This is a genomic window from Amycolatopsis sulphurea (assembly GCF_002564045.1).
Lineage (GTDB): Bacteria > Actinomycetota > Actinomycetes > Mycobacteriales > Pseudonocardiaceae > Amycolatopsis > Amycolatopsis sulphurea.
In genome coordinates, this window is sequence record NZ_PDJK01000002.1 from 1,722,784 (window position 1) to 2,180,551 (window position 457,768).

A 457,768-nucleotide genomic window follows, 5' to 3' on the forward strand; every position below is an offset into this window, starting at 1 on the left:
AACACGTATGCTGCACTGCGTCGCCGGGTGGCGTTGATCACTATCCGGCGCCGCGACGAGGGGGTCACCATGCCGAAACTGCCGGTCCACGAGGTTGTGGTGGCGCATGCGGTGCGGCTCGCCCCTGCCCGCCCGTCCAGCCGCCGCGCCGCACCTGGGACCGTCGGAGGTGCCGCCTGATGGCCCGCCCGATCGCCCTCTCCGGCCGGCGCGGCCCGGTCGCGATGTTCGCCGGACGTGTGCTCGGTTCGCCGGCGGTGCCGCTGACCCGCCAGGCTGGGACGCCGGACGCGGCCGGGACCGCCAAGGCCGAAGCCTGGACGCTGGTCGACGCTGCGCAGAAAGGTGACGCATCGGCGTTCGGCCAGCTCTACGACCGGTACGTGGACGTGGTGTATCGCTACGCGCTGTTCCGCCTCGGCGACCGCGACCTGGCCGAGGACGTCACGAGCGAGACCTTCCTGCGGGCCCTGCGCCGGATCACCTCGGTCAGCTACCAGGGCCGCGACGTCGGCGCGTGGTTCGTCACGATCACCCGCAACCTGATCCTCGACCACGTCAAGTCGAGCCGGTTCCGCCTGGAGGTGGTGACCGACGAGGTGACGGAGCCGGGCGGCCCCGCCGCGCAGGCCGGCCCGGAACAGCAGGCGATCGCCGGCGCCACCCGTGCCGAGCTGCTGCGTTGCGTTGCCGAACTCGGCGAGGACCAGCGCGAATGCATTGTGCTGCGGTTTCTGCAGGGCCTGTCGGTCGCCGAGACGGCGAAGGTGATGCACCGCAACGAGGGCGCGATCAAGGCACTCCAGCACCGCGCCGTGCGCAGGCTGGCCCAGCTGCTGCCGACCGGCCTGCGGTGATCCGGCCCGCGCGATATCGCCGTCCGGATCGTCAGGGGCCCGGCAAAGTCGGTCGAGGACCCGTGATCAGCAGAGAGCCGTGGCGGCCGCGTCATCATCGACGACGCCTGCCATCTTCGTCGATCACGCCCGGCAACGCACGATGCTGAGGTATTCGAGGCGCGACCACCTCGCGCTGTGCGCCGGACCTGTCCCGGGCTGTGAAGGGGCCCTTCACAGACTCAGAGTCCGTGAAGGGCCCCTTCACAGACCTCCACGGTCTGCGCAGGGCCCCTCACACCGACTTTGCCGACACCCTGCCGGATCGTGGGCAGGCGTAACTTTCGCGTCTTCTTAGTCGTTTTCCATGCAGACCGGCGGTCAGGGCCGGCGCAGGTGGAGACGGAGCAGCACCGTGGGCGTGCCCGGGCGGTTTTCGCGCGAGCGGGCCGAGAACGAGCGGTTCGACCGCGCACTCGGCACCGCGGCGCAGCGACCCGGCGACGAGTTCGCCGACGAACTGGCTTTGGTCGGCGAACTTCGTGAGTTGGGCGCCGCGGGTGCGCCGGATCCACCGACCCGCGCCCGGATCCGTGCGGAGATCGAAGGACGGCTCGGCAACCCGCTGCCCCGGCGGCGGCGCAGGCCACGCGTGGCCGAGCTGGTCGCGGCCGGGATCGTGGTCCTGCTCGGCCTGGCCGGGCTGACCCTGCTGCTGTCCCGCGACGCGCTCCCCGGAGACACGCTGTACCAGCTGAAACGCGCGGGCGAGGCGACCGCGCTCGGGCTGACCTTCGACCAGGCCGGCAAAGCCGGGAAGCATCTGGAATTCGCCGCCGACCGGCTGGCCGAGCTGGCCCGCCTCAGCGACGCCTCCCCCACCGTCTACCAGAGCGTGCTCACCGACTTCGGCAGCCATGTGCAGGCCGGAACCCGCGAAATCACGGCGCTCGCCACACAGCGCAGCGACGAGCCGCGGCTGGCCGAACTCGCGTCGTGGGCGCAAGCGGAATCCCGGCAGCTGGCCATCGAGCAAGCACGGGCTCCCGCCGCTGCACAGAAGGACTTCGCCGGCGCGCATGGCTTGCTGGCGCAGGTCCGGGAGCGCACCACCGCGCTCGGCTCGCGGCTCAGCTGCTACCTGATCACCACCGGCAGAACCGACGAGCTGGGCCTGCTTCCGGCGACCGGCCCGTGCACCCCGCAACCCGAGCCGTCCGGTGGTCCCGCACTCGGCAGCCTGGCGCCGGTTCCCCTCGCACCGCGGACATCCGCCGCGCCGGCCCCGACCGCTCCGGCCAAGCCGGATCTCGCGGTCACGAGCCCGCCGGCACCGTCGACCGGCAGTGTGCCGAGCCGCCCGCCGCACTCGGCCGTACCGCCGCCGATCACCGCGCCGACCTCGCCGCGGATACCGGCTCCGGCCACGACGCGGCCACCGGTCGTCTCGATCCCGCCGCTGCTGCCCGGGCTGCCCCCGATCGTGATCGGCTGAACCCGCCCGGACCGGAGGGAGGCTCCGGCCACATCTCCAACGGGTGACTCGCGCGATCGCTACCCTGTGCAGCAGGACCCGGCTCTCCCGGCGCGCCGGGGCTTGGCCGAACGTGGAGGCGGTGTGCGTGTCAGCTTGGCGTGGCAAGGATAAGAGTCAAGAGCTGGAGCGGCTCGCCACGCTCGCGGGCGAGGCGTCGGCGCAGGCCGCGACCACGGTCGCCGAGCCGCCCGCGCCGCCTGCCCCGCCCGACCTCACCGCGGCCGCCTTCTTCGACGTGGACAACACCATGATGATGGGCGCGTCGATCTTCCACTTCGCCCGCGGGCTGGCCGCACGCAAGTTCTTCACCTCCGCCGACCTCGCCGGTTTCGTCTGGCAGCAGGTGAAGTTCCGGATCGGCGGCCGGGAGAACAAGGCCGACATCAAGTCCCACCGCGAGCGCGCACTGTCCTTTGTGGCCGGTCGCACGGTGGAGGAGCTCACCACGATCAGCGAGGAGATCTACGACGAGCTGATGGCGGACAAGATCTGGTCCGGCACCCGCGCGCTCGCCCAGATGCACCTCGACGCCGGGCAGCGGGTGTGGCTGGTCACCGCCACCCCGATCGAACTGGCCTCGATCATCTCCCGCAGGCTCGGCCTCACCGGCGCGCTCGGCACGGTCGCGGAGACCGAGGACGGCGTGTACACCGGGCGGCTCGTCGGCGACATGCTGCACGGCCGGGCCAAGGCACACGCGGTCCGCGCGCTCGCCGCGCGCGAAGGCCTGAACCTCAAGCGCTGCGCGGCTTACTCGGACTCCCAGAACGATGTGCCGATGCTGTCGGTGGTGGGCACCGCGGTGGCGGTCAACCCGGACAGCGGACTGCGCGACGTGGCCCGCGCCCGTGGCTGGGAGATCCGCGACTTCCGCACCGGCCGCAAGGCCGCCCGCATCGGCGTGCCCTCGGTACTCGGCGCCGGCGCACTGGCCGGCGCCGTGGCAGCCGGAATCGCCTACCGCCGCCGCTGACCCGATCACGCGAGTCTGTGAAGGAGTCCTTCACGGACTCTGAGTCCAGGGTGTCGGCAAAGTCGGTGTGGAGGTCCGTGAAGGGGCCCTCCACGGACTCAGAGTCTGTGAAGGGCCCCTTCACGGCTCAGTCCAGGATCGCGGTGGCCTCGAGTTCCACCAGCAGACCCGGCTCGGCCAGCGCCGCCACCCCGATCCCGGTGAACGGCGCCTGCGGCAGGTACCCCAGCTTCGCCGCGGCACGCTCCAGCCCTTCCTGGAACCCGCTCATCTTGTCCGGCGTCCAGTCGACGAGATAGCAGGTCAACCGCACCACATCGGAGAACTTCGCGCCGGCCTCCGCCAGTGCGGTGGCGACATTGAGGTAGCACTGCTCGACCTGCGCGGCGAAATCGCCTTCGCCAACCAGCTTGCCGTCCGCATCGCAGGCCACCTGACCGGCCACGAACACGAACCGCGAACCGGTGCCGACGGACACCTGCCGGTAGAGATCGACCTTCGGCAACCCGCCCGGGCTGACCAGAGTGACGGCCATTGCTGAACTCCTTCCGCGAAACACCTGACCCGACCATTCTATAGCATAAATATGCTATAGAATTCGCCCATGGCGAGAACGAGCGATCCGGCGGTGCGCACCCGGCTGATCGAACGGGCGGCACAGCTGCTGCGCACCCGCGCACCGCTCACCCTGCGGTCGCTCGTGGCCGGCACGAACGTGTCCACAATGGCCGTCTACACCCACTTCGGCGGCATGGACGGGCTGTGGAAAGCCTTGCGCCAGGAGGGTTTCACCCGGCTGGCCGGTCGGCTGGCCGAAGTCCGGCCGACCGCCGATCCGGTACGCGATCTCACCGCGCTGGTGTCGGCCTACCTCGGCAACGCACTCGATCACCCCGACCTGTACCGGGTCATGTTCGACGCGAACTTCGCCCTCGAGAACGCCAAAGCCGCCGACGACACGCTGGAATACCTGGTGCAGGCCGCCGCTCGCGGACGGCAGGCGGGCCGGTACCGCGAGCAGGTGGACGCGCTGGAGCTGGCCACGCAGACCTGGGCCATCGCCCACGGGCTGGTGTCACTGGTCGCGAACGGCCCACTGCCCCGCGACACGCTCAAGCACGGCGTCCCCCTGCTCACCGCGCTGTTCGTCAGCGTCGGGGACGAGCCGCAGCGGTGCCGCCGCTCGGTGTGGCGGGGCTGGCGCGTGCCGGGCTGACCGCCCGCTCAGCCGCGGAACACGCTGCGGCGCCGGGAAAGCCTGCGGTAGAGCGTGTGCTGGATCGACTCCCGGACCTGATCGGTCAGGGTGAACACGAGCATCGGGTCGTCCGCCGCGTCCGGGCCGTACTCGTCGGTGCGGACCGGCTCGCCGAACTCGATGGTCCACTTCGTCGGCAGCGGTACCACACCGAACGGGCCGAACAGCGGGAAAAACGGGGTGATCGGGAAGTAGGGCAGGCCGAGCAGCCGGGCCAGCAGCCGGAGATCCCCGATCTTGGGGTAGATCTCCTCGGCCCCGACCACCGACACCGGAACGATCGGCACCCCCGCGCGCATCGCCGCGGACACGAACCCGCCGCGGCCGAAGCGCTGCAGCTTGTACCGCGCGGAGAACGGCTTGCCGATGCCCTTGAAGCCCTCCGGCCACACGCCGACCAGCTCGCCGCCGGACAGCAGCCGCTCGGCATCGGCGTTGCAGGCCAGCGTCTGCCCGGACTTGCGGGCGAGCGAGCCGACCAGCGGAAGCTTGAACACCAGATCGGCGCCCAGCCCGCGCAGATGCCTGCCGCGGGTCTCGTCGTGCACGGCGACCATGGTCATCAGCGCGTCCAGCGGCACCGTGCCGGAGTGGTTGGACACCAGCAGCGCACCGCCCGCGGTGGGCAGGTGCTCGACGCCGAAGGTGTCCACACGGAACCACTTCTCGTACAGCGCGCGCAACGGCGGCAGTAACAGCGTCTCGGTCAGCTCCGCATCGAAGCCGAACTCGTCCACCGGGTAGTCGCCGGTGAGCCGGTGCCGCAGGAAAGCGAGCGCCTCGCGCACCGCATCCGGCAACGGGTCGGGCTCCGGCGACGGCGCGGTGGCCGCGGGGAACGCGACGACCGGCGCCGCGGCGGACGGCTCTGCGGCAGGCGGCTCCGACGCTGCCGGCTTCTCGCGGCCGTGCGCGTGCAGCGGGATGACCTGTGCCTCGGCACCGTTCACGGGATACGCCTCACTTCCGGGCCTGGTCGCGCGATTCATCGGCCGGCCTGCCCGGTGACGGCGGCCACCAGCACCTTGCCGGCCAGACCGGCGAGCCGTCCGCCGTCGACCACCGGGCGCAGGCCGCGGCCGGCCACGTAGTCGTCGAACGCCTCGCGGGTGCTCCAACGGGGGGTGTAGCCGAATTCCTTCTTGAGCTTGGTGATGTCCACGACGCGGCCGAAGTTCAGCAGCCGCAGCTGATCGGCGGAGAAGTCGACCACGTGGGCGCCACGCAGCAGCCGGCCGACCGAGGGCACCACCGAACCCGGCATCGGCAGCCCGATCCGCCCGGCGCGGCGGATCGCCTGCGAGACCGTGAGCACGCCGTCGGCGGCCACGTTGAACACGCCCGGCTTGTCCTCCAGCGTCGCCTGCTCCATCACCGACAGCGCGTCGGCGCCGTGCAGCAGCTGCAGCCGCGCGTCGTAGCCGAAGACCGTGGGCACGACCGGCAGCGCGAAGTAACGCGCCAGCACAGTGTCGACCTCAGGGCCGATGATGTTCGCGAAGCGGGCGAGCGTGACGCTGATATCCGGCCGACGCCGCATCAGACCGCGTACGTAGCCCTCCATCTCCACCGCGTCCTTCGCGTACCCACTGGACGACGCTGGGATCAGCTCCGAGTCCTCGGTGAACACGGCCTGCGAACGCGCCCCCGCGCCGTACACCGCGGCAGTGGACTTCACCACCAGCTTGCGCACCTTCGGCGCCCGCTGGCAGGCCGCGAGCAGCCGCATGGTGCCGATCACGTTCACTTCCTTGACCGCCGAACGACGGCTCGGCCCGGCCGGGTGCGCGGTGCACGAGGTGTGCACGACGGTGTCCACGCCGGCGCTGCTGATCACCTTCGCGATGAGCGGATTGCGGATGTCGGCACGCACGAACTCGGCCCGGCCCATCCGCCGCAGCACTTCCTTGGCCGGCGGCGCGGTGTCCACCCCGATCACCCGCTCGAACTCCGGGGCGGTGCCGAGCCGGGCGAGCAGCCTGCCACCGAGGTCGTCGGAGACCCCGGTGACGAGCACGATGTTCGAGGCCATGGGACTCCCTGATCGACAGCGGTGCGCTGGGACAACGGGGCCGGTACAGGAGGGGACCGCGCTCGCCCGCAGCGCGCGAACCTGCACTCACTGGAAGCATCGCGCGGCGGCACCGGCCATGTTACCGGCCCTTCCCGGCCCGCCGACCAGGTATTACCCGGTTTTTACAAGGGATGCCCGGAGTGCGGCGCGCACCTCACCCGAACAGGCGAGGTTGCCCGTAACACGGACGTGGCCCGTCCAGAGACTGGACGGGCCACGGACCTCACACGGCGAACCGGCTCACTTGCCGGCCTTGCGCCGCTGCACTCGCGTGCGGCGCAGCAGCTTGCGGTGCTTCTTCTTGGACATGCGCTTGCGGCGCTTCTTGATCACGGAACCCATGGGCGCTCCTCAGTTGTCGTCGGTCACGCTGCCCGGCGCAGCGTCCAACGGGTGGAGCGCACAGGCACGAGCGGTCTTCCAGGTTACCCGCGCCCCGGCACGGGCCGGTCGGCGGGCATGGTTTGCCCCCGGCCCGGCGGGCGCGAGCGCACCCCACCGCCCGCGAGCGGGCGGAGGCGGCTTGCCCCGACGTCAGCCGACGTCGTAATAGGCGCCCTGCAGGTACTCGTGCACCGCCTTCTCCGGCACCCGGAACGACTTGCCCACCCGAACCGCGGGCAGCTCACCGGAATGCACCAGCCGGTACACGGTCATCTTGGAGACCCGCATCAGCGTGGCCACTTCGGCTACGGTCAAAAACTGGACCTGCCCGACCGAGGGCAGCTCCTCCTTCTTGCCAGGCGACATGATCACCGCGTCCTTCGACACGTGTCGCGCCACGAGGCTTCCCCACCTGTGGTATCGACACGCACGTGCTCCGTCGAGAGTAGCGGGACAGGTGGGACCCGTGCGACGCCTGTCACCAGGATGGGCCTGCACCTGCGGGTTCGCGATACCCGGACGGACCAGGCACCGTCCGGTTCGCCCGATTTGCTCAGTGCTCGTGTTCGCGGCCGAGCTCGACGGAGCGGTCGCGCGCGGCCTCGATCGCGTCCAGCAGGGCCGCCCGCACGCCGTGCTTCTCCAGCTCCCGGATGCCGTTGATGGTGGTGCCCGCGGGCGAGGTGACCGCTTCACGCAGCAGCACCGGGTGGTCCTCGCCCTCGGCGAGCATCTTCGCCGCGCCGACCGCGGACTGGATGATCAGCTGCCCGGCCAGCGCCCGCGGCAGGCCGAGCAGGATCCCGGCGTCGATCATGGCCTCGACCAGGTAGAAGAAGTACGCCGGCCCGGAGCCGGACAGCGCGGTCACCGCGTCCTGCTGCTTCTCCGGCACCTCCACGACCTGCCCGACGTGCGAAAGCAGCTCCTTCACCACGGCCACGTGCGCCGCGGTCGCGTACCGCCCCGGGGAGATCGCGCTCATTGCCTCGCCGACCAGCATCGGCGTGTTCGGCATCACCCGCACCACCGGCACGCCCTCGGCGAGACTGCGTTCGTAGAGCACCGTCGGCAGGCCCGCGCACAGCGAGACCACCAGCGACGACGGCCCGAGCAGCGGCGCCAGCTCGGCCAGCACCGGCTCGATGTCCTGCGGCTTGACCGCGACCACGAGCACGTCCGCTCGCTTCGCCGCGTCCTCGACGGTGACCGCGCGCATGCCCGGGTACCGGGTCTCCAGCTCCCGCGCCCGGTCCTCGTACCGCTCGGTGAAGAGCAGGTCACCCGGCGCGTGACCGCCCTTCAGCAGGCCCGACAGCAGGGCTTCCCCGATCTTTCCGGCTCCCAGCAGCGCGATGACAGTCATGCCGCCAGCGTGCCAAACGGCGTTCAGCCGCGCGGGGCCGGGGCGAGCGCGAGCTGGCGGACCTGGGCGACGAGCCTGCCCTGCGCGTCCACGACCGTGGCGTCGGAGTCGAACCACGGTTCGTGCACCGACCGCGATTCGACGAAGATGCGCAGCCAGCCCGGAGCGGGCCGGGTCCGCAGCAACGCGCTCAGCTGCACGGCGGGCGCCCAGCCGCGGTGCCCGAGGTTGGCCACCACCGGCGGGTTGAGATCGCCGGCGAGCAGCGCGAAGTGAACGTCCACCGCACCGGCCCGCGGCCGGGCCCACAGCCCCAGCCGAGGCGGATCGCCGGTGCGCCCGGTGAGGAAGCCCGCCATACCCGGATCGATTCGCACGTCGCAGCTCTTGGCCAGGTGGAACGGGCTCTCGGAGAGCTCCCCGCCGAGCGCGGGCGCGCCCGGCGGCGGTTCCGCGGGCAGGTGCGGCGACTCCGTCCACTCCGGACGGCGCATCGGCAACCGGCCGGTCGTCACCCGCGCCTCCACACAGCTGCGGCCGCGCTGTTCCAGGGACACCGCCACCACCGTCGCGTGGCGGCCCACCTTGCGCACGTCGGTGCGCAGCAGCACCGGGCCGAGCGCGGGCGCGTGCAGGAACTCGGCGCTCACCGCGAGCGGGTCGACCGTGGCCTCGCCCCGTTCCCGCAGCACGGCGGCGGCGGCGCGGGCGAGCACCACGACCAGGAATCCGCCGTGCGGGTGGGAGCCGATCGCCCATTCCGCGCGCAGGGTCGCGGTGAAGGTGCCATCCCCCAGCGACCGGACCGCGGTGGCCGCCTCGAACGCGGTCTCGGTGTCGTCGGCCGCGGTCACGGACGCCCGGCCACGGCGGGACGGCGCGCGGGGCGGAATCCGGGGAGGCCGGAAGTCGACGAACGCAACGGTTTCACGTCCGGCACCCTATCTTTCCGGTCCGGGGCGGAGCAGACGAAAAGACCGGTTACCGCCCGGAAAGCCGAGCAAGATCACAGTGCGGTCACTGCCCCAGGTGCAACCGGGCGAACAGCAGCGCTTCGGCCAGCGCCTTCGCCCGGGTGGCCGCGCCGGCGGCGTGCCGGGTGTTCACTTCGAGCACGACCTGCCCGCCGAACCCGTCGCGGACCAGCTTTTCCAGCAGTTCCGCGCACGGCTGCCCGCCGTGTCCGGGAATGAGGTGCTCGTCCTTGGGCACCCCGGTGCCGTCCGCGAGGTGCACGTGACTGAGCCCACCGGCCATCCGGTCGGCCAGCGCGAGCGCGTCCATCCGGGCCGCCGCGGTGTGTGACAGGTCCAGTGTGTAGTGCCGGAACCCCACGTCGGTCGGGTCGATCGACGGCCGGAACGCGGACACCCGGGCCTCGCGCGAGCCGCCCGGCGGGCGCACCTTGAACATGTTCTCGACCGCGACCTCGACCCCGCTGGTCTCCTCCAGTTCGGCCACCAGATCGGGGAACGCGTCGCCGTAGCGACGCTGCCAGCGGAACGGCGGGTGCACCACCACGGTGCGCGCCCCCAGCTCCACAGCCGCGTCCACGGACCTGCGCAGCCGCACCTCCGGGTCCGGCGACCAGACCCGCTGGGTGATCAGCAGCGACGGCGAATGCACCGACAGCACCGGCATCCCGGTGCGTTCCGCCTGCTTGCGGACCGCGGCGACATCCTGGCTGACCGGGTCCGCCCAGACCATCACCTCGACCCCGTCGTAGCCGAGGTCGGCGGCCAGCTCGAACGCGGCACCGGCCCGCAACGGCCAGACCGAGGCAGTACTCAGCCCGACCGGTACCGGCTTCTCCGCGGCGCTCACGGGCCCATCCTGCCCTGTCCGCGCCGGCAGGCGGTTACTTGGCCACCAGCAGCAGGGCCGCCGGGGACACCGTGACCACCAGCCCGACGAGGATCGCCAGCAGCGTGGTCTGCAGATCCTCCGCCCGGCGGATCTTCCGCACGATCCACACCAGCGCGACGATCACCAGCAGCGCGCCGACCAGCGCGGCGGGCGCGAGGTTGACCCACAGCCAGTTGAAGCCGAGCCAGACTCCGGCACCGCCGATGACGCCGAGTGCGAGCTGCCCGGCGAGAGTCAGCCACTGCTTGCCGGGAGACGCCGTCGAGACGGCTTCCGCCTCGGCCGCGGGCTCCTCGGCTGCGGCTTCCCCGCGGGCTTCTTCGTCCTCGTACTCCTCGTCGTAGGCGTAGCCGTCGTCACTCTCGAAGTCCGGGCTGCCCTCGGCGTACGCGGAATCGGCGAACTCTGCCTCGTACTCGGAGAGGTCGTCGAGCTGTTCGTCCTTGCCGCCCGGGGCGAACGGCATGGGAGCCGGGTAGCCCGCAGTGGGCGGACCGGCGTCGTAGTCGTCCGCCTCGGCCGGGTAGCCGTCTTCGGCGGTGTACGCCTCGTCGCCCTCTATCGGATAGCCCTCGTCGTCGACGTAGTCCTCGTCGGCGTAGCCCTCCTCGGGAGCTGCAGGGGGCACGACCGGCATCACGCCGACCTCGGTGTCCTCCAGCTGCTCCTGCTGACGGCGCTTGCGCCAGCCGGCCAGCCCGGACGGGCGCGCCTCCTCTGCCGGGGCCGCTTCGGCCTCCGGCGGAGGGCCGGTGACCGCGTCGAACTGCTCGGTGTGCGGCTCCGACTTGGGCGCGGGACGGCGCGCCGGGGCCCGCCGCGGCCGCTGCGGGGCCGGGGTGGGGAACGCACCGCTGGCCATCGGCTGCTCGGGAGCTTCGGCCTCCGGCGCACCGTCCAATCGGGACGACAGCGCGCCGTTCGGCGGCGCCGGACGGCGGACCGGTGACAGCTGGTTCTGGGTCTCCTCCGCCGAGGCGGCGGGCGGGTGCGGGCGGCGCGGCGGTACCGGCAACTGGCCGGATTCCTGCGGCGCGGGCGGGAACTGCCCGGTCTCCGGCGGACGCACGTAGCCGGATTCCTGCGGCGCGGGCGGACGCGGATAGCCGCCCGATTCCTGCGGACCGGCAGGCGGGCGCACGTAACCGGATTCCTGCGGCGCAGGCGGACGCGGATAGCCGCCGGACTCCTGCGGACCGGCAGGCGGGCGCGGGTACTGCCCGGACTCCATCGGCGGATGGGGCGGGCGCCCGGCCTCCGGCTGTGGCGCCGGACGGGAACGCGGCTCGCTCTGCGGCGGGCCGGGCACCGAAGGCCGCGGATACGCGCCGGACTCCTGCTGGCCGTTCACCGGGCGCGGGTGCACGCCGGACTCCTGCGGGGCAGGCCGGGACCCTTCCGGACGGCGCCGGCCACCGCGGGAGGGCGGTGGCGGGGTGCCGCCGTCCGCGGTCACCCGGTCGATGATCGCCTGAGGCGCGGTGTCGGTCATCCGGGACCGGCGCGGGCCGGTTTCCGGCGCTTCCTCTTCGTCCTCGGCGGCCCTGCGCCTGCGTCGCCGTCCGCCGTCGACCTGCTGCCCGTGCTGGGCGAGCAGTTCGGCCACGGTCTTCTGGGGCTGGTCGCCGCCGGTCTGATCGGTCATACCGTGCTGTCCAAAGCGCGCTCGGGGTTGGTTGTGCGTACTCGGCCACGCACGCATACGGCGCCGCGCGCACTGAACACCGTGCTGTACATGTCCGTCACCTCTCCACCGTGCCTGGTCTTCGCGAGCCAAGTCCAGTCAGCTGCTGTCACCGGTCCTCCCCGTTCGCCGAAACGCCGGCGCGGACGGCCCCAGTGTCGTCGGTCCCGTTCGCCAGGTCCAGCCGCCGCAGAATGACGCCCTCCCGCAGCGCCCAGGGGCAGATCTCCAGTTCCCCGACCGAGAGTGCCCGCATCGCGGCCTGTGCCACCAGCGCGCCGGCCACCAGCTGGTGCGACCGGCTGGGGCTGACCCCTTCCAGTTCCGCCAGATCCGCCGCGGGCATCCGCGAGACGAAGGAAATGAGCTGGCGCAGCGCGGTGTCGGTGAGCGTACGGCGCACCCTGGGCCCGGCCGCCGAGGGGGCGGAGCCGGTGAGCCGGGCCAGCGACCGGAACGTCTTCGAGGTGGCCACCACCCGGTCCGGGCGGCCGGCCCGGGCGATCTTCCCGGCCAGCGGGCCGAGCTGGTCCTCCAGCCAGGCCGAGGTGGCCACGACCTCGGAGCGGGTGGGCGGATCGCGGTGGAACCGGGTCCGGGTGATGCGGCCCGCGCCGAGCGGCAGCGATTCGGCGAGCACGGGCTCCTCGTCGCGGCCCATCGCCACTTCGAGCGATCCGCCGCCGATGTCGAGCACCAGCAGCTGCCCGGCCGACCAGCCGAACCAGCGCCGGACCGCGAGAAAGGTCAGCCGGGCTTCGTCCACCCCGGACAGCACCCGCAGGTCCACGCCGGTCTCGGCGGCCACTCTGGCCAGCACTTTCGCCGAGTTCTTCGCCTCGCGCACCGCGGAGGTCGCGAACGCCAGCACGTCCTCGCAGCCGAGCCGGACCGCGGAGGCGCGGGCCGAGTCGACCGCGCGGATCAGCTCTTCTTCACCGGAACGGCTGAGGTCGCCGGCCCGGGTGATCTGCTCCGCCAGCCGCAGCACGGACTTCTCCGAGTGCATCGGGGTCGGATGCGCACCACGATGCGCGTCGACCACCAGCAGGTGGACGGTGTTCGAACCGACGTCGAGGACCCCTAGGCGCACGAGGAACCAGCGTACCGGTCCCACTGCCAGGTCTCGAAACTGTAACCAACACCACTCGGATCGAAATAGTCACCGGAACGGCCCAGTATCGCCCGCTCTGGCCGCCCCACCGGCGGCTTTGCCCGGACGGTCACGCTCGCGATCCACGTGGACACGCCGGGGCAGCAAGGCTGTGAAGGGGCCCTTCACGGACTCTGAGTCCGTGAAGGGCCCCTTCACAGCCTTCAGGGTCTCGGCCGGAGGCGGGCTCAGGTCTCGAACTTGTAGCCGAGGCCGCGCACGGTGACCAGGTGCCGCGGGGACCCCGGATCCGGCTCGATCTTCGAGCGCAGCCGCTTGACGTGCACGTCGAGGGTCTTGGTGTCGCCGACGTAGTCCGCGCCCCACACCCGGTCGATCAGCTGGCCGCGGGTGAGCACCCGGCCGACATTGCGCAGCAGGTACTCCAGCAGGTCGAACTCCTTGAGCGGCAAGGAGACCTCGGCGCCGTCCACGGTCACCACGTGCCGTTCGACGTCCATCCGCACCGGGCCGGCGGACAGCACCAGCGGGGCCAGCTCGCCGTCCGTGCCGGGCTCGCCGCCACGGCGCAGCACCGCACGCACGCGGGCGATCAGCTCTCGCGCCGAGTACGGCTTGGTCACGTAGTCGTCCGCGCCGAGTTCGAGCCCGACCACCTTGTCGATCTCGCTGTCCCGCGCGGTCACCATGATCACCGGGACCGCGGACCGCTGCCGCAGCTGCTTGCACACGTCGGTGCCGCTCATCCCGGGCAGCATCAGGTCGAGCAGCACGATGTCCGCGCCGTTGCGATCGAACTCTTCCAGCGCCTGCTGGCCGGTGCCGGCCACTGCCGCGGTGAAGCCTTCCTTGCGCAGCAAGAAGGCGAGCGGGTCGGCGAAGGACTCTTCATCCTCGACTATGAGAACCCTCGTCACAGGTTTCCTCCACGGTCTGGGCCGGAGATCTCCTGCCCGGTTGCCACGAGCCGGGTTGTCCGCTCGGGGGTCTTGTCCGGCTGTTTCGCCGCGGCGGGCTGCTTCACGCCACGGCCGGTTTCGGCCGGTTCCGGCCGCACGTGCGCCGGAATACGCAGGGTGAACGTCGACCCGGTGCCCGATCGGCTCCACAGGCCGACCGAACCACCGTGGTTGGCCGCGACGTGTTTCACGATCGCCAGCCCGAGCCCGGTCCCGCCGGTGGCCCGCGAACGCGCCTTGTCCGCGCGGTAGAACCGCTCGAACACGCGTTGCTGCTCGTCCTCGGCGATGCCGATGCCGCGGTCGGTGACCGCGATCTCCACCATCCCGTCGCCGAGGCGCCGGGAGATGGACACCGGGCTGCCGGGCTGCGAGTACGCCACGGCGTTCTCCAGCAGGTTCGACAGCGCGGTCACCAGCAGCGTGCGGTCGCCCTCGACGAGCAGGCCGCTGGCCGCGTCGGTGGTGATGGTGATCTCCGCCGATTCCGCCGACAGCGTGGTGCGGCCGAGTGCCTCGCGCACGACCGCGTCGACCTCGACCACGTTGAGGTCCGGCAGACGTTCGGCGCCCTGTAGGCGCGAAAGCGCGATCAGCTCGGTGACGAGCTGGCCGAGCCGGGTGGACTCGCGCAGGATCTTGCCGCCGAACCGCCGGACCTCGGTCACGTCCTCGGCCGCGTCCAGCACCGCCTCGGTGAGCAGGGCGATCGCGCCGACCGGCGTTTTGAGTTCGTGGCTGACGTTCGCGACGAAATCGCGCCGCACCGCCTCCAGCCGGATGGCCTCGGAGTGGTCCACCGCCTCCACCACGGTGAATCCGTCGCCGAGCGGGCGGACCTCGCCGAGCACCGCCTCCGGCTGGCGGCGGCCGCGGCTCTCCAGCGGGGAGAGGTCCACCTCCATCGGCTCGTCGGTCTCCACCACCTGCTCGGCCGCTTTACGGGCGCGCGGATCGGCCTGGCTGACCCGGACCAGGCCCAATTCGAAGGCCCGCGGGTTGTGCAGCACCAGGTCACCGAACCGGTTGAGCACCACGACGCCGTTGTTCGAGGATCGGATCAGCCGCATCAGGAGTTCGGCGACGGTCGGCCCGGCAGGCCGGGCCGCTTCCCGCCGGGCCCGCCTCCGGGCCACCAGATAGCCGGCGACCGCGCCGACGACAAGGGCGCCGATGGCCGTCAGCAGGGCAACAGGCGTGGTCACACAAGAATCGTAAGCATCCCGGTCGCCTTTTGGCCTAGTCCGGGAAGCCTGGTCGTGAGGCGGGTGACACCTGCGAGGGACATGTTCGTCCCGGTGTCAGGCCCCGTTCACCCGGCCGAGACCTTCCCGGCGGATCTTCACCGGCCCTCCAGCGTGGCCCTCCCCCGGGCTTCCGGGCGGGACCGACCTGCTGTGAAGGGGCCCTTCACGGACTCTGAGTCTGTGGAGGGCCCCTTGACGGACTCTCTGCGAGCTGCCGACCCGGGTGATGGCAGGCCTCTGTGGGAGCTTGGACACTGGAAGCCGTGACCCAAGTCCAAGACGCCTTCACGCTCGCCGACGAGCACGAGCCGTTCGACCGCGCCGGGCACTTTTTCACGCACGCCGGCAAGGTGATCTGCGCCGCGAACGACCTGCGCGGCATGCGAAGCCCGTTGGCCCAGTCCGGGGTGCGCGCCGGCCAGATGTACACCCCGCAGCTGCTCGACCTGCTCTCGTCCGGCCGCACGGACGAGGCGGCAGCGCGCTCGATGGGCGTCGGGCTGCGCACTTACCGCCGCCGCGTCGCGGAGCTGATGTCGGCGCTCGGCGCGACCTCGCGGTTCCAGGCGGGCACGCGAGCCCGGGAAGCAGGTCTTCTGTGAGGCGCGCCGCAACAGCAAGCCTCGCCGCCGTCCTGCTCACGGCCGGCTGCAGCAGCGGGAACATCGGTGCACCCGCGGACGCGCCGAAGGTGACCAATCTGGCGTTCGTGAACGCCGGGGAGAGCACCGCCGCGGTGGACGGCGTCAAGCAGGCGGTGGAGAAGGCGTTCAGCTACGACTCCGCCAAGCCGGACGAGGTGGCCATGACCGAGCAGGAGTACCTCACCGGCGCCGCCCGGACCCAGTTCGACCAGACCTTCGCCGAGGTCCGCACCAGTCCGGTGACCACGAAGACGCAGGTGCTCGAAACCGGGCTCGCCGAGCTGCACCCCGGGCGGGCCAAGGTGCTCGCAGTGGTCGCGCAGCACAGCACCACTCCGGACGGAAAGCAGAATTCGGCTACGGCCGTAATGGTCCTGACCGCCGTACCGGGCAACGGCCATTGGGTCCTGCAGGATCTGGACTTCGACCCGCGCGGCCCGCTGGTCCAGCCGGACGGCCCCGGGCTGGGCCCGGCCACCACGCGGGATCAGGTGGTCGCCGCCGCGCAGCGAGACGGCCAGGTGCTGCTGACCGTGGACGCGAAGAACGCCGACGCCGTCTACGATCGCTACGAGACCGTGGCCGCGGAACCCCTGCTGACCCAGTTCCGCAGCAGCCGCGACGAAACCCTGTCCCACCTCCGCGCGAGCGGCACGACGACCACGGTGAACCCGCTGTCCGTCGCCGCCGTATCCGAGGTGAGCCCGGACGGTACGAAGGCAAGCGCGCTGTTCGGCGCCCTCGTCTCCAACCAGGCCGCCGGTACGAACGGCACCCAGGACCGTCGCCTGCCGGTCAAGCTGGACCTGGTCCGCCAGGGCGCGGACTGGAAGGTCTCCGCGATGCAGGTGGTCAACGCAACGCCGTGAAGGGGTCCTTCACGGACTCTGGTTCCGGGGTTCCGGGGTTCCGGCAAAGCTGGTCGGGACCCGTGCAGAGAGAGAGCCGTGGCTGCCGCGTGATCATCGGCTGTGCGACCACCTCGCGCTGTGCGCCAGACCTGTCCCGGGTCTGTGAAGGGGCCCTTCACAGACTCTGAGTCCGTGAAGGGCCCCTTCACGCCGACATTGCCGACACCCTGGACTCAGAGTCCGTGAAGGGTCCCTTCACGGACCTCCGCAGTCCGTGAAGGGGTCCTTCACGGCTTCGGGGGTGGCGGTCAGCGGCCCTGGTTCGCGACGGCGGCGGCGGCTTCTTTCGCCGCCTCGGGGTCGAGGTACTCGCCGCCCGTCTTGACCGGCTTCAGCTCGGCGGTCAGGTCGTAGCGCAGCGGGATGCCGGTCGGGATGTTGAGGCCGGCGATGTCGTCGTCGGAGATCCCGTCCAGGTGTTTGACCAGGGCACGCAGCGAGTTGCCGTGCGCGGCGACCAGCACCGTGCGCCCGGCGCGCAGGTCCGGCACGATCGCCGATTCCCAGTACGGGAGCAGCCGCGCGACGACGTCCTTCAGGCATTCGGTGAGCGGCGCCGCGGAGCCGAGATCCGCGTAGCGCGCGTCGCCGGCCTGGCTGTACTCGTCGGCCGGGTCGATCGGCGGCGGCGGGGTGTCGTAGGAACGGCGCCAGAGCATGAACTGCTCTTCGCCGAACTCGTCGAGGGTCTGCTTCTTGTTCTTGCCCTGCAGCGCACCGTAGTGCCGCTCGTTGAGCCGCCAGTCGCGCTTGACCGGGATCCAATGCCGGTCGGCGGCGTCGAGGGCCAGGTTCGCCGTGCCGATCGCCCGGCGCAGCAGGGAGGTGTGCACCACGTCCGGCAGCAGCCCGGCCTCGGCCAGCAGCTGCCCGCCCTGGCGGGCTTCCCGCTCCCCGGTCTCCGAAAGAGGTACGTCCACCCAGCCGGTGAACAGGTTTTCCGCGTTCCACGTGCTCTGCCCGTGCCGCAGCAGCACCAACGTCCCGAGTTCGGCCATGGGCACAGCCTGCCAGAACGGACCACCGCACCGGCCGGGAGTCCCACGTTGAACGGCGTTCTACGGAGAGTGCGTTACCGGACAGTAACGCCGTCACTCGAACAACAGGTGGGCTGCCAACAAGCAGGTCAGCGGGTGCAATGCATTGCGTACCGTTATCTCCGTCGCAAGAATTCACCCGAACGGCTTAACGAGTAGTCTTGTGATTACCGGTGGACATCTGACAGGTTTGGCATGTCCCGCACAGCCGGATCCACGCACTCCCCGGCGTGCGGGCCGTGATCGCGGCTCGTCTCCCCCTGCCGAGCCGCGGCCCGCCGGCCCCGTTGGCATCCCCCTCGTCACCGGGTCCACTTTCGGCGGGAACTTCAGCGGGGCGGCTCGAGATCGCGACTCCCCCTCCCTCGAGCCGTCCCGCCACCCGCCCCTCATTCCACCGGCGTCTCCGCCACGCGCACCCGTCGCCGGCGGCGTAGCCACCACAGCAGCGCGGCGGCCGGGATCCCGAGCACCACGGCGAACGGCACCACCGCGCCGAGCACCCGCAGCACCGCGCCGCCGAAGACCAGGAACCCGTGCCAGCCCGCGCCGAGGCCGCCGAGAAAGCCGCCGGATTCATCGGAGGCCTGCGGCGCCGTGGTTCCGGTCACCGACAGCGCGACGGTGGCCATCGCGACCGTCCCGGCGAGCGAGTCCTGCTGCCGCTCAAGCGACTCCAGCTCGGCCTCCCGGCTGGTCAGCTCGCTCTCCACGGACGCGATCTCGGACACCGACGAGGCCTTTGCCAGCAACGCCCTGATCCGGTCCACGCTCGCCCGCTGCGTGGCCAGCCGGGCCGCCACGTCGACCACCTGCCCGGTCACGTCGCGGGTGCTCAGCTCGCGCCGGGTGACCTCGCCGAGGCCGGCGAGCCGATCCAGCACCGGGTCGAGCTTTTCGGCAGGCACGGACAGGCTCACCGTGGCGGAATCGGTCGTGCTGGTCTCCTGCCCCGGGTACCCGCCGAAGTCGGCCGCGATGGCCCGCGCGCGGGTCACGACGTCTGCGACAGTCTGCGTCGTCACGTCCAGCCGGGCGCTGCGGGCCAGCTTGCGGTCCGTCGTCGACGGACTGACCTGCGACGGAGCGGCTTTCGGCCCCGGTACGGCCTCCTGCTTCGGCGCCGCACCGGCGTTCGCCGCCATCCCCGCCTGCGGCGGGGTGGCCGCCTCCTGCGTGCCACTGCAGCCGCTGAGCACCAGCACCAGCCCGCCACCGGCGAGCAGGGATCTCCATCGGGTCCGCATCCATTTCTCCCTCCAGTTCGTGGCGGAGAGACGGCACGGCGGTCAGAACCGTTGCACGGCGGCGGTCACGACTCGGTCAGCCCCGGCTCGTGTGGCCGGGCGGGCTCCACCAGGTGCTTGAACGCCTGGAGGTTGGCCAGTGATTCACCACGGGACACCCGCCAGTCCCACTCACGCCTGATCGAGGTGCCGAACCCGATCTCCAGCAGGGTGTTGAAGTCACCGTCCGCGGTCTCCAGCACCTGGCCGAGGATCTTGTCCAGCTCGGCGGCGGTGATCGTCTCCTTGCCGAACCGGCCGACCAGGTAGATGTCCCCGACACTGTCCACTGTGTAGTGCACGCCGTAGAGCCGAGCGTTGCGCTGCAACAGAAACCGGTAGACGTCCTCCTGCCGCTCATCGGGACGGCGGCAGACGAACGCCTCCACCGAGAACGCGTGGTCGCCGTCCACCAGCCAGCAGTTGGTCTGGAGTTTCCTGGTCCCGGGCAGGGTGACGAAATAGCGCCCCGCACCGCGCCGGTCGTACTTCAGCCCCGCTTCGTCCAAAGTGGACTTGAGTACCGCGTCGAGACTCACACCGCCACCTCCGCCCGGTTCTCCAGCGCCCGGCGGAACGCCAGGCTCGCCTGAGCGTAGATCCCGGTCAGCGAGTCGGTGGTCCGCCGCCAGGAGAACCGCTGCGCGTGGGGTACCGCATTGGCCGCCAGCTCGGCCCGCCGGTCCGGGCGCAGCGCGACCGCGGCCAGCGCGTCCGCCCAGTCCGCCGCGCGGTGCGAGGGCACCAGCAGCCCGGACACCCCGTGCGGCACCGCGACCGGTAGCCCGCCGACCTCGGCGGCCACCACCGGGGTCCCACAGGCCTGCGCCTCCAGCGCGACCAGGCCGAACGACTCGTTGTAGCTGGGCACGGCGACCACGTCGGCCGCGCAGAACACGGTGCGCAGCTTCGCCCCCGGCTGCGGGGGCAGGAACCGCACCTGCCCGGCGATACCCAGCGTCGCAGCCAGCTCCCGCAACGCCTGCGGCTGCTCCAGCCCCGTCCCGGACGGACCGCCGACGATCAGCACCACCAGCCGCCGTGCCAGTTCCGGCTGCCGGCGCAGCAGCTCCGCCGCGGCGTGCAGCAGCACATCCGGCGCCTTGAGCGGCTGGATCCGCCCGGCGAAGGCGAGCACCACCGCGTCCTCGGGCAAGCCGAGCGCACGCCGGGCCTCCGGCTGTGAACCGGGCGTGAACCGTTCGAGATCCACGCCCGGCGGGACGGCGTGCACCGCGTCCGGCGCCGCGCCGTAGAGCTCCACCAGCTGCCGGGCCTCCACCTGGGTGTTCGCCACCAGGCAGTCGGCCTCCGCGACCACCTGTTCCTCGCCCATCACGCGAGTGCGCGGCTCCGGCTTGTCGCCGGCGGCCAGCAGCGAGTTCTTCACCTTGGCCAGGGTATGCGCGGTGTGCACCAGCGGGACCCCCCAGCGGTCCCTGGCCAGCCAGCCGACCTGCCCGGAAAGCCAGTAGTGCGAGTGGATCAGGTCGTAGTAGCCGGGTTCGTGGAAGGCCTCGGCACGCAGGACCCCGGAGGTGAACGCGCACAGCTGGGCGGGCAGCTCGTCGCGCGCGAGCGGTTCGAACGGACCGGCCTGCACATGCCGCACGGTGACCCCCGGCGACAGCTCGGCCAGCGGCGGCTGCTCCGAGGACGTGGCGCGGGTGAACACCTCCACCTCTACCCCGCGGCGCGCCATCTCCTGCGCGGTCTGGCTGATGTACACGTTCATCCCGCCCGCGTCGCCGGTGCCCGGCTGTTCGAGTGGTGAGGTGTGCACGGACAGCACGGCGATCCGGCGCGGCCCGGCTCGGAACCCGTTGAGGGAGCTGGTCACCTGTGTCTACTCCTGCTCTTCGGCCGTATTCCCGGAGAACTGCCGCAGCAGAGCGGTGAACTCACCCGGCTCCTCGACGAACGGCAGATGCCCCGCGTCAACGAACCAACGCAGAACCGCCCCCGGAATCTTCCCGGCGGAGTACTCCGCGGCGGCCGGATCCACCACCTGGTCCGCCGTACCGTGCACGACCAGCACCGGCACGTCCACCGCGGCCAGCACTTCGGCACTGCCGACGTCCCGGCGGAACAGCGCGCCACGCACCGCGGGCGGCACCGAGAGCGAGCGCCCGAGCATGGCCTGGGCGTACGCCCCGGGCACCCGCGCGCTCGCCTGCGCACGGGCGAACTCGACCAGCGCCGGAATCGCGACCTCGGCATCGTCGGACAGCGCGGCGGGCATCGCGGCCCGCATCACCGGCCCGGTCCGGCCGCCCTCGCGGCCCCGGCCGATCTCGGTGACCGCGCCGACGAGCACGATCCCGGACAGCCGTGCGGTGCCGTGCACCCGGAGGTAGTCGGTGATCACCAGGCCGCCGTAGGACCAGCCGACCAGGATCGCGTCCGGGCCGGCGAAGTCCAGCACCGCGGCGAGATCGTCGGCCCATTGCCGCGGATCGTCGTACCCGGCGGCGGGCACGTCGGACGCGCCGTGCCCGCGCAGATCCATCGCGACCAGCCGGAACCGGCCGGACAGCGCCGGATCGGCCAGCTGCGCGGACCAGGCGTCCGCCGACTGTGCCCAGCCGTGCACGAAGACGATCGGACGGGAGTTCTCGGCACCCTCGACCCGCAGTGCGATGCGCACTCCGCCGGGGCCGGCGACTTCGGTGTTCACGGTGCTACTTCGTAGCAGACGCTCACTTCAGCGCGGAAAGGGTCTTCCAGGTGGGCCAGTCGTAGAACCAGTCCTTGACATCCGAACCGGTCGGGCTCTTCTGCTGCGCACCGGTGATTTCCACCGGGTCGCCGACCATCGCCGAGTCGTAGTAGTCCTTGGCGTCCGCCTCGAGCAGGTTGACACAGCCGTGCGAGTTGTTGATCTTGCCGATCGCGGCCGCGTTGTCCTGGTTCTCGTGGATGAACTCGCCGTGGTTGGAGATCCGGCAGGCCCACTTCTTGTTCACGTTGGTGTAGCCGTAGCGGGCGTTGTCGAAGACCGCGTTCTCCTGCTTCGACATCACGATGTAGGTACCGTTGGGGGTGTTGCGGTCCACCTCGGCGTCCAGCCCGTTGGAGCAGGGGTAGCTCTTGACCTCCGCGCCGCCGCGGAAAACCTTCATCGAGTGGTCCGGCGTGTGCACCTTGACCACCTGGTTGCGGCCGATGGCGAACTTCGTGGTGACATCGGACTTGCCGTAGGTACCTTCGCCCAGCTCAAGGCCGTAGAGATTCGCCTCGACCTCCACGGAGGTGTTCTCCGGCCAGTACTCCTTCGGCCGCCAGTCGACCTGCGTGGCCGAAATCCAGCCCCAGGCACCCTCGACGTCGGTCTTGACCTTCAACGCCTTCTCGACCGCGGCCCGGTCCTTCGGCGGGCTGTCGAACTTCACGCTGATCGGCATCCCGACGCCGACCTTCGCGTTGTCGGCCGGGTTCAGCGTGGCACGCACCTGCTTGGCCGGGCTGATCGTGGCGAACGAACCGGACAGCTCGGCCGGGCGCTGGTCGGAGCCGAGCGCCTTGGCCGCGTAGGTGTAGGTCTTGCCGTAGCCGAGTGGCTCGGAACTGGTCCACGACAGGCCGTCGGCGGCGAGGTCGCCCTTCAGCTCGCCGCCGCTGGAGCTGGTGACCTTCACCTCGGTCAGCTTGCCCTCGGCGACCTTGATCACCACCGGATCGCGGACCCCCGCGTCCTTCGCGGCCACGGCCGGGGTGGCCGTGATCTTCGCCACGGGCTCGACCGCCTTGCCCTCGTCACCGCTGCTGCCCTGGGGCAGCGCAGTGCCGTTGTTGCTGGTCGAACACGCGGCCCCGAGCGCCGCCGCACCTGCGGCGACCGCGGCCTTGAACACCGTACGGCGCTCGATCACCGTCTACCTCCTGTTGTCCCCCGCACCTGCTCCCCGTCCACCCGGGGTCGCGCCACATGATCAGCGCCGGCGAGCACACTCGACGCTACCCGCTTCTGCGGTGCGCTCTCTCCACGCGGAAGACGTTTCACCCGCTCGTCCGGTTGCCGTAGCGGCTCAAAGTGCGCAGCCGATGAGCAGCGGCTCCGGATGCAGGCGCACACCGAAGCGGGCTTCGACGCCGTCCCGGACCTCGCCCGCCAGCGCGAGCAGATCCGCCGTGCTGGCGCCGCCGCGGTTCGTCAGCGCGAGAGTGTGCTTGGTGGACAAGGAAACCCGGCCGCCCGGCCCGGGGTACCCCTTGCCGAAACCGGCCCGCTCGATGAGCCACGCGGCGGACAGCTTCACCCCCGCCTCGGCTGGGAACCGCGGGGGTTCGCCAGCCGCTTTCGTGATCCGCGCCACGATCTCCGGGGCTTCGCCGGACGGAACGATCGGATTGGTGAAGAACGAACCGGCACTCCACGTGTCGTGATCGGCCGGATCCAGCACCATGCCCTTACCGCGACGCAGGCCGAGCACTGCCTCCCGGGCTTGCGCGGTGGGGACTTTCGCGCCGGTTTCGGTACCCAGCGTGCGTGCCAGCTCGGCGTACCGCACCGGCGCGGACTGCCCGGAACGATCAATCCGGAACCGCACGCTAAGCACCACACCGCGATCAGTGCCCTTGAGGACACTGGTGCGATAACCGAAGCCGAGTTCGCCGGCGGGCACCGTGCGGATCTCGCCTGCTTTCCGGTCGTAAAGCTGCACGGAGACGAGAGAATCGGCCACTTCGCAGCCGTACGCGCCGACGTTCTGGATCGGCGTGGCCCCGACCGAGCCGGGGATGCCGGACAGGCATTCGAGCCCACCGAGCCCCGCGTCGACCAGCTCGGCGACGAACGCGTCCCACTCGTGCCCGGCGGCCACTTCGACGACGTCGCCATCGCGGGCCCAGCCGGTGGACGCGATCCGCACGAGCGTGCCGTCGAACCCTTCGTCGGCCACGACCAGGTTCGACCCGCCGCCCAGCAGCAGCACCGGTTCCCCGGCTTCGTCCGCCGCCCGGACGGCGGCGACCAGGTCGGCGGCCGTGTCCGTGTGGACGAAGCGGCGCGCCGGTCCCCCGAGCCGCAAGGTCGTGCAGTCGGCGAGGCGCGGCTCAACGGTGGTGTTCACGGGTGTTGACGGTACTGGCCTCGGCTTGGCCCCTTACCGCGTACGCCCGGTACTGTCACCGCCCATGGGTTCCCGGATCGAGCACCGCGGCGAGTTCTCCGGCACGCTCGCGGAGGTCTTCCCCGCAGTGTCCGGCGAGGAAGCCGTACGAGCACGCCTGTCCGCCCTCGGCGGCGATGACGGCAAGCTCCTGTCGTACACCGGCGAAGGCGACTCGGTGCGCTACGAGCTGGAGCACGGCATCAACGCCGCCCGCCTGCCACAAGCGGTGCGCGCCCTGATCAAGGGCGACATCATCGTCCGCCGCACCCAGACCTGGCAGCGCTCCGGCGAGAGCTACACCGGCCGGACCGACGTCTCCGTCGGCGGCGTCCCCGGCGAGATCGGCGCGCAGACCTCGCTCACCCCGTCCGCGGAAAAAGTGATCTTCCGCACGTCCGGCGAGGTCGTGGTCCGGATTCCGCTGTTCGGCGGCCGAATCGAGGAGTTCGTCTCCGAGCAGGTGACGAGTCTGCTTCGCCGCGAGGACGAGTTCACCGCGCAGTGGCTGGCCGGCCACCGCTGACTCCGGTGTCCGCCCGTCCCCCGTCCACTCCTGGAAAAGACACCCCGCCCGCTTCGGCGGCCGGCGTGCCGACAGATCGGTCTTCACCTCTTTCGCCGACCACAGCGGCCGACCAAGTCGCCACACCCCGCCCGGCGCGCACCTCTCCGCCGCATGCCCGCGGATCCGCGGCCAAGGCCGCCCGCCCGGTGCCGAAAGGCGGCCGTTCGGCTCCGGTCGGGGCGCCGACCCGGGGGACCACCAATCCCAACCGGCTGCGGAGGGTGGATCGGTGGCTGGTCGCCGATCCCGCGGTCACCCGGCTGCTTCGGCGGAGTGAGAGTCCCCTTGTCGTCGATCTCGGTTACGGCGCGTCGCCAGTCACGACTGTGGAGCTGGCCCGGTGGCTGGCCCGGGTCCGGGCGGACGTACAGGTGCTCGGGCTCGAACTGGATCCCGAACGGGTCGCGCGGGGCCGGCAGGCGGCGGATCCACCCCGGCTGGACTTCCGCCGTGGCGGGTTCGAACTCGCCGGAACGCGGCCGGTGCTGGTGCGCGCGTTCAACGTGCTCCGCCAGTACGACGAACACGAGGTGGCCGGTGCGTGGCGGCTGATGCTCGACGCGATGCCCTCCGGCGGGATGCTGGTCGAGGGCACCTGCGACGAGATCGGCAGGCTCGCCACCTGGGTCACCGTGACCGCCGGCGGACCGGTCTCGCTCACCCTGTCGGTCCGCCTCGCCGAACTCGACCATCCGTCCACAGTGGCCGAACGGCTGCCGAAGATCCTCATCCACCGCAACGCTCCGGGCGAACGCGTGCATGCCCTGCTGACCACTTTGGACGAATGCTGGGCGGCGGCCGCGCCGCACCGGTCGTTCGGTGTGCGCGCCCGCTGGCGTACCGCGGTCGCGCTGCTGGCCGGGCGCGGCTGGCCGGTGCTCGGCCGCCCGGACCGGCACCGGCTCGGTGAGCTGACCGTTCCGTGGGCGAGTGTCGCGCCCGGCTGACCCCCACCTGTTCACCAGCCACACCCCGCTGGGTCACCCAGTGGCGACCTTCAGTGATCAAGCTATGCGGGTGGAACTGCTGGAAGAGGTCACCGAGCTGCTCCGAGGGACGTTGGGGTCGCCGTGGCTGTGGCTGCTCGTTTTCGCCGTCTCCGGGCTGGACGCGTTGCTGCCGTTCATGCCGAGCGAGACGACCGTGGTGACCGTCGCCGTCCTCCTCGGTCCCGACCCCGGCCGGCTGGCCCTCCTGGTGCTGGCCGCGGCGACCGGCGCGTGGGCCGGTGACTGCCTCGGCTACGCCGTCGGCCGCGCGGCCGGACCGCGAGCGCTCGCCCGACTGGCGCGAGGACCGTCCGGACGTCAGCGGCACGAGTGGGCACGCACGCAAGTACTCAGACGAGCGCCGCTGCTGATCATCGCCGCGCGTTACCTCCCCGGTGGCCGCGTCGCGAGTGCACTGGCGACCGGCAGTCTCGGTTACCCCTTCCGACGCTTCGTGCCGCTGGACGCGCTCGGTGCCACACTATGGGCGATCTACAGCACCCTGATCGGCCTAGCCGGTGGCGCAGCGTTCGCAGACCAGCCGGTGTACGGCCTGCTGCTCTCTTTCGCCCTCGCCTTGCTGCTCGTCGCCCTCATCGAGTTCGGCAGACGTCTCCGCGCCCGCCATCTAGAATCCCGGCATGGACACCCCTCGGCTGCTGGAAGCGATCGACATCCACGCCGACCGGCTGAAGGCGGCCGCGCTGACAACCGGCCCGCAGGCCCCGGTCCCGAACTGTCCTCAATGGACAATGAAGGATCTGGTTGCCCACCTGAACGGACTGTTCTCCTACGTCACCGCGATGATCGCCGGCGACGGCGCTGACCGGCCCGCAAGCACCGACGGGGGCTGGCCGGACCTGCTCGGCCGCTGGGACGGCGGCCGGCTCGCCGCCCGTGAAGCACTCCGGCGGCCCGCGGATCACCCGACCAGATCCCCGTTCCCGCAGGGCACCTTCACCGTCGGCGACTGGACCCGGCGGATGGCCCACGAGCTCGCCATCCACCGGCTCGACGCGGAGGGCGCGCTGCCCGTTCCCCCGGACACCCGCTTCGCCCCGGAATTCGCCGAGGACGGGATCGACGAGTATCTCGCCTTCCTGCTCCCCCGCCGGGCTCCGACCGGAACCCAGGACGGGGTCATCGAAGTCCGCGGCGGCACCCGGACCTGGACCCTCGTGCTGCGGCCCGGGGAGCGCCCGGCGCTGGGCGAAGGCAGCCCCGACGTGATCTTGAGCGGCCCGGCCGACGACGTCTACCGCGCGCTCTGGGGCCGCCCGCACGCCGCCGCGACGACCGGCGATCCCGCCGTTCTCGACCTCCTCAAGACACCCTGACCAGCCGATAATGGATACTGGCCGGGTGCCAGGCCCACAGCGCTACGTACTCACCTTCGGCTGCCCCGACCGTACCGGGATCATCGCGCGCATCTCGGGTTTCCTCGCCGAACACGGCGGAACGATCGTCGAAGCGGCCTACCACACCGATCCGGACACCGGCTGGTTCTTCACCCGCCAGGTCGTCCGCGCCGACTCCCTGCCTTTCGACGTCGATGGCCTGCATGACCGGTTCGCCGCCGTGGCAGGGGAACTGTCGGCGGAATCGAACTGGCAGGTGTTCGACACCGGGAGGCGCCCACGCGTGGTGATTCTCGTGTCGAAGGCCGGGCATTGCCTGTACGACCTGCTCGGCCGGGTCGCCTCCGGCGAGCTGGACGTGGAAGTCGCCGCGGTGATCGGCAACCACGCCACGCTCGGGGGCATCACCCGCGCGCACGGCATCCCCTTCCACCACGTGCCGTTCCCGGCCGGCGACCCGGCGGGCAAGGCGGACGCGTTCGCCGAGATCCGCAAGCTGGTCGACGAGCACACCCCGGACGCGATCGTGCTGGCGCGCTTCATGCAGGTGCTACCGCCCGAGCTGTGCGCGGCCTGGGCCGGTCGCGCGTTGAACATCCACCACAGCTTCCTGCCGTCGTTCGTCGGCGCGAAGCCGTATCACCAGGCACACGCCCGTGGCGTCAAGCTGATCGGCGCGACCTGCCACTACGTGACCGCCGATCTGGACGCGGGCCCGATCGTGGAGCAGGACGTGATCCGCGTCGGCCACGACGATTCGGTGGACGACATGGTCCGCAAAGGCCGGGACGTCGAGAAGGTTGCCCTCGCCCGGGGCCTGCGCTGGCATCTCGAAGGCCGCGTTCTGGTCCACGGCAACCGCACCGTGGTCTTCTAGGGCGATGCAAGGGCTGTGAAGGGACCCTTCACAGCCCTTGCGTCCGGGGTGTCGGCAAAGTTGGTCGAGGCCCCGTGATCAGCGGAGAGAGCCGTGGCTGCCGCGCATCATCGACGACACCTGCCATCCTCGTCGATCACGCCTGGCAACGGACGATGCGGGGCTATTCGAGGCGCGACCACCTCGCGCTGTGCGCCAGACCTGTTTCAAGTCCGTGAAGGGGCCCTTCACAGACTCAGAGTCCGTGAAGGACCCCTTCACGGACCTCCGCAGCCTGCGCAGGGCCCCTCGCACCGACTTTGCCGACACCGTGGCCCTTGCGTCCGTGAAGGGACCCTTCACAGCCTTGAAACCGCTTAGAGGCGCACCAGCATCTTGCCGGTGTTGGCTCCGCTGAGCAGCCCGAGGAACGCATCCGGCGCATTGCGGATACCGTCCACAAAGGTCTCGGAGTACTTGATCTCGCCGGAAGCGACGAGCGGTGCCAGCTCGGTCAGGAACTGCTCACGCATACCCCACTGGTCCGACACCAGCATGCCGCGCATGGTGATCCGCTTCACGACGAGCTGCAGAAGGTTGCGCGGACCGGGTGGCGGCTCGGCGGCGTTGTACAGCGAGATCATCCCGCACAGCGCGATCCGGCCGTGCAGGTTCATCGACGCGATGGCGGCTTCCAGATGCTCCCCGCCGACGTTGTCGAAGTAGACGTCGATGCCCTCGGGCGCGGCGGCGGCCAGCTGGTCGGCGACCGGACCGTCCTTGTAGTCGAAGGCCGCATCGAAGCCGAGATCCTCGGTCAGATGACGCACCTTCTCCGCGGAACCGGCGCTGCCGATCACTCTCTTGGCACCCTTGAGCCGGGCCAGCTGCCCCACCAGCGAACCGACCGCACCGGCCGCGCCGGACACGAACACCGTGTCCCCCGCTTTGAATTCCGCGCTCACCAGCAGGCCGGTATACGCGGTGAGGCCCGGCATGCCGAGCACGCCGAGATAGGCGGACAGCGGCGCCACCGAACCGTCCACTTTGGCCACCTGGTTGGTATCGAGTACCGCGTGCGTACGCCAGCCCAGGTTGTGCAGCACGTGGTCACCGGGCGCGAATTCGTCCACAGCGGATTCCACGACCTCGCCGACCACACCACCGTGCATCGGCTCGCCCACCGCGAACGGCGGCGCGTAGGACTTCACGTCGTTCATCCGCCCGCGCATGGCCGGGTCCACGCTCATCACCAGGTTGCGCACCAGCAACTGCCCGGGACCGGGCACTGGCACGTCAGTGTCGACGATGTCGAAGTTCTCGGGCGTGGGAACCCCGTGCGGACGAGCGGCGAGCCGGATCTCGGTCGCCTTGGTCGATGCGGTCACTGTGTCGACTCCGTTTCCGGGACTGGACTCGAACCGGGGCGTGCGCCCCGTATCATCGGCTCCCACGACCAGACCGGGGCAAACGTTCCGCCTGCCCCGGTGGCGTGACCAGCGCTACACGATCTCCGCGAGCTTGCCGAGCACACCGTCGTAGATCCGCTTCAGCCCGCCGGGGGCGAAGGTCTTCTCGAAGAAGCCACCGACGCCACTCGCGCCGTCCCAGCTGGTCTCGATGCGCACCAGGGAACCGGCACCGGCCTCCGCGACCGTCCAGGTGGTGACCATGCTGGAGTTCGCGTCGGTCTCCACCAGCGTGCCAGGCTTCGGCTCGGTCACCGTAGCCGCGACGTCGCGTACGCGCTTCGAGGTGGCCTGCAGCTTCCAACCGGCCTTCGTACCCGCTCCGACGCCGCCCTCGGCGACCTCGTAGTCGCGGTAGTGCTCGGTGAGCAGCTTCGGCCGGGTCTCGGCGTAGTCGGCAACCAGTTCGCGCACCCTCTCCACCGGCGCATCGATCATGCGCTCCGCGGTGGCCGTGACCTTTCCCATCTCGTCCCTCTGCTCTCTTCATTTTCCCGCCGAGCCCACCTTCGCACACCCGGCCGGAAAAGGGCCGCATGGCATCCGCCACGAACGGGCTCCGGCGAACCGCCTTGCACGCCAACGACATCCGGGAATGAGAGCTACCGGGCCAGACCCTCGATGACCTCGGCGTTCGGCAACCCGGCGAGCGCGGCACCGGAGATCAGCAGCTTGCTGCCCCTGATCCCGCTGCCGACGACGAGTTCCGGCTGGTCGGCCACGGCCTGGTCGACCAGGATCGGCCATGGTCCGGGCAGCCCGATCGGGGTGATGCCGCCGTACTCCATCCCGGTGAGCGCCACCGCCTCGTCCATCGGCGCGAACGACGCTTTGCGCACGTCGAGCCGGCGTTTGATCACTCCGTTGACGTCCGCCCGGGTGGTCGCGAGCACGAGCGCCGCGGCGAAGCGCACCTCACCGGCCCGTTTGCCGGAGACGATGACGCAGTTGGCCGAAGCGGACAGCGGCGACCCGTACGCCGCGCAGAATTCGGCGGTGTCCGCCAGCCCGGGATCGATCTCGGCGACACCGACCTCTTCTGGGGCGGCCATCGCGGCGAGCGCCTTCGCGACGGGTTCGGCGAGCAGTTCGGTACGCGTGGGCGCGGGAACGACGGTGAGGCTCCCGGCGATGTTCCAGGTCGTCATCCGACCGAATCTAAACCGCAGGCCGCGCACGGCCGCGCGGCGGTCACCAGTTGCGCCGGCCCCGCTGCACTTCGATCAGCCGCGGCCGCACGTCGACCAGGTAGACGAGTACCGCGGCCATCGCGGGCACCCAGAAGATCAACCCCGGCCCCTGCACCTGGAACAGCGCCAGCGCCAAGGTGGCACCGCCGGTGATCAGCATCCAGATCGGCTTGGTCTTGCGGTCGGCCGCCGAATACGCGTCGGCACGCTGCAACACCGCGTGAACGAAGGCGAAAAGCCCGACCGCGATGCTGCCCCAGTAGATGACCCTGAGGACCCAGTCGGCAACCAGCACGAATCCAGCTTACGGCAACCCGCGCGCGAAACCGGACCCCCCGGCGGCCCGGAACCGATCTCGAATCACCCCGCCTGTGACCGACGTCACCGGAAAATCCGGCCACCGGCCCGCCCGGGCACTTGCCGCGAATCGGGCGAACACGGCCCGAAGTCCGTGAAGGGGCCCTTCACGGACTCTGATTCCGTGAAGGGCCCCTTCACAGCCTTGCCCCGGGGCGCGGGGCAGCGGGGCAGCGGGGCTACTGCTCGGTCTTCGGGGCGGGTGGCTTCTTCGCGTTGGTCGTGGTGCGGCGGGCCGGCGCGGCGGTCTTCGGCGCGGTGCGGTTGGCCGTCTTGCGGGCCACCGAGCGGGTCTCGTGGGCGAGGTCGTCGCCCAGTTCCTCCACCGCGTCCGCGGTCTCCCCGGCGACCTCGGTCACCTTGCGGGCAGCCTGCTCACCGGCCGAGCGGGTGCGCTTGGTGACCTTCGCCAGCACGTCGTCGACGCGCTCGCGGGTCTCGCCGGCCAGGCCGTCGACCCGGTCCTGCGCGGCGCGGAGGGCGTCCTCCAGCTGTTCGAGGGCCTTCTTCACCTGCGGCTGCGCGGCGATCTTGTCCCAGGCCTGCTCACCGGACTCGGCCAGCTTGTTGTACAGCTTCAGCGCGGCCTCGGTATACTCGTCGATGGCCTTGCGCAGCTCGGCCGGGTCGAGCTTCTCGCGGATGCTCTCGACCTCGCCAGGCAGCTCCTCGATGCCCTTGCGCGCGGAATTGACGTTGGCGCGGGCCTTCGCGACGGCATCGGTCACGGCCTGGCCGGCCAGGTTGCCCGCGCCGAGCGCGGCCAGCAGCGGGGTGCGGACCTGGTCGATCGCGGTGCTGACGACCTTGCGGACGTCCTCGGTGGGCTTGGGGGTGGTCATGTCGACTCCTCAGGGATAGTGGTGGTCTTCGCCGCGTCGGCGGCGGGGGAAACGGTTCCGGCGGCGTTCTCGCGCCGGAAGGACTCGTAGACGTCGAGCAGGACCTGCTTCTGCCGCTCGGTCAGCTCGGTGTCGGCGCGGATCGCGTCGCCGACCGGCCCGCCCGTCGGCAGGTCGAGGATCCCCGCTTGCACGTAGAGCGCCTCGGCCGAAATACGCAGGCCCTTGGCGATCTGCTGCAGGATCTCGGCGCTGGGCTTGCGCACCCCGCGCTCGATCTGGCTCAGGTACGGATTGGACACTCCGGCGAGCTTCGACAACTGGCGCAACGAGATCTTCGCCGAACTGCGCTGCTGCCGGATGTACTCGCCGATGCCGGAAGCGAGGTCCGCGACCTTGTCGATCGGCCGGTGTGCGCCACCGGGTTCGGTCATCCGGTCACCTCCTCTGGGCCATACCGACGGTACGCGGCAGCGCTAGCTATTGCAAGCGCCCTGCTTGCACCATCGGGTGTGCTGCCGCTCACCCGGCTACCGTGGAGGGCATGGGTGCACAACGGCTCCGCAGGCGCCTGACCCGGCAGCTCGTGGCGGAAGGCGTCCTCCACGAGAAACGCTGGATCGACGCCTTCGCCGCGGTGCCCCGGCACGTGTTCCTCCCCCGGTTCTTCGTGCCGGAGGACGGCACTTGGAGCGCGGTCGAACGCGCCGATCCGGGCTGGCTGGAACGCGTCTACTCCCGCGACGTCCTGGTCACGCAACTCGACGACACGCCGGCGAAGTGGCTGCAGGCAAGAGAATTCGGCCCGGTCACCGGGGTGCCGACCAGTTCGTCGAGTATGCCGGGGATCATGGCGATCATGCTTGAGGAACTCCTCGTGCGCGACGGGGACCGGGTGCTCGAAATCGGCACCGGAACCGGGTACAACGCCGGTTTGCTCAGCCATCGCTGTGGTTCCGGCCAAGTATCCACAGTGGACATCGATGCGGAGCTGGTCGACGCGGCCCGCGAACGTCTCGCCGAATGCGGTTACGCACCGGCTTGCGCCACCGGTGACGGCGCGCTCGGTTTCCCCGCCGGAATCGTTTTCGACCGCATCCTGTGCACCGCGGCGGTGTCCACGATTCCCTTGGCGTGGCTGGAACAGACCGTGCCCGGCGGCCACATCGTGACGACCCTGAACCGGCCGCTGGGCGGTGGCCTGGTCCGGCTCACCGTCGGCCCCGACGCCACCGCGGAGGGCCGCGTCTGCGCCCGCGACGGCCGTTTCATGCCGCTACGCGCGCACCGGCTGCCACCACCGATAGAACTCCCGGAGCCCACTAGCTGGCGCCCGACGCGGCTGACCATGGCGACGCTCGTAAAACCCCACCGGCACTTCGAGTTCTTCGCTTCACTGGAGCTTCCCGGAGCGCACCCGCTCCGGCTCCCCGGAGACGGCTTCGCCCTCGCCCACCCGGACGGCTCCTGGGCCCGCACCCGCAGCGTGGACTCCGGAACGGAAGTCGCCCAAGGCGGGCCACGCGCGCTCTGGGATCTGGCCGAACAGGCTTATGCCCGTTGGGAAACGCTGGGCAAGCCGGACCGCTCCCGCTTCGGTCTCACCGTGCACCAGGACCGGCAGACCTGGTGGCTGGACCAGCCGGAAAGCGCGCAGAACTGGCCACTGTAGACGGTCCGATCCGACGCGCTGCCCGGCAACCGTCCGTTCGTCACACCGGCAGCTTGGCCCGGACCCACTTCTCCACGGCCGCCACGATGTCACCCACCGGTGCCGCAGTCGTGTCGATGAAGTCGACCTGCCCGCGTATCCAGTGATTGAACTCCAGCATTTCCTCGATCCGCGGCTCGTCCCATGCACGCCAAGCGGGGCGGGCCCGGAGCCTGCCGCGGAGGATCTCGTCGTCGGCGACCAGGGCGAGGTAATGCACGTCCGAGAAGAAAGCCCGTTCCGGCAACGGTTCCAGTTCGGGCGGCGCCACGGTGCCGCACAGGACGACCGGAAAGCCGTTCTGGTGCAGCATTGCGGCCATTCGCAGCCAGGTGGCGCGGAATACCGGGTGGCCCGGGGTTTCTTCTTGGAGCGCACCGGTCCACAGCAGATCCTGTTCCAGGACCAGTGCGTCCCCAGCCAGCCGCTGTGCCAGCAGCGGTCCGATCGTGGATTTCCCGGCACCACTCGGGCCGGTCAGCGCGAAAAGCGGGAGCTTGCGGAACGACCAGCGGTGCCCGCACGATCCACAACGCACCGTCGTCCCCTCGGGCTGGGGACAACTCGCCCGGTCTCCACAGGCCGGGCACACCCGCAGGTCGAGTGCGACCGGCAGCGATCCACCTGTGGACAACTCAGTCGAACAGGTTCTCGAGGAAACTGCGCTTGCGACGCCCTCCGTACGCACGCGGCGAGTCCGCGTACCCGCGATGGCCGCCGTACGGACGCGGTGAATCCGCGTACCCGCCCGAGCGATACGGACGCGGCGAATCGGGACGGCCGCCGCCGTACGGACGTGGCGAGTCGGCGTAACCGCGCTGGGCCCCGTACGGACCACCCCTCGGACGCTCGCCGTCATACGGCGGCGGCTGGTGTCCGTAGAACGAGTTCTCCGCGCCCACGATCCGTTCCAGCTCACCGTGGTCCAGGAAGATCCCGCGGCAACCCTCACACCGCTCGATGTGGACGCCCGCCTTGTCGACGGTCTGCATCATATGCTGACACTTCGGACAAATCACGCAGCCAGCCTACGCGGCATCGCCGCCGGTCGTCAGCAGGCGCACAGACAGAACGGGTGACCAGCCGGATCGGCGTAGACGCGGAACGTCTCCGGGGAGTCGTCGAGGAGCTTCGCGCCCAGCCCGAGGACCCGCTCGTGCGCAGCTTCGAGATCGGTGACCTCAAGATCGAGATGGGCCTGCTGCGGCTTCTCCGCCGAAGGCCACTCCGGCGCGCGGTAGTCCGGCACCCACAGGAACTCCAGCCGAGGGCCGCCGGTCGGGTTGACCAGCGTCGCCCACTGCCCGTCGTTGCGGATGGTGGGCTCACCCCAGTCGAGGATCCGCTGGTAGAAGGCGGCGAGCGCCACCGGGTCGGGGCAGTCGATCGCCACGCAGCCGAACGTCGGAATCGCACCCATGCCTGCCCCTTCGCCGAGTAACCAGTGAAGGAATTATGGGAGTTAGCCAGCCAGGTCGCAACCGGTTTCGCCCGTACACTGAGCAGGTGCACACCGATGCTTCCCTGGTGGTCGCCTTCCTCAACACGGTCGACCTCGAGCGGGGAGACGATCTGCTGGACGATCCGGGGCTCTGGCGCCGCTGGGCCGAGGACCACGACCTGACACCGAACGACCCGGCCGAAGCGCGCGCCGCGCGGGACAGCCTGCGCGCCGCGATCGGCGATCCGCGGCTGCCCGTGCGACCGCTCGACGTGCCGCTTCGCTTCGCCATGACCGCGGCCGGACCGGTCCTGATCACCCCGGACGCGGTCACCGCGGTGCTGGCCGCCGCCACCCGGCTCACCATCCGCGGGGACTGGGTCCGGCTCAAGATCTGCCCCGCCGACGACTGCCTCTGGGCCTTCTACGACGAATCCCGCAACCGCTCCCGCACCTGGTGCTCGATGCGCGTGTGCGGCAACCGCGAAAAGGCCCGGTCCTGGCGGGCACGCACCGCGACTGTGCACAACTGAGCACCTGTGGACAACCTGCCCACAGCCCCCACATGTGCAAGCGCCCCCGCGCCGGATCCCCACACCTTGTGGATAGTGACTAGGCCAACACCGTGAATTCCTGTGGATAACCCGGGGGATAACTCAGCTTCCTGTGGACAACTTGATTCGATGCTCGGCGGGTGTGGTACGGCGCGGACCGCGTACATCCGACGGCAAGGCCTGGATAGCGAGCGGCAGCGGCCGGCGTGCCGGGTGTCAGAACAGCAGCTGCGCCACCGTGTAGATCACCAGGCCCGCCAGCGCACCGACCACGGTGCCGTTGATGCGGATGAACTGCAGGTCCCGGCCGACCTGGAGTTCGATCTTGCGGGAGGTCTCCTCGGCGTCCCAGCGTTCCACGGTGTCGGTGATGATCGTGGTGATCTCGCGCGAATAGTTGGTCACCAGGTAGGCGGCGGCGCCTTCGACCCAGCCGTCCACCTTCGTGGTGAGAGACTCCTCGGTGACCAGGCGTTCGCCGAGGGACCCCAGGCTGGTCCGGACGCGCACGCGCAGCTCGCTCGACGGGTCCTCGGCGGCGTTGAGCAGCATCTCCTTGGCCGTCGCCCAGGCGGAGCCGATCAGCTTCTGCACCTCCGCGTGGTGCACGATCTGGCCCTTGACCAGCTCGGCCCGTTCCATGGTCTGCGGATCGGTCTGCAGGTCCTGGGCGAACTCGCCGAGAAACTTGTCCAGCGCCAGCCGCATCGGGTGGTTGACGTCGGTCTTCACCGCCCAGGCGAACGACAGGACCTCGCCGTACACCTTGTCCGCGAGCATCTCGTCGACGAACTTCGGCGACCAGCTGGGCGCGCGGTCGGACACCACGCGCAGCATCGCCTGGTGGTTGTCGCGGACCCACTCGTAGGCGCGGTCGCACATCAGGTCGACCAGCTTGTGGTGCGCGCCGTCCTCGAACACGCCGGCCAGGATCTTGCCCAGCGGCGGCCCCCACGGCCGGTCGATGATGCGCTTGACCACGGCTTGTTCCATGATCGCCTGCACGTCCTCGTCGCGCAGCACGGTGACCGCACCACGGACCACGGTGGCCAGCTCGGAGGTGACCCGCTCGGCGTTCTCCGGCTGCCGGAGCCAGCCGCCGAGCCGCCGCGCGATGCCGATCCGGCGCAGCTTCTCGCGGATGACGTCCTCGGCCAGGAAGTTCGAGCCGACGAAGTCGCCGAGACTGCTGCCGAGCTGGTCCTTCTTGTTCGGGATGATCGCCGTGTGCGGGATGCGCAGGCCCAGCGGATGCCGGAACAGCGCGGTGACCGCGAACCAGTCCGCGAGCGCGCCGACCATGCCCGCCTCGGCGGCCGCGCGCACGTACCCGACCCAGCCCGGCCAGCCTGCCGCTTCCGCCCAGCTCGTGAGCAGGAAGACCACCGTCGCGCCGAGCAGGAAGCCCAGCGCGACCAGCTTCATCTTGCGCAGCCCGCGCCGTTTGCCCTCTTCGGCGACCACGCCGCCGGGCGGGTCGGCGGGCGTGACCTTCTGCGGGGTGAGTTGCTCCACACCCCCATTGTCCGTGAGGATGCGTGGTCGTGCGTGAACCAGTTCTCGTCCCCCGCCTCCGTCCGTTCACCTCGACCGTCTTCGCGGAGATGACCGCGCTCGCCGTACGGCACGACGCGGTGAACCTCGGCCAGGGCTTTCCGGACACCGACGGACCGGCCGGGATGCTCGAAAAGGCGAAGAATTCCCTGTTCGGGGGCGATAACCAGTACCCGCCCGGCCCGGGACGCCCGGAGCTGCGCGCGGCGATCGCCCGGCACCGGCAGCGCTACGGCACCTCGTACGATCCGGACACCGAGGTGCTGGTCACAGCCGGTGCGACGGAGGCCATCGCGGCCGCTCTGCTCGCGCTCACCGAGGCCGGCGACGAGGTGATCGTGGTCGAGCCGTACTACGACTCGTACGCCGCGGCCGTCGCGATGGCCGGCGCGCAGCGGCGGGTGATCGGCCTGACCGAGGCCGGCGACGGACGGCTCGAACTGGACCTGGACGCCTTGCGCGCCGCGATCACGCCCCGGACCCGCGCGGTGCTGCTGAACTCACCGCACAACCCGACCGGCACGGTGTTCTCCCGCGAGCAGCTGACCGAGGTCGCGCGGCTGTGCGTCGAGCACGACCTCATCGCGATCACCGACGAGGTCTACGAGCACCTCGTCTTCGACGGCAGCGAGCACGTGCCCCTCGCGACGCTGCCCGGGATGCGGGCCCGGACCGTGGCCATTTCCAGCGCGGGCAAGACATTCAACTGCACCGGCTGGAAAATCGGCTGGGTCTGCGCGGCCCCGGAGCTGGTCGCGGCGGTGAAGGCGGCCAAGCAATTCATCACATTCGTTTCCGGCGGGCCGCTGCAGCCGGCCGTCGCGTACGCACTGGAACACGAACTGGACTGGGTCGAGGGCGTCCGGCGGGACCTGCAGGAGAAGCGCGACCGGCTGTCCGCCGGGCTCGCCGATGCCGGTTTCGACGTACGGCCAAGTTTCGGTACCTATTTCGTCACAGCCGACGTACGCCCGCTCGGTTTCTCCGACGCCGCGGAACTGGCCTGGGCGTTGCCCGAACGTGTCGGTGTCGCGGCGGTTCCGGTGCAAGTCTTCACAGATCACCCGGACGAGTGGAAATACCTCTTGAGGTTCGCTTTCTGTAAACAAAATGAGGTCATTGACGAGGCAGTCGGGCGACTCCGAAAACTGGGCTGAGCCCTGCTTTCCGGCGCCCCGGAGAGTTCCGGATTGCCTCCCGCACCCAGAGTGGCCTGCGCGGGAAACCTTGGCCGCCAGCTGGATGGACGGCTCAACCGGCCGCTCGGATGGCCGCAGACCCCGGAGAGCGGAACCACTCTCAGTGATCATCTTCGGCAGGCCGGACACCAGAGGCGGTAGGACGGTTCCGCCTTACGGGGTGGATCGCGCGCGGGAGAGATGAAACACTCGCGTGCGGTGCTAGAAAGAGGGCGGCCCCGGGGAACCAGCGACCTGGCCGGATGAAAACCAGCAAGATCAGGCTCGCGCGGTGGGGCGCATGAGCTTCACGCGCGGACGGTGGTGGTGGCGTGATCGGCATGGCATACATGCACGACATCGCACACCTCGCCCTGTCCGGCGACGCGGCGTCGGGCATCAGCGGTGAGTCGGCTGCGGCCGGTGAGTCCTCGGTTGTCGCTTCATCAGGTGTCCGGGGCAGCGCACATGGCGCGTCGGACATTGCGGCAGACCGCGATTCGCCGAGCAGCGGGCAGTCGTCGAAGACTGACCCGGGCAGCGAGCGTCGAACTCCGAGTATTGCGGCCGAAAACGGTGCGCTGGGCAATTCCGCGGGCAGCGAGCTTTCGCACTCCGCGCCCGGCGACGGTTTACTGCGGCGGCCGCGCCCCTGGGCGGCGCCGATCGCCCGGCCCGCCGCGCGAATCGCGTTGGCGGGTGGGCTCGCGGTGGCCGGATGGCTGCTCGGGGCCGCGCTGGCACAGCCGAGCGCTTCGGCGGACGAGCGACCGTCCGGATCGGACGATCACCCTGCGGCCGCCGCGCCGCATACCGACGGGCAGCGCGCAGCGGCTGCCAGGCCCGCGTCGTCCGGGACGTTGACGTGGTCTTCTCCGCCGACCGCGGGACGGACTGGGAACGAGCCCGGCGGTGCGGCAGCTTCGGACCGGGGCTCGCGGAGCGCCACTGCCCCCGGCGCCGCGGACCGCGGTTCGGGTTCGCATGCCGGTAAGGCCGGTGGGCGGGCCACGGACAGTGCACCCTCGGCGACGCCGGGCGGGAAGCTCGGCACCGCGGACGGCTCGTACTCCGGCAAACATTCCAGTGCCGGACTGAAGGATCCGGGTGAAGCGCCTGGCACCGGCGGGACGGCGTCCGGCGAGCGGCACGGTAACGGGACCTCCTCCAGCGGGAAGCACAGCACCGCAGGCACCGCAGGCACCGCAGGCACCGCAGGCACCGCAGGCACCGCAGGCACCGCAGGCACCGCAGGCACCGCAGGCACCGCAGGCACCGCAGGCACCGCAGGCACCGCAGGCACCGCAGGCACCGACGAGCAAAGCACCACCGCCACCAGCGGACCAGGCGCCACGACCGGCAGCGAACACAGCGTTGCGGCCACCGGCAAACCGGGCACCGCGACCGGCGGTGAGCAGGAAGCCGCCGCCAACGGCACGCGAGACAGCGGACACGGCACCGCGGCCGGCGGCGAACAAAACACGACCACCGGCAAGCAGGCCACCGCAGGCAACCGGGAGCAAGACCCCACCGCCAACGGCACCCCTGCCACCCACAGGCAAAACCCCACCAGTCACAACGAAACCACGGCCACCGGCAAGCAAACCACGGCCATCGGTCCACAAGGGACCGTGACCGCCGCCGGAAAAGCAGGCGTGTCCGTCTTACCTTTCCTGGGCAGCGGCGTCGCCGATGCCACCGGCAGTCCGTCGAACGCGAACCCGGATCGCGAGTTCGGCGGACGGGGGCTGCTGGGCGGGGTGTTCGGCATCGTCGGTCTGCCGTTCGGGAACACGCTCAACGGGCTGCTCGACCACACCCTCAGCACCGTGCACAACGTGGCCGGGATAGCCGCGGCCGCCACCGGCCGGGACGGGATCATCGCGCCGTTGCTGCCGTTCGAGGACTTCGCCGGGCGAACCTTGTCCGGTGGGTCGAGCGGGTCGGGCAGCGGCAGTGTCCTGGTGCTCGCGCCGTCGACGGGGTACGAACGCGGTTCAGCGAGCGTTCCGCAGAACTCCAATGCAGCTGTGACAACACCTGCGACCACGAGCAGCGACGTGGGTACCGCGTTGCCGTTCGTCATCAAGGACGCGAAGTCGTTCTTCGGCAAGGTCGTGCACGAACCCGTCGAGAAACAGGTCTCGAACGAGCGCACGCACCTGGCCGGTGGTGGCAACGGTGGCGGGGGCGGATTGCCTGCGGCACCGGGCGCGCCGAGCGCGCCGGTCACCGTCGCCGGACCGGGCTTGGACGGGCCGGGCGGGGCTCGGCTTCCCTTCGCCGTCGCGGCGGACGGAAACACCGTCACCCAGCTGAAGCTCATCGGCGTCAGCCGGGACCGTGAGGCGGCCGGCGCCGGGCGGGACGCGGCACTGCCGAACACTTCTCCGGACTGACCGCCCGAACCGGTCCTCCGGGGAGAGCCACGTCCAGACCAAGATCAACTTCGCGGGATCCACCGCACCCGGCTTACCCCATCGCCATTCCGTCGCAGGGGCTGATCCATGTCTGTCATCACCACCGCATCCGGCACCGCCACATCCGGCACGACCGGGTCCGTCAGCAGCGTGCCTGCCACCAGCGTGCCGGTAACCACCACAAAGCTTCCCGATCGGCCAACCGCGCCTGGCCGGATCGGGTCCCGGTCCCGGCGCCGCGCTGCCCCCGTGGCGCCGGGACCCACGGGCGTGCTCCGGAGATCCTTGCTCACCGCGCCGAGCAAGGATCTGCGCCAACCGAAGCCCGCCTGAGCCGTCGGCGGGGCCCGGCACTTCGAGGGGCTGTGCCGGGATCCCGCCGCGGCGTCCGCTCCACCGCGAGCGGACGAACAGCCGGTGCGCCGGGTGTGACCGCCACTCTCCCTGGGGTGGCCGGACCGTCCGGTGCACCGGCTGTTCTACGTCACCGGCACGTGCACCGCGGGCACGTCCGCGCAGCCGCGCACCGAAGCCGCCGCTGCGGCGACCCGGCGCACCGCCTCCGGCAACTGCTCCCGCGGCAGGCCGAACGGCAGCCGCAACCACCGTTCCAGCCCACCGTGCACGCCGAACCGCGAGCCGGGCGCCAGCTGCACGCCGTGGTTCGCGGCGGACACCGCGAGGCGGGTGCTCATCGGCTCGGGCAGCCGGCACCACAACGACAATCCGCCCGGCGGCACCTGGAAAGTCCACTCAGGACAGTGTGTGCGCAGCTCCGTGATCAGGGTGTCCCGCTGTGCGGCAAGCTCGGTGCGGCGCTGGGCGAGTGCGGCGTAACCCTCCGGCTCCAGCAGTTCCGCCAGTACCAGCTGCTCGAACACCGGGGCGCCGAGGTCGACCGCGAACCGCGGCGACAGCAGGCGGTCCAGCAGTTCGCTCGACGCGCGGATCCAGCCCAGCCGCAGCCCGCCCCACTGCGATTTGGCCGCCGATCCGACGGTGAGCACCAGATCCCCGCCGAACGCGGCCAACGGCGGCGGCCCGTGCCGCGGATCGCCCTCGTAATCCAGCTCTACCAACGATTCGTCGGCCACGACCGGGGTGCGAGAGCGGGCGAGCAGGCCACCGAGACGTTCCCGGCCGGCGGCGTCCAGCCGGAGGCCGGTCGGGTTCTGGAAGTCCACGACGAGGTACCCGAACCGCGGCGCGGCCTGACGCAGCGCGGCCTCGATCCCGGCCGGATCCCAGCCACGGACCGGATCCACCGCCACCGGCACGGGCAACGCGTGCGAGGCGCGCACGGCGTCGATCGCGTTCGGATACGTCGGCTGCTCCATCAGCACGCGATCGCCCGGCCCGGTCAGCATGCGCAGGCACAGCACGAAAGCCGAGTACGCCCCGGAGGTCACCATGATCTGGTCCGGCGTGGTCGGCAGGCCACGGGCCGTGTACCGCTCGGCGATCCGCTCGCGCAGCCCCGGCAGGCCACCGGTGTGATAGCCGTTGCCGCCGACGTGCTCGGCCAGCTCCCACCGGGCCGCTTCGACCGCCGCCATCATCCCGGGCAACGCCGGCGGCGCCGCCCGTGCTAGATCGAGCAGGTCCGCACGGGTGCGTGGCCCCGAATCCCGGTGGCCGGCGCGGGCGACCCAGGTGCCCGCCCCGCGGCGGCTGGCGAGCAGCCCGTCCTCCCGCAACCGGTCCAATGCCGCGCCGATCAGCGTGCGGCTGACCCCGAGCGTGTCCGCCAGCTCGCGCTCCGCGGGCAGCCGGGTACCGATCGGGAGCTGCCCGTCGAGCACGTGCAGCTCGACGGCGGCGGCGAGGTCGGCGGCGCCCTGCCGGGCACCACGACGGCGCCACTCCCCCAGCAAGGTGGCCAATCTCGGGCCGGAAATCCGGCTGCCCAGCGGTATCTGCGGATCCATCAGGCCAATTATCCCGTATTGGCCATGGTTTACCAGGCCAATACGGCCAATAGTGCAGAAGTGGCAGTCACCGATCTCAGTCCGCTCAGCCTCCGCCGGGCCCCGCTGCGCCGGGGCGGGCAACTGCTCGCCGGGCTCGCCCTCTACGGCACCAGCATGGCCATGCTCACCCGCGCCCACCTCGGCCTCGACCCGTGGGACGTGCTGCACGAGGGCCTGACCAAGCTCACCGGCCTGAGCTTCGGCGTGGTCACCGCCATCGCGTCGGTGTTCGTGCTGCTGCTGTGGATCCCGCTACGGCAGCGGCCGGGCGTCGGCACGATCGCCAACATCCTGGTGATCTCGGTGACCGTGGACGCGGTCCGGGCGATCCTGCCGGACCAGCACGTGCTCGGCTGGCAGATCCTGCTGCTGGCCGGCGGGGTCGGGCTCAACGCGGTCGCCACCGCGGTCTACGTCGGCACCCGGCTCGGCCCGGGACCCCGCGACGGGCTGATGACCGGCCTCACCGCCCGCACCGGCCGGTCGGTCCGCCTGGTGCGCACCGGAATCGAGGTCACCGTGCTGGCCGCCGGCTGGCTGCTCGGCGGTACGGCAGGCATCGGCACCGTGCTTTACGCACTGTCCATCGGCCCGCTCACCCAAGCTCTGCTGCCGCTGGTCACCTGGCGTCCGGCGGTAGGAAGGCTGTGAAGGGTCCCTTCACAGCCTCAGCGTCCAGGGTCCCGGCAAAGTCGGTCGAGGACCCGTGTGTTCGAGACGCGCGACCACCTCGCGGTGTGCGCCAGACCTGTCTCAAGTCCGTGAAGGGGTCCTTCACAGACTCAGAGTCCGTGAAGGGGCCCTTCACGGACCTCCGCAGCCTGCGCAGGGGCCCCTCGCACCGACTTTGCCGACACCCTGGAATCAGCGTCCGTGAAGAGTCCCTGCACAGCCCGAACGGGAGTCACTAGCCCGCCTGCGCGATCGCACGGCGCAGGACCGAGTAGTCGATCCCGCGCGTGGCCAGGAAATCCGCCACCGGCCCGCGCTGGCGAACGAGAGCGAGCAGCAGGTGTTCCGGCCCGAGACTCTTGCCGCCCAGCTCGCTCACCTCGCGCAGGCTCAGCTCCAGCACCCGCTTCGCGTCCGAGGTGAACGGGAGGTGGTTGCGCCGGGAGCGCCGGGCGCCGGCGGCGAGCGCACCCGGCCCGTGGGTCTCCTCGACAGCGGCCACGATCCGGTCGACGTCGATACCCAGCTCGGTCAGCGCTTCGGCGTCCGCATCGCTGATGCCGCCCCGGCGTTTGATCCGCCCGAGTTCGGCGTACACGTCGTCCTTGGCCACGCCGAGCTGCTCCAGCAGCCGTACCGCGCCGCCGTCCGGCGCCCGCACCAGACCGGCGAAGACCGCCTGCGCGGAAATCTCGTGCGCCCCCGCCTCGTGCGCGGCTTCCTGCGCTGCCACCACTGCCATCCGGGCGTCCGCGGTGAACCGTTCGAACATCAGTGCCTCCCGTACTTCTTGTGCACGGCCTGTCTGCTGACCCCCAGCTCGGCCGCGATCTCCTGCCAAGACCAGCCGTGCGTCCGCGCGCTGCGCACCTGCACGACCTCCAATTGCTCCAACAGCCGCCGCAGTGCCGCCACCGCACGCAACCCGACTCGCGGGTCACGGTCGCCGGCGCGGGCGGCCAGGTCCGTTGCTTCCGTCATGCCGTCAATCTAGGTTGACACTCGCCCTGATGTCAACCCTGGTTGACAGGGTGAGCGAGTACCGTCGCCGCATGCCCGAGATCTCCATTGCCGAGCGGGCCGGGGTCGGTGCGGACGGCCGGCCCCGCCCTACCGAGGACCAGGTGGCGGTGCTCGACCACGCCGTGCTCGTACTGGACGGCGCGACCTCGCCGAGCCCCGAGCTGCCGCCCGGCGGCTGGTACGCGGAGCTGCTCGTGCGGCAGCTCGCCGGGGAACTGCGTGCCCGGCCGCACGAAGACCTCGGCGTCGCACTGGCGACCGCGATCGGCTCGGTGGTCAAGGAACACGGGCTGGTGCCCGGCCGGTCCCCGTCCAGCACGGTGTCCATGCTGCGCTGGGATGAGTCCGAAGTGGAGGTTCTGGTGCTCGCCGACAGCCCGGTGGTCGGCTTCGGACGATTCGGCACCGACGCTGTCTCCGACGACAGGCTGGTGTCCCTTCGCGACAGTGGGCTGCTGCAGACCGGCGCAGACGTACGCCGTCAGCGAAACGCCGAAGGCGGGTTCTGGGTCGCCGAAGCCGAGCCCGCAGCAGCGTACAAGGCGGTACGCCGGGTATGGCCGCGCGCGGACGTCGACGCGGTACTGATCGCCACCGACGGAGTGTCGATCGGCGTCGACGAGTACCAGCTTTTCGACTGGCAGGGGGTCTTGCAGCGGGCGCGCGGGGCCGGTCCCGAAGCCGTACTGGACGCGGTGCGCGAAGCGGAAGAACAGGACGCAGACTGCGTACGCTGGCGTCGCGCGAAGCGGCACGACGATCAGGTGCTCGTCCTCGCGGACTTCGAATAGGGGTCCAGTTCAGGGTTTTCCCTGATCACGCGAAGCCGCGGAACCGGGACGATATCCCGCATGGGGAACCTGCTGGGGGTCCGGGCCTGGCGCCTGGCCGCGTTCACAGCCATCACCTGGGCGTTGTTCACGATCACCGTGCTGCACCTCGTCAGCTCGCGCGATCCGCTCTACGACACGCTTTCCAGCTACACGATCACCGACCACGGGGAGGGGATGCTCGGCGCGAGCGTGCTCTCGCTGTCCGTCGGCTCGGTCGCCGTGTTCGGCGCGCTGGCCTCCGCCGGGGTGCCGATGACCCGCAGTACGAGACTGCTGCTCGCGTTGTGGGCGCTGGGATTGGCGGCGGCCGCGTTGTTCCCCGCCAGCTATCCCGAAAGCCCGCGGCCGGTGAGCGGAGAAATCCACCTCTACTCATGCCTGATCGCGTTCGCGAGCCTGCCCGGCGCCGCGATCGGCATGCTGGATCCGTTGCGCGGCACGGCGGAACGCGCGCTCGTGGTGCGGTGGCTGCGTTTCGGGCTGGGGTCGGTGGTGCTGTTCGGGGTGAGCTATCTGTTCGTGCGGCTGGACGAAGCGGGCGTCGCCCCGTTCCATGTGCTCACCGAAGTGCTGCCGGTCGGCCTCACCCAGCGGCTCACTCTCCTCGCCGACGTCGTCTTGCTGCTGGTGCTGATCCGGATCGCGGTGCGGACCGAATCGACCCGCGCCGAACTCGCCCTCAGTCCCGCATTGCGGCCGTGAACTCGGGCGCGTAGCCGAAGAGCCCGGGCAACCCTCCGGTGTGCACGAACACCACGGTCTCCTCCAGCGGAAACCGGCCGTCGGCAACCCATTCGACGAGTGCCGCGGCGGCTTTTCCGGTGTAGACCGGATCGAGCACCACGCCTTCGGTGCGGCCGAACAACCGCAGCGCACCCCAGGTCTCGGGCGCGGGAATCCCGTAGCCCTCGCCGATCGTGCTGTCGTTCATCCACACGTGATCCAGCGCGGGGGAATCGATCCCCAGCAGCTGCGCGGCCCCACTGACCAGCTCGGCCAGCGTCTGCTCGGATTCGGCGAGCGGATGGCTCACGCAGGCGATGTCCAGTTCGAGCGAACCGAGCACGGCCGAGCCGAGCGCCAGCCCGGCGGCGGTCGCCCCGCTCGCGTGCGGCGCGACGATTCGTGCCCGCTCCACCCCGAGATGGGCGAGCTGCCCGGCCAGCTCACGCGCGGCTGCGACGTACCCGAGCACCCCGAGCGGATTGGAGCCGCCGACCGGAATCGTGGCCGCCTTCCGGCCGTCCTCTACCGCTTCGGCCAGCACCTCCCGGTATGTGGCGGCGCCTTCCCCCTCGTCCGCGCAGACGTGCACCCGGGCACCGAAAAGCAGGTCGAGCGGGATGTTGCCGGATTCCTCGTAGGCTTCGCCGGAACGCGGTACTTCCGCGGTCAGCACCAGCTCGCACCGCAACCCCAGCCGGGCGCAGGCGGCCGCGGTCTGCCGGGCGTGATTGCTCTGCAGTGCCCCGAAGGTGATCACCGTGTCGGCCCGCGCGGCGAGCGCGGCGCCGAGGTGGAAATCGAGCTTCCGCAGCTTGTTGCCGCCCGCACCGAGCGGGTGCAGGTCGTCCCGTTTGAGCAGCAGATGCGACAGCCCGAGCGCTTCCCCGAGCCGCGGCGCAGGCACCAGCGGCGTCGGCCCGTACGCGAGACCGGCCCGGGGAAACGGGTCGAGGGCGGGGAATCGATCGAACTCGAACGTCATCGGTCCTCCGGACGTGGCTCCCAAGTACCGGCCACCCGCGGCCGGATACCATACGTTAGGCCAGTTTTCACGGAGCGCGACCGGAACCGGCCCGAGGGTGATCGGCCGGGGACGCCTTGCCGGGTTCGGGTTTCGCGACGGCCCGGCTGAAGAAGCCCGCGAGCACGACCAGCGGCAGGACGGCGAGGATCGCGGTACGCAGGCCGAGGTAGCCGATGCAGGGGCGGGCCGACGAGGAAGGCCGTGTAGCCGGCGATGGTGGCGACCCGCCGGGCGGATTCCACAGGGTCGTCGCGGAGAGCGCGACCGGGAAACCCAAGGCCGTGCCCAGTCCCCAGCAGAGGGCCCCGGCCGCGCCGACCACGGGATGCGGGGCCAGTGATACGGCGGTGAGCCCGGCCGCGGCCAGTGCCGCCGAAGCGACGAAGCCATTAGGCCGTGACTGTGGTCGGATTGGTAATGATCGGCACAGTATGACCGGCGGGCGGCCGAATTCGTCTGTACCGCTGTCCCGGCCACGAACGGCGGATTCGTGCTACGTTCGTTCGAACGAACGAGAGCAGGGAGCTGCCGATGACCTCCGCAGCCACACCGCGGCACCACGAGTTCGCCACCCTCGCCGACCAGGTCGCCGGGCTCGGGCAGGGGACGGTCACGGCCGTGCAGCTCACCGAGCGGGCGCTCGCCGACGCGCGGGCGAGCCAGCCGGTGCTCAACGCGTTCCGCCTGCTGCGCGAAGACGAAGCGCTCGCGGAGGCGGCCGAGGCCGACCGGCGCCGGGCGCGCGGTGACCGTGGCCCGCTGCTCGGGGTGCCGATCGCGATCAAGGACGACTTGGACCTGGCCGGCCTGCCCACCGCGTTCGGCTGCCCGGGGGACTTCCCGCCGGCAGCCGTGGACGCGCCGGCGGTTGAGCGGCTCAAGCAGGCCGGGGCAGTGCTGATCGGCAAGACCAACACCCCGGAGCTGGGGCAATGGCCGTTCACCGAGGGGCCGGCATTCGGGGCGACACGCAATCCGTGGCAACCGGAGCACACGCCCGGCGGCTCGTCCGGAGGTGCGGCCGCAGCGGTGGCAGCGGGGATCGTGGCCGCCGCGCTCGGTTCGGACGGCGCCGGTTCGGTGCGCATTCCCGCGGCGTGGACCGGGCTGGTCGGGATCAAGCCGCAACGTGGCCGGATCCCCACCGACGGCGAGTTGTTCCACGGCCTGACCGTGCTCGGTCCGCTGGCCCGCACGGTGGCCGACGCGGCGGCGTTGCTGGACGTCACCGCGGGCACCGGGAGCGCGTTCCAAGCCGCGGCCCGGCGGGAACCCGGACGGCTGCGCGTCGGCCTGTCCACGCGGATTCCTTTCACTGCCACGAAAACCCGGCTCGACCCAGCGGTCGAGGCGGCGGTGCGCGACACTGCGGAACGGCTCGCCGGCCTGGGCCACGAGATCGTGCCGGTCGAACCGGACTACGGGCTGATCGGGCTGACCTTCCTCCCCCGCTCGCTGACCGGCGTACGCGACTGGACCCGGCGGGTACCCGAGTTAGCCGCGCTCGACCCGCGCACCCGCCGCAACGCCCAGCACGGCGGCCTGCTCGCCGGCCCGGCGCTGAAGCTCGCCCGCGCGCTGGAACCGTTGCTGCGCCGTCGGATCGGCGCGGTGTTCGGCGGCGTCGACGTGCTCCTGACACCGACCACCGCCACCCCGCCGCCCGCCGTGGGCAGCTTCGACGGACTTACCGCATGGCAGACCGACCAGGCGATGATCGCGGCCTGCCCGTACGCCTGGCCGTGGAACGTGCTGGGCTGGCCAGGAGTGAACGTGCCGGCCGGGCAAACCGCGGGCGGGCTGCCGCTCGGGGCGCAGCTGCTCGGCCCGTCGCACGCCGAGGAACGGCTGATTTCCCTTGCCGCGCAACTGGAAGAGGCACAACGTTGGCCGGATCTGCATCCGCTGCGGGCGTGGTGAGCACCCGTGCCGCGATCCTGCGCGCGACCCTGAAGGTGGTCGGCGAGCAGGGCGCCGGCGGGCTCACCAACCGGCGGATCGTGGCCGCCGCAGGGGTTTCGCTCGGCACGCTGACCTATCACTTTCCCAGCCAGACCGAGCTGCTGCGTGAGGCGATGCTGCTGTTCGCCGAGGAGGAGACGGCGAAGCTGGCCGCGATCGTCGAGGGGCACCGGACCGATGAGCTGAGCCTGGAGCAGGCCGCGACCCTGGTCGAGCAGGTGATCAGGCAGCTGCCGTTCGGAACCGACGAACTGGCGCCGCACGAGCTGTACCTGCAGGCCGCGCGCGACCCGGACCTGCGCGAGGCCTCCGAACGATGTTTCGCCGCCTACGACGAGCTGGCCACGGCCATTCTCGGCGCGCTGGGCCTGCCTGATCCGGCACGGCTGGCCGGGCCGGTGGTCGCGCTGATCGCCGGGCTGCAGCTGCGCAGGCTGGCCACCGGCACGGACGTGCCCGCCGCGGAACCGCTGATGATGCTGCTGCACGGCGCGCGGGGCTGACATGGCACCACCGGTGATCCGCGGCACTGCGGCCTGGCGCTACTTCGGCGACTTTCGCACCACGCTGCTGGCCGGGCAGGTGCTGGTGCAGCAGGTCGCGCACCCGGTCGTCGCGGCCGGGGTGCGGGACCACTCCGACTACACCGAGGATCCGTGGACCCGGCTCACGCGCACCGGTGCGTCCTTGTCGATTTACGTGTACGGCGGGGCCGAAGGCGCCCGGTTCGAGGCCGAACGGCTGCGCGAGCTGCACCGCACGTTCACCGGATTCTCCGATGGACGCCGGTACAGCGCACTGGATCCTGGCGCCTACGCCTGGGTGCACGCCACGCTGGTGATGGCACCGGTGCAAGCGCAGCGATTGTTCGGCCGTCCACTGTCCACTTCGGAGCTGGACGAGTACTACGCGCAGATGTGCGACGTCGGCCGCCTGCTCGGCGTGCGGGCGCGGGATCTCCCGGCGAGCTGGGCGGAATTCGAGCAGTACTACCGGGAAATGCTCACGTCGTTCAGTCCGAATGAGACAGTCAGCACCTTGTTCGACACCATCCGTACCACGCGGAAGCCGTGGTCACGCTTGCCGGACGCCTGGTGGGCGAAGATCCACAAGAGACACGCGCAGGCGCAGCTGTTCTTGATCCGGGCGACCTTGCCCGACCTGCTCCGCACCCGGCTGGGGCTGACATGGACCGCCACGGACGAACGGCGGTTCACCCGATTCCGCCGGGTGGTGCGATGGCTCGCCGTCCTCGTCCCGCCACCGCTGCGCACCGCGCACATGCGGTGGATCGGGAAGCTCAACGTCTGGCTGCGCGCCCATCCGTGGGCTTACCGGCTCCTGCCCTGAGCCCGGCATCGGGGGATCTTGCTGGATCCCGAAGGCTTGATCCCGGGGTCGCCAGGGTGTCGGCAAAGTCGGTGTGGAGGTCAGTGGAGGTCTGTGAAGGGGCCCTTCACAGACTCTGAGTCCGTGAAGGGCCCCTTCACAGACCCGAAACCGGTCCGGCGCACGCCACGAGGCGGCCGCACACACCTCAGCATCGCCCGCCGCCGGGTCCCCGACCGGAACTCTGCCGGGGTCGCGCTCAAGGTCGGCTGCACGTTCATCCCGGACAGCGGCATCGGCACCATGACCGACATTCTGGCCAACCGGAGTCCGGCAAGCTTCAACCGTGCCCAGCCGGGCCGGACACCCAGCGCATCCAACCCCACGTTCTATGTCACCCGTTCGAGTGAGACTTGGTGAACTGCTCACCGGCCGGGCGGGGTCTGCGCGGCGGTCACGCGCCCGGCGGCGGGTCGAACTGACCCGCCCTCACCGCGGCCAGGAAGGCGGTCCACTCGCCGCGGTCGAAGACCAGTACCGGGCTGGCCGTCAGCTTCGTGTCGCGGACCCCCACCAGACCGGCCGCGGACAGGTTGACCTCGACACAGTTGCCGCCGTTGGGCTCGCTCGCGAACGACTTTTCCCAGGCAGCGTCCTCGAACAGCAACCGGGCCGTGTTCGGGTCGTAATCCGGGGAGGACGGATAATCTGCCATGGGTCGGGCACCTCCGAGCCTTGTGCGGGCCGCGCGCCGCCGCGCCCGTCCTTCACGTCCTTGCGTCACCACGGAGCAAACCGCAGGGCCAAGCGGGTGATCAACTCAGCCCGATCTCGACACGCAGATTATTCCAGTAGTAGGATTAATCGCAGCGATCGGGGCGCCGACGTTGGGTGAATGCATTACGGCATTCGGACCAACCTCGGCCGGTACCGACCCGGGCAGCCGGTCCGGGGAGCGTGGCCCAAGGGCCGGCCTCGGCAGTGCAGTGCGCAGACGTGGGATGCGGCGCGGGCGTCGGCCGGCGCCGCCGGGTCGCCGACCGCGGGCGCGTCGGCGCTGCCCAGGTCAGCCGGGTCCGGTATCGAGCCACACCCGCGGGAAGGAATTCCCGCAGCGGGTGCCGTACCGCTCGGCCGGCCAGGCCGGGCGGGTGCGTCCGATCCGACCGGGGCCGACCGGCCCCGGTGCCCGCTCTCCGAACCGGGGGTGTGATCCCATGGCCGTCCGGCTCACCACGTGCTTCCTGCGTGAGGACGAACACATCCGCGGCCGGCGTGGGATCAATCACGAACTGCGCAATCGCTTTGGCTTCAGCCTGATCCAGGCCCCGCTGCGCAGCCCCCTGCCGCTGGACGAAGAGTTCGACGTACCGGCGCAGCGCCGGCACGATCCGGTGCGCCCGGCCCGCCCGCTGGAGACCGGCGTTCCGCTGCGGCAGGGTCTCGGCTCGTCCCACGCCTGACCCCACGGCCGGGTTTCACGGTTTGCGGCCCAGTCCGCAGAGACTCCCGCTGAACGACGGGTTGCCCGCCATCCGCGCGCCGGCCCGGGATTCGCCGAGCTCCGGACGCCAGTCCGGGACCCACCCGATGCCCGGCTCGACCAGCTCCAGCCCGGCGAAGAACTCGCTGAACTCCGCGCGGCTGCGGTAGTGAAACGGCGTGCTCGAACGCTGGTACTGCTGGTGGATCTGCGCACGCAGCGCCCGATCCGGGGTCTGCACGCCGTCGTTCGTCAGGTGCGAGGAAAGGAAGTACGAGCCGGACGGCAGCATGGACAGGTACTTCCGGATGATCTCCACGGCCGGTTCGTCCCGGCCGAGGAAATACAGCACGCCGACCACGATCAGGCCGATCGGGCGTTTCGGATCCAGCACGCCGGTGTCCGTCGCCTGGTTCCAGATCTCGCTCGGATGGCGCAGATCGCCCTGCAGCACCGCGTGCCGGTACGCGACTCCCTCCCGTTCCAGCAGGATCTGCGAATGCGCGACGGCCACCGGCTCGTTGTCGACATAGACACACCGCGCGCCGGGGTTCACAGCCGTGGCGATCTCGTGCACATTGCCGACGGTCGGCACCCCGGAACCGAGGTCGAGGAACTGGTCGACGCCCTGCTCGGCCAGATACCGCACGCCCCGGCCGAGGAATTCGCGGCTCGCCTTCGCAATGGTCTTGATCATCGGAAAGGTCTGGACCGCCCGTTCCCCGAACTCGCGGTCGATGGCCCAGTTGGCCGTGCCGCCGAGAAACCAGTCGTAGATCCGCGCCGCGTTGGGGCGTTCGAGGTCGATCTCTTCCGGGGCTTCCGGCTCCGGTACCTGCGTCATCAACTGTCCTTTCCGGCCGCGAGTGCGGAGACCAGTGGGCCCACCATCACCATCTCCGCACCGTGTCACCGCTCGGCTCGCCCGGAAACCCGGCGACGCACCGGCTGGGGGGTACTACGTTGGCCAGGATGCGCTTCCTCTTCTCCTTCGTCGGCGGACGCGGCCACTTCGACCCGATGGTCCCGGTGGCCCGAGCGCTTGCCGCCCGCGGGCACACGGTAGCCGTCGCGGGCCGCGATACGCACGCCATCGAGCAAGCCGGCTTCCCCGCGTTCCCCGTCGGTGCAACCGGTGTGCCCGGCACCGCCCGCCGGCCGATGCCACCGGTCGACCCCGAACGGGACGACTGGGAGATCCAGGAGTTGTTCATCCGCCGCGCCACCACCGAGCGGACCTCGGTGCTGGTGGACCTGATCCGCGAATGGCGCCCCGGCGTGGTGGTCCGCGACGAGGTCGACTTCGCCGCCGCGCTGGCCGCGGAGAAGCTCGGCCTGCCCTGCGCCACGGTGCTCGTCCTCGCGGCCGGAACCTTGCTGCGCAAGGAAGTCGTCGCCGAACCACTGCGTGCGGCACGGACCGTTCAGTGCCTGCCGGACGATCCCGAACTCACCGCCTTGCATCGCGACCTGGTGCTCTCGCCGTTCCCACTGTCCTATCGCGACCCAGCCGCGCCGCTGCCACCCGGCACGTTCACATTCCGCGCGGGCGCGCCTGTCCCGGCCCGCCCGCAGGCCGCCCGTCCGCACGTCTACTTCACCCTCGGCACCAACTTCAACCTCGAATCCGGCGATCTCATCGAACGCGCGCTCGCCGGGCTCGGCTCGCTGCACGCGGACGTGACCGCGACCGTCGGCACGCAGCTGGATCCGGCCGGCTTCGGCCCGCAGCCGGCCAACGTGCGGGTGGCCCGCTTCGTGCCACAGGCGGAACTGCTGCCACGGCTCGATCTCGTGGTCTCGCACGGCGGCTCCGGCGGCGTGCTCGGCACGCTCGCGCACGGACTGCCCTCGCTGCTCCTGCCGATGGGCGCGGACCAACCCGGCAACGCGCTCCGTGGGCGCGCGCTCGGAACCGCCCGGGTACTCGACCCGGAAACGGCGACGCCGTCGGAGATCCGGGAGGCCGCCGAAGACCTGCTGACCGATCCCGCGTGGCGGGCGGCCGCTCAGCGCCTCCGGGCGGAGATCAACGTCCAGCCCGGCCCCGAGGACACCGTTCCGTTACTGGAGGCACTCGTCACTGCATCTGGGCACGGTAGATCTCGGCCAGCTCCTTGAGGAACTGACGGGTCTCCCCGCGTTCCAGCGCCGCTCCGCGCAACCGGTCCCAGGAGTCGACGAAGATGTTGAAGTCCTTGACATCGTCGAGATACAGCCCGCCCGCGGAGTGTTCGATGTAGACGAAGTCACGGGTGCGGTCCGGGAACCGCATGATGGTGAAGTCGTTGGGCACCGCGGCGAGCTTCGCGCCGAAGGGCAGCACGTGCACGTACACCCGCGGGTGCCGGTCGAGGGCCAGCAGGTGCTCGACCTGGTCCAGCATCACCGCGGGCGCGAACCCGCCGGGAGCCCGGCGCAGCGCGCCCTCGCTGATGATGAACCGGTAGTACGGCGGCTGCTGCTGGTCGAACACCGCCTTGCGGTCCAGCCGGTTGCGCACCAGCGAGGTGACGTCGGTGGCGCCCGCCTCGGTGAACTGCTTGAGCATGTAGTGCTCGGACTGCAGGGGGCCCGGGATGCGCTCACCGTGCCAGGTCATGATCTCCGCGGCGGCCGGTTCGAGGTCGGTGAACGTGCGGAACCAGTGCGGCACCACCGAGCGGTAGCCCGACCAGTGCCCACGCTGCCCGGCCGCGGCGCGGGCCAGGTTCATCAGCGTGTCGGCTTCTTCCCCGGCGATCCCGAACGCGTTGAGCATGGTCCGGACATCGCCGAGCTTGACCCCCACCGCACCGGACTCGATCTTGTTGACCTTGCCCTGGGTGCAGCCGAGGACCTCGGCCACCTGCTGCTGCGTCATCTTGGCGGCGGTACGAGCATGCCGCAGCTCGTTCCCGAGCTGCTTGCGGCGTGAGGTGACGGTGCTCGCCATCTCCCCCTAGCTCTCCCGGACCCTTACAGCCCGGCGGTGCTCCCACCGGGACGCGTACGTTTGAATCAACCCAGGCTAGTACTTCACCCGACGGGGTTCGATGATGACACCGCGCAGCGTGGCAGGAAATGCGCGGGAATGCCAGTCACCCCCATGATCACTCGGCCGGAGCAGCCGGTTCCCGAACCACCCGACTTCGGGTCGAGACCGAACGGAGCAACGCCGGGAGCACCCCCGGATGGGTGGAACGCGGACTTACGGGCAGTGCCGCGGCCCCCGGTCGCTCGCCGCCCGGCCCGGCCCCGGCCAGTCGGGCATAGTGGCCCGGTGATCGATCGTTCCCCCGGCGCGGCCCGCGTCGAGCGGCTGGCCGACGACGGCGTCTTCGGCTACGTGCAGCCAGATGGCTCCTGGTTCATCAACAACTGCGGGTTCGTCGATGCGGGCGGGCACACCGTGCTCATCGACACGTGTGCCACCGAGCGGCGCACCCGGGCGCTGCTCGCCGCGGTCGAAGCGACCACCGGACCGGTCAGCACCCTGGTCAACACCCACCACCACACCGACCACACGAACGGCAACCACCTGGTGCCCGCGGCCACCATCGTCGGCCACCGCAAGACGCGCGCGGCCATGCTCGCCGCGGGCCTCCCGCACTACGACGGCGTCTTCGAGGGCGCCGACTGGGGCGAACTCGCACTGCGCGTGCCCGAGGTCGTCTTCGACGAATGGCTGACCGTCTACGCCGGGCCGACCCGGATCGACCTGATCCACCCCGGGCACGCCGCGCACACCACCAACGACGTGCTCGCCTGGCTGCCGGAGCAGCGCGTGCTCTTCGCCGGCGATCTGGTGTTCAACGGGGGCAGCCCGTTCGCGCTGATGGGTTCGGTGGCTGGCTGGCGCGCCGCGCTGGACGTGATCCGGGAACTCGACCCGGTGGTGATCCTGCCCGGCCACGGGCCGGCCGGCGACCTCGCGATGGTGGACACAGTGGACGCCTACCTGGAATTCGTCCAGCAGACCGCCGAACGCGGCCAGGCGGCGGGCCGGTCACCGCTGGCGCAGGCCACTGAAACCGATCTCGGCCGGTTCGCCGCGCTCACCGAGCCGGAGCGGCTCGCCGGCAGCCTGCACCGCGCCTACGCCGAGCTGGACGGCGCGGCCTGGGGCGCGGACCTCGACCTGGCCGCCGCACTCGCGGACATGATCACCTACCACGGTGGTCCGATCCACTGCTTCGCCTGAACCGGGTTTCGGGTCCGTGAAGGGGCCCTTCACGGACCGTCGGCATCCGACCGGCGGCGACCTCGGCTGAGCCCCGCCGCGGTCTACCCTCGAACCCGAAGAGACCAACGGAAGGGCTGGCATGAGCAAGAAGGCGAGCATCGGGGTCACCGGCCTCGCGGTCATGGGCCGTAACCTGGCGCGGAACCTGGCCCGGCACGGGCACACGGTCGCCCTGCACAACCGCTCCGCGGAGCGGACCCGCAAGCTCGTCGAGGAGTTCGGCGACGAGGGCGAGTTCATCCCGGCGTACTCCGCGCAGGAGTTCGTCGACGCTCTCCAGCGGCCGCGGCAGATCGTGATCATGGTCAAGGCGGGCGAGCCGACCGACGCGGTGATCGAGGAGTTCGCGCCCCTGTTGGAGCAGGGTGACGTACTCATCGACGCGGGCAACGCGCACTTCGCGGACACACGACGGCGTGAGAAGGCGCTGCGTGAGCGTGGCCTGCACTTCGTCGGCAGCGGCGTGTCCGGCGGCGAAGAAGGCGCCCTGCACGGTCCGAGCATCATGCCGGGTGGCTCAAAGGAGTCCTACGAGTCCCTCGGGCCGCTGTTCGAGGACATCTCGGCGAAGGTCGACGGCGAGCCGTGCTGCACGCACATCGGCGCGGACGGCGCGGGCCACTTCGTGAAGATGGTGCACAACGGCATCGAGTACGCCGACATGCAGCTGATCGCCGAGTCGTTCGACCTGCTGCGCGGTGCCGCGGGCTACGCGCCCGCCGAGATCGCCGAAGTGTTCAAGACCTGGAACACCGGGCGGCTCGACTCGTACCTGATCGAGATCACCTCCGAGGTGCTCAAGCACGTGGACGCCGGCTCCGGGAAGCCATTCGTGGACGTGGTGGAAGACGCTGCGGAACAGAAGGGCACCGGCCGCTGGACCGTGCAGATCGGACTGGACCTCGGCGTGCCGATCAGCGGGATCGCGGAAGCGGTGTTCGCGCGTTCGCTGTCCGGCTCGAAGCCGCTTCGTGAGGCCGCGCGCGGCCTGGGCGGCCCGTCGCGGGCGCCGTTGAACGGGGCCGCGCTGCAGACCTTCGCCGACGACGTGGAGCAAGCGCTGTACGCGTCGAAGGTGGTCGCGTACGCGCAGGGCTTCAACCAGATCCAGGCAGGCGCCGCAGAATACGGCTGGGACATCGACCTCGGCCGCGTCGCCTCGATCTGGCGTGGTGGCTGCATCATCCGCGCGAAGTTCCTCAACGACATCACGTCCGCGTACGCGGAGGAGCCTGGCTTGCCGACGCTGCTCACGTCCGGCGGATTCCGCAAGGCGGTGGAGGACGCGCAGGACTCGTGGCGTTCGGTCATCTCCACCGCCGTGCGTCTCGGCATCCCGACGCCGGGCTTCTCCACCGCACTGGCCTACTACGACGGCCTTCGGGCCGACCGTCTGCCCGCCGCCCTCGTCCAGGGACAGCGAGACTTCTTCGGCGCGCACACGTACCGCCGCGTCGACCGTCCCGGCTCGTTCCACACACTGTGGGCTGCCACCGACCACTCCGAGGTCGACGCCTGACCCCTCGCTTTTCCCGGCTGTGAAGGGGCCCTTCACGGACTCTGAGTCCGTGAAGGGCCCCTTCACAGCCTTACTGCTGCCGCGTCGCGAAGATCTCCGCGACGGCTTCCTTGATCTTGGCCTCGGCGGCGTCCTTGGTGATGCCCAGCTCGGTCAGCACTTCGTAGCCGCCGCCCTCGCCCTGTTCCAGCAGCGCCAGCAAGAGATGCTCGGTGCCGATGTAGTTGTGCCCGAGACGCAGCCCCTCGCGCAGGGTCAGCTCCATCGTCTTCTTCGCCGTAGGCGTGAACGGCACCGGATTCGGCGCCGGGTCGATCGGCTCCGGCAACTTCGCCTCCGCGGCCTCCTTCACCGCTTCCAGCGTGGCGCCTTGGAACACAAGCACCCCCGCGGCCAACGCAGCGGGCTCGGATAGCAACCCCAGCACGAGGTGGACGGTGTCGATGCCCGGGCTTTTGGCGTCGAGCGCCGCCTGCTGTGCCGCGACGATCACATGCCGCGCGCGGTCGGTGTAGCGGCCGTACAACCGCTCGATCGTCGCGCTGGTGTCGGGGCCGTCGGCCTTGGGCACGAAGCGCTTCTGCGCGGCCTGCTTGGTCACGCCCATGCTGGCGCCGATGTCGGTCCACGAAGCGCCGGACCGCCGGGCCTGATCCACGAAGTGGCCGATCAGATGGTCGGCCAGCTCCCCGAGGTGCTGCCCGAGGTACACCGCGTCGGTCAGCTGGGCGAGTTGGTCGGTTTCGTTGTTGGCTTTGATCGCGTTGATGAGGTCGTCGAGTTTCACCGCACCGGTCATGCCGTCAACTGTAAGTTGACGAATCCAGGCCGTCAACCTTGGGTTGACACGGTGGCTCGCGTCTTGAGATGTGCCTTGAGATCGAACGAATCGGCTTCGAGGTCGGCGTAGGACGGCCGCGGTTCGGCAGCGAACAGGCGCCGCGCGGCGATGTGGTCCGGCGGGCGGTTGACCGACTCCACCGCGATGAGCACGTCGTCCCGGAACGAGAGCACGGAGAACCTGCCCGCCGCCCGGTCGCCGGTGACCACGGTCCGATTCGCCGCCGCGAGGATGCCCGCGATCTGCAGCTTCGCCCCGGTCTGGTCGGTCCAGAACCACGGCAGGCTGTCGTAGCGGGCACGTTCGCCGGTGATCGCCGCCGCCACCGAACGGCCCTGATCCACCGCGTTCTGCACGGATTCCAGCCGCGTCACCGCGCCGGCCTGCACACACGGGAAGCTGGCGCAGTCGCCGATCGCGAAGATCTTCGGGTCGCCGGTGCACAGATGCTCGTCCACCACGACGCCGTTGGCCACGTCCAGCCCGGATTGCTCGGCCAGCGCCGTCTCCGGCAGCACGCCGACCGCGACCACCACGAGATCCGCAGGCAATCGGCGGCCGTCCGACAGTTCGACCGACTCCACGCGTCCCGCGCCGCGCAGCGCGCTCACACCGGTGCCGAGCAGCACCGTGTGCCCGGCCGCGCGGTGGTGCTCGGCGAAGAACCCGGAGATCTCCGGTGACGCGACCCGCGCCAGCAGACGGTCCTGCGCCTCCACCACGGTGACCGGGCGACCGGCGTGCGCGGCGAATTCCAGGCCGATGAAGCCGCCGCCAATCACCACCACGTCGCGCGCGGCCGACAGCGAGGCACGCAGCCGATCGGCGTCGTCGCGGGTGCGCAGCATCAGCACGCCGTCGAGATCGGCGCCGGGCACCGGGAGCGAACGGTTGCGGGCGCCGGTGGCGAGCACCAGATGGTCGTAGCCGAGTTCCGAACCGTCCACGAGCCGGACCCGCGCGGTCGTGCGATCGATTCCGGCCACCCGGCCGGGCACCAGGCGGATGTCCTTCTCCACGAAGAAGTCCTCCGGCCGCAGGCGCAGCTGCTCGTCCCCGGCGATACCTTCGAGGTAGGCCTTGGACAGCGGGGGCCGCTGGTACGGTACGCCGGGCTCGTCCCCGATCAGCACCACCTGTCCGGCGAATCCCTTGTCCCGCAACGACGCCGCGGTCTGGAACCCACTCTGCCCGGCGCCGACGACGAGGACGGTCTCGGTGCTCATAGCTGCTGCTCCTCCGGCAAGCGCAGGACCAGACCCGAGTGCTGCTCGGTCTCCGCGAAACCGGTCACCGGACGGTGGAACCGGCCGCCGGCGGCCTCCCTCGACTGGCCGTGCAGTCCAATATCTCCACCTACATCTGAGCACAACGGCCGATGATCGTCGAGGCGCTCCGGACCGGACCCAACGTGAGCGCCCGCACACTGTTCGCGACCAGTACGTTTCGTCCCGCCACGCGGAGATCGTCTCGTTTGAACGGCTCCCGCGTCGCGCAGGACGGCCGAACACGCCCACCGCGAGCGTGCGCCGCCGTCACACTGTCCATTGTGGACTTAGCGGCCGCGCGGCCCGCAACGATGGCGACTCTGACTCCAAGCCACGGCGGAGCGAGCGTCACTCTCACCCCGCCCGTGACGCGAAGGGGCCGCTCGCTCCGTTCTCACACCGCGAACGGGCCACTCACTCCGGCCAGGTGCGCCACGAACGGCCCTCTCACGCCAGCACATGCGCGCGAACGGCCCCCTCGCACCGACCCACATGCGCCGCGAGCGGTCCCCTCGCACCAGCCACGAACGGCCCGCTCACGCGGGTCTCGCCGGTCAGGCCGGTCACGCCGCGAACGGCCCGCTCACGCCAGCCGGACCGCGCGAACGGCCCCCTCACACCAACCGCACCACAGGGTGTCGGCAAAGTCGGTGTGAGGTGCCCTGCGCAGACCCGCGGAGGTCCGTGAAGGGGCCCTTCACGGACTCTGAGTCTGTGAAGGGCCCCTTCACAGACCCGGGACAGGTCCGGCGCACACCGCGAGGTGGTCGCGCGTCTCGAACACCACCGCTTCGCCTGCTGCCGGGCGTGATCGATCGAGATGGCAGGCACCGTCGATGATGACGCGGCCGTCACAGCTCACTCTGCTGATCACGGGTCCCGACCGACTTTGCCGGGACCCTGCCAACCGCACCACGCGAACGGCCCGCTCACACCAACCGCACCACGCGAACGGGCCACTCACTCCGGCCAGGTGCGCCACGAACGGCCCGCTCACGCCAACCGCACCGCGCGAACGGCCCGCTCACGCCGGCCACGCAGCGAACGGCCCCCTCGCGACGCGAACGGGACTTTCGCGTCAACCTTCGCGGCTCAAGAAGAGAACACCGTCGACCCCAACGGACGCCCCTCGTCGAAACCCGGCAGGATCAGAAAAGTCCCGCTCGCAGTAGTAGTCGTGAACGGCAGCAAAGCGTCCCCACCTTCCATATGCGCCAGGGTGGCGGTGAAAGTGCGCAAGTCGTTCTGAAAACTCACGAACACCAACCCCGGCGCCGGGCTGTCCATGCTGTAGCTGCGCCGAAGCATCGACCCGACGCCGACGACATTCGCGTGCGCGCGGCGGATGTGCGCGTCCGCGGGCACCAGATAGCGGCCGTCCGGGGTCTTCGCACCCAGCTCGGGGCCGTCGGCAATAACACCACCGGACAACGGGACCCCGGTGTCACGGCGGCGGCCGAAAACACCCTCCTGCGCGGCGACCGGCAACCCGGCGAACCGCGTCAGGTCGAGTTCCATCCGCCGGACCACGGCGATCGTCCCGCCCGCCACCGGCGCCGGGCCGGCGAGCCACAGATCTCGTTGCCGGTCGGCGTCGGTGCGCGGGCCGACGATGCCGTCCACGAAACCCAGCAGGTTCCGCGGCGCGCTCAACTCACCGGTCACCGGCACGTGCGGACCACGGCTGCCCGACTGCCGCCAACGTTCGCGTACGCCGGGCCGCGCCAGCAACGCAGCCGCAGCGACCGGCGGAACCAGCGGATCACTCGCACACAATTGGAGCAGCAAATCACCACCGCGCGCCTCCGGAGCGATCGCTTCATGCGACGACGGCGCGAGATCCGTTGCGCCCGGCAGTTTCGGGTCGCTCTCCCGGACCAGGCGCGGGCCGACGCCGATCGTCACGGTGAGATCGCCCGTGGGCAACCCCAGCAGACGATCGTCGGCGCCGGCGGTGAGCGCTTGGACGTGCCGGCCGAGATCGGCCAGTAATGGGCCTGGCGCAACGGAAACATCGGTGACCACGACCAGCAGGTGCGGTTGCGGCGTCCCGGGGAGGGTGACCCCGGCCTGCAGGGCACCGGTGGCCGCAACGGTGGTCACCACAGGACCGGGTGCGGAGGCGGCGTGGCACCCGGCGGCCAGTCCGGTGGTCACGGCTGCTCCGAGAAAAGCGCGGCGGGACGATCGGCGCTCGGCGGAATTCACGACGGGCAGCGTGGCAGAAGACGGCGCCGCAGTCGAGTTCCGCTGTCGTGCCAGACTGAGGGCATGCGTTTTCGCGCCGTTGCGGCGATCCTGGGGTTGTGCACCGTGTTGCTCAGCGGCTGTGGTTCTTCGTCGGCCGAGGGACATCGCCCGGACGGTACGGGGGTCACGATCCGGGTACCGGCCGACGCCCCGACGATTTCCGCGGCCGTTTCCCTGGCACAGTCCGGAGATCTGGTGCTGGTCGCGCCAGGGGAATACCACGAAACGGTGAAGCTCGACACGCCGCACGTCACGCTCCGCGGCGAAGTGCGGGAGAAAGTAGTCCTCGACGGTCAATTGCAGCGGGACAACGGCGTCGTCGTTTCCGCACCCGGCGTCGCGGTGGAGAACCTGACGGTGCGGAACAACACGCAGAACGGCGTGCTCGTGACCGGTTCGGTGAAGGCCGCGGCGGGGCTGCCCGGCCGCGACGGCGGGTACGACACCGGCGACGAACCGATCCGGTTCCTGGACTCGTTCCTCGTCTCGCACGTCACCGCGACCCGCAATGGCCTCTACGGAATCTACGCATTTTCCGCGCAGAACGGCGTGATCGAGCAGTCGTACACGTCTGGCGGTGCCGATTCGGGAATCTACGTCGGTCAGTGCAAGCCCTGCCGGACGGTCGTGCGGGACAACGTCGCCGAGCTCAACGCGGTCGGCTACGAGGGCACGAACGCCGGCGGCGAGATGTACGTCGTCGGCAACCGGTTCAGCGGCAACCGGGTCGGGCTCACCGCCGATTCCGATCACCAGGAGAAACTGCTGCCGCAGCAGGACGCCGTGGTCGCCGGAAACCTGGTCGCGGGCAACCAGCAGGCGGCCACGCCGCAGCAGGCCGACGGCGGCTGGGGCATCGGGGTCGGCATCGACGGCGGCAGCGGCAATCAGGTGCTGCGCAACCGGATCAGCGGCAACGCCAACGCCGGGCTCGTGCTCACCGCGGGCCAGGACCTTCCGCCACAAGGCAACCGGATCACCGAGGGCGTCTTCGCCGGCAACGGCATCGACGTGGGCTGGACCTTTCCCGGAACCACGAAGGGCAGCGGAAACTGCGTTGATTCCGGGGAGCTACACACGATTCCGGAGGGACTCGCGACAAGCGCCACGTGTCCCGTAGCCGCGACCGCCGTTTCCCCGGCCGGCACCTGGCCGGCTCCGAAACCGCCGCCCGGGATCCCGTTCACTGAAGTGGCCGAACCACCGGCGCAGCCGCAGTTCCCGGACGCGAGCGCCGCCGGGCCGACCCAGGTCCCGGCCGTACCGGCATTTCCGGATCTCACGAAGGTCACGGTTCCGGCGGCCACCCTGCTGGCCGACCGGGCTTCGGTGCGGGTCCCCTGACGGAAACGGCGGAATACGTCAGCCGACAGGCGGTATCGCCACGAATTCGTGGGTGTCGAAATCGATGACGACCGGATCCGTTTCCCCCGGGATCGTTGCCCGCACCCGGTACAGAATGCCGTCCGCGGCCAGCCAGTACCGCACGGATTCCGCGTTACCCGGCCGATCCCGGGATTCCGGGCCGGTGAAAACGTCGACCGGACGTCCGTTCACCTGATCGGCGGCTATCCACGCAGCACCATTCTGTGGCAGCAATTGTGCGTTATCGGGCCGGTCATTGCCGAGCCCGAGCACAATCGCCAACGCCCGGTCGAGCGGCCCGGCCGTCGGATCGAGCGCGCGATCGGTCCAGCCGTCGGCGGGCGGATGCGCGGGTGCGTTATCCGGAGCGGCCGGCATCGGCCGGACGGCCACGCGGGTGGTTGTCCACCGGATCAGCCCAGCGCTGGAGTCGTTGCGCCCCTTGCCCTTCACCACTGCGTAACCGCTCTTCCCGCGGTAATCGACCGAACCGGTGACAACAATTTCGCCGGCGGTATCGGGCACGGTGATCGCCACTGCCCGGCCGCCCGCCTGAAAGTCCCGGAAACGCATGATCGCGAGCCGGCTCGCCTCGTCCGCGGTCACCGGACGCGGGCCGGAGTCGCCGGAACCGGCGGCGATCCATGCCCCCATTCCCGCGCCGAGCGCGAGCACGACCACTACCGCTGCGAGGATTCGGTGTCTCCGATTGACCAGCACAGTGAGTGACCGTAGCAGGACGCTCAATTCACCCGTTTATTCACCCGAGCCCCGCAACCGTTCGTACCCCTTTTCTGGTTCACTGTGACAGCTTTGCGGAACGCAGCGCGAATTCCTGCGCGCAGAACGGAGATCCCGCAGTCATGAGTCGAAGCGGCAGAAGAACCATCGGCAGATCCCGGCTGGTCCGCGCGGCCGCGGCCGGGCTCCTGCTGGGCAGCAGTGCGGCCGCCGGAATGGCGGCCACGACCGGGGTGGCCGGGGCCGCCGCCGAGGACGGGAAGCTCACCGTCCAAGTGCTCCGCGATTTCTTCGGTACCGGAATAATCAACACCACCATGGACACCCCGCAGGCCGGGATGTCCGTGGTGGTCACCGATCCACCGGGGCATCAGGTGCGCGGGCGGACGGACGCGGCGGGCAAGGTCGTACTGCCCCCGTCCACGACGCTGACCGGTGGGCAGTACCGGGTCGATGTGTCGATTCCGGACCCGTACCGCGCGTATTTACAGGCCGCGCCGGCGTCCACGAAGAAAAACCACTTCGACAGTTTCACCACGTTCGTGGATCTGCGCGAGGGCAAGGACGCCTCGGTGATCACCGGCGTCTGGAACCCGGCCGACCACACGCCGCCGGACGCGAAGTACTACGTGCCGGTGCAAAGCCCCGCGGTGAACACCGACGGCAGCGCGCCCGATCCGAACAGCCGCGCACTGGTCTCGTTCGACCGCAAGAACCGCGGCACCTGCCCGGCGGATTCGCCCTGCCCGTCCGTGGTGAACACGCAAGCGCAGGTCGGCACCACCTGGGGGCTGGCCTACGACAAGCACCGCGGCCGCATTTTCCAGTCGGCCTTCGCGAAGCGGTTCACCCTCTACGGCCCCGAAGGCGGCGGCGCGATCTACACGACCCCGCTCAAGGGCGGCGCACCGCAGCTGTTCGCGAAGGTGCCGGGCGCCACGGCCACCGAACACGGCAACGTGGACCTGCGCAAGGACCAGAATTTCGTGGATGCCTCCGGCAAGGAGAGCCTCGGCGGAATCGCGCTGACCGAGGACGGGAAGACGCTGTACGCGGTCAACCTGCTGGACCGCACGCTGGTCAGCTTCGCCGCCACCGGCGCCACTGCGAAGGTGGAGAAGACCGTCCGCATTCCGGACCCGGACTGCGCGGCAGCCGATGACTGGCGCCCGTTCGCCGTCACCGCGCACGACGCGAAACTGTACGTCGGCGGCATCTGCTCGGCGGAAAGCACGCAGAAGCGTGCGGACCTCAAGGCCGTGGTCTATACCTATGACGGCGGGAAATTCACGCCGGTGCTCACGCACGGTCTCGACTTCGCCCGCGGCTACGTGATCGGCGGGATCCACGACGACAACACCAGCCACTGGAATCCGTGGGACACCAGGTTCTCCTCGTGGGACAACTTCATCAAGCACGGGCCGGGGATCAACCCGGAGCCGGAGCTGGCAAGCCTGGCGTTCTCCCGCGACGGATCGATGATCCTCGGGTTCCGTGACCGGTTCATGGACGTCTTCGGCTCCGGCATCGACCCGCGACCGGGCCGGACCGGGGTAGCCACCGGCATGTCCGGCGGGGACATCACCATGGCGTGCGCGGCTCCGGGCGGCGGCTACGACTGGGAGGGCACCGGCGTGTGCCCGAACCACAGCACCGACGCGACGAACGGCCACGAGCCGGCCGGCGTCGTCGAGTACTTCCCGGGCGACTTCTTCGACCCCAACCGGTCCGGCAACGGCCTGCACCAGGAGGCGGCGCAAGGTTCGGTCGCCTACATCCCGCAGCAGCAGTGGGTGATCAGCACCCAGCTCGACCCGGCGCAGAACGTCAGCTCCGACGGTGTCGGCTACTACGACATCGACAGCGGTATCGGGCCCGGCCAGAATAATCCGACGCACGGGTACCAGTTCGTCGATCCGGCCAACAGCTTCGGCAAGGCCGGCGGGCTCGGCGACATCGCCTACCAGGCCGCGGACGCGCCGATCCAGATCGGCAACCTCGTCTGGTTCGACGGCGACCACAACGGTATCCAGGACCCGCACCGGACCGACGAGGTCGCACTGGCCAAGGCGACCGTGAACCTGCTCGACGCGGGCGGCAAGCAGGTCGCCACCACGCAGACCGACAAGGCGGGCGAGTACTACTTCGGCGGCGTCGGTGCCGAGTACCAGCTGAAGCCGGGCGCGAAGTACACCGTGCAGTTCGACGTCTGCACCGCGGACACGGACAACGTGCCCGAGCAGCCGTCGGCAACCGACCTGCGGTTCACCCTGCCGACGGCCGGACCGGACCGGGCACACGACTCCAACGTCGTCCCGCCGACCTCCGGGCGGCTCTGCAACGGCTTCGCGCCGGTCACCGCACCGGCTCAGGCCGGCGGGGTGGACCACACCATCGACGCGGGCGTCTACATCCCGAAGCCGGTGCCGCCGACCAGTCCCACTAACCCGGTGCCCCCGTCTACCCCGGTGCCCCCGTCTAACCCGGCGCCGGGCACGCCGCCGGGTGCGCCTGCTGGCCCGGCCCCGGCGCAGGCCGGAAACGTCGGACTGGCTTCGACCGGTGTGCCGATGCTGCCGGCGTTGCTGATCGGCGGTGCGGTGCTCCTCGCCACCGGTGCGGGGCTCGTGTTCGCCAGCCGCCGGAGGCTCCGCCTGTCCCAGCGGTAATTCCTGGCACTGAAACCGGAAGCCCGGTTCGCTCGCGCACTGCGTGGGCGGACCGGGCTTTCCCTCTCAACCGAGTAGGCACGGCGGGCCGGGTTTCGACTGGATCGACCTCGGCTCCGCGAACTTGCTGCCGCTCGGCGGTCTGGCTTGCTCGACGAACTGCTGGGTGGCGAAGGTCACCGGGCAAGATTCCGGCCTCCCCGCGCGGTGGGATGGCTCAAACGGGTCGCCCGAGAGACGCGTGCCTGCCGGTGGTCTCCGGACAATCGGGCAGGGTCTCGTGGCGCTCGATCGTCGCCGAGCCGGTCCCTTCGCCCCCAGTCCAGTCGATCGTCGCCGAGCCCGTCCCCTCACCCCCATTCCCACCGGGCATCTCGATCATCCGCATCCCGGTGACGCACGCCCGCCCCGTCGTGCGCTGTGGTCCCGCAGGACACGAGAACGTCCGCTAGGACACCAAACCGACCGCCGCGCCGCATCCGACAACCACCGCGACCACCCACCGGCGCGAGCGGGACGACGACGGCACATGCTCGCCCGCCCTTCGGCACCCTGAAGTCTGTGAAGGGACCCTTCACGGACTCAGAGTCTGTGAAGGGTCCCTTCACAGCTTTAAGCCGGTGCGGTGCAGCGCCGCGAAGAGACCCCCGTTGGTCACCCTTATGGGTGAGAACAGGCGAGAAGGCTACCCAGCGTGCGCCATCACACCGGTGACGATCACAGGGTTCTCACAGCCCGGCCAGCCACACTGGAACTATGCCCCGTCGTCACGGAGACCTGCTGCCGCGTCCGCCGGCGCCCGTGATCGCCCGGCTGCGCGGCACCGGTGAACGGGACATTCCCTGGAAACTTCCTTCGCTCAACCAGGTCCGCTACCTCTGCTGGGACCTGCTGCGCTCGGCTCGCATGCCCGGCTCCCTGGTCGGCCTGGACGGCTCGTTTCCGCGGCGGGCCTGGCTTCGTTGCCTGCCCTCGCCCCGGAGTACGCCGTTCACGTTCAGTTACCTCGTTCTGCTGCTGTGCACCACGCTCGTGCTGCGGTTCGCCGATCCGGTGCTCACCGCGAAGCTGCTGCAGCTGTCCAGCACCGACGCGCACAACCTGTGGCGCCGCCCGCTCACCTCGCTGCTGACCAGCGCCATCTGGATCGAGGACGGCGGCTGGATCGCCTACGCGGCGATCTTCGCGCTGGCCATCGCCCCGCTCGAACGGCGTTTCGGCCCCGGCCGGACCGCGCTCGTCTTCTTCAGCGGCCACATCGTGGCCACCCTCGCCACCGAACTGCCGGTCATGGCGCTGATCAACTCCGCCGTCCTGCCGAACTCCGCCGGTCGCTGGCTGGACATCGGCGTCAGCTACGGCTTCCTCACCACCGCGGGCGCGCTCGCCTATCTGGCTCGCGGGCAGGCGCGGATCGTCGCACTGGTGGCATTGGAGCTGTTCATCGTCCTGGTCTACGTCGTGGACGACCCGGGCAGCCTCGACTCGGTCATCACCGTGCTCGGGCATGTCGTGGCCGCACACTTTGGCCTGCTCTGCTGGGGGCCAAAGCTGCAGGCCGGCCAGGCCGAACAGGCCGCCTGAACCCGGCTCCACCCAACGCGGAGCGTGCACACCCACGAGGCCGCCTCCGACGAGCGAGCGAACCGTCTGGGCCGGAAGAGTGATTCAAGGAAGCGGCGCGCACTCATATACACAAGCTTCACTCGGTGGTGTAATCGACGGGCCATCTGCCGACACAGGGGGTCTGGACGCATATGGAGGCTGACGCCCTCACCGACGGGCCGGCCGAAGACACCGACACCGCCATCTGGCGGGCCCGGCTGGCCGGTCTGCATCCGGCCACTGGCGGGGACGTCGTGTTCGCGCTGCACACCGGTGCCGGTCCGGCCACGCTGACCTGGCTGCCCGGCCTGGACACCGTGCTGGGCCATCCCGGGGTGAGCGGCAACGAACTGTGCGGACGGCTCACCGACCTGCTCAGCCCGCTCACCGTGCAGCTGCCCCGCACCAAGCCGGACCGTGACTTCGAGCTGGAGCAGCCCTACGACGCGGCGGATGGCGCGCGCAGGCGGATCCGGCTGCGCGCCCGTACGGTGGGCGATCAGGGCTGCACGACCGGTTTGCTCGGCGTCGTGTCCGCGATGCCGGAGGATTCGCCGGGCCGCTCCGATCTGGGCCAGCTGGCCGACCGGTACCGGGTGCTGGTGGAGCTGAGCCCGGACGCGATCTGCGTGCACCAGGGCGGGATGATCACCTACGCCAACCGCGCCGCGCTCGACCTGTTCGCCGCGCGGTCCCCCGCCGAGGTGGTCGGCCGCCCGTTCGCCGAGTTCGTGACCGCGGAATCCGCCGGTGGGCTGCTCGCCAACGCCGAATCCGAGCCGATCGAAGCCATGTTCACCCGGGTCGACGGAAGCAAGTTCACCGCCGAGACGATCTCCGTGCGCACCACCGAGCCGGGCACGCCGTCGTATCAGGTCGTGATCCGCGACGTCACCCCGAAGCTGGCCGCAGCGGCCGCCGTACGCGCGCGGGCTGCGCTGGTCTCGCAGGTCAGCGACGCCATTGTCGCGATCACCGCGGACGGCATCGTGACGAGCTGGAACCCTGCCGCAGAAAGCGTGTACGGCTGGCCGATGCATGAGGCGATCGGCAGGCGGATCCGCGAAGTCCTCGGCGCCGAGCTGGATCCGGAAGCGGCGCTGCGGACCGGCGGGGTGGTCGGCCAAACCCACCACCGGCGGGACGGGGCACCGTTGTCGGTGCAGGTTTCCGTGGCCGAGGCCACCGACGGATACGTGGTCGTCTGCGCCGACCAGACCGCGCGGCGCCGGGCCGAACTGCACTACCGCACGGTGGTCGCGGCGCTGGACGAAGGCGTGGTGGTCGTGCGGCCGGACGGGCTGATCGAATCGGTGAACCCAGCCGCCGCGCGCATTCTCGGTGTGCCTCCGGCACAGCTGATCGGCGTACCGTGCGCCACGCTCGTGCTTTACGGCGAGTCCGGCGCGCGGATCCCGGCGGACGAGCTGCCGTCCGTGCGCACCCAGCGGACCGGGATCACGCAGAACGGCCAGGTGGTGCGGCTGCGCCGGCAGGACGGGCGGGACGTGTGGGTCGCGCTCACCTCGCGGCTGCTGGATCCGGACGATCCACACGGCGTCGCGGTGGTCATCTCGTTCACCGACATCACCGAACGGCGCGCGATCAGCGCCCGCCTGGCCCATGACGCGACGCACGATCCGTTGACCCGCTTGGCGAACCGGACGCTGGTGCTGGACCGGCTCGACCGGCGCAACCGTCCCGGCGCGGCGACTGTGCTGTTTCTCGACCTGGACAAGTTCAAGCTGATCAACGACTCCCTCGGGCATCCGGTCGGCGATCAGGTGCTGCGCGTCGCCGGCGAGCGGCTGCGGCGGGCCACCGGCCCCGCGGACGTGGTCGGCAGGCTCGGCGGGGACGAGTTCGTCGTGGTCACCACCGAGGCCACCGAGGTGGCGGAAGTGCGGACGTTCGCCACACACTTGCGTTCGGTGCTGGCCGAACCGGTGACCGTGCACGGCAGGCAGCTGCACCTGGACGCGAGCATGGGCATCGTGCTGATCGGCGAAACCGACCCACGCTCGGCCGAGGACCTGTTGCGCGACGCGGACATCGCGATGTACCAGGCGAAAGCCCGCGGCCGCGGCCGGTTCGAGTTCTTCGACGTGGAAATGCGGATGCGCATGCAGCGCAGGCTGCGGATGGAGCAGGACCTGCGCGAGGCCGTCCACAGTGGACAGCTGTGGGCGGCCTACCAGCCGGTGGTCGACCTGCGGACCGGGAAAATGGTCGCGGTGGAGGCCCTGCTGCGCTGGACCCACCCGAAGCACGGCGCGATCTCCCCCGCCGAGTTCATCCCGCTCGCCGAGGAGAGCGAGCTGATCAACATCCTGGGCAAGTTCATCCTGCAGGACACGGCGCGAGAACTGGCCGCCCAACGCACCGAACACGGTCTCAGCCTGAGCCTGAAGGTCAACTTGTCGGTACGCCAACTGGACGACCCGCATTTGATCCCCGCCGTCCGCGACGTACTGGCGACCACCGGCCTGCCTCCGGAGGCGCTGACCCTGGAGGTCACCGAAAGCGCCCTGATGCGCGATGCCTCCGCCGCCGCGGAAGTCCTGACCGCCTTGCGTTCCCTCGGCGTCCTGCTGGCCATCGACGACTTCGGCACCGGATACTCGTCACTGGCCCAGCTACGCCGGCTGACCCTGGACACGCTGAAGATCGACCGCTCGTTCATCACCGGAATCGCCGATTCCCGCGACGCCGCCGCCATCGTGGCCAGCATCATCGCGATGGCCCATGCGGTGGGCCTGACGGTGGTCGCGGAGGGTGTGGAGACCGCGGACGAGCTGGAACTGCTCCGGGAGCTGGGGTGCGATCAGGCTCAGGGGTACCACCTTGGCCGGCCGGTCTCTGCGGGGGAGATATTCGGGTAGGGCCTTTTGGCCGGTAGTTCGGCCGGGGGTTCGGCCCGGGGGGGTTCGGCCGAGGAGTGGGGGCTGGCGGCTTTAGCCCGTCACGAAAGTCCCTCTCACCCGACCGCCCTCGCCGCGAAAGTCCCTTCCGCACCGACGCCTCGCCGCGAACGCCCCCCTCACACCACGACACCTCGCCGCGAACAGCCAGCACACCACCGTCCTTCGCAGCGAGAGTACCCCTCACCCGACCGCCCGCGCTGCGAACGGCCCTCCCGCACCACCGCCCTCGCGGCGAGCGGCCCTCTCGCACCAACCGCAGCGTCATGAAAGTCCCACTCGCATCGCCCCCTCGACCCGAAAGTCGCCATCGCTCCGCCCCAGCGCCACGAGAGTCCCCATCGCACCACCCCTATCGCCACGAACGGCCCCCTCACACCACCACCCCTCGCCGCGAACGTCCCTCCCACACCGCCACCTCGCCGCGAACGTCCCTCCCGCAACGCCACCTCGCCGCGAACGTCCCTCCCACACCGCCACCTCGCCGCGAACGTCCCTCCCACACCGCCACCTCGCCGCGAACGTCCCTCCCACACCGCCACCTCGCCGCGAACGTCCCTCCCACACCGCCACCTCGCCGCGAACGTCCCTCCCACACCGCCACCTCGCCGCGAACGTCCCTCCCACACCGCCACCTCGCCGCGAACGTCCCTCCCACACCGCCACCTCGCCGCGAACGTCCCTCCCACACCGCCACCTCGCCGCGAACGTCCCTCCCACACCGCCACGTCGGCGCGAAAGTCCCTCCCGCACCGAACATCTGGCCACGAAAGTCCCTCTCGCGCGACCGCCCTTGCGGCGAGCGGCCTCTCGCACCAGCCGCGGCGTCATGAAAGTCCCACTCGCATCGCCCCCTCGACGCGAGAGTCGCCATCGCTCCGCCCCAGCACTACGAAAGTCGCCATCGCGCCATCCCTACCGTCGCGAGCGGCCCCATCGCGCCATCGTGCCCCGCGAAAGTCCCCCTCGCGCGCGCCTCCCCTGCTGCGAAAGTCCCCTTCGCACTAACCGTTCGCTGCGAGGGTCCCTTTGCTCCCCCCGCTCCGCTGGTAAAGCGCCGCTCCGGCACCCAAGTCCCGGAGAGGCTGCGGCCAGCAGCTTGAGCCATTCAGACAAAACGGACGGGACGTGAAATCACGTTAGCCTGCGAGGGCATCACTCTCCAGAACCCTCGACCCCGCAAGCCGTCCACGACCAGGTGGTACGGACCAAACCCTGAGCAACAAAGCGACCCCGAAAGAACCACTCGCCTGACCCCAAAGAACCAGAAATACCGCATCATTCATTCGGCTTCTTGACCGTCCACCATGAGCAAATCTACCATTTCCCCCACACGGTTCGAACACGTTCCTGGATTTACTCCTCTTTTCGCAGCGGAAACCACCGGCGTCGGTCTTCGCTGCCCGGAATACGAATTCCTCAAGTACCCGAAGGACCCGGCATGCGCGCGATCCTCCGCACCGCGGCCGGCTCGGCGATCCTCCTCGCCGCGCTGGTGAGCATCGTCCCCACCGCAGCCAGCGCCGTCATTCACGGGCACCCGCACCGCGACTGCAGCCCACCCATAGAAGCCAACGCGGTCGTTTGCACGGACCAGGCCCGCACCGCCAGTTCTCGCAGCGCCGCCGCGGCGACCGTGCTAATGGCTTACTACAACAGCGCAACCGGGCTGTTCACCACCACCGGCTGGTGGAATTCCGCCAACGCCCTCACCGCACTGATCGACAACATGCGAGTGAGCGGGCGAGGCGACTACTGGTACGTCATCGACCGGACCTACCGCCTGAACCTCACCGCAATGCGCGGGAATTTCACCAACGACTACCTCGACGACACCGGCTGGTGGGGCCTGGCCTGGATAGCCGCCTACGATCTCACGCGCCAAGTCAAATACCTCGAGACCGCGCGAATAGACGCCGAGTACCTTCACTCCTACTGGGATTCCACCTGTCGCGGCGGAATCTGGTGGAGCATCGAGAAAACCTATAAGAACGCTATCGCCAACTCGCTCTACATCGAACTCAACGCCGCTCTGCACAATCGGATCACCGGCGACACCGGCTATCTGCAGCGAGCGAAGGACGGCTGGTCCTGGTTCAGGGCGAGTGGAATGATCAACAACGGCAGCCTCGTCGACGACGGTATCGACCTGAAAACCTGCGCCAGCAACAACGGTCCGGCCTACACCTACAACCAGGGCGTACCGCTGGCCGCGCTGACCGAACTACACCGCGCGACCGGGGACGATGGCCTGCTCGCCAAGGCACAGCAGCTGGCCGACGCTTCGACCACGAGCACTTCCCTCAACAACAACGGAATTCTCCACGACCCCGGCGAAAAGCCCGGTGGCGGCGGAGCCGACGGACCGTCATTCAAGGGCATTTACGCTCGCGATCTGGCAGTGCTCGACTCCGTGATCTCCAAACACCCCTACGCCGATTACCTGAATCGCCAAGCCGATTCCGCCCATACAAAAGACCGCAACGCCGCCGGCCAATACGGCCTGATGTGGGCCGGTCCGTTCGACAAGTCCGATGCCGCCCGCCAGCAGTCCGCGCTCGATCTGATGAACGCGACCTACTGAAACCATGAGAAAGGAAACGCAATGACCCTCCGATGGAGGCGCCTTTCCCGCGCGCGCAAACGGCTGGCCGCCATGGTCCCGGTATTCCTGCTGGCCGCCGTCCAGCTGGCCGGGTGGGGCACGGCGAACGCCGGCGCGGCGACGAGATTGCCCTGCGACGTCTACAATTCCGGCGGAACCCCGTGCGTGGCGGCGCACAGCACCACCCGCGCGCTCGTGTCGGACTACGACGGCGCGCTGTATCAGGTGACCCGCGCCTCGGACCAGACCACGCGCGACATAGGTCTCCTCGACGACGGTTATGCCAACGCCGCCCAGCAGGACCGCTTCTGCGTGGCAACGACTTGCGCGATCACGAAGATCTACGACCAGACCCCGAACCACAACGACCTGAGTCCCGGCCCCGCAGGAACCGCCGGCACCGTCGACCGAGGCGCGGGCGCGGGCGTGATCTCAGTCAGCGCAGGCGGGCACAAGGTCTACGGCATCTGGATTTCCCCCGGCGTCGGCTACCGCTACGTCGGAGCAGCGAAGGGCGTCGCGGTGAACGGTCAGCCCGAAGGCTCCTACATGGTGGCCAGCGGCACGCACGTGAACAACGAATGCTGCTTCGACTACGGCAACGCGGAAGCCACTCCCGACGACACCGGCAACGGGCACATGGACGCCGTCAGCGTCACCACGGGCTGTTCCTTCCCGCCGTGCAGCGGAACCGGCCCGTGGGTCGAGGCCGATCTGGAGAACGGACTGTTCCTGGGAGACAACGGTGCCAACCCCGCCAATCTCGGCAACAAGAGCAGCTACGTCACAGCAGTGCTCCGAAATGACGGCCAGACCACGTATTCATTGCAGGGCGGCGATTCCCAATCCGGCAGCCTGAGCACCTGGTGGAATGGCGCATTGCCCACCCGCCCCGGCTACCGGCCGATGAAGCAGGAGGGCGGCATCATCCTCGGCATCGGCGGGGATAACAGCAACCGCAACCGCGGCACCTTCTTCGAAGGCACGATGGTCTCCGGTTTCCCCAGCGACGAAACGGAAAACGCGGTCCAGTCGAACATCGTCTCGGTCGGCTACGCCGGAGACACCGACGTGCCCAACGGCCGGCAAGGGAACATCACCGGGCCGGGCGGCAAATGCGTGGACGTCGCCGGGGAAGACACTGGGACGCACCTTTCAGCGGTACGGCTTTGGGACTGTCAACGCTGGGCCGAAGATCAATTCTGGACACATCAGCCCAACGGCACATTGAGCACCATAAGCCACTGTCTCGCCGCCAACGGCGACGGCACACAGGTACAATTGCAGAAATGCAATGGCGGTGGCCAGGAATGGCGACAGCAGGCAGACGGATCACTGCTGAACACGAATTCAGGACGCTGCCTCGAATCACCGAACGGCGCCACCGAAAATGGCACCGCACTGCGGACCGGGACCTGCAACGGGAGCGCTACGCAGAAATTCCGGCTGCACAGCTGAGCCGCGGCGCCGCCCCGGCGACCTTGCGACGAGCTCGCGCCGGCCCTACCGTGAATGTTGACCGGACATTTGGGGGGCTTTATGCGGTCGCATCGTCGTACCACCGTCGCCGGGGCAGTGCTCGCCACCGGCCTGCTGCTGGCCGGATCGGTCCCGGCCACCGCCGCAGCCGGGCCGACCACCCTGCCCGCGAACCAGTTCACGCTCAGTGCGGACTACACCGGTTCGACGCAGTGAATTCGGCACTCGTCTCGACACTCGGCACCGCGCCTGTGCATACCGTGATGGACAACGCCAACCACAGCCGGAAAAAGCCACCCCAGCCGGTGCCGATCTCCGGCGTAACCGGCAGTTTCCAGTTCGACGACACTGACAACAAGGACTGCACGAACTACCCGCAGGGCATCACCACCAGCCGCGACGCGGTGGACACCGCGGACAACGGCACCTACGACGGGCACCAGCTCGTGCTGGTCAGCTGGTACACCAGGGCTTCCTGCACGGACAAGACGCAGACGCGCAGCCGGATCACGCTGGTCGACTGGGACGCCACCTACCCGGACAAGTACCGGAAAGTCCTGCTCGTCGAGCCGACCGGCACCACCTCGGCCCCCGATTTCCGCGACATCACCGTGCACGCTGGCGGAGTCGCCTGGTACGGCAACTATCTCTACGTCGCAGACACCGGACGGGGCATGCGGGTCTTCGATCTGCGCAAGATCCTCAAAACCGATCCCGGCGGCAACCCCGGCCAGATCGGCAGGCAATCGGCGACCAAGTACTACGCGCACAATTACGCCTACGTCCTGCCGCAGGTCGGCACAGTCACCTCGAACACCACCGCCGAGGACAAGCTGGTCTGGTCGTCGATTTCTCTGGACCGGGCGACCAAATCGCTGGTGATGAACGAGTACACCTGCAAGTCCGGCTGTCGGGACTACCCCAACCGGGCGCCCCGCGCGGTGCGCTTCCCGTTCGCCCCGTCGTCCACGGCCTTCGCCGCGAACACCACGGCCGGCCAAGCCCTGCAGCTGCCCTGGTACAAGCTCAACGGCGGCGCCTCGCACAACGGCCGGTGGTGGTTCAACTCCTCGGGCGATCACAAGCTGTACTACTGGGCCGCGGCCACCGGGTCGAAGTCTTACCCCTGGGTGAGCAGCGGGGAAAGCATTTCGTACGGGGAGGACGAGACGAAGCCGGATCTGCTGTGGTCGCTGCAGGAGGGCGTGGGTAACCGCAACGTATTCGCGGTTGGCCAGGCGGGGTACAGCGGCTGAGGCTGCGGGGCTGCTGCGCCGATTGGTCTAGCGGAAGTCCCGCCTTCGGGGGGCTGACGCCGGGTCCATCGCGGGTGCCGCCTCTCCAGTTCAGTAGAGGGCGCACTCCCACGACTCGAGGTCGGCTTCACCCGGCGGGAGTTCTCCGGTGCAGTACTGGTACAGCCACACAGCGGCACGTCTCTCCGCGTACTTCTCGTTGACCGGTTCACCCCGGTCATCGAGTTCGAGGACGTTGGCGAAGATCGCGAAGCAGATTTCCATCTGGGACGGCGAGTCCTCCAGCTCGTCCCAGTAGTTGATCCCGTCCAGTAGCGGATGGCCGACCGAGCCGCGCGCGACCCAACCGGCAAAGCGGCGGATCGCTCCCGACGCGCCCGAGCCGAGGCGAGACGACATGACTGGGAACCTATCGCCCCGGCGGCTCCGATTCCGGCAGCCACCGCCGATCCGCCAAAGGTCAACAACGGCCACGGCCACGATCAGCCCCAGACACAAGAAAGCCGCCTCGACCTGAGTCAAGACGGCTTCTTCGAGCGTGGCCAGGGCCGGGGTCGAACCGGCGACCTTCCGCTTTTCAGGCGGACGCTCGTACCAACTGAGCTACCTGGCCGGGAACGCCGGCTAGGAGCCGAACGATCTTGCGACCCTGACGGGACTCGAACCCGCGACCTTCGCCGTGACAGGGCGACGCGCTAACCAACTGCGCCACAGGGCCAAACTTGGTACTGCGTACTCCCAACGGGATTCGAACCCGCGTTGCCGCCTTGAAAGGGCGGAGTCCTAGGCCACTGAACGATGGGAGCTCGGCCAGGTTTTCGGCGAACCGACCGACCGCGCTCTCAGGGTTCCCCCGGGAGCGATTACCAGCATAGGGCACGTCCAACCCGCCTTGCACCGGGGGTTCCTTAACTCTCCACCGGCCCGCGGACCTGCGACAACGGCGTCCGCGAACCCGGCTGGACCGGCGAACCCGGGCGACTTGGCCGCGCCACCGGCTCGCGGCCGCCGGAGTGACCCAGGACACCCGCGAGGTCAGCGCTGGACGGGCGACTGGCCATCCTCGCCCGGAGACAGGCCCAGCATGTCCAGTAGCTGCGCACAGTCCTCGACGTCCAGTGCGCCGTTGGCGACCGCGAGGCGGGCGCGGCGGACCTGGTCGTCGGAGACGCGGCCGTCCGAGGAGCCGCGCGGCGCCGGCACTCCGCCGGACAGCGACGTGCTTCCCCCGTCGGCACCTTCGTACCGCAGGAGGAACTGACGAACTTCGACCGATCCGCTCATGGCCCCTCCACGGGTTTGCATCAACTGGGCGCGAGGTTAACCAGCGGCAAGCCCGACCGGCAGCCCCCCGGAGAGTGAACCTGAGACCACTCTCCGCATCACCCACCCGTATTCCCGCCGATCTTGGATAACGGATTTCTGCCCCCTTCCCCTCGCCGAACCCGGCAACTCGTGCAACAATCGGAGTTGCTGACACACCCCCGGTCAGCGCCTGTGGAGATCCCCTCCGACCCCCGCGTTCCTCCCCCTGGCGCGGGGGTCTCTCCATTTCCGCGGCAGTCCCGTCCGAACATTCCCGCTACTGCGAAGATCCGGTGCCACGACAACTGGCAGTGGCGGAATTCGATTGCTTGCTGGGCTGATCAGGTGATCGGATACGCTTATCGAGCCAGAAATATCGTGTGTTGTGGCTCACAGTGGTTTGTTTGCCGAGACCGGACCGTTATCGTGGCCGCGTGCCTCTTCCCTCCCTCGGCCGGCTGAGCAGCCGCGCGAACCTCAAGGCCGTCGCCTCCGGACGGCACCGCACGATCGGCAAGACCGCGGACGACGAGCTCGTCGAGGACAAGGAGCTCACCAGCTACCTCGCCGCCCTCGCCCCGGACTCCGGCCCGGAGAGCACCGGGACCGGCAACCGCTTCGGCGACGCGCAGGTCTACCAGCTCCGCCTGAACCTGATCGCCAGCCAGCAGCTCAAGGACCTCGCGAACGAGCGTGACCTGTCCCCGCAGGCACTCGCCCAGGAATGGCTGCTGGAGCGCCTGTCCTGGGAGGGCCAGGCCGGCTCGGCCCAGTACCGCCGCGAGGCCGAGGCGCACACCGACGAGTACCACTTCCCACAGGGCGCGTTCGACCAGCAGGTCGCCCGCTGACCCACCCCCTGGACGAAAACCCCCGGCTTCCCCCGACGGCCGGGGGTTTTCTTTGCCCGTAGGCCACCCCTGAGTGAGCACCCACTCATGAGAAAGGGCCCCGGCGAACGCATCGCCGGGGCCCCTTATTCAGGCCTGTATGAAACGCGCAGGGCCTGTCTCAGATCGCGCGGACCTTCTGGGCCTGCGGGCCCTTCTGACCCTGGCCGACCTCGAACTCCACTCGCTGGTTCTCCTCAAGGGTGCGGAAACCACGACCCTCGATCTCCGAGTAGTGCACGAAAACGTCGCCTTCGCCGCCGTCCTGCGCGATGAAGCCGAAGCCCTTCTCCGCGTTGAACCACTTCACAGTGCCTTGCGCCACCGCTGTACTCCTCGTTACAGATCCGCTTCGAATGCCCCCGAAGCGGCACCCCGGCCGTCCCGGGCGGTTCCAACGAGTCGAGCGAAGAGCTGTACGGCCCCACGGCTCGCGTCAGAAGTTCCGCGAGTGTGAAGCCACGAACACGCAAAACGACGGCCTGGGAGCAGCGTACCGGGATATCGGCAAATCTGAACCCCGTTGATCCCGGTGATCGGTCCCGCCGGGCGCACGTCACCGGAACGTCGTATCGCTGCCTACGCTGCGCTGTCAGACCCGCGAGTTACCCTGATTTCCAACGTCCAGCGCGAACCCATCGTGCACAGAGTGCTATCGAACGGGTCGGATCCGTGAGGTCCTTACCAGAATATGTGATACTGGTCACCACTCGATCGGTCAACGTGCTGAAGGTTCCGGGCGTCTGGATGGTCGGGGAATCCAGGGGAGATTGGGGATCAGGGTGACATTCCGAAAGTTCACTCGCCGCAGAGGTGCGGTGGCGGCGTTTGGCTTGGTGGCGGCGCTCACGCTCGGTGCATGCAGTGGGGAACCAACGGTCAGTGCCAGCGGGGCCGACGGAGGCGGGCCTACCACGGAGGCGACCGCCAAACCTGTGGGCCTCAAGTTCAGCCCGGCCGCCGGCGCGAAGGACGTGGCACCGGGTGAACCGGCGAAGGTGAGCGTCGCGAACGGGACGCTCGCGTCGGTGACCCTCACCAATCCGGACGGCAAGCAGGTACAGGGGCAGCCGTCCGCGGACAAGAAGAGCTGGAACAGCACCGAGGACCTCGGCTACGGCAAGACCTACACCTGGTCCGGACAGGCGACCGGCGAGGACGGCAAGCCGACGCCGGTCAGCGGTTCGTTCACCACCGTCGAGCCGCGCCGGCAGATGGCGGGCAGCCTCAACGTCGGGGACGACCAGACCTACGGCATCGCGATGCCGATCGCGCTCACCTTCCCGAACCCGGTCAAGGACAAGGCTTCGGTGGAGAAAGCGCTGTCGGTGGAGACCGAGCCGAAGACCGAGGGCTCCTGGGCCTGGCTCGAGGGCGACACCTCGGTGCACTGGCGGCCGAAGGCCTACTTCGAGCCGGGCACCAAGGTCACGGTGAACGCGAAGCTGTACGGCGTCTCGATGGGCGGCGGTGTCTACGGGCGCCAGGACGTGTCCTCGAGGTTCACCATCGGCCGCGCGCAGATCGTACAGGGCAACACCAAGGACCACACGATGCAGGTGATCCGCGATGGCCGGCAGGTGATGGACTTTCCGGTCAGCTACGGCCTGGACTCCGACCCCGGGCGGGTCACGCACAGCGGGGTGCATGTGGTGATGTCCAAGCACGCCACGTACTCGATGAGCAACCCGCGGTACAACTACACCGACGTGAACGTGCCGTGGGCGGTGCGGATCTCCAACAACGGCGAGTTCATCCACGGCCTGGCCGCTTCGATCTGGGCGCAGGGCAAGAAGAACATCTCGCACGGCTGCCTGAACCTGTCGCCGAAGAACGCGAAGACCTACTACGACAGCGTGCTGCCGGGCGACCCGGTGGAGATCACCGGCAGTACGCAGCAACTGTCCGCAAAGGACGGCAACTACAGCGACTGGACCTACGACTGGACCGCGTGGACCAAGCTGTCCGCACTGAACAGCTGAGCCTGCTCGCAGACGAGACCGGACGGCCGGGAGCCCGCAAGGCTCCCGGCCGTCCGTGCGTTCCGGGCAGCAGCCGTGTTCCTTCTCGTACCAGCGAAAACGCCGCCTTACCCAGACCGGGTATCCGGTCAAACGCGCGACCGCCAAGAGTGGCCGACGTCACCGCTTCTCGGCGGTTTTCGGCGAAATACCGAGGGCGTTCGGTGCGATGTTCCTTGTGGCGGCCGGACGGGTCGCTGAACCGCATCGCTCAGCCGGCACAGGACTGGCCGGCCCGAGAACTCGAGGAGGAAGCACCATGGTGCTCGTTGCACTGATGATCGAAACCGTTGTTGCCGTTGTGGTCGCCGGTGGCCTGGCGGCGTGGGCGGGCAAGCGCTTCACTCCTCGCCCCGCCGAGGCGGCCGAGGTCGGCTGACCTACAAAACCGCCCCCGTCCACGATGGACGGGGGCGGTTTCGCACCGGAACGGCCTACTTCACCGCGACGAACTTCCGGCCCGTGTCGGCGGAGTCGATCTGCTCGATCGGCACCCCCGCCGTCTCCGGAATCCGGAGAATCGGCACCAGCGCGATGAGCGCGGCCACGATCAGGTAGTACGCCGGCCAGTCGGCATTGCCGGTCTTGTCGATCAGCGCCGTGACGACCAGGCCGCAGGTACCGCCGAACAGCGAGGTCGAGATGTTGTACCCGATGGCGAACGAGCCGTACCGCACGCGCGTCGGGAACATCGCCGGGAACGTCGAGCCGATCACCGCGAGCATCAGCGCCAGCAGGACCGCCACCAGCAGGAAGCCAACGACCAGCCACGCCAGGCTGCCCGACTGCATCAGCTTGATCGAGGGCCAGCTCAGCACGACGAACCCGATGGCCGCGGTGAGCAGCAGCGGTTTCCGGCCGATCCGGTCCGAGAGGATGCCGATCGGGATCAGGATCGAGAACTGCACCAGTTCCACCCCGATGATGATCAGGTTCGAGGTGGTGTCCCCGATGTGCAGGGTGTCGGTGAAGTACGTCGGCATCGTGGTCAGCAGCATGTAGTCGGCGATGTTGACCAGCAGCACGATCCCGATCAGGTTCAGGATCATCCGCCAGTTGTGCTGCAGGGTCTCCCGCAGCGGCGCCTTGTCCGGCTTCTCACCGACCGCTTCGAGCCGCCGGAACTCCGGCGTGTCCTCGAGCCTGGACCGCAGGTAGAGCCCGACGACACCGATCGGCAGCGCGATGAAGAACGGGATCCGCCAGCCCCAGCTGTCGAACTGCTCGGTCGTCAGGGACAGCGACACGGTCAGCACCACCGCGTTGCCGAGCACGTAGCCGGCCAGCGTGCCCATCTCCAGGAACGACCCGAAGAAGCCGCGGCGCTTGGTCGGCGCGTACTCGGCGATGAAAGTGGCCGCACCGCCGTACTCCCCCCCGGTGGAGAAGCCCTGGATCAGCCGCAGCAGCAGGATCGCGATCGGCGCCGCGATACCCATGCTGTAGCCGCCCGAATAGGTCGGCAGCACGCCGACCACGAAGGTGCAGCCGGACATCAGCAGAATGGTGATCGCGAGAACCTTCTGCCTGCCGAGCTTGTCGCCCAGCGGGCCGAAGAACGCTCCGCCGAACGGCCGCACGATGAAGCCCACCGCCAGCAGAGCGAGCGATTTCAGCACCGCGTTGCCCTCGCCGGGAAAGAACACCGTGCCGATGGTCGCGGAGATCGCGCCGGAAGTGAAAACGCCGTAGTCGTACCATTCGGTGGCGTTACCCATCGCCGACGCGATCACGGCTCGTTTGACGGTCCGCTGATCGACGTCGGGTCTTCCCTTTGTTGTCTCACTCATCCCCGCGGCGACCTCCTCGTGCGCGTCCAACTGATCGGGTCGAGTTCATCCGCCCAGTCTCTCCGTCCGGGCAGGGGTCGGCAGAACGAACAGCGAAACTTCTACCGTACGGAATTTTCCGACTACCCTACGCTGAGGAAATCCGGCATCGCAGGTCAAGGGCGGTGCACGGGGCTCCTTCGGGCGGGTTAACGTCCCCCTATGAGTCGTGTCCCCGGGTCTTGGCCACCGGTCGAGATCGAGCCACCTGCCGTCCACCCGAACGCGCCTGCCCCCGGCACCGACCTCGGCGTGCACTTCGCCGAGTGCTTCGGCTGCGGCGACGAGGTCGAAGTAGGGCTGCACCTGCGTTCATCGGTCAGTGACGACCACACGGTGCAGTCGAAGTTCACCGTCACCCGGGAGCATCAGGGCGCGCCCGGGCTCGCCCACGGCGGGCTGCTGGCCTGCGCGTTCGACGAGGCGCTCGGCTCGGCGGTGGGCAATCTGCTGCGCCGCCCGGCGGTGACCGGCAAGCTGGAGACCGACTTCCGCCGTCCGGTGCCGGTGGGCTCGACGCTCTACATCGAGGCACGGCTGGACGGCACTGCCGGGCGCAAGATCTACGTCAGCGCGGACGGCCGGCTGGACGCGCCGGACGGCCCGGTCGCGGTGTCGGCGCGCGGCCTGTTCGTGCAGGTCGGAATCGAGCATTTCAGCACGCACGGCGATCCGCGGGCGCAGGAGAAGCTCGCCGAGGCGCAGCGGAAGAACCAGATCAACCCCTGACCCGCCGCGGCTGCGCCCTCGCGCCGGAGATCAGGTCAGGGTGCGGGGGCGGATCGCGTTGGCCCGGTCCACCAGCGCCACCCGGTCCGCCGCGGTCCCGGCGAGCCGGGCCAGTGCGCGGTAGCAGTTCTCCAGGCCGAACCGCACCTCCCGCTCGTCGAGCGCATAGCCCAGCACCTTCGACGACGAGGTGGCGGCCGGCTGGCCAGGTACCTGCAGCCAGTCGTGCGCCGCTTCGAGCACTTCGGCGGTGAGGCGCGTGTGCCGCTCGGCGTCCAGGTTGAGCCGCTCCAGCCGGCCGGACGCGTCGACGAGATCGCCCTCCGTGACCTGGCTCTGCTCGGTGCCCTGCGCCCTGGTCTTGATCTTGATCTTGATCGCGGCGACCTGCGCGTCGACGTAGTGCGTCGACGTCGGGGGCACGGCTTCGAGCACCTCCACCGCGCTCGCCCGCGCGCCCTGCGCCAAATAGACGCGGGCGAGGCCGAACGCTGCGCTCACGTACGTGCGGTCGGTGCGCCACACCAGCTCGTAGAACCGCGCGGCGCCGAAGTAGTCGCCGACTCCTTCGGCGCTGATCGCGAGAGCGAGCTTCGGCGCGATCTCGCCGGGAAGGTCGTCGTACACGGCGTCGAACGCCACATGCGCGACCCTCGGCCGGCCACCGGCCAGCTCGATCAGGCCGCGATACCAGTCGATCCGCCAATCGTGGGGGAAACCGTGCCGGATCGCGAGGTACTGCGCGGCCTGCAGCTGACGTTGTGCCTCCACGAACTCGCCCAGCTCGATCCGCGCGCGCACGATGCGCAGCCGGACCTCGATCGACTCTCGGGGCGCACTGGCCAGCGCCTCGATCGCCTCCCGCGGGTCGACGGCGGTGGTGGTGGCCAGCACGCCCGCCGCCGCGTCGTCCGTGTCCACCTGCGGGATCGGCAACCCGGAGACCACTTCGGCGGCGTCCGGCAAGGGCACGGTCTCGCCGCGCTCGGGCACCACCAGGTGCACGCCGAAGGTACGGCTCTCCGGTCCGAACACAGTGGACGCGGCCGGACGCGGGGTGTTGGTGCCCAGCGCCATGATCTCGCGCAGCACCCCGGTCAGCTGGTCGGACATCTCGTCGGCGGCGAAGAACCGGCGATCCGGATCGGTGTGCGTGGCGCGCTTGAGGAAGCGGTAGTACGAGCCGAAAAGCGCGAACAGCGGCACCGCGTCCGGTCCGGGCAGCGAACTCTTGTACTTCGTGGTGTAGCCGGCGAATTCGAAGCTCAGCACGGCGAGCGTGCGGCCGACGGTGTAGAGATCCGAGGAGACCGACGCACCCTGCGTGGCCAGCTCGGGGGCACTGTAGCCACTGGTGAAGAAGAGCGGGCTCTCGTAGTCGTCGAGCCGCCGCACCGCGCCGAGGTCGATCAGCTTGAGCTGCTCGCGAGTCTGGATCACGTTGTCCGGCTTGAGATCGCAGTAGAGCAGGCCCTGGCTGTGCAGATAGCCGAGCGCGGGCAGGATCTCCAGGCCGTAGGCGATCACCTGGCCGATCGGCAGCGGTTCCGGGCGCTTGCTCTCGCGATGGTGCGCGAGGGCGAGCTGGCGCAGCGACTGGCCGCCGACGTACTCCATCACGATGTAGCCGACGGAGTTGCCGGTCTCCGCGTCCGGATGCTGCACGAAGTTGTGGATCTTGACGATGTTCGGGTGCTCGACCTCGGCGAGGAACCGCTGCTCGTTGGCGGCGGCGGCCATCGCGGTGGCGTCCCCGGTGTCGATCAGGCCCTTGAGCACGACCCACCGGTCGGAGACGTTGTGGTCCTGGGCAAGGTAGATCCAGCCGAGCCCGCCGTAGGCGAGGGCGCCGAGCACCTCGTACTGGCCGCCGACGAGCTCGTTCGGCTTCAGCTTCGCGACGAACGAGTAGCGGGTGCTGCACTTTTCGCAGGTGCCTTCGGGTTCCCCCGGCTGCGTGTCCGTGCTGCGGCCGACCTTCGCCCCGCAGTTGCCGCAGAACCGTTTCTCCTCGGACACCACCGGATTGGCGAGTACCGCGGTCGACGGATCGCGATAGGGCACCGGTGGCACGTCGATGAGCCCGGCACCGAGCCGTCCCCGGCGGGAACGCCGGGTGCCGGTACGCCGAGCCGTGCCGGGGTAACCGCTGCCGGTTCCGGTGCTGCCACTGCCGGTTCCCGTGCCGGTGCCGCTCGACCCCTCGCTGCTCTTGGCGGCCACGACGCTGTCGGTACCGGGGTCGGGCAGCGCCGCGCCTTCCGCCGGCTCCGCCCGGGGCGCGGGCGGCATGATGCTCTGCGTCGGCGGCGCGGAAGTGGCGAGCACGCTCGTCGGCATCGGCGCCGCCGGATTCACCGGCGCGACCGGTTTCTGGGACTGCGGCAGGATCACCGGCGCCAGCTCACCGGGCGGCCGGGTCGGGTCCTCGGCGCCAGGCACCGCCGGCTCGCCCTCGCCGTTCCCCGCGGCCACCGGACGACTCGGCGAGGCCGCCTCCCCCGCGTCACCCCGCGCCGGGAGACCGCCTTGCCTCGGCGGCGGCCCTTGCGCGGCCGGATACGCCCGGCCCGACCGTGGGTACGGTTGCCCAGTCGACTGCTGTTCTCCCGCAGCGGCGGGGGTTTGGCGACCGTTGGGGTGCGGTTGTCCCTGCGTACCCGGACGCTGCCGGCCCGGCGGGGCGGGGCTCGGCTGGCCTTGAGTGCCGGGGCGTTGTCCCGGGGCCGGGGAGTTCTGTCCGCTCGGGTTCTGGCCGGGCGCTTGCGGATTCGGCTGACTGGGCGGAACCTGCTGGCTCTGGACGCCAGGGGCCTGCGCCGAGACTTGCTGGCTCTGACTACCCGGGCCATGAGCCGAGGCCTGCTGGCTTTGCCCGCCCGAGGGCTGGCCCTGAAGGGCATTGGCCGAGGCCTGCCGACCTTGCCCGTCTGAAGGCTGGCCTGAGGCTTGCTGCCCCTGGCTACCCGGAGCCTGGCCCGAGGCTTGCTGAGCCTGACCGCTCGGGGCATAACCCGAGAGCTGCTGGCCTTGTCCACTCGACGGCTGGCCCTGACCACCTTGGATATAAGCGGAAACCTGCTGCTCCTGCCCGCCCGAGGACTGCTGGCCATGCGTGCCCAGGGTGTGACCCGCCGCCGCGGGGCTCGGCTGGCCCGGTGCCGCGGCGTTCTGCCGCCCCTGGCCATCCGGATGCGGCCTCGGGCCGGGGCCTTGCGCGCCGGGATACGGCTGCCCCAGCGTGCCGGGCCGAGGCTGACCGTGACCACCGGGCTGGCTCTGCGCGCCCGGCCACGGCTGATTCGCCTGCTGGCCTTGGGAACCGGGGTGCAGCTGTCCCTGCTGGCCGGAGACCGGCACGCCCGGATACGGCTGCCCCGAGGTGCCCGGACGCGGCGGCCGGGCGTGCTGTGCGGGCGGGTTGATCAGGTTCTCGGCGTCCAGGCCGTCCGAACCGAGGCTGCCGGGCACCGACTGCTCCGGCGTGTCCCAGCGGACCGGGGGCGGCGGGGTCCACGACGGATCCGGCGTGCCAGGTCCCGAGCCCTCCCCCGTGGCCGGCACCGGGTCCGCCGATACCTCGGCCTCCTCCGGTGCCGCGTGCCGAGGACGGCGCGCCTCCTCCGACACAACTACCTCCCGAACTCCCCCGCGACCATGTCCGCGGTCAATCGTAGTGGGGCTGCCCGGCCGCTACCTGGCAGTCACCGATACTGCGCTTCCGGCGGGCTCGCCGGCCCGAGCCGCCGGCCCACCCACTTGTCGTAGCTGGCCGCCCAGGAACCGTCGGCCCGCATCTGGTCCAGCACCGCGTTCACGAACTGCACCACGTCCTGCTCGTCCAGCGGTACGCCGACCCCGTAGTTCTCCTTGGTCAACTGGTCCCCGACGACCTTCACCTGCGGATCCTGCGCCGCCATCCCGGCCAGGATGGTGTCGTCGGTGGACACCGCCTCGACCTGGTTCTGCTGCAGCATCACCAGGCAGTCCGACCAGTTGGGCACCGACACCGCGATCGGTTTGGCCGGGTCGGTCGCGACCTTGGTCAGCGACGTGGACTTCCGCGCGGCACACACCCGTTTGCCGGCCAGATCCGCCAGCGACTGCGCGTTCGAGGTCTTCGGCACCAGGATCTTCTGGCCGGCCACGTAGTACACCGAGGAGAACTGGACTTCCTTGCGGCGCGAGCAGGTGATGCTGTAGGTGCGGACCACCACGTCCACCTTGTGGTCCTTGAGCACCTGCTCCCGTTGCGAGGACGGGATCGCGCGGAACTGCACGTGTCCCTCGGCGGTGCCGAACAACGCCCTGGCGATCTGGTTCACCACGTCGATGTCGAAGCCTTCGAGGTTGCCGCTCTGGGGATTGCGGAACCCGAACAGATAAGTGGTCTGGTCCACTCCGGCGATCAGTTTCCCGCGCGCCTTGATTTCGGCGAGGTGGGAACCGGGCGGCACCGACGTCCCGGCCGTCGGCCGGATGCTGGCCAGGGGGTCACAGCTGGTGTCGGTGTTCACCCCGGCGCTGGTGTCCGGGCCACCGACCCCCGCCGGGGTCGGCCAGGCCGCATCGGTCACCGCGGTCGGGTCGGCGGGCACTTCCGCGGCTGTGCACGCCGCACTGAACAGCACGACAGCGGCCAGCGCAGCCGCACGGACGAAGTGCCGCGACCGGATCATCGGTACTCCCTCAGCCTCTCCCGGACGCCGACGGTGACCCCGCCCGCGGCGAGCACAGCGAGCACCCCGACGCCGGGCGCGAGCGCGGTGAGCGCCCGGTTGCCCGCGCCGGTGTCGTCGAGGAACTCCTGACGACAGACGTCGATCGCGGCCTGAAGGTTCATGTCCAACCGGGTGAACGCCGCGGCCGCGCTGTTCGGCGCAACGCTCGTGGCGAAGTCGACGGCTTCCTGGTACTGACCGCTGTCGTCCAGCTTGCGCACCTGGATGTGCGCCAGCGACCATTCGCGAGCGGCTTGTTCGGCCGCCTCGATCTTTCGCTGGCCGGGCGTGCCCTCGGCGAGGTCGCGCGCCTTGCCGAGGAGGCCGCTGTGCCCGTCCGCGCCGACCAGTCCCTCGGCCAGTCCGATGAACTGCTTCTCGTAGGTCGCGCCGTCACCGCGGGCGACCAGGGTGAGGGTTTCGTCGGCGCGGGCCTGCAGCGCGTCGATCCGCGCGCGCACCAGCACGTCGACCTGCGACGAGCCGTCCGTCTTGCCACTCGCGACGAAGCTGCCCTGCACGATCAGCGCCACCGTGCCCCACAGCAGCGACAGCACGATGCACCCGGTGGCCACCAGCAGGCCGATGTTGAGCACCCGGTTCGTCCGGCGGGTCAGGTAGATCTGGGTGGCGACCAGCGCCGCGATCAGTGCCAGGATCAGCGCGACCGCCACCCACGGCACGTCCGAACTGCTGTCCTGTTCTTCGGAAAGCTTGGCGGTGTGCGCTTCGTAGAGCGCCTTGGCCGCGGGCAGAATGGTCGAGCGCATCAACTGGGAGGCCTCGCGCAGATAGGACGCGCCCGAGGGGAAGCCCTGCCGGTTGTTCTGCCGCGCCGTTTCGACGATCCCGGTGTAGACCGGCACCTTCTGGTTCAGGATGTCCACCTGATGCGCGGCGTCGCCCACGTCGGCGACATCCGACCCGGACTTCGCCAGCGCGGAACCCGCTTCGGCGATGTCCTGCTCGTACTTCTTCCGCAATGGGGGCGGCTCGTCTCCCACGGAAAGGAACGCGCTCGCCGCCGTCGCATCGGCATCCGAAAGCGACCGGTACACCTGCTGCGCCGCCGAGGCCATCGGCTCACGGTGCTGCACCAGCCCTTCGACGGTGTTGTCCTTGTCCTGCACCGACAACACCCCGACCAGCCCCGCCAGCAGCGAGAGCAGCACGAGCGCCACCGCGATCACGGAAAGCCGGCCCGGCGTGGTCGCCGCGGATCTGACCACCGCACGCACCGCCTGGCCGGGCAGCTCCAGCAGCCCCGCGATACCGCTGCGTCCCTCCGGTTCCTCCGGTGCGGGCGCAGACGTTTCCGGCCGCGTCGCAGTGCTGGTCATCCCCGATCCTCCCCGTACGCCACCCGCAGAAGGTAGCCGGTCCCGCATCGACCGGCGAACGACACCCGGAAGGTGTCATCAGCACGTGATCTCGAACCAGGGGCCGACCTGCGGCACGGCGGTGAAATGCGGGGTGGGTGGGGTTCGGCCAGTCAGGTGACGGACGGTGCTTTGACCGGGTTGGCGCGCTGGCCGGCAAGCACCAACCGCCTCACTGGAATCACAGCAGTCCCGGCAGTACCAACGCGCGGTCAGGGCAGCCGACCACCAGCATGCACAGTCCGGCAAGCTCTGCCCGAGAACCTGTCGCACTCCGCAAGATCAGCGCACGGTGGACGGGCCGGACACGATCAAGGCGCTGCTCCTGCCCGAGAACCAGTCGCGCTCCGCAAGATCAGTGCGGCTCGTCCGAAGCGGGCGCCGCCGCATGCCCCCGCCCCCGTGCGGATGCGGACCAGCCGAGCGCGAGCCGGTCGCTCGCTCCGTTGCCGGGTGGCGCGAAGACTCGCGATTATGCGTGACTCACCGGCCACGGGACTGTCCCTCTTGGACAGTCCCAGTCGGTGGAATCGGGCTGTGGACGGGAATCAGACGGTGGCGGCGAGGCCCTCGTAGGTATAGCCCGCTTCCTCTACTGCGGCGCGGACGGCGGACTCGGCCAGTGCGTCGGTCGAGCGGACGGTCACCTGGCCGGTTTCGACGTGCACGGTGACGTCTTCCACGGCCGGCACTGCGGTGAGTTCCTCGGTGACCGACCGGGCGCAGTGGTCGCAGGACATTCCGGAGACGAGGTAGTCGTTTTCGATCATGGGGCGCAGCCTACGAGTCCGTCGCGGACTCGATCGGGCGACGCCTGCTCTCGCGCGTACTGACCGCCGTGAAGGGACTTCAGTCCGTGAAGGGGTCCTTCGCGGCGTCTGAGTCCAGGGTTCCGGCAAAGTTGGTTGAGGGCCCGTGATCAGCAGAGAGCCATGGCTGCCCGACCGGTTTCGGGTCCGTGAAGGGCCCCTTCACAGCCCTCCGCAGCTGTGCAGGGCCCTCCACGCCGACTTTGCCGACACCCTGGCGTCTGAGTCCGTGAAGGGGTCCTTCACGGCAGACAGGTCGGGCGTGGCGCGGCGGCGTGGCGCGGGGGCCGGGGGCGCGGCAGGGGGCCGGTAGCGAAAAGGGCCGCCACCCGGAGTGCGGGTGGCGGCCCTCGTTCGGAAGTACGTGGGTCAGAGGAGGTTGACCGACGTGGCCTGCGGGCCCTTCTGGCCCTGGCCGATCTCGAACTCCACGCGAGCGTTCTCCTCAAGGGTACGGAAACCGTTGCCCTGGATCTCGCTGTAGTGCACGAAGACGTCGCCGCCACCGTTGTCGGGAGTGATGAAGCCGAACCCCTTCTCGGAGTTGAACCACTTCACGGTGCCCTGAGTCATCTAACAATCTCCATACATAAAAACAAAACAGGAAGCCACATCGACGCCCTGGGTCCATCCCCGGACGAAGCGCACCCTCGATGGTGAAGGAGACCCGACGCCCGCTGGATTCTGCGAGCGTGACTCAACACGAACACAAAAATCAAGACCATCCAAAGTAAACCACAGTACGCGGCGGCCCGACAACCCCGGCTCACCCACCCGGGGTCTGCCTCCAGCACCCGTGTGACCAGCAACACCCGGGTCGCGCGCGTTCCGTCCCACACTGCGAAACAGTCAACCGCAGCAACGGCCTGAGGCCGGCTGAACAACAGGCGAAGTCCTCTTGAACACCGCCCGTGGGGCACCCGGCAGACTCCCCTGCCCGGTTCCCCACGCGCTTTCGCGCTCCACGAAAAAGGATCTTGCCCGAACGGCCGTGATCAGGTTCGACGGAGCAGCGCGAGTCCGTCTCGTCGGCCGAATTCCTCGGCACAGAGCCACATTCCTGAGCACGTCGCAGCCGAATACCCGGCAGGTCCTCTCGAGGACGCTCGACCGCCGGAGGAAGGGACGGCCGAACACCCGCGCTAGCAGGTCACTTCGCTTACGCCACAAGCGATCCAGCACATCGACCGCGGAATCCGACCCGGACAGAACCCGCCCCACGACGGCCGCCGAGTTCACTGAGAACGCCGGGACCTACCGAACCACAGTGCACAGGATCGGCCCAGCCATCACGACACCACGCGCCATCCCGGCCCGCGCGACTTCACGCAGCCACCACGGCCTCCGCGCGCGATAACCCGTCACTCACCGCTGGCCGGGCGCAGCGGGGCTCCGAACGGCGAACGCCAGTCCGCCCCCTGCTCGGGCGCGGTCACGGCATCGTCGTGTGCCTCGGCGCTCGCGCTGAACAGCACCGGCACCACACCGGAGTGGGCCGCCGCGCCGGGCTCCTCCCCGGCCGGTACCGCGTGCAGCTCGGCGACCGCCCTGGCGGTCCGGCCCCGGCGGGCCCGCGTGATGGCGGGCCGGATGCTCTCGTCCTTTTCGTCGGTCACGGTGAAACTCCCCTCGTTCCTCCCCGCGGCAGCGGGGTGATGACCGCGATGGTGCCATCGGGCACCGACAGAAACCGTCCGGCAGCGGCGTACCGCTGGCGGGAATGCGGTTCGTCCCACGGGATCCCCCACGACCGGAGTCGGCGGAGCGGATCCGGGAACACCGTCAGGCTACCGGAGCGCACCCCCTGCGGCTACCGAACATCTCCGGCGTTTCCCCCTGTTCTCAGGAACTTTTCAGGCCCCCGGCCGCGCGGCCCCGAGCAGGGTGCTCAGCCGCACGTCCGGGGTCACCACGTCCGGATCGGTCCGCACATCGAGCACACACGGGCGCTGCCGCACCAGCGCGCTGGCCACGATCGGCTCAAGCTGATCCCGATCGTCCACGGTGTACCCGGCCGCGCCCAGTCCGCGCGCCCACGAAGCGAAGTCGACGATAGGGACGGTCACACCGGACAGCCGGCCGTGCGTCCGAGCCTGGTGCACGGCCAGCGCACCGTGCAGACCGTTCTGGAAAACGACCACCATCACCGGCGCGCGGTAGCGTACGGCGGTTTCAAGCTCCTGGCCGGTCATCAAGGTGCCCACGTCGCCGACCATCGCGACGACAGTGCGACGCGGCTCAGCCAGCTTCGCGGCCACCGCTGCCGGGACTGCGTACCCCATCGCCGCGCTACTCGGCCCTAGCTGGCTGCGCGGCTGAGTGAAGCACCAGTACCGGTGCATGAACTGCGCGAAGTTCCCGGCGTCGCTGGTGACGATGGTGTCTTCCGGCGCCAGCTTCCGCAGCACCCGGACCACGTCAGCCGGGTGTACGCGCGACTCGCCGCTTGTGTCGGGCGGCGTCATGAACGTGTGCACAGCAGCGTTGGCAGCCGACGCTCGTCGCGTACGCGGCGAAGCAAGTGACCGTAGCTCGCGAAGGAACGGCTCGACCTCCGAGTCGACCCGGAACGTCAGGCCGCGCCGGCTCTGCTCTTCGAGCCCGGTACCGACGAGCACGAGCGTCTGTTGCGCTGTGGGGTAGCGATAGCCCTGCGTGGTCACTTCGTCGAGGTGTGTACCGAGCGCGAGCACCAGGTCCGCACGCTCCAGCGCGTCGAGCTGTCGCGCAGGGATCCCGAGCCCGAGGTGCCCGGCGTAGCGCTCGTGGTTCTCCGGGAACGCGTCCTGCCGGCGAAACGCGTTGTACACCGGCAGGGAGAGCTCGTCTGCGACAGCGATCAGCTCTTCACGCGCCGACTGCGCGCGCCCGCCGACGATCACTACGGGGTAGCGCGCCTCGTCCACCAGCGCCGCCACGGCTTCCGCCGAACGGCCCAGCGTGCCGCAGACAGGCGGGCGCAAGGTGGCCGCCGGTTTGGCCGAGTCGTACGGGACGCCCCACGCATCACTCGGCACGCCGAGGACTACCGGGCCAGGCCGCCGTTCGCGACACCGGGCCAGCCCCTCGGCGAGCAGGTGCGGCACCTCGTCGGGTTCGCCGGCCCGAGCGCACCACTTCGAGATCGGCTCGAACATGCCGGTCAGGTCGCTCACCGGGACCTCGCCGGGGACCACCTGGCCGAGCGGGGGCGTCTCCAGCAGCGCCACCATCGGCGTCTGATCCTGGTACGCGGTCTGCACGCCGAGGACCACCCCGGCCGCACTCGGCCCGCGGCTGGCGAGCAGCACGGCGGGGTGGCCGGTGAGCTTGCCCTCCGCCTCGGCCATGAACGCGGCACCCGAATCGTGCCTGGCGGAGACGGGCGTGACCGCGCGTTCGCGGCGGAGCGCGTCGAGCAGTTCCAGGAACGACTCACCGACGACCGAGTACACCCGGCGGACCCCGGCCGCGATCAGGATGCGCACGGCCGTTTGCGCGACGGTGGTGCCTACTTGGTATCTAATGAGGAGAGCTTAAGGCGGCACCGTTCACCGCCGTCAAGCGATCTTGAAAAACTGGCTGCCAGGTTGAGACAAATGTCTGCTTTGCCCGTTCGTCGCGGAAGCGAGGTCGTCACCGTGTCACCCGAACATGAAACGATCTTCACATATGGCGCCCCCGCGCTCAAGTACGGCACCGGCGCGAGCGAGGAGATCGGGTACGACCTGACCCAGTACGGCGCGCGCCGGGTGCTCGTGGTCACCGACCCGGTCGTGGCCGCCACCGGCTGGCCGGAGCGGATCGCCGAGGGCATCCGCGGCTACGGCATCGTCACCGAGACGTTCGACGGGGTGCATGTGGAACCCACGGACATCAGCATGCGGAAAGCGGTGGATTTCGCCCGCAGATCCGGTCCGTACGACGCCTTCGTGGCCGTCGGCGGCGGGTCCAGCATCGACACCGCGAAGGCCGCCAACCTGCTGACCAGCAACGACGGCGAGCTGATGGACTACGTCAACGCACCGGTCGGCGGCGGCCGGGCGCCGGCGAACCCGCTCAAACCGCTGGTCGCCGTGCCGACCACGACCGGGACCGGTTCCGAGAGCACCGCGGTGTGCGTGCTGGACGTCTTGTCCCTGCGGGTGAAGAGCGGGATCAGCCACCTGCGGTTGCGCCCGTCGCTGGCCGTGGTCGATCCACGGCTCACGATCAGCCAGCCCGCCGGGGTCACCGCGGCGAGCGGGATGGACATTCTGTGCCATGCCGCGGAGAGCTACACCGCGAAGCCCTACACCGAGTTCGAGCGGAAACGTCCGGAGCAGCGCGTGCCCTACTGCGGCTCGAACCCGCTGGCGGACATGTTCGCGGAGAAGTCGCTGCAGCTGCTGTCCTGGGCGCTGCCCGCCGCCGCGCGCGACGGCGAGAACCTGGCCGCACGGGAGGCGATGGCGCTGGCCGCGACGTTCGCCGGGCTCGGTTTCGGCAACGCCGGGGTCCACATTCCGCACGCCAACGCGTACCCGATCGCCGGGCAGGTGCGGGATTTCCATCCTGCGGGCTATCCGGGCGAGGAGGCGATGGTGCCGCACGGCATGGCCGTCGCCCTCACCGCGCCCGCCGCGTTCCGGTTCACCTTCCCCGCGTCGCCGGACCGGCACCTGCGGGTGGCCCGGCTGCTCGCGCCGGACTTCGAATGGCCCGGCGACCTCGCCGACCACCTGCCCGCCGTGCTGACCACCCTGATGCGCGAGACCGGCCTACCGTCCGGCCTCGGTGCCGTCGGCTACACGGAGTCCGATGTGGACTCTCTGGTGGCGGGCTCGCGCAAGCAGCAACGGCTGCTGGCGACCGCGCCGCGCAGTCCGTCCGAAGAGGACTTGGCGGACATCCTGCGGGCCTCGGTGAGCCTGTGGTGAACTATCCGCACTGGCAGACGGTTCCGTTGCGCTGGAAGGACAACGACGTCTACGGGCACGTGAACAACGTGGTGCACTACTCGCTGATGGACACCGTGATCAACACCTGGCTGATCGAACGCGGCGGGCTGGACATCGAGAGCGGGCCGGTGATCGGGCTGTGCGTGGAATCGCGCTGTGCCTACCACGCGTCGGTGTCGTTTCCGGACTCGTTGCGGATCGGGCTGCGGGTGGCGCACCTCGGCCGGTCGAGCGTGCGGTACGAGGTCGGGATGTACTCGGCGGCCGAGGTCTTGGTCGCCGAGGGGCACTTCGTGCACGTGTTCGTCGACCGCGAGCACCGGCGGCCGGTACCGGTCGCCGGAAAGCTGCGCGAATCGCTGACCGAGCTACTCACCTGAGCCTACCCGGCTGTGAAGGGGCCCTTCACGGACTCTGAGTCCGTGAAGGGCCCCTTCACAGCTTCTCGTCCGGGTGAGGAGGCGGTCAGGCGGCGACGAAAGTGGTGGAGTGCCAGCCGGTCGCGCCGTCGGGGACGGTGCCCGCGCGGTCGGCGGTCTGGGTGTAGCCGGTCTTGTCGGTGGCCCGGCAGAAGACCTGATGGGTACCGGGTTTCAGGGAGATCTGCGTCCACCACATCCGCCAAGTGTCCACATTGACCTCGGTGGACAGCGTGGCCGGCTGCCAGGGGCCGTGGTCCACGCTGATCTCGACCCGCTCGATCCCCTCCGGGTTAGAGGCAGATTTCGTCCGACGATCACCGAGGGCTCGCTGCAACAATCCGCTGCACCGCCGCTGCGTTCGCGACCGTCGGAGGTGTCGCGGCACTGACCACGAGTGCCGCAACCACCGGCGACAATCCATTGTGTACAGACTCGGGCGTGACCGCGACCAGCCAAGACCTCACCATGTCCGTACACTTCGAGGTCATCACTCAGGACTGACCTCGATGGCGGTGGCGGCCGACCTGCCTGCTGCCGCCACCGCGGATCACTCCTGGATCAGTTCCAGCTCCCGGAACATCTGCCGCGCCCAGGCCAGCGCGGAGGGCAGGTCGTCCCACTGCCGATCGGTCTCGGTCAGATACGGGAACACGTACGGATCGTGGATCTCCTCGGGCAGGTCACGCGCCTGGCAGGTATAGGGCGGGCCGCCGTAGTGGTCGGTCTGCATGGCCGCGGCGACCCTCTTCGGCTGGGCGTCCCAGACACCGAACCACAGCCGGCGCAGCATCGCCGGGTGGGCCACCGCGAAGATCAGCCGTCCCACGTCGAACGGCTCACCCGCGGCGATCACCCTGGCCACCCCGGAGAACCGCTGTTCCATTTTGGACACGTGCAGGGTGCCGCAGAAGCCGGACCAGATCTCCACGCTGTGCCCGGCGTCGATGATCGCGGTGCACAGCGCGGCCAGCGCGAGACCCCGGTTGATGATCACGTAGTGCCCGATTGTGTTCGAGTACCCGCCCGGCACCAGGAAGGTGATCACCTTGCCCCGCCGGGAGATCTGCCGGGGAACGGCGTCCACCATGCACTCCGGGACGCCCGAGAGGTAAGCCCCGACGTCCACCTCGCTTCCGGTCACGTCCCAGGTCGGTTCCAGCAGGGTAACCGCGTGCGAAAGCCCGGCGCTCTCCCGCAGCTCCCCGACTGTGACGTCGGTTTCCTCCAGTGGCACCGACCAGCCGTCCATGGCCAGCTGTAAGGCCTCTTCCCAAGGCGCGCCGTGCCAGCCGTAATCGGCGCGCCTGCTCGACGCGTGCGAAGTGGTCGGTTCGAGCATCGCCGCGTCCAGGAATTCGTTCCATGACCGCAAAGGCGGCAGTACGACGGGAAGCATGGTTCAGTCCGCTTCGAGCGCTTTGCGGTGCGCTTCGGACAGCCCGCGCACCACCCGCCATTGCAGCACTTGGTCCACAGTGGCCCCCGCCTCCAGCAGCTTGGCCCCGTCGATGCTGGCCCGCGGGGAGAACAGCAGCGGCAGCTTCTTGCGCTCCGCCAGTTCCCGCAGATCCCTTACCTCATCGAGGAGTTCCTGTACCTGCTCCGGATGCGACGGCGCGTGCCGCAGCGCGATCCGTTCCTCCAGGCCCTCGTCGATCGGCACGTCGATCACCACGAACCGGTCCAGGGTCGCGGAGTCCAGCGTCTGCCTGCCGACGTACTGCCGGTCGCCGCCGGTGCCGTAGGTGTTGCCGGTGGCGACCAGCCGGAAGTTCTCGTGCGCGTCGACCATTCGGTCGGCGAAGGCGCAAGTGCCCAGTGCGAGTGCCTGGTTCAGCTCGGCGAGCAGCCCGGGATGGCCGTTGTCCAGCTCGTCCAGCAGCATCACGCCGCCGTGTTCGAACGCCCGGCGGAACGGGGTGTCGTGGTAGTGGCCGTTGGCGTCGAAGTAGCCGAACACCTTGCTCATCGGCGTGGTCGGACCGAGCGAGAGTGCCTGGAAATCCAGGTCCAGTGCCACGGCGGCGTGCTTGGCCAGCATGGACTTGCCGGTACCGGCGGGGCCGACCAGCAGCACGTGGCACCGGGCGTGCAGGGCCACCAGCACTTCCGGCAGCACCGCATGCGTGTCCGCGCCGAGTTCGACCTTCTTGCCCTGCGGAAGCACGACGGTGACCACGTTCGGCGCCAGCTCCGAGAACGCCTTCTCGGCTTCCTCCCGAACGGCGCTGCGCAACGACTTCAGCGTTTCCTCGGACGCCTTCTCCACCATGTCCGGCACGGCGGCCAGGGTCGCCGTGCGGGCGGAATCGGTTACTTTGGCGACGAGCTGGTCGTGCAACACCCGCGGGTCCGGCGCCGCGTCGGCCACCGCATTGCGGGCCAGCTCCGGTAGCGCCTCGCCTGCTGCCTTCATCGTCTGGTCGACCAGCGTGTCGCGAGCCTGCTCCGCTGCCTGGCGGACCGCCTCGGGCGCTACCTCGCCGACCGCCGAACGCACGTTGTCCAGCAGCGCGGCGGTTCCCTCGCGCACCAGCTCGTCGCCCACTTCGGCCCGGTCCGGAGCAGCTTTGTCGACTGCGGCACGAGCCAGCGTCGCGATCGTTTCCGCGGAGTGCTGCTCCAGCGAACCGGCCACCTCGGCGCGGACCTGGTCGACGGCCTGGCGCACCACATCCGCCAGCGCATCGACCGCCAGTGCCCGCATTTCGGCGGACACCTGCGTGACGAGTTCCGTCCGCAGCTTCTCCTTGTCCGGTGTCGCTTCGCGCACGGCGGACGCGGCCAGCTCGGGCAGAACCTCGGCGGAGGCACGCTGCACCAGGTCCGGCAGGCCGGCTTCGAGCTGGTGCCACGCCGCGCTTTCCAGGCTGCGCTGCATTTCGGCGCGGTCCGGAGTGGTGTTGGAGATGGCTAGCGCGGCCAGGTTGGGCAAGAGGGCCTGCGCGTGCTGGTAGATGGTCTCCGGCAGCCTTGCCCGGATCTCGCATTCAGCCATCCAGAGGAGGTTGCTCTGGGTGAAAACGCCCCGTGCGACCTCCTCGGCGATCGAGGTGAACTCCGCCTTCGTGCTGTCCCGCACGGCCCCTCCGCATGACGTGTGTGCTCGTCACGCCAACCTAGGATGCGCCGGGCGGTCTCGGCGGCAGGTCGGCACGTTGCTGCCACCGAGGCTGCCGCAACGGCCCGGGACCCGTAGGCGCCGAAGTGCGGTGAAGGGGCCCTTCACGGACTCTGATTCCGTGAAGGGCCCCTTCACAGCCTTCAAGAAGCGGCACGTCGCGGGCGCTCACTTCTTGGCGAGCGGTTTGGTGGTCGCGCCCGGCCGGTGGTTGAACTGGTCGAAGCTGTCGTGCGACCCGTCCGGGGCCTTCAGGTTCATGAACCGGTCGATCACCCCGTCCAGATCCTCCGGGCCGAACCGTTCCGGGTGCTGCCCGATCTGGTTGAACTCGCGGAACGAGCTGGACCAGTCCTCGAACTGCTGCGACTTGCCGCCGGGCCAGTCGAAGTCGGCGCTGTCGCGGATGTCGTTGAGCAGCGGCCGCTGTTGCTCCGGTGTCTCGAAGTGCCGGTATTCGCCCGAGAAACCCTTGCTGTTGGGGAACGCGTCGTAGATCGGCTTGGCGAACTCACCTTTCAGCGGCTTGCTGTAACCACCGGACTTGTCCAGCGCCTTCTCCGGGTTCATCGGCGGATCGGGATGGGGCTTGCCGGAGGGGGTGTACGTCCCGTCGACCCGCTTCTCGACAACCGGGAAGTTCTTCACGATGGCCCCGAGTGAGCTGTTCGTGGTCCCTTCCCCGATGGGCAGGTTCTCCTTCTTGCTGTTGAGCTGTTTGAGCACCTCGGGATATTTCTCGTTGTACATTTTGTCCCGCTCGGGATGCCCCGGCGGATAATGATGATTGACCCATTTCTGCAGGTTGTCGCGCATGGTCTGGAACGAGATGATGTGCCGCCCGTCCCAGCGCTCCCCCGGCTTGCTCGCCCGCTCCGGGATCTTCCAGCCGTTCAGCGGGCCGTTCGGGTCCGCTTTCTGGTCGAGCAGGTGCTGGTTGGTCTCGTTGGTCCAGGGAACCCGTTCCCACGGGTCGTTCTTCGTCTTCTTCGAGTTCGGCTGCGTGGTGTCGTCCGGCGGGTCCTCGGCCTTCCGCTTGTTCGAATTGCCCGACGGAGTGTCGCTGCTGCCGCCTGAATTGGCGGCATTGTGCCGGCTTTGCGGGTCGGTGGCCGCGGCCTTGTTCTTCGCCTCCAGCTCTTTCCGCTCGCATTCGGTGAGCAGGCCGATCGCGTCGAATTCGGCGAACGGGTCGGCGACGTACGCGGTCGGGTTCGAGCCCGCATCCATGCCGAGCGGATCCTGGCTGAGATACCGCGCCGTGGCCGGGTCGTAGTAGCGGAAAACGTTGTAGTGCAAGCCGGATTCCAGGTCCGCGTACTGGCCGGGGAAACGCAGCGGGGTGCCCGACGGCGACGGAACCGGCCGCACCCGGCCCCACAACGTCCGGGCGCCGCGCCAGGCCACCCGGCCTGCCTCGTTCACCAGCTCGGTCGGCGTGCCGACGCCGTCGGTGACGAAGGTGAAGAACCGGATGCCTAACGCGTCACGTTCCAGCTGGGCGACCGGTTCGCCGGTGCCGGGCCGCAGTTCCCAGGTGGTGGTGCGCCGGGCGCCGGTGGCATCGGCCTGCTCCTGCTCGACGAGTGTCGTGCCGTCCCAAGTGAAACGCACCCATTCGGCCACGGAACCGTCCGGCCGCAACCGTTCCTTCGCGATCCGCCTGCCGAGCGGGTCGTACCGGTAGCGCCATCGCCCGCCGTCCGGGGTGCGCAGGCCGGTCAGCCGTTCGCCGGTCCACTGGTATTCCCAGGTCCGCGGACCGCCGGGACCCGGTTCGTGGTGCCGGGTCCGCCGGGCGAGGCCGTCGTACTCGTCGGTGCCGCCTGTGGCGCCGGACCACTGGGTGAGGTTGCCCGCCAGGTCGTAGCCCAGCTGTTCCTGCCCGGCGGCGCCGGATACCGAAACGATGCGGCCGGCTGCGTCCCGCGCGTAGCCTGTGGTGCCGATCTGCTCGTCACGCACCCCGGCGAGACTGCCGTCGGCGGCGTAATCGAACGCTCGGCGCAGCACGCCACCGGCCGGGGTCGACAGCGTCTGCCCGGCCAGCAGGCCACGCGGGCTGTAGGTCTGCTGCAGCACGCTCACCGCATCGGCTTCGCGGGAGAGCACGCGGCCATTCTCGTCGAGCCGGAAACGCACGGTGTGTCCGCCGGCTGCGAGGGCCACCGGGCGATCCTGGTCGTCGAAGGACCACTCACTGTCCACTCCGGACGGTGTCCGCCGTCGGATGGTGGCCTGTTCCTCGTCGTAGGCGAAGGTGACCGAACGGCCGTCGATGGTCTCGCGCACGACCCGGCCCCGCTCGTCCCGCTCGAACTCCACCACCGAATCCGCCGAGGCGACCCGCGTGACCTCGCCGACCGGGTCGTACTCGTAGGTCGTCGTCCCGTGCGGGGCCCGGACCTCGACGAGGTTGCCGAGCAGGTCGTATCGGTTCTCGGTGACCCCGCCCGGCCCGATGACGCGCACCAGCTGACCTGCCGCGTCGTACTCGAAAGTCCAGGTCCGACCGCCGAAGTCGGTCTGCCCGCTCAGCCGCCCCGCGGCGTCGTAGCGCAGCGACCAGACCTGGCCCAGCGGATCGGTCACCGATACCAGCTGCAGCGCCCTGTCGTAGCCGTACTGCGTGCGCGCGCCCGCCGGGTCGGTGACCGCGATGAGCTTGTCGAACGGGCCGTATTCCCGGCGGGTCAGCCTGCCGAGTTCGTCGATGTGCTCAAGTTCGTTGCCTTCGCCGTCGTAATGCCACACCTCGCGCTCGCCCCGCGCGCCGGTGCGGGCCGAGGGCAGGCCCTCGACCGTCCAGCCGAGCAGGACCCGGCCACCGGCCTCGCGCACCGAACGCGGCCTGCCGAACTGGTCGCGTTCGGCAGGCTCGGGCAGCACCTCGGCGACGGCCGGGGGCAGCGCCGCGCTCGCCGCACCGACCTGCGTGGTCACCGGGTCGGGGGCGGCGCCGGACTGATAATCCCGACGCCACAGGCGATCCTCGATCCGCATGGCAACCGCGGTCAGCTCGCCTTGCTCGTGGGTGAGCGTGACCACGCTGCCGTCCGGGCGGATGACGTGACGCAGAGTGCCTTCGGAGGCGTAGTCATAGGTGGTGCACCGGCCGAGCGGATCGACCCGGGTGATCAGGTTTTCGCTTTCGTCCCAAGCGAATTCGGTGACCACGCCGAGCGGGTTGGTCAGCCGCACGGTCTGGCCGCGCTCGTTCAGCTCGTAGCTCGTCACGTGGCCGAGGGCGTCGGTGTAGCGGGTGCGGCCCGGCTCGTAGTCGAAGGTGCCGTCCATGAAGCCCTCGGCGCCGACGGTCCGAATGCAGCGGCCGTGCGCGTCGTAGAGGTAGCGGTACCAAACGCCGTTGCGGTCCTGCCAGCCGGTCAACCGGCCAGCGTCGTCGTAGTCGAAACGCAGCGCGAGGCCCGAGGAGTTCACCACCGCGTTGAGGTGGCCGCGCTCGTCGTACCCATAGGTCTGGACCACTACGTCCGGCACCTGCTCGGCGCCGAGGACCCGCATCTCGATCAGGCGGCCTTTCGCATGCCGGAACGCGACGCGGGCGCCGTCGGAGTGCTGAATCCCTTTCAGGATACCGGTTTCGTAGGTGAAGCGCGCGGTCTCGCCGTTCGCGAAGAGAATCTCCTGCACCGGCAGCACCGCACCAGGCCGTACGCCGGAGCCGGCGAACCACAGCATCCTTCCCTCATCGCTCTGGTCGAGCGTGAAACTGCCGTCGGCGTCGCGGTGCAACATCCAGCGTGGGCCACTCGCCGGCTGGACCGGCGCGCCGGGCGCGGTCAGCGGGTAGGTCAGGATCGTCCCGTCCGGACCCACGAAGCGCACGTCGTGCCGGCCGATTTCGAGGCGCTGGTCCTCGGTGGCCGCCCAGGTGGTGCCGAACGAGCGCCCCGCGCGGTAGGAGGAGAGGTGCACGCGGCCGATCCGGAACGCCCCCAGTTCCAGGTCGACCTGCTCCATGATCACCTCGCCGGTGGCGATGTCCACCGGGTCGCCGCAGGTGTTCTTCTTCTTCGGTGGCACCTCGTCCCGGCACACCCGCCGATCCGGTACCGGCCGGTCATGGGTGTCGGGCTTCGACGTCGACGAGGAGCCGCCGCCGTTGGTGGCAGCCCCTTCCCCGTCACCCCCACGCTCACCGGGTGGCGGCGAATCCGGTTTGCCCGAACCGTGGGTGCCGCCGTCCTTCGGGGGGCTGTGGCTTCCCGCGGTCGTGGTGGCGTCGTCCTTGCCCGGGGAGCCTTTGGGGGTGTCGATGTCCTTGGGCTTGCCGCCGGGCTTCGGCTTGCCGCCCTTGATGCCCTTCAACGCCTTTCCGGCTTCCTCGAACAGCGTCCCGGCCTTCTTCAGCAGCGGCATCAGCGCTTTGAGGGCTTTGACCAGCTTCGTGGTGACCTGGGTGATCTTCGACGCCGTCTTCGCCACCGCGGAGACGACCTGCGGCACCACCCAGGTCATCCCGATGCCCATGGTGAACACCACCTGCAACGCCCAGCTGATGAGGTGCCCCACCAGGTCGGCGATCGTGTCCCGCACCAGCGACCGCACCGCCGCCACGACCTCACCGGCGGTCTTGACCCCGCTGGCCGCGCCCTCCGAGCCTTTCTGCGCGCTGGCGATCAGCTGCGAGGTGTCCTCGGCCTGCTTGCGATACGCGTCGGCCGCTTCGCCCTGCCAGCCCTCCAGGTCCTTCTTGACCAGCTCCGTCAGCTCACCCGAGACGCTTTCCAGCTCCTTGGCGACATTCGTCCACGTCTCGGCCTGGGACTCGATCTCGTCCGCGTTGCCGGTGAGCGCGTTGAGCGCCTCCTTGAGCGGGCCGACGTGCTCCATCAACCAGCCCACCCCGGCCGCGAAGATCGCGCCGAACGGGTCCATCACCGCCGTCAGCACGTCCAGCGCGGTCCCCACCGCGCCGATGGCCACCGCCGCCCAGTTCTTGCTCTCGATCGCGTCCTTCAGCCCCGTCGCGTCTTCGAGCAACGGCACCCCGGCCACCGCCGAAGTCTCCTTTACCGGCGCCACCAGCGGATTGGACACCGAACCCCCCTTCACCAGGATGACCTTGTGCCCGGTTGATCTTACGCGGGCCGGGGGTCGTCACGCCTTGCCCGATTGGTCTGTGCCTGTGCCGCCCGGCTGTGCCCGAAGGCGGGTATCGGCTGGTCTTGGTCCCGTACCCGGTGGTGGAACGATCACGGGGAGGGACCGCATGGGGTTACGACGGTGCCGGAGGCGCTGCGGGCCACATGAAATACAACCTCGTCCGCCCTTTGGCCGGAGCCGCCCTCGCCCGCATCCGAAAAGCCGCCGCTCGTTACGTCGAGATGTACCGTGACCAGCTGACCAGCACCGTGCCCGCACTTCATGGGGAACAGACGAGTCCGGCCGGCCACTCGCACCCACTCCTTCGTACCGAACCGGCACCGCCCAGCACCCGCTAGCGGTCCTCCAGCCAGCTCTCGACCTCGCCCGCTTTCGTCGGCAGTGCGGCGGAAAGTACCTCCACACCATCGGCAGTGACCACGACATCGTCCTCGATGCGGACTCCGACCCCACGCAGGTGTTCGGGCGCCCACTGGTCGTACGGCGAGAAGTAGAGGCCGGGTTCGATGGTGAGGCAGTGGCCGGCCTGATAGGTGCCCGCCGCGTATTCCGCCGCGATCACACCGGCGTCGTGTACGTCCGCGCCGAGCATGTGCCCGACTCCGTGCGGCGACCACCGGCGAGCGGCCTCGGTGTCAGGCAGGTGCGCCAGCGCGGGATGCGGGAGTACGCCGAGGCCGCGCAGCCCGTCCGCCAGAACTGCGCGCGCAGCCTCGCCGGCCGCGGCGTACGGCGCGCCAGGGCGCACCGCGGCGAGGGCGGCTGCGTGAGCCGCCTGCACGATGTCGTACACATCGCGCTGTACGGCGGAAAACCGTCCCGACACCGGAAACGTGCGCGTGACGTCGGAGCTGTACAGCTCAGCCCCTTCGACCCCGGCGTCAAGCAGGAGCAGGTCGCCCTCGGCGATGCGGCCGTCGTTGCCGAACCAGTGCAACACGGTCGCGTGCACGCCGGCGCCGACCACAGGCGTGTAGGAAAAACCGCGGCCACGCAACCGCGCGTGCAGCGCGAAAAGTCCTTCCACGTATGCCTCGCCGTGCTGCAGCAGCTGGCGACGCTCGGTGGCGACCGCTTCGAAGCCGTGCACCGCGGCGTCGACCGCGTCCTGAAGCTGCGCGATTTCGTACTCGTCCTTGATCAACCGCAACCGCGCGAAGTGTCGTTCGAGTTCGCCGTCGTCGTCGACCGAAAGGGCATCGACGCGCGGATCGAGGCCTCGCACGGCGCGGGCGGAGAGCCCGGCGACGCGCCGTTCCAGCTCGTCGATCGGCCGCACGTCGAGGCCTAGCCGCTTGCTCAGCACCTCAGACGGAACCGGCGGCCCGTCCCAGATCGCGCCGCGGGCGATGTCCAGCAACGCCATCGGGTCGCCGAGAGGCGGGCGCTGGTCCACGTACAGCGTCCAGTCGCCCTCTGCGGACAACACCAGCACGGCGCCCGCATCCGTCGGTCCGGCGAGCCACATGTGGTCGGTGCCGGGGCGGAAAGGATAGTGCAGGTCATTGGTACGGCGAACGAGCACGCCGACGGGCACGAGCACCGTCGTACCCCGCAGCTCCGCGGCCACCCGGTCGCGACGTGCCCGCCGGGGCGCGGTGCCCGTCCACTCGGAATCGTCGAAGGACGACGCCTGCCACCCCTCGGTCATCGCGTGCAGGAACTCGCGGCCTATATTCCCGCTGCGACCGGCTTCGGCGATGAGACGGTCGAGATGATCCCAGTCAGGGTCGACGCTCTCGGGGCGAACGCTGTCGGACATCATTTCTCTCCATTTCGGTACGGTGCTGAACGATGAACGCCTCTCGCCGTGGCCGCGGCACGTCGGCCGGACTGAGCCGCGAGTCGATCGTCACCGCGGGAACCCGGGTGGCGAGACGACTCGGTCTGTCCAACGTATCGCTGCGCTTGGTGGCGCAGGAGCTGGACGTCACCGCGGCCTCGCTCTACAACCACATGGCAGACAAGGAAGAACTCGTCGACGCCATCGCCGACGCCTTCATCGGCGACTTGCTGGAGCAGCCCCTGCCCGCCGACCCGATGCGACGGATCCGTGAACTGGTCACGCGGCTGCACCGAGCGGGGATCGACCAGCCGGGGATGCTCAGCAACACGGTCGGCCACATCCCGGAGATGTCGGGCTCCGCGCAAATGGCGTACGCGGAACAGATGCTCGCGGCGCTCATCGAGGCCGGCGCCTCTGAGCCGCAGGCGCACGTGTTGTACCGGCTGCTGGTCACGGTCGTCGTGGGCGATTCGGTGGCCGCAGCCAACCTCAGGGCCCCGCGGCGACGCCCGTTGCAGGATCGGGTCGCGGACCGCATAGCCGACACCGGCCCGCTGACGGCCCGCTACCTCGCCCGGCACCCCCACGGGCATCGCGACGACATCAGCGCTCACCTCGACTTCATTCTGCGAGATCTGCCGGCTGAGCCGAAGGCGTGAGCAGCGCGGGCAACCCCTGCTCGATCGCCGCATGCACCGTGAACATCTCGTGCCCCGAGGGATATTCGAGCAGGCCGGCGACGTCGGCGCCCGCATCACGGAGCGCGTCGTGGAAGCGACCGGCGCTGCTCACCATCGTGGTGTCAGCCGCGACGCCCGGCAGGCCGATCGCGGTGGCCTCCAACTGCCCCACCGCGAGGAACCACCTGGCCCGCGTGCTGCCAGGCCGCACCTGGCGGGCGAGCCATTCGCCCGGCTCGGTGTTCGGGTCGGGCGTGAAGAACAGGCTCGCGGAGATCGGCAGCGCGGCGCCGAAGAGATCCGGACGATGCAAGACCGTGTACGCCGTCGCGAGCCCGCCGTAGCTGAAACCGGCCAATACACGCTGCGCGACGGGAGGAAGCAGCCCGCGCTCGTCGAGCCAGGGGAAAAGCTCGTCGGCGAGCGCCGCCGGAAGGACGGGATTGCACGCCATCTCGACCATCCGCGAGGTCGGCGAGAGATTGTGCCAGAGCACGACCCGCACCGGCGGGACACGACCTTCGGCGATCGCGGCGTCGAGGTGCTCCAGCACCAGCCCTGGACGGCAGTGTTCACCGTCCAGCACCACGACCAGCGGCAAGTCGTCGCCCCCGTTCGCCGGCCGGTAGAGGTCAACACGCCGCCCGCCCGGGAGCACATGCTCCTCGACCCGCTCGGAGACGTCCGGCAGCGACGGCAGCGCGACGGCATCGGGCATGACCAGCACGCTGTTCCGCGGTTCGCCGGAATCGCTGAGCGGATCGGTCACCCGGCGCGGGTTGTACGGATCGGGGCGTATCGAACGGGCATAGGCGGCGACGAACGCGGCCTGCTGCTCGGGGTCGGACACTGTTGCCATCATTTCCTCGGTGGTGTCGCCGAGCACGGGCGGGTCCACCTGGAAGCGGTACGCCGTCGTCACATCATGGGCCACGCGAAGCACCAGAGTCCAGACATCCGTGCCTGCCACACGCCGCATCCGCTCGCTGGTGCGCGGAGGTTCGAGCATGAGAGCCTGGGTGCCGAGTTCGACCTGGTCGACATCGTCGACGTACACGAAGGTCACCAGCGCATCCGGCGCACCCGCGATCTCCTCGATGATCGGCCCGCGCGCGGCGGCGACGTCGACCAGCAGCGCACCGACAGCCGCATCGGGATCACGGGCGAACTCGGCTTCGAAACGACCGAGGCGCGGACTCGTGGACGTCACCCGGCTTCCGGCGCGGTCGGTCATGCTGGCCTCCGCTTCTCCACTTTCGATTTCTCCGCGTTCGATTGAAATGAACGGCGGTAATTTACGCCAAGGCTGACAGCCACAGGAAGGCTTGTCAACTGGCCCCGGCCGACGGGTTCACGGGCGCTGAGTGCCGGCCCCGGACAGCGAGAGCGCCGCACTTCTCCGCACGACGGCGATCGGCTAGTCAGCTCGCGTGACGTCGAGTAGTGCCGGGTCGGTAGCTTCCAGCGTGTCCAGGCCGGATGTTTGCGCTTGGCGGACTTCGGTGCCGGTGAGCGGGATCAGGGTGACGAGCTGGATGGCGACAGTACCGTTGTTCACGATGGCGTCGAAGGCTTCGTCGAGGTAGGGATGGCCGGTGGCGAGCAACCCGTGGATCTGGGTGCGGTCGAGGATCAGTGTCGGGGTCAGTTGCGGCACTGCAGGCCCGCGGTCGGTAGCGAGGATCTGCTCGAACAGCACGGTGACCAGCTGGGCCGCCGCACCATCTTGGCCGGGCAGGACCGAGCAGACGAGTTCCTGCGGCTTGAGCGCGGCGACGTCGAGATCCGAGAGCCCGCGGGTGGCGAAGGTGACGAATTCCGGCCGCTCGTAGCGCCCAGCTCGACACCACGGTCGAACTGCGCGGCGTGTTGGCCTTCACCGAGGAAGCGAGTGAAGTGCTCGGCGAGTTCGGGCTGGGTCACGGGGCGAGCAGCTCCCTCAGGTCGTCGGGGAAGCCGAACTGGCCTTTCGCGCGGTCACTCGGCGTCCATCCGTGCATGTCCACGCTGGCCTTGTCGGCGCCGCGGTCCACCAGGAGTTTGATCATCGCTCCGTCCGGGCTTTGCCGCCACCGGTTGACCGCGAGGTGCAGCGGCGTGATCTCACGATCGGCGCGCCTCGATGTCCGCCCCGGCGTCCAGCAGCGCCTCGGCAGCGTCCAGCGCGCCGTTGTCGACGGCGAAGTACAGCGGGGTCCACCACCCGCGCCGCTCCGCCAGCAGCGACCGACGTCGACGAGCTCGCGGCCGACCTGTGGATGACACTTCGACACCAGCAGCCGCCATACGGCCCGGGAGCGCCAAGCCGGCGATCACTCCGCCGCGCCACGGCCAGCAAACCCACCCAGGCCGCACGGCTGCCGGCTGCCTACAGCTAAGCTGTCCTCGCGGGCCGCTAGCTCAGTTGGTAGAGCAAGGGACTTTTAATCCCTGGGTCCAGGGTTCGAGCCCCTGGCGGCCCACAACATCAACACCCTTGCTGACCAGCGGGGATGGCCCGTTTACGGCTTGCCCTTGCGGTCGAGTACTGGCTGTCCAGGAACACGTCGGCGCCGGGCAAGCTGACGAGGCTGCGTTGGTCCACTTCCAGCAAGGCGCGGCCGTGGGCGGCGACAATGCAATCGGCGTCGGCGTGGACGATCCGAGCTTCGGCGTTGTGGTGCCGGGCAATCTCGTGGGTGTTGTCAACGGGGTGGGGCAGCCCGACGCCCGCAGTCAAGGAACTGGTCGACCGATGCCGGCGAGGTACCACGCACCGGACCGCAAGCAATTCCTGCGCAGCGTCGGACTCGGCGCCGGCACGCCCGCATCAGCAATCCCGCCAGTGCACCTGGAGCTTTTCGTTCTCGGCATCAGCACCGGTCAGAGTGGTGGGGTGTGGCACTGCGGCGACGCCGTGCCACGGCATTCTGTCGGTTGCCGTGCGTTCGACGGCGCATGGCATATCTTGTGAAAATTGCGAGAGACAAGGCGGCAATTCCGTGGCAGCGCCGCGGGTTTGCGCGAGTCCGCAGCGGACGCTTGGGTGTCGAGCTTGCCGTCGGCGCGGAAGGCGAACACGTTTCCGCCGTCGTGCAGAGTGACCCGGCCGCTGGTGTCGAGCGCGAGGACGCCATCCTCGCCCAGCAGGTTGCGGAACATGCCCTCGATCAACGGTAGTACAGACGGAGTTTCCGGAGGGCGACATCGACGCCCCGCGCGCTACGGCGCAGGTTGGGGATGGCTTGGTGTACGGGAAATCTGCTGGTGTAGTCGGCGAACGCGATACCGGCCAGTACCTGTCCGCCTCGATCGTGTACGGGCACGGCTGCACAGGATATGCCTGGTAGGTGGTTCTCGTGGTCGATGGCGACCCCAGTACGCCGGATCTCGGCCAGGTCGGCGTCCAGTCCGTCCGAGCGGATGGCCGCGCGGTGAGCAAATGCCGGTGACCCCGCCTGACGAGTGGTCGCGATGGCCCGCTGGCGCGCGTCGGCCAGCAATAGTCTGCCCAGGGCGGTGCCGGGTAGAGGCCGGTTGTCATCCAGTCTGCGCAGCAGGTGCGGCGTGTGGTGGCCGTAGAGGCGTTCCAGGCTGTGCACCTGCCCGTCCGCGAGCACTCCCAGGTAGACCATTCCGCCGAGTGTCCTGTGCAGGTCGAGCAGGAATGGTATAGCCACGTCCCGTAGGACGCCGGACTGGTGCGGGTCAGCGGGGTGCGTCGCGGCCAGCACGCCCAGCCGCTCGCCGAGTACGTACTTGTATCCCCACCGGTCCACCAGTCCGTGCGCGCACAGTGCACTCAGCAACCGGTGAGTCGTGGCCTTCGGCACCCCTGCACGCCGGGCGATCTCACTGAGACCACATGGCTGGGTGTCGCTGTCGGCAACCACGTCCAGCACCTGCAACGTGCGGCCGATCATGCTCGTCCTGTCGCGGTATCCACCACCGTAAGGTTCGTTGCCTGCGGTGGGTTGTGCATGGCGTAGCCATCTGAAGCAGGCGGCATCGCATGACGGACGTTGCGAGACGCCCCCGCAGCGGGACGACTGCCGCACCGGCCGCGAGTGCCTGTGGCCGCGGGCACGGAAATTGGCGCGCGCATCGGTGTTTCCCCCGGGATGAACAGCAGCTCGGGGCGCCCGCCCTCCGCTGGGTGACACGGATCGGCGGCGGGTGCCATGATCGGCATCAGGCCGCGCCGGGCGCATCCATCACGTGGCACCAGACCCGAAAGCTGGTACCGGGCGAGCCGCCGCGCGGCCCGCGAGCGCTCAGCGCCTGGACAGATGGTGGCATAGCGAGGCATTACCGTTACCCAACGACGTTAAGCCATTTTTTTCCTACACGCAACGCCTTACCCCGACTGGAGCAACCATGATTCCCGGCACCGCTGAGGAATCAGCGTGCAGTCGCGGATCTCGGTGACGAACGCCGCCCGATCCACATGGGTGAATACCCGCGCCGACCCTGGCGCCGGGGAAGTCTCGCACAAAAATTCACCGAGGCATGACATTATCTCTCAAAGGCCACAAGTTTCCCAAGTATTGCGGAAATCGCCCACGGCGATGCACGCGGCATCGCGAAATCATGGCACACCCGGAAAATCTGAGCGCCTTCATGGTCATCACCTCACGGAGTGCGGCCGGCAGAGAGCTATAGCCAACAGAAAGATGTCAGGCGACTGACATGTGTGCAATAAGCGCATCTCCGATGACATAGAACAATATGCATAATTGTCCGAATCCAACTCCGGCGAGCAGCCTGAGCAAGGATCGGTTACTACCGCGCAAGAAATGCACTTCGGTGTTGCGACGCTCCGCCCAGTAGATCGCGACCGCCCCGGGCAGGGCGATGAACAAGGTGGCCGGAACAACTGTGTACAGTGGGACCTGATGGGGCTGCCCGGCAAAGATCGCCAGGCTTGCCGGAATACCCCAGCGATATGTTCCGGCGAGCATCCAGGGTCCTTCTATGACAAGCTCGGTGACGAGCGAGGCCAGTACGGCCGCGGCGAGCAATGTGGGCAGTCCCCACCGTGGCCTGGCTCGCGCAATCCCCCGGATGATGAACAGTGCGATATAGATCCACCAGATCACGATGCAGGTCGCGATTCCGGTGACTGCGACGACCGATTCCACCTGCTGGTCCGGCTCGGGTCCATGCCAGCCGGGGATGTAGGGGCCCCAGGTGCTCACATGGAGGACATGATGCGATACCACTTCCACGAGGTCTTGATAGTTCACAATGGGCGTCAGCCAGAAGCCGGAGAGGCATCCGACGAACAGTGCCGCAAAGACGCTGACACGGCCTTCGCGGCGGGATGTGCGTACCGAATACCAGGCGCTCGCGCACACTACCAGCGCGAGGATGATCTGCGTCGCCCACAGGACTACCGTGCGGGCTGGTGATATTTCGTCACGGGGCGGCACGGAATGTACGCCACCGTCGGGGACCCAGCGGACCAGTACCCACCCTTCGGCAGCGAGGAACAGCGCGCCGATTCCGGCCCAGACGACAACAGGCGTCAGCCTGCGCCGACGCGTGTCCAGGCCATCCGGGCGGCTCGTGTCAGAAGTACCGACCCGACTGCTGCTCATGGGCTGTCTCCTGTGCGGTGTTCGAGACGATTGGCTGGTGTCGTGCTGGATGTCCCGTACTTTGCCCGGTAGCTGCATTTTCCGGGCCGGCTTTCCGGGAAAGGGCTGGTCATGGTGCCGGGACGGACCGATCCGGGCCGATGATGGGCAGGTGTTCGGACTGTCCACGGTCAGGGGCGAGGTTCGCGGCGAGCGGGCTGGTGGCCGGAAATACCGTCCAATGGGTTCCCTGCCCGGTCTTGTCACCCCATCGCACTGTGCTCAGACTGATAAGCCAGAGCATGTTGGTGCCCGAGGTGACGCTGGGAGACCAGTGCGGTCGTTGGGCATGCCCGGTGATTTCGACAATCTGCTGTCCGGCGGGAACTTCGGGGATGCCGAAGGCGGCGTTGCGGTAACCGCCGACGACAGGGAGACCGTCGACACGGGCCCAGGTTTCGCCGAGGTCGCGTAATCCGTCCTTGTCGTGGATGGCGCAGAAGCTTTTCCAGCGGTCACCGGCCAAGAATGAACCCGGAGTGAGAAAAGTCTGTGCGTCGTCGAGAGCGATAAAGGCCGCTATGCCGAGGTCAAAATCCCAGTTGCGGACGCCCCAGGAGTGGTCGCGGGTGAGGAGCCCGGAGACCGGGGTGTGGTGATCGGCGCACCAGACTTCTCCGGTGAACACCGCGCCGGCGACATATTGGTTGTTGGTGACACCTTTCGCGACGCGATCCAGGTAGACCGAGCCCACATCATGGGGCGGGAGGGGGTGGTGGAAGTCGAGCGTGAATCCGAAGGGGACCTCGCCGGGGGTCTGGGCGTAGAGCCCGTGTTCGTTGGGGCCGCGGACGCCGGCGCCGGCGTAGCGCATCGTCCAGTGCTCGAACGGAGCGTGGATGTCGACGTCAAGGCCGGGGATGGCCAGGGCGTCGTCGCCGGGGTGCCTGCCGCCCAGTGACACGGTCCCCTCGGGTGTCACCACGGTGACTTGGGTGGCGACGTGGCCCTCGTGTGGTTGACGCGCCAGATGGATGGATACGCCGCCGCGGTTTTGCCCGTCCCAGGCGCCCAACCAGTAGGTTTCCTGCCAGCGCGGGTGGGATCCGGCCTCGTGCTGATAGTCGTCGGCGGGCACGAAAGTCATGACTGCTCCCGAGAATGTGGTGGGGTGGGGTTGAGGTGGCGGACGATTCCGGCGGTCGCGTCGACGTGGATCAGGTCGCCGGTACGGAGTCGCCGAGTACCGTCGTCGGTGCCGATGACGCACGGGACGCCGAGTTCCCGGGCGACGATGGCACCGTGGCTGCCCAGCCCGCCGATGTCGATGACGAGGGCTTCGGCCAGGGTGAACAGCATCGTCCAGCTCGGGTCGGTGGTGCGGCAGACCAGGATCTCGCCGGGCTCGAACTGGCCGGCCTCGTCGAGGTCGGTGAGCACGCGGGCTCGGCCTTCGGCGACGCCGCTGCACGCGCCGATGCCCACGATCGGTGCGGCGCTGGGCGCGGTGTCACCGGGTGCGTGCGGGTCAGGGAGGATCGGGTCGGGCATACCGGTGAACGAGGTGGGCAGGCGCACGCCGCGGTAGCCGGTGTGGCGGGCACGGCGGAAGGTGGTGAGTTCGCGGGCGTTGCCCGGGACGGTGGCGCGGAGTTCGGTGAGGGTCAGGTAGCAGGCGTCTTCGGGGGTGTCGAGGTGTCCACCGGCGACCAGCTCGCGGCCGATGCCGTGAGCCGCGTGCCGGGCCACGTCCAGCGCCATCACGAAACTGGCCTTGCTTTGCTGCAGGAGCCGCACCTGGGCAGCGAGCTGGTGGGCGACGATGCGTGTCACGGCGCGGGTGCGGGCCGGTAGCGCGGCGCACAGCGTGCGCATCGCCTGCTGACGCGCCTGCTGACTGCGGGTGGCCTGGGCGTGTGGTTGCTCGCCGGGTGGCCGTTCGCGGTAGGCGGCGATCAACGAGTCCAGCTGAGTGGGATCCTGACGCCAGGAACTGCCGGTGAGGTTGCCCTCGTGCCGGCCGTGGTAACCGTGGCGGCGCAGGAATTCGTGCCGGTCGAGCCCGCCGTGGGCGACGTTCCAGAGGTCTTGGCTCATGGTGGTCTCCTGCACCCCACCGAGACCGGCCACGACTGCCGGATACAGCTCCCGCTGCCCCGCGGCGGCGATGAGCCTGTTCAGGAGGGAATAGTGGGCTTGCACCAGCAGGCGGCAATGCGAGTGCGTGCGCATCGACTGCCGGAAATGCCAGGCCGCATCGATCAGCAACGCCCGGGGATCCGGGACGGGAGCGAATGCGGTGCGCTGCCACCACTGCAGCTCGCGCCGGTAGCGCCGCCGGGTCACCAGGGAATGCCTGACGATCACCGCGGGGGCTTTGCGGGCCACTGTCATGGTGGTGCGCCACGATGTGGACACCGGTGGGGCATCGGGCCGCACCATGCCGAGCAGGTCCCGCTCGAAGTCCTCGGCCATCGGGCCCGGTACCCGGCCGAGGTATCCGCGCAGCAAGTCGACGTTGACGGCCAGCCGGCCGTGGAAGCATCCGTTGGTCGCGTGGTTCTGGTCCGCGGTGGCGGCGCGTTCACCACTGCGCAGAATGCCCAGATCGTAAAGGCCGTCGCGGCACGCGAGATCACACCACTGCTGCCAGAACGACCAGCACAACGGGGACAGGACATCGGTGGTGGCCTCGCCGATGTTGGTGGTACTCCACAGCCGGCCGGGTTCGCTGGTTCCCCGGGTGGGGTCGGTCAGGTCGAGGTTCACGCGTCGGCCTCCTTGTCCGCCACGGTTTCCGGTGCGTGGTGAGCCCAGGTGCGGAACAGGGCGACGTCGGGGTCGGTCTCGTCGCCGGTGCGCGGCCCGGGCAGCATGCCGGGGAAGATGGCGCCGGTGTCGCCGTCGACGGTGACTTGCCGGCCCTGCAACGGGGTGAGGGTGCCGGGGCCGCAGCCGACCACGCAGGGCAGGTTGAGTTCGCGGCAGACGATCGCCGCGTGTGAGGTGGCTCCACCGACCTCGGTGAGCACGGCGCGCGCGGCGAACATGGCCGGTACGTCACCCGGATCGGTACGGGGCCGGGCGAGGACGATGTCGTGCCCGGCGTCTGCCCGCCGCCGAGCGTGCTCAGGGTCGGTGACAACCGTTCCTGAAGCGACCCCGGGGCTCGCGGGCACGCCGCGGCACAGTGGCACGCCTGCGGCCGGAGTCGCCGAACGGTGCCGGCCGAGTTCGGCGAGCCGGCGAGGCCCGACCCGCTGCAGTGCGTGGCTGACGTCGATCAAGCCGGCGCGCCACAATGTCACGGCGATACGCACCGCCGCCACGGGCGCGCACTGGGCGTCGCGGGTCTGCAGCAACCACAACCGTCCGCGTTCCACGGTGAATTCGATGTCCTGCGGCCAGCGGGCGACCTGTTCCAGACTCCGGCCTGCCGCGAGCAGCTGGGTGTGCGCCCGCGGCAAGTGCCGGGCCAGCAGGTCCACCGGCTGGGGCGTGCGCCGCCCGGCGACCAGGTCGTCACCGCGGGCGCGGGGCAGCCACTCCCCGTACGGCTCGGGCCGGCCGGTCATGGGGTTGCAGGTGAACAGGACCCCGGTCCCGGACTCGTCGTCCGTGTCCCCGGACACCATGGCCTGCACCGTCACGGCGGTGCCGCCGTCGTCGGGGATCGCGTGCTCGCGCCGGTAGATCTGCGCGCGGGGTGAGCACCAGGAGTCGAACACCGCAGCCACGGCCGCGGTCAGGCGTCCCCGTGCCTGGGTGGGGTCCGCGCCACCGAGATCGAGGACGGTGTCCAGCATCCCGGGCATGCTGTGGGCGGCGCCGGAGCGCACCGAAACCCGTAAGGGATGCTCGGCCGATCCGAACCGCCTGCCGGTCGCCCGTTCCAGCCGGCCGATCCCGGCCCACAACTCGGCTTCGAGCGCGGCCGGCATCCGGCGCCCGCCGTGATGGTAGTCGCGGCAGGCCCGGGTAGTCACGGTGAACGCCGGCGGCACCGGCAACCCCAGGCCGAGCATGGTGTTGAGCCCCAGGGCTTTGCCCCCGAGCAGGCCGCGGTCCAGACTCGGTCGTCCGTCCAGCCACACCACCGTCATGGTTGCCCGCTTTCCCCGGCCTCTTCGCAGGCGGCGCGGTCGCGACCGGTCAGCTCGAGTAGTTCCTGGTGCAGTTCGAACCAGATGCTGTGATAGCTGTCGTGCAGCGGAGACGCCAGCCACGTCAGGTCACCGGCCGTGACCAGGCCCGCCGCGCGCTCCAGCCGCCGGGGATACACCGCCAGCCGTGGCACGACAGTGGCCAGTCGTTCCAGCACCTTTCGGGTGCGGCGATGCAGCGCCTGGAAGCGGTCGGTGAACGCGGCGGCGGTGATGTCCGCGCGCTGCCAGCCGGTGAGCAATGCCTTGAATTCGGCGTTGACCACCCCGAATTTCGTTACCAGTGGCCGTAACGCTCCCGGATCCAGGCTGCGTCGTTCGAGAGCCAGCAGTTCCGCCAGCCGCGTTCTGCCCGCCGGGGTCAAGCAGGCCCGCTGCCCGGCCCAGACGCAGTCGCCCCGCGCGCACAGTACCGACAACCGTTGGGAGACCACCGTTTCCGGCACCTCGGTAGCCATCGCGAGCAGGTCGATCCCAGCAGCGCCCTTACACCGCAGCACCTGCAGCAGGGCCAGTGCCCCAGACGGATCTGCGGTATCACCACCACCGATCTGGCCGCCGACCGCCGTGATACCGGCAGTGTCGTCACGACGCATCATTGTTCACACCCCGCTTCCTTCCCAGGTGCACGGTCTCACAACTGCCAGCCCGCAGAAATCGCGTTCCAGGAAACATAGAGGAACATGCACAGTTGGGCGAATCCGATCCCGGCGAGCAGTCTCAGTGACAAGCGCTCGCTGCCCCGCAAGAAATGTACTTCAGTGTTACTTTCCTGTGCCCGGTAGATCATGAATGCACCCGGTAGCCCTACGAATATGGAAGGCCCCAAGGTTTCATACCAGGGCATTTGATTAGGTGTTCCCGCGAACAGTGCCAGGTTCGTGGGCATGGGCCAATAGTCCAATTCAAACAACATAAAATGTGAGTCGAGGATGGTGTTGGTGATGATTGCGGCAAGTACGGTCGCAGCCAATGTCCTGACGACTCCCCAGCGGGGCCTGCTGCGGACAAAGCGCCGGAGAACGAAGAGCGCGACATAGACCCAGTAGAGCGAGAGAGCAACAGCGAACCCGGTGGCAGTAATAACCGATTCGACTTGCTGGTCCAGGTTGGGTCCATGCCAGCCAGGGATGTAGCGTGCCCAGCTGCTCACATTGAGGCCATGGGGCGAGGGCAGGAAAACTTGATCTTGATAGTTGAATATCGGTGTCAGCCAGAAGCTGGTGAAGTACCCGATGAAAAATGCTGCGAACACGCTGAGGTGTCCGTCGCGGCGGGAGGTGCGCGCCGCGTGCCAGGCAGTCGCGCAGAATGCTACCACGAGGAAAATCTGCCATACCCACAAGACTGCTTTGTGGGCTGGTGATATTGCGCCGTGGCCGGGTACCAGGTGGAGGCCTCCGTTGATGATCCAGCGTGTCAGCACCCACACCTCGACGGCGAGGAACATGACGCCGATCCCGGCCCAGACGGCTACCGGTGCGGGCATGCGCCGGCGTGCGTCCACGCCTTCAGGCAGGCCCACTCGAGACATGCCGACGGGACTGCCGCTCATGGGTTACCTCCTCCGTGCACGGGTCGCCATTGCGGGTAGTGGATCGGGATCGGGACGGTGCGCACGACGTGGTCCTTGAAGCCGGTGATGCGCACGAGGACCTCCCCCGCCGGCGCGACCGCGTGGTAGCTGCCGGTGGCGGCGTCGTGGTAGAGGTCGAGCCCGGCGGGATGACGGCGGGCAAGTGCGACGTCGGAGTCGGTGGTGAACAGCTCGACGTGTTCGATGCTCAGGGGCACACCCATGTGCAGCAGGCCAGGTCCATGCCAGGTGGACAACCGGCACAGGGAATCCAGCAGCAGGGCGGGCAGGCATAGGTGGGCGAACACGCCACCTGGTTCGGCGTGGGGTAGCCATCGGGCGTGCGCGCCGGTGGGGTCCGCGGTGAGGTCGGACAGGGTGCGCCAGACTCCGGACAGCCGGACGGGGATGTCGGGGCGCATCGTGGTGTCGTCGTCCAGCCGTGCCCGGTATGACCCGGTGCCACCTGGCCGACGCACGGAACCGGGGGGCGCGCCGAGGGTGACGGAGGTGTGGCAGTGCAGGCGGTCGCGACGGAGCAGTCGTCCGTCCGGTGTGGTGAGGTCGGACCGGATACTCACGTCCACCGTGGTGGGATCGCGGTGTACGGCGTGGATTCGGCACGACGCGGGAGTTCCACTGTCCGGATCAGCGTAGAGGGGCTCCTCGATACGGAAGCCCCGGAACCCGGTCAGGGTGGTGCCCGGAGCGAGACGTGTGGCTGCTTCGCCGGCCATGGCCAGCATGATCACCGCGGGCAGCACAGGCCGACCGTCGATCACGTGTTCGCGCAGGTAGCCGTCACGCTCGGGGTCGGCCTGCCAGGTCCAGGATGCGGCAGTGTCCGTATCGGACGGGGCGGGGGTGAGCAGCACCCCCTGCCGGTGGGGCCGGCGAGCGGCGGTGGTGGCCGGGCGGGCTGTGAAGTCCCGGGCACGAGGCCAGCCGCCGTCCTCGCCCAGGCCGTAGAGCGAGACCGGCTCCGGCGGCCGGGGCTCGGCGAGTTCGGTGAGGAACACCTCGGCGCCCTGGTTGTTGGTCAGGCCGGTCATGTGGTGCCGGCGGGAGAGGGTGTCGAGGATGTGGCGAACCATTCCGGTCTCGGCCCACAGACCCCAGCCGATGGTGAACTCGGTGGTGCCGCGCACCTGGCTTTCGTAACGCGCGGCGGCGGTGAGGTACTCGTTGGCCGGTGAGTAGTCGGTGTCGCCCGGCCAGCCGACCAGGCCGCTGGCCGAACTGAAGTTGCACCACAGCCGGGGGGCGGGATCGGCGAACGCCTGCTTGAGGTTGTGATAGCCGGTCACCTTGGTGTCGCGGACGGCGCGGAACCCGGCCAGCGTCTTGTCCGCCACCATGGCCGAGCCCAGCCGCCCGGCGCCGTGGACGAGCAGGTCCACGGTGCCCTCGGTGTCGGTGATCTGGCGGGCCACAGCGTGGATTTGATCCGCGGCAGCGATATCGCAGACGAGGTAGTGCACCCGATCCGCACCGCACAGCCGCCGCAGCCGCCGCAGTGTCAAGGTGATTTCCCTGATCCGCAGCAGATCGTCGAACTGGTGGTTCAGATCGGCCACCCGGAGATCGCGGTCGCTCTTCAGCCTCGCCGCGATGAACGCGGCCCGCGCCGGTGCCAGCTCCCCGTCCGCGGTGTCGAGAAGACCGTCGGGGAGATCCTGCAGGGGTGTGGTGCCCAGCAGCCACACCTTGAGCCGTATGCGCTGGGCGAGTGCGGTCACCGCCACCGAAGTGACTCCCCGGCCGCCTCCGGTGGCTACCACGACCGCGTCGTCGACGAGACACAGTGGACTGTCCGGGCGGGCTGCGGGCAGCGGAGCGGGGCACGCCTGCTCGACGTAGCGGGCCCCACAGCGGTAAAGGAGCACGGCCCGGTCCCGGCATGCGGCCGATTCCGCGGCCAGTTGCTCCAGGCCCGCCGACAGGGTGGCGTCGGTGACCACCGCAAAGGCGGGGCATGGCACCTCGAGAGCCAGGCTGCGGATGAATCCGGTGATCAAGGTCAGGTGCGGGTGGATGGCCTGCCCTCGCAGCGGATCCAGCAGCAGCGCGGCAACGGACCCATGGTCCAGCCGGGCACCGAGGCGTTGACAGGCCAGCAGAGCCCACTCCTGCAGCCGCAGCAGCGCGGCTGAGGGCGCCGCAGGCCACCTGGCCGTTTCATCCCGGGCCGACGCGATGATGCGCACGTGCGGACTAGCGCCGTCCAATGCGGGTAACGCCGTCTCGGTGGATTCGGTGCACAGCAGCGTGGCGCCGGCGCGGCGGGCGGGAGCGGCCAGCTCCGCGGCGATCGTGGCCGAGCTGACCAGGAGCACCCCGCCGGGCGGGATCGGGAGCAGCGGTGCGGAACCGGGGACCGCATCGCGGCGGCGAGCGACCACCACCGACCGGTGCGCCATCGCGGGTGTCGCGGGCCGGTCCGCTCCGGTGGTGGTGGGGTAGAACGTAACGCGCGGCCCGGGATCCTGGCTGGCGATCTCCACCTCGGACAGCCCGGACTCCAGCGCACGCAGCAGACCCAGCGCGCCGTCCGCACCGAGATAGCTGGGCTCGGCCGTGCGCTCCCCCCACCGGATCCGGTGGGTCCTGTCTTCGTCGCCGGGCCGGCCGGTGCCGGTGTGGACCCGGGCCAGCACCGGCCAGCCCTGTTCGGTGGCCAGTGACCGGCGGGTGAGCACCAGCAGGACCGCACCTTCGGCCAGCAGGCCGGGGGCGGTCTCGGTGAACTCGGCCATGATCGGCGTGCTGTTTCCGTTGACCGCCAGCACCAGCGCGACGTCCAGCTCACCGGTGGCCAGGTACCGCCTGGCCACGTGCAGCGCGGCCTGGGTGGAAGCGTGCCCCGAGTCCAGCGCCATGGACACCCCGTGCAGGCGGAGCCGGTTGGCCACCCGTGAGGAGATGACACTGGCCAAGTAGCCCGGCATGGAGTCTCCGTTGGCCGCGGGCAGCCGCTGCTTCAACAAGGCCAGGGACTCGGCCAGGGCATCCTGCCGGGGCAGGGCGCGCGTGAGATCGGTGGCACCTGTGCGGACGGTGTACTCGATCAAGGAGCGGGTGGGACCCATGTGAGCGGTGAACACCCCCGTGGTCTCCCGGTACCGGTGCCACGGTTCACCTTGGTCGGCAACGAACTGCTCGACCGCGGCGATCCCCATGAGGTGGGTTCGATCGGTCGAGCGGGCGGCGACCGGTGGCATCTTCAGCCGCCGGATCGGCGGGAGGGGGTACAGCTCTCCGAACGACCGGGCGGGCGCGTGCTCGCCGGTGCGCACCCAGCTCCGGACTTGCTGCGCCGTCGGGGCGCCCGGGAGGTGCGCGGCCCAGCCGACCAGCACGGTCTCCTGCTCGACAGCCGCGGGGGTGGCCTGGGGTGGATCGGCGTCGGCGTCGAGATCGCCGGCCAGGAGATGGCCGTTGGTACCACCGAAGCCCAGCGCGGAAATGCCCACGACCCGGGGCCGGCCGGGAGTGGGGTGCCACGGCACGTCGCTGACCGGGATGGTCACCGCGCCATGTGGCGCGTCCGCCGGCAACGCCGTGAAATACCGCTCACCGCGAACAATGCCGTGCCGCAACGCCAGCAGGGCATGCACCATCGACACCGCGCCCGCAGCCCAAGCCGCGTGGCCGAGCAGTGGCTTGTTCGACGTACACAACTGCCGGTGCTCGCCGGCCAGTTCGGTCAGTGCCTGCAACTCGACCAGGTCACCGACCGGTGTTCCGGTGCCGTGCGCGATCACCCAGTCCACTGTGGACGGATCGGTGGCGTTGACCGAGCGGGCGCGGTGGATGGCCAGCCGCAGTCCGGCGATGTCGGGAGCCATCACGCTGCCCTGGCCGTCGGTGGAACCACCGAAGCCGCCCAGCACCGCGAGAATATCGTCGTTGTCGGCCACTGCCCGGTCCAGCCGCTTGAGGGTGGCCACTGCGGCGGCGTCGGAGAACAGCACACCGCCGGCGTCCGCGTCGAAAGCCCGCAGTTCGCCGGTGGGCGAAAGGCCATTGAGTTTGGAGAACAGCACCACGTCCCGGCGGGACCCGGTGTTGCCGCCACCGCAGAAAGCGATGTCGCAGTCGCCGGCCAGCAAGCTCTTCGCACCGAGATCGATGGCATACAACGCGGACGAGCAGGCGGTGTCGAGGGCAAGCCAGTCGGTGCCCTCGGGCAGGAGGCCGGCGAACGCGTTGCGTACCACCATGTCCGGCAATGCCTCCCGCCGCCGATGGGCCGCACGGGGATACCGCGCCGCCAGCGCGGCGGGATCGCCGCCGTGGCCGGCCGCGACCGAGGTCAGGATCGACTCCTCCAGCGTCAGGCTGCCGCCCGAGGTCGCGGTCATATAGCAGCCGAAGCGGTCTTTCGTCGCGGTGGCGACGCCCTCGCGCGCTTGCATCAGGCAGTGCCGCAGCAGCACGGTCGTCTGGTCACGCCCCTGCCAGCATCCCCGCTCCAACTCGGCCGAAAGCTCAGGATGCGGACGGAAATCGCGCAGGAACCCGCCCCGGCGGATGTAGCCTTTGTCCTCCGCATCACGGTCCGCCGAGAACCACGGGCCGAGGTCGAACCACTCCGGCTCACCAAAGGTGTTGTGGTCCTGGCCCAGCACCCGCCACAACTGTGCCGGGCTGCTGGCTCCCGGGGCCACCACACCCATTCCCACCACAGCGACGGCCCGCTCGTGCCCCGCCCGAGCCCGGCCCGGGGGACTGTGTCCAGTGAACTCTTCGGTCACGGCGTGAGCTCCTTATACGCGAAGTTCTCAGCAGAGCGGGTCAGGCACCGGTCTGGTCCGGACGTGGTGCCAGCAGGTAGATCAGATCGACCAGTTTCGGCAATGTGCTGAAATCCCGGACCCGGATATCGGAGGTCGGTGTCGGCAGGTCGTAGCGATCCAGCACCTTGACCAGCAGCTCGGTCTTGCGTACCGACGTGATGCCCAGATCGGCCTCGAAATGGGCGTCGTCGGTGAATACGTCCTCGGGGTAGCCGAGGGCGCCGGAGAACAGCTGGCGAAGTTCGGTGGTGAGCTGCGGGCGTGCCGGAACAGCCGGTCCGGCGCCGTTGCCGGACGGGACCGGCGGCTGGTCCGGCGCCGTCGTCACGGTGTCCTCGGAGTCCGCCGAGGTCGCGGGCGGCCGCTCCGCCGGGGCGGGGCCGGTGTGCCGCCGCGGCGGCACGACCGCGGCCGGGTTGCGCACTGCTGTCAGCAGATCGTCCAGTCCCACAGGCTCACGCAACGCGGCGCTGATCCTGACCCCGGCCGGTAGCGACTGCGCGGCCAGGTCCGTCAGCACCGACCTGGCCCCCACCTCCAGGAACCAGTCCACCTCCGCGGAGCCGTACAGGGCCCGGATCGCCTCGGCGAAATACACCGGCCCGGTGAGCTGACCGACGATGAGTTCGCGCACATCGGCGGCATGGGTGAGATAACGGCGGAGAATGGGTGAGTACACCGCTAACCGCGGAGCATTGAGCTGATAGCTACTGGTGGTTTCGGCGAGCCTGCGGGCCGCCGCGGCCAGCAGCGGGCTGTGGTGCGGATGGGGCACGGGCAATCGAGTGGCCTGCACGCCCACGACGCGAGCCAGCTTCTCCACGACCGCCAGACCGTGCTCACGGCCGGCCAGCACCGTCTGCCGCGGAGCGTTGACCAACGCCACACTCAATGTCCAGTCCCCGATCGCGCGGCGCAGACAGTCCGCACGCTCAGCGCCGGCCCCCACCGCGACCAGCCCGCCGCCGGAGTCTGCTTCGGACAGTGCCGCCTCTCGCTCGCAAAGCACCCTGGTCGCGTCATAAGGGGTGAGACAGCCGGCCGCGGCCAACGCCGTCATCTCGCCGGTGCTCTGGCCCAGCACCACGTCCCCCTCGAACCCCTCGGCCCGCAACACCGCGTGCACGCTCAGGCCGATCCCGAAGGCAGCCAGGTGCAGCCGGGTCGGGGTCCGCGCGAGATCCTCGATCTCCGGGCCGTCCGGATCGGTCAGCAGCTCGGTCAGCGCTGGGTGGCCGTACTCCCGCGCCGCCTCGTCGAGAGGTGCCAGCGTCTGCGACACCGCCGGATGATCCGCGGCGAGCTTGGCCAGCGCTCCGGGGGCGTACCCGCCCAGGCCCGGAAACAGAACCGCGGTACGTGAGGTCATCACAATGCTCCCAACAGAAATGTCACGATCGACCGGATGAACGAGCGGAACCCTCAGGCAACCAGCGCACGGGAGGTGTCGGCCCCGAGTTCACGGGTCGCGTCCAGGAACTCCTGCGGCCACGGGCCCGGCGAGAATACGTTTCCCTGTCTACGTGCGCTCATCCAGACCTGTTCGCCCTTGGCGGCGAGCACCTCACCGGTTTCCGTCGCGCGATAGTACTCGAACACCCCTTGCGCGAACTGCATCCGAACCCAGGGAACCGTGATACGGACGAGAACCCGATCGGCGAACCAGATCTCGTTGAAGTACTGGCAGGAACAGGAGTGCGTGACCATCGTGGTATCTCCGCCGAGCGTCTCCATGTAATTACGAATCCGTTCGATACCGAACAATTCGCGGTACTGTCCCTGCCAGTCGATCAGCTTGGAGAAGTACACAAATCCGACGGAGCTGGTCTCACCCATGGTGACAGTGTGGCTGAACTCGAGTTCGACAAGCCCGTCCGGCCTCGTGCGTAAACCGTAGCTGCGGGCTGCCTGGGCCTCTCTCGCGCCATTGCCCGTCGTGGCCGCCAGGTTCACGGCCGAGGACAGTCCCGCAGTGGTGGGTGAATGTTTCATTCGGCGACCCTGGTCCGGTATATCCAATGGAACACTGGCAAAGATCCTCCCTCGTGCTCACGATGGACACCCGAGAACTCATAGTGTTCCCAGCCGGACCGATGCGGGACCTTCACCTGGGAATCCAGTCCACAATCGCTGAGATACTCTGGCGAGACGTCTTCCGGACCACCTTCGAGAAGGACCCTGAGCTGACCCGGTGCTGTCCATTCTGTCCATGCCATGACCGACTCCGGTTGTCCCGATGACCCCTCGGCTCCAAGGCCTGCCACGGTAACGGATCGTCGAGCGCGGGCCAGTGGTTCACCATGGTCATCGTTGCTAGACGGCTGCGGATGCTGACACCGAAGCTAGGCCGCCGTGGAGCCGACCTCAATAGGGTGGTCCACCGTGTGGACCGTGGTTCACCCCGTGGACCGACGCTTTGGCTCCGCCTATAGTGCGGTGTAGCGTCCATGCACGTCGGGCAGACACAGGATTTCTGTGATCAATATACTTCGCCGATTACGACTGCCGACAACGCGCATGGCGAAATATCGTGCTCTCCGCCGCATAATGACAATCTTCACCACCGATGCCGCGTCAACAGAGAAGGGAGCGGTCCGGTTCATGAGGGCCTTAGGAAAACACTCCCCGTTTTGGTCCACCCGTACCAGCGATAGAACCACGCGGCCGGCAGAGAACGGGGCGGTACCACGGCTGCCGTATCCCGACGGCTGGTTCGCCGTGGCCTTCCGTGACGAACTGCCGCCCGGGCGGGTACTGGCCCGGCGTTTCCTCGGCGAAGATGTCGTGCTCTACCGCACCCGCACCGGGTTGCTTCGAGCCGTGCGCCCCTTCTGCCCGCATCTGGGAGCCCACCTCGCCCACGGCGGCAGAATCGAGGGTGACGACATCGTCTGCCCGTTCCACGGCTTCGCCTTCGACCCATCCGGAACCTGCGTGCGGACCGGATGCGGCGCACCACCACCGCCCAACGCCCAGCTGACAACATGGGAGGTGCGCGAGATCGACAGTGTCATCCTCCTTTGGCACCACGCTCAAGGACACCCCCCTGACTGGGAAGTCCCCGCCACACCGGCGGAGGGCCTGTGCGCCCCCCGGCACGTCGTCCACACGCTCAACGACCATCCCCAGGACATTCTGGAAAACGGTATCGACCTCGGCCACTTTCCCCCCGTGCACAATATCGCAGGCGATAACCTGCGCACCCGATACACGGGCAACGAAATGGTGATCAACCTCGACATCAACCCGGTCGAAGGCGGACACGTCGGACTCTTCGGCGCGCTCGGCGCGACGCTGGAGATGCGACTGTACGGCGTCGGGTTCGCGATCGCACGAACCTACATTCCGAAGCTTCGAGCACGCGCCCAGCTCTGGATGCTGCCCACACCGATCGATCCGCTGCACATCGAGCTGAGGATCGCGGGCCGGATCGAGCAAGTTCTCGATCGCAGGCCGCCGGCACCCGTGGCCAGACTGCTCAGCACAGCAATGGTGCTGTTCTTCGACCATGACGTGTCCAAAGACTTGCCCATCTGGACGAACAAGACCTACCTCGACCGCCCCAAACTGATCAAGGGCGACGGCCCGATCATGGAATATCGCCGCTGGGCCAGACAATTCTACAGCGAGAGATCACCTCAGGTGAGTTGATCTCGCCGGAATGGGGATGATGGACGCGCGTGAGCCTCGTCGACGAAGGTGGGCTGGTCAGCACCTCGATCGCCGCGCAGGATCGGGATGCGGGCCGGTCGTGGGCTGGTCCGGGCACGCCGGTGACGTCCCGGTCAGGCGTCCGGCGGACAAGTGTCACCAGCGTGCGCGGCCAGTCCGTCGCCGATGAGGGATCATGTCGCCGAGTTGGCTGGACGCGTGGTTCACGCCGGTGTCGAGCACGGTGCCCAGGTGGAACTTGTCGCCGGAGACCGGGCCCGGACCGTAGCGGAACGCCCAGCCGCCGTGCGGGGTGCCGCCCGAGCCGTCCGGATCCTCGACAATGCCGTCGAGCGTCAGGAATTCGGCAACGATGACCTTGTGCATGGTGTCCTCCTCCGTCGGTGCTTTCGCCGGGTGGACGAGCGGCTACGGCGCCCAGGGACAGGCAGACGTTGTGGCCTACGTCACATCACTGCTGCGCTGCTCCCGGAACGGCGGCAGGCACTTCCGGCCCGGCCTGCGCGAGCCGTTGTTCGATCCGGTGCAGCACGAGGCGCTGGACCGGCGGGAGGTTCTGTTCACTCAGCTCATCCAGCAGCGCCTTCGCCCGCCGGTCGAGCCGTGGCAGCTCGCGCAGTTCCGCGGTCATCGGTTTCAGCAGGGCGGCCATATCGTCGACCAGCTGAGCGAGGTCGTCTTCCGGCGTGTTCGCGTCCAGGGCGTAGAGCCGCGCCGCGAGGGGAGCGATGGCCGGCGTGCTGGTGCTGAGCACGGCGAAGAATTCGGCACGGCCGGCCTCTTCGAGCAAGTGCCCGGCCAGTAACAGATGCTCGTGCTGGTGCCGGTTCATCGGGGGCTCCTGCGCGCCGGGCGAGCGGAGAGCGGCGAGGTCCGGGGGCAAGTCCGGCGGGGAGCCGGTGCGGCGCAGCACGGCGATGCTTTCCCGCCGCGCGGTGAGCCGGTCGATCTCGGCGGCGGTCTTCCGGTCGAGTTCGTCCAGCAGGCGCTCGGCGGCGGCCGGATCGTCCAGCACCGCGGGGATGCCGGCCAGCGGGACGCCGAGGGCGGTCAGCCGGGTGATGCGCAGCAGCCGGACCAGGTGGCCCACGTCGTACTGCCGATAGCCGCCCGCGGACCGCGGCGGTTCGGGCAACAGCCCCATCTGGTGGTAGTGGCGCAGCATGCGGACGGTGACCCCGGCAACGTCGGCGAGTTCGCTACTGAGCAACGGTTCTCTCCTTCGGCCGGGCGCGGCGACGGTTTGTGACCTGGCTCACCTTAGCGTTGACCCCGACGCGGCGTCGGAGCGTGTCGTCGTCGGCCTGGTCCCGACGAAAGGATCCGCTGTGATCGACTCGGCCGAACACGTCCAGCTCACCACAACCGACTACGCCCGCGCGGAACAGATGCTCGCGCCGTACCGGGCACGGCTCGTGCCGCGGGGCGAGGTGGTCCCGCAATGGTCGGACGACGGGGCGCGATTCTGGTACGAGGCCGGGGGACGCCACGTCCTGGTCGAGCCCGCGACGAGCACCCGGCGCGACGCGTTCGACCACGACCGGCTCGCCGCCGCGCTGTCCCGGGTGAGCGGGACGGCCGTGGAGGCCGACGATCTGCCGCTCACGTCGATCGAGTTCGAGGTCCCCGGCGTCATCCGCTTCTCCGCGTTGGACGCACGCTGGGAATGGTCGGATCAGGCCGGGACCTGCACCCGGGTCGAGGACGACCCGGTGCCGTTGCCGTGGGAGATCGCGTCGCCGGACCGGGCGTGGGTGGCGTTCCGGCGGGACGGCAACGTCTGGGTGCGCAGCCGGGACGGGGAGCAGGAGTTCGGGCTCACCGACGACGCCGAGGAGCACTGGGACTACGGCGGAGTGGCCGAGGCCGCGACCAAGGTGAAGCTGCCCCTGCTGGGGATGGATTCGCTGCTCGTGGCGGAATGGTCGCCGGACTCCACCCGGTTGATCACCCACCGGATCGATCAGCGCGAGTTGCCCGAGCAGGTCCTCGTGGAATCCAGCCCGAAGGACGGCGGACGGCCGGTGACCCACCGGGTGCGCTACCCGATGCCCGGCGACGAGGCGCAGCCGACGATGACGTGGCACGTGCTCGACGTGCGCACCAAGGAGAACCTGACCGTCCCGGGCGAACCGGAGATCCTGGGCACTCCCTACGCCCTCCAGCGCCGGTGGTGGTCGGAAGACGGCGAGACCGTGCACGTCCTGCACCAGTCCCGGGACGGGCGCACCCTCGAACTGCGCCGCCTGGACCCCGCAACCGGCGCGATGAAGACGCTGATCACCGAGACCGCCGAGACTCGCGTCGATGCCTCGCCGTTCCTGCACGTGTCGCCGCTGGTGCGCTTCCTGGATTCGGGGGAGATCCTGTGGTGGTCCCAACGCGACGGCTGGGGACACCTATATCTCTACTCGGCCGAGGGCGAGCAGCTCGGGCAGATCACCGAGGGACCCTGGCTCGTCCGCGAGGTCCTGCGGATCGACGAAGACCGCCGCCGGGTGTGGTTCCTGGCCTGCGGCCTGAGCGAGGACCCCTACGTCCGCCAGATCTGCCGGGTGGATCTCGACGGTGGCGAGTTCGCGCGGATCACCGAGGACGAACTGGACCACGACGCGATCGCCCCGCCCAACGGCGAATACCTCGTCGACCGGGCCTCCACCATCGCGCTTCCGGCCCGCTCCCGGGTGCTCGGCGCCGAGGGTGAGGTGCTGGTGGAACTGGAGGCCCCGGACACGTCCGCGCTGGAGGCAGCCGGGTGGAGCCCGCCCGAACGATTCCAGGCGCTCGCCGCCGACGGGCACACCCCGATCTACGGGCTGTTGTGGCGCCCGCACGGCTTCGACCCGGCGCGGCGGTACCCGGTCGTGGATCACGCCTATCCCGGACCCAACATTCAGCGCGCGGCGCCGGCGTTCCGCAACCTGTTCACCGGTGAGGCCGAGGCACTGGCCGCACTCGGATTCGCCGTCGTCGCGGTCGACGGTCGGGGAACTCCCTTGCGCAGCAAGGCTTTCCTTGACTACTCCTACGGCGACCTCGGCATGGCCGCGGCGCTGGACGACCACGTCGCCGCCATCCGCGAACTCGGCCGGCGCCACGCCTGGCTCGACACCGACCGGGCCGGCATCACCGGCCACTCCGGTGGCGGATTCTTCACCGCCCGGGCCCTGCTGACCCACCCCGAGTTCTACTCGGTGGGGGTCGCCCAATCCGGCGCCCACGACTTTTCGATCTACCTGCCGTTCTGGGTCGAGCACAATCACGGGGAAATCACCGAGGACAATCGCCGGGCGCTGGTCAACACGCTGTCAGCCGCCAACCTACGCGGCAAGCTCCTCCTGATAGACGGCGAACTGGACGACAATGTGCTGCCCTACCAGAGTTTGCGCCTGGTCAACGCACTCATCGACGCCGACGCCGATGTCGACATGCTGCTCATTCCCGGCGTCGAGCACAGTCTCCACGGCCGCCACCACTACGTCACGCGGCGTACTTGGGACTACCTCGTGCGCCACCTGCACCGCACGGAACCGCCGCCCTACCGCGTCGCACCGTTCCCGCCGAAGCCGATCTGGGCCATCCAGCCGAGTTGAACACGTGGATCGCGGTGTCGCCGAGGCAAGCGGCGCACCGCGATCATTTCTTTTGTGTTGCACCGGTTCGGCGGTTCCGCTCAATATTACTCGTGATCTTCCCGCTGCTATTCGCCTACTATGTTCCAGCAGGTCGTCCCATCGAGAGGTCGAGCGCAAATTCCCGGCCGCATAGACATCTGCCACTGGGGGACTGCTTATGGCTGAACCATCAGTAGCTGGGACCCTGGGCTGGCGTGCCGCGTTTCTTGGCTTCAGCGGTGAGGTGACAGCCGGACTCGAAAGTCAGTCCGACGTTCTTACCGACGCCGAAAGTAAGCTCTGCGTTATACTCATCGCGAAAGATGGACTCGTGGTTGCCTGGTTGGTTAGCGATCACCTTAGGGTGCGCGTCGAACCCATACTGATGCGCCACTTCGCCCACTGTAGCGAGCGCACGTTCCCACTGGTCGTCGCGAAACCCGCCCGTGCCGACCCAATTGCCCATTCCTCGAACAATCGCGTCGTGTGTTCGCAAGCCCGCGTTCACTGCGGCAAAGTCGTTCCCACAGGAAGCCGAGGTCTGTTCCAAGCTTTGCCGCCATTGCAACGTCGGGAATTCGGCGACTAGCCGCTGTCGTGTCTCGCCGTACATCTGTTCGTAGCGTGCACTGGCCTGGTCTATGTCGGGGCGTTTCATCAGTTCCGCGAACTGTTGTGTCCTCTGGTCCATCGTCGTCTCCCGTGGCGCGTCTGGGCCGGTGCATGCGGCGAGGGTACGGCAAGCAAGAGAGCGGGGAGCACCGGTCGGCATAGGCGTTTCATGTTGCGCAGGGGTACCCCTTGGTCATCGTGGTGGCGGCTGGGGGACGCGACCGGGCGGCGCGGGGATCGGCTGGCCCGGTGTCGGCGGCGGCGACGGAAGGGAATCCGGCGGGATATAGCTGACCTTCAGGTCAGGTCGTCCCGCGACGACACTGGCCATGTTGTATTGGCTGGTGGATTTGCCTTCTAAGTACTGGCCGTGTTCGTGTGTGACGTGTAGGGGCTGCCCGTCCACGCCCACGGCATTCTCGGTCGACAGGCGGTGGATCCCGTCCAGTGAGTCCGACGCGATCCTGCCTTGCGCGTCGTCATATGGCGAGGCCCCGAAGTGGTTGGCGACATCCAGGCTAGGCACCGGATCTTGATCTGACCAGGCCGAGAACATATGGCCCTCAGGAACTTTGAGATCGGCGCGTGAGTTGGCGCCGAGACCAGGAGAGCCGAACACCACCGCGTCGTTGACCGGGGTGTCATGCTGCAAGGCCGTTACGCCAACGCCTTCGGCGCGATATGCGCGGTCACCCGATTCAGGCACACGCGCATATCGCCAACGGCAGCTTGATGAACGAGGAGGTCGACCCATCGAGACCAACGAAGAGATCCGCTATCACTAATCATCGAATGGGAATTTGTACGGCTCCCGCCGCTCCTCGATGACCTTCCTTCTGTTCGGCACCTCTTCACCCAAAACCACAAGAGCGTCCGTACCCCCGTCCTTCCGCCACAGAGTGGGCGCAAATATCACGTGCTCCGGGTATTTCCCCCTGGCAAGCTTATGGGACATCTCGCTCGTGACGACTTGCTTCATCACTTCATCGTCAAGGGAAACACCCCATCGCCACCCGGCACATTCGTCCACAGCAAGCACAGCACCGGCTTTGACGATGCGTCGAACTTCGTCCGGCTCAAGCCATCCCGTGACGAAGTTCCACCTGCTGCCGTCAGGACCGACAACGACTTCACCGTCGTCTGCGTACTGCGGTTCTTCTTCCACCGTCAAACCATCCAACGTGATTGAGAAATTTTCCGAGCAAAAATCTCTGTGCAAGCTCGACGATACCGACCGCGCCCTCCGCTCCTGCCTTCATCTCTCTTCGCGGCCTTCTTCGCAGCTGCCTTGGTCGGCAACTTCTTGCCGGCATGCTGAGCCGGGGGCTTGTACCGAGACGTGGCCACGCAGCGAGCGCAGGTGCAACGCCTCGTTGAGGTCGCTCACGCGGGCGCGAACCGGTACTGGCTGCGGGACGTCCGCTGCCCAAGCGCGGCGAGGACGGCGAAATGCGCGGCGGATGTTTCGCCGCCCCGGTCGGGGGCCGTGACGGCCAACGGCCATCGGAACAAACAGAGATGCGTAACGCCACCGCATGGTTTCACCACGGTAGACAGGACTGTGTCGATTAGCATAGAGCCGGTTGACTGCAGAGCACCGGACGGCGGGTGCCTCCCACCACGAGGAGCGTGAGAAGTGAGCAGGACCGGTCGGACATGGACCCCCTCGGGAACTTCCGGCTGGCCGATGGGCGTGAGGTTGCGTGGGGTGAGTTCGGCGACCCGACGTCGCCGGTGGTCTTCTGGCTGCACGGCCTCGGCAATTGCCGCGTCAGTGGCAAGGGCATGCACGCGCTGGCGAGCGACGCGGGAGTGCGCATCATCGCGCCGGACCGCCCCGGCATCGGCCTGTCCTCACCTCAGCCCGGGCGGCGGATTCTGGACTACCCCGCGGATCTCACGGCGCTGGCCGACCACTTCGGTCTCGAGCAGTACCAGGTGCTCGGCATCTCGGGCGGCGGACCGTTCGCCCTGGCCTGCGCGGCCCAAGGCGACACCAGGCATTTCGCACCGTCGTGATCAGCGGCGCCGGTCAGCTGGACAAGCCGGGTGCGCTCGAGAGCTTGGGCGACACCACGAACTTCCTCCGCACAGCGGCATCCGGCCCCGAGGCCGCGATCCCGCACCTGGAGCAGCAGGCGCTGGCGGCGAACAACGTCGACAGCGCTCTGGAGGTCATCATCTCGGCCATGGCGCCGGAGGATCAGGCCTGCGCGGCCGAGAACCCCCAGGTAGTGCTCGATCTGTTCGATTCGATAGCTGCTGCCGCGGTGAACGGCGTGGAGGGGATCGCCTATGAGGCGTGGCTGCTGACCCAGCCGTGGGGCTTCGAACTCTCGGATGTCCGGGGCCCGGTGGACAGGGTATCGGCAAAGTCGGTGTGGAGGTCCGTGAAGGGGCCCTTCACGGACTCAGAGTCCGTGAAGGGCCCCTTCACAGACCCGAAACCGGTCCGGCGCACGCCACGAGGTGGCCGCACACACCTCCGCATCACCCGCTGCCGGGCCCCCGGCAGACATCAGCGGAGACATCGGGCTTCGGCCGGAGTTCCCCTTGCAGTCAAGGACAACGGGAACGCCATCAGATTCCGACCCGTTCCAGGCCTGGAACGCCGGTAGTTCAATCAGCGGGCGCTGTGATCTGCCGGTTCTTACCGAACCGGCGCATCGCTGGAACAATCGAAGGACGTGCCTCTCGGCACCGCGGAAACTGAGTCGGATCCACCGCAATCGAGCCTGCGGCCTCAATCCTCAGATCCAGGTTTCCATCCCCCGGCGACCCACCGGATAAAATCACCTCAACCCAAAAGCCACCTCAAGTACGCGGAATCCCGAACCCCGGCGTCAGAATCGCCGCCGGGTCGAACTCCGCGAGAGCGGCCGTCACCTCCGGCCAGCTGTCGCCGTAATGCGTGCGCCAGTGGCTGGGGGTCAGCGGACGCGAGCCGATCGGGTAGATCGTGGCGTCGGCGGCCTGTTCCAGGTCGTCGGCTGCCGCGGCGGTGCGGCGCAGGGTGCGGTGGATGTAGTCCGTGCCGGAGTCGGCGGGGGCGGCCCGGAGGACGTCGAACAGCAGCGTCAGCTCGCCGGGCTGGGGCGGCTGGTTCCGGCGGTGCTGGGGAAGGCGCAGGCGTGGCCGGGTGAATTTCGTGCTGTCGTGGGGAAAGACGAGGACGAACGACAGGCCGTCGGGGTGCCAGTCGTCGGCGCCCAGTGCGGTCAGCTGGTCCAGGATGATCCGGTCGGCGGTGGCGCCGGGCAGGAAGACGTCCAGCCAGATCTTGATGGTGTCGGCCCATTTTCGCCGCGCGATCCAGGCGTCGATGGTCGAGGTGATCGAGGTGATGTGGTCGAGCCAGCAGACGACGCCGCGCCCGTGGATCCGGTTTTCCGGGTGCGTGCTCCCGGACGCCTCCCGGATGATCATCTCGACGGACGCGGTGTGGTCGGCCGCCGGGTGGTCCTCGTAGACGGCCAGGTGCAGATTTGTGGTCATCGGTTCCCGGCCCCGCGGCGGCATCACCATCGCGTACACCTCGTCGAACCGGCCCGAGGTGGCGGCGTGCCGGAGGGCGTGCAGGCCTTCCTGCTGGTCGGTGAAGGGGACGACGGCGCGCCACACCAGGGGCTGGGCTGGTTCCAGCGTGAGCCGGGCGCGGGTGATCACGCCGACCTGGCCCAGCCCGGCCAGCGCGGAGTCGAACAACCGGCGGTGCTGCTCCGGAGAGCACCACACGAGTTCGCCGGTGCCGGTGGCCACCTGCAGTGCTTCGACCGAATCCACCTGGGCGCCGGCCCCCGGCTGGTTGCTGATCCCGCCCACGGTCAAGGTCCCGCCGACGCTGAGGCCCAGATATCCGGTGTGCCCACCGGCGAATCGCAATCCGCGCGCGTACAGCTGCGGCACGAGATCGGCCCAGAGGATCCCGGCTTCCACCTCCGCCCACCGCCCACGCGGATCGATCCGGACGACCCGATCCAGAGCGGTCATGTCGATCGCGACCCCGCCGAGGGCGAGCCGCTGCCCGTGCACGGTGTGCCCGGCACCCTGCGCGGCAACGGGGACCCGCAGGTCGGCGCACCTGCCGATCGTCCGCGCGACGTCGTCGGCGCTGCCCGGGCGCAGGACGGCGGCCGGGAAGCCCTGGCACACCCGCCCCATGTCCCGGCCGGCGGCCTCGATCACCTCGCGGCCGCCGAGCAGGTCGCCGTCCAGCCCGTCCACGAAGGACCGGCATATCGCGGACACCGGTCCCCACCCCCGGATGATCGGGTCGTAGCCAAGCGCGGACTGCATCAGGTCTCCAGAAGTGGTCGCGGACAAGGCATGATCGCCGAGAAGCACCCTTCCCCACCGGACCCGCGCGGAAAAGCAGTCACCCTCGACAGCGGGCACCCGACCCTCGACACCGTCGATCGACCCCCCTCGTACCCTCTTCAGCACGGTCGCGCCCACTGACAGTTGACTCCATCCGGTGGATTGTGCGTGTTTCTCTCGCCACCCGATCTTGATCGCCTACGGTGGGGCGAACAGTCGGTCACGCTCCGTGCCGGGCGAGGGGTGCGGAGCAAACCCGGCACATTCCCGGGAAAGGGCGGGACGATGGGGACACCGGAACGTGATCCGCACCGTTCCATCTCGGGCCTGACCAGCCTCGTCGGGCGCACCACGGCCCTGGACGAACTGCGGCAGCTGCTCATCCGCGACGGAGCCCGGCTCGTCACCTTGCACGGCGACGGCGGAGTGGGGAAAACCCGTCTCGCCGAAGAGATCTTCCGGGAAATCTCGGCCAAGGAGGACCTCTCGGGGCGGGCGGCGCCGTTCGACGGCGCCGCGGTCGTGCCGCTCGCGGGTGTCGCGCGGAATGCCGAGGCCGGGTCGCTCCCCCGGTCCGCCGCGGCGCGGGAACGGCTCGAAGTGTCCGTCTGCCAGGAGATCGTGGCGGCGCTGGACATCCATCGCGCCGCGGGCAAGACGGTCGACGACCTGCTGCGTGCCTTCGCCGAGCACCTGGCGGGCCGCCGGTTGCTGCTGGTGCTCGACAACTGTGAGCTGCTCACCGACGAAGTGGCCGAGATCGCCGAGTGCCTGCTGGCCGACGATCCCGAGCTGCAGATCCTGACCACGAGCCGGATACCCCTCAACGTCCACGGCGAGTACCTGGTCCAGGTTCGCCCGCTCGCGATCCCCGATCGCGGCGCCTCCCGCGATGCCGCGGCGCGCACCGACGCCGTCCGGCTGTTCTGCGATCGCGCGGCGGCGGCGGGAAGCCGGGTCGACGGCTGGACGGACTGGCCGGCCGTCGTGGACCTCGTGCGGCTGTCCGGCGGAGTACCGCTGGTCCTCGAACTGCTCGCCGCGCAGCTCGTCGTCGGCATCCGCACCCCGACGGCCGTCCTGCACGACCTCATGGAAACCGGGCTGCTCAAGCTCAAGTACACCCGCGGACGACGCCGGATCCCGCCCCACCACAGCATGCTCGAAGCCACCGTCACGGTTTCGTGGGATGCGTGCGACGTGGCGCAGCAACGGTTGTGGTGTCAGCTGAGCACGTTCGCCGGGAGCTTCACTCTCGCCGCAGCTGAAGCGGTCTGCGCCGAAGATCCCGCTGTCCCGGCCGCACGCCGCCACGTCGGCGTCATGCTCGAAGAATTGATCGTTCGTTCCGTGGTCACGCGCGCCGATTCCGGCCGATATGTGCTCCGGCATTCCTGGCTGCGCGATTACGGAGAACAACGTCTGCTCGGCAGCGCGGAGGAACGAATCCTCCGCGAACGCCAGTGCACCTGGATCACGAACCTGATCGCCACCGCTGCCCGTTCCTGGTTCGGGCCACGGGAATTGCACTGGCTGCACACAGTTCACGACGAGCTGCCGAGCATCGACGCCGCCGTACGGTGGTGCTGTGACACCGGCCAGGTCACGAAGGGCTACCAGCTGGTCAACAGCGCGGCACGCGTACGAGCCCAGTTCTTTTACGCGAAGGAATACCGCTTCACCGAGTGGTACAAAAACCTCCTCACCGCCGACACCGGCCCGCCGTCGATCGAGCGCATCGTCGCACTGAGCATGCTCGGGTTCATCTGCATCGCCACCGGGAACAAGGACCACGCGCTCGCCGCCCTCGAAGAGGTCGACGACCTCATCCCGCACGTCGAAAGCGCTGCCGACCATCCCGCAGTCCTGCTGTTCCGTGGTATCTACCTGGGGCTGACCGACTCCGGCGGCCAAAGCCTCGACTTGCTCACCGCGGCTGCGCACGCCTTCGACCTCGCCGGCGACCAGGGCAGCCGTCAGATGGCCTTCCTCGTGCGCGCGCTGGTCGCCGGCATGATGCGGCATCCGATGGCCGAGGTCTTCACGAAAGAGGCCATCACCCACGCCGGCAACTCGCCGTGGGCCGAGAAGTGGACACGGCTGCTGCTCGCGCTCCCCGGAATGCCGGTCGCCGACGACGATCTGCCGGACGTCATGGAATCCCTGATCGCCATGGGAGACGCCTGGGAAACCGCCTGGCTGGTCCTCATCCGAGCGCTCGTTCTGGTCCGGCTCGGGAAATTCCGCATGGCCGCGCACATGATCGGCTGCACCGCCACCGTGCAGCGCCGCCACGGCGTGATCTTCGACGGCATGATTCTCTTCAAACGACGCTTGGACGAGGCGATCACGAAAATCGAGCACCGGATCGGGCAGAAGGCTTATGCCGACGCCTACCGGCGCGGCCAGACCCTTTCCACGCCCGAAATCTACGAGCTGGCCACCCGGCCGGCCGCATGCGACGAGCCGCTCAGCCCGCACCAGCTCCGGATCGTCTCCCTGGTGGCGCAGAAGCTGACCAACCGCGAGATCGCCACCCGGCTCAACTCCACGGAAAGCGCGATCACCCAGGCGCTCACCCGAATCCGCAAGAGAATCCTGCTGCCCGGCAAGGGACGCAACGATCGCCCGGCGCTGGTGGCCTGGTTCCGGCAGAACTATCCGCACGGCCTGCCCGCCGGCGCGGCCCACGATTTCGCCTGAACCAGGGCTGTGAAGGGGCCCTTCACGGACTCAGAGTCCGTGAAGGGGCCCCTTCACAGCCGTTCGGGCCGGGGGGTACGGTCGCGCGGAGCCGGGGCGCGTAGTTGAGATGGGTGTGTGCGCGCATTGTTCAGCCGGCCGGGCGCCCGGTCACGAGCGATCGACCTGCTGATTGTCGTGGTGCTCGGGGTGGGTTCGGTGCCGAGCATCGTGGCGTCGGGCCGGTCGTCGGGTGTGGTGCTGGGAATCACAGTGGCCATCACGGTGGCCCTGCTCGCACCGATCTTCGCGCGGCGCCGGTTTCCCGTGCGGGCAATGCTGTTCGCGCTCGCCGTCTTCGCTGTGCATACGCTGGTGCCGCCGTCGTACGCCGGCTGGCTGCTCGCTGCCGACCTGGCACTGCCGTCCTCATGTACTCGGTGATGGTCTACGGCGATCGGCGCAGCTGGCTGTGGCTACTCCTGGCGTCGGAGGCGGTGTTCCTGGTCGGGCTGGTCCTCGTCCTCGAGAGTAACTCGATGACGGCGATCGTGTTCCTGGCCCAGACCGCCACCATGGTGGCCGCGGTGGCGATCGGCGAGGTGACGCGAAACCGGAAGCGGCAGCTGGCCGACGCGCAGGAGCGTGCGATCGAGGCCGAGGAACACCGTGACGCGCTGGCGAGGACCGCGGTCGTCGAAGAACGCGCCCGGATCGCCCGGGAGATGCACGACGTCGTCGCCCACGCGGTCAGCACCATAGTCATGCAGTCCGAAGGCGCACGGCTGCTGGGCGAACGAAATCCCACAGCCGTGGACGAGGCACTGCGCACGATCGGCGTCACCGGCCGCGAAGCCGTCGCCGAACTACGCCGGATCCTCGGCCTGCTACGCGGAACCGAGAACGGCACGGAACCCCAACCGAGTGCCGGCGCGCTCGGCGACCTTGTCGGCAAGGTACGCTCCGCCGGGCTGGAGACCCGTCTCGTGATCGAGGGCGAGCCTGAGGGCGTCCCGCCAGGCGCCGTGCTCACCACACACCGGATCGTCCAGGAAGCACTGACCAATGTGGTCAAACACGCCCCGCCCGGCGCCCGGTGCACAGTGACAGTGCGTTACGGGACACCAGGCGACCCACACCGGACCGTCGTGGCCGACATCGTCAACGACGGCGGCCACGGACCACACGCTCACCCCGCCGAACAAGCTCGGGCAGGCTACGGCATCCGCGGCATGCGAGAACGCGCCTCGATGTTCGGCGGCGACGTGACCGCACAACCCCAGCCCGACGGAGGCTTCCAGATCACCGCACAGCTCCCACTCACAACCTCCCCGGAGAACCAATGACCCCCTACCGCGTCCTCGTCTGCGACGACCAGGAACTCATGCGCGGCGGGCTACGCATGCTCCTCGAAAGCACCGACGACCTGACACTCGCCGGAGAAGCCGAAAACGGCATCCAAGCCATCGACCTCGCCACCACCACACGACCAGACCTGATCCTCATGGACGTCCGCATGCCCAAACTCGACGGCATCCAAGCCACCAAACGCATCTGCGCACACAACCCCGACGTCAAAATCCTCATGCTCACCACCTTCGACCTCGACGAATACGTCCTCGCCGCAACCAGAGCAGGCGCAGCCGGATTCCTCCTCAAAGACGCAAGCGGAGAAGAAACACTCCACGCGATGCGCGCCGTCCTGCGCGGCGACCGTGTGCTCGCCCCCGCCGTCGTCGACCGGATGATGCAACGCTACCTCGCCGCCCACCCCACACCCTCCAACGACCACCGCCTCACCCGCCTCACCGACCGCGAACGAGACGTCCTCACACTCGTCGCCCAAGGACTCAACAACACCGAAATCGCCGAACAACTCTTCATCGGCATCACCACAGTGAAAACCCACCTCGGCCGGATCCTCAACAAACTGGAAGTACGCGACCGGCTCCACGCCGTCGTATTCGCCTACGAACACGGCCTCATCACACCATCGAACCGCAGCGAACCCCACCACTGAACAGCGCTCACATGCCGGAACGCCGATGCAACAGCACAGCCGTGTCATTACGCACAACCACGTCGTAGCTCGTCCTGGTCAGCTCCGCCAGCCGCCTTTCCTGCTCCGGAACCGACAACGGCCAGCTTCCTTCCGGCCGCGTCACCACGACCCATTCGGACTGCTCCGCACCCGACGGATAAGTCGGATAGAGCAGCACCCGGCACCGGCTCGTCAAATGCGGGGCCAGCCGTCCGGCGGCCGCAATCGTGGCGCCGTCGGGAACCCGGGCCAGGACTTCCCTCGCAGCAGCTTGCTGCTCGTCGGTCCAGCGCGGCTGATTCGCATGCAGCAGCACCACCGTCGTCGAACAAAGCGCCGCGACCACCGCACAAATCGGGGCAGCCCGGCGCAACCACGTGCCACGTGCGCGACGGATGCCGTCCACCGCCGCCAGAAACGCGATCGGGATCAGCACCGCGTCGTAGTAGAGGGCCGGGCTCCAGTAGAAATGAAAACCCGACAACAGCCGCCAGGCGAGGGTAGGAACGAGCAGCATCGCAAGGGGCGACCGAAGCGCCGCGAACGCCATGGGTGCAAGCAGTACAGCGAGGGTCGCCACCTTGATGGGGAACCCGGCGAAGGGCGCGAACCCGCCCCACTTGCTCCCGTAAGCGTAAACGCCGCCGTTGATCAAGGGCAGCACCACTTTGATGATCACAGCCGTGGTGAGGACGCCGAACGCGACCGTCGCCCAGCCAAGCCGCCGCTGCCCCTGAACGACGAGATACAAGCCGAGCACAGCCAGCGTCACCGACAGGTCTTCCTTGACCAGCACCAGCGGCACCGCATACGCGACCGCCCACCTCCACTCCCGCCGGAGCAGCCGTTCACCCGCGAAGGCCAGCATCGGGACGGCGAAACAGACTTCGTGGAAGTCGTGGATCATCGTTTCCAGCAGGCCGGTGGAAAGCACGTAGCCGCAACCGATCGCGACACCCCGCACCGTGCCCAGCACGCGGATCGCATGCCGGGTCACCGGGACGACGGACAACGCCAGCAACGCGGCCTGCGCCACCAGCAGCATCGCCGGAGACGGCCAGAGCAGGTAGAACGGTGCGAGCACCGCGAGAATCGGCGAGAAATGATCGCCGAGCAGGGGGATGCCAGGGCCTTTGAGATCGGACGTCGGCCAATGTCCGTCCGCGTAGGAGCGGATGGCCTGCTCGAACAGGCCGAGATCCTGTCCGCCACTCTGGAATGCCGCATGCAGCGAAAGGGACCACACCGCATAAATCACGAAGGCGCAACCGGACAGAATGTAGGGGAGACGAAGCCGGATACGGGCCGGTGTGGCGCTGCCCGCCCCCGCAATCGGGCGATCACCCTCTGTTGTTCCCAGTGTACCGACGTGCTCCATCAGCCGCTCCTCGCCCGCGGACCCTTGCCGGTCCACACCGGACGGTGGTGGACTTTTCGGCGCTATACAGGAGAAACTGGCCGCCTCATGGCTGGGCGGCTCGTTCTGGTACATAGCGTGCCGAATTGCGGGAGCGGAGGCGTCAGACCGTGAGCCCGATCCGATCATGCCGCGAGAGGACCCGGGTCCTCCCCGGGGAGGACCCGGTCGATGCGCGTCAGTACGTGGCGTCGAGGACGTGGTCGACGGCTGCGTGCAGTGTCTCGGTTTCGGCGGCCAGAAGCGGGTCCCCGAAGGCAACGCTCTGGCGATCAAGAGTCCATTGAGGACTCGACTGGGAGAAGCTGCGTCAGGCGGCAAACGCGCACGAGGTGCCGCCTCGAATCGCCGCTTCACTCGCAGGGTGCTTGGACATGCTGACCGCACAACTGCCCGAGCCCGAGGACGCGGTGCGCAAGTAGTACTACCCACCCACTGCTTGAGTAGTTGCACCCGAGTAAGCAGGTAGGTTCACCCGACTGCGCCCACAGGCGTGTATCGCCTGGTCTCGGTCCCATATCCTGTGACGGAACGATCACGGGGAGGGATCGAGGATGGGTTTCACGACCGTGCCGGAGACCCTGCGCGGGGCGCGCAGCGCTGCTGGCGAGAAGGTGGGCAGCCTGCGCGGCGCTGACTGCGCAGAGCCGGTAGGCCGGGTGGCGGGTGCCGTGCAAGGCGGCAGTGCGGCGGCAGCCGCCGCGCATTGTCAGGACGCCTTGTCCACTACGTTCACCGAATGGCGCGCCGAGGCACAGCGCCTTACCGATCACCTCGGCGTGGCAGCCGACCGGTATCAGCAAGGCGACCACGCGGCGGCCGGGGTGTTTCCCTCCGCCGCGCCGACGATGCACGGGCCGCGCTGATGGTGTCGCTGGCCGATGTCCGGGCCTGGAATCCCGGCACGCTGGACGAGATCTGCTCACTCTTGCAGGCCCGGACGCAGGTCCTCGTCCACGACGGGGACGACTACGGGAAGATCCTGCCGGTCGAGGGCTGGAGTGGGCCGGCCGCCGACAACGCGGCCGGGCAGCACCACGCGTTGATGCGGCAACTGGACACGATCGCCGCCGGGGCCGCCGCGATTGGCAAGGCGATCGGGCAGGCGTCCGACGCCATTACCGGTGTCCATCACGCCCTGACCAACGCCGAAGAGCTGGCCCGGAAGTACGGATTCCAGATCACCGACGCAGGCGGCATCACCGACACCTACGCGGGCAAAGAAGCACCGCCGGAGATGCATCCCGAGGACCGGGAACGGACGCACGCGCAACTGGTGGACGAGGTGGCGCAGATCCTGCGCACCGCGAACGACATCGACACCGATCTCGCATCAGTGCTCGACCGCGCGGCGGCCGGTCAGTTCGGCACCGGGAACGAATCCACCGTCGCCGCAGCAGCAGCCGACGGGATGAAAGACCCCGGCCTCACGCTGCCCGAACCCCCGCCGAACGCGACACCCTCGCAAAACTCCGCCTGGTGGGCCACCCTGTCCGAAGCGGGGCGGAACATCCTCCTGCGAGATCATCCCGACTGGCTGGGCAACCGTGACGGCCTGCCCGGCGATGTCCGCTCGAAAGCGAACATCGCCCGCATCCCCAGCGAGCGGACTGACCTTCAACACCAGCTCGACGAGGCAAAGAAACGGCTCGAACTGGTCAAAGACCAGCCCTACCGGCCGCCGAACATGCTGCCCGACGCGTTGGCCGACATCCGCAAAATCGAAGCCAAGCTCGCGTCCCTGAAGGCGATCGACACGACTCTCGCGCAAGGCAACCGCCAACTGCTTACCCTCGACACTACGGGCGAACGGTTGAAAGCAGCGGTCGCTGTGGGCAATGTCGATACCGCCAAACACGTCAGTGTCTTTACTCCAGGGTTCACTTCCACCATTGACCGCAGCATGCCGGGCTACGACCGGGACATGTACAACCTGCAACAACGCACGCAGGTGCTCTCCGACCAGTACGGCGACGGCGGAAAGGTGGCCACGGTCACGTGGCTGGGCTATGAGGCACCACAGAACGACGATGTGATAAACGGCAACCAATCAGTGGCATCCGACCATATCGCACAGACTGGCGCCAAGAAGCTCGACGGCTTCCTCAACGGGATCGGCGCTTCCCATGAAATGCAGAACCAACCGCTGCACCTGACCGCGCTGGGCCACTCGTACGGCAGCCTCACCACAGGCATTGCCCTGCAACAATCCACCCCCGTGAACGACGCGGTGATTTTCGGATCACCGGGCCTCGACGCCCAGCAACGCGGTGACCTCCAGGTGCCGCAAGGACACCTGTTCTCTGCCGGGGCTGACCAGGACTCAGTTCCGAAACTCGACGTCGCCAACCACTTCGGCGTCTCCCCCTACGACATGCCCGGCATCGACCGCCTGAGCACCGGAGACGCAATCGCCGCAGACGGCACGCCGCTGCACGCGACCCACAGCCACGGTCAGTACCTCGATGACGGCTCGACGTCGCAGTACAACATGGCGGCGGTCGCTGCGGGGCGGCCAGACCTGCGCGTCAACTACGTCGCGCCCCCACCGCCGCCCCCGCCGCAACAGCCCACACACCGATGACAGAGGCCCAGCCGACCACATGAAATACAACCTCGTCCAAACCCTGTCCGGCGCCGCCCTCGTTCTCATCCTCGCCGGTTGCAACGGCCAGGATGCGCAGGAGAATCCCATGAACAACAACGACAAAGCTGCAGCCGAGCAGTTCAAACAGCTCATGCGGCGCCCGGACATCGGCGAGGCCGCCGCTCGCTACGACGAGATGTACCGCAAGATCCGCGAAAAGCTGACCAATGCCGTTCCAACACTTCATTGGGAACAGACGAATCCTCCTGGCCGGGCGGCGTGCAGCACCGAATTCGGCGCAATCGATGCTGCGGGCCGATCCGACGCCCAGGAACGAGGGCTTGGCAACTGGACAGCCCACGGAAATCTGCCAGACGCCCGGTGGAACGAAGCTGTGTCTATCGTGGGCGGCGTAGCCCGCAGTTATGGTTTCGGCTCCGGGCCAACTGTGGTGAAGAACAACCCGTCCGACCATTATGTGACGTTCCATGATTCATATGGTGGAGAACTCGTCTTCGGCACGGCCGTAAACACTACACTTCTGGTTCGTACAGGGTGCCATCTGACCACCGAAGCCAAAAAGCGCGGCAGCCTCGCGCCCACTCCTTCGTATTGAGCTGTCCATAGTGTGCACACTAAGAAATCGACAGTTGTCGCGGAGCACCTGCACTACGGCCCTGCCGCCCGGGCGCCTCGGCATCGCCCAGCCCCGCTGTCCCGGGCAATCCAGCAGCTTGAACGGCGTCTCGGCGTCGCGCTGGTGGAGCGCAACCGCAGCGGTGTCTCATTGACCGGCGCCGGGGAGATCCTGCAGGAGGGCAGCGCGGCACTCGACACGGCCACAGCGGCCGTCCGCCGAACCCGTCGGGCCGGGAGCTCCGACGGTCCGGGCGAGCGCTTGGTGCTGGCGGTGAAGGCCGCGGCTACACCTATCTCGGGCACGAGAGCACAGTGGACGCGAACGGCTGGGAGACCGTCGGCGATCTCGGCCGGTTCGACCCCGACGGGTACCTTTTCCTGGCCGACCGCCGCAACGACCTGATCATCCCCGGCGGCGCCAACATCTACCCGACCGAGGTCGAACTCGCGCTGACGGCGCATCCCGCGGTCACCGAGGCAGTCGTCATCGGTCTCCCGGACCTCGGCCAGCGGACGCATGTGTTGGTACAGCTCGATTCCCCGGCCGGCATCGATGCCGAGACACTGGACCGGTTCGCCCGGGAACGGATCGTGCGGTACAAGTGCCCGCGCTCCTACGAGTTCGTCGACGGCCCGCTGCGCGACGACGCCGGAAAGGTACGCCGTAGCAAGCTGATCGCCGAACGACAGCGAGGGTGAGTCACGTGCCGGGTAGCAGGAGCGCCGCGAACGTCCACGCGACGTCAGTCCGCAGGCCATTCGTACGAAAGTTCGTACCGATCCGCGGCAAGGACCATGTCGTTCATCTCCAGCGGTGTGCCGTCTTCGCCGTAAGCGACGCGGGTCACCGTCATCACCGGAACGCCGTCCGCGAGTTGCAGCAGTGACGCCTCGTCCGGCGTAGGCATCCGAGCACCGACGTGCTCGATGAACGAACCGAGAGTGTGGCCTGCTTCTTCGCGCCGCGCGTATGCGCCGCCCTTGCCAGTGTCGACCTGTTCGATGGCGGTGTCGCGCGTCAGCTCACGAGGGAGGCGCGACACCGCAATTTGAACCACCAGCCCATCGGCACGCATCACCCGGTCCCTCACGGTCAATTCCGCGCCCTCGCTGACAGCGAGGTGTGTGGCGGTACGGCTGTCGGCTTCCTCGAACCGGATCTTCACCGAGGTTGACGGCGTGAATCCGCGAGCGGCAGCGTCTGCGAGGAAGGCCCCTCGGTTGCGTCCGCGCGCCTCCCTCGACAAGCGCGAACGCGCAATGCGCTGGATGCTCGCAGGTGGCCGCACGAACACACCACGGCCATGCTCGGATGTCACAAGCCCTTCGGCGCGAAGCATGTCGACTGCTTCGCGGATCGTCGGCCGGGAAACCCCGTAGGTCTCGACCATCTCACGTTCGCTCGGCAGCTGGTCGCCGGGCGCGTATTGGCCGGCCGCGATCTTCTCGCGGAGGTCGGTCGCAACCTGGCGGAAAGCGGGAACGCCGCTCTTGCGGTTAACCATGCTCACAGCCTCGCACTGGTCAGGTTGTCTTGACCAGTTACCGCTCGGCTCGGGCACCCTGGCCATCTGGAATCCCGGCCAAGGGATTGTGAATCCTGATTGACCGCCCGTGGCAAACCGTCGACCGGGAAGGACGCAGGTACACTGCAGCGGTACCTCTTCGCGGAGGAAGTGGCCCCGGGTAGCTCCCGGGGCCACGCGAAGAGGTCGACTCCGCGAATGAGGTGCCCGCATGTCTGATTCGAATGACCTCGGCCGCCGGATCCGCGAGATCCGTTCATGGCGACAGCTGAACTTGCGCACCGCCGCCGACCTCGCCGGGATCTCCTACAGCTACCTCGGCCAGCTGGAGCGGGGCGAGCGGCCGGTCAACAACCGGCAAGTGCTCGAAGCACTCGCGAATGCTCTGCGTGTCTCTCCCGCTGAACTGACCGACGCGCCCCACGTCCCCGGGAAGCAACCGGACAGCCAGACCCACGCTGCACTCGATGCGGTAGAGGCGGCGCTGAGTGAGTGGCTTCCCGGCGAGATCCCTGATACGCCGGGTAGACCGTGGCGTCAGACGGTGTCCGACCTCGACACCCTGACGCATGTCCTGCGCCCGAAGTCCGACTACGCGGGCCAAGTCGCACTCCTTCCCTCGTTGATCACCGATCTCCTTCACCATGCTCACGGCCGACACCGGGATCGAGCGCTTGAAGGATTGATGACCGCCTACTACGCCACCGGCAACGTCTCCGGCCGCCTTGGACGGCGGCAACTGTCGTACCTGGCAGGCGAGCGTGTCCGCGCCAGCGCCGAGCTACTGGACGACCGCGAGTGGCTTGGGGTGGCCACGTGGGTCCGCGCTCAGTTTCTCAGCTCCACGTCCCGGCAACGTCAGTACAAGCTCGCGCTCGACGCTGTAGACGCTCCCGGTGCCCGGCTGGAATCACGGGGCATGGGGCACCTCACGGCAGCCATGTCGGCCGCTGCTCGCGGGGACACCGACACGGCCAGAGAGCATCTCGACGACGCCGGGAAGATGGCTGACCGGGTACAGGTTGCCGACTCGTGGGGGCTGGCCACCTTGAACTTCACCCGGGCCAACGTAGGAATCTGGCGTGTCGCTATCGGCACGGAGTTGGGAGACGGGGGCAAGGTCGCGGAGGTGGGCCGGAAGGTCAAGTGGTGGTCGCTACCCCTGTCCCGCCAGGGAGCGTTCTGGATGGATCTCGGGCGGGGCTTGATGCAGGACCGCCGAAGCCGGGAAGACGGCCTACGCGCGATCTTGAAGGCTGAGGCCTTAACCCCGCAGCAAGTGCGGAACAACGTGTTCGTGCGTGAGGTTGTATCGGACCAGCTTCGCCGTGCCCAGCGTGACGCTGGCGGGCGGGAGCTTCGCGGGCTCGCATGGCGCATGGGGGTTGCACCTGTCGGGTGATCCCCGGCCCGTGTGCACTTCTTGCGCACAAGCTCTGAGCAGCCACTCTTAGTGTCCTGCGCATGACGGTGGGGTTTGGGGAGAGGCAACGTCGCTTCCGGGCGCCAGGGACGACGGATCTGGCTCTGCGGGTGCACACCGACCGGATGGACGGTCGGCGGCAGACGGCGCATCTCTATCTGAAGCGGGAGTTGGCGGACCCGGCGGCATGGTGGCTGATCCCGTGGTGCTCTGTCAACACGATCTACCCGCAACGGCACGAGCGCAGAGACCTCGACTTGACGGGGCTAGCCGACGCCAAGTGGTGCCCCGACTGCACACAGCGGGTTTTGCCGTGACCGCGCTGATCTACATCGACCTAGCGACGGCGCGCGATGATCGATGGCGTGTGGCACGTGGCTCGGCCGGCGGCGATCCCGGCACCGGGTGATGAAGTCGTGATGCCGCAAGGAGCGACGGCGGTCGTCAAGTACGCGCCGACGGACGAGCGGACCAACCGGCATATACCGATGCAGTGCCCGTACTGGGACGCCCATCAAGGTTTCCCCGCCATCGCCTACAGCCTCGAAGGCACCGGCCCACGGTCCAACTCCTGCAACGTACGGCAAAACCGACGCCTGCACACCATCGCAACCACCATCGCCGACCACGCGACCACCACGCTCACAACGAAAGCAGGACAGTGACCCGTCCAGGACGCGGACACCGCCCCGCCGTGAAATCGACCGCATCACCGCGGCAACCCAAGCGACAATCCACGACATCGATAAATTGAGGACACGGCACATGAAAACCAACGACCGGGGTGTGTTCCGGAACCGGTTACTGGGCATCGCCCTGCGCACAGCCCGGAAGGACGCGCACTTCGGGGTCCGGGAACTGGCCCGCAGGGTCGGGGTCAACCCGGCCCTGCTGTCGAACTGGGAGCTCGGCGAACGCACACCAAAACGGGAAGACGTTGCCGGGATCCTCGGCGCACTCGGGGTCGTCGGCACGGAGAAACAGCGGATCCTGCACCTGGCCCGCCTCACCGGCCCCGGCTTGATCCTTCCCGGCAACCTCAGCAACCGAGACCACCTCGCCGCGCTGAGAGACTGCGAAACACTATCCACGACCATCCGAACATGGCACCCCCTGCGGATCCCCGATCTCCTGCAAATCCCCGACTACACCATGGCAGTACTCGCCGCGCAGGGTTTCAGCCCCGCCGACAGCCAGGAGCTCGCGGCGCTGCGCACTGAAAGCGGCAACATCATCCACGGCCCACACTCCACCCCGATCACCGCGTACATCGGCGCCTCAGCCCTCACCAACCTCGTCGGCTCACCGGCGATCATGTGCCGCCAACTCGATATGCTCGTCGTCCCCTCGACCGGAACCACGGTGCGCGTCGTGCCAGACGACACCGACGAACACCCGGGCCGATCCGGCCCCTTCACCCTCTACGACACGCGCGCCGCGACCGTCGCCTACATCGCCCACCACAACGGCGGAACCTTCCTCCCCGACGATCGCCACGAATTCCACGCGGTCATCAATCGACTCGACAAAATCGCGAAAACACCCATTGAATCCGCAATGATAATCGGCGGAATCGCCGCAAAATACACCCGCAGTGAACACTCTCCCGGAGACGGCTAGGAAATCAGCCCACCGGCCAAGCTCCAATGAGGACACCAGTACGAACAACCGATGCGCCAACGCCTGCCACTCCAGCCCGAGGGGCATGACCTGTCGCAGGGTGGCCAAGACCTACGGAAGTTCGCCAAGGGCCGAGAGCGAGGCTCGGACAGTCCGACCCAGCCCACCGCAATTCCAGGCACCGGTCAACGGCTCGCCGATCCGGCCCCGAACGCCAGCATCCCTTGGGGTGCGCTGCCGGCCAGGAACGTCGGCGGACCGCAGGAACGTTCGCCGTTGCCTTCCGCCAATCACCTGCCTCGGGGGTTTTCTCACCCGGTGAGGGGGTGATCGACCGTTGTAACACTTTAATCCCACATGTCACACTCGCTGCGGCGCGCCGACCTGCCGATGTGGACAGTGAAAGGAATGCACGTCATGTCCGAGAAGCATTCAGGTTCCTCGCCGCGCTGGTACGGCGTGGCGGTCGCGGCACTGGTGGCGGCGTTCTTGTCGCTCGGTTTCGGCGCGACGGCGCAGGCAACACCGGACACCTCGCAGACCGCGCAGACCCAGCTGACGAAGGACTACTGCGGGGGCTCCGGCATCAGCAAGTGGGTGCCCGATCGCTGGTTCAAAGCGGAGTTCAGCGACTCGTGCGCGAAGCACGATCGGTGCTACTCGCGCGCCAGCAGCACCGATCGGCTCGTCTGTGACAAGAACCTGCTGCAGGACCTGCGCGGCGCCTGCGCCCAGGCCTACCCCTCCGGCCTGAAGGGCGCGACCTGCCGCGGGGTGGCCAGGACCTACTACGAAGCAGTACGGAAGTTCGCCAAGGGCCACTACCACGGCTCGGGCAACCCGAACTAGCCACGACGATCCTGGCTCGCCGGAGGTGCGCAGCCTCCGGCGAGCCGGTCAACGGCCTCGCCAAGCCAGCGTCGCCACCGGCCCGCGCGCCCGGCAGTGCTGTGAAGGGGCCCTTCACGGACGCAGAGTCCAGGGGCCGGCAAAGTTGGTCGAGGCCCCCTGATCAGCAGAGTGAGCCGTGGCTGCCGCGTCATCATCGACGACACCTACCCTCTTCGTCGATCACGCCCGGCAACGCACGATGCGGAACTATTCGAGGCGCGACCACCTCGCGCTGTGCGCCAGACCTTTCCCGAAGCTGTGAAGGGGCCCTTCACAGACTCAGAGTCCGTGAAGGGGCCCTTCACAGACCTCCGCAGTCTGCGCAGGCCCCCTCACGGACCCAGGGCAGCAGGCGGCCGCACTGGGCTGTTTGGCCGAGCGTCGTAGGCCGAAAGCACCCCCATGCGCGGTGGCGGACGCGCGAAGGCGGGATACTGACGTCGCACACGGACAGGGAGGACGCCGGATCCGGTGAGACGAACCGCGGAGGGCCCACTGCGCCGAGGCCTGGTGATTGCGGAGATCGTGATCTTGGCCGCGCTGAACCTCGAGCTGTTCGTGCGCAAAATCCTTCCGCATGGCCTGCCGCTCGCCGAACTCGGCTACTTCCTCGCCGGGCTGGTGGTCGGGGCGCTCGCCCTGCTACGCCGCCGATATCCCGGGCGGACCGCCGTCCTCACCACGTCCGCCATCGCGCTTTCCCTGGTCTACAGCCTGGTCGGCCTGCTCGCCGAGCCTGCCGCGACGCTCGGTGGCGACCCCGAGGTCTTCGCGCTGGCCCTCCTGGTCGGCGCGAGCTGCCACCGGCTGTCCACGCCACAGGCCGCCGGGCTGGTCGCGCTCGGCGGAGCGGCGATCGCCGTCGCGCCCCTGGCGCGGTACGGAGTCAGTCTCCTCACCCTCGTCACCGTGGTGCTCTGGCTGATGCTGTGGGGATGCAGCGTCGTGGTCGGGCTGATCCTGCGCGACGGTGACACCCGCCGCGAAGCAGCGCTGGCCGCCGCCCGGAACCGGGAACGGCTGGATCTGGCCCGCGAGTTGCACGATCTGGTCGCGCACCACATCACCGGCGTCGTGGTGCGCACGCAGGCGGCCGGCGTGGTGCTCGCAGGCGGCCCGGAACAGGAGCTCCTCCAGGAGATCGAGCATGCCGGAGCAGAGGCGCTGGCCGCCGTGCGGCGGTTGGTCATGATGTTGCGCAGCCCCGAAGAAGCCCCGTCCTTCACAACCGGAGGCCTGGTGGAGACAGTCGAAGCAGCCGTCGACGGCGACACCGCAGTCACTCTCAAGCTGGCACCCGGGCTGGCCGAGCTGGCCGTGACCCCGGAAACGGTTTCCACCGTTCACCGGGTGGTCCTCGAAGCGCTGACCAACGTGCGCAAGCACGCCCCGGAAGCCCAGCAGATCGTGGTCGACGTGGCGCCCGCGACGGCCGAGAGGACCTTGCGGGTCGAGGTGCGCAACGACGGGCTCCGGCAGACCCGCGCCCGCCGCGCACCGGGCGGGTACGGGCTGGTCGGGATGCGCGAGCGGATCATGGCGCTGGAAGGCAGGCTGACCGCGGGAGAACACGGTGCACGCGGCTGGCGGGTACTGGCCGAACTTCCGCTGCCCGCCCTCACGCCGACCGTCCGTCCGACCGGAAGGGGGATGGCGCAATGACCTTGCGGGTTCTGCTGGCCGACGATCAGGCCATGGTGCGCACCGGTTTCCGGCTGATCCTGGAACGGGAGGCCGGGTTCGAGGTGGTCGGCGAGGCCGGGGACGGCAGGCAGGCGGTGGCGCGCGCCCGCGAGCTGCGTCCGGACGTCACGCTGATGGACATCCGGATGCCGCTGGTGGACGGTCTGGCCGCGACCCGGCTGCTGGCCGGGCCGGACGTGGCCGATCCGCTGCGGGTGCTGGTCGTGACGACCTTCGATCTCGACGAGCTGGTGCACGAGGCCCTGCATGCCGGGGCCTCGGGATTCCTGCTGAAGGACGCCGGCCCGCGGCTGCTCGTGGAGGCGGTGCGGGCGGCCGCGAACGGCGAGGCACTCGTCTCCCCGTCGATCACCACCCGGCTGCTGGCCCACTTCGCCCAGCCGAGCAGTGCGGCCCGCCCTGCCGATCCACCGCTGACCCAGCGCGAAGTCGAGGTGACCAAGGCGCTCGCCCGCGGCCGGACGAATGCGGAGATCACCGGGGAGCTGGTCATCTCGCTGTCCACGGTGAAGAGCCATCTCTCCTCGATCCAGCGCAAGATCGCCGCCCGCAACCGCACCGAGATCGTGGTCTGGGCCTGGGAATCCGGGCTGGTGCGCTGACCGGCACGGGTCCGCGCCGCAGCACGCGGCGCGGACCCGGCACTCAGTGGGTTTCCGCTTTGCAGGCCATATCCTGCGCCGGACGGCGACCGGTGGTCAGGAACGTGGTGACCACGTCGGTCACGCACTGGTTGCCGCTGACCAGGTAGGTCCCGTGCCCGCCGTGATCCGCGGTGACCATCCGGGCGCGCTCGCCCAGCGCCTGCCGCATCCGCAGCGCCCCGGCCAGCGGAGTCACCGGGTCACGCAGGTTCTGCGTCATGAGCACGTTCAACGGGCCCTTGTCGCCGATGCGCACCGGCGGCTCGGCAGGGTCCGGCCAGAACGCGCACGGCTGGATGTTCGCACCAGCGCCGCCGAAGGCCGGGTAACGCAGGTGGTCGACCGCGACGTTGGCCACGTAGGAGCCGACCGACGTGGGCCAGCGGGAATCGTTGCAGGTGGTGAACAGTTCCCCGGACGCCATGTTGTCCGCGGCTGCCAGGTCACCCGGTGCGCCCGGCGGTATCTGAACGCCGGCGTCCAGTTCGTGCCACGCCTGCGCCAGTTCGTCGAAACGCTTGTCGCTGAACAGCGTGGCGAAAGTGGCGTAGCGGAATCGCTTACCGTCGATTTCGTTGTTGGGCTTCCGGTCCAGCCGATCGGCGAGTTCGTAGTACTTCGCGGTGACCTGCGCCGGCGTACTGCCCAGGTGGTACTTGGCATCGCCCGCCGCCGCGAATTTCGCGAAGTCCGGCAACCGGTCCTGGAAACCTTGGCCGTACAACCGTTCGTACGGGTAGGTCCAGCCGCCTTCGCTGAGGTTGCTGTCGACGACGAACCGGCCGCCCTGCTCCGGGAACAGCGTCGTGTACACCGCGCCGAGGTAACTGCCCCAGGACACGCCGAGGTAGGAGATCTGGGACTCGCCCAGCGCGATCCGGATCTGGTTCAGGTCGCGGGCGGAATTGGCCGTGCTGATGTACGGCCGCATCCACGCGCTCTTCCCGGTGAGGCACTGCTTCGCGATCTGCTTCGCGTCCGCGGCCGTCTTCAAGACGTCCGCGGTGTTGCGCGCATACGTCGGGACGATGCCGTACTTCGACTGTTCGTGCGTCAGATCGCAGCTCACCGGCGTGCTGTGCCCGAAACCGCGCGGGTCGAACCCGATCACGTCGTAGCTGTCCCGCACGCTCTTCGGCAGCTTCAGCTTGACGAGGTCGGCCGGGAAGGTCATCCCCGGCGCGGGGCCGCCCGGATCGGTCAGCAGCACTCCCTTCCGGTGCGCGGGATTCGTGCTGGGCAGCCGGGAAATCCCGAGTTCGATCCGCTTCCCGTCCGGATTCCGGTAGTCCAGCGGCACCTGCAGCGTCGCGCACTGCAGATCCGGCGCGGCCTTCGCGACGTCCGCCGGGCACGCGCCCCAGCGCACGCCGCCGGACGGTGTCGCGGCTTGCGAAACCGCCGGGAGCATCGCCGTCGCCAGCCCGGCGACAGCCAGCGCGACGGGTAACGTTCTCCGCATCCTTGGTCCTTCCCCGACTATGCTCGATGAGTGGAACTCATCGTGCACACGGGGAAATCCTGCGAAATCAGGCGCGAGAACGGCTCCGGGTAACGATTTGCTCAGCCAAAAGTACGATCGGCTGCGCCCGGACGGCCGGTACCCCCAGGCTTTTCATGCACAGGCGTACGGGGCGTCGGCAAAGTCGGTGTGAGGGGCCCTGCGCAGACTGCGGAGGTCCGTGAAGGGGCCCTTCACGGACTCTGAGTCTGTGAAGGGCCCCTTCACAGACCCGAGACAGGTCCGGCGCACACCACGAGGTGGTCGCGCATCTCGAACACCTCCGCTTCGTCCGCTGCCGGGCGTAATCGACGAAGAGGGCAGGCGCCGTCATGATGACGCGGCAGCCACCGCTCTCTGCTGATCACGGGTCCACGACCAACTTTGCCGGGACCCTGCCACGGAGGTCCGTGAAGGGCCCCTTCACGGACTCTGAGTCCGTCCGGGGCCCCTTCACGGACCCGAAACAGGTCCGGCACATACCACGAGGTGGCCGCGCACCCCGAACACAACCGCATCGCCACTACCGGACGAAACCGATGAAGAGGGGAGGCACCGCCGACGATGACGCGGCAGCCACCGCTCCCTGCTGATCACAGGCCCTCGACCAACTTTGCCGGGGCCCTGGCCGGTACCCCTGGCTTTCCATGCGCAGGCGTATGGGGCGTCAATGCCTCGTTCGAATGATTCACGAAGGCCGCCGCATCGGCGCACCCGGGTCGCGGACTGGACCACTACCGGCCCAATCCGGCCGGGAAACCTACAGGTGAACGGCCATCCGGGGGCATCATCGGAAGACCGATTGGTCCACCGGAAAACGCTGCGGGCCTTGGTCTCGTCGTGCCCATGGCGTGTGCTGGAACCGGGTCCCCGCGGCGGTGAGGAGGGTGCGATGACCGCTCCCGGAAAGATCGGCGAGATCCGCGCGCGGCTGCTCGATCTCGTCGACCTGCTGCCGGAGGGGGCCCCGCTGCCCCCGGAACGCGAACTGGCCGTGCGCTGGCAGGTGGCCCGGATGACGCTGCGCCGCGCGATGGACGATCTGGTGCTGCAGGATCTGCTGATTCGGCGGCACGGCAGCGGCACCTACACCTCGCGGCCGAAGGTCAGCCGCCGGCTCGCGATGACCTCGTTCTCCGAGGAGATGCGGCTGCGCGGCATGCGGCCGGGGACCCGGACCCTCGAACTGCGCCGCCGCCGCGGGGACCGCGCCCGGTGCCGTCTGCTGCGCATCCCGGCGGGCGAGGTCGTGGTCGAGTTCGTCCGGCTCCGGCTGGCCGACGACGCCCCGATGGCGCTGGAACGCACCTTCGTGCCGGACCGCTACGTGCCCGGGCTCGCCCCCGGCGACCTGAACGGCTCCTGGTACGAGCTGCTCGCCACCCGCTACCACACCGACATCGTCACCGGTACCTGCCGGATGGACCCGGTGCTGCCCGACCAGCGCACCGCCGAGCACCTGCGGATCCCGGTGAGCCAGCCGTGCCTGCGCATCCGCGGGATCAGCCTGGACGCCCGCGGCCGGGTGATGGAGAGCTGTGAGGCCACCTACCGCGGTGACCGCTACGCGATCACCGCCGATCTGCGGCGGCCGGACCTGCCGCACCCCCGTTTGCCCAGTTGAGCACACACCGGAGAGGGAGGGATTCATGGCCAGGCACGGAATCGGTGCCGGGCGGCGCATCCGGACGCCGGGGGCGGCCCTGCTCGCGGTCCTGCTCGCCGCCGCCACGCTGTCGGCCTGCGGCGGCTCCGGCGATTCGGGCGGCGCGGTGACGCTGACGTTCTGGACGCACACCCATCCGCCGATGATCAAGCTGAACCGGACGCTCATCGCCGAGTACCAGCGTCAGCACCCGAACGTCCGCATCGAGTACCAGCAGATCCCGAACGACGAGTTCGACACGAAGATGCTCACCGCGATGAGCAACGGCACCGGCCCGGACGTGCTGAATCTCGACGACACCACGCTGCGCGGCGAGTACCTGCCGAAACGGCTGCTCGCCCCGATCGACTACGGCGCTCTCGGCGCCGGTTCCGAGGATGCGCTCAAGAACCGTTATCTGCCAAGGACTCTCGACGGCGCGTCAGCAGACGGTCAGCTCTACGGCCTGCCGAGCGAGTTCAACGCGACCGCGTTCGCGGTCAACACCCAGCACTTCGCCGACGCCGGGCTCGACCCGAACCCTCCGCCGAAGACCTGGCAGGACGTCACCACGGATGCGAAGAAGCTCGCCGCCGCCGGGCACCAGCAGGCGTTCAGCTTCCTCTACCTGCATTCCGGCTGGTACACCCAGCAGTTGCAGACCCTGCTGAACCAGACCGGCGGGACGATCACCGATCCCGGCCACCAGAAGGCCACCGTCACCAGCCCGCAGGCACGGGCCGCGGTGAGCATCTGGGCCGGCCTGGCCACCGGCACCGAGCGCACCGCGGACCCGAACAAGACCTCCCGCGAGGCGACCGCGCCGTTCAACGATCTCGCCACCGGGCGTCAGTCGATGGCCATGGTCTACCCGTGGGCGATGGAACAGATCCGGGAAAGCAACCCGGACACCTTCGCCAAGCTCAAGCTCGTCCCGCTGCCGCAGCTGAATCCGGCCGCCCCGGTGAACCGCTGGTACGGCTACTACTGGGGCGTCAGCCGCGCGAGCGAACACCAGCAGCAGGCCTGGCAGTTCATCTCCTATCTGGCGAGCCAGTCGCAGCGCTGGCTTTCCGACGTGAAGTTCATCCAGCCGGTGAAGGGCTGGGACACCAGTCCGGCAGGCAAGGGCGTACCCGGGCTGGACGTGTGGTCCACGGCCTACCGGCAAGGGAAGTTCGACGAGGTCGCCCCGCATTTCGCGGAGATCAAGGACGCGGTGATGACCATGATCAACGACACCGTCTTCGACCGCGTCGCGATCCCGGACGCCGCGAACAAGGCCGCCGGAACGATCGACCGCAGCCTGGGGAACTGATGGCCCTGCTCTCGCTCCGTGTTCCGGATTCCCGGGCACCACAACGGAACAAGCCGAGGCGACGGCGGCGCAACGCGATCGGCGCGCTGTTCGCGGTGCCCGCACTGGTCCTGTTCGTGGTCTTCGCGATCTACCCGATGCTGCGGGTGTTCTACCTGTCGCTGTTCGACTACAGCCTGACCTCACCACCGGAGTTCGTCGGCTTCGACAATTTCCACTATCTGGCAACGGATCCACAGTTCGGCGCAGCGCTGTGGCAGACCGTGGTGTACGCGGTGGGCACCTATGTCCCGGCTCTCACGCTGGCACTCGTGCTGGCGCACGCGCTCAACACCCGTGCCCGCGGCAGCGGTCTCCTGCGACTGCTGTACTTCCTGCCGGTGGCGATCAGCTGGGTCGCGGTATCGGTGATCTGGCGGGTCGTGCTCAACCCGGACGGCCTGCTGAACCAGGCACTCGGTCTGCACCTGAACTGGCTCACCAGCTCCGACAGTGCGATGTGGGGGCTGGTCGTGATGGGCGTGTGGAAGGAGACCGGGTTCTTCCTGATCCTGTTCCTCGCCGGACTGCAATCGATTCCGGGCGAACTCTACGAAGCGTCCAGATTGGACGGTGCGGGGGCGTTCGGGCGCTTCCGGTACATCACCTGGCCGATGCTGCTGCCGGTGACCTCGGTGTGCTCGGTGATGGCGGTGATCCGTGGGTTCCAGTCGTTCAGCCCGCAGCTGGTGCTGACCAACGGCGGATTCGGCACCCAGGTGGTCAACCTGTTCGTGTACAAGACCGCGTTCGAGAACGCGCGGATGGGCCGCGCGTCCGCGGTCGCGGTACTGATGTTCCTGCTGTTGTTCGGGTTGACCCTGTTACAGCTCAAGGTCTTCGCGAGGAGGGATCGATGAGCGGGCCGCGCACCGCGAGGCTCGGCCGTGGCACCACGCTGGTCGCCGCCGGGCTCGGCGGGCTGGTGTTCGTGGCGGTGCTGGCGTACGCGATCCTCACCGCCCTCAAACCCGCCTCCGAGGTGCTGTCGGTTCCACTGCGCTGGCTCCCCAGCACGTTCGCATGGTCCAACCTCACGTTGCCGTTCACCGAAACGCCGTTCGCGCAGTACTTCCTGAACAGCACCGTGGTCGGGGTCAGTGTCACATTGCTGAACGTGGTGACCTGCACCGCTGCCGGGTTCAGCTTCGCGAAGTTCCGGTACCGCGGACGCGACGCCGCGTTCATGATCGTACTGGCCACGCTGATGATCCCGGTCGAGATCATCTACGTGCCGCTCTACAGTCTGGTCTACTCGCTGGGCTGGGTGAACAGCTTCGCCGGGCTGATCGTCCCGGCGGGCACCAGCGCGTTCGGGATTTTCCTGATGCGCCAGGCGATCGGCAACGTGCCGGACGAGCTGATCGAAGCGGCGCGACTGGACGGTGCGGGCGATCTGCGCACGCTGGTGTCCATTGTGGTCCCTGTGGTGAAAGGACCGATGGCCGCGCTGGCGTTGTTCATCTTCATGCTCAACTGGGACTCGCACCTGTGGCCGCTGCTGATCGCTTCCGACGACGAACACCGCACGCTCCCCGTCGGACTGGCCGCGATGCAGGCGGACAACCTCGGTAGCGCCGCAGTGCCGATGATGCTCGTCGCCGCCCTGCTTGCAGCTCTGCCGACAGTGCTTCTCTTCGTTGCTCTACAACGGAAATTCGTGGAAGGCGTGACGATGTCGGCTGGTATCCGATGACCGGCGCCTGGGTCGCTGTGGACAGCGGCCAGACCGGACTACGCCTCGTTTCCGGGCAGCTTTCCGGAAACGGCCCCGGATTCGCTTACCGCCAGGGCGATCCGGTCGCCACGATCACCGAGGCCGTGCGAATCGCCGCTCTGGACGCCGGTTTGTCCGACCCGGTCGACGTTGCCTGCCTCGGCCTGACCTGTTACCCGGACGACCCCGCAGACCGCACCCGGCTGGGCGCAGCGATAATCGAAACCTTACAGGCCAAGGAAGTTCGCCTCTGTGAGGACATGGTGACCGCACACGCCGGCGCACTGCGCCACGGCGACGGCGTGGTGCTGGCCGCCGGAACCGGTGTCGTCTGCCTCGCCGTCGGCGATGACGTATACCGGAAGATCGGCGGCGAAGGACACCTCCTCGGCGACGCGGGGGGCGGATTCGCGATCGGCCGCGCCGGACTCAGCGCCGTACTCGCGGCCGCGGACGGTCGCGGCCCGGCGACCGCCCTCACTGCCGTCGCCGAGCAGCATTTCGGATCCGTTTCCCGCATGGCACAGCGAATCCACCGGACGACGGCACCAGTCGCCACCATTGCCGCCTTCGCCCCCGAAGTCTTCGCAGCAGCCGAACGCAAGGATCCGGTCGCCGGTGAGATCGTGGCCAACGCGGCAGCGGACCTCGCGTGCACCATCGCCGCCGCCGTGCGCGTACTCGACCGCTCCGTCCCGGTCGCCTGCACCGGCCGGGTCTTCCAAACCGGCGAGCTGATGATGGCCCCGCTCCGGAAGCGGCTGGCCCGTCTCGCCCCCGCCGCCCGTCTCGTCCCGCCGGACGGCGATCCGCTCGCCGGGGCCATCCGGCTCGCCACCGGCGAACCCGGCCGGTACGCCCGGCTGATGTCCGTACACCATGCCGTGAAATCGGTTCCGGTCGCCAAGGAGACCACAGTGGACAGTCGACTGCCCTTTCCGCCCGGTGCGCTGCTGGTGTCCTGTCAAGCACAGCCAGGCAATCCCCTGCACGGCCCGCTGCCGATGGCGCGGATGGCCGCCGCGGCCGCGGCCGGCGGCGCGCGGGCGATCCGCGCGAACGGCCCGGCCGACATCGCCGCTATCTGCTCCGAAGTGGACTTACCGGTTCTCGGAATCAACAAAATCGCTTGCCCCGATGGGGTTTTCATCACCCCCACCTTCGCGGACGCCGCCGCGGTGGTCCGCGCGGGCGCGTCGATGGTGGCGATCGACGGCACCGCGCGGCCACGTCCCGGCGGCGAGTCACTCGGCGAACAGATCCGGCGGATCCACGAGGAACTCGACGTCCCCGTGCTGGCCGACGTCGACAACCTCGCCTCGGGAGCCGCCGCACGGGCCGCGGGCGCGGACGTGATCGCCACGACCTTGTCCGGCTACACCGGCGGCCCGGTCCCCGACGGACCGGACATCGACCTGGTCTCCGCACTGGTCGCCCGGCTGGACTGCCCAGTGGTGGCCGAGGGCCGGTACCGCAGCGCACAAGACGTGCGGGCAGCCGTCGACGCCGGCGCGTACGCGGTCGTCGTCGGCACGGCCATCACGAACCCGATGGCCATCACCACCCAGCTGGCCAAGGCAATGTCGTGACCATGCGAATCGGTCACGGGCAAGTCTGTCTCCAGGTTCCGCTCGGCACCCGGCTCGGTGGCTACGCCGCGCGAACCGGGGTGAGCGCCGGCACCCTGGACCAGCTGGAAGTACACGCGGTGACGATCAGTGCGGGCAGCTCCCGGTTCGCCTGGGTCGTCGCCGATCTGCCCGCCGTGAACACCGATCTCGCCGAGCCACTGGCCGGCCGGTTGGCCGGAAGCCTGCGGACCCGCCCGGAACTGATCTGGCTGTCCGCCACGCACACCCACTCCGGACCGGAAACCGGCTGCCGTCCCGGTGGCGGCCGAACCCCGCCGGAGTGGCACGAGCAGGTGCTCACGGCCGGTGACCTCGCCGCATGCACTGCGCTCGCCACCGAGGCCCCCGCCGAGCTGACCGTCCACACTGGACTGCTCAACGACGTCGGCGGCCGGCGCAGCGGACCTCTCCTCCAGCAGAACGTGCCGGTGACCGTGCTGGCCGCACGTGCACACGGCCGGATTTGCGGAGTCGTCGTCGTCCTGCCGGTGCACCCGACCGTACTCGGCGCGGACAACCTGCTGGTCAGCGCCGATCTCAGCGGCACGGTACGCCGAGCGGTGGCCGCCCGTCTGGGCTGCTGGGCCATGGTCGCGACCGGCGCCGCCGGCGACATCAGCACCCGCCCGCACCGCCGGAACCAGCAACCGGACGAACTGGCCCGGCTCGCCGCCCTGGCCGCCGACCAGCTCGTCGCACTCACCACACCGCCCGGCCGGGCGATCGCCCTGGACCCTGTTCCGCGCGGGCCTGCCGAGCCGCGCCGGTCACCGGAGGCAACGAATTTCGCGCCGAAGTGGTCTGCACCAATTGACCATGGCGGGCACTTTGCCGACCCGCACCGGCAGTCGAGTATGCCGGCCTCCGGACGCTGTGGGTCCGCTCGGCCGTCGAGCACCGCGGTTCCCGAGCCGACCGGCCCGCCGCCGACCAACCCGAACCCCAACCACCCCACCGACACCCACCAGCCGCCAAGCACCACGGTCCCCGAACCGACCGGCCCACCGCCAACCAACCCGAACCCCAACCACCCCACCGACACCCACCAGCCGCCAAGCGCCGCCGAGCCTCACGCCCCTCACCACACCATGCCCCCGGGACAGCCTGACGCCCCACGCCGATCACCGACCCCCAACCCCGGCCAACCCCCGAACGCCGCCAGGCCAACGCAACCCCGCCATCCCCCACCAGCCAGGACTACTGGGCAGCCCCATCAGCCATCGACCGCGACCCCCGGCCAACCCGACGCCCCCCACCATCCACCGATCACCGGCGCCCGAACCTGGTCCCTCGGCCTGCCCGGGCGCCGCGCCGAACCGACACCCGACACCACTGCACTCCGACAGCAGCTCGCCGAAGCACGCCGCACCGGAAACGCAGTCGCCATCCGGACCGCGGAGACCGCGTTGCAAGGCGCCGAACTCGCCGCCTCCGCCCGGATCCGGGATCCGCGCCTGGCGATCAGCACGGTCCGGCTCGGCGATCTGTCGCTGGTCGGCTTCGGCGGCGAGCCCTACCTGGCACTCGAAACCACGCTGGCGGCCGAAATCCCCGGGCCGCTCGTGCTGATCGGCTACACCGGCGGTTACCTCGGCTACCTGCCCACCGCCGCCGCGTACCGCACCGGTGGCTACGAGGTGCACATCTCGCCGGTCGCCGAGGGCGCCGCCGAACTCGCCGTGCGCGAGGCCGTCCGCCTGCTCGGGGTCAGCCCCGCAGGGTGTCGGCAAAGTCGGCGTGAGGGGCCCTGCGCAGACGGCGAAGGTCCGTGAAGGTCCGTGAAGGTCTGTGAAGGTCCGTGAAGGTCTGTGAAGGTCTGTGAAGGTCTGTGAAGGGTCCCTTCACAGACCCGAGACAGGTCCGGCGCACAGCGCGAGGTGGTCGCGCCTCGAACACCACCGCTTCGCCCGCTGCCGGGCGCAATCGATCGAGAGGGCAGGCGCCGTCGATGATGACGCGGCAGCCACGGCTCTCTGCTGATCACGGGTCCTCGACCAACTCTGCCGGGACCCTCGGGTCAGCCCGGCAGGTGGGCGGCGAGCAGGCTCCGGGCCTCGGCATCCCAATTCTGCTCAAGAAGACCGATGTGCCGGGTCAGCGAACGCACCGCCGGATTGCGGGACCGGCGGATCCGCGCCGCGACCGCGGGCAGCGCGCCAAGCCGTTCGTGAACGGCCCGCAGATCGGCGAACCCGACCAGCCCCCGTTGCAGCCGCTCTCGCAGGACCCGTGGATCGGCCTGCACCGCCAAGGTGAACAGCGACTTGTCCCGCCCGTAGCAGAAGTCATGCAGGAACAGCAGATCCGCGACCTCCTGCCCGGTCGCGCCCGGGCCGAACGCCGCCTGCCCCAGCCGCGCGCGGAACTGGTCCTCGGTGAGGTCCGGATGCTCCGCGTACTCCCGCAGCGCGACCCGGTTGACCAGAACCACCGGATCCCGGTACGGGTTCTCGTCCAGCCCGAGGAAATCGAAGCCGAACGGCCGCAGCTGCTGCCCGATGAGGTTGGTTTCCCCCATCTCGGCATGCTGCGCACGGTAGGTGAAGAACTCCTGCGAAGGAAAATACGAAGCGAACCCGTGGTCACGCACCCACCGGACACTCGCCGCCACCTTCGCCGGTGGCTGGCTGATCATATCGAGCGAGAAATAGTACGCGCGCGAAACCTTCTTCGCGAATTCGAGATTCACCGTCCACGGACTGAAGATCACCGACCAACGCTGGTCGTAGGGCAGCTCCGCACCGTTCGAGCCACCGACGAAGTAGTTGGGGTGCACCAGAATTTCCGCACCGGGATGATGCGCCCACACCTGGCCGGACAGCTCCCGGACGAATTCGTACTCGACCTCGTAATAGTGCCGTGGACCGTCGCAGTCACCACCGGTACAGATATCGATGTCCGAGGATTCGATGAGCAGCCCGTCGGCATTCGGGTAGAAGTCGAAGTACAGCTCGCGCGCGTATTCGAGCATGAACTGCCGCGCGGCCGGCTTCGTCGGATCGAGGTTGTAGCCCCAGGAATGAATACCCTGCATCCGCGCCAGATTGCCGTTCGCCTGCTGCGCCTTGAGATCCGGCCGCTCGTAGGCGTACTGATTGGTGCCGTCGTAGGTGTAGGGCGTGAACCCCAGCAGCACCCGGATGCCCACCGCGTGCGCGTAGTCGATCAGCTGCCCCGCGAAGTTCTCCCGCACGTTGCGGTGCTCGCGGTTGTACTGCCAGGTGACCGGATACCTGCGCGACCGGAACGCTCCCCCGAGCCACAGCACCACCCGGTCCACCCCGTCCGCCCGGAAGCTGTCCATAATGGACTTCCAGGTGGTCAGCCCCGCGGTCGGGATCCGGCAGAAGGTCAGATAGCACCCCCGCCCGACCACCGGCGAGCCTGCCGCGGCGGCGGCCGCTACCGGCAACACCGCCCCGGCCAGCGCCGCAGTACCGATCCGGAGCGCGTCACGTCGACTGACCATCGAGACCCCCGCACTGTCCGGCGATAGTCCTTCGACGTTAGGCCGGGTCACACCCCGGGAGAAACGCCCCACACCGGACGGAGTAGACCACTGGCACGGAGTTCACTCCGGGCGGTCAGTGGTCGAACCCCGCGCAAACGGGTGAGGGAACGACACGAGCGCCGATCGCATCCGCACGGGCAGGATCGGCCAGCCGGAACACCCCGATCGGCGGTCCTCCGAAGCGGTGGAAATCTCCGGGACACCCGGCGGAGTCCCTAATCTGTAGTCCCAGCACCCCGGGAGAAGTCTCATGCGGGAGATCCTCGCCGCCGTCGGCCTGTTCGCCATCGCGTTCGGTGCCGTTACGGCCATCGTCGGCCAGGCGAGTGCGCCTCCGGTCCGCCGGGCCGGCGCCCCGGAGCCGGCCGCGGTCCGGTCCGTGACTTCCGAGGCCGCGTTTCTGATCGAACAGTTCGGCCGGGTCAGCAGGCTGCCCGTCGGCACACTGGCGCATCTGGTGCGCGAGCTGGACTGACCCGGCAGGCACCACAGTGGACAGTCCGATCCGGACAGTGTGCTGCCCGCCGGCCCGGCCGGCGGGCAGCACACCGCGGTGAGTCCGGGCTCAGGAAGTCCGGATGAGCTGATATGCCACGCGTCCGCCCTCGTTGATCTGGGCACAGTAGAAACCGTGGAGCGCGCCCTGCTGGGCGAGCTTGTTCCCATCGGTAAGGCAGCTCCCGTACGTCGGGTAGATCTTTCCCGTCGGCGGAGTGGCGTTTGCCGTTGCGCCCGTGGAGAAAACCAGCGCGGCGCCGGCGATCAGGCCGGCCGCGCCGACCTTGCGCAGAATGGTCATCGGTCACGCTCCTTTGGATCTCCCGGGCGGGCTGCCCGGTATCGGCAGACTTCCAGTGCGCGGCGGTCGGGATCAACCTTCGTTACCCGAAGAACCGCGGGCGACTGCCCGAAAGCTCGCTCAGCGGCGCGGTTCCCAGCGGAACATCCGGGACGCCAGGCTGATCGAGACGAAGATCCAGGCGAACAGCGGGCCGAGCGCCGGCAGCACGTGGCTCCAGCTGGCCGTGCCTTCCCAGGCACCGACCACCAGCTCGGAGGCCGCCCCGCCGGGCAGCAGCCGCTTGAGCACCTGCAGCTCCTCGGTACCCGTGATACCCACCCAGACCGCCACGCTGATCGTGATCATGGTCAACGGCAGCGTGGTGACCTGCGCGTGTTCCGGGGAGTTCGTGACCCCGGCGGTGGCCAGCCCGAGGCCGAGCATCATGAGCACGGTCAGCAGCACGGCGACGATCAGCATCGGCACGTTGGCCGGCTTGCCGACGACGGTGCCGAGCACGGTCAGGATCACCGCGACCTGGACCACCGCGATGGCGGCCAGCGGGAGCACCAGCCCGGCGATGATGCCGCGGTCGCTGACCGCGGTGGAGCGCAGCCGCTTGAGGAAGAGGTTCTGCCGGCGCGAGGCGAGCGTGGTCACCACGCTGGTGTAGAAGCCGATCCCCGTCACCACGAACAGCATCATGGTCGCGATGAAGCCGATGCCGCCGACCTTTTCGAAGACACCGTGCTGGTAGATCAGGTAAGCGCTGAACCCGATCGGCAGGATGATGCTGGTCAGCAGCACCAGGCGGTTGCGGAAGATCTGGATCAGCTCACCGCGGGCAATTGCAAGCATGGGAATGAATCCTGTTCTGGGAAGTACCGGGAGAGGGTGCTCAGTCGTTGCCGATGGAGCGGAAGACGTCGTCCAGGCGGGTCGGCCCGGCCTGCAGATCGCCGAGTTCCACCGCCTGGTCCTGCGCCCAGCGCAGCAGCGTGTGCAAGTCCTTCTGCAGGCTGAAGGTCTCGACCAGGAACTTGCCGTCCGGCTCGCGGGTGGCCGGCAGCGGCAGCGCGGGCGCGCGGGTGGGCAGGTGGAAGCTGATGGTCGAGGGCAGCGTCTGGGTCAACTCGGAAACCGTGCCCTCGCGGTGGAAGGTGCCCTTGTGCATCAGCCCGATGCGGTCCGCGCGCTGCTGGGCCTCCTCGAGGTAGTGCGTGGTGAGCACGATCGTGGAGCCCTCCTCCCGCAGCCGGTCCACCGCGTCCCAGAGGTGGTCGCGGGACTGGATGTCCAGGCCGGTGGTGGGCTCGTCGAGGAAGATCAGCTCGGGCGTGCCGTATACCGCGGTGGCGAAGTCCAGCCGCCGCTTCTCCCCGCCGGAGAGCTGGGAGACCTTGGTGGTCGCCTTGGCGGTGAGGTCGACGATGCCCAGCACCCGCTCGACCTTGTCGGTGCGCTGGGTCAGCTTGCCGATCAGCTGGACCGACTCCCGCACCGTCAGGTCCGGGGAGAATCCGCTCTCCTGCAACATGATGCCCATCCGCGGCCGGACCTTGGCCCGGTCGCGCGGGCTCTCCCCGAATACGCGGACGGTGCCCGAGGTGGCCTCCCGGTGGCCTTCGATGGTCTCCAGGGTGGAGGTCTTGCCCGCGCCGTTGGTGCCGAGCAGGGCGTAGAACTCGCCGCGTTCCACTTGGAAGGACAGGTCCTTCACCGCGTGGAAGTCGCCGTAGGTGAGGTTCAGACGTTCGACGTCGATGACTGGTGTCGGGGACATGCGAAGATCTCAGCGATTTTCGCGCCAGCCCGCCAGTGTAACGGCGTCATTGCTTCGTAGTGACATTCCTTCGGGTGAAGATATGACGCAGTGTCACTGTTGCCGGCCGCCCGCTCCCCGGACACTGAGCCCAAGACTGTCCAGTGTGCAGGTTGGAGGGCCCTTGAACGCCAGACCGTCACGAGTCTTCCCGACCCACCGTACCGGCCGGTTTCTGCTTGGTACGCCTGGTTTTTCGATGATCCGGGCGACATGTTCCCGGCACTTGAGCGACCCCCGGCCCGCGACCAGGGTGCGACTGGCCGATGTGGACGGCCACGGCCGTCCGGCCGCCGCGCGCGTCTACTTTGCCCCCGCTCATGCCGATTGTCCGGTACCCCGGCAATGACCGATGATCGGTTCGATTTTCCGATAATGGGAACTTCCAGCTATCCTGCCGCCATGCCGGACGACCGGATGCACCGTGAACTGATGGATTACCTGCTCAGCCTGCATGATCGCTACCGGGCGGAGCTCAAGGTCCTGCTGCCGGAGATCGAGTTGACCGAGCCGCAGGCCGCCGCGCTGTGGCGGATGAACGACGAACCGGAAACGACCGCGCGCGGCATCGCCGCCCGGCTGCGCTGCGACGCGTCCACCGCCACCTCGATGATCGACCGGCTGGAGCAGCACGGGCTGGTCCGCCGGGTCCCGCATCACACCGATCGCCGTGCCAAGATCATCCAGCTCACCGCCCGCGGGCGCAAGGTCCGCCAGCAGCTGATCCGGCATGCCACCGAGCATTCCCCCTTCCGCCACCTCGGCCCGGCGAGCACCCGGCGGCTGCACGAACTCCTCCGCCAGGCGACGAGTGAGCGCTGATCGTGCAGGGCTGTGAAGGGGCCCTTCACGGACTCTGAGTCCGTGAAGGGCCCCTTCACAGCCTTTCGCTGAGCTCGGTGGATCCTGACGGCACGGCACGGATTGGGGAGGATGGCCCCTGTGGGGACCGGGAACGAACAGGTGTGGAGCGCCACTGTGGACCACCTGCGTGCGCTCATCGACAGCGGCGAGCTGCCGGCCGGCTCCCGGCTGCCCGCGGAACGCAAGCTGTGCGAGCAACTCGACGTGAGCCGCGGTTCGCTGCGCCAGGCGTTGCGGGTGCTGGCTTCGATCGGCTACGTCGCCATCCGGCCCGGCTCGGGGACCTACGTGCGCGAGCAGCTGGCCGGCGAGGTGCCGCTGCGCAGCTGGTTCCGTGAGCACGACCAGCTGGTGGACCGGCTGTTCGAGCTGCGCCGGACGGTCGAACCGACGCTCGCCGAACGGCTGGCCGATCGCCACACCGAGGCGGTACTGGCCACCCTGACCGCGAACGTCGCGGAAATGGCCGCCGCCGCCGAGGCCGGCGACATGCTCCGGGTGATCGCCACCGACGCGGAATTCCACCGCGTGATAGCGGAAAACGCGGGCAACGACGACGTGGCCGCGCTGCTGCGTTCGGTGCTGTCGCTGGTCGGAGAGGAACGCCGGGCCGCGTTGCGGCTGCCCGGCCAGATCGCCAAGGCGGTCGAAGAGCACGGCGGCATCCTCGACGCGGTCCGCCGCTGCGACGGCGCGCAGGCACGAGAACTCACGTTGCGCCACTTGCAGGAGGCGCAGGAGCTGGTGCACCACTACACCGGCGCCGAACCGTCCACTTCGGACGAAACTCAGTAAAGGTTGCTCCGGTAGTCCTCTTCGAGCCCGGCCTGCATCGCCGCGTCGCCATCCGGGTCCGGGGTCGCCTCGCCCCGCCCGATGTGATCACGCCAGATCGTGGCGGGCTTGGGCAGTTCCGCAGGATCGACATGGCCTTCCGGCTGCCACAGCCGGGATTCGCGCAGCGCCGGAGCGGGAGCGAGCCGGGCGTGCGAGACCTCGACGAGCAGGACCACCTTCGGGGTGCTCCGACGCTCGGCCATCGACTCCCGAAGCGCGGGCTCGGTACTGATCTTCGCGGTACCGCGGAGTTCTACCGCGCGCTCGTCCCCCGGCGCGAGCGCGACCAAGGCGATCTCGGGATCCTCCAGGAGATTGTGGAAGGTGTCGGTACGCCGGTTGCCGGGGCGGTCGGCGATCGCCACGGTGGTCGGGCCGAGCAGCCGGACGACTCCGGGCGGATCCCCCTTGGGACTCGCGTCGGCCAGCCCCGCGCCGTCCCTGGAGGCGACCACCGCGAACGACGCGGTTTCCAGGAAGGCCGCCACGGCCGGGCCGATTTCTGGGCCTTCTTCGATGTCCATCGGCTGATCCGCGCCATCCGACGTCGCGGATCCCCACAGGCCGGAACGGAGCACTGCCTTGCCACAGTGCAGAAAGGCCTCCTCGACAACGAGCCCGCCCCGGTCCACCGTACCGTTGATCCGCAAGGTCTCACGCCATCCGGGAACCAACATGAGCATCGAGGCGCCGGTTCCGGGAACGGCATCCGCAGGCACCGGCAACCGCAACCGAGAGGGCGTCTCCGGGACGGCGAACCCCGCCGCCCCGCCAACCATCCCGGCCCGCAGCCGCCCACCTTCGCCGAAGTACCCGAACGCCGCCACCGGGGAGTGCGCGAGCAGCACCACACAGTGCGGATCGAGCCGATCGATGGACTTCAGCATCATCGGCGCCGACCGGCCGCCGACGACCCGTTCCAGCTCCTCCACCGCACAGATCGCTGTCATGATTTTAGGCTAGCCTAATAGAGTCCATCTGTGGCGATACAGCCTGCGGACCTCGATGGACCGCCGGGTCGCGGGCGACCCAAAACCGCAGATCATCACGCTGGTGGTGATCTACGGCGCACGGGCCCGCCGGCCGGTGAGCTACCCCCGCTGGCCGGCCAGACCCCCGCCCACGCGGACAGCTGAGACCGGCCGCCAAACCGGTGTCAGCCCGGTGTCAGACCGACCGGCGATCGTGGTGACCACACCCACCGCGATGAGGAGTCCCGATGACGAGCACGGTTTCGATCCCGGACGGGCTGCCGACCGAACGCGACGCGGGCCCGTTCGATCCGCCGCGGGCGATCACCCGGCTGCGCGAGGCCCGCCCGGTCAGCCCGATGCACTTCCCCGACGGGCACGAGGGCTGGCTCGTCACCGGCTACGACGAGGTCCGCGCGCTGCTCGCGGACACCCGGTTCAGCTCCCGGCAGGACCTCGGCATCCTGCACATGCCGTTCGAGACCCCGGGCATGCCGGTGCAGACCGAACCCTCGCCGCCGACGCCCGGGGTGTTCCTCAGTATGGACCCGCCGGAGCACACCCGGATGCGGCGCAAGCTGACCGGCGCGTTCACCGTCAAGCGGATGAAGCAGCTCGAAGCACAGATCGAGGCCATCGCCGACCGGCAGCTGGACCACCTCGCGCAGCTCACCCCGCCGGTGGACCTGGTCGCGGAGTTCGCGTTGCCGGTGCCGTCGCTGGTGATCTGCGAACTGCTCGGCGTGCCCTACGCCGATCGCGAGACCTTCCAGGCCAACTCGGCGAAGATCCTGGAACGGGACGTGACGCTCGAAGACAAGATGAGCGCCTACGGCACGATCACCGGTTACCTCGCCGAACTCGTCACCGGCAAGCGCGCCGAACCGGGCGACGACATCCTGTCCGACCTGGCCCGTCACGAGGATCTCACCGTCGAGGAGCTGGTCGGCGCCGCCTTCCTGCTGCTGCTCGCCGGGCACGAGACCACCGCCAACATGCTGTCGCTGGGCACTTTCGCGCTACTGGAGCACCCCGCCCAGCTGGCCGAGCTGCGCGCCGGCCCGGAGCTGCTGCCCAACGCCGTGGAAGAGCTGATGCGCTACCTGTCCGTGGTGGACATCAACTACCGCTACGCCGTCGAAGACCTCGAACTCGGCGGCGAAACGATCCCCGCGGGCTCGACCGTGGTCATCTCGACGCTGGCCGCCAATCGCGACCCCCGCCGGTTCACCGATCCGGACACCCTGGACCTGCACCGCAACGCCCGCGGCCAGCTGGCCTTCGGGCACGGCATCCACCAGTGCCTCGGCCAGCAGCTGGCCCGGATCGAGATCCGGGCCGGCTTCGCCGGGCTGCTGCGCCGATTCCCGACGCTGCAGCTGGCCGTCCCCGCCGACGAGGTGCGCCTGCGCACCGACATGAACATCTACGGCGTGCACGCATTGCCGGTGACCTGGACCGAACCGGCAGTGCCGTGAAGGGGCCCTTCACAGACTCAGAGTCCGTGAAGGGTCCCTTCACAGACCTCCGCGGTCTGCGCAGGGCCCGTCACACCGACTTTGCCGGGCCCCTGGACGCTGAGTCCGTGAAGGGTCCCTTCACGGACTCTTCGCCCGACTTTGCCCGCGCTCAGACGAACTGGTCGCCTTGGGCCCGCAGCTGCCGGCGCAGGATCTTGCCGTTTCCGTTGCGGGGCAAGGAATCCAGCCACACCACGTCGTCAGGCACCTTGTAGAAGGACAGCCGGTCGCGGGTGAGGTCCAGCAGTTCGCTGGTCAGCGCGTCGAGATCCGAGCCCTCGCCCGGCGCGGCCACCAGGTAGGCCCGCAGGCTGGTGAAGCCTTCCGGACGGCGGACGGCGCTGACCGCCCCTTCGAGCACCCGCGGGTGGCTCTCCAGCAGCCGCTCCACCTCGGCGGGCACCACGTTCTGGCCGCCGATCACCTCGACGTCGTCGAGCCTGCCGTGGACGTGCAGGATCGCGTTCTCGTCGATGGTCGCCAGGTCGCCGGTCGCCCACCAGACGTCGTACACCTGGTCCGGGCCGAGACTGCCCCGGGCGACGCCCCGGGTGCCCATCCGCACGCGGACGTGCAGCTGGCCGCTCTCCCCCGCGGGCAGCTCGTTGCCCTCCTCGTCGAGAATCCGCATCGGCTGCCCGCCCAACGATGGACCGACCGCCGAGGGCGAGGGGTGATAATCCGCGGGCCTGCCGACGGCGATCCCGCCGATCTCGGTCGAGCCGTAGCCGTTGATCAGCCGTTCTCCCAGCAGCGGGACCAGCTGCTCGCGGATCCGCGCGGACATCGCCTCGCCGACGCACGTCGCCGAGCGAAGCGCGTCCAGCACCTCCTCGTGGCCCGGCTCCAGCAGCAGCCGGGCCAGGAAACTCGGTGGGGAGAAGAGCGCGGTGACCCGATGGCGGCGCATCAGCTCGACCGCGATCGCCGGGGTCGGACGCGGCCGGGACAGCACCGTGGCCTGCCCGTCGATCAGCGAGGCGAACAGCCCGGAACCGAGCCCGCCGCGGAAGCACATCCGCGACGCCGAGAACCCGACCGCCCCCGCGCCGGGGAGACCGTAGATCTCCATGCGCACGCCGAGGTCGCGGTGCAGGAAGAAGCACAGCTTCGGGTTTCCGGTCGTCCCGGAGGTGAACATGCCCAGCGCGGGTGCCTCGTCCCCGGGCGCGAACCCGGGGTCGGGCTCCGCGCCGGTCAGCGTCCCGGCCCCGCAAGTGCGGACCACCCCGGCCGCGTCGAGCCAGCCGGCCGTCTCCGGATCGGTCACCGCCAGCGCAGGTTCCGCGGTCGCCACGTCGCGTTCCAGATCCGCCCGGCTCATGTGCACGTTGACCGGAATCGCGACCAGCCCCGCCTGCCACGCGCCGAGCATGCACCAGACCATCTCGATGCTGTCCGGCAGAGCGAGCAGCACCCGGTCCGCTGGCCGCAACCCGGCCGCCCGGTACCCGCCGGCCGCCCGCGCCGCCCCCGCGTACACCTGGGCGAACGTCCATTCCTGCTCGTCGGCGATGAAGGCGATGTTGTCGTCCCAGCCGTCTGTGCGCGCGTATTCGGCCAACCGCTCAGTGACGTTGTCAGGCATGCCTCAATACGTACCGATGGTTGATCAACTACGGCAAGGCGGACGGCGATCCTGGCCTCCCCGGTCAGCAGCCCTGCCCCCGCGGCCAGGGCAGGAGCCAGGTCGCCTGCCACTCAACCGCCGACGTACTCGGCCAGGTGCTGCCCGGTCAGGGTGCTGCGGTCGGCGACCAGCTCGGCCGGCGTGCCCTCGAACACCACCTGCCCGCCGTCGTGCCCGGCGCCGGGACCGAGATCGACGATCCAGTCCGCGTGCGCCATCACCGCCTGGTGGTGTTCGATCACCAGCACCGAATGCCCGGAATCGACCAGCCGGTCGAGCAGGCCGAGCAGCTGCTGCACGTCGGCCAGGTGCAGCCCGGTGGTCGGCTCGTCGAGCACGTAGACCGCGCCTTTCTCGCCCATCCGCGTGGCCAGCTTGAGCCGCTGCCGCTCCCCGCCGGACAGAGTGGTCAGCGGCTGGCCGAGGGTGAGGTAGCCGAGCCCGACGTCGGCGAGCCGCTCCAGGATCTTGTGCGCGGCGGGCAGCTTCGCTTCACCGGTCTCGAAGAACTCCTCGGCCGCGGCCACCGACATGCCGAGCACCTCGCTGATGTCCTTGCCGCCGAACCGGTATTCCAGCACCGCGGCCTGGAACCGCTTGCCCTCGCACTCCTCGCAGACGATGGCCATCCCGGCCATCATCCCCAGATCGGTGTAGATCACCCCGGCGCCGTTGCAGGTCGGGCACGCGCCCTCGGAGTTCGCGCTGAACAACGCCGGCTTCACCCCGTTGGCCTTGGCGAAGGCCTTCCGGATCGGCTCCAGCAGCCCGGTGTAGGTGGCCGGATTGCTCCGCCGCGAACCCCGGATCGGGCTCTGGTCCACCGACACCACCCCCTCGCGCCCGGCCACCGAACCGTTGATCAGCGAGCTCTTGCCGGAACCGGCGACCCCGGTCAGCACGCAGAGCACACCGAGCGGGAGATCGACGTCCACTTTGCGCAGGTTGTGCTCGGTCGCGCCACGGATCTCCAGCGCCCCGGTGGACGAGCGCACCGAATCCTTCAGCGCGGCCCGGTCGTCGTAATGCCGCCCCGTGACCGTGTCGCTGGCCCGCAGCCCGTCGATGGTGCCTTCGTAACACACCGTGCCACCCTCGGAACCGGCGCCCGGACCGAGATCCACGACATGGTCCGCGATCGCGATGGTCTCCGGTTTGTGCTCCACCACCAGGACGGTGTTCCCCTTGTCCCGCAAGCGAAGCAGCAGGTCGTTCATGCGCCGGATGTCGTGCGGGTGCAGGCCGATCGTCGGCTCGTCGAACACATAGGTCACGTCCGTGAGCGACGAGCCCAGATGCCGGATCATCTTGGTGCGCTGGGCTTCCCCACCGGACAGCGTGCCGGCGGGCCGGTCGAGGCTGAGGTAGCCGAGCCCGATCTCGACGAACGAATCCAGCGTGTGCGTCAGATTCGCCAGCAGTGGCGCGACCGAGGGCGCCTTCACTCCGCGCGCCCATTCGGCGAGATCGCTGATCTGCATCGCGCTCACGTCGGCGATGTTCACCTCGCCGATCTTCGACGAACGGGCCAGCTCGCTCAGCCGGGTCCCGTCGCATTCCGGGCAGACGCTGAACGCCACCGCCCGCTCCACGAACGCGCGGATGTGCGGCTGCAGCGAGTCGACGTCCTTGGACAGCATGGACTTCTGGATCCGCGGGATGACGCCCTCGTAGGTCAGGTTGATGCCCTCGACCCGGATCTTGGTCGGTTCCTTGTACAGCAGGTCGTGCAGCTGTTTCTTGGTGTACTTGCGGATCGGCTTGTCGGGGTCGAAGAACCCGGAGCCCTTGAAGATCCGGCCGAACCAGCCGTCCATGCTGTAGCCGGGGATGGTGAACGGGTTCTCGTTGAGCGAGAGATTCTCGTCGTAGAGCTGGGTCAGGTCGATGTCGTTGACCGCACCGCGGCCCTCGCAGCGCGGGCACATCCCGCCGGTGATGCTGAAGCTGCGCCGTTCCTTGACCTGGCGCCCGGCCTTCTCCAGGGTCACCGCGCCGGCCCCGCTGATCGAGGCGACGTTGAAGGAGAACGCCTGCGGGGAGCCGATGTGCGGTTTGCCGAGCCGGCTGAACAGGATGCGCAGCATCGCGCTGGCGTCGGTGGCGGTGCCGACCGTGGAGCGCGGATCGGCCCCCATCCGCTGCTGGTCCACGATGATCGCGGTGGTCAGCCCGTCCAGCACGTCCACCTCGGGCCGGGCCAGCGAAGGCATGAACCCCTGCACGAACGCGCTGTAGGTCTCGTTGATCAGCCGCTGCGATTCCGCGGCGACGGTGCCGAACACGAGCGAGCTCTTGCCCGAGCCGGAGACCCCGGTGAACACCGTCAGCCGGCGTTTCGGGAGTTCGACGCTGACGTCCTTGAGGTTGTTCACGCGGGCACCGAGCACGCGGATCAGGTCATGGCTGTCGGCGACGTGGGGTTCCTTGCTCATGGAGGCTCCTCCGGCTCGGGCGGGGTGGTCAGCTCTGTTCCTGGATCCGCAGCAGGTTTCCGGACGGATCGCGGAACGCGCAGTCGCGGACGCCGTAGGGCTGCTCGGTGGGTTCCTGGACGACCTCGGCATCGCCTGCCTGCAGCCGTTCGAACGTGCCGTCGAGGTCCTTGGTGGCCAGCACCACGGTGCCGTAGGTGCCCTTGGCCATCATCTCGGTGATGGTGCGCCGTTCCTCGTCGGTCAGGCCGGGCGTGGCCTCCGGCGGGAACAGCACGATGGAGGTCTCCGGCTGCCCGGCCGGGCCGACGGTGATCCAGTGCATACCCTGGTAACCGACATCCCGGCGGATCTCGAAGCCGAGAGTGTCGCGGTAGAACGCGGTCGCCGCCTCCGGGTCGTTCTGCGGGAGGAAGCTCGAAGCAATCGTGATGTCCATGGCCCTCACGCTAAGCGCGGCTCACGGCCGGCGCTTCTCGATTCCTGATCGGTCGGGTGATCTGCTTGGCGACGCAGGCCGGGATCCCCTCGGTCGGCTGCGCGTGCTCCCGCCGGTAGCCGCTCGGGGACACTCCGACCAGCTCGGTGAACCGGGTGCTGAACGTGCCGAGCGACGAACAGCCGACCGCGAAACAGATCTCGGTGACGCTCTGCTCACCGGCGCGCAGCAAGGCCATGGCACGCTCGATGCGCCGGGTCATCAGGTACGAATAGGGCGATTCCCCATACGCGAGCCGGAACTGCCGGCTGAGGTGCCCGGCCGACAGATGCACCCCACTGGCGAGCGATTCCACGTCCAGCGGCTGGGCGTACTCACGGTCGATCCGGTCCCGCACCCGGCGCAGCCGGACGAGGTCACCGAGCCGGGCATCGGCGGCGGAAGCACTGGTCACCTGCGCGATGGTGCCACGTTCGGGCGAACTCTCCCAGCCGGAAATTTTCCCCCCGCCGGTGCCCCCGCCCGACCAGAGCTGTGAAGGGTCCCTTCACGGACGTAGAGGCTGTGAAGGGACCCTTCACAGCTGCGCTCGCTAGGCGCGTGCGGCCGGGGTGCGCGCGGGCGCGGTGCGCCGCAGCCAGTACAGGCCGATCGCCGGCAGCACCAGCGGGATGAACAGGTAACCCTCGCCGTAGACCGACCACACCGTGGCGTCCGGGAAGGCCTGGCGGTCGAAGATGCTGAGCGTGCCGACGGTCAGCACGCCGAGCAGCTCGATGCTGCACGAGACCACCGCGATCCGCCACCATCGCTGCCCGCCGCGAGCCAGCGCGACGGTGGCCAGGATGTACACCAGGGCGGCGAACGCGGAAAGCACGTAGGCCAGCGGGGCCTCGTGGAACTTCGTGCCGATCTGCACGCCCGCCCGCGAGGTCGCGGCGAGCGCGAAAATCGCGTACACCGCGACCAGTACCCGCCCGGGGCCGGTGGCCGTCTTACGCGCTTGCTCCACTCCACACCTCGTTCAGTCGCAGCACCATCACCGGGATGGCCAGGCAGGCGATGCCGAGCACGACCGTGCTCGACCGGCTTCGTTCGGCCAGCGCCCAGGCCGCACCGGCGGGCAGCACGACCAGGCAGCCGATCAGGTAGGCCAGGAAGGTGGCGAGGCTGCCCGGCCGGTGCCCGGAGACCAGCAGCACCACGCCGATCACGAGCTGGGCGACCAGCAGCAGTTCCAGCACCGCAAGCCCGGCCAGCAACGGAGTGTCCGGGAGCCGGTCGCGCACCGACTGCACGAAGCTCCACACCGCGACGAGCAGCGCGAATCCCGCCACCGCCACCGCGAACCCGACGATCACCCGGTCCTCCTTCGTCCCGCCTGCCCCAACGTACCCGGCACGAACGTTGCTCCAGACGGGCGAGGTCGGTACGGGTGGTTCAGGCCACCGGGGGACCCCCGGTAAAATGGCGTCACCGGAATGTGTTAATGACATTCGGCCAATTTCTTCGGCCGTTCCTTGTCCTCACCTGGGCGGATATTCCGGCAGGTAAATCGTTACACCACGACCGGGTGGTCAGGAATCACACAGGGTTCGCTTTGGACTCCCTCCGCAGCCGTCACCCCTCCCTGATCAGCGGAGTCAAACCCCCGAGTTGGCGGATTGGCCCCGGCCCCCCTGCCGTGCGGGAATGGTGTCATCGCCCCGTGTCGACGGATGGCGTTTCAGCGAAATTCGGAAGGATCGTTTTCATGGATGTCCGGTACGAAGCATTCTGCTTCGCCGATCCGCTGTTCTACGATGAACCGCGGCAGACTGCCGGATCCCTCGACGACCTGGCCGCCGAGCTCCCCGAGCCGGGACCGATGTGGACGATCGGCGGGCTGGGAATCTGGCGCTCACTGCGCCCGAAGGGACAGACTCTTCCCTCCCAGGGCTGGAAAATCCACGTTTCAGCCGGGCTGGACAACGCCGCCGCGGTGCTCGCCAAGGTCCACCGGTACTGTCTCGAACACCGGGTGGCCTACAAGCACCTGCGCTCCCGGTCTATCCTGCTGACCCGGAATTCGAAATACGCGCCCCGCGAGGGCAGCGGTAAGCTCATCACGATTTACCCGGACGACGAGCAGGCACTGAGCCGGATACTGAACGAGCTTTCCGCGGAGCTGGCCGGCGAGCACGGAGCTTATATCCTGAGCGATCTGCGCTACCGGGAGGGCCCGCTTTACGTACGATACGGCGGATTCGCGCTGCGCTGGACCGAACACGCGGGCGCCCGCGTGCCCGCGATCCGCCGCCCGGACGGCTCGCTCGTACCGGACAAACGCGAGCCCACCTTCTCGGTGCCCGACTGGGTGCACATTCCGTCCTGTCTGTCCGAAAGCGTGGCCGCCCGCCGGAATGACATCCGGTTCCCGTATCAGGTCACCGGCTCCCTGCACTTCTCCAACGGCGGCGGAGTGTACCTGGCCGAACGCGACGGGCAGACCGTGGTGCTGAAGGAAGCCCGCCCGTACGCCGGGCTGGACCGGGAGGGCGTCGACGCGGTCACCCGGCTGCGTCACGAGCACGAGATCCTCGACCGGCTGGCGGGCGTCACCGGCGTGCCGCGGGTGTACGAGCGGTTCCTCGTGTGGGAACACCACTACCTGGCCATGCAGCAGATGCCCGGCCAGACGCTGGGCAACTGGCTGGCCGAGCACTACCCGCTCACGCACGGCTCGCCCAGCGAGGCCGATCTGCTGACCTACCGCGAGCGCGCGCTGCACGTGCTCGCCCAGGTGGAGTCCATTCTCGCCGAGATCCACCGGCGCGGGATCGTCTTCGGCGATCTGCACGGGCGCAACATCCTGGTGGACGACCAGGACGTGGTCTCGCTGATCGATTTCGAGCTGGCCGCGGACGTCGACTCCGCCCGCCGGCCCCGGCTCGGTGCCCCGGGGTTCCGCGCGCCGGCCGGGAAGCACGGGTTCGAGATCGACGAGCACGCGCTGGCCGCGCTGCGGCTGTGGCTCTTCCTGCCGCTGGTGATGCTGCTGGAACTGGCGCCGGGCAAGCTGCGCGGTGCCGCGGAGTTCGCCACCCAGCGGTTCCACCTGCCCGAGGGGTACGCCGAGAACGTGGTCTCCGTCCTCGCCCCGCGCACCGATCCGCCGGCCGTGACGCACACCGCGCTGGACGAGCCGCAGCCCGACTGGGCGCTGGTGCGCAAGCAGATCGTGGAAGGCGTGCTCACGAGCGCCACCCCGGACCGGACCGACCGGCTGTTCCCCGGCGACATCGAGCAGTTCCGCTCCGGGGGCGCGGGTTTCGGCGTCGGCGCCGCCGGAGTCCTGCACTCCCTGCACGTCGCCGGGGCGGGCCGCTATCCCGAGCACGAGCAGTGGCTGCTCGACGCGGTACGCCGCGAACCACTCACCCGGCCCGGCTTCTTCGACGGTACGCACGGCATCGCCTACGTGCTCGAGGAATTCGGCTATCCCGACGAGGTGGACCGGCTGCTCGCCGAATCACAGACGCTGGTCGAGCAGACCACCGACCACGGCCTGGAGACCGGGCTGGCCGGGATCGGCCTCACCCGGCTGCACCTGGCCACCACCCGCGGGGACAACGAGTTCGGCAGGCAGGCGCTGGACATCGCGGTGCGGCTGGCCGACGTACTGGACACCGCGGCGCCCCCGGGCAAGCACGCCAGGGCCGGGCTGCTGGGCGGCTGGAGCGGACCGGCGTTGCTGTTCCTGCGCCTGTACGAACGCACCGGGGAGGAGGCCTGGCTGGCCTTCGCCGAGCAGGCACTCGACCGCGATCTGGAAGAGTGCATCTCGATGGAGGACGGATCGCTGCAGGTCCGCGACGGCACGCTGCGCGTCCTCCCGTACGCCGGGGTCGGCAGCGCCGGGATCCTGATGGTCGCCGAGCAGCTGGCGCGGCACCGTCCGGAGTCGAAGGTCTGCCAGAGCCTGCCCGGTCTGCGGGCAGCCTGCACCGGAGAATTCGTGATCTATCCCGGGTTGCTGTACGGGCGCTGCGGGCTCGCCGCCGCGCTGTCCTTCGCCGCCGAGCCGGACCGCAAGGCCCGGGAGGCGATCGACCTGCACTTGGCACGGCTTTCCTGGCATGCCGTGCCGTTCCGGGGCGGGCTGGCCTTCCCCGGCAATCAGCTGCTGCGCTTGTCGACCGACGTCACCACGGGCAGCGCGGGTGTGCTCCGCACACTCGCCGCCTTACTGGACGGTACCGAGCTGCTGCCTTTCCTGGGCACCGCACCGTCCACCCATACCTCCGGCCGCTAAGGGCCGGTGGAACCCCGAGGAGAGAAAGAAAGGAACATCATGGAACACGTACTTGGGCTGCAGGGGCTGGAGACTCCGGAGGCTGTCGAAGGGCACCATGGCGGGAGCCACCTGAGCATCGACTGCGACCACGACAATCACTTCAGTGGCCTGAGCCTGCTGCTCTGCAGCTGAGTCGAAAGGGCGGGAGCGGCGCAGGCCAAGTGCGCCGCTCCCGCCCTGACATTCTGCCCGATCCGACCGCGCCGGAGCAGCAGGAACCGAAGAGTGGGAGTGTCATGGCCGGATCCCCGGACCGCCTGCTGCGCTCGGTCGTTCTGCTCGACCGGCCCCGGCTGGTCACGGTCCTCGTCGTATCACTGATCTCCACCGCGGCCGGGCTGCTGCTGCCCGGTGCGCTGGCCACGGCCACGGACGCGGTGCTCGGCGGGCATGACGTCGCCGCCGCCGTACTCTGGCTGCTCGCCCTGGGTGCCGCCGAGGTCGCCGCGGACGCCGTCAACGTCCTCCTCCCCGCCCAGCTGACCGGCAACGCGAGTGCCTGGTTGCGGCGCAAGGTGACCGACCGGCTGCTCGCGCTGGGCGTGGGCTCGCCGTTCGCGCCGGGCGACGCGGTGAGCCGGGTGACCGGCGACTGCGCGATGGCCGGCGGGGTCGCCGCGGTGCTCGTCCGGCTGATCTCGACCGGGGTGCTGTCCTCGGGCGCGGTGGTGCTGCTGGCGACGCTGGACTGGCGGCTCGCGCTGGTGTTCCTGGCCAGCCTCCCGCTCGCCATGCTGCTGGCGCGTTCGCATCTGCGCGGGACGGCCAAGGACGTGCTTTCCTATCAGCGGGTTTCCGGTGAACTGGGGGCCGGGCTGCTCGATGCGGTGGCCGGGCTGCGCACGATCGCCGCCTCCGGTACCGCCGACGCGGAAGCCGACCGGGTCCTGCGCCCGTTGCCCCGGCTGCACCTCGCGGGTCTCGGCATGTGGCGCACGCAGGCACGGATGGTCTGGCGGGCCGGTCTGCTGCTGCCCACCGCGGAAGTCGCGGTCCTGACCGCGGCCGGATTCGGCGTGCTGGCCGGCCGGCTGACCGTCGGCGATGTACTCGCCGCACTCGGCTACGTCTCGCTCGGGCTCGGCCTGGTCGGGCAGATTCCCTTGCTCACCTCGCTGTCCCGGACCCGCTCGTCCGCGCGCCGGATCACCGAGGTGCTCGACACAGAACCACCTTCGCGCGGGAATCTGGCTCTACCAGAGGGAACCGGCGCACTCGAACTGCGCGGCGCCACCGTGCGCGGCGCCCTCACCGAAGTCGACCTGACCATCCCCGGCGGCTCCTTCGCCGCGCTGGTGGGCAGTTCCGGATCCGGTAAGTCCACTGTGGTCGCACTGCTGGCCGGGCTGCGCCGCCCCGATGCCGGGCAAGCCCTGCTGGACGGCTGCGATCTCGCCGAGCTGCGTCCCGAAGAGCTGCGGGCTGCCACCGGATATGCCACCGCCGAGCCCATGCTGCTCGGCGCGACCGTCGCCGAAGCCGTGGCCTACGGTTCGCCGGCCGGCGCCCCCGCTGTCACCGCGGCCTGCCGCACCACGCGCATCCACGACGTCCTCGTCCGGCTGCCGCACGGATACCACACGCCGATCGCCGAAACCCCGCTGTCCGGCGGGGAAAGCGCCCGGGTCGGCCTGGCCCGCGCGCTCGTGCGCGAACCCCGCGTGCTGCTGCTCGACGATGCCACGGCCAGCCTCGACACCGTCACCGAGCGAGCCGTCACGGCCGATCTCGGCGACCGCACCCGGGTGATCGTCACGCATCGGGCCGCGATGGCCGCGCGCGCCGATCTCGTCGTGTGGCTCGAAGCGGGCCGGGTACGCGCGGTCGGCCCGCACGAGCAGCTGTGGCAGCTGCCGGGATACCGCGCCGTGTTCACGGAGGAAGCGTGAGTACGCAAGTGCGCCGGCGCACGCAGGACTCCGGCCGGGCACCCGCGCCCCCGCCGAAATCGGGGGGCATGCGGCGCCTCTACTGGGGTGCGCTGTCCGGGCAATGGCGCGGTGGCTTGGTGCTGCTGGCCTGTTCGGTCCTCGAAGGGCTGCCCGCGTTCTTCTCCGGACGGCTCGTGGAGATGGCGGTCAACAGCGGGTTCGCAGCCGGGCGGCCCGGTCTCGGGATCACCTGGCTCGCGGTCTTCGGGCTTGCGTCCTTCACCGGTGCGTTCGGTTCCCGGCTCGTGTGGCGGCAACTGGGCAAGGTCGTCGAGCCGCTGCGCGACGCGCTGGTGACCGCCGTCGTACGCGGGGTCCTGCACGATCCGGCGCCCCCGCGCAACGGGCCGGACGCCAGCGGGGTCGCCCGGATCACCCAGCACGTCGAGGTGGTGCGTGACGCGACCGGCGGGCTGCTCGTGCAGGCCCGCGCCATGGTCGTGACCACCGCGGCGGCGATCGCCGGGCTGGTCACCATCGCCGGCTCGCTGGTGCTGCCGGTGGCCGTGCCCGTGGTGCTCGCGCTGGTCGGCTTCGCCGCGCTGCTGCCCTCGCTGGCCAGGCGGCAGCGCGCGCTCACACTGTCCGACGAACGCACCTCCGCGGCCATCGGTTCGATCGTCGGCGGCGTACGCGACGTCGTCGCGTGCGGAGCCGAGCCGGTCGCCGCGCGCAAGGTCGACCAGGCGGTGACGGAGCAGGCCGCGGCGGCGGTCCGGGTGGCTCGTTCCGGTGCGCTGCGCACGCTGATCGTGTCCCTCGGCGGGTTCGCCCCGCTGGTGCTCGCGCTCGCCCTCGCGCCGTCCATGGTCGCGCGCGGCGAGCTGACCGCCGGGGCCGCGCTGGGCGCGCTCGTCTACCTGGCCACCAGCATGCAACCCGCGCTGCGCGGCCTCGCCAGCACCGCGTCCATCGTCGTGCTCCGGCTGCTCGTCGCACTGCGCCGGATCAGCGAGACCACCGAGGTGCCCGAGCCCCGCCCGGCCGCCGGGGATCCGGAGGGCTCCGGCCTGACCGTGCGCGGGCTGTCCTTCCGCTGGGGTGCCGCCCCGGAGCCGGTGGTCCGCGACCTCGACCTCGAACTGCCCCCCGGCGAGCACCTCGCCGTGGTCGGCCCGAGCGGGATCGGCAAGTCCACGCTGGCCGGGCTGCTCACCGGGCTGCTGGACCCCCAGCACGGCCGGGTGCTGCTCGGCGGCATCCCGGTCGGCGAGCTGACCGACCGGCCCCGTCACGTGGTGCTCGTCCCGCAGCAGGCCTACGTGTTCGCCGGCACCCTGCGCGACAACCTCGCGCTCTTCTGCGCCGGCGCCACGGACGAGCACCTCACCACGGCCGTCGAGGCCGTCGGCGCCGGTGCGCTGCTGGAGCGCCTCGGCGGGCTGGACGGCGAACTCGGCCACGGCGCGGAGGGCCTGTCCGCGGGAGAAGCACAGCTCATCGCGCTGGCGCGGGCCTACGCGGCGCCGGCCGGCATCGCCGTCCTCGACGAGGCGACCTCCGCTTTGGACCCAGCCGCGGAAGTGCGCGCGGAGCGTGCCTTCGCCACCCGTGGCGGCACTCTCGTGGTGATCGCGCACCGGCTGTCCTCCGCGATCCGCGCGCACCGCGTACTTCTGCTCGACGGTCAGGAGACCCTGCTCGGCAGCCACCGGGAACTCGTGGCGACCGCACCGCATTACGCGGAGATGATGCGCGCGTGGCTGCCTTCCACCCCAGGCGTGACCCTGTCGACAAATCCCCTCGACGACCGTCCGGTCACCGGGATCCGGTGATCCGGCCCAGTTTCACCTTCACCCGTTCAGCCGAGCGCGTACCGCCACAGAGCCGGTACCTCCGCAAACGCCGGTGAGTGCCCGGCAACACACCGTGCCCACCGCCACACGGCCCGATCAGCGGCACCACAACGGGTTCTTTCGTGATAGAAACCTGGGCTGTTCCGTTCCGTGGCTTTGCGAAGGGTGACGTTGCCGGCATGTCGAGCACAGTGTGACGACCACCACCCGCACCCTCAGTCGTGTCCACTTACCCCGCCGGGTTTCCGGCCTTCGCCGAGGATGAATCAAACGTGGAGAACAAGGACGAGCCCGGCAAGGCGCGCGACAAGTCGATCCGGAATCGGCTGACCAGAACCGTCCTCATCCCGAGCATCACCCTGCTCGTGCTGTGCGTCGCGGTCTCGACGTACTTCTTCATCAACGGCCTGTACGTGCGCCTGGTCGCGGTTTCCGTGCGGGATGTGTCGATCCCCGCGCTCAGCGCGTTGTCCGCGATGCAGCAGGAACGTCAGGACGCACTGCGGTTCCTGGACACCCCGGCCACCACGCCGCAGCAGCTGGATCAGCAGCGCCGCGACGCGGACGGGAAGCTCAAAACCCTGCAGGATGCCTTCTCGGACAACATTTCCGCCGCCCCGGACGAGATCGCGAGCAAGATCACCACGCTGCGCGGGCAGCTGGACCAGCTGCCGGTGCTGCGCTCGCAGATCAACTTCCGCAGCGTCGGGCGCGAGCAGGTGAACCAGTACTACAACGGCGTGCTCGACTCGGCCGCGACCCTGTTCGACACCCAGGCCCGCGCGGTGCCGGACGCGACGGCGGTGCAGGGCGCGATCTCCGCGACCACGCTGTTCCGCGTGAGCGACATGATGTCGCGGGAGACCTCGCTCGTGTCCACCGCGCTCACCAGCGGTTCCTTCTCGCCGGACGATTTCGCGCAGTTCACCCGGACCGCCGGCTACTACCACGCCCAGCTCGACCAGATCGCGCCGTTCATTCAGCCGGGAGTGCAGCAGCGCTACACCTCGCTCACCGCGAGCGACTCGTGGAAACGGCTCACCGCCGCGGAAACCGCGCTGATCCAGCACGGCCCGTGGAAGCCCGCCAACCGGGACACCGTGCCGGTCTCCGAGGCCGACTGGCACGCGCTGACCGCGGCGGTCTCGGCCGACCTGAACCGGCTCACCGCCGAGCAGGCCGCCCAGGTGTCCGCCTCGGCCATCGACTCCGGCGACACGCAGCTGCGCAACGCGATCCTCGGCACCGTCATCGCGCTGCTCATCTCGCTGGCCGCGATCTTCGTCGCGATCCGGGTGTCGCGCTCGCTGGTCGACCGGACGCTGATGACCCGGCTCGCCCGGCTGCGCAACGACTCGCTCGACCTGGCCCGCAACCGGCTGCCGGACATCGTCGGCAGGCTGCGCGGCGGCGAACCGGTGGACGTGACCGCCGAGCTGCCGAAGCTCGACCACGGCCGGGACGAGATCGGCGAGGTGGCCGAGGCGTTCAACCTCGCCCAGACCACCGCGGTCAACGCGGCCGCGGACGAGGCGAAGGCGCGCAGCGGCGTGCACAACGTGTTCCTCGGCATCGCGCACCGCAACCAGGTGCTGGTGCACCGGCAGCTGCAGATCCTGGACGAGATGGAAAGCCGTGAAGAGAACTCGACCCAGCTCGCCTCGCTGTTCCAGCTCGACCACCTCGCCGCCCGGGCCCGGCGCACCACGGAGAACCTGATCATCCTCGGCGGCAAGCAGCCCGGCCGGCGCTGGCGGAAGCCGGTGTCGCTGATGGAGGTGCTGCGGGCCGCGGTGTCCGAGACCGAGCAGTACTCCCGGGTGCAGGTCGAGCAGGTGCCCGAGGTCTCGATCGTCGGATCCGCGGTGGCCGACACCATTCACCTGATCGCCGAGCTGGTGGACAACGCGACGTCGTTCTCCCCGCCCGGTTCCCCGGTCGAGGTGACCGGCCGGATGGTCGCCCGCGGGGTCGTGGTCGACGTGTCCGACCAGGGACTCGGCATGAAGGAAGGGGTGCGCGACTGGGCCAACAAGATGATGGCCGACGCCCCCGAATTCGACGCGATGGCCCTGCGCGCGGACTCCAGCCTCGGCCTGTTCGTGGTCGCCCGCCTCGGCGCGCGGCTGGGCATCACGGTCACGTTCGACCCGTCTCGCTACGGCGGAACCCGCGCCACGGTGCTCGTGCCGAGCCAGCACCTCGCCGGTGAGAAGACGGCCGCCGGACACGAGGACGAGGCCCCGGTCCTCGCCTCGGTGGGCGGCGGCGCGGAGCCCGTCGAGTCGCTGCCGCCGGAGGTGCCGGTCGCCCGGCACTCCCGCCAGCCGCGGCCCTACCCCGCGCACCCGCTGCCCGCCCGACCGGCCGCGCCGGCGGCCCCGCAGCCACCCGTACACGCCGAACCCCCGGCGCCGGAACCGGATCTCAGCCGGTTGCAGGGCGACCAGCGGCCCCGGCTGCCCCGGCGGCAGCCACAGCAGAACCTCGTCGCACAGCTGCAGGACGATCCGGGCGCGGAGGAAGCCGATCTCGCCCGCACCGGTGAGACCACAGCCCGCACCCTGGCCGCGTTCCACAAGGGCACCCGGCGTGCACGGGGCGGCACGAATGACCACTGAGCCCGTTCCGCACCGAGATACTGGACAAAGAACTCCGCTCCGAACCGAAAGTCAGGGTCTGTCCGCATGAACGAGTACGGGACCGCCAAACCCGATCTCAACTGGCTCCTCGACGATGTCGTCACCCGTGTCGTCGGCGCGCAGAACGCCATCGTGCTCTCCGCCGACGGACTGCTGCTCGGCCGCTCGGCCGGGATGAGCAAGGACGACTCCGACCAGCTCTCCGCCATCGCGTCCAGCCTGCAGAGCCTCGCCAAGGGCGTGAGCCGCCAGTTCCACCGGGGTCCGGTGCTGCAGAACATGATCGAAATGGAGCGCGGCTACCTGTTCGTCTCGGCCGCGGGCCAGGGTGCCTGCCTGGCCGTGCTGGCCGGCGCCGATGTGGACGTCGAGATGATCGCCTACGAGATGAACCGGCTGGTCAAACGGGTCGGCGATTACCTCGCCTCGGCCCCGCGCGAGGCCGCGAATCTCCTCCGGGAGGCTACGTGAGCGAGGACAACTGGTACGACGAGGCGGCCGGGCCGCTGGTCCGGCCGTACACCATCACCAGCGGCCGGACCCCGTCCGGGCACGCCCCGCTCGACGTCTCGACCCAGGTGATGAGCCTGCGCACGGATTCCCCGCCGCGCGGGCTCGCCCCGGAGCACCTGACCATCGTGCAGCTGTGCCGCCGGCCGCTGTCGATCGCCGAGATCGCCGCGTACGTGAAGTTGCCACTCGGCGTCGTCCGCGTACTGTGCGCTGATCTGATCGACCGGGGGCTCGTGATCACCCGAGCCCCGTCCCACCAGCCGGCCCAGGCGCCGGACCACGAAACCCTCCAGGCGGTTCTCGATGGCCTCATCAAGCTCTGAAGACGACGGGATCGACATGGTCCCGACCCCGGTCAAGATCATCATCGCCGGGGGGTTCGGCGCCGGGAAGACCACCATGGTCGGCTCGGTCAGCGAAATCCCGCCCCTGTCCACCGAAGAGGTGCTGACCGAGGCGAGCACGGGTGTCGACGACCTGGCCGGCGTCGAGCAGAAGAAGACCACCACGGTCGCGCTCGACTTCGGCCGGATCACCATCTCCCCGCGGCACGTGCTGTACCTGTTCGGCACCCCGGGGCAGGAACGCTTCTGGTTCATGTGGGACGACCTGACCCGCGGCGCGATCGGCACCATCGTGCTGGTCGACACGCGCCGGCTGGAGACCAGCTTCGCCGCGATCGACTACTTCGAGCGCCGCAAGATCCCGTTCGTCGTCGCGGTGAACTGCTTCGAACACGCCCCGCGCTACACCGCCGAGGAGGTCCGCGAGGCGCTCGTCGTCCCGGACCACGTGCCGATCGTGATGTGCGACGCCCGGCAGCGTGACTCCAGCAAGATCGCCCTGATCCGGCTCGTGAAACACGCGATGACCGTCGTCCCCCAGCACGCCTGACCGGTCCCCGGCTGCCGCTCGAAGGCTGTGAAGGGTCCCTTCACGGGCTCAGCGTCCAGGACCCCGGCAAAGTTGGCCGAGGACCCGTGGTCGTCGGCAGGGAAAGCCGTGGCTGCCGGACCGGTTTCGGGTCCGTGAAGGGGCCCCTGACGGACTCAGAGTCCGTGAAGGGGCCCTTCACCCCCGACCCCCGCGGGCCGATAGACCGTGGCGCTGCTCGCCGTATTCGGCGGCGAGCAGCGCCACGAACCCCCAGTCTCACCGGCGAGTCAGCCGGTCGCCCGCTCAGGCCGGGGCCATCCGCAAGTTGAAGTGCCGCAGGAATTCCGGTGCTTCCACGATCCGGTAGCCCGGGACGCGTTCCGGCTGCTTCGCGATCCCGGCGAGCACTTCGGCCACGTAGTCGTAGTGGCCCTGGCTGTAGACCCGCCGCGGCAAGGCCACGCGCACCAGCTCGAACGGCGCCGGGGTGACCAGCTCAAGCTGCTCGTCCAGCGTGCCCAGGTAGAGCGAACCCAGTTCCACGCAACGGATTCCGCCCTCCAGGTAGAGCGCGCAGGCCAGCGAGTGGCCGGGGAACCGGGAGGCGGGCAGGTGCGGCAGCAGGCGGCCGGCGTTGAGGTAGAGCGCGTGGATCCCGGCGGGCTGCACGATGTCCACCCCGGCCTCGTTGACCAGCCGGGCAAGCCGCTCCGCTTCCGCGGCACGGGCGGCCAGGTAGTTCGGATCCAGGACCTCTTGCACACCACGGGCGACGCGGTCGAGGTCGTGTGCGGCGAGCCCGCCGTAGGTGCGGAATCCCTCGGTGGCAATGAGGTTTCCTTCGCAGCGCTGCGCGAGCGCCGGATCGTTCAAGCCGATGAAGGCGCCCATCGGCGAGATGCCGTCCTTCTTCAGGCTGGCCACGCAGCCGTCGACGAGCTGGAAGGCTTCCTCGGCCACCTCACGCGGAGTCTTGGTGCCGTAGCCCGGTTCCCGTTGCACCACCAGCCAAGCGTTCTCCGCGAAGCGGGCGGCATCGAGGAAGATCGGCACCCCGTGCGCGCGGGCGAGCTTCGCCGCGGCCGCGAGATTGGCCATCGACACCGGCTGGCCGCCACCGCCGTTGTTGGTGATGGTGATCAGCACCATGCCGACGTGACCGGCCTCGGGTCCGGTCAGCAGCGCTTCGAGGGCGGCGAGGTCGATGTTGCCCTTGAACGGTTCGAGGCTGTCCAGCTCGGTGAACTCGGCGCACGGCAGGTCGCGGGCTTGGGCGCCGAGCAGCTCGACGTTGGCCCGGGTCGTGTCGAAGTGCGTGTTGCTGACCGAAATCCGGCCCGGCGCGAGCACGCTGGAGAACAGCACGCGCTCCGCGGCGCGGCCCTGGTGCACCGGCAGGATGTGCCGGTAGTGGGTCAGCTCGGCGAGCACGTCGCGGAACCGGTAGTACGACGCCGACCCGGCGTAGGAGCGGTCCGCGGCCGCGGCGGCGGCCTCCTGACGGGCCGACACCGCCCCGGTGCCGGAATCGGTGAGCAGGTCGATCGTGACCTGGTCGGCCGGCAGGTTGAACGCGTTGTAACCGGCCACGGCGAGCGCGCGCTCCCGCTCCGCACGGGTGGTGATCGGGATCTCCGCCACCACATGGGCACGGTACGGCGGGAAGGTCATGGGTTTTTCTCCATTTCTCACGACGGCACGCCGAGGATCGGGCGTTGGCGCGGAGGCAAAACCTGATAAGCCTCCGAAGACAGATAAACGGATATTCCGGAGCCGAATTCGCCCATTTTCAGCGAAACATGCGCGAGCAGCCCCACCCCATCCCGTAACGGCCGCTGGGTGATCGCGCCGAGCGCGTTGTCCAGAATATTCCCGTCGAAATCGAGCTGGGCGAGCATCGCCTGCACCCGGGCGCGGGCGACCGCGTCGTCCGGCACGTAACTGCGAATGGGCAGGTAGAGGCTGTAGTTGCCGGGCTTCGCCCCGGATCCCTCGACGAACGAATAGCTGGAGACCAGCGGCCTGCCGTCGAACGGGCCCTTGCGCCCGCCGAGCACCGCGAGGAATTCCCGGATCACCGCCGGATCGGTCCCCGTCACCAGTTCCGCCGCGCGTTCCACGTCCTCGGACTCGGCCGCGTCGTGGGCGATGTAGACCTTGACCCGGGAAAGCGGTTCGTCGTCGAGATCGAGGGCGAAGAAGGCGAAGTTGTCCCGTTCGCCGCGGCGCAGCCCGTGCTCGATCACCGCCTCGAAGGCGCGATCGATGCCCAGCCGCCGAAACCCCTCACTGACCAGCGAATCCGCCATGGCCGGACCGCTGATCTGCGGGTTGAGGTAGACCTTGATCCGCGGGGTGCGGCCCGGCCGGAAGATCAGCGAGTACCACAGCGTGAACGGGCCCTGCCGCTCCTCGTGCGGCAGGAACAGGTCGGCCACCGCGTCCAGCCGGTCGGTGACCAGGCCGTATTCGGCGGCCACCTGATCAAGGAAGTCCCGCGGCCCGGTGCTGCCGATCGCCTCGCCCAGCAGCCGCACCACGCATTCGCCACGCTGATCCATGGCCAGCGAGAATTCGATGGGCGAAGTGTCGTCCGCCACGTTGGAAGCGACCGGCGGGGGTTCGGAAATACTCATTTCCCCGGCCGGCCCGAGCAATCTCCGCAGGAGGTCCAGATGCCGCCGTTCCGCGGGATCGAAACCCACCGCCCGGCACAGGCGATCGAGTTGCCCACCGGTATGGGTATATATCGACATATCAGCCACCGAAACACTCGCTCCGACCATGGCCCAGTACTCACCGTTCATTAGTGCATTCAGCCCAGCCGGCAGTGCGCCGTCCGGCAGGCAGCCCCTCGCGACCCGCGAATCAGATTAATCCGAAACATTACTCCGGTGATACCTCCAGCAGAGCGACGAGAGCCGTCGAAAACCGTGCCAGAGTGTACCTGCCGAGGTGATAATTCACCTGAATTCCGCATCGACACCGACCGATCCGGGCGCTACTCGGCCCACCCGCGTGGCCTAGACCACTGGACCGGCCGCCGGGTCGCCGGTGCCTCCGCCGCGGCGGCCCGCCGAAGAAACCGGTTGCTCCCTCCGGGCGAAGAACGACCGGAAACTGTCGGTGCCGGATGCGACGCTGTCCGTCATGAGCCGAACACCACAACACCTGTCTCCGGCCGCCGCCGGAGACCGCACCCCGATCCCACGTCTCGCCGGCGAGCGCGAGATCCTGCTGAGCAGCCTCGAATGGCACCGGCAGACCTTCGAGCTGAAGTGCGCGGGCCTCGGGCAGGAAGCGCTGTCCACGCGCGCCGTGCCGGCGTCCGCCCTGTCGCTGCACGGCCTGGCGCGGCACCTCGCCGGCGTCGAGCGCTGGTGGTTCCGCATCCAGCTCGCCGGCGAGGACCTCCCCTTGCTCTACTACACCGACGAGGATCCGAACCAGGACTTCAACTCCCTGAACGGGGACGTCGAAGAGGCACTGTCGGCCTGGCGGGCCGAATGCACGCGCTCCCGGGAGATCGCCGCCGCGCGGTCACTGGAGGATCAAGGCACCTCGAAGATCACCGGGGAGCCGTTCGCGTTGCGCTGGCTGCTGCTGAACATGACCACCGAGTACGCCCGGCATCTCGGCCACGCCGACCTGCTCCGTGAAGCGACCGACGGCTCGGTCGGCTATTGACCACTGTGGACAGTCCGGCACCGGGCGTTCGTCCGGACTGCCCGATCCGGGCCTACTGCGCCACCGCCGTCAGCGCGCCACGGGCACCGGTCTTGGGCAGCGGCCAAGGCTGCACGCCACCGGTCACGTCGAGCTGCCGTCCCGGTGCGCTGGGGCCGGGCATCCGCTGGCCGATCCAGCCCAGCAGGTCCGGCAGCTGCGACTTGAAGGTGTTCATATTGTGCCCGGCGTCCGGAATCCGCCAGCTCCAGAACTGCACCGGCGGCTTCGCGTGCAGCTTCAGCTGGTCGATCGCGAAGCTCTCGTAGCGTTCCTTGTCCCCGGACACGGCGAGGATCTGCACCGGCGAAGGGTGCAGCTCGACATTGCGACGCACGTTGTTCGCTTCCTTGATGTCCTGCCTGCCGCGGAACAGGTTCTCCGTGCCGCTGTCCTCCTGCGCCTGGTCGTAGCCACCGATGCTGACCGCGTTCGCGTACCACTGCGGGTGCCGGGTGACCAGGTTCATCGCGCAGTAGCCGCCGGAGGACCAGCCCGCCAGCGTCCACGCCGTGCGCTGCGGGCTGACGCCGAGCTTCTGGATCGCCCAGTCGCGCAGATCCGCGGAAAGGAAGGTGTCGTTCGCCGAACCGTCCACCTCGTCCACGCATTCGGTGTCGTGGCCGATCTTCGGCTGGCCGGTCGGGTCCGGGATGAGCACCACGACCGGCGGCAGCACGTGCTTCTGGATCGCCTCGTCGAGCTGCTCGGGCAGGTTGTACCCGCTCGGCGCGGTGGCCACCTCAGGTCCGGACGGGTAGTTCGGGAACCACTCGATCGTCGGGAACCGCAGCGACTTGTAGGCCGGTTCGAAGTACTGCCCGGGCAGATAGACCGTCGTGTCCCGGGACAGCCCGGTGCGCCGCCCGGTGACCCGCACGTGCACCACCGTGCCCTTGCCGATCTTCGCGCGCTTCGCTCCGAGGTCCCTGGCCCGATCGAAATTCGCCCCGTTCTCCCCACCCTCGACGTCCACGCCCTGCGCGACGAACTCCCCGGTGCCCAGCAGCGAGCCGACGGTCGGGAAGAACCCGCCGATCAGGTTCCCGGTCAGGGCCAGGCTGACCACGAGCAGCAGGACCGCGGCGAGCACCGTGGCGCTGCGCTTGGCCTGGCGGAATTTACGCCACCGCTCCCAGAACCACGGGACGGCGATCACGGCGGCCAGCGCCAGGATCCCGGCCACGATCGCTTCGACCGGCGAGTCCAGCGGGATCTCGCTCAGGCTCATGGAGAGTCCCCTTCCAGGACGCGTGTCCAGGACGGTGGGGACCCGCTGTACTTAATACGTTCAGGGGACCACTCTCGTTGTGATCAAGTGATACGCACCACACGCAACCGGCTCAATCCGGCTACTCTCCGAATTTCCCCCCACCCGTACTGCCCTAATACATTGTGAATAACTAGATTGTACACAATGAGATATTGAGCACTTGAGTTGCGTCACCAGGTGATTTCCGGGAGGATGGACGGCTACGGCCGATCGCCGAGGAGGTACGCATGACCAGCCAGGACCCAGGAGAAACCGGCTCGTTGCTGCTCGACAACCAGCTCTGCTTCGGGCTGTACACCGCGTCGCGCGCGATCACCTCGCTGTACCGGACGCTACTCGAACCACTCGAACTGACCTACCCGCAGTACCTGGTGATGCTGGCACTGTGGGAGCAGGACGGACGGCAGGTCAAGGACCTCGGCGCCGCACTGAATCTCGACTCCGGCACGCTTTCGCCGCTGCTCAAACGGCTGGAGAAGTCCGGGCTGGTCACCCGGGAGCGGCAGCCGGACGACGAGCGTTCGGTCCGGATCCGGCTCACCCCCGGCGGCATCGCCCTGCGGGAGAAGGCCGAAGAGATCCCGCCGCGCATCGGCGCCGCCCTGGGCCTCGGCACCGCGACGCTGGCCGAAATGCGCGCCACGATGGACCGTCTGACCTCGTCGGTGAATCTTTACCGCGAAGCACTTCACCCGGCATGATTTCCCGCCGCCCGCGTAGATAGCATGGGGCGCGGAGGGAGCATATCGATGACTGCACCGGACAAAGCCCTGCGGGACGTCGGGGTGAGCATCGACAAGCCGTCGGCTGCGCGGGTCTACGACTACTTCATCGGGGGCCACACGAACTACGCGGTGGATCGGCTGTTCGCCGAGAAGGTCCGCCAACGGCTCCCGCTGATCGGCGACTACTGCCAGGCCAGCCGCCAGTACCTCGGCCGCGCGGTGCGCCAGTGCGTGCGCGCGGGTATCCGGCAGTTCGTCGACCTCGGCTCGGGGCTGCCCACCGCGGGCAACGTGCACGAGATCGCCGACGACGAGCGCCCGGAACACGACGTGCGCGTGCTCTACCTCGACAACGAGCCGGTCGCGCTGGCGCATTCGCAGATCCTGCTCGCCAGGACCGCGGATCCGGAGCGGCACCAGGCCCTCGCCGCGGACATGCTGCAGCCGGGTGAACTCTGGGAGCGGGTACTCGACTCCGACGTGATCGACACCGCCCAGCCGATCGGGCTGATCCTCAGCGCGGTCCTGCACTTCATCGAGGACGACCAGGATCCGGACGGGATGCTGGCGTTCTACCGAGCCCAGCTCGCGCCCGGTTCCCTGCTGGTGCTCTCGCAGATGACCGACGAGAATCCGGCCGACGAGGAGGAGAAGCAGGCGCTCGTCGACCTCATCACGTACTACGCGACGACCACCAACCCCGGGGTGCTGCGCACCAAGGCCGAGTTCGAGCGCTTCTTCGGTGGCTGGCCGCTGCTGCATCCGGGGCTGGGGTACGTCCCGGCGTTCTACCCGGACCCCGAGACGATGTTCGCGGATGCCCCGTCGGAGTCGCGCGTGATCGGCGGAATCGCGCGAAAACCGTAGCGCTGCGGCCGCGGCTGCTCGCGGTGGACACCATTGTCGTCTGCGCCGGTCAGGAGCCGGTGCGCGAGCTGGCCGGGGCGCTTGGCGAGGTACCTGTGCACTCATCGGCGGCGCCGCCGACGCCGCGAACTGGACGCGAAACGCGCCATCGACCAGGGCACCCGTCTGGCGGCCGAGCTGTAGTGGGTTGCGCGCACTGGCAGGATGGCTGCGTGCGAGACGTATGCGTGATCGGGCTCGGGCTCATCGGAGGATCGGTGCTGCGCGCGGCCGCGGCCAGTGGCAGGACCGCGTGGGGCGCGACAGTGTCCGAAGTGGACGCGGACGCGGCCAGCCGCGCCGGGTTCGAGGTGATCACCAACACCGAGGCCGCGCTGGACCGGGCCGGCGAGGCGGACGCGATCGTGGTCCTGGCGGTGCCGCTGCCCGCGGTGGAGAGCGTGCTGCGGCAGGTCTCGCAGCACGCGGCGCACTGCCTGCTCACCGACGTGGTCAGCGTGAAGGGGCCGATGCTCGACGCAGTACGGCGGAAAGCGCCGTACACGCGATACGTGGGCGGGCACCCGATGGCAGGCAGCGAGGAGTCGGGCTGGCTGGCCGGCAGCGTCGATCTGTTCCAGGGTGCGCCGTGGGTGGTCGGCGTCGAAGACGACACAGACCTGGCGGACTGGGCCGAGGTCGCCCGGCTGGTGCTGGACCTCGGCGCGTTCGCAGTACCCCTGCCCGCGCATTCGCACGACGAGACGGTGGCCCGGATTTCCCATCTGCCGCACCTGTTCGCCGCGATCCTGGCCTCCGTCGGCGCGCAGGGCGGTCCGCTGGCGATGTCGCTGGCCGCCGGCTCGTTCCGCGACGGCACCCGGGTGGCCGGTTCGTCGCCGGAACTCGTGCGGGCGATGACCGAAGGCAACCGCGAGGCGCTGCTCCCGATCGTCGACGACGCGCTCGGCAGGCTCGGCGCCGCCCGCGGTTCGCTGGCCTCCACCGGCGGCCTGGCGGTGACCATCAATGCCGGGCACGAAGGCGCGCTCGCCCTCGCCGCGGAACGCGACGCGCTGCGCTCCGGCGTCCGCATCGATCTCACCGCCACGGACGCCCGCGACGGCCTCATCGCCCTCGGCGAACGCGGCGGCCGGATCACCGCCTTCGAAACGGGCGCGGCGGTCGGCGAGGTCTCTTGACCCGCGCGGAGGACTTTACTTGCCCGGACCGCCCGGTGTGTGACGATGAAAGCCTCACTGTCGGCCGACAACGGGAGGCCCGGGATGGGCATCAACTTCGACGAACTCAAGGAAAAGGCGACCGGCGCGCTGCGTGACAACAGCGAGAAGATCGAACACGGCCTCGACAAGGCGGCCCAGTTCGCCAAGTCGAAGGTCAGCGGCCACGACTCGCAGATCGACGGCGGGGTCGAGAAAGCCAAGGGCTTCCTCGGCAAGATGGGCGGCAAGCACGAGACCGGCGAACACAAGGGCGGCGAGCCGGACAGCGGCGAGCAGCCCGGCGAAGGCCCCACCCAACCTGGCCCGCCCCCGCAGTGACCAGCCTCGGGCTGTGAAGGGACCCTGCACAGCCGCTGAACCCAGGGTGTCGGCAAAGTCGGTGTGAGGGGCCCTGCACAGCCTGCGGAGGTCTGTGAAGGTCTGTGAAGGGGCCCTTCACAGACTCTGAGTCCGTGAAGGGCCCCTTCACAGACCCGGGACAGATCCGGCGCCGTGCCGCTCAGGTTCGGCGGTGGTAGGGCAGGAACCGCCGCATCAGCCGTAATGGCGATTGCTCCACCAGATCCGGCCCGCGCACCGCGTCGAAGGTCGAGCCGAGCTGGTCGACTACCCCGGCCAAGCGCGGGTTGTCCGGCATCGGCATCGAGTCCGGGTCACGCTGTTCGCGCACGGCGGCGGCCAGTTCCGCGAGGGCGTCGGTGACCAGCCCGATGTCCGCCGGGGAGGGAGCCGGGGTGCCCCGGCCGATCGTCACGCCCACTTCGGTCACCGCGTCCGTCACGCGTTCCAGCCCGGCGATCACCGGCCACCAAGCGACGGCCTGCCTGCCGGCCTGTGAAGGCTCCACGATTACCTGCTGAAACGCCGTACGCAGGTCAGCGAGCGCACGGTAGGCCGCGCGCCGCGCGCGCGAACGTGCCAGCCGCGCCTCGCTCGTCGAGGTGCGCACCATGGCCGTGCGCACGTACGTGGCGACGGTGTCGAAGCTGTCCGCGAGCCGCCCACCGACCTGTGGGCGCCGCGAGCCCGGCCAGAGCAGGTAGCCGACCAGCAGCACGATCACACAGCCGGTCACCGTGTCCACAAGCCGGGCCAGCACCTCCGGCCAGCTGCCCGTCCGCGCGAGGTCCATCTGCAGAATGATCAGCGGCGTCACGAAGGTGCCGAGCATGCCGTAGTTCCGCACCTTGCCCACCGCGGCACCACCGGCGAACGCCGCAATCAACACCACCAGCAGCCAGCCGTGCGCCCCGATCGCGAGCACCACGGCGCCGATCCCGACGCCGGCGACGGTGCCGAGCCCGCGAAGCACCGCGCGGCCGAACACCGAGCCGAAGTCCGGCTTCAGCACCACGCCGACGGTAAGCGTGATCCAGTACGAGCGTTCAAACGGCACCATCAGCGCCACAACTTCGGCCACGGCGACGCACAGCGTGAGCCGCAGAGCGGCCACCCAGGTCAACGGCCCCGAGATGAGCGAGCCGGCCCACTCGCGTACGCGCTGCAGCGGCGAAGCCGGTGTACGCCGCTGCCGGTCGTCGCCTTTCTCTATCCGCTTCAACCCGGCGTAGAGCGCCGCCACCAACGCGTCGACGTCCTTCTCCGGCTGCTCGGGCGGTGTCGGCAACGGCTGTGCAGCAAGTACCGCCGCAGCAACGCCGGTGAGATAGTCGATCGCCTCGTCCGGCGGCCGCTGTCCGGCGTTGACCATCGCGACGCTCGCTTCGACGGCCGGAGTCGCCGCAGAGAGCCGGCTGAGTAGCCGCCGGTACGTCGCGTCGCGGCCGGAAAGCCACGAGCGCGCGATGAGCAGCCGGTCGTAGGCGGTGCTCATCGCGGTGGTGAGCTGATGCCGGGCCACCCGCGACGTCGGTTCGTCGGTGGCCGAGAGCATCGCCGCGAGTTCGATGTACACCTGCGCCACCGCAGTACGTTCCTGGCTCGTCGCCCGGACCGTCCACGTCGAGAGCGCGACGAGCAGTGCCCACGCCGCGCCCGCGCAGAAGTACCCGAACAGCACGCCGATCGGCAGCCCGGTGGTGTGCTGGGCGGTGCCGAGCACGCAGAACACGAACATCTGCAGCGCCGCTATCGAAGCGTTGCTCCCGGCCGCGCTGATCAACGCCGAGATCGCCGCGACGGCGACGATCGACGGGATCGACCACGCCGGCATCCCGCCGGTGAGCAGGCCGACGAAATACCCAGCGGCGGCCGCGGCCGTCGAACCACCCAGCCTGCGGGCGCGATAGCGGTAGGTTCCCGCCGCCTCGGACAGCACCGCCGGCAGCGCCCCGGTGGACATCAACGCGCCGACCGCGATGTCGCCGAGCGCGTACGCAACAGCCAGCGGGGCGGCCAGAGAAAGCGCCGCACGCACGACCATGTTCCACGGAACGGGCACCGGTTTCGTACGCAGCAGCTGCACCAGCCAGTGGGGCGCGGCGAAGTCGGGGCGGCTCACGCCCCTATCTTGACCTACCGGCGGCCCGCTGGATTGCTAATCCGACCAAGTAGGCCGACCCTACCCGGCACGTAACCGTTGCTACGAAGCCATTAGGCCGTGACTGTGGTCGGATTAGCAATGATCGGCACAGTAATGACCAATTCGTCGACAACGTTTCCTTCGGGAGGACGCCGATGCCCGGTCGCGGGTACTCGTTCGAGGTCAACCGCGTGAGCACGGCGCCGCCCGAGGTGCTGTTCCGGCTGGAGACCGATGGTTCACTCTGGTCGAGCTGGGCCGGGCCGATGATCCCGCGCTCGCGTTGGGCCGAGTACGGCGACAACGGCGGGGTGGGCGCGGTACGCGATCTCGGCGTCCTGCCGGGCATGGTGCGCGAGCGGACGCTGGAGTATGAACCGGACCGGCGGCACGTCTACACCCTCGACAGCCCCAGCCCGATGCGCGACTACCGCGCGGAGGTGTTCTTCACGCCGAACTCGCGCGGCGGCACCGATCTGCGCTGGACCGGAGCGTTCACCGAACGCGTACCGGGTAGCGGACGGATCGTTCGGCCACTGCTGCACGGGATTATTCGGACACTTTCCGCACGACTGGTCAAAGCCGCCGAACACCAGGCCCGACCTGCGGCGTCCTCCATCACATCAGCCAACCGGGTGACATCTCGCGCGTCACCCGAACGTGTCTCGACTATGCGACAGGACCAAGCGGCGGCTGGCAGTGGCGACCGCGATCGCCGGGGTGTTCGCGCTGACGGCGTGCTCGACCCCGGAACCGGACAATCCGGCGCCGCCCTCGGCGAACCCGGCCGCGCCGCCCACGCCCTACCCATTCGGCACGGTGCAGGCCAAGGCACCCGCGGTCAACGACGGCAAGGTCCCCTTGATCCGCAAGATCGACACGGACAAGCCGTACGTGTTCATCACCATGGACGACGGGGCGGTCAAGGACCCGTCCGCGTTGGAGGAGATCAAGAAGTCCGGCGGGCATCCGGTGCTGTTCCTCAACCAGGTCTACGTCAAGGGGCACGAGAAGTACTTCAAGGACATCCTGGCCCAGACCGGCGCCGTGCTCGGCGATCACACGGTCAACCACCCGAACCTCAAGGGCAAACCGCTGGAGTTCCAGAAGAAGGAGATCTGCGAAGACGCGGACGACTTCCAGCGTGAGCTCGGCGTGCGCCCGACGCTGTTCCGGCCGCCGTTCGGGGTCTACGACCAGACCACCCTCCAGGCCGCCGCCGAGTGCGGCATGCGGGCCGCGATCCACTGGACCGCCTCGGTGAACGACGGCGTGGTCCAGTTCCAGGTGGGCAACAAGCTCCGTCCCGGCGACATCGTGCTGATGCACTTCCGCAAAACGTTCAAGGAAGACTACGAAGCCTTCCTGGCCAGGGCGAAACAGGACGGCCTGACCCCGGTCCCGCTGACGGATTTCCTCGGCTGAGCAGCACCCCGCGAAGCTGTGAAGGGGCCCTTCACAGACTCTGAGTCCGTGAAGGGCCCCTTCACGGACTTCAAGGCTCAGCCCGCGCCGAGGCAGACGAAGGGGCGCCGCAGTGGGTCCACCGCGACCGCGTCCGCCAGCGCCTGCGCGGGTGAGGTACCGGCGGCCAGCCTGCGATGCAGCTCGGCCATGGTGTCCGCCGCCGCCCGGTCGCCGACCCTCGCCACCGCGCCGATCACCGTGCGCGAACCACTGGCCAGCAGGGTTCCGGCAAAGCCGAGAGCCTCTTCGCCCGGCCTGATGTGGCTCATCGCCAATTCACACGCAGCCAGCACGACCCGCTCCGGCGGATGGGCGAGCCGAGTGGTCTCGTGCGCGAACAGCGGTCCGTCGACCAGTTCGACCCGGGAGAACAAGGCATTCGCCGGCTCATGTGCGCCGTGTGCGACCAGATGCGCCAGCCTTGCCCCTTCGAGCGCGGACAGCACCGATTCGCTCGTCGCGTCTTCGCCTTCGATCAGCCGCGCGTCCGGATAGACCGAACGCAGCTTGCTCACCTCGCCGACCGCGCCCGGCACGCCCGGCCCACCGGTCAGCAGCACCGTGCCCTGCGTGCCCGGACGCTGTGCGGTGATCCACGCCGTGGCCGAAGGTGCGAACGACACCGGATGGCCACGCAGCGAAGGCAAAGCGCCCCACGGCATCGCGTACAACTGTCCAATCGGGACGATCACGATCTCACGGTCGTCGAGCGTTTTCACCAGAGGCGCGGAGATCAGCCGGTCGAGCTTGTCCGCCCGGCGGCGCGCGGACGCGGAAACCGTCTCCGCCAGCATCGACGGCAGGTGGTCCGGCGCGAGCGCATCGAGGTCGGCGTGCAGCTGGCGGGCGAGTTCCACGATGTCGTCCAGCGGCCCGAGCTTCAGCAGCCGGAAGGTGCCCCGATCGACGACGAGCGAGTACAGCATCCCGTTGTAGGGCACCAGGCTCACCAGCACCCGGTCGCCGAGCGCGGCGACCACCTCATCCGGCGTGGCCACCGGCCGCGGGCGGCCCCACTGGCTCGTGTACCAGCCGAGCCGGGTCGCCTCCCGCTGCAGCGAGTCGTAGTGCTGTTCCAGTGCCCGTACCGATTCCCCCTCCAGCCGGGCTCGCTGGATGGTGCGCTGCACGTGCCGCATCTCGGCGATGTGCTTGGCCAGCACGGGATCCTCGATCACCGGCAGCGGTTCGTAGCGGTAGACCTGCGCGCGGGTGCGTTCCAGCCAGGCGAACATCCGGCGGGCGCCGGCCGCGTTGCGCCGCGCGCGCCGCAGTACCAGCCGCATCGCCAGCCTGCCCAGCTCCGCGCCGTGCACCGCGGTGCCGCACAACAGGTCCAGTCCACCCATCCGGTCGCGGATCATGCCCAGCTCCCGCAGCCCGGCGCGGGCCTGCGCGAGTGCGGACCGCGGCCGGCCCTCGGCCACCGCCAGCTCGGCCCGGCAGAGCCGGAACAGCATCCGGTGGTCGATCGGCGTCGTCGCCCGCGGCCGCGGCGCGCCGGCGAGCACCCGCGTGGCCTCCTCGGTTTCCCCGCGCCGCAACAACAGTCGCACGGCGAGCAGCCGGGCCGCCGCGACCTCGTCACGCAGCCCGAGCCCGGCCAGCCGCTCGGCCTGCGCGACCAGCGCCGCGGGCAGCCGCGCGGTACCACGATTGTCCGAAGTGGACAGAATCCGGTGCACGTCGGCCCGCAGCCGGGCCAGCCCCGCGATCTCCGCCCAGGTGCGGTTGCCGCGGCGCAGGAACCGGCGCCGGGCCTCGGAAGCGCAGCTGCGGGCGAGGTCGAAATCGCCTTCCAGCAACGCCGCCGCGGCCCGCGCCACCTGCGCTTCCGCGATGTGCTGCCCGGAACCGTTGGCGCGCAACTGCGGCAACGCCTCGTCCAGGTGCCGGGCGGCCTCGTCGGCGAGCCCGGCGGCGAGCAGCGTGCGTGCCTGGTCATAGCGGATCAGCGGCAGCGAGCCCGGGGATTCCACGACGAGAATCCGGGCCGCCTGCTCGTAGTTCGCCAGCGCCTGCGGGATGTCACCGGTGAGCTGGGCATGCGTGCCGAGGTTCTGCCGGATCTTGCCCTCCAGCCGGGCGTGCCCGTATCGCTGGGCCAGTTCGAGGGCACGCAGCAGATCGGCCTGCGCGGCATCCGGGTGATTCAGCGCCATGTGCACGAGGGCCCGGTTGTTCAGGGTACGGACCAGGATGAGGCCGCGGTCGTCGAACTCGATCTCGATGCCCGGCATAGCCTTGTCGAACGCCGCCAGCGACTCGGTGTTGCGGCCGCCACGCATCAGCACCACCGCACGCTGCAGGCTGAGCGTCAGCTCCAGCTCCCGGTTCCCCGGCAGCCGGGCGAGGACCCGTTCGGCGGTTTCCAGGTAGCCGAGACCGGCCTCGGTGGAGCTGATCTCGGCGACCGCCGCACCGAGGCTGGTCAAGACCCGGACCTGCAGCACGGCGTGCGCGGGCCCGGGTTCGGCCACCCGCTGGAGCCGGGTGAGCGCCTGCCGGAACAACCGCGCCGCCGCGCCGGGCCGCTGGTCGAACGCGGCGGCCCGGCCCTGCGTGTAGAAGTCGGTCGCCGCCTCGGTCAGATCAAGTACGGGCGGCACGGACACGCCCTCCATGGGACCACACCCCTGCCGCCGTACGTAACGCCCGTCCAGGTTCAGAGCACGACGGTCGGAGTCACCACCGTACGGCGATGTTCCCCGGAGCCGAGGTGCACGAGGATCTGCGTGGTCCCGCCGGGCACGTTGGCCAGCACGAACCGGCCGCCTTCGTCGGTGTGCGCGGAGTAGATGCCGTGGTCGGCCACCCGGACCTCCACCTCGTACTCTCCCGCGGGCGCGATCCAGCCGTCGATCCGGTGGATGCGCCCGACCTTGGCGAGGTTGATCATCACGGTGAGGTCGCTGACCGTGAAGGTGATCGTCCCGGTGGCGGTACTGCGCACGCCGGCCAGCTCGTTGGACCGTTCCCAGCGGGCGACCTCGACGTCGAGGTTCTCCAGCTCAAGCGCGAACTGGACCCGCTGCACCAGATCGTCCGGTGGTGGGTCCAGTTCGTCGAGGTAGCGGTCGAGGTCGCCCAGCAAGGTCTCGTCATCGGGCACTGCGCTGCCGCCACCCGGCCTGCCGATGTCGTTCACCGGCCACCTCCTTCTCCAGCGAGGAGATCGCGCATCGAATCGAGGCAACGACCTCTGGTCGGTCCGACGCTGCCTCTCGGCATGCCCATCGCCTCGGCGACCGCCTGGTACTCGGCCCGCCCGGCAAGCACAGTCAACCGGAGCAGCTCCTGACACCTCGCGGGCAACCGGAGGAATGCCCGCCACACCCGCCGGTCCCGGTCGGCCCGGACGGCCTCGTCCTCGGGTGCGGGGTGACTGCTCTGGAGCGAGGCCGCGACGTCGTCGCTCAGCGGCAACGGCTGCGTCCGCCGCCCGAACGGCCGGGTGGCCTCCCGGCGCGTGGTCGTGATCAGCCAGGCGGCCAGCGCCCGCGGATCGCGGAGTTTGTCCAGCTGGGTGAACAGCGCCAGCCACACGGTCTGCACCACATCCTCGGCGACCTGGCGGTCCAGCCCGTTCGCGCGCGCGACGTGCCAGACGAGGGGGGTCAGCTCGTCCACGAGCTTCGCCATACCTCGCCGGTCACCGCCCCGCGCCGCCTCCATACAGGCGGCGTGCAGATCGGCGCCGGTCAAGCCTTCCCATGGCGGGTCTACCTCTGTGGTACGCACGTCGGTCACCGTAGCTGCCTCGCTCCGAAGGTGGGATGTCCTGAGCAACAGTGTCGTGGGTCTGGTCAAGCACATAAATGTCATGAGATCTCGCGGGGAGGTCGTAGGTAGTAAGGCCCTTGCTTCTCAAGTGCACCGAGAGCCCCGCGGGATACCTCGATCCGGAGTTTTTCCCGGATTTTTTGTGCGGGGGCTTCGTGGTGCTCCGGCGCTGGTCAGAGCCGGCGCCCCCGGGGTTCGGGACCCTCGGGTTCACCAGTTCGAACGTGCTGGCCGGCACGGGCGCGGGCCAGACCGGTACGCGCCCGCTCAGTCGCAAACCATACGAGCGCGGACTGGTGCAGGCACACGCCGGTGCCGGCCATGCGGCCACGGGCCTGCGCAGACGCGAGCCGCTGGCGCGACTCGCGATGACACGACACGTGCCGGAACCTGGACAACGACGGCTCTCGAGTAGGCCTGTCCAGGCCCGGCCCTGAACGGCGACGACCGGACCAAGGTCGATCGCCGCCGCCCCAGGTACCCCAAGTGGGTATAGCCCCCCAGCCATACCCGGTCCCACCCGACGCCCCATAGCCAGTCCGGGCCGCCCCCAGCCATACCGGGTCCTGTCCCGACAGAACCCAGCGACACCGAACCCAGCGATACCGGGTCCCGGCCAGCAGCCCCAGCCACTCCAGGCCCGCCCGACAGCCCCAGCCACACCGGGTCCCCCAGCCGGGCGGACACCCTGGCCCACCCGGCGCGCGGCTCACCGCGAGCCCCCAGCTCACGGCCTGCTCCCGGCGACCAGCCGGGCCCCGGCGACGCGATCCAGCCCCCTACCTCTGGATGGTGCCGAACGGGGCACCGGCCGATGGGTCACGCCGGGCCGCTGAACCACACCACGCACGAGCCAGGCGGCTCGCGCGCCTCGGCAACCGGACCGTGTGCCCGGACTGCCGATCGTCGGAGTACGCCGGCCGGTACGAGCGGCTGCCCGCACCGACCGATGTTCCCCTCCCCCATCGGGACCTGCTCCCCTTGCAGGCCCGCCGGACGGTTTCCTCCCCGAAACCGCCCGGCCACGGCATCCGGCAGCCCCCTCGGCTACCGGGCACCGCTCGTCGAGCTCAGTTGGCCGCGACCGGGTCGTCGTACGGCTCGTGGTTGTCGGGGTGGACTTCGCGTCCTTGCACGAACGGTGGTTCGTCCGGAGTAGAAGCCGGGTTCGGGGCCGGGACCGGGGTTTCGGGAACGGCCGGGACCTTCGGGTCGGTTTTCTCCTGCTCTTCGATCGACATGTGGTACCTCCCTTGCTCCATCAGGTCGCCCTATATGACGCAACAAGAGTGCACTGGGATACACAGAGCGCAGAACTTTTTTGGTCATTTTCAAATCCGCTGGCCAAATGGACAGCCAGCTTCCCCCAAATGCCGACGGAAAGTAACGACCTGTGAGCCCTCCGCAAGCACCGCGGCCCATTCCCGATACCCGGCCGGACCCGGATGCAAGAGCCCCGCCGGGAACAAAATAGGCGTCACCCTGGGTAATCGAGTCAGCTCGCGCGCCGCCCGGTCGAGCGCGTTCGAGCGACCACCCAGCACGTCCCGCAACGACCTCGGCAACCCGGGGAACCTGCCCACCGGCGCGGCCCCCGCCGGCACCACCGGAACCCCACCGATCCGCCGCCACGCGTCCACGACGATGCCGAGCAGATCCCGGCGGAATCGCGCGGCCGAACACAGTGCCAAGGTGTCGTTCACGCCCAGCACGACGACGCGGCAGATCGGCAGGCCGCGGCCGGGGAACCAGCTCGCGCCGCACCTCCCGCGCGGTCGCCCCGCTCCGGCCGACCGCCTGCCATCGCACTTCCCGCCCGCCCTCGGCGAGCGCGTCCGCGAGCTGCCCGGTGAGCGCCTCGGCGTGGGTGGCCGCACCGACCCCGTCCACGGTGGATTCGCCGAGAACCGCGATTCGCAAGGGAACGCCCACGCCGGCGGTGTCCTCGGCGGGCCCCACGGCGCCGGGCAACCACGGGGTCGCCCGGCGAAGCCGGACCGCCCGCACCGCGAGGACCGGCGCCAGCAGGAGGAGGAAAAACAGCCGGAGAAGTGCCATGGGACCGACACTAACCACCAGCACCGACAGAATCGGCGCACCGCACGGAGTTGTCCACAGGCCCGCGCAGTTGTGGACAACTGAAGCTCCGCAGCACCCGGGCGGCGACTCCGGCGAAGCCTCCCGCCATCACCTGTCCGAACCCCGCCGATGGGGCCAATCTCAGACAAAAGGCCTGATGAGGGCCGATTTTGAGGTGGTCCCCGACAGGCGATGTCACGGCACGTGTGTCACCAGCTGCAGACACCGCAGGCCTCACCAGCCGCAACGGCACTCGGTGCCGGAGCCTGTGGACAAGAGCCCGCTCCACCAGCCCGGACAACCAGGTCGGGCACCCCTCCAGCACGACAGGTGCGTCAGCGAGCCGACCGGCACCGGGTGTCAACGGGACCGGGGCAGCGAACCTCCGGAGGACCGAAGTGTCGGCAACGGAGGACAGCGTCCATCCGCGAATGCCGCGCCGACCTCGGAGCGACCGATGTCAGCACCCCGCATCTGTCACCGTCCGTGAACACTGGCCGGCATTGAGATCAGCAACAGGCACGCATTGATCGATAATGCGCCCCAGCCCGGGTTCAACGGCTGCAGGTAGGAACCGACAAGAATCCCACGCCGAGCGCGAGAAGCAAACCGATAAAGCCCCACCCGGATCAGCAACGACGGATACGGCCGCGGCAGGCACCAAATACGACACCTTCGCCAGGGAACCAAGATGAACATGGTTGTCAATAACAGCGACAACCGGTTCATCTCGAATGCAAGCGAACGACCGCGGGCTGCACCGAATACCCACGACGCCCGCCGCACAGGCAGATCTGCCACCAGCCGAGAACACGAGCCTCGGCAACCCCCACCACGGCACTCACCAAGAGCCCGGCAGCGAACCTGCAACCGGATCAAGCCACGGCGGCCCTAGGACGGACGGCTCTCCCGATGCTCAAGCCAACGCTTGAAGAGATCATCGACCTCTTTCAGCACGAAGGCCAGGAAGTCGCGCATATCAGCGACCCGTTTCCCCGCCGGGGAGTCCGCGCCGAGCGCTTCGATGCCTTCCTCGGTCGCTTCGTGCCACAGCGTCAGCATGCGGTCGCGCTTGAGGAACGTGGCGTACCAGAGGTCGTCGTACAGGCGATAGTGGTCGCGGCGCTCGCCGGGCTCGCGGGCCTTCGTCACCATGCCGACCTGTTCCAGATACCGGACCGCGCCGGAGATCGCGGCCGGGCTCACGGCCAGCTGCTCGGCCAGCTCACCCGCGGTCAGCTGGGCCTCGTCGGTCGTCATGAGCGCCGCGAACACCCGCGCGGCCATCCGTTGCATGCCGACCTGGGTCAGGACCAGTGCGAGGCTTTCAACGTAGCGGCGGACGGCCTCGTCGTCGCGTTCGGTCGTCATCAGCCCATCCTTTCCTACCCCCGACCGAAGTCCACTCTATCAAGACATTTTCTTAACTTCACAACTTTGTGAAGCGAGCGTACCTTCCTGACCATGGGAAACGTCATTTCGGTCACCGGCCTGCGCAAGGCGTTCGGCCGGGTGCAGGCCCTCGATGGCCTCGATCTTCAGGTTCCGGCCGGGGAAGTCCACGGGTTCCTCGGCCCGAACGGCGCCGGCAAGTCGACCACCGTCCGGGTCCTGCTCGGGCTGCTGCGGGCCGACGCCGGCGAGGTCCGCCTGCTCGGCGGCGATCCGTGGCGGGACGCGGCGAGCCTGCACCACCGCCTGGCCTACGTGCCCGGCGACGTCACCCTGTGGCCCACCCTGTCCGGCGGCGAGGTGATCGACCTGCTCGGCAGGCTCCGCGGCGGGCTGGACCAGCGCCGGCGTGCGGACCTGATCGAACGGTTCGACCTCGACCCCCGGAAGAAGGGCCGCACCTATTCCAAGGGCAACCGGCAGAAGGTCGCCATCGTGGCCGCCCTCGCGTCCACTGTGGACCTGCTGCTGCTCGACGAGCCCACCTCCGGCCTCGATCCGCTGATGGAGGCCACCTTCCAGGAGGTCATCCAGGAGGAACGCGCACAGGGCCGCACGGTGCTGCTGTCCAGCCACATCCTCGCCGAGGTCGAGGCGCTGTGCGACAAGGTGAGCATCATCCGCAACGGCCGCACGGTCGAATCGGGCACGCTCGCGCAGCTACGCCACCTCACCCGTACCTCGATCACCGCGGAGCTGGCCGGGCCGCCGAACGGGCTCGCCGGCCTCGCCGATGTGCACGACCTGCGGGTGACCGGCAACCGCGTCCGCTTCGACGTGGAAACCCGTGCCCTGGACAAGGCGCTGGACCAGCTGACCCGGATCGGCGTGCGCAGCCTGGAAAGCCGTCCCCCGACGCTGGAGGAACTCTTCCTGCGGCACTACTCCGACGAACTCGGCGCGGCGAAATGAACGGCACCGGCACGCTGCTGCGGCTGGCGCTCCGCCGCGACCGGCTGGTGCTGGCGATCTGGATCGTGCTGCTCAGCATCGTCCCGGCCGCCACCGCCGGCAGCTACGACCAGTTCTACCCGACCGCGGCGAGCCGGGCCGGACTCGCGGCCGGTGCTGTCGCGAACCCGTCGTTCGCCCTGCTCTACGGGCCCGCGTTCGACCTGACCACGGCGGGCGGGTTCATCGCCTGGCGGATGGGCGGGCTCCTGGCCCTGCTGACCGGCCTGATGGCGGTCTTCACGCTCACCCGGCACACCCGTGCCGAGGAGGATTCCGGACGGGCCGAACTGCTGGCGTCCGCGGTGGTCGGCCGGTACGCGCTGCTCACCTCCGCGGTCCTCGTGACCGGCGGGGCGAGCGTGCTGATCGGCTTGCTCCAGGCAGGCACCATGATCGCGGCGAAACTACCCGTCGCGGGTTCGTTCGCGCTGGGCGCGAGCACCGCGCTGAGCGGCCTGGTCTTCACCGCCGTGGCCGCAGTCGCGGTCCAGCTCGCCGAGTATTCCCGCACTGCCAACGGAATCGGCACCGCGGCCGTCGGTATCGCATTCCTGTTGCGCGGTGCCGGCGACTCGGCCACCAACGCGCATTGGCTGTCGTGGCTCTCACCGCTCGGCTGGGCACAACAGGTCCGCCCGTTCGCCGGGGAACGCTGGTGGGTGCTCGCTCTGCCGCTGGCGGCAGCGCTCGTGCTCGGCGCCGTGGGCTACGCCTTGCTGCCACGCCGGGACGTCGGCGTCGGGCTGGTCCCGCCCCGGCTCGGCCGTCCCGAGGCCGCCGATTCGCTGCGTTCGCCGTTCGCACTCGCCTGGCGGCTGCAACGGGGACCGCTGTTCGGCTGGCTGGTCGGTCTCGCGGTCGGCGGAGCCCTGTTCGGCTCCATCGCGAGCGGGATTTCCGGGCTGGTCGGCGGAACCGAGCAGACCAGGCAGATCTTCGCACGGCTCGGGGGCACGAACGGGCTCGTCGACGCCTTCCTCGCCACGATGGTGAGCCTGTTCGCGATGCTCGCCTCGCTCTACGGCGTGCAGGCGATCCTGCGGATGCGGGCCGAGGAAACGTCCATGCGGCTCGAACCCCTGCTCGCCACCCGGGTCGGCAGGCTGCGCTGGGCGGCGAGCCATCTGGTCTTCGCCTTCCTCGGCACGGCGTTGCTGGTCCTGGTCGGCGGGTTGCTGCTGGGTGTCGCGAACGGCCTGCGCTCCGGGGACGTCGCCCGCTCGGTCGGCGATCTGATCACCGGCGTGCTGGTGCAGGTGCCGGCGGCCTGGGTGGTGGTCGCGGTGTCCGCGCTGCTGTTCGGGCTGCTCCCGCGGGCGGCCGGCGCGGCCTGGGGCGTGGCGGCGCTGGCGCTGCTGATCAGCCTGTTCGGCCCGGTCGTGAACGCTCCGCAGGCCGTGCTGGACGTGTCGCCGTTCCAGCATCCGCCGAAGCTGCCCGGTCAGGTGTTCACCGGGCTGCCGCTGATTCTGCTGCTGGCGGTGGCCGTGCTCGCGCTCGGTGCGGGCATGGCCGGGTGGCGCCGCCGGGACGTCGGCTGACGGGTCAGCGCGCGTCCTGACGGAAACCGGTCGGGCACAACGACGTCGGCGACGCGGGCGGCGGCGTCGTGGTGTCCGGGACGGTCACCGTGGTGGTGCGGGTCTCGGCCGGGGGCTGGCTGGTGACGGTGATCGGCGGCGGCGCCTGGGCTGTCGTGGTCACCGTGACCGGCTTCGCCGGAGGGGACGTGGTGCTCGGCAGGAACGGCACCGATGTGACCCGGGGACCGTTCCCGGCCACCAGCACGGCCGCGAGCAGCAGCCCGGCGGCCAATCCGGCCAGCCCGGTAATCATCACGAATCCCCAGGTGGGAGCCGTATTCGACATCCCAGCACCTCCTCGCGCACCGCGGTTCGGTTACGAGGACCAGGTCGAATCGATCATAAGCTTCGTGACCGAACGTGCAACTTGAGTCCTGCAGAATCAAGTCAGGGCACAGTGCCCGCCTGAGCTGCGCGGACTGCTCGTGGCTAAGGCCGCAAGCCGTCCAGCACGACGCGCACCAGGTGCGGCCTGCCCGGCGCGTGCCGCTCGACCGCGAGCGCACCGACCATCAGCGCACGCAGGTCGTCACAGTTGATATCGGTGCGTACGAGGCCTGCTTTTTGCGCGCGCTCGAACAGAGTGCCGAAGTTCTTCCGGAACTGATCACCGGCCTCGCCCTCGTACGCGGGGCCGCTTGTCTCACCGAGCGCTTCGCAGATGGCGCGGTTACGCGACGCCTGCTCGATCACGCGCAAGAAGTAGCCGAAGAAGACTTCGCCGGGCGCTTCGGAGTCGATCAGCTCCTGCGCTTCGTTCGCGTACTGCTCCAGCCGCTCCACGACGACCGCTCGAAAGAGCGCTTCCTTACTGGGAAAATGGCGATACACGGTGCCTGCTCCGACACCGGCCAGCCGGGCGATGTCGTCGAGCGGCACGGCGACCCCGTCGACGGCGAACGCTTCTTCGGCGGCCGCCAGGACGCGAGCCCGATTCCGGCGCGCGTCCGCACGCAACACTCGCTCGGACATCGGCGACTTCCTTCCTGCACCAGCAAAACACCCCACTCCGCAGCAGCCGGAGCGGGTGCACCCTTCCCCTTCATACTCACCCGAGAGCACCATCCGGGGACCGTTCAGGGCGCGGACCAGATCTCCGTCAGCCGGTGAATCGCGTCTACTTTGGACAGACCGCGCACCTCGAGCTCGGATACGCCGTTGGCCAGCAGCTGGCTGACCACCGCCGCCGGGATCGCGGCCTCGTCCGGCACCACCGCGCCGCGAGCCGGACGGGCCTTGTGCCGGACACAGGCCCAGAAGACGGGCTCGGTCACCTCCAGCTGGTCGCGCAGCACGTGCGACCAGAGACTCTTCCCGTAGACCTGGCGATTCGGCGGATGCGAGATCCGGGTACGCAGGATGCGGCCGTCCGGCAAGGGCAGCTCGTAGGTGCAGTGATGACCGGTCCGGCGGCGGGCGTTGCGGACTTCCGTCCACTCCTCGATCAGGCAGAACGCCTGGTGGTCCTTGCGGGTGGGCTCGGGGAATCTGCCGCTCACGCCTGGAGCCAGTCCTTCAGCTGCGCGTCGGTGGACAGGTCGATGATCTGCACCAGACCCCAGTTGTCCCGGTGGTTGGGCGCATGCCGGAGGTGATCGGCCCAGTCCGCGGCGTACTCGCGCAGCGCGATGACCGTCTCGTCGAGCGCTTCGTCGAAGGTGGCGCCGTCCGCGGCGATCGGCAGCCCGGGCAGCAGCACGCTCCAGCCGTCGGCCTCCGCGACCGCCTGCGCCTTCGAGGGCCGCATCGCGGTCAGGAAGTAACGCAGCCGCTCGGCATCGACCATCACGGCACGCAGCTGCTCCCGCTGCACCGTCTTCGGAATACCTGCCTCCGCGGCGTCGAGCAGATCCTTGAAGTGCGTCCGCGCCTCCGCCATCGTCCCGTAATGCGCGTCAACCGGCATTGCTGCTCCCTTCCGGGTTCCCAATGTACATCATGTACATGTCGGTGTCACTGTGTTGCCGTCTGCGCCGGGGACGGGGCGAACAGGTGGCCTGCCGTGTCCAGCAGCCAGTCCCACACGCCGGGCGCCAGCAGCACTCCCAGCACCACGAACAGCGGGAAGACCAGCCGGGTCTCCACCTTCTTGCCGGTGCGCAGCCGCAGTGGCTTGGGCGGGCGGATCTCGTACCAGGTCTCGCCCGCGATGGGCAGGGGGAACAGGAACGGGCAGCCGGACTCGGTGAGCGAGTCGCCGAGGCAGTGCACGAAGCAGCCCGCGGCCACCGCCACGCCCAGCCAGCCCGAGATGTCCGCCAGCTGGGCCACCCGGTCGTCCGGTGCGGTGAAGTACCACCAGACGACCGCGCCGCCGTAGATCAGCAGGAGCCAGTCGCCGAGGGCGGCGACGGCGAGTAGCAGTCCCAGCAGCAGCACCGCGAGCACCGCCCACGGGCCGCCCGCCGAACAGCCCGCGGAGGTGGCCGCGCCGAGTACGGCGGCGAAGAGCACGGTGTGCGACAGGTGCCGGTGCGTACCGGTCACCTTCTCGTCGCGAGGGCCTTTGGTCAGCGCGTAAACCGCCGCCGAAAGCCGGCGCAGCAGCCAGGACAGTGCGCCGGTCACCCTGCCCAGCAGCCGGGACGCGCTGGCCCCGGGGTGATCGAGGTCGGGCAGCAGGGCGAACCCGGCCGTGGTGGCCGCGAAGACCACCGCCTGGTGCACTGCCCCGGCACCGGCCGCGGGCGCCAATGCGAGCCCCGCGCACCAGCCGGTCAGGGCGTGCGTGCGCCCCATCATCGTGGTCGTCCCCCAGGTCGCGTGCGGATTTTCGCCGGGCGCGACCGTACCGGGGGATCAGGGCCGCGGGTCCTCCGACACGCTCAGGTGCTCGGCCACGCCGGTGAGCTCGATCACCCGGCTCACCGCGGGGCTGGGCACCACCGCGAGCTCGACGTCCTGCTCACCGGCCTGACGCTGGGCGTGCAGCACCACGTTCAGCGCCGAGGAGTCGAAGAAGGTCACCCCGGTCAGGTCGGCCACCACGCGGCGGGAGTTCTCGTCCGCGATCAGCCCGGCGAGCGCTTCCTGCAGCTGCGGGCTGGTGAGCAGGTCGAGCTCACCGGTGACCACCACCCTCGGCTCGGCGGCCGCGGTGTCCAGCGTGATGCCGAATCCGGGCGGGGTGGCGTTCTGGTCGGCTGCGGGCATGCAGTTTCTCCTCGTCAGGCGCTGCTCCTGCGCCGGAGCGCCTGTGGTCTCGAGCGGCAACCGTGTCACGGCTGCAAAGGCATCCGGAAACCCAACCCTAACCCAGTGGGTGACTGCCACTGCGAAGGCACGGCCTCCCGCCGGTCGTCCACACCGGGGCACCCCGCACACGACGAACCCCGCGTACGGCTTCGTACGCGGGGAAAGCCGCCGGTACTCAGGCGGAGATCGCCTTGCGCTTGGCCGCCCGGCGCGCTCGCATGAACAGCTCACGCCGTTCGATCTCGCCGAGGCCGCCCCAGATGCCGTACGGCTCCTCCACCGCCATCGCGTGCCGGCGGCATTGCGCCAGCACCGGGCAGGTCTGACAGATCGCCTTGGCCCGCGACTCACGGCGCTCGCGGGCCGAGCCGCGTTCGTTGTCGGTGTGGAAGAACAGGCTGCTGTCCGCGCCGCGGCAGCTCCCGCGCAGCTGCCACTCCCATTCTTCGGCGACCACATTGGGCAACCGGCTCACGTCAGCCATCTCGTCCCCACCTTCCCCTGGATCGGGCACTCCGTTCGCTACATGCCCGCCGGTCGCAGCGATCAAACGCGGGTTTGGTTTGCTCACACCCCGGGCATCTGCAGACCGGGCACCACAGCACACGGCGCGGCCCGCCGGAGAGAGGACAGTACGTGGAGGAGAACGCCCCGCTCGAGCGCGCGGACGCCCAGCTCATCGAGGTGCGGACGGCGGCGATCCCGCACGTGGTGCCGACGCTGCGCACGATCGTGGCCGACATCGCCATGCGGCAGGATTTCGACCTGGACGCGGTCGAGGATCTCCGGATGGCCGTGGACGAGGCCTGCTCCATGCTGCTGCCCGCCGCCGCGGACGGGAAACTCACCTGCGTCTTCTCCTGGATCGAGGGACGAGTCGAGGTCACCGTGTCGGTGACCACCGACGAACCCGACCACGGCGAGGACACCGGGCTGTCCTGGCAGCTGCTCACCGCGCTGGCCACCTCGGCCCGGCGCACGGTGACCCCGGCGGGTGAGCGATATCTGTCCCGGGTGCAGCTGGTCCGGGAGAGCGAGACGGCCCGCTCGTGACCGACTCCGCCGGCGGCGAGCCCACCGACGTGGCGGCCCTGTTCCATGAGCTGAGCACCCTGCCCGCCGCGGCCACGCGCCGCGAGGAGATCCGCGACCAGCTGGTCCGCGGGCACCTCGAACTCGCCCGCAACCTGGCGCGCAAATTCCGCAACCGGGACGAGGCGATGGAAGATCTGGTGCAGATCGCCACGGTCGGCCTGATCCACGCGGTGGACCGGTACGACCCGGGCCAGGGCAGTGACTTCCTCGCCTTCGCGGTGCCCACGATCTCCGGCGAGCTGCGCCACCACTTCCGGGACAACAGCTGGTCGGTCCGCGTGCCGCGGCGGCTCAAGGAGCTGAACGCGACGATCTCGGCGGCGCGCGAGGAGCTCACCGTCCGGCTGTCGCGCGCACCCCGGCCGAGCGAGATCGCCCAGCACCTCGACGTGCCGGTCGAGGATGTCTACGAAGGACTGCGGGCCGGTCAGGGCCGTTACGGCGCTTCGCTGGACAACCTGCTGGAGAACTCCGCGCACACCCGGTTCGGCGCACCGGACGCGAACCTCGGGCAGGCGGAGCTGCGCGAGGCGCTGCGGCCGATGCTGGACAGCCTGCCCGAGCGGGAGCGGAAGATCGTCGCGCTGCGGTTCGGCTCCGGGATGAGCCAGTCGGACATCGCGCGCCGCGTCGGGGTCTCCCAGATGCAGGTGTCCCGGTTGCTGGCCGCGACCTTGGCGAAGCTGCGTACCGGGCTGTCCGAGACCGACCTCACCGAGGGCACTTGATTCGGCCGGGTCGCGGTTGGGTAAACACCACAGAGCAAGTGACCGAAGAGGCTTGGGAGGTGGATGCCATGACGACGTCGCAGATGCCGGCGAGGCGCGCCACGGCACCGGCGCCGGATCCGCTGCGGGTGGTCCTCCCGGCCGACGTCACCGCTCCCGCGGTCGCCCGGCGGCGCATCCAGGCCGCGCTGGCCTCGATCGACTTGCCCGGGACCCTGCGGGACGACGTGCTGCTGGCGACCTCCGAACTGGTCACCAACGCCGTCGAGCACGGCGAACGGCCGGAGCGGCTGGAGCTGATGCTGACCACCGAGGAACTGGTGGTATCGGTGTTCGACCGGGGGGCGAAGATCCCGGAGCTGCAGGCACCCGCTTCCCCGGCTGCTGCGCGCAGCCGAGGGCTGCAGCTGGTGCACGCGCTGTCCATACGGTGGGGCTACAACCCGGCCGAAGGCGGCAAGTGCGTCTGGGCCGCCTTCGCGCTCTGACGCGGTCTGCGGCGGTTTTAGGATCGGGCGCCATGGAGACTCGCGAGGTCGCCCGCCTGGGCCGCACAGTGTCGGCCGTCGGGCTCGGCTGCTGGCAGCTCGGTGCCGACTGGGGCACCGTGGACGAAGCCGACGCGATGGGTGTGTTGCACGCGGCCGCCGACGAAGGCGTGACGTTCTTCGACACCGCTGACGTTTACGGCGACGGGCGAAGCGAGACGCTAGTCGGCCGGTTCTGTAAGGAGCGCGAAGACATCTTCGTGGCGACAAAGATGGGCCGCCGGGCTGCGCAGGTGCCAGAGAACTACGTCGCAGCCAACTTCGCCGAGTGGAACGACCGCTCCCGGAGAAACCTCGGTATGGACACCTTGGACCTCGTCCAGCTGCACTGCCCGCCGACGCCGGTGTACGCGTCCGACGCGGTGTACGACGCTCTCGACGGCCTCGTCGCGCAGAGCCGGATCAATGCGTACGGAGTGAGCGTCGAAACCTGCGAAGAAGCCCTTACTGCGCTTCGCAGGCCGAATGTGGCCTCGGTGCAGATCATCCTCAACTGCCTGCGGCTCAAGCCGCTGGAGCAAGTCCTGCCCGCAGCGGCCGAAGCCGGCGTCGGGGTCATCGTGCGTGTGCCGCTCGCTTCGGGGCTGCTGGCCGGCCGGTACGCAAAGGACACCACCTTCGGCAGCGACGATCACCGCAGCTTCAACAGGCACGGCGAAGCGTTCGACGTCGGCGAGACTTTCGCCGGCGTGCCGTTCGAAGTCGGGTTGGAAGCCGTGGAGCGGCTACGCGATCTCGTGCCCGAAGGACAGACGCTCGCCCAGTTCGCACTGCGTTGGATCCTCGATCAGGAAGGCGTCAGCGTGGCAATCCCGGGCGCGCGCAACGCTAATCAGGCACGCGCGAACGCCGTCGCAGGCAGGCTGCCGTCGCTGTCTGCTGAAGCTGTCACCGGCGTACGCGACACGTACGACGAGCTGATCCGGCCGCTCGTGCACAGCAACTGGTGACCGCTACCCCTGCGACAGGTAGCTGACCAACCGCTCCGCCACCTCGTTCGGGCGGCTCAGCAGCGCGACGTGCGATCCGTCCAGCTCGTCGGCGACGATCCCCAACCGTTCGCGCGCAACGCGACGCTGCAGGTCGGCGGAGAAGAATCGGTCGTCTCGAAACACCAGCGCACGCGTAGGGACGTCAGGCAGTGCAGCGCCCGGCCACGGCTCGGCGTACTCGGCGCTCGCCTGCTCCCTGCCGCGTCGAGCGCCCTCCTCGACCAGCTCGGCAGGTACGTCGTGCTGGAACTGCTCCACCGGCGAGAGTCCTTCCGGCGAGGAGAATCCGACGTTGCCCCACCAGTCGCGCGGTGGCTCGCCCGGCGCGGGGACCATGCCGGCCACGAAAACCAGCAGCCGCGCTCCGATCCGCTCGGCGACCAGCGGCGCGGTGAACCCGCCGTAGGAATGCCCGACGACCACGACGTCCTGCGCGGCGCCGAGCGCGGCGACGACGGTGTCCGTGAAATCGCGCAGGGTCGCTTGCCGATCTTCGATGGGCAGGTCCGGGGTCACGGCCTCGTGCCCCAGCTCGCGCAGCCGCGCGGCCACGAGGTGCCAGTCCCACCCGCTCCCGCCGCCGCCATGGATCAGTGCGAAAGTCGCCATGGCACCCGAGGTTAGCTCGGGCACCGCCGCAGCATGTCCGACAGCGCGGACTTCTCGCCGGTGGTGACGGTCAGCCCGTAGTAGTGCTTCACCGTGATCCAGTCCGTCGCATAGGTGCACCAGAACGACACCAGCGGCGGCTTCCACTCGTCGGGCGCCTTGTCGCTCTTCTGCCGGTTCACGCGGCCGGTCACGGCGAACAGCTGCGGGCGCGTCAGATCGTTGGCGAACTGCTCGCGCTTGTCCTGCGGCCATTCCCGGGCACCGCTCGCCCATGCCTGGCCGAGCGGAACCATGTGGTCGATGTCCAGGTCACCCGCCTTAGTCCAGGTCTCCCCGTCGTAGAGGCTGTGCCAGGTGCCCGCGGTCGGGTTGCAGTCCTTGCCCGCCTTGACGTCCTCGCCGTCGCGCTGGAGCACCGTCTCGCGGGTGTCGCAGTTGTGCCCCTGGCTGTCCCAGTGCGGAAACTTCGCCCGCGAGTAGCCGCTCATCGAGGTGCGCTCGGCGACTTTCAGCTCGGACAGCTGTTTCCCGGCGTCGCCGGACGGCGCGGGCTCGGCGTCCACCTGCCGGTTCGAGTACCACCAGAAGCCGCCGGCGGCGATGAGGAGAACGACGACGAGCGGCACGATCCGCCGGGCGGAGATGGTCCTGGACACAACGCGGCAGTATGCCGCCGCCGTGGCCGCCACCCCGCCGGACACGCGGCCGTCTCGGACGTGGCCTCGGCCACCATCTGTTGCCGGTCAACGAAAAGCCTCGGCACGGAGGAGATCGGCAACGGCTGTCACGCCAGCGCGTCCAGCTGCGATTACGTGGTGGGGGCCCGGCCGAAGGGAGGGTGGCCGATGACCGGTCGGCTGCGGAAGTGGCACGCGCGTATCGACGGCTACCTACGGCGGAAGGCGGCCGAAGGGGGCAACGTGGTGGCCATGGCCAGGGTCGCCGCCGCGCTCCGGGAACGCGGGGACATCGCCGGGGCCGAGGACTGGTATCGACGGGCGGCCACGGGCGGCAACCCGGTCGCGATGACCGCGCTGGCCCGGCTGCTGGCCGGACGCGGCGCCGGTGACGAGGCTGCGCGCTGGTACCGGGAGGCGGCGCAGGCCGGTGATCCACAAGGGATGCTCGAACTGGGACGGACCTGCGAACGCCAGGGCCGGATCGCGGACGCCGAGCGCTGGTTCCGCGACGCTGCCGTGGGCGGCGCGCCGGGAGCGGCCGGGGCGCTCGGCCATCTGCTCGTCGAGCTCGGCCGCGGCAGCGAGGCGGAACGCTGGTGCCGGAGCGCGGCGCGGGACGGCGGCCCGGTCGCGATGCTCGACCTCGGCATGGTGCTGGCCGAACGCGACGAACACGCCGAGGCGCAGATGTGGTGGCGCGCCGCGCTGGATTCCGGCGAACTCGCCGCGACCTGCCTGCTCGGCAGACAGGCGGAGCGTGGCGGCCGGATTCGCGACGCCGAATCGTGGTACCGCCGCGGCGCCGAGGCCGGGTACGTCGAAGCGAAGGTCCGGCTGGGTCTCTTGCTGCACCGCCGTGGTCAGCTCGACTCGGCGGAAGCCTGGTACCTGGAGGCCGCCGAAGCGGGCGACCCGGCGGCGATGACCAACCTCGGCGTACTCGCCCGCGGCCGCGACGACGACGGCGAGGCCGCCGCGTGGTACCGCAAGGCCGCCGAGCACGGCAGTGTCCCGGCGCTCACGAACCTCGGCCATCTCGCCGAGGCCCGCGAAGACTTCGCGCGCGCCGAACACTACTTCCGGCTGGCCGCGGAAACCGGTGACCAGCAAGGAATGTTGAGTCTCGCCCGGATGCTGCAGGCCCGCGGGGTGGTCGCGGAGGCACAGGACTGGCGCCAGCGCGCGGAGGACCCCGGCTGAGCTCGATTTCGGGGTCTTCCCCCGGGGCACAGCGGGTTTCCCGGATGTCCCGCGGAGTTCCGGCAGTTGATCTCGATCGGGTGTTCCGACGCGTCCTGCTGGGCGGATCAGCCCTTGCCGCCGTGCTTCTCGCGCCGTGGACGATCTATCTCGCCCAGCGTTTCGACGCCACAAACTGGCGCGTTGCGGGGTCGGCTTCGATGTGGCGCTGCTGCTGTGTTTCGCCACCGCAGTCGTACTCGGCGTACGTCGCAGCACCGCCACCGTACCGCTACTCGCCGCGACCGCCGCCTTGCTCTGTTGCGACGCGTGGTTCGACGCCGTGCTCGACTGGCACGGTCCGGGCCTGGCCATGGCTGTGTGCGCTGAACTGCCCATCGCGGCTTTCCTGTCGCTGCGCGCACGCACCCTGCTGTCCGGCGACCTGCAGCGGCGCCCGCTCACCATGCGGGACACGCCGTGCACGCGAATCCAGTCCACCAACGGCTCTTACGCCTCGCACCGGGCACCATCGAGGAGGTCCGCCGCGCTGGCCGACCCTGCCGTCGACGTACCCGCCGCGCTCTACGCACTGACCGAGGCCGGTTACCTACGCCGCGCCCGCGACGGCCGCTGGCACTCGGTCGCCCACGAAACGGCGCCGGCCGAGTTCGACGAACAGGACCGAGCCACCGTCTCGTCCTATCTGGATGCGAAGTACGACCGTGAGCTGCGCATGTTCTCCTGGGCCGCGAAGCACCGTGAGGCGTTCGGGCCATGGGCGGCCGCCCTCACCGCCGAGGACCGCTTTCGACAAGGAGTACGACGAGCTGGTGCTCCGTTACGCCCTTCGGCATCCGCGGCTGGCCCCCGGCCTCGCGAGGTCGCGCTGCGGTTCTCCGTGTTTCCGTCGCCGGAGCCGGCGGATCTCCGCGAGGCCTGAGCGGGCGTCTTTCAAACTTTCGGAAACCGGCTACCGTCGACCTGTCGAAACCCACCCGCGCCGTTCGACGCAGTGGTGAAGCGGGGTCACGACCGTGGCCCCCGCGACCTGGAGGCGATGACGATGCGATTCATGGTGATGGTCAAGGCGACGGCCGACTCCGAAGCGGGCGCGATGCCGAGCACCGAGATGCTGGAAGAGATGAGCCGGTACAACGAGCAGCTGGTCAAGGCCGGTGTCCTGCTCGCCGCCGACGGCCTGCACCCGAGCTCGAAGGGCGCGCGCGTCCGGTTCGAGGGCGGCGAGCGCACCGTCCTGGACGGCCCGTTCACCGAGACCAAGGAACTGGTGGCCGGCTTCTGGATCATGGAAGTAGGCTCGTGGGACGAGATCGTCGAGTGGGTGAAGCGCTGCCCCAACCCGATGCCCGAGCAGACCGGCGAGATCGAAATCCGGCAGATCTTCGAGGTCGAGGATTTCGGTGACCTCGCGACCCCGGAGGTCCGCGCCATCGCCGACGGCGTAGGCGAGCTGCGCCGACCGAACCCCGCGTAGCCGCGCCGGTACCCGGAAAGGCTGTGAAGGGGTCCTTCACGGACTCAGAGTCCGTGAAGGACCCCTTCACAGCCCTGCAACACGGTGTCGTGCCAGGGTTTCCGGACGGCACCGGTGATGTCCGACATCACGTGCTTGAGCTGGGTGTAGTCGTCGAGCGCGTAGGCGGACATGTCCTTTCCGTAGCCGGAGCCTTTCATTCCGCCGTGCGGCATCTCCGAGATGATCGGGATGTGGTCGTTGATCCAGACAGTGCCGGCCTTGATCAGCCGCGAAGCGTTCTGCGCGCGAAAGACGTCGCGGGTCCAAGCAGACGCTGCAAGGCCGAAACGGACGTCGTTGGCGAAGCGGATCGCTTCGGTGTCGTCATCGAAGGGCAGTGCGGTCAGGACCGGGCCGAAGACTTCCTCCTGCACGATCTCGCTGCGCTGGTCGGCATCGACGATCAAGGTGGGCGCGTAATAGGCGCCTCGGGACAGTTCGCCCCCAGGCGCCCCGCCACCGACGACGATCCGCGCGCCATCGTTCCGGGCACGTTCGACCATGGCTGCGACACGGTCGCGCTGTCGCCACGACACCAGCGGGCCCTGGTGGGTGTCCTCGTCGCTGGTGTCACCGAGGCGGACCTGGCTCATCAGGGCCGCCACACCGTCGACGAATTCGGTGAACAGTGACCGGTGAACGTACGCGCGCGTTGCCGCGGTGCAGTCCTGGCCGCTGTTGATCAGAGCTGCGGCAACGGCTCCTCGGATCGCGGCGGGCAGATCAGCGTCATCGAAGACCACGAACGGCGCCTTTCCGCCCAGTTCGAGGTGCAAGCGAGTGCCGTTGGCGGCGGCGAGGCCGGCGATGTGCCTGCCGACGGCGGTGGAACCGGTGAAGGACATCATCGAGATCGACCGGCTGGTGACCAGCGCTTCGCCGGTGACCGCGCCGGGCCCGTTGACGACGTTCACGACGCCGTCCGGCACGCCGGCGCGGGAGCAGGCCTCCGCGAGCATCAGCGTGGTGATCGGCGTGATCTCGGACGGCTTCAAGACGATGGTGTTGCCGGCCGCGATCGCCGGCAGCACTTTCCAGACCGCCATTTGCAGCGGATAGTTCCACGGCGCGATCGAGCCGACCACCCCGATCGCCTCACGCCGGATCGACGAGGTGTGTTCCGGCGAGTACTCCGCGGAGGCGCTGCCTTCCAGCAGCCGCGCGGCGCCGGCGAAGAAGGCGACGTTGTCCAGCGAACCGGGGACGTCGAACTGCCGGGACAACCGGATCGGCTTGCCGGCCTGGGCGGTCTCGACCTCCGCGAGTTCGCCGGCCAGAGATTCAAGCTCGGCCGCCAGCTTCAGCAGGACTCCGGACCGCTCCCCCGGCGTTGTCGTGGACCACTCGGGGAAGGCCGCGGATGCCGCGGCGATGGCGGCTTCGACCTCGGCCGGGCTGTCCGCGGTGAACGTCCAGATCTCGTCGCCGGTCGCGGGATCCACCACTCGGCATTCGGGTCCGCGGCCATCGCCGGAACCGCCGTCGAGGTAGTGGGAACCGGCTGGCTTGAACGTCACGTGATCGACCTCTCGGTGCACGCCCACGCGTCGCCGACGCGGAGAGGATGGTCTCCGCGCCGGCGACATCCGGGCTACTTCGCCTTGATTTCGAGGATGTACGGAGTGTGGTCGGTCGAGTAGGTGTTGAACGTCGGCCAGGTGAAGGCATCCGAGATGGCCAAGTGGTTGTCGCCGGCGTAAAGCGGCACCACGGGCACGTCGTCACCGACGATCTTCAGCAGCTGCGAGTAGACGGAGAACCGGGTGGCGGGGTCCGCCGTGCTCGCGCCCTGCTTGATGAGATCGTCCACCTTCGCGTTCTTGTAGTCGGAGAAGTTGTTCAGGCCGATCGCCGCCGAGTCGCTGTGCAGGGCCTGCTGGGGCATCGCGCCCGGATCCGGGGTGCTGTTGTTGAAGAACGTGTACTGGATGGGCACCGTGGTATGCGGCTGGGACATGGTCTTGGTGTATTCGGCCACCGAGTCGACCTTGACCTTCAGCTTGATGCCGATCTTCGCCAGCTGACCGGCGATCGCCTGGGAAGTGGTGACGAAGCTGCCGTAATTGTAGGTTTCGAGCGTCGCCTCGAAGCCCTGCGGATGCGCCGACTGCGCCAGTTCCTGCTTTGCCTTGCCGAGATCGGACTTGTACGACGGAAGGGCAGCGATCAGCGCGTCGACGTCCGATTTGGACGCGATCGACTGCAGCTGGGCCGGCGGGATGATCGTGTAGTCCGGCGCCGCGCCACCACCGGCGACCTTGATGATCTCCTCGCGGTTGAGCGCGTAGGCGACGGCTCGGCGCACATGCACGTCATTCCAGGGGGCGACCTGCACGTTCATGGTGAACATGCCCTGCTTGGTACCGGGCGCGGACACCAGCTTCGTGTCGGCCGACGACTCGAACCCCCGCGCGTAGGCGGGGAAGGCCACGTCGACCTGTCCCGCGCGGAACGCCAGCGCCTCGCTGGTCTCGTCGGCGAACATCGTCAGGGAGACCGTGGGGATCGAGACCTTGCCGCCCCAGTAGCCGGAATTCGCGGTGAACTCGGCGCCCGTGGTGGGATCAAGGCTCTTCAGCACGTACGGTCCGGTGCCGATCACCCCCACGCCCGGCTTGCCGAAGTCTGCCGGGTGCTCCTGCTGGTGCTTCTTCTGGAAGATGTAGCCCGCCGTCGCCGAGGTGTACTCCCAGCTGACATCGGGCTCCTTGAGCGTCACCGCCACGGTGTACTGGTCGCGCGCCTCCACGCTCTTGACCGCGGAGTACTTCGACGAGTCCGGGAACTTGGGGTTTCGGGCGTAGTCGAGTGAGTTGGCGACATCCGCCGACGTCATCTCGGTGCCGTCGGAGAATTTCACGCCGTGGCGCAGGTGATAGACGTAGGTCGCCGGATCGGGCCGGTCGACCGATTCCGCGAGATTCGGCTCGACCTTCCCCTGCGGGCTGAGCTTCATCAGGAACTCGAGGACATACGAGTCCACCTGCAGCGCGAAGCCACCCGCCGGGTCGACATTGGACAGGTCGGCGCCCACGATTCCCACCCGCAGGTGATCCGTCCCGCCGCCGGCGGCACCGCCCCCCGCGCAGGCGGATGCCAGCAGGGAAAAAGCAGCCGCCATCGCGACGAGGGGTGCCGCGCTCATCAAGCGAACTCTCATTGTTCCGCCTTCATTCTCCGGAAATCACCCGGTGAGTCTCTCATCCGCCCGCGGTGTGTGGTAGTTCACTTTCCTTTGTCCACACACAAGGAAAGCCGTTGCCCGCCCGGCGCGCGCCGCTCAGCCGCCGGACGCCAGCGCCCGCGCCACCCGCTGGGCGGCACTGTCACCGGTCTTCGCCGCCGTCTCCATGCTGCCCAGCTCGGCGAAGTAGTCGCCGGCCAGGTGAACGTTGCGCGACTCGCCGAGCGGACCCTCCAGCGCCGGCTGCAATCTGTGCCGGCCCGGCCGCGCATAGACATTGCCCAGCTTCCAGCGATGTACCTTGGCCGCCGCGACGATACCGCGGGTCCCGGGGTAAAGCCGGTGCAGATCTTCGAGGAAGGTCTGCTTGATCTCTTCGTCCGGCCGCGCCATCAGCCGCGCCGCACCGTCGCCTCCGGCATACACCATGAGACTTCCCCCGGGGGCACGCTCGGCGGAGGTCCGGAGGATCTGCGCGTGGTTGGTGAACATGTCGAAAGATCGCCCCGGGGTCGCGAGCGCATAGACATCGTCCCACGGCTGCGCCGCCACTTCGTTTGTCCGCATCGCCATACTGAGGAACGGACCGTAGGTGATGGCGGACAGCGACTCGGCGGCTACGCGGGAAATCGGAGCCACCAGCGGCGCCGCGATCGGGGCCGGCACAGCGACGATCACATGGCGTGCTTCGGCAACCTCCGCCTGTCCGTCCATTGTGTACTCGATCTGCTGGATGCCCTCGGCACGCGGCGCGATTCGCCGGACCTCGGCGCCGAGGCGGACCCGGTCCCCGAGTTGCCTGCCCAGTGCCTCGGGCAGCACCGACGATCCCCCGACGAGATTGCGGGCGATCAACGATCCGGCCCCGCCCCAGACGAGCGCGAAAAGCCCGATCCCGCTGCCGGCCGAGAGGCTGGCCGGCTCGGCCGTCGCGCGGTGCGCGGCGCAGGCGAAGATCGAAGCCGTCTCGGGCGAGAGATCACCGAGGAACTCCGAGAACGTCCGATCGTCCAAATAGGCCAGACTGCGCTGCCGCAGCTCGGCCTCCGACTCGCCCGGTCGCCGGGACAGCACCTGGTGGTACCGCGCGACGGCTCGCTTGAGGCGCACCCCGGCCCGCGCGAACGCGATCTTCTCCCGCACCGGCAACGGCAGCCGCAACGGGTAGGACTCGATCGGGCCGGACGCCAGAATCCTTTCCTTGTAGGCGATTCCCATCATGCTTCCGGTGATGGGCAAGGTCTCCAGGCCGACGTCCTTGGCCATCGAATCGACGACCCCACCCGGCGCCGGGAAGAGGTGCGCACCGAAGTTCAGCCAGTAGTCGTCGCCGTCCTCGCGCTGAGAGTAGAGCCGGCCACCCAGCCGATCTCCGGACTCCAGCAGCAGGACGCGCTGCTTTCGCAACCGCCACGCGGCCGCCAGGCCGGCCAGACCACCACCGATGACGACGACTTCGAACGGGTCGGATGCTCCGCCGACCTTGTCCGTCCTCATGCGATCGCCCGCGCCGCGTCGATGAGGCCCGCCGCGTCGAGCAGAAGATGAAGCTGCTCGCGCGCCTCGGCGGAAATGGGCCGCAGCGGGGCCCGCGTCGGGCCGAGCGGCAGACCGGCCAGCTCACAGGCCGCCTTGACCGCGGCCGGATAGCCGGCGTCTTCCAGCAAACGGCAGATCGGACGGATCTTCCGCCACATCCGGCGGCCCTGCTCAAGGTCGCGCCGCTCGTGGACCGCCTCGAAGAACTCGACCGCCAGCCGGGGCATGAAAGTGGCTGCGCCCCAGACACTTCCGGTGGCGCCACACGCGAGCCCCTGGAAGGTAAGCGAATCGGAGCCGTTGAACACCCTCAGGCTGCTTCCCTCGGTGTGGGCCAGCAGCTCGTCGACCAGCTGGGCGTCCCCGCTGGAATCCTTCAGGTAACGCACGGCGGGGACCGCTCGCGTGAGTTCGTCGATCTGCCCGGCCGTGATCCGCCCGCCGGTGGCACTCGGGTAGTGGTAGGCCATGATCGGCAATCCGGGCGCCGCGGCGGCGATTTCCGCGTAGTAGCCGATGATCTCCGCCCAGCTCAGCGGATCGTAGAAGGGCGGCACCGCCATCACGGCGGCGGCACCGCGAGCGGCCGCGTGACGCGTCAGCTCGGCCGCGTCGGCCGGACGGAGCGCGCCGACATGCGGGATCAAGGCGACCCGGGACCGCGCGGCCTCGGCCACCGATTCGACGACCGCCATGCGTTCGTCCATCGTCAACGCGGCGAATTCGCCGGTGCTCCCGCACGGAATGACACCGGCCACGCCGCCGCCGATCACGTAGTCCACCAAGGGTGCGATCGAGTCCCGGTCCACTGTGGAACCGTCGCCGCTCAACGGAGTGGCGAGCGCGGCCATAATCCCGCCAAGCTCATTCTTCCCGTGGTCCGGGGGGTGATTTTTCATTCTTCGAGTCTCCCACCGGCGAAAGCAGGCAGGTAGCTTCAGTTCCTTTTCGAGAACCCAAGAATTCCTTTCCCCGCACCGGCTCTCATGCCTCCCCGGCGCTCGCCCGCGATCCGGGAGCGAGCCATTCGGCGCTGGAGTTCGGCACGGACTGGAGCAGGCGGACGGTATACGGGTCCTGCGGGTTGCCGAGCACCTCGTCGACCGGGCCGGACTCGACCACCCGGCCCTTGGACATCACATAGGCACGTTCCACGACCTGCCGGACAATGGAGAGGTCGTGCGTGATGAACAGGTAGCCGATTCCCCACTCGTCACGCAGGGACGAGAACAGATTCAGTATCTGCGCCTGGACGGACACATCCAGCGCGGCCACCGGTTCGTCGCAGATCAGGATCCGGGGCCGCACGGCGAGCGCGCGGGCGATCGCGACCCGCTGATGCTGCCCGCCGGACAACGCCATCGGCTTCCGCTGGGCGTATTCGGAGTCCAGGCCCACTGACCGGAGCAGCTCGGCGATCCGGCGCTCCATGTCCTTTGCGGACGGTTCGTGCACCCGGATCGTCTCTTCGAGGGTCGAGCCGATCGTGCGCATCGGGTTCAGCGAGGAATACGGGTCCTGGAAGATCATCTGCACTTTACGGCGCAGGGCCAGCTGATCCCGGCGGCCGAGCTTCGACCGGTCGCCGGCATCGATTCCGGCGATCTCGATCGATCCGCTCGAAGGCCGCTCGAGACCGGCGATGATCCGGCCGAGCGTGGACTTCCCGGAACCCGACTCGCCAACCAGCCCGACCCCCTCACCGTCACCGACGCTGATCGAAACGGACTGGAGCGCCGTCACCTCCCGCCCTCCACTGTGGAAGATCTTGCCGACGTCGGTGACCGCGATCAGCTTGCCCTCCCCGTCGGCGGCCACCGCCGGCACCGCCGCGCCGGTCGCCCGCGTCCGTTCTTCGGCCAGCTCGGACCTGATCTCCTCGATGCGAAGGCAATCCGACAGCCGCCCAGCACCGATGACGCGCAGCGGCGGTGCGCCGTCGGTGCATTCCGGGCGCACCCATCGGCACCGGGGCGCGAATGTGCACGAACCGGCGACCGAATCGGGCGTCGGGACCGATCCCGGGATCGCCACCAGTTCCGCGACCCGATGGTCCGCCGGCGGCTCGGACATCAAGAGCCCGTGCGTGTACGGGTGGAACGGTTCCGCTTCGAGATCCGCCGCGGGGCCGGTCTCCACCAGTGACCCGGCGTAGAGGACGTTGACCCGGTCGCACATCGAGAACGCGATCCGCAGGTCGTGGGTGATCAGGATCAGCCCCATCCCCCGTGCCTCTTGCAGGCTCTTGATCAGCGCGAGGATTTCCCGCTGCGTAGTGGCGTCCAGGGCGGTCGACGGCTCGTCGGCGATGAGGATCCGGGGCTCCCGCGCCAACGCGGCGGCGATCCCCACCCGCTGCTGCATGCCGCCCGAGAGCTGAAAGGGATGTCTGTCCACTACGGACTCGTCGTCGATACCGACTTCGGCCAGGCGCCGGATCGCCTCGGCCCGGCGTTCCCGGCGGCTCATCCGCTTGCGGACCTCGCGGCGCAAGGACTCTTCGATGATCCGGCCGCACCGGTCCACCGGGCTGAGCATCGTGAACGGATTCTGGCTCACCAGGCCGATCTCGTGCCCCCGGATCGACCGCCATTCCTTCTCCCGCAACGGCAGCAGGTCTCGCCCGCGATAGGTCACCCGACCGGACGCGACGAGCTTCGGCGGCAACAGTCCGGTGATCGCCTTCGCCGTCATCGACTTGCCGCTGCCGGACTCGCCGACGATCCCGACCGTCTCGCCGGGTGCGACGGTCAGGCTGATCTCCGAGACGATGGTGTGGGTGCCCGGCCCGCCCACCCGCTCGATCCGCAGCTCCTGCACATCGAGACCGGCGGTGGCCCCACGAGAGGTCTCGGGCCGGTCGGAGGGAGACTGCGTCATCGGTTGGCTCCTTGTGCGGACAGCCGGTCATAAACCCAGTCACCCGACAGGTTCATGGCCGTGGCGGTGAGAACGATCATGGCCGCGGGGGCGAGAACTCCCACCGGATTGGTGAACAGCAGGCTGCGGCCCTCGCTGACCATCAGGCCCCAGTCCGGGGTGCCGGGAGCCACCCCCAGGCCGAGGAAGGAGAGCCCGGCCAGCGAGACCAGCGATCCCGCGAAGACCAGACAGGCGTTGGCCACCGCGATCGGCGCCACGTTGGGCCAGATATGCCTGATCATGATCTTGGTGTCGGAGAGACCGACGGATCTGGCCGCCTCGACGTACGCGCGGGGCGCCTGTTCGAGCGTCGCCCCGCGGATGATGCGCGCGTCGAAGGGGGCGTTGAGCGCGATCAGCAGCACCACCGAAAGCCAATAGCCACCACCGAAGGTGCCGGCGACCACGATGATGACGAGCAGGCTCGGCAACGAGAACATCAGGTCGGCACAGCGCATGATCACCGCATCGAGCCAGCCGCCGCGATAGCCGGCGAGCAGGCCGAGACCGTTCCCGATCAGGATCGAGCCGAGCGCGATCACGACCGGTCCGACCAGCGCCGTCCGGGCTCCCGCGATGAGCCGGGAGAACACGTCCCGGCCGAGTTCGTCGGTCCCGAGCCAGTGGTCACCGCTGGGTTTGGTCAGGCCCAGCACCAGATCCTGGGCGCCCGGGTCGTGCGGAGCGATCAGGGACCCAAAGACGGCCAGCACCACGATCAGCCCCAGGAACGCGAAGCACGTGACAGCCAGCAGCCCGGCGAAGCCGAACCCCCGGCGGCGGCCCGCCTGATCCGGTATCACGAGATCGGTCATTTCCTGCTCCTCAGTCGGACGCGCGGGTCGACCGCCATGTACGCGAGGTCGGCGATCAGGTTCGTCACCATGACGATCGCGGCGACCAGCATCCCCACCCCTTGAATCGTCGGCAGGTCCTGGCTCGTGGCCGCGCGGACGAGCATCTGGCCGATACCGGAGACGGAGAACGTGACTTCGACCAATACCGCGCCGATGACCAGGAACGACAGGATCATCGCGCTCAGCCCCAGCACCGGGATCAGCGCGTTGCGGAGGATGTAGCGCAGCATCACGGTGGCCGCCGACAGCCCGCGCGCCCGTGCGAACATCACGTAATCCTGGTCCAGGACCGAGATGACCGCGGCGCGGGTGTGCTTGACGACGTAGGCCGCCCCCACGATCGCGAGCGAAATCGCCGGCAGCGTCAGATGCCATACCTGGTCGGTGAATCCGGTGCCGGCACCGAACGCCGGGAACCACTTCAGTTGCACCGCGAACACGTAGAGCATCAAGACACCGCTGACGAACGCGGGCATGCTCAGTCCGACCACGGAGACGGCCACGAGTCCTCTGTCGACACCCCCGCGTCGCTTGAGTGCCGCCAGGACTCCGAAGAGGAGCCCGAACGACATCTCCAGTACAAAGGCGAAGACCGCAAGGAAAAGCGAGGTGGGCAGCCGTGACTTGACCTCGTCCGCGACCGGCAGCGTGGTCTGGATCGAGGTGCCGAAGTCGAGCTGCAGGACGTTCTCCAGCCAGATCCAGTACTGCGTGAGGAACGGCTTGTCCAGGTGGTACTGCTCGGTCAGCAACCGCACGGTCTCGGGGGTGCGTGGCCGCGAACCGAGCAGGATGTCAACGGCGTTGCCCGGAGCCAGGTACAGCAACGAAAAGATGAGGAACGAGATGACGAAGAGCATCAGGACCATGGTGAGGACCCGACGAGCCACGAAGGCGATGATCGCGTTACGGCCCATAGCCTACGCACCTCGCTCGTCGCTTGCTGGTGGCTCTTGACCGGGCCACTCGACGTACACGCTCGGGATCTTCTCCGGCTCGGTGTGGCCGTCGCGCATGACGACGAAGTGCGCATCCGGTGTGGTGCTGAACGACAAGGCAGCGCCGTCGCGATCGAGCGCGAGGACGTTCATTACCGCCGAAGGCCCGACCTGCGCGGCCATCGGCGCCATGTCGTCGAGCACGGCACGTCCCGCCGCCGTCAGATCCTGCCCGCCCGCCAGCCGCGAGATCAGGTCGCGCGCGAGCCCGGCGCGGATCGAAAGCTCACCCAGGCCGGTGCACCCGACCGCGCCGTGCCGGTCGTCGGCGTAGATGCCGGCCCCGACGACCGGTGAATCGCCGACGCGCCCGGGGTGCTTCCAAGCCCAGCCGCTCGTGCTGACCGCGGCTGCCACGTGCCCCCGGGCGTCCCGCGCGACGACGTTCACCGTGCCCGCCACGTGCATGGGGTCCGCGGCCAGCGCGGTCAACCGCGCGAGCGGCTCGCGGAAGAGCTCCAGCCGGCCGGGGAACTTGCCTTCGATCCCGTCTCTCCAAATGCGACGCGTCTCCTCGGTCAGGAGGTCTTCGGCCGGCAACCCGAGGTCGGCGGCGAACCGAGCGGCACCTGCACCGACCAGGAATGCATGGGGAAGCTGCTCCATGACCGCACGCGCAACGCTCACCGGGTGCCGGTGTCCCTTGAGCGCTCCGACGGCACCCACCCGGCGATCGCGGCCGTCCATGATCGAAGCGTCCAGTTCGACCTCACCGACCAGGTTCGGGTAGCCGGCGTATCCGACCGAGTGGTCCGCTTCGTTGTCCTCCACGAGCCTGGTCGCCGCTTCGACGGCATCGAGGGCCGATTCTCCGGCGGCCAGCAGCCGCCATGCCGCCGGAAGCCCGATTGCCGCGTTGTGACTGCCGGCGACGACCACACCATCCAGGCTCACGTTTTTATCTCCGTCTCCGCGGTCGGGACGCCGTCCGCACGCCGAATTTCCGGTCTCCGAATACGGGGTTCACCCGAGGAATCAGCTGAGTGTTCCACGTCACTGACCCAAGTGGTAGCATCCAATACCTTGGTTATGCAAAAGGAGATCTTTTGACTCTTCGCCAGCTCCGATACTTCCTCAGCGCCATCGACCTCGGGTCTTTCACCGCCGTCGCCGCCCATATGCACCTCACCCAGCCTGCGGTAGCGGATCAGATTCGGCAGCTCGAACGGCATCTCGGCGTCCAGCTTTTCGTCCGGCTGGGCCGTGGGCTCCGGCTGACCGACGCGGGCGCCGAGTTCGCCGTCTACGCGCAGCGGGTGATCGCGGCCAGCGAGGAAGCCGAGGAGAGCGTGGCCGATCTGCGAACCCTGCGGAGCGGAACAATGACCTTTGGTGCTTTCGGCGCCCCGGCCCATTACCAATTCGCCGATTTGATCAAGGAGTTCGTGACCCGTTTTCCGGGAATCAAACTGCGCGTGCGCGGCCGTAACTCCTCGGTGACCGCGGACGACGTACGCGAAGGCGAACTCGAAGCCGCGCTCGTCGTGCTCCCCATCGACGACACCGGCTTGAGTGTCCGCCCGGTCGCCAGAGACGAGGTGCTCTTCGCCAGCGCGGATCCCGCGAGTACCCGGCAGCCCGTGTCGGTCGAAGATTTCGTCCGTAGGCCCATCGTGCTGTACGAGACGCAGTATGCGTTCGAGGATCCCACGCGGCGTCAGCTCGCGGCCCGCACGCAGGCGCTCGGCCTGAGCATCGAGGGGCGGATCGAGGTCGAACACCTCGAAACGGCGCTCCAGCTCGTGGCGCACGGGCTCGGAAACACCTATGTGCCGCAGGCCGTCACCAAGTCAGCGGCATTCCCGGGCAACATCAGCACCTGCTCGTTCGCACCGCGGATGTACGACGCGTTCGCGCTGATCACCCGGCGTGGATCCCGGGTCTCGGCACCCATTGCCGAGTTCATGCGGCTCGTCGAGAGCCACATGCGCCTGGTGGCGTCGGGATTCCCGCACGGAGCGGTCCAGCAGGCGGATGATCCTATGCCGGCGGCAGTTCGCGGATAAACTTCTCGATTTCGCCCGCGGTCCGGGCCGGACGTTCCTGCGGGATCGAATGCCCGGCTTCCCCGACCACGACGGTGCTGCCCCACCGGCTGAGGGCGGCGATCCGCGCGCAGCCTTCCGTCATGACCGTGCGCAGCGCCTCCGGCCGATCCCCGCCGACGAGAAACCGGATGGGCACCGCGCTCGGCATCGATTCCAGGGCGACCAGGTCGGGCCACGACTCGCTCTGCGCGCGAATCTCCTGCCAGCTGGTCCGCAAGTTCGCGCGGGTCATAAAGTCGGCCAGGGCCACATCGAGGTCCTGCGGTGACATCTCCTGTGCCCAGCTTCCCGTGCGGTAGGACCGCAAAAGCCTTTCCCGGCCACCCATCCTGACTGTCCACATCAGCCTGAGGTAGAGCGGTCGCACGACGCGGAGCCACTTCTTCGCCGCCGTGATCGTCGGATCGACCAGCATGAGTGCGCGGACGTGCTCCGGACGGCGCTCGGCCAGCAGCCGGACGAGCGGACCGCCCCAGCTGTGGCCGACGAGCACGACAGGCTCTCCGAGGTCAAGCACATCAAGGAAAGCCGCCAGATCTTCGGCCAGGCGGGCCAGGGACCGCGAGCGCCCGTCCCGATCACTGCCCCCGATCCCCGCCCGGTCGTACGCGATGGTCCGGCAGGTGGCGGAGAGGTGCCGCTGCACGGTCACCCAGGTGCCCGCCGTGTTGCCCAGCCCGCACTCCAGGAGCACGAGCGGGCCTTCCTCCCCACCCGTGACGTAGCGGATATTCCGTCCGCCCGGGAGGCCCGCCAGCTGCTCGGTCAGCCCCGCCCCGGGATCGCGTGGCTCAGGCATCGCGCTGCGGCAGGATCGGGAAGACGACCCGCGACGGGTGTACAGATCCATAGTGGACGGTGTTCTCCGCGACGACCGCTTCGGTTTCGTCGAAGTTGTTGCCGCCGGTGTTGAGGTTGCGCTCGTAGTTCGGGAAGGAACTGGAGGAGACCTCGATCCGGATCCGGTGCCCGGCGCGGAAGCAGTTGCCGGTGACCATGTTCGGCAGCGAGATCCGGTAGATCTCCCCTGCGCGCAGGAGATGCTTGGTATCGAATCCGTCCCGGTAGCGCATCCGGAACCCGTCGTCGGCAAGGTTGATAGCCGTGCCGTCCGGGTGGACGTCGACGAGCCGGACGATGAAATCGGTGTCCCGCGCGGACGAGGAGACGAACAGCTCCACCGTGATCGGGCCGACCACCGTCACGGCCTTTTCCAGTGGCGGCGTGCTGTACACGAGCACATCCCGGCGCACCGAGATCGGGCGCTGATCGAGGGCGGCGGCGAACGCGCAGCAGCCACCGCCGAGACTCGGCGTCGGATCCAACGGGTCGTACACGAAGGTGTCGGCCTGCTCTCCTTCCGGAGCCTCGGTCGAGAGCATCCCCGCCTGGTTCCGGAGCCGAGCGCCCGGGTCCGGCGCCAGGAAGTACGTGGTCTCGACCACTTCGGGCAGGGGCCACCGCTCGCCGTGCACCCAGCCCTGGTTCATGACATACGCCTGGACCTTCGGCATGGCCGAGGTGTCGTTGTCCGCGCCCTTCAGCCAGCGCTCGAACCAGGCCAGGAACAGCTTCGGGTACCCGTGATCGACCCCTCGGTAGCGCGCGTCCCCCGCTTCGAGATCGCCGAAGCGGAGCTTCGACAGGTCCGGCGCGGGCATGTCCTGGATCTCGATCGCGGAAAGCCCGCCGAGCAGTTCCTTGGCGTCCGCCTTGGTCATGAGATACGGCGGGTCCTGCCAGACCAGGCAGTGCGGGCCAGGCCCCATGATGAGGTATTGCTCAGCGACACCGAGGCCCTGAAGGTAGGTGAACAGCCGCGCGGTCTCGCCCGCGCCGATGTCGTGCCAGGTGTTGACGTGCAGAGCGGGCACTCGCGGATGGTCGCCCGCACCGATGTGCGCGACTTCGTCCCAGCCCGGATCCGCCGGCGTCCAGGTGATGTACTTGTCGAACGGAGAGCGGGGGCCGCCTGACTGCCGCAGCACGTCCTGGCTCGGCAGGTGCGTCAATTTCTGCACGGTGTCCGGCACGAAGCCGCGTCGCGCCGACATCGAGAAGAAGGTGCGCAACCGCTGCCGCGCGTCCTGTGTGGACGGCTGCGGCAGCACCGGGCGCTCGGTCACCGCCAGCTTCCCGTACCACATCGCCCACAACCGGAGCATCGGGATTCCGCCGCGGTAGAACTGCCCACGCGTGTCGTTCCCGTCGACGTCGCCCACCGCGGTGCCCGAAGCGCACGGAATCATCGCCGCGTGCGCCGGATGGTTACCGGCCGCCATGGGCAACTGGTGCTCCGCCGAACTGGAACAGCCGATGGTGCCGACTTTGCCGTTCGACCAGCTCTGCCGAACGATCCACTCGACGGTGTCGAAGCCGTCCGTACCGGCACCCTGCAGGTAGTCGTCGAACGACCCTTGGGACAGGAAATGCCCGCGCTCGTTCTGCACCACCACCGCGTAACCCTGGCGAAGAAAGAACTCGACCCACCGCATCCGGACGATACCTTCGGCGACGTCCTTGTCGTACGGCGTCCGCACCAGCACCGCCGGAAACGGCCCGGCGACCCCCCGCGGGACGTGCACGTCGGTGGACAGCCGGACGCCGTCCCGCATCTCGACGTACAACTCCTTGTCGGACAACCACTCCTCGACCAGCGCGTCCGGCAGCGGTCCGGTCCAGTAGCCGTCGGTCATCTCGCGTTCCGCCTCACCTTCGATCGGGTCGAGCGCATCCACTCCAGCCGCCAGTCTGACAGCGGGCCGGTGGCGGAAGTAGTCTCAGTTGCTTTGCCGACACAGAAGGGATCTTTTGGGCTCGCCGTGCGGCCGTCGTTGTCCACAATGGCCTGTGGCTGCGGTCGGCCCGGCCGACGGGGAACGTGCGGGGGAAAGGCAGGCCAATGATCAAGTACGTGGTGAAATCAAGGCACGCCGATCCTGCCTAAGTGTGCTTTTTGCGGCTCGGCCAGATCTCGTGGTGCGGATCCCACCACAACGCATAGAACCTGGACTGTTCCTTGAAGCCGTACAGCCGTCGTTCCCCTGCAATTCGCAAACAGTTGATCTCGTCGCGGTCGTCGTACTCAAGCTCGCTCAACCGGTCGTTGGCTTGCTCGTTGGGCAGCGGCAGAGGGTAGGTTTTGCCCAAACCATTACCGCTAAAGACCTGGTAGACGGTCATCGACTCGAACCCCCGTATGCGATCGAGGAGGCCTGCGTGATCTGATTTGCTGATATCCGTCAGGCACCACGGCCCACCAACGTCAACCCGGCTGAAGAGGATTACCAGCTTCGAGTCTGGTTCAGAGGGTGTGAATTCTTTCCGAGGCTTCTTGCCTTGCCATATTGCACCGACAGCGATCGCGCGGGGTGTTCGCTCGTTCCTCGGCTGCACCTTCGCCCTCGGTGTGCCTTTCCGGCTCACACTTCCTCGGCGGCTTCGCTTGTCAGGCTGTCGTAGTACTCGTACATCGAGGCTCGTGTGATTTCAGCATCACCACGCTGACCGTCATTGAGCCCCGCATTCTTCCGCGCATCTCGCCAAGGAGCCTCGCGATGCGTCAACTCACTGAGCCAGTGAGCAGCCTTGTCACCATACGAGTCCAGGACGATGTCAACGGTCTCGGACTCGCTGTCGGTGAGGCGTGACGGATCGCCCCCGAGTTTCTCGCCAGCCTGCAGCTCCCAGCGCTGACGGTGCTCCCCGTACAGCTTACGGACAACCGGACCATTGGCCCAAGCTTCGATACGTTCGGTGAAGAGGGGCTCTTCTTCCCAGACCAGGTGCCAAGCTTGGCTGTAGTACACGAGCTTCTGAAGCTTCATCGCCGTCATCGGGCCGCGCCGACCGAGAATGTAAGCGGCGACGTCTCGCACGTCTGCCATGATGTCCCTCCTCACCAGTTATCCACAGACCTGCCCACAGGTGTGATGCGGGCTGTGTACATACCTTCTCATACGGCAACGCGTTCAGCCGACAGGTCATCCTCGTATCGCCAGATCATGCACGAACACAACATGGAGACCGGTCTTGACCGAAGGATCGTCGGAAAATTTCGACATCTGCCCGTGAACCCAGGGAAGGGTGGCGCGCGTCACGCCTGTGGACAACCCCTCGACCGCACCCCTGTTCCATCCTGAGACCCCCTTTCATCCAGGATCCAATGATAGAACGTATGTTCGAGAAGCGCCAGGATGGGTCCTCGTCTTCACCTAGATGTGGAAGCCTTCTCGTTCATCCGTCGACCTGACGTCAGGGAGGCCGACGGGATGGGGACCGGCGCCTGGCGCGCCCCGGTTCAAGCAGCGATCGGCAACGTCCGGACGCCTGCCATCAAGGACGAATTGATCAATACGAGCACGATCAAGGACATCGCTCCACTGCTCGAACACCGCGCGAAGACCAGGAGGGCGAAGCCGTGTGCCCTGGCGACGGGGATGTTCCGCCTCGACAGGGTCATACAGCAAGAAACCCCCTGTCGCCAGGAGGTTTCTTGATATACTGTCTCGACCAGACGTGCGCCCGAAGGGATTCGAACCCCTGACCTTCTGATCCGTAGTCAGATGCTCTATCCAGCTGAGCTACGGGCGCGTGTTCAGTTGTAACCTAGCACCTGCCGGAGCAGGAACCAGCGGAGGCTCCGGGATTTGAACCCGGGAGGGGGGGTTACCCCCAACCGCATTAGCAGTGCGGCGCCATAGACCAGACTAGGCGAAGCCTCCTGGGTCCGAACGACCACTGCTCAGATAGGTTACACACCTGCCCCGACCACTGCGAAGCCACCCCCCTCAACGGTGCAGCAGGCGGCGCAGCCAGGGCGAACGGCCGCCGAGGCCTTCGGCTTCGAAGGTGGCGATGCCGACTCGGGGCAGCGAACTCACGCCGGGGTACACGAGGTAGCGAGGGACCCAGCGGGGGCGGAACTTGGCATTGAATCGGTACAGGCTCTCGATCTGGATCCAGCGGGAGAAGAAGTGCAGCGCCTTCGCCGACATCCGGGCGACGGGGCCGGCGCCGATCCGTCTGCCCTGTTCCATCAGGGCGCGGAAGGCGGCGAAGTTCAGCGACACATGATCGATTCCGTGATCACGTGAGTACAGCAGCAATTCCGAGATCATCAGTTCGTTCACGCCGTTGTCCACGTCGCGGTCCCGGCGCATCACGTCCAGCGAAAGGCCCTTCTCGCCCCACGGTACGAACTGCAGGACGCCGCGCGTACGGCCGTCCTGTTCCGCGGTGACCAGTACGGAACCGGCATCGCCCATCCGGCCGAGGGCCATCGAGAAACCACGTTCGGTCTCGGTGCCGCGCCAGGCGGCGGCCAGCTCCGCCAGTTCGTGTAATTCCTCTTGGCGCAGGGTTTCGGCGCGGCGCACGAGCACTTTGTACCCGGCCCGTTTGGTTCGCGAAGTGGCCTGCCGCACGCCGCGCATGGTCCGGCCGTCCAAAGTGAACGTCTGGGTGTCGACGATGGCCTCGTCCCCTATTTCCAGCACATCCAGGCCGAACCGCGCCCACACCGTGGCGCCGAGTTCGGACGCGCCCATCGCGGCGGGCAGCCAGGCGTTGCGGCGGCAGATCTCCAGGTATTCCTCGATCGCCCCGGGCCAGGCCTCGTGGTCGCCGAGCGGGTCGGCCGAGGTCAGGGCGACGCCGGCGATCACCCGGAAGGTGACCGCCGCCTTTCCCGACTTGGAGAACACCGCGAACTTGTCCCGGCGCAATGCGAAATAGCCGAGCGAGTCCCGTTCCCCGTGTTCGGTCAGCAATGCGTGCAGCCGGGACAGCTCCTCGTCCGACAGCTCCGGTGCGGGTTCTGCCGAGCGCAGCAGGAAATACGCGGCCAGCAGCACCCCGCCGAGGCTGAAGACCAAGCCGACGGTCGCGGACAGGTCCTCCAGCCATTCCGCGTGGAACACCGCGGGGCCGCTGACCCCGGACAGCGCCAGCGCGGACTGCGCGAGCCGCTGCGGGAAGCTCAGCGGATCGAGCATCCGCGGCGAGGCCGCCGAAAGCAGCAGCACGTTGATCACGAAACCGGACAGCAGCAGCTGCGCCAGGACCCGGACAGCCCGCCACCGCCCGACCGTCGGGTCCGGGCGGGCGATGAAGTACGGCCGGGTGGCGAGCAAGCCGATCAGCAGCAGCACCGTGACCACGCCCGCGCCGAACACGTGCCGCAAACCCAGGTGCGCCAAGGTCAGCAGCGCGGTGAAGCCCACCGCGAGCTGCCACGCGCGGCGCTTGCGCCGGCGCAGCCCGGCTGCGAGCAGGATCAGCAGCACCCCGGTCACGATCGACACGGCAGCGGCGGCGGTCGTCGCCTCCTGCGGAAGTTCCAGCCATTCCGCCAGGTGACCACGCAGATCGCGGCCCGCCGGGAACACCACCGCGACGATCGTCGCCAGCCCGGCGAGCCGGGTGATCCACGTGATCGCCACGACCGACGTGGTTCCCGCCACCTGCCAGGTGTGCTGCCCGCGAGTCCCCGTCACCACGCGTGCAACACGTACGGCCCAGCCATGCTTCCCCCGTTTTCCCTCACTCCACGGCGAACTCCACGAACGGTGTCAGCGCCGCCGGATTGGCCAGCGCGTCCCTGCTCACCGCACTCTCCGGCGCGACTCCGGAGAGTATCCGCTTCACCGGTACCTCACATTTCTTACCGCTCAAGGTACGGGGAATTTCGGCGACCACCACGAAACGGTCCGGCACATGTCGCGGCGACAGTGCGTTGCGCAGTTCTTTCCGCAGGTCCGGCTCGATTTCGGCGAGGGTGACGCCGGGGGTGAGCACCAGGAAACAGAGCAGCCTGCCGTCCTCGTTGCCGACCGCCGAGGTGTCCACCACCAGCGAGTCGGCAACCTGGTCGAAGGCCTCCACCACCCGGTAGAACTCGGCCGTGCCCATCCGCACGCCGCCACGGTTGAGCGTGGAGTCGCTGCGGCCGTAGATCACCGCGGAGCCGCGCCGGGTGAACCGGATCCAGTCCCCGTGCCGCCAGACCCCCGGGTACCGCTCGAAATACGCCTCGCGCAGCCGGGAGCCGTCCGGATCGGCCCAGAAGAACACCGGCATCGACGGCATCGGCTCGGTGATCACCAGTTCGCCGACCTCCTCGACGACCGGTTCGCCCTGCTCGTCGAACGCCGCCACCGCGGCACCCAGCATCGGGCAGGACAGCTCGCCCAGCCACACCGCGACGTCCGGCGCCGCCCCGACGAGCGCCGCGCACAGGTCGGTCCCTCCGGAAACCGAGCAGATCTGCACCGACTCACCGATTTCCCGGGCGATCCACCGGAATCCCTCCACCGCCAGCGGAGAACCGGTCGAGCCCAGGACGCGCAGCGCACTCAGGTCGTACCGCTCGGCCGGTTTCAACCGGGCCTTGAGACAGCTCTGCACGAACGGCGCGGACGTGCCGAAGTAGCTGATCCGGTGCTGTTCGGCCAAGTGCCACAACACATTCAGGTCGGGATACCCGGGACTGCCGTCGTAGGCCACGATGGTCGCGCCGACGGTGAGGCCGGAGACGAGCAGGTTCCACATCATCCAGCCGGTGGTGGTGAACCAGAAGAACCGATCCCCCGGCCCGAGTCCTTGCTGCAGGCCAAGTGTCTTGAGGTGCTCGACGACGATGCCGCCGTGGCCCTGCACGATCCCCTTCGGCAGCCCGGTCGTGCCCGAGGAGTACAGCACCCACAACGGATGCGCGAAGTCCACCGGCTCATACGCGAGCGCACCGCCGCAGTGCTCGGCGAGCCACGCACGCCAGCCGATCGTGCCCTCGATGGTCCCTTCACCGACGTAATTCACCAGCACCGTGGCCGACAACGACGGAATCCGTGCCTGCAACTGCCGGACTGTGTCGCGAATGTCGAACGAACGCCCGCCGTAGACGTATCCGTTCACCGCGATCAGGACCTTCGGCTCGATCTGGGTGAACCGCTCGGCGATCGCCCGGATCCCGAAATCCGGGGAACAGCACGACCAGATCGCGCCGAGCGAAGCCGTGGCGAGAAAGGCGATCAGGGTCTGCGGGCAGTTCGGCGCGAGGGCCACCACACGGTCGCCCTTGCCGACGCCGAGCGCGACCAGTCCGGCGCGCGCCGCGGCGACCTGCGCGCGGAGATCGCCGTAGGTCAGCTGCTCGGTGAACCCGTCCTCGCGATGGAAGATGACGGCCGGCTCGTCATCGTCCTTCGACGCTCCGGCGACCCCGGGGCGGAGGGCGTGCTCGGCGTAGTTGAGCGTGCCGCCCTCGAACCACTTCGCCGCCGGCATGGCGCCGGACAGCACCGTGTGCGGCTGGTCGTACCAGCGCACACCGAAGAATTCCGCGACCGCGGCCCAGAACTCCGGGATGTGCTCCACGGAGTAGCGCCACAGCTCGGCGTAGCCGGCGAGATCGGTGTCACGGTTCGCGCGCAACCAGTCGCGGAAGGCCTCGATCCTGGTGTCGGCGACCTGTTCGGGCGCGGGCCGCCAGAGCACTTCGGGCACATCGGGATTCGGCGTCACGCACAGAAATTAACTGTGACCGGCACCACCGGCAAGCGCTCAGCGCAAGTGCGCGTCGAACCAGTCGAGCGTGCGCTGCCAGGCTTCCTGCGCAGCTTCCGGATCGGCGTCGAAGCGGTGGTTCGCGCCCGGGTAGCGGACGACGTTGGTGGCCACCTTCGCGGTCGCAGCGGCCTCCCGCAGCTGCTCCACCTCGGCCTCGCCGGCGGCGTCCCCGGCGTCGCCGAACATGCCCAGCCACGGGCTGGTCACCCGGCCGGCGATCGCGACCAGCCGGGGCAGCTCGGCGACCGCCTGCCCGCCGACGCTGACCGCCGCGCCGAGCTTGCGGTGCGACGCGACCAGCAACGCCGCCGTGCCACCGAGATCGAAGCCGACGACCCCGCGCAGGTCCGCGTCGACACCGTGGTCGAGGAGCCATTCCAGGGTGAGGTCGGTGGCGTCGAGCAGATCCTGCCGGGTCAGCCCCTCGTCCCCGGCGAGGTGCGGGGTGACGGTGAGCCAGCCCTCCCCGGCCAGGCTCTTGACCAGCAGTAACACCCCGTCGGTCACGCCGTGCCCCTCGTGCAGCACGATCAGGCCACCGCGGACGGCACCTTCCGGCTCGGCGAAGGTCAGGCGCACACTGTGGCCGTCGGTACGCTGGTGATCCACGGTGGTCGTCGACGTCATCGCCTCATGCAATCACCTCCGGGTGAATATGGGGAACCTTTGCGGATCGGCCGAGGCGAGATACGGTGACCGCGCTGTCCCAGCTAGCCCCAGGAGACCGACGATGCCGTCTCTCAGCCCGCGTTCCGACCTCGAATCGTTGCCGAAGTACGTCCCCGGCCGGACGATCGAAGGCGCTATCAAGCTCGCGAGCAACGAGGTGCCCGGCGGGCCGCTGCCCAGCGTGCAGCAGGCCGTGACCGCCGCGCTGACCACGGTGAACCGCTACCCGGACAACGGGGCGCAGGCGCTTCGTGAGCGGCTCTCGCAGGAGCTGGACGTGCCGCAGGAGCGGCTCGCCATCGGCTGCGGTTCGGTGTCGCTGTGCCAGCAGATGATCCAGGCGGTCTGCAGGCCGGGCGACGAAGCGCTGTTCGCCTGGCGCTCGTTCGAGGCTTACCCGATCGTGGCCCAGGTGGCGCACGCGGTGGGCGTGAAGGTCCCACTCACTCCGGCGCACGGTCTCGACCTCGACGCGATGCTGGCCGCCATCACCGAGCGGACGAAGCTGGTCTTCGTCTGCAATCCGAACAACCCCACCGGCACCGCGCTGCACGCCAAGGAGATCGAGCGTTTCCTCGACGCCGTGCCGCCGCATGTACTGGTGGTGCTTGACGAGGCGTACAAGGAATTCGTCACCGATTCCGAGGTGCCCGACGGCGTCGAGTTCACGCGCACCCGGGACAACGTCGCGGTGCTGCGCACGTTCTCCAAGGCGTACGGGCTGGCCGGGCTGCGGGTCGGCTACGCGGTGGCCCCGGAGCCGATCGCGCAGGCGCTGCAGCAGGTATACGTCGCGTTCTCGGTGAATTCGCTCGCGCAGATCGCCGCCATTGCCTCGCTGGACGCGGCGGACGAGCTGCTCGCGCGCTGCCGGGACATCATCGCCGAGCGCGAACGGGTGCGGAACGCGTTGCTGGAGATGGGTTACGAGATCCCGCCGTCCCAGGCGAACTTCGTGTGGTTCCCGCTCGGCGAGCGCACTGTCGCCTTCGCCGAGCACATGCTGGACCACAAGCTGATCGTGCGCCCGTTCGCCGGCGACGGGGCCCGGGTGACCATCGGCACGCCGGAGGAGAACGATCAGCTCCTGGCCGCGGCGCGGGAGTTCGCGGCTATTTGAGCACCAGCTGCACCACCGCGGCCAGCCCGATCACCACGATCACGCCACGCAGCACGGCGGGCGGCAGTTTCCGGCCGATCTTCGCGCCGAGCTGCCCGCCGATCGTGGATCCGAGCGCGAGCAGGCCGATCACCGGCCAGCTGACCGGGGCGATGCACGCGTAGATCACGCCGGCCACCACGTTGATCACCGCGGAAAGCGCGTTCTTCACGCCGTTGAGCCGCTGCAGGGGTTCCGAGAGCAGCATGCCCAGCACGGCCATCATCATCACGCCCTGTGCCGCGGTGAAGTAGCCGCCGTAGATGCCGATCACGAACAGCAGCCCGAACAGCAGCGGCCCGGGCGTGTGTTCCTTGCCGTTGGCGGCCCGGCGGCCCTGGACCCATTTCGCGACCTTGGGCTGCACGATCACCAGCACGACGGCGAGCCCGACCAGCACCGGGACGATCGCCTCGAAGGCGTTGCGCGGCAGGGTGAGCAGCAGCACCGTGCCGCCGATCGCGCCGAAGAACGAGGAGATCGCGAACCGCACCACCTGCGGCCAGTACCCGGCGAGTTCGGCCCGGTAACCGTAGGCCCCGCTGATGGTGCCCGGCGCGAGCCCGACCGCGTTGGACGTGGTCGCCGTAACCGGCGGATACCCCAGCGCGACGAGCACCGGGAAGGTCACCAGCGTGCCGGACCCGACCACCGCGTTGATGGTGCCCGCCCACACCCCGGCGACGAAGATGATCAGGGCGTGCCACCAGCTCATGGATGGGACCATAGGCACTCGTCGGGATCCCGGCGACGTGATGTGGGCGGACCGACACCGCTTCATCCGGGCGCGGACGATCGGATGCCGTCCCCGGCGCGCGGAGCTACTCTGTTCACAAATTTCTGAAAAGAATAGCCAGGGGGCGATCCGGTGGAGAAGGTGCGATTCACCAAGGAGAAGGAGACCATGCTCGGCACGCTGTACGGGCGTGCCCTCGACGCGCGGCGGGCGGATCCGGTGCTCGGCGACACCGCGGCCGACGAGGCGGTGCGGCGGATCGAGTACGACTTCTCCCGGCTCGGGGTCAACCAGGACACCGCGATGTCCGTGGTGATCCGGGCGCGGGCGATGGACGAACTCGCCAAGGCCTGGCTGGACCGGCATCCGGACGCGGTCGTGCTGCACCTCGGCTGCGGGATGGACACGCGGGTCTTCCGGCTCGACCCGCCGGCCACCGTCGCCTGGTTCGACATCGACTACCCCGACGTGATCGCGTTGCGCGAGCGGATCTACCCGGCGCGGCCGGGCTACGCCACGATCGGCTCCTCGGTCATCGATTTCGCTTGGCTGGAGCGGGTTCCGGCGGATCGGCCGACACTGATCGTCGCCGAGGGGCTGACCATGTACCTCACCTCGGCGACCGGGACGGAGCTGGTGCGCCGGCTGGTCGGGCGGTTCCCGTCCGGACGGCTGATCTGGGACTTCTTCAGCACGCTCGGGATCAAAATCCAGTTTCTCAACCCGGTGGTCCGCCGCGCGAACGCGAAACTGCACTGGGGCATCGACGATCCGCACGAGCTGGAGCGCTACGGCCTGCGGCTGCTGTCCTGTTTGGACGCCACCGGCTGGGCGAGCCCGGAGGTGGCCGCGCGGCTGCCGGCGGGCTCCCGGCTCGCGCTGCGAGCGAGCACGCTCGTTCCCGCGCTGCGGCGGATGGGCCGGATCGGCGAGTGGGAGTTCTGACCCCGCTGCCTCGGTAAACCGCCCCAAGGCGAACCTCCTGACCACCCTCCACTCCGTACTCTCCCGGAGACGGAAGCTGTGAAGGGTCCCTTCACGGACTCTGAGTCCGTGAAGGGGCCCTTCACGGCCTTGAACTTGTCGCGGTGACGGCCCGGCCGTGGGTTTTCTCGCTCCCGGCCGAGAAAACCCATACGATCGGCGGGTGCGCGGAAAGACGGCGGGGCGGTTCCGGCTGGTTCTGCGCACCAGTCTGGGCTTCGCCGCGCTCGGCGTCGGGTCGAGTGTGGCCGGTGCGGGCGTGGTGGCGTTGCTGCTTCTCCTGCAGGGCCTGCCCGCGGACGTCGGCAGCAACGGCTGGATTCTCGGCGCCACCGCGGGCGGGGTCGTCGCGGTGAGCCTCCTCATCGGCACGCTGTGGACGGCGTACCTCCAGCGCCGCACGGTCGTCTGGTTCACCCGCGGGCAGCCGCCGGGCAAGGACGAAGCGCGCCGCGCGTTGCGATTGCCGGTGGACATGGCTGTGGTCAGCGGCACCCTGTGGCTGCTCGGCGCGCTCGCCCTCGGCGTCCTCGCCGGGGTGCTGGGCTCGCTGCGGGACGCGGCCGGGATCGCGCTCACCATCGGGCTCGGCGGGCTGACCACGGTCGGCCTGACCTACCTCGCCGCGGAATGGGTGGCCCGTCCGGTGATGACCATGGCGCTGGACGTGCTCCCGCTGCGGGGATCGCTGCCGGTCACCGTGCTCACGCGCCTGATCGTCACCTGGGCGCTGGCCTGCGGGGTGCCGTTGATCGGCGTGCTGCTGGTGGCCACGCCGCCGGACCTCAGCCAGACGGACCCCACGCCGAGCCTGGTCGTGCTGTCGGTCACCGGGCTGGTCACCGGCGCGCTCGGCGTCGCGCTGCTGGCGCGGGCGGTCGCCTCTCCGCTGCACCGGCTTCGGGTGGCACTGGACCGGATCGCGCGCGGCATCACCGACGTACGCGTGGACGTGGACGACTCCAGCGAGATCGGGATGTTACAGACCTCGGTCAACGACCTCGTCGCCGGACTGCGTGAACAGGACCGCATGCGCGACCTGTTCGGTAAACACGTGGGCACCGACGTCGCCCGGCACGCACTCGAATACGGCGCCTCGCTGTCCGGGGATGTCCGCGAGGTCACCGCGTTGTTCGTGGATGTCGTCGACTCCACCGCGCTGGCGTTCCGCACCCCGCCGCAGGAGCTGGTGGACAAGCTGAACCGGTTCTTCGCCAGCGTGGTCTCCGCGGTGGACGCCCGCGGCGGGCTGGTGAACAAGTTCCAGGGCGACGCCGCGCTGTGCGTGTTCGGCGCGCCGACCCGCCTGGCCGACGGCCCGACGATGGCCTTGGCCGCCGCACGGGCGATCCGCGACGCCGTGGTCTCCGAGGGAGAACTGGACCTGGGTATCGGCGTTGCCACCGGGTCGGTGTTCGCCGGTCAGCTGGGCACGTCGAGCCGGCTGGAGTACACCGTGATCGGCGACGCGGTCAACGAGGCCGCCCGGCTCACCGAGGACGCGAAGTCGGTGCCGTCACGCATCCTGGCCGCCGAGGTGACGGTGAAAGCCGCACTGGGCGGGGAACGCGAACACTGGCGGCTGCACGGCGAACTGCATCTGCGCGGCAGGCACCAGTCGACCCGGGCGTGGACCGACTGAGCCCTCCGCCAGGTCAGCTGTCGGCAGGTCTGTGAAGGGTCCCTTCACAGACTCTGAGTCCGTGAAGGGACCCTTCACAGACTCAGTCTTTGTGCCCCGCTGGGGCGCCTGGTTCGGGGTGCAAATAGGGAGTGCCTCAGCAGTCCCATAAGAACCACGCGCCCCAAGAGGGTGATTTGGTACCTATTTACGGGTCAGGGTTCAGGGCCCCGGCAAAGTTGATCGAGGACCCGTGATCAGCAGACAGAGCCATGGCTGCCCGACCGGTTTCGGGTCCGTGAAGGGGCCCCTGACGGACTCAGAGTCCGTGAAGGGACCCTTCACAGCCCTCCGCAGCTGCGCAGGGCCCTCCACACCGACTTTGCCGACACCCACGGACTTTGAGTCCGTGAAGGGGTCCTTCACGGACTTCCCGCCCGGCGAACGGGAGAACGGGAGCGGAGCGGCGTCAGCGCGGCGCCGCTCCGGCAGCCGCGGGATCAGGCCAGCGAAGGCCAGGTCAGCAAGGTCGCACCCCAGGTGAGACCGGCGCCGAACGCGGAGAGCAGCACCTTGTGGCCGGGCACCACGGTGCCTTCGGCGACCGCGTCGGCCAGCGCCAGCGGGATCGACGCGGCGCTGGTGTTGCCGACCCGGTCGATGTTCGCGACCACCGCGTCCGCGGGGAGGCCGAGCTGTTTCGCGGTGGCCTGGAGGATGCGGATGTTGGCCTGGTGCCCGACGAACCGGTCGACGTCGCCGACCATCCAGCCCGCCTGCTCCAGCACCGCACGCGAGGACTCGGCCATCCGGGCGCAGGCCTGCCGGAACACCGAGGTGCCCTGCATGACCAGGTACCGCTCCCGGGGGTCGGCGGGCACCGGGCAGCGCGAACCGCCCGCCTTGACCCAGAGCAACTCCGCCTGCTCGCCCTCGCTGTGCAGATCGATCGGGCCCAGCGCCCCGCTCTCGCCGGGGTCGCCCGCCCGCAGCAGCAGCGCGCCGGCGCCGTCGCCGAAGATCGGCACCGTGGTGCGGTCCTCCGGGTCGATGAGCGAGGTGAAGACGTCCGCGCCGATCACCAGCACCCGCTGTGCGATCCCGCTGGAGATGAACCCCGCCGCGGTGGCCAGCGCGTAGAGGAACCCACTGCACACCGCGTTCACGTCGAACGCGGGCACCGTGCCCAGCCCGAGCCGCGCCGCCACCTGGGGCGCGCTGGCCGGGCATACCTGATCAGGGGTGGAGGTGGCCAGCACCACCGCGTCCGCGCTGCCGCCGCGGAGCGCGTCGCGGGCCGCCCGGACCGCCAGCTCCACTGTGGACTCACCGGGCCCGGCCTTGCGCCGCTCCCGGATCCCGGTGCGGGTGCGGATCCACTCGTCGGTGGTGTCCAGCCGGGCGGCGATCTCGTGGTTGGTGACCACCTGCTCGGGCAGCGCACCGCCCCATCCGGCGAGCACGGCGGCACGCGCCGGCGACACTCCAGCGACACTCACGACGGAACCTCCCAGTCCGGCGGCGGCGGTTCCCCCGGCTGTGTCTCTTGTATGGGCTACCACCCGGTAGACCAGTCAGTTGTGATGCAGGTCACTGAGAGACCTCTTCCACATTAGCTCGATAGGAGGTAGTAAGCGCAGCTCCGCGGTGGTGGATCAAAGGCCAGGCGGCCGATCGGTCGATCCGGTTAGCCTGGGGCGTGCGCACTCCCGACCTCGATCAGCTCGACCTCGCCATCCTCTCCTGCCTGCAGGCCGACGCCCGCACGATAGCGGAGGTGATCGGCGCCAAGGTCGGCCTGTCCGCGGCGGCGGTGCAGCGGCGGATCAAGCGGCTGCGCGAGACGGGCGTGATCGAGAAGGAGGTCGCGGTGCTGTCCCCGGCCGCGCTCGGGCTGAACATGACCTTCGTCGTGATGGTCGAGCTGGAGCGGGAGAGCCTCGGCGTGCTGGAGGTGTTCCGCCGCCAGGTGCTCGCCGAGGACTGCGTGCAGCAGTGCTACTACGTGACCGGCACGGCGGACTTCGCGCTCGTGGTCACCTGCTCGGACATGACCGCCTTCGAGACGCTGAGCCGGCGGATGTTCGTGGACAACCCGGACGTCCGGCACTTCACCACCAGCGTCGCGATGGACCGGGTCAAGGTCGGGCTGACCCTGCCGCTCGGCTGAGCCCCGATCCGCGCAAGAACACTGCGTCCGGCGTTACACCACAGAGGACAGATGCAGCCGATCGCGTGAACGTCGGAGAACCCACGTCACGGCCTCCGGGTTCGGACCTCTCCCTGCCGACCGGTTCGCGAGGTGCGAACGACCGGAGGACCCCAGGAGCAGCCGTGCACACCGACACCATTCACCAGACCCAGTTCGTGTTGCTGAACGAAAGCACCACCCCGGTGCTCTCCCGGCTGTCCTTCCACGCCGGGGAACCGTTCGCGGTCACCGTCGCGTTCCGGACCGAACGCGGCCGGTGGATCGAGTGGACGTTCGCCCGGGATCTGCTCGCCACCGGGCTCACCGAACCGGCCGGCCTCGGCGACGTGCGGATCCGCCCGGATCTGTCCGAGGACGAGGAACTGCTCACCCTGGAGATCGAGTCGCCCGACGGCTACGCCGCGTTCGAGCTGGAGCGGGAGGACGTCCGGGCGTTCCTGGAGTCCTCCTACGAGCTGGTGCCGCTCGGCGCGGAGAGCGAGCACTTCGACGTGGACGGGCTGATCGAGGAGATCAGCAACGTGTGAGACCTGCCGATCCCGCGGCATGGAAAGGAAAGGAGCGGTTCGAGTGCGCTGGAGGCACTCGAACCGCTCTTTTTCCGTCGTCACCGCCCCTCCGGGCCGTGCGGTCAACGGCTGCCGCACCGAGCCACCAGACTGTCCACTATGGATCTTCGATGGCCGGTCTACCGTGCAGGAGTGGTGGGCGAAGAACTGCCTGCCTGGCGCCGGCCACCGGCGGGGAGACCCGCTGGGCCGCGGCGTCCGTCGTGCGGGCACGCTCGCCCTGCAGCTGGCGCTGCCGGACGAGATGGTGCTGCGCCCGTGGTGGCTGCTGCCCGCGCTGACCACGTTGCTGACCGTCGCGGTGCTGATCAGCGGCGGCGTGGGGTATTGGACGAACATCTTTTCGCTCTGGTATTGGGAGTTCGACCGCGGTGGCCCCGGCCGACGTGATGCCGGCTGCGGATCTGGGCGAAGACGAGAATGATGGTCCAGGCCGGGATCTCGCAGCTGCCGGCGCTGATGGTGTTCGCGGTCGGCGGGCGGCAAGGCTGACCCCGCCGAGTGACGAATCCGCACGGAACCACGACGATTCCGCACGGACTCCCCGGTCGCACCCCCAGGCACTCCTAGGATCGGGCCTGCACTCGATCTCCGGAGGCTCCATGTCACGTCTATTGCTCGTCGAGGACGACCGTGCGCTGGCCGAGGCGCTCTCGCTGGCGCTGGGCGCACTCGGGCACCAGGTCCTCGTCGCCCCGACCGGGGAGGCGGCGCTGGAAGCGCTGTTCACCGAACGGGCCGAGTTCGACTTCGTGCTGCTCGACGTGATGCTGCCGGGGATCGACGGGTTCGAGGTCTGCCGGCGGATCCGGGCCGGCAGCAGAGTCCCGGTGATCCTGCTGACCTCCCGTGGCGATCCGATCGACATCGTGGCGGGCCTCGAATGCGGTGCCGACGACTACGTCGTCAAGCCCGTCGAACCGCGGGTACTCGACGCACGGATCAAGGCGGTCGGCCGGCGCGCGGTCAGCACCGCCGGGCCGTCCGCCGAAGTGCTGCGGATCGGCAGGCTCGAACTCGACCTCGGTGCGATGAGCGTGACCCGCGACGGCGCCGATCTCGCCCTCACCGCCACCGAGATCCGGCTGCTGGTCGAGTTCGCCCAGCATCCGAACCAGGTGCTGAGCAGGCAGACCCTGTTGAAGCGGGTGTGGGACTACGGCTACGTCGGCGATTCGCGGCTGGTGGACGCGGCGGTGGCGCGGCTGCGCGCGAAAATCGAGGACGATGCGGCGAACCCGGTCGTACTGCGGACCGTGCGCGGCCTCGGCTACCGGCTGGCCGACCAGTGAAGTGGCCTGCCTTCGGGCTTCGCACCCGGGTGACCGCGGCCGTCGTGCTGGTCACCACCACGGCGACCGCCTCCATGGCGTTCGCCGCCGGGGCGTTGCAGAAGAACGAGGTGATCGGCGGGTTCACCTTCGCCGCGGAATCCGCCTTCGGCTCGGTGTTCGGCCAGGTCTGGCCCCTGCTCAAAAGCCCCGACGAGCAACAGCGAGCCTTTGCCGACGCCGCGAGTGCCAGGACCCAAGAATGGGCGCTGTTCACCCGGGATCCGGACGGATCGTCCCGGATGCTCAACTACGCCTCGACCAACTTCTACCGCCTTCCGCAACCGGCGCCTGCCCGGGTCGGCGACCGCTCCGGAGTGGTGGCCACCGTGGCCGACCAGGTGCTGGTGCACACCGCCGGCCCGGCGGACTTCCGGACCGCGACCGCGATCGATCCCGAGACCGGACGCAAGCTGCTGGTGGTCGCCGGGAACCACGGCAACTACTGGATGGTGCAGTTTTTCGACCTGTCCCCGGTCGAGGTCGGGCTGGCCAACCAGCCGCAGCAACTGGTCTACATCGCGCTCGGGGTGGGCGTGCTCGGGGTCGCCGCCGCACTGCTGGCCGCCCGCTACATCCAGCGGCCGGTCCGCCGGGTCGCCTCCGCGGCGAGGCAACTGGGGACGGTGCCTTCGATGTCCGGGTCCCGGTGCGGGGCCGTGACGAACTGGCCGACCTCGCCGGTTCCTTCAACACCATGGCACAGCGGGTGAGCGAGTCGATCACCGAGCTATGGGCCAAAGACCAGCAGCAGCAACGGTTCGTCGCCGACGTCGCGCACGATCTGCGGACTCCGCTCGCTTCGATAGTGGCCACTGTGGACAATCTGGCGAGCACCGACCCGGAGCTGCGCGGCCGGGCGAGCGAGCTGCTCGCCACGCAGTCCCGGCGGCTGGCGAAACTGGTCGAGGACTTGATGGAGATCTCCCGGTTCGACGCCGGTTCCACGGACTTCCGCCCGGAGCCGATCGAGCTGCCCGCACTGGTCGAGGACGCGATCGAGGTCAGCGCCCCGGATTCGGCGGTGCGCTGCACCGCCACCGGTGACACGACGGTGCTCGCCGATCCCCGGCGTGTCCACACCATCGTGTGCAACCTGCTGGTCAACGCCGTCCGGTACGGCACCGCGCCGATCGAGGTCTCCCTCGAAGGCCGCGCCGACGAGGTCGTCCTGCGGGTCTCCGACGCCGGCCCCGGCATCGCCGAAGACCTGCTCCCGATCCTGTTCGACCGCTTCGTCCGCGGCGACCACTCCCGGCAGGAGACCGAGGGCAGCGGGCTGGGCCTGTCCATCGCCAGGGAGAACACCCTGGTCCACGGCGGCACGCTCACCGCGCACAACGACGGCGGCGCGGTCTTCACCTTGACGCTCCCCCGGCGCGCGGAGGACGCATCAGCGTGATCGCGCGGGCCGGCCTCTGAACCGTCACGCAGGGCCCCGGCAAAGTTGGCCGACGACCCGGCAGCGGGCGATGCGGAGGTGTGTGCGCCCACCTCGTGGTGTGCGCCGGACCGGTTTCGGGTCTGTGAAGGGTCCCTTCACAGACTCAGAGTCCGTGAAGGGTCCCTTCACGGACCTCTACACCGACTTTGCCGGAACCCTGGAACCGTCACGGGTAAGGGACCGGCTTCGGTTTCAGGCCATCGCCGGTCGGCGTGGCTGGTGTTGAGGGTAGTAAGCGTGTTCGTGTTCGACCGGGGTGAGGTAGTCGTGCCGGGAGTGCAAGCAGGCGTCATGTACCAGTCGTCCCGTTCCATCACCGCGTACTCGACGTCGGCGAATGTTGTCAATGGGTCGTGATGGACCTCGGCGAGCGCGTTGTCACAGACATTCTATGGACCCCGAGAGTCCTTGCAGCGCAAGGGGTTCCGCGAACGCCACGGATGCGTATCGACTTCCCGCAGCGCTGTGGTGGATCAGCCCCGGCTCGCTGACCATCATCCGCAGGCGAGGAAGCGGCCCTCGACCCGTGACGGTTCACCTCACCGGAACGCGCCCACCGCGTGCGGAGTACCGACCAGCGTGACCTCGCGGGGCTGGAAGCCGTCGAAGTACGGCATCGGCAGCTGCGCGAGAATCAGCAGGATCGCCGCCAGCGCACCGAATCGCGGCAGGCCGAGTTCCCGGTCGCCGAGCTGGATCCACAGCACCATGACGAACCCGGTGATCAGCAGGAACCCCCAGCGCGCCTCGTCCCAGCCGCCGAAGGCGAGCAGCGCCGGGGTGAGGATCGCGGCGAGCGACAGCAGCGCCGACAGCGAAGGCCGGTGCAGGAGCAGGAATCCGGCGACCACCACGACCACGATCGGCAGCAGGTAGAGCAGAACGTCGGTGATCGAGTAGACGCCCCAGCTCTCTGCTTGGCTGCGGTTGAACAGGCCGATCGCGTCGTCCCGGAACGGGAAGCGCGCGTCCGCCAGCACTTGCTGGAACCGCTGGACCGCCCCGGGCGCGGCCGCGGGCAGCGCCAACAGCACCAGACCGGTTCCCGCGGACGGCAGGAGCACTGCGCAGGCCTTGCGGAACGGGAGCTTTCGCAGCAGCGCGAAGCCGAACACCGGAATCACGGTGAGCAACGCGATCTCGTGCGTCAGCACGGACGCCACCATCAGCCCGCCGGCGAGCACGAGCCGGCCCCGGTTCAGCGCGCAGAGCGCGCCGAAGAGCAGCAGATACAGCACCTGGTCGAAGTAGCCCACCTCGTGGAACAGGAAACCGCCGGTCGGCATCAGCAGCCACCCGATGACGAGGAACTGCTTGCTGATCGTGCGAGCCCGGAAGAACACGACCGTCAGCACGGCGAGCAGGAGCCCGAGCACGAGGAACCCGGCGATGGCGTAGACCCAGTAGTCGTACCCGAACACCAAGGCGAACGGCCGCAGCAAGGTGCCGATGAGGAACCGGCGGTGGAACCCGTCGGTCAGCGAGACCGACTCCAGCGTGACCGCCCAGTCGCCCGGCAGCCGGAACCCGGTGTACGCCGCGAGCAGCACCGCCGCCACGAACAACACCGTGGTCATCCGCTGCACACCACGCGTGCCGATCGTCGCGGGCACCCGTCGTTCTTCGAGCAGTGCGGTCATGTGCCTGGCCTCCCAAGATCTACTGGGAACCAAGCTAGAAGCGGAAAACGCGACTACCGAGACCGGAGAACGACAGTTCCGCACGGCTTTGTGACAGCGCCCGGAAGCCGCCCCGTACGGGTGACTTCCGGGCGCGGCCGGAGGCTCAGTGGCGGCTCATCGAGAAGCTCTGGCCGTCCGAGCCGATGTCGCTGGGACTGAAGGTACCGCGGCCGTTGTCGTCCGCGTCCAAGCGCTGCGGGTCGGCATCGGCGAGGTTCCGGCCGTCGAACCGCACCCCGCTGAACTCGATGTCACCGGAGATCGACGGGTACGAGCCGCTCGGGGACTCGATGACCGCCTCGGCCGAAATGTGCTGGGCGTTCAATGTCTGAGTCGTGCTCTTCGTCCAGCCTTTCGTCGTGTCGCTGATGTCCAGCCGGTAGTCATCGCCGGAGCGAGTGACGGTCGCGGTGATCCGGTCACCCGCGTCCACCGGGGTCTCGTCGGCCGGGTAATACACCGAATCGCCCGGGTACATCTCGTACCACACCCGTTTGAACGGTTCGCCGCCGTAGCAGTCCGTATCCACCCCCGTCTGCTCCACTGTGGACGATCCGTCGCCGTCGATACCGACCCACGGCGAGACGATCTCCTCGCTGGAGTTACAGGTGACGGCGGGCTCGATCCAGGACGCGGTCGCCGTGGTGAAATCGCCGGAACTGACGTAACCACCCCAGTTCCCGCCCTCGTGGTTGTGCCCGTGGAAGACACGATGGCCGGGAGTGGCCGCCGCGGTACCCGCGACGGCGGCGAGGCTCGCCGCCGCGGCCGCGGTGACCGCAACGAGCCGGACAGTCCAGCCTGGTCGTGGTGAGTACATGCAAATCCAATCCGATCATGGGGACCCGAGGTGCCGACGTTGATCAGTCTTGGATTCGCGAGAGCGGGAAGGTAGCTACTTTCGCATGGTCTTCCCTATTCGAGCAGAAAGTTCACCAACCTTATGTCCGCGGAATGGACTACTACTGCGCCGAGCGTGTGCGCGCAGCATCCACGAATCGGGTGGTGTATGTCTGGGCAAGGTCGACCTGGTCCTTTTTCGGCTTCACGTTGCTCGACGAGGAACCGAGGACTTCGAGCACGTTCCGCGCGCCGGCCGGATCCATCCGCCCGTCCTTGGTGAACATCGGCAGGCTGTCCTTGAGCGACTTCACGTACAACGCCTTGTCCCCGCCCGCGAACGAGGGCGGCATGACGTCCGCGACCTGCTCCGCGGTGTGCGTCGCGAGCCACTTCAGCGTGTCGACGTAGGCGTTCGCCAGCTTTTGCACCACGTCCGGGTAGCGCTTCACGATCTCGCAGCTCATGTACAGCGAACTGGCCGGGTAGAGCCCGCCGAGCGCGGCCCGGGTGCCCTCGACCGTGCGCAGGTCGTAGAGGATCTTGGCCTGGCCGGTGGTGGTCAGCTGCGCGATCGTCGGATCGGTGGTCATCCCGGCGTCGATCGCCCCCTGCTGCAGGTTCGAGATGAACGTCTGCCCGGCGCCGACCTTCACTGGCGTGTAGTCCTTTCCGCCGACCCCGCCCCGCGCGGCGAGCGCCTTGGTGAGGAAGTCGGTCGACGAGCCGAGCGAGGTGACCCCGAGGTTCCGGCCCCGGAAGTCCGCACCGGAGCGGATCTGCCCGGCCTTGCCGGTGGCCACCATCTCCGCCTCGCCGGGCACGTTGGCGAACTGCACCACGCTGGTCAGGCACTGTTGCTTGGCCTGCAGGTCGATGGTGTGGTCGTAGAATCCGACGACCGCCTGCACCTCCCCGGCCAGCAGCGAGGTCTCCGCGTTCGCACCGGAGGGCTGGTCGTAGAGTTCGACGTCGATCCCCTGCTTCTGGTACTCGCCGAGCTGGTGCGCGAGCTGACCGGGCAGATAGATCACTTTGGACAGTCCGCCGACCATGATCTTGATGTGCGGGCGGCCGCCGTCGCCGAGGTCGATCAACCGGGAGTCGCGGCAGGCGGTGACCCCGCCGAGGGTGACCAGCGCCGCGGCCGCGCTCGCGAGTGTCCTTTTGAGACGCATCAGATGGCTCGATTCCCGTCGTCGGCGCTCATTTGCGGACGCCAGCGCAGCAACCGGCGTTCGGCCGTGCCGATGACCCATTCCGCGAACAACGCGACCACCATGACGATCAGCATCCCGCCGTACACCCCGGCGGTGTCGAAGGTGCCCTGCGCGTTGGCGATCAGGAAGCCCATTCCGGCCTTGGCCCCGGTGTACTCCCCGACCACGGCACCGATCAGTGCGAAACCGAAGGCCACGTGCAGCGAGGAGAGGATCCACGAAGTGGCGCTGGGCAACACGATCGAGCGCAGCACCTGTCCACGCGTGGCGCCGAGGATGCGGGCGTTGTCGATCAGGTTGCGATCCACCTCGCGAGCACCGGTGAACGCGTTGAAGAACACCGCGAAGAACACCAGCACGAACACCGTGGCGACCTTGGAGGACAGTCCGAGGCCGAACCAGATCACGAACAGCGCGGCGAGCACGATGCGGGGCATGGCGTTGGCCGCCTTGATGAACGGCGCCAGCACCTCGGCCAGATACCGGCTGCGGCCGAGCACCACCCCGCACAGCACGCCCGCGATCGCGCCGAGCACGAACCCGAGGAACGCCTCCTCGACGGTCACCAGGATCTGGTACCAGATGGACCCGAAATCGGTTCCGGCGGTGAACCATTCGGCCAGCCGCTGCCAGATCTTCGAGGGCATCGAGTAGAAGAACGGGTCGATCCAGAACCGGCCGGCCAGCTCCCAGCTGCCCAGCCACCCCACCACGATCGCCAGCCGCAGCAGCCAGACGTTCCGCCGGTGCCGCGCGGCCGAGCGTTTCGCCCTGGCCAGCACGTCCTGTTCGGTCTCCAGCACCGGCAGCTGCTCCGCCGACGCGGCCGAGGTCTCAAGCGACATTGCCCGCCCCCTTCTGCCGGGCCTTGTCGACCTCGCCGCGCAGCGATTCCCAGATATTCGAGTACAGCACCCGGAATTCCTCCGTGAGCCGCAGCTCCTCCACCTTGCGCGGGCGCTGCAGCGGAATCTCGAAGACGTCCTTCACGGTGGCCGGGCCGGTGGTCAGCACGACCACCTTGTCCGCGAGCACGATGGCCTCGTCCAGATCGTGCGTCACGAAGATGACCGCAGCGCCAGGCGGGGCGGGTGGGCCGGCAGAAGCACTGCCCGACCACAGCCGCAGCAGCTCGTCCTGCATGAGCGCGCGGGTCTGTACGTCGAGCGCGGAGAACGGCTCGTCCATCAGCAGGATCTTCGGGTCCGTCACGAGCGTCTGCGCCAGCGCCACACGCTTGCGCATACCGCCGGAAAGCTGGTGCGGATAGTACTTCTCGAAGCCGGCGAGGCCGACCCGGGAAATCCAGTCCACCGCCTTGGCTCTGGCCTGTGCCTTCGGCACCCCGCGGAACCGCGGCCCGGAAGCCACGTTGTCCAGCACCGAACGCCACGGCATGACCGCGTCGGTCTGGAACATGTAGCCGACGCCGTCCGGAATTGACTTCACGTCCGTGCCGTGCACCCGTACCCGCCCGGCCGAGACCGGCTGCAGGCCGGACACCAGCGACAACGTGGTCGACTTGCCACAGCCGGTCGGCCCGACCACGGCGACGAACTGCCCCGGCTCGACGGTCATGCTCAGCTCGCGGACCGCGGTGTGCACGGAACCCGAGCCGTCCGGGAACCTTTTGGTGGCTCTGATCAGTTCGATCAGGGGTGGGGCCATGGCGGTGACTCCTTCGTCACAGGGGACGCTCACACGGTTGCCGGGAAGGTTAAGAGCGCGGCGGGCGGGCGAGAAGCTTGTCGACGTTCTGCGTGCGCTCTGCGCGTTGTCCACTTTTTGTACGTTTAGCGCACTGCGTTGAGCTGGGAGTATGTTCCCTGGCATGCCGAAGCTGGCGCTCTTTCCGCGGATGCGGTTCACCCGTCAGGTCCTGCTGCTGCAGATCGGCGTGGTGGTGCTCGTGGTGGGCCTCGGCGTCGCGCTGGTGGCCTGGCTGCTGCGCACGACGCTGACCGAGCAGTACGGCGAACGCGCGCTGGCGATCGCGAAGTCGGTGGCGGCGGACCCGGTGGTGATCGCCGGAGCCGCGGCGCGGCAGCAGGGCGGGCCGCTGCAGACGCGGGCGCAGGCCGTGACCAAGGCGAACGAGGTGCTGTTCGTGGTGATCACCGACGACCAGGGGATCCGGCTGGCGCACCCCGACCCGGGCAGCATCGGCGACCGGGTGAGCACCTCGGCCAAGGAGGCGCTCTCCGGCCAGGACGTGGTGAGCGCCGTGCAGGAGGGCACGCTCGGACTGTCCGTGCGCAGCAAGACCCCGATCGAGCAGGGCGATCGGGTGGTGGGCGAGGTCAGCGTGGGCTTCACCGTCACGGAGTTGACCGGCGACGTCAACCGGCTGATAGAGCTGACTTCGCTGTTCGCCGGTGGGGCGCTGCTGCTCGGCGCCGGTGCGTCGGCGTTGCTGAACCGCCGGCTTCGGCGAGTGACCCACGGCCTCGAACCGCAGGAGCTGACCGAGCTGCTCTACGAGCGCGAAGCCGTGCTGCACGGCATCGGCGAAGGCGTGCTGGCGCTCGACGCGCAACAACGGGTCACGGTGCGCAACGACGAGGCGGAGCGGCTGCTCGGTACCGCCCTCCCGGTCGGTACGCCGCTGGCCGAGCTGGACCTCTCGCCGCGGCTGCAGATGGCCGTCGCGGAAGGCGTGCCGGTGGACAATCTCCTTGCGGTGGCCGGAAATCGGGTGCTCGTGATCAACTCCCGCGCGGTGCGGCGTGAGGAACGACCGCTCGGTACCGTGCTGACCTTCCGGGACCGCACCGACCTCGACACGCTCACCCGTGAACTCGACGGCATCCGCTCGCTGTCCGACGGTTTGCGGGCGCAGCGGCACGAGTTCGCGAACCGGCTGCACACCCTGTCCGGGTTGTTGCAGCTCGGCCACCACGCCGAAGCCGAGGAGTACCTGCAGACGCTCACCGAGACCACCGGCGCCCGCGCCGAGCCGCCCGGCGACCAGATCGCCGACCCGTACTTACGGGCGCTGCTGGCCGCGAAAAGCGAGCAGGCCCAGGAAAAAGGCATGGAGCTACGACTGGCCGACGACTCGTGGGTGCCCGCCGCGGTGACCGACCCGGTCGCCGCGGGCACCGTGATCGGCAACCTGGTGGACAACGCCCTGCACGCGGCCCGGCTCGGGCCACGCCGCCCCGCTGCGGTCGAGATCGGCCTGCTCGCCGACGGCGACACCCTGCACGTGTCCGTTGTGGACAGTGGACCCGGCGTGCCGGAACCGTTGCGGGAAAAGCTTTTCGACGAGGGCGTGTCCACCAAACTGGCCCCCGGCCACGGGCTCGGGCTGGCGCTGGCCCGGCAGGCCGCCCGCGCCCACGACGGTGAGGTGTGGCTCGCCGACCCCGGCGGCGGTGCGTCGGGCGCCCTGTTCGTGGCGAAGCTCCCCGGTCTGCTGAGCACCTTGGAGGTCCCCTGATGATCCGCACCCTCATCGTCGACGACGACTTCCGGGTAGCCGGGGTGCATGCCGGTTTCGTCTCGGAGGTGCCGGGCTTCACCGTGGCCGGCATCGCGCACACCGCCGCCGAGGCCCGCGCCCGCGTCCGCGAACTGGCCCCGGACCTGGTGCTGCTCGACGTGTATCTGCCCGACGAGCCCGGCCTGTCCGTCCTGCCCGAACTGCAGACCGACACCATCGTGCTCTCCGCCGCGACGGACGCCACTTCGGTGACCGCCGCCATCCGCGCCGGCGCGCTGAACTACCTGATCAAGCCGTTCACCACCCGGCAACTCTCCGAACGGCTGACCTCCTACGCGCGTTACCGGGGCCTGGTGCGCACCGAACGCCCCCTCAACCAGGACGACGTGGACCGCGCCTTCCGCGCCCTGCACGACCAGGACCGGGCAGCCGCGCCGAAGGGCCAGTCGAGCGCCACCGCGCGGCTGGTGTCCGAACGGCTGCGCAGCTCACCGGCCCCGCTCTCGGCCGCCGAGGTCGCCCGCGAACTGGGCATGGCCCGCGCCACCGCACAGCGCTACCTGACCGCACTGGCCGAATCCGGCGCAGTGGACATGCGCCTGCGCTACGGCGCGACCGGACGGCCGGAACACGAGTACGTCTGGGTCGGCTGAGCCGTCGCTGGCCCCTCACCTGCCGGACCTGTTCCAGACCGGTTTCAGGTCTGTGAAGGGGCCCTTCACAGACTCTGAGTCCGTGAAGGGCCCCTTCACAGCTTTAGCAGATACGGGTCGGCCACCACCGACCCGATTGTCGTAGTCCGTTACCGATCCGACGGGACGGGCCGTCAGCGACCGCCTGCCGTTTTCCGCACCAAGCCCGTCCACGGCTGCCACCGATGGTCGACGACCTTCTGGAAGTCGCTCCTGGACGCGACGCTCGGTGCCGGTGCGGGCGGGTTGTCGCCCGCGCGGGGTGCGTCCTGATCCGCGCCAGCCCGGGGAACGTCCTGGCGCGGGCCGAGGGGAATGTCCTGGCGCGGGGTGACCGGCGGCGGCGTGGTGACCCGTTTCCGGATCGGCCGCTCCTGCGGGGACACCGGCACGTAAACCGTGGCCGGTCCGGCTTCCGAGGTCACCGGCACCTGCGGACGCGTGGGCCAGGAGCCCGGCGGAGCCACCACGACCTGCGGCTCGGCCTGCGTCGCCACCGTGTCGGGGCGCGAACCGGAGAACCCACCGGTCACCAGCCCGCCACCCAGCCAGCCGAGCCCGACCAGCATGACCGCCGACGCCCCGATGACCACGGCACGCCGGCTCCGGCGCCCCACCACGGCCTGGGGCGAGACCAGCACCCTGCCGACTGCGACCGGAACCGCCCCGGCCTGCGTGCCGCCGGCCTCGGCCACGCCCGACCCAGCCTGCACGCCGCCAGCCGCCGCCACACCCGACCCAGCCTGCGCACAGCCGGTCGCCGCCACACCCGACCCGGCCTGCGTACAGCCGGTCGCCGCCACGCCCGCCCCGGCGGCGGTCGGACCGTTCACGAGCAGCTCGTCCACAGTCGGACCGTCAACAACCTGCCCACCCACAACCTGCCCACCCACGACCTGTTCGGCTGCGCCCGCCCCGGGTCCCCGTTGCCCGCCCACGCTCGACTTGTCGATAAGTCGCCCGACCGCGCCCCACCCTGCCGCGCCCAGCCCGCCCGTCAGCCGCCTGCCCCCACCCGGCTTACCCGCCCGCTTCGAACTGCCCGGCACACTGGCGGCGATGATCCCGGTCCGATCGGCCAGCTCCGCGGCGGAGCGGTCGGCGGTTGCGGCCGGTCGCCGCTCGGCGAGGCGCAGCATCGGGCATACCTCCGGGGCACGGGCGCACGGGTGGACCCCACCATTCTGGTACATTTCCGATGGATCTGTCAGAAACCCAACTCCATCGAGTGATCATTGTTTTCACCAGAAGGCGGCTCCACCGTTGGAGTGCGGACCGAGGGGGACGACAACTGATCACTGATAAGTGACCTCGCCGATCACCAGAGCGTCGATGCAATACGGATCCGCGCAGGATCGTCTCAGCCGCTTTCTTCTTTGTGATAAAGGAAATTTCCTCGAACCAGGCCGCGGCTCGCGCGTCCCGGACACCGCGCGGCCCGCGATGCCGGTTTGATTCCGCCAGGATGCACGCAGTGACTCGATGAATGAACTTCGCCGCGTTACGCGAACTCCACTCGGGCGATCCGGCGAATCCGAACGTATTCGAGATAGTGGCCGCGTGCCGTCACCGGAACAGCCGGGCGAGAGGTCAGCTCGGCCACGTCTGCCGGGCGACACGGACCGGTGCATACCCGAGCACGCGACCGGCCCCCACCCGGCACCGGTGATCACCGCCACTTCGCCCGTGAAATCCTTTCTCACGGTTCCTCGCACCGATCTCACCCGGGAGTTCGGATACTGAGTGCGAACGGAAGCCTTCAGGAGGTGTTGTGCGGCGAGTCGTGATCGTGGCGGTCGCACTGGTGTGCACGAACGGCCTCCTCGTCGCGAGTGCGGACCACACCGTCGAAACGGTGCCCACCGCCGCGGCCAAGCCGGCGAACTCCGCCGTCGGCGCGCTGTTCCTGGACGGCACGCACTACTGCACGGCGAGCGTGGTGCACAGCGACCAAGGCAACGAAGTGGTCACCGCGGCGCACTGCATCCACGACGGTCAGGACGGCTCGTACTTGACCGGCGTGAGCTTCGCTCCCGGCTTTCACGACGGAGTCGCCCCGTACGGCTACTGGGAGGTCAGCGACGAGCGGGTGCTCCCGGGGTGGTCCGATTCCTCCGATCAGGACTTGGATGTCGGATTCGCCAAGGTGCGCCGTGCCGGTTCGGACACCACCGTGGAATCGCTGACCGGGGCGAACAAGCTGGCCGTGAACAGTCCGGCGGAGCGGCCGGTGAAGGTGACCGGCTATCCGGACGGCATCGACACCCCCGCGGTCTGCGCCACCACCACTAAACGGGAGGAAACCTTCCAGCTGCGCGTGGAGTGCCCTGGGTTCGCCACCGGCACCAGCGGCGGCCCGTGGATCGAGGACCCGGATCCGAACACCGAGCTCGGCACCGTGGTGGGCGTGATCGGCGGGTACGAATACGGCGGCGACACCGACGACGTGTCCTACTCCAGCTACTTCGACGACGACGTGGCCGCGCTCTACCGCCAAGCCACCGCGGGCCCGTGACATGATGCGGCGCATGAGCCACCCCGTGCGTGACGTCCCGATCACCGGCGCCCCGATCCGGCTGGGCCAGTTCCTGAAATTGGCCGGCCTCGCCGAGGACGGCGCGCACGCGAAGGACCTCATCGAAGCGGAAGAGGTCGCCGTGAACGGCGAGATCGAGACCCGCCGCGGCCGTCAGCTCACCGAGGGTGACGTGGTGGCCGTCGGCGGAGAACAGGGACGGGTCACGACCGGCTGAACGACGTCGGCGGCAGCCGGGAACACGCCTTGGTGTGGTGACCACCCCTCGTGGCCATCACAGCTAGCCCACCGTGCTCAGCGGCGACCGGCGGAGGCCGAGCGCCAGCGAGTCCAGCTGACGACGGACCGAGGCGGACAGCGGCACGCCCAGCGCCCGGCACTGTTCCAGATACTGCGCCTCCCGCCAGCCCGGGTAGCGGATCGGGGCGCCGCCCTCCCAGCCGAGCATGCTGCCGAACAACGCGCTCGCCGCGCGGTAGAAGCCGTCCGCGCTACGCAGCGTGGTCGGGGCGATCGCCATGACCAGCAGCCCGGTGTCGTGCTCGTGATCGGCGACGCCCGAGAGCACACCGGCCAGCACGTCCACCATCAGCGCGAACCCGGCGAACTCCGGGTTCCGCGCCGCGTCGCCGAGGTTCACGTCCAGCATGAACTCCGGGTACGCCCCGCCCGGGGCGGCCATGCCGAGCGGGTTCGCGGGATGCTCGTCCACGCCGCCCGCGGCCAGCACCAGCCCGATCATCCCGTGCGGCAGCGCGCGCGCCGCGTGGTGCCCGGCCCGGCCGAACGGACCGGCCCCGCGCATCGACACCAGCCCGACACCGAACCGCCCGGCCCGCACGACCGCGCGGTCCATCGCGTCGCCCACCGCCCACAACCCACTGGCCCTGCGATAATCGATGAGCGCGGCCGCCCCACGATCGGCGATCAGCAGTGGTTCGGCCCCAGGCGTCACGAACCCGCTTTCCACCGCGGGCAGGTGCAACCGGGTCAGCTCCGCGACGCCGGTGTCCGGCGCACCGGTGAGATCGCCGTGGCACAACGCTTCCGCGGCCATCCGCGCCCGGACTTCCGGAAAGCCGTGCGCCACCAGGATGTGCGAGACGAGTGCGATCAGTTCCTCGGCCGGCACCCGGTGCCAGGCCTGCTCGGGGATCGGGGTGTCACCGGAACCGGGACCGGCGGGAGCAGCGGAGGCGACCGGCCGTCCGAGACGGCGGGACCGAGGTCTGAGGGACACTTCACCGAGAGTGCCGGGGGTCCGCACACGACGTCAACGAGGTTGGCACGAGAGTGTGATGGGGGCTTCCGCAGAGTCGTACCCTGAACCACATGTGCCGAAACATCACCACCCTCCGCGGCCTGCAGCCCGCCGCGACCACGGAAGAGATCGAAGCCGCGGCACGCCAGTACGTGCGCAAGGTTTCCGGCGTGCAGTCCCTGTCGGAGGCCACCCGCGACCCGTTCGAAGAGGCGGTCGCGGAAATCGCCGCGATCACCACCCGCCTGCTCGACGAACTACCGCAACGCCGCCAGCCGCCGGCCACCGTTCCACCGCTGCGCCGCCCCGAGGTCCGCGCCCGGATGGCGTTGCGGGAACTGAAGAATCCCTGATCTCCCAAGCTCTTGCGGGCCGATACCCGGCCGCCCCCACACCCGGCGGACCGGGCCGGGGGCGGCGGCTGGCGGAAGCGGAGGGATTTGAACCCCCGGTAGGTTTCCCTACGGACGCTTTCAAGGCGTCTGCATTCGGCCGCTCTGCCACGCTTCCTCACCGGTCAGCGTATCGCGCCTGCCCTCGGCCTCGTCCAGGTGTTCGAGGACGCGGGTGAACACCGTGCCCACGGTGATCTGTTCCTGCGGGGTGAGCAGGTCGATCAGGTGCTCGCGAGCGCCGCGCACGTGCGTGGGGGCGGCTTGGGTGAGCAGCCGCCTGCCCGGCGTGGTCAGTTCGGTCAGCACGCCGCGCTTGTCGTCCGGGTCCGGGCGGCGGCGGACCAGGCCGGCCGCTTCCAGTTTGCTGATCTGGTGCGACAGCCTGCTCTTGGTCGAACCCAGCTGCGCGGCCAGGTCGGTCATTCTGGCCGGGTCGCCGACCGCGTCGAGGCAGACCAGCACCTCGTAGTCGACGAGGGAGATCGCGTGTGCCTCGGTCAGCTCACGATGCAACCGCTGCCGCAACCGTAGCGAAGCGACGATGTACGCCCGCCAAGCGTGCTGTTCGGGTCCGCGGAGCCAGCGCACGCCGGGGTGGTCGTCGATCATTCACGAAGCCTAGGCGTGCCAAGCATTTGCGACCGAACGTGGCCTCTTCCGGCAAACTTCGCCCGAAGGAGGGGTTACGGAAAGGTTGAGACTCGGCGCGAAGAAGCGCATCCTTCTTGTGAGCGGAGGGTGATTCGGGTACTGAAGCGCGCCGCAGGGGTACGCCGGCCCGGGTCGCCCACGTGGAGAGGCCAGGTGGTGGCATGGCAGGTGATCCCCGCGGTTGACCGCCCGCTGTGTACCCGCGGCCGGCACGGCCTCGATCCGGTTCGGTCGCGACTGTGAACAGCAGCAGGCAGGCACTAGCGGTGCGCCCGGCATCGATCACGCGCACCACGGCGTCGATCTGGCGCTGCTTCACTTCGCGGCCTCGGCACCGCGAAGGCATCGCCGGACGCCGGCCCGGCCGGTGGCCAACCGCCACTCGAAACCTCGGTAGTACCTGGGTGCGGCCCGCCAGAGCGCAGGGCCGCACCCAGTCTGCGTTTCCGGACCGCGGTTACTAGTCCGACCAAGTAGGCCGACCCCCACCCGGCACGTAACCGTTGCTACGAAGCCATTAGGCCGTGACTGTGGTCGGATTGGTAATGATCGGCACAGTAGGCTTTCGCCGTGCGATTCGACGACAACGCGGGACTCGACAGCTCCGAGGTCCAAGACCTGCGCGGCAGCGGCGGTGGCGGGATCGGCGGCCGGGTCGCCCTCGGCGGTGGCGGGCTCGGGCTGGTCGGGCTCGTCATCTACATCCTGATGTCCCAGTTCGGCGGCGCGAGCAGCACTCCGAACCCGGCCAGTGGCCCCGGGCTCGGCAGCGTCGGTTCCGGGCAGCAGGTGGACGCCACCACGCTCGCCCAGAAATGCCGCACCGGCGCGGACGCGAATCGCGACCACGACTGTGCGATCGTCGCCATCGTCAACTCGGTGCAGGACTACTGGACCCAGCAGTTCGCCCGCTCCAGCCAGACCTACCGCAAGGCCACCACGCGATTCTTCAACGGCGGCGTACGCACCGGCTGCGGCAGCGCCACTTCCGACACCGGCCCGTTCTACTGTCCTGCCGACTCGCACGTGTACATCGACCTGTCCTTCTTCAACGAGCTGAAGACCCGCTTCGGCGCCAAGGGCGGGCTGTTCACCGAGGCGTACGTGCTGGCCCACGAGTACGGCCACCACGTGCAGAACCTCACCGGCACGTCGAAGCGTGGCAACGGCAGCGGCCCGACCGGCGGTTCGGTGCGCCTGGAGCTGCAAGCCGACTGCTACGCCGGGGTCTGGGCCAACCACGCAAGCACAACGCCGACCGAATCCGGCAAACCGCTGGTGCAGGACGTCACGAAGGACGACATCTCCCGCGCGCTGGACACGGCCGCCCGGATCGGCGACGACTACATCCAGTCGAAGCTCGGCAGCGGCCACGTCAACGAATCGAGCTTCACGCACGGCACTTCCAAGCAGCGCGAGAAGTGGTTCACCACCGGGTTCCAGACCGGGCAACCGGCTCGCTGCAACACCTTCGGCACCAACGATCTCGGCTGAGCGCGAGCGGCGCGAAGCGGGTTACAGTCGGGCCCATGCAGGCGATCACGATCCGCGAACCCGGTGGCCCCGACGTGCTCGAATGGACCGAGGTGCCCGATCCGCGCCCCGGCCCCGGTGAGGTGCTGCTGGAGGTCGTCGCGAGCGCGGTGAACCGGGCCGATCTGCTGCAGCGGCAAGGAAACTACCCACCTCCGCCCGGTGCCAGCCAGGTCCTCGGCCTCGAATGCTCCGGCGTGATCGCGGAACTCGGCGAAGGCGTCGAAGGCTGGCAGGTCGGTGACGAGGTGTGCGCGCTGCTGGCCGGCGGCGGGTACGCCGAGAAGGCCACCGTGCCCGCCGGGCAACTGCTCCCGGTGCCCGGTGAGGTGGAGACGATCACCGCGGCCGGGCTGCCCGAAGTTGCCTGCACCGTATGGGCAAACGTGGTGATGCACGCCGGTCTCCGCGAGGGTCAGGTCCTGCTGGTGCACGGTGGCGCGGGCGGGATCGGCACGCACGCCATCCAGGTCGGCAAGGCGCTCGGCGCGACCGTCGCGGTCACCGCGGGTTCGCCGGAGCGGCTGGAGAGCTGCCGCCAGCTCGGTGCGGACGTGGTGATCAACTACAAGGAGCAGGACTTCGTCGAGGTACTGCGGGCCGAAACGAACGGCGCCGACGTCATTCTCGACAACATGGGCGCGAAATACCTCGACCGCAACATCGACGCACTCGCCATGGACGGGCGGCTCGTCGTGATCGGCATGCAGGGCGGGGTGAAGGGCGAGCTGAACCTGGGCAAGCTGATCGGCAAACGCGCCGGCGTGTACGCGGCGGGGCTGCGATTCCGTCCGCTGGAACAGAAGGCAGCGATCGTCGCCGAGGTGCGGGAGCGGCTGTGGCCGCTGGTCGAGCAAGGTTCGGTGGCGCCGGTGGTCGGCCAGGTCGTGCCGATGGCCGAGGCCGCTTCCGCGCATCGGATGCTCGAAGAGGGCACCGTGTTCGGCAAGGTCCTGCTCGCCGCCAAGTCCTGAGCTGTGAAGGGCCCCTTGACAGCCTCAGAGTCCAGGGTGTCGGCAAAGTCGGCGTGAGGGCCCTGCGCCGACCGCGGAAGTCCGTGAAGGTCTGTGAAGGGCCCCTTCACGGACTCTGAGTCCGTGAAGGGGCCCTTCACAGCCTTTCAGCGAAGCTCTTCGAGGACCCGTACCAGCTGGTTGACCTCGAAGACGTTCGAGTAGTGCGCGAGCCCGATCCGCACCGCGCCGCCGACCTCGGCGACTCCCAGCGACGCGAACACGCCGCCGGAGCCGTCGTCGGCGAACGCGCACAGGCCCTGGGAAGCCAGGTACTCCGAGATCTCCGGCGCCTTCTTGTTCGCGACGGTGAACGCGAGCGAAGGGATCCGGCGCATCGCGTCGCCGATCACCATCACGTGCCGGAGCGAGCGCAGCTCGGTGGACAGCTGCGCGAGCAGTCCCGCTTGGTACGACTTGGCCGAGCCCAGCGAGGTCACCAGCCGCTCGCGGCGGGAACCGGTCGCCGCGTCGTCCAGCCCGGCCAGGTAGTCGATCGACGCGACGAGCCCGGCCAGCAGCGGGTACGGGTGCGCGCCGAGCTCCAGCCGGGCCGCGCCGCGCGCGTTCGGCTCAAGCGAGACCGAGGAGATGCGCTCCAGCAGCTCCGGGTCGCGGAACACCAGCGCGCCCACCGCCGGCCCGCCCCACGCCTGCGCGGACACGACCATTACGTCCGCGCCCAGCTCCTGCAGGTCCAGGGGGACGAACGGGGCCGCGTAAGTGGCGTCGACCACGACCAGCGCACCCACTCGCTTGGCGAACTCGATCACCGTCGGCACGTCCGGGCGGGTACCCACCGAACCGGAGGCCAGCGTGACCGCGACCGCCTTGGTCCGCGCGGACACCAGGTTCTCGTACTGCCAGGCGGGCAGCTCGCAGGTCTCGATGTCGATCTCGCCCCAGCGCACCACGGCCCCGACGCGCTTCGCGGCCCGGCGCCACGGCGCGATGTTGGCCTCTTCGTCCAACCGGGACACGACCACTTCGTCGCCGATCGTCCAGCGCTCGGCCAGCGCGTCGACCAGGCGGCGCAGCAGCACCGAGGAACTCGGCCCGAGCACCACCGTGGCCGGATCGGCCCCGACCAGATCGGCCACCGCCCGCCGCGCCGCGGTGACGATGCTCTCCGCGCGCTGGGAGGCCGGGAAGGCACCGCCCGGCCCAGAGACCGGGGCCCGCATCGCGGTGGAGACCGCGGAGGCGACCTGCTCCGGTACCAGCATCCCGACGGCGCCGTCGAAGTGGATCCAGCCGTCCCCCAGTGCGGGGAACAGTCCGCGGATACGAGCGACGTCGAACGCCATGGAGCACACCGTACGGACGTGCGGTTTCCCGGTCACCGCGGGGTTGGGCAGAACTGCACCCGATACCCGGAAGCCGCTACCCTCGGACACGAAACGGACACCTCAGTTGACGGGGATGGAGCACATGAGCGAGCCGAACTTCCGGACTTCGGGCGCAGGCGGTGACGATTCGGCACCGCACGTGATGGTCGTAGGTCCGGACGGAGTTCCGGTCGGCACCACACCGGTGACCCCTGAGGGTGAACCCGCCGACGCGGTTGGCGACCTGGTCGAGGAACCGGCCAAGGTGATGCGCATCGGCACCATGATCAAGCAGTTGCTGGAGGAGGTCCGCGCGGCACCGCTGGACGACGCCAGCCGGGACCGGGTCCGCGAGATCCACCAGACCTCGGTGCGCGAGCTGGAGGAGGCGCTGGCCCCGGAGCTGCGCGAGGAGCTGGAACGGCTGGTCCGCCCGTTCACCGACGACCGCACGCCCTCCGACGCCGAGCTGCGGATCGCGCAGGCCCAGCTGGTCGGCTGGCTGGAGGGCCTGTTCCACGGCATCCAGACAGCCCTGTTCGCCCAGCAGATGGCGGCCCGGGTCCAGCTGGAGCAGATGCGCCGCGGCCTGCCCGCGGGGCCCTCGGGCATGGTGCCGGGGCGGCCCGGCGAGGGGCCGGGGATCAGCGGGACCGGGCAGTACCTCTGAACCCGGTTCGCCGCGCGCAAGGAAATGCCGATCCGGCGAACGGACGCCTGGTCGAAAACCGCTGGGCGCACAGTTCGGCACCCCTGCCGGAAACGGCGCCGGAATGCACCGGGTCCGCCTGAGCCGGTGGTGACGCGCACCGATTCCGGCGACGGAAACCGCGGATTCTCCGGGTACTGCCGGGCCTTCACACCCCGGCAGTACCCGGCGCGGATTTCCGGGCGGCGAACCGGGCTACGCGCGCCAGCGCCTCGACCACCGGGCCCGCGCCGACGGTTCGGGCGCCGGCGGTTCAGGCTGGGGCGCTTCCGGTTCCGGCACCGGGCGGACGACCGGCGCGTAGACCTGCGCCGCCAGTACTCGCTTCGAGCTTCTGAACTGGTCCAGCAGTTCCGGACGGTAACCGCCGGCGGTCGGGCGTTCCGGGACCTGGGACAGGTCCTCCAGCAGCGTCCAGTTCGACCCCAGCGCTTCGAGCGACCGGTGCTTCGTCGCGTAGTAGTCCGGGTGGATCGAGACCGCGACACCCGACGCACCGGCGGCCGCGGCGAGCATGTGCAGGTGGAAGCGGGTGGAGATCCAGGTCTGGTGCGGGGCCGCGGGCAGCCCGTGCGTCCAGATGTGCGAGAAGGGGTAGAACCGCGCGCCGGGCAGCTCTCGTTCGAACAGCGCGAACACTTCCCGGTCGACCCGCGGGACGCCTTCCACGACACCCACCTTGTGCCCCGGCACCTTCCAGGCCCGCAGCATCGCGAGCACCGCACCGGCCAGCGCCCCGACGCCCACTTCGACCAGATCCGACTGCAGGCACAGCATGACCTCGGGCAGGTCTTCGGCAGCCTCGTACTGCTCGGGGCGCAGCGCCAGGAACGCGTCGTCGAGACCGGTCTGCACGCCCAGCAGCTCGGCGGACGCATCGTCGCGCACGTCGACCACCTCGAAGTGATCGGTCAGCGCGCGCACCAGCGGTATCACGTCGTCACAGACCGGCAGCAGCCCGTGCCCGGTCATCGCGGCCCGGCCGCCCGAACGCTCGACGGTCGCCGCGGCACCCGCGAGCAGACCGATCTGTTTCGGCCACAGTTTGTTGATGTAGCCGCCGCCGACCACGTGAATCACATCCACCCGCGACAGCAATTCGATGCCGTGGTGCAGCCTCGGCATCATGCCGGGATTGTGCACGGCTTCGCGCACCCAAGCGGCGGCGCGCCACGGATCCTCGTCCGGCGCCTCCCAGCACAGCCGCCACAGCGTGTCGGTGAATTTCGCCCGTGGGTGCAGGCCGTCCAGCAGAACGGTGGCCGGGCCGGGAGAGTGGGTATCGACCCACACATCGGCTTCCGGTGCCGTTTCGGCGAGGTATCGCAGCCAGCCGGCCGTGATGAGTTCGTCGCCGTAGTTGGGGTGACCAACGGGGGCGACCAAGTAGTAGAGCGGGCGCGAATCGGTGGACTGCGGCAATCCGGTCCTGCTTTCAGAGGCCGACATCACTTCATCTTAACGACGTGCCCCGGCAACGAATTCGAGGGACTCCCGCGCCACGCCGGGACAATCGACGGGCCGGACAGGGCCCGGCCCGTCCCATCGGTACCCTCGTCCACGTGCATGCCACCAGCACGGTTCACGCAGCCGAACCCGAGGTTTCGACGCAGGCTCCGCCTTCGTCGGACCGTAAGACCTTCTCCAGGGCGATAGCCGACCTCAAGGAGGGCCTCGCAGCCCGCGAGCTGTGGACCCACCTGGGCTGGCAGGACATCCGGCAGCGGTACCGCCGCTCGGTGATCGGGCCGTTCTGGATCACCATCAGCCAGGGCGTCATCGCGCTCGGGCTGGGACTGCTGTACTCGCAGCTGTTCCACACGCCGATCCAGGTGTTCCTGCCCTACCTCTCCACCGGCTTCATCATCTGGGGCTTCATCCAGGGCTGCCTGACCGAGGGCATGGAGACGTTCATCGCGAACGAGGGGATGATCAAACAGCTCCCCGCGCCGCTGAGTGTCTATGTGCTGCGCACGGTCTGGCGCCAGACCTTGCTGCTCGCGCACAACATGATCGTCTACGTGGTGCTGCTGATCATCTTCTTCAGCGCGCTGGACGACCCGTACTCGCTTGGTACCAAGGAAGGCTTCCCGGACGGCGCGTGCGCGCCCGGCCTGTTCTGCCATCCCGGGCTGAGCTGGAGCATTCTCCTCGCGATCCCCGGTTTCGTGCTGCTCGCGCTGACCGCGGGCTGGGCCTCGCTGCTGCTGGGCATCATCTCCACCCGGTTCCGCGACATCCCGCAGGTGATCAATTCCCTGGTGCAGCTGCTGTTCTACGGCACGCCGATCGTCTGGCCGGTGGACCAGCTGCTCAACGGCGGTTCGCGATCGGGTGTGTCCTGGGCACTGCCGTTCATCAAGGCGAACCCGCTGTACCACTACATGCAGGTGACCCGCTCCCCGCTGATCGGCCAGTCGGTCGCCTGGACCAGCTGGGTGGTGGTCGGCTCGATCACCGTCGTCGGCTGGGGGCTCGCGCTCGTCGCCATGCGCAATTACCGCTCCCGCGTCTCGTATTGGGTGTGACACATGGTCAGCATTGACGTCTACAACGCTTACGTCGATTTCCCGATCTTCGACGCGAAGACGCGGTCGATGAAGAAGCGGGTGCTCGGCAAGGTCGGCGGCCGGATCGGCACCGACCAGAAGGTGCCGATCATCGAGGCACTGCACGACGTGTCGATCAGCCTGCGCGAGGGCGACCGGGTCGGCCTGGTCGGGCACAACGGCGCGGGCAAGTCCACGCTGCTGCGGCTGCTCGCCGGGATCTACGAGCCCACCCGCGGTTCCTCGCGGATCCAGGGCCGGATCGCGCCGGTGTTCGACCTCGGCATCGGCATGGACCCGGAGATCTCCGGGGTGGAGAACATCATCATCCGCGGGCTGTTCCTCGGCATGAGTGCCAAGGAAATGGAGAAGCGGGTGGACGACATCGCGGAGTTCACCGAACTCGGCGACTACCTGCAGATGCCGCTGCGCACCTACTCCACCGGCATGCGGGTGCGGCTCGCGCTCGGCGTGGTCACCTCGATCGACCCGGAGATCCTGATCCTCGACGAGGGCATCGGCGCGGTCGACGCGGCGTTCCTCAACAAGGCCCGGGACCGGCTCAAGGATCTGGTGAAGCGCTCCGGAATCCTGGTGTTCGCGAACCACTCCGACGAGTTCCTCATGGAGCTGTGCGATTCGGCCATCTGGATGGACGAGGGCCACGTGAAGCAGCACGGCTCGCTGCGCGAGGTGCTCACCGCCTACAAGGGCCGCGATCCGTACGAGAACATGAGCCAGGAAGGCCTCGAACGGCTCGGCGTCACCGCCGCGCCCACGACGAACGGCGGCGAATGATGACCAGCGAGACCCGGCAGCTGCCCGACGGTGCGGTCGTCGGCGTGGTGGTCACCCGGCACCGCCGGGAGCTGCTCGCGGACTCGCTGAAGATCATCGCCGCGCAGACCCGCCCGGTCGACCACCTCGTCGTGGTGGACAACGGCCCGGATCAGCCGGCCCGCGACGTGGTGGCGAACTATCCGCTGCCCGTCACGTACCTGCCCTCGCACCGGAATCTCGGCGGGGCAGGCGGATTCGCGCTCGGCATGCTGCACGCGCTCGCGCTCGGCGCGGAATGGGTGTGGCTGGCCGACGACGACGGCCGCCCGGCGGACGAGCACGTGCTGGCGATCCTGCTGGAGGAAGCCGAGAAGCGCGGGCTGGCCGAGATCTCCCCGGTGGTGGCGAACATCGACGCACCGGCGAAGCTGGCCTTCCCGCTGCGCCGCGGGCTGACCTGGAAGCGCTCGCCCGCCGAACTCGGCACGGACTTCCTGCCCGGCATCGCCTCGCTGATGAACGGCGCACTGTTCCGTGCGTCCACTTTGGACGTGACCGGGGTGCCGGATCTGCGGCTGTTCTTCCGCGGCGACGAGGTGGAACTGCACCGCAGGCTGGTCCGCTCCGGGCTGCCCTTCGGCACCTCGCTGCGTACCACCTATCTGCACCCGGACGGCTCGGACGAGTTCAAGCCGATGCTGGGCGGGAAGTTCCACGCGCAGGACCCGGAGAACGAGGTCAAGCGTTACTACACCTACCGCAACCGCGGTTTTCTGTTGTCCCAGCCGGGAATGCGCAAGATCGGCGCGCTGGAGGTACTGCGCTTCGGCCTGTACTTCGTCGGCGTGAAGCGCGATCCGAAGGCGTTCCTGCAGTGGCTGAAGCTGGTCCGCCAGGGCCGGGCGGAGCGGTTCTACCGCTACTGACGCCCGGCCCCACGGCTCACTCCCCGATCACCGGAGGGGCCGCGCTGCCCCGGCCGAACACGTCGTCCTCCTCCGGTTCGTCCATCTCCAGCAGGAAACCGGGCTGCGGATCGTCCTCATAGGACGGACGGCTGAGGCCACCCATCCCGGGGCGGGCCGGGGCGCCGCCCATGCCGGCCGCGGCCACCTCGGCCGAACCAGGGCCTGCGGCGTCCTGTCCGGGGCCGAATCCGCCGCCACGGCCGATCTTCGACTGGTGTTCCTCGTCGCCGCCGAAGCCACCGCCCATGCCCATGCCACCCATCGGCATCGCGCCCATGCCCATGCCCGCCGACGACGCGGCGCTGCCGGCACCCGGGTGCGCGGCAGGCGGGGTGTAACCGGCCGCGACGGTGGCCGCGTCCGGGGCCGGGGTCTGGACGGCACCGGTGTACGAGCCCGGACTGCTCACGCTCGGCGCCGACGCAACCCCGGCGCCCCCACCCACCGTGGCATGGCCGCTGATCGGCGCGGCCGGGGACGAGCTGTCCTGGTGCTGATCCGCGGACGGCATCGTCGGAATGCCTGATCCGCCCGAAGCAGCGGCAAATTTCGGCGGCTCGGCGAACGTCGGCTGCTTCGCAGCGGCCTGGTGCAACGACGAGTCGTAGTTCGACATCGTCTCGGCGGCCTGCTCGTGCGCGTTGCGGCTCTCGTTCTGTTTCTGCAGCGTCGAATCGATCGAGTCGCCGAGCCCCAGCGGACCGGCCTTGACCCACTTGTCGAACTCTTCGGACCAGTCGAACGGCACCGCGTCCGGCATGGTGTTCTTCGCGGTCTGCGCGGCGTGCCCCTGCTCTTCCAGCGACTGCGCGGCCACCTGCGCGTTCTGCGAGTTCGCGTCGGCCCATTCGCTGAGGTTCTCGAAGTACGCCTGCGCGCCGACAGCCGCGTCGCCGCCCCACGCGCCCTTCGACTTCTGTACGGCGCCCTTCAGCTGCGTCGCGAATTCTTCGAACGCCTTCTGCAGCTCCGTGTACGCCTGCGACAGCGAGGAGATCTGCGCGACGTCGAGGTTGCTCTCGACGAACGACTTGAGCTGCTGGTGGTCGTGGCCCAGGTAGTCCGCGTCGGACGGGACCAGCGCGTGCTGCGGGATCTGCGTGGTCATTCGGCGCCCTTCACGGTGCGGTGGGTGTCGATGGCCTGATCTTCGTTCTCGGTGTAGACACCGGCCGCGCGCGCGAGCGCTTCATCGGCTTCACTCAGCAGGCGGCCGAACTGGTCGAGTACGTCGGCAGCGGAGCCTTCCGTGTCAGCGCCGCTCTTGCGGTCGTGCTCGGCCACGGTGTGCCCGTACGGATGACTGCCCAGCTGTGGCGGGGACGCGAGCACCTGCAGCTTCGGGCGCAGCGCGCCCAGCCGCGTGACCATGTCGGTGAGTGCATTGCGCAAGTCGCCGAGCGCTTCGCCGTCGATGGTGAAGCCACCGGCTTTCGCGGCAGCGACCAGTTTGTGCGTTTGGGCGGCAGCTTCGGCGACGCCCTTGGCGTCCAGCCCGCCGGCCGCGAGCGCGTCGGTACCCGGAACAGAGCTCATACGCGGGAGTCTACTGACCGGCGAGGCCCGGGTCAGGCGTTTACGGAATAGCCTTCCAGCTGGGTGAACAACTGCTGGGCAATACGGGCATTGTCCGCAGGCGAATAGGTGAGCCAGCGGTCGCCGTCGCCGGAGTCACGGGTGCTGAGCAGATAACGGCCCGCTTCGGTGTCGAACCAGGCCAACGGCGGCAGCGCCCGCTCACGGCCGTTCTCATCGCGTACGTACATGCTGAACTCGCCCACGCCGAGCCGTGGCTTCTCGAAGATCCGCTCCGCGGCGCGCAACTGCGGGTTGTGCGTACGCGGAGCACTCACCCCGGCGAACGGGTCGTAGCTGTCGCCCTGGCGCTGCTTCTTCGCCGGGCGTACGACGGTGACCGACTGGCCAGGCGCCGCAGGCGTCAGCGGCAGCAGGTCGACGATCACCGGGACGATGTTGGTCGGCCGGACCTCCTCGAACGCGAACATCCCGCCGTCCTGGCGTACCAGCACCGCGTACTGCCCCGACGAGGCAACCCGCGCGAACAGCTGCTCGCCGTGCAGCTGCGCCGCTGCGGACACCGCGACCGCGGGCCGGGCGAAGGTGCGCAACGCCAGCGCGATGTCGTCGTCGAGCGAACCGCGACGAAGCAGGCCACGGCCGTCCAGGTCGCGGAAGACCGCGTCCCGGATCGCCGCGCGTTCCCCGGTGGTGATGCCGACGTGCGGCACTGTGAACGGCACCGGGGCCTGGCCGAGCCCCAGCTCGGCCAGGAGAAGATCGACTGCCGCCGGCGAAAGCGAAAACGAGTACGGCACGGCTCACCCTTGCTCATCCGTGGTTCGATCTCCCGCGGAGATCGTCGGGCACGTGTCCGAACGTACCGGCAACCGCTCCGCTGTGCGCGAACCTGCTTGCCGAGGGTGATCCGCCACTGCTGCCATGGAGGTATGGCAGATCCGAAACCGGCACTCGTCCTGCATCTGGCCGCGGGCGGCGAACCCCTGCTGTTCCCGCTCGCCGCCGACGAGGCGCCCACCGTCGAGGAAAAGATCCCCGATCTCCTGAGCCGGAGCGGCGTGCACTCGGTGCGCACCCGCGACGGCAACACGGTGTCGGTCAACTTCACCCACGTCGCCGCGGCCTACATCGACGATCTGAGCCGCAAGGGCAAGTTCGGCCTGTCCGTCTAGCGGCGGGCCAGAAAGCTGTGAAGGGGCCCTTCACGGACTCTGAGTCCGTGAAGGGCCCCTTCACAGCTTTTCCTGAAAGCGAGCGGTCAGAGCTCGTAGAGGCGCTGCCAGTTCTCCCGCGAGGTCAGCTCCGGCATCGCGCGCTTGTACTGCTCCTGCACGGCCAGGCCCTCCTTGCGGAGACGCTGGATGGTCTTGGCGCCGCGCTTGGCGAGCTCGAACATCTTGATCTTGTCGTAGCTGCGCACCCGCACGCCTTCCTGCGAGGCGTCGGTGACCACGACCGTGTCGAACAGCGCGATGTGCCACCAGTGCGCCTCGTCGACCGGCACCGCGCCGAGGCCGAACCGGCTCCGGCCGAGCACGCGGTCGAGCACCCGCTTGATCAGCACCAGGCGCTGCATGCTCGGCCGCGGCGCGCTGTTGATGATGCCGATGTCGTTCGACGCGATACCCGGCACGTCGGTGGCCTTGTGCCGCTTGGTCTCCGGGTACTGGTCACGGATCCGGCGGATCTCCTTCATCGCCGCGACCCCGCCGTCACGCAGGACCTCAGGACCCTCCAGGAAGTCTTCGACCGCCTTGATCAGGGTCGCGGACAGCCCGTACTGCATGCCCAGCAGGTACCGCACCAGCTGCGCCAGCAGCACCCGGGAGAGCAGGTTCAGGTTGAACGGCGAGTGCAGCGCCGCGGTGATGATCGAGTTACGCAGGTTGAAGTACCGGTGCCACTCGTCCCAGTCCTTCCAGTGGAAGTCCGCGTGCCACACGCCGGCGCCCGGCAGGGTCACCGTGGGGAAGCCGTACTCGCGCGCCCGGTAGGAGTACTCCGCGTCGTCCCACTGGAAGAAGAACGGCATCGGGTAACCGATGGCCTTCACGACCTCGTACGGGATCAGGCAGGACCACCAGCCGTTGTACCCGGCGTCGAGCCGGCGCTCCTGCCGGTTGGGGGCCCCGGTCTCCTCGTCCACGCCGAGCAGGTCCGCGGTGGTCAGCGAGTGCTGCACCGGCTGCCCCGGCTCCAGCGTGTTCAGCCGGGCGTACTCGGCGCCGACGTGCAGCTGGTTCGGGTGCAGCAGGTTGAGCATCTGGCCGCCGACGATGATCGGGTTCGCGGTGCGGTTGGAGAACGCCGTCATCCGCACCACGAGGTCCGGCTCCAGCAGCACGTCGTCGTCCATGAACAGCACGTTCGCGTGCTCGGTGGCGGTGTGCCCGGCAACCTCGTACAGGCCGCGGGTGAAGCCGCCCGCGCCGCCGAGGTTGGGCTGCTTGATGTAGTGCAGCTTGTCGCCGAGGTCCTTGACGACCTGCGCGAAGCCGTCCCGCGACTCGACCAGGTCGGTGCCCTGGTCGGCGACGTAGATGGCGTCCAGGGTGTCGAGGGAGTGCACGTCCGCGGCGAGCGCCTGGAGGTTCTTCAGGCAGTCGTCGGCGCGGTTCATGGTGCAGATGGTGACCGCGGTCGGGCGGATCTTCTCCGGCGCGTCCACGGTCCAGCGGGCCTGCTCGACGCGCAGTGTCTGGCCGCCCTCGGTCTCCAGGTCGAGCCACAGGGCGCCGCCGTCGTGGAACTTGTCCAGCTTCGCGGTGAGCGCGACCTTGCGGCCCTGCGCGCCGGACACCTGCTCGGCGGCCACCACCCGCGCGTCGCCCTCCAGGTCGGAGGCGCCCACCGAGAGCAGCCCGTCCCCGCTCACCACGGCCTCGAGGGAGACCTCGGTCGCGGTCGTCCAGCGCTGCCAGTACGAGGCGGGGAACCGGCCGAAGTAGGTGTTGCCGGTGACCTTCGCGGACGGCTCCAGCGACACGCTCCCGCGCTCACGCAGTGCGTTGCCCTGCTCGACCTCGGCGTAGAGGTCCTTGCTGACGATCGGCGCCGGACCGGCGAACAGCCACCGCTGGGCCGTCAGCCGGCCCTGGGGTGCGTGCTCGGCGAACCGCGTCTCGCCCGCGGGGGCGGTCTCGGCGACCGGGGCTGCTTTACCGGGCATCGAACTCAGTTCTCCTTTACCGGCCGTTCACGGAACACGACCCATTTGAGCATCACGAAATTGATCACCGTAGCGCCGGCCTGCGAAACCACCCAGGCAAGCGTGGACTGCCACGCCGACTCCGCCAGCACGTGCAGCATGAGCTGATTCACGCCGACCGCGACGAAGAACGTGACCACGTAAAGCAGGACGAAGCCGCCGATCTGGGCGCCTCCGTCCCGGCGGCCGCCGGCGAAGGTGAACCGGCGGTTGAGGAAGAACGCGGTGGTCGTGCCCACCACGAAGCTGCACGCACGGGCCACGTCCACCCACGGTACGGCATCCATGCCGATTGCCCTGAGCAGCGAATACGTCCCCAGATCGAGGAGGGCGCAGAACCCGCCGATCAAGCCGAAGCGGATCAGCTGCCCCAGCAGACCGGGGCCCGCCGGAGTCGCCGGCGTCGTCTCACTCTGCGGTTCGGTAGCCACCACGGAAGTACCTTCTCGGCTTATTGCGTCGGTGTCCGTACGAGTCGTCACTGACGCGCGGACGCTTGTGCCTTGATGCGCAAAGTGTAGAAGCGGTCACTTCAGGGGCACGTCCCGGGCGGCATTCGGCGTGGCTACCCTGGTCGGGTGAGCCAAGCACCCGAGACCACGCGCCGCACGCTGACCGGCTGGGCCCGCACCGCCGGGACCGTCGCCGACGTGCTGGCCACGCGCGACGTGGAGAAGATCGCCCGCGCGGTCACCTCCGCCGGCCCTCGCGGGGTCATCGCCCGCGGCCTCGGCCGGTCCTACGGCGACCCGGCACAGAACGCCGGCGGCCTGGTGGTCGACCTGACCGTGCTCGACGAGATCCATTCGATCGACCCGGACAGCGGGCTGGTCGAGCTGGACGCCGGGGTGAGCCTCGACAAGCTGATGCGCGAGGCGCTGCCGTACGGCCTGTGGGTCCCGGTGCTGCCGGGCACCCGCCAGGTGACCGTCGGCGGCGCGATCGCCAACGACATCCACGGCAAGAACCACCACTCCGCGGGCAGTTTCGGCAACCACGTGGTTTCGCTGGACCTGCTCACCGCCGACGGCTCGATCCGCACGCTCACCCCGGAAGGCCCGGAATCCGAGCTGTTCTGGGCGACGGTCGCGGGGATCGGGCTGACCGGGATCATCCTGCGCGCCACGATCCGGATGACCAAGACCGAGAGCGCGTACTTCATCGTCGACAACGACCGTACCGACGACCTGGACGGCACACTCGCGCTGATCAGCGACGGTTCGGACGAGAACTACACGTATTCGTCGGTCTGGTTCGACACCATCAACAAGGGCCGCAAGCTCGGCCGGGGGGCGTTCGCCCGCGGTTCGCTGGCCAGGCTCGACGACCTCACGCCCAAGCAGCGCGCCGAGCCGCTGAAGTTCTCCGCGCCGCAGCTGCTCACCGTGCCGGACGTGTTCCCGAACGGGCTGATGAACAAGCTCTCGCTCAGCGCGATCGGCGAGTTCTACTACCGGTCCACCCCGAAGCACGGCCGGGGCGCGATCCAGAACATCACGGCCTTCTATCACATGCTCGACCTGGTCGGAGAGTGGAACCGCGGCTACGGCAGCAAGGGTTTCCTGCAGTACCAGTTCAGCACCCCGATCGGCGCGAACGAGGATCTCCGCCGGATCGTGGAAAAGGTCGCGCACTCCGGGCACTACTCGGCGCTGAACGTCTTCAAGCAGATGGGCAAGGGCAACCGCGCGCCGCTGTCGTTCCCCGACACCGGCTGGATGGTCTGTCTCGACTTCCCGATCAAACCGGGGCTCAGCGCACTCTGCCGGGAGCTGGACGAGCTGGTCCTCGCCGCGGGCGGGCGGCTCTACACCGCGAAGGACTCGCGCACCTCGCCGGAGACCTTCGCCCGGATGTACCCGCGGCTGGAGGAATGGCGGAAGGTCCGCGCAGCCGTTGACCCCGAAGGCGTTTTCGCCTCTGACATGAGCCGGAGGCTCGCACTGTGATCGACGCGGTCGGAAATCCCCAGTCCCTGCTGCTGCTCGGCGGCACGTCCGATATCGCGTTGGCGATCGCGGAGAAGTACCTCGCCGAGAAGCCACTGCGCGTGGTGCTCGCCGCGCGGCAGTCGCCCCGGCTGGAGGCCGCGGCGCAGCGGCTGAAGGACCGTGGCGCGGAGGTGTCCACAGTGGTCTTCGACGCGAAGGACACCGCTTCGCACCCGAAGGTGCTTGACGAGGCCTTCGCCGACGGGGACATCGACGTGACGGTGGTCGCCTTCGGCCTGCTCGGCGATCCCGAAGAGGTCTGGCAGGACCACGCGAAGGCAGTCGAGCTGGCCACGGTGAACTACGCGTCCGCGGTGTCGGTGGGCGTGGTGCTGGCGGAGAAGCTCAAGACGCAGGGCCACGGCCGGATCATCGCGCTGTCCTCGGTGGCCGGCGAGCGCGTACGCCGGTCGAACTTCCTGTACGGCTCCACGAAGGCCGGCTTCGACGGCTTCTACCTCGGCCTCGGCGAAGCGCTCGCGCCGCACGGCGTGAAGGCCACCGTGGTCCGTCCCGGGCACGTGAAGACCAAGATGACCGAGGGGCTCAAGCCCGCCCCGCTGTCGGTGACCGCGCAACAGGTCGCCGACATCGCCGTGGACGCTTCCCGCCGCGGCAAGGAGCTGGTCTGGGCGCCCGCCCCGATGCGCCTGATGATGTCCGTCCTGCGGCACGTGCCCCGGCCGATCTTCCGGAAGCTGCCCATCTGAGGCCGTCTTTCGCCCGAACCCCCGAACCCCCGAACGTCCCGGTCGCCGGATGTTCGGGGGTTCTTTCGTCTGCAGACCCTTGCGTTTGCATTCAGAGCAGGTGAAATCAGAGCATAAATACCTATGGAAAATGCGTCTAAAGCATTTACATCTAGCCACAGGACAATTTCCTGGAATGCCCACACGCGTGGTCACAGATCCGCTACCTTGTTGCCTGTAATCAATTGCAGACACCGCGCCGAGGGGGCACTGTGTTCGAGGACGTCGAGTTCACCGTCGCGACCGGAGAAGCCAGGGCGAGCGCACCGGACGGCTTCGTCCTGGAGCCCGACGAGGCGAAACAGCTCCTCGAGAAGCTGAAGGGCATCCGAGGCAGGCAGCGAAAAATGAAGAACGCAGTGGCCAACCTGTGCGGGATAGCTGCCCCGTCGAAGGACCCCTCGACCCTCGCAGCGCACGTCGCACTGGTCGGCGACGGCGCAGGAAAACTCGGGGCGTACTCCTATGGCGGCGGTCACGTCGACCTTCAGCTAGCCTATCTGAACGAATTGATCCAACGCATTGAAGCCGCACTGGGCATGACCAAGTCGAGCGACCATCAGCAGACCAGCCTCATGAACAGTGTCAGCTCCCAGGAAAAGACGACATGAACCGCCGCGCTCCCTTTATCGTGCTGATCTCGGCGACGATGCTCACTGCCTGCGCCAGCGTCACTCCCGGCATTCCGAGCCCCGCGAGCAATCCCATGCTGCTCAAGGAAATACCGCCCTATGGCGGCGCACCCAAAGTCCCGCACCCACTACCGGACTCCGTACTGTCAGGCAGTCCCTGTGAAGCACTCAGCCCGAAACAGATTCACGACGACGTCGGGCCCGGGATCCCCGGAAAAGTCGAGGACGGTGCCCTCGGCCCGGTATGCAGCTGGGACGACAGCGGTGGCGGATCACTGCTGATGATCTATTTCACGACTACGCAACACGAAGGCCTGAGCATCATCTACAAGCAGGTCAAGTCCCAGATGAAACGATTCGACGTACTCCCACCCATCCAGGGCTTCCCCGCCGTGGCCTACGACACCCAGCCAGGACCGAAAACCCGGGACTGCCATCTCACGGTCGGGCTGTCCGACACCCTCGACTTCCAAATCGGGCTCAGCCTCGGCGATTACAACGGTGGCAAAGTCGACGCCTGCGGCATCGCAGCCATCATCGCCGACCACGTCGTCACCACACTCAAAGCGAAAGCGGGGCGCTGACATGAACCTCGCCGACATTGCCAAGCAATACTTCCAGCTCCACCAGGAAGCGCTCAGCCAGGACGTCTCGACGGCGCTGGGCAGCCTGGAATCGGTCTGGCAGGGTAACGCATCCGATCAGGCTTCCGCGCGGCTGCAGAAAGTCCGGGCCTCGATGCTCGACGCACACCAGACCTTTCTGGACAACGGCAGCACTCACACCACGACCCTGTACGACAACCTCCGCAACCAGATGGCGCAGATCCCCGCCAAACCCGACCTCCGTATGACGGCTTTCCGGAATGCCCCACATGCGCGGTCACAGATCCGCTACCTTGGTGTCTGTAGTCAATTGCAGACACCGCGCCGAGGGGGCACTGTGTTCGAGGACGTCGGGTTCACTATCGCGACCGGAGAAGCCAGGGCGAGCGCACCGGACGGCTTCGTCCTGGAGCCCGACGAGGCGAAACAGCTCCTCGAGAAGCTGAAGGGCATCCGAGGCAGGCAGCTGAAAATGAAGGACGCGGTGGCCGACCTGTGCGGGATAACTGCCCCGTCGAAAGACCCCTCGACCCTCGCAGCACACGTCGCACTGGTCGGCGACGGCGCAGGAAAACTCGGAGCGTACTCCTACGGCGGCGGCCACGTCGACCTTCAGCTAGCCTACCTGGACGAATTGATCCAACGCATCGAAGCAGCCTTGAGCATGACCAAGTCGAGCGACCATCAGCAGACCGACCTCCTGAGCACTGTCAGCCCCCAGGAAAAGACGACATGAACCGCCGCGCTCCCTTTATCGTGCTGATCTCGGCGACGATGCTCACTGCCTGCACCAGCATCACTCCCGGCATTCCGAGCCCCGCGAGCAATCCCATGCTGCTCAAGGAAATACCGCCCTATGGCGGCGCACCCAAAGTCCCGCACCCACTACCGGACTCCGTACTGTCAGGCAGCCCCTGCGAAGCACTCAGCCCGAAACAGATCCACGACGACATCGGGCCCGGGATCCCCGGAAAAGTCGAGGACGGCGCCCTCGGACCGGTATGCAGCTGGGACGGCAACGGCGGGTCCGTGTTGTTGATCTATTTCACGACTACGCAACACGAAGGCCTGAGCATCATCTACAAGCAGGTCAAGTCCCAGATGAAACGATTCGACGTACTCCCACCCATCCAGGGCTTCCCCGCCGTGGCCTACGACACCCAGCCAGGACCGAAAACCCGGAGCTGCCATCTCACGGTCGGGCTCGCCGACACCCTCGACTTCCAAATCGGGCTCGGCCTCGGCAGCTACAACGTCGGCAAAGTCGACTCCTGCGACATCGCAGCCATCATCGCCGACCACGTGGTCACCACACTCAAAGCGAAAGTGGGGCGCTGACATGGACCCGGCCGACATCGCCAAGCAATACTTCCAGCTGCACAAGGAACTGACCGTGCCAGTCGAGGAGATCGTGCAGCAGATCCAGGGTGGCAATTCCCGCGACTGGCACCGTGGCATCGACATCGCCCGGAGAATGGCCACTGATCAGGAAGCGCTCAGCCAGGACGTCTCGACGGCGCTGGGCAGCCTCGAATCGGTCTGGCAGGGTGACGCCGCCAATCAGGTTTCCGCGCGGCTGCAGAAAGTCCGGGCCTCGATGCTCGACGCGCACCAGACCTTTCTGGACAACGGCGGCACCCACACCACGGCTACAACGCTGTACGACAACCTCCGCAACCAGATAACGCAGATGCCTGCCAAACCCGATCTCGCGCCCGCGGCCGGGAAGAGCTGGTACGAGTACGACCATATGTGGCAGCTGGTGGAGTACACCGCGGCAGCGGACGAAAGCCTTCAGCAGTACCAGGAATTCACCAACCAAACCCAAGGGAACACCGGCCGGCTCAAATCGGATTACGGGCAGATCGGCGCTTACGACGGCGGTGACGTGCGCATCGAGCGGCAACCCGACGCGCAGCACCAACCGGCGGCGAGCAAACCCGGCGGCAGTGTCCCCGGCAACGCCCATCGGGGAGTCACCGGCGGCCACCTGCCCGGTATTGGCACCAGCGCCGGACATCCGGGCGGGCCGGCCGGACCCGGCGGGCCGGATGGCGTGAACGGGCCTGGCGCGCCAGGTGGGACGAGCGGATCAAACCCGACGCATGGGCCGGGAAGCGACCACACGACCACTGCGGGCTATCAGCCATCGCCCGTCCAGCCTGGCTTAGCTCCGCCGTCGTGGGGCGGGTATCAGCCGGGCACCGGCGGTTCCGGCACGCAGGGGTTCGGCCCCGGCGGATTCGGCACGGGCGAACTCGGCGCAGGGGCGGGCGGATTCGGCCCCGGGACAACGCCGTTCGGCACGGGTGGGGCCACCTCCGGCCCCGGCGAAGGCCCGGCGACCCGCAGTCCCGGCAACTCCTCGGGCACCGGCGCGCGGACCGGCGCCGGAGAACCCGGCGCACGCACCGGATCCATGCGCGGTGGCGCGGCCGGTGAACGCGGGCTGCCCGGTGCGGGGGCGGCGGGCGGGCGTGGCGGCAAGAAGGAGGAAGACGCCGAGCACGATCGCAAGTACGTCCTCGACACCGACGACATCTTCACCGACGAGGACCTCGTCGACCCGGTCACCGGGCTCCGCTCCGCACCGCCCACGCTCGGCGCATGATCACACCGGAGCGAGCGGTCATGCTGCCCGCGCCCGCGCTCGGCATCGCCTGGGACATGCTCGACCTCGGCCCACCGCACCGGATCTTCGGTTCGGCAAGGTTCTGGGCCGACGCCGGCGCACGGCGGGAACTGCACGCCGCGACCATCGATCTGCTCACCGAGTTCGGCCTCGCCGACCGGGGCACGCCGACCCCGGGATGGCGGGCAACGCTCCAGCTGATCGCGTACGCCGAGGCCGAGTACTACGCGTGGTCAGGCTGGGCGGACGGAACCCGCCAGGCGGCGCTGGTCGCGCAGCGGGCGCAGAACGCGGTGCTGGTACTGGTGCGGGAGGAGGACGGCGGCACCGTCGAGATCCGCCCGATCCCGCCGCACCGGCTGGCGATCGCACTGCTGGACACGCTGCCCCCGCTGCCGGGCGCGACCGTGCGCCGGGTGTCGGTGACCTCGCCGTCCGAAACGGCGCCGGACCTGTTCGACGAGCGTGACAGCCACGAGTACCTCACCGCGGTGCTGAACCTCCCGCAGGAAGCCGTGCACCAACTGTACGTGGCACGTCGTGCCCACGGCCGCCGTCTCAGCGGTGGCCCGATCACCGCGCTCGACCTCGAAACCGGCCGGGCGCTGACCTACCCGACCGCCGACGGCCGGGTCGAGCTGATCCCGGGCGATCCGCGGGCGATCGTGAAGATCCTCAACGACGCGATCGAAGCGCTGTGACCGTCGGCTGAACGAGCGTCAGATCCCGGTGCCAGTACCGGTGCCGTTGCCGTTCCCGCCGTTCTGCTGGCCGCCGGAGCCCTGCCGCTGGATCGGAGCCCGGCCCCGGAAGTGGTGATCGCCGCGGTGCTGGCTCATGGTGGGGTGACCGGGGTGGTACGTGGCGGCCATGACGCCGCCCACGACGCCTCCGCCGACGGCCAGTCCGAGCACCCCGACTGCGACCAGCTGCGTGACCCGGTTGCCGACAAAGCGCCGGAAGCCGCCGGGGCGAGGAGGTGGCATCGGCACGCCCCACTGCTGCCCTGCGGGCGGCTGCGGAGGTGGCGGGGGCGGCGACGCGGCCTGGCCCTGCGCACCTGGGCTAGGCGCGCCCTCACCCTGTGCACCTGGGCTTGGTGCACTCTGGCTCTGCACACCCGGGGTTGGCACGCCCTGCCCCTGCGCACCCTGGCCCGGCGCGGCGGCCGGTTCTGCTGCGGACACCGCCGACGAGTGGAGTTCCTGGGTCTGCTCGTTCGCCGAGCCGGTGACTTCTTCGTGGCCGGACGCCGGGGCAGGGTCGGTGCCCTCCCGTGGTTCGGGGGTTTGGTCGTTCATTGCGGGTTCCTCCGGCTCCGAGCGTGGGAACACACTGTTCCCACCCCTTGAGGATGACCGCCGATGCTGTGCGGAGCCTGAACTCCAGCTGTGCATAAAGGTAGTGAAGGGTCCCTTCACGGACTCTGAGTCCAGGGTCCCGGCAAAGTTGGTCGAAGGACCTGTGATCAGCAGAGAGCCGTGGCTGCCGCGTCATCATGGGCGGTGCCTGCCATCTCGATCGATTGCGCCAGGCAGCGAGCGATGCGGTTGTGCTCGAGGTGCGCGACCACCTCGTCGTGTGTGCCGGACCTGTTTCAGGTCTGTGAAGGGCCCCTTCACAGACTCTGAGTCCGTGAAGGGCCCCTTCACGGACCTTCACGGACCTCCGCGGACCTCCGCCGTCTGCGCAGGGCCCCTCACGCCGACTTTGCCGACACCACGGACGCTGAGGCTGTGAAGGGTCCCTTCACAGCCTCGCCGTCGTCGTGGGCACCCGGGTCAGAGGTAGAACGAGAGGAACAGGGTCAGGACCCAGCTGGCTCCGAGGACCTGCAGCACCCGGTCCTTGAGGGCGATCTCGTCGGGCGCGCCGGCGTTGCCGCCGTCCACGTCGACCGCGTAGCGCAGTACCGCGATCACGAACGGGACCATGGACACCACGGCCCACACCGAGTTGTGCTCGGTCTGGCGGATCTCGAACGCCCACAGGCAGTAGGACATGATCAGGATGGCCGCCGAGGTGGCCCAGACGAACCGCAGATAGCTCGCCGAGTATTTCTTCAGCGAGGAGCGGATCTTCGCCCCGGTGCGCTCGAAGAGCATGATCTCCGCGTAGCGCTTGCCCGCCACCATGAACAGCGAGCCGAACGCGGTGACCAGCAGGAACCACTGTGACATCGCGATCCCGCCGGCCACGCCGCCGGCGATCGAGCGCATCAGGAAGCCGGACCCGACGATGGCCAGGTCGACCACCGGCTGGTGCTTGAGCCCGAAGCAGTAGGCCAGCTGCACCGCCTCGTACACCGCGAGCACGACGGCCAGCTGCCAGCTCGCGGCGAAGGACACCGCGAGCCCGGCGGCCAGGAAGCCTGCCGCAGCGCCGTAGGCCACGCCGACCGGCACGATCCCGGCCGCGATCGGCCGGTTCCGCTTGGTCGGGTGCGCGCGGTCGGCTTCGACGTCGACCGCGTCGTTGATGAGGTAGACCGACGAGGCAGTGAGCGAGAACGCCACGAACGCGATCAACGCGTCGATGGCCAGTTCGGTGCGGTTCGTCGCCTTCGAAAAGGCGAAGAACGGCGCAGCGAAGACCAGTACGTTCTTCACCCACTGCTTCGGCCGGGCCGTCTTGACCACGCCGAGCACCAGGCCAAGTGGGCTCGGATCGGCCGAGACGGGCGCTGTGGGCAGGATGGGGGCGTCGACCGACTCCGCGTGCTCCGCCGGAGTCGCCTCGGCGCCTTCGGCGGCCGCTGCGTTCTCGGCTCGCTCGTCGGTCGTTTCGCTCATCGCCTTCCACACTTCTTTCGGGAGGTTCTGCGGGGCCCGGCCTTGGTCAGCCGCCTGCGAAGCAGACCGCCGAGGACGCCCCCGAGCGCGGCTCCGGCCAGGACGTCGGTCGGGTAGTGGACGCCGAGCAGCAGTCGCGAGGCCAGCATCGGTGGTACGAGGGCGGGCACCAGGTTACGACCGGTCAACCCGGAGTAAAGCACCGCCGCAGCCGTGGTCGAGGTCGCGTGCGAGGACGGGAAGCTCAGCTTGCTCGGCGTCCCGACCAGCACCTCGACGCTTTCGTGGTCCGGACGGCGCCGCCGGACCACCCGCTTGACCGCGATCGAGGCGGCGTGCGCGCCGACCACCCCGGCCGAGGCGACCAGCCAGTCCTTGCGCCGCTCGCGGTCCACCGCCGCGCCGACGAGCCCGAGCGCGAACCAGCCCGCACTGTGCTCGCCGAACAGCGACATGCCCCGCGCGACCTGCACGGTGCCGGGCTTCTTCAGAACGCCCTGTGCCTTGGCGAGGACCGCGACTTCACCGCGCGGGGTGTCCTTCTCAAGCATCGATGGACCCGTCGAGCGGGGCACCGTCGGTCAGGTGCGGCGCGATCTTGTTGTCGAACGCCGACAGCGCCGAGCCGATCGCCATGTGCATGTCCAGGTACTTGTAGGTACCCAGCCGCCCGCCGAAGAGCACGTTTTTCTCCCGCGCCTCGGCCTTGGCCAGTTCGCGGTAGCTCTCCAGCTTCTCGCGGTTCTCCGGCGTGTTGATCGGGTAGTACGGCTCGTCGTCTTCCTTCGCGAAGCGGGAGAACTCGCGGAAGATGACCGTCTTGTCCTTGGGGTAGTCCCGCTCCGGGTGGAAGTGCCGGAACTCGATGATCCGGGTGTAGGGGACTTCCTGGTCGTTGTAGTTGACCACCGAGGTGCCTTGAAAATCGCCGGTCGGGGCGACTTCCGACTCGAAGTCGACGGTGCGCCAGGTGAACCGGCCCGCGGAGTAGTCGAAGTAGCGATCCAGCGGTCCGGTGTAGACGGTCGGGGTGCCGGCCGGGATGTGCACGCGCACGTCGAAGTAGTCGACGTTCAGGCGGACCTCGATGTTCTCGTGCTCGGCCATCTTCTTCAGCCACGCGGTGTACCCGTCGACCGGCAGGCCCTCGTACGTGTCGTTGAAGTAGCGGTTGTCGAAGGTGTAGCGGACCGGCAGCCGGGTGATGATGTTGGCGCCGAGGTCCTTGGGGTCGTTCTCCCACTGCTTCGCGGTGTACCCGCGGATGAACGCCTCGTACAGCGGGCGGCCGACCAGCGAAATGGCCTTCTCTTCGAGGTTCTGCGCGTCCTCGGTCTTGAACTCCGACGCCTGCTTCGCGATCAGCTCGCGCGCTTCGTCCGGGGTGTGCGACTTGCCGAAGAACTGGTTGATGAGGCCCAGGTTCATCGGGAACGAGTAGACCTGGTCCGCGACCTTGGCGAACACCCGGTGCTGGTAGCCGGTGAACTCGGTGAAGCGGTTGACGTACTCCCACACTCGCTTGTTCGAGGTGTGGAACAGGTGCGCGCCGTATTTGTGCACCTCGATGCCGGTTTCCGGGTCGGGCTCGGAGTAGGCGTTGCCACCGAGGTGGCTCCGCCGCTCGAGCACGAGCACCTTCTTCCCGAGCTCGGCCGCGGCGCGTTCGGCGACGGTCAGCCCGAAGAATCCGGACCCGACGACGATGAGGTCGTAACCGGCGAACTCGTCTTCAGTAATCTTGGCGGGGTTCGTGTGCTCGCTCACGGGCGCCCAGGGTACGCAGTACTGACACCGCGGCCCGAACCGACCTCGGCATACCGCCAGGTTTTACCCACACCACACTTAGAGAACCATGCCTGCACCGGACACCTTCTGGAGCTACCTCGGCGCGATCGCCACGTACGTGGCCGTGCTGGCGGTTCCCGGCGGCCTGATCGGCCGCGCGGCCGGACTGCGCGGCTGGGCACTGGCCGGCCTCGCGCCCCTGCTCAGCTACGCCGTCACCGGCCTGGCCGGCCCCTGGCTGGCGAAAGCCGGCCTGCCCTACAACGTGCTCACCGCGGCCGCCTGCACTGTGCTGCTGGCAGCCCTCGCGTACGGCGCGAGACGGCTCTTGATCGCCCGTGGGCTGCTCCACGCGGGCACCGAGGAACCGCCGGTCGGCTGGACCAAGCGAGAACACTGGGCGGTCGCCGCCTGTGTCGTGGTCGCGACGGGACTGTCGATCGCCGTGGTGCTCTCCGCGCGCGAAGGCACCACCGCGGTGTTCCAGCGCTGGGACACCGTGTACCACGCGAACGGCATTCGCTACATCGCCGAGACCGGCGACGGCTCGCTCACCGGCATGGGCAAGATCAACTGGTACCCCGACGGCTCCTTCTACCCGAACGGCTACCACCTGGTCGGCGCGCTGGTGTACCAGGTCTCCGGCGCGAGCATCCCGGCCACGCTCAACGCGCTCACCATGCCGATCGCAGGCCTCTTCGCGTTGTCGATGGTCGCGCTGATCCGTCAGCTCGGCGGGCGCGCGGTGTTCGCCGGCTGTGCCGCTCTCATCGCCGTAGGGGCGACCACGGGCGCATACGAGTCGGTGTCGAGCGGCCTGCTGCCGTACGCCCTGGGCATCGTGCTCACGCCGCTCGCGGTGGTCGCGTTGCAGCGTTTCCTCGTACGGCCGGGCGTCGACACCGGGCTGGTGCTCGCACTCACGGCAGACGGGCTGCTGACGGCGCACTCAAGCGCGTTGTTCGGAGCGGTGCTCTTCGCGTTCCCGTTGGTCATCCAGCGCTGGTATCGCTCGCTTCGGCGACTACCGGTGGACGGTGTGCCGGAGGGACGCTCCGTGGGCCGGGTTATCGGTATGGACCTCGTGTACACGGTGCCGGTGATGGTGGCCAGCGTGCTGCTGGCCGTACCACAGATCTTCGGCGCGATCGGCTTCACATCCGGCTCCTACCCGTACTACGGGTGGAATTCGGATCTGTCGGTCCCGGTTTCGCTTAAGCTGCTGGGCACCTTCCAACAGGTCCTGAACCGGCCGCTGATCTGGCTCACCGTGCTGCTGGTGCTCGGCGTGCTGACCTGCCACCGGCTCGGCCGGATGCGCTGGGTGGGGCTGGCCGCGCTCGGGCTCTCCGCGTTCTTCGTGCTCGTCGCGTCCTTCGGCTACCTGCCGTGGGTGGTTTCGCTGTCGCGCCCCTGGTGGAACGACCGCTACCGGCTGATGGCGCTGGCCGCGATCCCGCTGTGCCTGCTCGCCGGGCATGGGATGGCGGAGCTGCAACGGTGGATCGCCCGGATGGTCCGCAGGGGCAACTGGGCCCGCGCCCGGCCGCAGCTGCGAACGCGGCTGGGTGCCGCGACCGGGGTGCTGGTGGTGGTCGCCATGGCCGTGCTGACCGGCGGGTTCTACCGCAGCGCGAACGCCACAGCCGTGTCCTACCTGTACTACAACGGCCGGGAGGGCGAAGTCACCCCGCCGGTGAGCGCGGACGAGATCGCGGCCATCGCGCACCTGGGCATGATGGGCGTCGGGCCGCAGGAGAAGGTGCTGAACGACCGGCTGGACGGCACAGCGTGGATGTACGCGCTGAGCGGCGTGCACCCGGTCGCCGGCCATTACGACGGCGGTGGCCGGATCTCGCCGGACGCGACGTACCTGGCCCTGCACTTCCGCGACTACGACACCGATCCGGAGGTCCGCGCGGCAGTGCGCCGGCTGGACGTGCACCACGTGTTGATCGGCAGCGGCACGATCGTCAAGAACGCCCCGGTCGCCCCCGGCCTGACCGGTCTGGACGGCCGCGACTTCCTGCGTCTGGACTACCGCAATCGGGGGGCTGCGATCTACACGATCGTGCGGTGACGACTCCTCGTGATCGCGGCTCCCCACCACCACGATCACGAGGAGTTCCTCCCCAAGCCCCCGCCGGGTGAGAAGACGACGTCTCCCGGCGCCGCTCCCCCTCTTCTCACCGCGTGCACGCCGTGGTGCGCGTAGAGGTTTCCCGAGCCACTCGGTTTCACCCGAATGGACTAGCCCGCGTCCGGACGTCTACTTCTCCGGCAGCTCCGGCAGGACCGAATCGACGACCTGCTCCAGCACCGACTCGTGCCCTTCGTACGGCCCGCTGGAACGCGGCCAGTGTGAGATCACGTCGGTGAATCCCAACGCGTACGCCCGCTCGACGCCCTCGCGGAACACGGCCACGCTGCTCAGCGAGTATGTCGGCGACGCGTCCAGTGACAAGTACCGCTGCATCGTGGAACCGTCACGACCGGCGTCTTCGAGGCGCTGGTCGAACACCTTCACCAGGTCGGCGACGCCCTGCCACCATTCGTCCGGGGTGGTGCCGCCGCGGCCGGTGGTGACCCAGCCCGCGCCGAAGCGGGCGGCCAGCGTCATCGTGCGCGGGCCGTTCGCCGCCACCACGAACGGCAGCCGCGGCCGCTGCACTGTGCCGGGCAGGTTCCGCGCACCGACCGCGGTGAAGTACTCGCCAGAGTAGTCGAAGCGGTCGGTCATCAGCAGGCCGTCGAGCGCTTCGGCGAACTCGGTGAAGCGGTCCACCCGCTGCCGGTTGGTAAGCCGGGGTCCGTCGAGAACCTGCACGTCGTACCGCTCGTGTTCGACCCCGGCACCAACGCCGAGCACGAACCGGCCGTCGGACACGTCGTCCAGCGTGATCAGCTCGCGCGCGAAGGGCACCGGATGCCGCGCGACCGGCGACGCGACGAACGTGCCCAGCCCGATTCGCGACGTGACCATCGCGGCCGCGGTGAGCGTGGGCACCGCGGAGAACCACGGCCCGTCCACCAGTGACCGCCAGCCGAGGTGATCGTAGGTCCACGCGTGGTCGAAGCCGTACTCCTCGGCGGCCCGCCACTTCGGCTCGGCTGCCCACCAACGATCTTCCGGAAGGATCACGATGCCTGCTCGCACGAAGTCCGACCGTAGTGCCCGACACAGACATTCGCTCAAACGGGCGGCTCCCGGGACACTGGAGGAGTGGAGAAACCCCGGTTGGTCGCGTCCGACGTCGACGGCACCCTGCTCGGTCCCAGTGAAACGCTCACCGAACGCACACTCGGCATGGTGCGCCGGGTGCTCGGCGACGACGTGCCGTTCGTGCTGTGCACCGGCCGACCGCCACGGTGGATCGCACCGGTCGCCGGCCCGCTCGGCCTCACCGGGTACGCGGTCTGCGCGAACGGCGCTGTGCTGCTCGACATCGGGGCGGACACCGTCGTCGAGGTGCACGGGCAGCTTGAGCCGGTGCTGCTGCACGAGCTGGCCAGTGCGCTCGACAAAGCGCTGCCCGGATGCCGGCTGGCGGCCGAGCGGATCGAGACCGGCCCGGCGGACCACGACCTGCGCAACTTCGTGATCGAGCCGGACTACCACAACCCCTGGGGCGACGACGAGGGCCGAGTCGCGATGCGCGGCGAGGTGCTCGGCAAGCCGGCGATCAAGCTGCTGGTCAGCCGCCGTGGGATGACCTCGGAGGAGATGGCCGGGGCGGTGCGCGCGGTGCTGGACGATTCGGTGGACGTCACGTACTCGTCCTCGGGCGGGCTGATCGAGCTGGCCGCGCACGGGGTCACCAAGGCGCTCGGCCTCGCCGACATCGCGGAACGCTTGGCGGTCCCCGCCGAGGCCGTGATCTCCTTCGGCGACATGCCCAACGACGTGGAGATGCTCCGCTGGTCCGGGCACGGCGTCGCGATGGCCAACGGGCACCCGGAGGCGCTGGCCGCCGCGGACGAGGTGACCGGGCCGGTCACCGAGGACGGCGTCGCCCAAGTCCTGGACCGCTGGTTCTGACCGTTCCCGGGAAAAGCTGTGAAGGGGTCCTTCACGGACTTGGTGGGTCAGTCGTCCCCGCCGGGGCGATGGTCGAGTTCGGCGGCGGCCTCGGGGGTGGGCGCGGTGCCGCCGAGGTGTGCGGGCAGCCACCAGCGATCGGCCTCCGACGTGGGCTCCTGCGGGTAGTTCGCCTGCGCGCGGTCGAGTAGCGCCGACAACCGGACACGCAGGTCTTTGGTACGGACCTCGCAGTCCTCGTCCGGCTGCGGGTTCATCGGCTCGCCGGCGATCACCGAGATCGGCACGTGCCGGCGGGTCAGATCCTTGGGGCGCCCCTTGGTCCACAGCCGCTGGGTGCCCCACACCGCCATCGGCACCACCGGGACCCCGGCGTCCGCGGCCATCCGGACGGCGCCGGTCTTGAGCTGCTTGACCGTGAACGAACGGCTGATCGTCGCCTCGGGGAACACCCCGACCACCTGGCCGGCCCGCAAGCGCTCGACCGCCTCCGCGTAGGAGGCCCGCCCGGCGGAGCGGTCCACCGGGATGTGGTGCATCCCGCGCATCAGCGGCCCGGCGATCCGATGGTCGAAGACCTCGTGCTTGGCCATGAACCGCACCAGCCGCTTCGACGGCCGGGCGCCGAGCCCGCAGTAGATGAAGTCCAGGTAGCTGACGTGCGTGCAGGCGATGACCGCGCCACCTCTGGCCGGAACATGCTCCGCCCCCTCGACCCGGATTCGGTTGTCCAGCAGCCGGAACATCAGCCGCGCGGCAGCGACGATGGGCGGGTACACGAAATCAGCCATGCGTTCCAGGCTACGGGAGCGCATGGCGCACACCCGGTGTCGATCAAGGGCATGACACGTACTGAAACCCCGGTGCCCGGTCGAGATCGTCGACCAGGCGGCTCACCTCGTCGGCGCGCGGGTAGACGGAGACCCAGAATTGGGTACCGGTGCGGTGGAACGTGGCGACGCGGTATCCGGCGAGCTTGCCGGTGCAGTCCTGGCTCTCGGCGTAACCCTCGGTGCCGGGGACGGCCAACGTCGACCGGGCCGCGTCCGGGCCAGTCACTATCAGCCGCCCGCCCGTACGGCTGGCCAGTACGCCTGGGGCGCCCGCGCTCACCACCGAGCCTGGCGGAAGGTAGTGGGCGAGCCAATCGCCGATCTCGGCCAGCTGCGTGCCGTGCGTGTGCCAGATGCGGATGCGGCTCAGCACCTCGGGGCTGAGTACGGACATCGCCACCGCGACGCCAGCCAGCACCGCTGTGGTGGCCGGGACAACGCGCGATGCCGCGCGAGGCTTTGGTGACGGGCGCGCGGCAATGAACACGCCGTACGCACTGACGCAGGCAACAGCGAGCAACGGCGGTACCGGCGCGAGCAACCGCCATGAAGGCTCCCGATCCGGGCCCAGCAAAGCCACGTACACAACGAGGCCGCCCGCGAAGGCGAACAAGAGCCACACTGCTGCCGTCGCACGGTTGCGAACCCGCAGCAGCGCGCCCACAGCGAACACGCTCGGCACCAGGAAGACCGTGTGCGCCAAGGCGAATCCGCCTAGATACGCCCAGTCCGGGCTGGCAAAGTGCAGAAACAGGCGCCCGTCGTAATACGTGAGCCGCCAAGCGATCCACGGCACCAGGAACACGAGCCCACCCAGTACGCAGGCGAACGGCGCCCACCAGGTATGCCGTCGCCGCCCCGCCGCGGCGACGAGCCACAGCACGGCTACGACGGCAAGCACGAGCCCCTCCGGCCGCGTCATCACCGCACAGGCGACGAGCACTCCCGTCACCACTGGACGGCGCGCAACGAGCGCGTACGCGATAGCCAGCACCAGCAGTACGAACATCGGCAGCTCGGTGCCCGAAGCCCCGTACACGGCCAACCCGCTGGCGCTCGCAGTAAGCATCGCCGCTGCGACGCCGAGCGACGGACGTGGTTCGGCGCCAGGTGGGAGCGCCAGCCCTGTAATGCGCTCGGCGAGCAAGTACGCCAGCAGCACCGAGCCGAGCGTGGCAAGCACGCTGAGCACAGGCGCGGCAGTGGGTATCGATGCGCCGAATGCGGCCCGTGGCAACGCGACGACCACAAGCCAGAGGAAGTTCGCGTACCCCTCGATCCGGTCGCCGATGTTGAACACGGGGCCGTAGCCGTCGGCCAGGTTCTGCGCGTAGCGGAAAGTAACGAACGCGTCCTCCGTACCGGTCGCGAACAACAGCTGGTGCAGGAGGGAAAACCCGAGGATGAGCAGCAGGGCCGCGCGCCGCCACCGGCGGTCCGCCACGATCGGCCGCCAGCAGGCGACGACCAGTGCGGTCAGCACCAGCCATCCCCCTACGACGGCACTGACCACGCGACACCCCCCATGTCAGGCGCCCGGCCGGTCCCCACCCGCCGGGGCGGAGCCCCTCGGACCGATCGTGCGGTCCGCGCTGACCCGGTTCAGTCAAGCCTGCCCCCCGGCCTGCCGGACATCAGCCGTTCGAGTGTATGTGGCCGCCGGATAGGCTGTACTTCCGATTCCGATCCACCGCCCGGGGCACGAACGGATCCGTCCAGCCGAGGAAGACTCTTGCCGAGCGAACCCACATTGTTGTCAGTTGCCGCGAGCCTGGTGATCTGCCTTCTCGTGATCGGGCTTCCCGGGCTTGTCACCGGGCTGGCCGCCGGGCTGCGCGGCTGGACGCTGGCCGGGCTCACGCCGTTGCTGAGCTACGCGATCGGCGGGCTCGCCGGACCGTGGACGGCCGCGCTGGGCCTTCCGTTCACGACGTGGACCTTCGCCGTGACCGCCGTGCTGTTCGCGGCTGTCGCGTTCGGACTGCGACGGCTCACGGTGCGCAAGTGGCCACCGCCGCCTGTGCAACGAGTGTGGGAACCAAGGGCGCACTGGGCCGTGGGCGCCTGCGTACTACTCGCTGCCGCAGTGGGCTTTTACGCCGCAGTACGCGGAATGGGGCACTTCGGCGCTATCGCGCAAGGTGGCGACGCCCCGTACACGGCCAACGGCGTCCGCTACATCGCGTCGACCGGCGACGGCGGTCTCTTCGGCATGGGCACGCTGAACTGGTACGGCGACGCTTCGCCGCCGTTCTACCCCAACGCCTACCACCTGCTCGCAGCCGAGCAGTACACGCTCAGTGGCAGTGGATCCATCCCGCTCACGCTCGACACGAACACCGTGCTGCTGCCGGGCTTGCTGGCGCTGTCCCTAGTGGTCACAGTGCGCGAGTTCGGCGGACGCGCGGTGCTGGCCGGTGCTGTGGCGCTGGCATCGGTGGCGCCGGTGATGAGCCTGTACGAGTCGATGAACCGCGGTCCGCTGTACCCGTTCATGCTCGGCATGGCGCTCACACCGCTGGCAGCTGTGGTTCTACGGCGGTATCTCAACCGCGTCGCACCGGACACCGGCTTCGCGCTGGTGATGTCCGCGGTCGGGCTGCTGTGCATCCACTCGTCGACGCTGTTCGGCGCGATCCTGTTCGCCGGCCCGCTGCTGATCCAGCGCTGGATCGAACGGTGGCGGACGATCGGCCGGGATCTGCTGGCACTGTTGCCGATCGCCGTGGTGGCGTTGCTCGTGGCGTGGTTGCAGCTGTTCGGCGCGCTCGGGCTCGCGAACGGTTCGCTGCCCTACCTGGGCTGGCCGGTCGAATGGCGAGCGACGAACGCGCTTGGCGCGCTCCTCGGCTTCCAGCACTGGGAACCACATCCGCAGCTATGGCTTTCGGTGGCGCTGCTGCTCGGCTTCATCTTCTTCAACCGGCTCGGTTCGCTTCGCTGGATCGGGCTGACAGCGTTGCTCACCGGGCTGTTCTACATCGCTGTGTCCTCCTCGAACGCACCGTTGGTCATGGCGCTCTCACGGCCGTGGTGGGACGACCCGTACCGGTTCATGTCGATGGCGGTCGTGCCGCTGTCGTTCATCGCAGGGCACGGTGTCGCGTCGCTGCACGCGTGGCTGCGTGTACGGCTGCCCGCACGCTTACCGGCGGCCGCGCTCGCCGCAGTGGTGCTGCTGGGCTTCGTAGCAATCACCAACGGCCTGTACGCGCCGTCGAACGGTGACCGTGTCGCGAGCGGCTACCGGTCGGCCAACCCGCGCGAGCAGAACATCACGCCGGACGAAGAGCGCGCGATGGTGGAGCTGGGCAAGCTGGCCCACCCCGGCGAATGGGCAATGAACGACCGCAACGACGGCACCCCGTGGACGTACGCGCTGAGCGGCGTACGCACCGTCGCGGCCCACGACGACGGCACTACACCCCCGGCCGACGCATGGCTGCTGGCAGCGCGGTTCCGGGACTACGAAACCGACCCCGAAGTGCGCGCCGCGGTGGCCAGGCTGAACATCCACTGGGTGATCCTCGGCCGCCCCGCAGCACCGCCGAACCCGCCGTACTCGTTCGCGGGCCTGAACCGGCTGGACGGGCTGCCGTTCCTGCACCAGGTGTACCGGAACGAAGACGCGGTGATCTACCGGCTCAACCGCTGAATCAGGCCGCTGTCGGCGCCGGCGTGCGCCGCGCCGACAACCGGGCCGCGACCGCGGCGATACCAGCCGTCAGCAGGTCGGCCACGGTGAACATCACGCGAGACGCGACCGCGAACGCGGTGGCCTGCCCGACCGTCAGCCCGCTCGCGGTGAGCACCGCGACCTGTGCCACCTCACGGACACCGACACCGCTGGGCAGGATGAACGCGAAGGTGCCGACGGTCATCGCCACCGCCATCGCGCCCACGCACAGGACAAAGCCGTTCAAACCGGGGGCACCGATCGAGTTGGCCAGCAGCCACAGGTGCACCCCCTGCAGCGCCCAGGCGCCAGTGGACGCTCCGAACGTCTTCACCACCACGCCCCAGCCCAGCGGCTCCTCCAGCGGTGCGCGGCGCAGCAGCTTCAGCACCAGCGAAGTACCCCAGCTCAGCACGCGGGGGTGCAGCAGCGCGAGACCGAGCGGGATCAGCACGAACAACCACATCGCGCGCGGGCTGTTGCTGAACACGGCGGGCGCGGCCAGCAACGAGACCACCAGCGCGGACACCACGCTCACGCCGAGCTGGATCAGCGAGCCGGTGAAGATCCGGGCCCTGGCCAGCCCGGCCTTGCGGCCCAGCTCCATCTGCAGCAGGTAAGCCCACACTGAACCGGGCACGTACTTGCCGAGCGAGCCGACCAGGCAGATCTGCGCACCGCGGGCGTATCCGATCGGCTTGCCGAGATGATCGACCAGGATCTGCCAGCCCCAGGTGGACACCATGATGGCGGCCACCAGCGCGACCAGGCTGAGCACCGAGGACTGCCAGGCCACTTCGGACAGCGTGTGCCAGAACTCGCTCCAGTTGGACGCGAGCTGCTTCGCGGCGAAGCCGACCACCAGCAGGATGGCGACCCAGCGCGCCACGTCGAGCACCCGCGCCCTGGCGGACTTGCGGGTCTTCCCGGCGGGCCGGGCCTCGTCATCCTGGACGGTCGTCATCGGCCTTGCTCCTTACGCCTGCGCGTTCCTCACGCCTGCACGGTGACCAGGCGGCTGAACTCGGCCAGCAGATCGTAGCCGTCCCACACCCCGGCGAAAGTGAGTGCCGAACCGAACGGCACCACCCGATCCACCCCGCGCCCGGCCAGCGCGGTGACGAATCCGGTCAGTTCCGTGGCGGTGAAGCCGAACTGGCTGACCGTCTGGTCCTTGCGCTGCACGATCGAAACCAGCTCATCGAGTGAACCGACCCTGGCGTTCGCGAAGGTCCCCGCGCCCAGCCACTCCCGTGGCAGCACGGTGGCGTCGGCAAGCTCCAAAGTGGCCAGCGCGTTCCCGTCGAACCGGATCGAGGACACCAGCCCGTCGATCGCCGCACCGTAGGCCGACACGCGTTTCTGCACGGCCATGGCCGGTTCGACGACATGGTGCTTGGCCGCCAGCACCTGCCCGAGCAACTGCCGGAACTCCGTGCCCGCGGCCCGCGCGCCTTCTGCGTCGCCGACCCAGAACACCGCGCGCGGTGACGAGCAGGCCGCCTGGTCGAACCAGTAGGAGTCGTTGTAGAAACCCTCCGCCGCGCTCAGCCGGGCTTCCGGCGTGGCCTCCTGCCAGCCACGCACCGAGGCGATCGCGAACGAGGAGCGGTCCGGGAAGGTGAGGTCCCGCGCGTGCGGCGCGAGCGGGTATTTCCGCAGTGCGGCAACGGAAGCGTCGCCACCCCAGATCACCCGCAGGTCCGCGGCCCGCGACAGCGCCCCGCTGATCTCGTCGCTGCGGTCGTAGGTGACCATCCGCTGGGTGGCGCGGATCGTCGCGGCCGTCTCCGGCGACACGTCGCCGAGCGCCGAGTTCAGCGCCTCCAGCACGACCTCGGCCGCACCCGCCGATCGCGAGGACACGCGCACCACGTTCGGATTTCCCGCCAGCGCCGACAACGCCCACGAGTACACGAAGATCGTGTCCACATTGGCCGGTGGAACGTGGAACACCAGCCCCCGCGGGAACCGCAGCGCGGTGCCCGCGGTTTCCAAAGTGGACAGAGCCTTGGCGAGTTCCCCCTTGCGCAGGAAGAAACCCAGCGAGGTCAGCTCCGGAAAACGGCGGGCGAGCGCGGGCGCGAGCAGCTTGCGCGCGAACTTCGTGACGAACTCGACCACGCGCGGGTCGCCGACGGTCAACCGGCCACCGGGCGGCTCCTCGCGCACCTGCGCCAGCAGGGTATCGGCGGCGATCGGTGCCGCCGCGGGAAAACGCTGCTCCATTTATGCCGCCGTTCCCGAGAATGTGTCCGAGCAGCCACGGGCCTCGGCCTTCGGCAGCCGGCCGAGCACCGTGAAGTGCTTGCCGGGCCAGTCACCGTCGTCGATCCCTTGGTACACACCGAGATCCTCGGTCAGCAGGACATGCCCCGGGTACGACCGCGGCAGCGTGCTCACCACTTCGATCACCCCCGGCCGCCCGACCGGCTGCTCCTGCCACGTCTCCGGATCGCGGATCACCACGTCGGCGAAATCGGGGCAGTACAAGGAATTCCCCGACGGTCCTTCCAGGAACACGGTGCCGATCTGCTCGATCATCCCGTAGTAGTTGTGAATCCGGTGCAGGCCGGTGTCCTCTGTGAACCGACGGCGGAACTCGGCGTTGTCCACCGCGCGGTCGATCAGCTTCTTCCAGCCGCCCGAATGGATCAGGATCCCGTTCGACAGATCCAGCCGATGCTCGCGCGCCACCTCGTAGAGGTACTGCCACACCATGAAAGTGAAGCCGAAGATCAGGAACGGCTTGTCCCCGTATTCGGCCAGGAACCGCTTCACCGCCTCGACATCCGGCTTGTCGTCCTCGTCGAGCACGTACGTGTGCTTACGCCCGAAGTTCGCCATGCCGAGCACGCCCGCGCCACGCGCGGAGAACGACCGGCGGTTCTTGATGATCCCGATGGTGTCGACCATCAGCATCGGCAGCCGCTCGCCGCCCAGCACCTCTTGCAGCGTGGCGCCGAGCTGCTTCGTCTGCGCGCCCGCCGCCGCCTTGTCCAGATGGATCCGCGACGCACCGGCGCCGGTCGTGCCGGACGAGGTGAGCGTCTTGAACACCTCGTCGTCCGGCACCGACTTGAGGTCGTGGGTCTTGAACATCCGCACCGGCAGCCACGGCAGCTCCGCGATCGCGCCGAACGACGCGTCCGCCGCGATGCCGAGCGAGGCCAGGATGCGCTCGTACCCGGCGGAGTTCGCGCGGTGGTGCGCGGTCAGCTCCGCCAGCTCCGGCAGCAGCAAGGATTCCCGCTCCGCCTGCGAGCGCGTGAACACACTCATACCCGTCCTTCCAACGACCGGTAGTCGATCTTGCCGCTGGCCAGCAGCGGCACCGTGTCGAGCGGGCGCACGTCGAACCCGCTGGTGTGCAGGTGCAGCCGCTCGGACAGCGCCCGCGCGGCGTCCTTGCAGATCGCCTTGGCGCCCGCACCCTCGGGCAGCTCGGCGAACAGCACGACCTTGTCGCCCGCGGACACCGCCGCCACGACGTCGATGCCCACCGCGGCCGCGCGCACTGCGTGCTCCAGATCGTCGAGGCTGACCCGGTTGCCGAACACCTTGCCGATCCGCTTGAGCCGGCCGGTGATGTACAGGTACCCCTCCTCGTCGAGGTACCCGAGGTCACCGGTGGCCAGCGTGCCACCGCATTCGTCGCCCGCGGCGAGCCCGGCCTCGTCGTCGGCGTAACCCATCATCACATTCGGCCCACGGTAGAGGACCTCACCGACGATTTTCGGATGCGTGGTCTCCGCACCGTCGTCCCGGCGGACGACGAACTTGCCGCCGGGCAGCGCCGGACCGGCCGAGCCGAGCTTCTCCGCCAGCCGTTCCGCGGGCACCGTCGTCATCCGCGGGGACGCCTCGGTTTGGCCGTACATCACATACATCCGGCCGCCGACCGCGAGCATCTTGTCGTTGAACTCGGCGATCAGCTCGTCCCGCAGCTTCCCGCCGGCCTGGGTGAGGGTGCGCAGCGTCGGGTACTTCGCCGGGTCGAACTTCAGGCGGCGCAGCATTTCGTAGTGGTACGGCACACCGGACAGCGACGTAATGCCGTGTTCCTGCACGGCGGACCAGAAGCCGCGGCCGAGCACACCGGACGCCTCGATCACCACGGTCGCGCCGCGCAGCAGGTGCGAATTCAGCACGGAAAGGCCGTAGCTGTAATGCAGCGGCAGGCAGGTCGGAGCGACCTCGCCGGCGTCGATCCGCAGAACTTCTGCGATCGCGTCCGCATTGGACAGCAGCCCGTGGCGCGAAAGCCGGACCAGCTTCGGATTTCCGGTGGAACCGCTGGTCGGCAGCAGCACGGCCAGCTCGGGATGCGGGGCCACGCCCTCGGCATCCGCCCGGACCCAGTGCCCGTCCGCCGCGGTGTAGCCCGCGGGCGGTTCGGCCTCCGGCGCGGCCAGCACGGCGGCCGGCCGGAACCGGGTGATGAGCCCGGCCAGCACGTCCGGGTCCAGCGCCGGGTCGATCAGCGCGATCGCCCGCGCCGCCTCGAACGCGCCGAGGTAACGCAGCACGCTCGCGAGATCGAGCGACATCCGCGCGAACAGCACCCCGGACGGCAGCTCCGCCAGCTCCCCGGCCGCGCGCTCGATCTCCGCCGTCAGCTCGTCGCCCGCCAGCGTGCGGCCACCGGCCACCTCCACCAGCCGGGCCCCAGCGCCCACCAGATTCACCCGAACCTCCTAGAGACTGTCTCGAAAGTGGCTTGCGTGGCGGTGCGGGTAGCGGAACCTCAGACGTCCTCTCACTCCGGGATCTCCTCCTCATGAATACCGATTCACCACCTCGGAGCTGTCCTCGCGAGAGAACGCCTGAGAACCCGCAGCGGTGCCGGTTGACGGCCCACAGCAAACGGCTCCGCCGTTTATGAAACAGAACCTAGTCGTGCCCGCGGGTGACCATCGCGGGTCACCCGGCGAGGACACTCACAACACCAAGCCGCCGTCCACGCCGAGCACCTGACCGGTCACGAACGACGCCTCGTCGCTCACCAGGAACCGGATGACCTTCGCCACGTCCTCGGCGGTGCCGAGCCGGCCCAGCGGCGTGCGGCCGGCGTTCTCCGCCTTCGCCTCCTCGGACAACCCCGAGGTCAGGTCCGTGTCGATCACGCCGGGGGCCACCGCGTTCACGCGGATGCCCGACCGGCCGAGTTCCTTCGCCGCCGAACGCGCGATGTTCGCCACCGCCGCCTTCGACGCCGCGTACACCGTCTGCCCCGCGCTGCCGTACTCGCCGACGACGCTGGCCAGCACGACGATCGAGCCGGTCTTCTTCCGCATCATCGCGCGCGCCGCGGCCTGCACGGTGTGCAGCGTGCCGGCGACGTTCGTGCTCAGCGTGGTCTCGACCAGGTCTTCCTTGATCATGCCGAGGAGCGCGTCCACCATGATCCCCGCGTTGGCGACGACGATGTCGAGCTTGCCGTGCTCCTTCGCCACCCCTCGGACCAGCATGGCGACGGCCTTGGCGTCGGTCACGTCGAGCGCGAGCCCGGCCGCCGCACCGGCCGCGGCCGCGGCCGCTTTCGCGCGGGACTCGTCCCGGCCGGTCAGCACCACGGTGGCGCCGGCCTCGGCCAGCGCCCGCGCGGTGGCCAGGCCGATCCCGCGCGTCCCGCCCGTGACGAGCGCGACACGACCGGCCAGGTCAGTCATTCTTCGCCGTCAGCTCGGTCACCATGTCCACGGCGACCTTGAAGCTCGACATGTCGATCACCTGGTCGGTGTCGAATTCGACGTCGAACTCGTCCTCGATGGCCGCGACCAGCGCCATGTGGCCGACCGAGTCCCACGCCTCGATCTCGCGGTACTTCAGGTTCTCGACGTCCACTTCACCGTCGAGATCGAGCGCGTCGACGAAGACCGTGCGCAGTTTGGGGGCCACTTCCGGCCTCGCGGCCTGAGCGTCAGACACAACCATACTTCCTTACTGATCAGTGTTCTTCGCGCGGGCGGGCGTCCCACGCCTTGACCACGGTAGAGAGGTCGCCCGGGAGCCGGTCGGCCAGCCCGTCGTCCGGCAGGCCGCGCTTGCCCTTCAGCCACGGCGACAGCGCCTCGATGGTGGTCTCGTCCAGCCCGCGGCGGGACAGCCCGACCACGTTCACGCCGGTCACGCGGGCCGGGTTGCCCACGGCGATGGTGAACGCGCTCACCTCGCGGCGCACCGCCGAGGACATGCCGACCATCGCCCCGGGGCCGATCACCACGCGCTGGTGCAGCACCGTGCCCATGCCGAGGTTCGCGCCGTCCCAGATGTGGCAATGCCCACCCGTGATCACGTTCGAGGCGATCGTCACCCCGGAGCCGACCAGGCAGTCGTGCGCGATGTGGCTGCCCCGCAGGTAATACCCGTCACTGCCGAGCGTGGTGGTGCGCCAGGTGCCCTGGTGCACGCTCACGTACTCGCGGATCCGGTTGCGGTCGCCGATCACCACCCCGTGCCCGTCCTGCTCCGGATCACCGGCCGGGGCGGCGTCCCAGGCCGCCGGGTGCGGCTTGCCGCGGTCCTCGCCGGGCGTCCCGATGGTCACGTGCGGGCCGATCCAGTTGCCGTCGCCTATCCGGGCAGGTCCGACGATCACGGTGTACGGGCCGATCACGTTGCCCTCGCCGAGTTCGACGCCCTCCCCGAGGACTGCGGTCGGATGGATGCGGTTGGTTCCCGGCCTGGCGGCCTGAGCGTCCGACACTGTTCGCGTATCCGTTCGTCGGCGGCTGGGTACTGGACATGACGGCGCGCCCGGTAACGTGTGGCCCGCGTTGCTGCAGGGCGGCCGGGCGCAGAACCGGCGGCCAACTGTACCGGACGCATCGAAATCGCCTGCCGAGAGAGACTGCCGATGATCCCCATTACCGTGGTCGACGTCCGTGACGCGGAGGACCTCGTCGTCGAGGTACTGCGCTCCGGCGCCATCGCACAGGGGCCGATGGTCAAGCGCTTCGAAGACGCCTTCGCCCACGTCGCGGGCACGAAGCACGCCATCGCCGTGAACAACGGCACCACTGCGCTGGTCGCGTCGCTGCAGGCGCTGGACCTGGCGCCCGGTGACGAGGTGATCACCTCGCCGTTCACCTTCGTGGCGACGCTGAACGCCATCCTGGAGGCCGGTGCCACGGTCCGGTTCGCCGACATCCGGCGCGAGGACTTCGCGATCGACCCGGACGCGGTGGCCGCCGCGGTCACCGACCGGACCAAGGTCCTGATGCCGGTGCACCTCTACGGGCAGACCGCGGACATGGGCAAGCTCGCCCCGTTCGCGGCCGAGCGCGGGCTGCGGATCATCGAGGACTCCGCCCAGGCGGTCGGTGCCTCGTTCGAGGGCAAGCAGGCCGGCTCGTACGGCATCGGCTGCTTCTCGCTGTACGCCACCAAGAACGTGACCACCGCCGAGGGCGGCGTGATCACCACCGACGACGACGCGCTGGCGGACAAGCTGCGGGTGCTGCGCAACCAGGGCATGCGGGCGCGCTACCAGTACGAGATGGCCGGGCACAACTACCGGATGACCGATCTGCACGCCGCGGTCGGCATCCCGCAGCTGGCGAAGCTCGACCAGCTCGCCGCCGCCCGGCAGGCCAACGCGAAGCGGCTGTCCGACGGGCTGGCCGACACCCCGGGCCTGAGCGTGCCGCAGGTGCTGCCCGGCCGGTCGCACGTGTGGCACCAGTACACCGTGCTGGTCGGCCCGCACGCGATGCTCTCCCGCGACGAGCTGGCCGCCGCCCTCACCGGAAAGGGCATCGGCAACGGGATCTACTACCCGAAGATCGTCTTCGACTACGACTGCTATCGCGGGCATCCGCTGATCCCGGACGCCACGGTGGCGGACTTCCCGGTGGCCTCCTCGGTCGCCGACCAGGCGCTGTCGCTGCCGGTGCACCCGCAGCTGACCGAGTCCGACCTGGACCGGATCGTCGAGACGGTGCGCGAGGTGCTGGGCGCATGACACACCGCATCGCACTCATCGGCACCGGCAACATGGGCTCGCTGCACGCCCGGGTACTGGCCGGCAACGAGCGGGCCGAGCTGGTCCGGGTGATCGACCCGCGCGAGGAGGCCGGCCGCGCGGTCGCCGAGCGCTACGAGACCCGGTGGACCCCGGAGATCGGCTCACTGTCCGATGTGGACGCAGTGGTGCTCGCCTCGGCCACCGAGGTGCACTACGAGCTGGCGCAGGAGATCCTCGGCCAGGACAAGCCGATGCTGGTCGAGAAGCCGGTCTGCAACAGCCTCGAATTCTCCCAGGAGATCGTCGCGCTGTCGGCGAAGAAGGACATCCCGCTGATGTGCGGGCTGCTGGAGCGGTACAACCCGGCGGTGATGACCGCGCGGGCGCTGGTGAGCGAGCCGGTGCACCTGATGGCCCGCCGGCACGGCCCGTACGCGCCGCGGATCAAGACCGGGGTGGCCTGGGACCTGCTGGTGCACGACGTCGATCTGGCCATCCAGTTCTTCGGCGGGGCGACGCCCGCGCGGGTCACCTCGGGTGCCGGGTACTTCCACCCGACCTCGGTCGAGGGCGCCGAGGACACCATCGAAACGGTGCTGACCTTCCCGACCGGGCTGGCCACCGTGTCCGCGTCCCGGCTCGGGCAGCGCAAGGTCCGTTCGCTGGTGGTGTCGGAGCTCGACCGCATGGTGGAGATCGACCTGCTGCGCCGGGACGTGACCATCTACCGGCACGTCTCGCACGATTCGGTCACCCCGGACGGGCTCGGCTACCGGCAGCAGACCGTGATCGAGATCCCGGAGCTGATCACCGCGCGGGAACCGCTGGCCACCCAGCTGGACCGGTTCCTCGATCTGCTGGAGGGCAAGCTCGACGCGAACGCCGAACGCGAGCTGATCCTGCCCTCGCACCACGTGGTGGCGCAGGTGCTGGACCAGGCGGCCTGACTCAGCGGGTCAGCCGCGCGCCGTCCGCCCCCAGCGCGAGGGCCCTTGGCTGCTCCCTGACGACGTACTTCACCCGGGGCGCGGTAGCGCCGATGCGCCTTGAGCTGGGCGTATGACTCACCGGCGGACGCTGAACAAGGGATGTGCCCGGCGGGTGCCCCACGCTGTCTGGCCCTTTCACCGGCCGGCGTCCCCACGTGAACGCGCGTGTGGACGTCTCGTCGCGTGCTGGTGCAATCGTATACGTCCAGGTCAGAGCGCGTGCGGACGCTCACGGGCGTGATTCTGCGTTGATCGGACGGTTTGTCGCCGAGTGGATACGATCAGTGCGAAACGAGTTACCAGCAGGTGTGTCAGGGGAGGCTGCAGTGGCAGGGATGGAAGAGGCGTTGAACGCCGGGATGTTCGTCGTGGCCGGAGAAGAAGGCGGAGGCGCCTCCGGAGGTTCGCCCGGTGGCGCGTTCACGATGGACCGGGACGCCATGACGAGGGAACTCGAGAACCTCAAGAAATTGCGGGATCGGGTCAATATGCAGCTTCGAAACGCTGCCCCGATGTGGTCGATTCAATCTCCGGGCAATGATCCCGCGTCGCTCCGCAACACGGACGCCAGCAACAAGTCCGGTCTTGCCTACCGCGACTCCCTAGTTCGGCAGCGCGACTTTGTTGGCGTCTTCATCGAGAAGATTGAGAAGGCGTTGGGATTACACACGACCAATGACGGTCAGGCCGCGCAAACCGTTAATACAAAGGGCGATGGAGGGCGCTTCTGATGACTTGGGTGTCCAAGTTCGCTGGCGTTGCGGCTGCGCTGGCTGTCACGTGGGTGGCGGCGGCGTGCTCGGCGACAACGGCAGGCACTCCTGAGCCGGGTGCGTCCTCCTCTCCACCGACTGGAGGGTCAGCGGCGCCGAAGATTGAGCACCCCTTGCCGGCCTCGCTGATCCAAGGCAACCCGTGTTCGGTGCTCACCTCTGCGCAGGTTAACGGGCTGTTCTCGCGTCCACCGACGCATGACGCCGCTGCGAAGGACACGGGAGTGGCCAAGTCCTGTTTCTGGCGCGACGTCGATCGAGGTTCCCTTATCGGTATCCAACTGGTTTATGTATGGAAGCACGGGCTGGCGGACGTGTACGCGAAGAGGGGCCAAGGATTTTTCAAGGAGCTTGCTCCGATACAGGGGTACCCCATCGTGGCCTACGGACCGGCTGACGACCGCGCTAAAGGCGCTTGCGATGTGGCCGTGGGCATCGCCGATAACGCTGCCTTTGGCGTGGGCGTAGATGTCGCAAGTTCTGCAGTGGGCAAGGGTGATCCGTGTGATGACGCGCGGAAGGTTGCGGATTTGGCTCTCACGACGTTGAAGGGGAACGCGTGATGTCCGGTCCGGCTGAGGCGGTGAGAGCGTGGATGGCGTTGCAGCAGCAGGAAGGCAAACTGATCCTGCCCGGGGAGCTGGTGCGGCGGGTGAAGAACGGCCCGGGGTTGGGCAGCCTCGGAGAGGCCCAGCAGGTGAGCATGTCGCAGGCGTCCGAGCAGCAGGGACACGCTGGCGATCGTGGCGCGGCTTGAGGCTGCGTGGTCCGGGCAGAGCGGTGACGCGGCCCGGAACGGGCTGAAGCCGTTTGCGGACGCGGCCACCTCGTCGTCGACTGCATTGTTCACCGGCCAGAACACGTTGACGGATCAGGGCCACGTGTTCCAGTCCACCCGGGACTCTATGCAGGATGTGTCGGACTCTCCGCCGGAGCGGGACGCCGTTGATGTGCTGTCGGTGTGGGATACCGACACCGAGGACCAGATCAACAAGAACAACGCGGCCATTCAGCAGAACAAGCAGATCTATCGGGAGTTCACCTCCACCAGTGACGGCCACGCGCTGACGATGCCCACCGAGTACGGGCAGATGCCAGACGCGCAGGGTGACTTCTCCATCGGGAATCCGCCTGCCGCACCGGACCAGCGCACCCCGACTGTCTCGCACTCGACGTTTTCGCAGCACTCTCCCGGCCTGGACAGTCACGGACCTGGCGGCTCGTCCGTCTCGCCACCCGCGCAGTATCAGCCGGGACACATCGGCACGGGCCTTGACGGGAACCCGCAAGTGCCTGCCGCACACGGGCCTGGCGGCGACGGAACCCAGAGCGCGGGGTTCGTGCCGCCGTCGCACCCCGGCCCCGGCGGCGTGTGGAGTTCTGACCCGACGAGATTCGGCCCGGTGGGTCCGGGCGGGTCGTCGTCCTACGGCCCCGGCAGCGGCGGCCCCGGTGGCAGTCCGGGATTCGGCGGCGGTTTCGACCCCGGGGTGTCTGGTCCGGGAAACTCCGAGACCGGTGGGCGAGGGTCGGCGCCGGGGGCGGGTCCCCGGTCGGGTGGTCTCGGCGGAGGTGGCCGGACCGGGTCGGGCGGCAGGGTCGGCGGTGGTGTCGACGAGCCGGTAACGCGCGGCGGCACCGGCGCGGCCGGCGGCCGGGGCGGGAGCGGAATGCCGATGGGCGCCACCGGCGGGAAGGGCAACAAGGAAGAGGACAAGGAGAAGAAGGCCGCCTCCTACTTACTGGAGCCGGACCCGAACGCGTTGTTCGGCTACGATGGCAAGGCCGTGCCGCCGGTGATCGGCCAATAACCGGTGATGGTTATCGACGCACCAGTGACGGTGCCGCGTGTGGCTCTCGCCTGGGCCTGGGAGTCAGAACGGATCGGTCCGGCGCACCCCGTGCTCGGGGTCGTGGAATGGTGGTTCGAAGACGACGCGGCAGCCTCGTTCGATGAACTGATGCGACAAGCACTCGCCGAGCCCGGCTTCTACGACCTGCGTCGCAAGCGGCTGACCGGAGACTTCCGGGATGTGTTGTGGGGTATCTCCACCGCTGATGCGGAGTGCTACCGCATGTCCAGCACGCGCGATGGACGCCGATCGGCGTCCCTGGCCGTCGTGACCGGGCGTTCCGGATCGCTGATCACCGTGGACGATGATCAAGCGACGTTGGTGCGGATTCCGGCCGGTCGGGTGTGCCGGGCGATCGTGGGCACTCTGCCCGAGGTACGCCCGGCCGGCATCGGCGAAATCCGGGTGCCCCGCTCCGAATACGGGGCGGGATCGGTATCCGAGTCCTACGACCTGGACATGACCAGCGATTACACCGCGCCGGACACAGCCGAGCAGGTGCGGGCGTTGATGGCCGCGCCACGCACCGTGATCCACCAGCTCTACGTGGCCAGACGTACGAACGGCAAGCGCTCGTCCAGCTACCCGCTCACCGCTGTGGACACGGCGCACCACGAGCGAGTCCTGACGTTCCTGCAGGACAGTCCCGATGGCGACGACATCATCGCCTGCGGCCCCGGCAGCACCGACTACATCACCGCAACCTTGGACGGCACCATGCGCGGACTACACGACTGACACGCCGGTACGGGCGGGTGAGTCCCTCGGCGGCCCGTCGCTCCCGCCGGACTCTCGCCTGCCGGACGTTCAACCAATGAGCGTGTCGGCGGGCATCAGCGCAATCAAGCGCCGAGTCGTGGCCTCGTACTCGACGTACGCCCGGGAGTCGTCGGGGCCACCGGCCGCGATCATGTCGTCGTAGGCCATGGCCTGCGCAGCGATCACGGACGCCGTCTGTTCCAGCATCCGTGCCGCGCGTTCGGAACGGTTGCGCATCTCGGCCATTTCGGGAAGCCCGCGTTCAGCAAGCCCAGCGAACAGCGCAGCAGCCCGGTCCTGAGTCCCTGCGCACACTCGGAAAGCGGCGGACCTCCGGCGCAAGTCATCAGCGAAACTCGGAGGAGTGTCCTGGCCGGACAGCGCGTCGGAAGTCTCGCTCATGCCAGCCATCATGCCCGAGATTCGCAACACACACCGGCAGAACCGCCCGGCTGTTCGCCCGAGACAACGCGCCCCCTCGTCGGCGGATGCGCGTTGAGGGGACTTCGGTACAGCCGCCACGCCCGTGCATCGCACGTCACAAGCAGGTAAACAATCCGTGAAGGGCCCCTTCACAGCTTTGACGCCATTACGTGGTGAAGTCGCCCGAGGGGGAGCCCCAACCGGACGGATCGTCCGAAAGCGCGCGGCGGCGGGCGTTCTCCGCCCGCACCCGCTCGACCTCCGACTCGATGTACTCCTCGTCGTAGCGCTGGAACACCCGCGCCGGGTTGCCCGCCACCAGTGTCCGGGCGGGCACGTCCTTGGCCACCACCGAGTTCGGCTGCACCGTGGCGAAATCGCCGATGGTCACGCCGGGCATGATCACCACCAGGCCGCCGATGAAGCAGCCCTTGCCGATCTTCACCGGCTTGCGCTCGATCAGATCGCTGCCGGAGTGGTTCTGCAGTGCCATGTTCGCCAGCCAGCTGGAATGCGTGAACACCAGCGTGTTCAGCCCGATGCTGGTGTGCTCGCCGATCTCCAGCCCGCCGCTGGCGTCGAGCACCGCGCCCTCGCCGATCCAGCAGTGCTCGCCCATCCGGAGGTTCTCCGGGCTGACGATCTTGCCCCGCTCGCGGACCCGGCAGCTTTCGGGCAGCCCGTAGAACTTCGCCCGCTCCGCGTCGTTGAAGTACTGCGCGACGACGTCGGTGAGAATCTGCGGGCGCAGCCGGTTCGAGCGCTCGTCATCGAAGAACATCGTTGTCCGCCACCAGTTTCGTGAGCACCCGCAGGTGTTCCTCGGCTACCACGTCCAGCCCGAAGTTGTCCCGGACCATCGCCCGTTGCCGCTGCGCGATCCGTGCCCTGCGGTCCGGATCGTCCAAAAGGGACAGTACGGTCTCGCGCACCGCCTCGGCGTCGTCCGGCCGGACCAGCAGAACGTTCTCGCCGTTGCGCAGTTCGATGCCGGGGTAGTTGTCCTCGGTCACCGACGCGATGGTCGCGGTGCCGGACAGCATCGCCTCCAGTGACGCGGTCCCGCAGCCGCCGTTGAGGTCGTGGGTCACCAGGTCCGCGGCCGCGAAGTAGGCGGGCACGTCCTCCTTCGGCACCGGCCCGGTCACCACCAGCGCGTCCGCCACGCCCAGTTCCTCGGCCCGGCGCAGGAACGCGTCGTGATACACCCGGCCGACGACCACCACGCGCACGCCGGGATGCCGTTCGAGGATTCCGGGCAGCGCCTCCACCAGCGGCAGCCGGTTGCGCAGCGGGATCACGTGCCCGAGCGAGACGATCAGCGGGCCGTCCCCGAGCTCCAGATCCGCGCGCACGTCCTTGGTGACGGGCTTGGCGAAGTGCCCGATGTCCACCGCGATCGGGAAGTACTCGGAGTTCTCGTCGCTCGTGCCGTAACGCTGCACGCAGTAGTCCACGCCGAGCTTGTCGAGGATGACGTAGCGCGGGCGCAGGTACTTCAGCACCGGCTTGACCAGCACCGCGTCCAGTATCCGGAACACTCGGCCGTAGAGCTTCTTGTCGCTGATCAGCAGGGTGTGAATGGTCAGCAGCACGGGCAGCCCGTGCCGCCGCGCGTAGATCCCGGCCATCCACGAGAGGTCGAAGAACTGGCCGTGCAGGTGCACCGCGTCCGGTTTGAACTCGTCCAGCAGCTGCCACAGCCGCCGCCAGTTGCCCGGCCGCGGTGCGGCGAAGGTCATGTCGAAGTCGATCGACAGGCCCAGCTGCGGCATCTTCACCGCGGGCAGCCGGACCACGCGGTAACCGTCGCGTTCCTCCTCCGCGGGCGCATCCGCGTACGCCGCGGTGATCGCCAGCACCTCGTGCCCGGCCGCGGCGTATTCGGCGGCCAGCGAGGCCGCCATATGCGCGCTCCCGCCGACGCGCGGGGGGAAGAAGTTGTTCACCACCGCGATGCGCATCGGCGTTCTCTCGGCAGGGCCGGCGGCACTCACTCGGAGTCCTGCACCAAGGCCCGCATGCCTTCCTCCACCGAGATCCGCGGCTCCCAGCCCAGAACCTCGCGGGCCCGGCCGATGTCCGCGGCCCGGCGCGAGACCAGCACGTCGCGTTCGTTGAACTCCGGCTGCACGTCCACGCCGACCGCCTCGATGAGGATCTTGGCCAGCGTGGCGATCGAGGTGTCCACCCCGGTACCGATGTTGATCGGCAGGTTCGCCTGCTCCGATTCGAGCGCCGCGACGACACCACGGGCGAGGTCGGACACGTGCACGAAGTCCATCGACTGGTCGCCGCGGCCGTCGATGACCGGCGGCTGCCCGGCCCGCAGGCGCTTGATGAAGTGGTTGATCACCGAGGTGTAGTAGGCCTCGATCTTCTGCCCCGGGCCGTACACGTTGAAGAACCGCAACGCGTTCCAGGACAGGCCCTTGGTGCGCTCGTAGAATCCGAGCAGATCCTCGCCCGCGCGCTTGGAGATGCAGTACGGCGTGAGCGGGCGCAGCTCGTCGTCCTCGTGCATGGGCAGGCGCTTCGGATCGCCGTACACCGAGGCGGTCGAGGCGAACACCAGCCGCTGCACGCCTTCGTCGGCGGCCGCGGCGAACACGTTCTGGTTGCCCATCATGTTGATGTCGATCGATTCGTGCGGGTCGGCGATCGACTTGTTGATCGACACGGTCGCGAAGTGGATCACGTGCGTACAGCCGCGGATCGCCTCGCGCACCGCGCCGCCGTAGCGCACGTCCTGCTCCACCAGCTCGACCTTGCCGGTGGCCACGAACTCGCCGACCCTGGCCCGGTCACCGCGGGTCATGTTGTCGAAGATCCGCACCGTGTAGCCACCCTCGAGCAGCAGCGGGATCACATGTGCGGCGATGAACCCGCCACCGCCGGTGAAGAAGACCTTCTTCTCGGACATGGGTGCTGGTTCTCCTCGTGGGTCAGGAAAGGGTATGGACGGCTTCGCGCACGGTGCTCACCACGCGGTCCACTTCGGCACCGGTGAGCTCGGCGTGCATCGGGATCGCCAGCTGCCGGCGGAACGCGTCCGCCGAAACCGGCAACGGCGCCTGCTCGCCGTAGATCGGCTGCAGGTGCGAGGCGTACGTGCCGAAGTTGCACTGCACCCCCTGCTCGCGAATGCGCAGCGCGAGCGCGTCCCGGCTGATCTCCGGGGCGACCGTGAGCAGGTAGGCCTGCCACGGATGTTCGCGGTCGGGCAGCTCCACCGGCACCCTCAGCGCGTCGAGGTCCGCGAACGCCTCGTGGTAGCGCTTGGCCACCGCGCGCCGGGCGGCGAGCAGGTCGGGCAGGCGGTCGAGCTGGACGCCCATGATCGCGGCCTGGATGTCCGACAGCCGGAAGTTCCAGCCGAGTTCGTGGAACTCCGGCACCGGCAGCGCCTCGGCGCCTTCCCGGCTGATCGCCGGTTCGATGCCGTAGGTGTGCAGTTTCCGGGCGTGGGCCAGCAGATCCGCCCGATCGGAGACGAGCGCGCCGCCCTCGCCCGCGGTGATGCCCTTGCGGCCGTGGAAGGAGAAGGCGGCCAGATCGGCGAGGCTGCCCGCCGGGCGGGTGCGGTAGGTGGCGCCCGCAGAGCACGCAGCGTCCTCGAACAACCACAGGCCGTGCTTGTCCGCAATGGCGCGGTATTCGTCGAAATCGCCCGGCTGCCCGGCGACATCGACCGCGAGGATACCCACGGTGCGCGGGGTGATCAGGGCTTCGATCGCGGCCGGGTCGGCGCTGAAGACGTCCGGGCGGATGTCCGCGAAGATCGGCTTGCCACCGGCCTGCAGCACCGCGTGTCCAGTGGCCGGGAACGTGTAGTCGCCGACGATCACCTCGTCGCCGGGCCGTACCCCGAGCACGCGCAGTCCGAGGAACAACGCGGCGCCACAGCTGCTCGTGGACAGCGCGTGCGCGGTGCCGGTGACGCGGGCGAAGCGTTCCTCGAATCGGCGGCACGCCGGTCCGGCCCCGGCGAGCCAGCCGGAACGGAACACCTCGGCCACGGCGGCAAGCTCTTCCTCGCCCACCGTCGGCTTCCCGAGCAGCACCGGTTCGCCCACTTTGCCTCTCCTGTGAATCGCGGACCTCGCCTTGCGAACTGATCGCGTCGCAGTGTATATAACGTTCCCCCCACAGGCTGCCGTCGGGATAAACTGCCGGTGAAGCCGACGAGCAACGCTTAGGCTCACCAGTATGCGGATCGGGCTGCTGGGGGCCGTCACTGGGTGGAACACCGCGGGCCTGCCGATCACGGTGGGCGGGCCCCGGGGACGGACGCTGCTCGCGCTCTTGGCGGCGGAGGCCGGCCGGTTCGTGTCCGCGGAGCGGCTCATCGACGGCCTGTACGGCGAAGAACCACCGGACGGTGCCGCGAACGCCTTGCAGTCCCAGGTCTCCCGGCTGCGCAGCGCCGTAGGGCTGCCGGTGGAGTTCACGTCCGCGGGATATCGCCTGGTGGTCGATCCGGAAGAGATCGACGCACACCGCTTCGAACGTCTCGCCGCGGAGGGAAGGCGTGAACTGGCCGCGCACGACCCGACGCGGGCGAGCGATCTACTCACCGAAGCGCTGGCGTTGTGGCGTGGACCGGCCTTCGCGGACGTCCCCGCGGCGTCCAGGCAGGCCACGCGGCTTGAGGAACTGCGCGCCGAGACCGCGGCCGATCGGATCGATGCGGAGATCTCCCTTGGCCGGGCCAAGGAAATTCTCGACGAGTTGCGCACAACCGTTGCCGCAGAGCCATTGCGCGAACGGCTGCGTGCCCAGTTGATCCGAGCGTTGCACGCATTGGGCCGTAACGCGGAAGCCCTCGCCGCATTCGAAGACGCCCGCCGGGTATTGGCCGACGAGCTGGGCGCCGATCCCGGGCCGGAGCTGGCCGAGGCGCATCTGGCGGTGCTGCACGACGAACCGGCGACGACGGCCGCGCCGTTGCCCGCGCAGCTGACCAGCTTCGTCGGCCGTGACGAGGAGTTGCGCCAGATCGCCGAGCTGCTCCGGCACGCCCGGCTGGTCACGTTGCTCGGCCCCGGCGGTACGGGCAAGACGCGGCTGGCAGTGGAGGCCGGGACGAACGCCGGGCCGTGCGCGTTCGTGGAGCTGGCCCCGCACATCGCCGACGACGTCGAATCGGCCGTACTCGGCGCCCTCGGGCTGCGGGAGACCACGTCCCCGTTGCGCGGCACCAGCGGGCCGAGCCCGGTCGAACGGATCGTTTCCGCGCTGCGGGACCAGCCGATGTTGCTGGTGCTGGACAACTGCGAACACGTCGTGGCCGCGGCGGCCCGCCTGGTCGCGCGGCTACTGCCGTCCTGCCCAGGGCTGCGCGTACTGGCCACGAGCCGGGAGCCGCTCGGCATCACCGGCGAGCAGCTCGCCCCGATCCCCCGGCTTACGGTGCCGCCTGCGGATACCACCGCCGCCGTGGCGCTCGATTACTCCGCGGTGCGACTGTTCACCGACCGTGCACAGGCCAACGATCCGGCGTTCCGGATCGACGAGCACACTGCTGCGGACGTCGTGCGGATCTGCGCCGCACTCGAGGGCCTGCCGCTCGCGCTGGAGCTTGCCGCGGCCCGCGTGCGCACGCTGGGAGTCGAGGAGATCGCCGGACGGCTCGACGACCGGTTCCGGCTGCTCGCCCACGGCAGCCGGACCGCGGAAGCACGGCACCGATCGTTGCGTGGCGCGGTGGAGTGGAGCTGGGATCTGCTCGACGACGACGAGCGCCGCCTCGCCCGGCGGCTGACCGTGTTCCGCGGCGGGGCGACGCTGGCGTTCGCCGAGGAGATCTGCGGGACGCCGGCCGAGCTGCTCCCGGAACTCACGGACAAGTCGCTGGTGGAACATTCCGGTGGGCGGTACCGGATGCTGGAGACGATCCGGGCCTTCTGTGACGAGAAGCTGGCCGGTGCCGGGGAAACCGCGCAGCTGCGGCAGGCGCACGCGCAGGCGTTCCTCCGGCTGGCCGAGGAGGCGGACCCGAAGCTGCGCACCGCCGAACAGCTGTCCTGGCTCGATCGGCTCGACGCGGAGTACGACAACCTCGTGGCCGCGCTGCATTGGTCGGCCACGGCCGACCAGCCCACAGCGCTCCGGCTCGTCGCCGCGCTCACGCAGTACTGGTGGCTGCGCGGCCGCCGCCACGAAGGCGCGGTGCTGTCCTCGGCGGTCCTGCGGCACTGCGGGTCCGAACCACCGGCCGGCGAGCCGTTCCTGATGTGCCTGCTGGCCGCGATGGCCGGGGATCCCGGGCACGAGGTGGTACTGGCCTATCAGTCCTATGTGGATCATTACCTCGCGGACAGCGGATGGGCGCCGGAACGGCCGATGCTGCTGATGCTCGCGGCCGTGGTGCTCGGACCGCCGGAGGACGACGCGGCACGGCTCGCGCAGACCAGGCTCGCGCGGCACTCCGATCCGTGGCTCACCGCGCTCGTGCCGATGGGCGACGGCCTGCGCGCCATGCTCACCGGTGATTTGGACGCCGCCGAACGAGGCCTCCGCGAAGGACAGGCCCGCTATCGCGCACTCGGCGAACGCTGGGGTCTGTCGATGTCCCTGGACCACTTGTCGCAGGTACTCACCTGGCGCGGACGGCACGAGGAAGCAGCAGCGGCGATGACCGAGTCGATGTCGCTCATGCAGGAACTCGGCGCCACCGACGACTACGCCGATCTGCTCTGCCGTCGCGGCGACAGCCGTGCGTTGCGCGGAGACGTCGAAGGCGCACGCGCGGACTACGAACAGGCTGTCGCGCTGGCAAGGCGGACGGGCATGCCGGAGACGCGTGCCGCCGGTCAACTCGGGTTGGCCGGGCTGGCTCGCCAGGCCGGAGACCTCGCCCACGCGCGGAACCTGGCCGAGCGCGTACTGACCGAGTGCACGTCGGGCTCGTTCGCTGTCGCCGTCGTACGCGCCACCGCAGCCGCCACGCTGGGATGGATCGAAGTGGCCGAGCATCGACCGGAAGAAGCCCGTCAACGGATCCGAGAGGCTGCGGAGACCGCGTACGCATGGCACAACAACTTCGTGCTGGCGTCGGTCCTCGAAGCGGCTGCGGGTCTCCTCGCCGAGGAGAAGCAGTACGCCGAAGCAGCCACATTGCTCGGGGCTGCTGAGGCCGTACGCGGCACTGTGGTGCTCGGACAGCAGGATGTTGCGCGCGTCACCGACGTGGCCACAGCGAGCCTGGGCGACCGCTTCGCCGAGGCCTACACCACCGGCCGGGAGCTGGGTGTGGACGACGCGCTCACCGTCGCCGGGTTGTCGCCGGTCAGGTGACCACGCAGTCGTGGACTACGCAGCGACGGCCCGAAGCGCGTAGCCTTCCCTGCCGTGCGAAATGTCGTGGTGGTCGGTGGGGGAATCGTCGGCCTGGCCGTTGCCTGGGAGCTGTCGCAACGCGGTCAGGACGTGACTGTGCTGGAGAAGGAGTCCCGCTGGGCGGCGCACCAGACCGGGCACAACTCGAATGTGGTGCACGCCGGGCTGTACTACAAGCCGGGCTCGTTCAAGGCCCGCATGTCGGTGGCCGGCAACCGGTCCATTGTGGATTTCGCCCGGCAGTACGGGGTTCCGGTCCAGGTGTGCGGCAAGCTCGTGGTGGCCACGCGGGAGGAGGAGATCCCCGCACTGGACACGCTCGCCACCCGGGCCGAGGCCAACGGCGTGCCGGCCAAGCGGATCTCCCCCGCCGAGGCCCGCGAGTACGAACCGGAGGTCTCCTGTGTGGCGGCGCTGCGCGTGGACTCCACCGGGATCATCGACTTCCCCGCGGTGTGCTCGGCGCTGGTCCGGCTGCTCGACGAGGCCGACGCCGACCTGCGGCTCGGCACGCCGGTGCTCGGCATCCGGGCCGGCCGGAGCGGCGGCGTCGAGGTGGCCACCGGCACCGAGGTACTGCGGGCGGACGCGCTGGTCAACTGCGCGGGCCTGCACGCCGACCGGGTGGCCGAGCTGGCGGGTCTCACGCCGAGTGCGCGGATCGTGCCGTTCCGTGGCGAGTACTACGAACTCAAGCCGGATCGGCGGCACCTGGTGCGCGGCCTGATCTACCCGGTGCCGGACCCGACACTGCCGTTCCTCGGCGTGCACCTCACGCGGATGCTCGACGGCAGCGTGCACGCCGGCCCGAACGCGGTGCTCGCCCTGCGCCGCGAGGGATACCGCTGGGCAGACGTCTCCATGAAGGACCTCACGGACGTCGCGCGTTTCCCCGGCGTCTGGCGGCTGGCGCGCAAGTACGCCTACCCCACCGGGCTGGAGGAGGTGCGGCGGTCGTTCTCCAAGAAGCGCTTCGCGGCCAGCCTCGCCCAGCTCGTGCCCGCGGTGACCGAAGACGACATCGTGCGCCACGGCTCCGGCGTACGCGCGCAAGCACTTCGGCCGAACGGCGCACTCGTGGACGACTTCCTCATCGAGTCCGCGCGGAACCAGGTGCACGTGCTCAACGCACCCAGCCCCGCGGCCACCAGCGCCCTGGAGATCGCCAAGCACATAGCCGACCGCGTGTCCGCCTGACTCTCAGCCGGGCAGATTCCCAGCCACCATGGGAATCCCGGCCTTCACCGCGTCGCAGGCCCCGTTCGGATCGTCCAGGTCGCCGCTCACGATCTGGATCGAGGAGGTGGCCGAGACCGCCAGCCCGGCCGCGCAGTTCACCCCGTCCGAGTCGGTGAAGTTGGCGAACAGCGACCACTTCCGGCCACCCGCGTCGATCTGCTGCGCCTGCCCGGGTTTCACCAGCGTGCACGGGTCGAGCGAGGCCAGCGGCCCGGACGGCAGCGCGATGGAAGCCAGCGACGGCGACGGCCGGCCGGCCGGCAAATGCGCGGCGCGGCCGCCTCCTCCAGCGCACAGGCACTGCCATGAACCCCGGCGTTTCCTCCCCGGCCCGCACCCTACTGACCGCACGCCCCGCACACCTGCGGAACGCCGAGGTCAGACACGGTGCCGAGGAGGAACGAGAACCGGGCACGCAGCGGCGTGAACGACCGTCAGGCCTTCGGCACCGCACGACGCACGACGATCGAGGTCGCCGCGGTGAAACTCACCGCCACCAGGGCAACGGCGAAGGCGGCGGTCAACGCCCCCGCACTCACCGGGGTGCTGCCCCTCCCGTCCGCGATCACCACCAGGATCAGAACCCCCAGCACCACCGTCACCACCGCGCACAGCCACATGGCCAGCACACCTCGACGAACTCCGGCGAAGAACTGCGCGTCGGCCGCCGGGGAGGTCGGTACACGGTTCTTCGCCACACCGACGATGACCCCGCTGATCAGCAAGGAAAACGCCGCACCTCCGATGAAGATCAGCCCGAAGTAGAACGGTTCCGGCAAAGTTGGTCGGGGACCTAGCAGCGGGCGATGCGGAGGTGTGTGCGACCACCTCGTGGCGTGCGCCGGACCGGTTTCGGGTCTGTGAAGGGGCCCTTCACGGACTCAGAGTCTGTGAAGGGCCCCTTCACGGAACGGCAGCTTCTTACCTGCGAAAACTCTCTGAAAAGGGCTCTGAACTGCTGAAATTCACCCGGTCAGTACCCGTTGTTTCCTAGCTGTATCGGTCGTCGTGCGTACCCGGCGTGTACCGGTACTGCTGGTATGAATGCCCCCACTGAGTCACCGGTGGGGGCATTCATAGTTCCTGGAGCGAAAGTGGTCCGTCTTGTTCCGTCCACGCTCGCAAGAGGGGCGGGCGCCGCCCGAAGTTAGGAGTTCGGCGGGCGACCGGTTGACGCTCCAGCTCGACCTGATGGCCGAGTTTGTGACTACGCCCGCCGAGTCGGCACCCTTGTTGCGGCGGCCCAGCACCTTCCGCTAAGGGCATACGCGCAGCCATCGGCCAGTTTCATGGCAGCCGGAGGTTGCATCACGTGCCTGGTGAACTGTCGCGCTTCGCCGAGACCATGTCGGTGTAGGACCGCTCCACCGCGTCATCCTTGGTCACGCCGAGGTCGTCGAGCACAGCGCGCACGGACCGCAGCGCCTCAGCGAGGTCGTGCGGCTCGGCCATGGTCTCCAGCTCAATGAACGTTTGCCCGGCAAGCTCCGGGATCGTGACGACTGTCGCGAGCATGTCCCGGCCATCGGCCGTGAAGCGATAGTTCTCGCAGTGCTTCTCCAGCGCGATCAGCTCGACGAGCCCGAGCGCGGAGAAGATCTTGCACATGACCGGCGGGTCGTCGGCTGCCGTCTCGTATTCCGGCTTGGACCGCGACGCCGCGTCGGCCGGTGGTTCCTTGTACGTGACAACCGTGCGCTGGCGATCGCCGGTCGTGATCGTACGCACGCGCAACTCGTATCCGGCGTGGTCCATCGAATGGTCGGGCCGGTCGAAGTAGGTGTCGGAGTAGACCGAATATTCCGGCTCGGCGCGTTCGGAGAGCGCTGCCCGCACACGGTCGGGATCCCGGACGACGGCCGTCAGCTCGGCCTCAACGGGCACGCGGCACCTCCCTAAACGACGCGGCGTGAGGTCCGCCGCAGCTCGTCCATGAACCTACGGAACCCTCGGTGCAGCGCGCCATGGGGAGAACCGGTGATCTTGTACATTGGCGACGTGTGACCTTCGTGGCGGTCGCCGAACGCCGAAATGAACAGGGTCGAGTCGAGTCCGATCACGCGCCACGTCGGCAGCACGTCATAGGTGTGTGCCTCGACCTCGGCGCCTTCGGCCGCGAGGTCTCGTAGCAGCTCGATGGAGAGTCGGATTCCGGCGGAGAAGCTGCCTGGTTGCTCGCCGATCTCGGCAGCGCGGCGCACGGCAGCCTCGCCGTCCGGGTCGAGCAGCAACACCCGCACCGCAGCCGAACCTTGCCGAACGTGGGCACGCAACAGCGAGTCGTTCATGCCGAGGATGCCGAGCCCCCGCACGGCCAGCACCTCGACCTCGGTGGCTTCGCTAGCGCGCTGTTCGAGTTCTATACGTGCCTTGGATTGCGAGGGGAACACGGCCAGAATCTCGGCCCGGCCGCTGGCGCCAAGGTGGTCCAGGCCAGCCGGATGCACAGGCGCCAGGCCGAGCAGCATCCGCGCGTCGTCAGGCATCTCCAGGCCAGCTGCGATCCGCTCGAACAGTTCCAGAGTCGTCACGGTCCGGTTGCCGCGCAGGATCTCCGAGACCCGCCCCTGCAGCATGCCGACCGCGACGGCTACCCGGCTTTGACTCGCGCCGGTGTACTTCTGGGCCGACCTCAGCAGCGCACCGACATCGCGTTCCTTCAGTGCATCGCGGACTTCGGCGCGGCGCCAAGCCCAATCCGGCAGCCTCAGCGGCCCGCCCTTACTTCTCGGATCAACCATCTCACCATGGTACTTCTCACAGTGAGATACCTGCCGTGGTATGGAGGAGACACGCTAGGTAGTCGACCCTTCATGCCATGGGGACGAGGGTTGTAGGACGACAGCCACAGCGCTACCGGGCGCCGGGGACGACGGATCTGACGTGGCGGGTGCACACGGACCGGATGCACGGGCGGCTCCGGACAGCGCACCTCTACCTGAAGCGGTACCTCGCGGATCCGCTGGTGTGGTGGCTGGTCCCGTGGGGCTCAGTCGACACGCTCTACCCGGTGCGGCATGAGCGTGGCGACCTCGACTTGGCGGGGTTCGTGGACGCCTACTGGTGCCCTGCCTGCAGCGGGCAGGTCCAGCAGTGACCGCGCTGATCTATGTCGATCCGGAGGCTATCCGCCCGGTGATCGACGGGGTGTGGCACATGACCGAACTCTCGGCTGTCCCGGCGCCGGGCGACGAGATCGCGATGCTGTGCGGCGTCACGGCGCCGGCCGCTTTCGTGCCGCCATCCGGGCCGACCAACCACGCAGTACCGACCCAGTGCTCGTACTGCGATGTGGAGTACCGCCGCGCCCGAGGGTGGGCGATCCGCCCCGAGCACCCAGGGCTGAGCCCACGCTCGGGGAGGCAGTGATGGGGGTGTGGATCCGCCACGACGGCTCGGAGGTGCTGACCGACCCGGAGACTGGCGACATCATCGACGAGACCCCTGCGACCCCCACGGCGTGCCGGGCGGCCAGGAACATCGCGATGATGGAGGCCTGGCGGGCCGGCGAGTCCCTGACCGAGATCGCGCAGCGGGCCGGACTCTCCCTGTCCTGGACAGGCCGCCTCCTCCGGCAGCTCGGCGCTGAGCTGCCAGATCAGCGCCAGGGCGTCAAGCGAAAGGATCTCGACGAGGCCGCGATCATCCGGGAGTACCAGGACGGCGCCAGCATGCTCGCGCTCGCCGACCGGCACCACGCCACCTACTGGAGCGTGCGACGGCTACTCCAGAAACGCGGCGTGCAGATTCGATCGCACTGCGGCCAGAACGTCAGAAAGCGAACACGATGACCTCCTCACTGCGCGAAGAGTGGGCACGCCAGTACGTGGAAGACCGCCTCACCATCACCGAAATCGCCGACGCCCACAAAACGGGGCACAACACCGTGCGGCGAGCACTCGGGCGGCTCGGGGTACTCCGGCCACCCGGCTACCCCTCCAGCCACGCCGGACACGGCCCGGACACACCGGCCCCAGCACCCAGCCCATCCCCGAGGACAACACGCCAATGAACACGCAACGAAGGAACAACATACTGCTGGGTATCGCGCTCCGCGCCGCCCGGCAGCGGCGGCACTGGGGGCTGCGGGAGCTGGCACGGCGGATCGGGGCGAACCAGGCCTACGTGTCGAACTGGGAACTCGGGCAGCGCAGAGCACGCCCCGAGACCGTGGCACGCATCCTCGGCGCGCTCGGCGTCACAGGCGAGGACGCCCGCTGGCTCCAGCACCTCGCCCACACCACCCACACCGGACTGATCATCTGCGGCCCCGACCACCCCCACTACCGCGCCGCAGTCCGTGACTGCACAGAACTCTCCGAGTCGATCCAGGTGTGGCACCCTCACCTGATCCCGGACATCCTCCAGATCCCCGACTACACCATGGCCGTCCTGCGCGCCCAGGGCGTCGACACGCCGACCGCGCGGCGGCTCACAGCCGCCCGCGCGGAAAGCACCACCCTGATCACCGGCGGCACCACCCCGATCACCGCCTACCTCACACGTGCCGCCCTCACGCAGCAGCACCTCGACACACCCACGATCATGACCCGGCAGCTCGCGCACCTCGAATCCCTCACCACCACCACAAACCTCACCCTCCGCATACTGCCGGGCCACGTGGCCCTGGGATTCCCCGGCCCGTTCACTCGCTTCTCCGCATACTCAGCGCCCATCGTCCATATCCCCCACCACGCCGAGGCAGGCGCCGTCATCCCCGACCAGGACGGCCACTACACCGCCATCACCGACCGCCTCGCCAAACACGCCACCAAACACCAGCCATCCCTCACAGCTATGCGCGAACTCATTTCGGACGACCACTAGATCTCCCGGCCGCCGCATGCCTCCCTCGCACGGTGCGGCGGCCGGGTCCCACCGCCGATGACGGTGGTGGGCTGCGGGTCCGGCATCCCTCCCTTGCTGGTGCCAGAGCAAGGCTCTTTATATCTATCAGGTGTTTCTCGTTGTGAAGTAGGGGGCGTGCGACCATCGCCGGTCTAGTTTTCACAATTTTTCGGCCCATATTTTTCATTTTGATGGGCTAGCGTGCGGTCGTCCGCGCTGCGGACGCTCACGCTCTGAAAATTTACCTGTGCATCGCTGGCAGCTTTGCGTCCCGCTTCGCATGCGGCGAGGGTTGCTGCTTTCTCGGCTTTGGTGAGCGTGGTTGTCACGATGACGGCTTCGCCGTCCAGCTTGATCTCCGTGACTTGAGCCGCCCATCCGGCAGACTTGGTTGCGTTGCTGAAGTGGTCGCGGAGGGCTGCTGCGTTGTCGGCGGCCTGTGCGGTGCCTGCGGTCGGCGCGGGTGCCGCAGGAGGTGCAGGCGTGGCGCCGCAAGCAGTAGAGAGCCACAGTGCGGCCGTGGCGGTTGCGGCTGCGAGGACTCGCCGCGCGGCTGCTGTCACGTGGGTATGGGTCACGCATGCGTATCGACAGGAAGCAGACAATAGTTACTTGTAGTGCACACCACGCGCGCCCTGATACAAGAAAAGCCCCCCACCCGTGAGGGTGGAGGGCTTTCCTGTTTCGGGTTAGAACCGGCGTGTAAGTCCGTCCCCGCCCGAAGACGCCGACAGGTTACCAGCCGGAACTATCCTCCAGGGACGGCCGTTACGTCCCTACTTTGCGGCGGCGGTCTTGCGCGGTCCGCGCTTGCGGGTGGGCTTGGGCCGCTCCGGTGCACGCTGCGCTTCGCGGTACTGCTCCAAGAGGTCGGCGGAGACTCGGCCGATGCGTGCTACCGCTATGCCTTGCTCGATCGCCCAGGCGCGCGCCGCGCTGGTCTCTCCGCTGCGTCGCGGAACAGGCGCGCCGGTGCCCCGGTTCTTCCTGCCGCCAGTCCGGCGGGCCGCGTTGACGAAGCGGGCCAGTTCGTCACGTAGAGCGCGTGCGTTGTGCTCGGACAGGTCAATTGCATATTTGGCGCCGTCGAGCCCGAAGTGAACCGAGGTTGCTCCGGTGGTGCCGTCTATGTCGTCCAGCACTTCGACTGCTACACGTTGTGCCACGTGATCATGTCCTTTGCTCTTTGAATCATCCGCGTGTTTCCTTCAGTCTACCGCGCGGGCTCAGGTCCCTCTTTTGTTCCCTTGACTTTCAATTATTTGCAACGCGTAACTTGTGACGGGCACCCTATGCAGAAATGGGGCCGACCGCTGGGTAGTTGCGGAGTGAAGCGGCGTTACGCAGCGCGCTCTTCGGTATCGGTGACGACCCATTCCGCTGCGTCGAAAAGGTCGACTTCATCGACTTCGAAGACGGTCGCGGTGATACGAAGGGCGGTTGCCCTGCGGAAGAGTTCAGCGACAGACAGGGCTTGCCCGGCTTGTTCGGTACCGGGGCCGGCCTGCGTGGTGCCAGCGACGGTGAGCCGGTCTGCCAGGTCTGCGGCGTCCTTGCGAGCGAGGACCACGCTCCGGCATGTCCCACCGTCGATACCTGCGGAAACGAGTATGCCGGGCTGGTCGGTGGTGCGTCCGAGGTAGACCCCGTGCACTTCGGCGGCTTTCCCGTGCTCGCTGAGTAGCTGGTGAAGCTTGTCGCCGAGCGCGCGGGCCTGCGCTGCGGTGAAACTCAACTCGGCCACGTCGGGCTGTCCGTCGTCCTGCCCGGCTTGGCTCACGGTGAGGAAAATCGCCGATTCGGTTACCGCGAATCCGGCATAGTCGCCTTCGTCGGCGGCGCATCGGTAAATGCGCATAGGTCTCCAATGTGTTTTCACGGAACAGGGTTAGGTCAGGCAGGGCACGCTTACGTGCCTGCGTTGCTGGCAGATGATCGGCGCGATGTCTGCGGTGGGAGCCTCTGCCCCCGCGAGCCCGATGTCGGATGCTGCGTGCATGAGTTTGGTGAGCGCGGACGCGCGTAGCCGCTTGACGTGGCGGCTGGACATGCCGAGCAGTGCGGCAGCTTCCTCGGTTGTGGCCGCTGTCCCGGTGAATCCGTACACAGCGTTGATGATGTCGTTTTCCCGGGCCGTCAAATCGGCACGGTCGATGAGGCGCCGGACTGTGACGCGATGCTCGGCCCGGTCGAACTCGTCGGCCGCTGCGGGGTCGGCGGTGGTCTCAGCGAAGGTCAGGCCGCCGCCGGTAGCGGCGTCGCCCCACTGGACTGGCGTGCCGAATACGGAGCCGTGCACAGTCCAGAAGTGCCGCAGCGTCCACCCGAACTGTGCTCGCGCATACTGCACCGCGGCCACCGTGTCATAGGTGTAGGCGGTGGTCATGGTGGCGTTCAGGGCCTCGCGCAGCCTGCGTCGTTCCCGGCCTGGGATGGGCGGGCGTCCTGGACGTTGCGAATCGACCAGGTCCACCAGGTGGCGCCGGATCGCGCGGCCAATGTAAGGGCCGACCTTGCCGCCGAACTTCTCCGAAATCATCCCGCTTCGACTGTCTTGGATGAGCCGGATCGCGGCTTCCTGGTGAAGGTCTTCGCGGCCTAACGCGCTGTCCCCGGTTGCGCGTGCTGCGGTCCGTTCGAGGTCGGCGGCGGCTCGCACGTAAAGCGGCAGCTCCGCCGCGCGGTCTCCCCCGGCTGCGGCTGATACCAGGTCCGGAGTGTCCCGGTGGTCAGCGTGTGCGTTCCCGGCGAGCACGTTGCTCGCCAGTCGCGCAAGGTGCCCCGGCAGTGCTGCGCCCTGTGCCTGGACAGGTCGGTTCGCGTCCATCTGTTCGCGGAACGTGGTTGCTAGCGCGCCCTGCTGGGTGGTGCCCGTACTCAACTTTCCCCTCTCCTTCGGTCCCCCGACCGGATGCCCTCGGTTCACCAAACTAGCGGGGCGCACCGCCACCTCGCCCCCGCAAAAATGGTTTCGGAAGGCCTGTAACGCCCAGGTCAACGGTGTAAACAAAGTTTATGATCAAGAAACCGCAGGCCCAGGCGTGTCGCATAGTAGAACGCGTGTTCGATCTTGGCAGAACTCGCGGCGATCTAGTGACAAGCGTCATGTTTGACGCCTGGTGTCCGATTGATCCTTCCGGGTGATTTTGTGGTGTTCACTCCAACGGTGGATGCGGAGTCAGTCCCGGTCGAGCACCCGCGCTGTTCGCTGGGCGTGGCGGTGGGCTGCTTCGGCATGGAGTACCGCCTGCTCCGCGTGGTGGCGGGTGCGACGCAGCGCGGTGTACACCCCGGCTTCGTCCCGGGCGATCACCAGGTCTTCAACGGGGCGCCGCACTCCGTCAGTGGAGCGGGACCGAACGCCGTCGGGTGTGGCTACGGTCGCGACGTCGGCCACGTCCGAGACGGAGAGGAACGCATCGGCCGCCGACCGGAGGCGCTGCGCGATGCACGCGAAACTGTCATCTTTGAGGGTCATTTGATCAATTCTTTTCTGTTTCAGTAATGGCAAGCAATTCATCTCCGCGCGCGAGGTATGCGATAGCTGCGTGTAGCGTTTCCGTGCTCTCGCGGAAGTGGCCGAGACCGGCATTGCAGGAGTGACACAGCAGGGCGCGCACGGTGCCGGAATGGTGGTCGTGGTCGACCATGAGCCCGAGCGGAAGCCGGTCTTCGTGCCGTCCGCAGAGCGCGCAGCGGTAGCGCTGTGCGGCCCGCAGTTCGTCCACGTCGTCGGCGGTGATCCCGTAACGGGTGACGTACCGGCGGTTGCGCGCCGCGTCCCGGGTGACCTGGTGGCGGATAGCGGCGGCCCGCCGGGTGCAGACGGCACACACGCCCCGGCGGCCGTCCCGGCTCGACTCCCGCCGGTAGAACTCGGACATGGGCTTGAGCAGCCCGCAGTGCGTGCAGACCTTCGCGGCCGGGGCGGTCACGCGGGTGTCCACGTTCGCCAGAGCTCCCGGACGGCGGCCCGCTGGTCGTCGGTCAGCTCGTCGAGCCTGCCCGGCAGCCATCCGCCCAGTGCCCGGCCGCCCTTGGACAGGTTGCAGTCCGCGCAGGCCGTGGCCAAGTTCCACGGCGCGTCGTCCCCGCCGAGAACGAGCGGCCACACGTGGTCGATGTGCGCGGCTGTCCCGCCGCAGTAGGCGCACCTGTCTCGGTAGAGCCGCCGCAGCCACGGCACGTCATAGGGCAGGGCGTACACGGCCCGCTTGGCGGCCCGTACGGCGTGTCCCCGGGCGCGTTGCCGATCCCGGTAGGAGGGGAAGACCCGGTACGCCTGGCCTTCGAACTCGCGGAAGTACCTCACTGCCTGCGCTGCGAGCGCGTCCAAGCACGCCCCGACGTCGTCCGGCGGTTGTGGTGTGCACAGCAAGGTGCCCGCGGCCGGCTCGAGTGCCCCCGGTTGTGGTGCACACGCCAACACGGCTCCCGCTTCGGCCCGCAGCGCGACGTGATGAGCCTCCGCCCGCAGCGCGGTCTGGTCGACGTCGCCGTACTGCGCGAGTAGCCGTGCCGTCTCCTGCCGACGACGCGTCTTGAAGTGGTCGGCCGCGCATGAGCGGCACAGGAACAGCTTGCGTGGCCACATCGGGTAGACGTGCACACCTTCGGTAGCGCCGCAGCGGCACCGCGCCATGGTTTCCCCCTTTCGTCTAGGCGGCAGCCCCGTAGAGAGATCCCCACGTGCGCCCGCCGATTTCCAAATCGGTCGTGAGCGGCACGCCGAAGAAGTCGTCTACCGCCATTGCCGTTTGGATCTCCCGGCCGATTTCCTTCGCGTCGTCGGCCGGAGCCACGAACACCACTTCGTCGTGAACCGGGAGCCGCAGGAATTCGGTTAGCCCGCGCTCGTCGAGCCGCAACAGCGCTTCGGCGAGAACATCCCGAGCAGTACTCTGAACCATGTAGTTGGTGGCCGCATAGAGCCGCTTCCGGTCGAGCGGAAGCCGACGCCCGGCGGGCGTGACGACTTCCTTTACGCCCCACTCGGCGCGGCTCTGCAACCGCTTTGAGTACCGGCGAACTCCGGCATAAGCCCGGTCGTAGGCGCGGATGGCAGCCTTGACTTGGTCGAGCGGTGCCCCGGTCTGTCGGCTCAAGGTGTCCGGGCCTCCGCCGTAGACCTTGCCGAAACCGATCCCCTTGCAGACTTTCCGGTGGTACTCGGTGAAGCCGGGGCCGTAGATCAGCTCCGCCGTGAAGGCGTGCAAGTCCTTGCCCGCGTGGATTGCTGCGGTCATCTGGACGTCGCCGGACAGCGCGGCGAGCACACGCAGCTCTACCGCCTGGTAGTCGACCGTGCCGACCACGCACCCGGGTTCGGCTTGCATGGCGCGCCGGATTACCCAGTCCCCGGAAGGGAGTTGCTGAAGCGGTGGCCGGGAAATGGACATGCGCGCGGTGCGTGCCTGAAGGCTCGCGATGTCCGGGTGAATCCGGTCCCGTGTGTCGCGCCGGGACAGCATGGCGTCCGCATAGGACGTTGCCCACTTCGATGCGCGCTTCGCCCGAAGTACCGCGTCCGCAAGGGGATTCGCCTCTCGGGCTCCGATGCGTTGCCACTTGCGGTCAAGGTCGGCGAGCGGAAGTAAAACTTCCTTGTCAACCTTGATCGCCCCGGATTCCGTTGTCTCCGAGAGGTTCTCGCCCATTCCTTCGAGCGCTGCGGAAATCTGCGCCGGAGCGTTGACCGACGACACGCCGAACCGGCGGGCTACTGCGCTCCACTCGTCTGCTTCGGCAAGCAGCCGCGCGGCAAGAGTTTCGGTGTACTCGACGTCCAACAGGAACCCGCGCGCTTCTATCCGCGCGCACACCAACGCCACCGCGTGCTCAAACTCCGAGAGCCGCCCGTACCCGGCGAACTCCACGAGCGGCCCCAGCACGGCGAACAGCCGGGCCGTCAAGATGACGTCCAGTCCGGCGTACAAGGTGTACAGCGGGTTGTCCAAGTCGATTGCGGCCCACCCGGTTTCCTTGGTGTGCCCGAGCTTCCGGAACTCGGCGTACAGCCCGGCTTGCGTGTCCGGCGCGTCCGGGTCGACGTGGCGAGCGGACAAGGGCTTGAGTCCCTGCCCGATGCCTCCAGGGTCCTGCGGACCGCGCGGGTCCAGGAGATGCGCGAGAATGCGAGTGTCGGTGATCCTGCGCCACAGGCTCACGAGATCCACGCCAAGATGAGCAGCGACCGCGAGCGCATCAAACTTCGCGTTGTGCGCCAACAGGTACGGCAAGGATTCGAGAGCCTCTCGCACAGCGGCTTGTGGTGCACACACCAGGCCGGCCGCGGAGTCGACCGGAAGCACCCACGCTTCCCGTTCGGTGCCGAACTGGACCAGGCGCACGCGGAACCCGGCTGCGTAGATGTCGAGCCCAGTTGTCTCCGTGTCGAACGCAATCGGGCGATTGTGGTTACTGCGGCACCAATCCAGGAACGCGCGGACGTCCTCGGACGTCTCGACGCTGCGGACTATGACCGGCTCTCCGGCAATCCGGTAGTGCTGTACGCGCATGGTCCCCCCTTGCCGTGAGCGCGCAGAACTGACCGGTCCGCAAGGAAAATCCTTCGGTCCAGCCTGTCTGCCTTGGTGGTTGTGGTTACCCCGCGTGAATCTCGTCCGGCCGCGCAGCGCGCACGCCGATCAGCTTCTTGCCCGCGTTCGCGCGGACGCTCTTCACCTTGCGCGATTCCAGGTTGCGCGTGAATTCCCTTGGACCCCAGCGAAGAACTTGCATGACCTGTTCTTCGTCTCGCCAGTTCTGGAACATGTCCCACGCCTGCTTTTGCAAGATGCTGCCCTCCGGGTCGTGCACGAGCACGCCCGGCAAGAAGCCGTCCAACAGGTCGGATTGTTGCCGGTACTCGGCGACGGCCGCCCGGACGGACGCGGGTTCACGCAGGCCCCCGGCGTACCATTCGGCCGCCCCCTGCACGGCCCACGCGAGGATGCCCGGCGCTTCGGCGAGCAAGGCCCGTGAAAGCATCGGGTCCTTGTCCGCGTCGCTGAACGAGCGCACGAACGGGATAAGCCTTGTTCTGCGCCAAAAGCCGTCATCCTGCCCGCGAACGTCGGGCCGGTAGTTCGTGGCCATGAGCATGAGCGCGGTGGGGTTGAACGTAAAGATGCCCTTGTACAGCTCGCGCGCGGTGACCGGGTCCCCCGCGGTGAGTTGTTTAAGAAGCGCTTCGTTCAGCCGGAGCCCTTCGGACAGCTCCGAGAGCACTGCGAGCCGGACACCCCGCAGAGCGGCAAGGGCCGGATTCGCTGCGCCCGGGTCGTAGCTGCGCTGGTAGGCGACCGCAGCCTGTGACACGTGCCCCGTGATCCCGCGCAGCACGTCCGCCAAACTGTTGACGAACACGCTCTTGCCGTTGGAACCGTGCCCGTACAGCAGCGCGAAGACATGTTCCCGGGTCTCGCCGGTGATCCCGTATCCGATCAGCCGCCGCATGTAGCCGGGCAACTCGGGGTCATCCGGGAAGATCTCCCCGAGGAACTGTGTCCATCGTGGACACTGCGCGTCCGGGTCGAAGTCGGCGCGGATGAGCTTGGTCAGCCGGTCGTCCCGGGCGTGCGCCCTAAGCTGCCCTGTCCGCAGATCCACTGTGCCGTTGTTGAACGTCAGCAGGTGCGGGTGTGCGTCGAAGTCCTCCACGTCGTGTCCGGTGATCGTGCGCAGGTGTTCCAGCGCGGCCCGGATGCCGGAATCCATGTGCATCCGGCGCGCGGTCTTCAGCGCTTCCTTGTACGCCAGGGAGTCGCCGCCGTGTGCCTCTCGGACTTCGGCAAGCTCGGCCGTCATCGCGTCGGCGACCCGGTGCCCGATGGCGCGTTCACGGGTCGTGCTCATCACCGACCACACTTTCCCGGTCCACGTGAGGAACCCGACGCCATCCACATAGGCGGTGTCGGCTCCGACGATGTCCAGCGCCCGACGGGCGTTCGCGATGTCGGTCCCCTCCATCGGGACCCGCTCCCGGCGGGGCCGGGCCGGCTTCGGCGGCGTCTTCTCCGGAGCGGTCCACGCGGGCGCATCGGAGACCGCCTGGTGCAACGCGGCGGCGAAGGCGGCCTTCTCTGCGGCGCGCCAATCGGCTAGGTCTTTCCGCCCGGCCGGAATAGTGAGCACCCGCGACGGGCGGCCCAGCTCGGCCAGACGCGCGCCAAGGGCTTCGTTGAACTCGCGGCCGGAACGGTCGTTGTCCCCCGCGAGTACAAACCGCGCCCCTTCGGCCGCGCCGTCGACCAGCTCCCGCGCGGTGCGCGCCGAGCGAGCGACTCCGGAGCCCCGGACGGCCACGGCGGTGTACCCGGCGGCCACGGCTGTGAGTGCGTCCCCCGGCCCCTCAGCCACAAGGACCGTGTCGAAGCTCCCGGAGGTGCGGAACACCCCCGTTGCCGACCACCTCATACCTTCGGCCGGGCTTGCGAGGTTCACCCAGCGGGCCGGGCACGCGCCCCCGACGTCGCGGCCCTGAAGCCCGCGCGGGGTCCCGTGCCAGTCGAGCATGGGCACGACAAGCCGGGGATGCGCGGTGTATGCCTGCGTGCGGAAGTCACGGCCCGGGGTGTTCACCGTGCCGTCGTCGTACCCAAGCTGAAGCTCTCGCCCCATGTCCTCGGTCACCCCGAAGCGCTCGAAGGCGTACGCGGCGCTCTCGGAGCTGGGAAGGCGGCTGGCTGCGGCGGTGACGTACTGCATGAGCGCTGCGACGGCGCCCGGGTCCAGGTCGACGGGCGGGACGTCGGAGAGCGTCGGCTCACCGGTCACCCGGAACAGGTCGGCCGTCCTTAGCCCGGCGGCCGTCAGCACCGCGTCGGCGGAGCACCCGGCGCGGCAGTGGATCAGCGCCCGTCCGTCGGGCTTGAGCGAGACGAACAAGGACGGACGTCCGTCCTTGTGCGCCGGGCAGGTCACCAGGACCCCGCCCCGGTCTTCGAGCACGGCCCCGCCGCCGAGTTGCTGAAGCAGCGCGTCAACGTGCATGAACAGACTTCTCCTCTTCTTTGGTGTGTGCACCACATGTGATCCCCGCGGCCGACGTCGGTGTGTGCACAACAAATAACGCACCGAAGAAACTTACGCAAGCTCCAAACTGACGTTTCCACTGATCCACGTGATCTAGATCAAGTGGATAGGTCTGATTCTGAATCTGGGTTGCGGCGGCTTCCGATTGACCTGCTGGCGGACGGACAGTCGGCTTGCTAACGCACTAGCCGACTAGCTAACGCACCAGCTAACGCACTAGCCGACTAGCTAATGCACTAGCGGACGCACTAGCGGACAGGCTTGCGAGTGGTTTTGCGGCCTGCCTTACACATCGAACTACCGGCTGACTTGCTGGCGGCTAATTGGTTACAGAAGCGAGGTTGCAATCGGTGTATCAATCGGTAAGGAAAACCGATGGGGTAAATCAGTGCCGCAATGAGAAACGAGAAAAGGCCCCCGAGACCGTCCGTGCGGACAGCCCCGGGGGCGGGTGAAGCGGTGTGCCTACACGGCACCCTTGATGACGATCTCCGGACGGTGGTACTCCACGTGCCGACCGCTCTTCGTGTCGTACTCGACGAAGGTCAGCTTCAGATCGGCCGCCATTGCGCCGTCCGCCGCGCTTAGCGCGCGCTCGATCTCCGGCAGGTCGTTCACGAGCGACCAGGATCCGGACGAGAAGAGAAACAGCCCGACGTCCGGGTCGTCGGCCAGACGGAAGCGCAGCGAGATGTCCGGCTTCGGGCCTCGGCCGCTCTTGGCCTGTTCCTTGCGCTTGGCCAGTTCGCGCGGGCAGCCGCACGCCTCGCCGATCTCGGTGTCGTCCGGGTGGCCTTCGGTGAAGTACGCACCGTCACAGATGTGGATCGGCCCGGCCTGCCCGTAGAGGGCCATGCGGGTGCGCAGCGCGGCGGCGTCCTCGATCACGATGGACACGCGCGCGGCGTCGGTCATCACCTGGAGGTTGTCGGACTTGTCGGTGTCCCACTCCTCCGGGGTTCCGCCGTACAGCTCGGCCATGCGGTCGGCGACGTCCGGGTCGTCGGTCGTCACGCGCCACTCGGACAGAGCCTTCGGGCGGCGGCCGATCAGGATGCCCGAGCGGAACCGGCCGACAATGTCATCGGCGAAGGTGCTACGCGCCTTGGGCTTGGCATCCGGATCGGTCTCGAAAATACGCAGCGACAAAAGGGATTCCTCGCTGTCGTGTGCGGGCCCGGCTGGTCCGCAGTGGTGCAGAAGTTCAGAAGCGGAACGGGTCGCGGTAGCCCAGACTGCCCAGATTGCCCAGCAACCTATCCGCACGACGAGCTGCGGCCATGCGTTCGTCGGCGAGCTTGCGCGTTTTTGCGGCCTTCTCCCGCTTGGTTCGTTCGGCGGCGGACTCGTCGGCCGCCTTGACAAGCGTTTCGCCGATCTCCCGCGCCTGGTCCTCGGTGAGGGGTAGTCCCTTCGCCGTACCGTCGTCGGTGGTGATCTTCACCGTGGCCGCGTTGCCGTCGCCGCCCTGGACGCGGTTCACGCGCAGCGTTCGGCGGTGTGCGGTGACCACGGCCGGGAACCTTGAGATCTGTTCGACCTTCGCGCCGGTCGGAAGGGTCTTCGGGTCGGGCTTGGTGATGGTCTCGTACGTGACCTTGTGCGTTGCCATGAAACGGTTTCCCCTCTACTTCGTGGTTGCGCGACGTTCGGAGCCGGTCGAAGCCACGGACTCGAACAGCGGCTTTCCGATGACGGTTGACGATTCGGTGGTGACCCAGTCGAACACCTTGCGCAAGTTCAGGAAGTGACCGAACACGCCCGTGTCGACGCGGGCGGGAACGAGCTTCCAGCCCTCCGGTCGCAGGTGCAGCACCGCGCCCGCGTGGATCTCCGGAATGGCCACCTGTTCGCCGTCCTGCGTCACGATGTGGTCCGCGTAGGCATACGCGGAAAGCTGTAGCGCCACCTCGTCGTGAACCCCGGAACGAGTTGACTTCGCGTCGAGCATCACGGTTTCGCCCTCGATATCACAGACAGCGTCGAAGGAACCGGCGTACTTGTAGGTGTCGGACCACACCGCGTCTTCGATGAACCGGTAGCGCGGCTGGTAGCGGTCGTGAAACTCGTTGATCCACCGGACGTAGGGCTCAAGGTCCGGATGCTGCCTGCCGACCTTGTCCCCCCGGGCCAACTTTTCATACAGGGCATGTACTTCCGTGCCGACGTCGGCCGCTTCGTTCGTCGTCCGGCGGTGAGCCCGCTTGAGGTAGTCCACCGCGCCGGTTGGGTCGTTCATGGCCAGCCCGACAACGGGGCCGATGTTGGACACGGCCGACTCGGCGGTGACCTTCGCGGCCCAGTAGGTGAGGAAAGGCTTGGGAAGCATGGAAATCACGGACGTAACGCCCGGGACCTTCTCGCGGGTCTCAGGGTGCACGTAGAACCGTGAACCTCCGCGCTTGATTGTTTTTACTGCACTCACTCGGTTTCCCCTCTGTCGCACTCTCTCGTCTCGTTCAGTGGCGGTAGAGGCGCGCAGGGGGACACGGTTCGGCGAAAAAGTTTTCAGACATGAAAAAGTCCCTGTCCCGCAAGGGAAAGGGGCTCAGAAGCGGAACGGGCTACGGCCCGTCGGGAGTCAGCCGGGCACGCAGGCGGCCACACGCGGCGGCCGTGTCGGCAAGGACGACACGAAGCTTCTCGGCCGTGTCGGCGTCCACCGTGGACGCTTCCGGCGAGTCGACGAGCGCGACGGCGAGCGTGTGCAGCTCCGCCACCCGGTCGGCGAAGCTCCCCGCTTCGGTGGCCTGCTCGTCGTCGGGGCCGGACGCGCCCTTGCGGCGCGGGGTGTTGCGGTCTACGGGGTTAAGCCCGTAGTCAGCGAGCTGCACGGGCGTGAGCCGCTTCCGCAGCTCTAACCCGACCTGGTGACGGACGGACACGCGTACGGCCTCCGTGCGCGAGCGGTCCAGTTCGGACGCTTCGTACACCGCGTTGACGGCTCCCCGGTACACATAGGAACGGCCCGCGTAGTCCGGCCGCCCCTTGCTGTCCTCGAACGTCGCGCGGAGGTCCACCAGGACCCGGGCGAGCTCTACCTTGGCGTCTGTCGAACCGTGGACCACCGCGTCACGAACGAGTCCGGCCCCGTGGGTGATCAACCGCTGTTGCGCAGTCGTGTAGTCCGCCTGTGCTTCCATGCGCTCACCTTCTCACGACGAAGGGCTAGCCCGGAGATCCGAGCTAGCCCCGTGAACATGTTCACGCATCTAAGTCAGTGTCAGTCGTCGTCTTCGTCGCGGGGCCGAAACGGGGTCATGCAGTTCCCGCAGAGGATCGGGGCGCGCTCCAGGCGGCCGGGGGTGATGGGGAACGGGTCGGCCGTCGCGCAAATGCACGTGACGTAGATCCTCTTTCCGCCGCGCGAGCCGCCCCGGGAACCCCGGCCGCGCTTCTGAGTGCCGCCGTCGCCACCCTCTCCGCCGTCGCCCCCGTTGCCCTTGGTGCCGATGCCCTGTCCGTTCTCGAAGCGTCTGCCGTCTGCGAGGTATGCCAGGCGGGCGGCTTCGAGCTTCTCGATGATCTTTTCGTACTTCTTGGCGGTCTCGTCGGTGATCTCGACCTGAGAGAAGCCGATGGACTTGTGCGGCTCCTTGCCCTCTGGCCAGATGAGCCCCAGCTCGTTCGCGGCCTTCACAAACACGCGGTTGTGGCGGCCGTTGATGTTCGTTCCGTGCTCCTTGCGGGCGCAGTTCAGGCCGTGCGCGGCTTCGTGCAGAAGGGTTTGCATGATCCGGCGGCCAGGCAGCCCGAGCAGCTCCCCGGAGACGAACAGCTCCGGCGCGCCGGACAGCAGCTCGTCCACGACGGTCGGGGTCTTGCCCTCTTCGTTGTCGGTCAGCCAGCGGCCCGGCCAGAAGTGCGCCCACTTCGGGTTCTTGCCGTGGAAGCCCGAGCCGGTCACCGCGACGACGGTCGGGATCTCCGGGTGCTTGCGCTGGATCGTGCGCCACGCCATCTCAATTGCCTTGATGATCTGCGATCCGGTGTTCGTCATGTCGCTGTCCTCCCTGGCCGGTGTGATGCCACAATGTTAGTACGTGAACATGTTCACGCACCTTTGTTTGTGGTGCACACCACAAATGGCCAGCTGTGCCGGGGTTGGCGTGCACACCACAACCGGAGGCCCCGCGGCCGGCTCGAGTGCGCTTGATGTGCACACCACAAGCCGGACGCGGGCAGGGCACGGGTTCAGTCGGCCGGGGCGGTCTCCGGCTCCAGCTCCGGCGCGGCCTCGATGTCCTCGAACTCGTAGTACTGCGTCGACAGGCCCCGCTGATCGGCCGGAACGGCGGTCACCCGGCGGTGGATCTCGACGCCCGCGACGAGCGAGACCGCAGCGGCGGCCACGTCGAGACGAGCGCTATCCGGCAGGCCGGGCACAAGGTTGCAACGAGCAGGCCCACCAGCGCGCCCGCGAGCGAGGGCACCAGGGCCGGGAACCGGCGGATGCAGGCGATCACAGTACGTACTCCTTCACGAACTGGTGGACACGGTCGGCAAGCGCGTCCGGAGTGGAATCGTTGATCACGGTCGCGTCCGCGCGGATGGCGCCGGACTCGGTCTCGGACACGTGGGGGTCAGGACCAGGCAGACCGGGCCGCTGAATACGCAGGATGACGAAGCCACGGCCGCGCAGCTCGTCCGCTTCGTTGCGGAAGCGGACGTCCGGGACGACCACAGGGCCACGCACCAAGCGGACGCGATCGGTCAGCGCCTTGACCCACACATCCGGCCCGAGCGTGTCCCGGACGCTCACGCCGAGGCGCTGAAGGACCCGCCGAGCCTCCGGGTAGTCGTCCTTCGTCCTCTCCCAGCCCACTCGGTCGACCACGTCCGCGAGCCACTCACCCTCCCGCAGAATCGGGCTCGTCTCGTAGGCCACGGCCTTGAGCGGGTCGGCGAAGCCCAGCCGCGTGTATCCGTAGTCCCGGACGAGAACCCCGGCGGCGGTGTCCTTTCCGGACCGCATCCGGCCGACGATGCCGACAGACCTTTGTGTCATCTCTGCCCCTCCCTGTGGCTGCCCCTTGCTTCGTGTTCAGTGGCGGTAGGAGGACGTAGCGGGACACGGGCCAGACCCGGGTGAGGTCCCGGCCCGCCCGAAGACCTCTCAGAGCTTCAGCGCCGCGAGCGTGCGCGGACCCGCGATGCCGTCCGCAGTGAGCCCGGCCCTGCGCTGGAACTCCTTGACGACACTTTCCGTACCGACCCCATAGACACCGTCCGCCGTGAGATGCGAGTACGCGGGGTACCAGGCGTTGAGCCGCCGCTGAAGCGCGGTGACCGCCGGACCCTGCGAACCGCGCTTGAGCGTGGTCCCCGGTTGCGCAGGTGCAGGACCGCCCCCACCAGTGCCAGGAACAGACCCCCCAAGACCGGCAGCAATCCGTGCCCAGGTGGCGGGACCGACGATCCCGTCTGCGGTGAGGTGCTGGGCGGACTGGTACCGCTTGACGGCGGCTTCGGTGTCAGCTCCGAAAATGCCGTCCGCCTTGAGACCAAGGTATCGCTGAACCAACGCGACGTCGGCCCCGGCGGAACCACGCTTGACGGTGGCGTGGCCGCCGGAGCCGGGAGCAGGAGGGGCCGGGGTGCCGCCGTTCAGCCGGGCCGCGACCGCAGCCACGCGGGCATAGGAAGCGTTGATCTCGAAGTGCATTTCGTCCCGACGGCCCGTGTAGTCGCCGCCCCATCGAACGACGTTGTCCACTTCGGACAGAATGCGGTGGATCTCGGCGACCTGCCCGGCGGTGAAGGTGCCGCGCTTGCCGAGCGGGTGCCGGGTGGCGTTGGCATCCACGGCGGTCGCCGAAGCGTGGTTGCTCGTGATGGTGCTGCCCCGGATCGGGCGGTTCGCGTAGCCCCAGTCGTCCGCGCCCGCGTCCAGGTCCTCTACCCGGCGGTCGAACTGCGCGAGCACCCACACGAGCACGTCTCCGGCCGGGCCGTCTGCGACGACCACTCGGACGTTCGTTCCGGGCACCGTGCGGGACCGGCGGGCGGGGTCGACGGGCCAGCCATTCTGAGACACAGCCATATGAACTCCTCTGGGGTGAAGGGAAAAGGGGAAGGTCGGCCCGAGACGGGCCGGGGCCGGGGTGGTGTGCACACCACAAGGGGCGCGCCCGCGGCCGGCTCGGGTCCGGTTGTGGTGCACACGGCACGTGGGTGTGCAGGTCAGTAGCCGAAGCCGCGCGGTTCCAGCGGCCATGCGCCGAGCTGGTCCGGGAACGGCGAGGGCTCTGCCGGGGACGGCTCCGGAAGGGCCGGGGTGCCGAAGACCGGAACCGGGAGCGGGGGAACCGGTTCCGGCAGGACCACCCGGCCGGGCTGCGGCGGATCGGACGGGGGCGGGTCGTCCGGCGGCGCGGGCTCGTCCTGGACGACGGCCCGCCGCGCCCGCAACGCCGTGCTCGGGGCAGGCGTGCCTTGCAGTAGCGTCCCCTCTGCCGTGGCCGTCGGGTACGTCGAGAGCGGGGCAAGGAACACGTACTCCGGCTCAAAGGCCAGCACGGCGTACGTGTTTTCGGTGGGCGTGATCCACGTGAGCAGCACATTGGCTTGCTCATTGGTGAAACCGTGCGCGGTCGCGTCGTCCCACACATCGGCCGGTCGCGTGTAGATCACGTGGTCCTTGGTGGCCTGGACCTTGTACCGGACAACGCACTTCCGCAGAACGGAGATGGCTTCGGTATCCTCCCACTCGTCCAGCGGCATTCCGTGCAGCCACGCGATTTCGAAGACATCAACGTTGTATCTGTTCGGATCGGTCAGCCCGTTCATGGTGAACGTCCGTGTGTTCGTCGTCAGATTGCCCAGCGTCGCGGTGAAGCGGAACGTCATTGACGCCTGCCCGTACACCTGGACCATGAACCGAGCAACCATCACCGGGTATTTCGGGTTGACCATGCCAACGGTGTAGATGGCTCGTTCGCCGTCCCTGACCCGCATTTCGCGGGCCACGATTCCGTCCACAGTGGCGAGCCGGTCCATGTACGTGACCTTGCGTTCCCCTCGCTCCAAGGCACTGATCCGCTCGGAGAGTCCACGGAACTCGGCTTGCAGGGATGGCGGCAACGTAGGGTTAGCCACTCTTGTCATCACTCCCAAACACGTCCCGCGACGCGGCCGTCAGCGTGATCTGTTCCGCGCTGGATTCGCTGACAGACACGGAAATCTCCGTGATCCGCCACATGCCGTCAATCGCGACCAGGCCGTAGCCGCCGCGCACGGTCACCGCGTCACCAAGGTCGACGTCGTCCAGACCGGGCGCACTGTCCGGATAGAGCACGATCGCGGGCAGTACGACGGGGGCCGCGCCGGTCCGTACCCGCTCCTCGGCCTTCGCCTTCAACGTCGCGTACTCCTTGATGTCCGAAAAGGACTCGATTGCCTCCAGCCGGGGGAATACCTTCGACGGGCTCCCTGCCGACGCCCAGACCTGGTCCGCGCCGTCGCCTGGACCGAGCGCAAAGGCGTGCGTCACCACTGATTTGCCGCCGATGCTGGCACCTGTGATGGAGCAGTTCCGGCCCTGCTCCAACATGAGCGACCGGGCGCGTCCGACCGCCGGGTAGTGCACCCGGAACGTGGTAGGCAGGTCATCCCCGCGCCACGCGGCGTCGAACGAGAAATCAAAGCCGTTGATCACGGCGGCGAGCTGTTCCACCGCCTCGCCAATGTTCTTGTGCTCGGACTCCTTGTAGGTCCGGTCCCGCTTGACTCCCGTTTTCTCGTCGCCGGGCTCGATCATCCCCAGCCGTGAGCCCTCCCCGTACTGCCCGGCATGCTGAAGCAGCGCGCGGGCAATGTCGGCCTGGTCGGTCTGCGTGAACGCGGTCGTAGCGTGGTAGTGACGCAGCCGGAAGTACGAGAGCCACCCTTCACACTGCAAATCGAGAGTGCCCGCCGCAAAGTCGGCTTGCCTGTCCCACAGGAGACCGGACCAGACGATTCGGGACGACCGCTCGATGTAGATCGCCGTCGCCCCGCCTCCTTCAACGGTCTGGGGGTTGACGTGCGCCACGCCGGGATTCAGGGGAATCGTGATGGAAGCCGAGCCGGGCGCATTGAGCGTGGACGTGTACGACAGCTTCTGCACTGGCAGCTCTCCGTGGATGATGCCGGACAGGACATCGCGGAACAGGACGCGATAGGTGGGCGTCACGCAGCCCCGATGTCTTCCAAGAGGAGGCAACGGCCGCCGTCGCCCGGGAAGGTGATCGTCGGATCGCCGTTCGCTGCGGCACTGATCCCGAGGGTGTACGTACCACTCGTCGTCACCGTGAACGTCGTGAGGAGGTCCCATGGCTGGCGGGTGACGTTGTTCTTGAGAATTCCGGACGAACGAAGAATCGGACTGGTCAGCGTCACCGATGTTCCGGCAGCTAGCCGAATATTGGCCGTCCCGTTCGGCGGCCCGGTTCCTGCCGCGAAATGGTTGGTCGTGAACGTCGCCTTGTAGCGTCGCCCGGTCGACAGGGGCACGGTCAGCCGTTCCATCAGAAGCTCGGCGTTAAATGTGTCGGTGGTCGTGCGCTTCACCTCGCCGACCCAGCCGCGCGGCAATGCCGGATCGCTCACCCCGGCCCACATGGACCCGTTCCACGCAAACACGTGTCCGCTGGACGCATCCATCCATAGCTGACCTGTGCGTCCGACTGGCGGCTTCTTCAGACCGGCGAGAGTCGGCCCGGAAATGTAGTGCTGAGACTCGGTGAATCGCTGGTCGAACACGGACGGGACGACACCCTTGGAGGCAGCGGGCACCGCGAAGTCGCACACCACGAACGCGTTGGGAACCACCGGCGGCACCGGCGACGCGGCGGGGGCACCCTTGCGGATCTCCATTGCCCACCGGCCCGTATCGGTGGCGGTCGCCGGGGGAATCACGTAGGCCACGAGCCGGTCTGTCCGGTCCCGTGTCGAGTCGGCCGGGTCCAGTCTCAGCGCCACGCTTTCCGTCGACTCAACGATGTAAACGCCGGTTTCGTTTGCTGCGGCAGGGATGACCGCCTGCCCCGGGGACACGGTGGCAGAATTTCCGGACAGGGTCACCGTGAAGTCATACTGACCGAATACGCCTACAGTCGCCGCTACCATTTGCCCCAGAATCCGGCGCATAAGACCGGCCGCATATTCTGTGTTGTCACAGAATATTGGCGGCGTATTCATTTGTTGAACTAAAGCCATGCAGGCGAAGCCTCCAAAAGATCAAACCCACGTAGGTGACCATTCGCATACCAGCTCTGCGTCATCGCCAGAATCCGAGCCAATCCGGCGTCCTCTAAACACAAACTCGGTCAGGCCGGGAGGGCATGTGAGCCATGTGTTTCCGGTGCCGGATGTCAAGAATCGTGGTGCTACCCCGTTGAGAAGCACTTCATGTGTGTAGGTGTCGACGTCTAGCCACTCGTCGCGCAGCAGTGCATACGAGAGCGTGAGAGCTTCACCAGTGCGCCTATTCACTATCTGCGGGTCGGCGACTGCGCCGCGAACGGTGAACTTTGGGTATGCGATGAAATTTCCGTCGTTCAGAACACGGACGATTCCCCGTTCGGCTGCTCTTCCGAAGCGGATAGGGAAGCGGAACGGCGTTCGTGTTCCACCGCCGGGCGAGTCGGGGTTCGCCAAGCTCGTACGCCCTGACAACAGCTCCGGCGTCACAATGATCGGACTCGGGCAGTACAGCTCGGCCGTCACCATGGCCAGGTGGTTCGAGTACTCGACGTTGACCGGGATCGCGCGCTTACGCACGCGCGCGGACACGAACCGCCTGCCGCCGCCCGCGACGCCGGGGAACCAGAACGTGAAGGGCGCATCCGGCAGGGCGGGTGAAAACGCGGCCATGACGTCGGCAAGGGCAGCGTCGAACTCGGTGGCATCCCGGCCGTACACCTCGATCGTGAGGGACACGGTGCGTGAACCGAGGTAATCCGGCCCGCCTACTTCGCCGTGGCGGGCGAGGGCCACCTGGTCCGATGTGCGCAGGCCCGGAGTGTCCAGCAGGCCGTCTACGGCCACCAGGGACAGCGCAGAGTCCGGGGCGCCGATTACCAGGCCCCGGTACTCCGCCATCCACTGTCCGGTCAGGTTCAAGGCTGCCCGTTGCGCGGCGGCGAATTGCTCGCGTTGAACCTGCATCCGGCCTACCTCCCGCCTGTTCTCATGGCCCATGCCACTTCGCGGCCAATGGCGTAGGGATTGGCGTTTGTCTGCGCGTAGACATTCACGGTCGCGCCAGTTCCACGCCCTGCGCCGGCTGAGGCATGATTGGGAACTACTTGAGCGCCTTTCGGTAACAGCACTTGTTCGGGTCCGCGTTCGCCGACGGTGTAAACTCCGGTAGCCGAAATTGGGCCGCCCATGGCGCGGAAGGGGTTCAGGCTCGACAGGAAATTCTTAACGTCGTTGAATCGATCGCGGATCCAGTTCACTGCGCCGCGGATTTTATCGGTGACCCAGTCGATCGCATTCGCGATTCCATCTCGAATTCCTCGGCCGATGTTTGCGAAAAACTCGGTGACATTGGACCAGGCATCAACGACTGCATTCTTGGCGCTGCGGACCTTGTCGACCACCCAGTTGAACGCGAAGACGACTGCGTCAACGACTGCTCGCCCGGCGGCCGTTACCGCGCCGACTATCGCGTTCCAGGCGTCGACAGTCAATTGCTTGACGGTGTCCCAATTCGCGATGATCAACGTGACCAGTCCGGCGACTGCGGTGGTAATCCAGCCAATCGGCCCCATCGCCGTGACCCAGGCCGCGGCCATCTGCGCGCCCCGGATGACGCTTTCCAGCCCCAGGGATACCCATCCGGCGACGAGCGAGGCGAACGCGGGAACCTGCGCCGCAAGCGAGGCCAACGCTTCCACTTTGGACTGAACCCACGCGCCAACGACTTGAGCGCCGGACACGAAGGCCTGAGTGCCCATGAGCACCCATGCCGCGCCGAGCTGAACGAAGGCGGCCGCCTGTACCCCGAGCGATGCGAGAGCCTCCACTTTGGAAAGGACCCACGCGGCTGCCACTCGCGAAGACTGCAGGAAGCTCTGTACGCCAAGAGAAACCCAGGAGGCGGCAAGCTGCGTGAGCGCGAGTGACTGTGCGGCAAGCGAAGCAATCGATTCGACCTTGGCCGAGACCCACGCCGCGACGGTCTGTGCCGCGCTGATCGTGGCCTGGACACCCATTGCTACGAGCGCGGGCAGGAACACGGAACCGATGACCCCGGCAACGATGGACAGCCAATCGCTGTTCCGTCCGACCCAATCCACAAGAGACCGAAGCGCGGGAATCACCGTGTCGTTCACGATCCCCGCTGCCGCACCCACGGCTGGGCCGAACACGGCGGCCAGCACTCCCGCCACCTTCTCGATAAGCGGCACCACGTAGGTACCGAGAACGGTCACTAGCCCGCCGGACAAGGTCCTTCCGAACACTTCAAGTCTTGCCTGCGCGTTGTCGTGCAACGTGTTCCCCGCCGCTACGGCTGCGCCGGATACCTGACCCAAACTCATGACGGCGGTCGATGGGTCAAGCGCGTACAGCGCGTCCTGAAGATCTTCCGCCTGCGTACCAAAGAGATTGACGGCCGCTGTTGAGCGCTTCACCGGGTCAGGGATAGCGCGCAGCCGGTCAAGTGTGAGGTCAAGCGCTGCGGCTGCGACCGGCCCGCCTGCGGCGAGCTTGCCTGCCATTTCCGACGCGCTCAGGCCGATGGCCTTGAAGCCGTCTTCGGTCGTCTTGCTGCCATCCTTCGCGCGGATGGCGAATTCCTTCAGCGCGTCGGCGACCTTGTCCGCATCGCGTGCGCCCGCCTGAAGTCCTTGAGACAGCAGACCGGTCGCGGTCTTGCCGTCCAAGCCCAGGCTGCGGAACATCGTGCCGTACTCGTTGAGCGTGTCCAGGAAGTCGCCGGACTTGTCGACCCCGTGTTGGAACCCGGCGGTGATAATGTCGAACGCCTCATCGGCGTTGCCCGCAAGACCGGTCCGGATCATCTGGCCCACGGCGCGGGTCACTCCGCCCAAGTCCTGATCGAACACGGCCGCCGTGTCGGATGCCTTCGCCGCGATGCGTTCAAGGTCGGCCTGCGATGCGTCACGGAGACCGTCGATGTTCTGGACGACGCCGCGAATCGCTTCGGTAACGTCGCCCATCGATTCGCCGTAGCCCTTGGCGTACAGCGAACCTGCCGCAGCACCGTAGGCCTTCGCCTGTGCGCCGGTCGCGCCAAGCTGCGCGTTCAGCTTGTCCGTCAACGACTCTTGCGAGATCGCGTCGGAGATGGCGTCACCGATCCCGGCGACCGCGCCGGACACCACGGCGAACTTCGCCGCCATTCCGGCGACCTTGGACGCGACATTGCCCAGGGAGACCCCGAACCCGGAGACGGCTTTGTCGCCGTCGTCGAGCTTGCGGGTCAGGTCGGATACGTCTCCGAGGATCGTGACCTTGATCGGCTTTGCCACGGGCACCCCCTCACGTCATGACCGGGGTACGGCGGATACCCGGCTCGTCGCCTCCGCCTCCCCTGCGGTTGCGGGCCTTCAAGTCTTTGTCCATTGCGGACACGAGCGCGTTGAACTCGTCGAGCCGCAACGCCTGTAGGTCCGCCCACGTGACCCCGAAATGGGCCACGAGCCGCGCTTTCGTTACTGCGCGGCGGGTCCGGTAGGGTCCGGCTTCACCGGGCTCTCAACGCGGATCTTCAGGTCACCCGCCTGTTCGATCGTGAACATGGGGTCCTCGCGCCGCTTGATCACGAACGCGAGTGCGCGCAGGAACTTGCCCTTGCGAGTGCCCGGCTTGGCCACGGATTCGATGGGCGCATCGATGATATCTTCGACGGTCTCGATTTCGGCAATCGTTAGTTCATCGATGTCGATGGAAATGAACTCGGACAAGAATTCTCCTATCTATGAACCGAGGGCGCGCCGGACGAGCCGGGTGATCCGGTCGCGGAACACGGCGGTGTACTCGTCCTGCTTCTGCCCGGCGGTGCGGAAAAGTAACGGCTGCGCGCGGATGCGCCGCTTGCGCCAACCGAAATGAATCGGCCCGGCATACGGCACGGAGCTGCCCCGCCCGGCGCGGACGATGGCCCCCTTGACGCTCGCCGACGGCTTGACGGTGCGGGCCAGTCGGCCGGAGCGGTGCGGAGCCGCACGGCTCGCGGGCTGGGCCACCACGTCGGCGGTGTCCTTGTGCGCCTGCGCCAACGCCTTGCGCAAGTCGTCGTCCTTGGTGCGCCGGATGGCGGCGCGCAGCTCTTTGAGTCCGTCTACGCGGACCTCGAAGTCGCGGGCCACGGGATCGCCTCCTTTGTGGTGTGCACACCAAGCGCCGAGCGGCTCAGATGCCCGGCGGAGGGGCCGGGGTCGCGCGGGCCGGCTCGGTATAGACGAGCTTCAGGGCGTCGGTGGTGCCCGGGTCGAGAATCCGGAACGGCAGTTCCATCGTGGTGACTTCATCGATGGACGCTTCCGGGGAATCGCCGGTGAACTGGATCGCCGGGGCCTCGATCACGAACGACGCGGGCTTTCCGTCGCTCGCCTTCGTCGCACCCGCATACGTGATGCGCGCGGACAGCACCGCCCCGGCAATGAACGCTTCGTAGAGCGCAAGCGTCGAGTCGTCGAACTCGGCTTCGATCGTTCCTTCGTAGGTCGGCACGGCCGCCCGGACGGGCACCTTTTTCAGCGGGTTGGCACGGACGAACCGGCGGTCAGTCTTCAGGCCGGACTCGGCCGACACGCTCCACTTGGTGACGTCGAGCGGGGTGTACGCGGACGCGCCGGGCGTCTTCAGTTCGACCACGCCCGCCGTCCAGTCGTATGGGAACGCCTCGGCCGGGTAGACCGGCGCCAGCGGGGCCGCGCCGTGCGTGACGGTCTGGAAGTCGAAGCCGACCTTCACCGACAGCGGCGAACCGACTTCCTGCGTGAACTCCATCGTGGTCGCGACGCATCCGACGTGCCGGAACGCGGTGACCCCGCCGGATGCCTTCGGGCGCACCATTTCGGCGGTGAAGCTCTTGCCGCTTCCGGTGCTCGCGGAGGTGAACGTGTGCACGGTGGTCTTGCCTGCGGCCTTGGCGTCGTGGCGGTCGAAGGCGGACGCGAACAGGGTTGCGGCTCCGGCGTCGAGTACATCGCACTCGATCTCGCCTTCGCCTCCCATGTCCACGATACGGCGGCGGTCGGCGCGGGCGGTCTGAAGACCAATGCGGAAGCCGACGCTCTCCATGAACTCGCGGGTGGTCTTCCACGAGTCGCCCTTGCCTTCGTAACCGTCCACTGTGGATGCAGCGACGCCGTAGGCGGTCTCTGCGCCCAGGGCGATTGATGCGTCTAGCGCCACTCGGGCGTCCTCCTAGGTGTATATGCGTGCCCGGAGCATGAGAGTCACGTCCGCTGCGGCCGTTGAGCCGTTGCCGCCTTCGCCGTTGGTCACGGCGACGCGGACGGGGCGGGCGTCGATGAGCCCGGACACGCTGCGCGGGTCGAAGCCGTCGAGCACGGCCGCTTCAATGTCGGCGCGCAGTTCGTAGACGGCGGTTTCCGCTTTGACCGGATCGCCGGGCACGGTGGCCCACGCACGGATGGTCAGTTCGGCGGTGATGTTGGACGGCTTGCGTCGGCCTGCGGCGAGCGCGGCCGGTTCGATCTCCGGTTCCACAGTGTCGGTGAACCACACGGACCGGGTCCGGGCGTCGGCAGGTAAGGCGTAGGCGACCTGAACCCCGGACCCGGCGAACCGGCGCTTGAGCGCCTCATACAGCGCGAGCTTGGCGGCGAGGATGACGTACACGGGCCTCAGCCCCACGGCGGCCGGGAGCGGTAGCGGTTCAGGACCGCATTCACCTCCGGCAGGCTCGTAGGCCGCCAGTTGCCCCCAGCCTGGGCGAGCGAGACCTGTCCGAATTCACTGTTGATGCTCAGCGCCCGGTCAGGCATCCGGGAGTGCAGGTCCACCGCCCACTGTCGCGCGATGGTCCGCACAGCCCACCGGATGGCCGTAGGCGGGCGTTCGGGCCATGTCTGGCCCGTGTAGTCCTCGGCGGTCTCCACGGCGTAGGACAGGGCCTCTGCCAGGTCTGCGTCAGTAATCAGGTCGGCGTCGGCGAGCCCGTCCAGCCGCCGCAACTCCGGCAGGGTCGCGTACTGGTCGAGAGCGACCACGAAGGGCGTGCCCCCCTTTCTTGTGGTGTGCACGCCACGCCACGGCACCGCGGCCGGCCCGGGCGCACGTGTGGTGCGCACACCAGACCGGCCGAGGTGTCAGCGCAGGCGGGACGGATCAGGCACCCGCACCAGTGGCGGGCAGCGTCAGCAGAGCGGAACCGGTCGCATCGACCAGCGTCCCGGCCGCGCGCTGCACGAACTTGAAGCTCACCAGGTCTTCGACGAACTTGGCTTCCGTGCTGCGGGCGACCCGCAGCGGCCCGGCGAACCGGGTCACGAAGCCGGAAAGGTCCGACAGCACGACCTTGGTGTTGTCGTCGTCGAACCCGGCGTCACGCAGGACCGGGCGGCCCATGAGGGTCAGCGCGGAGCCATCGGACACGGACTTGAGCAAGTACTGCCCGTTGCCGTCCTTCAACTTACGCAGGCGGCTAATCGCCTTGCGGCCCATGAGCCAGCTCGCGCGGTTGGCCGCAGCGGTCGGCAAGTCGTAGAACAGGTCAATCACGAAGTCAGCCGCGTCGGCTTCCTTCGTCAGCTTCGCCGGGCTCTCCTTGACCACGATCCCGCCGAGCAGGGCCGCGAGGAAGTCCCGGCCCATCTGGTCGGCCAGGTTCGGCCCGGCGTCGGCGGCGAGGAAGCCGACCAGGTCTACGGCGTCGTCCTGGACCAGCTCGGCCGACAGGTGCGACACGTAGCCGTACTTCTCCGGGCTGTTGCTCACCGTGTCGGTGCCCGGGTAGTTCTCCGGCAGTGCCTCGGCTTCCTTCGGCTTCGCGGTCGGCCGGGCCGGGGTCACGCGCGGGAAGGTCAGCTTCTCGCCCGTGCTGGTGGTGATGCTGCGCGCGCCACCCACGATGACGTTGGATCGCTCGGCGATGATCTCGACGAGCTGCGTGTAGAGCGTGTCCGCCGGGACGGCCTTACCGATCTGCTTGTTCGCCATGTCCACGCCCACGCCCATGACGGCCCGGAACTCCGCGCCTTCGCCGACGTTCAGGCCCCGGAGGGTCGTGTTGTCCTTGGCGCGGGTGTCGGCTGCCTGCGGCTGCGGCGCACCGTGGGAGAGCAGGTTCACTGCGAGGCTGCGGGCCTCTTCGGTGCGCTGCGCGGCCTCGGCGCGGGCCTCGGCGGTGGTGGCGTTGGTGAACAGTTCGGCGAAACGGGTATCGAGCCGGTCCAGGACTTCAAGAATGCGGGCGCTGGTGTCGGTCGCGCCGTCGGCGTCGGCCGCGTTCAGGGCGTGCTCTGCGCGGGCGCGCTCCTCGGCGGTCTCCTGAAGCTCGGTGGTGGTCAAAGTGGTGGTGCTCCCCTTTGCGGTTGGCGCGGCCGTGGTCGGCCGGGCGTGGGATGCCTGGGTGCTGCGGACTTCATCGAGCGCGCGCAGTGCAGCGGAGGTGTCGGGGTAGGCCGGATTCAGGACCGGGCCAAGCTCCACGACGTCGATACGGCGAAGGGTGCGAACCATGCCGCCGTCTCGGGTTTCGGTCCATTCCTGGTCGGAACGTGCGTCTGGAAGGGAGAACGTGAACGAGCTGCCCGCCACCACACCGCGCCGGATCAGCTCGGCGAGGTCGCGGGCAGTACTGGTGTCCGGCAGGTCGATTTCGTACCAGCCGCCGGTGTCGTCTTCGCCGACGCGCAGCCCTGCGCCCGTGCGGGCAAGCGGGGCGTTCACGTTGTGGTTGAACGTGGCCAGCATCTCGTTACGTGCCATCGATTCGCGGCCCGCCCCGCGTTCGACGCGCTCCCGGAACCCGCCAAGGTCATGGGACAGCGCGCCGAAAACGTAGGCGTAGCCGCGAATGGTGATGTTCTCACTCTCGGAACGCAGCTCGACCGGGCGCGCGTAATCGCGCCGTTCAGTCGTCAACAGGTTCCTTCGGGTTCTCGGCGGAGTCCTCTCCGCCGTCCGCCTCGTCGTGCTCGGGGTCGTCGCCCATGCCAGGCTCGGGAGGTGCGTCGGGCTCGTCGCCCGGTTCAGCCTTGGTTTTCCCACCAGACAAGGACATTGGGCCGTCCGGAGTCAGCAACGCAAGGTTGAGCGGGAGCTGGAAAAAGTCGCCGTAGTCGGAGTCCGGAGGAAGGTCTTCCCACGCGCGGACTTCGTTGCGGGTGTAGACGCCCGACGCCAAGCCCACCCGGTAGGTGTCCATCCGGTCTTTGAGCGAACCGCGCTGGATGGCGTCGATGTTCAATCGAACGAACGCACGTTTGTCGCCCGTGTCGGCGACCAGCAGCGCGGTCAGCGCCTCTTCGATCCGCTCCACCCACGGCCGCGTGGAGTACTGCGCGAAGCTCGTGTTCTGCTCAGAAAGCCCGCTGCCCCAGGATGTTGAGTTCGTGGCGTCTGCAATGAGATGCGGCGGAACCCCGAAAAGCCTTGCCACGTCGGGCACCTGGAACTGTCGCGTCTGCAAGAACTGCGCTTCGTCCGGCGAGATCGTGACCTTCTGGAACGTCGCACCCTCGGTCAGGATCGCCAGGCCGTGCCGATTTCCCCTGCCCCCGTGAATGTTGCGCCACGTCTGCCGCGCAGCCCTCAAGCCCTCGGGCGTCATCGGGCCGGGCACATTGACGACCGCACCAGGAAGCGCGCCGTCAGCGAAGAACGCGGCCCCGTACTCCAGCGCGGAGAGCGCCGACCCGATCGTGAGCGACGCGGCCTTCAGCGGCGACACGCCGCGCAGCTCTCCGGCGAGCGGAAGCCCTTGCAGATGAACGACATCCTCCGGGCCGAGCGCACCAACCACGTCGGACGGTTCCTTTTCCCCGGCAACGGAAAGCTGATACACCAAGCACTTGCGGCCGGAGCGGGTCGCGACGTAACGCGGCTCCACCATGGACGCGGGAATGACGTCGAGCGCCACCACCCGGCCGCCGACCCGGGAAACCAGGATGTAGGCGTTCCCTTCAAGCAGAAGGCTTGTCATGATCTGGCCGAAGAACGCAATCCGGCCGATGTCCGGATTCGGCTTGATCAGCCAGTCAGGGGCCGCGAGCGGGCGTCGACGTCCGGCAACGCGGCGGTAGGCGTCCACGGGAAGCGTCGCAATGGCGTCCGTCAGCAGGCGAACGCAGGCGAACACCGCCGACACCTTAAGCGCGGTCTCACGCGTCAACGGCTCATCGGCCGGGGTGTCAGTGCCGAACAGCTCGGCCGTGGTCGTGGCTTTCTCGACGGATCCGGGCGCGGAGCGTTTCTCCACAAAGGACAGGAACCCCAACTAGCGCGCCCCTCCCTTCGACCTCGCGACGCAGACCGCGCCGACCACCCCGAACGCTCCACCCGCAAGCCACGCGGCCGGGCCGTAGATCTGGCCCACCCCCACGGCCATCGCGGCAGCGCCTGCGGTAGCGATCAGCTCCGCGACATTTCCCCGCGCTTTGGCCGCGAGTCGTTCCCCTAAGCTCGGTTTCTCCATCACACCCCCGTCACCACTCGTCGTCCTCAAAGTCGTCCCAGGGCTTGGCGTCCACCAGGAATCCGTCATGCGTGCGGCGGTCTTCGCGGAAGAGTTGCGCACGGTGAAGCGCGCCGATCAAGCACACCGCCAAGTCGATCTTTCTTTTACTGCCAGCGTTTTCCTTCTGAAGGCGCGGGCCTCGGCTGTCTTCGCGCACGACCGCGTTTTCCAGATGCCGCGCTAGCGACGGGTCGCCGGAGTGCGACATCCGGCCCTCTACGATCACCTCGTAGGCGCTCTGCGTCGCGGGAACCATGCGGGCAAGAGAGTTGGTCGGGAACTCCACGACCGGCAAGCCTTCCTCGGCTAGCTCCTGCATGGCGACTTCCCACCGGTACGGATCCCCGGGCACTTCGGCCACACGGTAGATCCCGCATATATCGCGGATCCTCTGCTTCACCTCCGCGAGCGGGGTCCGCCAGTGCGGGTCACCCGGCGGGGCCTCCCAGTGCCCAAGGACTTCCGCGTGCAAGTCGTCCAGACGCACACCGACGATGCCGGTGGAGTCACCTTTCCACGCTGCGTCAACGAAAGCCACAATCTCATCCCCACGCGCAAGACGCCTATCCGGCCGGGCGAGCGCGTCCCACGCACCGTGAGGAAGCCACGTCGAACCGCCCCGGACGAACTGATTTAGCCGGTACATGCGGAAGTTCGCTTCCGGTGTCCGCTTGCAGCTCGCCGCAAAGTCCGCGTGATTCATGATTTCCCACGACGGATTACAGCGCTGCCAGACTTCGGGGTCGCCGTGATCGACGGTCTCCCCGGGCTGGACTCCGTACCAGCGGGACCAGAACGAGGGGTCCTCTTCCTCGCCGGACTCGACGCGGCGGCCGTGCTCGACCATGTCCGCGAACGGCCCGTCCGGCAACGGACCCGCCGTCGAGATCACGAAGAACAGCGGCTCGTTTCGCTGTGCAGAGCCGAGCGTGAGGGCGTCGAACAGGTCGGAATTCTTCGCCTGCGCGTACTCGTCCATCACGATCATGGACGGGTTCAAGCCCTGCTGAAGGCCAGCGTCCGCCGACACGGCCTTGAACCGGCCACCCGTCGCGTGACAGATGATCTGGTCCCGCTGGACCGTGCAGATGTCGGACAACAGCGGGGACATGCGCACCATGCGCGACGCCTCGGCGAACAGTAGCCGGGCCTGGTCGCGGGTGTTGGCCGCGCAGATCACTTCCGGTGCAGCGTCTCGGGTGTCGGCACACAGGTGATACAGCGCGAGCGCGGCGGCAAGCTGTGTCTTGCCGTTTTTCCTTGCTACGCCCAGAATTGCCGTGCGATAGCGACGTCGTCCGTCCGGGGTGAGCCGATAGATTTCGTCGATGACGTCGCGTTGCCACGCGAGCAGACGGAAAGGCTGCCCAAGATACGAGCCACCCAAGGTGAGATGCTGGACGAACCGGCGTACGCGTCGTCCCTCTGTTTTGGGGGACAGCGCTTCAGCCTCCTAGTCGTCGGGGCCACCCAAGATGTCGTCCAAGGTCGTCCGGCGCGCAGCGTTCGCCGCGATGCCCAGACGAAGGCGGGCTTCAAGGTTGAGCCCGAGAGTTGTTTCTATGGCGCGCATTTCCTTCTCCGTGGACTCCACGTAACGCAACGCCGGATGAATCACGGTCTGTCCCGTACTGCCCTCTGTCGTAAGGCCGTCGATGTCCACTTCGCGCAGCAGTGCCGCGCGGCGGTCGTGCAGCTCGCAGTACCGTTCGATGACGAACCGGTCGGTCGCCGGGTGGTACGCGCCGTCCCCGGCCGCCCAGACTGCGCGCCACACTTCGCGCCCGATGTCGCCGAGCTTCGCCGGTACACGCGGGGCGCGTCCGGAATGCACGACCGGAGCAGGAGAATTCCCGGCCGCAGAACGCGGGTTGCCGGAACGATCCTCCGGCGGCTTCGCGCGGGACATGCTCCGGCCTCCCTCTGTGATTGTGGTGAGCACACACCAGGCCAACCCCCGCCGGCCGCGGAACCCCGTTGTGATGCGCACTCCAAGTACACCGATATTTGACTCTACTTCCCTTATTTGACAAGGGAATCTGCGATTGACGGCGCGGGCGAGATGGTAGAATGGTGGTATGCCAACGGCTTCACGCCTGCGCGTTCCTGCCCTCGTGTTCTACTGGATGGAAGGATCGGACGCGGGCACAGCCGCCGCACGCGACGACCGGGCCGACGACGAGCACCACGACCCCGACAGGCTCAGCGCATACCGGAAGATCTTCGCTACCCGGGCACGCAAGGACGGTTCGCGTCACGTCGCCGACCTGACAGCAGACGAGCTGGAAATACTGCAATGGGATGCCGAGTACTTCGAACAGCTCGCCGGATACGGCACGTGGGACCCGAAGGGCTTGGCGGAGCTGAACGCAGCGCGAGCCTTACTCCGGTCGCTCGCGAAGGTGACGGCCCCGGCCGACCGCGCGCCCCTAGCGAGCTAGTAGCCGCTGTAGCTTCTGCCTGTGCGCCTGCCGACGACTCCGGGGACGTTGCTCTCCGAGCCGTAGCGGGCGCGGGCGTACCGGACTCCGGCCACGATGTTGTCTACCGGGTGGCGGATGTCGCCGTACCCGGGTAACGCCCACCGGTCGAACGTCGGCCGGATGGTCTGCACGAGCCCGATGGACGGTGTCCCGCGCCGGGCATTGGCGTCCCACGTGTTCACCACGCACGGGTCACCGGAGGACTCCGCAGCGATGATGAGCCGCAGCGCGGCCCGGTCAGTGATCGGCGGTTCCCCGGCGTACTCCAGCGCGGCAGCCGCCTGCCCTATCCAGCGGTCGAGCGCGTCCGGCCGGGCCGGGCCACACGCGGGAGCGGGGTCCTTGAACGGCGGCCCGGGGTCCGGCCCTGCACCCGCAGGTGGCACGCTCGGCGGCGCCGGAGCAGCAGGGGCAGGGCGGGGTGGTTCGGCAGGCTGCGGCCACACCAGGGCCGGGCGGAGCCGGGGCGTGGGTGGCTGGACGCTCGATAGCGCCAGGATGACGACCAGCGCCCCGGCAAGCACGCGGTCGGTTGCCGACACGGTGCCGAGTCGCAACGGTTCTCCGTTCGAGGGATCGGCCGGTGACCGCTCATGGACCAGGCGTAAAAGTCCGTCCCGGGTCATCCGGCGAAGGCGGGGACCGCCCCCGGTCGGGGAGCACCGGGGCCACGGAGAGAGGGACGCGGCCGGGCTCAACCCGCCCCGGGGGCGGTGGTAAGGATTGGCGTTGTACGCCAGTCTCTATAAAGAAATTATGGTCAATTTATCTCGGGAAGGGAATTTGATGAGCTGGCCTGACTGGGGAAACGTCCCATCGTGGGTATCCACCGGGTCCGTAATGGTGGCTGCTTCCATATTTGCTCGCGACCGCAGAAAAGAGAGTAGACGGCACATTGACCAGCTCATACTAGATTGCAGTGCATGGGTAGCTGTTGAAGAAAGAGAGATCCCGGGCGGCCGGGTCGTCTATAATCCGAGCACGAGCATCCTGGATTTTAGGTGCACTATGGAGAACGCGGGTAGGTATCCGGTCTATGTTCACGCGGTAGCCTACGAATTGGCCTTCACGGTGATTGACGACGAGGATTCCGAACCAGGCTTCCTGTACTCCCACAAGGCCATCGACTACTATCCCAAGCGCGCCGTTTATCAAGACAGTCCACTGGAATGCGGCAAGCCGATTAACTTCGCCGATACCGCTGTCAGCTCGGGTGGATATATTAGCTGCATTGACCCGAGGCCGACAGTACTTTCTGCTGAAGCGTACCTGTCCGATTACGCCGGTCGACGATGGTGCCTGCGTCCTTTGCAGCTTCGTTCGGCGCAACGGATTCGCCCCCAAAACCTGCGCAAGTCGCTGTGGGAAGAATCCCCTTCGTGGAAGCGTTTCAATCCCTGGGATTCACGTCAACCAATTGGCGCATCGTCGACTCGTCAGTTGAGAAAGATCGAAAACCCTTCGAGTCCTATGCATTTCCTTTAAGGCATCGGTCGAGTGCGATGGAGAGGTAATCGGGGTTCAGGTCGACGCCGATGGCGCGGTGTCCGGCGGACAGAGCGGCTACGAGCGACGTGCCGGAGCCGCAGAACGGGTCGAGCACTGTGGCGTGTGCACCACAACCGCAGGCTCCGCGGCCGGCGTCGGGGCACGTGGTGTGCACACCACAAGACGCAGCGACGCAGCGCGCCGCTAGGCCCAGCGGCATCGGGGCGATGTGCGCGCCCTTGAACGGCTGTGTCGGCATGCGCCAGACGTCGCCGGGGTTGTGGCCCCTGTCTTCATAGCCCGGCGGTGGCCACGCGGTCGTGATGCTGTTGGCCTTCTTCGGCCCTGCCTTTCGGGCACGCCGAGACGGCGACCGGTCGCCCGTGTACGGCTCGCGGACCGCGTCGAGATCGAACGCGTACCGGTCGGACTTCGCCAGGAAGAACACGTGCTCGTACACGTTGGCCAACCGGTCGGTGCCGCTGTACGGCATCGGGTTGGTCTTGGACCAGATGACCGCGTTCCGCAGCCACCAGCCGTCAGCCTGTAGCGCGAACGCCACCCGCCACGGCAGGCCGATCAAGTTCTTGGGCGGAAGTCCCGTCGTGCCCGGCCGACGCGGCCCGGACTTCGACGCGTACCCGTCGCCCAGGTTCAGCCACACGGCCCCGTCGTCAGCAAGCACCCGGCGCACCTCGGCGAACACGGACACCAACCGGTCGACGTAGGCCGTCACCGTGGCTTCCTGCCCGAGCTGCCCGGCCGCGCCGTAGTCGCGCAGCCCGAAGTACGGGGGGCTCGTCACTACCGCGTTCACCGAACCGGCGTCGAGTGTGCGAAGCACGTCGGCCGCGTCGCCTTGGTGCAGCGTGAGCGCGCTGTCTCGGTAGTGCTCGACCATGCCCGCTCACCTCCGTTCACCCGGCGCGGGGAGGCCCGCCACGGGGAGCCGGGCGACAAGGGCGAGGCCCGAGAGGCGTGCTCGACCCGTGGCGGGCCTGGTATGGCTGCCTAACCCCGGTTTTCGCAGGGTTTAGGCACGTTTCAGAGGGGCTTTCACGCTGTTTCCGGGCAGCATGAACCGCGCCGTGAGCAGCGAAAATGCGTGTTTGCGGAGACTTCCCGCTGGTCGAAAAAACGGATATGCACTCAGGACGTGTCCAGAAAGGGGCAGGGGTGTTCCGGTCGCCGCCGGGCTATGGACTTTCGCCTGCCCTCCCCGCGCGTGGGTTGGGCCTGTGACTATCCGGTCGCGAGCTCGGCGCGTCTCCGGAAGGTCGCCAGAGACGCGTGCAGTATGTCTGCATGACACCAGACGATGCCGCCGAGCGTCTTCGTGCGTTGCGCGCCGAAGCGGCGAGCCTGCCAACCTCCACGAGTTCTGCGGAGTTTAGTTCCTGGCATCTCCGCGTTCGCTCAGTCCTTAACCGTGTACTAGGCGAGACTCACCACATCACTGAAGGATTCTCAGATATCAGGTGGACGCCAGCGGCGTACACACTGGGAGACGCATCCGCATTTACTGACACCTTTCGAGCGACTATCCCCGAGGCGCAAGGTGTCCTTGACGCCGCCATCGCCGAACTTGATTTTCTGGCAGACGACACGCCGATTGCCGACGAGTCTGGAGTTGATCCCGAACTGTGGGAGCACGTTGCGCCGGAGATACGAGCCGGAGCTTGGGGCAAGGTCGCCAGCCAAGCGGTGATCTTTACCGAAGACAGGGTAAGGAAGTGGGCGGGTCGCCCCGTCGGTGAAATAGGTAAGGACCTGGCAGTTGCTACGTTCGGCAAGGCGGGTCAATTTCAAATGGGAAAGACTGAAGGGGAAAATGAAGGATGGCAACTATTCGCTCAGGGTATAGCTCGAGCGCTGCGTAATGTTGATGCACACCGCATTCAGGACCGGCCGGACCATAAGCGCTATGCGTTAGGTCTTGTCGGAGCGTGTTCGTTGCTTCTTACTCAAATGAGGTATGAGCACGGAAATCGGTTCAAGGACACGGCCCCTGCAAGCAGTGGTAGCGAGTAAGGCCGGTCTGTCTCTAATCAGGCAGCCTGAAGATGCGTTGCTTGTTTTCATATTCAGTCTTGACCTGGTGGCAACCGATACACAGCACCTGCAAGTTGCCAGGCTCGTCGCGTCCGCCGTCCCGCAGCGGGCGGATATGATCCACCTGCGTGGCCTGCGCTGGGAAGGTATGCCCGCAGCCACGGCAGCGTGCCCGGCCTGCGCGGTTGATCGCTCGGCGTACTGCTTGCCGGACGCGGTCACCGGCGGCACGGCGGTACCTGCCCCCGCAGCGTTCGCAGTGGGCGACACCAGGGACAGCCACCCCGGGGCATGTCATGCACGCACGTCGCAGCATGAGCACCCCCGGGGTCTTCGTGGTCTCTACCTAGTTCAGTGGCGGCGGGGTGACATGCCACCAGGGAAAACCCGGGTCCTGTGGTGCACGCCACCTCCGGGAGTGTTGAAGTGTCGATATGAGCCCTGTTCTAGAACCTTCTTAGGAAAAGAAGCCTATAGAAGACCTAGAAACGACCCCATTTCGACACTTCGACACTCCGGCCCCGCGTTGTCCTCTCATTTGCCGCGCACGGCACCGCGTGTCCCCTTTCCGCCACTGAGTGGCAATGACGGGAATCAAGGCGCACGGCGAAGTCCGGCGAGCGCCTCCCGTGGAGGTGACACGTGGGAGCCTTGCTCAGCGCTCAAGAAGTCGCGCAGTACTGCGGGGTGCCGCTGAAGACCGTCTACGGCTGGAACACGACCGGCACGGGACCGAAGTACTACCGGGTCGGGAAGTACGTCCGATACCGAGCGTCGGACGTGGACACGTGGCTAGAAGAGCACACTGTAACCCCGCGCGAGTCCGACTAGACCGGATCGTCACCCGGCATCGCGCGCCCATGGTTCCGCGCCCACCCGCGTACGTCTTCGGTGCGCCACACGTTGCCCATGGCTAGCTGCGCGACCGGTTCGGGGAAGTCGGCGCGGCTGGTGAGCTGATACACGCGCTGTCGGCTGATACCGAACAGGCGGCCGATCTCGGCCCCGCCGACGAACTCCCCGAACTCACTCACGCTAGGCACCTTACTAATAGACGCTCGACTACTAGTAAGGTGACTAGTATCTAGTCAGGCTACTAGCTGCAGGAGGCGAACTCATGAGCGTTGAGGACCGTTGGCACCACAAAGGCACCCGTAAGCGCACGGCGGACTACGGCCGAGGCAAGCGGTGGCGCGTGCGGAACAGGGGTGCCCGGACCCTGTCCTTCCACAAGAAGTCCGACGCGCAGGCCCACGACGTCAAGGTCAACGGTGACCTGATGAAGGGTGTTGTCCCGTTCGATCCGACTGCCGGGCGCGTCCTCGTCTCGGAGGTAGTCACCAAGTGGCTGAAAGAGCGCTACTCCGACCTGGGGACGCGACGCACGGTCATGAGCCGGTTCAAGAACCACATTCTGCCGACGTTCGGCCACCTGCGGGTCTGTGACATCACCCAGTCACGAGTTATCGAGTGGTGGGCGGAGATGTGCGAGAAGACCAAGCCGAACGGCGAGCGGTACGCGACCAGCACCCTTGAGCTTGTCTATGTCCATTTCGGCTCGTTCCTGCGGGCGGCCGTCAAGGGCGCTACCAAGCTTCTCCCCGTGCACCCCTTCGACGGATGGGACGTCGACGTGCCCCGGCGTGACAGACGTGTCCGGAACATCTGGGAGCAAGAGCGGGTCAACACGGTGCTTGCCGCCATGCCGGAGCGGGAACGGCCCATCGGGCTCGTATCGGCGACCTGCGGGCATCGGCAGGGCGAAGCGTTCGCCGTCGCGCTCGAAGACGTGAACCGCTTCCGGAAAGAAATCACCATCCGGCACCAGGTGAAGCGCGTCGGTGGGAAGCTCGTCCTATCCAAGCCCAAGGGCGGCAAGATCCGCACGGTCCCGCTCGCCGACGTCACCGCGACCGCGATTGCCCAGCACGCGGAGAAGCACGGGACCACGGTGGTCCGTTGCGCCTGCTGTAACAAGGACTGGCACATCGTGTTCACCACCGCCAAGGGCGGCCTGATTGAGCGGGCAGCATGGAACCGGGCCGTCTGGCACCCCGCGATCCAGGCGGCCGAACTCGCCACAGGCGGCGCCCACGGGATGCACAACCTTCGCCACTACTACGCGTCCCGGCTGATCGAAGGCGGCCCGTCGCACCGGGGAGCATCAATGGAGCAGGTCCGCGACTACATGGGACACGCTTCCATCGTCACCACCAGCGAGACCTACGGCCACCTGTTCGAACAGGCCCACGAACGCGCCCGCTCGCTCATGGATGACGTCTTCTCCGCTGTTGCGTACCCCCTGCGTACCGCCGAAGGCCAGTAGCCGTGTCAGCGCAGGTCAGACGGCTACCGGCCTCCGGAGCTACAGAAGGGGCCCTTCACAGCCCTCCACACCGACTTTGCCGACACCTCAGCCCGAAGTAGAACAACGGATGTATTCGCGACGGCGCGGAGAAGCCGAGGACGACCAGCACCACGATCGTGCCGAGACTCAGGAACAGATCCGGCCAGGCGATTCGCCCGGCCCTGTCCAGCGCCGGGATCATGTGCCCATCGGACTTGTCGTGCATCGCACCGGTTCGACCGAGCCCGATCAGCGCTTACCCGGCGACAGCACCTCGGCCCCGCCCAGGAACGGCCGCAGCTGCTCCGGGACGCGGACCGAGCCGTCGGCCTGCTGGTGGTTCTCCACGATCGCGACGATCCAGCGGGTGGTCGCCAGCGTGCCGTTGAGGGTGGCGGCGATCTGCGGCTTGCCGTTGTCGTCGCGGTAGCGCACGGACAGCCGGCGGGCCTGGAAGGTGGTGCAGTTCGAGGTGGAGGTCAGCTCGCGGTAGGTCTCCTGGGTCGGCACCCACGCCTCGCAGTCGTACTTGCGGTACGCGGACGTGCCGAGGTCGCCGGTCGCGGTGTCGATCACCCGGTAGGGCACCTCGATCGCGGCGAGCATCTCCTCTTCCCAGGCCAGCAGCCGTTCGTGCTCGGCCTCCGCCTCGGCGGGCCTGGCGTAGACGAACATCTCGATCTTGTCGAACTGGTGCACCCGGATGATGCCGCGGGTGTCCTTGCCGTACGACCCGGCCTCGCGCCGGAAACACGAGGACCAGCCGGCGTACCGGCGCGGCCCGTCGCCGAGGTCGAGGATCTCGTCCGCGTGGAAGCCGGCCAGCGGCACCTCCGAGGTGCCCACCAGGTACAGGTCGTCGTCCCGCATCCGGTACACCTCGGACGAGTGCGCGCCCAGGAACCCGGTGCCCGCCATGATCTCCGGCCGCACCAGCGACGGCGTGATCATCGGCGTGAACCCGTTCGCCAGCGCCTTCGCGATGGCCATGTTCAGCAGCGCGAGCTGCAGCTGCGCCCCGACCCCGGTGAGGAAGTAGAACCGCGAGCCGGACACCTTCGCGCCGCGCTCCATGTCCACCGCGCCCAGTCCTTCGAGCAGCTCCAGGTGGTCCCGCGGGGTGAAGTCGAACGACCCCGGCGCCCCGACCGTCTTGAGCACGGTGAAGTCGTCCTCGCCGCCGACCGGCGAGTCCGGGTGCACCAGGTTGGGCACCGTGCGGAACAGCTGGTCGAACTCCTCCGAGGCCGCGTTCTGCTCGATCTCGGCGGCCTTGACCTGCGCGGCCAGGTCCTTGGCGTGGGCCAGCAAAGCGGGCCGCTCCTCCGTGGAGGCCTTCGGCACCTGCTTGCTGACGGACTTCTGCTCGGCCCGCAACGTGTCGGCGTTCGCGATCGCGGAGCGGCGGCGGGTGTCGAGACCGAGGAGCTTGTCGACCACGCCCTCGTCCTCGCCACGGGCACGCTGCGACGCGCGCACGGCTTCCGGGTCTTCGCGCAGAGTCCTGGGGTCAATCACTTGCAAAAGGGTAGTCGCCGGGGTATCGGCCCCTCGACTCGGTTTCCCGTACACCGTTCCCGTACACACTGTGCAGCCGCACGCGGACTACCCGACAGTCTGATCGTTGTCGCCCGATTCCCGCGCTCCGCATACTCGCCAAGACCCCCGAGCGAGGAGAACGCCATGACCGACGACCTGCTCAAGCGCCACCGCGCGGTGCTCCCGTCCTGGATGTCGCTGCTTTACGACGAGCCGCTGGAGATCGTGCGCGCGCAGGACCGCCGGGTCACCGACGCCGAGGGCCGCACCTATCTGGACTTCTTCGCCGGCGTGCTGACCAACTCGATGGGCTACGACGTCGCCGAGATCAGCGACGCGGTGCGCAAGCAGCTCGACACCGGCGTGCTGCACACCTCCACGCTCTACCTGATCCGCTCGCAGGTCGAGCTGGCCGAGAAGATCGCGCGGCGCTCCGGCATCCCGGACGCCAAGGTGTTCTTCACCAACTCCGGCAGCGAGGCCAACGACACCGCGCTGATGCTCGCCACCCAGTACCGGCGCAGCAACCAGGTGCTGGCCATGCGCAACTCCTACCACGGCCGCTCGTTCGGCACGGTCGCGATCACCGGCAACCGCGGCTGGTCGGCGTCCTCGCTGAGCCCGATCAAGGTCAGCTACGTGCACGGCGGCTACCGCTACCGCAGCCCGTTCCGCGAGCTGTCCGACACCGCCTACATCGACGCCTGCGTGGCCGATCTGGTGGAGACGCTCGACATCGCCACCGCGGGCGACGTGGCCTGCCTGATCGCCGAGCCGATCCAGGGCGTCGGCGGGTTCAGCCTGCCGCCGGACGGGCTGTTCAAGGCGATGAAGGAGGTCCTCGACGCGCACGGCATCCTGTTCGTCTCCGACGAGGTGCAGACCGGCTGGGGCCGCACCGGCGAGCACTTCTGGGGCATCGAGGCGCACGACGTGGTGCCGGACATGATGACCTTCGCGAAGGGCCTAGGCAACGGGCTGACCGTCGGCGGCGTGGTCGCCCGCGGCGACGTGCTGGACTGCTTCCAGGCGGAGTCGTTCTCCACCTTCGGCGGCAACCCGGTCTCCATGCAGGGCGCGCTCGCCGTGCTCGACTACATCGACAACCACGATCTGCAAGCCAACTGTGCCGCCCGCGGCGCCCAGCTGATCGACGGCCTGCGCGCGGCGAACAGCCCGCACGTCGGCGAGGTCCGCGGCAAGGGCCTGATGATCGGCGTCGAACTGGTCGAGCCGGGCACCCGTACCCCCGACGTCCGCGCCGCGAAGCAGATGCTGGAGGAAACGAAGAAGCGCGGCCTGCTCATCGGCAAGGGCGGCCTGTACAAGAACGTCCTGCGCATCGGCCCGCCGATGACCCTCACCGAAGCCGAGGCCGCCGAAGGCCTGGCCATCCTGACCGACTCCCTGGCCGCCCTGAAGTAAGGCTGTGAAGGGGCCCTTCACGGACTCTGAGTCCGTGAAGGGCCCCTTCACGGACCGGCTCGTCGAGCACCTCCGCGCCACCGACCGTGCGGCGGGTGGCTGCCTCGCCGAGGACCAGGTGCACGCGGGACGCGTTCGTTCGGCGTAGTAGCTCGCCGCGACGCATCCGGGCAGCCATGCGGAGCGACCTACCTCCCGATTCCTCCGCAGGCGCGGTCGGTGATCCGCTACCATCGCGCACTGTCTGCAATGCAGGCAGTGCGTACAGGGAGGGGTTCGCGCATGTGGGAAGACGTCGCGTTCAGCGTGCTCGCGTCTGGCGAAGACCGGTCCAGTGCTCCGGACGGCTTCGTGCTGGAACCGGACGAGGCCCGGATGCTGCTCACCAAGCTGACTGCTGCCCAGCAGAAGCTCCAGGCGATGCGCGGTGATGCCGCCCACCTGTGCTCGATGAAGTCGCCGTCGCAAGACCCGTCGACCCTTGCCGCCCACCGGGCGATGGTCGGGGGCGGCCAGGGACTGGGGCCTACGACTACGGCGGCGGCCACATCGATCTCCAGCTCGAACACCTCACCGAGCTGATAAAGCGCATCAAGCAGGCACTGAACATCATCACGACCACCGACGAAGACCAGGGCGGCCTGATCACCCAAGCAGGAAAGAGCAAATGAAGTCGTCTGCCCTACTCCCCGTCGCGGCAGCCGGGCTGCTGCTCGCCGCCTGCTCGACTACCACCGACGGCACCCCCTCGGCCGCACCAAGCGCCCCGGCATCGCCCTCCGCCGGGTCTTCCCCGGACAGCACGGCACTGCCCTACGCCGGAGCGCCCAAGGTCGAAAACCCGTTGCCGGACAGCGTCATCTCCGGGAGCTCGTGCGATGCGCTCACCCCCGAGCAGGTCAAGAAAGACGTAGGACACGCCGCCACCGGCCAGCCGGACACGCTGCCCATCGGCACGTCGTGCAACTGGTTCAACACCGCCGGAGCCAACCTCGCCGTCTACTACACCAACAATCGGCACGAGGGATTGAGCCCGTACTACGACCAGACGCGCAACCGGATGAAACGGTTCGACGTGCTGTCGCCGATCCAGGGCTACCCGGCCGTCGCATACTCCGACAAGCCCGGCCCGGTCTCGTCGTTCTGCCAGGTCGCCGTCGGCATCGCCGACACCGCGGATTTCGTGGTCGGCGTGCACGTGGGCGACGAGAGCACCGCCGACGCCTGCCCGATCTCGGCGCAGATCGCCGGACAGGTGCTGACCAACCTGAAGCAAAAAGCCGGCGGCTGACTTTGCCGGCTCCGAACCGTGACCGTGTACGAGGCAGCGTATCCACCCGAACGCACGACTCCCGTCACATGAGCGAAGAAGACTGCGAGCCATCCGCGCAGAAAGAACCGATCTCGCTGGAGCGATTGCGCGAGATCGCCACCGAACGCGGTTACAACGAGGACCCGACGGCGGGCCTGAAAGCGGCTGGAGAGGCGCTCGCGAAACAGAACGCCAGTGTTCAAGCGTCGTTCACCGGACTTGCTGAAGCCGTCACCGCCCCGAAGACCCGTTCTTCTCCGCTGTTGCGTGCCCCCTGCGTACTGCCGAGCCGTGTCAGCGCAGGTCAGACGGCTACCGGCCTCCGCAGCTAGAGAAGGACCACCACCCTCGAACGCGACGAAGGGCTCAGCGCCGCACGAACCGGGCCACGTGCTCGGCCAGCGTCTCCCCCGCGTCCTCCTGCAGGAAGTGCCCCGCGCCGATGATCGTCGGGTGGTCCAGACCTGCCGCGCCCTTGACGCTGCGCTGCAGGATCGGCGCCATCGCGCCGGTGATCGGGTCGCTGTCGGAGAACGCGCACAGCAGCGGGATGTCCAGACCGGTCAGGGTTTGCCAGGCCAGCCGGTTCGCGTCCGAGGCCGGGTCGTCCGGGCGGGTCGGCACCAGGCCGGGCATCGCCCGCGGGCCGGCCTTGTACACCTCGTTCGGGAACGGTGCGTCGTAGGCTTCGCGGACCTCGTCCGGCAGCTGCGTGCGGCAGCCCGACTGCACCGCCCGGCCGACGTCGAGCACCTGCGCGTTCTCCACCGCCTCGCGGAACTTGTGCCAGACCGGCGGCATGTCGGTGTCCCCGGTGGGCAGGCCGGTGTTGGCCGCGACCACGCCGGCGAACCGGCCGGGATGCTCGGCGACCAGCCGCAGCCCGATCAGCCCGCCCCAGTCCTGTCCGACCAGGGTCACGTCCTGCAGGTCCAGATCGTCGAAGGCGAACCGGCGCACCCACTCCACATGCCGCGCGTAGCTGTGGTCGGCGATCTCGGCCGGCTTGTCCGAGCGGCCGAATCCGACCAGGTCCGGGGCGATCGCGCGCAGCCCGGCATCGGCCAGCACCGGCAGCATCTTGCGGTACAGGTAGGACCAGCTGGGCTCGCCGTGCAGCAGCAGCGCCGGCGGCCCGTCCACCGGGCCCGCCTCGACGTAACCGACTCTGATCAGGCCGCCGTGTGGATCGGCGAGGTTCGTGTACTTCCGGGGAAAGGCGAAATCGGGCAGGTCCTCGAACCGGTCTTCCGGCGTCCTGAACAATCGCACGAGTCCCACGTTAGTGGGAATGTGATCCCGCGGCAGTGCGCGAACGCTACGAAATCGCCACAGCGACCACCAGGCCGAGGCCCAGGTGCGCGGCCGCGACCACGACGCTGGCCGGGGCGAACTGCTCACTCTGGATGGTCGAGCCGACGTCGATCCGGGTCGCCCACTCCAGCAGCCGCACCGCCAGCACCTGCACGATCACCCCGATCAGGCCGTAGACCAGCGAGGTGATCAGCCCCTCGGTGAGATCGCTCGCCGAGTTGAAGATCGCCACCACCACGATGAACGCCATGGACAGCAGCCCGGACGCGGTCACGATCACCGCGTTCGGCAACCCCTGGGTGACCAGCTTGGACAGCTTCCCCGGGGTGGTGAAGTCGATCGCGTAGAATCCGGCGAACATCAGCAGCAGCCCGATCACGCCGTAGAGCAGGATCGCACCGATCCCGCGCACCAGATCGGAACCGAACGTGCTGGACAGCGCGAGGGTCGTGGTCACCGGGATCTCCCTGAACGATCAGCACGAAACGCGTGAATCAGACAGGCAGGGTTGTATCACGTCTCGCGGATCCGATGGGGGACGAACGCCGCGCCGTCGTCGGTGACCAGCCCACTGGTTTCCCGGATGCCGAGCCCGGCCGAGGCGTCGCCGACCACCCAGGCACCCAGCGCCGGCCGGTAGCCGTCGAACTCCGGCAGCGGGTCGAACGCCTGGTAGACGTAGCCCTCCGCACCGTAGACACCATCGGTCTGGGTCTCGTAACCAGTGGCCACGATCTGCACGTTCGCGCCCTCGCGGCCCAGCTTCGGCTTGCGCACGTACTCGGTGAGCAGGCCGGGGTCGTCAGTGAACGCGGGCAGCAGGTTCGGGTGCCCGGGGTAGTTCTCCCACAGCACCGCGAGCAGCGCTTTGTTCGACAGCAGCATCTTCCACAGCGGCTCGACCCACAGCGTGCGCGGCATGGTCTCCACCGCGTAGCGGCCGAACTCCTCGTCGACCACCCATTCCCATGGGTAGAGCTTCACCACCGTGGCCATCTGCGCTTCTTCGAGGTCCACGAACCGCTTGAGCACCGGGTCCCAGCCGATCTCCTCGATCGACAGGCCCACCGTGTCCAGCCCGGCCTCGGCCGCGGTCTCCTGCAGGTACGCGGTGGTCACGTGGTCCTCGCCGCTGGGGTCGGCCGAGGACCAGGTGAAGTGCAACTCCTTCGAGGGCAGCTTGTCGCCGAGTTCGGCCCAGCGCTCCACCAGCTTCTCGTGGATGGAGTTCCACTGGTCGTCATCCGGGAAGATCTCGGTTTTCCAGTGCCACTGCAGCACCGACGCCTCGAGCAGGGTGGTCGGCGTGTCCGCGTTGTACTCCAGCAGCTTGGCCGGGGACTTGCCGTCGTAGCGCAGGTCGAACCGGCCGTAGACGTGCGGATCCTGCCGTTTCCACGATTCGGCGATGTGCGGCCACACCCACTCCGGGATGCCGAAGCGCCGGTACCCCTCGGTGGTCACCACGTTGTCCACGGCTTCGAGGCACATCGAATGCAGCAGCTCGACGTCCGCCTCCACCGACAGCACCTCGTCCATGTCGAAGACGTAGTGCACCGACTCGTCCCAGTACGGCCGGGCCTTTCCGGCCCCGTCACGCGCCGGGGTGCCGTACACCAAGCCCTGCTCTTCGACGATCCGCTGCCAGTCGCGGCGCGGCTGCTTGCGGTCCCGGTACACCTACGAGCCTCCGCTCTTCCCGGTCCCGCCGGTGCCCCCGGACGTTCCGGACTTGCCACTGATGCCGAACCCACCGCGTTGCACGCTGGTGCCCGACTTGGTCGAAACATTGGTGTTGCCCGACGGCGCGGTGAAGCTGCCCCCGGCAACGCGCTGGCCGATGTTGCCGGACCCGCCGTAGTTGTACCGGTACTGAGAGAAACCGCCGCCGGGCAGGGGGATGAACCAGAAGCCGCCGCTGAAGTGGCCGCCGTGGCTGCTGGCGTAGCTCTCGTCGCAGTACTCGTCGTTCTGGATCACGCCGTTGGCATCCGTGCAGACAGCGGTCGTCTCGGCGGGCTTCGCGACGGTGTAGTAGGTCGCGATGAGTCCGGCGAGCCCGACGGTGACCCCGCCGCCGATCAGGATCTTGCGCTTGGTGCCGGCCTTCTTCGCCGCGGCCGCGCTGGCCTCGGCGGCCTCCTGCGCTTCGCGCTCCTGGTCGGCGAGCGCCTGACGGCGCGCCCGTTGCTCGGCAAGCGAAGGCTCCCGCGGCTGTGTGCTCGCGTCCTGGAAGCGCATCGAACCGCGCTGCGGGTTGTCCTCCGGCTGGCCCCCGATGTTGTCGTCGTCCTGCGTCATCTACAGCTCCGTAATCCCCCGGCACGGCGAACCCATCTCCACAGTAGCCACCCGGCACACGCAAGACTCACGCGGCGCGGGCATCATAGGTAACGATGTCCCGAGGTGCCGAGCGGTTCCCTGCGCAGATGAAGACCCTGACGACCCGTGTGGTGATGGCCGGGGTGTTCCTTGGCGCCATCATCGCGCTCGCGCTGAGCGTCACGTTCTCCTGGACCGACACGCTCGCCGGCGGGAGCAAACTCAGCGAAGCCGCCGAGCAGGCCTTTCATTCGCCGCCCGGCAGCTGCCTGACCTGGGCCGCCACCGACGCCTCGGACGCGCACCAGGTGGCGTGCGAGCAGCCGCACCTGTTCGAGGTGACCGGCAGCATCGACCTCGGCGCCCAGTTCAACGAGGAAGCGCCGTTCCCCTCGCTCGACCAGTGGCAGCAGATCGCCGAGCAGAAGTGCAACAGCGATATGCAGCCTTACCTCGGGCACCGGCTCGATCCGTACGGCAAGCTCACCACCAACCTGCTGCGACCCGCCCCCGCGCAGTGGTCCAACGGCGATCGCCAGCTGCGCTGTGGCCTGCAGTGGTCCGGCCCCGGCGGCAAACTGCAGCCGACCACCGGCCCGGCCAAGAGCCAGGATCAGTCGCTGGTCTGGGAGCCGGGGACCTGCCTGGCACTGGCGGGCAAGGGCGTCGGCGACCCGGTGGACTGCGCCCGCCCGCACTCCTACGAGATCATCGCGACCCTGGACCTGGGCCAGAACTTCAAGAACGGCTACCCGAACCAGAAGGACCAGAAGGCCTGGCTGGACACCGAGTGCACCAAGGCCGCCAAGGATTACACCGGTGGCGCCGACCTCGGCGAGAAGAAGCTGATCCTCGGCTGGGACGTGCGCGAGCAGGAGAGCTGGGACGCCGGGTCCACCAAGGTCAACTGCAAGGTCGCGGCCACCTTGGCCGACGGCAGCGGCTTCCAGGCGGTGACCGGGAGCGTGAAGGCGCAGTCCGCGCCGGATTCGCCTGAGGGCAGCCCGCCCAGTTCGACCGGGAACCGCTGACCGTGCCGGTCGAAATGCCCCGCAGCCGCTTCGAGGTGCTGGTCTCCGAAGCACTGGACCAGGTCCCCGCCGAGTTCGCGGCGGCGATGGACAACGTCGTGGTGCTGGTCGAGGAGCACAACGACGAGGCACCCGACATCCTCGGCCTCTATCACGGCGTCGCCCTCACCGAGCGCACCAGCCACTACGGCGGCGTACTGCCGGACCGGATTTCGATCTACCGCGAACCGATCCTCGCCATGTGCGAGAACGAGGACGAGGTCGTGGAGGAAGTGCTGATCACCGTGGTGCACGAACTCGGCCACCACTTCGGCCTGGACGACCAGCGGCTGCACGAACTCGGCTGGGGCTGAGCGGCCGGCTCTTGGTGGTCACCACTGGTGATCACCACTGCGGAAATCGCCGCTGCGGTGATGTTCGCTTACCGTTCCCCCTTTGCCACGCCGGACCGCGGCAGGAAATCCACTTAAAGTCATGGAGCGGTCACCATCTGCTGTTTTTCCCGGTAAGCTGGGCTTCAGCACACAGATCGAGACATACCTCGCGCGAAGCGAACCAGCACTCGGGCGTGGAACAGCAGTCAGGCGCGGAGCGGTAGTCAATCGTGGAACAGCAGTCAGGCGCGGGACGGTAGTCGGTGCACAGCGGTAGTCGGTTGCAGAACACCGGCCGGGTGGGCAGCGATCACCGGTTCCGCTGGCTGCTCGCCTCCAGCGCCACCGCCAACCTCGGCGACGGCATCGGCAAGGTCGCGTTCCCGCTGCTGGCCACCACGCTCACCCGCGATCCGGTGCAGATCGCCGCGCTGTCCGCGGTGCAGTTCCTGCCCTGGCTGCTGTTCGCGATACCGGCCGGAGCGCTCATCGACCGGGTGGACCGGAAGAAGGCGATGATCGCGGCGAACACGGCGCGGGCCGTGGTGGTCGCCGCGGTCACCGTGCTCGTCGCGGTGCACGCGATGGACATCTGGACGATCTACGTCGCCGCGGTGCTGGTCGGCACCGCGGAAACGGTGGCCGACAGCACGGCGAACGTGCTGCCGCCCGCCCTCGTCCCGGCCGATGGGCTGGAGAGCGCGAACAGCCGGCTGCAGGCGTGCGAGATCGTCGGGCAGACTTTCCTCGGCGGGCCGGTCGGCAGCGCCACCTTCGCGCTGTTCGCCGCGTTCCCGTTCCTGCTCACCTCGGCCGGCTTCGCGGTGGCCGCCGCGGTGCTGCTGGGGCTCGCCGGCAGCTACCGGCCCCGAGCGGAGACCGCCGCGATCAGCATCCAGGCCGGTTTCACCGCAGGCGCCCGCTGGCTGCGGGAGCACCCGACGCTGCTGCGCCTGCTCGCGGTGGCCGGGCTGCTGAGCCTGGTCAGCGAGCTGGCCCAGGCGCAGCTGGTGCTCTACGCGCTGGAGGACCTGCGGCTGTCCGAGGCCGCCTTCGGCCTGTTCTCGTTCGTCGGCGGCATCGGTGGGCTGGCCGGGGCCGCGCTGGCCCCGCGGCTGGTCCGGCGGACCGGACGGCGACCGGTGCTGATCGGCGGGGTGCTGTGCTGCGCGCTGGGCTTCACCGGGATGGGGCTGGTCCGTCAGCCGGTACTCGCCGCGCTGCTGTTCGGCCTGTTCGCCGCCGCGGTCGTCGCGGTGAACGTAGTGCTCGCGACCGCCCGTCACACACTCGTGCCGGGCGAGCTGCTCGGCCGGGTGCTCGGTGTCTGGCGCACCGTCGTGTGGGGCGCGATCCCGGTCGGCGCGCTGCTCGGCGGTCTGTGCACCGAGCTGCTCGGCTCGGCCAGCCACACGTTCACCGCGTCCGGCGTGCTGCTGCTCGCCGTGGCCGGGTACGCCGCATTCGCACTGCGACGGCACGCACTTCGGTGACAAAACGGCCTCGGACCGCCGCTGTGGTGCGGTTTCGGTGCTGGAATGACAAGTCAGCCCGGCCGCCGGGAGGTCCGTCATGTCCACAGTCGACACCCCGCCCCTGCCGGACGGCGACCAGCGCGAACGTCCGGTGCCCGCCGCCCGCCGCCGGCTGGTGCTCGCCGCGGTCGCCGGCTTCGTGCTCGGCGCCTGCGTGATCGGCCTGCTCTGGACGTTGTCCGGGCAACGTGGCGGCGCCGACGAGGACGCGGCCGCCGCCTGCTCGGCCTTCTACCGGGCCGGACGGATACCGGACACCACCGGCGGGGCCGGCGCCGCCCAGTTCACCCGCATGGCCGACGACTCGATCAACCGGATCGCCGCCGCGTTCTCCCTGGCCAAAGCGGCCTCCGCGTTCAACAGCACCTACCAGCCACTCGCGCAGAGCCTGGGGAACGTGAACCTGATGGTGGCCGGCGGCCGCTTCGACGATCGCGGCGCGCAGGCCGACGTCATCCGGGTGCAAGAACTCTGCGCACGCGGCTGAAGCCCGCTTACGCCCGCCGGACCGTCTTCACGCTGAGCTGATGCCCCGGAATCTGCGCACCATTACAGCCAGTGGTCGGGTCGGCGACGAACTGTGCCGCCTTTTCCTGTGGCAGGTAAACCCGCAGCCCCTTGACCGCAGTCGGCTGACAAGCTGACGGGTCGAAGTTGTGCACCTGCACGAACTGAATGTCCGCGGCCGCCGACTGCCCCGGAGCCAGCTTGATCGCCGGCCCCTTCGTGCCCTCGCGGTAAGCGTCCTGCCCGACCTGCCGCCCGTCGCTCCCGGTCACATAGGACACCCCGGGATAACCCTGGATCGTGCAAGCCGTCCCACTGGTGTTCTTGATCAGCAACGGCCGGTAGTTCGAGCCCGCGCCAGCGTCGCCCTGGCCGAGCGACAGCGTGACGTCGGCTGCCTTGCACAGCCCGTCACCCGCCGGTTGCGCGGAGGCCTGCGCGCTGCTCGAAGGGCTGGGCGGCGAAGGAGTAGCCGTACCGGCCGTCGAGGTCTCGGAGACATTCGATGACGGACTGCTCGCGGACGGCTGGGTGCCGCTGCCGCACGCGGACAACAGGAGAACGCCGGAAGCACCGGCCGCAGCCATCACGACCTGGGAGATCTTCTTAGGGGTGATCTTCTCAGTGCCAGCCATTTCACTCGCCTCGCAAAGCAGGGGAAGCAATCCTGGGTGGAACCTACCCAGAGGACGCGCGAACCACCGACCGAGTTGCCACCCGTCCGGCCAGTTCCCCACATCGAGTTCACTCGGGATTCACAGCGAGGTGTCGATCCAGCGCAGGCACCGCCAGCCGGCGGGCTCGGCCAGCAGCTCGATCGAGGCGGTGTTCGGGATGAGCGCCGAGGCGGCCACCTCGGCGGACACGTTCGAGGCCAGCCACTCCCCGGCGAGCCGGATCGCGCCGCCGTGGCTGACCAGCACGATTGCCCCGTCAGGCGCGGATTCCTCGTGCTTGGCCCGCAGCTCGGCGACCGCCCGCAGCATCCGCTCGCGGACCTGAGCCCCGGTTTCCCCACCAGGCATCGCCAGGTCGAGTTCCCCGCGTGTCCACGCGGTGAAGACCCGCATGTAGCCGTCGACAGCCGCGCCGTCGGTCCGGCCCTCCAGCTCCCCGACCCCGACCTCCTTGACGCCCTCGATCACCTGCACGTCGAAGCCGAGCGCCTCGGCCAGCGGCGCCGCGGTCTGCTGTGCACGGACGGCCTGCGAGGCGTACACCGCCACAATCGGCTCGGCCGCCAGGCGCTGTGCAAGAACCCTCGCCTGCTCCTGGCCGGTTTCGGTAAGCGGCGAGCCGGGCAAGGCGGTGTCCAGCGCGCCCCGCAGATTGGCCTCGGTCTGGCCGTGCCGGACCAGCAGGAGTCTCACGCGTGTTCTCCCTTCACCACTGCATTCACCCAGGCCTGCGCGTCGAGAAAGTCCTGGTTGCCCGCACCCGGTTCCACCGTGGCCGGCACCCCGTCCGCACGCGGGTGCGAGCCGAGGAACCGCAGCTGGCAACGGCGGCGCAGGGCACTCAACGCGTCCACGATCCGGGGCTCGGCCACATGCCCCTCGAAGTCGATGAAAAACCGGTACTCGCCGAAGCTGTCGCGGACCGGCCGGGCGTCGAGCCGGGTCAGGTTGATCGCCCGGCTCGCCAGCTCGGCCAGCAGCTGGGCCAGCGTCCCGGTCCGGTTCTCCGCGGCGGCGACGATCGAGGTGCGGTCGGCGCCGGTCGGCGCCGGCAGCTCGCCGGGACGGCGTACCAGCAGGAACCGGGTCTGCGCGTCATCGACGTCCGCGATCCCGGTGACCAGCTCTTCGAGCGGATAGTGCTCGATGGCCACGGGCGCGGACACCGCCGCGTCGAAAGTGCCCTCCACCACGCCGACCGCGGCGGCCGCGGTGGACGACGAGGCGACCGCGGTGGCGTCCGGCAGGTTCGCTTCCAGCCATTCGCGGACCTGCGCCAGCGCGTGCGGATGGCTGGCCACGGTGCGTATCTCCGCCTGACCGGGTCGAGTGAGCACACTGAACCGGATGGGCAGCACCGCCTCCGCCACGGCGACCAGCGCCGGACCGTCGCTGAGCCCGTCCAGCGTGGCGGGCACCACGCCTTCCACGGAGTTCTCGATCGGGATGCACGCGGCATCCGCACCGCCCTCGCGCACCGCGGCGAGCGCGAGCCGGATGGTCTCGTAAGGAGTGAGGTCCGCTCCCGGCGCGAGCGCGCGAGCGGCCTGTTCGGTGAACGTGCCCTGAGGGCCGAAGTACGCGATCCGCAACACGAGCCTCAGGCTACTGACCGCCCAAGTGGCGGTTTTCACTCGGACAGCCGGTACCGGCACTGGTTACGCCGGGTGGCGTTTTTTGCCATGCTGAAGCGGTGACCGCCGAATCGGGCACACGCACCGGGCATGGGGAGGACGCCTCGCCGGATTCGCCCCGAACGCCGGAACTGGTGTTGTGCGCCGTCGATGAACCCCTCGCCACGGCGTGGTCCGCCGTGGTGGCCGGCCTGGACGGCCCGGTCCGGGTGCATCACGGGTCGGTGCTCGACGTGGTCGCGCAGGCCGTGGTCAGCCCGGCCAACTCCTACGGCTGGATGCGAGGCGGGATCGACGCGGTGTATGCCCGCGCGTTCCCCGGCATCGAGCAGAGCGTGCGGAGCGCGATCCTCGCTTCCTACGGCGGTGAGCTACCGGTCGGCGAGGCGGTGATCGCGCCGACCGGGGAGTCCGAACCAGCCTGGCTGATCAGCGCGCCGACCATGCGCGAGCCCGCCGAACGGCTGCCCGCGGACACGGTGCACCCCTATCTCGCCGCGCGTGCGGTGTTCCTGCAATGGCGCCAAGGCAAGCTGGAACAGGGCCCGGTGCGCGACGCAGTACGCACCATCGCGATGCCGGGACTCGGCACCGGCGTCGGCGGTGTCGAACCGGCGACCTGCGCACGGCAGGTGGCCGCGGCGTGGCAGGAAGTATTCGGTCAGAACGGTCACTCGCGGTGAACCACTCCGGCTCCCGCCGACCCGCGTGCAACACATCACAGCGCGTTCACACCCGGTAAGCCCTACGGTTGAACCTGCGTTACGGAAGACGGAGCCAGCGCAGGCGACGGCCGAGGAGTGTGCGATGCCACGGGTCCGTGAACTGAGTCCCTATGTCGAGTTGCACCGGGAGCAGTGGCGGGAGCTGCGCAGCTCCACCCCGCTCCCGCTGACGGCGGACGAGCTGGTGCGGTTGCGCGGGCTCGGTGAGCAGATCGATCTCGCCGAGGTCGCCGACGTCTACCTGCCGCTCTCCCGGCTGATCAATTTGCAGGTCAAGGCCCGCCAGCAGCTGTACGAGGCGACCACCACGTTCCTCGGCGAGGACTGCCTGAGCACCAAGGTGCCGTACGTGATCGGCGTCGCGGGCAGTGTCGCGGTCGGCAAGTCGACCACCGCCCGGATCCTGCGCACGCTGCTCGCCCGCTGGCCCGACCACCCGCGGGTGGACCTGGTGACCACCGACGGGTTCCTCTACTCACGTGCCGAGCTGACCCGGCGTGGCATCATGCACCGCAAGGGTTTCCCGGAAAGCTACGACCGCCGCGCCCTGTTGCGCTTCGTGACCGAGGTGAAATCCGGCGCCGAGCACGTGGCCGCACCGGTGTACTCGCACCTGGCCTACGACATCCTGCCCGACCAGGAGCAGGTGGTGGCACACCCGGACATCCTGATCGTCGAGGGCCTGAACGTGCTCCAGCCCGGTCCCCGGCTGACCGTGTCCGACCTGTTCGACTTCTCCATCTACGTGGACGCGCACACCAGCGACATCGAACGCTGGTACGTCGAACGGTTCCTGAAGCTGCGGCACACCGCGTTCGCCGATCCGGCCTCGCACTTCCACCACTTCGCCGGCCTGGCCGACGACGAGGCCCGAGAAGAGGCTCGGCATCTGTGGCGCACGATCAACGAACCGAACCTGATGGAGAACATCAAGCCCACCCGCCCGCGTGCGACGCTCGTGCTGCGCAAGGACGCGGATCACACGATCAACCGGGTGCGCCTGCGCAAGCTGTGACCGGCTCACCCACATGCCTCCCGTCAGCCTCAAGGAGGACTTGATCGGGGGATTCTCCGCCGATTGGCCACCCTGTTCGTAACCACTTGGCCGATACCGGTCGAACCCCTGGAAAAGCGACCCTGAACAGGTAACCGACCCCGCCAGGAAGGGGAGGCCCCGATGTTCACGATCGTGCTGACGTGGGTAGGCGCCGTGCTCGGCTTGACACTGCTGGTGGCGATGGCCGCCGGCGCGTTCGTCGTCGACTTCGACGAGGCGCTGCGCGAACGGCGGCTGCGGTCGCCGGAGCCGGTGGCCGACCACTGAGGGCGACCGGGCCGCGCGCAACCGCGGACCCCCGGCGACGCCCGGCGGGGGATGGACGACGATGTCCGGCATGAGTCCGGTCAGCCGCGCCCGCAAGAAGAGTTCCCCACCTGCCAGTCCCAGTGTCAACGGCCTGTTCAAGGACGTACTGCGGGACTTCTCCGCGGTCGCCGCGGAGCCCGGCCCGTTCGACGTCGAGCTGCTCGCCTCCGAAGTGATCGGTCAGTGGACCGAAGCGGACCCCGAGGAGCGGCTCGGGCTGGAACTGATCGCGTTCGCGCAGCGCAAGATCACCCCTGGCGCGGCTGCGCTGCTGGCCGCGTTGCAGGTGCTCGCGGAGACCGCGGAAGAGCGCGCCGCGGCTGCCGAGGCGCTCGCCGTCGTGCTCGGCCGCGGCATCCCGGAGCCGGAATGGACCGGTGAGATCGGTCAGGTGACGGTCGGCGAATGCTGGCGCACCGGCGACGTCTACGGCGACGAGTCGTCGCTGCTGTGCGAGTTCTCCCGCGGCGAAGCGGCCCTCGGCCTGCTCGCGCTGCTCGACTTCACCGAGGGCGGCCGGGTGCGCGACCTCGTGGTGATCGAGGAACCGCACGAGGTGCTGGCCGAAATGCGCAGCCAGGCCGAGGAGGACCGCGACCTGGTGGTCTTGGACAAGGTCGAACCGGTCGACGCGCGCCGGCTGCTGGCGAACGGGATCGCCACCACCGATGCGCTGGCCGAACCGGACGTCGGCGAGGACTACGCGCGGTTCCATGCCGTCGCGCTGGCCTGGTGCCGCTGCCTGCCCGAGCCGCCCATCGCGGACGCCCCGGCCGCGTGGTCACCGGCGCAGCGCACCGAGGCCGTCGACCTGTTCCTTGCCGAAGCAGACCTCGACGACCCCGAATCCGGCCGCGAAATCGCCCGTCTGCTGGTCGAGCACAGCTGCCGCACCGAACCCGCCGACCCGCTGCGGGTCGGCCCGGAGAAGCTGGCGCGCTTCCTGGAGTCCTTACTGGACGGCGAAACCGAGCTGGAAGACGAGGACGCCGTCGCCCCGGTCATGCTGGCCTGGGCCGCCTGGGGCGCGCGCCGCGGTGGGCTGTCCGACGTGGCCGCAAGCGCGCTCGTCGAGGACGTCACCGAGTACCTGAGCGAGTACCTGGCCGACGAGGAGGACGAGGACTTCAGCGACTATCTCGACGGCACCGAGTCCACCGAGGAAATCCTCGCCGTGGTCGAGCGCCGCCGTTTCGCCGTGCCGGAAACCGACACCGTGATCGGCGACGAGGAGCTGACCGACCTGGACCCCGGCGACCCGGAACAGCGCCGCCTGCTGGTGATCGGCGCCCACCCGGAGTACCACGAATCCCTGGCCGCGGAAGAGTTCGACGGCACCGACGGCCTGCGCCTCGCCCTGGAAACCTCGGTGGTGGACCAGCTGTGGGACGACGAGCCCGCCGAAGTGTGGGCGGCCGCGCAACGCCTGACCGCCGCCGGCGCGACCCGTGAGGAAACGCTGGACCGGCTGGTGGCGGCCCTGGAAAGCCAGCTGGCGGAGACCGAGGAAGACGACCGTCTCGACTACGATCTCGACGGCTATCGCGAGGCCCTCCGCCAGTTCTGATCCCTTGGTTTCGCCGGACAGCCCGGGTATCCCGCTCTCAAGAGGACCCGGGCTGTCTACTGTGGACAGGGGTCGTCCGAACCGGACAACCTGTACCGCAGTAGCTCTGCCCGCGACTCCGTCCCCACTCCTGCTCTCGGCGCCGAGCCTGCTCCCGCTTGGGGGTATCCCGCGCCCTGGTCCCAGCCCGGGTCAAGGCCTCCGCCAGGCCTGACCCCTCGGACGGCCCGAATACCCCGCTCTCACAGGGACCCGGCCCAGGGGTGTCGGCAAGGTCGGTATGAGGCGCCCTGCGCAGTCCGCGGAGGTCCGTGAAGGGCCCCTTCACGGACTCTGAGTCTGTGAAGGGCCCCTTCACAGACCCGAGACAGGTCCGGCGCACACCACGAGGTGGTCGCGCAACTCGAACACCTCCGCATCGCCCGCTGCCGGGCGAAATCGACGACGATGGCAGGCACCGTCGATGATGACGCGGCCGCCACGGCACTCTGCTGATCACGGGTCCTCGACCGACTTTGCCGGGCCCCGGGGACCGGCCCGTCCACTGTGGACATAGCGGTCGCCCGGCCGGACAACCTGTACCTCAGTAGCTCTACCCGCGACTCCGGCTCTACTCCCGCCCGCGGCGCCGATCCTGCTTGGATATCCCCCGGGTCAACGCCTCAGCCTCTTCAGCCGTCAAGCCGTCGCTTTCGGCAGCGCGATCCGGGCCGCCCGGATCTCCGCGACCAGCCGCGTCTTGCGCCGGTGCACGGTCACCAGGTCGGCCAGGTACCCGGTGAACTCCTCCGCCGTACCGGTCCGTTTGTGCAAGCTGCGCAACTTTTTCAGGTGCCTGGCCGCCTCGCGGTAGGCCTGCGGGTCCTTCTGCTCGATGAGGTACTCGATCCGGTTGCGGTACACCGGGATCACCTCGTCCGGATGCGTGCCCTCCCGCACTTCGGCCAGTTCCAGCCGGCATTCGGGGGACGCGCCGAACCGTTGCCACGCCCGCCAGGCCTCGTCCGGCCGGCCCTCGGCAAGCAACGCTCGGACGAGTTCGCCGGCCCGTTCCTCCCCGTCGGTCGCACGTTCCCGCAAGCGGGCTACCGCGGAAACCCGTTGCACGGCCCAGACTCCGGCCTCGATCGCCACAGACCGCAAGGCGGCGTAGGTATCCGAGCCGGGCTGCTCGTCGAATTCCTTGCGCCGCAACAGAACGACGTCCGCCACCGGATCAGGTTTGTGCGGGGTGAGCGCACGGGCCGCGTGCGCGATGGCCTCGCTGTGCCGTCCCGCCGCCCGCAGCACTCGCACGATCTTCAGGCTGACCTCGACCCGCGGCGGTTTGGCGGAGAGGATCGCGACGAGCCCGTCGACGTCGCCGCGTACCTCGGCGACCTCCTCCTGCAGCCGCTGCGCAACGGCCAGCCGGTGCCCGGCAGGCTCTCCGGCGAGTACCTCGTCCACAGTGGACTTTATCCGCGCGGTACCCCCTTCGCCGAGCGCGCCGGAGAAGTCGGCCAGCTCGATCACCAGCCGCCCTTCGAAGGAGACTTCGAGAATCCAGTCGGCGAGCTGCTCGGGATCAGGCGGCCGCGCCGCACACGCCCGCGCGTACAACGCGACCGCACGCTCCAGCCGTTCCCCGAGGTCGCCGGAGGGATCACCGTGCCGCTCCAGCATCCCGGCGATGTCCTCGACCGCACGACGGGCAAGCGGCGCGAGATCCGCCCGGCTGCCGGCGTCCAGCAACCGGGCCACGGTGTCCAGCACGGCCCCGGTTTTGGCCCCGTAGTCCGGATCGGATCCTGCCGTGTCCAGCAACCGGTGCGCCTCGCTGACGTCTCCGGATTGGGTCGCCGCCCGCAACTCGAGCGAATGCCGTAGCTCAGGGTCACGCCGGGCCTGGGCGTACAGCAGGTCGGCAAGCGTCCCCACGTCCAAGCCACGCAGGTAGGACCTCAAATCGGGGGGACCGCTCACAGCAACAGTCTGCCGTATCGGGCCGAGCGCGCGTGTGGGCCAACGGCGTAGTCTTTTCGGCCCAGCCGCACACCCGTGGTAGTCAGATCCGGTGACTCTCGACGATCTGACCCAGCGCCTCCGTGACTTCGCCGCCGCCCGCGACTGGGAGCCCTTCCACACCCCGAAGAACTTGACCATGGCGCTTTCCGGCGAAGTCGGCGAACTGACCGCCCTGTTCCAGTGGCTGACCCCGGAGGAATCCGCGGCCTGGCGCACCGACCCGGCCCGCGAGTTCAACGTCGAAGACGAGATCGCCGACGTCACGCTGTATCTGCTCCGCCTGGCCGACGTACTCGGCATCGACCTCATCGCCGCCGCGAACGCCAAGGTCGACCGCAACGAGAAGCGGTTCCCGCCGTTACCGCGGTGAGCTGCCGGTGGCCTGCCCCACCACCGGCAGACGCAGTGCCCCGGCCCCCGTAACCTGGAGATATGCCGATCCAGGTGCTGCTCGTCGATGATCACGAACTGGTCCGGAGGGGGTTGCGCGACCTCCTCGGGGACGAGGCGGACATCGAGGTCGTCGCCGAGGCCGGGGGGGTCGAGGAGGCACTCGCGGTCGCCATGCACCTGGAGCCGGACGTCGCCGTGGTCGACGTACGGCTCGGGGACGGCGACGGCATCACCCTGTGCCGGGAGCTGCGATCCAAGTCGAACCCGCCCGCCTGCCTGATGCTGACCGCGTTCGACGACGAGGAGGCGATGGTCGGCGCGATCATGGCCGGCGCCTCGGGTTACCTGCTCAAGCAGGTCCGCGGCCAGGACGTGGTCAACGCCGTGCGTGAAGTGGCCGCCGGCCGGTCGCTGCTCGACCCGGTGAGCACTGCCCGCGTGCTGGACAAGCTGCGCCACCCGCCCACCGACGAGCTGTCCGCCCTCACCGACCGCGAACGCGACGTTCTGGAGCTGATCGGCCAGGGCCTGTCCAACCGCGAGATCGCCGAACGCCTGTTCCTCGCGGAGAAGACGGTCAAGAACTACGTCACCTCGGTACTGGCCAAGCTCGGTATGCAACGTCGCACCCAGGCCGCCGCGTGGATCGCCCGCCGCGGCAAGTGATGGCCGAAAACGGCACCCCCCCCCCGTTGTTCTGGCGAAAAGTACCGGTCGATCGCGATTACGACCACTGGCTCACCTACCAGGTACAGCGCCGCGTCCTGGTGGTCGCACGCACGGTCACCACGCTGACCCGGCTGCTCGACATCCACTCACTGTTCGAGGACGACCACCGGGTTCAGGTCGCATTCACCTTTGACGATCGCAGCCGGGCGATCTTCGCCGCCGGTCTGGAGGAATTCCTCGCCACGCTGGAGGCCACGCTGCTGCCCTGGGAGCAAGCCGTGGATACGCCGTTCGACCTGGCCGTGGCCGCAAGCGAAAATGACGCGCTGGACAAGCTGACCTGCCCAGTTCTGCTCGTCCCGCACGGGATCGGCCACCAGAAGTTCTACCCGGACAGCACCACGGTCTCCGGCCTCAACCCGGACCGGCTGCGCGGCGAACACGTGCGGGTCGGCCTGTCGCACGCCAACCAGCTGGGCCGCCTCGAACCCGCCGCGGCCGCGCGGGCCGTCGTGATCGGCGATCCCTGCCATGACCGGATGCTGGCGAGCACGCACCGGGTGCCGCACTTCCGGCGGGTACTCGGGATCAGCGCCCGCAAGCACGTGGTACTCGTGTCAACTTGGGGACCGCAGTCCTTGATCGGCACGGATCCGCTTCTGCCACAACGGTTTCTGTCCGAACTTCCGCTGGACGAGTACCAGGTGAGCCTGGTGCTGCATCCGGGAGTCTGGTCGGCGCACAGTCCACATCAGATCCGGGCGAACCTGGCCACCACGATGCGCGCCGGACTCACCGTGATTCCCCCGCAGCACGGCTGGCAGGCAACCATCCTGGCGGCGGACGTCTGCGTTGCCGACTGCGGATCGATGCCGCTCTACGCGACGGCCGCGCGGGTTCCGGTGATTCTCGGCAGCCCGGTCGCGGATACGGTGGTCCCTGGCTCACCGCTGGCGAACCTGATTGCTGCGGCGCCCCAGCTCGGACCTGGCCCACTCTCCGGTCAGCTCGACGACGCGATCGCCGCCGGACCGATCGACGACGTGGCCGGGCAGGCGGTGGAATACCCGGGCAAGTGCGCGGAAATCCTGCGGCCCCTGCTGTACGAAACGCTCGACCTCCCCGCACCGCAGTGGCCTGCGGTGTTCCCGCCCGTCGCCGATCCGGCACCGGAGCGTCAGCCGGTCACCGCGTTCCGCGTCGGAGTCGCTGCCGACGGCCACACCGTGACCCGCTTCCCCGCCGCCGTCCCCGGCCCACCACTACCCGGCCAGCACGTGGTCGCGCACGCCGAACTCGCCACACTGTCCGAATTGGAGAGTGCGAGCGTGGTGTACCGGGAAGCCGCCGACGACTTCCCTTCCTGGGCGCAGGCAACCGCGCGGCAACGTCCGCACGCCCGGCTCATCGCCGAAACCGCACCCGGCATCTGTCGCTTGTGGACAAAAGGCCAGGTGGTGGAACTCCCCGGCCCCGAGCCACTGGTCACCGCGTCGCGCGCGCACTGGCGGGTCGTGCGCCGCTTGCCATTGACCGGCGAAATTCAGATCCCGTAGTAGAGCTTGTGATACAACCGGGCCGACCGCGGATGCCGGGAAAGCTGGTATCGCTGCCAGACCCCGGACCAGTACTGCCGAGCTTGCCCCGGATCGCCCGCCCGCCAAGCCGCATCGCCGAGCGCCTCACCGATCTCAAGGTCGTATTGGTCGCTGCGAGCTTGGTTCGCCAATCGCCAGACCTCCGGCAACAGCCCCAGCGCCTCGGCCGCCTGGCCGGTCTCTGCGAACGCCTTGGCCCGCACGAGCCAGACCTGGGCGACGTTGCGAGTGTCATTGTCCTTTGTGTTCTCTTCGGCTTCCCGGAGCAGACCGAGCGCTTCCGGCGCCCGGCGCAGCCCGACGAGCACGTTGGCCAGCATCCGGGCGCTCAACGCACGCCCACGATGCGGTATCCCGGGGACACTCAGCTCGCGGGTGAGCACGAGCGCGCGGTGATAGCACTCCGCCGCCTCCGCGAGCTGCCCTTGCTCCCGATGGAACAACCCGCGGAACTCCTCGACCGACGCGAGCAGCTGCCGGTGGCGAGCCGTGCCGGGGTCAGGAATCCGGCGCAGCTCCTCGGCAGCCCGGTCGAAGTCCTGCGCGGCCGGCGTGAACTCGCCCAGCAAGGACAACACCCGGCCGTGCTGGCTGACCATCCTGGCGAGCAAGGCCGGATCGGTCGTCACGGCGATGCCGCACCGAAGGATTTCCTCGAACTCACGATGCACATTGCGGTGCAGTGGCACGATTTCGAGCGCACCGCACAGCTGCTTCAGCTCGTCGTGAAAGCCCCGCTGGTAAGCCGCCACGGCGAGCGCACGAAACACCGGCATCTCGGCGGCGAGCCAGTCGACTTCCGGAACGACGTCCGTACCGGCGGGCACCGTCGTGTCGTAGACCCGGAACCGGTCCGGTTTCCGCAGATCGGCCCGGACGGCCCGGGCGGTGTAGAACCGGAGCAGGCGAGTGAACGCCACATCGGTACCACTGGTGTTCCCAGTGCGCAAGACAGCCTGGCGGGCTTGGCTGCCGAGCCGCAACCGGCCGTCCGGATCCGCGGTGACCAGCACGTGCGCATGGAGCTCCACCAGTGCTTTGCCGCTCTCCCGTCCGAAGAGGACATTCGCCGTCTCCGGAGTGAAGCTGGGCCCGGGAAACGCGGTGAGCAGGCGGCACAGCTCGCCGGCTTCCGAGCCGAGCCCGGCCACCAGCTCGTCGTAAGCCTGGCTCACCTTGTCGGGCCCGGCACCGTTCGCGAATTCCTTCGCCACGACGGCAAACGGCTGCGGAGTGAAGCTTGCCCGCTGCCGCACCGCTTCGCCCGCGGCCACCAGCAATGGTGGCACCCGGTCGCACTGCATGAGCAGCGCTTCGACGCCCTGCGGATCCCGCGCGAGCAGCTCGGCCCCGCAGATCGCTTCGAGCAGCTGCCGATCGGTGCCCGGTTCGAGCTGCCCCAGCGGGATGTGCGGAGCGAAGTCGAAGACGAAATCCTCGGCCGGCCCGCAGGTGAGCGCGAGGATCAGGCTCATCGGCGCCGGCGGCACCAGGCCGTGCAGCTCATCGGCGCTCTCGGCCTGGTCGAACACGAGCAGCAGCCGCAACGGTTCGAGAGCCGCCTCGTACTGCGCGGCCAGCTCTTCGGTGGTGGCCGCGACGATGGCGATGCCGAGCCGCGACAGGACGTAGGTCATGATCCTGGCCCGCGCCAACGGCATTCCCGGACCGTCGCGGAAGCGGTCGAGATCCACGATCAGCGCACCGTCAGGGTAGGCACCGCCCACGCCGGTGGTCTCCGTGGCGAACTGGCGGATCAGCGCGGTCTTGCCGATCCCCGGCGGGCCGGACAGCACAGCGGTACCGGTGCGCCCGGCCAGCTGCCGCCAGGCCTCGTGCCGGTCGACGAACGGGCCGGAATGGGCCACGATCCGTGGTTTCGCGAGCCCGGAGGGCAGCTCGCCGGCCAGTAGCTCACGTAGTTCGCGGGCCGCCTCGGGATCCTCGTCGAGCAGCCGGCGCACGGCACGCTCCAGCTCGGCGGGCGAGGCCTGCACCCGGCCGGTGAACCGTTTCCACAAGTAGTCGGCGACTTTCCCGGTCGCAGTGAACGCCATCGCGACGCACTGCTTGACGAACTCCGCGTGCCATTCCTCACTCACGTACTTCCCCCTCGTGCTTGGTGTTCGCCATCCACGCTAGCAGCGCGCATGAGGGGCGTCACGGTCCGTGAACCGGTCGGTGGAAATCCGCCGGACGGCCGTTGCGGCTTCATGGCCCGCCACCAGCCGTTCGACGGCGACCCTGCCAGGTTCACCCCATCGAGAGTCGAATATATGTTCGATCATCCGGTACCGCCGGACAGGTGGCAGGAAGGAGCCGTGACAGTTGGCCCATCTGATTTCTTCGGCAGAACCGTTCAATCCACAGGAAGATCGAACGCGACGAGCGTACCGAGACTGGGAGAGGAGTTGATGTAGAACCGGCCGCCGGCAGCATCGGCGCGCTCGGCGAGGTGGCGCAGCCCGCGGGTCGCAACCCCTTGGGGCACACCGGATCCGTTATCGCGCACGCGGAGCTTGACACCCTCCACGTCGCGTGTGAGCGACACCCGCGTCTCGCTCGCACCGGAATGGCGGACCACATTGGACAGTGCTTCTCGCAGGGCGGCGCGGATGTGATCGCCCCGTTCCGCCGGAATATCCGCGAACTCACCGGAGAGTTCGAGCGTGGGCGGATAGCCGAGCAGCTCCCCGGCAATGCGCACCTCACCCCGCGCGGATTCGGCCAGATCCGTCGGTGTGCCCGGGTCGTGGCGCGGTTCCGGTGAGCGGAGCGCACGCACCGTGCCGCGGATCTCCTCGATGGTCTGGTCCAGCTGGTCGATCGCGTCGGACAGCCGAGCTCCGTCGGCCTGGGCGAACCGCTTGCGCATATTGCGCCGTACGCGGTCCAGCTGCATGCCCGTGCCGTAGAGCCGCTGCACGATCACGTCGTGCAGCTCGCGGGCGATCCGCTCACGCTCTTGGTAGAGCGTGACACGATGCCGCGCGTTGGCGCCCTCCGCGAGCGCGAGCACGACACCCGCCTGCGCCGCGAACGCCGCGAGCATTTCCACCGTGCCTGCGGAAAACGGCTCCCGCCCCTGCCGCCGATACACCGTCAACGCACCGAGCACCCGTCCACCCGACCCGAACGGAGCAGCAGCGAACGGTCCGTAGCCCCGCAACTCGTCCGGCACGTACGGCGCCGTCCGCGGGTCCACCAGAAAGTCCACTGCGGACACCGGTGCCCCACCCCGCGCCACCCAGCCTGCCGCCGAGTCAGCCTGCAACGTCAACCCACGCAACTCCCCGACGGGCCCCGCCGCCCCCACATCAGCCCGTTCCGCCCGCCCGAATTCGCCAGCACGCCCAGCTCCACTACCGGAGGCACCCACGCTCGCAACCTCACCGTCATCGACACCAGCACCCGCGCGGCCGCTGTCCTCGGCACCACCACCCGCGCGGCTGCTCTCGTCGGCACCATCACCCGCATGGTCGCTGTTCTCAGCACCAGCACCCGCACCCGCGCGGCCGCTCTCGTCGGCACTATCACGCTCGCCCGCCACGCCGGACTGGTCACCGTCATAACCGGTCAGCCGGTAGGCCGCCTCGACGACGACCCGGCCGTCGTCGGCGCTCACCATGGCCAGGCCCAGGTCGGCTTCGGCAAGTTCGGCGGCCCTGGCCACGACCGTTTCCAGCACCCCTTCCGGGTCATCCCCGGACAACGCGGTGCTGGTGATTTCGGTGGCGGCGGACAAGGCGCGCGCGGCGAGTGTCGGGTCCATGAGCAACCTTGACCCTAGCGCGTGCCGCCACCCTGCACCCGTAATCGTGACCGTCACCAAAGGCTCCCTGTCAGGCCGTCACCAGCGGCGCGACGCGGCGCACAACGCGACCGTCACGCACCTCGAACACGAGGTCGGCCTGTACTTCTTCTTCCGCACTGTGCGTCACATGCACAACGGTGCGGCCGGCCAGTCCGGAACGAAGCGCCGCTCGCAACGCACGCGCGGTCGGCTCGTCGAGCTGGGACGTCGGCTCGTCCAGCAAGACCAGATCTGCCTCAGGCGCCGCCAGCAGTGCCCGCGCGACGGAGACCCGCTGCGCCTGCCCGCCGGACAACCCGGCACCCGCGCTGTCGAGCACTGTCGCCAAGTCGAGATCGGGCAACTGCGCTTGATCGAGGACCCGCCGCAGCTCGTCAGAATCCGCACGAGGATCCGCGAGCCGCAGATTCTCCGCGACCGTGGTCGAAACCAGCATCGGCTCCTGCGGCGCCCATGCCACCCGGCCCGGAGCGACGACCTCCCCCGTCCGAGGCGCGAGGAATCCCAGCATAGCCGCGACCAACGTCGATTTCCCCGCCCCGCTCGCCCCAACCACCGCGACGTACGCCCCGGCCGGCACCTCCAGATCGACACCTTCCAGCACCGCCGGTCCCCCCGGCCAGCCCAGCTCCGCCCCGCGAAGCCGCACTACCGGCACGCTCTCGTCCCGACCTGCCGCATCGGTTCCATCCACAGGGTGTTCGGCCAAGCTGTCCACATGCGGATGGCCGTCCGTAGACGTGTCCACAGCAGCCAAGCGGATCCGGGCAGTGCGCAAGGTGTCCCCATGCACTGCCGATTGTGGAAGCATCGCCAAAACCTCGGCCAGCGCCAAGGGAACCAAAGCCAGCAACGGCGCCATTACCCCAGCGAGTTGACCCGCTGTAACGGCCTGCGCAGCCAACGTCGCGCTCACCACCGCAGCCGCGCCCGTGACGAGTGTGATCAACGCTTCCCCCGCGCCGGCGCCGAAAGCCTGCCGCCGGGAAGCGGCCATCAGCCGAGTGTCGATGTCGCCCAGCGTTCGGCGGCGAGTGGCGGCCAATCCGTACGCGAGAAGCTCCGCGGCGGAAGAGAACAACACCAGCACCTGGGCACCAACATCACGCCGCCCGGCTGCCAACGTCGAAGTCGCACGGCGCTCCACTCGTACTGCGACAAGTGGCGCGGCCAGCCCGGCCAGCACTGCCACGGCAAGCACCAAACCGGCCGAAGGCAACACGGCCGTCTGCACGGCAATCGCTCCGATCGCGACCAATCCGACCACGATCGGCGGGGAAACCACCCTGGGCAAGAGGTCACGCACCGTATCGATATCGGTCACCAAGCGCCGTTGGCTCTCGCCTGCGCTGAGGCTTCGCGCCGGACCTTGGCGTACCAGTGCATTCCACAGCCGAACCCGCAGCCGCGCTGCGATCCGAAACGCGGCATCGTGCGTCACAAGGCGTTCTGCATAACGGAGACCGGCCCGGCCCAGACCAAAAGCACGCACACCCACGACGGCAACGGTCAGCGTGAGGATCGGCGGCTGCAGCGACGCCTTGGCGATCAACCACCCGGACGTCGCGGTGAGCGCGATTCCGGCCAGCAAGGCGACCGCGCCGAGGACGGCACCGCCGAGCAACCGACGATCCATCACCAGCCGCCACGGCAACGGCTTCTGCCCGGGCAATTCATCCACAGGGTTTTCCACAGCACGTAACGGCTTTTCATCCACAACCGTGACGGCTGTGGAACGTTCGTGCGCGGCAATCACCGCGGCCGCCCCGTTCGCGACCGCCTTGTCCACAGCGTCGAGAACCCGGCGGGCGTTGGCTTCGTCGAGGTGGGCGGTCGGCTCGTCCAGCAGGAGCAGCCACGCCCCGGAACGCACTCGCAGCAACGCCCGTGCCACCGCGACGCGCTGCCGCTGGCCGAGCGAAAGCTGGTCGACCGGACGGTCCGCTAGGCCGGACAATCCCAGGTCAACGAGCATTTCACCGATGTCCGCACCGGCGACGGCCAGTTCTTCGCGCACGGTGCCGCCAGTAAAGACCGGCGACTGCGGCACCCAAGCGACGTCCGCGCGCCACCGTGCGAGATCGACGTCCGGAAGGGGAACGCCGCCGATTTGCACCGAACCGTCATAGGACGGCACGAATCCCAGCAACGTCGCCAAAGTGGTCGATTTTCCGCCACCGCTGGGCGCGCGCAACCACACGATCTCCCCTCGCCGTACCGAAAAGCTCTCACCGTCGGGAGCAAACCCCTGGCGTCGAGCGACTTTCAGGTCAGCGACGACCAACGATCCATCGGGCGCGGTCCGGTTTCCCGCGGGCGGAGCCGGTTCCGCGAGTACCGCGCTCACCCGGCAGACCGCTTCCACCCCGTCCTCACTCGCGTGGAACGCCGCGCCGACCGCACGGATCGGCTGGTAGCACTCGGGTGCCAGGATCAGCACGGCCAGCCCGACAGCCAGCGGCAACGATCCCGAAACCAGCCGGACACCGATCACCACGGCGACGAGCGCGACCGACAACGTGGCCGCCAGTTCGAGCACAAACGCCGAGGAAAACGCCACTCGTAACGTCTTCAACGTCGCACGCCGGTGGCGTTCCGACAGCTTCCGGACGGTCTCCGCCTGCACGCCGGCCCTCCGGAACGCGGTGAGCACCGGCAGCGCACGCACCAATTCGAGCAGGAGGCCGGACATCCGGTGCACCGCGTCTGTCGCCCCGGAAACCCGGTCCGCGGTGAACTTCCCTACCAGCACGGCGAAAAACGGCAACAGCGGAACAGTGCCGGCGATGATCACCGCGGACGGCCAATCTGTCCACAGGATCGCCGCGCCGGTAGCGAGAGGGACCACCGCAGCGGTAATCAGTGCCGGGAGATATTCACGGAAGTAGGCGTCGAGTGCATCGAGACCGCGGGTGACGAGCGTGGTGAGTTCGCCGTGCCCGCGCCGGGCGAGCCATTCCGGGCCGAGCTGAAGCGCGTGGTCCACCGCGCGGGCACGCAAGTCCCGCTGTGCCGTCGCAGCGGCGCGGGCCGACACTACGCGCACCGCCCAGCCGGCCAACGCTCGTCCGGCGACGAACGCGAACAGCGTGGCCAACTGGGCGGTACGACCCCCAGCACCGGAAGAGACAATGGACGCGAGCACGTCGGCCAGCAGAATTGCTTGCGCTACAACGAAAGCCGTGTTCAGCAGGGAGAGCAGCGCGACAAGGATCAGCGCTCGGCGCGCGGCCGGCCCGAGTGCCGGGAGCGCGCCGAGCGGACCCTTGCCCGGCCGCACTGGGTCCACTGTGGACCACGTGGCGGAAAGGGGTGCGCGGCCGGGAAGCGTGGTCACGGTGCGTGCACCGCCGGGATGTGCTGCACACCAATGCGCTTGCGGAAGACCCAATAGGTCCACCCCTGGTAGATCAGGACCACCGGGGCACCGAACGCGCCGACCCAGGTGATCACCTTCAGCGCGTACGGGCTGGCTGCCGCGTGCGCGATGGTCAGCGAGTTCGCCGGGTCACCGGTGGACGGGAGGACGTTCGGGTACAGCGCCCCGAAGAACGTGACCGCCGACGCGGCGATCAGCACGCCGAGCGCGGCAAACGCCTGGCCATCCCGGTCGGCGTACAGCCGCAGCCAGGCCACGACTCCGGCAAGGACGCTGACCACAAGTGAGAGGAGTGTCCACAGCGCACCTTGGCGGGCCTGCACGAGGATGAGGAACGCGAGCATCGGCAGCAGCCCGATCGGCAGTATCCGCATGGCCAGCGTCCTTGCGCGGGCACGGAGTTCGCCGGTGGTCTTGAGGGTGAGGAACGCCGCGCCGTGCACGAGCGAGAATCCGACCACGGCGAGCGCGCCGAGCAGGGTGTCCCACCGCACCGCTTCGAAGGCCGAGCCCACCCGGTTGCCTTGCGGATCGAGCGGCAACCCGAGCACGGTCGTGGCCAGCAGGAGCCCGACTCCCAGCGGCGGCGCCCAGGAGCCGATCATGATCACGCGGTCCCAGGTCCGGCGCCAGCGCTCGGAATCCACCTTGCCGCGATACTCGAAGGCGACCCCGCGCCCGATCAGCGCGAGCAGAATGAGCAGCAGTGGAAGGTACGCCCCGGAGAACAGCGAGGCGTACCAACCGGGGAACGCGGCGAACGTCGCCCCCGCGGCCACGATCAGCCAGACCTCGTTTCCGTCCCAGACCGGGCCGATGGTGTTGACCATGACCCGCCGCTCGGTGTTGCTCCGCCCGAGTACCGGCAGCAGCATCCCCACCCCGAAGTCGAACCCTTCGAGGAACAAATACCCCAGCCAGAACAGCGCGATGATCGCGAACCAAACCGTTTCGAGCGTCATCGCCCAGCACCTCCCCCAACCACGTCGCACGGAGTTATCCACAACCCGGCAGGTTGTCCACAGATTCGCTGTGGGTAACCCGTGAGAGCAATCACCCGACTACACTGGGTGCGGGGCCGTCCCCCGGGACGGGTGGGGGCTGCGTTGGGGACGACTGCGCCATCGGAGCCGGCAGCAGCGAGAGCAGCGGCGGCAGCGGCAGCGAAACCCGGCCGGCCCGGCAAGGCCCCCATCGAGAAGGTGGCCGGTGAGATGGGCCGCACCCATCCCCATTCCACCGGGTCAGTAGGCGAACGAAAGGGCATCGTCATCGGAGTCTTCCTTCGAGGAGGACGGGGTGGGTGGCATGACCGCGTCGACGCCGCCGCGGATGTACTTGTGCATGAGGTACAGCTCGACCACGCCCAGGACCAGGTAAAGCGCGGTCAGCGCGATCAGTGAAGTCAGCACCTCACCGGCGGTCAGCTTCGAGACCGCCTGCGCGGTGAACATCCACATGCCCTCCACGCCGGTCGGGTTGGGCGCGACCACGAACGGCTGACGACCCATCTCGGTGAAGATCCAGCCGGCGCTGTTGCCGATGAACGGGGTCGCGATGCCACCCAGCACGAGCAGCGGGAACCACCGGTTGCCCGGAATCCGGCCGCGGCGGGTGAGCCACAGCGCCAGCACGCCGATCCCGGCCGAGATCGCGCCGAAGCCGATCATCACGCGGAATCCCCAGTAGGTCACCGGCAGGTTCGGCACGTAGTCGATCGGTTTTCCGGCCAGCGGACCGAGATCCGGGTCGTTCGGATAGTTCGTGCCGTACTTCGCCTGGTACTCGCCGACGAGGTTCTCCACCCCCTTGACCTCGGTGGAGAAGTCGTTGTGCGCGAGGAACGACAGCAACGCCGGCACGGTGAAGGTCTTGACGTCCTCGCAGTTCGCGTTCGCCACGTCGCCGATCGCGAGAATCGAGAAGCTCGCCGGTTTTTCCGTGTGGCACAACGCTTCCGCCGAAGCCATCTTCATCGGCTGCTGCTCGAACATCAGTTTGCCCTGGGTATCGCCGGTGATCGCCAGCACCGCGAACGCGACGACCCCGACCCAGCCACCCAGCCGCAGCGAGGAACGCCACACGTCGCGGTGCTCGTCCGACGCGGTGCGCTTGCGCCACAGGTGCCAGCCCGCGACCCCGACCAGGAACGCCGCTGCCACCGAGAAGGCGCCCGCCAGCGTGTGCGGGATCGCGGCCAGCGCGGTGTTGTTCGTGAGCACGGCGCCGATCGAGTTCATCGTCGGCTTGCCGTTCACGAATTCGACACCCACCGGGTGCTGCATCCACGAATTCGCCGCCAGGATGAAATAGGCCGAGGCCACCGTCGCCAGCGAGAACGCCCACGCGCACGCCAGGTGCACCTTCTTGGGCAGCCGGTCCCAGCCGAATATCCACAGGCCGAGGAAGGTCGACTCGACGAAGAACGCGACCAGTCCCTCCATCGCCAGTGGCGCGCCGAAGACATCACCGACGAACCGCGAGTAGGCGCTCCAGGTCATGCCGAACTGGAACTCCTGCACGATGCCGGTGACCACGCCCATCGCGAAGTTGATCAGCAGCAGCTTGCCCCAGAACTTCGTCATCTTGAGGTGCCGCGATTTCCCGGTGCGCACCCACGCGGTCTGCATGGCCGCGACGAGCACCGAGAGCCCGATGGTCAGCGGGACCATCAGGAAGTGGTAGACGGTGGTGATGCCGAACTGCCACCGCGCGAGCTCCAGGACATCCACGTGTCCGATCCTGCGCGCGAGCCCGTTCCCGAGCCAGTTCAACACGTCCTGAACCGTGCGGGACCAACGTCCCGCACCACCATCCGCGGCAGAACCCGGACATGCCGCCCGGCCAGGGCGCCGCTCCAGGGTCGTGCACAACCGGGACCGGCTGGGGACAACTCGTGACTACGCCCGATCAGGTGGCCGGGCTCAGCGGGTCTCGTCCACCAGCCACCCCAGATACCGCGGGCTGCCGCCGATGATCGGCATGACCACCACCTCGGGCAGGTCGTAGGTGTGCCGCACGTTGAGGAACTCCTCCAGCGCACCCGCCCGATCCGCGGGCGTCTTGCACTCGATTCGCCACTCGGTCCCGGTCTGCACCTCACCCTCCCACCGGAAAATGCTGGTGATCGGGCCGACGATCTGGGCGCATGCGGCGAGCCGGGCCTCGACCGCGCTTGCGGCGAGCGTGCGAGCAGCGGCCTCGGAGTCGGCTGTCGTGAGGACGACGACGTGGTCAGCAGGCATGGCCGCACCGTACCGTACCCGGATTCCGGAATTCGGCGCACCGAAAAAAATAATCAGCCGACCCGGCGCAGCCTATTCACGCGACCGTATCCGGCAATTCGAGAAACCCATCAGCTTGCCCCATTCCGAACCCGTCCTTTATCGTTGCAGCGAAAGGGGGTGTCACCGCTCATGTCTGCCGCTCTGATAGCGCTTGCCAGCGCTTTCGGCCTGGTCCTGGCCGTCGAACTGCCGGACAAGACGCTCGTGGCCACCCTGGTGCTGACGACTCGATTCCGCGCCTGGCCGGTATTCGCCGGGGTCTGCGTGGCATTCGCTCTGCAATGTGTTATCGCGGTCGCATTCGGCAGTGTGCTCACCCTGCTTCCGGACACGTTGGTTTCAGTGCTGGTCGCTGTGATGTTCGGCATCGGCTCGTTCATGTTGCTGCATGAAGGCTTCCGCGAAGGCGACGAAGCAGGCGAAGACGCTTCGCGCTCGGGCCCGATCCGGCTGTCCTTCCTCCGCTCCGCGCTGACGTCCTTCGGAGTGCTGTTCGCAGCGGAGTGGGGAGACGCCTCGCAGCTTGCGACAGCCGGCCTCGTCGCGCGCATCGGCAACCCCGTCGCGGTCGGCATGGGCGCCTTCGTCGCGCTGGTGTCCGTCGCCGGGCTCGCAGTGTTCCTCGGCGCCAAGATCCGCAGCCGGATCCGGCCGAAGCTGATCCAGCGCGCCGCCGGGTTCGTCTTCGCCGGCTTCGCAGTGTTCGCGTTGGCCCAGTTGATGTGGTGACCGCGCTACGGCGGTTTCACAGGAACAGCAGCTAACCTCTGTACAACCCGTGGATGAGGGCAAGGTGAACCGGCGGTGAAGCCGGGCCTTGCCCTTTGCCATGACCGCAGAGGAGCAACCCGTGCCGACGTCCGCGATTCCGCGCACGGCCGTGTCCCCCGTACACGGCCGGCTCGCGCTCGTGGGTATCGGTGTCGCCGTAGTGATCGCAGCCGAGCTACACCTGCGGCTGTCGACGCAAGTCAGCCCGGTGTGGCAGACGCTGTCCGAGTACGTCTACGGCCGGCTCGGCCACCGCTCCGCGGCGCCGCTGTTCGGCGCCATGTGCCTAGCGCTCGCCCTGGGATCACTGGCGCTGCTCGCCGGGCTGGTGCGGGCACGGCGTTCCCCCGCCGTCGTCGTGCTGCTTGGCGTGTGGTGCGCGGGCCTCACAGTGTGTGCGACGGTCCCGGTCGATCCAGACGGGCAAGCACGCACCTTCGACGGACAGCTGCACAACGTCGCCGCGCTCACCGCGTTCCTGGCACTGCCGACAGCCGCGTTGCTACTCACCCGTCGCGGCCAATCGACCTGTCCGTGGGAACAGCGCCGCACAGCAACCCGCTGCCTAGCCGTCGGCAGCTTCGCGAGCGTCGCAGTGGTTCTCGGCGGGTTCGTGCTGACGCTGCTCACCGGCCCGACGCAGCAAGAGGTGACGCTCGGCCTGTTCGAGCGCCTGCTGTTCACCGTCGACCTGGCGCTGCTGCTCACCATGGTCCGGCCGCTGCTCGCCGTCTCCCGGAAGGCTTAAGCGTCGACGCGCAGTACCTCGGCGAGCTTCTTCGCCGCGGCCACGACCTGCGGCCCGACGACGCTGCTGTCGAACTGTTCCAACGAGACGACGCCAACGCTCGCGCGTAGCCCTGCGACGCCGCGGACCGGCGCAGCCACGCCCGACGCACCGGCTTCGAGTTCGCCGGTGGAGCTGACCCAGCCGTCACCGCCAGGCCGCAACGCCATCGCACGCCCTGCCGCGCCCGCGTTGAGCGAGTGACGGCTGCCCACGCGGTAGGCAACGTGGTAGTGCGTCCAAGACGGCTCCACCACGGCGACAGCCTGCGCCTGATCGCCCTGCGCCACCGTCAGGTGCGCTGTCGCACCGACAGCCTCCGCAAGCTCGCGAAGCACCGGACGAGCTGCTTCGCGAAGCTGAGGGAGCACCTGTCCGGCGAGACGCAGTACGCCGATGCCCAACCGCACCTTCGTGCCGTCGCGCCAGATCAGGCCACGCTCGGTCAACGGAACCAGCAGCCGGTACACCGCTGCCCGGCTCGCACCGATCGTGACCGCCAGCTCGGAGATGGTCGCCGCCTGATCTCCCGAGTCGGCCACCGCCTGCAACAGCGCCAGCCCCCGGTCGAGGGTCAGCGACCCCTCCCGGCTCACAACAGCTCGAGTTCGCCCAGGTCGGCTACCGGCTCGTCGAACGAAGCCGCCGCGTACGAAGCGAAGAGCTCTCGAACCGACTTCGCAGCCGGCTCTGGCAACGAGCGTGCTTCGTCGGCCAGCGACTGACCGTCCGTCGATTCCAGCGCTTCGCGCACGTCGCCGCCAGACAGGCAGCGCGCGGCAGCGACGAGGATGTTGAGGAAGCCATGGTGGGTGAAGCCGCTACCCGGGTCGACGTGCCGGACCGCGCGGTGCAGGCTGTTCGTCGCCTTGAACGACGCTCCGGGCGCGCCGCTGACCACCGACAGGAAATCCGCGACCTCGTCCACGCTGGGGAAGTTCTCACCCGCCTGTCCGCCACAGCGGATCTTCGGCCAGCTGCCGTGCTCGATCACCTTGCGTACGCCGTCCAGCCAGCCGACGCCGCGACGCGGCTCGACCACCCGGATGACGTCCTCGGGCACGAATTCCGAGACCCGCTCCAGCCACACCTCGTCGACGTCGGACGGCGCGGGCATCTCCACCATCCGCAGCGACAGCAGCTCACTGCGCGACTCGACGATCGAGATGGCCTTCGGCACGCCGCCGAGGCCGGTATCGATGATCAGGGACAGCGGCAACGGCTCCTTCGGCTTGATCTTGATCAGCTCGGTGATCAACTCGGGCAACCGGGAAGCCTGGCAGAGGAAAACTCCGAGCACCCCCGCGTGTTCTCCGGCGCGCGAAGCGAAGTGCGCACGGAGAGCGTCGGGCATTGCGGCGTCCGCGGGCGGGAACAACGCCGAGTCATCGACGAGCCGCGCGAACAGGGGCGGAATTCCACGAGGGCCGGGGGGCGTGAGTTCCACAGCGCTTGACACGACTGACACGCTAGTAGCGTACGACATGAGGACAAAATCGTTCGCTCTGCGGACACCCTCAGCGAGTCCCGGAGCCAGGCACCAAGGCCTCCGCGGCGGACCAGACCACTCTGAGTGAACCCCCGTGGGATCCACCCTTCCCAAGACCGGGATAGTCAGGTTAGGCTCACCTAAGTAGGAGGTGAGCCGTGCCCGAGGCCCCGACATCCGTCCGCCGCCCGCCCGCGCCGAACCCTGCCGAGCGGGCCAAGACGATCGCGACGCGAAACGGTCCGGCGACGATCATGCCGACCGTCGAACGCGCCGGCTGCGACGTCGAACGCGTGACCCCCGTGCTGCACCACGTGCATCACAGCGGCAGCGTCACCATTCTTCTGCCGGACGAGCACCCGATGGTGCAGGCATCCCGGCAGGCTCAGCGCGGCGAGCTCGCCGTCATGGTCGAGCTCGCCGACCACGCCCCGGTACCGCTGCGGGAACCGATCCGCGGCCTGCTGTGGATAACCGGGTGGCTCCGGCCACTGACCGCGGTCTCGGCACGGGCCCGCGCGATCGCGATCGCCGCTGAGCGGCCGGACTACCGGCTGCTCGACGTCGGCCACGGCGTCACCCTGCTCCGGCTGACCCCGGCGTCCCTCGTGCTGGCGGACGCGGAGGGCACGCACTCGCTGCGCCCGCACATGTTCAGCGCGGCCCCGCCGGACCCGTTCCACAACTACGAAGCCGAGTGGTTGCGGCACTTGGAAAGCGACCACCCCGACGTCGTGGGCCAGCTCGCCCGCCACCTGCCCCCGGAGTTACACGGCGGGCGCATCCGCCCGCTCGGCCTCGACCGCTTCGGCCTGCGTCTCCGCGTCGAATCCGCGACCGGCGACCACGACGTTCGCCTGGCGTTCTCCCGGACGGTCGAAGGCCCCCCGCAGCTGGCTGCGGAACTCCGCCGCCTGCTCGGCTGTCCGTTCCTGCACCACCAGCATTCCAGCGGCTGATCAGCCGTCCGCAAGCTCCGGCGGGAACCCGCCGGTCGCCAGCGGCCCCCAGCGTTCGATGGTGATGCGGATCAGGCTCTTCCCCTGCGTCCGCATGGCCTCGCGGTACTCGTCCCAGTCCGGGTGCTCGCCCGAGATCGCCCGGAAATACTCCACCAGCGGCTCGACCGAATCCGGGAGATCGAGCACCTCCGCGGTGCCGTCCACCTGGACCCACGGGCCGTTCCACTCGTCGGACAGCACGCACACCGAGACCTTCGGCTCGCGGCGGAGATTGACGACCTTCGCCCGCTTCGGGTAGGTCGCGATGACGATCCGGCCCTGCTCGTCGACCCGCAGGTGTTCGGCGACAGTTGCGGGCGGCCGTCGGCGCGGGCGGTGACCAGGATCGCGCGGTGGCGGGGCTTGAGGAACTCGACGAGTTCGGCCCGCTCGACCCTCGCGCTGGTGGCGATAGTCCTCGGCATACCCCGACGGTAGCGTGCGGTCATGAGCACCACAGAGCGATCGGGCCTGCGCTCCTGGCTTCGGCCCGCGCGGCCGGATTTCCCGGCGCAGGTCACCGACCCCGGGCAGCGCCGGGCGATCAAGCTCGAACTGGTGCTCGTCTTCGGCATCACCCTCGGCCTGTCCGGGGCGCGCAGCCTGCTGTCCCTTGTGGACTCTCTGCTCCGGCCGGTCCCGCTGGCGCAGCAGCAGGCCCAGCTGAACGTCCCGCGGGCCGCGGCCAGCCTGCTGGACCTGCTCCAGCAGTTGCTCCACGCGGCACAGCTGATCGGCTGGGGCGGGCTCGGCCTGTACCTGCTCTGGCGGGCCGGAGTGAAGCTGCGCGACCTCGGCCTCGACCGCCGCAGCCCGCGTTTCGACACCCTGGTCACGATCGGTATCGCCGCGGTGATCGGGATTCCGGGTCTCGGCCTGTACTTCCTCTCCTACCACCTCGGCTTCAGCCTGGCGATCCAGCCCTCCACTTTGGACAGCAGCTGGTGGCGGCCGATCGCGCTGACCGCCTCCGCCTTCGGCAACGCGTTCGCCGAGGAGGTGCTCGTCGTCGGGTACCTGCTGACCAGGTTGCGTCAGCTCGGCGTCCGCGAGAACGCCTCGCTGCTCGGCGCGGCCGTGCTGCGCGGGTCGTATCACCTCTACCAGGGCTTGGGCGGATTCGCCGGAAACCTGGTGATGGGACTGGTTTTCGGCCGGGTCTGGCAGCGCACCAACCGGCTGTGGCCGCTGGTGGCCGCGCACACCCTGTTCGACGTCGTGTCTTTCGTCGGGTATTCGCTATTGAAAGGCCATGTTTCCTGGCTCCCGTGACGCGCGCTCATTAGGCTCGCCTGGTGAGCGAGATGACGGCACCACCACGAGTGGACAGCGAAGTCGGGCCTCTCCGTGCGGTTCTGCTGCACCGACCGGGTAACGAGCTCAAAAGGCTGACCCCGCGCAACAACGACCAGCTGCTGTTCGACTCGATCCCCTGGGTGGATCGAGCACAGCAGGAGCACGACGCATTCGCCGAGGTATTGCGCAGCCGCGGCGTCGAGGTCCTGTTGCTCTCCGACACGCTCCGGACCGCGCTCGAAGATCCCCGGGCGCACGCCGCGGGTGTGCACGCGGCGGTGGACGACCGCCGGCTGGGCACCGACCTGGCGGACTCGCTGAGGTCGCACTTGGCGTGCGTCGACGCGCGCAGCCTCGCCGAGGTGCTGATGGCCGGGATGACCTTCGAGGAGCTGCCTTCGGCGGAAGGCGCGTCGCTGGTGCGGATGATGCACGACCCCCGTGACTTCGCCGTCGATCCCCTGCCGAATCTGCTGTTCACGCGCGATTCGTCAGCGTGGATCGGAGATCGTGTCGCCATCTCGTCGCTGACCATGCCCGCGCGGATGCGGGAGACGGCGGTGCTGGATCTCGTGTACGCCTACCACCCGCGGTTCCGGCATGCGGCACGCGCGTACGGCGCGCATTCCGCGCCGATCGAGGGTGGCGACGTGATGCTGCTGGCGCCCGGGGTACTGGCCATCGGCGTCGGCGAACGCACCACTCCGGCCGGCGCGGAATCATTGGCGCGCTCCGTTTTCGCCGACGGTCTCGCGCATACTGTCGTCGCGGTGCCGATCGAACAATCCCGCGCGACAATGCATCTCGACACCGTATGCACGATGGTCGACACCGACGCCGTGGTGATGTATCCGCTCGCCCGCGATTCCCTCACCGCTTTCACTATCCGGCCGACCGGCGACGGCGGGGTAAAAGTGGCGGGCCCCGCACCATTTCTCGACGCGGCCGCCGAAGCAATGGGAATCGAACGGCTGCGCGTGATCGATACCGGTCTCGACCCGGTCACCGCCGAGCGCGAACAATGGGACGACGGCAACAACACACTCGCGCTCGCCCCCGGCGTGGTCGTAGGGTACGAACGGAACGTGGAGACCAACGAGCGGCTGACCGCGGCGGGCATCGAGGTGCTGCCGATCACCGGCTCCGAACTCGGCTCCGGCCGGGGCGGGCCGCGGTGCATGTCCTGTCCGATACGGCGGGATACCAGCACCGCCCAAGTTAGCCTTTCCTCAGCAACCCTCAATGATTAAGGGAAGGCTAACCGAAATAAGTCCGGAGTTCCTTAGGAATGGTAAACCTAATAGGGTGGAGATCACCAGCTCACAGTGGAAAACAATGGCGCCGTGTCGTATCGTGATGGACATGGCCGTCACGAGGAAAGAACCGCGCTCGAAGTTCTACGAACTGCTGCAGGCGCAGATCCACAACGAGTTCAACGCCGCCCAGCAGTACATCGCGCTGGCGGTCTGGTTCGACAACGAGGACCTGCCCCAGCTCGCGAAGCACTTCTACCAGCAGTCGGTGGAGGAGCGTAATCACGCGATGGCGCTCGTCCAGTACATGCTCGACCGCGACCACCACGTCGAGATCCCCGGCACCAGCGAGGTCCGCAACGAGTTCTCCGCGCCGATCGAGCTGATCGAGCTCGCCCTGGAGCAGGAGAAGGAGGTGGCCGCGGACATCTCGGCGATGGCGCGGGCCGCCCGGGCCGAAGAGGACTACATCAGCGAGCAGTTCACGCAGTGGTTCCTCAAGGAGCAGGTGGAGGAGATCTCACAGATGTCCACGCTGCTCACCGTCGCCCGCCGCGCGGGTGAGAACGTGTACGAGATCGAGAAGTTCCTGCACCGCGAATCGGTCGGTGACGGCGGCGCCGCCGATGCCGCCATGCCCCCGGTCGCCGGTGGCGCGCTGTAGACAGCACAGACTCCGGAGCCCGGGTTGTCCACATGTGGACAACCCGGGCTCTTGTCATTACGGGATTTGCCCACCTGTGGATGCCGCACTGCGATTCTGGGGATGGCCGGGGCGAACCGGCTGACCATCCCCAGCACGGGATGGCCACGCCAGGTGGCCACATCGGGTGTTCAGGCCAGGTGACCACGCCGGATGTTCAGACCGGATGATCGCACCGGGGTTCACACTGGATGCTCAAACCAGGTGGTCGCACCAGGGGTCACGCTGGATGTTCAAACCGGATGATCGCACCCGGGGTCACACCGGATGCTCAAACCGGATGATCGCACCCGGGGTCACACCGGATGCTCAAACCAGATGAGCGCACCCGGGTCACGCTGGATGCTCAAACCAGATGAGCGCACCCGGGTCACGCTGGATGCTCAAACCAGATGAGCGCGCCGGGGTCGCACCAGCTGCTCGGACTAGGTGATCGCACCGTGTGGTCACGCCAGGTGGCCACACGGCGGATGATCACGCCAGATGGTAACGCCAGGTGATCAGGTCAGGGGTCAGTTCAGGCAGGACTGCGTCGCCGTACGGACCTCGACGCTTTGCACCGCCCCGTTCGAGCTGAGGGTGAACCGGTAGGTGCCTTGATCGCCGGCCGGAGAGACCAGGGCGCCCGAGGCTTCCGACGTGCCGGGATACGCGGCGGCGACGTCGCCCTTCGTCGAACCGTCGCCGACGCCTTCCGGAGTGTGCGCAGCGCCGACCGGCTTCACCGCGACCACGCCTTTACCTGAGGACACCACCGCGGTCGCCGCGGGAACACCTGCGCCGGTGACGTCGTAGTACTTGCAGCCCGAGGATTCCTTCACCTGCGTGAGGGTGATGCCCTTGTCCGCCAGCTGTTGCTCGCTCATCCCCAGTTGCACAGCGCCGAGACCGCTGGCTGTCACCAACGCGCCGGACAACGTCGGGACGGTCGTTCGGCCGGGCGAGGGCTTCGACGTCCCGGGCTTCGGCGGTTCGAGCGAAGAGTGCATCTCGGCTGACGGAGGTGGCACCGCTACCGCCGACGACGACGGTTCGGGCTCCTTCGACGTGGTCGACGGGGGCGGCGACGATGAAGTCGGTGCCGCAGACGCGCCGCTGGCCGCCGCCGGCGGGGCGGACACCGCGACACCGGTGTCATGCGCGCGCAGCTGGAACGCGACCAGGCCACCGGCACCGATCGTGAGCACGCACACCACGCCCGCGGCCGCGTTCAGCATCCGCCGGTGACGACGGCGACGGGCAACACCCGCCACGATCACCGACGTGGCGTCATCGGCCGGTTCGACGGCGAGGCGTTCGTCGGCGAAGAGGGTGCGCAGCCGCTGGTCCAGCTCGTCTTCGGGTCCGGTCACCCCGTCTCGCTCCCTTCCTGGTGCCCCAGCTTCCCCCGCAACGACGCGATCGCCTTGCTCGCCTGGCTTTTCACCGTCCCCTGGCTGATGCCCAGCGCCTCGGCAATCTCCACTTCGGACAGTCCCTCGTAGTAGCGCAGCACCAGCACCGTGCGTTGCCGTGGCGGCAGATCCCGCAGCGCCTGCCACAACGGCTCGTGCTCGAAGGGATCCTTCGGCGCGCACGGGCTGGTCTCCGGCGGATCCGCGACGAGACTTTCCCGCCGCGTCCGTCTCCACCGGCTGACGTGCGCGTTCGCCATGGACCGCCGCACGTAGGCGATCGGATCGCCGGTCTTCTGGGAGAAGCTGGCCCAGCGGGTGCCGATCTTTTCGAGCACGGTCTGGACGAGGTCCGCGGCGTCGTGCGGATTGCCGGTGAGCGCGTGGCCGTACCGGAGCAGGCCGGGCAGCGCGGCCCGCACGAAGTCGGCGAAGTCGGCCTGCCGCGCCCCGTCGACCTCGCGCTCCGTCCACACCTGGCCATCACCCGCGACGAGCGATGCGGCTGCCGTCACCGTATCGCCCCCTCCCCGGATGGCCTTGCCGGACGGCGGTTCCCCGTCATCCTCAGCACGCATGGGCGCCCCCGCAGGTTGTCCACACCCGCGTATTACTTTCCGCGCATCGGAGATGACTCTCAGCGCAGCGAAAGCGACGCGGGCAGCTTCCGCAAACCGTTCGGCTCAGTTGGGAAATCGTGGACCGCGACCACAGCGTTTCGCGGCACGGGTCCGTAAATGTGCGGAAACCAGATTCCGTCGGGGTGCGGCGGGGCGCCGTCCTCCCAGCGGACCGGTGCAGGTACCAGCGCTGGATCGATTTCGAGGAGCACGAGATCGGTGCGATCCCGGTAGAGCCGGTTGGCGGGCAGAACAGCGGTGCCCGGGTCCGAACAGTGGATGAACCCGACGTCATCAAGGGACGGCGCGCGATATTCGCCGCCGGCGGGAACCGCCGCCCATTCGTCCCGGCTGCAGATGTGGAGGATCACGAACTGATCGTCGCATCGCGTTGCCCGCATCGATCACTTCGGGCGTAAAGGCTGTGAAGGGCCCCTTCACAGACTCTGAGTCCGTCAGGGGCACCCTCACGGACCCGAAACCGGTCGGGCAGCCACGGCTCTGTCTGCTGATCACGGGTCCTCGGCCAACTTTGTCGGAACCCTGGACTCAGCGTCCGTGAAGGGTCCCTTCACGGACCAGCCGGACCCCGGCTCCACCCCGACCCCGGGGCGCTTGTCGGCCACCCCCGACGACCACCGCCGCCAGCGGCGCACGCCGCCAGCGGCGAACCTCGCCGGCGGCAAGCGCCTGGCCGGCCTCGCCGCCGGGGGTCAGCGGATGGTGAGCTGCCGCCCGATCAACCCGTCGCGGGCCCGGCGTTCGGTGGCGTTCAGCGGTTCGGCGTCGAGCGACTTGAGGGCCTCTTCGAGGCGGGCGCCGAGCTGGTCCTTCGGCTCTGCCCACTCGCGTGCGTGGGCTTCGGGGTCGAGGTCCCAGACCGGGACCAGTAGGCCGTGCGCACGGAACGAACCGGCGTAGCGGGTGCCCTCGCCGAGGCCGAGCGTGCCGGCTGCGGACAGGCGCGCAAGCGCTTGCAGCAGCAGGTTCTCCGGTTCGGGCCGGACCCAGCGCAGGTGCGCCTTCTCCCCGGCGAGCACCCAGTAGGCGCCGGCGCCGAGCCGTTCGGTCGGCATGATCGCCGCGTTGGCGCGTTCGAGGGAGACCGCGACGTCGCCGCCGGCGTCCGCGTCGTCCGGGAGCCACCAGCCGAAGTCGGTGTGCAGGGCCACTTCCAGCTCAGCGCTGGGCGTGAGCAGGTCCTGAAGCCGGCTGCGCTCGTCGGGGTCGGTCGGCGTCGTCGTGTCCGGGACGGACAGCACCGCGCCCGGCTCGGCGTCCTGCAGCCAGCGCAGCGCACGGCCGAGGTCCCGGCTGATGTCCGACGAACGAGTCTGCACCTGAAGCCCCAGGTAACGCTCCCCATCGGACCGGACGAACGCCGCCGCGGCCATGGGCAGCACCGTGCCGAGGGTGACGTCGCCGCCGTCGGCGAGGGTCAGCTTCGCCGTGGCCGACGGGACGAACTCGCGGAGCGCGATCAGCTCCGGTTCCGCCACCAGGCCTTCGAAGGGCTGGCCGACGAAGACGTCGCGCACCTTCGGCTTGCGGTCCTGCTTAGGACCCTTCTTACGCGCGCCCTTACCCACTTCAGCCTCCTCCAAGCTTCGACGCCCGACGCTATCGAAGCGGCCGCGTACGGAGGCGCGCGGGTTAGAGTCGGCCAGTGTTCGACCCCTGCGATCCGGCGTTCCTAGCCGACCCGTACCCCGCCTTCGCCGCGTTGCGTGCGGAATCAGACGTACACCACCACTCAGGCCTGAACCTGGCGATCACGGTTTCGCACGCGGCCTCGGCGGCAGTACTACGGCCCGTACAGCGTGTACCGGTCCGGGCAGGTCGCACCGTTGCCGTTGACGCTCAACCTGAACGACGCCGTGTCGACCAGGGCGGATCAGAAGTTCTGGGGCTCGCTGCGCTGAGCAGCCGGTCAGACCAGCATCGGTCGTTGCGGCGCAGGCCAGCCAAGCAAGCCGAACGAGTCGCCGTTGATGAAAGCCGTTGGCGCTCCTACACCGACGTAGGACTCAGCGGTAGAAGGCGAGGATGTGCAGTAGCGCGACCTGCGATGCTGCACCGACAATCTCGCCCTTCAAGATCCGCTCCCGGACCGTGTCGAGAGGAATCCACGCGACCCGCTCGGCCTCGTTGATATCTGCAGGCTCGCCGATGTACTCGGACCGTCGAGCCACGTACAGCCGGTTCTCGGCGTCTGCACTGCCGACGATGGGTTGCAACGAACCGAGCGGTTCGACGTCGAGCGGGCGCCAGCCGGTCTCTTCCTCGACCTCACGCGCCGCGGTAACCGCAGGGTCTTCGTCCGGGTTGACGTAACCGCCGGGCAGCTCCCACACCCACCGGTCGATGATGAACCGGTGCCGCCACAGCATGAGCACCCGATCTTGATCGTCAAGTACGGCCATCATCGCAGCGGGGCGGATACGGAACACCCATTGCTCGAACTTCACGCCGTCTGGCAGCTCGACCGATGCGATGCTCACTCGGTCGCGACGCGTGTCGTCGACGAATCGCTCGCCGTGGATCTTCCAGCGTGTCAGCTCTTGCCCATCCGCTTCGGTCGCCACATGACGACATGCTACGGCCCAACGGAACTACAGTCGGCGGGTGTTTGACCCCGCCGATTCGGCCTTCCTCGCGAACCCGTATCCGTACTTCGCCGATCTCCGCGAGCGCGGCGAGGTTCACTGGCACGAAGGGCTAGGTATGGCCATCGCGGTGTCACACGCCGCGTGCTCGGCCGTGCTCAGGCACCGAGGACTCGGCCGCATATGGACTGACGCCCAACCCCTTGAGCGGTTCGCGTCGTTCAACCTCCTGCACCGGAACTCTCTACTTGAGAACGAGCCGCCGACGCACACGCGCCTCCGGCGTGCGATCTCTTCGGCGTTCGGCCGCAGCCATGTCGAGCGGCTGCGACCGATGGTCGAGCAGCTCGCCGAGAACATGGTCGGGAAGCTTGCCGACAAGATCGCCGCGGATGGCGAGGCCGACCTACTCGAACACCTCGCGCAGCCGCTTCCGGTCGCCGTGATGGCCGCCCTGCTCGGCATCCCTGAGCAGGACGGCCACCGTGTAGTGGTTTTAAGTAACGCGATCGTGAAGATGTACGAGTACGGCCTCCCGGAGTCCGGGCGCGACGAGGCCGAGCAGGCCGCCGCCGAATTCGTCGACTACCTGCGTGACGTCGTGCGCAACGGACCTGGCGGCATCGTGCGGGATCTGACGGCCAGCGAGCTGAGCGCGGACGAGGTGGTCGCCACGGCGGTCCTGCTGCTGATGGCGGGCCACGAGGCGACCGTCAACGTGATCGGCAACGGCGTGACGGCTTTGCTCACTTACCGTGACCAGTGGGAGCGGCTGAAGTCCGCACCCACGCTGCTCGACTCGGCCGTGGAGGAGCTGATTCGCTTCGACTCGCCGCTCCAGCTGTTCGAGCGCACCGCGACCGACGACGTGGAGATCGCCGGTTTCCGGGTGGCCAAGGGCGAGAAGATCGGCGCGCTGCTCGGCGCCGCGGCGCGGGATCCGAAGGTGTTCGATGAGCCGGACAGGCTGGACATCGGCCGGTCGCCGAACGCGCACCTCGGCTTCGGCATGGGAATTCACTACTGCGTCGGCGCGCCGCTGGCCAGGGTCGAGATCGCCGCGGCGCTCACCGCGCTGACCACCCGGTTGCCCGGACTTCGCCTGGCCGCGACGCCGCAACGGCGACCGGAATTCGTCATCCGAGGCTTGCGGACACTGCCCGTGACCGTCTGACGGAGCGGCTTCAGCGCGCAGCACCCACCGGACGTGCGGTGCGCAGCTGCGGCTCGGGTGCCCCGTCGACCTTGAGGACGCGCATCTCACGCAGCCGGTCCGTGGCGATCGGGATCAGCAGGCGGGAAAACCGGCGGATGACCATGGCCGTGGCGATCGCCAGGCCGGCCGCAGCCAGATCGGTCAGCGCGACCAGGACCACGCTGTCGGCCATCGCCTGGACACCGGAGTGGGTACGCCAGATGATCGTCGCGGCGAGCAGGACCCAGTTCACCAGCCACGCGGCCCACCACACCAGCACCAGCCGGCTCGGCTTCGGACGCTCGTCGCGAGGGCGGCGCAGGACGCTGTGCTCCAATTCGCCGACCACCGACAGCGCGAGCGGCAGATTCGCGAGCGGCACCAGTATCCCGACGAGCACCTGCCAAACCGGACGGGCCGGACGCTCGTCGGCCTGGTCGGCGGCTTGCCGGGCGACCAGCAGCCACCAGACCGACAGCCCCGCGGGCAGCAGCGACATGATCGTGGTGAGCAGGCCCGCCGTGACGACGAACGCGTCGGAGAAGGCGACCACGTCCGTGTTCAGCGCGGAGTTCCGGCTCTGCACAAGGAGCACATAACGCCAGATCTCGGCCCCGGCAGCGATCACCGCGAGGGCCGCGAACGTCCAGAGGATCGTGACGAGGCTCTGCGCGAGGACCGGGATGCGCTCGATCGGCCGGACCCTGCCGGAAGCCGTCCCTGGCACGGTGGTCGGGCGGCGCCACACAAGATTCGGGAATCCCCAGCGCGGCGTCGTCGGGTACGACGGCGGGCCGGCGTACGGCGTGACGGGCACCGCGCGGCGCAACCGAACCGCTCCTGGCGGCGGCGAGGCGACCCAGCGCAACCGGGCCGCCGTCCGACGCTGCGACGTCTGCGGGGCGGCGGAGCGGTAGACGTCGCCCCGCGGCGCGGCCGTGAACGGGTGCGGATAGCCAGGTGACTCGGTGAATGACGGCGTCATCCCAGTTATCGGCGCACGTGCAGTGGTCACGTGATCTTCTCGCCCAGCGTAGGCGGCTTGTGGAGCTGCCTGCCCCGGCGAACCGGGGTGGGCGGGGTCCGGCCAACCTGCGGACGGGCCGCCGGACGCCGGATCACCCGGCGAACGATCGGCACCGTCGACACCTGGGCTCAGCGGCCCCGCGGCCTCGCCGTTACCTGGGCTCAGCGGCCCGTCGGCCTCGCCGTTGGCGGGGTCGGGGGCTCTGCCGGGCTCAAGGGGCGGCGGGTCGGGCGAGGACATCCGTCAGAGGACCTCGGGGGTCGCATCGGGGTTTTCGGCCACCATGTGACGGCCTTCCCGGGCCCAGGCACCCATGCCACCGGCGACGTTGACCGCGTCCCAGCCAGTGGCGTTCAGCCAGGCCGCGGCGCGGGCCGAGCGGCCCCCACTGCGGCAGATGACGTACACCGGCTGGTCCTCGGGCAGCTTGTCCAGCTCGCCCACCCGGGACGGGAGTTCGCCGAGCGGGATGTGCAACGCGGCCGGGGCGTGCCCGGCGGCCCATTCGTCGTCCTCGCGGACGTCGAGCAGGACCAGGCCGTCTTTGGGCAGGTCGCGGACCTCGGAGGTCGGCAGTTCGGCGGGGCTCACCACAGTTCCATGCTCCCATGTCGTGACGTTGTGCGCGTGTGAGGAACGCTAACGCTCGTGCTCCGCGACAGCTATCCGGCCGGCGCGTCCAACCTCCGACACGCGTATCTAGCCGGAAGGCCGTGAAGGGGCCCTTCACGGACTCTGAATCCGTGAAGGGCCCCTTCACGGCTTAGCGGCGGGTGAAGCGCTACGCCTTGCGGTGCCGTCCCCGGCCGGTGCGGGCTTTGTCGTCCACCTGCCCGAACCGCGCGACCACCCGGTCCTGCACCAGACCGAGCGGATCAGGTGCGTGCAGCCGCAGCATGATGTCGTTCACCAGCTCCGGCCGTCCGGACCGGGTCAGTCTGCTCACCACATAGGTCACCAGGAAAGCGGCGGGCACCGAGATCAGCGCGGGCTGCACGGTCCACCACGGCGGCACCGTCCCGGTGTATCCGCACACGGTGTCGTAGATCAGCGCGGCGAGCACCGAACCACCGCCGGCGATCATCCCGGCCAGCGCGCCCGGCCAGCTGAGTTTGCGCCACCAGATGCCCAGCAGCAGCAACGGGCTGAACGTCGAGGCGGCCAGCGCGAACGTAATCCCGATCGAGAGCGAGAGATCCTCGGTACGTACCAGGAAGGTCAGCGCGAGCGGGCAGAGCGCGACGAGCACCGTGGCCACTCGGAAATCCCGGATCCGGCCCGGCAGCAGATCGGTGAACACCACCCCGGCCACGCTCATCAGCAGGCCCGAAGAACTCGACAAGAAGGCCGCGAACGCACCGGCCGCCACGATTGCGCCGAGGAGTTGGCCCGGCAACCCGGGTAGCAGTGCACTCGGGAGCATCAGCACCGCGGCGTCCGTATCGCCGGTGACCAGTAGTTGCGGCACGTACATCCGGGCGAGCGCACCGAGCATCGTCGGGAACAAGTAGAACAGGCCCAGTAGCAACAGCACGTGCACAGTGGTGCGACGCGCGGACCTGCCGTCCGGGTTCGTATAGAAGCGCACGAGCACGTGCGGCAGGCCCATGGTGCCGAGGAACAGCGCGAAGATGAGCGAATACGTCTGCAGCAGGTCAGTGATCTTGCCAGATGCCGGATGTAGCCAGGTGTCGTTCGTCGCTGGTACGTCACTCACCACCGGCACCGGCGTGCCCGCGGCGAATTTCAGCGTGGTGCCCGAGGCGACCTTGTGCGGCACGGCCGGTGACCAATGCGCCGCCCCGCGCGCCGGGCCGTCGTCGATCTCGCCGTAGGCGTAGAAGTAGGTCCCGGTGTTGACCTTCACCGTCACGTTCGTCTTGACCGAGACGGTGGTGTCCTTCGGGAAGACCGGCGGCGCGGGTGCGCCGAGCGAACGCACCCCGGCAGGGCCGCCGCCGGCGAAGAAGACCATGCACAGCACGAAAGTCGGCACTGCGATCGCGAACAGCTTGAGCCAGTACTGGAATGCCTGCACCAGGGTGATCGCCCGCATCCCCCCGAACATCACGTTCGCCCCGACGAGCACCGTCACCACGACTGCGCCGACCCAGGCAGGTGCTCCCGGCACGATCTCGCCGAGGGTGAGCCCGGCGCCCCGCAGCTGGGGCACCATGTAGAGGATGCCGATGAACACCGCGAACGCCGTCGCGAAACGGCGCAGGCCGAGCGAACCGAGCCGCATCTCCACGAAGTCCGGCAGGGTGTAGGCGCCGGACCGGCGCAGCGGCGCGGCGACGAACAGCATCAGCGCGAGATAGCCGGCGGTGAACCCGATCGGATACCAGATGGCGTCCGCCCCGTCCTTGAGCACGATGCCCGCGACGCCGAGGAAAGATGCCGCGGACAGGTACTCACCGGAGATGGCGGCGGCATTTCGGCGCGACCGCACCGTGCGCCGGGCGACCAGGAAATCGTGCGTGCTGGTGGCCGAACGCGACGAGTGGTGCCCGAGGTAGTAGGTCACCAAGGCGACCAGCACGATGCCGGCCACCGCCCACGGGTTCAGCTCCACGGCTGGAATCCTCGCACGAGTACCCGGTTCGGCAATGCCCCGCCACCGGGGACTTTTCGCGGGTGGGCCTCAGTTCTCGATCATGTCCACGAAATCCCGTTCGTGCCCTTCGGCCAGCCGGTTGTACCAGAGGCCGACGGTGAAGAGGAACGGAAACGGCAGCAGCCCCAGCACGATCCACGGAACCGGGATACCGATCACGGTGAACCGGGCAAAGCCGGGCAGCAGGAAGAACAGCACCGGCAGCGTGCCGAGCACCCCGACCACCAGCACCGCCAGCAGCACCGAGGTCCGCAGCTGGGCCTTGACCAGATCACCGACCAGCCGTTTTCCCCAGCTGGTCTGCTCCTCCAGCTCGATCCGGCCCCGCATCCGGCCCGGGACCTGCCGGGCATCGGCGAGCACCACCCGCTCCCGTTTGGGCCGCACATGCGCCGGTGCCCCCGCCCGCAACGGCTCCGGGGCCGGCGGCACCGGCTCCACGATCGCCCGCTCCTCCTGGCGCGTGCCCAGCGTCGGATCCGGTTTGCGGACGCCGTTCGCCAGGCGGTGGTAGGGATCTTCGGAGGAGGTCACCACGTGCTAGCCGCCCCGCCCGTTGCCGACCAGACGGTCCTTCAGCGCACGGGTGTGCCGTCTGCTGACCGGCAGCACCTTCTCCTCGTTGCCGATCACCACCTGATAGCCGCCCTGGCCCATCCGCAGCTCGGTGATCAGCGGCAGCGCGACCAGGAAGGACCGGTGGATCCGCACGAAACCGGCTTTCTCCCAGCGTTCTTCCAGCTGGGCGAGCGGGATGCGGACCAGGTGGCTGCCCTCGGTGGTGAACAGCCGGGCGTAGTCGCCCTGCGCCTCGACCCAGCGCACCGAGGAGCGCGGGATCAGCTTCGTGGTGCCGGCCAGCTCGACCGGGATCACCTCGTCGTCGTTCTTCACCGGCTCGGCGCCCGCGCCCGGGGCCGGTGCACCGGCGGCCGCGGCAAGCTTCTCGCGCACCCGCGACACCGACCGGTCGAGCCGGTCCTGCTGGAACGGCTTGAGCACATAGTCGACCGCGCCGAGATCGAAGGCGTTCACCGCCTCCTTCGAGTGCCCGGTGACGAAGACCAGGATCGGTGACGGGTTCATCGCGGCGATCACCCGCGACATCTCCATCCCGGACAACCCGGGCATGTCGATGTCCGCGAAGACCGCGTCGACGGTCGGCAGCCCACGGGCCCGGCGAGCGACCAGCTCCGGATCGTCATGTGAGAACAACCGCAGCGCGTCGGAGGCGTCAGAGGCGCTGAACACCCGGTGCACATGCGGGTTGTTCTGCAGGCCGTGGGTCAATTCGTCCAGCCCTTTCAGCTCATCGTCCACAGCGAGGACGATGAGCTGCCGGGTGTCTTCGTGAGCACTCACAGTGAATTGCATCCTGCCGATCGCCGGGTGCAATGTCCAGCCCCCGACCGGCTCTACAGGCCGTACCGCGACCACGCCGCCTTGGTGCTCACCGCGTCGAGCACCGCACTCGCCGCCACCGGAGCGCCCAGCCCGAGCCGGGCGAGCAGTGGTTTCTTGGGCTCGGCCACGGCGATCTCCGCGTCCGGGTACCGCTGCTCGATAATCTGCCGCAGCGAGCCCAGTCCGTCGATCAGCCCGAGGTCGAGGGCCTTCTGCCCGAGCCAGACGTCGCCGGTGAACAGGTCTTCGGAGTCTGTGAGCCGGTCGCCGCGGCGCTCCCGGACCCAAGCGACGAAGAGTTCGTGCAGCTGGCCGTGCATTTTCTTCAGCCACTCGACGTCTTCGGGCTTCTCCGGGCTGAACGGGTCGAGCCGGGACTTGTTCGCGCCCGCGGTGTGCAGCCTGCGCTCGATGCCGAACCGCTCCAGCAGCCCGGTGAACCCGAACCCGCCGCTGATCACGCCGATCGAGCCGACCATGGACGTGCGGTGCGCGAAGATCTCGTCGGCCGCGCAGGCCAGCCAGTACCCGCCGGACGCCGCGAGATCCTCGGCGAAGGCGAGCACCGGCACGTTCTTCTCGTCGGCCAGCCCGCGGATCCGTTCGGCGACCAGGCCGGACTGGGTCGGCGCGCCACCCGGCGAGTTGATCTGCAGGGCGACCGCCTTGAGCCGCTCGTGGCCGAACGCGCGGGTGAGCGCCGATTCGAGCCCGGCCAGGTTGATCGAGCCGCGGGCCAGTGGCGACGGCGTCGGGGTGATCACGCCGTGCAGCTTCACCACGGCGACCACGTCCTTGCGCTCGCCGCGATCACCGAGCACGGGCAGGCGGGCGGTCAGTTTGTCGGCAACGCTCATCTGCCAAGGCTAACCAGTTCAGTGGGTGGGCAGCATGCCCGAACGCGAGCCGTGCACGGAGTCGTGCTCCTCCTCCGCCGGCGGCTGAGGTTGCGGCGCAGGCTGCGGCGGCACGTCCGCGGAGTAGTCCGGCATGTTCGGCCGCACCCCGAGCTTGAACTTCGGCACGCGCAGGGTCACCTTCATCCCGGCGCCGGGCGCGGTGTCCACGGTGAGCGCGTAGTCCTCGCCGAACACCTGGCGCATGCGCTGGTTGATGTTGCCGAGACCGACGTGCGCACCGGTGCGGTGCGCGTTCTTCAGGTCGGTCAGCTGCCGCGGGTCCATGCCGATGCCGTCGTCCTCGACGCTGAGCACCGCCTCCTGGCCGCGGTCCTCGGCGATCACCGTGACGCATCCGCCGCTGGGCTTGCTGGCCAGCCCGTGCTTGACCGCGTTCTCCACCAGCGGCTGGATGATCAGGAACGGCACCACGACGCTGAGCACCTCGGGCGCGATCTTCATCCGCACCTCGAGCCGGCCGCCGAACCGGGCGTTCTCGATGGTCAGGTAGCGGTCGATGTTGCGCAGCTCCTCCGCGAGCGTGGTGTACATGCCGGAGCTGCGGAACGAGTAGCGGGTGAAATCGGCGAAGTCCTGCAGCAGCTCGCGGGCCTCTTCGGGATCGGTGCGAATGAGCGCGGAGATCGTGTTCAATGCGTTGTAGACGAAGTGAGGTGAGATCTGCGCGCGCAACGCCTTGATCTCCGCCTGCTGCAACTGGTTTCGCGATTCCTCCAGCCGCGCGAGCTCGAACTGCGTGCAGACGAACTGGCCGACCGCTTCGGCCATCTGCACCAGCTTGTCGCGCGTGCGGCCGACCACGATCAGCGTCGCCTCCGCCTCGCCCTCGACGAGAATCGGCACGATCGCGGCGGTTTTCATCTTGCAGGTGCCGCGGTGGTTGCACGGCATCTTGTTGTGATCGGCAACGGCCCGGCGGTGCTTGCGCAGCGCCGTGCCGACGTCCTCCACGAGGTCGAGGTAGTGGTCGGTCGCCTCGCCCGCCCAGGACAGCAGCGTGCCCTCACTGTCGGTGATCCCGACGGCGAGACAATCGAGCACCTCCAGCAGCTCGGCGGTCATCCGGTTGGCCGCGTCCTCTTCGAGCCCGGCCCGCAGGTTCGACGTCGCCTTGGACATCCGGTGCACGGCCTGCAGTACCGCGTCCTGGATGACCCCCTTGGGCCGGCGCGCCTTGAAGACGAGGGCCAGCACCACGATCACCAGGATGCCGACCAGTGCCCAGGGCACGACCTGCGCGAGGGGGAAAGCGGACACGCCGTCCATGCTCTGCGCTCGACCGACCGGGTGCAAGGTTTGCTTCCCACTTTCTGCCCGGGTGCTGTCCAGGCGCGACGACCGAGCGTGGACAAACCCTACCGTCACTCCCGGTTAGCCTAAGGACCTTGCACCGGCTGGGTGACTGACCTGGCTCTGGGTCACCGCCAGACGGGGCCCGGTCCCCATGCCGACGACTGTCCGTAAGTAATGAGGGGGACCTTCACGACTCGGTTACTGCGGACGAGGGGTTGCGGTGTCGCGAAGCGGGTTGAGTGGCGCGAGGCGGGTGCGGCTGGGTGCTGCGCAACGGCTTGTGGTGTGCCGCGCGTGGTGACGTGCGGTGCGGGGGGTGCGCACGGGTTGGTATGCCGCACGTCATGGCGTGCCGTGCGTCGTGGCGTGCCGCACGTCGTGGCGTGCTTTGCGTGGTGGCGCGCCGTGCGTCGTGGTGCTCAACGGGCGGTGGCGTGCCGTATGTGGTTGTGCAGTGCGTGGTGGTGCGCAGTGCGTGGTGGTGCGAGGGGCGTGCTCTTGGGGTGTTGGAGTGGATATCGGCGTGCCTGATGGCGTCAGATGATGTGGACATGCGGATGTTGGAGGCATGCGCGGGTGTCAATGTGGTGGCCATGGGGATTTTGCTGGCGGATGTTGGATGTATCGCGCTCGCGGCGACGCGAAAGCTCCATGGGCATGCTGCGCGCATGTGGTGAAGGTCCGTCGTTTCGTGCGATGCCATGCGTTGGTGACGATGTCGTGCATTGGTGACGATGTCGTGCGTTGGCGGGTGCGGAGTAGGCAGCGCTGCAGCTCCCATCGCCCGGACAACTTCACCGGAACCGCCTGAGCTGGGCCACCTCAGCTGGGCCGCCTCAACTGGCCCGCTTAACCGGAGCCACTTCACCGGAACCGCCTCGACTGGGCCACTTCACCCCAGGCCCACCTCGACCGGGCTACTTCAGAAGGCGGGACATTCGCCGGTCCGCCAGCGGTTTGCCGCTGGTCTGGCAGGTCGGGCAGTACTGGAAGGACTTGTCCGCGAAGGAGATCTCCCGGATGGTGTCGCCGCATACCGGGCAGGGCAGGCCGGTTCGGGCGTGCACCCGGAGGCCGGATCGCTTTTCGCCCTTGAGCCGGGCGGCCTTCTGGCCTACCGAGCGTGCGACGGCGTCCGATTCGATTTCGTGGATCGCCTCGGCCAGCACCTCCAGGGCGGCTTCGTCCAGTTTGCCGACCGTCGCGTACGGGGAGAGTTTCGCGCGATGCATGATCTCGTCGGAATACGCGTTGCCGATGCCGGCGATCAGGGTCTGGTCGGTCAGCGCCCACTTCAGCCGGGTGCCCTTGCCCGCGAACAGGTCGCGCAGCTGCGGCGCGTCCACGGCCAGCGCATCCGGGCCCAGCCGGGCCACACTCGCCACGGCCGACGGATCGGGCACGACCCACACCGCAAGGCCCTTCTTCGTGCCCGCCTCGGTCAGGTCGAAACCCGGCCCGGACGCCGACTCCAGGTGCACCCGCAACGAGATCGGGCCCTTCCCCGGCTTCAACGGGGCCGGGGCCAGCGCATCCGACCAGCGCAGCCAGCCCGCCCGCGCCAGGTGCACCACCAGATGCAGCTCGCCGAGCACCACGTCCAGATGTTTACCGTGCCGGGTGGCGCCGGTGATCTCACGGCCGTGCAACGCGGTGTAGGGCGGATCCGCGGTCTTCAGCACGCTCAGCGACGCCACGTCGAGCCGGAACACGGTGCTGCCCACCGCGTTCTCCCGCAGGTGGTGGGCCAGCGCTTCGACCTCGGGCAACTCGGGCATGCCCCCAGTCTCGCTCGCCGGGAGCGTTCCGGCCAGGCCTATTCGACCGGATGCAGTGGCCCGTCGAAGTCCGGCAGCGAATGCTTCTGGATCGTCTTGGAGATCCGCTTGACCTCGCCGGACACCGTGAACATCCCACGGATCGTGCCCACCCAGCGCTCCGAGGGCCGCTCGCCCGCCGCATCGCCCTCGGTCTCCGCGACCACCGTCCACGGCCGGCGCAGGATCCAGCGCAACGGGAAGAACAGCATCACCAGCACGATCGCCAGGTACACCCAGGCAGGCACGCGCACCTGATCCGGGGTCCACGCCACCAGCGACACCGCGAGCACCGAGGTGACCGCGATCATCGCGATCCCCGGACCGTAGCTGCCCGCCACATCGTGCTCGAAATCGTCCGCGGTGGCGGGGGCACGCCATTCCATCTGGGCACGGACCACCCAGTCGCGGCCGTCCTCGCCGCGTACCAGCCGGTTCATCAGTTGCCTCCCGGGCGACGCTGAAGCTCGGTCAACGCTACCGTGCCCGCACGGTACCGCGCGAGGTGCTCACGCAACGTGTTCACCGCTTCGTCCGGTTTTGGCTGTTCAGGGCTTCACGCGCGGAACGGAATCGGCCGAATCGGTGACGTCTTTCCGGGCACCGGGCGACGACAACGCGGCCTCCGGACCGGTCGGCGTGCTGGTCACCGAGGGCGACAGGTACGACTCCGGCGACGGTACGTAATTCGAGCTCGGCGGCGGGGAGGACTTCGTGGTGCCGGTGTGCCCGGGGACGGGCTGAGTCGATTCGATCGACGGGACGCTGTCGGTGGTGACCGAACCCGACGGATTGGTGTCCGATCGCGACTCAGTCGACGTCTTCTGGGTGGGCGGGGCGGACTTCGCCGAACTGCCCGGCAGATCGTCCCGCGGTGCCGGTTCGGGCACCGACGAGGACGGCGCAGCGGGCACCGAGGTCAACGGTGCGGGCAGGCTCGGCACCTCGTTCGCACCGAGGTGCGCGCCCTCGGGCTCCCGCTTCGGACCCATCTCGCGAGCCGCGCCGTGCAGCATCCCCGTGACGGTCCGTGGCCCCTGCCTGACCTGCGGGGACAGCTGCGGCGACGGCGGTTGCAGCGCCAGCTCCGGCGCCCCGCCGCCGAGGCCGATGTGCTCCACCGGACGGGACCCGAACACCAACGGCCCGGCAGTGACACCGGCCGCGCCCGCCGCGACAGTCGACGCCAGCGCCATCCCGACCTTCATCTTCGAGCCGAGCACCAGGCTCTTCACCGTGGCCACGACCCCGCCGCCGGCCTTGCCGATACCGATCAGCGCGGGCATCGCGACTACCAGCACCTCTGCGTGCGCCCGCAGCGTCGAGCACACGTCACGCAATTCGTCCTGCGTCGCCCGGCACGACGCGCAGCCCAGCAGGTGCGCCTTGATCCGCCCGGCCTCGGCGCCGGTCACGCTGCCGGCGGTGAACCCGCCCAGCTTCTCCACCACCGCACGGCAGGTCTCCGGCCCGCGGCTCACCGAAAGGTGCGCCTGCAGGTACGCCGCGCGCAGCCCCTGCCGCGCCCGCCGCGCCAACGCGGCGGTGGCATTGGCGGAAAGCCCGAAACTCGGCGCGACCATGGCGGGCTGCTCACCCTCCACCTCGGTCTGCCACAACACCGTGCGCCACCGCTCGGGCAGGCTGGTGAACGCCGTGGTGATCAAGGTCCGCTCGGCGGCATGCGCATGCGTGTCCGCGCTCGCACCGGCGCGAAATGTCAGCTCGTCATCGGTGACCGGCACATCACGACGCGCCCCGTGCCACTCCCACGACACCCGGCGGGCAACGGTCAGCAGATACGCGCGAAGATAGTTGCGCGGCCCGGCACCGCGGCGCAACGCCTGCAGCACCCGGAAAAATGTCTCCGCGGTGATGTCCTCGGCTTCGGACCGATCCGTCGCCAGACTCGCGGCAAGTCTTCGTACCGCCCCGGAATGGAGTTCGAACAGCTCCCCGAACGCCGCGTCCTCGCCCTCGCGGAGCCGCTTCAGGAGTGCCTGTTCATCGGATTCCGAGGCCGCTGGTGGCGGCGCCGTGCCCAGCTCGGTCATCCGGCAAGACACCTCCTCCCCGAAGGACTCACCATTCGGTCGAATGGGGACACCATACGGAGAGAGCAGCCCCCCGTCACCCCTTGTACGCCCGACGTGACAACGGCGCACCCCCGTCACAGCAGGTCGGCCCGTCGCCCGGGGGCCCCGAAAGTGTCCGCCATCGCCCGGTATAGAGTGTGTACAACACCGAGCACCGCATGGTTAACGCGGATGTAGCGCAGTTGGTAGCGCATCACCTTGCCAAGGTGAGGGTCGCGGGTTCGAATCCCGTCATCCGCTCAGGGTTGGGGTCACTGTGTCCACGGGGAGCGTGGACCGGTGACCCTTCGCCATTTTGCCCGGGGGCCGAGCCCCCGGAGCCCCTGCGGGGCGGTGGGTGCGTAGGGATGCAGCGGAGCGGAATCCCGAAAATGGTGAGTGGGCCGGGTGGGTCTTGGAGCGCCGGGTGAGTTGGCTGTGCAGGTCTTGGTATGCCGGTGACATGGCGGCGTCGGTCTTGGAGTGCCGGTGGGCTGGCGGAGCGAGTCTTGACGCGCTGTCGAGGTGGCGGAGCGAGTCTTGGCACGCTGTCGAGGTGGCGGAGCGAGTCTTGGAACGTGGGCGGGGTGGCGGACCAGATCTTGGGATGAAGGTGGGATGGACCGGGTCTGGTGTGGGGAGACGGTAAGAGTCCGGGCGGGGATGGGCGTCGGGGTGCCTGGTGGGGCGACGGCGTGGGGCTGTGTATGCGACGGGGCTGACCGCGGTCGCGCTGGGCGACGCGTTGCCCGCCGGAGGCCCCCGGCGGGCAACGGCATTCGCTCACAGCTCGTAGGAATCCAGCACGGTCGGCGCGACGGGCGTCAAATGCGGGTCGCGTTGCTCGCTGACCTGGCCGCGGGCCATCCGGAAGACCCGGAACTCGTTGTCGCACTCGGGATCCTGGTCGTCCCACACGTGCAGCAGGCCGTACGAGCCGGGGGCCAGCTCCCCGACCCTCGCGAAGGTCTCCAGCAACTCCGGCGAAATCGCGCCGCCGTGCTTGTCCAGACCACCGAGATGCAGCATCGGCAGCCCGGAACTCCACCGGAGGTCGACGAGATCGAGCGTGCCGGCATCGCGGAGGGTGCGGTGCACGCGGTCCACGAGACGCTCCAAGAGCGCCGCGTCGTCGTCGCCGCTCGCGGTGGCGGCGATGGTCACCCAGCCGTGGTATTCGAACACGCTGGAAACGGTAGCAGCGCCAAGATCAGCGGGTCAGCGCCGACGGCCTGCCGTCGCGCCGGAGCACCGTGCTGAGCACCCCTTCGCCGTGTTTCTCCACGGCGGGCAGGAGTTCGGCGCCGAACACGCAGAGCGTGCGCTCCCACGGGTGACCGAGCGTGCCGTACCGGAAATCCCCGGCGAGGAACAGGTGGTAGTCGCCGCGGGGGAACACCGGCACCGGCCACGCGTCGTTGCTGGACATCCGGTGCGGCCAGAACTTGAACGACTGATGCTGCCAGTGCAGCACCCACAGCCACTCGTCCGGTGCGACGGTCTCCTTCAGCGCGGCCAGCACGATCCGCGCGACGTCGTGCTCCTCGACCGCATACGGGCCGAGGCGGAACTCCGCGGAATCCCGGAGGTACTCCCCGGTGGACAGATCCCAGGTGGCCGACGGCGCGGGCTCGCGAAACCCCGGCCAGTCGTGCGCGAAGGTGCTCGGCCAGAAGCCGAGCTTCTCGTGAACCCAGTACCAAGCAGGTTCGTCGACCACTCGGGAGAGCGGTTCCCAGGCTGCAGCAGCGTCCACTTGTCGACCTCGAAGTCATCCGCCGGGCTCGAAACTGCGCAAAGCTTCGTTTCCGGGGACCGGATTGTCCAGTCCACGTCCGGGCCGCAGTAGTTCCGCCACTCGACCGGGTGAAATCGCTGGTCTGCGCCCTCACGCCGCGTACCAGAGGGTGAGGAACGCGGACGCCTCGCTGAACGCCCACGGCCGCAACCGCTGCGGGGCGCTGGCCGGCAACGTGAATTCCTTCGCCCGGCGCACGTCGACCACCAGCGCCTCGCCGCCCGGCAGCAGCTCCGGCATTCCCTCGGTGAGCAGCCACAATGCGAGCTGCGCGGTGTCCCGGCGCAACGGCTCCTCCTTGAAGTACAGCCAGGTCGCGAACCTCCGGCCGTCGGCCTTGCGCAGCCCCAGCTGCGGGCTGATGCCCACCTCCAGCTCACCCAGCGAGTACCGGGTACGTCCGACTTCGAGCAGCTCAGGAGTCCGCCGGCCAAGGTAACGCAGCCAGCCGCCGGCGATCGCGGCGTAATGCGGGCGGGTGCGTTCTTCGGCGTGGTCGACCAGCGAACGCATGGCCACCCCGTCCTGGCCCGTGGCCCGCCCGGCGCGCACCGCGTTGGCCGCCCGGCGGTAGTAGTTGAACGCCGCGCGCGCCGGGTCTTCGTACTGCCGGCGCTGCCGCCGGACGAACGACGACCGCGACGGGCCGCTGCTGGCGCTGTAGCCGACGAACGTGGGCAGCGTGACGTAGGCCGGCGTGGGTGAGGACATGGACGGGCCGCCTTCCGGTCATGGGACACCTGATGTTTCCCCAGAACACGGCCAATTTTAGAACATATGTACGACAGTTTTTGCCGCTTAACGGGTGATGGGCGGCCACGATCCGGCGAGCAGCTGCCGGGCCTGCTGGCGGATCTGCTCCTCGCAGAAGCTGACCGGCGTGACGTCCGTCGGAATCCAGACGGTGAGCATCGCGATCCAGTGACGGAGTTCGGTCAGCACCTCCGGACGGCCGAGGCGGTGATCCAGATCATGGAACGCCGCAGTCGATTCGCCGAACGACACGTCGCCGCGGACCATGCTGCCGAGGCATTCGCCGAGCAGCTGCCAGCGCGCGGTCTCCGCGTCGGCCGGCAGCTCCAGGTCCAGCTCGTCGACGACGCGGGTGAAGAGCGTGGCGGCGTCCCGATGGTCACTCCCGGCCAGTTCGGGCAGCGACGGCGAGTCGAGACCTTCGACCACCGCGCGCACTCCGGCCGCCACCAGCTCGCCGGACGGGACGTCGAGGCCGGCCAGCCGGTCCACGGCCAGGGCGATCAGTTCACCGCGCGCGGAGGACATACCTCGATCCTACGGACGCAACGCCCACCCTGGACGGCACGCGGGTCGGCGCGAAATGATCGCGCCGTTCGAATGAGCGGACCGGAACCTGCCCAGGTCCGGGCACGTGGAACACTATCGCCCGAACCGGTGACAGGGGGTTGCGTGATGAGCTGGCAGGAAGAGCTCCGGCGACTGGATGCCGATCTGGCCGCAGGACGCATCGGGCACGCCGAACACCGACACCGCCGCGACGATCTGCTCGCGGAGGCGTCCGGAGGTGCCGGTCCCTCGCCCGTGGCGTCTCCACAGCGCTCGACCGGGGGACCTGCATCGGTGGCGGGCGCGCCCTGGTCCCCCGGCACCGGCCCCGCCGCACCTGGTTCGCCATGGGCGCCGGACACTTCGACCGCGTCCGGTGCCGCGTGGGCGCCGGGCACCGGCTCCGTGTCGGGCACGCCGTGGGGCGGCGGCTCGACTCCACAGCCGAGCCCGGCCTGGAACCCGGACACTTCCAGTGCTTCGGAGCCGACGGAGAGCATCCCGGGGCGGCCCTCAGCGAAGACCGGTTCGCACGGGGGCGGAGCTGCCACGCCGTCGGCAGGTGGTGACTCGGCGAGCGCGGTGGGCGGTGATTCTGCAGGCAGCGGCTCGGGGAACCCGGCTGCTGATGAATCCGCGAGTGGCTCAGCTAGTGGCTCTGCGAGCCTGGCCGGTCCGGCCCCTAGTTCGGTGGGCACCACGACCAGCCCCTCCGGGCCGGGGGGTAGTGGCGCGCGCACCCCCGCGAGCGGGCCGGTCACGAATTCCGGCGACACCGCGGGTGGTTCCGGCAAGACCGCGGCTGGTGATCCGGAGGTCACGCAGGCCGTCGATTCCGCAGGTATTTCGGCCGCTGGTGCGGGCGGCGCGGCGAGCACCCACGCCATCGATTCGACAGGCGGTTCAGCTGCGGCGGCAGGTAGCTCGTCGAGCCCGGACGCCGCCGGTTCCGCAAGCAGCCCAACCGCCGGCGCGGCGGGCAACCCGGCTGCAGGCGGGCCAACGTCCGGCAGTCCGGAGAGCCCCGCGGTCGGTGCAGCGGGCGCGGCTGCAGGTACCGCGGCCAGCAGTGTGGGTGGCGCCGCGGACAGCAGCTTCGCCGAGCCGACCGTCACCGAATCCATCAGCAATCCGGGCAACCTCGCGGGCAACGGTCCGGTCGCCGGTGGCGCGGCGAGCGCGTTCACGGGGTCCGGCAGCGGAAGTGCGGCGGAGCCCCCGGCGAGTGGTCTCGGTGGGGCGTCGAGCGGGCCGTTGGCGGCCAGTGGTCCGGGCGGGTATCCGAGCAGGGGGACCTGGCAGGGCACGCCGCCGGTGCAGTGGCATGCGGCGGGGACGGCCGGCTGGTCCAGTGCCAATCCCGCGATGCCGCAGCCGGGTGAGCCGGGGCAGGCCGCGGCGAACCAGCTCGGTCAGTACGGACAGCCAGGCCCGCAAGGTCTGGCCGGTCCGCAAGGTCAGGGCGTTCCGGCAGGCATGCCAGGCCAGGGCGGCCTAGGCGGCCAGCCGATCCAATCGGGCCAAGGCGGTCAGCAGGGCCAACCCGGTCAGCCGACCCAGCAAGGCCAAGCCGGACGGCCGGGTCACCAAGACCAAGCCAGTCAGCAAACCCAAGCCGGTCAACAGGACCACGAGGGTAAGCCGGATCAAGCCGAGCAGCCGGAGCTGCCGGATCAGCCCGGCCAGCCGGATCAGCCGCAGGCCGTTCAGACCGCCGAGACCGGAAGCAGGAAAACGCGGGGCCGAGCGTGGAAACCGGGCACCGAGACCGGTGCCGAACCGACGACCACTGCCCCCAGCCCGGCCGACGTGAAGCCGACCGACAAGTTCGACGCGGTGGGCGGGCAGCCGGAGTTGCGGCGGTTGTGGGAGGAGGATCCCCGGCCGAAGAAGGCGCGGCCGAGCTGGTTGTTCCTGTCGGTCGGGGTGCTGGTCGTGCTCGCGTTGATCGTGGGCGGCATCTGGTACTTCGGCAGCAAGTCCGACTCGCCGGACACTGCCGATCACGTGTCGCCGCCGCCGGTGCCGAGCTCGCATCAGCCTGCCGCGCTCGAGGACAAGCTGCCGAAGCTGCCCGGTACCCCGAGCCAGGACAATTCGACGATGGCGCTGGCCAAGGCCGTGCAGGTCAAGGCCGTGTCGCAGGCCGACGCGGACCTGATGCGCGCGTCCGGTGCGGACGAGCTGGTCTACCACTCCTACGCCGGCGACCCCGGCGGCACGTTGCTGATCGCGGTGCCCTCCGCTTCCCCAGCGCAGGCCGCACAGCTGGTGAAGGGGCTGCGGCAGAACCTGGTCACCGGCGGGTTCGACAGCAGCCCGCTCGGGCCCGCGGCCACCGACCTCGTCTACACCGGCAGCAGCCCGTCCGGGAAGGTCACCGCGTACTGGTACACGTCCGGATCGGTCGCGGTCGGCGTCGGTGTGTCGGCCCCGCTGGACCGGGACCCGGCGGCACTGCGCTCGCGGATCGAACAGATCCGGGCGCAGGTCGCGGCGACCCTGCCGGCCGGCTGAACCGCCGCCGCGACGGAAGGCGACCCGCGAGGTCACGCGGGGTCGTGGCCGTGCACAATGACCACGTCGTCATCCACATCGGGTCGCGGTGACGCGCCGAAATGTCGCCATGCCGACAGATAAGGGGGGCACTGGTGTCCTGGCAGGAGGAGCTGCGCCGGCTGGACGAGGAGCTCGCGTCAGGGCGGCTGTCCGCGGACGACTACCGCATCCGCCGTGATCAGGTGCTGTCCTCGGCCGTCGGCCAGCAGGACCAGCCCGCCGCCCCGCAGCAGCCGTCGAGCGCGGACTCGACCCAGGTGATCGCCCCGGTCAGCCCTCCCGGTGGCCTGCCGCAGCAGCAGCCCCCGGCCGATGCCTCGGCCGAGCGCACCCAGGCCGTGCAGTCCTGGCAGATGCCCTCGGCGGGTGCCGACGGGAACGAGCGCACCCAGTACGTGCAGCCGGGCCAGCAGCCCCCGCCGTACTCGCCGCCGGGCGGGTTCCAGCAGCAGGCGCCGATGTCCCCCGCGGCCGGTTTCCCGCAGGCACCGCAGCAGCCGTGGAACGCACCGGAGACCGATCAGACCCCGCCGTGGGGCGGCAACGATCTGCCGTTCGGCTCCGGCGGCGGCGGCAACGAGTGGGCCGGCCAGGGCCCGGAATACTTCAACGACAAGCCCAAGCAGGGCAACGGAAAGAAGATCGGCGCGATCGTCGGCGCCGTGGTGGTGCTGGCCGCGATCGCGTTCGGCGCCTACTGGCTGTGGGGCCGCGACAGCGGCGGCGACAAGCCGCGGGAAGCGCAGCCGCAGCAGTCGTCCCAGGCACCGAAGCCGCCGGATCCGCTGGCCGTGGCCAGTATGCCGGGCGTGGCCGAAATGCATGACGACATCTCGTCGTTCGCGCAGGTCAACGGGCTCAAGTACCTCAACGACAAAGAGATCTCGGCCTACCAGACCGCGGGTGCGGGCAAGGTCAAGTTCGTCGTGTACCACCTGCCGGACGGCAACAACATCACGCTGCTGCTCGCTCAGACGAGCACCCCGGCTGCCGCGAAGAACGCGGCGGAGCAGCTGCAGCAGGTGCAGACCGCCAACGGCGCGAAACTCTTCACCGGCAGCCAGCCCGGCGTGCGGGCCACCGCGATCGACCCGAAGGACGGCCAGTCCGCCCAGGTCCGCGGGCACTACTCGCACGGCAACGTGATCGTGCGGGTCGAGGTGTCGGGCCAGGAGAGCACCTCGGTGAAGACCGATTTCGGCACCGCGCTGAACCAGCAGCTGACCGTGCTGACCGCCGATGCCTGAGCCGGGTACCACCGCTTGCACCATCGTCGCCGGCAACTACCTGCCGGCCGCACGGGTGCTGGCCCGCTCCTACCTCGACCGGCATCCGGCGGATCGGTTCGTCATCGCGGTGATCGACGCGCCGCGCGGCGAAGCGCGCCACGACGAGTCGGGCGCGGACCTCGTCGGCCCGGCTGCGTTCGGCATCGACGAGGACGACTACCTGCGGATGGCCACCGCGTACTCGGTCACCGAGCTCGCCACCGCGGTCAAGCCGTACCTGTTGCGTGAGCTGCTCGCCGAGACCGAGGTGGCGATCTACCTCGACCCGGACATCGAGGTGTTCTCGTCGATCGGTGAGGTCGCCGAGCTGGCCAAGGCGCACGACATCGTGCTCGCCCCGCACTTCCTGCATCCGCTGCCGAAGGACGGTCTTGAGCCGGACGACGCGGTGATCATGGGCACCGGCATGTTCAACCTCGGCTTCATCGGGGTCGGTCAGGGCGCGGTGCCGTTCCTGGATTTCTGGGCCGGACGCCTGCGGCACGACGCGATCGTCGCCCCCGAGCAGCAGCTGTTCACCGACCAGCGGTGGGTGGATCAGGTGCCTTCGCTGTTCCGCCATCACGTGGTCACCGACCCGGGTTACGACGTCGCGTACTGGAACCTGCACGAGCGTCCGATCGCGCGCGAAGCCGACGGCGCGCTCACCGCCGGCGGCGCGAAGCTGCGCTTCTTCCACTACAGCGGCTACCGGCCGGAGAAGCCGTGGCTGCTCAGCTTCCACTGCGCGCGCAAGCCGCGCGTCCTGCTGTCGCACAGCGATGATCTTCGCGCCATCTGCGACGCGTACGGCGCGAAGCTGCGCGAAGCGGGGTACGCGGAATCGCTCGACTCGATCCCGTACGGCTTCAAGGACTTCCGCAACGGCACGCCGGTACCGAAGCTGGCGCGAAGCGTGTTCCGCGAAGGCTGGATCAAGGCCGAGCGCAAGAACAAGCCTGCGCCGCCGCACGCGTACGCCGAAGACGGCGGCCAGGCGCTCCGGGAATGGCTGGCCACCCCCGAGGACCAGGCGCAGGCCGCGGCCGGGCTGAACCGGCTCACGCACGCGATCTGGTCGTCGCGGATCGATCTGCAGATGGCGTTCCCGCACCCGTACAGCGACGACGCGGAGACTTTCCGCCACTGGTGCGCCGGTTCCGGTGTGACCGAGGCCGGGCTGCCCGAGTGGGCGCTGCCCGGCGAACCGGTCGCCACCCATCCGCCGCAGGACGAATTCGGCGTGAACCTGCTCGGCTACCTCACCGCCGAGCTCGGGCTCGGGGAGATGGGCCGGATCGTGCTGGAGGCCATCGAGACCGGTGGCGTGCCGGTGGCTTCGGTGCTTGAGGAGAAGGCGGTCTCGAACCGCACCGGCATCGAGCGGCCCGCCACGGTCGGCGATCCGCGGTTCCCGATCAGCGTGCTGGCGGTGAACGCGGACCAGACCCGCACGATCCTCACCAACCACCCCGAGGTGGGCGCGGGCCGCTACCGGATCGGGCTGTGGGCCTGGGAACTCGAAGATTTCCCGCAGTGGCAGCACGAAGCGTTCGGGATGCTCGACGAGGTCTGGACGGTCAGCGAGTTCTGCCGCCGGGCGATCGCGGCGCATTCGCCGATCCCGGTGAAGACCATCCCGGTGCCGGTACGCGATCCGGGTGAGCCGTCGCCGCCGGCTCGCGAGCAGGGCGAACCAGTGCGGTTCCTGTTCGCCTTCGACTTCAACAGCGTGGCCGAGCGGAAGAACCCGTGGGGCGCCATCGAAGCGTTCCAGCGGGCGTTCCCCGGCCGTGACGACGTACGGCTGACGATCAAGGCGATCAACGCGAAGCTGCATCCGAACGCGGCCGAGCGGCTGCGCGCGCTGGTACGCAGCGACGACCGTGTCGAGCTGGTGGAGCGCTACCTCAGCGTCGCTGAGCTGCACGAGCTGTACGAGAGCAGCACATGCTACGTGTCGCTGCACCGCAGTGAGGGCTTCGGGCTCACTGTCGCCGAAGCGATGGCGCGCGCGATGCCGGTGATCTCCACGGACTACTCAAGCACCACCGAGTTCCTCGACGCGAGCACCGGCTGGCCGGTGCCGTACCGGCTGGTGCCTGTGGGTCCGGACAGCCACCCGTACCACGCGGGCGCCATCTGGGCCGAGCCCGATCTCGGCGTGGCTGCGGCCGCGATGCGCCAGATCGCCGACGATCCGGACGAAGCCGCGAAGCGCGGCAGCAACGCGCGAAGCGCGATTCTTCGCGACCGTTCGATGGCTGCTGCCGCCAAGTGGATGCGTACGGAGCTGGAGCAGGCGTACCGCGCGTGGCAGGACAAGCGGCACACCGCAGCCACTCCGCCGCCCGCGCACCCGCTCACGCCGCTGCAGGAAGCCACCGAGGCGCTGCGCTGGCGGCCGGAGGCGAGTACGCCGTCACGGCTGCCGTTGGCGCCCGCGCTGCGCAAGGCCGTGCTTCGCGCGATCGACCACTACGACGTGCACCAGCGCAACGTGATGGGCGCGCTGCTGGCGGCTACGGAGGAGAGCAACAGGCGGTTGCTGGACCGGGTCGAACGGCTGGAGCGCGACCTCACCGAGAGCCGGCATGTCGCCGCAGCCGCCACGGAGAGCGTCAGCGAGCGGCTCAAACGGTTCGAGCCGTTGCGTGACACCGTCGAGGAGCTGAAGCAGCGCGCGCCGGATACCGAGCTGGCGCTGGGGAATCTCGAAACCGACGTAGCGAAGCTTCGCGAGGGTTACGGCGATATCGGCTCCGAGATCGAAGCCAGCACGGCCACTGTGCACAAGATGTTCACCTCGCGCGACGAACGGCTCGACGCGGACGAGAAGGCTATTCAGCGGGTGACTCTCGACGTCGGCGCGATGCGGGACGCAGCCCGGATGTCACACGCCCCGGTGCCGCGCGGAGCCGATGTGGTCCCGTGTGACGTCGGTGCGCTGCTCATGCCGGTGGACGAAGTCATGCTGCCGTGGATCGTGTTCCACCGGTCCTGGGAGGACAGCGAGGCCGAGCTGATGGCGATGCTGGCCGAAGGCGCGTTCCTGGACGTCGGTGCACACGTCGGCTACCACACGCTTCGGTTGCTGCGTACGACTCCGGACGTGACGAAAGTGGTCGCGGTGGAGGCCGACCCGGTCAACGCCGAGTTCCTCCGCCGGAACGTCGCGGTCAACTTGCCACCCGCAGTGGCCGAGCAGGTCACCGTGGTCGAGTCGGCCGCGTGGGACGCCCCTGGCACGGTGCACCTCGCGCAGGCGACGCCGGGCAACAGCGGGGACAACCGGGTGACTGCAGACGGTCCGGGCGTCACGGTGCCGGCCGTACGGCTGGACACGGTGCCGGAGGTGACCGCGCAGCGGATCGGGCTGGTGAAGGTCGACCTGCAGGGCCGCGACCACCGTGCGCTGAGCGGCCTCACCGAGGTGTTGCGTCGCGACCAGCCGCACGTGGTGTGCGAGTTCGACCCGGGCGCGATCGCCGAGCTGGGCGACGATCCGGCGGCGGTGCTCGCCGGCTACCGCGCGTTGGGCTACACGCCGAAGATCGTCACCGACGATGGCCCCGCCGCGGAAACCCTTGACGACGCAGCGCTGATCGCGGCGGCGAAGGCGGACGAGAAGAAGTTCGTCACGCTCTGGCTGGCGCCCTGACGCATGGCTGTGAAGGGGCCCTTCACGGACTCAGAGTCCGTGAAGGGCCCCTTCACAGCTTTGGACGCAGGGGTGAGGTCAGGGCGCGAGGTGCGCGATGGTCATCATGTATGCGCCGTACCAGCCGCTGATTAAGGCAGTCGCGGGTAGTAGCACGGCCAGGGCGCGGTTTGGGAGCCTTGCCAGCACTAGCGCCAACGGCACGGTGAGTACGAACGCGGGCAACAGGAACCGCGCGCGGGACTGGAAGTAGTTCGACGAGCACAGCGCGATCACGACGGTCAGCGTGCCGTAGATCTGCCACGGCAACGGCAGCCGCGTCGTCCACGTCCACAGTTGCAGCGCGACGGCGCTCAGCACGATGAGCGCGGTCACGGTGATCCAGCTGGAATGGTCGGCCGTCAGGCCTTCCTTCACCTGAATCCAGGTGAAGACGCCGAAGTCGAAGTGCATCTGCCAGGCGTTCTGCAACCAGAACCAGCCGTCCACGCGGCCGGCGCGGATGCCGACGTACGCGAGATAGCCGAGCAGCCCCAACGGCGCGAGCAACCCGCCCACCCACGGTCGCCAGCCGTCACGACGGCGGAAGACGGCCACCAGAGCCGCCACACCGACTGCGGCGATCAACGCTCCCGCGCTCGCTCTCGTCAACCCGGCGAACAACGCAAGCGCCCCCGCAAGCAACCACTGTCGCCGCGCGACCGCGACAAGCGCCCAAGCCACAAGCGCCATCAGCACCGCTTCGGAGTACGCGAGGTGCAGCGCCGTGGAGCCCGGGCCGATCGACCACAGCACTGCCATCAGCAACCCGACGCGTGGGCCTGCGAAGTCGCGTCCGAGCACGTACAGGCCCCATGCCGCGGCACAGCCGGCGAGCATCGACACGGTGATCCCGGCAGGCAACGCAGGGATGCCGACGAAGGCGAGAACTGCCACGAGCGCCGGGTAAAGCGGGAAGAACACCATGCTGTTCTGTGCCTGGGCACCGCCCGGACCGGCCTGCACCTGCTGGTCGTACCCGTGCTGCGCGACGGAGAGGAACCAGTTGGCGTCGAAATCGTCCAGGAACCGCCCAGGCGAGACGCCCGCCTTCCAGCTCATCAGCCACAACAGGCCGAAGGAGACCAACTGAAACAGCAGGTAGAGACCAATGGCGGGCAGCGCCTGCGGGGCAGCGCCGCGGAACGGGGACAAGCGCTCGACGGTGCCATCGAGAGTGGACTGCGGCACGCTCCCCGGACTCCTGCACTACTCGCGTGACGGACGAACTGCGGCCCGATCGTACCTGTGGCGGGCATATCCCGAGGCCAGCCCAGGTCCGGTGCCCAGTCGCACGTTCCGGGCATTTCCGGGGAGTCGTCCACCGGCCGGCGGCGAGGCGCTACTCTGCTCGCAGTGCCAGGCCGGAAAACGGGGGTGGTCGCGCTGGCCGAGCAGTCCTCTGCCGTGCTGGCCGAGCAGCTCCCCGCCGAACCGAAGAAGACGCGGATCGTCTTCATCGACATCGGCCGTGGTCTCGGCGCGCTGCTCGTGTTCTACAGCCACATCGCGCACCCGTGGGTGCTCGCCAAGCACGACGACGCGCCCTACATCAGCTTCATCGAGGCGCTCACCAGCGATCCGATGCACATGGCCAAGCAGGGCATCGGGCAGATCGCGGTGCCGTTCTTCTTCCTGGTCAGCGGGTTCGTGGTGACGCCGATCGCGCTGAAGCAGGGCACCGGGCGGTTCGCGCTGAACCGGCTGATCCGGGTGTACGCGCCGATGCTGTTCGTGGTGCTGCTGACCGCGTTGCTGATGGTGGTGAGCCTGCATCCGCCCTCGACCGGGCAGTCGCAGGACCTGAACCCGCTCACCATCCTGACCAACACCACGCTGGTGAACTACCTGATCTTCCCGCAGGTGGTGCTGATCCCGGTGGCCTGGTCGATGATCATCGAGGTCATCTTCTACGTGCTGCTGATGGTCGTGCTGCCGGTGCTGCGGCGCTCGGTGTGGCTGGCCATCGCGGTGGAGCTCACCTTCATCTTCGTGGTGCTGATGAGCCGCTCGCAGTTCGGCCCGTCGTGGTCGTTGTTCGCGGTGAACGTGTCGTACCTGCCGGTGATGATCATCGGGCAGACGATCTGGGCCACCACGTCGAAGCGGATCCCGCTGTGGACCGGCGCGCTGTTCGCCGGCTGCGCCTGGTCGCTGTACGTGCTGGCGGACATCATCGACGTGGGCCGCGTCGACACCTCGTACAACCTCGCGATGGCGTTCGCGGTGGTGTGCTTCCTGATGGGCATGTTCGCCGAGGACAAGCTGAAGCAGCGCAAGCTCTGGACCGCGCTTTCGGAGCGCAGCTACTCGATCTATCTGCTGCACATGCTGGTCACGTTCGTGCTGCTGCAATTGCTGCGCCCGGCGGTGCCGCTGCCGATCGCGCTGCTGATCGTGATCCCGGTGGTGTTCGGCGTGGTCGAGATCAGCTATCGGTTCGTGGAACGGCCGAGCCACGCGCTGGCCCGGCGGCTCTCGCACAAACCGAAAACCCCGCCCAAGCCCGGACCCGAGCCGAGGTCGGCACCGGTCGAGGACGCCGAGGTAACCACCGAACTCCCCCGGGTCGCGGAGAACCCGCGTCGTCCGCAGCACGCGCCGCACGGCAGCCGTCCGCCGATGCCTCGCGGTGACCAGCGGAGTCGTCCGGCCGGCGGCGCCCACCGGGCACGGCCCGTGCCGGACCAGGCACCGGACCGGGTGGCCGAATCGACGGGGCGCCGCCCGGCCCCGCCCCGGTGGCCGTCAGCTCCGCCGGAGCTGCAGCACCAGCCTGACCAGGAAAACCACGGCCAGCGCGGCGACGAGGACGACCTCCCAAGCCATCGGGACTCCTTCCGCAGAACACCTCGCTGAGTGCCGATGCTCTGCCGGTAAGGCGTCCGAAGGGGGGAGGGCGTTCACCGACACGGCGTAAGTCACCCGTACGACTTAGCTCACACGTGCGAGCCTTCCTCCGTCAGGCCCGGAATTCCGTGAAGGAGTCCTTCACGGACTCAGAGTCCGTGAAGGGCACCTTCACAGCCTTCACCAGCCGCAACGGAGCCGGCCACGCCCGGACTAGCCGCCCCGGGGCGTGACCAGGCCGGATTCGTAGGCCAGCACCACCAGTTGCGCCCGGTCGCGGGCGCCGATCTTCGTCATGATGCGGCTGACGTGGGTGCGTGCGGTGGCGGTGGAGATCACCAGGTGCGCGGCGATCTCGTCGTTCGACAGGCCGCCCGCGACCAGCGCCAGCACCTCCCGTTCCCGGTCGGTCACCTCGGCCACCGCGGACGGGTTCACGCGCCGGTGCTCGGGACGGCCGACGAACTCGGTGATGAGCCGCCGGGTGATCGTCGGCGCGAGCAAAGCCTCTCCGGCGGCGACCACGCGCAAGGCCCGCAGCAGTTCGACCGGTTCGGTGTCCTTGAGCAGGAAGCCGCTGGCGCCCGCGCGCAACGCCTCGTAGACGTACTCGTCGACGTCGAAGGTGGTCAGCACCAGCACCTTCACCTCGGAGAGCTCGGGATGGCCGGTGATCCGGCGGGTGGCCTCCAGCCCGTCGGTGCCGGGCATCCGCACGTCCATCACCACGATGTCCGGCCGGTGTTCCAGCGCGAGCGCCACGGCCTGTTCGCCGTCACCCGCCTCGCCCGCGACCTCGAAGCCGTCCTCGGTTTCCAGCAGGACCCGGAACCCGGCGCGGACCAGTGCCTGGTCATCGGCCAGTACGACGCGGATCGTCATGTCTCCCCTTCCACGGGCAATTCGACGCGAACCTCGAAGCCTCGTTCGGTGACGCCCGCCTCGACCGTGCCACCGAGCGCGGACGCCCGCTCCCGCATGCCGCGCAGGCCGTGTCCGGGAGTCGGCTGATCGGTGCCGCGGCCGTCGTCACGCACGGTCAGCGCGAGCGTGCCGGGCCGCCGGTCCAGCCGCACTTCCACTTCCTCCGCGCTATCCGCGTGCCGGACGACGTTGGTCAGCGACTCCTGCAGGATGCGGTAGGCCGCGCCGTCGACCGGCGCGGGCAAGTCGCCGGCTTCGCCATGCACCGTCACGGTCAGGCCCGCCGTACGCGCGTGGTCGAGCAGTTCGCCGAGCTGCGCCAGGCTCGGCGCGGGCGCCCGGTTCTCCCCCGACCTGAGCACGGCGAGCGTGGCGCGCAGGTCGTTGAGCGCCGAGGCGCTGGCCGATTTGATGTTCAGCAGTGCCTCTTTAGCCTGCTCCGGACGCCGGTCCGCGACGTGCGCGGCGACACCGGCCTGCACGTTGATCATGGCGAGGCTGTGCGCGACTACGTCGTGCACCTCGCGGGCGATCCGCAGCCGCTCTTGCTCGGCGAGCCGGTGCCGGTGCTCGGTGTCCTGCGCGCGACGTGCCGCGACGGCGGCGAACTGGTAGCGCACGGCCGTGGCGATCCCGATCACGGCCGCCGCCCAGAGCACCACGAAACCGGTCGAAACACTGATCGCAAACGTTTGCTTGCTGATCACGTGCACGCCGTAGCCGACCAGCAGCACCCCGGCGGCGACGCTGCCCGCCACCACCGGCCCCCGCCGCCGGGTCAACATGAACAACGCGATCGTGGGCACCACGATGACCGGCCCGCCGGGTTCCGACGAGGCGTAGTAGACGGCCGCCGACAACGCGGTCAGCACGAAGACCGGCAACGGATACCGGTGGACGAGCAGCAACAGGAGCACGGTCGCGGCGAGCCACGCCGCGCCCAGCAGGCTCAACGGCTGCCCGAAACGGTCCCAGCGGCCGGTCGCACTCGTCGCGCCGAGTACGAAGGCGAGGGCCACGAGGGTCCGGAACACCCGGCCGAACCACGGGTTCCGCTCGCGCCACCAGTCCTGCATGAGGCGAAAACTACTCGCCGGAACAAGCCTGCGCGTCCGCTCGGAAGCGGGGAATTCCGCTACGCCCCGCGCGGTACCGGGCGGCTCAGTCGAACGCCGCGGGCAGCTTCGCCGCGGTCTCCTCGTCCGCCGGGGTGTAGGTGGACATCAGGATTTCCGAGCGGCGGCCGGTGTAGAGGTAGGTGAAACGGAAGGTCAGCAGCCCGGCTTCCGGGTGCCGGTAGCGCTTGATCGGGATGGCCGCGGAGTTCACGTCGTGCCGGCTCCACAGGTCGGCGAATATCGGCGATTCCGCCTTGAGCCGTTTGACCAGCGCCTTCCACGCGGGCTCGCCGACGTGCTCGGCCATCGCGGCCCGGAAGGAGGCGACCGACCTCGGCACGTTCTGCTCCCAGTCCAGCAACCGTTCCCGCAGCTTCGGGTTGAGCAGGCACTGCACGAGCGTGTTGCGGTCCTCGAACGGGATGCTGTCCACATCCCCCATCAGCCAGTTGTACGCACGGTTGTAGCCGAGCAGGTCGCACCGCGCGTTGCGGATGGTGACCGGGAACGGTTCGAGCTTGGTCATCATCGCCCGCATCGACTCGGTGACCGCGGAGCACTCCTTCTCCTCGGTGGGCGGCTCCGGCGCGCCGGCGAGGGTGAACAGGTGCACGTGCTCGTGCGGATCGAGGCGCAACGTGCGGGAAATCGCACCGAGGACCTGTTCGGAAGCATTGATGTCCCGGCCTTGTTCAAGCCAGGTGTACCAGGTGACGCCGACCCCGGCGAGCTGCGCGACCTCCTCGCGACGCAGGCCCGGCGTGCGCCGCCGGCCGGACAGCGGCAGGCCGACCTGCTCCGGCGTGATCCGTGCGCGACGGCTCCGCAGGAAGGCGCCCAGCTCGCTTCGGCGGAGCCGGTGCTGGAGGGCGGGTTCGACGGCACTGGTCACGAATACCAGGTAAACACAACCGGAACCCTGTTACCAGGTACTCCCGATACCTGGATGAACTCACACCTGGTACCAGGTTGTGAATGCCCCGAAGGTGGTAGTCATGACGACTTCCACCGCGGCCCCGGCGTCGGCCACCGTCGCCGCCGGGGCACCTGCCAGTCCGGGACTCACCCAAGCCGGCCTGGTCACCGTGCTGCTGGGGGCGGCACTGCCGATCATCGACTTCTTCATCGTCAACGTCGCGCTGCCTACCATCGACGCCGATCTGCACGCCTCCACCGCCACGCTCGAACTCGTCGTAGCCGCCTACGGCATCGCGTACGCGGTGCTCCTGGTGCTCGGCGGCCGGCTTGGCGACGCGTTCGGGCGCAGGCGGCTGTTCCTGCTCGGCCTGATGCTGTTCACGGTCACCTCGCTGGCCTGCGGACTCGCCCCGGACGCCGGCACGCTGGTGCTCGCCAGAGCCGCGCAGGGAGCAGCGTCGGCGATGCTGCTGCCGCAGGTGCTCTCGATCATCCAGGCCGGCACCACCGGCGAACGGCGGGCACGCGCGCTCGGCATGTTCGGCGCGACCGGCGGCATCTGCACGGTGGTCGGCCAGCTGCTCGGCGGGCTACTCGTCGCGGCAAACCTGTGGGGCGCGAGCTGGCGGCCGATCTTCCTGGTCAACGTGCCGATCGGAATCGCCGGGCTGCTGCTCGCCCGGCGCACGGTGCCCGAGAGCCGGTCGTCGAACCCGCTTGGCGTGGACCGCTGGGGTACGTCGTTGCTCGCCGTCTCGCTGCTGTCGCTGCTGATCCCGCTGATGGAAGGTCGCGCGCTCGGCTGGCCGTGGTGGACGATCGCACTGCTGGTGCTGTTCCCGTTCACCGTTTACGGCTTCGCCCGCGTAGAAAGCCGGCTCGAACGCGCCGGCGGTAGTCCGCTTCTGCCGCCCGCGCTGCTGCGTACGCCCAGCGTGCGGCACGGGTTGACGCTGGCCGTGCCGTACTTCGGTGTGTTCGGCTCGTTCATGTTCGTGTACGCGGTGACGCTGCAGAGCGGCTTGCACCTCGGGCCGCTCGGCGCCGGGCTCGCCCTGACGCCGCTGGCCGTCGCGTACTTCGTCACTTCGCTGCTCACCAGTCGCCTCGTCACACGCTTCGGGCGGAAGGTCGTGCCGACCGGCGGGCTCATCCTGACGGCCGGACTGGTGGTACTCGCCGTTTCGACGCTGCTGGCCTGGCCGGACGTGTCGATCTGGCAGCTCGCACCGGCCATGGTGCTGATCGGAGTCGGCAACGGAATGACGACAAGCCCACTGTTCCGCGTGGTCCTTTCCCAGGTGCCCGCCGACCTGGCCGGAGTCGGCGGCGGGGTACTCACCACGACCCAGCAGACGTCGCTGGCACTGGGTGTCGCGGTGTTCGGCAGCCTGTTCGCCAGTCTGAGCGTGCCCGGATCGGTGGGTTACGAAGGCGCGTTCGTCCTGATCATCGGCCTTCTCGCGGGCCTGGCGCTGCTGATCAGCGCGCTGGCGCGGAAGCTGCCCGACCCGCGATGAAAATTCACCCGACGGAAAACCCCGTGTCCGGACGACGATAGGGATGTGACGGAACCGCGGGTACAGGGAGACCCGGCCTTCGCGCTGCTGCGCCTTTACGAGAAGGCGCTGCCGGAGGTCTACGGCTACCTGCTCGCCCGCTGCGGCGACCGTGCGCTGGCCGAGGAGCTGACTTCGGAGGCGTTCCTCGGCGCGGTCGCCGCCTGTCGCAAGGAGAACGCACCCGTGGTGAACACGGCGTGGCTGATCGGCGTGGCCCGGCACAAGCTGGCCGACCACTGGCGACGCACCGAACGAGAGCAACGCGGGCTCCGGCTGGTGCCGGACGTGAGCGTCGAAGATCCGTGGGACGAACGGCTCGATGCGCTCCGGGCGAGGCAGGTCCTCGCGTCGCTTTCGGTGCCGCACCGGGCCGCGCTCACCCTGCGCTATGTCGACGGTCTTCCGGTGGGCGAAGTCGCCACCCACCTCGGCCGGACCGTACCCGCGACGGAGGCGTTGCTGACGCGGGCCAAAGCCGCGTTCCGCCGCAGCTACCAGGAGAAGGAGGGGCGCGATGACTGACCCGTTCGACGCACTCGCGCTGCCCTCGTCGCCGGTCGACCCCGATCCGGCGTTCGCCGAGGAGCTGCGGGACGACCTGCGTCTCCTGATCCTGAACGGAGCGGAAATGACCACCAGTACCACTCCCGACACCACCACCCTGCGCGCACTCACGCCGTACCTGGTGGTGACCGACGCCCGCGCGGCGGCCGAGTTCTACGTCTCGGTCTTCGATGCCCGCCGCCGGGGCGAACCGATCGTGATGGACGACGGCCGGATCGGGCACGTCGAACTCGCCATCGGCGACAGCGTGCTGATGTTCGCCGAGGAGTTCCCGGAGCTGGGCAACGTTGTGGCCCCCGTAGGCGGGGCGCTGATCCGCGTCGAAGTCGAAGACGTCCGGCGCAGCGTGCAGCGGGCCGTGGAGCTGGGTGCGGAGCTGCTGCGCCCGGTCGAAGATCGCGGCTACGGGCTGGGCGGCACGATCAAGGACCCGTATGGCCAGCGTTGGCTGGTCGGGCAGGCCACGCCGCGGGAAAAGCACGGCGAAGCGATCTACTTCACCTTCCAGGTACCCGACGACGCGAAGGCCAAGGCGTTCTACGGCCCGGTCCTCGGCTGGCAGTTCTCGCCGGGACGCGTGCCCGGCGGCTGGGGCATCGAGGGCCACGGCCTTACCGGCGGCCTGTGGGGCGGGCCGGGACGGCAGACCGGCTGGAAGCTGATGTACGCCGTGGACGATCTCGCTGCCGCACGCGAGCAGGTGCGCGAACTCGGTGGTACGGCGGGCGAAGTGGAGCATCACCCGTACGGGCAGACCGCGGACTGCGTTGACGATCAAGGCATCGAATTCTGGCTCTGGGAGCGACCGGGCGAGTGAGATCAGTCAATTCCGCGGCGGTAACCCTGCGGCCGGGGCGCACACTCGGACGATGACTGGGCAGTGGAAGCCCCGCGACGACGCGGAACTGGCCGCCGGCTGGCGTTTGTGGCTGGAGCTGGGTTCCTGCGCCTGGCCGGGTGCGGACTGGGACGGCACGCCCGCCGAGGCGGTCCGTGGTCTGGACCGGTGCTTCGCCGCCTGTGACGAGATCCTGGACGGCTACCACCGCGGCGGCGGACCGGGCGACGCCGCGGTGGCCGGCCTGGTCCGCTCGATGATCCTGGCCGCGAACTGGACGCTGGAGCTCTGGCGCGACGACACCGTTCCCCTGGACGCGGAACGCGCCGCGCTGCTGCACGCCGACCTCGCCGGTTTCGCCGACCATGCGGAAAGCGTCCGCACCATCCTCGCCGACGGCGGAGGCTGGGCCTCGCTGCCGATCTGAAGCTCACCGCCCGGCCGCGTACCCCTGCATCCCGCGGACGTCGGCGGCCGCGCACAGCACTCCGCCGGAGCGGGACACTGCGGAAAGCCTGCCCAGCGTCCGCTCTCCGGCGTCGACCATCTGGTGCCCGCGTTCGGTCAGCTCCGCGAAAATCGAGCCCTGTTTCGGCGACCACCTCGCGGGGATTCCAGTCGTCCTCGTAGCTCGCGCTCCAGGACGCGATGTCCTGCGCGGTCAGCAGGCCCGCATGGTCCCGCCCGGAGGAGCCCCGGAAAGCCTTGCGGCAGAAGGCTTCGATCGTCTCCGCGACGAACCCCTGCGACCACGCCCGGCGCGCCGCGTCGATCTGCGCCTCGCGTCCCGCACAGCCTCCGCCTCGGCGAGCAGCCGCTCCCACGTGTCGGCCAGCACCCGGCTTGCGGCCGAAACACCAAGGCCAAAGCTGTGAAGGGTCCCTTCACGGACTCAGAGTCCGTGAAGGGACCCTTCACAGCGCGTCGGCGGTGAACGCGACCTGCCGCTTGGCCGCGCGAGGGCGGCCGATGCCCTGCCAGGACAGCCCGGCGTCCAGGATCACCCGCGGGTCGAGCAGGTTGCGGGTGTCCACCACGTCGTCGCCCTCCATCTCCTCGGCCATGGCGAGCCAGTCGAGATTGCGGAACTCGGCCCATTCGGTGAGCACCACGACGACATCCGCGTCCTTGGCCACCTGGTACGGGTCGTCCACGACGGTCATCCCGTCGATCCCGCCGGAAACCGCCGGATCGTAGGCGGTGATCTCCGCGCCCAGCGCGCCGAGCACCGAGGACACCGCCAGCGCGGGCGAATCCCGCAGATCGTTGGTGCCCGCCTTGAAGGCCAGGCCGAGCACGCCGATCCGGGCGCCGGCCAGGGTGCCGCCGCAGGCACCGGCGATCTTGGCCACCACCCGGTCACGCTGCGCGATGTTCTCGCCGATCGCCGAGGTCAGCATCCGGAAGTCGTAGTCGACCGACTCGGCGACCTTGACCAGCGCGCTGGTGTCCTTCGGCAGGCAGGAACCACCCCAGCCGGGGCCGGGTTTGAGGAATGTGCGGCCGATCCGCCGGTCGTAGCCCATTCCCTCGGTGACCAGGTCGATGTCCGCGCCGAGCCGTTCGCACAGCTCGGCCATCGAGTTCACATAGGACAGCTTGAGCGCGAGGAAACAGTTGGCCGCGTACTTCACCAGCTCCGCGCTGGCCGCATCGGCGAGCACCACCGGCGCGGCGAGATCGGCGTACAGCTCGCCGACCCAGCGCGCCGCGGTGGGCGAATCCGAACCGACCACGATCCGGTCCGGGTTGAGGAAATCCCGCACCGCGGTGCCCTCGCGGAGGAACTCCGGATTGGCCACGACCGGTACGTCGCGCCGCCCGATCATCGCGCGGATCCGCTTCGCGGTACCGACCGGCACGGTGGACTTGGTGATCACCGCGCAGCCGGCGGGCAGCGCGTCGCCGATCTCGGCGGTCACCGCCTCCACCGCGCGCAGGTCCGCCGAACCGCCCGCGCCCATCGGCGTCGGCACACAGAGGAAGACACCCTCCGCCTCGCGCACCGCGGCCCGCGCGCCGACGACGAAGGACAGCTGCCCGTTCGCCAGCCCGCGCTCGACCAGGTCGGCCAGCCCCGGTTCGAGGATGTCCACCCGGCCCATCGACAGCCGCGTCACCTTCGCCTCGTCGACGTCCACGCAGGTGACGCGATGCCCGAGGCTCGCGAGACATGCCCCCGTGGTCAATCCGACGTATCCGGTCCCCACCACGACGATCCGAGCAGCGCCCATGAGTGTGAAGGTGACAGCCGGAGTTGACCAGGGCACGAACGGAGGTGGGCGTGGCCGAATACTCCTCGCGACCAGATGCGGGTGAGCCTGAACACGTCTGCCCGGAGCGAACGAGCGTTAACCTCTTGGACAGGCCCCGGCACCGGAGGAGACAGAACATGCAGATCACCGATACCGCAGCACTGGTCACCGGCGGTGCCTCGGGCCTGGGCGGAGCCACCGCGCGGGCGCTGGCCGGCAAGGGCGCGCGAGTGTTCGCGCTCGACCTCGCCTCGTCGATCGAGCAGGCCGAGCAGGTCGACGGCGTCACCTACGTCGAGGCCGACGTGACCGACCCGGACCAGGTCCAGACCGCGGTCGACACCGCGGCCGGCTCCGGCGTCCCGCTGCGCACCGTGGTGAACTGCGCCGGCATCGGCCCGTCCGCGCGGATCCTGTCGAAGAAGGGCCGCCACGATCTCGCGCTGTACGCGAAGGTCGTCCAGATCAACCTGATCGGCACGTTCAACGTGCTCACCATCGCTGCCGAAGCGATCGCGAAGACCGAACCGCTGACCGACGACGCCCGCGGCGTCATCATCAACACCGCGTCCGTCGCCGCCTATGACGGTCAGATCGGGCAGGTCGCCTACTCCTCGTCGAAGGGCGGCGTGGTCGGCCTGACCCTGCCTGCCGCCCGTGACCTCGCCTCGCACGGCATCCGCGTGCTGACCATCGCGCCGGGCATCGTCGACACGCCGATGCTCGCCACGGTGAGCGACGAATTCCGGGCCGGACTGGCCGCCGGAGTGCCGTTCCCGAAGCGCCTGGCCCGCCCGGACGAGTACGCGCAGCTCGCGCTCTCCATGATCGACCACGACTACCTCAACGGCGAAGTGATCCGGATGGACGGCTCGCTGCGGATGGCCCCCCGCTGACCGGCTACGTCGGCCGCTCCACCGAAAGCTGATTGGCTGTGAAGGGGCCCTTCACAGACTCAGAGTCCGTGAAGGGCCCCTTCACAGACCTTCACGGGCTGCGCAGGGCCCCTTCACGGACTTCAGAGGTCGAGCATGTAGGGGACTTCGGCGTTCGCGCGGGCAGTCATCCACTCGCGCAGCGCCCGGGTGGCCAGGACGTCGTCCTCGTTGTAGCGCAGCAGACGGGTGCGCTGGGTCTGGTCCGGCACCGCACCGTCCATGCCTACCGCGTCGCGGTACCAGCGCATGGAGGCCTCGCCGCCGGCCTCCGGATCGCGCCAGGTGAAGCCGGCCACCGGGGCGATCACCTTGAGGCCCTTGCCGCGGGAGCACAGGAACTGGTCGGTGACGCTGCGGAACAGGTCCACCCACTCGTCGGAATCCACAAAGGACTGGATGGCCGTCTTGGCGGGAATCCCCGGGTACTCGCCGAAGCGTTCCGCCGAGCCGAACAGCCAGCGGTTCTCCGCGAGGGCGTTGTAGCAGTAGGCACGGAAGGTCAGCCCGGCCGCGTGGGTGCGCTCGCGCAGGTCGGTGAACCAGGTCCAGAACTCCGCGAACGAGCGCGCCTCGTCGCCGGTCGGCAGCGGCTCCCAGGTGACGAAGGCGCGGTAGCCCTGTGGCACGCCCAGATCTGCCCCGGACAGCCAGGTACCCCAGAGGTAGGCCCCGGAGTCGCCGAAGCTCTCCATGTCCACGTCGACTTCCACGTCCGCCCGCGGCACCCGGACCTCGGGCGTGCGGCGGACCACGGTCAGCTCGGCCAGCCACGCCCGGCCGAGCATGATCGCGTCGGTGAAGGTGCCCCCGGTCCAGTTCATCGACGGCGGTTCGGCAGCCGGGTCGAGCGCGGCCAGCTGATCCACAGTGGACACTCCGGCGCGGCGCAGCTCCGCCGCGTCCTCACCGCGCACCACCAGGCTCACGTCCCGCGCTTCGGTGAGCGCGACCTCGCAGGTCGGCCAGAACGGGCACCGGCGGCACTCCAGCACCCGCGACGGTTCGGCCAGCGGCTCGGCACCGGTCGCGGCCGCGGTGGCCACCGCGATCCGGTCGGCGAATCGGGCGTCGTACTCGTCCAGCGCGGTGCGCCCGCCCGGCCAGGTGCCCGCGGTGAGGTCGTGCCACACCACCACGTCGGCGTCCAGCCCGATCACGCCGCCGACCGCCCGGCCGGGCTCGGCCTTCCCGTGGGTCTGCAGGATCCGGCGCAGGTGCGCGAGCCGCAGCTGGTCCCGCGGCTGCGAACGGACCTTGCGCGCCTCGTCCGGCCTGCGGTGCGCCGGGTCGAGGTCGGTGAGCGCGGTGGTCGAGGCACCCTGCCCGCGGTCGGTGATCCGGTGCCGCACCACGAGCACCGGGACGTAGCCGTCCTCGGTGCGCACGAGCAGATCCACCCCGCCCCTGCGGTGCCCCACCGGATCGGCCTGGAACAGCGCGCCCCAGATGTAATCCGCCTTGTCCTCGAACGCCGCCTCCGTGCGCTGCACACGTTCCGCCGCGGGCAGCACCCGAGGGATGTGCACCCAGGTCGCCTCCGGGCCGACGGTCTCGGCCAGCTGCCGGGCGATCGCCTCGCGGTGCGCGGTGGCGTCTTCGATCCGTTGCTGGGCAGTAGGATCCGGTGGCGGCAGCGGCACCTCACGCATGGCCGGATCGTGCTCCAGATGCACCCGGCGACGGCATCGGCTGACCGCGCCCGCGTCGAGCAGCACCTCGTCTCCCATGCCGAGCACTCTATCCGCCGCGAGCCGACATGCTCGCCACCATCAGGACCAGTAAGTTCGAGCCTGACACGGCGTTGGAGGTAGGGCCATGGCGCGCAAGGCCAAGGAGAGCAAGGCCAAGCACGAAGTGGGTGAAGCCCGGATCACCCCGAAGAAGGCGAAGAACGCGGTCGCGGTGGCCAAGGTGCTCGGCCCGGCGGTGCTCCCGGTGGTCGCGCCGTACGCGGTCCGCGCGGCGGGCGCGGCGCGTGAGCTGTACGACCGCTATCAGGCCCGGAAGATGGGTGTGGCGGTGGATCAGCTCGGCGAGTACACCGGCCGCGGCGCCGCGCTGCACGCGCGGATCGCGGGTCTGGTGCAAGGGCTCGGCGAGCTGCGGAAGTCGGCGAAAGCGACCGACGCGGACCGGAAGTTCACCGAGGAGACGCAGTCCACGTTGGAGCAGTTGTCGGCCACCGTGCGCGCTGCGGAGCGGATGCCCGCGGCGCGGCGCAAAGCCGCACACCGCGCGGTGAACGGCGAACTGGAACGCCTCGAAGACCAGCTCCTGCACCGGCTGGGAGTTTGAAAAGCTGTGAAGGGGCCCTTCACGGACTCTGAGTCCGTGAAGGGCCCCTTCACAGCTTTGGGCCGGGGCGTCGGTGCGGCGGCTACTTGATGAAGCCCTTGGAGAGCATCCAGTCGTGCGCGACGGTGCCGGCGTCCTTGCCTTCCACGTCGACCTGCTTGCACAGCTCGATCATCTGCTTGTTGTCGATCGCCGCGGCCACCTCCTCCAGTGGGCCGCGCAGCTGCGGATGCTGGTTGAGGAAGTCGGTCCGCAACGTCACCGCGGCGTTGTACTGCGGGAACGCCTTCTTGTCGTCCTCGAGCACGCGCAGGTTGAGCCCGGAGATCCGGCCGTCGGTGGTGAAGACCTCACCGACCGGGCAGGTCCCGTTCGCGACCGCGGAGTAGATGGTGCCGATACCGAAGTTCTCGATCTTCGGCTGCTGGAAGCCGTAGGCCTTGACCGCGGCCGGGAACCCGTCCTGCCGGCTGGTGAACTCCGTCTCCAGGCAGAACCGCGCCTGGTCCGGATTCGACTTGAGGAAGTTCGCCAGGTCCGTGGTGGACTTCAGGTTGTTCTTCGCGGCGTAGGCCTCGGTGGTGGCGAAGGCGTACTGGTCATTCAGCGGCGAGTAGTTCAGCCAGGTGATGCCGAACTTCTCCGCGTCCGCCTTCGCCGTGGCCTCGTACTGCGCCTTCTCCCCGCCGGGCACCGGCAGCTCGTTGCCCTGGTAGTTGATCCAGCCGGTGCCGGTGTACTCCCATGCCAGGTCGCTCTGCCCGTTGAGCAGGGCCTGCCGCGACGAGTTCGAGCCCTTGATGTCGGTCAGGTCGACCACGTCCGCCCCGGCCGCGGACAACGCCATCTCGGCCATGTAGCCGAGCAGGATGTTCTCCGTGAAGTCCTTCGAGCCGACCACCACCCGCTGTCCCTGCAACTGCGGGATCGGCTGGATGGAACCGGGCTTGATGGAGTAGGGCAGCGCGGTGTTCAGGTCGAGCCCGCACGCCGAAAGCGTCACGGCGAGCGCTGCGGCGCCGAACAGGGCGCCGGCTTTCCGGAGCACCTTCATCAGCGCAACCCCTTCGGTCCGAAGAACTGTTCGGCCACCGCGCCCAGCCAGTCGACCAGCAGGGCCAGCGCGACGGCCAGCACCGAACCGGTGATCAGCACCTTGGTCAGGTTGAGCTTGTAGCCGGTGTCGATGAGCAGCCCGAAGCCACCCGCGTTGACGAACATGCCGAACGTCGCGGTGCCCACCGCCAGCACCAGCGAGGTGCGCAGGCCGGCCAGGATCAGCGGGATGGCCAGCGGGAACTCCACCCGCCAGAGCACCTTCGAGGAGGACATGCCGATCCCGCGGCCGGCATCCACCAGCGACGGGTCCACCTGCTGCAGCCCGACCATGGTGTTGCGCAGCACCGGGAGCAGCGAGTAGAAGGCCAGCGGCAGCGCGGCCACCCACAGCCCACCGGTCGCCCCGGTGACGATGAACCACAGCACCAGCACACCGAGCGCCGGAGCGGCCTGCCCGATGTTCGCCACGGCCAGGAAGACCGGCGCCAGCCAGCGCGCCCACGGCCGGGTCACCATCACCCCGAGCGGCACCGCTACCAGCACCACGATCGCGGTCACCACGACGGTCATCGCCACGTGGTCACGCAAGGCGGTGAGCAGCGAGGTCGCGTTCAGCGTCGCCTTCTCGGTGGCGGTCAGCCCGCTGGCGAAGACCCAGATCAGGGTGATCGCGACGATCAGCACGACCGCGGCGGGCTGGGCCAGCAACCGGACGCGCTCGGCGCGCCGGGAACCGGATTCGGTGCTGAACCCGGTGTCGACGGTCGCGGTCATGCGGAAGCCCCTTCGCCGGCGGCCTGGTGGTCGTCCGTGTGGCCGTCCGAATGTTCCTCGCGCAGCTGCTGGATGGTCGCGATGACCGTCTCCAGCTTGATCGTGCCGGCGTACTCGCCGCGGGAACCGGTGACCGGCACCGAACCGCCCTCGGCGAGCATCGCCTCAAGCGCGTCCTGCAGGGTCGACTGCACGCTGACGAGGTCGCGCAGCGGCCGTCCGGCCGCACCCAGCGACGTGGCCTTGGTCAGGTCGCGCACGTGCACCCAGCGGATCGGCCGCCGCCGGTGGTCGAGCACCAGCGCGAACTGCTTGCGCTGGGTGGAGAGCTTCTCGCGCACGTCGGCCGGGGCCTCGTCGACGCTCGTGGTGAGCGCGTCCTGCTGCAGCTCGACGTCGCGCACCCGCAGCAGGGTCAGCTGCTTGAGCGAGGCACCGGCACCGACGAACCCGGCCACCGTGTCGTCCGCCGGGTTCGCCAGGATCGACTCCGGCGTGTCGTACTGCAGGATCCTCGACTGGTCGCCGAGCACCGCGATCTTGTCGCCGAGCTTCACCGCCTCGTCGAAGTCGTGCGTGACGAACACGATCGTCTTGCGCAGCTCGGTCTGCAGCCGCAGCAGCTCGTCCTGCAGGTTGCCGCGGGTGATCGGGTCGACCGCGCCGAACGGCTCGTCCATCAGCAGCACCGGCGGGTCCGCGGCGAGCGCGCGGGCCACCCCGACCCGCTGCTGCTGGCCACCGGAGAGCTGGCGCGGGTAGCGGTCGCGGAAATCGGCCGGATCGAGCCCGACCAGGTCCATCATCTCCTCGACCCGGTCGGCGACCTTCTTCTTCTCCCAGCCGAGCAGGCCGGGTACCACGCCGATGTTCTGCGCCACGGTGAAATGCGGGAACAGCCCGGCCTGCTGGATGGCGTAACCGATCCGGCGGCGCAGCGTGTCCACGTCCAGCTTGAGCGCGTCGTCGCCGCCGATGGTGATCCGCCCGGAAGTGGGCTGGACCAGCCGGTTGATCATCCGCATCGTGGTGGTCTTGCCACAGCCCGAGGGGCCGACGAACACGACGATCTTGCCCGCGGGCACGACCATGGAGAAGTCGTCCACCGCCGGGGCACGGGTGCCGGAATAACGCTTGGTGACGTGGTCCAGCTCGATCTCGACGCCGGAGACTTCGTTGGGCTCAGACACGGACACCCCTCGAGATGGTGAAACGCTTGATCAGGACATAGATGCCGTCGAGCAGCAGGGCGAGGATGACCACGCCGAGCGTGCCGGTGAGGGCTTGGTTCGCGGAGTTCGTGCTGCCCGCGTTGGTCAGGCCGGAGAACACCTCGGAACCGAGGCCCGGCCCCTTAGCGTAGGCCGCGATCACCGCGATGCCCATCAGCATCTGCGTGGCGACCCGCATCCCGGTGAGGATGGCCGGCCAGGCGAGCCGCAGCTCGACCCGGGTGAGCACGGACAGCCTGCCCATCCCGATCCCGCGCGCGGCGTCGGTGATCGCCGGATCGACGGCGTCCAGCCCGACGATCGTGTTCCGCACGATCGGCAGCAGCCCGTACAGGACCAGCGCGATCACCGCGGTCGTCGAGCCGAGGCCGGACAGCGGTATCAGCAGGCCCAGCAGGGCGAAGGAAGGAACGGTCAGGATCGTGCTGGCCAGCGCGGTGGCGACAGCGGAACCGATGGGACTGCGATACACCGCGATACCGATCAGCACACCCAGCGCGGCGGCGAGAATCGTGCATTGCACGACCATGCTGGTGTGGAGATAGGCCTGCAGCAGCAGCTTGTCCCATCGATCCGAGATGTACTCGAAGAGATTCATCCGTATTCGCACTCCCGCTGCGTGTGTACTCCGAACTCACTCGTTCGGAGTAGCCCGTCAACCGGCAGGGTGGGTACCCGGCATGACGGCGGGTGAAACCCTGCAGCTGTCCTTGGTGATCCACCGTTTCGCATCCGGGGAGCCACGGCAACCGAAACGGCCCTCCCGGCCGGGCGGTCTTTATCCGATCGAAATAGGTTCACCTGGACGTTTCGACTCGAATTTCACCTTGTGAAGGGTTTCGATCACCCAGCGGAGTGCCGTTACGCTGCCCCCGTGAGCACTCCCGGCAGGTCCCGCGGCGCATTCGCGGCCGCTCGCGGTCTCCTGCTCGCGGTCAGTTCGGCATCACTCACCGTCACCGCACACGTTGCCGGTGACGGCGGGCTGCCGGATCCCGCGCTCACGCTTCTGCTCACCGGGCTGCTCGGCTGGACGGGTACCGCGCTGGCCCGACGCGTCCGTGGCCGGCTGGCCACGCTCGCCGTGCTCGGCGGCGGTCAGGTCGTGATGCACCTCGTGCTCACCACCCTGAACGAGCACCAGCACGGTTCCCCGGCCAGCTGGACGATGACCGCCGCGCACGCGGCCGCCACCCTGCTCACCGCGCTGCTGCTGGCCCGCGCGGACGCCGTACTGCTCGGTCTCCTCCAGCTACTCCGCGCGATCCTGCCGGCGCTGTCCCCGCCGCTGCCGGTCCCGGCCGCGGCGGGCGTACCGCTGCCGCCGCCGGTCGAAGCCACCGCGCTGCGGAAGGTCGATCTCCACCACGTCCGCTGTCGGCGTGGGCCGCCGCGACGCTCCTGAACACCCTCGCGCGGGTTCCGAACCCGCATCTTCCCCCTTTTCCTTTCCGGCGCACGGGTACCCCGGCGCCGGCTCATCCCTGTTCAGGAGCAGTTGTGTCCCATCACGTCTTTCGCCGTGCCGGCGTGCTCGCCGCCACCGTCGCCGCCACCGGCCTGCTCGGCGCGGGCATCGCGTCGGCGCACGTGTCCGCCAATGTCTACGGAGACCAGCCCAGCAAGGGCGGCTACGGCACGATCTTCTTCCGTGTCCCCAACGAGGACGCCACCCAGGGCACGGTCAAACTCGAGGTGGACGTCAAGCCGGAGTACGGCATTGGCAGCGTGCGCACCAAGCCGATCCCCGGGTGGACCGCCGAGGTCAGCTCGACACCGCTGGCCAATCCGGTGACCACCGCCTCCGGCACCAAGATCACCGACGCGGTCACCAAGATCGTCTGGACCGCGCAGGCGGGCACGAAGATCGGCAAGAACGAGTTCCAGGAGTTCGAGATCAGCGGCGGCCCGCTGCCCGCGGACGTGGATCAGCTGGAGTTCCCGGCCATCCAGACCTACGACGGCGGCAAGGTGGTTTCGTGGAACCAGCCGACCCCCGCGAGCGGCGAGGAGCCCGAACACCCGGCACCCACCGTGAAGCTGGCCGCGGCGAAGGGTGGTCACGGGCACCCCGCGGCCACCACCGAAGCCGAGGCCACGGACGCCCCGTCCTCGGACACCACCGCACGCTGGCTCGGCGGGGCAGGCATCCTCGTCGGCGCGCTGGGGCTCGGCGTCGGGGCGGGCTCCCTGCTGCGTCGCCGCCCGGCCGCGGCGAAGAAGACCGAAGGAAGCGAGTAATGCGGAAGACCCTTTTCGCACTGGCGATCACCGGGGCGGCCCTGCTGGGCACGGCCACCCCGGCGTTCGCGCACAACGTGCTGATCAGCTCCGACCCCGGCAACGGCGCGTCGGTGGCGAAGGGGCCGGCGAAAGTCACGCTGACCTTCGACCAGTACGTGCAGGACGCGGACGTCAACCAGATCGCGGTGACCGGGCCGGGCGGCGGGCAGTGGGCCGAGGGACCGGTCACCGTCACGAACAACGTGCTCAGCGCGCCGCTTCGGCCGCTCGGGCCGGCCGGGAAGTACACCATCGGCTACCGCGTCCTGTCCGCGGACGGACATCCGGTGTCCGGCGAGATCCCGTTCACCCTCACCACCGCGGGCACCGGCACCCCCGCGAACATCGACGCGGCCAAGGCGGTGGGCGCACCCGCGGCGGCGCCGTCGTCGGAGTCCTCCTCCACCGGGGTGCCGATCTGGGTGTGGATCGCCGGCGCGGTGGTGCTGCTGGCGATCGGGATGACCGTCGCGCTGCGCACCGGGCGGGAACCGGGCACGGAGAAGGACGACCGGTGACCAGGGCCGAGACCACCTCGCAGGTCCGCTGGGCCACGCTGCTGTGCGTGGTCACCGCGGGGCTGCTCGGCGCGCTGATCGGCGTCGCGCTCACCGCGTCCGCACCGATCCCGGGCGTGGTGGAACCCAGCGAGGTGGTCTCGGCGGCCATCCCGATCGTGCGGGTGCTGATGGACCTGTCCGCAGTCGCCACGATCGGGCTGGCCCTGCTGTCGGTGCTGGTCGGTTACGACCGGCCGAAGCTCACCGAGCCGGTACTGCGCAAGGCGCGGCCCGCCGCCGTCGCCGCCGCGCTGGTGTGGGCGGCCACCTCGGTGGTCGCACTGATTCTGCAGACGGCGGAGTTCAAGCCGGGCACGGCGACGCTCACCCCGGGCGACATCGGCACCTACATCGCCGAGGTCGGGGCGGGCAAGGCGCTGGTCATCGTCGCGGTCCTCGCCCTGCTGCACGCCGGGCTCGGCGTCTTCGCGCTGCGCAAGGGCGAGCAGGTCCCCGCCGAAGTCCGCGTGGGCCTGGGGATGTTCGCGCTGCTGCCGTTGCCGGTCACCGGCCACGCGTCGAACTGGAGCTACCACGACTACACGATGATCTCGATGGAGCTGCACGTGATGAGCGCGGTCGCCTGGTGCGGCGGCCTCGGCGCGATGATCGTGCTGCTCACCGCGAATCGCACGCTGCTGGCCTATGCGCTGCCGCGGTTCTCGAAGCTGGCCACGCTGTGCCTGGCCCTGTCCGCGGTGACCGGCCTGTTCAACGGCATCGTGGAAATCCTGGCCAACCCCACCATCGGCTTCTGGGCCGGGCTGTTCACCACGCCGTACGGACAGCTGATGCTGCTCAAGGTGCTGTGCACCGCCGTGATCGCGGCGCTCGCCGCGAACCTGCGGTGGCGGCTGATGCCGCGGATCATGCGGCACCAGCGGACCGCGATCGCCTCGTGGGCCACGGTCGAGCTGGCCGTGATGGGGCTGGCGTTCGGCTTCGCGGTGGTACTCACTCGTGCCCCCGTCACCGCATCATGACGAGGCATGTGACATTCTGTAGTGGCAAGTTGCACTATGGAACCAGCCCCTGCTCCGGACGGGGCGATCTGCCCGACTGAATTCTCTGCGCTGTGCACCACTGGGTAAGCCATTCACGGGTAAGCGACGAGCGGTCGTCTGCGGTCTGCGAATGCACGTGCAGAAATGCCCTCACCGATACCGGCTCCACTGCGCCTGAGACCGGCCGCACCGCAGGTCGGCGAGCCGGCGGCGCAGCTCGGACCGCACCGGCGGATGACTGCGCAGGATCGGCAGCACGCTGGTGGTGAGTTTCAGCTCCCGCACCGCTCGCAGCACCGCGAACCCGGACCACCTCGTCACGTCGAAGCCGTACGCGCGGGCGAACTCCGCGTACCGCTCCGGCGGGTCCCCGAACCGCTCTCGGCCGACCGCCAGCGGCGTCAGATCCCATTCCGGCGGACCGACGCAGGAGGAGTCGAAATCGCACAGCACCGGCCCCTCCGGGCCGGGAAGCACGTTGCCCGGATAGGCGTCCCCGTGCACGAACCCGGTGGCCAGCGGAAAGTCCAGCCCGGCCAGCCGGTCGGCCAGCTCGGCACAGCGGTCCAGCAGGAACCGCCGATCGTCCTCGGCCAGCTCCTCCGCGTCCTGCACCCGATCCCGGACGGAACGCAGCGGCTGCCACTCGCCGAGGCCGTCCGGCGGCGCCAGCGCGTGCACCCGGCGTAGCAGCCCGGCCAGATCGGCGGTGGAGGCGGGCGGACCGGTGAACGGGACCCGGTGCCACACCGTGACCAGGTGCCCGTCCACGTCCATCGGCTGTTGCACGCTCTCGACCAGGCGAACCGCGGGGATCCCGTGCCGGGCGAGATACTCGGCCACCTGGACCACCGTGGCGGCCCGGTGCCGCAGCCGGGTGGAACCGACGATCCGCACCACCACCGGCGTCCGGACCAGCGCGTACACCGCGTTGTTGGTGAACCGCAGCAGCTGGGCGCCCCGCGGATCCAGGTCGAGCCGCGCGCAGGTCGCGGTCAGTACCCGGCGGAGTTTCCCGGGGGTGAACCGCCCATCGCGCACCGGAGCAGCGGGATCGGCCGGCTCAGGCGGCGTAGAAGAGCTTGAGCCGCTCGGCGAGCTCCCGGGCGTCCGCGTTGTTCCGGCGCCGCTCGGCCTCCACCAGCAGCGGCCGCAACCGGTCCTTGACCCGCTCCGACTTGATGCTCTCCGCGGTGTCGAGCGCCTTGCCGCCGACCCGCGCGCCGTGGTCGATGTCGCCGTCGAGCAGGTGGTTGGTGGCCAGCGCGCTGAGCATGAACGCCTTGCTGCGCGCCATGTCGTCGGTGTAGGACTCGACCGCCTTGGTCAGCGCCGGGATCGCGTACTTGGTGTGCTCGGGGTTCTTCTGCGCCAGCACGGTGTGCACGGTGCCGGTCATCGCGTAGACGTCGGTCTCGTTGAAGAACTTCACCCAGGACTCGGCGGTGGCCAGGTCGGCGCGGGCGAACTCGTCCTTGCTCAGGCCGAGCAGCTTCACCGCCTGGTCCTCGTTGCCCATGATCGCGTACGCCCAGGCCTCGTTCGCACAGAGCACGGCCACCGACAGCTCGGAACCGGATTCCTGGGCGGCGATCTGCCCGAGCTGGAACAGCTTCAGCGCGTCGTTCGCGGCGTCCTGGTGCAGGTAGACCCGGCCCATCCGGTACAGCACGTTCGCCACCAGATGGTGGTTGTCACCCTGTTTGGCCAGGTCGAGCGCATGCGCGAAATGCCCGCGCGCGGAGTCCATCAGCCCGGTGTCGAAGGAGGTCCAGCCGGCCAGGCTGTGCAGATCGGCGATCGCGGTGAACAGGCGGTTCTTGACCGGATCGGTGGCGCTGGCGTCGAGCATCTGCTGGCCCCAGGTCAGCTGCGCGACCACCGCGTCCCGGCAGAACCCGCCGCCGTACTGGTAGTCCAGGGAGCGCAGGGCTCTGGTCGCCGCCTCCACCTGACGAACGTCGGTGACCCCGACCCGCCCGGGGGCGGGCGTGCGCGCGGGTGCCTCCGACCAGGTCCCCGACTCCGATCCGAACACCGCCGCACCCATCGTGACCTGGGCGGCGTGCGCGAGGAACCTCCGTCGCTTCACGGACTCGTCCTCCTCAGCCTGCCGGCCGTCGGCAGCGCCGACGACCCGTATCGCCGTGGTCTCGTCGTAGGCGAGACCCATGTATCCACGGGGGACACCCAGGCCGTCGGCGATTCTCGTGAGCACGTCGTAGGCCATGACCTGGCGACCCTTGAGGATCTCCGACACCTCGGACTGCGATTGGCCGGTCATCGCGGCGATCTGGCGCTGCGACACTCCGTGTTTGCGCAACAGGCGGTACACGGCACTGATCTCGCGGCCGGCCAGGGCCTCCCGCATCTCCGGCTGCTCCCATGCGTCGGCCGGCACCGGGTTACCCGGCCGGACCAAGGCACCGGAAGACCCGGAACCACTGCCAATGCTGGCGTCCATCGCGCCCCCTCACCGTCTTTCGGGCGTCTGCGGCAACCCTAAGCACACTGCGAGAACCTTGGGAAACGAACCGGCAGCGGGTCTGATCGGCCGAACTGAACTCCACTGACCGTTTACCGTGGAACCTCGCCCGGTCACCGCTATGACGCGGTTTCGACCTTCTCTCGCACCCGGTTTCACTTCACTGTAGTTGTCAGATCTCCGTCACCGCCCGGACACCGGCCGCGATCACGGAGAGCGATCAACCCGACGACACAGATCTGCCGGTGGATGTGCATCCCGCAAGGTGCACACCACGGCCGAGAGAGCGTGGAGGGCCAGTGGAGTTCATGGACTCGCTCGGTGGAGGACAAGCCGGGACCGCGGTGCGGTCGATCCGGCCGGCCGTCCCCGGCGCCCAGGGAATCGTCACGGCGGCCCGTCCGATCCCGCCCGCCGACCCCCGTACCGCGGGTGTCCGGCACTACGAGGGCGGGCAGCTCGTCTGGCGCGTCCAGTGCGGTGACCTCATCAGCCGCGAACGGGCCGTCATGGTGTTCGTCGAGGACGGCGAGGTGGTGGTGGTCTCCCCGCCGGGGGAGACCGCTCGTCTCACGTCCGGTCAGCTCGGCCAGCTCCGGGCCGCGCTCAACGAGGCCGCCAAGCTGGCGGAAAGGTAACGGTGAGCTCCTCCATGGATCAGGTACTCGGGCAGGTCCTCCGCAACGCGGTCTGGGAACGCCTCGATCTGCTGACCGAACTGGCCGACCGCGCCGACGCCCCGTCGCTGGTCTCGGTGGCCCGCTCGGAGCTGCCCCGGCTGGCCGAAGGCTGGCGGGCGATGCTGCAGGCCCACGAGCCGGACGAACGCGGCGACTGCCCCACCTGCTCGACCCGCTGGCACCGCTGCAAGGCGCCGTGCTCGGTCTGGCAGGTCGCGCACGAGCACCTCGTCGCGGGCGGGCTCGCCCCGCAGGCGGTGTCCACCGGGCAGCACACCGCCATCCGCACCGTCCGGCGGGTGCCCGGCCAGGTCCGGCGCGCCGAGCGCCCGTCACCGGCCGAGACCACCGGCAGGCACGCGCTGGTGACGCCCCGCCCGGTCACCGCCTGACCGTTCGGTCGCACTGCTCCGCCGGCCCCGGGCGGTTCCGTGCACAAGCACCACCCGTGACCGGCTCCGGCCGGCTCACCCTGTGACTCGGGCGCCGGTTGTCCCCCGACCGGCCGGCGCCCGGCCCCCGGGCCGATCACCGTCCGATCCGCTGACCGGCCCCGGCCCGACCGGCGAGCGCGCGGCCATCCGGAACGCCCCTCCGGAGCACCGCCTGGCACCTCGCCCGGCCGAGGGCAGGTTTCGTCCGTACCCCCGAACGCGACGAAATCCGCCCTCGGCCACCCGCCTTCTGCGATCAATCCAAATATCAGCGAGAGACACCTAGCGGACGCGGTAATCCGCCGATAGGTTGAAGATCATCCGCTGCTGGCAGAACGCCAAGTAGTGAACCCTGAACTCCGCGGGCCGGTGCCGTAGCACTCCCCTCCCCCGACCGGCACCGGCTCGCGGTTCCAGGATCCGACTGGGTGGAGTGTGCCGGCGGAAAGCACCGGCCGCGCCGGATCCCTCGTGTCTCCTGGGGGTGCAACCCCCAGACCCCGCCCGGCGGGCAAGCCCCCGGACCCCCGGTCGTGGTTGCGTTGGGTGGTTCGCTTGCGTTCAGCCCACGGATCGGACTTGGGTGATCAGGGCGGCGGCCAGGGCCGTGGCGATCGCGGATGCGGCGAACAGGGCCGGGTAGCCGCCGAGCCAGTGCAGGATCAGGGTGGTCAGCAGTGGGGCCACGACCTGGGGCAGCGAGTTCGCGATGTTCACCACGCCGAGGTCCTTCGCCCGGTTCTGCGCGGCGGGCAGCACCTGCGTCAGCAACGCCAGCGCGACCGCCATGTACACGCCGAACCCGACGCCGAGCAGCGGCGACGCGATCAACGCGACCGGCCAGGACTGCCACACCACGAGCAACAGCGCCGCGAGCGCCATCACCGCCGCGGACAACAGCACGTACGGCTTACGGCGGCCCGAAGCGTCCGAGAACCGCCCGGCCAGCACCGCGCCGATCACCAGCGCCACCCCGTACAAGCCCATCATGATCAGCAACCCGGTGTCCGGATCCGGGTAGTGCACCGCGTCCTTGAGGAAGAACAGCAGGTACAGCGTGCCGAAGGCGTTGCCGAGGTTGATCATGAAGTGACAGCCCCACGCCCAGGCGAAGTCCGGGTGCCGACGCGGCGAGACCCAGAAGTCCGCGAGCACCTCGCGGAGCCGACCGGTCGGCCGGAACTCGGCCGGCAGCCGCGCGTCCGGGGTGCGCAGCACGAAAGCGGCCGCGCCGACGAGCACCACCACCGCGCACACCGCGTAACCGAGCGGCAGGCCGGCCAGGTCGAGCAGCACGACGACAACCACCGCGCCCAGCACCGTGCCGAGCATCTGCGCGATCCCGACCAGCCCGCCGACCTGCGCCCGCTGCCCCACCGGCACCCGGTCGGCGATCCCGGACATCAGCGTGGCGAGCATGCCGTTGAGCCCTGCCTGCACCAGGCACCAGCCGACGGTCATCACGACCACGTTCGGAGCCTCCGCGAGCACCAGCAGCCCGGCCGCGCCGAGCACCGCGCCGACGACCGTCCACGGGTGCCGGCGGCCGAACCGTGCACAGGTACGGTCCGACAGCAGCCCGAACGCCGGATTGGCGATCAGCGCGACCGCCGCGCCGACCCCGGTGACCACCCCGAACACGGTCTCCTTGTGCGCCGCGTCGAGCAGTTCCGCCTGCTGGGGCAACAGGACCTGGATTGGCGCGTAGACCCCGAGCCAGAGCGCGATGTTCGCGAGGAACAGCAGACCCATCCACCCGGCCCGCACCCGGTCGACCGGTTCGGCGAGCGCGGCGGGCAACCCGGTCGTGGCCTCACTCATTGCGCACCAGCTTCCGATACCAGGCGAAGGAATCCTTGGGGGTGCGACGCTGGGTCTCGTAGTCCACGTGCACCAGCCCGAACCGCGGCGCGTAACCCTTGGACCATTCAAAGTTGTCCAGCAACGACCAGACGAAGTATCCGCGCACGTCCACCCCCGCGGCCATCGCGGCCCGCACGGCACGCAGGTGCGCGTCAAGGAAATCGATCCGCGCCGGATCGTGCACCTGCCCATCCGGACCGGGCTCATCGGCGAGGCTGCACCCGTTCTCGGTGATCTGGATCGGCGGCAGGTGCTCGCGGTAGCGATCCCGCAGGGACACCAGTAACTCGCGCAGGCCGTCCGGCACGATCGGGGAATCGTTGGTGGTCATCGGATAGCCCTCGATCGCCCGCAGCTGGAACGGCAGCGGGTTGCCCTCGCCGGGCGCGGTCACGCCCTGGGGCTCGTAGTAGTTCACGCCGTAGAAATCCAGTGGCTGCGCGATGATCGCGAGATCGTCGGCGAAATGTTCCGGCAGGTGCGGGTGCACCTGCTCCGGATAGCTGCCCAGCAGCATCGGATCGGCGAAGGTCCGGTTGATCAGTGCGTCAAGCCACTCAGCGGCGGCCTGTTCGGCCGGGGTGTCGTGAGCGGGCCAGATCGGCGAATGGTTGTTGGCCGAACCAATCGAAGCCGCACCCGCGGCCCGCAGGGCCTGCACGGCACGGCCGTGCGCGAGGTTCTGGTAGTGCGCGGTGGGCAATGCGTCGAGCAGCAGGAACTTCCCCGGCGCGTACTCGCCGACACCGTAACCGTAGATCGACATGACCATCGGCTCGTTGAGCGGAATCCACTGCTTCACCCGATCGGCGAAATGCTCGGCGAGAATCGCGGCGTAGTCGGCGAAGCGGTCGGCCGTGTCGCGGGAAAGCCAGCCACCGGCGTCTTCGAGCGCCTGTGGAGTGTCCCAGTGATACAGCGTGCCGACCGGGGCGATTCCCGCCGCGCAGACCGCGTCGAGCAGCTTGTCGTAATAGGCGAGGCCTTCGGGATTCGGTTTCCCGGTGCCGTCCGGCTGGATTCGCGGCCAGGCGAACGACATCCGGTAGGCGCCGACGCCGAGTTCGGCCAGCAGCGCGACATCTTCCGAGTAGCGGTGGTAGTGGTCGGCCGTTACCTTGGCGTCCTCGCCCCGCGCGATCTTGCCCTCGGTCGCGGTGAAGGTGTCCCAGATGGACGGTCCACGGCCACCCTCGGCCACCGCGCCCTCGATCTGGAACGCCGAGGTCGAGACGCCCCACCGGAAGCCGGCCGGGAAGTTCGGACGGGCCACGCTGATCCCCTTTCCTCCGGCCACCCGGAAGGGTGAACATGAAAAGTTCTCATATCCTAGGTCGTCACTCGCCGAGGGGAAAGCCGGCAAGGGCGCTAAAGTCCCGGATCAGATGAGCGTTTCGGGAGAGAGTCCGAGGAAGCACTGTGGCCGACACCCAGACCGAACCCACCCCGCTCCGGCGCAAGCCCGTACAGCAGCGCAGCGCGCGCCGGGTGGAGCAGATGCTGGACGCCAGCGCCCAGCTGATCGACGAGCTGGGCTATGACGCGCTGACCACCACACTGATCGCCAAACGCGCCGGCGTCGCGGTGGGTTCGCTGTACCAGTTCTTTCCGGACAAGCGCGCCGTCGTCCAGGCCTTGACGCAGCGCAACCTGGAAGGCTTCGTGGCCGCGGTGAACGAGCGGCTGACCGAGTTCAGCCCCGGGCACTGGTGGAACGTCGTGGACTCGGTGCTCGACATCTACCTGCGGATGCACCGTGAGGTACCGGGCTTCTCGAAGGTCCACTTCGGCGACGTGATCGACCCGCAGCTGCTGGACACCGAACGCGACAACAACTCGGTGATCGTCGATTCGCTGGTGGACATCCTGCAGGCGCAGGTGGACCGTTCCGCCGAGGAACTCCGCTTCGCCATCGCGATCGCCAACGAAACCGCGGACGCCCTGCTGAAACTCGCCTTCCGCCACGAGCCACAGGGCGACGAGCGGATCGTCGCGGAGGCCAAGCACCTGGTGAAGGGCTACCTGGCGAGCCGGTTCGGGGAGTGAGCCGGTGGTGCGCGCCAAGCGATCCTGAGCCAGGTCATCCGAAGTTCCGCCCCTCGCCGCGATAAGTGGGCACGGCGCGGTCCCGCTGCCCGCCGCGGAGCAGGTGGAATTCCGCGAATCGCTCGGCCAGTTCACCGGCTTTCGCGTGCCGGAGCCAGACCCGGTCGCCCAGGCGCAGGTCCCGGACGGCGTCGCCGGTGACCGGGGTCTGCACCTCGCCGGCACCTTCAAAACCCAGCAGGCGCAACCCTTTCGGGAAATACGGCGAGGGCACCCGCGATGGGCCGACCGGGCCCGAAGCGATGTACCCGCCGGAAAACAGCGTCGCGACGGTGCGGGAAGGACGGCGCACCACGGGCAGCGCGAACAACGCGGCCGGGCTCGGGTGGAACCGCGAATAGCCGTCGAACAGCGTCGGCGCCAGCAATCCCGAACCGGCGGCGACTTCGGTGATCACGTCCTCCGCGCCGGTGGTCTCGATGCTTCCGGTCCCGCCGCCGTTGACGAATTCCAGCTCCGCGATGGCCCGCACGGCCCGGACCACCGTGCCCCGCCGCCGCACCAGCTCCGCGGCCGAATGGCGGTGCATCCAGCCGATCACCCGGTTGTGCAGTGCACTGCCCGCCGCGTCGCCGAGTCCGGCGATCTGTCCCTCGTAGGCCATCATCCCGACGAGCGAGAATCCTGGCCTGGCCACGATTTCCTGCGCGAAGGCGACGGCCTGGCGCGCGGTGAACACCGGGGAGCGGCGGGTGCCGACATGCACCCCGGGCACCGGCCGCCACGACGCGTCGAGTTCGAGACACACGCGGATCCGCGGATGGCCGTGCCCGAGCGCGGCGTCGATCAGGTCGAGATGCTCCGGCGAGTCGACCATGACCGAGATCGCCGCCCGCGCCCGGTCGTTCGCCGCCAGCAGGCGCAACGCCTCGTGGTCCGCGGTCGGGTAGGCGACCACGATGTCGTCGGTGGTGCCTTCTTCGACGTGCCAGACCGCTTCCGCCAGCGAGTAGCACATCAGGCCCGCGAATCCGGGGCGCGCGAGCACCCGGTCCAGCAGCTCCCGGCAGCGCACGGATTTGCTGACCACCCGGATCGGCTTGCCCGCGGCCCGGCGACGCAGATCGTCCGCGTTCGCGTCGAAGGCGTCCAGATCGACGATCGCGAACGGCGGCTCCAGGTCCTTCGTCGCGAGGTCGTATCCGTGCGCGGTGCTGGTCACGCACTTACGGTACGACACCAAGGGTTGAAACGCGAATACTATTCACTTACGGTTCGGAGAACTATCGTGAAGAGTCCGCACTGCCGACACGACGAGGTGCCCATGACTGCGTGGACCAACTGGGCCGGCACCGCCAAGGCGAACCCGAGCCGGGTGCACCGCCCGCGCAGCACCGCGGAGATCGCCGACGTCGTGCACGGGGTGTCCGCCGCCGGAGGCCGGGTGCGCCCGCTGGGCAGCGGGCATTCGTTCACCGCGATCGCGGCCACCGAAGCGGCGGCACTGGACCTCACCCGCTGGACCGGAATCGAGCGGGTCGACCTGGAAACCCACCAGGTCACCGTGCGCGCGGGGACCACGCTGCGCGCGCTCAACGCCGCGCTCGACGGCATCGGCCTGGCCATGACGAACCTCGGCGACATCGACGCGCAGACCATCGCCGGCGCGATCTCGACCGGGACGCACGGCACCGGCGCCCGGTTCGGCGGCATCGCCACCCAGATCGTCGCGCTGGAACTGGTACTCGCGGACGGTTCGGTGGTCACCTGCTCCGCGGAGGAACAGCCAGACCTGTTCCACGCGGCCCGGATCGGGCTCGGTGCGCTGGGCGTGCTCAGCACCGTGACGCTGCAGTGCGAACCGTCGTTCGTGCTGTCCGCGCAGGAACGTCCGGAGCCGCTGGAGCAAGTGCTGGAGAACTTCGACGCTGCCGCGACGAACGACGACCACTTCGAGTTCTACTGGTTCCCGTACGACCGCACCGCGCTGGTCAAGCGAAACAACCGGCTGCCACTGGACGCGGAGCGCGCGCCCCTGTCCCGGGTGCGCCAGTTCGTGGAGTACGAGCTAGCCGAGAATCTGGCCTTCGGCGGGCTGTGCCGGGTCGGCCGGGCGGTGCCGAAGCTGGTGCGGCCCCTCAGCGGATTAGCCGCGCGCATGCTGTCCACACGGGAATACTCCGACCTGTCCCACCGGGTGTTCGTCACCCGCCGCGGAGTGCGGTTCGTGGAATCGGAGTACGCGATCCCGCGCGAAACCCTGCCCGATGTGCTCGCCGAACTGCGTGCGCTGGTGCCGCGCCTGGCCGACCCGGTGATGTTCCCGGTGGAGGTACGGGTGGCCGCGGCCGACGACATCTGGCTGTCCACTGCGTACGGACGCGATTCCGCGTATCTCGCCATCCACCAGTTCGCGGGTATGCCCTACCGCGAGTACTTCGCCGGGTTCGCCGCGATTGCCGACCAGGTCGGCGGCCGTCCGCATTGGGGCAAGCTGCACGACCTCGACGTGCACACGCTCCGCACGCGATACCCGCACTTCGACGATTTCCTGCGGGTGCGCAAGACCTGCGACCCGGCGGGCACGTTCACCAACGCCTACCTGGACCGGGTCCTCGGCAAGCCGTAAGGCTGTGAAGGGTCCCTTCACGGCCGCTGAGGCTGTGAAGGGACCCTTCACAGCCTTAGGCGGGCTCGAACAGCGAGCTGACCGACTCGCCGTTGTGGATCCGCCGCATCGCCTCCGCCAGCGCCGGGGCGATGGACAGCACGTGCAGCTTCTCCGTGCGTTCCCCAGTCGGGATCGGGACCGTGTTGGTGCACACGATCTCCAGCACGTCCTCCTGCCCGCCGATCCGGGCCAGCGCCTTGTCCGCGAACAACCCGTGCGTACAGGCCACCCGGATCGAGCGCGGCCCCAGCTCGCGCAGGCGGTCGAGCAGTTCCAGCACGGTGCTGCCGCGGGCGATCTCGTCGTCGAGCACGATCACGTCGCGGCCGGTGATCTCGCCGATGATGGACGTGATCTCCACCCGGTCGTCGGCGTAACGCTGCTTGGCGCCGGCCGCGACCTTCGCGCCGAGCAGCCGGGCGAAGTGCGCGGCCTCCTTCGCGTTGCCCAGATCGGGCGACACGACGGTCGTGTTGGACAGGTCGTACTGCCGGAAGTACCGGGCCAGCTCGTGCAGCGCGTGCAGGTGGTCGACGGGCACGCTGAAGAACCCGTGCACCTGCGGCGAGTGGAGGGTCATGGTGAGCACCCGGTCCGCCCCGGCGGTGACCATCAGATCGGCGACCAGCCGGCCGCCGATTGAGATGCGCGACGCGTCCTTCTTGTCCGAACGCGCGTACGAGTAGTGCGGCATCACCACGGTGACCCGGCCCGCCGAAGCGCCGCGCGCGGCGTCGAGCATCAGCAGCAGCTCGACCAGGTGCTCCTGCACCGGCTTGACCAGCGGCTGGATCAGGAAGACGTCGCGCTCCCGGCAATTGGCCTCAAGCTGGACCTGCAGGCAGTCGTTGGCGAACCGGTCGATCTTGACCGGCAGCAACGGCACACCGAGGTTGCCGCAGATCTCCTCGGCCAGTTCCGGATGGGCACTACCACTGAAAACCGCGATATCCCGCACGGGAGGGATCTTAGAGTGCGGACACCGCGTCCTCGATCGAGTCCTCGCCGGAGATCAGTTCGAGCGTGCGGCCCGCCGTGGCCGGGGCGTCCAGCAACGCGAGCAGCACCGCCGCCACGTCCTCCCGGGGCACGGAAGCGCGGCCGGTCTGCTCCGCGATCTTCACCCGTCCGGTGCCGGAATCGTTGGTGA

At 68.9% G+C, this 457,768-nt stretch carries 440 protein-coding genes, 8 tRNA genes and 8 pseudogenes (1 of these 456 cut by a window edge); 189 read left to right on the plus strand and 267 right to left on the minus strand.

What is annotated here, in order from left to right; all coding sequences use genetic code 11:
- The first annotated feature begins 179 nt into the window (after positions 1-179).
- The 3 genes from ATK36_RS14035 (at position 180) to ATK36_RS14045 (ending at position 3,346) form a co-directional block, all read left to right on the plus strand.
- The gene (locus ATK36_RS14035) at positions 180-857 is read left to right on the plus strand and encodes a sigma-70 family RNA polymerase sigma factor (protein ID WP_098511802.1); all 678 of its coding nucleotides are present in this window, start codon (positions 180-182) and stop codon (positions 855-857) included.
- 394 nt (positions 858-1,251) lie between these two features.
- Positions 1,252-2,331 (plus strand): DUF5667 domain-containing protein, encoded by a 1,080-nt coding sequence (locus ATK36_RS14040; RefSeq protein WP_098511803.1) that lies wholly within the window; start codon positions 1,252-1,254, stop codon positions 2,329-2,331.
- A 112-nt stretch (positions 2,332-2,443) separates the two neighbouring features.
- Complete coding sequence (locus ATK36_RS14045) at positions 2,444-3,346, plus strand: HAD family hydrolase (protein ID WP_170070015.1); 903 nt, start codon at positions 2,444-2,446, stop codon at positions 3,344-3,346.
- 127 nt (positions 3,347-3,473) lie between these two features.
- On the opposite strand, the gene ATK36_RS14050 is transcribed toward ATK36_RS14045, so the two are convergent.
- Complete coding sequence (locus tag ATK36_RS14050) at positions 3,474-3,881, minus strand: RidA family protein (RefSeq protein WP_098511805.1); 408 nt, start codon at positions 3,879-3,881, stop codon at positions 3,474-3,476.
- A 69-nt stretch (positions 3,882-3,950) separates the two neighbouring features.
- Between ATK36_RS14050 and ATK36_RS14055 the strand changes: the two genes are divergently transcribed.
- Entirely contained in the window at positions 3,951-4,562 is a 612-nt protein-coding gene (locus ATK36_RS14055; RefSeq protein ID WP_098511806.1) for a TetR/AcrR family transcriptional regulator, read from the plus strand.
- Between the two features lie 8 nt (positions 4,563-4,570).
- Here ATK36_RS14055 and ATK36_RS14060 read toward each other — a convergent pair whose 3' ends face one another.
- The 11 genes from ATK36_RS14060 to ATK36_RS14110 all read right to left on the minus strand — a co-directional run bounded on the left by ATK36_RS14060 (position 4,571) and on the right by ATK36_RS14110 (position 15,256).
- Positions 4,571-5,593 (minus strand): lysophospholipid acyltransferase family protein, encoded by a 1,023-nt coding sequence (locus tag ATK36_RS14060; RefSeq protein ID WP_098511808.1) that lies wholly within the window; start codon positions 5,591-5,593, stop codon positions 4,571-4,573.
- Positions 5,590-6,636 carry an NAD-dependent epimerase/dehydratase family protein gene (locus ATK36_RS14065; protein WP_098511809.1) on the minus strand — a complete coding sequence of 349 codons (1,047 nt, stop codon included), beginning with the start codon at positions 6,634-6,636 and terminating at the stop codon, positions 5,590-5,592. Before ATK36_RS14065 ends, ATK36_RS14060 begins: the two co-directional genes overlap by 4 nt.
- A gap of 282 nt (positions 6,637-6,918) precedes the next feature.
- Positions 6,919-7,020, minus strand: coding sequence for a 30S ribosomal protein bS22 (locus tag ATK36_RS14070; RefSeq protein ID WP_007030867.1), 102 nt, complete (start codon positions 7,018-7,020; stop codon positions 6,919-6,921).
- Between the two features lie 192 nt (positions 7,021-7,212).
- The gene (locus tag ATK36_RS14075; RefSeq protein ID WP_098514882.1) at positions 7,213-7,428 is read right to left on the minus strand and encodes a helix-turn-helix domain-containing protein; all 216 of its coding nucleotides are present in this window, start codon (positions 7,426-7,428) and stop codon (positions 7,213-7,215) included.
- Positions 7,429-7,615: 187 nt separating this feature from the next.
- Complete coding sequence (gene proC / locus ATK36_RS14080) at positions 7,616-8,428, minus strand: pyrroline-5-carboxylate reductase (protein WP_098511811.1); 813 nt, start codon at positions 8,426-8,428, stop codon at positions 7,616-7,618.
- Between the two features lie 23 nt (positions 8,429-8,451).
- Positions 8,452-9,282 carry a thioesterase family protein gene (locus ATK36_RS14085; RefSeq protein WP_098511812.1) on the minus strand — a complete coding sequence of 277 codons (831 nt, stop codon included), beginning with the start codon at positions 9,280-9,282 and terminating at the stop codon, positions 8,452-8,454.
- A 163-nt stretch (positions 9,283-9,445) separates the two neighbouring features.
- The gene (locus ATK36_RS14090; RefSeq protein WP_281259060.1) at positions 9,446-10,252 is read right to left on the minus strand and encodes a sugar phosphate isomerase/epimerase family protein; all 807 of its coding nucleotides are present in this window, start codon (positions 10,250-10,252) and stop codon (positions 9,446-9,448) included.
- Between the two features lie 34 nt (positions 10,253-10,286).
- Positions 10,287-11,939 (minus strand): hypothetical protein, encoded by a 1,653-nt coding sequence (locus ATK36_RS14095; RefSeq protein WP_211291876.1) that lies wholly within the window; start codon positions 11,937-11,939, stop codon positions 10,287-10,289.
- A 148-nt stretch (positions 11,940-12,087) separates the two neighbouring features.
- The gene (locus ATK36_RS14100) at positions 12,088-13,071 is read right to left on the minus strand and encodes a Ppx/GppA family phosphatase (RefSeq protein ID WP_098514885.1); all 984 of its coding nucleotides are present in this window, start codon (positions 13,069-13,071) and stop codon (positions 12,088-12,090) included.
- Between the two features lie 248 nt (positions 13,072-13,319).
- Entirely contained in the window at positions 13,320-14,009 is a 690-nt protein-coding gene (locus ATK36_RS14105; RefSeq protein ID WP_098511814.1) for a response regulator transcription factor, read from the minus strand.
- Positions 14,006-15,256, minus strand: a complete 1,251-nt coding sequence (locus ATK36_RS14110; RefSeq protein ID WP_098511815.1) for a sensor histidine kinase — start codon at positions 15,254-15,256, stop codon at positions 14,006-14,008. Before ATK36_RS14110 ends, ATK36_RS14105 begins: the two co-directional genes overlap by 4 nt.
- 473 nt (positions 15,257-15,729) lie before the next feature.
- Between ATK36_RS14110 and ATK36_RS14115 the strand changes: the two are divergent.
- Positions 15,730-15,900: pseudogene (locus ATK36_RS14115) on the plus strand (helix-turn-helix domain-containing protein); the annotation flags it as partial.
- Positions 15,897-16,811 carry a hypothetical protein gene (locus tag ATK36_RS14120; protein WP_245914714.1) on the plus strand — a complete coding sequence of 305 codons (915 nt, stop codon included), beginning with the start codon at positions 15,897-15,899 and terminating at the stop codon, positions 16,809-16,811. The pseudogene ATK36_RS14115 and the gene ATK36_RS14120, both read left to right, overlap by 4 nt.
- Positions 16,812-17,101: 290 nt before the next feature.
- Here the strand turns inward: ATK36_RS14120 and ATK36_RS14125 are convergent, their stop codons facing one another.
- From ATK36_RS14125 to ATK36_RS14155, 7 genes are all read right to left on the minus strand, one after another.
- Complete coding sequence (locus ATK36_RS14125) at positions 17,102-17,851, minus strand: phosphoglyceromutase (RefSeq protein ID WP_098511817.1); 750 nt, start codon at positions 17,849-17,851, stop codon at positions 17,102-17,104.
- 428 nt (positions 17,852-18,279) lie between these two features.
- On the minus strand, positions 18,280-19,137 hold the full coding sequence (locus ATK36_RS14130; protein WP_098511819.1) for a DUF4349 domain-containing protein: 858 nt from the start codon (positions 19,135-19,137) through the stop codon (positions 18,280-18,282).
- 65 nt (positions 19,138-19,202) lie between these two features.
- Positions 19,203-19,715 (minus strand): type III secretion system chaperone family protein, encoded by a 513-nt coding sequence (locus tag ATK36_RS14135; protein ID WP_098511820.1) that lies wholly within the window; start codon positions 19,713-19,715, stop codon positions 19,203-19,205.
- The gene (gene mshA, locus ATK36_RS14140) at positions 19,712-21,016 is read right to left on the minus strand and encodes a D-inositol-3-phosphate glycosyltransferase (RefSeq protein ID WP_211291877.1); all 1,305 of its coding nucleotides are present in this window, start codon (positions 21,014-21,016) and stop codon (positions 19,712-19,714) included. The genes ATK36_RS14135 and mshA overlap by 4 nt, the downstream gene beginning before the upstream one ends.
- A gap of 6 nt (positions 21,017-21,022) precedes the next feature.
- Entirely contained in the window at positions 21,023-21,853 is an 831-nt protein-coding gene (locus ATK36_RS14145) for an alpha/beta fold hydrolase (RefSeq protein WP_098511822.1), read from the minus strand.
- 22 nt (positions 21,854-21,875) lie between these two features.
- Complete coding sequence (locus tag ATK36_RS14150) at positions 21,876-23,048, minus strand: L,D-transpeptidase (protein ID WP_098511823.1); 1,173 nt, start codon at positions 23,046-23,048, stop codon at positions 21,876-21,878.
- A gap of 156 nt (positions 23,049-23,204) precedes the next feature.
- Positions 23,205-24,248 (minus strand): UDP-N-acetylmuramate dehydrogenase, encoded by a 1,044-nt coding sequence (locus ATK36_RS14155; RefSeq protein ID WP_098511825.1) that lies wholly within the window; start codon positions 24,246-24,248, stop codon positions 23,205-23,207.
- Positions 24,249-24,312: 64 nt separating this feature from the next.
- Here ATK36_RS14155 and ATK36_RS14160 point away from each other — a divergent pair, with 64 nt between their 5' ends.
- The 5 genes and pseudogenes from ATK36_RS14160 to purU all read left to right on the plus strand — a co-directional run bounded on the left by ATK36_RS14160 (position 24,313) and on the right by purU (position 28,079).
- Positions 24,313-24,813, plus strand: coding sequence for a DUF2505 domain-containing protein (locus ATK36_RS14160; RefSeq protein WP_098511826.1), 501 nt, complete (start codon positions 24,313-24,315; stop codon positions 24,811-24,813).
- Between the two features lie 188 nt (positions 24,814-25,001).
- Complete coding sequence (locus ATK36_RS14165) at positions 25,002-25,802, plus strand: class I SAM-dependent methyltransferase (protein WP_098511827.1); 801 nt, start codon at positions 25,002-25,004, stop codon at positions 25,800-25,802.
- Between the two features lie 70 nt (positions 25,803-25,872).
- Complete coding sequence (locus ATK36_RS14170) at positions 25,873-26,670, plus strand: DedA family protein (protein WP_245914716.1); 798 nt, start codon at positions 25,873-25,875, stop codon at positions 26,668-26,670.
- A pseudogene (locus ATK36_RS14175) lies at positions 26,576-27,181 on the plus strand (maleylpyruvate isomerase family mycothiol-dependent enzyme); the annotation flags it as partial. The gene ATK36_RS14170 and the pseudogene ATK36_RS14175, both read left to right, overlap by 95 nt.
- Before the next feature lie 10 nt (positions 27,182-27,191).
- A complete protein-coding gene (purU, locus tag ATK36_RS14180) occupies positions 27,192-28,079 on the plus strand; it encodes a formyltetrahydrofolate deformylase (RefSeq protein ID WP_211291878.1) in 888 nt (295 codons plus the stop codon).
- 356 nt (positions 28,080-28,435) lie between these two features.
- Here the strand turns inward: purU and ATK36_RS14185 are convergent, their stop codons facing one another.
- The 6 genes from ATK36_RS14185 to ATK36_RS14210 all read right to left on the minus strand — a co-directional run bounded on the left by ATK36_RS14185 (position 28,436) and on the right by ATK36_RS14210 (position 32,350).
- The gene (locus ATK36_RS14185) at positions 28,436-29,446 is read right to left on the minus strand and encodes an NADP-dependent oxidoreductase (protein WP_098511832.1); all 1,011 of its coding nucleotides are present in this window, start codon (positions 29,444-29,446) and stop codon (positions 28,436-28,438) included.
- Between the two features lie 114 nt (positions 29,447-29,560).
- Positions 29,561-29,995 carry an SRPBCC family protein gene (locus tag ATK36_RS14190; RefSeq protein WP_098511834.1) on the minus strand — a complete coding sequence of 145 codons (435 nt, stop codon included), beginning with the start codon at positions 29,993-29,995 and terminating at the stop codon, positions 29,561-29,563.
- A 134-nt stretch (positions 29,996-30,129) separates the two neighbouring features.
- On the minus strand, positions 30,130-30,675 hold the full coding sequence (locus ATK36_RS14195; protein ID WP_098511835.1) for a YbaK/EbsC family protein: 546 nt from the start codon (positions 30,673-30,675) through the stop codon (positions 30,130-30,132).
- Positions 30,676-30,718: 43 nt separating this feature from the next.
- Complete coding sequence (locus tag ATK36_RS14200) at positions 30,719-31,012, minus strand: DUF2516 family protein (RefSeq protein ID WP_098511836.1); 294 nt, start codon at positions 31,010-31,012, stop codon at positions 30,719-30,721.
- A 241-nt stretch (positions 31,013-31,253) separates the two neighbouring features.
- Positions 31,254-31,916, minus strand: a complete 663-nt coding sequence (locus ATK36_RS14205) for a hypothetical protein (protein WP_098511837.1) — start codon at positions 31,914-31,916, stop codon at positions 31,254-31,256.
- Entirely contained in the window at positions 31,913-32,350 is a 438-nt protein-coding gene (locus ATK36_RS14210; RefSeq protein WP_245914717.1) for a helix-turn-helix domain-containing protein, read from the minus strand. Before ATK36_RS14210 ends, ATK36_RS14205 begins: the two co-directional genes overlap by 4 nt.
- Positions 32,351-32,460: 110 nt before the next feature.
- Between ATK36_RS14210 and ATK36_RS14215 the strand changes: the two genes are divergently transcribed.
- Positions 32,461-33,588: a methyltransferase domain-containing protein gene (locus ATK36_RS14215; protein WP_098511838.1), complete on the plus strand. Its 1,128-nt coding sequence runs from the start codon at positions 32,461-32,463 to the stop codon at positions 33,586-33,588.
- A 40-nt stretch (positions 33,589-33,628) separates the two neighbouring features.
- Here the strand turns inward: ATK36_RS14215 and ATK36_RS14220 are convergent, their stop codons facing one another.
- Genes ATK36_RS14220 through ATK36_RS14230 form a run of 3 tightly spaced genes read right to left on the minus strand, consistent with a single transcriptional unit; the run spans position 33,629 to position 35,047 of the window.
- Positions 33,629-34,243: a nucleoside kinase gene (locus ATK36_RS14220; protein WP_098514889.1), complete on the minus strand. Its 615-nt coding sequence runs from the start codon at positions 34,241-34,243 to the stop codon at positions 33,629-33,631.
- Between the two features lie 19 nt (positions 34,244-34,262).
- Entirely contained in the window at positions 34,263-34,646 is a 384-nt protein-coding gene (locus tag ATK36_RS14225) for a TFIIB-type zinc ribbon-containing protein (RefSeq protein ID WP_098511839.1), read from the minus strand.
- Positions 34,647-34,678: 32 nt separating this feature from the next.
- Positions 34,679-35,047, minus strand: coding sequence for a VOC family protein (locus ATK36_RS14230; protein WP_098511840.1), 369 nt, complete (start codon positions 35,045-35,047; stop codon positions 34,679-34,681).
- An 86-nt stretch (positions 35,048-35,133) separates the two neighbouring features.
- On the opposite strand from ATK36_RS14230, the gene ATK36_RS14235 reads away from it, so the two are divergent.
- Positions 35,134-35,601 (plus strand): CGNR zinc finger domain-containing protein, encoded by a 468-nt coding sequence (locus tag ATK36_RS14235; protein ID WP_098511842.1) that lies wholly within the window; start codon positions 35,134-35,136, stop codon positions 35,599-35,601.
- 237 nt (positions 35,602-35,838) lie between these two features.
- Here ATK36_RS14235 and ATK36_RS14240 read toward each other — a convergent pair whose 3' ends face one another.
- Positions 35,839-37,137, minus strand: coding sequence for a DUF445 domain-containing protein (locus ATK36_RS14240; RefSeq protein WP_098511843.1), 1,299 nt, complete (start codon positions 37,135-37,137; stop codon positions 35,839-35,841).
- A gap of 29 nt (positions 37,138-37,166) precedes the next feature.
- Here ATK36_RS14240 and ATK36_RS14245 point away from each other — a divergent pair, with 29 nt between their 5' ends.
- A complete protein-coding gene (locus ATK36_RS14245) occupies positions 37,167-38,333 on the plus strand; it encodes a pyridoxal phosphate-dependent aminotransferase (RefSeq protein ID WP_098514890.1) in 1,167 nt (388 codons plus the stop codon).
- Between the two features lie 353 nt (positions 38,334-38,686).
- Entirely contained in the window at positions 38,687-40,753 is a 2,067-nt protein-coding gene (locus ATK36_RS32230) for a hypothetical protein (protein ID WP_170069733.1), read from the plus strand.
- Between the two features lie 500 nt (positions 40,754-41,253).
- Here ATK36_RS32230 and yczR read toward each other — a convergent pair whose 3' ends face one another.
- A complete protein-coding gene (gene yczR / locus ATK36_RS14255; RefSeq protein ID WP_098511845.1) occupies positions 41,254-42,702 on the minus strand; it encodes a MocR-like transcription factor YczR in 1,449 nt (482 codons plus the stop codon).
- Between the two features lie 60 nt (positions 42,703-42,762).
- Between yczR and yczE the strand changes: the two genes are divergently transcribed.
- A complete protein-coding gene (gene yczE / locus ATK36_RS14260) occupies positions 42,763-43,395 on the plus strand; it encodes a membrane protein YczE (RefSeq protein ID WP_098511846.1) in 633 nt (210 codons plus the stop codon).
- A gap of 256 nt (positions 43,396-43,651) precedes the next feature.
- On the opposite strand, the gene ATK36_RS14265 is transcribed toward yczE, so the two are convergent.
- Both ATK36_RS14265 and ATK36_RS14270 read right to left on the minus strand, forming a co-directional pair.
- Positions 43,652-44,188 (minus strand): Clp protease N-terminal domain-containing protein, encoded by a 537-nt coding sequence (locus tag ATK36_RS14265; protein WP_098511848.1) that lies wholly within the window; start codon positions 44,186-44,188, stop codon positions 43,652-43,654.
- Positions 44,188-44,397, minus strand: a complete 210-nt coding sequence (locus ATK36_RS14270) for an HTH domain-containing protein (protein WP_098511849.1) — start codon at positions 44,395-44,397, stop codon at positions 44,188-44,190. The genes ATK36_RS14265 and ATK36_RS14270 overlap by 1 nt, the downstream gene beginning before the upstream one ends.
- A gap of 71 nt (positions 44,398-44,468) precedes the next feature.
- Here ATK36_RS14270 and ATK36_RS14275 point away from each other — a divergent pair, with 71 nt between their 5' ends.
- Together ATK36_RS14275 and ATK36_RS14280 are read left to right on the plus strand one after the other, a co-directional pair.
- Positions 44,469-45,230 (plus strand): hypothetical protein, encoded by a 762-nt coding sequence (locus ATK36_RS14275; RefSeq protein WP_098511851.1) that lies wholly within the window; start codon positions 44,469-44,471, stop codon positions 45,228-45,230.
- 60 nt (positions 45,231-45,290) lie between these two features.
- Entirely contained in the window at positions 45,291-45,974 is a 684-nt protein-coding gene (locus ATK36_RS14280) for a DUF998 domain-containing protein (protein ID WP_098511852.1), read from the plus strand.
- Here the strand turns inward: ATK36_RS14280 and ATK36_RS14285 are convergent.
- Positions 45,952-46,980 (minus strand): D-cysteine desulfhydrase family protein, encoded by a 1,029-nt coding sequence (locus tag ATK36_RS14285; RefSeq protein WP_098511854.1) that lies wholly within the window; start codon positions 46,978-46,980, stop codon positions 45,952-45,954. The genes ATK36_RS14280 and ATK36_RS14285 overlap by 23 nt on opposite strands.
- A gap of 67 nt (positions 46,981-47,047) precedes the next feature.
- Positions 47,048-47,299 carry a hypothetical protein gene (locus tag ATK36_RS14290; protein ID WP_141544436.1) on the minus strand — a complete coding sequence of 84 codons (252 nt, stop codon included), beginning with the start codon at positions 47,297-47,299 and terminating at the stop codon, positions 47,048-47,050.
- Positions 47,300-47,553: 254 nt separating this feature from the next.
- Here ATK36_RS14290 and ATK36_RS14295 point away from each other — a divergent pair, with 254 nt between their 5' ends.
- From ATK36_RS14295 to ATK36_RS31475, 4 genes are all read left to right on the plus strand, one after another.
- Entirely contained in the window at positions 47,554-48,942 is a 1,389-nt protein-coding gene (locus ATK36_RS14295; protein ID WP_098511857.1) for an amidase, read from the plus strand.
- Entirely contained in the window at positions 48,909-49,487 is a 579-nt protein-coding gene (locus ATK36_RS14300; protein WP_098511858.1) for a TetR family transcriptional regulator, read from the plus strand. Before ATK36_RS14295 ends, ATK36_RS14300 begins: the two co-directional genes overlap by 34 nt.
- A gap of 1 nt (position 49,488) precedes the next feature.
- Complete coding sequence (locus ATK36_RS14305; protein ID WP_098511860.1) at positions 49,489-50,334, plus strand: oxygenase MpaB family protein; 846 nt, start codon at positions 49,489-49,491, stop codon at positions 50,332-50,334.
- A 123-nt stretch (positions 50,335-50,457) separates the two neighbouring features.
- Positions 50,458-50,733 carry a hypothetical protein gene (locus tag ATK36_RS31475; protein WP_141544437.1) on the plus strand — a complete coding sequence of 92 codons (276 nt, stop codon included), beginning with the start codon at positions 50,458-50,460 and terminating at the stop codon, positions 50,731-50,733.
- Between the two features lie 34 nt (positions 50,734-50,767).
- Here the strand turns inward: ATK36_RS31475 and ATK36_RS14315 are convergent, their stop codons facing one another.
- Positions 50,768-51,028 (minus strand): DUF397 domain-containing protein, encoded by a 261-nt coding sequence (locus ATK36_RS14315; protein ID WP_098511863.1) that lies wholly within the window; start codon positions 51,026-51,028, stop codon positions 50,768-50,770.
- Between the two features lie 502 nt (positions 51,029-51,530).
- On the opposite strand from ATK36_RS14315, the gene ATK36_RS14320 reads away from it, so the two are divergent.
- Positions 51,531-51,776 (plus strand): hypothetical protein, encoded by a 246-nt coding sequence (locus tag ATK36_RS14320; RefSeq protein ID WP_098511864.1) that lies wholly within the window; start codon positions 51,531-51,533, stop codon positions 51,774-51,776.
- A gap of 15 nt (positions 51,777-51,791) precedes the next feature.
- On the opposite strand, the gene ATK36_RS14325 is transcribed toward ATK36_RS14320, so the two are convergent.
- Positions 51,792-52,640 (minus strand): SAM-dependent methyltransferase, encoded by an 849-nt coding sequence (locus tag ATK36_RS14325; protein WP_098511866.1) that lies wholly within the window; start codon positions 52,638-52,640, stop codon positions 51,792-51,794.
- Positions 52,641-52,768: 128 nt separating this feature from the next.
- Between ATK36_RS14325 and ATK36_RS14330 the strand changes: the two genes are divergently transcribed.
- Positions 52,769-53,917 carry a glycosyltransferase gene (locus tag ATK36_RS14330; RefSeq protein WP_098511868.1) on the plus strand — a complete coding sequence of 383 codons (1,149 nt, stop codon included), beginning with the start codon at positions 52,769-52,771 and terminating at the stop codon, positions 53,915-53,917.
- Here ATK36_RS14330 and ATK36_RS14335 read toward each other — a convergent pair.
- Positions 53,877-54,731 carry a helix-turn-helix domain-containing protein gene (locus ATK36_RS14335; protein ID WP_098511869.1) on the minus strand — a complete coding sequence of 285 codons (855 nt, stop codon included), beginning with the start codon at positions 54,729-54,731 and terminating at the stop codon, positions 53,877-53,879. The genes ATK36_RS14330 and ATK36_RS14335 overlap by 41 nt on opposite strands.
- A 327-nt stretch (positions 54,732-55,058) precedes the next feature.
- Between ATK36_RS14335 and ATK36_RS14340 the strand changes: the two genes are divergently transcribed.
- Positions 55,059-55,979 carry an MBL fold metallo-hydrolase gene (locus ATK36_RS14340; RefSeq protein ID WP_098511871.1) on the plus strand — a complete coding sequence of 307 codons (921 nt, stop codon included), beginning with the start codon at positions 55,059-55,061 and terminating at the stop codon, positions 55,977-55,979.
- Between the two features lie 121 nt (positions 55,980-56,100).
- A complete protein-coding gene (gndA, locus tag ATK36_RS14345; RefSeq protein ID WP_098511872.1) occupies positions 56,101-57,540 on the plus strand; it encodes an NADP-dependent phosphogluconate dehydrogenase in 1,440 nt (479 codons plus the stop codon).
- 70 nt (positions 57,541-57,610) lie between these two features.
- Here the strand turns inward: gndA and ATK36_RS14350 are convergent, their stop codons facing one another.
- From ATK36_RS14350 to ATK36_RS14360, 3 genes are all read right to left on the minus strand, one after another.
- Complete coding sequence (locus ATK36_RS14350; protein ID WP_098511874.1) at positions 57,611-58,339, minus strand: Clp protease N-terminal domain-containing protein; 729 nt, start codon at positions 58,337-58,339, stop codon at positions 57,611-57,613.
- Positions 58,340-58,371: 32 nt separating this feature from the next.
- Positions 58,372-59,607 (minus strand): NAD(P)/FAD-dependent oxidoreductase, encoded by a 1,236-nt coding sequence (locus ATK36_RS14355; RefSeq protein ID WP_098511876.1) that lies wholly within the window; start codon positions 59,605-59,607, stop codon positions 58,372-58,374.
- Between the two features lie 1,134 nt (positions 59,608-60,741).
- Positions 60,742-61,806, minus strand: coding sequence for a Dyp-type peroxidase (locus tag ATK36_RS14360; protein ID WP_245914721.1), 1,065 nt, complete (start codon positions 61,804-61,806; stop codon positions 60,742-60,744).
- Positions 61,807-61,920: 114 nt separating this feature from the next.
- On the opposite strand from ATK36_RS14360, the gene ATK36_RS14365 reads away from it, so the two are divergent.
- Entirely contained in the window at positions 61,921-63,243 is a 1,323-nt protein-coding gene (locus tag ATK36_RS14365; RefSeq protein ID WP_098511878.1) for a right-handed parallel beta-helix repeat-containing protein, read from the plus strand.
- Between the two features lie 18 nt (positions 63,244-63,261).
- Here the strand turns inward: ATK36_RS14365 and ATK36_RS14370 are convergent, their stop codons facing one another.
- Complete coding sequence (locus tag ATK36_RS14370) at positions 63,262-63,984, minus strand: hypothetical protein (protein ID WP_245914723.1); 723 nt, start codon at positions 63,982-63,984, stop codon at positions 63,262-63,264.
- Between the two features lie 143 nt (positions 63,985-64,127).
- On the opposite strand from ATK36_RS14370, the gene ATK36_RS14375 reads away from it, so the two are divergent.
- From ATK36_RS14375 to ATK36_RS14400, 7 genes are all read left to right on the plus strand, one after another.
- Complete coding sequence (locus ATK36_RS14375) at positions 64,128-66,674, plus strand: SdrD B-like domain-containing protein (protein ID WP_211291879.1); 2,547 nt, start codon at positions 64,128-64,130, stop codon at positions 66,672-66,674.
- A gap of 756 nt (positions 66,675-67,430) precedes the next feature.
- The gene (locus ATK36_RS14380) at positions 67,431-68,258 is read left to right on the plus strand and encodes a rhomboid-like protein (protein WP_245914726.1); all 828 of its coding nucleotides are present in this window, start codon (positions 67,431-67,433) and stop codon (positions 68,256-68,258) included.
- Between the two features lie 173 nt (positions 68,259-68,431).
- The gene (locus ATK36_RS14385; RefSeq protein WP_098511879.1) at positions 68,432-71,161 is read left to right on the plus strand and encodes a sensor domain-containing protein; all 2,730 of its coding nucleotides are present in this window, start codon (positions 68,432-68,434) and stop codon (positions 71,159-71,161) included.
- A gap of 1,480 nt (positions 71,162-72,641) precedes the next feature.
- Positions 72,642-73,784 carry a glycoside hydrolase family 76 protein gene (locus ATK36_RS14390; protein WP_098511881.1) on the plus strand — a complete coding sequence of 381 codons (1,143 nt, stop codon included), beginning with the start codon at positions 72,642-72,644 and terminating at the stop codon, positions 73,782-73,784.
- 72 nt (positions 73,785-73,856) lie between these two features.
- Entirely contained in the window at positions 73,857-75,263 is a 1,407-nt protein-coding gene (locus ATK36_RS14395) for an arabinofuranosidase catalytic domain-containing protein (RefSeq protein WP_281259111.1), read from the plus strand.
- Between the two features lie 81 nt (positions 75,264-75,344).
- Positions 75,345-75,500: a hypothetical protein gene (locus ATK36_RS33530; RefSeq protein WP_245914729.1), complete on the plus strand. Its 156-nt coding sequence runs from the start codon at positions 75,345-75,347 to the stop codon at positions 75,498-75,500.
- A gap of 47 nt (positions 75,501-75,547) precedes the next feature.
- The gene (locus ATK36_RS14400; RefSeq protein WP_245914731.1) at positions 75,548-76,540 is read left to right on the plus strand and encodes a hypothetical protein; all 993 of its coding nucleotides are present in this window, start codon (positions 75,548-75,550) and stop codon (positions 76,538-76,540) included.
- A gap of 90 nt (positions 76,541-76,630) precedes the next feature.
- Here ATK36_RS14400 and ATK36_RS14405 read toward each other — a convergent pair whose 3' ends face one another.
- The 5 genes from ATK36_RS14405 to ATK36_RS14425 all read right to left on the minus strand — a co-directional run bounded on the left by ATK36_RS14405 (position 76,631) and on the right by ATK36_RS14425 (position 77,824).
- Complete coding sequence (locus ATK36_RS14405; protein ID WP_098511884.1) at positions 76,631-76,939, minus strand: DUF7677 family protein; 309 nt, start codon at positions 76,937-76,939, stop codon at positions 76,631-76,633.
- Between the two features lie 140 nt (positions 76,940-77,079).
- Positions 77,080-77,153: transfer RNA gene (locus ATK36_RS14410), tRNA-Phe, on the minus strand.
- Positions 77,154-77,184: 31 nt separating this feature from the next.
- Positions 77,185-77,258: transfer RNA gene (locus tag ATK36_RS14415), tRNA-Asp, on the minus strand.
- A 15-nt stretch (positions 77,259-77,273) separates the two neighbouring features.
- Positions 77,274-77,346: transfer RNA gene (locus ATK36_RS14420), tRNA-Glu, on the minus strand.
- Between the two features lie 229 nt (positions 77,347-77,575).
- A complete protein-coding gene (locus ATK36_RS14425; protein ID WP_098511885.1) occupies positions 77,576-77,824 on the minus strand; it encodes a hypothetical protein in 249 nt (82 codons plus the stop codon).
- Positions 77,825-78,279: 455 nt separating this feature from the next.
- Here ATK36_RS14425 and ATK36_RS14430 point away from each other — a divergent pair, with 455 nt between their 5' ends.
- Entirely contained in the window at positions 78,280-78,696 is a 417-nt protein-coding gene (locus ATK36_RS14430; protein ID WP_098511887.1) for a hypothetical protein, read from the plus strand.
- A gap of 160 nt (positions 78,697-78,856) precedes the next feature.
- Here the strand turns inward: ATK36_RS14430 and ATK36_RS14435 are convergent, their stop codons facing one another.
- Entirely contained in the window at positions 78,857-79,060 is a 204-nt protein-coding gene (locus tag ATK36_RS14435; RefSeq protein WP_003097368.1) for a cold-shock protein, read from the minus strand.
- Between the two features lie 457 nt (positions 79,061-79,517).
- Between ATK36_RS14435 and ATK36_RS14440 the strand changes: the two genes are divergently transcribed.
- On the plus strand, positions 79,518-80,717 hold the full coding sequence (locus tag ATK36_RS14440) for a L,D-transpeptidase (protein ID WP_098511888.1): 1,200 nt from the start codon (positions 79,518-79,520) through the stop codon (positions 80,715-80,717).
- Between the two features lie 473 nt (positions 80,718-81,190).
- Here the strand turns inward: ATK36_RS14440 and ATK36_RS14445 are convergent, their stop codons facing one another.
- The gene (locus ATK36_RS14445; RefSeq protein WP_098514895.1) at positions 81,191-82,546 is read right to left on the minus strand and encodes an MFS transporter; all 1,356 of its coding nucleotides are present in this window, start codon (positions 82,544-82,546) and stop codon (positions 81,191-81,193) included.
- 201 nt (positions 82,547-82,747) lie between these two features.
- On the opposite strand from ATK36_RS14445, the gene ATK36_RS14450 reads away from it, so the two are divergent.
- Positions 82,748-83,314 carry a PaaI family thioesterase gene (locus ATK36_RS14450; protein ID WP_098511890.1) on the plus strand — a complete coding sequence of 189 codons (567 nt, stop codon included), beginning with the start codon at positions 82,748-82,750 and terminating at the stop codon, positions 83,312-83,314.
- A 30-nt stretch (positions 83,315-83,344) separates the two neighbouring features.
- Here the strand turns inward: ATK36_RS14450 and ATK36_RS14455 are convergent, their stop codons facing one another.
- The 7 genes from ATK36_RS14455 to ATK36_RS14485 all read right to left on the minus strand — a co-directional run bounded on the left by ATK36_RS14455 (position 83,345) and on the right by ATK36_RS14485 (position 93,729).
- On the minus strand, positions 83,345-85,654 hold the full coding sequence (locus tag ATK36_RS14455; RefSeq protein WP_245915369.1) for a serine/threonine-protein kinase: 2,310 nt from the start codon (positions 85,652-85,654) through the stop codon (positions 83,345-83,347).
- Positions 85,655-87,018: 1,364 nt separating this feature from the next.
- Entirely contained in the window at positions 87,019-87,993 is a 975-nt protein-coding gene (locus ATK36_RS14460; protein WP_098511892.1) for a glutamate ABC transporter substrate-binding protein, read from the minus strand.
- Positions 87,990-89,375, minus strand: a complete 1,386-nt coding sequence (locus tag ATK36_RS14465; protein ID WP_098511893.1) for a hypothetical protein — start codon at positions 89,373-89,375, stop codon at positions 87,990-87,992. Before ATK36_RS14465 ends, ATK36_RS14460 begins: the two co-directional genes overlap by 4 nt.
- Before the next feature lie 587 nt (positions 89,376-89,962).
- Entirely contained in the window at positions 89,963-90,184 is a 222-nt protein-coding gene (locus tag ATK36_RS14470; protein WP_098511894.1) for a heavy-metal-associated domain-containing protein, read from the minus strand.
- 408 nt (positions 90,185-90,592) lie between these two features.
- Positions 90,593-90,796 carry a cold-shock protein gene (locus ATK36_RS14475; protein ID WP_098511896.1) on the minus strand — a complete coding sequence of 68 codons (204 nt, stop codon included), beginning with the start codon at positions 90,794-90,796 and terminating at the stop codon, positions 90,593-90,595.
- Between the two features lie 788 nt (positions 90,797-91,584).
- On the minus strand, positions 91,585-91,839 hold the full coding sequence (locus ATK36_RS14480; RefSeq protein ID WP_098511897.1) for a hypothetical protein: 255 nt from the start codon (positions 91,837-91,839) through the stop codon (positions 91,585-91,587).
- A 237-nt stretch (positions 91,840-92,076) separates the two neighbouring features.
- Positions 92,077-93,729, minus strand: coding sequence for a thiamine pyrophosphate-dependent enzyme (locus ATK36_RS14485; protein WP_098511899.1), 1,653 nt, complete (start codon positions 93,727-93,729; stop codon positions 92,077-92,079).
- Between the two features lie 114 nt (positions 93,730-93,843).
- On the opposite strand from ATK36_RS14485, the gene ATK36_RS14490 reads away from it, so the two are divergent.
- Together ATK36_RS14490 and ATK36_RS14495 are read left to right on the plus strand one after the other, a co-directional pair.
- Positions 93,844-95,121 carry a hydroxyacid-oxoacid transhydrogenase gene (locus tag ATK36_RS14490; RefSeq protein WP_245914735.1) on the plus strand — a complete coding sequence of 426 codons (1,278 nt, stop codon included), beginning with the start codon at positions 93,844-93,846 and terminating at the stop codon, positions 95,119-95,121.
- Entirely contained in the window at positions 95,115-95,522 is a 408-nt protein-coding gene (locus ATK36_RS14495) for an acyl-CoA thioesterase (protein WP_098511902.1), read from the plus strand. Before ATK36_RS14490 ends, ATK36_RS14495 begins: the two co-directional genes overlap by 7 nt.
- An 85-nt stretch (positions 95,523-95,607) precedes the next feature.
- On the opposite strand, the gene ATK36_RS14500 is transcribed toward ATK36_RS14495, so the two are convergent.
- The 5 genes from ATK36_RS14500 to ATK36_RS14520 all read right to left on the minus strand — a co-directional run bounded on the left by ATK36_RS14500 (position 95,608) and on the right by ATK36_RS14520 (position 105,577).
- A complete protein-coding gene (locus tag ATK36_RS14500) occupies positions 95,608-95,823 on the minus strand; it encodes a molybdopterin-binding protein (RefSeq protein WP_387000923.1) in 216 nt (71 codons plus the stop codon).
- A 288-nt stretch (positions 95,824-96,111) separates the two neighbouring features.
- A complete protein-coding gene (locus ATK36_RS14505) occupies positions 96,112-96,960 on the minus strand; it encodes a DUF7192 family protein (protein WP_098511903.1) in 849 nt (282 codons plus the stop codon).
- Positions 96,961-96,963: 3 nt separating this feature from the next.
- Positions 96,964-98,646, minus strand: a complete 1,683-nt coding sequence (locus tag ATK36_RS14510; protein ID WP_211291880.1) for an AAA family ATPase — start codon at positions 98,644-98,646, stop codon at positions 96,964-96,966.
- Positions 98,647-98,853: 207 nt separating this feature from the next.
- Positions 98,854-103,749 (minus strand): RHS repeat-associated core domain-containing protein, encoded by a 4,896-nt coding sequence (locus tag ATK36_RS14515; RefSeq protein WP_098514897.1) that lies wholly within the window; start codon positions 103,747-103,749, stop codon positions 98,854-98,856.
- 400 nt (positions 103,750-104,149) lie between these two features.
- Positions 104,150-105,577 carry an aminopeptidase P N-terminal domain-containing protein gene (locus tag ATK36_RS14520; RefSeq protein WP_170069734.1) on the minus strand — a complete coding sequence of 476 codons (1,428 nt, stop codon included), beginning with the start codon at positions 105,575-105,577 and terminating at the stop codon, positions 104,150-104,152.
- A gap of 32 nt (positions 105,578-105,609) precedes the next feature.
- Between ATK36_RS14520 and ATK36_RS14525 the strand changes: the two genes are divergently transcribed.
- Complete coding sequence (locus ATK36_RS14525; protein ID WP_098511906.1) at positions 105,610-106,260, plus strand: TetR/AcrR family transcriptional regulator; 651 nt, start codon at positions 105,610-105,612, stop codon at positions 106,258-106,260.
- On the opposite strand, the gene ATK36_RS14530 is transcribed toward ATK36_RS14525, so the two are convergent.
- The 4 genes and pseudogenes from ATK36_RS14530 to ATK36_RS32880 all read right to left on the minus strand — a co-directional run bounded on the left by ATK36_RS14530 (position 106,223) and on the right by ATK36_RS32880 (position 108,546).
- Positions 106,223-107,515, minus strand: a complete 1,293-nt coding sequence (locus ATK36_RS14530) for an alpha/beta hydrolase (RefSeq protein WP_098511908.1) — start codon at positions 107,513-107,515, stop codon at positions 106,223-106,225. The genes ATK36_RS14525 and ATK36_RS14530 overlap by 38 nt on opposite strands.
- A 183-nt stretch (positions 107,516-107,698) precedes the next feature.
- Positions 107,699-108,049: pseudogene (locus ATK36_RS14535) on the minus strand (suppressor of fused domain protein); the annotation flags it as partial.
- Between the two features lie 151 nt (positions 108,050-108,200).
- Entirely contained in the window at positions 108,201-108,329 is a 129-nt protein-coding gene (locus ATK36_RS34230; RefSeq protein WP_281259063.1) for a hypothetical protein, read from the minus strand.
- A gap of 55 nt (positions 108,330-108,384) precedes the next feature.
- On the minus strand, positions 108,385-108,546 hold the full coding sequence (locus tag ATK36_RS32880; RefSeq protein ID WP_211291881.1) for an ankyrin repeat domain-containing protein: 162 nt from the start codon (positions 108,544-108,546) through the stop codon (positions 108,385-108,387).
- A 124-nt stretch (positions 108,547-108,670) separates the two neighbouring features.
- Here ATK36_RS32880 and ATK36_RS14545 point away from each other — a divergent pair.
- A tRNA-Lys gene (locus tag ATK36_RS14545) sits at positions 108,671-108,743 on the plus strand.
- Positions 108,744-108,748: 5 nt separating this feature from the next.
- Here the strand turns inward: ATK36_RS14545 and ATK36_RS14550 are convergent.
- The 13 genes from ATK36_RS14550 to ATK36_RS34680 all read right to left on the minus strand — a co-directional run bounded on the left by ATK36_RS14550 (position 108,749) and on the right by ATK36_RS34680 (position 124,593).
- Positions 108,749-109,000 carry an SAM-dependent methyltransferase gene (locus tag ATK36_RS14550; RefSeq protein WP_245914737.1) on the minus strand — a complete coding sequence of 84 codons (252 nt, stop codon included), beginning with the start codon at positions 108,998-109,000 and terminating at the stop codon, positions 108,749-108,751.
- Positions 109,001-109,143: 143 nt separating this feature from the next.
- Positions 109,144-109,422, minus strand: coding sequence for a hypothetical protein (locus ATK36_RS14555; RefSeq protein WP_098511911.1), 279 nt, complete (start codon positions 109,420-109,422; stop codon positions 109,144-109,146).
- Between the two features lie 8 nt (positions 109,423-109,430).
- Positions 109,431-110,183 carry an IclR family transcriptional regulator gene (locus tag ATK36_RS14560; protein WP_170069735.1) on the minus strand — a complete coding sequence of 251 codons (753 nt, stop codon included), beginning with the start codon at positions 110,181-110,183 and terminating at the stop codon, positions 109,431-109,433.
- Positions 110,184-110,936: 753 nt separating this feature from the next.
- Complete coding sequence (locus tag ATK36_RS14565; protein ID WP_170069736.1) at positions 110,937-111,860, minus strand: spirocyclase AveC family protein; 924 nt, start codon at positions 111,858-111,860, stop codon at positions 110,937-110,939.
- Positions 111,861-111,969: 109 nt separating this feature from the next.
- The gene (locus ATK36_RS14570) at positions 111,970-112,986 is read right to left on the minus strand and encodes a hypothetical protein (RefSeq protein ID WP_098511915.1); all 1,017 of its coding nucleotides are present in this window, start codon (positions 112,984-112,986) and stop codon (positions 111,970-111,972) included.
- A complete protein-coding gene (locus ATK36_RS14575) occupies positions 112,983-114,608 on the minus strand; it encodes a PEP-utilizing enzyme (protein ID WP_098511917.1) in 1,626 nt (541 codons plus the stop codon). Before ATK36_RS14575 ends, ATK36_RS14570 begins: the two co-directional genes overlap by 4 nt.
- The gene (locus tag ATK36_RS14580) at positions 114,605-115,942 is read right to left on the minus strand and encodes a PEP/pyruvate-binding domain-containing protein (RefSeq protein ID WP_098511918.1); all 1,338 of its coding nucleotides are present in this window, start codon (positions 115,940-115,942) and stop codon (positions 114,605-114,607) included. Before ATK36_RS14580 ends, ATK36_RS14575 begins: the two co-directional genes overlap by 4 nt.
- A complete protein-coding gene (locus ATK36_RS14585; protein WP_098511920.1) occupies positions 115,939-116,601 on the minus strand; it encodes a hypothetical protein in 663 nt (220 codons plus the stop codon). Before ATK36_RS14585 ends, ATK36_RS14580 begins: the two co-directional genes overlap by 4 nt.
- Before the next feature lie 35 nt (positions 116,602-116,636).
- Positions 116,637-117,557, minus strand: a complete 921-nt coding sequence (locus ATK36_RS14590; protein ID WP_098511921.1) for a spirocyclase AveC family protein — start codon at positions 117,555-117,557, stop codon at positions 116,637-116,639.
- The gene (locus tag ATK36_RS14595) at positions 117,554-122,335 is read right to left on the minus strand and encodes an SDR family oxidoreductase (protein WP_141544439.1); all 4,782 of its coding nucleotides are present in this window, start codon (positions 122,333-122,335) and stop codon (positions 117,554-117,556) included. The genes ATK36_RS14590 and ATK36_RS14595 overlap by 4 nt, the downstream gene beginning before the upstream one ends.
- Before the next feature lie 40 nt (positions 122,336-122,375).
- Complete coding sequence (locus ATK36_RS14600; RefSeq protein WP_098511924.1) at positions 122,376-123,746, minus strand: acyltransferase domain-containing protein; 1,371 nt, start codon at positions 123,744-123,746, stop codon at positions 122,376-122,378.
- A gap of 53 nt (positions 123,747-123,799) precedes the next feature.
- Positions 123,800-124,369, minus strand: coding sequence for an acyl-CoA thioesterase (locus tag ATK36_RS14605; RefSeq protein ID WP_098511926.1), 570 nt, complete (start codon positions 124,367-124,369; stop codon positions 123,800-123,802).
- Entirely contained in the window at positions 124,366-124,593 is a 228-nt protein-coding gene (locus tag ATK36_RS34680; RefSeq protein ID WP_387000907.1) for a DUF5988 family protein, read from the minus strand. Before ATK36_RS34680 ends, ATK36_RS14605 begins: the two co-directional genes overlap by 4 nt.
- 502 nt (positions 124,594-125,095) lie before the next feature.
- Between ATK36_RS34680 and ATK36_RS14610 the strand changes: the two genes are divergently transcribed.
- A complete protein-coding gene (locus ATK36_RS14610; protein WP_170069737.1) occupies positions 125,096-126,028 on the plus strand; it encodes a Rieske 2Fe-2S domain-containing protein in 933 nt (310 codons plus the stop codon).
- Between the two features lie 156 nt (positions 126,029-126,184).
- On the opposite strand, the gene ATK36_RS14615 is transcribed toward ATK36_RS14610, so the two are convergent.
- Both ATK36_RS14615 and ATK36_RS14620 read right to left on the minus strand, forming a co-directional pair.
- The gene (locus tag ATK36_RS14615) at positions 126,185-126,415 is read right to left on the minus strand and encodes a hypothetical protein (RefSeq protein WP_387000901.1); all 231 of its coding nucleotides are present in this window, start codon (positions 126,413-126,415) and stop codon (positions 126,185-126,187) included.
- Positions 126,416-126,500: 85 nt separating this feature from the next.
- A complete protein-coding gene (locus tag ATK36_RS14620) occupies positions 126,501-127,259 on the minus strand; it encodes a MerR family transcriptional regulator (RefSeq protein ID WP_098511929.1) in 759 nt (252 codons plus the stop codon).
- Between the two features lie 118 nt (positions 127,260-127,377).
- On the opposite strand from ATK36_RS14620, the gene ATK36_RS14625 reads away from it, so the two are divergent.
- The gene (locus ATK36_RS14625) at positions 127,378-129,642 is read left to right on the plus strand and encodes a S9 family peptidase (protein WP_245914739.1); all 2,265 of its coding nucleotides are present in this window, start codon (positions 127,378-127,380) and stop codon (positions 129,640-129,642) included.
- Between the two features lie 211 nt (positions 129,643-129,853).
- Here ATK36_RS14625 and ATK36_RS14630 read toward each other — a convergent pair whose 3' ends face one another.
- The 3 genes from ATK36_RS14630 to ATK36_RS31480 form a co-directional block, all read right to left on the minus strand.
- Positions 129,854-130,435: an LppA family lipoprotein gene (locus tag ATK36_RS14630; protein WP_098511930.1), complete on the minus strand. Its 582-nt coding sequence runs from the start codon at positions 130,433-130,435 to the stop codon at positions 129,854-129,856.
- Between the two features lie 33 nt (positions 130,436-130,468).
- Complete coding sequence (locus ATK36_RS14635; protein WP_170069739.1) at positions 130,469-130,927, minus strand: alpha/beta hydrolase; 459 nt, start codon at positions 130,925-130,927, stop codon at positions 130,469-130,471.
- A gap of 129 nt (positions 130,928-131,056) precedes the next feature.
- Positions 131,057-131,446 (minus strand): hypothetical protein, encoded by a 390-nt coding sequence (locus tag ATK36_RS31480; RefSeq protein ID WP_141544440.1) that lies wholly within the window; start codon positions 131,444-131,446, stop codon positions 131,057-131,059.
- Positions 131,447-131,931: 485 nt separating this feature from the next.
- On the opposite strand from ATK36_RS31480, the gene ATK36_RS14645 reads away from it, so the two are divergent.
- Together ATK36_RS14645 and ATK36_RS14650 are read left to right on the plus strand one after the other, a co-directional pair.
- Positions 131,932-132,294: an alpha/beta fold hydrolase gene (locus ATK36_RS14645; RefSeq protein ID WP_098511933.1), complete on the plus strand. Its 363-nt coding sequence runs from the start codon at positions 131,932-131,934 to the stop codon at positions 132,292-132,294.
- Positions 132,291-132,893, plus strand: a complete 603-nt coding sequence (locus ATK36_RS14650) for a hypothetical protein (RefSeq protein WP_098511935.1) — start codon at positions 132,291-132,293, stop codon at positions 132,891-132,893. The genes ATK36_RS14645 and ATK36_RS14650 overlap by 4 nt, the downstream gene beginning before the upstream one ends.
- Before the next feature lie 196 nt (positions 132,894-133,089).
- On the opposite strand, the gene ATK36_RS14655 is transcribed toward ATK36_RS14650, so the two are convergent.
- Positions 133,090-134,571: an FAD-binding protein gene (locus ATK36_RS14655; protein WP_098511936.1), complete on the minus strand. Its 1,482-nt coding sequence runs from the start codon at positions 134,569-134,571 to the stop codon at positions 133,090-133,092.
- A gap of 306 nt (positions 134,572-134,877) precedes the next feature.
- Here ATK36_RS14655 and ATK36_RS14660 point away from each other — a divergent pair, with 306 nt between their 5' ends.
- The 4 genes from ATK36_RS14660 to ATK36_RS14675 all read left to right on the plus strand — a co-directional run bounded on the left by ATK36_RS14660 (position 134,878) and on the right by ATK36_RS14675 (position 139,294).
- Positions 134,878-137,295 (plus strand): AAA family ATPase, encoded by a 2,418-nt coding sequence (locus ATK36_RS14660; protein WP_098511938.1) that lies wholly within the window; start codon positions 134,878-134,880, stop codon positions 137,293-137,295.
- A gap of 117 nt (positions 137,296-137,412) precedes the next feature.
- A complete protein-coding gene (locus ATK36_RS14665) occupies positions 137,413-137,718 on the plus strand; it encodes a DUF7134 domain-containing protein (RefSeq protein WP_098511939.1) in 306 nt (101 codons plus the stop codon).
- Positions 137,706-138,620 carry a sensor histidine kinase gene (locus ATK36_RS14670; RefSeq protein ID WP_098511941.1) on the plus strand — a complete coding sequence of 305 codons (915 nt, stop codon included), beginning with the start codon at positions 137,706-137,708 and terminating at the stop codon, positions 138,618-138,620. Before ATK36_RS14665 ends, ATK36_RS14670 begins: the two co-directional genes overlap by 13 nt.
- The gene (locus tag ATK36_RS14675; RefSeq protein WP_098511942.1) at positions 138,617-139,294 is read left to right on the plus strand and encodes a response regulator; all 678 of its coding nucleotides are present in this window, start codon (positions 138,617-138,619) and stop codon (positions 139,292-139,294) included. Before ATK36_RS14670 ends, ATK36_RS14675 begins: the two co-directional genes overlap by 4 nt.
- A 7-nt stretch (positions 139,295-139,301) precedes the next feature.
- Here the strand turns inward: ATK36_RS14675 and ATK36_RS14680 are convergent, their stop codons facing one another.
- Positions 139,302-140,693, minus strand: coding sequence for a DUF2079 domain-containing protein (locus ATK36_RS14680; protein ID WP_098511944.1), 1,392 nt, complete (start codon positions 140,691-140,693; stop codon positions 139,302-139,304).
- A gap of 593 nt (positions 140,694-141,286) precedes the next feature.
- Here ATK36_RS14680 and ATK36_RS14685 point away from each other — a divergent pair.
- From ATK36_RS14685 to ATK36_RS14705, 5 genes are read left to right on the plus strand one after another with little or no spacing between them, the layout of a single operon-like run.
- A complete protein-coding gene (locus tag ATK36_RS14685; protein WP_098511945.1) occupies positions 141,287-141,598 on the plus strand; it encodes a type VII secretion target in 312 nt (103 codons plus the stop codon).
- Entirely contained in the window at positions 141,598-143,316 is a 1,719-nt protein-coding gene (locus ATK36_RS14690) for an alpha/beta hydrolase (protein ID WP_141544441.1), read from the plus strand. The genes ATK36_RS14685 and ATK36_RS14690 overlap by 1 nt, the downstream gene beginning before the upstream one ends.
- A 19-nt stretch (positions 143,317-143,335) precedes the next feature.
- Positions 143,336-143,935, plus strand: coding sequence for an LppA family lipoprotein (locus ATK36_RS14695; RefSeq protein ID WP_170069740.1), 600 nt, complete (start codon positions 143,336-143,338; stop codon positions 143,933-143,935).
- A gap of 12 nt (positions 143,936-143,947) precedes the next feature.
- Positions 143,948-144,361, plus strand: coding sequence for a LysR family transcriptional regulator (locus ATK36_RS34235; protein ID WP_098511949.1), 414 nt, complete (start codon positions 143,948-143,950; stop codon positions 144,359-144,361).
- Positions 144,271-144,657, plus strand: coding sequence for an AMP-binding enzyme (locus ATK36_RS14705; protein ID WP_098511950.1), 387 nt, complete (start codon positions 144,271-144,273; stop codon positions 144,655-144,657). The genes ATK36_RS34235 and ATK36_RS14705 overlap by 91 nt, the downstream gene beginning before the upstream one ends.
- A 44-nt stretch (positions 144,658-144,701) precedes the next feature.
- Here the strand turns inward: ATK36_RS14705 and ATK36_RS14710 are convergent, their stop codons facing one another.
- Positions 144,702-145,463 (minus strand): GntR family transcriptional regulator, encoded by a 762-nt coding sequence (locus tag ATK36_RS14710; protein ID WP_098514899.1) that lies wholly within the window; start codon positions 145,461-145,463, stop codon positions 144,702-144,704.
- A gap of 232 nt (positions 145,464-145,695) precedes the next feature.
- Here ATK36_RS14710 and ATK36_RS14715 point away from each other — a divergent pair, with 232 nt between their 5' ends.
- The 6 genes from ATK36_RS14715 (at position 145,696) to ATK36_RS14745 (ending at position 151,724) form a co-directional block, all read left to right on the plus strand.
- Entirely contained in the window at positions 145,696-146,886 is a 1,191-nt protein-coding gene (locus tag ATK36_RS14715) for a helix-turn-helix domain-containing protein (protein WP_098511952.1), read from the plus strand.
- A 374-nt stretch (positions 146,887-147,260) separates the two neighbouring features.
- The gene (locus ATK36_RS14725) at positions 147,261-147,572 is read left to right on the plus strand and encodes a hypothetical protein (protein ID WP_098511955.1); all 312 of its coding nucleotides are present in this window, start codon (positions 147,261-147,263) and stop codon (positions 147,570-147,572) included.
- 100 nt (positions 147,573-147,672) lie between these two features.
- Positions 147,673-148,527: a helix-turn-helix domain-containing protein gene (locus tag ATK36_RS14730; protein WP_098511956.1), complete on the plus strand. Its 855-nt coding sequence runs from the start codon at positions 147,673-147,675 to the stop codon at positions 148,525-148,527.
- Positions 148,528-148,944: 417 nt separating this feature from the next.
- Positions 148,945-149,376 carry a phospholipase A2 gene (locus tag ATK36_RS14735; RefSeq protein ID WP_170069741.1) on the plus strand — a complete coding sequence of 144 codons (432 nt, stop codon included), beginning with the start codon at positions 148,945-148,947 and terminating at the stop codon, positions 149,374-149,376.
- A gap of 552 nt (positions 149,377-149,928) precedes the next feature.
- Positions 149,929-151,080 carry a sensor histidine kinase gene (locus ATK36_RS14740; RefSeq protein WP_245914741.1) on the plus strand — a complete coding sequence of 384 codons (1,152 nt, stop codon included), beginning with the start codon at positions 149,929-149,931 and terminating at the stop codon, positions 151,078-151,080.
- Positions 151,077-151,724 (plus strand): response regulator, encoded by a 648-nt coding sequence (locus tag ATK36_RS14745; RefSeq protein ID WP_098511961.1) that lies wholly within the window; start codon positions 151,077-151,079, stop codon positions 151,722-151,724. Before ATK36_RS14740 ends, ATK36_RS14745 begins: the two co-directional genes overlap by 4 nt.
- Positions 151,725-151,767: 43 nt before the next feature.
- Here the strand turns inward: ATK36_RS14745 and ATK36_RS14750 are convergent, their stop codons facing one another.
- Positions 151,768-153,228, minus strand: a complete 1,461-nt coding sequence (locus tag ATK36_RS14750) for an alpha/beta hydrolase (protein ID WP_098511962.1) — start codon at positions 153,226-153,228, stop codon at positions 151,768-151,770.
- A 931-nt stretch (positions 153,229-154,159) separates the two neighbouring features.
- Here ATK36_RS14750 and ATK36_RS14755 point away from each other — a divergent pair.
- The 6 genes from ATK36_RS14755 to ATK36_RS14780 are packed head-to-tail and all read left to right on the plus strand — an operon-like array spanning position 154,160 to position 161,389.
- The gene (locus tag ATK36_RS14755) at positions 154,160-154,891 is read left to right on the plus strand and encodes a GntR family transcriptional regulator (protein WP_170069742.1); all 732 of its coding nucleotides are present in this window, start codon (positions 154,160-154,162) and stop codon (positions 154,889-154,891) included.
- A 25-nt stretch (positions 154,892-154,916) separates the two neighbouring features.
- Positions 154,917-156,230, plus strand: a complete 1,314-nt coding sequence (locus ATK36_RS14760) for an ABC transporter substrate-binding protein (RefSeq protein ID WP_098511965.1) — start codon at positions 154,917-154,919, stop codon at positions 156,228-156,230.
- Positions 156,230-157,129, plus strand: coding sequence for a carbohydrate ABC transporter permease (locus tag ATK36_RS14765; RefSeq protein WP_098511967.1), 900 nt, complete (start codon positions 156,230-156,232; stop codon positions 157,127-157,129). The genes ATK36_RS14760 and ATK36_RS14765 overlap by 1 nt, the downstream gene beginning before the upstream one ends.
- Entirely contained in the window at positions 157,126-157,965 is an 840-nt protein-coding gene (locus tag ATK36_RS14770; RefSeq protein WP_098511968.1) for a carbohydrate ABC transporter permease, read from the plus strand. Before ATK36_RS14765 ends, ATK36_RS14770 begins: the two co-directional genes overlap by 4 nt.
- Positions 157,962-159,575, plus strand: a complete 1,614-nt coding sequence (locus tag ATK36_RS14775; protein WP_098511970.1) for a putative N-acetylmannosamine-6-phosphate 2-epimerase — start codon at positions 157,962-157,964, stop codon at positions 159,573-159,575. The genes ATK36_RS14770 and ATK36_RS14775 overlap by 4 nt, the downstream gene beginning before the upstream one ends.
- On the plus strand, positions 159,572-161,389 hold the full coding sequence (locus ATK36_RS14780; protein WP_098511971.1) for a hypothetical protein: 1,818 nt from the start codon (positions 159,572-159,574) through the stop codon (positions 161,387-161,389). The genes ATK36_RS14775 and ATK36_RS14780 overlap by 4 nt, the downstream gene beginning before the upstream one ends.
- A gap of 245 nt (positions 161,390-161,634) precedes the next feature.
- Here ATK36_RS14780 and ATK36_RS14785 read toward each other — a convergent pair whose 3' ends face one another.
- The gene (locus tag ATK36_RS14785; protein ID WP_098511973.1) at positions 161,635-163,086 is read right to left on the minus strand and encodes a hypothetical protein; all 1,452 of its coding nucleotides are present in this window, start codon (positions 163,084-163,086) and stop codon (positions 161,635-161,637) included.
- Positions 163,087-163,378: 292 nt separating this feature from the next.
- Here ATK36_RS14785 and ATK36_RS14790 point away from each other — a divergent pair, with 292 nt between their 5' ends.
- Positions 163,379-163,603, plus strand: a complete 225-nt coding sequence (locus tag ATK36_RS14790) for a hypothetical protein (RefSeq protein WP_098511974.1) — start codon at positions 163,379-163,381, stop codon at positions 163,601-163,603.
- 90 nt (positions 163,604-163,693) lie between these two features.
- On the opposite strand, the gene ATK36_RS14795 is transcribed toward ATK36_RS14790, so the two are convergent.
- The 3 genes from ATK36_RS14795 to ATK36_RS14805 form a co-directional block, all read right to left on the minus strand.
- Positions 163,694-163,927, minus strand: a complete 234-nt coding sequence (locus ATK36_RS14795) for a hypothetical protein (RefSeq protein ID WP_098511975.1) — start codon at positions 163,925-163,927, stop codon at positions 163,694-163,696.
- Positions 163,928-164,047: 120 nt separating this feature from the next.
- Complete coding sequence (locus ATK36_RS14800; RefSeq protein ID WP_098511976.1) at positions 164,048-164,767, minus strand: ABC transporter permease; 720 nt, start codon at positions 164,765-164,767, stop codon at positions 164,048-164,050.
- 40 nt (positions 164,768-164,807) lie between these two features.
- The gene (locus ATK36_RS14805) at positions 164,808-165,692 is read right to left on the minus strand and encodes an ABC transporter ATP-binding protein (protein WP_098511978.1); all 885 of its coding nucleotides are present in this window, start codon (positions 165,690-165,692) and stop codon (positions 164,808-164,810) included.
- A gap of 441 nt (positions 165,693-166,133) precedes the next feature.
- Between ATK36_RS14805 and ATK36_RS14810 the strand changes: the two genes are divergently transcribed.
- Both ATK36_RS14810 and ATK36_RS14815 read left to right on the plus strand, forming a co-directional pair.
- On the plus strand, positions 166,134-166,553 hold the full coding sequence (locus ATK36_RS14810) for a MarR family winged helix-turn-helix transcriptional regulator (RefSeq protein ID WP_245914743.1): 420 nt from the start codon (positions 166,134-166,136) through the stop codon (positions 166,551-166,553).
- Between the two features lie 120 nt (positions 166,554-166,673).
- The gene (locus tag ATK36_RS14815; protein WP_245914745.1) at positions 166,674-167,390 is read left to right on the plus strand and encodes a FadR/GntR family transcriptional regulator; all 717 of its coding nucleotides are present in this window, start codon (positions 166,674-166,676) and stop codon (positions 167,388-167,390) included.
- On the opposite strand, the gene ATK36_RS14820 is transcribed toward ATK36_RS14815, so the two are convergent.
- A complete protein-coding gene (locus ATK36_RS14820; protein ID WP_098511981.1) occupies positions 167,384-168,382 on the minus strand; it encodes a pyridoxamine 5'-phosphate oxidase family protein in 999 nt (332 codons plus the stop codon). The genes ATK36_RS14815 and ATK36_RS14820 overlap by 7 nt on opposite strands.
- Positions 168,383-168,651: 269 nt before the next feature.
- On the opposite strand from ATK36_RS14820, the gene ATK36_RS14825 reads away from it, so the two are divergent.
- Positions 168,652-169,881 carry a cytochrome P450 gene (locus tag ATK36_RS14825; protein ID WP_098511982.1) on the plus strand — a complete coding sequence of 410 codons (1,230 nt, stop codon included), beginning with the start codon at positions 168,652-168,654 and terminating at the stop codon, positions 169,879-169,881.
- Between the two features lie 151 nt (positions 169,882-170,032).
- Here the strand turns inward: ATK36_RS14825 and ATK36_RS14830 are convergent, their stop codons facing one another.
- From ATK36_RS14830 to ATK36_RS14855, 6 genes are all read right to left on the minus strand, one after another.
- Positions 170,033-171,511 carry a class I adenylate-forming enzyme family protein gene (locus ATK36_RS14830; protein WP_098511984.1) on the minus strand — a complete coding sequence of 493 codons (1,479 nt, stop codon included), beginning with the start codon at positions 171,509-171,511 and terminating at the stop codon, positions 170,033-170,035.
- A 113-nt stretch (positions 171,512-171,624) separates the two neighbouring features.
- Entirely contained in the window at positions 171,625-173,988 is a 2,364-nt protein-coding gene (locus ATK36_RS14835; protein ID WP_098511985.1) for an ATP-binding cassette domain-containing protein, read from the minus strand.
- 28 nt (positions 173,989-174,016) lie between these two features.
- Positions 174,017-174,427 (minus strand): VOC family protein, encoded by a 411-nt coding sequence (locus tag ATK36_RS14840; protein ID WP_098514901.1) that lies wholly within the window; start codon positions 174,425-174,427, stop codon positions 174,017-174,019.
- A gap of 10 nt (positions 174,428-174,437) precedes the next feature.
- Complete coding sequence (locus ATK36_RS14845; protein WP_098511987.1) at positions 174,438-174,881, minus strand: helix-turn-helix transcriptional regulator; 444 nt, start codon at positions 174,879-174,881, stop codon at positions 174,438-174,440.
- A gap of 138 nt (positions 174,882-175,019) precedes the next feature.
- Positions 175,020-175,439, minus strand: coding sequence for a hypothetical protein (locus ATK36_RS14850; protein WP_098511988.1), 420 nt, complete (start codon positions 175,437-175,439; stop codon positions 175,020-175,022).
- Positions 175,423-175,788 carry a hypothetical protein gene (locus tag ATK36_RS14855; RefSeq protein ID WP_098511990.1) on the minus strand — a complete coding sequence of 122 codons (366 nt, stop codon included), beginning with the start codon at positions 175,786-175,788 and terminating at the stop codon, positions 175,423-175,425. The genes ATK36_RS14850 and ATK36_RS14855 overlap by 17 nt, the downstream gene beginning before the upstream one ends.
- A gap of 392 nt (positions 175,789-176,180) precedes the next feature.
- Here ATK36_RS14855 and lanKC point away from each other — a divergent pair, with 392 nt between their 5' ends.
- The 8 genes from lanKC (at position 176,181) to ATK36_RS14895 (ending at position 186,539) form a co-directional block, all read left to right on the plus strand.
- Complete coding sequence (lanKC, locus tag ATK36_RS14860) at positions 176,181-178,721, plus strand: class III lanthionine synthetase LanKC (RefSeq protein WP_098511991.1); 2,541 nt, start codon at positions 176,181-176,183, stop codon at positions 178,719-178,721.
- Between the two features lie 39 nt (positions 178,722-178,760).
- Positions 178,761-178,895 (plus strand): class III lanthipeptide, encoded by a 135-nt coding sequence (locus ATK36_RS14865; RefSeq protein WP_098511993.1) that lies wholly within the window; start codon positions 178,761-178,763, stop codon positions 178,893-178,895.
- A 104-nt stretch (positions 178,896-178,999) separates the two neighbouring features.
- Entirely contained in the window at positions 179,000-180,652 is a 1,653-nt protein-coding gene (locus ATK36_RS14870; RefSeq protein WP_098511994.1) for an ABC transporter ATP-binding protein, read from the plus strand.
- A gap of 68 nt (positions 180,653-180,720) precedes the next feature.
- The gene (locus tag ATK36_RS14875) at positions 180,721-182,469 is read left to right on the plus strand and encodes an ATP-binding cassette domain-containing protein (protein ID WP_098511996.1); all 1,749 of its coding nucleotides are present in this window, start codon (positions 180,721-180,723) and stop codon (positions 182,467-182,469) included.
- Positions 182,470-182,711: 242 nt separating this feature from the next.
- On the plus strand, positions 182,712-185,111 hold the full coding sequence (locus ATK36_RS14880; RefSeq protein ID WP_425427388.1) for a sensor histidine kinase: 2,400 nt from the start codon (positions 182,712-182,714) through the stop codon (positions 185,109-185,111).
- Positions 185,112-185,177: 66 nt separating this feature from the next.
- Positions 185,178-185,603 (plus strand): roadblock/LC7 domain-containing protein, encoded by a 426-nt coding sequence (locus tag ATK36_RS14885; protein ID WP_098511999.1) that lies wholly within the window; start codon positions 185,178-185,180, stop codon positions 185,601-185,603.
- Complete coding sequence (locus tag ATK36_RS14890; protein ID WP_098512000.1) at positions 185,600-185,968, plus strand: DUF742 domain-containing protein; 369 nt, start codon at positions 185,600-185,602, stop codon at positions 185,966-185,968. The genes ATK36_RS14885 and ATK36_RS14890 overlap by 4 nt, the downstream gene beginning before the upstream one ends.
- 16 nt (positions 185,969-185,984) lie before the next feature.
- Entirely contained in the window at positions 185,985-186,539 is a 555-nt protein-coding gene (locus ATK36_RS14895; RefSeq protein ID WP_098512002.1) for a GTP-binding protein, read from the plus strand.
- 285 nt (positions 186,540-186,824) lie between these two features.
- On the opposite strand, the gene ATK36_RS14900 is transcribed toward ATK36_RS14895, so the two are convergent.
- Both ATK36_RS14900 and ATK36_RS14905 read right to left on the minus strand, forming a co-directional pair.
- Positions 186,825-188,192, minus strand: coding sequence for a tryptophanase (locus ATK36_RS14900; protein WP_098512003.1), 1,368 nt, complete (start codon positions 188,190-188,192; stop codon positions 186,825-186,827).
- A 17-nt stretch (positions 188,193-188,209) separates the two neighbouring features.
- Positions 188,210-189,328, minus strand: coding sequence for a tryptophan dimethylallyltransferase family protein (locus tag ATK36_RS14905; RefSeq protein ID WP_342752009.1), 1,119 nt, complete (start codon positions 189,326-189,328; stop codon positions 188,210-188,212).
- A 343-nt stretch (positions 189,329-189,671) separates the two neighbouring features.
- Here ATK36_RS14905 and ATK36_RS14910 point away from each other — a divergent pair, with 343 nt between their 5' ends.
- The gene (locus ATK36_RS14910; protein WP_098514903.1) at positions 189,672-190,208 is read left to right on the plus strand and encodes a DinB family protein; all 537 of its coding nucleotides are present in this window, start codon (positions 189,672-189,674) and stop codon (positions 190,206-190,208) included.
- A 52-nt stretch (positions 190,209-190,260) separates the two neighbouring features.
- Here ATK36_RS14910 and ATK36_RS14915 read toward each other — a convergent pair whose 3' ends face one another.
- A complete protein-coding gene (locus ATK36_RS14915) occupies positions 190,261-191,478 on the minus strand; it encodes an alpha/beta hydrolase (protein WP_098512005.1) in 1,218 nt (405 codons plus the stop codon).
- A gap of 269 nt (positions 191,479-191,747) precedes the next feature.
- Between ATK36_RS14915 and ATK36_RS14920 the strand changes: the two genes are divergently transcribed.
- The 5 genes and pseudogenes from ATK36_RS14920 (at position 191,748) to ATK36_RS14935 (ending at position 194,653) form a co-directional block, all read left to right on the plus strand.
- Complete coding sequence (locus ATK36_RS14920; RefSeq protein WP_098512006.1) at positions 191,748-192,221, plus strand: MarR family winged helix-turn-helix transcriptional regulator; 474 nt, start codon at positions 191,748-191,750, stop codon at positions 192,219-192,221.
- A 48-nt stretch (positions 192,222-192,269) separates the two neighbouring features.
- Positions 192,270-193,112: an SAM-dependent methyltransferase gene (locus ATK36_RS14925; RefSeq protein WP_098512008.1), complete on the plus strand. Its 843-nt coding sequence runs from the start codon at positions 192,270-192,272 to the stop codon at positions 193,110-193,112.
- A pseudogene (locus ATK36_RS34685) lies at positions 193,106-193,295 on the plus strand (hypothetical protein); the annotation flags it as partial. The gene ATK36_RS14925 and the pseudogene ATK36_RS34685, both read left to right, overlap by 7 nt.
- Before the next feature lie 29 nt (positions 193,296-193,324).
- Positions 193,325-194,293: a prephenate dehydrogenase gene (locus tag ATK36_RS14930; RefSeq protein WP_281259064.1), complete on the plus strand. Its 969-nt coding sequence runs from the start codon at positions 193,325-193,327 to the stop codon at positions 194,291-194,293.
- Positions 194,294-194,338: 45 nt separating this feature from the next.
- Positions 194,339-194,653, plus strand: a complete 315-nt coding sequence (locus ATK36_RS14935; RefSeq protein ID WP_387000564.1) for an antitoxin — start codon at positions 194,339-194,341, stop codon at positions 194,651-194,653.
- 181 nt (positions 194,654-194,834) lie between these two features.
- Here the strand turns inward: ATK36_RS14935 and ATK36_RS14940 are convergent, their stop codons facing one another.
- Complete coding sequence (locus tag ATK36_RS14940; RefSeq protein ID WP_098512013.1) at positions 194,835-196,796, minus strand: FUSC family protein; 1,962 nt, start codon at positions 196,794-196,796, stop codon at positions 194,835-194,837.
- Positions 196,797-196,972: 176 nt separating this feature from the next.
- Here ATK36_RS14940 and ATK36_RS14945 point away from each other — a divergent pair.
- Positions 196,973-197,407: pseudogene (locus ATK36_RS14945) on the plus strand (SRPBCC family protein); the annotation flags it as partial.
- Positions 197,408-197,516: 109 nt separating this feature from the next.
- Entirely contained in the window at positions 197,517-198,242 is a 726-nt protein-coding gene (locus ATK36_RS14950; RefSeq protein WP_245914747.1) for a polysaccharide deacetylase family protein, read from the plus strand.
- A 77-nt stretch (positions 198,243-198,319) separates the two neighbouring features.
- Here the strand turns inward: ATK36_RS14950 and ATK36_RS14955 are convergent, their stop codons facing one another.
- The 5 genes from ATK36_RS14955 to ATK36_RS14975 all read right to left on the minus strand — a co-directional run bounded on the left by ATK36_RS14955 (position 198,320) and on the right by ATK36_RS14975 (position 205,517).
- On the minus strand, positions 198,320-200,908 hold the full coding sequence (locus ATK36_RS14955; RefSeq protein WP_098512014.1) for a CHAT domain-containing protein: 2,589 nt from the start codon (positions 200,906-200,908) through the stop codon (positions 198,320-198,322).
- A gap of 41 nt (positions 200,909-200,949) precedes the next feature.
- Positions 200,950-201,432, minus strand: a complete 483-nt coding sequence (locus ATK36_RS14960) for a hypothetical protein (RefSeq protein ID WP_098512016.1) — start codon at positions 201,430-201,432, stop codon at positions 200,950-200,952.
- The gene (locus ATK36_RS14965) at positions 201,429-202,034 is read right to left on the minus strand and encodes an RNA polymerase sigma factor (protein ID WP_098512017.1); all 606 of its coding nucleotides are present in this window, start codon (positions 202,032-202,034) and stop codon (positions 201,429-201,431) included. The genes ATK36_RS14960 and ATK36_RS14965 overlap by 4 nt, the downstream gene beginning before the upstream one ends.
- Before the next feature lie 1,103 nt (positions 202,035-203,137).
- Positions 203,138-203,308 (minus strand): hypothetical protein, encoded by a 171-nt coding sequence (locus ATK36_RS32235; RefSeq protein ID WP_170069743.1) that lies wholly within the window; start codon positions 203,306-203,308, stop codon positions 203,138-203,140.
- A gap of 1,729 nt (positions 203,309-205,037) precedes the next feature.
- Positions 205,038-205,517 (minus strand): GbsR/MarR family transcriptional regulator, encoded by a 480-nt coding sequence (locus ATK36_RS14975; protein WP_098512019.1) that lies wholly within the window; start codon positions 205,515-205,517, stop codon positions 205,038-205,040.
- Between the two features lie 93 nt (positions 205,518-205,610).
- Between ATK36_RS14975 and ATK36_RS14980 the strand changes: the two genes are divergently transcribed.
- Complete coding sequence (locus tag ATK36_RS14980) at positions 205,611-206,510, plus strand: ABC transporter ATP-binding protein (RefSeq protein ID WP_098512020.1); 900 nt, start codon at positions 205,611-205,613, stop codon at positions 206,508-206,510.
- Positions 206,507-208,093 carry an ABC transporter permease gene (locus tag ATK36_RS14985; RefSeq protein ID WP_098512022.1) on the plus strand — a complete coding sequence of 529 codons (1,587 nt, stop codon included), beginning with the start codon at positions 206,507-206,509 and terminating at the stop codon, positions 208,091-208,093. Before ATK36_RS14980 ends, ATK36_RS14985 begins: the two co-directional genes overlap by 4 nt.
- 4 nt (positions 208,094-208,097) lie before the next feature.
- Here the strand turns inward: ATK36_RS14985 and ATK36_RS31485 are convergent, their stop codons facing one another.
- The 7 genes from ATK36_RS31485 to ATK36_RS15020 all read right to left on the minus strand — a co-directional run bounded on the left by ATK36_RS31485 (position 208,098) and on the right by ATK36_RS15020 (position 211,814).
- Positions 208,098-208,421, minus strand: a complete 324-nt coding sequence (locus ATK36_RS31485; RefSeq protein WP_141544442.1) for a hypothetical protein — start codon at positions 208,419-208,421, stop codon at positions 208,098-208,100.
- A 143-nt stretch (positions 208,422-208,564) separates the two neighbouring features.
- The gene (locus tag ATK36_RS14995; RefSeq protein WP_098512023.1) at positions 208,565-209,107 is read right to left on the minus strand and encodes a TetR/AcrR family transcriptional regulator; all 543 of its coding nucleotides are present in this window, start codon (positions 209,105-209,107) and stop codon (positions 208,565-208,567) included.
- 104 nt (positions 209,108-209,211) lie between these two features.
- Positions 209,212-209,634, minus strand: a complete 423-nt coding sequence (locus ATK36_RS15000) for a cytotoxic translational repressor of toxin-antitoxin stability system (protein ID WP_098512025.1) — start codon at positions 209,632-209,634, stop codon at positions 209,212-209,214.
- The gene (locus ATK36_RS15005) at positions 209,631-210,041 is read right to left on the minus strand and encodes a type II toxin-antitoxin system HicB family antitoxin (protein ID WP_098512026.1); all 411 of its coding nucleotides are present in this window, start codon (positions 210,039-210,041) and stop codon (positions 209,631-209,633) included. Before ATK36_RS15005 ends, ATK36_RS15000 begins: the two co-directional genes overlap by 4 nt.
- Before the next feature lie 47 nt (positions 210,042-210,088).
- Positions 210,089-210,874: a metal-dependent hydrolase gene (locus ATK36_RS15010; protein WP_098512028.1), complete on the minus strand. Its 786-nt coding sequence runs from the start codon at positions 210,872-210,874 to the stop codon at positions 210,089-210,091.
- 60 nt (positions 210,875-210,934) lie between these two features.
- On the minus strand, positions 210,935-211,288 hold the full coding sequence (locus ATK36_RS15015) for an STAS domain-containing protein (protein WP_098512029.1): 354 nt from the start codon (positions 211,286-211,288) through the stop codon (positions 210,935-210,937).
- A gap of 217 nt (positions 211,289-211,505) precedes the next feature.
- Positions 211,506-211,814, minus strand: a complete 309-nt coding sequence (locus ATK36_RS15020) for a WhiB family transcriptional regulator (RefSeq protein WP_098512031.1) — start codon at positions 211,812-211,814, stop codon at positions 211,506-211,508.
- A gap of 152 nt (positions 211,815-211,966) precedes the next feature.
- Here ATK36_RS15020 and ATK36_RS15025 point away from each other — a divergent pair, with 152 nt between their 5' ends.
- From ATK36_RS15025 to ATK36_RS15040, 4 genes are all read left to right on the plus strand, one after another.
- Positions 211,967-212,383, plus strand: coding sequence for an ATP-binding protein (locus tag ATK36_RS15025; protein ID WP_098512032.1), 417 nt, complete (start codon positions 211,967-211,969; stop codon positions 212,381-212,383).
- Positions 212,380-213,153: a SigB/SigF/SigG family RNA polymerase sigma factor gene (locus ATK36_RS15030; RefSeq protein ID WP_098512034.1), complete on the plus strand. Its 774-nt coding sequence runs from the start codon at positions 212,380-212,382 to the stop codon at positions 213,151-213,153. Before ATK36_RS15025 ends, ATK36_RS15030 begins: the two co-directional genes overlap by 4 nt.
- A gap of 68 nt (positions 213,154-213,221) precedes the next feature.
- Positions 213,222-213,641: an ATP-binding protein gene (locus tag ATK36_RS15035; protein WP_098512035.1), complete on the plus strand. Its 420-nt coding sequence runs from the start codon at positions 213,222-213,224 to the stop codon at positions 213,639-213,641.
- Positions 213,642-213,673: 32 nt separating this feature from the next.
- Entirely contained in the window at positions 213,674-214,651 is a 978-nt protein-coding gene (locus ATK36_RS15040) for an aldo/keto reductase (protein WP_098512037.1), read from the plus strand.
- Positions 214,652-214,654: 3 nt separating this feature from the next.
- On the opposite strand, the gene ATK36_RS15045 is transcribed toward ATK36_RS15040, so the two are convergent.
- Positions 214,655-215,302 carry an alpha/beta fold hydrolase gene (locus ATK36_RS15045; RefSeq protein ID WP_098512038.1) on the minus strand — a complete coding sequence of 216 codons (648 nt, stop codon included), beginning with the start codon at positions 215,300-215,302 and terminating at the stop codon, positions 214,655-214,657.
- Positions 215,303-215,313: 11 nt separating this feature from the next.
- Positions 215,314-215,907 (minus strand): HNH endonuclease family protein, encoded by a 594-nt coding sequence (locus ATK36_RS15050; protein ID WP_245915370.1) that lies wholly within the window; start codon positions 215,905-215,907, stop codon positions 215,314-215,316.
- Between the two features lie 243 nt (positions 215,908-216,150).
- Here ATK36_RS15050 and ATK36_RS15055 point away from each other — a divergent pair, with 243 nt between their 5' ends.
- From ATK36_RS15055 to ATK36_RS15065, 3 genes are all read left to right on the plus strand, one after another.
- Positions 216,151-217,185 (plus strand): tetratricopeptide repeat protein, encoded by a 1,035-nt coding sequence (locus ATK36_RS15055; protein WP_098512040.1) that lies wholly within the window; start codon positions 216,151-216,153, stop codon positions 217,183-217,185.
- Positions 217,186-217,387: 202 nt separating this feature from the next.
- Positions 217,388-218,107, plus strand: coding sequence for a hypothetical protein (locus ATK36_RS15060; protein ID WP_245914749.1), 720 nt, complete (start codon positions 217,388-217,390; stop codon positions 218,105-218,107).
- Between the two features lie 123 nt (positions 218,108-218,230).
- Complete coding sequence (locus tag ATK36_RS15065) at positions 218,231-218,662, plus strand: YciI family protein (RefSeq protein WP_098514906.1); 432 nt, start codon at positions 218,231-218,233, stop codon at positions 218,660-218,662.
- A gap of 44 nt (positions 218,663-218,706) precedes the next feature.
- Here the strand turns inward: ATK36_RS15065 and ATK36_RS15070 are convergent, their stop codons facing one another.
- The 8 genes from ATK36_RS15070 to ATK36_RS15105 all read right to left on the minus strand — a co-directional run bounded on the left by ATK36_RS15070 (position 218,707) and on the right by ATK36_RS15105 (position 229,098).
- Positions 218,707-220,221, minus strand: coding sequence for a gamma-aminobutyraldehyde dehydrogenase (locus tag ATK36_RS15070; protein ID WP_245914751.1), 1,515 nt, complete (start codon positions 220,219-220,221; stop codon positions 218,707-218,709).
- A gap of 74 nt (positions 220,222-220,295) precedes the next feature.
- Entirely contained in the window at positions 220,296-221,849 is a 1,554-nt protein-coding gene (locus ATK36_RS15075) for an ABC transporter substrate-binding protein (RefSeq protein ID WP_141544443.1), read from the minus strand.
- Between the two features lie 135 nt (positions 221,850-221,984).
- Positions 221,985-223,385, minus strand: a complete 1,401-nt coding sequence (locus tag ATK36_RS15080; protein WP_098512044.1) for an NAD(P)/FAD-dependent oxidoreductase — start codon at positions 223,383-223,385, stop codon at positions 221,985-221,987.
- Positions 223,382-224,326, minus strand: coding sequence for a dihydrodipicolinate synthase family protein (locus tag ATK36_RS15085; RefSeq protein WP_098512046.1), 945 nt, complete (start codon positions 224,324-224,326; stop codon positions 223,382-223,384). The genes ATK36_RS15080 and ATK36_RS15085 overlap by 4 nt, the downstream gene beginning before the upstream one ends.
- 85 nt (positions 224,327-224,411) lie before the next feature.
- Positions 224,412-226,307, minus strand: a complete 1,896-nt coding sequence (locus ATK36_RS15090) for a dipeptide ABC transporter ATP-binding protein (protein WP_098512047.1) — start codon at positions 226,305-226,307, stop codon at positions 224,412-224,414.
- Positions 226,304-227,164 carry an ABC transporter permease gene (locus ATK36_RS15095; protein WP_098512048.1) on the minus strand — a complete coding sequence of 287 codons (861 nt, stop codon included), beginning with the start codon at positions 227,162-227,164 and terminating at the stop codon, positions 226,304-226,306. Before ATK36_RS15095 ends, ATK36_RS15090 begins: the two co-directional genes overlap by 4 nt.
- Positions 227,161-228,123 carry an ABC transporter permease gene (locus ATK36_RS15100; protein WP_098512050.1) on the minus strand — a complete coding sequence of 321 codons (963 nt, stop codon included), beginning with the start codon at positions 228,121-228,123 and terminating at the stop codon, positions 227,161-227,163. Before ATK36_RS15100 ends, ATK36_RS15095 begins: the two co-directional genes overlap by 4 nt.
- 3 nt (positions 228,124-228,126) lie before the next feature.
- A complete protein-coding gene (locus tag ATK36_RS15105; RefSeq protein ID WP_098512051.1) occupies positions 228,127-229,098 on the minus strand; it encodes an isoaspartyl peptidase/L-asparaginase in 972 nt (323 codons plus the stop codon).
- Positions 229,099-229,187: 89 nt separating this feature from the next.
- On the opposite strand from ATK36_RS15105, the gene ATK36_RS15110 reads away from it, so the two are divergent.
- Complete coding sequence (locus ATK36_RS15110) at positions 229,188-230,210, plus strand: LysR family transcriptional regulator (RefSeq protein ID WP_098512052.1); 1,023 nt, start codon at positions 229,188-229,190, stop codon at positions 230,208-230,210.
- On the opposite strand, the gene ATK36_RS15115 is transcribed toward ATK36_RS15110, so the two are convergent.
- From ATK36_RS15115 to ATK36_RS15130, 4 genes are all read right to left on the minus strand, one after another.
- Positions 230,185-231,051, minus strand: a complete 867-nt coding sequence (locus ATK36_RS15115; RefSeq protein ID WP_170069744.1) for an alpha/beta fold hydrolase — start codon at positions 231,049-231,051, stop codon at positions 230,185-230,187. The genes ATK36_RS15110 and ATK36_RS15115 overlap by 26 nt on opposite strands.
- Positions 231,044-232,990: a CocE/NonD family hydrolase gene (locus ATK36_RS15120; protein ID WP_098512055.1), complete on the minus strand. Its 1,947-nt coding sequence runs from the start codon at positions 232,988-232,990 to the stop codon at positions 231,044-231,046. Before ATK36_RS15120 ends, ATK36_RS15115 begins: the two co-directional genes overlap by 8 nt.
- A 205-nt stretch (positions 232,991-233,195) precedes the next feature.
- Positions 233,196-233,435, minus strand: a complete 240-nt coding sequence (locus ATK36_RS15125) for a hypothetical protein (RefSeq protein ID WP_141544444.1) — start codon at positions 233,433-233,435, stop codon at positions 233,196-233,198.
- A gap of 239 nt (positions 233,436-233,674) precedes the next feature.
- Positions 233,675-234,139 (minus strand): Panacea domain-containing protein, encoded by a 465-nt coding sequence (locus tag ATK36_RS15130; RefSeq protein WP_098514907.1) that lies wholly within the window; start codon positions 234,137-234,139, stop codon positions 233,675-233,677.
- Between the two features lie 384 nt (positions 234,140-234,523).
- Between ATK36_RS15130 and ATK36_RS15135 the strand changes: the two genes are divergently transcribed.
- Positions 234,524-234,751 carry a hypothetical protein gene (locus ATK36_RS15135; protein ID WP_141544445.1) on the plus strand — a complete coding sequence of 76 codons (228 nt, stop codon included), beginning with the start codon at positions 234,524-234,526 and terminating at the stop codon, positions 234,749-234,751.
- 20 nt (positions 234,752-234,771) lie between these two features.
- On the opposite strand, the gene ATK36_RS15140 is transcribed toward ATK36_RS15135, so the two are convergent.
- From ATK36_RS15140 to ATK36_RS15160, 5 genes are all read right to left on the minus strand, one after another.
- Positions 234,772-234,845, minus strand: a tRNA-Arg gene (locus tag ATK36_RS15140).
- A 41-nt stretch (positions 234,846-234,886) separates the two neighbouring features.
- Positions 234,887-234,976 (minus strand) — tRNA-Ser (locus tag ATK36_RS15145).
- Positions 234,977-235,042: 66 nt separating this feature from the next.
- Positions 235,043-236,752, minus strand: a complete 1,710-nt coding sequence (locus ATK36_RS15150) for a phosphatidylglycerol lysyltransferase domain-containing protein (RefSeq protein WP_098512060.1) — start codon at positions 236,750-236,752, stop codon at positions 235,043-235,045.
- Positions 236,753-236,795: 43 nt separating this feature from the next.
- Positions 236,796-238,775, minus strand: coding sequence for an acetoacetate--CoA ligase (locus ATK36_RS15155; protein ID WP_098512061.1), 1,980 nt, complete (start codon positions 238,773-238,775; stop codon positions 236,796-236,798).
- Between the two features lie 39 nt (positions 238,776-238,814).
- Positions 238,815-239,447 carry a dienelactone hydrolase family protein gene (locus ATK36_RS15160; protein WP_098512063.1) on the minus strand — a complete coding sequence of 211 codons (633 nt, stop codon included), beginning with the start codon at positions 239,445-239,447 and terminating at the stop codon, positions 238,815-238,817.
- Between the two features lie 103 nt (positions 239,448-239,550).
- Here ATK36_RS15160 and hisC point away from each other — a divergent pair, with 103 nt between their 5' ends.
- Positions 239,551-240,609 (plus strand): histidinol-phosphate transaminase, encoded by a 1,059-nt coding sequence (gene hisC, locus ATK36_RS15165; protein WP_098512064.1) that lies wholly within the window; start codon positions 239,551-239,553, stop codon positions 240,607-240,609.
- Here the strand turns inward: hisC and ATK36_RS15170 are convergent.
- Positions 240,602-241,363 carry a sulfite exporter TauE/SafE family protein gene (locus tag ATK36_RS15170; protein WP_098512066.1) on the minus strand — a complete coding sequence of 254 codons (762 nt, stop codon included), beginning with the start codon at positions 241,361-241,363 and terminating at the stop codon, positions 240,602-240,604. The genes hisC and ATK36_RS15170 overlap by 8 nt on opposite strands.
- Positions 241,364-241,516: 153 nt before the next feature.
- Between ATK36_RS15170 and ATK36_RS15175 the strand changes: the two genes are divergently transcribed.
- Together ATK36_RS15175 and ATK36_RS15180 are read left to right on the plus strand one after the other, a co-directional pair.
- Entirely contained in the window at positions 241,517-242,329 is an 813-nt protein-coding gene (locus ATK36_RS15175; protein ID WP_098512067.1) for a class I SAM-dependent methyltransferase, read from the plus strand.
- 202 nt (positions 242,330-242,531) lie between these two features.
- Entirely contained in the window at positions 242,532-244,010 is a 1,479-nt protein-coding gene (locus ATK36_RS15180) for an adenylate/guanylate cyclase domain-containing protein (protein WP_098512069.1), read from the plus strand.
- A gap of 479 nt (positions 244,011-244,489) precedes the next feature.
- Here ATK36_RS15180 and ATK36_RS15185 read toward each other — a convergent pair whose 3' ends face one another.
- Complete coding sequence (locus ATK36_RS15185) at positions 244,490-245,473, minus strand: beta-ketoacyl-ACP synthase III (protein WP_098512070.1); 984 nt, start codon at positions 245,471-245,473, stop codon at positions 244,490-244,492.
- 215 nt (positions 245,474-245,688) lie between these two features.
- On the opposite strand from ATK36_RS15185, the gene ATK36_RS15190 reads away from it, so the two are divergent.
- The 6 genes from ATK36_RS15190 to ATK36_RS33560 all read left to right on the plus strand — a co-directional run bounded on the left by ATK36_RS15190 (position 245,689) and on the right by ATK36_RS33560 (position 249,503).
- The gene (locus ATK36_RS15190; RefSeq protein WP_098512072.1) at positions 245,689-246,159 is read left to right on the plus strand and encodes an Lrp/AsnC family transcriptional regulator; all 471 of its coding nucleotides are present in this window, start codon (positions 245,689-245,691) and stop codon (positions 246,157-246,159) included.
- 164 nt (positions 246,160-246,323) lie between these two features.
- Positions 246,324-246,728, plus strand: a complete 405-nt coding sequence (locus ATK36_RS15195) for an SsgA family sporulation/cell division regulator (RefSeq protein WP_098512073.1) — start codon at positions 246,324-246,326, stop codon at positions 246,726-246,728.
- Positions 246,729-246,771: 43 nt separating this feature from the next.
- Positions 246,772-247,194, plus strand: coding sequence for a hypothetical protein (locus ATK36_RS33550; protein ID WP_245914753.1), 423 nt, complete (start codon positions 246,772-246,774; stop codon positions 247,192-247,194).
- A 178-nt stretch (positions 247,195-247,372) separates the two neighbouring features.
- On the plus strand, positions 247,373-248,062 hold the full coding sequence (locus tag ATK36_RS15205; RefSeq protein ID WP_098512075.1) for a response regulator transcription factor: 690 nt from the start codon (positions 247,373-247,375) through the stop codon (positions 248,060-248,062).
- Positions 248,063-248,091: 29 nt separating this feature from the next.
- Positions 248,092-248,814 carry a hypothetical protein gene (locus ATK36_RS33555; protein ID WP_245914755.1) on the plus strand — a complete coding sequence of 241 codons (723 nt, stop codon included), beginning with the start codon at positions 248,092-248,094 and terminating at the stop codon, positions 248,812-248,814.
- Positions 248,751-249,503, plus strand: coding sequence for a sensor histidine kinase (locus ATK36_RS33560; protein WP_245914757.1), 753 nt, complete (start codon positions 248,751-248,753; stop codon positions 249,501-249,503). The genes ATK36_RS33555 and ATK36_RS33560 overlap by 64 nt, the downstream gene beginning before the upstream one ends.
- A gap of 581 nt (positions 249,504-250,084) precedes the next feature.
- Here the strand turns inward: ATK36_RS33560 and ATK36_RS15215 are convergent.
- The 5 genes from ATK36_RS15215 to ATK36_RS15235 form a co-directional block, all read right to left on the minus strand.
- Positions 250,085-251,185: a hypothetical protein gene (locus tag ATK36_RS15215; protein ID WP_098512076.1), complete on the minus strand. Its 1,101-nt coding sequence runs from the start codon at positions 251,183-251,185 to the stop codon at positions 250,085-250,087.
- A 145-nt stretch (positions 251,186-251,330) separates the two neighbouring features.
- Positions 251,331-252,047, minus strand: coding sequence for a G1 family glutamic endopeptidase (locus ATK36_RS15220; protein WP_098512078.1), 717 nt, complete (start codon positions 252,045-252,047; stop codon positions 251,331-251,333).
- Positions 252,048-252,189: 142 nt separating this feature from the next.
- On the minus strand, positions 252,190-253,245 hold the full coding sequence (locus tag ATK36_RS15225) for an ABC transporter substrate-binding protein (protein WP_098512079.1): 1,056 nt from the start codon (positions 253,243-253,245) through the stop codon (positions 252,190-252,192).
- The gene (locus ATK36_RS15230) at positions 253,245-254,132 is read right to left on the minus strand and encodes an ABC transporter permease (RefSeq protein WP_098512081.1); all 888 of its coding nucleotides are present in this window, start codon (positions 254,130-254,132) and stop codon (positions 253,245-253,247) included. Before ATK36_RS15230 ends, ATK36_RS15225 begins: the two co-directional genes overlap by 1 nt.
- Positions 254,122-254,955 carry an ABC transporter ATP-binding protein gene (locus tag ATK36_RS15235; protein ID WP_098512082.1) on the minus strand — a complete coding sequence of 278 codons (834 nt, stop codon included), beginning with the start codon at positions 254,953-254,955 and terminating at the stop codon, positions 254,122-254,124. The genes ATK36_RS15230 and ATK36_RS15235 overlap by 11 nt, the downstream gene beginning before the upstream one ends.
- A gap of 190 nt (positions 254,956-255,145) precedes the next feature.
- On the opposite strand from ATK36_RS15235, the gene ATK36_RS15240 reads away from it, so the two are divergent.
- Positions 255,146-256,729, plus strand: a complete 1,584-nt coding sequence (locus ATK36_RS15240; RefSeq protein WP_098514908.1) for a sensor histidine kinase — start codon at positions 255,146-255,148, stop codon at positions 256,727-256,729.
- Positions 256,729-257,385, plus strand: coding sequence for a response regulator (locus tag ATK36_RS15245; RefSeq protein ID WP_098512084.1), 657 nt, complete (start codon positions 256,729-256,731; stop codon positions 257,383-257,385). Before ATK36_RS15240 ends, ATK36_RS15245 begins: the two co-directional genes overlap by 1 nt.
- Before the next feature lie 173 nt (positions 257,386-257,558).
- Here ATK36_RS15245 and ATK36_RS15250 read toward each other — a convergent pair whose 3' ends face one another.
- Complete coding sequence (locus tag ATK36_RS15250; RefSeq protein ID WP_098512085.1) at positions 257,559-258,563, minus strand: hypothetical protein; 1,005 nt, start codon at positions 258,561-258,563, stop codon at positions 257,559-257,561.
- Positions 258,564-259,195: 632 nt separating this feature from the next.
- Between ATK36_RS15250 and ATK36_RS15255 the strand changes: the two genes are divergently transcribed.
- Together ATK36_RS15255 and ATK36_RS15260 are read left to right on the plus strand one after the other, a co-directional pair.
- The gene (locus tag ATK36_RS15255) at positions 259,196-259,939 is read left to right on the plus strand and encodes a trypsin-like serine peptidase (protein WP_098512087.1); all 744 of its coding nucleotides are present in this window, start codon (positions 259,196-259,198) and stop codon (positions 259,937-259,939) included.
- 13 nt (positions 259,940-259,952) lie between these two features.
- Positions 259,953-260,177: an RNA-binding S4 domain-containing protein gene (locus ATK36_RS15260; RefSeq protein ID WP_098512088.1), complete on the plus strand. Its 225-nt coding sequence runs from the start codon at positions 259,953-259,955 to the stop codon at positions 260,175-260,177.
- A 63-nt stretch (positions 260,178-260,240) separates the two neighbouring features.
- Here ATK36_RS15260 and ATK36_RS15265 read toward each other — a convergent pair whose 3' ends face one another.
- On the minus strand, positions 260,241-261,200 hold the full coding sequence (locus ATK36_RS15265) for an Ldh family oxidoreductase (RefSeq protein WP_170069745.1): 960 nt from the start codon (positions 261,198-261,200) through the stop codon (positions 260,241-260,243).
- Between the two features lie 92 nt (positions 261,201-261,292).
- Between ATK36_RS15265 and ATK36_RS15270 the strand changes: the two genes are divergently transcribed.
- Positions 261,293-261,574 carry a DUF2277 domain-containing protein gene (locus ATK36_RS15270; protein ID WP_098512091.1) on the plus strand — a complete coding sequence of 94 codons (282 nt, stop codon included), beginning with the start codon at positions 261,293-261,295 and terminating at the stop codon, positions 261,572-261,574.
- 69 nt (positions 261,575-261,643) lie between these two features.
- Here ATK36_RS15270 and ATK36_RS15275 read toward each other — a convergent pair.
- Positions 261,644-261,731 (minus strand) — tRNA-Ser (locus ATK36_RS15275).
- Positions 261,695-262,225, minus strand: a complete 531-nt coding sequence (locus tag ATK36_RS15280; RefSeq protein ID WP_098512093.1) for a MarR family winged helix-turn-helix transcriptional regulator — start codon at positions 262,223-262,225, stop codon at positions 261,695-261,697. Before ATK36_RS15280 ends, ATK36_RS15275 begins: the two co-directional genes overlap by 37 nt.
- A gap of 612 nt (positions 262,226-262,837) precedes the next feature.
- Between ATK36_RS15280 and ypfJ the strand changes: the two genes are divergently transcribed.
- Both ypfJ and ATK36_RS15290 read left to right on the plus strand, forming a co-directional pair.
- Positions 262,838-263,761 (plus strand): KPN_02809 family neutral zinc metallopeptidase, encoded by a 924-nt coding sequence (ypfJ, locus tag ATK36_RS15285; protein WP_098512094.1) that lies wholly within the window; start codon positions 262,838-262,840, stop codon positions 263,759-263,761.
- A gap of 35 nt (positions 263,762-263,796) precedes the next feature.
- Positions 263,797-264,774, plus strand: coding sequence for an NAD(P)H-quinone oxidoreductase (locus ATK36_RS15290; protein WP_098512096.1), 978 nt, complete (start codon positions 263,797-263,799; stop codon positions 264,772-264,774).
- 146 nt (positions 264,775-264,920) lie between these two features.
- Here ATK36_RS15290 and ATK36_RS15295 read toward each other — a convergent pair whose 3' ends face one another.
- Positions 264,921-266,120, minus strand: coding sequence for a cysteine desulfurase-like protein (locus tag ATK36_RS15295; protein WP_098512098.1), 1,200 nt, complete (start codon positions 266,118-266,120; stop codon positions 264,921-264,923).
- Between the two features lie 115 nt (positions 266,121-266,235).
- Here ATK36_RS15295 and ATK36_RS15300 point away from each other — a divergent pair, with 115 nt between their 5' ends.
- A complete protein-coding gene (locus ATK36_RS15300) occupies positions 266,236-266,811 on the plus strand; it encodes a bacterial proteasome activator family protein (RefSeq protein ID WP_098512099.1) in 576 nt (191 codons plus the stop codon).
- Between the two features lie 234 nt (positions 266,812-267,045).
- On the opposite strand, the gene ATK36_RS15305 is transcribed toward ATK36_RS15300, so the two are convergent.
- A complete protein-coding gene (locus tag ATK36_RS15305) occupies positions 267,046-268,299 on the minus strand; it encodes a polysaccharide pyruvyl transferase family protein (RefSeq protein WP_098512101.1) in 1,254 nt (417 codons plus the stop codon).
- 113 nt (positions 268,300-268,412) lie between these two features.
- Here ATK36_RS15305 and wzm point away from each other — a divergent pair, with 113 nt between their 5' ends.
- Genes wzm through glfT1 form a run of 3 tightly spaced genes read left to right on the plus strand, consistent with a single transcriptional unit; the run spans position 268,413 to position 271,105 of the window.
- The gene (gene wzm / locus ATK36_RS15310; RefSeq protein ID WP_098512102.1) at positions 268,413-269,378 is read left to right on the plus strand and encodes a galactan export ABC transporter permease subunit Wzm/RfbD; all 966 of its coding nucleotides are present in this window, start codon (positions 268,413-268,415) and stop codon (positions 269,376-269,378) included.
- Between the two features lie 3 nt (positions 269,379-269,381).
- Positions 269,382-270,197, plus strand: a complete 816-nt coding sequence (gene wzt, locus ATK36_RS15315) for a galactan export ABC transporter ATP-binding subunit Wzt/RfbE (RefSeq protein ID WP_098512104.1) — start codon at positions 269,382-269,384, stop codon at positions 270,195-270,197.
- The gene (glfT1, locus tag ATK36_RS15320; protein WP_170069746.1) at positions 270,197-271,105 is read left to right on the plus strand and encodes a galactofuranosyltransferase GlfT1; all 909 of its coding nucleotides are present in this window, start codon (positions 270,197-270,199) and stop codon (positions 271,103-271,105) included. The genes wzt and glfT1 overlap by 1 nt, the downstream gene beginning before the upstream one ends.
- A gap of 16 nt (positions 271,106-271,121) precedes the next feature.
- Here glfT1 and ATK36_RS15325 read toward each other — a convergent pair whose 3' ends face one another.
- Genes ATK36_RS15325 through ATK36_RS15335 form a run of 3 tightly spaced genes read right to left on the minus strand, consistent with a single transcriptional unit; the run spans position 271,122 to position 273,483 of the window.
- Positions 271,122-272,255, minus strand: a complete 1,134-nt coding sequence (locus tag ATK36_RS15325) for a hypothetical protein (protein ID WP_098512107.1) — start codon at positions 272,253-272,255, stop codon at positions 271,122-271,124.
- Positions 272,252-272,683, minus strand: a complete 432-nt coding sequence (locus ATK36_RS15330) for a hypothetical protein (RefSeq protein WP_098512108.1) — start codon at positions 272,681-272,683, stop codon at positions 272,252-272,254. The genes ATK36_RS15325 and ATK36_RS15330 overlap by 4 nt, the downstream gene beginning before the upstream one ends.
- 32 nt (positions 272,684-272,715) lie before the next feature.
- The gene (locus ATK36_RS15335; RefSeq protein WP_098512110.1) at positions 272,716-273,483 is read right to left on the minus strand and encodes an ESX secretion-associated protein EspG; all 768 of its coding nucleotides are present in this window, start codon (positions 273,481-273,483) and stop codon (positions 272,716-272,718) included.
- 132 nt (positions 273,484-273,615) lie between these two features.
- Here ATK36_RS15335 and ATK36_RS15340 point away from each other — a divergent pair, with 132 nt between their 5' ends.
- Positions 273,616-273,858: a hypothetical protein gene (locus ATK36_RS15340; RefSeq protein ID WP_098512111.1), complete on the plus strand. Its 243-nt coding sequence runs from the start codon at positions 273,616-273,618 to the stop codon at positions 273,856-273,858.
- Between the two features lie 86 nt (positions 273,859-273,944).
- Here the strand turns inward: ATK36_RS15340 and ATK36_RS15345 are convergent, their stop codons facing one another.
- The gene (locus tag ATK36_RS15345; protein WP_098512113.1) at positions 273,945-275,855 is read right to left on the minus strand and encodes a glycosyltransferase; all 1,911 of its coding nucleotides are present in this window, start codon (positions 275,853-275,855) and stop codon (positions 273,945-273,947) included.
- A 5-nt stretch (positions 275,856-275,860) separates the two neighbouring features.
- The gene (locus tag ATK36_RS15350) at positions 275,861-276,328 is read right to left on the minus strand and encodes a GtrA family protein (protein WP_098512114.1); all 468 of its coding nucleotides are present in this window, start codon (positions 276,326-276,328) and stop codon (positions 275,861-275,863) included.
- A gap of 144 nt (positions 276,329-276,472) precedes the next feature.
- Between ATK36_RS15350 and dprE1 the strand changes: the two genes are divergently transcribed.
- The 8 genes from dprE1 to ATK36_RS15390 all read left to right on the plus strand — a co-directional run bounded on the left by dprE1 (position 276,473) and on the right by ATK36_RS15390 (position 283,204).
- Positions 276,473-277,843 (plus strand): decaprenylphosphoryl-beta-D-ribose oxidase, encoded by a 1,371-nt coding sequence (dprE1, locus tag ATK36_RS15355; RefSeq protein ID WP_098512116.1) that lies wholly within the window; start codon positions 276,473-276,475, stop codon positions 277,841-277,843.
- On the plus strand, positions 277,840-278,595 hold the full coding sequence (gene dprE2 / locus ATK36_RS15360; RefSeq protein WP_098512117.1) for a decaprenylphospho-beta-D-erythro-pentofuranosid-2-ulose 2-reductase: 756 nt from the start codon (positions 277,840-277,842) through the stop codon (positions 278,593-278,595). The genes dprE1 and dprE2 overlap by 4 nt, the downstream gene beginning before the upstream one ends.
- A 251-nt stretch (positions 278,596-278,846) precedes the next feature.
- Positions 278,847-279,245, plus strand: a complete 399-nt coding sequence (locus ATK36_RS15365) for a hypothetical protein (RefSeq protein WP_098512119.1) — start codon at positions 278,847-278,849, stop codon at positions 279,243-279,245.
- A complete protein-coding gene (locus tag ATK36_RS15370; protein ID WP_098512120.1) occupies positions 279,242-279,850 on the plus strand; it encodes a DUF3558 domain-containing protein in 609 nt (202 codons plus the stop codon). The genes ATK36_RS15365 and ATK36_RS15370 overlap by 4 nt, the downstream gene beginning before the upstream one ends.
- A 1-nt stretch (position 279,851) precedes the next feature.
- On the plus strand, positions 279,852-280,607 hold the full coding sequence (locus tag ATK36_RS33565; RefSeq protein WP_245914759.1) for a hypothetical protein: 756 nt from the start codon (positions 279,852-279,854) through the stop codon (positions 280,605-280,607).
- The gene (locus ATK36_RS15380) at positions 280,604-281,209 is read left to right on the plus strand and encodes a DUF3558 domain-containing protein (protein ID WP_098512121.1); all 606 of its coding nucleotides are present in this window, start codon (positions 280,604-280,606) and stop codon (positions 281,207-281,209) included. Before ATK36_RS33565 ends, ATK36_RS15380 begins: the two co-directional genes overlap by 4 nt.
- Before the next feature lies 1 nt (position 281,210).
- Positions 281,211-282,482 (plus strand): hypothetical protein, encoded by a 1,272-nt coding sequence (locus tag ATK36_RS15385; RefSeq protein WP_098512122.1) that lies wholly within the window; start codon positions 281,211-281,213, stop codon positions 282,480-282,482.
- The gene (locus ATK36_RS15390; RefSeq protein WP_098512124.1) at positions 282,479-283,204 is read left to right on the plus strand and encodes an ESX secretion-associated protein EspG; all 726 of its coding nucleotides are present in this window, start codon (positions 282,479-282,481) and stop codon (positions 283,202-283,204) included. Before ATK36_RS15385 ends, ATK36_RS15390 begins: the two co-directional genes overlap by 4 nt.
- 18 nt (positions 283,205-283,222) lie before the next feature.
- Here ATK36_RS15390 and ATK36_RS33570 read toward each other — a convergent pair whose 3' ends face one another.
- The 4 genes from ATK36_RS33570 to glf all read right to left on the minus strand — a co-directional run bounded on the left by ATK36_RS33570 (position 283,223) and on the right by glf (position 287,062).
- Positions 283,223-283,804 carry a hypothetical protein gene (locus ATK36_RS33570; RefSeq protein WP_245914761.1) on the minus strand — a complete coding sequence of 194 codons (582 nt, stop codon included), beginning with the start codon at positions 283,802-283,804 and terminating at the stop codon, positions 283,223-283,225.
- Positions 283,805-284,284: 480 nt separating this feature from the next.
- Positions 284,285-285,295, minus strand: coding sequence for a decaprenyl-phosphate phosphoribosyltransferase (locus ATK36_RS15400; RefSeq protein ID WP_098512125.1), 1,011 nt, complete (start codon positions 285,293-285,295; stop codon positions 284,285-284,287).
- Positions 285,292-285,846, minus strand: a complete 555-nt coding sequence (locus ATK36_RS15405) for a phosphatase PAP2 family protein (protein WP_098512127.1) — start codon at positions 285,844-285,846, stop codon at positions 285,292-285,294. The genes ATK36_RS15400 and ATK36_RS15405 overlap by 4 nt, the downstream gene beginning before the upstream one ends.
- Positions 285,839-287,062 carry a UDP-galactopyranose mutase gene (gene glf / locus ATK36_RS15410; protein ID WP_098512128.1) on the minus strand — a complete coding sequence of 408 codons (1,224 nt, stop codon included), beginning with the start codon at positions 287,060-287,062 and terminating at the stop codon, positions 285,839-285,841. The genes ATK36_RS15405 and glf overlap by 8 nt, the downstream gene beginning before the upstream one ends.
- Positions 287,063-287,150: 88 nt before the next feature.
- Here glf and ATK36_RS15415 point away from each other — a divergent pair, with 88 nt between their 5' ends.
- Positions 287,151-289,163 carry a DUF6541 family protein gene (locus ATK36_RS15415; RefSeq protein WP_098512129.1) on the plus strand — a complete coding sequence of 671 codons (2,013 nt, stop codon included), beginning with the start codon at positions 287,151-287,153 and terminating at the stop codon, positions 289,161-289,163.
- 189 nt (positions 289,164-289,352) lie between these two features.
- Here the strand turns inward: ATK36_RS15415 and ATK36_RS15420 are convergent, their stop codons facing one another.
- Complete coding sequence (locus tag ATK36_RS15420; protein WP_098512130.1) at positions 289,353-290,240, minus strand: LLM class flavin-dependent oxidoreductase; 888 nt, start codon at positions 290,238-290,240, stop codon at positions 289,353-289,355.
- A gap of 81 nt (positions 290,241-290,321) precedes the next feature.
- Here ATK36_RS15420 and ATK36_RS15425 point away from each other — a divergent pair, with 81 nt between their 5' ends.
- Complete coding sequence (locus tag ATK36_RS15425; RefSeq protein ID WP_098514910.1) at positions 290,322-291,122, plus strand: HAD family hydrolase; 801 nt, start codon at positions 290,322-290,324, stop codon at positions 291,120-291,122.
- A 47-nt stretch (positions 291,123-291,169) separates the two neighbouring features.
- On the opposite strand, the gene ATK36_RS15430 is transcribed toward ATK36_RS15425, so the two are convergent.
- Together ATK36_RS15430 and ATK36_RS15435 are read right to left on the minus strand one after the other, a co-directional pair.
- Positions 291,170-291,913 (minus strand): lysophospholipid acyltransferase family protein, encoded by a 744-nt coding sequence (locus ATK36_RS15430; RefSeq protein ID WP_098512131.1) that lies wholly within the window; start codon positions 291,911-291,913, stop codon positions 291,170-291,172.
- 43 nt (positions 291,914-291,956) lie between these two features.
- On the minus strand, positions 291,957-293,438 hold the full coding sequence (locus tag ATK36_RS15435; RefSeq protein WP_245914763.1) for an ArnT family glycosyltransferase: 1,482 nt from the start codon (positions 293,436-293,438) through the stop codon (positions 291,957-291,959).
- 249 nt (positions 293,439-293,687) lie between these two features.
- Between ATK36_RS15435 and ATK36_RS15440 the strand changes: the two genes are divergently transcribed.
- Positions 293,688-295,610 (plus strand): DUF6541 family protein, encoded by a 1,923-nt coding sequence (locus ATK36_RS15440; RefSeq protein ID WP_170069747.1) that lies wholly within the window; start codon positions 293,688-293,690, stop codon positions 295,608-295,610.
- A 1-nt stretch (position 295,611) separates the two neighbouring features.
- On the opposite strand, the gene ATK36_RS15445 is transcribed toward ATK36_RS15440, so the two are convergent.
- The 7 genes from ATK36_RS15445 to ATK36_RS15475 all read right to left on the minus strand — a co-directional run bounded on the left by ATK36_RS15445 (position 295,612) and on the right by ATK36_RS15475 (position 302,340).
- Complete coding sequence (locus ATK36_RS15445) at positions 295,612-296,595, minus strand: lysylphosphatidylglycerol synthase transmembrane domain-containing protein (protein ID WP_098512136.1); 984 nt, start codon at positions 296,593-296,595, stop codon at positions 295,612-295,614.
- Positions 296,596-296,624: 29 nt separating this feature from the next.
- A complete protein-coding gene (locus ATK36_RS15450; RefSeq protein WP_098512137.1) occupies positions 296,625-297,860 on the minus strand; it encodes an acyl-CoA reductase in 1,236 nt (411 codons plus the stop codon).
- Positions 297,861-298,913 (minus strand): LuxE/PaaK family acyltransferase, encoded by a 1,053-nt coding sequence (locus tag ATK36_RS15455; RefSeq protein ID WP_098512140.1) that lies wholly within the window; start codon positions 298,911-298,913, stop codon positions 297,861-297,863.
- Positions 298,910-300,319: an AMP-binding protein gene (locus ATK36_RS15460; protein WP_098512141.1), complete on the minus strand. Its 1,410-nt coding sequence runs from the start codon at positions 300,317-300,319 to the stop codon at positions 298,910-298,912. Before ATK36_RS15460 ends, ATK36_RS15455 begins: the two co-directional genes overlap by 4 nt.
- A 252-nt stretch (positions 300,320-300,571) precedes the next feature.
- Entirely contained in the window at positions 300,572-301,303 is a 732-nt protein-coding gene (locus ATK36_RS15465) for an SDR family NAD(P)-dependent oxidoreductase (RefSeq protein ID WP_098512143.1), read from the minus strand.
- Positions 301,296-301,568 carry an acyl carrier protein gene (locus ATK36_RS15470; protein WP_098512145.1) on the minus strand — a complete coding sequence of 91 codons (273 nt, stop codon included), beginning with the start codon at positions 301,566-301,568 and terminating at the stop codon, positions 301,296-301,298. The genes ATK36_RS15465 and ATK36_RS15470 overlap by 8 nt, the downstream gene beginning before the upstream one ends.
- A 13-nt stretch (positions 301,569-301,581) precedes the next feature.
- Positions 301,582-302,340, minus strand: coding sequence for an acyl-ACP--UDP-N-acetylglucosamine O-acyltransferase family protein (locus tag ATK36_RS15475; protein ID WP_098512147.1), 759 nt, complete (start codon positions 302,338-302,340; stop codon positions 301,582-301,584).
- A 150-nt stretch (positions 302,341-302,490) separates the two neighbouring features.
- Between ATK36_RS15475 and ATK36_RS15480 the strand changes: the two genes are divergently transcribed.
- The 7 genes from ATK36_RS15480 to ATK36_RS15510 all read left to right on the plus strand — a co-directional run bounded on the left by ATK36_RS15480 (position 302,491) and on the right by ATK36_RS15510 (position 307,953).
- Positions 302,491-303,597: a DegT/DnrJ/EryC1/StrS family aminotransferase gene (locus tag ATK36_RS15480; RefSeq protein ID WP_098512148.1), complete on the plus strand. Its 1,107-nt coding sequence runs from the start codon at positions 302,491-302,493 to the stop codon at positions 303,595-303,597.
- Complete coding sequence (locus ATK36_RS15485) at positions 303,594-304,547, plus strand: Gfo/Idh/MocA family protein (protein ID WP_098512150.1); 954 nt, start codon at positions 303,594-303,596, stop codon at positions 304,545-304,547. Before ATK36_RS15480 ends, ATK36_RS15485 begins: the two co-directional genes overlap by 4 nt.
- A 368-nt stretch (positions 304,548-304,915) precedes the next feature.
- Positions 304,916-305,320, plus strand: a complete 405-nt coding sequence (locus ATK36_RS15490) for a hypothetical protein (protein WP_141544446.1) — start codon at positions 304,916-304,918, stop codon at positions 305,318-305,320.
- Positions 305,320-305,925: a DUF3558 domain-containing protein gene (locus tag ATK36_RS15495; RefSeq protein WP_098512153.1), complete on the plus strand. Its 606-nt coding sequence runs from the start codon at positions 305,320-305,322 to the stop codon at positions 305,923-305,925. Before ATK36_RS15490 ends, ATK36_RS15495 begins: the two co-directional genes overlap by 1 nt.
- Positions 305,925-306,119, plus strand: a complete 195-nt coding sequence (locus ATK36_RS15500; protein WP_098512154.1) for a hypothetical protein — start codon at positions 305,925-305,927, stop codon at positions 306,117-306,119. The genes ATK36_RS15495 and ATK36_RS15500 overlap by 1 nt, the downstream gene beginning before the upstream one ends.
- Positions 306,106-307,173, plus strand: coding sequence for a hypothetical protein (locus ATK36_RS15505; protein WP_098512156.1), 1,068 nt, complete (start codon positions 306,106-306,108; stop codon positions 307,171-307,173). Before ATK36_RS15500 ends, ATK36_RS15505 begins: the two co-directional genes overlap by 14 nt.
- Before the next feature lie 39 nt (positions 307,174-307,212).
- The gene (locus ATK36_RS15510; RefSeq protein WP_170069749.1) at positions 307,213-307,953 is read left to right on the plus strand and encodes an ESX secretion-associated protein EspG; all 741 of its coding nucleotides are present in this window, start codon (positions 307,213-307,215) and stop codon (positions 307,951-307,953) included.
- A gap of 69 nt (positions 307,954-308,022) precedes the next feature.
- Here ATK36_RS15510 and ATK36_RS15515 read toward each other — a convergent pair whose 3' ends face one another.
- The 5 genes from ATK36_RS15515 to ATK36_RS15535 form a co-directional block, all read right to left on the minus strand.
- The gene (locus ATK36_RS15515) at positions 308,023-308,376 is read right to left on the minus strand and encodes a hypothetical protein (protein WP_245914765.1); all 354 of its coding nucleotides are present in this window, start codon (positions 308,374-308,376) and stop codon (positions 308,023-308,025) included.
- Between the two features lie 187 nt (positions 308,377-308,563).
- On the minus strand, positions 308,564-309,178 hold the full coding sequence (locus ATK36_RS15520) for an acyltransferase (RefSeq protein ID WP_098512159.1): 615 nt from the start codon (positions 309,176-309,178) through the stop codon (positions 308,564-308,566).
- A complete protein-coding gene (locus tag ATK36_RS15525; protein ID WP_098512160.1) occupies positions 309,165-310,361 on the minus strand; it encodes a glycosyltransferase family 4 protein in 1,197 nt (398 codons plus the stop codon). The genes ATK36_RS15520 and ATK36_RS15525 overlap by 14 nt, the downstream gene beginning before the upstream one ends.
- 29 nt (positions 310,362-310,390) lie before the next feature.
- Positions 310,391-311,320, minus strand: coding sequence for an NAD-dependent epimerase/dehydratase family protein (locus ATK36_RS15530; protein ID WP_098512162.1), 930 nt, complete (start codon positions 311,318-311,320; stop codon positions 310,391-310,393).
- A 22-nt stretch (positions 311,321-311,342) separates the two neighbouring features.
- Positions 311,343-312,473, minus strand: coding sequence for a DegT/DnrJ/EryC1/StrS family aminotransferase (locus ATK36_RS15535; RefSeq protein WP_170069750.1), 1,131 nt, complete (start codon positions 312,471-312,473; stop codon positions 311,343-311,345).
- A 133-nt stretch (positions 312,474-312,606) separates the two neighbouring features.
- Between ATK36_RS15535 and ATK36_RS15540 the strand changes: the two genes are divergently transcribed.
- Both ATK36_RS15540 and lhgO read left to right on the plus strand, forming a co-directional pair.
- Positions 312,607-315,696: an AfsR/SARP family transcriptional regulator gene (locus ATK36_RS15540; protein WP_098512163.1), complete on the plus strand. Its 3,090-nt coding sequence runs from the start codon at positions 312,607-312,609 to the stop codon at positions 315,694-315,696.
- 54 nt (positions 315,697-315,750) lie between these two features.
- Positions 315,751-316,935, plus strand: a complete 1,185-nt coding sequence (gene lhgO, locus ATK36_RS15545; RefSeq protein WP_098512164.1) for an L-2-hydroxyglutarate oxidase — start codon at positions 315,751-315,753, stop codon at positions 316,933-316,935.
- 3 nt (positions 316,936-316,938) lie between these two features.
- On the opposite strand, the gene ATK36_RS15550 is transcribed toward lhgO, so the two are convergent.
- The 4 genes from ATK36_RS15550 to ATK36_RS15565 all read right to left on the minus strand — a co-directional run bounded on the left by ATK36_RS15550 (position 316,939) and on the right by ATK36_RS15565 (position 319,718).
- Positions 316,939-317,241 (minus strand): hypothetical protein, encoded by a 303-nt coding sequence (locus ATK36_RS15550; RefSeq protein WP_211291883.1) that lies wholly within the window; start codon positions 317,239-317,241, stop codon positions 316,939-316,941.
- A gap of 170 nt (positions 317,242-317,411) precedes the next feature.
- Positions 317,412-317,756, minus strand: coding sequence for a hypothetical protein (locus tag ATK36_RS15555; RefSeq protein ID WP_245914767.1), 345 nt, complete (start codon positions 317,754-317,756; stop codon positions 317,412-317,414).
- Positions 317,757-318,285: 529 nt separating this feature from the next.
- Complete coding sequence (locus ATK36_RS15560; protein WP_098512167.1) at positions 318,286-318,861, minus strand: class IV adenylate cyclase; 576 nt, start codon at positions 318,859-318,861, stop codon at positions 318,286-318,288.
- A gap of 11 nt (positions 318,862-318,872) precedes the next feature.
- Positions 318,873-319,718 carry a helix-turn-helix domain-containing protein gene (locus ATK36_RS15565; protein WP_098512169.1) on the minus strand — a complete coding sequence of 282 codons (846 nt, stop codon included), beginning with the start codon at positions 319,716-319,718 and terminating at the stop codon, positions 318,873-318,875.
- Positions 319,719-319,795: 77 nt separating this feature from the next.
- Here ATK36_RS15565 and ATK36_RS15570 point away from each other — a divergent pair, with 77 nt between their 5' ends.
- The 4 genes from ATK36_RS15570 (at position 319,796) to ATK36_RS15585 (ending at position 321,804) form a co-directional block, all read left to right on the plus strand.
- Positions 319,796-320,074 carry a hypothetical protein gene (locus ATK36_RS15570; protein ID WP_141544447.1) on the plus strand — a complete coding sequence of 93 codons (279 nt, stop codon included), beginning with the start codon at positions 319,796-319,798 and terminating at the stop codon, positions 320,072-320,074.
- Positions 320,071-320,346 carry a hypothetical protein gene (locus ATK36_RS15575; RefSeq protein ID WP_211291884.1) on the plus strand — a complete coding sequence of 92 codons (276 nt, stop codon included), beginning with the start codon at positions 320,071-320,073 and terminating at the stop codon, positions 320,344-320,346. The genes ATK36_RS15570 and ATK36_RS15575 overlap by 4 nt, the downstream gene beginning before the upstream one ends.
- Positions 320,346-320,768: a helix-turn-helix domain-containing protein gene (locus tag ATK36_RS15580; RefSeq protein ID WP_245914769.1), complete on the plus strand. Its 423-nt coding sequence runs from the start codon at positions 320,346-320,348 to the stop codon at positions 320,766-320,768. Before ATK36_RS15575 ends, ATK36_RS15580 begins: the two co-directional genes overlap by 1 nt.
- A 217-nt stretch (positions 320,769-320,985) precedes the next feature.
- Positions 320,986-321,804 carry a Scr1 family TA system antitoxin-like transcriptional regulator gene (locus ATK36_RS15585; protein WP_098512172.1) on the plus strand — a complete coding sequence of 273 codons (819 nt, stop codon included), beginning with the start codon at positions 320,986-320,988 and terminating at the stop codon, positions 321,802-321,804.
- A gap of 173 nt (positions 321,805-321,977) precedes the next feature.
- Here the strand turns inward: ATK36_RS15585 and ATK36_RS31490 are convergent, their stop codons facing one another.
- The 33 genes from ATK36_RS31490 to ATK36_RS15735 form a co-directional block, all read right to left on the minus strand.
- Positions 321,978-322,388: a hypothetical protein gene (locus ATK36_RS31490; RefSeq protein ID WP_141544448.1), complete on the minus strand. Its 411-nt coding sequence runs from the start codon at positions 322,386-322,388 to the stop codon at positions 321,978-321,980.
- Positions 322,389-322,601: 213 nt separating this feature from the next.
- Entirely contained in the window at positions 322,602-322,991 is a 390-nt protein-coding gene (locus ATK36_RS15590) for a histone-like nucleoid-structuring protein Lsr2 (RefSeq protein ID WP_098512173.1), read from the minus strand.
- Between the two features lie 173 nt (positions 322,992-323,164).
- Positions 323,165-323,683, minus strand: coding sequence for a hypothetical protein (locus ATK36_RS15595; protein WP_098512175.1), 519 nt, complete (start codon positions 323,681-323,683; stop codon positions 323,165-323,167).
- Positions 323,684-323,713: 30 nt separating this feature from the next.
- Positions 323,714-324,706, minus strand: a complete 993-nt coding sequence (locus tag ATK36_RS15600; protein ID WP_098512176.1) for a sigma factor-like helix-turn-helix DNA-binding protein — start codon at positions 324,704-324,706, stop codon at positions 323,714-323,716.
- Positions 324,707-325,003: 297 nt separating this feature from the next.
- Positions 325,004-325,303 carry a hypothetical protein gene (locus ATK36_RS15605; RefSeq protein ID WP_098512178.1) on the minus strand — a complete coding sequence of 100 codons (300 nt, stop codon included), beginning with the start codon at positions 325,301-325,303 and terminating at the stop codon, positions 325,004-325,006.
- A 4-nt stretch (positions 325,304-325,307) separates the two neighbouring features.
- Positions 325,308-325,760, minus strand: coding sequence for an endonuclease VII domain-containing protein (locus ATK36_RS15610; protein WP_211291885.1), 453 nt, complete (start codon positions 325,758-325,760; stop codon positions 325,308-325,310).
- A complete protein-coding gene (locus ATK36_RS15615) occupies positions 325,757-326,467 on the minus strand; it encodes an HNH endonuclease (protein WP_245914770.1) in 711 nt (236 codons plus the stop codon). Before ATK36_RS15615 ends, ATK36_RS15610 begins: the two co-directional genes overlap by 4 nt.
- A 16-nt stretch (positions 326,468-326,483) precedes the next feature.
- Positions 326,484-328,343, minus strand: coding sequence for a DNA polymerase (locus ATK36_RS15620; protein WP_098512181.1), 1,860 nt, complete (start codon positions 328,341-328,343; stop codon positions 326,484-326,486).
- An 85-nt stretch (positions 328,344-328,428) separates the two neighbouring features.
- Complete coding sequence (locus tag ATK36_RS15625) at positions 328,429-330,819, minus strand: phage/plasmid primase, P4 family (RefSeq protein WP_098512182.1); 2,391 nt, start codon at positions 330,817-330,819, stop codon at positions 328,429-328,431.
- 507 nt (positions 330,820-331,326) lie between these two features.
- The gene (locus ATK36_RS15630; protein ID WP_098512184.1) at positions 331,327-332,010 is read right to left on the minus strand and encodes a recombination directionality factor; all 684 of its coding nucleotides are present in this window, start codon (positions 332,008-332,010) and stop codon (positions 331,327-331,329) included.
- Positions 332,011-332,065: 55 nt separating this feature from the next.
- Entirely contained in the window at positions 332,066-332,473 is a 408-nt protein-coding gene (locus ATK36_RS15635; RefSeq protein WP_098512185.1) for a hypothetical protein, read from the minus strand.
- 15 nt (positions 332,474-332,488) lie between these two features.
- Positions 332,489-333,190, minus strand: coding sequence for a PD-(D/E)XK nuclease family protein (locus tag ATK36_RS15640; RefSeq protein ID WP_211291886.1), 702 nt, complete (start codon positions 333,188-333,190; stop codon positions 332,489-332,491).
- Positions 333,191-333,425: 235 nt separating this feature from the next.
- Complete coding sequence (locus tag ATK36_RS15645) at positions 333,426-334,004, minus strand: hypothetical protein (RefSeq protein ID WP_098512188.1); 579 nt, start codon at positions 334,002-334,004, stop codon at positions 333,426-333,428.
- Positions 334,005-334,084: 80 nt separating this feature from the next.
- Positions 334,085-334,861: a hypothetical protein gene (locus tag ATK36_RS15650; RefSeq protein ID WP_098512190.1), complete on the minus strand. Its 777-nt coding sequence runs from the start codon at positions 334,859-334,861 to the stop codon at positions 334,085-334,087.
- Positions 334,862-335,055: 194 nt separating this feature from the next.
- Entirely contained in the window at positions 335,056-335,214 is a 159-nt protein-coding gene (locus ATK36_RS32240; protein WP_170069752.1) for a hypothetical protein, read from the minus strand.
- Between the two features lie 109 nt (positions 335,215-335,323).
- The gene (locus ATK36_RS15655; RefSeq protein ID WP_141544449.1) at positions 335,324-335,869 is read right to left on the minus strand and encodes a nucleoside/nucleotide kinase family protein; all 546 of its coding nucleotides are present in this window, start codon (positions 335,867-335,869) and stop codon (positions 335,324-335,326) included.
- 108 nt (positions 335,870-335,977) lie between these two features.
- On the minus strand, positions 335,978-336,904 hold the full coding sequence (locus ATK36_RS15660) for a peptidoglycan-binding protein (RefSeq protein WP_170069753.1): 927 nt from the start codon (positions 336,902-336,904) through the stop codon (positions 335,978-335,980).
- 140 nt (positions 336,905-337,044) lie between these two features.
- Positions 337,045-337,959, minus strand: a complete 915-nt coding sequence (locus ATK36_RS15665; protein WP_141544450.1) for a hypothetical protein — start codon at positions 337,957-337,959, stop codon at positions 337,045-337,047.
- Complete coding sequence (locus ATK36_RS15670; RefSeq protein ID WP_098512196.1) at positions 337,952-339,034, minus strand: hypothetical protein; 1,083 nt, start codon at positions 339,032-339,034, stop codon at positions 337,952-337,954. The genes ATK36_RS15665 and ATK36_RS15670 overlap by 8 nt, the downstream gene beginning before the upstream one ends.
- On the minus strand, positions 339,031-339,969 hold the full coding sequence (locus tag ATK36_RS15675) for a hypothetical protein (RefSeq protein ID WP_170069754.1): 939 nt from the start codon (positions 339,967-339,969) through the stop codon (positions 339,031-339,033). The genes ATK36_RS15670 and ATK36_RS15675 overlap by 4 nt, the downstream gene beginning before the upstream one ends.
- A 111-nt stretch (positions 339,970-340,080) precedes the next feature.
- Positions 340,081-341,010: a phage tail family protein gene (locus ATK36_RS15680; protein WP_098512199.1), complete on the minus strand. Its 930-nt coding sequence runs from the start codon at positions 341,008-341,010 to the stop codon at positions 340,081-340,083.
- A gap of 5 nt (positions 341,011-341,015) precedes the next feature.
- A complete protein-coding gene (locus ATK36_RS15685; protein WP_098514916.1) occupies positions 341,016-343,343 on the minus strand; it encodes a phage tail tape measure protein in 2,328 nt (775 codons plus the stop codon).
- Between the two features lie 10 nt (positions 343,344-343,353).
- Positions 343,354-343,512, minus strand: a complete 159-nt coding sequence (locus ATK36_RS32245; protein ID WP_170069755.1) for a hypothetical protein — start codon at positions 343,510-343,512, stop codon at positions 343,354-343,356.
- A gap of 14 nt (positions 343,513-343,526) precedes the next feature.
- Entirely contained in the window at positions 343,527-343,778 is a 252-nt protein-coding gene (locus ATK36_RS15690) for a hypothetical protein (RefSeq protein WP_098512200.1), read from the minus strand.
- Between the two features lie 12 nt (positions 343,779-343,790).
- Entirely contained in the window at positions 343,791-344,183 is a 393-nt protein-coding gene (locus ATK36_RS15695) for a hypothetical protein (RefSeq protein WP_098512202.1), read from the minus strand.
- A gap of 43 nt (positions 344,184-344,226) precedes the next feature.
- Entirely contained in the window at positions 344,227-345,234 is a 1,008-nt protein-coding gene (locus tag ATK36_RS15700; RefSeq protein ID WP_098512203.1) for a phage tail tube protein, read from the minus strand.
- Positions 345,235-345,246: 12 nt separating this feature from the next.
- The gene (locus ATK36_RS15705; RefSeq protein ID WP_098512205.1) at positions 345,247-345,684 is read right to left on the minus strand and encodes a hypothetical protein; all 438 of its coding nucleotides are present in this window, start codon (positions 345,682-345,684) and stop codon (positions 345,247-345,249) included.
- Between the two features lie 5 nt (positions 345,685-345,689).
- On the minus strand, positions 345,690-346,055 hold the full coding sequence (locus ATK36_RS15710; protein WP_098514917.1) for a hypothetical protein: 366 nt from the start codon (positions 346,053-346,055) through the stop codon (positions 345,690-345,692).
- A 118-nt stretch (positions 346,056-346,173) separates the two neighbouring features.
- Complete coding sequence (locus tag ATK36_RS15715) at positions 346,174-347,931, minus strand: phage major capsid protein (protein ID WP_141544452.1); 1,758 nt, start codon at positions 347,929-347,931, stop codon at positions 346,174-346,176.
- Positions 347,921-349,285 carry a phage portal protein gene (locus ATK36_RS15720; RefSeq protein ID WP_098512208.1) on the minus strand — a complete coding sequence of 455 codons (1,365 nt, stop codon included), beginning with the start codon at positions 349,283-349,285 and terminating at the stop codon, positions 347,921-347,923. Before ATK36_RS15720 ends, ATK36_RS15715 begins: the two co-directional genes overlap by 11 nt.
- The gene (locus tag ATK36_RS15725; RefSeq protein ID WP_141544453.1) at positions 349,286-349,483 is read right to left on the minus strand and encodes a hypothetical protein; all 198 of its coding nucleotides are present in this window, start codon (positions 349,481-349,483) and stop codon (positions 349,286-349,288) included.
- A gap of 10 nt (positions 349,484-349,493) precedes the next feature.
- Positions 349,494-350,912, minus strand: coding sequence for a terminase large subunit domain-containing protein (locus ATK36_RS15730; RefSeq protein WP_141544454.1), 1,419 nt, complete (start codon positions 350,910-350,912; stop codon positions 349,494-349,496).
- A gap of 66 nt (positions 350,913-350,978) precedes the next feature.
- Positions 350,979-351,434, minus strand: a complete 456-nt coding sequence (locus ATK36_RS15735; RefSeq protein ID WP_098512212.1) for a phage terminase small subunit P27 family — start codon at positions 351,432-351,434, stop codon at positions 350,979-350,981.
- Positions 351,435-351,603: 169 nt separating this feature from the next.
- Between ATK36_RS15735 and ATK36_RS15740 the strand changes: the two genes are divergently transcribed.
- Positions 351,604-351,966 carry a hypothetical protein gene (locus tag ATK36_RS15740; protein WP_141544455.1) on the plus strand — a complete coding sequence of 121 codons (363 nt, stop codon included), beginning with the start codon at positions 351,604-351,606 and terminating at the stop codon, positions 351,964-351,966.
- On the opposite strand, the gene ATK36_RS34240 is transcribed toward ATK36_RS15740, so the two are convergent.
- Positions 351,963-352,565 (minus strand): transglycosylase SLT domain-containing protein, encoded by a 603-nt coding sequence (locus ATK36_RS34240; protein ID WP_281259067.1) that lies wholly within the window; start codon positions 352,563-352,565, stop codon positions 351,963-351,965. The two genes, ATK36_RS15740 and ATK36_RS34240, sit on opposite strands and share 4 nt — an antisense overlap.
- A gap of 451 nt (positions 352,566-353,016) precedes the next feature.
- On the opposite strand from ATK36_RS34240, the gene ATK36_RS31495 reads away from it, so the two are divergent.
- Positions 353,017-353,493 (plus strand): hypothetical protein, encoded by a 477-nt coding sequence (locus tag ATK36_RS31495; RefSeq protein ID WP_141544456.1) that lies wholly within the window; start codon positions 353,017-353,019, stop codon positions 353,491-353,493.
- Here the strand turns inward: ATK36_RS31495 and ATK36_RS15750 are convergent.
- Positions 353,477-354,397: a DNA-methyltransferase gene (locus ATK36_RS15750; protein WP_098512215.1), complete on the minus strand. Its 921-nt coding sequence runs from the start codon at positions 354,395-354,397 to the stop codon at positions 353,477-353,479. The two genes, ATK36_RS31495 and ATK36_RS15750, sit on opposite strands and share 17 nt — an antisense overlap.
- Positions 354,398-354,801: 404 nt before the next feature.
- Between ATK36_RS15750 and ATK36_RS15755 the strand changes: the two genes are divergently transcribed.
- Entirely contained in the window at positions 354,802-355,527 is a 726-nt protein-coding gene (locus ATK36_RS15755) for a TIGR02391 family protein (RefSeq protein WP_141544457.1), read from the plus strand.
- Positions 355,528-355,540: 13 nt separating this feature from the next.
- Here ATK36_RS15755 and ATK36_RS34690 read toward each other — a convergent pair whose 3' ends face one another.
- Positions 355,541-355,864 carry an HNH endonuclease gene (locus ATK36_RS34690; protein ID WP_423682793.1) on the minus strand — a complete coding sequence of 108 codons (324 nt, stop codon included), beginning with the start codon at positions 355,862-355,864 and terminating at the stop codon, positions 355,541-355,543.
- Positions 355,865-356,190: 326 nt separating this feature from the next.
- Here ATK36_RS34690 and ATK36_RS15765 point away from each other — a divergent pair, with 326 nt between their 5' ends.
- A complete protein-coding gene (locus tag ATK36_RS15765; protein ID WP_098512218.1) occupies positions 356,191-356,379 on the plus strand; it encodes a helix-turn-helix transcriptional regulator in 189 nt (62 codons plus the stop codon).
- On the opposite strand, the gene ATK36_RS15770 is transcribed toward ATK36_RS15765, so the two are convergent.
- Complete coding sequence (locus tag ATK36_RS15770) at positions 356,376-356,582, minus strand: helix-turn-helix transcriptional regulator (protein ID WP_098512220.1); 207 nt, start codon at positions 356,580-356,582, stop codon at positions 356,376-356,378. The two genes, ATK36_RS15765 and ATK36_RS15770, sit on opposite strands and share 4 nt — an antisense overlap.
- Positions 356,583-356,665: 83 nt before the next feature.
- Here ATK36_RS15770 and ATK36_RS15775 point away from each other — a divergent pair, with 83 nt between their 5' ends.
- Entirely contained in the window at positions 356,666-357,874 is a 1,209-nt protein-coding gene (locus tag ATK36_RS15775; RefSeq protein ID WP_098512222.1) for a tyrosine-type recombinase/integrase, read from the plus strand.
- A gap of 55 nt (positions 357,875-357,929) precedes the next feature.
- Here the strand turns inward: ATK36_RS15775 and ATK36_RS15780 are convergent, their stop codons facing one another.
- Together ATK36_RS15780 and serS are read right to left on the minus strand one after the other, a co-directional pair.
- Positions 357,930-358,121: a hypothetical protein gene (locus ATK36_RS15780; protein ID WP_098512223.1), complete on the minus strand. Its 192-nt coding sequence runs from the start codon at positions 358,119-358,121 to the stop codon at positions 357,930-357,932.
- Positions 358,122-358,144: 23 nt separating this feature from the next.
- Positions 358,145-359,413: a serine--tRNA ligase gene (gene serS / locus ATK36_RS15785; protein ID WP_098512225.1), complete on the minus strand. Its 1,269-nt coding sequence runs from the start codon at positions 359,411-359,413 to the stop codon at positions 358,145-358,147.
- A gap of 165 nt (positions 359,414-359,578) precedes the next feature.
- Here serS and ATK36_RS15790 point away from each other — a divergent pair, with 165 nt between their 5' ends.
- Entirely contained in the window at positions 359,579-360,859 is a 1,281-nt protein-coding gene (locus tag ATK36_RS15790; RefSeq protein ID WP_098512226.1) for an aspartate aminotransferase family protein, read from the plus strand.
- Here ATK36_RS15790 and ATK36_RS34695 read toward each other — a convergent pair.
- Positions 360,795-361,037, minus strand: coding sequence for a Scr1 family TA system antitoxin-like transcriptional regulator (locus ATK36_RS34695; protein WP_423682720.1), 243 nt, complete (start codon positions 361,035-361,037; stop codon positions 360,795-360,797). The two genes, ATK36_RS15790 and ATK36_RS34695, sit on opposite strands and share 65 nt — an antisense overlap.
- 104 nt (positions 361,038-361,141) lie before the next feature.
- Here ATK36_RS34695 and ATK36_RS15795 point away from each other — a divergent pair, with 104 nt between their 5' ends.
- The 3 genes from ATK36_RS15795 to ATK36_RS15805 all read left to right on the plus strand — a co-directional run bounded on the left by ATK36_RS15795 (position 361,142) and on the right by ATK36_RS15805 (position 362,503).
- Entirely contained in the window at positions 361,142-361,441 is a 300-nt protein-coding gene (locus ATK36_RS15795; RefSeq protein ID WP_245914772.1) for a hypothetical protein, read from the plus strand.
- Positions 361,442-361,526: 85 nt separating this feature from the next.
- Complete coding sequence (locus ATK36_RS15800) at positions 361,527-362,150, plus strand: DUF3558 domain-containing protein (RefSeq protein ID WP_098512227.1); 624 nt, start codon at positions 361,527-361,529, stop codon at positions 362,148-362,150.
- Between the two features lie 68 nt (positions 362,151-362,218).
- Entirely contained in the window at positions 362,219-362,503 is a 285-nt protein-coding gene (locus ATK36_RS15805) for a hypothetical protein (RefSeq protein ID WP_098512229.1), read from the plus strand.
- 34 nt (positions 362,504-362,537) lie between these two features.
- Here ATK36_RS15805 and ATK36_RS15810 read toward each other — a convergent pair whose 3' ends face one another.
- From ATK36_RS15810 to ATK36_RS15825, 4 genes are read right to left on the minus strand one after another with little or no spacing between them, the layout of a single operon-like run.
- The gene (locus ATK36_RS15810) at positions 362,538-363,443 is read right to left on the minus strand and encodes a haloalkane dehalogenase (protein WP_170069756.1); all 906 of its coding nucleotides are present in this window, start codon (positions 363,441-363,443) and stop codon (positions 362,538-362,540) included.
- A gap of 46 nt (positions 363,444-363,489) precedes the next feature.
- Positions 363,490-363,942 carry a DUF350 domain-containing protein gene (locus tag ATK36_RS15815; protein ID WP_098512232.1) on the minus strand — a complete coding sequence of 151 codons (453 nt, stop codon included), beginning with the start codon at positions 363,940-363,942 and terminating at the stop codon, positions 363,490-363,492.
- Between the two features lie 56 nt (positions 363,943-363,998).
- On the minus strand, positions 363,999-365,165 hold the full coding sequence (locus ATK36_RS15820) for a glutathionylspermidine synthase family protein (RefSeq protein WP_098512233.1): 1,167 nt from the start codon (positions 365,163-365,165) through the stop codon (positions 363,999-364,001).
- Positions 365,166-365,786, minus strand: coding sequence for a hypothetical protein (locus ATK36_RS15825; RefSeq protein ID WP_211291888.1), 621 nt, complete (start codon positions 365,784-365,786; stop codon positions 365,166-365,168). It lies immediately after the preceding gene.
- 95 nt (positions 365,787-365,881) lie between these two features.
- Here ATK36_RS15825 and ATK36_RS15830 point away from each other — a divergent pair, with 95 nt between their 5' ends.
- From ATK36_RS15830 to ATK36_RS15845, 4 genes are all read left to right on the plus strand, one after another.
- Complete coding sequence (locus ATK36_RS15830) at positions 365,882-366,838, plus strand: septum formation family protein (protein ID WP_098512235.1); 957 nt, start codon at positions 365,882-365,884, stop codon at positions 366,836-366,838.
- Positions 366,839-366,840: 2 nt separating this feature from the next.
- Complete coding sequence (locus tag ATK36_RS15835) at positions 366,841-367,191, plus strand: metallopeptidase family protein (protein WP_098512236.1); 351 nt, start codon at positions 366,841-366,843, stop codon at positions 367,189-367,191.
- A gap of 284 nt (positions 367,192-367,475) precedes the next feature.
- Complete coding sequence (locus ATK36_RS15840; protein ID WP_245914779.1) at positions 367,476-368,705, plus strand: MFS transporter; 1,230 nt, start codon at positions 367,476-367,478, stop codon at positions 368,703-368,705.
- Between the two features lie 79 nt (positions 368,706-368,784).
- Positions 368,785-369,234 carry a hypothetical protein gene (locus ATK36_RS15845; RefSeq protein ID WP_098512239.1) on the plus strand — a complete coding sequence of 150 codons (450 nt, stop codon included), beginning with the start codon at positions 368,785-368,787 and terminating at the stop codon, positions 369,232-369,234.
- A 7-nt stretch (positions 369,235-369,241) separates the two neighbouring features.
- On the opposite strand, the gene ATK36_RS15850 is transcribed toward ATK36_RS15845, so the two are convergent.
- From ATK36_RS15850 to pheA, 3 genes are all read right to left on the minus strand, one after another.
- On the minus strand, positions 369,242-369,889 hold the full coding sequence (locus ATK36_RS15850; RefSeq protein WP_098512241.1) for a DUF4232 domain-containing protein: 648 nt from the start codon (positions 369,887-369,889) through the stop codon (positions 369,242-369,244).
- 120 nt (positions 369,890-370,009) lie between these two features.
- Positions 370,010-370,624, minus strand: a complete 615-nt coding sequence (locus tag ATK36_RS15855; RefSeq protein ID WP_098512242.1) for a histidine phosphatase family protein — start codon at positions 370,622-370,624, stop codon at positions 370,010-370,012.
- Positions 370,621-371,526: a prephenate dehydratase gene (gene pheA / locus ATK36_RS15860; RefSeq protein WP_098512244.1), complete on the minus strand. Its 906-nt coding sequence runs from the start codon at positions 371,524-371,526 to the stop codon at positions 370,621-370,623. Before pheA ends, ATK36_RS15855 begins: the two co-directional genes overlap by 4 nt.
- A gap of 98 nt (positions 371,527-371,624) precedes the next feature.
- Here pheA and ATK36_RS15865 point away from each other — a divergent pair, with 98 nt between their 5' ends.
- The 4 genes from ATK36_RS15865 to ATK36_RS15875 all read left to right on the plus strand — a co-directional run bounded on the left by ATK36_RS15865 (position 371,625) and on the right by ATK36_RS15875 (position 375,223).
- Positions 371,625-372,248: a macro domain-containing protein gene (locus ATK36_RS15865; protein ID WP_098512245.1), complete on the plus strand. Its 624-nt coding sequence runs from the start codon at positions 371,625-371,627 to the stop codon at positions 372,246-372,248.
- A 124-nt stretch (positions 372,249-372,372) separates the two neighbouring features.
- Positions 372,373-373,305, plus strand: coding sequence for a type I pantothenate kinase (gene coaA, locus ATK36_RS15870; RefSeq protein ID WP_098512247.1), 933 nt, complete (start codon positions 372,373-372,375; stop codon positions 373,303-373,305).
- Between the two features lie 162 nt (positions 373,306-373,467).
- Positions 373,468-373,614: a hypothetical protein gene (locus tag ATK36_RS32250; protein ID WP_170069757.1), complete on the plus strand. Its 147-nt coding sequence runs from the start codon at positions 373,468-373,470 to the stop codon at positions 373,612-373,614.
- A gap of 70 nt (positions 373,615-373,684) precedes the next feature.
- A complete protein-coding gene (locus ATK36_RS15875; RefSeq protein WP_170069758.1) occupies positions 373,685-375,223 on the plus strand; it encodes a hypothetical protein in 1,539 nt (512 codons plus the stop codon).
- 678 nt (positions 375,224-375,901) lie between these two features.
- On the opposite strand, the gene ATK36_RS15880 is transcribed toward ATK36_RS15875, so the two are convergent.
- Entirely contained in the window at positions 375,902-377,188 is a 1,287-nt protein-coding gene (locus tag ATK36_RS15880; protein WP_245914781.1) for a hypothetical protein, read from the minus strand.
- A 91-nt stretch (positions 377,189-377,279) separates the two neighbouring features.
- On the opposite strand from ATK36_RS15880, the gene ATK36_RS15885 reads away from it, so the two are divergent.
- From ATK36_RS15885 to ATK36_RS15895, 3 genes are all read left to right on the plus strand, one after another.
- Positions 377,280-377,600, plus strand: a complete 321-nt coding sequence (locus ATK36_RS15885; protein WP_098512251.1) for a nucleotide pyrophosphohydrolase — start codon at positions 377,280-377,282, stop codon at positions 377,598-377,600.
- A 62-nt stretch (positions 377,601-377,662) separates the two neighbouring features.
- Positions 377,663-378,289, plus strand: coding sequence for a response regulator (locus ATK36_RS15890; RefSeq protein ID WP_098512253.1), 627 nt, complete (start codon positions 377,663-377,665; stop codon positions 378,287-378,289).
- 26 nt (positions 378,290-378,315) lie between these two features.
- On the plus strand, positions 378,316-379,848 hold the full coding sequence (locus tag ATK36_RS15895) for a hypothetical protein (protein WP_141544458.1): 1,533 nt from the start codon (positions 378,316-378,318) through the stop codon (positions 379,846-379,848).
- Here ATK36_RS15895 and ATK36_RS15900 read toward each other — a convergent pair.
- From ATK36_RS15900 to cutA, 6 genes are all read right to left on the minus strand, one after another.
- Positions 379,836-381,992 (minus strand): tetratricopeptide repeat protein, encoded by a 2,157-nt coding sequence (locus ATK36_RS15900; RefSeq protein ID WP_098512256.1) that lies wholly within the window; start codon positions 381,990-381,992, stop codon positions 379,836-379,838. The genes ATK36_RS15895 and ATK36_RS15900 overlap by 13 nt on opposite strands.
- 257 nt (positions 381,993-382,249) lie before the next feature.
- On the minus strand, positions 382,250-383,662 hold the full coding sequence (locus tag ATK36_RS15905) for a GAF domain-containing sensor histidine kinase (RefSeq protein ID WP_245914783.1): 1,413 nt from the start codon (positions 383,660-383,662) through the stop codon (positions 382,250-382,252).
- A 70-nt stretch (positions 383,663-383,732) separates the two neighbouring features.
- Complete coding sequence (gene cydD / locus ATK36_RS15915) at positions 383,733-387,041, minus strand: thiol reductant ABC exporter subunit CydD (RefSeq protein WP_386998614.1); 3,309 nt, start codon at positions 387,039-387,041, stop codon at positions 383,733-383,735.
- Positions 387,038-388,045 carry a cytochrome d ubiquinol oxidase subunit II gene (gene cydB / locus ATK36_RS15920; RefSeq protein ID WP_098512259.1) on the minus strand — a complete coding sequence of 336 codons (1,008 nt, stop codon included), beginning with the start codon at positions 388,043-388,045 and terminating at the stop codon, positions 387,038-387,040. Before cydB ends, cydD begins: the two co-directional genes overlap by 4 nt.
- Positions 388,046-388,327: 282 nt before the next feature.
- Entirely contained in the window at positions 388,328-389,815 is a 1,488-nt protein-coding gene (locus ATK36_RS15925) for a cytochrome ubiquinol oxidase subunit I (RefSeq protein WP_098514922.1), read from the minus strand.
- 192 nt (positions 389,816-390,007) lie between these two features.
- Positions 390,008-390,328, minus strand: coding sequence for a divalent-cation tolerance protein CutA (cutA, locus tag ATK36_RS15930; protein ID WP_098512260.1), 321 nt, complete (start codon positions 390,326-390,328; stop codon positions 390,008-390,010).
- Positions 390,329-390,499: 171 nt separating this feature from the next.
- Here cutA and ATK36_RS15935 point away from each other — a divergent pair, with 171 nt between their 5' ends.
- Positions 390,500-391,099 (plus strand): TMEM165/GDT1 family protein, encoded by a 600-nt coding sequence (locus tag ATK36_RS15935; RefSeq protein WP_170069759.1) that lies wholly within the window; start codon positions 390,500-390,502, stop codon positions 391,097-391,099.
- Between the two features lie 121 nt (positions 391,100-391,220).
- A complete protein-coding gene (locus ATK36_RS15940) occupies positions 391,221-391,889 on the plus strand; it encodes a DUF998 domain-containing protein (RefSeq protein ID WP_245914785.1) in 669 nt (222 codons plus the stop codon).
- Here ATK36_RS15940 and ATK36_RS15945 read toward each other — a convergent pair.
- Together ATK36_RS15945 and ATK36_RS15950 are read right to left on the minus strand one after the other, a co-directional pair.
- The gene (locus ATK36_RS15945) at positions 391,886-392,524 is read right to left on the minus strand and encodes an IclR family transcriptional regulator (RefSeq protein ID WP_098512263.1); all 639 of its coding nucleotides are present in this window, start codon (positions 392,522-392,524) and stop codon (positions 391,886-391,888) included. The genes ATK36_RS15940 and ATK36_RS15945 overlap by 4 nt on opposite strands.
- Entirely contained in the window at positions 392,521-393,375 is an 855-nt protein-coding gene (locus tag ATK36_RS15950) for a hypothetical protein (protein ID WP_281259112.1), read from the minus strand. The genes ATK36_RS15945 and ATK36_RS15950 overlap by 4 nt, the downstream gene beginning before the upstream one ends.
- Before the next feature lie 200 nt (positions 393,376-393,575).
- Between ATK36_RS15950 and ATK36_RS15955 the strand changes: the two genes are divergently transcribed.
- Positions 393,576-394,376, plus strand: a complete 801-nt coding sequence (locus ATK36_RS15955) for a DUF2470 domain-containing protein (RefSeq protein WP_098512266.1) — start codon at positions 393,576-393,578, stop codon at positions 394,374-394,376.
- On the opposite strand, the pseudogene ATK36_RS15960 reads toward ATK36_RS15955, so the two are convergent.
- Positions 394,377-394,843: pseudogene (locus ATK36_RS15960) on the minus strand (PPOX class F420-dependent oxidoreductase). It abuts the gene before it with no gap.
- Positions 394,844-394,865: 22 nt separating this feature from the next.
- Between ATK36_RS15960 and ATK36_RS15965 the strand changes: the two are divergent.
- The 3 genes from ATK36_RS15965 to ATK36_RS15975 all read left to right on the plus strand — a co-directional run bounded on the left by ATK36_RS15965 (position 394,866) and on the right by ATK36_RS15975 (position 397,631).
- Positions 394,866-395,690 (plus strand): CPBP family intramembrane glutamic endopeptidase, encoded by an 825-nt coding sequence (locus tag ATK36_RS15965; protein WP_098512268.1) that lies wholly within the window; start codon positions 394,866-394,868, stop codon positions 395,688-395,690.
- A 50-nt stretch (positions 395,691-395,740) separates the two neighbouring features.
- Entirely contained in the window at positions 395,741-396,964 is a 1,224-nt protein-coding gene (locus ATK36_RS15970) for an arginine deiminase (RefSeq protein ID WP_211292033.1), read from the plus strand.
- Positions 396,965-397,076: 112 nt separating this feature from the next.
- Positions 397,077-397,631, plus strand: coding sequence for a ferritin (locus ATK36_RS15975; protein WP_170069760.1), 555 nt, complete (start codon positions 397,077-397,079; stop codon positions 397,629-397,631).
- 551 nt (positions 397,632-398,182) lie between these two features.
- On the opposite strand, the gene ATK36_RS15980 is transcribed toward ATK36_RS15975, so the two are convergent.
- The 4 genes from ATK36_RS15980 to ATK36_RS15995 all read right to left on the minus strand — a co-directional run bounded on the left by ATK36_RS15980 (position 398,183) and on the right by ATK36_RS15995 (position 401,273).
- Positions 398,183-399,022, minus strand: a complete 840-nt coding sequence (locus ATK36_RS15980) for a hypothetical protein (protein WP_098512271.1) — start codon at positions 399,020-399,022, stop codon at positions 398,183-398,185.
- Entirely contained in the window at positions 399,019-399,579 is a 561-nt protein-coding gene (locus tag ATK36_RS15985; RefSeq protein WP_245914793.1) for a SigE family RNA polymerase sigma factor, read from the minus strand. The genes ATK36_RS15980 and ATK36_RS15985 overlap by 4 nt, the downstream gene beginning before the upstream one ends.
- A 122-nt stretch (positions 399,580-399,701) precedes the next feature.
- Positions 399,702-400,055 (minus strand): DUF952 domain-containing protein, encoded by a 354-nt coding sequence (locus tag ATK36_RS15990; protein WP_098514925.1) that lies wholly within the window; start codon positions 400,053-400,055, stop codon positions 399,702-399,704.
- A 342-nt stretch (positions 400,056-400,397) separates the two neighbouring features.
- On the minus strand, positions 400,398-401,273 hold the full coding sequence (locus tag ATK36_RS15995) for a DUF5926 family protein (protein WP_098512274.1): 876 nt from the start codon (positions 401,271-401,273) through the stop codon (positions 400,398-400,400).
- A gap of 77 nt (positions 401,274-401,350) precedes the next feature.
- On the opposite strand from ATK36_RS15995, the pseudogene ATK36_RS33580 reads away from it, so the two are divergent.
- Positions 401,351-401,494, plus strand: a pseudogene (locus ATK36_RS33580) (cytochrome P450); the annotation flags it as partial.
- A 217-nt stretch (positions 401,495-401,711) separates the two neighbouring features.
- On the opposite strand, the gene ATK36_RS16005 reads toward ATK36_RS33580, so the two are convergent.
- Positions 401,712-402,269, minus strand: coding sequence for an NUDIX hydrolase (locus tag ATK36_RS16005; RefSeq protein ID WP_098512275.1), 558 nt, complete (start codon positions 402,267-402,269; stop codon positions 401,712-401,714).
- Between the two features lie 40 nt (positions 402,270-402,309).
- Between ATK36_RS16005 and ATK36_RS16010 the strand changes: the two genes are divergently transcribed.
- On the plus strand, positions 402,310-403,464 hold the full coding sequence (locus tag ATK36_RS16010; protein WP_098512277.1) for a cytochrome P450: 1,155 nt from the start codon (positions 402,310-402,312) through the stop codon (positions 403,462-403,464).
- A 10-nt stretch (positions 403,465-403,474) separates the two neighbouring features.
- Here the strand turns inward: ATK36_RS16010 and ATK36_RS16015 are convergent, their stop codons facing one another.
- The 10 genes from ATK36_RS16015 to ATK36_RS16065 form a co-directional block, all read right to left on the minus strand.
- Positions 403,475-404,470, minus strand: coding sequence for a DUF4328 domain-containing protein (locus ATK36_RS16015; RefSeq protein WP_098512278.1), 996 nt, complete (start codon positions 404,468-404,470; stop codon positions 403,475-403,477).
- Between the two features lie 285 nt (positions 404,471-404,755).
- Entirely contained in the window at positions 404,756-405,106 is a 351-nt protein-coding gene (locus ATK36_RS16020; RefSeq protein ID WP_098512280.1) for a rhodanese-like domain-containing protein, read from the minus strand.
- 187 nt (positions 405,107-405,293) lie between these two features.
- Positions 405,294-407,087, minus strand: a complete 1,794-nt coding sequence (locus ATK36_RS16025) for a sodium/solute symporter (protein WP_098512281.1) — start codon at positions 407,085-407,087, stop codon at positions 405,294-405,296.
- A 69-nt stretch (positions 407,088-407,156) separates the two neighbouring features.
- The gene (locus tag ATK36_RS16030; RefSeq protein ID WP_425427389.1) at positions 407,157-407,666 is read right to left on the minus strand and encodes a hypothetical protein; all 510 of its coding nucleotides are present in this window, start codon (positions 407,664-407,666) and stop codon (positions 407,157-407,159) included.
- Positions 407,667-407,669: 3 nt separating this feature from the next.
- A complete protein-coding gene (locus ATK36_RS16035; protein ID WP_170069761.1) occupies positions 407,670-408,503 on the minus strand; it encodes a LytR/AlgR family response regulator transcription factor in 834 nt (277 codons plus the stop codon).
- A 41-nt stretch (positions 408,504-408,544) separates the two neighbouring features.
- Entirely contained in the window at positions 408,545-409,390 is an 846-nt protein-coding gene (locus tag ATK36_RS16040; RefSeq protein ID WP_098512282.1) for a S49 family peptidase, read from the minus strand.
- An 18-nt stretch (positions 409,391-409,408) separates the two neighbouring features.
- Entirely contained in the window at positions 409,409-410,719 is a 1,311-nt protein-coding gene (locus ATK36_RS16045; RefSeq protein WP_098512283.1) for a sensor histidine kinase, read from the minus strand.
- A gap of 944 nt (positions 410,720-411,663) precedes the next feature.
- Positions 411,664-412,524, minus strand: coding sequence for an Fpg/Nei family DNA glycosylase (locus ATK36_RS16055; protein WP_098512285.1), 861 nt, complete (start codon positions 412,522-412,524; stop codon positions 411,664-411,666).
- A 38-nt stretch (positions 412,525-412,562) separates the two neighbouring features.
- The gene (locus ATK36_RS16060) at positions 412,563-413,003 is read right to left on the minus strand and encodes a DUF983 domain-containing protein (RefSeq protein ID WP_098512286.1); all 441 of its coding nucleotides are present in this window, start codon (positions 413,001-413,003) and stop codon (positions 412,563-412,565) included.
- Positions 413,004-413,111: 108 nt separating this feature from the next.
- On the minus strand, positions 413,112-414,617 hold the full coding sequence (locus ATK36_RS16065) for a sigma-70 family RNA polymerase sigma factor (RefSeq protein WP_098512287.1): 1,506 nt from the start codon (positions 414,615-414,617) through the stop codon (positions 413,112-413,114).
- Positions 414,618-414,826: 209 nt separating this feature from the next.
- On the opposite strand from ATK36_RS16065, the gene ATK36_RS16070 reads away from it, so the two are divergent.
- Positions 414,827-414,899 (plus strand) — tRNA-Gly (locus tag ATK36_RS16070).
- Positions 414,900-415,421: 522 nt separating this feature from the next.
- Here the strand turns inward: ATK36_RS16070 and ATK36_RS16075 are convergent.
- The 4 genes from ATK36_RS16075 to ATK36_RS16090 form a co-directional block, all read right to left on the minus strand.
- On the minus strand, positions 415,422-415,823 hold the full coding sequence (locus ATK36_RS16075) for an immunity 7 family protein (RefSeq protein ID WP_098512288.1): 402 nt from the start codon (positions 415,821-415,823) through the stop codon (positions 415,422-415,424).
- A 25-nt stretch (positions 415,824-415,848) separates the two neighbouring features.
- Positions 415,849-416,358, minus strand: a complete 510-nt coding sequence (locus ATK36_RS16080; protein ID WP_211292034.1) for a DUF2716 domain-containing protein — start codon at positions 416,356-416,358, stop codon at positions 415,849-415,851.
- Positions 416,359-416,526: 168 nt separating this feature from the next.
- Positions 416,527-417,147: a hypothetical protein gene (locus ATK36_RS16085; RefSeq protein ID WP_098512291.1), complete on the minus strand. Its 621-nt coding sequence runs from the start codon at positions 417,145-417,147 to the stop codon at positions 416,527-416,529.
- Between the two features lie 87 nt (positions 417,148-417,234).
- Positions 417,235-417,717, minus strand: a complete 483-nt coding sequence (locus tag ATK36_RS16090) for a hypothetical protein (RefSeq protein WP_098512292.1) — start codon at positions 417,715-417,717, stop codon at positions 417,235-417,237.
- A gap of 711 nt (positions 417,718-418,428) precedes the next feature.
- On the opposite strand from ATK36_RS16090, the gene ATK36_RS16095 reads away from it, so the two are divergent.
- The 3 genes from ATK36_RS16095 to ATK36_RS16105 all read left to right on the plus strand — a co-directional run bounded on the left by ATK36_RS16095 (position 418,429) and on the right by ATK36_RS16105 (position 425,226).
- Positions 418,429-420,255, plus strand: a complete 1,827-nt coding sequence (locus ATK36_RS16095; RefSeq protein WP_170069632.1) for a hypothetical protein — start codon at positions 418,429-418,431, stop codon at positions 420,253-420,255.
- 134 nt (positions 420,256-420,389) lie between these two features.
- A complete protein-coding gene (locus ATK36_RS16100; protein WP_098512295.1) occupies positions 420,390-421,544 on the plus strand; it encodes a hypothetical protein in 1,155 nt (384 codons plus the stop codon).
- Complete coding sequence (locus tag ATK36_RS16105; protein ID WP_098512297.1) at positions 421,537-425,226, plus strand: FkbM family methyltransferase; 3,690 nt, start codon at positions 421,537-421,539, stop codon at positions 425,224-425,226. Before ATK36_RS16100 ends, ATK36_RS16105 begins: the two co-directional genes overlap by 8 nt.
- Positions 425,227-425,304: 78 nt before the next feature.
- Here the strand turns inward: ATK36_RS16105 and ATK36_RS16110 are convergent, their stop codons facing one another.
- Positions 425,305-426,456 (minus strand): hypothetical protein, encoded by a 1,152-nt coding sequence (locus ATK36_RS16110; RefSeq protein WP_098512298.1) that lies wholly within the window; start codon positions 426,454-426,456, stop codon positions 425,305-425,307.
- A gap of 165 nt (positions 426,457-426,621) precedes the next feature.
- Here ATK36_RS16110 and ATK36_RS16115 point away from each other — a divergent pair, with 165 nt between their 5' ends.
- The gene (locus ATK36_RS16115) at positions 426,622-428,124 is read left to right on the plus strand and encodes an acyltransferase family protein (RefSeq protein ID WP_245914797.1); all 1,503 of its coding nucleotides are present in this window, start codon (positions 426,622-426,624) and stop codon (positions 428,122-428,124) included.
- A gap of 204 nt (positions 428,125-428,328) precedes the next feature.
- Here the strand turns inward: ATK36_RS16115 and ATK36_RS16120 are convergent, their stop codons facing one another.
- The 3 genes from ATK36_RS16120 to ATK36_RS16130 form a co-directional block, all read right to left on the minus strand.
- On the minus strand, positions 428,329-428,997 hold the full coding sequence (locus ATK36_RS16120) for a response regulator (protein WP_098512301.1): 669 nt from the start codon (positions 428,995-428,997) through the stop codon (positions 428,329-428,331).
- Positions 428,994-430,115, minus strand: a complete 1,122-nt coding sequence (locus ATK36_RS16125) for a sensor histidine kinase (protein ID WP_098512303.1) — start codon at positions 430,113-430,115, stop codon at positions 428,994-428,996. Before ATK36_RS16125 ends, ATK36_RS16120 begins: the two co-directional genes overlap by 4 nt.
- Before the next feature lie 85 nt (positions 430,116-430,200).
- Positions 430,201-431,049, minus strand: a complete 849-nt coding sequence (locus tag ATK36_RS16130; RefSeq protein ID WP_211291889.1) for a helix-turn-helix transcriptional regulator — start codon at positions 431,047-431,049, stop codon at positions 430,201-430,203.
- Positions 431,050-431,152: 103 nt separating this feature from the next.
- On the opposite strand from ATK36_RS16130, the gene ATK36_RS16135 reads away from it, so the two are divergent.
- Genes ATK36_RS16135 through ATK36_RS16150 form a run of 4 tightly spaced genes read left to right on the plus strand, consistent with a single transcriptional unit; the run spans position 431,153 to position 434,466 of the window.
- On the plus strand, positions 431,153-432,595 hold the full coding sequence (locus tag ATK36_RS16135; RefSeq protein WP_098512306.1) for an MFS transporter: 1,443 nt from the start codon (positions 431,153-431,155) through the stop codon (positions 432,593-432,595).
- A gap of 45 nt (positions 432,596-432,640) precedes the next feature.
- Positions 432,641-433,159: an RNA polymerase sigma factor gene (locus ATK36_RS16140; RefSeq protein ID WP_098512307.1), complete on the plus strand. Its 519-nt coding sequence runs from the start codon at positions 432,641-432,643 to the stop codon at positions 433,157-433,159.
- The gene (locus tag ATK36_RS16145) at positions 433,152-434,018 is read left to right on the plus strand and encodes a VOC family protein (protein ID WP_098512309.1); all 867 of its coding nucleotides are present in this window, start codon (positions 433,152-433,154) and stop codon (positions 434,016-434,018) included. The genes ATK36_RS16140 and ATK36_RS16145 overlap by 8 nt, the downstream gene beginning before the upstream one ends.
- Before the next feature lie 52 nt (positions 434,019-434,070).
- Positions 434,071-434,466 (plus strand): hypothetical protein, encoded by a 396-nt coding sequence (locus tag ATK36_RS16150; protein ID WP_098512310.1) that lies wholly within the window; start codon positions 434,071-434,073, stop codon positions 434,464-434,466.
- A 193-nt stretch (positions 434,467-434,659) separates the two neighbouring features.
- Here the strand turns inward: ATK36_RS16150 and ATK36_RS33585 are convergent.
- Together ATK36_RS33585 and ATK36_RS16160 are read right to left on the minus strand one after the other, a co-directional pair.
- Positions 434,660-434,877: pseudogene (locus tag ATK36_RS33585) on the minus strand (gamma-glutamyltransferase family protein); the annotation flags it as partial.
- A 76-nt stretch (positions 434,878-434,953) separates the two neighbouring features.
- The gene (locus ATK36_RS16160; protein ID WP_098512312.1) at positions 434,954-436,273 is read right to left on the minus strand and encodes a UDP-glucose dehydrogenase family protein; all 1,320 of its coding nucleotides are present in this window, start codon (positions 436,271-436,273) and stop codon (positions 434,954-434,956) included.
- 158 nt (positions 436,274-436,431) lie between these two features.
- Between ATK36_RS16160 and ATK36_RS16165 the strand changes: the two genes are divergently transcribed.
- Positions 436,432-437,190 carry an SDR family NAD(P)-dependent oxidoreductase gene (locus ATK36_RS16165; RefSeq protein ID WP_098512313.1) on the plus strand — a complete coding sequence of 253 codons (759 nt, stop codon included), beginning with the start codon at positions 436,432-436,434 and terminating at the stop codon, positions 437,188-437,190.
- A 122-nt stretch (positions 437,191-437,312) separates the two neighbouring features.
- On the opposite strand, the gene ATK36_RS16170 is transcribed toward ATK36_RS16165, so the two are convergent.
- The gene (locus ATK36_RS16170; RefSeq protein ID WP_170069762.1) at positions 437,313-438,959 is read right to left on the minus strand and encodes a TM0106 family RecB-like putative nuclease; all 1,647 of its coding nucleotides are present in this window, start codon (positions 438,957-438,959) and stop codon (positions 437,313-437,315) included.
- 88 nt (positions 438,960-439,047) lie between these two features.
- Here ATK36_RS16170 and ATK36_RS16175 point away from each other — a divergent pair, with 88 nt between their 5' ends.
- Positions 439,048-439,527, plus strand: a complete 480-nt coding sequence (locus tag ATK36_RS16175) for a DUF6474 family protein (RefSeq protein ID WP_098512317.1) — start codon at positions 439,048-439,050, stop codon at positions 439,525-439,527.
- Between the two features lie 82 nt (positions 439,528-439,609).
- Here the strand turns inward: ATK36_RS16175 and ATK36_RS16180 are convergent, their stop codons facing one another.
- The 4 genes from ATK36_RS16180 to ATK36_RS16195 are packed head-to-tail and all read right to left on the minus strand — an operon-like array spanning position 439,610 to position 443,190.
- Positions 439,610-440,581 carry a glycine betaine ABC transporter substrate-binding protein gene (locus tag ATK36_RS16180; RefSeq protein WP_098512318.1) on the minus strand — a complete coding sequence of 324 codons (972 nt, stop codon included), beginning with the start codon at positions 440,579-440,581 and terminating at the stop codon, positions 439,610-439,612.
- The gene (locus ATK36_RS16185) at positions 440,581-441,360 is read right to left on the minus strand and encodes an ABC transporter permease (RefSeq protein WP_098512320.1); all 780 of its coding nucleotides are present in this window, start codon (positions 441,358-441,360) and stop codon (positions 440,581-440,583) included. The genes ATK36_RS16180 and ATK36_RS16185 overlap by 1 nt, the downstream gene beginning before the upstream one ends.
- Positions 441,357-442,556, minus strand: a complete 1,200-nt coding sequence (locus ATK36_RS16190) for an ATP-binding cassette domain-containing protein (protein WP_386998594.1) — start codon at positions 442,554-442,556, stop codon at positions 441,357-441,359. The genes ATK36_RS16185 and ATK36_RS16190 overlap by 4 nt, the downstream gene beginning before the upstream one ends.
- A complete protein-coding gene (locus ATK36_RS16195) occupies positions 442,543-443,190 on the minus strand; it encodes an ABC transporter permease (RefSeq protein ID WP_098512323.1) in 648 nt (215 codons plus the stop codon). Before ATK36_RS16195 ends, ATK36_RS16190 begins: the two co-directional genes overlap by 14 nt.
- Positions 443,191-443,466: 276 nt before the next feature.
- On the opposite strand from ATK36_RS16195, the gene ATK36_RS16200 reads away from it, so the two are divergent.
- From ATK36_RS16200 to ATK36_RS16215, 4 genes are all read left to right on the plus strand, one after another.
- The gene (locus ATK36_RS16200) at positions 443,467-443,997 is read left to right on the plus strand and encodes a hypothetical protein (RefSeq protein WP_098512324.1); all 531 of its coding nucleotides are present in this window, start codon (positions 443,467-443,469) and stop codon (positions 443,995-443,997) included.
- Positions 443,998-444,092: 95 nt separating this feature from the next.
- Positions 444,093-444,833, plus strand: a complete 741-nt coding sequence (locus ATK36_RS16205) for a YcnI family copper-binding membrane protein (RefSeq protein WP_098512326.1) — start codon at positions 444,093-444,095, stop codon at positions 444,831-444,833.
- The gene (locus ATK36_RS16210; RefSeq protein ID WP_170069763.1) at positions 444,833-445,393 is read left to right on the plus strand and encodes a copper resistance CopC family protein; all 561 of its coding nucleotides are present in this window, start codon (positions 444,833-444,835) and stop codon (positions 445,391-445,393) included. Before ATK36_RS16205 ends, ATK36_RS16210 begins: the two co-directional genes overlap by 1 nt.
- The gene (locus ATK36_RS16215) at positions 445,390-446,418 is read left to right on the plus strand and encodes a copper resistance D family protein (protein ID WP_098512327.1); all 1,029 of its coding nucleotides are present in this window, start codon (positions 445,390-445,392) and stop codon (positions 446,416-446,418) included. Before ATK36_RS16210 ends, ATK36_RS16215 begins: the two co-directional genes overlap by 4 nt.
- A gap of 171 nt (positions 446,419-446,589) precedes the next feature.
- On the opposite strand, the gene ATK36_RS16220 is transcribed toward ATK36_RS16215, so the two are convergent.
- Together ATK36_RS16220 and ATK36_RS16225 are read right to left on the minus strand one after the other, a co-directional pair.
- On the minus strand, positions 446,590-447,480 hold the full coding sequence (locus tag ATK36_RS16220; protein ID WP_098512329.1) for a phosphotransferase enzyme family protein: 891 nt from the start codon (positions 447,478-447,480) through the stop codon (positions 446,590-446,592).
- Positions 447,481-447,502: 22 nt separating this feature from the next.
- Positions 447,503-448,903, minus strand: a complete 1,401-nt coding sequence (locus tag ATK36_RS16225) for a helix-turn-helix transcriptional regulator (protein ID WP_098512330.1) — start codon at positions 448,901-448,903, stop codon at positions 447,503-447,505.
- A 320-nt stretch (positions 448,904-449,223) separates the two neighbouring features.
- Between ATK36_RS16225 and ATK36_RS16230 the strand changes: the two genes are divergently transcribed.
- Positions 449,224-449,562: a hypothetical protein gene (locus tag ATK36_RS16230; protein ID WP_098512331.1), complete on the plus strand. Its 339-nt coding sequence runs from the start codon at positions 449,224-449,226 to the stop codon at positions 449,560-449,562.
- Between the two features lie 14 nt (positions 449,563-449,576).
- Positions 449,577-449,996, plus strand: a complete 420-nt coding sequence (locus ATK36_RS16235; RefSeq protein ID WP_098514929.1) for a hypothetical protein — start codon at positions 449,577-449,579, stop codon at positions 449,994-449,996.
- A 603-nt stretch (positions 449,997-450,599) separates the two neighbouring features.
- Here the strand turns inward: ATK36_RS16235 and ATK36_RS16240 are convergent.
- Positions 450,600-451,859: an MFS transporter gene (locus ATK36_RS16240; protein ID WP_098512333.1), complete on the minus strand. Its 1,260-nt coding sequence runs from the start codon at positions 451,857-451,859 to the stop codon at positions 450,600-450,602.
- Entirely contained in the window at positions 451,852-453,174 is a 1,323-nt protein-coding gene (locus tag ATK36_RS16245) for a GH1 family beta-glucosidase (protein WP_098512334.1), read from the minus strand. Before ATK36_RS16245 ends, ATK36_RS16240 begins: the two co-directional genes overlap by 8 nt.
- A gap of 146 nt (positions 453,175-453,320) precedes the next feature.
- On the opposite strand from ATK36_RS16245, the gene ATK36_RS16250 reads away from it, so the two are divergent.
- Positions 453,321-453,947, plus strand: coding sequence for a TetR/AcrR family transcriptional regulator (locus ATK36_RS16250; protein WP_170069764.1), 627 nt, complete (start codon positions 453,321-453,323; stop codon positions 453,945-453,947).
- A gap of 34 nt (positions 453,948-453,981) precedes the next feature.
- Here the strand turns inward: ATK36_RS16250 and ATK36_RS16255 are convergent, their stop codons facing one another.
- Positions 453,982-455,169 carry an amino acid deaminase/aldolase gene (locus tag ATK36_RS16255; protein ID WP_098512336.1) on the minus strand — a complete coding sequence of 396 codons (1,188 nt, stop codon included), beginning with the start codon at positions 455,167-455,169 and terminating at the stop codon, positions 453,982-453,984.
- A gap of 102 nt (positions 455,170-455,271) precedes the next feature.
- Between ATK36_RS16255 and ATK36_RS16260 the strand changes: the two genes are divergently transcribed.
- The gene (locus tag ATK36_RS16260; RefSeq protein ID WP_098512338.1) at positions 455,272-456,576 is read left to right on the plus strand and encodes a D-arabinono-1,4-lactone oxidase; all 1,305 of its coding nucleotides are present in this window, start codon (positions 455,272-455,274) and stop codon (positions 456,574-456,576) included.
- Positions 456,577-456,631: 55 nt separating this feature from the next.
- Here ATK36_RS16260 and ATK36_RS16265 read toward each other — a convergent pair whose 3' ends face one another.
- Both ATK36_RS16265 and ATK36_RS16270 read right to left on the minus strand, forming a co-directional pair.
- Positions 456,632-457,576 (minus strand): ribose-phosphate diphosphokinase, encoded by a 945-nt coding sequence (locus tag ATK36_RS16265; protein ID WP_098512339.1) that lies wholly within the window; start codon positions 457,574-457,576, stop codon positions 456,632-456,634.
- A 10-nt stretch (positions 457,577-457,586) separates the two neighbouring features.
- Positions 457,587-457,768, minus strand: the 3' portion of a protein-coding gene (locus tag ATK36_RS16270; protein WP_098512341.1) for an SDR family oxidoreductase. Its footprint extends 469 nt past the window's final position; only the last 182 of its 651 coding nucleotides appear in the window; the start codon falls outside the window, past its right edge; the stop codon is at positions 457,587-457,589.

Bases quoted from the DNA above. Each gene is read 5' to 3' on its own strand.
- ATK36_RS14130 (WP_098511819.1), bottom strand. From the start codon at position 19,137: ATGCGGACCCGATGGAGATCCCTGCTCGCCGGTGGCGGGCTGGTGCTG.
- ATK36_RS14425 (WP_098511885.1), bottom strand. From the start codon at position 77,824: ATGAGCGGATCGGTCGAAGTTCGTCAGTTCCTCCTGCGGTACGAAGGT.
- ATK36_RS14715 (WP_098511952.1), top strand. From the start codon at position 145,696: ATGTCTGATTCGAATGACCTCGGCCGCCGGATCCGCGAGATCCGTTCA.
- ATK36_RS15215 (WP_098512076.1), bottom strand. From the start codon at position 251,185: ATGACCGCACTGCTCGAAGAACGACGGGTGCCCGCGACGATCGGCACG.
- ATK36_RS14980 (WP_098512020.1), top strand. From the start codon at position 205,611: ATGGGAAACGTCATTTCGGTCACCGGCCTGCGCAAGGCGTTCGGCCGG.
- ATK36_RS14095 (WP_211291876.1), bottom strand. From the start codon at position 11,939: ATGACCGATCAGACCGGCGGCGACCAGCCCCAGAAGACCGTGGCCGAA.
- ATK36_RS15385 (WP_098512122.1), top strand. From the start codon at position 281,211: ATGGACCCGGCCGACATCGCCAAGCAATACTTCCAGCTGCACAAGGAA.
- ATK36_RS14920 (WP_098512006.1), top strand. From the start codon at position 191,748: ATGACCAGCCAGGACCCAGGAGAAACCGGCTCGTTGCTGCTCGACAAC.
- ATK36_RS14645 (WP_098511933.1), top strand. From the start codon at position 131,932: ATGGACCCCCTCGGGAACTTCCGGCTGGCCGATGGGCGTGAGGTTGCG.
- ATK36_RS15305 (WP_098512101.1), bottom strand. From the start codon at position 268,299: ATGTCGGCCTCTGAAAGCAGGACCGGATTGCCGCAGTCCACCGATTCG.
- ATK36_RS14060 (WP_098511808.1), bottom strand. From the start codon at position 5,593: ATGAATCGCGCGACCAGGCCCGGAAGTGAGGCGTATCCCGTGAACGGT.
- ATK36_RS14295 (WP_098511857.1), top strand. From the start codon at position 47,554: ATGACCTCCGCAGCCACACCGCGGCACCACGAGTTCGCCACCCTCGCC.
- ATK36_RS15480 (WP_098512148.1), top strand. From the start codon at position 302,491: ATGATCCCCATTACCGTGGTCGACGTCCGTGACGCGGAGGACCTCGTC.
- ATK36_RS15570 (WP_141544447.1), top strand. From the start codon at position 319,796: ATGGGGACGAGGGTTGTAGGACGACAGCCACAGCGCTACCGGGCGCCG.
- ATK36_RS15755 (WP_141544457.1), top strand. From the start codon at position 354,802: ATGACACCAGACGATGCCGCCGAGCGTCTTCGTGCGTTGCGCGCCGAA.
- ATK36_RS16060 (WP_098512286.1), bottom strand. From the start codon at position 413,003: ATGAACCGGCTGGTACGCGGCGAGGACGGCCGCGACTGGGTGGTCCGT.
- ATK36_RS14400 (WP_245914731.1), top strand. From the start codon at position 75,548: ATGGACAACGCCAACCACAGCCGGAAAAAGCCACCCCAGCCGGTGCCG.
- ATK36_RS15595 (WP_098512175.1), bottom strand. From the start codon at position 323,683: ATGCGCATTTACCGATGCGCCGCCGACGAAGGCGACTATGCCGGATTC.
- ATK36_RS16120 (WP_098512301.1), bottom strand. From the start codon at position 428,997: ATGACGATCCGCGTCGTACTGGCCGATGACCAGGCACTGGTCCGCGCC.
- ATK36_RS15470 (WP_098512145.1), bottom strand. From the start codon at position 301,568: ATGGTTGTGTCTGACGCTCAGGCCGCGAGGCCGGAAGTGGCCCCCAAA.
- ATK36_RS16085 (WP_098512291.1), bottom strand. From the start codon at position 417,147: ATGTCCTCACCCACGCCGGCCTACGTCACGCTGCCCACGTTCGTCGGC.
- ATK36_RS15020 (WP_098512031.1), bottom strand. From the start codon at position 211,814: ATGGCTGACGTGAGCCGGTTGCCCAATGTGGTCGCCGAAGAATGGGAG.
- ATK36_RS15635 (WP_098512185.1), bottom strand. From the start codon at position 332,473: ATGGCAACGCACAAGGTCACGTACGAGACCATCACCAAGCCCGACCCG.
- ATK36_RS15805 (WP_098512229.1), top strand. From the start codon at position 362,219: ATGAGCGAAGAAGACTGCGAGCCATCCGCGCAGAAAGAACCGATCTCG.
- ATK36_RS16015 (WP_098512278.1), bottom strand. From the start codon at position 404,470: ATGACGCCGTCATTCACCGAGTCACCTGGCTATCCGCACCCGTTCACG.
- ATK36_RS15280 (WP_098512093.1), bottom strand. From the start codon at position 262,225: ATGATCGACGACCACCCCGGCGTGCGCTGGCTCCGCGGACCCGAACAG.
- ATK36_RS15125 (WP_141544444.1), bottom strand. From the start codon at position 233,435: ATGACCGTCTACCAGGTCTTTAGCGGTAATGGTTTGGGCAAAACCTAC.
- ATK36_RS14800 (WP_098511976.1), bottom strand. From the start codon at position 164,767: ATGCTTGCAATTGCCCGCGGTGAGCTGATCCAGATCTTCCGCAACCGC.
- ATK36_RS15380 (WP_098512121.1), top strand. From the start codon at position 280,604: ATGAACCGCCGCGCTCCCTTTATCGTGCTGATCTCGGCGACGATGCTC.
- ATK36_RS14205 (WP_098511837.1), bottom strand. From the start codon at position 31,916: ATGACCACCCCCAAGCCCACCGAGGACGTCCGCAAGGTCGTCAGCACC.
- ATK36_RS14810 (WP_245914743.1), top strand. From the start codon at position 166,134: ATGCCGGACGACCGGATGCACCGTGAACTGATGGATTACCTGCTCAGC.
- ATK36_RS15580 (WP_245914769.1), top strand. From the start codon at position 320,346: ATGGGGGTGTGGATCCGCCACGACGGCTCGGAGGTGCTGACCGACCCG.
- ATK36_RS15645 (WP_098512188.1), bottom strand. From the start codon at position 334,004: ATGGAAGCACAGGCGGACTACACGACTGCGCAACAGCGGTTGATCACC.
- ATK36_RS14775 (WP_098511970.1), top strand. From the start codon at position 157,962: ATGACCGGCGCCTGGGTCGCTGTGGACAGCGGCCAGACCGGACTACGC.
- ATK36_RS15790 (WP_098512226.1), top strand. From the start codon at position 359,579: ATGACCGACGACCTGCTCAAGCGCCACCGCGCGGTGCTCCCGTCCTGG.
- ATK36_RS14195 (WP_098511835.1), bottom strand. From the start codon at position 30,675: ATGACGACCTGGAACATCGCCGGGAGCCTCACCGTCGTTCCCGCGCCC.
- ATK36_RS15080 (WP_098512044.1), bottom strand. From the start codon at position 223,385: ATGAGGACGGACAAGGTCGGCGGAGCATCCGACCCGTTCGAAGTCGTC.
- ATK36_RS15075 (WP_141544443.1), bottom strand. From the start codon at position 221,849: ATGAGCGCGGCACCCCTCGTCGCGATGGCGGCTGCTTTTTCCCTGCTG.
- ATK36_RS14655 (WP_098511936.1), bottom strand. From the start codon at position 134,571: ATGCAGTCCGCGCTTGGCTACGACCCGATCATCCGGGGGTGGGGACCG.
- ATK36_RS15800 (WP_098512227.1), top strand. From the start codon at position 361,527: ATGAAGTCGTCTGCCCTACTCCCCGTCGCGGCAGCCGGGCTGCTGCTC.
- ATK36_RS15260 (WP_098512088.1), top strand. From the start codon at position 259,953: ATGAGCCACCCCGTGCGTGACGTCCCGATCACCGGCGCCCCGATCCGG.
- ATK36_RS15625 (WP_098512182.1), bottom strand. From the start codon at position 330,819: ATGCACGTTGACGCGCTGCTTCAGCAACTCGGCGGCGGGGCCGTGCTC.
- ATK36_RS14365 (WP_098511878.1), top strand. From the start codon at position 61,921: ATGCGTTTTCGCGCCGTTGCGGCGATCCTGGGGTTGTGCACCGTGTTG.
- ATK36_RS34690 (WP_423682793.1), bottom strand. From the start codon at position 355,864: ATGCTGCGACGTGCGTGCATGACATGCCCCGGGGTGGCTGTCCCTGGT.
- ATK36_RS16170 (WP_170069762.1), bottom strand. From the start codon at position 438,959: ATGGGAGACGAGGTGCTGCTCGACGCGGGCGCGGTCAGCCGATGCCGT.
- ATK36_RS16055 (WP_098512285.1), bottom strand. From the start codon at position 412,524: ATGCCCGAGTTGCCCGAGGTCGAAGCGCTGGCCCACCACCTGCGGGAG.
- ATK36_RS14785 (WP_098511973.1), bottom strand. From the start codon at position 163,086: ATGGTCAGTCGACGTGACGCGCTCCGGATCGGTACTGCGGCGCTGGCC.
- ATK36_RS15015 (WP_098512029.1), bottom strand. From the start codon at position 211,288: ATGCCCGCAGCCGACCAGAACGCCACCCCGCCCGGATTCGGCATCACG.
- ATK36_RS15620 (WP_098512181.1), bottom strand. From the start codon at position 328,343: ATGCGCGTACAGCACTACCGGATTGCCGGAGAGCCGGTCATAGTCCGC.
- ATK36_RS14955 (WP_098512014.1), bottom strand. From the start codon at position 200,908: ATGGAGGGCGTGTCCGTGCCGCCCGTACTTGATCTGACCGAGGCGGCG.
- ATK36_RS14335 (WP_098511869.1), bottom strand. From the start codon at position 54,731: ATGGCGAGCACCGTCACCTCACGCCGCAAGCAGCTCGGGAACGAGCTG.
- ATK36_RS14390 (WP_098511881.1), top strand. From the start codon at position 72,642: ATGCGCGCGATCCTCCGCACCGCGGCCGGCTCGGCGATCCTCCTCGCC.
- ATK36_RS15735 (WP_098512212.1), bottom strand. From the start codon at position 351,434: ATGTCCCGCGCGAAGCCGCCGGAGGATCGTTCCGGCAACCCGCGTTCT.
- ATK36_RS15400 (WP_098512125.1), bottom strand. From the start codon at position 285,295: ATGAGCGAAACGACCGACGAGCGAGCCGAGAACGCAGCGGCCGCCGAA.
- ATK36_RS15515 (WP_245914765.1), bottom strand. From the start codon at position 308,376: ATGAGCGAGACTTCCGACGCGCTGTCCGGCCAGGACACTCCTCCGAGT.
- ATK36_RS14530 (WP_098511908.1), bottom strand. From the start codon at position 107,515: ATGACCGACCGCGCCGGAAGCCGGGTGACGTCCACGAGTCCGCGCCTC.
- ATK36_RS15615 (WP_245914770.1), bottom strand. From the start codon at position 326,467: ATGGCGCGGTGCCGCTGCGGCGCTACCGAAGGTGTGCACGTCTACCCG.
- ATK36_RS15405 (WP_098512127.1), bottom strand. From the start codon at position 285,846: ATGCTTGAGAAGGACACCCCGCGCGGTGAAGTCGCGGTCCTCGCCAAG.
- ATK36_RS14660 (WP_098511938.1), top strand. From the start codon at position 134,878: ATGGGGACACCGGAACGTGATCCGCACCGTTCCATCTCGGGCCTGACC.
- ATK36_RS15240 (WP_098514908.1), top strand. From the start codon at position 255,146: ATGCGGTTCACCCGTCAGGTCCTGCTGCTGCAGATCGGCGTGGTGGTG.
- ATK36_RS15775 (WP_098512222.1), top strand. From the start codon at position 356,666: ATGAGCGTTGAGGACCGTTGGCACCACAAAGGCACCCGTAAGCGCACG.
- ATK36_RS15205 (WP_098512075.1), top strand. From the start codon at position 247,373: ATGTCACGTCTATTGCTCGTCGAGGACGACCGTGCGCTGGCCGAGGCG.
- ATK36_RS15540 (WP_098512163.1), top strand. From the start codon at position 312,607: ATGCGGATCGGGCTGCTGGGGGCCGTCACTGGGTGGAACACCGCGGGC.
- ATK36_RS15055 (WP_098512040.1), top strand. From the start codon at position 216,151: ATGACCGGTCGGCTGCGGAAGTGGCACGCGCGTATCGACGGCTACCTA.
- ATK36_RS14600 (WP_098511924.1), bottom strand. From the start codon at position 123,746: ATGACCTCACGTACCGCGGTTCTGTTTCCGGGCCTGGGCGGGTACGCC.
- ATK36_RS15830 (WP_098512235.1), top strand. From the start codon at position 365,882: ATGTCCCGAGGTGCCGAGCGGTTCCCTGCGCAGATGAAGACCCTGACG.
- ATK36_RS15850 (WP_098512241.1), bottom strand. From the start codon at position 369,889: ATGGCTGGCACTGAGAAGATCACCCCTAAGAAGATCTCCCAGGTCGTG.
- ATK36_RS16185 (WP_098512320.1), bottom strand. From the start codon at position 441,360: ATGACCGCGACCGTCGACACCGGGTTCAGCACCGAATCCGGTTCCCGG.
- ATK36_RS16235 (WP_098514929.1), top strand. From the start codon at position 449,577: ATGGATCAGGTACTCGGGCAGGTCCTCCGCAACGCGGTCTGGGAACGC.
- ATK36_RS16105 (WP_098512297.1), top strand. From the start codon at position 421,537: ATGCCTGAGCCGGGTACCACCGCTTGCACCATCGTCGCCGGCAACTAC.
- ATK36_RS15010 (WP_098512028.1), bottom strand. From the start codon at position 210,874: ATGGGGCGCACGCACGCCCTGACCGGCTGGTGCGCGGGGCTCGCATTG.
- ATK36_RS15845 (WP_098512239.1), top strand. From the start codon at position 368,785: ATGTCCACAGTCGACACCCCGCCCCTGCCGGACGGCGACCAGCGCGAA.
- ATK36_RS14585 (WP_098511920.1), bottom strand. From the start codon at position 116,601: ATGATGCGTCGTGACGACACTGCCGGTATCACGGCGGTCGGCGGCCAG.
- ATK36_RS14790 (WP_098511974.1), top strand. From the start codon at position 163,379: ATGCGGGAGATCCTCGCCGCCGTCGGCCTGTTCGCCATCGCGTTCGGT.
- ATK36_RS14985 (WP_098512022.1), top strand. From the start codon at position 206,507: ATGAACGGCACCGGCACGCTGCTGCGGCTGGCGCTCCGCCGCGACCGG.
- ATK36_RS14795 (WP_098511975.1), bottom strand. From the start codon at position 163,927: ATGACCATTCTGCGCAAGGTCGGCGCGGCCGGCCTGATCGCCGGCGCC.
- ATK36_RS14315 (WP_098511863.1), bottom strand. From the start codon at position 51,028: ATGGCAGATTATCCGTCCTCCCCGGATTACGACCCGAACACGGCCCGG.
- ATK36_RS15300 (WP_098512099.1), top strand. From the start codon at position 266,236: ATGGAGCACATGAGCGAGCCGAACTTCCGGACTTCGGGCGCAGGCGGT.
- ATK36_RS14695 (WP_170069740.1), top strand. From the start codon at position 143,336: ATGAAATACAACCTCGTCCAAACCCTGTCCGGCGCCGCCCTCGTTCTC.
- ATK36_RS16040 (WP_098512282.1), bottom strand. From the start codon at position 409,390: ATGAGCGTTGCCGACAAACTGACCGCCCGCCTGCCCGTGCTCGGTGAT.
- ATK36_RS14375 (WP_211291879.1), top strand. From the start codon at position 64,128: ATGAGTCGAAGCGGCAGAAGAACCATCGGCAGATCCCGGCTGGTCCGC.
- ATK36_RS32235 (WP_170069743.1), bottom strand. From the start codon at position 203,308: ATGTCGATCGAAGAGCAGGAGAAAACCGACCCGAAGGTCCCGGCCGTT.
- ATK36_RS14330 (WP_098511868.1), top strand. From the start codon at position 52,769: ATGCGCTTCCTCTTCTCCTTCGTCGGCGGACGCGGCCACTTCGACCCG.
- ATK36_RS15325 (WP_098512107.1), bottom strand. From the start codon at position 272,255: ATGACCACGCAGATCCCGCAGCACGCGCTGGTCCCGTCCGACGCGGAC.
- ATK36_RS16210 (WP_170069763.1), top strand. From the start codon at position 444,833: ATGCGGAAGACCCTTTTCGCACTGGCGATCACCGGGGCGGCCCTGCTG.
- ATK36_RS14325 (WP_098511866.1), bottom strand. From the start codon at position 52,640: ATGACGCAGGTACCGGAGCCGGAAGCCCCGGAAGAGATCGACCTCGAA.
- ATK36_RS15750 (WP_098512215.1), bottom strand. From the start codon at position 354,397: ATGGTCGAGCACTACCGAGACAGCGCGCTCACGCTGCACCAAGGCGAC.
- ATK36_RS14350 (WP_098511874.1), bottom strand. From the start codon at position 58,339: ATGACCGGTGCGGTGAAACTCGACGACCTCATCAACGCGATCAAAGCC.
- ATK36_RS16035 (WP_170069761.1), bottom strand. From the start codon at position 408,503: ATGCAATTCACTGTGAGTGCTCACGAAGACACCCGGCAGCTCATCGTC.
- ATK36_RS34680 (WP_387000907.1), bottom strand. From the start codon at position 124,593: ATGGCATGGACAGAATGGACAGCACCGGGTCAGCTCAGGGTCCTTCTC.
- ATK36_RS14820 (WP_098511981.1), bottom strand. From the start codon at position 168,382: ATGACAGCGATCTGTGCGGTGGAGGAGCTGGAACGGGTCGTCGGCGGC.
- ATK36_RS15795 (WP_245914772.1), top strand. From the start codon at position 361,142: ATGTGGGAAGACGTCGCGTTCAGCGTGCTCGCGTCTGGCGAAGACCGG.
- ATK36_RS14070 (WP_007030867.1), bottom strand. From the start codon at position 7,020: ATGGGTTCCGTGATCAAGAAGCGCCGCAAGCGCATGTCCAAGAAGAAG.
- ATK36_RS14285 (WP_098511854.1), bottom strand. From the start codon at position 46,980: ATGACGTTCGAGTTCGATCGATTCCCCGCCCTCGACCCGTTTCCCCGG.
- ATK36_RS15430 (WP_098512131.1), bottom strand. From the start codon at position 291,913: ATGGCTGATTTCGTGTACCCGCCCATCGTCGCTGCCGCGCGGCTGATG.
- ATK36_RS14395 (WP_281259111.1), top strand. From the start codon at position 73,857: ATGGTCCCGGTATTCCTGCTGGCCGCCGTCCAGCTGGCCGGGTGGGGC.
- wzt (WP_098512104.1), top strand. From the start codon at position 269,382: ATGGTCAGCATTGACGTCTACAACGCTTACGTCGATTTCCCGATCTTC.
- ATK36_RS14675 (WP_098511942.1), top strand. From the start codon at position 138,617: ATGACCCCCTACCGCGTCCTCGTCTGCGACGACCAGGAACTCATGCGC.
- ATK36_RS15650 (WP_098512190.1), bottom strand. From the start codon at position 334,861: ATGACGAACACCGGATCGCAGATCATCAAGGCAATTGAGATGGCGTGG.
- ATK36_RS16225 (WP_098512330.1), bottom strand. From the start codon at position 448,903: ATGGACGCCAGCATTGGCAGTGGTTCCGGGTCTTCCGGTGCCTTGGTC.
- ATK36_RS14925 (WP_098512008.1), top strand. From the start codon at position 192,270: ATGACTGCACCGGACAAAGCCCTGCGGGACGTCGGGGTGAGCATCGAC.
- ATK36_RS15295 (WP_098512098.1), bottom strand. From the start codon at position 266,120: ATGGCGTTCGACGTCGCTCGTATCCGCGGACTGTTCCCCGCACTGGGG.
- ATK36_RS14725 (WP_098511955.1), top strand. From the start codon at position 147,261: ATGATCGATGGCGTGTGGCACGTGGCTCGGCCGGCGGCGATCCCGGCA.
- ATK36_RS14755 (WP_170069742.1), top strand. From the start codon at position 154,160: ATGACCGCTCCCGGAAAGATCGGCGAGATCCGCGCGCGGCTGCTCGAT.
- ATK36_RS15565 (WP_098512169.1), bottom strand. From the start codon at position 319,718: ATGGTTGATCCGAGAAGTAAGGGCGGGCCGCTGAGGCTGCCGGATTGG.
- ATK36_RS15115 (WP_170069744.1), bottom strand. From the start codon at position 231,051: ATGCCTGAGCCACGCGATCCCGGGGCGGGGCTGACCGAGCAGCTGGCG.
- ATK36_RS15520 (WP_098512159.1), bottom strand. From the start codon at position 309,178: ATGTTCTTCGATGACGAGCGCTCGAACCGGCTGCGCCCGCAGATTCTC.
- ATK36_RS14680 (WP_098511944.1), bottom strand. From the start codon at position 140,693: ATGGAGCACGTCGGTACACTGGGAACAACAGAGGGTGATCGCCCGATT.
- ATK36_RS14230 (WP_098511840.1), bottom strand. From the start codon at position 35,047: ATGGGTGCGATTCCGACGTTCGGCTGCGTGGCGATCGACTGCCCCGAC.
- ATK36_RS14885 (WP_098511999.1), top strand. From the start codon at position 185,178: ATGAACGAGTACGGGACCGCCAAACCCGATCTCAACTGGCTCCTCGAC.
- ATK36_RS14320 (WP_098511864.1), top strand. From the start codon at position 51,531: ATGGCCGTCCGGCTCACCACGTGCTTCCTGCGTGAGGACGAACACATC.
- ATK36_RS16165 (WP_098512313.1), top strand. From the start codon at position 436,432: ATGCAGATCACCGATACCGCAGCACTGGTCACCGGCGGTGCCTCGGGC.
- ATK36_RS14280 (WP_098511852.1), top strand. From the start codon at position 45,291: ATGGGGAACCTGCTGGGGGTCCGGGCCTGGCGCCTGGCCGCGTTCACA.
- ATK36_RS14385 (WP_098511879.1), top strand. From the start codon at position 68,432: ATGGAGGCTGACGCCCTCACCGACGGGCCGGCCGAAGACACCGACACC.
- ATK36_RS14870 (WP_098511994.1), top strand. From the start codon at position 179,000: ATGGCCGGATCCCCGGACCGCCTGCTGCGCTCGGTCGTTCTGCTCGAC.
- ATK36_RS15655 (WP_141544449.1), bottom strand. From the start codon at position 335,869: ATGACACAAAGGTCTGTCGGCATCGTCGGCCGGATGCGGTCCGGAAAG.
- ATK36_RS16125 (WP_098512303.1), bottom strand. From the start codon at position 430,115: ATGCAGGACTGGTGGCGCGAGCGGAACCCGTGGTTCGGCCGGGTGTTC.
- gndA (WP_098511872.1), top strand. From the start codon at position 56,101: ATGAGCAAGAAGGCGAGCATCGGGGTCACCGGCCTCGCGGTCATGGGC.
- ATK36_RS16195 (WP_098512323.1), bottom strand. From the start codon at position 443,190: ATGAATCTCTTCGAGTACATCTCGGATCGATGGGACAAGCTGCTGCTG.
- ATK36_RS14865 (WP_098511993.1), top strand. From the start codon at position 178,761: ATGGAACACGTACTTGGGCTGCAGGGGCTGGAGACTCCGGAGGCTGTC.
- lanKC (WP_098511991.1), top strand. From the start codon at position 176,181: ATGGATGTCCGGTACGAAGCATTCTGCTTCGCCGATCCGCTGTTCTAC.
- ATK36_RS14215 (WP_098511838.1), top strand. From the start codon at position 32,461: ATGGGTGCACAACGGCTCCGCAGGCGCCTGACCCGGCAGCTCGTGGCG.
- ATK36_RS14770 (WP_098511968.1), top strand. From the start codon at position 157,126: ATGAGCGGGCCGCGCACCGCGAGGCTCGGCCGTGGCACCACGCTGGTC.
- ATK36_RS14210 (WP_245914717.1), bottom strand. From the start codon at position 32,350: ATGACCGAACCCGGTGGCGCACACCGGCCGATCGACAAGGTCGCGGAC.
- purU (WP_211291878.1), top strand. From the start codon at position 27,192: ATGGATACTGGCCGGGTGCCAGGCCCACAGCGCTACGTACTCACCTTC.
- ATK36_RS16135 (WP_098512306.1), top strand. From the start codon at position 431,153: ATGACGACTTCCACCGCGGCCCCGGCGTCGGCCACCGTCGCCGCCGGG.
- ATK36_RS15035 (WP_098512035.1), top strand. From the start codon at position 213,222: ATGACGACGTCGCAGATGCCGGCGAGGCGCGCCACGGCACCGGCGCCG.
- ATK36_RS15780 (WP_098512223.1), bottom strand. From the start codon at position 358,121: ATGCACGACAAGTCCGATGGGCACATGATCCCGGCGCTGGACAGGGCC.
- cutA (WP_098512260.1), bottom strand. From the start codon at position 390,328: ATGCCTGCTGACCACGTCGTCGTCCTCACGACAGCCGACTCCGAGGCC.
- ATK36_RS16150 (WP_098512310.1), top strand. From the start codon at position 434,071: ATGACTGGGCAGTGGAAGCCCCGCGACGACGCGGAACTGGCCGCCGGC.
- ATK36_RS14190 (WP_098511834.1), bottom strand. From the start codon at position 29,995: ATGGGAAAGGTCACGGCCACCGCGGAGCGCATGATCGATGCGCCGGTG.
- ATK36_RS32250 (WP_170069757.1), top strand. From the start codon at position 373,468: ATGTTCACGATCGTGCTGACGTGGGTAGGCGCCGTGCTCGGCTTGACA.
- ATK36_RS15090 (WP_098512047.1), bottom strand. From the start codon at position 226,307: ATGACGCAGTCTCCCTCCGACCGGCCCGAGACCTCTCGTGGGGCCACC.
- ATK36_RS15905 (WP_245914783.1), bottom strand. From the start codon at position 383,662: ATGGACCCGACACTCGCCGCGCGCGCCTTGTCCGCCGCCACCGAAATC.
- ATK36_RS15005 (WP_098512026.1), bottom strand. From the start codon at position 210,041: ATGCCGGTTGACGCGCATTACGGGACGATGGCGGAGGCGCGGACGCAC.
- ATK36_RS16260 (WP_098512338.1), top strand. From the start codon at position 455,272: ATGACTGCGTGGACCAACTGGGCCGGCACCGCCAAGGCGAACCCGAGC.
- ATK36_RS34695 (WP_423682720.1), bottom strand. From the start codon at position 361,037: ATGGCTGCCCGGATGCGTCGCGGCGAGCTACTACGCCGAACGAACGCG.
- ATK36_RS15500 (WP_098512154.1), top strand. From the start codon at position 305,925: ATGTCCGGTCCGGCTGAGGCGGTGAGAGCGTGGATGGCGTTGCAGCAG.
- ATK36_RS15890 (WP_098512253.1), top strand. From the start codon at position 377,663: ATGCCGATCCAGGTGCTGCTCGTCGATGATCACGAACTGGTCCGGAGG.
- ATK36_RS14915 (WP_098512005.1), bottom strand. From the start codon at position 191,478: ATGAGCCTGAGCGAGATCCCGCTGGACTCGCCGGTCGAAGCGATCGTG.
- ATK36_RS15085 (WP_098512046.1), bottom strand. From the start codon at position 224,326: ATGAAAAATCACCCCCCGGACCACGGGAAGAATGAGCTTGGCGGGATT.
- ATK36_RS15875 (WP_170069758.1), top strand. From the start codon at position 373,685: ATGAGTCCGGTCAGCCGCGCCCGCAAGAAGAGTTCCCCACCTGCCAGT.
- ATK36_RS16090 (WP_098512292.1), bottom strand. From the start codon at position 417,717: ATGTCCTCCGCGCGCGGTGAACTGATCGCCCTGGCCGTGGACCGGCTG.
- ATK36_RS15975 (WP_170069760.1), top strand. From the start codon at position 397,077: ATGGCCGTCACGAGGAAAGAACCGCGCTCGAAGTTCTACGAACTGCTG.
- ATK36_RS15530 (WP_098512162.1), bottom strand. From the start codon at position 311,320: ATGTCCGAGAAGAAGGTCTTCTTCACCGGCGGTGGCGGGTTCATCGCC.
- ATK36_RS14690 (WP_141544441.1), top strand. From the start codon at position 141,598: ATGGTGTCGCTGGCCGATGTCCGGGCCTGGAATCCCGGCACGCTGGAC.
- ATK36_RS16180 (WP_098512318.1), bottom strand. From the start codon at position 440,581: ATGAAGGTGCTCCGGAAAGCCGGCGCCCTGTTCGGCGCCGCAGCGCTC.
- ATK36_RS15825 (WP_211291888.1), bottom strand. From the start codon at position 365,786: ATGACGCAGGACGACGACAACATCGGGGGCCAGCCGGAGGACAACCCG.
- ATK36_RS16145 (WP_098512309.1), top strand. From the start codon at position 433,152: ATGACTGACCCGTTCGACGCACTCGCGCTGCCCTCGTCGCCGGTCGAC.
- ATK36_RS14475 (WP_098511896.1), bottom strand. From the start codon at position 90,796: ATGACTCAGGGCACCGTGAAGTGGTTCAACTCCGAGAAGGGGTTCGGC.
- ATK36_RS16160 (WP_098512312.1), bottom strand. From the start codon at position 436,273: ATGGGCGCTGCTCGGATCGTCGTGGTGGGGACCGGATACGTCGGATTG.
- ATK36_RS15130 (WP_098514907.1), bottom strand. From the start codon at position 234,139: ATGGCAGACGTGCGAGACGTCGCCGCTTACATTCTCGGTCGGCGCGGC.
- ATK36_RS14900 (WP_098512003.1), bottom strand. From the start codon at position 188,192: ATGACCTTCCCGCCGTACCGTGCCCATGTGGTGGCGGAGATCCCGATC.
- proC (WP_098511811.1), bottom strand. From the start codon at position 8,428: ATGACTGTCATCGCGCTGCTGGGAGCCGGAAAGATCGGGGAAGCCCTG.
- ATK36_RS31495 (WP_141544456.1), top strand. From the start codon at position 353,017: ATGGAGAACGCGGGTAGGTATCCGGTCTATGTTCACGCGGTAGCCTAC.
- yczR (WP_098511845.1), bottom strand. From the start codon at position 42,702: ATGGATCCGCAGATACCGCTGGGCAGCCGGATTTCCGGCCCGAGATTG.
- ATK36_RS15605 (WP_098512178.1), bottom strand. From the start codon at position 325,303: ATGACCCTCAAAGATGACAGTTTCGCGTGCATCGCGCAGCGCCTCCGG.
- ATK36_RS33565 (WP_245914759.1), top strand. From the start codon at position 279,852: ATGAACCTCGCCGACATTGCCAAGCAATACTTCCAGCTCCACCAGGAA.
- ATK36_RS15415 (WP_098512129.1), top strand. From the start codon at position 287,151: ATGCCTGCACCGGACACCTTCTGGAGCTACCTCGGCGCGATCGCCACG.
- cydB (WP_098512259.1), bottom strand. From the start codon at position 388,045: ATGACGCTCGAAACGGTTTGGTTCGCGATCATCGCGCTGTTCTGGCTG.
- ATK36_RS15675 (WP_170069754.1), bottom strand. From the start codon at position 339,969: ATGGTAGCGGCGACTGTAGGCGTATTCGGTCAGTATGACTTCACGGTG.
- ATK36_RS14910 (WP_098514903.1), top strand. From the start codon at position 189,672: ATGAGCCGAACACCACAACACCTGTCTCCGGCCGCCGCCGGAGACCGC.
- ATK36_RS15160 (WP_098512063.1), bottom strand. From the start codon at position 239,447: ATGACGTCGACGACCACCGTGGATCACCAGCGTACCGACGGCCACAGT.
- ATK36_RS14565 (WP_170069736.1), bottom strand. From the start codon at position 111,860: ATGAGCAGCAGTCGGGTCGGTACTTCTGACACGAGCCGCCCGGATGGC.
- ATK36_RS14710 (WP_098514899.1), bottom strand. From the start codon at position 145,463: ATGGTTAACCGCAAGAGCGGCGTTCCCGCTTTCCGCCAGGTTGCGACC.
- ATK36_RS15525 (WP_098512160.1), bottom strand. From the start codon at position 310,361: ATGCGCATCGCGGTGGTGAACAACTTCTTCCCCCCGCGCGTCGGCGGG.
- ATK36_RS16065 (WP_098512287.1), bottom strand. From the start codon at position 414,617: ATGACCGAGCTGGGCACGGCGCCGCCACCAGCGGCCTCGGAATCCGAT.
- ATK36_RS15445 (WP_098512136.1), bottom strand. From the start codon at position 296,595: ATGACGACCGTCCAGGATGACGAGGCCCGGCCCGCCGGGAAGACCCGC.
- ATK36_RS15640 (WP_211291886.1), bottom strand. From the start codon at position 333,190: ATGCTTCCCAAGCCTTTCCTCACCTACTGGGCCGCGAAGGTCACCGCC.
- ATK36_RS15290 (WP_098512096.1), top strand. From the start codon at position 263,797: ATGCAGGCGATCACGATCCGCGAACCCGGTGGCCCCGACGTGCTCGAA.
- ATK36_RS14995 (WP_098512023.1), bottom strand. From the start codon at position 209,107: ATGTCCGAGCGAGTGTTGCGTGCGGACGCGCGCCGGAATCGGGCTCGC.
- ATK36_RS14590 (WP_098511921.1), bottom strand. From the start codon at position 117,557: ATGAGCGGCAGTCCCGTCGGCATGTCTCGAGTGGGCCTGCCTGAAGGC.
- ATK36_RS15345 (WP_098512113.1), bottom strand. From the start codon at position 275,855: ATGCCCGGTAAAGCAGCCCCGGTCGCCGAGACCGCCCCCGCGGGCGAG.
- ATK36_RS14835 (WP_098511985.1), bottom strand. From the start codon at position 173,988: ATGAGCAAGGAACCCCACGTCGCCGACAGCCATGACCTGATCCGCGTG.
- ATK36_RS15935 (WP_170069759.1), top strand. From the start codon at position 390,500: ATGTCTGCCGCTCTGATAGCGCTTGCCAGCGCTTTCGGCCTGGTCCTG.
- ATK36_RS14380 (WP_245914726.1), top strand. From the start codon at position 67,431: ATGCCCCGTCGTCACGGAGACCTGCTGCCGCGTCCGCCGGCGCCCGTG.
- ATK36_RS14075 (WP_098514882.1), bottom strand. From the start codon at position 7,428: ATGTCGCCTGGCAAGAAGGAGGAGCTGCCCTCGGTCGGGCAGGTCCAG.
- ATK36_RS15680 (WP_098512199.1), bottom strand. From the start codon at position 341,010: ATGCAGGTTCAACGCGAGCAATTCGCCGCCGCGCAACGGGCAGCCTTG.
- ATK36_RS14805 (WP_098511978.1), bottom strand. From the start codon at position 165,692: ATGTCCCCGACACCAGTCATCGACGTCGAACGTCTGAACCTCACCTAC.
- ATK36_RS15740 (WP_141544455.1), top strand. From the start codon at position 351,604: ATGCCAACGGCTTCACGCCTGCGCGTTCCTGCCCTCGTGTTCTACTGG.
- ATK36_RS15135 (WP_141544445.1), top strand. From the start codon at position 234,524: ATGGGGACCGGCGCCTGGCGCGCCCCGGTTCAAGCAGCGATCGGCAAC.
- ATK36_RS14935 (WP_387000564.1), top strand. From the start codon at position 194,339: ATGAAAGCCTCACTGTCGGCCGACAACGGGAGGCCCGGGATGGGCATC.
- ATK36_RS14750 (WP_098511962.1), bottom strand. From the start codon at position 153,228: ATGCGGAGAACGTTACCCGTCGCGCTGGCTGTCGCCGGGCTGGCGACG.
- ATK36_RS15390 (WP_098512124.1), top strand. From the start codon at position 282,479: ATGATCACACCGGAGCGAGCGGTCATGCTGCCCGCGCCCGCGCTCGGC.
- ATK36_RS15465 (WP_098512143.1), bottom strand. From the start codon at position 301,303: ATGACTGACCTGGCCGGTCGTGTCGCGCTCGTCACGGGCGGGACGCGC.
- ATK36_RS14035 (WP_098511802.1), top strand. From the start codon at position 180: ATGGCCCGCCCGATCGCCCTCTCCGGCCGGCGCGGCCCGGTCGCGATG.
- ATK36_RS14445 (WP_098514895.1), bottom strand. From the start codon at position 82,546: ATGAGTGAGACAACAAAGGGAAGACCCGACGTCGATCAGCGGACCGTC.
- ATK36_RS14760 (WP_098511965.1), top strand. From the start codon at position 154,917: ATGGCCAGGCACGGAATCGGTGCCGGGCGGCGCATCCGGACGCCGGGG.
- ATK36_RS15230 (WP_098512081.1), bottom strand. From the start codon at position 254,132: ATGTCGCTTGAGACCTCGGCCGCGTCGGCGGAGCAGCTGCCGGTGCTG.
- ATK36_RS16240 (WP_098512333.1), bottom strand. From the start codon at position 451,859: ATGAGTGAGGCCACGACCGGGTTGCCCGCCGCGCTCGCCGAACCGGTC.
- ATK36_RS14520 (WP_170069734.1), bottom strand. From the start codon at position 105,577: ATGTCCGACAGCGTTCGCCCCGAGAGCGTCGACCCTGACTGGGATCAT.
- ATK36_RS14265 (WP_098511848.1), bottom strand. From the start codon at position 44,188: ATGTTCGAACGGTTCACCGCGGACGCCCGGATGGCAGTGGTGGCAGCG.
- ATK36_RS14355 (WP_098511876.1), bottom strand. From the start codon at position 59,607: ATGAGCACCGAGACCGTCCTCGTCGTCGGCGCCGGGCAGAGTGGGTTC.
- ATK36_RS15660 (WP_170069753.1), bottom strand. From the start codon at position 336,904: ATGGCTGTGTCTCAGAATGGCTGGCCCGTCGACCCCGCCCGCCGGTCC.
- ATK36_RS15330 (WP_098512108.1), bottom strand. From the start codon at position 272,683: ATGAGCTCTGTTCCGGGTACCGACGCGCTCGCGGCCGGCGGGCTGGAC.
- ATK36_RS14055 (WP_098511806.1), top strand. From the start codon at position 3,951: ATGGCGAGAACGAGCGATCCGGCGGTGCGCACCCGGCTGATCGAACGG.
- ATK36_RS14160 (WP_098511826.1), top strand. From the start codon at position 24,313: ATGGGTTCCCGGATCGAGCACCGCGGCGAGTTCTCCGGCACGCTCGCG.
- ATK36_RS14050 (WP_098511805.1), bottom strand. From the start codon at position 3,881: ATGGCCGTCACTCTGGTCAGCCCGGGCGGGTTGCCGAAGGTCGATCTC.
- ATK36_RS14840 (WP_098514901.1), bottom strand. From the start codon at position 174,427: ATGGACATCACGATTGCTTCGAGCTTCCTCCCGCAGAACGACCCGGAG.
- ATK36_RS14630 (WP_098511930.1), bottom strand. From the start codon at position 130,435: ATGCCGACCGGTGCTCCCCGCTCTCTTGCTTGCCGTACCCTCGCCGCA.
- ATK36_RS15585 (WP_098512172.1), top strand. From the start codon at position 320,986: ATGAACACGCAACGAAGGAACAACATACTGCTGGGTATCGCGCTCCGC.
- ATK36_RS14125 (WP_098511817.1), bottom strand. From the start codon at position 17,851: ATGGCCGAACTCGGGACGTTGGTGCTGCTGCGGCACGGGCAGAGCACG.
- ATK36_RS14470 (WP_098511894.1), bottom strand. From the start codon at position 90,184: ATGATCGAAAACGACTACCTCGTCTCCGGAATGTCCTGCGACCACTGC.
- ATK36_RS14460 (WP_098511892.1), bottom strand. From the start codon at position 87,993: ATGATCCGGTCGCGGCACTTCGTCCGTGCGGCTGCGCTGGCCGCTGTC.
- ATK36_RS15485 (WP_098512150.1), top strand. From the start codon at position 303,594: ATGACACACCGCATCGCACTCATCGGCACCGGCAACATGGGCTCGCTG.
- ATK36_RS14525 (WP_098511906.1), top strand. From the start codon at position 105,610: ATGAACGCCTCTCGCCGTGGCCGCGGCACGTCGGCCGGACTGAGCCGC.
- ATK36_RS14830 (WP_098511984.1), bottom strand. From the start codon at position 171,511: ATGCCTGACAACGTCACTGAGCGGTTGGCCGAATACGCGCGCACAGAC.
- ATK36_RS14615 (WP_387000901.1), bottom strand. From the start codon at position 126,415: ATGCACAAGGTCATCGTTGCCGAATTCCTGACGCTCGACGGCATTGTC.
- ATK36_RS14570 (WP_098511915.1), bottom strand. From the start codon at position 112,986: ATGACTTTCGTGCCCGCCGACGACTATCAGCACGAGGCCGGATCCCAC.
- coaA (WP_098512247.1), top strand. From the start codon at position 372,373: ATGCCACGGGTCCGTGAACTGAGTCCCTATGTCGAGTTGCACCGGGAG.
- ATK36_RS15270 (WP_098512091.1), top strand. From the start codon at position 261,293: ATGTGCCGAAACATCACCACCCTCCGCGGCCTGCAGCCCGCCGCGACC.
- glfT1 (WP_170069746.1), top strand. From the start codon at position 270,197: ATGACCAGCGAGACCCGGCAGCTGCCCGACGGTGCGGTCGTCGGCGTG.
- ATK36_RS15220 (WP_098512078.1), bottom strand. From the start codon at position 252,047: ATGTACTCACCACGACCAGGCTGGACTGTCCGGCTCGTTGCGGTCACC.
- ATK36_RS15245 (WP_098512084.1), top strand. From the start codon at position 256,729: ATGATCCGCACCCTCATCGTCGACGACGACTTCCGGGTAGCCGGGGTG.
- ATK36_RS14465 (WP_098511893.1), bottom strand. From the start codon at position 89,375: ATGACCAGCACTGCGACGCGGCCGGAAACGTCTGCGCCCGCACCGGAG.
- ATK36_RS31485 (WP_141544442.1), bottom strand. From the start codon at position 208,421: ATGTCGAATACGGCTCCCACCTGGGGATTCGTGATGATTACCGGGCTG.
- ATK36_RS15340 (WP_098512111.1), top strand. From the start codon at position 273,616: ATGGCAGATCCGAAACCGGCACTCGTCCTGCATCTGGCCGCGGGCGGC.
- ATK36_RS14765 (WP_098511967.1), top strand. From the start codon at position 156,230: ATGGCCCTGCTCTCGCTCCGTGTTCCGGATTCCCGGGCACCACAACGG.
- ATK36_RS15235 (WP_098512082.1), bottom strand. From the start codon at position 254,955: ATGGCCCCACCCCTGATCGAACTGATCAGAGCCACCAAAAGGTTCCCG.
- ATK36_RS15095 (WP_098512048.1), bottom strand. From the start codon at position 227,164: ATGACCGATCTCGTGATACCGGATCAGGCGGGCCGCCGCCGGGGGTTC.
- ATK36_RS15065 (WP_098514906.1), top strand. From the start codon at position 218,231: ATGCGATTCATGGTGATGGTCAAGGCGACGGCCGACTCCGAAGCGGGC.
- ATK36_RS33530 (WP_245914729.1), top strand. From the start codon at position 75,345: ATGCGGTCGCATCGTCGTACCACCGTCGCCGGGGCAGTGCTCGCCACC.
- ATK36_RS14875 (WP_098511996.1), top strand. From the start codon at position 180,721: ATGCGGCGCCTCTACTGGGGTGCGCTGTCCGGGCAATGGCGCGGTGGC.
- ATK36_RS14305 (WP_098511860.1), top strand. From the start codon at position 49,489: ATGGCACCACCGGTGATCCGCGGCACTGCGGCCTGGCGCTACTTCGGC.
- ATK36_RS15250 (WP_098512085.1), bottom strand. From the start codon at position 258,563: ATGCTGCGCCTCGCCGAGCGGCGACCGGCCGCAACCGCCGACCGCTCC.
- ATK36_RS15725 (WP_141544453.1), bottom strand. From the start codon at position 349,483: ATGGAGAAACCGAGCTTAGGGGAACGACTCGCGGCCAAAGCGCGGGGA.
- ATK36_RS14450 (WP_098511890.1), top strand. From the start codon at position 82,748: ATGAGTCGTGTCCCCGGGTCTTGGCCACCGGTCGAGATCGAGCCACCT.
- ATK36_RS15450 (WP_098512137.1), bottom strand. From the start codon at position 297,860: ATGGAGCAGCGTTTTCCCGCGGCGGCACCGATCGCCGCCGATACCCTG.
- ATK36_RS14405 (WP_098511884.1), bottom strand. From the start codon at position 76,939: ATGTCGTCTCGCCTCGGCTCGGGCGCGTCGGGAGCGATCCGCCGCTTT.
- ATK36_RS34230 (WP_281259063.1), bottom strand. From the start codon at position 108,329: ATGATCAAACTCCTGGTGGACCGCGGCGCCGACAAGGCCAGCGTGGAC.
- ATK36_RS14895 (WP_098512002.1), top strand. From the start codon at position 185,985: ATGGTCCCGACCCCGGTCAAGATCATCATCGCCGGGGGGTTCGGCGCC.
- ATK36_RS14065 (WP_098511809.1), bottom strand. From the start codon at position 6,636: ATGGCCTCGAACATCGTGCTCGTCACCGGGGTCTCCGACGACCTCGGT.
- ATK36_RS14605 (WP_098511926.1), bottom strand. From the start codon at position 124,369: ATGAAACATTCACCCACCACTGCGGGACTGTCCTCGGCCGTGAACCTG.
- ATK36_RS15225 (WP_098512079.1), bottom strand. From the start codon at position 253,245: ATGCGTCTCAAAAGGACACTCGCGAGCGCGGCCGCGGCGCTGGTCACC.
- ATK36_RS15370 (WP_098512120.1), top strand. From the start codon at position 279,242: ATGAACCGCCGCGCTCCCTTTATCGTGCTGATCTCGGCGACGATGCTC.
- ATK36_RS14745 (WP_098511961.1), top strand. From the start codon at position 151,077: ATGACCTTGCGGGTTCTGCTGGCCGACGATCAGGCCATGGTGCGCACC.
- ATK36_RS14270 (WP_098511849.1), bottom strand. From the start codon at position 44,397: ATGACGGAAGCAACGGACCTGGCCGCCCGCGCCGGCGACCGTGACCCG.
- ATK36_RS14825 (WP_098511982.1), top strand. From the start codon at position 168,652: ATGACGAGCACGGTTTCGATCCCGGACGGGCTGCCGACCGAACGCGAC.
- ATK36_RS14455 (WP_245915369.1), bottom strand. From the start codon at position 85,654: ATGCCGACGAGCGTGCTCGCCACTTCCGCGCCGCCGACGCAGAGCATC.
- ATK36_RS14275 (WP_098511851.1), top strand. From the start codon at position 44,469: ATGCCCGAGATCTCCATTGCCGAGCGGGCCGGGGTCGGTGCGGACGGC.
- ATK36_RS15100 (WP_098512050.1), bottom strand. From the start codon at position 228,123: ATGGGCCGTAACGCGATCATCGCCTTCGTGGCTCGTCGGGTCCTCACC.
- ATK36_RS15495 (WP_098512153.1), top strand. From the start codon at position 305,320: ATGACTTGGGTGTCCAAGTTCGCTGGCGTTGCGGCTGCGCTGGCTGTC.
- ATK36_RS14975 (WP_098512019.1), bottom strand. From the start codon at position 205,517: ATGACGACCGAACGCGACGACGAGGCCGTCCGCCGCTACGTTGAAAGC.
- ATK36_RS33570 (WP_245914761.1), bottom strand. From the start codon at position 283,804: ATGAACGACCAAACCCCCGAACCACGGGAGGGCACCGACCCTGCCCCG.
- ATK36_RS15045 (WP_098512038.1), bottom strand. From the start codon at position 215,302: ATGGCGACTTTCGCACTGATCCATGGCGGCGGCGGGAGCGGGTGGGAC.
- ATK36_RS14685 (WP_098511945.1), top strand. From the start codon at position 141,287: ATGGGTTTCACGACCGTGCCGGAGACCCTGCGCGGGGCGCGCAGCGCT.
- ATK36_RS14555 (WP_098511911.1), bottom strand. From the start codon at position 109,422: ATGTTCCGCAACCTGCTGGGCGAGGATGGCGTCCTCGCGCTCGACACC.
- ATK36_RS16045 (WP_098512283.1), bottom strand. From the start codon at position 410,719: ATGGACGGCGTGTCCGCTTTCCCCCTCGCGCAGGTCGTGCCCTGGGCA.
- ATK36_RS15455 (WP_098512140.1), bottom strand. From the start codon at position 298,913: ATGAGTGTGTTCACGCGCTCGCAGGCGGAGCGGGAATCCTTGCTGCTG.
- ATK36_RS14505 (WP_098511903.1), bottom strand. From the start codon at position 96,960: ATGCTTCCCGTCGTACTGCCGCCTTTGCGGTCATGGAACGAATTCCTG.
- hisC (WP_098512064.1), top strand. From the start codon at position 239,551: ATGCCGTCTCTCAGCCCGCGTTCCGACCTCGAATCGTTGCCGAAGTAC.
- ATK36_RS16175 (WP_098512317.1), top strand. From the start codon at position 439,048: ATGGCGCGCAAGGCCAAGGAGAGCAAGGCCAAGCACGAAGTGGGTGAA.
- ATK36_RS15040 (WP_098512037.1), top strand. From the start codon at position 213,674: ATGGAGACTCGCGAGGTCGCCCGCCTGGGCCGCACAGTGTCGGCCGTC.
- ATK36_RS14670 (WP_098511941.1), top strand. From the start codon at position 137,706: ATGTACTCGGTGATGGTCTACGGCGATCGGCGCAGCTGGCTGTGGCTA.
- ATK36_RS15170 (WP_098512066.1), bottom strand. From the start codon at position 241,363: ATGAGCTGGTGGCACGCCCTGATCATCTTCGTCGCCGGGGTGTGGGCG.
- ATK36_RS14560 (WP_170069735.1), bottom strand. From the start codon at position 110,183: ATGATCGGCCGCACGTTGCAGGTGCTGGACGTGGTTGCCGACAGCGAC.
- ATK36_RS14735 (WP_170069741.1), top strand. From the start codon at position 148,945: ATGTCCGAGAAGCATTCAGGTTCCTCGCCGCGCTGGTACGGCGTGGCG.
- ATK36_RS14580 (WP_098511918.1), bottom strand. From the start codon at position 115,942: ATGACGGTGGTGTGGCTGGACGGACGACCGAGTCTGGACCGCGGCCTG.
- ATK36_RS14905 (WP_342752009.1), bottom strand. From the start codon at position 189,328: ATGAACGGTGAGTACTGGGCCATGGTCGGAGCGAGTGTTTCGGTGGCT.
- ATK36_RS14730 (WP_098511956.1), top strand. From the start codon at position 147,673: ATGAAAACCAACGACCGGGGTGTGTTCCGGAACCGGTTACTGGGCATC.
- ATK36_RS15965 (WP_098512268.1), top strand. From the start codon at position 394,866: ATGAGCACCACAGAGCGATCGGGCCTGCGCTCCTGGCTTCGGCCCGCG.